The organism is Clostridium sp. FP2 (genome assembly GCF_011065955.2).
Lineage (GTDB): Bacteria > Bacillota > Clostridia > Clostridiales > Clostridiaceae > Clostridium_AD > Clostridium_AD tagluense.
On the sequence record NZ_JAAMNI020000001.1, the window covers coordinates 4,786,736 to 5,189,362 of the forward strand.

The 402,627-nt window shown below is 31.5% G+C and carries 402 protein-coding genes, 28 tRNA genes, 7 rRNA genes, 1 riboswitch and 3 other annotated features (1 of these 441 running past the window's edge); of the genes, 92 read left to right on the top strand and 345 right to left on the bottom strand.

The features are described from left to right. The 7 genes from G9F71_RS22480 to G9F71_RS22510 all read right to left on the bottom strand — a co-directional run. Positions 1–888, bottom strand: the 5' portion of a protein-coding gene (locus tag G9F71_RS22480) for a TnsD family Tn7-like transposition protein (protein WP_164950776.1). It extends 171 nt beyond the left edge of the window; the window shows 888 of its 1,059 coding nt (coding positions 1–888); it begins with the start codon at positions 886–888; its stop codon lies beyond the left edge, outside the window. A 37-nt stretch (positions 889–925) separates the two neighbouring features. After that, positions 926–1,099: a hypothetical protein gene (locus G9F71_RS22485; RefSeq protein ID WP_164950625.1), complete on the bottom strand. Its 174-nt coding sequence runs from the start codon at positions 1,097–1,099 to the stop codon at positions 926–928. Then, positions 1,092–1,247, bottom strand: a complete 156-nt coding sequence (locus tag G9F71_RS22490) for a hypothetical protein (RefSeq protein ID WP_164950624.1) — start codon at positions 1,245–1,247, stop codon at positions 1,092–1,094. Before G9F71_RS22490 ends, G9F71_RS22485 begins: the two co-directional genes overlap by 8 nt. Before the next feature lie 313 nt (positions 1,248–1,560). Further along, complete coding sequence (locus G9F71_RS22495; RefSeq protein WP_224626557.1) at positions 1,561–2,514, bottom strand: lysine exporter LysO family protein; 954 nt, start codon at positions 2,512–2,514, stop codon at positions 1,561–1,563. Between the two features lie 198 nt (positions 2,515–2,712). Next, positions 2,713–2,922, bottom strand: coding sequence for a hypothetical protein (locus G9F71_RS22500; protein WP_164951531.1), 210 nt, complete (start codon positions 2,920–2,922; stop codon positions 2,713–2,715). Between the two features lie 69 nt (positions 2,923–2,991). Next, the gene (locus G9F71_RS22505) at positions 2,992–3,609 is read right to left on the bottom strand and encodes a VanZ family protein (RefSeq protein ID WP_164951530.1); all 618 of its coding nucleotides are present in this window, start codon (positions 3,607–3,609) and stop codon (positions 2,992–2,994) included. 418 nt (positions 3,610–4,027) lie between these two features. Beyond that, positions 4,028–4,162, bottom strand: a complete 135-nt coding sequence (locus G9F71_RS22510; RefSeq protein WP_224626560.1) for a PF20097 family protein — start codon at positions 4,160–4,162, stop codon at positions 4,028–4,030. 197 nt (positions 4,163–4,359) lie between these two features. Here G9F71_RS22510 and G9F71_RS22515 point away from each other — a divergent pair, with 197 nt between their 5' ends. Then, entirely contained in the window at positions 4,360–4,662 is a 303-nt protein-coding gene (locus tag G9F71_RS22515; RefSeq protein WP_224626741.1) for a DUF3888 domain-containing protein, read from the top strand. Positions 4,663–4,711: 49 nt separating this feature from the next. On the opposite strand, the gene G9F71_RS22520 is transcribed toward G9F71_RS22515, so the two are convergent. From G9F71_RS22520 to G9F71_RS22590, 16 genes are all read right to left on the bottom strand, one after another. Then, on the bottom strand, positions 4,712–4,897 hold the full coding sequence (locus G9F71_RS22520) for a hypothetical protein (RefSeq protein ID WP_164951529.1): 186 nt from the start codon (positions 4,895–4,897) through the stop codon (positions 4,712–4,714). A gap of 41 nt (positions 4,898–4,938) precedes the next feature. Continuing rightward, positions 4,939–5,130 carry a hypothetical protein gene (locus tag G9F71_RS22525; RefSeq protein ID WP_164951528.1) on the bottom strand — a complete coding sequence of 64 codons (192 nt, stop codon included), beginning with the start codon at positions 5,128–5,130 and terminating at the stop codon, positions 4,939–4,941. Positions 5,131–5,238: 108 nt separating this feature from the next. Continuing rightward, a complete protein-coding gene (locus G9F71_RS27435; RefSeq protein WP_263488239.1) occupies positions 5,239–5,367 on the bottom strand; it encodes a hypothetical protein in 129 nt (42 codons plus the stop codon). 1,021 nt (positions 5,368–6,388) lie between these two features. Beyond that, complete coding sequence (locus tag G9F71_RS22530; RefSeq protein ID WP_164951527.1) at positions 6,389–7,189, bottom strand: hypothetical protein; 801 nt, start codon at positions 7,187–7,189, stop codon at positions 6,389–6,391. A gap of 627 nt (positions 7,190–7,816) precedes the next feature. After that, the gene (locus tag G9F71_RS22535) at positions 7,817–10,648 is read right to left on the bottom strand and encodes a P-loop NTPase fold protein (RefSeq protein WP_224626744.1); all 2,832 of its coding nucleotides are present in this window, start codon (positions 10,646–10,648) and stop codon (positions 7,817–7,819) included. A gap of 35 nt (positions 10,649–10,683) precedes the next feature. Next, positions 10,684–10,977: a hypothetical protein gene (locus G9F71_RS22540; protein WP_164951525.1), complete on the bottom strand. Its 294-nt coding sequence runs from the start codon at positions 10,975–10,977 to the stop codon at positions 10,684–10,686. 145 nt (positions 10,978–11,122) lie between these two features. Further along, positions 11,123–11,503: a hypothetical protein gene (locus tag G9F71_RS22545; RefSeq protein ID WP_164951524.1), complete on the bottom strand. Its 381-nt coding sequence runs from the start codon at positions 11,501–11,503 to the stop codon at positions 11,123–11,125. Further along, positions 11,504–12,451: a hypothetical protein gene (locus G9F71_RS22550; RefSeq protein ID WP_207712072.1), complete on the bottom strand. Its 948-nt coding sequence runs from the start codon at positions 12,449–12,451 to the stop codon at positions 11,504–11,506. 134 nt (positions 12,452–12,585) lie between these two features. Continuing rightward, positions 12,586–13,503: an MvdC/MvdD family ATP grasp protein gene (locus G9F71_RS22555; protein ID WP_164951522.1), complete on the bottom strand. Its 918-nt coding sequence runs from the start codon at positions 13,501–13,503 to the stop codon at positions 12,586–12,588. A 1,842-nt stretch (positions 13,504–15,345) separates the two neighbouring features. Beyond that, positions 15,346–17,172, bottom strand: a complete 1,827-nt coding sequence (glmS, locus tag G9F71_RS22560; RefSeq protein WP_164951521.1) for a glutamine--fructose-6-phosphate transaminase (isomerizing) — start codon at positions 17,170–17,172, stop codon at positions 15,346–15,348. A 563-nt stretch (positions 17,173–17,735) separates the two neighbouring features. After that, a complete protein-coding gene (gene glmM / locus G9F71_RS22565; protein ID WP_164951520.1) occupies positions 17,736–19,085 on the bottom strand; it encodes a phosphoglucosamine mutase in 1,350 nt (449 codons plus the stop codon). Between the two features lie 459 nt (positions 19,086–19,544). After that, positions 19,545–19,799 (bottom strand): hypothetical protein, encoded by a 255-nt coding sequence (locus G9F71_RS22570; RefSeq protein ID WP_164951519.1) that lies wholly within the window; start codon positions 19,797–19,799, stop codon positions 19,545–19,547. Between the two features lie 23 nt (positions 19,800–19,822). Then, the gene (locus G9F71_RS22575; protein ID WP_164946738.1) at positions 19,823–20,236 is read right to left on the bottom strand and encodes an SHOCT-like domain-containing protein; all 414 of its coding nucleotides are present in this window, start codon (positions 20,234–20,236) and stop codon (positions 19,823–19,825) included. A 48-nt stretch (positions 20,237–20,284) separates the two neighbouring features. Then, on the bottom strand, positions 20,285–20,653 hold the full coding sequence (locus G9F71_RS22580; protein ID WP_125002996.1) for a DUF2089 domain-containing protein: 369 nt from the start codon (positions 20,651–20,653) through the stop codon (positions 20,285–20,287). Positions 20,654–20,844: 191 nt separating this feature from the next. After that, positions 20,845–21,579 (bottom strand): polymer-forming cytoskeletal protein, encoded by a 735-nt coding sequence (locus G9F71_RS22585; protein WP_164951518.1) that lies wholly within the window; start codon positions 21,577–21,579, stop codon positions 20,845–20,847. Positions 21,580–21,619: 40 nt separating this feature from the next. Continuing rightward, positions 21,620–22,240 carry a YhbD family protein gene (locus tag G9F71_RS22590; RefSeq protein WP_125002992.1) on the bottom strand — a complete coding sequence of 207 codons (621 nt, stop codon included), beginning with the start codon at positions 22,238–22,240 and terminating at the stop codon, positions 21,620–21,622. Between the two features lie 211 nt (positions 22,241–22,451). Between G9F71_RS22590 and G9F71_RS22595 the strand changes: the two genes are divergently transcribed. Then, positions 22,452–22,778 carry a PadR family transcriptional regulator gene (locus tag G9F71_RS22595; RefSeq protein WP_411956142.1) on the top strand — a complete coding sequence of 109 codons (327 nt, stop codon included), beginning with the start codon at positions 22,452–22,454 and terminating at the stop codon, positions 22,776–22,778. Further along, positions 22,778–23,317: a DUF2812 domain-containing protein gene (locus G9F71_RS22600; protein ID WP_164951516.1), complete on the top strand. Its 540-nt coding sequence runs from the start codon at positions 22,778–22,780 to the stop codon at positions 23,315–23,317. The genes G9F71_RS22595 and G9F71_RS22600 overlap by 1 nt, the downstream gene beginning before the upstream one ends. A gap of 316 nt (positions 23,318–23,633) precedes the next feature. Here the strand turns inward: G9F71_RS22600 and G9F71_RS22605 are convergent, their stop codons facing one another. The 11 genes from G9F71_RS22605 to cdaA all read right to left on the bottom strand — a co-directional run bounded on the left by G9F71_RS22605 (position 23,634) and on the right by cdaA (position 34,102). Next, positions 23,634–24,164, bottom strand: coding sequence for a 2-oxoacid:acceptor oxidoreductase family protein (locus G9F71_RS22605; RefSeq protein ID WP_125002990.1), 531 nt, complete (start codon positions 24,162–24,164; stop codon positions 23,634–23,636). A gap of 1 nt (position 24,165) precedes the next feature. Beyond that, the gene (locus G9F71_RS22610) at positions 24,166–24,915 is read right to left on the bottom strand and encodes a thiamine pyrophosphate-dependent enzyme (protein ID WP_125002988.1); all 750 of its coding nucleotides are present in this window, start codon (positions 24,913–24,915) and stop codon (positions 24,166–24,168) included. Beyond that, positions 24,915–25,985, bottom strand: a complete 1,071-nt coding sequence (locus G9F71_RS22615; RefSeq protein WP_125002986.1) for a 3-methyl-2-oxobutanoate dehydrogenase subunit VorB — start codon at positions 25,983–25,985, stop codon at positions 24,915–24,917. Before G9F71_RS22615 ends, G9F71_RS22610 begins: the two co-directional genes overlap by 1 nt. Before the next feature lie 20 nt (positions 25,986–26,005). Then, positions 26,006–26,215, bottom strand: a complete 210-nt coding sequence (locus G9F71_RS22620; RefSeq protein ID WP_164951515.1) for a 4Fe-4S dicluster domain-containing protein — start codon at positions 26,213–26,215, stop codon at positions 26,006–26,008. A gap of 113 nt (positions 26,216–26,328) precedes the next feature. Continuing rightward, the gene (locus tag G9F71_RS22625; protein WP_164951514.1) at positions 26,329–26,991 is read right to left on the bottom strand and encodes a MinD/ParA family protein; all 663 of its coding nucleotides are present in this window, start codon (positions 26,989–26,991) and stop codon (positions 26,329–26,331) included. A 137-nt stretch (positions 26,992–27,128) separates the two neighbouring features. Further along, complete coding sequence (gene buk, locus G9F71_RS22630; protein ID WP_164951513.1) at positions 27,129–28,199, bottom strand: butyrate kinase; 1,071 nt, start codon at positions 28,197–28,199, stop codon at positions 27,129–27,131. A 58-nt stretch (positions 28,200–28,257) separates the two neighbouring features. Next, positions 28,258–29,181 (bottom strand): phosphate butyryltransferase, encoded by a 924-nt coding sequence (gene ptb / locus G9F71_RS22635; protein WP_164951512.1) that lies wholly within the window; start codon positions 29,179–29,181, stop codon positions 28,258–28,260. A gap of 20 nt (positions 29,182–29,201) precedes the next feature. Beyond that, positions 29,202–30,287 (bottom strand): butyrate kinase, encoded by a 1,086-nt coding sequence (gene buk, locus G9F71_RS22640; protein ID WP_164951511.1) that lies wholly within the window; start codon positions 30,285–30,287, stop codon positions 29,202–29,204. Positions 30,288–30,418: 131 nt separating this feature from the next. Beyond that, complete coding sequence (locus G9F71_RS22645) at positions 30,419–32,017, bottom strand: NAD(P)/FAD-dependent oxidoreductase (protein WP_125002974.1); 1,599 nt, start codon at positions 32,015–32,017, stop codon at positions 30,419–30,421. Beyond that, positions 32,007–33,284, bottom strand: a complete 1,278-nt coding sequence (locus G9F71_RS22650) for a YbbR-like domain-containing protein (protein WP_164951510.1) — start codon at positions 33,282–33,284, stop codon at positions 32,007–32,009. Before G9F71_RS22650 ends, G9F71_RS22645 begins: the two co-directional genes overlap by 11 nt. Beyond that, the gene (gene cdaA / locus G9F71_RS22655; protein ID WP_164951509.1) at positions 33,254–34,102 is read right to left on the bottom strand and encodes a diadenylate cyclase CdaA; all 849 of its coding nucleotides are present in this window, start codon (positions 34,100–34,102) and stop codon (positions 33,254–33,256) included. Before cdaA ends, G9F71_RS22650 begins: the two co-directional genes overlap by 31 nt. Before the next feature lie 262 nt (positions 34,103–34,364). On the opposite strand from cdaA, the gene G9F71_RS22660 reads away from it, so the two are divergent. Further along, positions 34,365–35,390 (top strand): hypothetical protein, encoded by a 1,026-nt coding sequence (locus G9F71_RS22660; RefSeq protein WP_164951508.1) that lies wholly within the window; start codon positions 34,365–34,367, stop codon positions 35,388–35,390. Between the two features lie 30 nt (positions 35,391–35,420). Further along, a riboswitch (cyclic di-AMP (ydaO/yuaA leader) is annotated at positions 35,421–35,544 on the top strand. Between the two features lies 1 nt (position 35,545). Beyond that, positions 35,546–36,100, top strand: coding sequence for a cell wall hydrolase (locus G9F71_RS22665; RefSeq protein WP_164951507.1), 555 nt, complete (start codon positions 35,546–35,548; stop codon positions 36,098–36,100). Between the two features lie 74 nt (positions 36,101–36,174). Here the strand turns inward: G9F71_RS22665 and G9F71_RS22670 are convergent, their stop codons facing one another. The 18 genes from G9F71_RS22670 to G9F71_RS22755 all read right to left on the bottom strand — a co-directional run bounded on the left by G9F71_RS22670 (position 36,175) and on the right by G9F71_RS22755 (position 53,518). Then, positions 36,175–37,047 (bottom strand): NAD(P)/FAD-dependent oxidoreductase, encoded by an 873-nt coding sequence (locus G9F71_RS22670; protein WP_164951506.1) that lies wholly within the window; start codon positions 37,045–37,047, stop codon positions 36,175–36,177. A 130-nt stretch (positions 37,048–37,177) separates the two neighbouring features. Then, the gene (gene trxA / locus G9F71_RS22675; RefSeq protein ID WP_125002962.1) at positions 37,178–37,495 is read right to left on the bottom strand and encodes a thioredoxin; all 318 of its coding nucleotides are present in this window, start codon (positions 37,493–37,495) and stop codon (positions 37,178–37,180) included. A 198-nt stretch (positions 37,496–37,693) separates the two neighbouring features. After that, complete coding sequence (locus G9F71_RS22680; protein WP_164951505.1) at positions 37,694–38,953, bottom strand: hypothetical protein; 1,260 nt, start codon at positions 38,951–38,953, stop codon at positions 37,694–37,696. 77 nt (positions 38,954–39,030) lie between these two features. After that, positions 39,031–40,014 (bottom strand): DUF4652 domain-containing protein, encoded by a 984-nt coding sequence (locus G9F71_RS22685; protein WP_164951504.1) that lies wholly within the window; start codon positions 40,012–40,014, stop codon positions 39,031–39,033. Beyond that, the gene (locus G9F71_RS22690; RefSeq protein WP_164951503.1) at positions 40,014–40,565 is read right to left on the bottom strand and encodes an RNA polymerase sigma factor; all 552 of its coding nucleotides are present in this window, start codon (positions 40,563–40,565) and stop codon (positions 40,014–40,016) included. The genes G9F71_RS22685 and G9F71_RS22690 overlap by 1 nt, the downstream gene beginning before the upstream one ends. A 410-nt stretch (positions 40,566–40,975) precedes the next feature. Beyond that, positions 40,976–41,842, bottom strand: a complete 867-nt coding sequence (gene citG / locus G9F71_RS22695) for a triphosphoribosyl-dephospho-CoA synthase CitG (RefSeq protein WP_164951502.1) — start codon at positions 41,840–41,842, stop codon at positions 40,976–40,978. After that, positions 41,832–42,344: a citrate lyase holo-[acyl-carrier protein] synthase gene (gene citX / locus G9F71_RS22700; RefSeq protein WP_164951501.1), complete on the bottom strand. Its 513-nt coding sequence runs from the start codon at positions 42,342–42,344 to the stop codon at positions 41,832–41,834. Before citX ends, citG begins: the two co-directional genes overlap by 11 nt. Before the next feature lie 6 nt (positions 42,345–42,350). Further along, complete coding sequence (gene citC / locus G9F71_RS22705; protein ID WP_164951500.1) at positions 42,351–43,394, bottom strand: [citrate (pro-3S)-lyase] ligase; 1,044 nt, start codon at positions 43,392–43,394, stop codon at positions 42,351–42,353. A gap of 163 nt (positions 43,395–43,557) precedes the next feature. Beyond that, a complete protein-coding gene (gene citF, locus G9F71_RS22710; protein ID WP_125002948.1) occupies positions 43,558–45,096 on the bottom strand; it encodes a citrate lyase subunit alpha in 1,539 nt (512 codons plus the stop codon). 62 nt (positions 45,097–45,158) lie between these two features. Continuing rightward, complete coding sequence (locus G9F71_RS22715) at positions 45,159–46,031, bottom strand: HpcH/HpaI aldolase/citrate lyase family protein (RefSeq protein ID WP_164951499.1); 873 nt, start codon at positions 46,029–46,031, stop codon at positions 45,159–45,161. Between the two features lie 12 nt (positions 46,032–46,043). Continuing rightward, on the bottom strand, positions 46,044–46,307 hold the full coding sequence (citD, locus tag G9F71_RS22720) for a citrate lyase acyl carrier protein (protein WP_164946758.1): 264 nt from the start codon (positions 46,305–46,307) through the stop codon (positions 46,044–46,046). Positions 46,308–46,338: 31 nt separating this feature from the next. Then, positions 46,339–46,896: a Fe-S-containing hydro-lyase gene (locus tag G9F71_RS22725; protein WP_164946759.1), complete on the bottom strand. Its 558-nt coding sequence runs from the start codon at positions 46,894–46,896 to the stop codon at positions 46,339–46,341. A 24-nt stretch (positions 46,897–46,920) separates the two neighbouring features. After that, the gene (locus tag G9F71_RS22730; RefSeq protein WP_164946760.1) at positions 46,921–47,763 is read right to left on the bottom strand and encodes a fumarate hydratase; all 843 of its coding nucleotides are present in this window, start codon (positions 47,761–47,763) and stop codon (positions 46,921–46,923) included. Between the two features lie 104 nt (positions 47,764–47,867). Next, positions 47,868–49,109: a methylaspartate ammonia-lyase gene (locus tag G9F71_RS22735; RefSeq protein WP_164946761.1), complete on the bottom strand. Its 1,242-nt coding sequence runs from the start codon at positions 49,107–49,109 to the stop codon at positions 47,868–47,870. Between the two features lie 47 nt (positions 49,110–49,156). Continuing rightward, positions 49,157–50,614: a methylaspartate mutase subunit E gene (locus G9F71_RS22740; protein ID WP_164951498.1), complete on the bottom strand. Its 1,458-nt coding sequence runs from the start codon at positions 50,612–50,614 to the stop codon at positions 49,157–49,159. An 18-nt stretch (positions 50,615–50,632) separates the two neighbouring features. Continuing rightward, positions 50,633–52,027 carry a methylaspartate mutase accessory protein GlmL gene (gene glmL, locus G9F71_RS22745; protein WP_164951497.1) on the bottom strand — a complete coding sequence of 465 codons (1,395 nt, stop codon included), beginning with the start codon at positions 52,025–52,027 and terminating at the stop codon, positions 50,633–50,635. A 60-nt stretch (positions 52,028–52,087) separates the two neighbouring features. Beyond that, the gene (gene glmS, locus G9F71_RS22750) at positions 52,088–52,501 is read right to left on the bottom strand and encodes a methylaspartate mutase subunit S (protein WP_125002932.1); all 414 of its coding nucleotides are present in this window, start codon (positions 52,499–52,501) and stop codon (positions 52,088–52,090) included. A gap of 33 nt (positions 52,502–52,534) precedes the next feature. After that, positions 52,535–53,518, bottom strand: a complete 984-nt coding sequence (locus G9F71_RS22755; protein ID WP_258881065.1) for a GntR family transcriptional regulator — start codon at positions 53,516–53,518, stop codon at positions 52,535–52,537. 248 nt (positions 53,519–53,766) lie between these two features. Between G9F71_RS22755 and G9F71_RS22760 the strand changes: the two genes are divergently transcribed. Next, positions 53,767–54,546 carry a DUF3048 C-terminal domain-containing protein gene (locus tag G9F71_RS22760; RefSeq protein WP_164951496.1) on the top strand — a complete coding sequence of 260 codons (780 nt, stop codon included), beginning with the start codon at positions 53,767–53,769 and terminating at the stop codon, positions 54,544–54,546. A 117-nt stretch (positions 54,547–54,663) separates the two neighbouring features. Here G9F71_RS22760 and cwlD read toward each other — a convergent pair whose 3' ends face one another. From cwlD to G9F71_RS23090, 66 genes are all read right to left on the bottom strand, one after another. Next, positions 54,664–55,386: an N-acetylmuramoyl-L-alanine amidase CwlD gene (gene cwlD / locus G9F71_RS22765; RefSeq protein ID WP_224626564.1), complete on the bottom strand. Its 723-nt coding sequence runs from the start codon at positions 55,384–55,386 to the stop codon at positions 54,664–54,666. Between the two features lie 141 nt (positions 55,387–55,527). Further along, positions 55,528–57,144 (bottom strand): Na/Pi cotransporter family protein, encoded by a 1,617-nt coding sequence (locus tag G9F71_RS22770; protein ID WP_164951495.1) that lies wholly within the window; start codon positions 57,142–57,144, stop codon positions 55,528–55,530. Between the two features lie 349 nt (positions 57,145–57,493). Next, positions 57,494–57,886, bottom strand: a complete 393-nt coding sequence (gene rpsI, locus G9F71_RS22775) for a 30S ribosomal protein S9 (RefSeq protein WP_125002924.1) — start codon at positions 57,884–57,886, stop codon at positions 57,494–57,496. 24 nt (positions 57,887–57,910) lie between these two features. Next, positions 57,911–58,345 (bottom strand): 50S ribosomal protein L13, encoded by a 435-nt coding sequence (rplM, locus tag G9F71_RS22780; RefSeq protein ID WP_125002922.1) that lies wholly within the window; start codon positions 58,343–58,345, stop codon positions 57,911–57,913. Between the two features lie 164 nt (positions 58,346–58,509). Beyond that, positions 58,510–59,244 carry a tRNA pseudouridine(38-40) synthase TruA gene (gene truA / locus G9F71_RS22785; protein WP_164951494.1) on the bottom strand — a complete coding sequence of 245 codons (735 nt, stop codon included), beginning with the start codon at positions 59,242–59,244 and terminating at the stop codon, positions 58,510–58,512. Positions 59,245–59,275: 31 nt separating this feature from the next. Continuing rightward, positions 59,276–60,076, bottom strand: coding sequence for an energy-coupling factor transporter transmembrane component T family protein (locus G9F71_RS22790; RefSeq protein ID WP_125002918.1), 801 nt, complete (start codon positions 60,074–60,076; stop codon positions 59,276–59,278). Between the two features lie 75 nt (positions 60,077–60,151). Beyond that, on the bottom strand, positions 60,152–61,006 hold the full coding sequence (locus G9F71_RS22795) for an energy-coupling factor transporter ATPase (RefSeq protein ID WP_164951493.1): 855 nt from the start codon (positions 61,004–61,006) through the stop codon (positions 60,152–60,154). Continuing rightward, positions 60,991–61,836: an energy-coupling factor transporter ATPase gene (locus G9F71_RS22800; RefSeq protein ID WP_125002914.1), complete on the bottom strand. Its 846-nt coding sequence runs from the start codon at positions 61,834–61,836 to the stop codon at positions 60,991–60,993. Before G9F71_RS22800 ends, G9F71_RS22795 begins: the two co-directional genes overlap by 16 nt. Positions 61,837–61,916: 80 nt before the next feature. Beyond that, the gene (rplQ, locus tag G9F71_RS22805) at positions 61,917–62,258 is read right to left on the bottom strand and encodes a 50S ribosomal protein L17 (RefSeq protein WP_071614605.1); all 342 of its coding nucleotides are present in this window, start codon (positions 62,256–62,258) and stop codon (positions 61,917–61,919) included. A gap of 12 nt (positions 62,259–62,270) precedes the next feature. Then, complete coding sequence (locus tag G9F71_RS22810; protein WP_125002912.1) at positions 62,271–63,218, bottom strand: DNA-directed RNA polymerase subunit alpha; 948 nt, start codon at positions 63,216–63,218, stop codon at positions 62,271–62,273. A 63-nt stretch (positions 63,219–63,281) separates the two neighbouring features. Then, positions 63,282–63,902, bottom strand: coding sequence for a 30S ribosomal protein S4 (gene rpsD / locus G9F71_RS22815; RefSeq protein WP_125002910.1), 621 nt, complete (start codon positions 63,900–63,902; stop codon positions 63,282–63,284). 51 nt (positions 63,903–63,953) lie between these two features. Beyond that, complete coding sequence (rpsK, locus tag G9F71_RS22820) at positions 63,954–64,346, bottom strand: 30S ribosomal protein S11 (RefSeq protein ID WP_125002908.1); 393 nt, start codon at positions 64,344–64,346, stop codon at positions 63,954–63,956. 15 nt (positions 64,347–64,361) lie between these two features. Beyond that, positions 64,362–64,730 carry a 30S ribosomal protein S13 gene (gene rpsM, locus G9F71_RS22825; protein WP_125002906.1) on the bottom strand — a complete coding sequence of 123 codons (369 nt, stop codon included), beginning with the start codon at positions 64,728–64,730 and terminating at the stop codon, positions 64,362–64,364. Positions 64,731–64,869: 139 nt separating this feature from the next. Beyond that, positions 64,870–64,983 carry a 50S ribosomal protein L36 gene (rpmJ, locus tag G9F71_RS22830; RefSeq protein WP_021122033.1) on the bottom strand — a complete coding sequence of 38 codons (114 nt, stop codon included), beginning with the start codon at positions 64,981–64,983 and terminating at the stop codon, positions 64,870–64,872. A 15-nt stretch (positions 64,984–64,998) separates the two neighbouring features. Further along, positions 64,999–65,217 carry a translation initiation factor IF-1 gene (gene infA, locus G9F71_RS22835; protein WP_125002904.1) on the bottom strand — a complete coding sequence of 73 codons (219 nt, stop codon included), beginning with the start codon at positions 65,215–65,217 and terminating at the stop codon, positions 64,999–65,001. A gap of 7 nt (positions 65,218–65,224) precedes the next feature. Then, positions 65,225–65,506: a KOW domain-containing RNA-binding protein gene (locus tag G9F71_RS22840; RefSeq protein ID WP_125002902.1), complete on the bottom strand. Its 282-nt coding sequence runs from the start codon at positions 65,504–65,506 to the stop codon at positions 65,225–65,227. 14 nt (positions 65,507–65,520) lie between these two features. Continuing rightward, the gene (gene map, locus G9F71_RS22845; protein WP_164951492.1) at positions 65,521–66,267 is read right to left on the bottom strand and encodes a type I methionyl aminopeptidase; all 747 of its coding nucleotides are present in this window, start codon (positions 66,265–66,267) and stop codon (positions 65,521–65,523) included. After that, positions 66,264–66,917, bottom strand: coding sequence for an adenylate kinase (locus G9F71_RS22850; RefSeq protein WP_164951491.1), 654 nt, complete (start codon positions 66,915–66,917; stop codon positions 66,264–66,266). The genes map and G9F71_RS22850 overlap by 4 nt, the downstream gene beginning before the upstream one ends. A gap of 22 nt (positions 66,918–66,939) precedes the next feature. Next, complete coding sequence (gene secY, locus G9F71_RS22855) at positions 66,940–68,220, bottom strand: preprotein translocase subunit SecY (protein WP_164946778.1); 1,281 nt, start codon at positions 68,218–68,220, stop codon at positions 66,940–66,942. Further along, positions 68,221–68,661 (bottom strand): 50S ribosomal protein L15, encoded by a 441-nt coding sequence (gene rplO, locus G9F71_RS22860; RefSeq protein WP_164951490.1) that lies wholly within the window; start codon positions 68,659–68,661, stop codon positions 68,221–68,223. It abuts the gene before it with no gap. A gap of 17 nt (positions 68,662–68,678) precedes the next feature. Beyond that, positions 68,679–68,858 (bottom strand): 50S ribosomal protein L30, encoded by a 180-nt coding sequence (gene rpmD, locus G9F71_RS22865; protein WP_125002892.1) that lies wholly within the window; start codon positions 68,856–68,858, stop codon positions 68,679–68,681. A gap of 12 nt (positions 68,859–68,870) precedes the next feature. Next, entirely contained in the window at positions 68,871–69,368 is a 498-nt protein-coding gene (gene rpsE / locus G9F71_RS22870) for a 30S ribosomal protein S5 (protein ID WP_125002890.1), read from the bottom strand. A 17-nt stretch (positions 69,369–69,385) separates the two neighbouring features. Beyond that, positions 69,386–69,748, bottom strand: a complete 363-nt coding sequence (gene rplR, locus G9F71_RS22875) for a 50S ribosomal protein L18 (protein ID WP_125002888.1) — start codon at positions 69,746–69,748, stop codon at positions 69,386–69,388. 19 nt (positions 69,749–69,767) lie between these two features. Continuing rightward, positions 69,768–70,307 carry a 50S ribosomal protein L6 gene (gene rplF, locus G9F71_RS22880; protein WP_125002886.1) on the bottom strand — a complete coding sequence of 180 codons (540 nt, stop codon included), beginning with the start codon at positions 70,305–70,307 and terminating at the stop codon, positions 69,768–69,770. A 202-nt stretch (positions 70,308–70,509) separates the two neighbouring features. Then, positions 70,510–70,908, bottom strand: a complete 399-nt coding sequence (rpsH, locus tag G9F71_RS22885) for a 30S ribosomal protein S8 (protein WP_125002884.1) — start codon at positions 70,906–70,908, stop codon at positions 70,510–70,512. A 32-nt stretch (positions 70,909–70,940) separates the two neighbouring features. Continuing rightward, positions 70,941–71,126, bottom strand: coding sequence for a type Z 30S ribosomal protein S14 (locus G9F71_RS22890; RefSeq protein WP_125002882.1), 186 nt, complete (start codon positions 71,124–71,126; stop codon positions 70,941–70,943). Between the two features lie 15 nt (positions 71,127–71,141). After that, a complete protein-coding gene (gene rplE, locus G9F71_RS22895; RefSeq protein WP_164951489.1) occupies positions 71,142–71,684 on the bottom strand; it encodes a 50S ribosomal protein L5 in 543 nt (180 codons plus the stop codon). A gap of 22 nt (positions 71,685–71,706) precedes the next feature. After that, on the bottom strand, positions 71,707–72,030 hold the full coding sequence (gene rplX, locus G9F71_RS22900; protein ID WP_164951488.1) for a 50S ribosomal protein L24: 324 nt from the start codon (positions 72,028–72,030) through the stop codon (positions 71,707–71,709). A gap of 17 nt (positions 72,031–72,047) precedes the next feature. After that, positions 72,048–72,416 carry a 50S ribosomal protein L14 gene (gene rplN, locus G9F71_RS22905; protein WP_125002876.1) on the bottom strand — a complete coding sequence of 123 codons (369 nt, stop codon included), beginning with the start codon at positions 72,414–72,416 and terminating at the stop codon, positions 72,048–72,050. 36 nt (positions 72,417–72,452) lie between these two features. Next, a complete protein-coding gene (gene rpsQ, locus G9F71_RS22910; RefSeq protein WP_125002874.1) occupies positions 72,453–72,707 on the bottom strand; it encodes a 30S ribosomal protein S17 in 255 nt (84 codons plus the stop codon). 21 nt (positions 72,708–72,728) lie between these two features. Next, a complete protein-coding gene (gene rpmC, locus G9F71_RS22915; RefSeq protein ID WP_164951487.1) occupies positions 72,729–72,941 on the bottom strand; it encodes a 50S ribosomal protein L29 in 213 nt (70 codons plus the stop codon). Next, a complete protein-coding gene (gene rplP / locus G9F71_RS22920; RefSeq protein ID WP_125002869.1) occupies positions 72,931–73,374 on the bottom strand; it encodes a 50S ribosomal protein L16 in 444 nt (147 codons plus the stop codon). The genes rpmC and rplP overlap by 11 nt, the downstream gene beginning before the upstream one ends. A 25-nt stretch (positions 73,375–73,399) precedes the next feature. Continuing rightward, on the bottom strand, positions 73,400–74,065 hold the full coding sequence (gene rpsC / locus G9F71_RS22925; protein WP_125002867.1) for a 30S ribosomal protein S3: 666 nt from the start codon (positions 74,063–74,065) through the stop codon (positions 73,400–73,402). Positions 74,066–74,081: 16 nt separating this feature from the next. Then, positions 74,082–74,417: a 50S ribosomal protein L22 gene (gene rplV, locus G9F71_RS22930; protein WP_125002865.1), complete on the bottom strand. Its 336-nt coding sequence runs from the start codon at positions 74,415–74,417 to the stop codon at positions 74,082–74,084. 22 nt (positions 74,418–74,439) lie between these two features. Continuing rightward, positions 74,440–74,721, bottom strand: a complete 282-nt coding sequence (gene rpsS, locus G9F71_RS22935; protein WP_125002863.1) for a 30S ribosomal protein S19 — start codon at positions 74,719–74,721, stop codon at positions 74,440–74,442. A gap of 63 nt (positions 74,722–74,784) precedes the next feature. After that, positions 74,785–75,618, bottom strand: a complete 834-nt coding sequence (gene rplB, locus G9F71_RS22940) for a 50S ribosomal protein L2 (protein WP_125002861.1) — start codon at positions 75,616–75,618, stop codon at positions 74,785–74,787. A 56-nt stretch (positions 75,619–75,674) separates the two neighbouring features. Further along, positions 75,675–75,968 carry a 50S ribosomal protein L23 gene (gene rplW, locus G9F71_RS22945; RefSeq protein WP_125002859.1) on the bottom strand — a complete coding sequence of 98 codons (294 nt, stop codon included), beginning with the start codon at positions 75,966–75,968 and terminating at the stop codon, positions 75,675–75,677. Then, positions 75,968–76,588, bottom strand: a complete 621-nt coding sequence (gene rplD / locus G9F71_RS22950; RefSeq protein ID WP_125002858.1) for a 50S ribosomal protein L4 — start codon at positions 76,586–76,588, stop codon at positions 75,968–75,970. The genes rplW and rplD overlap by 1 nt, the downstream gene beginning before the upstream one ends. A 24-nt stretch (positions 76,589–76,612) precedes the next feature. Beyond that, a complete protein-coding gene (gene rplC, locus G9F71_RS22955) occupies positions 76,613–77,242 on the bottom strand; it encodes a 50S ribosomal protein L3 (RefSeq protein WP_125002856.1) in 630 nt (209 codons plus the stop codon). 97 nt (positions 77,243–77,339) lie between these two features. Then, positions 77,340–77,648: a 30S ribosomal protein S10 gene (gene rpsJ / locus G9F71_RS22960; protein ID WP_071614633.1), complete on the bottom strand. Its 309-nt coding sequence runs from the start codon at positions 77,646–77,648 to the stop codon at positions 77,340–77,342. Between the two features lie 408 nt (positions 77,649–78,056). Continuing rightward, positions 78,057–79,250, bottom strand: coding sequence for an elongation factor Tu (tuf, locus tag G9F71_RS22965; protein ID WP_216276048.1), 1,194 nt, complete (start codon positions 79,248–79,250; stop codon positions 78,057–78,059). Between the two features lie 42 nt (positions 79,251–79,292). Continuing rightward, complete coding sequence (fusA, locus tag G9F71_RS22970) at positions 79,293–81,359, bottom strand: elongation factor G (RefSeq protein ID WP_164952445.1); 2,067 nt, start codon at positions 81,357–81,359, stop codon at positions 79,293–79,295. Positions 81,360–81,434: 75 nt separating this feature from the next. Further along, a complete protein-coding gene (gene rpsG, locus G9F71_RS22975) occupies positions 81,435–81,905 on the bottom strand; it encodes a 30S ribosomal protein S7 (RefSeq protein ID WP_125002850.1) in 471 nt (156 codons plus the stop codon). 141 nt (positions 81,906–82,046) lie between these two features. After that, the gene (gene rpsL / locus G9F71_RS22980; RefSeq protein WP_125002848.1) at positions 82,047–82,427 is read right to left on the bottom strand and encodes a 30S ribosomal protein S12; all 381 of its coding nucleotides are present in this window, start codon (positions 82,425–82,427) and stop codon (positions 82,047–82,049) included. A 116-nt stretch (positions 82,428–82,543) separates the two neighbouring features. Next, entirely contained in the window at positions 82,544–82,786 is a 243-nt protein-coding gene (locus G9F71_RS22985; RefSeq protein ID WP_164952446.1) for a ribosomal L7Ae/L30e/S12e/Gadd45 family protein, read from the bottom strand. 121 nt (positions 82,787–82,907) lie between these two features. Further along, the gene (gene rpoC, locus G9F71_RS22990; protein WP_125002844.1) at positions 82,908–86,441 is read right to left on the bottom strand and encodes a DNA-directed RNA polymerase subunit beta'; all 3,534 of its coding nucleotides are present in this window, start codon (positions 86,439–86,441) and stop codon (positions 82,908–82,910) included. Between the two features lie 20 nt (positions 86,442–86,461). Further along, positions 86,462–90,175 carry a DNA-directed RNA polymerase subunit beta gene (gene rpoB / locus G9F71_RS22995; protein WP_164952447.1) on the bottom strand — a complete coding sequence of 1,238 codons (3,714 nt, stop codon included), beginning with the start codon at positions 90,173–90,175 and terminating at the stop codon, positions 86,462–86,464. A 267-nt stretch (positions 90,176–90,442) separates the two neighbouring features. Continuing rightward, complete coding sequence (gene rplL / locus G9F71_RS23000) at positions 90,443–90,802, bottom strand: 50S ribosomal protein L7/L12 (RefSeq protein WP_125002840.1); 360 nt, start codon at positions 90,800–90,802, stop codon at positions 90,443–90,445. A 98-nt stretch (positions 90,803–90,900) separates the two neighbouring features. Beyond that, positions 90,901–91,401: a 50S ribosomal protein L10 gene (gene rplJ, locus G9F71_RS23005; protein ID WP_125002838.1), complete on the bottom strand. Its 501-nt coding sequence runs from the start codon at positions 91,399–91,401 to the stop codon at positions 90,901–90,903. A 33-nt stretch (positions 91,402–91,434) separates the two neighbouring features. Further along, positions 91,435–91,571, bottom strand: a sequence feature (ribosomal protein L10 leader region). Positions 91,572–91,608: 37 nt separating this feature from the next. Beyond that, positions 91,609–92,298 carry a 50S ribosomal protein L1 gene (gene rplA / locus G9F71_RS23010; protein WP_125002836.1) on the bottom strand — a complete coding sequence of 230 codons (690 nt, stop codon included), beginning with the start codon at positions 92,296–92,298 and terminating at the stop codon, positions 91,609–91,611. Positions 92,299–92,356: 58 nt separating this feature from the next. Continuing rightward, entirely contained in the window at positions 92,357–92,782 is a 426-nt protein-coding gene (rplK, locus tag G9F71_RS23015) for a 50S ribosomal protein L11 (RefSeq protein ID WP_125002834.1), read from the bottom strand. Between the two features lie 55 nt (positions 92,783–92,837). Then, positions 92,838–93,359: a transcription termination/antitermination protein NusG gene (nusG, locus tag G9F71_RS23020; RefSeq protein ID WP_125002832.1), complete on the bottom strand. Its 522-nt coding sequence runs from the start codon at positions 93,357–93,359 to the stop codon at positions 92,838–92,840. Positions 93,360–93,404: 45 nt separating this feature from the next. Continuing rightward, the gene (gene secE, locus G9F71_RS23025) at positions 93,405–93,629 is read right to left on the bottom strand and encodes a preprotein translocase subunit SecE (protein ID WP_164947752.1); all 225 of its coding nucleotides are present in this window, start codon (positions 93,627–93,629) and stop codon (positions 93,405–93,407) included. A gap of 39 nt (positions 93,630–93,668) precedes the next feature. Next, positions 93,669–93,818, bottom strand: coding sequence for a 50S ribosomal protein L33 (rpmG, locus tag G9F71_RS23030; protein WP_125002828.1), 150 nt, complete (start codon positions 93,816–93,818; stop codon positions 93,669–93,671). A 255-nt stretch (positions 93,819–94,073) separates the two neighbouring features. Beyond that, positions 94,074–95,267 carry an elongation factor Tu gene (tuf, locus tag G9F71_RS23035; protein WP_216276048.1) on the bottom strand — a complete coding sequence of 398 codons (1,194 nt, stop codon included), beginning with the start codon at positions 95,265–95,267 and terminating at the stop codon, positions 94,074–94,076. 80 nt (positions 95,268–95,347) lie between these two features. Continuing rightward, a tRNA-Thr gene (locus tag G9F71_RS23040) sits at positions 95,348–95,423 on the bottom strand. A 9-nt stretch (positions 95,424–95,432) separates the two neighbouring features. Further along, positions 95,433–95,507, bottom strand: a tRNA-Gly gene (locus G9F71_RS23045). Between the two features lie 70 nt (positions 95,508–95,577). Beyond that, positions 95,578–96,219 (bottom strand): RNA polymerase sporulation sigma factor SigH, encoded by a 642-nt coding sequence (gene sigH, locus G9F71_RS23050; RefSeq protein WP_125002826.1) that lies wholly within the window; start codon positions 96,217–96,219, stop codon positions 95,578–95,580. Between the two features lie 75 nt (positions 96,220–96,294). Then, on the bottom strand, positions 96,295–96,804 hold the full coding sequence (locus G9F71_RS23055; RefSeq protein ID WP_164952307.1) for an NYN domain-containing protein: 510 nt from the start codon (positions 96,802–96,804) through the stop codon (positions 96,295–96,297). A gap of 3 nt (positions 96,805–96,807) precedes the next feature. Next, positions 96,808–97,593, bottom strand: a complete 786-nt coding sequence (gene rlmB / locus G9F71_RS23060) for a 23S rRNA (guanosine(2251)-2'-O)-methyltransferase RlmB (RefSeq protein ID WP_224626749.1) — start codon at positions 97,591–97,593, stop codon at positions 96,808–96,810. A gap of 382 nt (positions 97,594–97,975) precedes the next feature. Continuing rightward, positions 97,976–98,779, bottom strand: a complete 804-nt coding sequence (thyX, locus tag G9F71_RS23065) for an FAD-dependent thymidylate synthase (RefSeq protein ID WP_125002821.1) — start codon at positions 98,777–98,779, stop codon at positions 97,976–97,978. Positions 98,780–98,781: 2 nt separating this feature from the next. After that, a complete protein-coding gene (locus G9F71_RS23070) occupies positions 98,782–99,204 on the bottom strand; it encodes a Mini-ribonuclease 3 (protein WP_164952309.1) in 423 nt (140 codons plus the stop codon). A gap of 20 nt (positions 99,205–99,224) precedes the next feature. Continuing rightward, complete coding sequence (locus tag G9F71_RS23075) at positions 99,225–100,937, bottom strand: proline--tRNA ligase (protein WP_164952310.1); 1,713 nt, start codon at positions 100,935–100,937, stop codon at positions 99,225–99,227. A 352-nt stretch (positions 100,938–101,289) separates the two neighbouring features. Continuing rightward, positions 101,290–101,982 (bottom strand): 2-C-methyl-D-erythritol 4-phosphate cytidylyltransferase, encoded by a 693-nt coding sequence (gene ispD, locus G9F71_RS23080; protein WP_164952311.1) that lies wholly within the window; start codon positions 101,980–101,982, stop codon positions 101,290–101,292. 26 nt (positions 101,983–102,008) lie between these two features. Then, positions 102,009–103,115 (bottom strand): PIN/TRAM domain-containing protein, encoded by a 1,107-nt coding sequence (locus tag G9F71_RS23085; protein ID WP_164952312.1) that lies wholly within the window; start codon positions 103,113–103,115, stop codon positions 102,009–102,011. A 117-nt stretch (positions 103,116–103,232) separates the two neighbouring features. Further along, entirely contained in the window at positions 103,233–103,706 is a 474-nt protein-coding gene (locus G9F71_RS23090) for a CarD family transcriptional regulator (protein ID WP_164952313.1), read from the bottom strand. Between the two features lie 147 nt (positions 103,707–103,853). Between G9F71_RS23090 and G9F71_RS23095 the strand changes: the two genes are divergently transcribed. After that, positions 103,854–104,258, top strand: coding sequence for a DUF1573 domain-containing protein (locus tag G9F71_RS23095; RefSeq protein ID WP_164947580.1), 405 nt, complete (start codon positions 103,854–103,856; stop codon positions 104,256–104,258). A gap of 36 nt (positions 104,259–104,294) precedes the next feature. Here the strand turns inward: G9F71_RS23095 and disA are convergent, their stop codons facing one another. The 70 genes from disA to purR form a co-directional block, all read right to left on the bottom strand. Continuing rightward, positions 104,295–105,359 carry a DNA integrity scanning diadenylate cyclase DisA gene (gene disA / locus G9F71_RS23100; RefSeq protein WP_164952314.1) on the bottom strand — a complete coding sequence of 355 codons (1,065 nt, stop codon included), beginning with the start codon at positions 105,357–105,359 and terminating at the stop codon, positions 104,295–104,297. A 330-nt stretch (positions 105,360–105,689) separates the two neighbouring features. Beyond that, complete coding sequence (locus G9F71_RS23105; RefSeq protein ID WP_164952315.1) at positions 105,690–108,125, bottom strand: ATP-dependent Clp protease ATP-binding subunit; 2,436 nt, start codon at positions 108,123–108,125, stop codon at positions 105,690–105,692. A 124-nt stretch (positions 108,126–108,249) separates the two neighbouring features. Further along, positions 108,250–108,471, bottom strand: a complete 222-nt coding sequence (locus G9F71_RS23110; protein WP_164952316.1) for a hypothetical protein — start codon at positions 108,469–108,471, stop codon at positions 108,250–108,252. Positions 108,472–108,744: 273 nt separating this feature from the next. Continuing rightward, positions 108,745–110,481: an ABC transporter ATP-binding protein gene (locus tag G9F71_RS23115; protein WP_164952317.1), complete on the bottom strand. Its 1,737-nt coding sequence runs from the start codon at positions 110,479–110,481 to the stop codon at positions 108,745–108,747. 118 nt (positions 110,482–110,599) lie between these two features. Next, positions 110,600–111,841 (bottom strand): aminopeptidase P family protein, encoded by a 1,242-nt coding sequence (locus tag G9F71_RS23120; protein WP_164952318.1) that lies wholly within the window; start codon positions 111,839–111,841, stop codon positions 110,600–110,602. A 285-nt stretch (positions 111,842–112,126) separates the two neighbouring features. Beyond that, entirely contained in the window at positions 112,127–112,345 is a 219-nt protein-coding gene (locus G9F71_RS23125; protein WP_164947574.1) for a hypothetical protein, read from the bottom strand. Further along, the gene (locus G9F71_RS23130) at positions 112,308–112,544 is read right to left on the bottom strand and encodes a hypothetical protein (RefSeq protein WP_125002796.1); all 237 of its coding nucleotides are present in this window, start codon (positions 112,542–112,544) and stop codon (positions 112,308–112,310) included. The genes G9F71_RS23125 and G9F71_RS23130 overlap by 38 nt, the downstream gene beginning before the upstream one ends. A 202-nt stretch (positions 112,545–112,746) precedes the next feature. Beyond that, positions 112,747–114,825, bottom strand: a complete 2,079-nt coding sequence (gene fusA / locus G9F71_RS23135; RefSeq protein WP_164952319.1) for an elongation factor G — start codon at positions 114,823–114,825, stop codon at positions 112,747–112,749. Positions 114,826–115,143: 318 nt separating this feature from the next. Next, positions 115,144–115,218: transfer RNA gene (locus G9F71_RS23140), tRNA-Asn, on the bottom strand. A gap of 8 nt (positions 115,219–115,226) precedes the next feature. Continuing rightward, a 5S ribosomal RNA gene (rrf, locus tag G9F71_RS23145) occupies positions 115,227–115,343 on the bottom strand. 58 nt (positions 115,344–115,401) lie between these two features. Further along, positions 115,402–118,327: ribosomal RNA gene (locus G9F71_RS23150) — 23S ribosomal RNA — on the bottom strand. 314 nt (positions 118,328–118,641) lie between these two features. Continuing rightward, positions 118,642–120,160, bottom strand: a 16S ribosomal RNA gene (locus G9F71_RS23155). A gap of 872 nt (positions 120,161–121,032) precedes the next feature. Continuing rightward, a tRNA-Ala gene (locus G9F71_RS23160) sits at positions 121,033–121,108 on the bottom strand. A gap of 3 nt (positions 121,109–121,111) precedes the next feature. Then, positions 121,112–121,188 (bottom strand) — tRNA-Ile (locus tag G9F71_RS23165). 7 nt (positions 121,189–121,195) lie between these two features. After that, positions 121,196–121,312: ribosomal RNA gene (rrf, locus tag G9F71_RS23170) — 5S ribosomal RNA — on the bottom strand. A gap of 39 nt (positions 121,313–121,351) precedes the next feature. Beyond that, a tRNA-Asn gene (locus G9F71_RS23175) sits at positions 121,352–121,426 on the bottom strand. Between the two features lie 5 nt (positions 121,427–121,431). After that, positions 121,432–121,548 (bottom strand): 5S ribosomal RNA (rrf, locus tag G9F71_RS23180). A 58-nt stretch (positions 121,549–121,606) separates the two neighbouring features. After that, positions 121,607–124,532, bottom strand: a 23S ribosomal RNA gene (locus G9F71_RS23185). A 157-nt stretch (positions 124,533–124,689) separates the two neighbouring features. Next, positions 124,690–124,766: transfer RNA gene (locus tag G9F71_RS23190), tRNA-Ile, on the bottom strand. Between the two features lie 5 nt (positions 124,767–124,771). Continuing rightward, positions 124,772–124,847: transfer RNA gene (locus G9F71_RS23195), tRNA-Ala, on the bottom strand. 175 nt (positions 124,848–125,022) lie between these two features. Beyond that, positions 125,023–126,540, bottom strand: a 16S ribosomal RNA gene (locus tag G9F71_RS23200). The 16S, 23S and 5S rRNA genes sit together here with 6 tRNA genes alongside, the layout of an rRNA operon. A gap of 573 nt (positions 126,541–127,113) precedes the next feature. Next, positions 127,114–128,490, bottom strand: a complete 1,377-nt coding sequence (gene murD / locus G9F71_RS23205; RefSeq protein WP_164949469.1) for a UDP-N-acetylmuramoyl-L-alanine--D-glutamate ligase — start codon at positions 128,488–128,490, stop codon at positions 127,114–127,116. 230 nt (positions 128,491–128,720) lie between these two features. Then, positions 128,721–130,121, bottom strand: a complete 1,401-nt coding sequence (locus G9F71_RS23210; RefSeq protein ID WP_164949468.1) for a glycine--tRNA ligase — start codon at positions 130,119–130,121, stop codon at positions 128,721–128,723. Positions 130,122–130,507: 386 nt separating this feature from the next. Then, positions 130,508–130,582 (bottom strand) — tRNA-Asn (locus G9F71_RS23215). A gap of 160 nt (positions 130,583–130,742) precedes the next feature. Further along, positions 130,743–132,272, bottom strand: a complete 1,530-nt coding sequence (lysS, locus tag G9F71_RS23220) for a lysine--tRNA ligase (RefSeq protein ID WP_124998367.1) — start codon at positions 132,270–132,272, stop codon at positions 130,743–130,745. Between the two features lie 151 nt (positions 132,273–132,423). Next, entirely contained in the window at positions 132,424–132,906 is a 483-nt protein-coding gene (gene greA / locus G9F71_RS23225) for a transcription elongation factor GreA (RefSeq protein ID WP_124998369.1), read from the bottom strand. Between the two features lie 259 nt (positions 132,907–133,165). After that, the gene (locus G9F71_RS23230; RefSeq protein WP_164949467.1) at positions 133,166–133,984 is read right to left on the bottom strand and encodes a hypothetical protein; all 819 of its coding nucleotides are present in this window, start codon (positions 133,982–133,984) and stop codon (positions 133,166–133,168) included. Between the two features lie 76 nt (positions 133,985–134,060). After that, positions 134,061–135,038, bottom strand: a complete 978-nt coding sequence (dusB, locus tag G9F71_RS23235; RefSeq protein ID WP_164949466.1) for a tRNA dihydrouridine synthase DusB — start codon at positions 135,036–135,038, stop codon at positions 134,061–134,063. Positions 135,039–135,046: 8 nt separating this feature from the next. Further along, the gene (locus tag G9F71_RS23240) at positions 135,047–135,826 is read right to left on the bottom strand and encodes a type III pantothenate kinase (protein WP_124998376.1); all 780 of its coding nucleotides are present in this window, start codon (positions 135,824–135,826) and stop codon (positions 135,047–135,049) included. Positions 135,827–136,201: 375 nt separating this feature from the next. Next, entirely contained in the window at positions 136,202–137,341 is a 1,140-nt protein-coding gene (locus G9F71_RS23245; protein ID WP_164949465.1) for a sodium ion-translocating decarboxylase subunit beta, read from the bottom strand. A gap of 21 nt (positions 137,342–137,362) precedes the next feature. Next, positions 137,363–137,728, bottom strand: coding sequence for a biotin/lipoyl-containing protein (locus G9F71_RS23250; RefSeq protein ID WP_164949464.1), 366 nt, complete (start codon positions 137,726–137,728; stop codon positions 137,363–137,365). A gap of 15 nt (positions 137,729–137,743) precedes the next feature. Continuing rightward, positions 137,744–138,088, bottom strand: a complete 345-nt coding sequence (locus G9F71_RS23255) for an OadG family protein (RefSeq protein WP_164949463.1) — start codon at positions 138,086–138,088, stop codon at positions 137,744–137,746. 13 nt (positions 138,089–138,101) lie between these two features. Then, complete coding sequence (locus G9F71_RS23260) at positions 138,102–139,613, bottom strand: acyl-CoA carboxylase subunit beta (RefSeq protein WP_164949462.1); 1,512 nt, start codon at positions 139,611–139,613, stop codon at positions 138,102–138,104. Between the two features lie 209 nt (positions 139,614–139,822). Continuing rightward, complete coding sequence (locus G9F71_RS23265) at positions 139,823–141,493, bottom strand: formate--tetrahydrofolate ligase (protein WP_164949461.1); 1,671 nt, start codon at positions 141,491–141,493, stop codon at positions 139,823–139,825. Between the two features lie 181 nt (positions 141,494–141,674). Then, positions 141,675–143,510: an ATP-dependent zinc metalloprotease FtsH gene (gene ftsH, locus G9F71_RS23270; RefSeq protein WP_164949460.1), complete on the bottom strand. Its 1,836-nt coding sequence runs from the start codon at positions 143,508–143,510 to the stop codon at positions 141,675–141,677. A gap of 111 nt (positions 143,511–143,621) precedes the next feature. Beyond that, the gene (hpt, locus tag G9F71_RS23275; RefSeq protein WP_164949459.1) at positions 143,622–144,158 is read right to left on the bottom strand and encodes a hypoxanthine phosphoribosyltransferase; all 537 of its coding nucleotides are present in this window, start codon (positions 144,156–144,158) and stop codon (positions 143,622–143,624) included. 2 nt (positions 144,159–144,160) lie between these two features. Continuing rightward, on the bottom strand, positions 144,161–145,531 hold the full coding sequence (gene tilS / locus G9F71_RS23280; protein WP_224626568.1) for a tRNA lysidine(34) synthetase TilS: 1,371 nt from the start codon (positions 145,529–145,531) through the stop codon (positions 144,161–144,163). A 250-nt stretch (positions 145,532–145,781) separates the two neighbouring features. Continuing rightward, positions 145,782–148,172, bottom strand: a complete 2,391-nt coding sequence (spoIIE, locus tag G9F71_RS23285) for a stage II sporulation protein E (protein WP_164949457.1) — start codon at positions 148,170–148,172, stop codon at positions 145,782–145,784. A gap of 329 nt (positions 148,173–148,501) precedes the next feature. Continuing rightward, positions 148,502–148,578, bottom strand: a tRNA-Met gene (locus G9F71_RS23290). Positions 148,579–148,582: 4 nt separating this feature from the next. Continuing rightward, positions 148,583–148,658: transfer RNA gene (locus tag G9F71_RS23295), tRNA-Met, on the bottom strand. Positions 148,659–148,663: 5 nt separating this feature from the next. Beyond that, a tRNA-Leu gene (locus tag G9F71_RS23300) sits at positions 148,664–148,752 on the bottom strand. 85 nt (positions 148,753–148,837) lie between these two features. Beyond that, a tRNA-Met gene (locus G9F71_RS23305) sits at positions 148,838–148,913 on the bottom strand. A 126-nt stretch (positions 148,914–149,039) separates the two neighbouring features. Beyond that, positions 149,040–149,115 (bottom strand) — tRNA-Met (locus G9F71_RS23310). A 188-nt stretch (positions 149,116–149,303) separates the two neighbouring features. Continuing rightward, a tRNA-Met gene (locus G9F71_RS23315) sits at positions 149,304–149,380 on the bottom strand. A gap of 5 nt (positions 149,381–149,385) precedes the next feature. After that, a tRNA-Met gene (locus G9F71_RS23320) sits at positions 149,386–149,461 on the bottom strand. A 5-nt stretch (positions 149,462–149,466) separates the two neighbouring features. Beyond that, positions 149,467–149,555, bottom strand: a tRNA-Leu gene (locus tag G9F71_RS23325). Between the two features lie 85 nt (positions 149,556–149,640). Beyond that, a tRNA-Met gene (locus tag G9F71_RS23330) sits at positions 149,641–149,716 on the bottom strand. 126 nt (positions 149,717–149,842) lie between these two features. Then, positions 149,843–149,918: transfer RNA gene (locus G9F71_RS23335), tRNA-Met, on the bottom strand. A gap of 188 nt (positions 149,919–150,106) precedes the next feature. Then, positions 150,107–150,183 (bottom strand) — tRNA-Met (locus G9F71_RS23340). A gap of 5 nt (positions 150,184–150,188) precedes the next feature. Beyond that, positions 150,189–150,264, bottom strand: a tRNA-Met gene (locus G9F71_RS23345). Between the two features lie 5 nt (positions 150,265–150,269). Further along, positions 150,270–150,358 (bottom strand) — tRNA-Leu (locus G9F71_RS23350). A gap of 127 nt (positions 150,359–150,485) precedes the next feature. After that, positions 150,486–150,899 carry a S1 domain-containing RNA-binding protein gene (locus G9F71_RS23355; RefSeq protein WP_164945020.1) on the bottom strand — a complete coding sequence of 138 codons (414 nt, stop codon included), beginning with the start codon at positions 150,897–150,899 and terminating at the stop codon, positions 150,486–150,488. A 79-nt stretch (positions 150,900–150,978) separates the two neighbouring features. After that, the gene (locus G9F71_RS23360; protein ID WP_164949456.1) at positions 150,979–151,251 is read right to left on the bottom strand and encodes an FtsB family cell division protein; all 273 of its coding nucleotides are present in this window, start codon (positions 151,249–151,251) and stop codon (positions 150,979–150,981) included. A gap of 93 nt (positions 151,252–151,344) precedes the next feature. Then, positions 151,345–151,749: a spore cortex biosynthesis protein YabQ gene (gene yabQ / locus G9F71_RS23365; protein WP_124998395.1), complete on the bottom strand. Its 405-nt coding sequence runs from the start codon at positions 151,747–151,749 to the stop codon at positions 151,345–151,347. Between the two features lie 6 nt (positions 151,750–151,755). Next, complete coding sequence (gene yabP / locus G9F71_RS23370) at positions 151,756–152,049, bottom strand: sporulation protein YabP (RefSeq protein ID WP_164949455.1); 294 nt, start codon at positions 152,047–152,049, stop codon at positions 151,756–151,758. Between the two features lie 133 nt (positions 152,050–152,182). Beyond that, on the bottom strand, positions 152,183–152,443 hold the full coding sequence (locus G9F71_RS23375; RefSeq protein ID WP_124998399.1) for an RNA-binding S4 domain-containing protein: 261 nt from the start codon (positions 152,441–152,443) through the stop codon (positions 152,183–152,185). Between the two features lie 109 nt (positions 152,444–152,552). After that, the gene (locus G9F71_RS23380) at positions 152,553–152,828 is read right to left on the bottom strand and encodes an HU family DNA-binding protein (protein WP_124998401.1); all 276 of its coding nucleotides are present in this window, start codon (positions 152,826–152,828) and stop codon (positions 152,553–152,555) included. A gap of 144 nt (positions 152,829–152,972) precedes the next feature. After that, positions 152,973–154,415: a nucleoside triphosphate pyrophosphohydrolase gene (mazG, locus tag G9F71_RS23385; RefSeq protein ID WP_164949454.1), complete on the bottom strand. Its 1,443-nt coding sequence runs from the start codon at positions 154,413–154,415 to the stop codon at positions 152,973–152,975. Positions 154,416–154,429: 14 nt separating this feature from the next. Further along, on the bottom strand, positions 154,430–155,965 hold the full coding sequence (locus tag G9F71_RS23390) for a polysaccharide biosynthesis protein (protein WP_164949453.1): 1,536 nt from the start codon (positions 155,963–155,965) through the stop codon (positions 154,430–154,432). A gap of 168 nt (positions 155,966–156,133) precedes the next feature. Then, positions 156,134–156,685: a stage V sporulation protein T gene (gene spoVT, locus G9F71_RS23395; protein WP_164949452.1), complete on the bottom strand. Its 552-nt coding sequence runs from the start codon at positions 156,683–156,685 to the stop codon at positions 156,134–156,136. A gap of 179 nt (positions 156,686–156,864) precedes the next feature. Beyond that, positions 156,865–157,863, bottom strand: a complete 999-nt coding sequence (locus G9F71_RS23400; RefSeq protein WP_164949451.1) for a peptidylprolyl isomerase — start codon at positions 157,861–157,863, stop codon at positions 156,865–156,867. Between the two features lie 102 nt (positions 157,864–157,965). Next, positions 157,966–161,493 carry a transcription-repair coupling factor gene (gene mfd / locus G9F71_RS23405; protein WP_164949450.1) on the bottom strand — a complete coding sequence of 1,176 codons (3,528 nt, stop codon included), beginning with the start codon at positions 161,491–161,493 and terminating at the stop codon, positions 157,966–157,968. Positions 161,494–161,539: 46 nt separating this feature from the next. Then, positions 161,540–162,103, bottom strand: coding sequence for an aminoacyl-tRNA hydrolase (gene pth / locus G9F71_RS23410; RefSeq protein WP_164949449.1), 564 nt, complete (start codon positions 162,101–162,103; stop codon positions 161,540–161,542). Positions 162,104–162,204: 101 nt separating this feature from the next. Then, positions 162,205–163,353, bottom strand: a complete 1,149-nt coding sequence (locus G9F71_RS23415) for a S1C family serine protease (protein WP_224626752.1) — start codon at positions 163,351–163,353, stop codon at positions 162,205–162,207. Positions 163,354–163,445: 92 nt separating this feature from the next. Next, positions 163,446–164,858 (bottom strand): sensor histidine kinase, encoded by a 1,413-nt coding sequence (locus G9F71_RS23420; protein WP_164949447.1) that lies wholly within the window; start codon positions 164,856–164,858, stop codon positions 163,446–163,448. Continuing rightward, complete coding sequence (locus tag G9F71_RS23425) at positions 164,859–165,545, bottom strand: response regulator transcription factor (RefSeq protein WP_124998419.1); 687 nt, start codon at positions 165,543–165,545, stop codon at positions 164,859–164,861. It lies immediately after the preceding gene. 340 nt (positions 165,546–165,885) lie between these two features. Further along, positions 165,886–166,857 carry a ribose-phosphate diphosphokinase gene (locus G9F71_RS23430; RefSeq protein WP_164949446.1) on the bottom strand — a complete coding sequence of 324 codons (972 nt, stop codon included), beginning with the start codon at positions 166,855–166,857 and terminating at the stop codon, positions 165,886–165,888. Between the two features lie 241 nt (positions 166,858–167,098). Further along, the gene (gene glmU, locus G9F71_RS23435) at positions 167,099–168,469 is read right to left on the bottom strand and encodes a bifunctional UDP-N-acetylglucosamine diphosphorylase/glucosamine-1-phosphate N-acetyltransferase GlmU (RefSeq protein ID WP_164945031.1); all 1,371 of its coding nucleotides are present in this window, start codon (positions 168,467–168,469) and stop codon (positions 167,099–167,101) included. A 167-nt stretch (positions 168,470–168,636) separates the two neighbouring features. Next, positions 168,637–168,963 carry a septation regulator SpoVG gene (gene spoVG, locus G9F71_RS23440; RefSeq protein ID WP_164949445.1) on the bottom strand — a complete coding sequence of 109 codons (327 nt, stop codon included), beginning with the start codon at positions 168,961–168,963 and terminating at the stop codon, positions 168,637–168,639. A 107-nt stretch (positions 168,964–169,070) separates the two neighbouring features. Then, a complete protein-coding gene (gene purR / locus G9F71_RS23445; protein WP_164949444.1) occupies positions 169,071–169,892 on the bottom strand; it encodes a pur operon repressor in 822 nt (273 codons plus the stop codon). 422 nt (positions 169,893–170,314) lie between these two features. Here purR and murC point away from each other — a divergent pair, with 422 nt between their 5' ends. From murC to G9F71_RS23465, 5 genes are all read left to right on the top strand, one after another. After that, positions 170,315–171,694, top strand: coding sequence for a UDP-N-acetylmuramate--L-alanine ligase (gene murC / locus G9F71_RS23450; RefSeq protein WP_164949443.1), 1,380 nt, complete (start codon positions 170,315–170,317; stop codon positions 171,692–171,694). A 118-nt stretch (positions 171,695–171,812) separates the two neighbouring features. Beyond that, positions 171,813–171,935, top strand: a complete 123-nt coding sequence (locus tag G9F71_RS27440; protein ID WP_258880993.1) for a hypothetical protein — start codon at positions 171,813–171,815, stop codon at positions 171,933–171,935. Between the two features lie 781 nt (positions 171,936–172,716). After that, positions 172,717–174,453: an ABC transporter ATP-binding protein gene (locus tag G9F71_RS23455; protein WP_164949442.1), complete on the top strand. Its 1,737-nt coding sequence runs from the start codon at positions 172,717–172,719 to the stop codon at positions 174,451–174,453. Further along, the gene (locus G9F71_RS23460) at positions 174,453–176,240 is read left to right on the top strand and encodes an ABC transporter ATP-binding protein (RefSeq protein ID WP_164949441.1); all 1,788 of its coding nucleotides are present in this window, start codon (positions 174,453–174,455) and stop codon (positions 176,238–176,240) included. Before G9F71_RS23455 ends, G9F71_RS23460 begins: the two co-directional genes overlap by 1 nt. Positions 176,241–176,420: 180 nt before the next feature. Further along, positions 176,421–177,335, top strand: a complete 915-nt coding sequence (locus G9F71_RS23465) for a PhzF family phenazine biosynthesis protein (RefSeq protein ID WP_164949440.1) — start codon at positions 176,421–176,423, stop codon at positions 177,333–177,335. A gap of 46 nt (positions 177,336–177,381) precedes the next feature. On the opposite strand, the gene G9F71_RS23470 is transcribed toward G9F71_RS23465, so the two are convergent. Further along, positions 177,382–177,606 carry a creatininase family protein gene (locus tag G9F71_RS23470; protein ID WP_164949439.1) on the bottom strand — a complete coding sequence of 75 codons (225 nt, stop codon included), beginning with the start codon at positions 177,604–177,606 and terminating at the stop codon, positions 177,382–177,384. A 174-nt stretch (positions 177,607–177,780) separates the two neighbouring features. Between G9F71_RS23470 and G9F71_RS23475 the strand changes: the two genes are divergently transcribed. Continuing rightward, positions 177,781–177,951 carry a hypothetical protein gene (locus G9F71_RS23475; RefSeq protein WP_216276513.1) on the top strand — a complete coding sequence of 57 codons (171 nt, stop codon included), beginning with the start codon at positions 177,781–177,783 and terminating at the stop codon, positions 177,949–177,951. A gap of 100 nt (positions 177,952–178,051) precedes the next feature. Here the strand turns inward: G9F71_RS23475 and G9F71_RS23480 are convergent, their stop codons facing one another. Genes G9F71_RS23480 through G9F71_RS23490 form a run of 3 tightly spaced genes read right to left on the bottom strand, consistent with a single transcriptional unit; the run spans position 178,052 to position 180,047 of the window. Continuing rightward, a complete protein-coding gene (locus G9F71_RS23480) occupies positions 178,052–178,258 on the bottom strand; it encodes a nucleic acid-binding protein (RefSeq protein ID WP_164949438.1) in 207 nt (68 codons plus the stop codon). Beyond that, positions 178,242–178,622, bottom strand: coding sequence for a hypothetical protein (locus tag G9F71_RS23485; protein ID WP_164949437.1), 381 nt, complete (start codon positions 178,620–178,622; stop codon positions 178,242–178,244). Before G9F71_RS23485 ends, G9F71_RS23480 begins: the two co-directional genes overlap by 17 nt. Positions 178,623–178,670: 48 nt before the next feature. Further along, positions 178,671–180,047, bottom strand: a complete 1,377-nt coding sequence (locus G9F71_RS23490) for an aldehyde dehydrogenase (RefSeq protein WP_164949436.1) — start codon at positions 180,045–180,047, stop codon at positions 178,671–178,673. 455 nt (positions 180,048–180,502) lie between these two features. On the opposite strand from G9F71_RS23490, the gene G9F71_RS23495 reads away from it, so the two are divergent. Continuing rightward, the gene (locus tag G9F71_RS23495; protein WP_164949435.1) at positions 180,503–180,823 is read left to right on the top strand and encodes a hypothetical protein; all 321 of its coding nucleotides are present in this window, start codon (positions 180,503–180,505) and stop codon (positions 180,821–180,823) included. Between the two features lie 80 nt (positions 180,824–180,903). Here the strand turns inward: G9F71_RS23495 and G9F71_RS23500 are convergent, their stop codons facing one another. Next, positions 180,904–181,524 (bottom strand): LysE/ArgO family amino acid transporter, encoded by a 621-nt coding sequence (locus G9F71_RS23500; RefSeq protein WP_164949434.1) that lies wholly within the window; start codon positions 181,522–181,524, stop codon positions 180,904–180,906. Positions 181,525–181,616: 92 nt separating this feature from the next. After that, complete coding sequence (locus G9F71_RS23505) at positions 181,617–181,766, bottom strand: hypothetical protein (RefSeq protein ID WP_164949433.1); 150 nt, start codon at positions 181,764–181,766, stop codon at positions 181,617–181,619. 33 nt (positions 181,767–181,799) lie between these two features. Between G9F71_RS23505 and G9F71_RS23510 the strand changes: the two genes are divergently transcribed. The 5 genes from G9F71_RS23510 to G9F71_RS23530 all read left to right on the top strand — a co-directional run bounded on the left by G9F71_RS23510 (position 181,800) and on the right by G9F71_RS23530 (position 185,381). Further along, positions 181,800–181,875 (top strand) — tRNA-Pro (locus G9F71_RS23510). A gap of 167 nt (positions 181,876–182,042) precedes the next feature. Continuing rightward, complete coding sequence (locus G9F71_RS23515) at positions 182,043–183,389, top strand: [Fe-Fe] hydrogenase large subunit C-terminal domain-containing protein (protein ID WP_164949432.1); 1,347 nt, start codon at positions 182,043–182,045, stop codon at positions 183,387–183,389. A gap of 90 nt (positions 183,390–183,479) precedes the next feature. After that, positions 183,480–184,004: a phosphatase PAP2 family protein gene (locus G9F71_RS23520; protein ID WP_124998446.1), complete on the top strand. Its 525-nt coding sequence runs from the start codon at positions 183,480–183,482 to the stop codon at positions 184,002–184,004. 137 nt (positions 184,005–184,141) lie between these two features. Further along, positions 184,142–184,795: an HAD family hydrolase gene (locus G9F71_RS23525; protein ID WP_124998448.1), complete on the top strand. Its 654-nt coding sequence runs from the start codon at positions 184,142–184,144 to the stop codon at positions 184,793–184,795. 205 nt (positions 184,796–185,000) lie between these two features. Continuing rightward, positions 185,001–185,381, top strand: coding sequence for a hypothetical protein (locus tag G9F71_RS23530; RefSeq protein WP_224626571.1), 381 nt, complete (start codon positions 185,001–185,003; stop codon positions 185,379–185,381). Positions 185,382–185,688: 307 nt separating this feature from the next. On the opposite strand, the gene G9F71_RS23535 is transcribed toward G9F71_RS23530, so the two are convergent. After that, positions 185,689–186,996 carry a DUF2812 domain-containing protein gene (locus tag G9F71_RS23535; RefSeq protein ID WP_164949430.1) on the bottom strand — a complete coding sequence of 436 codons (1,308 nt, stop codon included), beginning with the start codon at positions 186,994–186,996 and terminating at the stop codon, positions 185,689–185,691. 17 nt (positions 186,997–187,013) lie between these two features. Next, positions 187,014–187,346 (bottom strand): PadR family transcriptional regulator, encoded by a 333-nt coding sequence (locus tag G9F71_RS23540; RefSeq protein WP_124998454.1) that lies wholly within the window; start codon positions 187,344–187,346, stop codon positions 187,014–187,016. A gap of 431 nt (positions 187,347–187,777) precedes the next feature. Between G9F71_RS23540 and G9F71_RS23545 the strand changes: the two genes are divergently transcribed. Continuing rightward, positions 187,778–188,638: a hypothetical protein gene (locus tag G9F71_RS23545; protein ID WP_164949429.1), complete on the top strand. Its 861-nt coding sequence runs from the start codon at positions 187,778–187,780 to the stop codon at positions 188,636–188,638. Between the two features lie 52 nt (positions 188,639–188,690). Here G9F71_RS23545 and abc-f read toward each other — a convergent pair whose 3' ends face one another. Further along, a complete protein-coding gene (abc-f, locus tag G9F71_RS23550; RefSeq protein WP_124998458.1) occupies positions 188,691–190,247 on the bottom strand; it encodes a ribosomal protection-like ABC-F family protein in 1,557 nt (518 codons plus the stop codon). 370 nt (positions 190,248–190,617) lie between these two features. Between abc-f and G9F71_RS23555 the strand changes: the two genes are divergently transcribed. Next, positions 190,618–191,793: a class I SAM-dependent rRNA methyltransferase gene (locus tag G9F71_RS23555; RefSeq protein WP_164949428.1), complete on the top strand. Its 1,176-nt coding sequence runs from the start codon at positions 190,618–190,620 to the stop codon at positions 191,791–191,793. Positions 191,794–191,981: 188 nt separating this feature from the next. On the opposite strand, the gene G9F71_RS23560 is transcribed toward G9F71_RS23555, so the two are convergent. The 8 genes from G9F71_RS23560 to G9F71_RS23595 all read right to left on the bottom strand — a co-directional run bounded on the left by G9F71_RS23560 (position 191,982) and on the right by G9F71_RS23595 (position 200,326). Further along, positions 191,982–192,977 (bottom strand): DUF4179 domain-containing protein, encoded by a 996-nt coding sequence (locus tag G9F71_RS23560; RefSeq protein WP_164949427.1) that lies wholly within the window; start codon positions 192,975–192,977, stop codon positions 191,982–191,984. Next, a complete protein-coding gene (locus G9F71_RS23565; protein ID WP_164949426.1) occupies positions 192,967–193,515 on the bottom strand; it encodes an RNA polymerase sigma factor in 549 nt (182 codons plus the stop codon). Before G9F71_RS23565 ends, G9F71_RS23560 begins: the two co-directional genes overlap by 11 nt. Before the next feature lie 272 nt (positions 193,516–193,787). Continuing rightward, positions 193,788–194,492 (bottom strand): 2-phosphosulfolactate phosphatase family protein, encoded by a 705-nt coding sequence (locus tag G9F71_RS23570; protein ID WP_164949425.1) that lies wholly within the window; start codon positions 194,490–194,492, stop codon positions 193,788–193,790. 160 nt (positions 194,493–194,652) lie between these two features. Beyond that, entirely contained in the window at positions 194,653–195,648 is a 996-nt protein-coding gene (locus G9F71_RS23575; RefSeq protein WP_164949424.1) for a VanZ family protein, read from the bottom strand. A gap of 202 nt (positions 195,649–195,850) precedes the next feature. Then, positions 195,851–196,798, bottom strand: coding sequence for a PucR family transcriptional regulator (locus G9F71_RS23580; RefSeq protein WP_164949423.1), 948 nt, complete (start codon positions 196,796–196,798; stop codon positions 195,851–195,853). A 13-nt stretch (positions 196,799–196,811) separates the two neighbouring features. After that, positions 196,812–197,921: an ABC transporter ATP-binding protein gene (locus G9F71_RS23585; RefSeq protein WP_164949422.1), complete on the bottom strand. Its 1,110-nt coding sequence runs from the start codon at positions 197,919–197,921 to the stop codon at positions 196,812–196,814. A 137-nt stretch (positions 197,922–198,058) separates the two neighbouring features. Further along, the gene (locus G9F71_RS23590; protein ID WP_164949421.1) at positions 198,059–198,988 is read right to left on the bottom strand and encodes a TIGR01212 family radical SAM protein; all 930 of its coding nucleotides are present in this window, start codon (positions 198,986–198,988) and stop codon (positions 198,059–198,061) included. Positions 198,989–199,249: 261 nt separating this feature from the next. After that, a complete protein-coding gene (locus G9F71_RS23595) occupies positions 199,250–200,326 on the bottom strand; it encodes a hypothetical protein (protein WP_164949420.1) in 1,077 nt (358 codons plus the stop codon). A 254-nt stretch (positions 200,327–200,580) separates the two neighbouring features. On the opposite strand from G9F71_RS23595, the gene G9F71_RS23600 reads away from it, so the two are divergent. Together G9F71_RS23600 and G9F71_RS23605 are read left to right on the top strand one after the other, a co-directional pair. Then, the gene (locus G9F71_RS23600) at positions 200,581–201,657 is read left to right on the top strand and encodes a transporter (RefSeq protein WP_164949476.1); all 1,077 of its coding nucleotides are present in this window, start codon (positions 200,581–200,583) and stop codon (positions 201,655–201,657) included. Positions 201,658–201,835: 178 nt separating this feature from the next. Next, positions 201,836–202,726, top strand: coding sequence for a radical SAM protein (locus tag G9F71_RS23605; protein ID WP_164949475.1), 891 nt, complete (start codon positions 201,836–201,838; stop codon positions 202,724–202,726). A gap of 107 nt (positions 202,727–202,833) precedes the next feature. On the opposite strand, the gene G9F71_RS23610 is transcribed toward G9F71_RS23605, so the two are convergent. From G9F71_RS23610 to murI, 6 genes are all read right to left on the bottom strand, one after another. Continuing rightward, positions 202,834–204,633, bottom strand: a complete 1,800-nt coding sequence (locus tag G9F71_RS23610; RefSeq protein WP_164949419.1) for a heme NO-binding domain-containing protein — start codon at positions 204,631–204,633, stop codon at positions 202,834–202,836. Between the two features lie 174 nt (positions 204,634–204,807). Further along, on the bottom strand, positions 204,808–205,473 hold the full coding sequence (locus G9F71_RS23615; protein ID WP_164949418.1) for a S24 family peptidase: 666 nt from the start codon (positions 205,471–205,473) through the stop codon (positions 204,808–204,810). 178 nt (positions 205,474–205,651) lie between these two features. Then, positions 205,652–206,026: a DUF3783 domain-containing protein gene (locus G9F71_RS23620; RefSeq protein ID WP_164949417.1), complete on the bottom strand. Its 375-nt coding sequence runs from the start codon at positions 206,024–206,026 to the stop codon at positions 205,652–205,654. Positions 206,027–206,086: 60 nt separating this feature from the next. After that, positions 206,087–206,602 (bottom strand): peptidylprolyl isomerase, encoded by a 516-nt coding sequence (locus G9F71_RS23625; protein ID WP_164949416.1) that lies wholly within the window; start codon positions 206,600–206,602, stop codon positions 206,087–206,089. 145 nt (positions 206,603–206,747) lie between these two features. Further along, positions 206,748–207,188 (bottom strand): hypothetical protein, encoded by a 441-nt coding sequence (locus tag G9F71_RS23630; protein ID WP_164949415.1) that lies wholly within the window; start codon positions 207,186–207,188, stop codon positions 206,748–206,750. A gap of 188 nt (positions 207,189–207,376) precedes the next feature. After that, on the bottom strand, positions 207,377–208,168 hold the full coding sequence (gene murI, locus G9F71_RS23635; RefSeq protein ID WP_164949414.1) for a glutamate racemase: 792 nt from the start codon (positions 208,166–208,168) through the stop codon (positions 207,377–207,379). A 161-nt stretch (positions 208,169–208,329) separates the two neighbouring features. Here murI and G9F71_RS23640 point away from each other — a divergent pair, with 161 nt between their 5' ends. Continuing rightward, positions 208,330–208,626, top strand: coding sequence for a hypothetical protein (locus G9F71_RS23640; RefSeq protein WP_164949413.1), 297 nt, complete (start codon positions 208,330–208,332; stop codon positions 208,624–208,626). A gap of 69 nt (positions 208,627–208,695) precedes the next feature. Here G9F71_RS23640 and G9F71_RS23645 read toward each other — a convergent pair whose 3' ends face one another. The 8 genes from G9F71_RS23645 to G9F71_RS23680 all read right to left on the bottom strand — a co-directional run bounded on the left by G9F71_RS23645 (position 208,696) and on the right by G9F71_RS23680 (position 218,015). Beyond that, the gene (locus G9F71_RS23645; protein ID WP_164949412.1) at positions 208,696–210,069 is read right to left on the bottom strand and encodes an MATE family efflux transporter; all 1,374 of its coding nucleotides are present in this window, start codon (positions 210,067–210,069) and stop codon (positions 208,696–208,698) included. A 176-nt stretch (positions 210,070–210,245) separates the two neighbouring features. Next, positions 210,246–210,782 (bottom strand): hypothetical protein, encoded by a 537-nt coding sequence (locus G9F71_RS23650; protein ID WP_164949411.1) that lies wholly within the window; start codon positions 210,780–210,782, stop codon positions 210,246–210,248. A gap of 110 nt (positions 210,783–210,892) precedes the next feature. After that, on the bottom strand, positions 210,893–212,449 hold the full coding sequence (locus G9F71_RS23655; protein WP_164949410.1) for an FGGY-family carbohydrate kinase: 1,557 nt from the start codon (positions 212,447–212,449) through the stop codon (positions 210,893–210,895). A 10-nt stretch (positions 212,450–212,459) separates the two neighbouring features. Next, positions 212,460–213,905, bottom strand: coding sequence for a sensor histidine kinase (locus tag G9F71_RS23660; RefSeq protein WP_164949409.1), 1,446 nt, complete (start codon positions 213,903–213,905; stop codon positions 212,460–212,462). Beyond that, the gene (locus tag G9F71_RS23665) at positions 213,898–214,587 is read right to left on the bottom strand and encodes a response regulator transcription factor (RefSeq protein WP_124998860.1); all 690 of its coding nucleotides are present in this window, start codon (positions 214,585–214,587) and stop codon (positions 213,898–213,900) included. Before G9F71_RS23665 ends, G9F71_RS23660 begins: the two co-directional genes overlap by 8 nt. A 324-nt stretch (positions 214,588–214,911) precedes the next feature. Continuing rightward, positions 214,912–216,237 carry a pyrimidine-nucleoside phosphorylase gene (locus G9F71_RS23670; protein WP_164949408.1) on the bottom strand — a complete coding sequence of 442 codons (1,326 nt, stop codon included), beginning with the start codon at positions 216,235–216,237 and terminating at the stop codon, positions 214,912–214,914. A gap of 44 nt (positions 216,238–216,281) precedes the next feature. Beyond that, positions 216,282–216,950, bottom strand: a complete 669-nt coding sequence (gene deoC, locus G9F71_RS23675) for a deoxyribose-phosphate aldolase (protein WP_164949407.1) — start codon at positions 216,948–216,950, stop codon at positions 216,282–216,284. A 21-nt stretch (positions 216,951–216,971) separates the two neighbouring features. Beyond that, positions 216,972–218,015, bottom strand: coding sequence for a LacI family DNA-binding transcriptional regulator (locus tag G9F71_RS23680; protein WP_164949406.1), 1,044 nt, complete (start codon positions 218,013–218,015; stop codon positions 216,972–216,974). 316 nt (positions 218,016–218,331) lie between these two features. Between G9F71_RS23680 and G9F71_RS23685 the strand changes: the two genes are divergently transcribed. Both G9F71_RS23685 and G9F71_RS23690 read left to right on the top strand, forming a co-directional pair. After that, positions 218,332–218,868 (top strand): TetR/AcrR family transcriptional regulator, encoded by a 537-nt coding sequence (locus G9F71_RS23685; protein WP_187353465.1) that lies wholly within the window; start codon positions 218,332–218,334, stop codon positions 218,866–218,868. 133 nt (positions 218,869–219,001) lie between these two features. Then, positions 219,002–219,379 (top strand): HsmA family protein, encoded by a 378-nt coding sequence (locus tag G9F71_RS23690; RefSeq protein ID WP_164949404.1) that lies wholly within the window; start codon positions 219,002–219,004, stop codon positions 219,377–219,379. Between the two features lie 82 nt (positions 219,380–219,461). Here the strand turns inward: G9F71_RS23690 and G9F71_RS23695 are convergent, their stop codons facing one another. The 9 genes from G9F71_RS23695 to G9F71_RS23735 all read right to left on the bottom strand — a co-directional run bounded on the left by G9F71_RS23695 (position 219,462) and on the right by G9F71_RS23735 (position 228,315). Continuing rightward, complete coding sequence (locus tag G9F71_RS23695; protein ID WP_164949403.1) at positions 219,462–221,324, bottom strand: hypothetical protein; 1,863 nt, start codon at positions 221,322–221,324, stop codon at positions 219,462–219,464. Positions 221,325–221,329: 5 nt separating this feature from the next. Next, entirely contained in the window at positions 221,330–222,412 is a 1,083-nt protein-coding gene (locus G9F71_RS23700) for a S1C family serine protease (protein ID WP_164949402.1), read from the bottom strand. Positions 222,413–222,674: 262 nt separating this feature from the next. After that, the gene (locus G9F71_RS23705) at positions 222,675–223,913 is read right to left on the bottom strand and encodes a hypothetical protein (protein ID WP_164949401.1); all 1,239 of its coding nucleotides are present in this window, start codon (positions 223,911–223,913) and stop codon (positions 222,675–222,677) included. 462 nt (positions 223,914–224,375) lie between these two features. Continuing rightward, positions 224,376–225,293, bottom strand: a complete 918-nt coding sequence (locus G9F71_RS23710; protein WP_164949400.1) for an aldo/keto reductase family oxidoreductase — start codon at positions 225,291–225,293, stop codon at positions 224,376–224,378. Between the two features lie 33 nt (positions 225,294–225,326). Next, positions 225,327–225,593, bottom strand: coding sequence for a GNAT family N-acetyltransferase (locus G9F71_RS23715; protein WP_224626572.1), 267 nt, complete (start codon positions 225,591–225,593; stop codon positions 225,327–225,329). Between the two features lie 269 nt (positions 225,594–225,862). Beyond that, positions 225,863–226,054 (bottom strand): hypothetical protein, encoded by a 192-nt coding sequence (locus tag G9F71_RS23720; protein WP_224626575.1) that lies wholly within the window; start codon positions 226,052–226,054, stop codon positions 225,863–225,865. A gap of 29 nt (positions 226,055–226,083) precedes the next feature. Further along, on the bottom strand, positions 226,084–227,121 hold the full coding sequence (locus G9F71_RS23725; RefSeq protein WP_164949397.1) for a DUF1835 domain-containing protein: 1,038 nt from the start codon (positions 227,119–227,121) through the stop codon (positions 226,084–226,086). A 13-nt stretch (positions 227,122–227,134) separates the two neighbouring features. After that, positions 227,135–227,905 (bottom strand): GNAT family N-acetyltransferase, encoded by a 771-nt coding sequence (locus G9F71_RS23730; protein WP_164949396.1) that lies wholly within the window; start codon positions 227,903–227,905, stop codon positions 227,135–227,137. A 119-nt stretch (positions 227,906–228,024) separates the two neighbouring features. Then, positions 228,025–228,315, bottom strand: coding sequence for a hypothetical protein (locus G9F71_RS23735; RefSeq protein ID WP_164949395.1), 291 nt, complete (start codon positions 228,313–228,315; stop codon positions 228,025–228,027). A 250-nt stretch (positions 228,316–228,565) separates the two neighbouring features. Between G9F71_RS23735 and G9F71_RS23740 the strand changes: the two genes are divergently transcribed. Both G9F71_RS23740 and G9F71_RS23745 read left to right on the top strand, forming a co-directional pair. Continuing rightward, a complete protein-coding gene (locus G9F71_RS23740; RefSeq protein ID WP_164949394.1) occupies positions 228,566–229,453 on the top strand; it encodes a CPBP family intramembrane glutamic endopeptidase in 888 nt (295 codons plus the stop codon). A 232-nt stretch (positions 229,454–229,685) separates the two neighbouring features. Further along, entirely contained in the window at positions 229,686–230,585 is a 900-nt protein-coding gene (locus G9F71_RS23745; protein ID WP_164949393.1) for an AraC family transcriptional regulator, read from the top strand. Between the two features lie 239 nt (positions 230,586–230,824). Here G9F71_RS23745 and G9F71_RS23750 read toward each other — a convergent pair whose 3' ends face one another. The 4 genes from G9F71_RS23750 to G9F71_RS23765 form a co-directional block, all read right to left on the bottom strand. Further along, positions 230,825–231,391, bottom strand: coding sequence for a DJ-1/PfpI family protein (locus G9F71_RS23750; protein WP_164949392.1), 567 nt, complete (start codon positions 231,389–231,391; stop codon positions 230,825–230,827). 103 nt (positions 231,392–231,494) lie between these two features. After that, on the bottom strand, positions 231,495–232,418 hold the full coding sequence (locus tag G9F71_RS23755; protein ID WP_164945085.1) for a helix-turn-helix transcriptional regulator: 924 nt from the start codon (positions 232,416–232,418) through the stop codon (positions 231,495–231,497). 134 nt (positions 232,419–232,552) lie between these two features. Next, positions 232,553–234,109 (bottom strand): GxxExxY protein, encoded by a 1,557-nt coding sequence (locus G9F71_RS23760; protein WP_164945086.1) that lies wholly within the window; start codon positions 234,107–234,109, stop codon positions 232,553–232,555. Positions 234,110–234,139: 30 nt separating this feature from the next. Beyond that, positions 234,140–235,657 carry a GxxExxY protein gene (locus G9F71_RS23765; RefSeq protein ID WP_164949391.1) on the bottom strand — a complete coding sequence of 506 codons (1,518 nt, stop codon included), beginning with the start codon at positions 235,655–235,657 and terminating at the stop codon, positions 234,140–234,142. Between the two features lie 944 nt (positions 235,658–236,601). On the opposite strand from G9F71_RS23765, the gene hflX reads away from it, so the two are divergent. Further along, positions 236,602–238,416, top strand: a complete 1,815-nt coding sequence (hflX, locus tag G9F71_RS23770; RefSeq protein ID WP_164949390.1) for a GTPase HflX — start codon at positions 236,602–236,604, stop codon at positions 238,414–238,416. Positions 238,417–238,651: 235 nt separating this feature from the next. Here hflX and G9F71_RS23775 read toward each other — a convergent pair whose 3' ends face one another. Continuing rightward, a complete protein-coding gene (locus G9F71_RS23775; RefSeq protein WP_164949389.1) occupies positions 238,652–239,608 on the bottom strand; it encodes a MerR family transcriptional regulator in 957 nt (318 codons plus the stop codon). A gap of 160 nt (positions 239,609–239,768) precedes the next feature. Between G9F71_RS23775 and G9F71_RS23780 the strand changes: the two genes are divergently transcribed. After that, positions 239,769–241,247, top strand: a complete 1,479-nt coding sequence (locus G9F71_RS23780; RefSeq protein WP_164949388.1) for a transposase — start codon at positions 239,769–239,771, stop codon at positions 241,245–241,247. A 303-nt stretch (positions 241,248–241,550) separates the two neighbouring features. Here G9F71_RS23780 and G9F71_RS23785 read toward each other — a convergent pair whose 3' ends face one another. The 6 genes from G9F71_RS23785 to G9F71_RS23810 all read right to left on the bottom strand — a co-directional run bounded on the left by G9F71_RS23785 (position 241,551) and on the right by G9F71_RS23810 (position 247,769). Then, positions 241,551–243,434, bottom strand: coding sequence for an ABC transporter permease (locus G9F71_RS23785; protein ID WP_164949387.1), 1,884 nt, complete (start codon positions 243,432–243,434; stop codon positions 241,551–241,553). Further along, a complete protein-coding gene (locus tag G9F71_RS23790) occupies positions 243,431–244,318 on the bottom strand; it encodes an ABC transporter ATP-binding protein (RefSeq protein WP_164949386.1) in 888 nt (295 codons plus the stop codon). Before G9F71_RS23790 ends, G9F71_RS23785 begins: the two co-directional genes overlap by 4 nt. A gap of 43 nt (positions 244,319–244,361) precedes the next feature. Next, positions 244,362–245,126, bottom strand: coding sequence for an ABC transporter permease (locus G9F71_RS23795; protein WP_164949385.1), 765 nt, complete (start codon positions 245,124–245,126; stop codon positions 244,362–244,364). Continuing rightward, positions 245,119–246,039, bottom strand: coding sequence for an ABC transporter ATP-binding protein (locus G9F71_RS23800; RefSeq protein ID WP_164949384.1), 921 nt, complete (start codon positions 246,037–246,039; stop codon positions 245,119–245,121). The genes G9F71_RS23795 and G9F71_RS23800 overlap by 8 nt, the downstream gene beginning before the upstream one ends. A 120-nt stretch (positions 246,040–246,159) precedes the next feature. Continuing rightward, complete coding sequence (locus tag G9F71_RS23805) at positions 246,160–247,071, bottom strand: sensor histidine kinase (RefSeq protein ID WP_164949383.1); 912 nt, start codon at positions 247,069–247,071, stop codon at positions 246,160–246,162. Further along, entirely contained in the window at positions 247,068–247,769 is a 702-nt protein-coding gene (locus G9F71_RS23810) for a response regulator transcription factor (protein WP_164949382.1), read from the bottom strand. The genes G9F71_RS23805 and G9F71_RS23810 overlap by 4 nt, the downstream gene beginning before the upstream one ends. A gap of 122 nt (positions 247,770–247,891) precedes the next feature. Between G9F71_RS23810 and G9F71_RS23815 the strand changes: the two genes are divergently transcribed. Beyond that, positions 247,892–248,062: an IS3 family transposase gene (locus G9F71_RS23815; RefSeq protein ID WP_224626756.1), complete on the top strand. Its 171-nt coding sequence runs from the start codon at positions 247,892–247,894 to the stop codon at positions 248,060–248,062. Positions 248,063–248,293: 231 nt separating this feature from the next. Here G9F71_RS23815 and G9F71_RS23820 read toward each other — a convergent pair whose 3' ends face one another. Next, positions 248,294–248,917 carry a PepSY domain-containing protein gene (locus tag G9F71_RS23820; RefSeq protein ID WP_124998556.1) on the bottom strand — a complete coding sequence of 208 codons (624 nt, stop codon included), beginning with the start codon at positions 248,915–248,917 and terminating at the stop codon, positions 248,294–248,296. Between the two features lie 611 nt (positions 248,918–249,528). On the opposite strand from G9F71_RS23820, the gene G9F71_RS23825 reads away from it, so the two are divergent. The 4 genes from G9F71_RS23825 to G9F71_RS23840 all read left to right on the top strand — a co-directional run bounded on the left by G9F71_RS23825 (position 249,529) and on the right by G9F71_RS23840 (position 254,079). After that, entirely contained in the window at positions 249,529–250,203 is a 675-nt protein-coding gene (locus G9F71_RS23825; RefSeq protein WP_164949381.1) for a response regulator transcription factor, read from the top strand. After that, positions 250,200–251,222 (top strand): sensor histidine kinase, encoded by a 1,023-nt coding sequence (locus G9F71_RS23830; protein WP_164949380.1) that lies wholly within the window; start codon positions 250,200–250,202, stop codon positions 251,220–251,222. The genes G9F71_RS23825 and G9F71_RS23830 overlap by 4 nt, the downstream gene beginning before the upstream one ends. A gap of 101 nt (positions 251,223–251,323) precedes the next feature. Beyond that, complete coding sequence (locus G9F71_RS23835; RefSeq protein WP_164949379.1) at positions 251,324–252,115, top strand: ABC transporter ATP-binding protein; 792 nt, start codon at positions 251,324–251,326, stop codon at positions 252,113–252,115. Continuing rightward, a complete protein-coding gene (locus tag G9F71_RS23840) occupies positions 252,115–254,079 on the top strand; it encodes an FtsX-like permease family protein (protein ID WP_164949378.1) in 1,965 nt (654 codons plus the stop codon). The genes G9F71_RS23835 and G9F71_RS23840 overlap by 1 nt, the downstream gene beginning before the upstream one ends. A 24-nt stretch (positions 254,080–254,103) precedes the next feature. Here G9F71_RS23840 and G9F71_RS23845 read toward each other — a convergent pair whose 3' ends face one another. From G9F71_RS23845 to G9F71_RS23865, 5 genes are all read right to left on the bottom strand, one after another. Beyond that, positions 254,104–255,150 (bottom strand): MerR family transcriptional regulator, encoded by a 1,047-nt coding sequence (locus G9F71_RS23845; protein ID WP_164949377.1) that lies wholly within the window; start codon positions 255,148–255,150, stop codon positions 254,104–254,106. Positions 255,151–255,332: 182 nt separating this feature from the next. Next, on the bottom strand, positions 255,333–255,788 hold the full coding sequence (locus G9F71_RS23850) for a GNAT family N-acetyltransferase (protein WP_164949376.1): 456 nt from the start codon (positions 255,786–255,788) through the stop codon (positions 255,333–255,335). Positions 255,789–255,887: 99 nt separating this feature from the next. Further along, a complete protein-coding gene (locus tag G9F71_RS23855) occupies positions 255,888–256,565 on the bottom strand; it encodes a hypothetical protein (protein WP_164949375.1) in 678 nt (225 codons plus the stop codon). A gap of 433 nt (positions 256,566–256,998) precedes the next feature. Then, on the bottom strand, positions 256,999–257,547 hold the full coding sequence (locus G9F71_RS23860; protein ID WP_164945106.1) for a TetR/AcrR family transcriptional regulator: 549 nt from the start codon (positions 257,545–257,547) through the stop codon (positions 256,999–257,001). Positions 257,548–257,573: 26 nt separating this feature from the next. Continuing rightward, positions 257,574–258,758 (bottom strand): MFS transporter, encoded by a 1,185-nt coding sequence (locus G9F71_RS23865; protein WP_164949374.1) that lies wholly within the window; start codon positions 258,756–258,758, stop codon positions 257,574–257,576. Positions 258,759–258,954: 196 nt separating this feature from the next. On the opposite strand from G9F71_RS23865, the gene G9F71_RS23870 reads away from it, so the two are divergent. Together G9F71_RS23870 and G9F71_RS23875 are read left to right on the top strand one after the other, a co-directional pair. After that, positions 258,955–259,557, top strand: coding sequence for a TetR/AcrR family transcriptional regulator (locus G9F71_RS23870; protein ID WP_164949373.1), 603 nt, complete (start codon positions 258,955–258,957; stop codon positions 259,555–259,557). Between the two features lie 6 nt (positions 259,558–259,563). After that, entirely contained in the window at positions 259,564–260,415 is an 852-nt protein-coding gene (locus G9F71_RS23875) for a GNAT family N-acetyltransferase (RefSeq protein ID WP_164949372.1), read from the top strand. A 26-nt stretch (positions 260,416–260,441) separates the two neighbouring features. On the opposite strand, the gene G9F71_RS23880 is transcribed toward G9F71_RS23875, so the two are convergent. From G9F71_RS23880 to G9F71_RS23910, 7 genes are all read right to left on the bottom strand, one after another. Next, on the bottom strand, positions 260,442–260,639 hold the full coding sequence (locus tag G9F71_RS23880) for a hypothetical protein (RefSeq protein ID WP_124998595.1): 198 nt from the start codon (positions 260,637–260,639) through the stop codon (positions 260,442–260,444). Positions 260,640–260,986: 347 nt separating this feature from the next. Further along, positions 260,987–261,856 carry a methionyl aminopeptidase gene (locus G9F71_RS23885; protein WP_164949371.1) on the bottom strand — a complete coding sequence of 290 codons (870 nt, stop codon included), beginning with the start codon at positions 261,854–261,856 and terminating at the stop codon, positions 260,987–260,989. 56 nt (positions 261,857–261,912) lie between these two features. Further along, the gene (locus tag G9F71_RS23890) at positions 261,913–262,593 is read right to left on the bottom strand and encodes a DUF5680 domain-containing protein (RefSeq protein ID WP_164949370.1); all 681 of its coding nucleotides are present in this window, start codon (positions 262,591–262,593) and stop codon (positions 261,913–261,915) included. 199 nt (positions 262,594–262,792) lie between these two features. After that, entirely contained in the window at positions 262,793–264,070 is a 1,278-nt protein-coding gene (locus tag G9F71_RS23895; RefSeq protein ID WP_164949369.1) for a hypothetical protein, read from the bottom strand. A gap of 203 nt (positions 264,071–264,273) precedes the next feature. After that, positions 264,274–264,579 (bottom strand): MFS transporter, encoded by a 306-nt coding sequence (locus G9F71_RS23900; protein WP_164949368.1) that lies wholly within the window; start codon positions 264,577–264,579, stop codon positions 264,274–264,276. Further along, positions 264,573–265,778: an RNA-guided endonuclease InsQ/TnpB family protein gene (locus G9F71_RS23905; protein WP_164949367.1), complete on the bottom strand. Its 1,206-nt coding sequence runs from the start codon at positions 265,776–265,778 to the stop codon at positions 264,573–264,575. The genes G9F71_RS23900 and G9F71_RS23905 overlap by 7 nt, the downstream gene beginning before the upstream one ends. A gap of 587 nt (positions 265,779–266,365) precedes the next feature. After that, on the bottom strand, positions 266,366–267,055 hold the full coding sequence (locus tag G9F71_RS23910; protein ID WP_164949366.1) for a Crp/Fnr family transcriptional regulator: 690 nt from the start codon (positions 267,053–267,055) through the stop codon (positions 266,366–266,368). 82 nt (positions 267,056–267,137) lie between these two features. Between G9F71_RS23910 and G9F71_RS23915 the strand changes: the two genes are divergently transcribed. The 3 genes from G9F71_RS23915 to G9F71_RS23925 are packed head-to-tail and all read left to right on the top strand — an operon-like array spanning position 267,138 to position 268,778. Then, positions 267,138–267,572, top strand: coding sequence for a DMT family transporter (locus G9F71_RS23915; protein ID WP_224626577.1), 435 nt, complete (start codon positions 267,138–267,140; stop codon positions 267,570–267,572). 12 nt (positions 267,573–267,584) lie between these two features. Beyond that, positions 267,585–268,043 carry a DMT family transporter gene (locus tag G9F71_RS23920; protein WP_164949364.1) on the top strand — a complete coding sequence of 153 codons (459 nt, stop codon included), beginning with the start codon at positions 267,585–267,587 and terminating at the stop codon, positions 268,041–268,043. Positions 268,044–268,073: 30 nt separating this feature from the next. Beyond that, entirely contained in the window at positions 268,074–268,778 is a 705-nt protein-coding gene (locus G9F71_RS23925) for a YjjG family noncanonical pyrimidine nucleotidase (RefSeq protein ID WP_164949363.1), read from the top strand. Between the two features lie 214 nt (positions 268,779–268,992). Here the strand turns inward: G9F71_RS23925 and G9F71_RS23930 are convergent, their stop codons facing one another. Next, positions 268,993–269,565 carry a TetR/AcrR family transcriptional regulator gene (locus G9F71_RS23930; protein WP_164945116.1) on the bottom strand — a complete coding sequence of 191 codons (573 nt, stop codon included), beginning with the start codon at positions 269,563–269,565 and terminating at the stop codon, positions 268,993–268,995. A 380-nt stretch (positions 269,566–269,945) separates the two neighbouring features. On the opposite strand from G9F71_RS23930, the gene G9F71_RS23935 reads away from it, so the two are divergent. From G9F71_RS23935 to G9F71_RS23945, 3 genes are all read left to right on the top strand, one after another. Beyond that, positions 269,946–270,581, top strand: coding sequence for a flavodoxin family protein (locus G9F71_RS23935; RefSeq protein ID WP_164949362.1), 636 nt, complete (start codon positions 269,946–269,948; stop codon positions 270,579–270,581). Positions 270,582–270,706: 125 nt separating this feature from the next. Further along, entirely contained in the window at positions 270,707–271,927 is a 1,221-nt protein-coding gene (locus G9F71_RS23940; RefSeq protein WP_164945118.1) for an MFS transporter, read from the top strand. A 184-nt stretch (positions 271,928–272,111) separates the two neighbouring features. Beyond that, positions 272,112–272,924, top strand: a complete 813-nt coding sequence (locus G9F71_RS23945) for a nitroreductase family protein (RefSeq protein ID WP_164945119.1) — start codon at positions 272,112–272,114, stop codon at positions 272,922–272,924. 543 nt (positions 272,925–273,467) lie between these two features. On the opposite strand, the gene G9F71_RS23950 is transcribed toward G9F71_RS23945, so the two are convergent. The 4 genes from G9F71_RS23950 to rlmH all read right to left on the bottom strand — a co-directional run bounded on the left by G9F71_RS23950 (position 273,468) and on the right by rlmH (position 277,106). Next, complete coding sequence (locus G9F71_RS23950) at positions 273,468–275,390, bottom strand: serine hydrolase domain-containing protein (RefSeq protein WP_164949361.1); 1,923 nt, start codon at positions 275,388–275,390, stop codon at positions 273,468–273,470. Positions 275,391–275,524: 134 nt separating this feature from the next. After that, on the bottom strand, positions 275,525–275,932 hold the full coding sequence (locus G9F71_RS23955) for a response regulator transcription factor (RefSeq protein WP_164949360.1): 408 nt from the start codon (positions 275,930–275,932) through the stop codon (positions 275,525–275,527). A 201-nt stretch (positions 275,933–276,133) separates the two neighbouring features. Continuing rightward, a complete protein-coding gene (locus G9F71_RS23960; RefSeq protein ID WP_164949359.1) occupies positions 276,134–276,463 on the bottom strand; it encodes a hypothetical protein in 330 nt (109 codons plus the stop codon). Positions 276,464–276,626: 163 nt separating this feature from the next. Beyond that, the gene (gene rlmH, locus G9F71_RS23965) at positions 276,627–277,106 is read right to left on the bottom strand and encodes a 23S rRNA (pseudouridine(1915)-N(3))-methyltransferase RlmH (RefSeq protein WP_124998603.1); all 480 of its coding nucleotides are present in this window, start codon (positions 277,104–277,106) and stop codon (positions 276,627–276,629) included. Positions 277,107–277,310: 204 nt separating this feature from the next. Here rlmH and G9F71_RS23970 point away from each other — a divergent pair, with 204 nt between their 5' ends. Beyond that, entirely contained in the window at positions 277,311–277,727 is a 417-nt protein-coding gene (locus G9F71_RS23970; RefSeq protein WP_164949358.1) for a DUF3842 family protein, read from the top strand. Positions 277,728–277,781: 54 nt separating this feature from the next. On the opposite strand, the gene G9F71_RS23975 is transcribed toward G9F71_RS23970, so the two are convergent. The 8 genes from G9F71_RS23975 to G9F71_RS24010 form a co-directional block, all read right to left on the bottom strand. Beyond that, a complete protein-coding gene (locus tag G9F71_RS23975) occupies positions 277,782–278,579 on the bottom strand; it encodes an ABC transporter permease subunit (RefSeq protein ID WP_164949357.1) in 798 nt (265 codons plus the stop codon). Between the two features lie 36 nt (positions 278,580–278,615). Then, positions 278,616–279,413 carry an ABC transporter permease subunit gene (locus G9F71_RS23980; protein WP_164949356.1) on the bottom strand — a complete coding sequence of 266 codons (798 nt, stop codon included), beginning with the start codon at positions 279,411–279,413 and terminating at the stop codon, positions 278,616–278,618. A gap of 5 nt (positions 279,414–279,418) precedes the next feature. Continuing rightward, entirely contained in the window at positions 279,419–280,303 is an 885-nt protein-coding gene (locus tag G9F71_RS23985; RefSeq protein ID WP_164949355.1) for an ABC transporter ATP-binding protein, read from the bottom strand. Positions 280,304–280,491: 188 nt separating this feature from the next. Next, positions 280,492–280,989, bottom strand: coding sequence for an SEC-C metal-binding domain-containing protein (locus G9F71_RS23990; protein ID WP_164949354.1), 498 nt, complete (start codon positions 280,987–280,989; stop codon positions 280,492–280,494). A 133-nt stretch (positions 280,990–281,122) separates the two neighbouring features. After that, the gene (locus G9F71_RS23995) at positions 281,123–281,686 is read right to left on the bottom strand and encodes a GerMN domain-containing protein (RefSeq protein WP_164949353.1); all 564 of its coding nucleotides are present in this window, start codon (positions 281,684–281,686) and stop codon (positions 281,123–281,125) included. A 14-nt stretch (positions 281,687–281,700) separates the two neighbouring features. Then, positions 281,701–282,486 carry an MBL fold metallo-hydrolase gene (locus tag G9F71_RS24000; RefSeq protein ID WP_164949352.1) on the bottom strand — a complete coding sequence of 262 codons (786 nt, stop codon included), beginning with the start codon at positions 282,484–282,486 and terminating at the stop codon, positions 281,701–281,703. A gap of 22 nt (positions 282,487–282,508) precedes the next feature. Continuing rightward, entirely contained in the window at positions 282,509–283,765 is a 1,257-nt protein-coding gene (locus tag G9F71_RS24005) for a UDP-N-acetylglucosamine 1-carboxyvinyltransferase (RefSeq protein ID WP_164949351.1), read from the bottom strand. A 306-nt stretch (positions 283,766–284,071) separates the two neighbouring features. Next, positions 284,072–284,233, bottom strand: coding sequence for a DUF1540 domain-containing protein (locus tag G9F71_RS24010; RefSeq protein WP_164949350.1), 162 nt, complete (start codon positions 284,231–284,233; stop codon positions 284,072–284,074). A 190-nt stretch (positions 284,234–284,423) separates the two neighbouring features. Between G9F71_RS24010 and G9F71_RS24015 the strand changes: the two genes are divergently transcribed. From G9F71_RS24015 to G9F71_RS24045, 7 genes are all read left to right on the top strand, one after another. Next, a complete protein-coding gene (locus tag G9F71_RS24015; protein ID WP_164949349.1) occupies positions 284,424–284,972 on the top strand; it encodes a hypothetical protein in 549 nt (182 codons plus the stop codon). A 37-nt stretch (positions 284,973–285,009) separates the two neighbouring features. Continuing rightward, positions 285,010–285,558, top strand: a complete 549-nt coding sequence (locus G9F71_RS24020; RefSeq protein WP_164949348.1) for a 2'-5' RNA ligase family protein — start codon at positions 285,010–285,012, stop codon at positions 285,556–285,558. A gap of 33 nt (positions 285,559–285,591) precedes the next feature. Further along, positions 285,592–286,077 carry a dUTP diphosphatase gene (locus G9F71_RS24025; protein ID WP_164949347.1) on the top strand — a complete coding sequence of 162 codons (486 nt, stop codon included), beginning with the start codon at positions 285,592–285,594 and terminating at the stop codon, positions 286,075–286,077. A gap of 123 nt (positions 286,078–286,200) precedes the next feature. Further along, positions 286,201–286,593 (top strand): DMT family transporter, encoded by a 393-nt coding sequence (locus G9F71_RS24030; protein WP_164949474.1) that lies wholly within the window; start codon positions 286,201–286,203, stop codon positions 286,591–286,593. A gap of 128 nt (positions 286,594–286,721) precedes the next feature. Then, entirely contained in the window at positions 286,722–287,627 is a 906-nt protein-coding gene (locus tag G9F71_RS24035; RefSeq protein ID WP_164949346.1) for a selenium metabolism-associated LysR family transcriptional regulator, read from the top strand. 107 nt (positions 287,628–287,734) lie between these two features. Continuing rightward, the gene (locus G9F71_RS24040) at positions 287,735–288,928 is read left to right on the top strand and encodes a S8 family serine peptidase (RefSeq protein WP_164949345.1); all 1,194 of its coding nucleotides are present in this window, start codon (positions 287,735–287,737) and stop codon (positions 288,926–288,928) included. Between the two features lie 202 nt (positions 288,929–289,130). Then, positions 289,131–289,643 (top strand): ferritin, encoded by a 513-nt coding sequence (locus tag G9F71_RS24045; RefSeq protein ID WP_124998632.1) that lies wholly within the window; start codon positions 289,131–289,133, stop codon positions 289,641–289,643. A 149-nt stretch (positions 289,644–289,792) separates the two neighbouring features. Here G9F71_RS24045 and G9F71_RS24050 read toward each other — a convergent pair whose 3' ends face one another. From G9F71_RS24050 to G9F71_RS24080, 7 genes are all read right to left on the bottom strand, one after another. After that, positions 289,793–290,830 (bottom strand): hypothetical protein, encoded by a 1,038-nt coding sequence (locus G9F71_RS24050; RefSeq protein ID WP_164949344.1) that lies wholly within the window; start codon positions 290,828–290,830, stop codon positions 289,793–289,795. Positions 290,831–290,857: 27 nt separating this feature from the next. Continuing rightward, positions 290,858–292,087, bottom strand: a complete 1,230-nt coding sequence (locus G9F71_RS24055; RefSeq protein WP_164949343.1) for a competence/damage-inducible protein A — start codon at positions 292,085–292,087, stop codon at positions 290,858–290,860. 39 nt (positions 292,088–292,126) lie between these two features. Next, positions 292,127–293,074 (bottom strand): phosphoglycerate dehydrogenase, encoded by a 948-nt coding sequence (locus tag G9F71_RS24060; protein ID WP_164949342.1) that lies wholly within the window; start codon positions 293,072–293,074, stop codon positions 292,127–292,129. 187 nt (positions 293,075–293,261) lie between these two features. Further along, positions 293,262–296,192, bottom strand: a complete 2,931-nt coding sequence (locus G9F71_RS24065; protein WP_164949341.1) for an insulinase family protein — start codon at positions 296,190–296,192, stop codon at positions 293,262–293,264. A 295-nt stretch (positions 296,193–296,487) separates the two neighbouring features. Next, positions 296,488–301,932, bottom strand: coding sequence for a diguanylate cyclase (locus G9F71_RS24070; RefSeq protein ID WP_164949340.1), 5,445 nt, complete (start codon positions 301,930–301,932; stop codon positions 296,488–296,490). 300 nt (positions 301,933–302,232) lie between these two features. Beyond that, positions 302,233–302,496 (bottom strand): hypothetical protein, encoded by a 264-nt coding sequence (locus tag G9F71_RS24075; protein ID WP_164949339.1) that lies wholly within the window; start codon positions 302,494–302,496, stop codon positions 302,233–302,235. 112 nt (positions 302,497–302,608) lie between these two features. Next, entirely contained in the window at positions 302,609–303,472 is an 864-nt protein-coding gene (locus G9F71_RS24080; protein ID WP_164949338.1) for a methionyl aminopeptidase, read from the bottom strand. A 538-nt stretch (positions 303,473–304,010) separates the two neighbouring features. Between G9F71_RS24080 and G9F71_RS24085 the strand changes: the two genes are divergently transcribed. Beyond that, positions 304,011–305,129 carry an HD-GYP domain-containing protein gene (locus G9F71_RS24085; RefSeq protein WP_164949337.1) on the top strand — a complete coding sequence of 373 codons (1,119 nt, stop codon included), beginning with the start codon at positions 304,011–304,013 and terminating at the stop codon, positions 305,127–305,129. Positions 305,130–305,308: 179 nt separating this feature from the next. Here the strand turns inward: G9F71_RS24085 and G9F71_RS24090 are convergent, their stop codons facing one another. The 7 genes from G9F71_RS24090 to proC all read right to left on the bottom strand — a co-directional run bounded on the left by G9F71_RS24090 (position 305,309) and on the right by proC (position 311,888). Further along, on the bottom strand, positions 305,309–305,563 hold the full coding sequence (locus G9F71_RS24090) for a hypothetical protein (RefSeq protein WP_164949336.1): 255 nt from the start codon (positions 305,561–305,563) through the stop codon (positions 305,309–305,311). 322 nt (positions 305,564–305,885) lie between these two features. Continuing rightward, positions 305,886–306,581, bottom strand: a complete 696-nt coding sequence (locus G9F71_RS24095) for a response regulator transcription factor (protein ID WP_164949335.1) — start codon at positions 306,579–306,581, stop codon at positions 305,886–305,888. A 9-nt stretch (positions 306,582–306,590) separates the two neighbouring features. Beyond that, positions 306,591–308,033 (bottom strand): sensor histidine kinase, encoded by a 1,443-nt coding sequence (locus G9F71_RS24100; RefSeq protein ID WP_164949334.1) that lies wholly within the window; start codon positions 308,031–308,033, stop codon positions 306,591–306,593. Positions 308,034–308,076: 43 nt separating this feature from the next. Next, on the bottom strand, positions 308,077–308,829 hold the full coding sequence (locus G9F71_RS24105) for an ABC transporter permease (protein ID WP_164949333.1): 753 nt from the start codon (positions 308,827–308,829) through the stop codon (positions 308,077–308,079). Next, a complete protein-coding gene (locus G9F71_RS24110; protein ID WP_164945887.1) occupies positions 308,816–309,541 on the bottom strand; it encodes an ABC transporter ATP-binding protein in 726 nt (241 codons plus the stop codon). Before G9F71_RS24110 ends, G9F71_RS24105 begins: the two co-directional genes overlap by 14 nt. Positions 309,542–309,699: 158 nt before the next feature. Further along, complete coding sequence (locus tag G9F71_RS24115) at positions 309,700–310,935, bottom strand: hypothetical protein (protein ID WP_164949332.1); 1,236 nt, start codon at positions 310,933–310,935, stop codon at positions 309,700–309,702. A gap of 143 nt (positions 310,936–311,078) precedes the next feature. Beyond that, complete coding sequence (gene proC, locus G9F71_RS24120) at positions 311,079–311,888, bottom strand: pyrroline-5-carboxylate reductase (protein WP_164949331.1); 810 nt, start codon at positions 311,886–311,888, stop codon at positions 311,079–311,081. Positions 311,889–312,066: 178 nt separating this feature from the next. Here proC and G9F71_RS24125 point away from each other — a divergent pair, with 178 nt between their 5' ends. Next, on the top strand, positions 312,067–312,213 hold the full coding sequence (locus G9F71_RS24125; protein WP_124998663.1) for a small, acid-soluble spore protein, alpha/beta type: 147 nt from the start codon (positions 312,067–312,069) through the stop codon (positions 312,211–312,213). Between the two features lie 243 nt (positions 312,214–312,456). Here the strand turns inward: G9F71_RS24125 and G9F71_RS24130 are convergent, their stop codons facing one another. From G9F71_RS24130 to G9F71_RS24195, 14 genes are all read right to left on the bottom strand, one after another. Continuing rightward, positions 312,457–313,338, bottom strand: coding sequence for a DegV family protein (locus G9F71_RS24130; protein ID WP_164949330.1), 882 nt, complete (start codon positions 313,336–313,338; stop codon positions 312,457–312,459). A 156-nt stretch (positions 313,339–313,494) separates the two neighbouring features. After that, positions 313,495–314,445: an acetyl-CoA carboxylase carboxyltransferase subunit alpha gene (locus G9F71_RS24135; RefSeq protein WP_164949329.1), complete on the bottom strand. Its 951-nt coding sequence runs from the start codon at positions 314,443–314,445 to the stop codon at positions 313,495–313,497. A gap of 38 nt (positions 314,446–314,483) precedes the next feature. Beyond that, the gene (accD, locus tag G9F71_RS24140; protein ID WP_164949328.1) at positions 314,484–315,344 is read right to left on the bottom strand and encodes an acetyl-CoA carboxylase, carboxyltransferase subunit beta; all 861 of its coding nucleotides are present in this window, start codon (positions 315,342–315,344) and stop codon (positions 314,484–314,486) included. A 150-nt stretch (positions 315,345–315,494) separates the two neighbouring features. Then, entirely contained in the window at positions 315,495–316,841 is a 1,347-nt protein-coding gene (locus G9F71_RS24145) for an acetyl-CoA carboxylase biotin carboxylase subunit (RefSeq protein WP_164949327.1), read from the bottom strand. Positions 316,842–316,873: 32 nt separating this feature from the next. Beyond that, positions 316,874–317,320 (bottom strand): 3-hydroxyacyl-ACP dehydratase FabZ, encoded by a 447-nt coding sequence (gene fabZ / locus G9F71_RS24150; protein WP_164945894.1) that lies wholly within the window; start codon positions 317,318–317,320, stop codon positions 316,874–316,876. Between the two features lie 50 nt (positions 317,321–317,370). Continuing rightward, positions 317,371–317,889 carry an acetyl-CoA carboxylase biotin carboxyl carrier protein gene (gene accB / locus G9F71_RS24155; protein ID WP_164949326.1) on the bottom strand — a complete coding sequence of 173 codons (519 nt, stop codon included), beginning with the start codon at positions 317,887–317,889 and terminating at the stop codon, positions 317,371–317,373. 2 nt (positions 317,890–317,891) lie between these two features. Continuing rightward, complete coding sequence (gene fabF / locus G9F71_RS24160; RefSeq protein ID WP_164949325.1) at positions 317,892–319,133, bottom strand: beta-ketoacyl-ACP synthase II; 1,242 nt, start codon at positions 319,131–319,133, stop codon at positions 317,892–317,894. A gap of 49 nt (positions 319,134–319,182) precedes the next feature. Next, complete coding sequence (fabG, locus tag G9F71_RS24165; protein ID WP_164949324.1) at positions 319,183–319,923, bottom strand: 3-oxoacyl-[acyl-carrier-protein] reductase; 741 nt, start codon at positions 319,921–319,923, stop codon at positions 319,183–319,185. A 67-nt stretch (positions 319,924–319,990) separates the two neighbouring features. Next, the gene (gene fabD / locus G9F71_RS24170; RefSeq protein WP_164949323.1) at positions 319,991–320,926 is read right to left on the bottom strand and encodes an ACP S-malonyltransferase; all 936 of its coding nucleotides are present in this window, start codon (positions 320,924–320,926) and stop codon (positions 319,991–319,993) included. 71 nt (positions 320,927–320,997) lie between these two features. Continuing rightward, entirely contained in the window at positions 320,998–321,930 is a 933-nt protein-coding gene (gene fabK, locus G9F71_RS24175) for an enoyl-[acyl-carrier-protein] reductase FabK (protein WP_164949322.1), read from the bottom strand. A gap of 179 nt (positions 321,931–322,109) precedes the next feature. Continuing rightward, positions 322,110–322,340, bottom strand: a complete 231-nt coding sequence (gene acpP / locus G9F71_RS24180) for an acyl carrier protein (protein ID WP_124998685.1) — start codon at positions 322,338–322,340, stop codon at positions 322,110–322,112. Positions 322,341–322,360: 20 nt separating this feature from the next. Beyond that, positions 322,361–323,344 carry a beta-ketoacyl-ACP synthase III gene (locus tag G9F71_RS24185; RefSeq protein ID WP_164949321.1) on the bottom strand — a complete coding sequence of 328 codons (984 nt, stop codon included), beginning with the start codon at positions 323,342–323,344 and terminating at the stop codon, positions 322,361–322,363. Positions 323,345–323,363: 19 nt separating this feature from the next. After that, positions 323,364–323,816 (bottom strand): MarR family winged helix-turn-helix transcriptional regulator, encoded by a 453-nt coding sequence (locus G9F71_RS24190; RefSeq protein ID WP_164945902.1) that lies wholly within the window; start codon positions 323,814–323,816, stop codon positions 323,364–323,366. Between the two features lie 83 nt (positions 323,817–323,899). Then, positions 323,900–324,973 carry an NAD(P)H-dependent flavin oxidoreductase gene (locus tag G9F71_RS24195; protein ID WP_164949320.1) on the bottom strand — a complete coding sequence of 358 codons (1,074 nt, stop codon included), beginning with the start codon at positions 324,971–324,973 and terminating at the stop codon, positions 323,900–323,902. A gap of 325 nt (positions 324,974–325,298) precedes the next feature. Here G9F71_RS24195 and corA point away from each other — a divergent pair, with 325 nt between their 5' ends. The 4 genes from corA (at position 325,299) to G9F71_RS24215 (ending at position 327,936) form a co-directional block, all read left to right on the top strand. Further along, the gene (corA, locus tag G9F71_RS24200; RefSeq protein ID WP_164949319.1) at positions 325,299–326,252 is read left to right on the top strand and encodes a magnesium/cobalt transporter CorA; all 954 of its coding nucleotides are present in this window, start codon (positions 325,299–325,301) and stop codon (positions 326,250–326,252) included. Between the two features lie 145 nt (positions 326,253–326,397). Next, on the top strand, positions 326,398–326,661 hold the full coding sequence (locus tag G9F71_RS24205) for a zinc ribbon domain-containing protein (protein ID WP_164945905.1): 264 nt from the start codon (positions 326,398–326,400) through the stop codon (positions 326,659–326,661). Between the two features lie 25 nt (positions 326,662–326,686). Continuing rightward, a complete protein-coding gene (locus tag G9F71_RS24210; RefSeq protein ID WP_164949318.1) occupies positions 326,687–327,247 on the top strand; it encodes an NUDIX hydrolase in 561 nt (186 codons plus the stop codon). Positions 327,248–327,441: 194 nt separating this feature from the next. After that, complete coding sequence (locus G9F71_RS24215; protein WP_164949317.1) at positions 327,442–327,936, top strand: TspO/MBR family protein; 495 nt, start codon at positions 327,442–327,444, stop codon at positions 327,934–327,936. A gap of 47 nt (positions 327,937–327,983) precedes the next feature. Here G9F71_RS24215 and G9F71_RS24220 read toward each other — a convergent pair whose 3' ends face one another. The 5 genes from G9F71_RS24220 to G9F71_RS24240 all read right to left on the bottom strand — a co-directional run bounded on the left by G9F71_RS24220 (position 327,984) and on the right by G9F71_RS24240 (position 335,431). Next, positions 327,984–328,430 carry a staygreen family protein gene (locus G9F71_RS24220; RefSeq protein ID WP_164945908.1) on the bottom strand — a complete coding sequence of 149 codons (447 nt, stop codon included), beginning with the start codon at positions 328,428–328,430 and terminating at the stop codon, positions 327,984–327,986. A gap of 91 nt (positions 328,431–328,521) precedes the next feature. Then, positions 328,522–331,164: a hypothetical protein gene (locus G9F71_RS24225; RefSeq protein WP_164949316.1), complete on the bottom strand. Its 2,643-nt coding sequence runs from the start codon at positions 331,162–331,164 to the stop codon at positions 328,522–328,524. Positions 331,165–331,891: 727 nt separating this feature from the next. Further along, positions 331,892–333,205 (bottom strand): hypothetical protein, encoded by a 1,314-nt coding sequence (locus G9F71_RS24230; protein WP_164949315.1) that lies wholly within the window; start codon positions 333,203–333,205, stop codon positions 331,892–331,894. An 86-nt stretch (positions 333,206–333,291) separates the two neighbouring features. Then, entirely contained in the window at positions 333,292–334,746 is a 1,455-nt protein-coding gene (locus G9F71_RS24235; RefSeq protein WP_164949314.1) for a sensor histidine kinase, read from the bottom strand. Then, positions 334,730–335,431, bottom strand: coding sequence for a response regulator transcription factor (locus tag G9F71_RS24240; RefSeq protein WP_164949313.1), 702 nt, complete (start codon positions 335,429–335,431; stop codon positions 334,730–334,732). Before G9F71_RS24240 ends, G9F71_RS24235 begins: the two co-directional genes overlap by 17 nt. Before the next feature lie 397 nt (positions 335,432–335,828). Here G9F71_RS24240 and G9F71_RS24245 point away from each other — a divergent pair, with 397 nt between their 5' ends. From G9F71_RS24245 to G9F71_RS24275, 7 genes are all read left to right on the top strand, one after another. Continuing rightward, positions 335,829–336,590: a class I SAM-dependent methyltransferase gene (locus tag G9F71_RS24245; RefSeq protein WP_164949312.1), complete on the top strand. Its 762-nt coding sequence runs from the start codon at positions 335,829–335,831 to the stop codon at positions 336,588–336,590. 60 nt (positions 336,591–336,650) lie between these two features. Beyond that, on the top strand, positions 336,651–337,517 hold the full coding sequence (locus tag G9F71_RS24250) for a nucleoside monophosphate kinase (RefSeq protein WP_164949311.1): 867 nt from the start codon (positions 336,651–336,653) through the stop codon (positions 337,515–337,517). A gap of 147 nt (positions 337,518–337,664) precedes the next feature. Then, positions 337,665–338,069, top strand: a complete 405-nt coding sequence (locus G9F71_RS24255) for a hypothetical protein (RefSeq protein ID WP_164949310.1) — start codon at positions 337,665–337,667, stop codon at positions 338,067–338,069. A gap of 17 nt (positions 338,070–338,086) precedes the next feature. Further along, positions 338,087–338,299 (top strand): isochorismatase family protein, encoded by a 213-nt coding sequence (locus tag G9F71_RS27795; protein ID WP_224626759.1) that lies wholly within the window; start codon positions 338,087–338,089, stop codon positions 338,297–338,299. A 17-nt stretch (positions 338,300–338,316) separates the two neighbouring features. Beyond that, positions 338,317–339,234 (top strand): GyrI-like domain-containing protein, encoded by a 918-nt coding sequence (locus G9F71_RS24265; RefSeq protein WP_224626582.1) that lies wholly within the window; start codon positions 338,317–338,319, stop codon positions 339,232–339,234. Between the two features lie 126 nt (positions 339,235–339,360). After that, entirely contained in the window at positions 339,361–340,257 is an 897-nt protein-coding gene (locus G9F71_RS24270; protein WP_164949308.1) for a serine hydrolase domain-containing protein, read from the top strand. Between the two features lie 82 nt (positions 340,258–340,339). Further along, entirely contained in the window at positions 340,340–340,822 is a 483-nt protein-coding gene (locus G9F71_RS24275; protein ID WP_164949307.1) for an NUDIX hydrolase, read from the top strand. A gap of 40 nt (positions 340,823–340,862) precedes the next feature. Here G9F71_RS24275 and G9F71_RS24280 read toward each other — a convergent pair whose 3' ends face one another. After that, positions 340,863–341,276: a hypothetical protein gene (locus G9F71_RS24280; RefSeq protein ID WP_164949306.1), complete on the bottom strand. Its 414-nt coding sequence runs from the start codon at positions 341,274–341,276 to the stop codon at positions 340,863–340,865. A gap of 385 nt (positions 341,277–341,661) precedes the next feature. Between G9F71_RS24280 and G9F71_RS24285 the strand changes: the two genes are divergently transcribed. From G9F71_RS24285 to G9F71_RS24360, 16 genes are all read left to right on the top strand, one after another. Then, positions 341,662–342,627 (top strand): GNAT family N-acetyltransferase, encoded by a 966-nt coding sequence (locus tag G9F71_RS24285; RefSeq protein WP_164949305.1) that lies wholly within the window; start codon positions 341,662–341,664, stop codon positions 342,625–342,627. A gap of 53 nt (positions 342,628–342,680) precedes the next feature. After that, positions 342,681–342,923, top strand: coding sequence for a hypothetical protein (locus tag G9F71_RS24290; RefSeq protein WP_224626585.1), 243 nt, complete (start codon positions 342,681–342,683; stop codon positions 342,921–342,923). Next, positions 342,913–343,521 (top strand): GNAT family N-acetyltransferase, encoded by a 609-nt coding sequence (locus tag G9F71_RS24295; RefSeq protein WP_164949304.1) that lies wholly within the window; start codon positions 342,913–342,915, stop codon positions 343,519–343,521. Before G9F71_RS24290 ends, G9F71_RS24295 begins: the two co-directional genes overlap by 11 nt. Positions 343,522–343,628: 107 nt before the next feature. Continuing rightward, positions 343,629–344,522, top strand: coding sequence for a TIM barrel protein (locus tag G9F71_RS24300; protein WP_164949303.1), 894 nt, complete (start codon positions 343,629–343,631; stop codon positions 344,520–344,522). A gap of 81 nt (positions 344,523–344,603) precedes the next feature. Then, positions 344,604–345,170, top strand: coding sequence for a GNAT family N-acetyltransferase (locus G9F71_RS24305; protein WP_164949302.1), 567 nt, complete (start codon positions 344,604–344,606; stop codon positions 345,168–345,170). Between the two features lie 318 nt (positions 345,171–345,488). Continuing rightward, positions 345,489–346,205 (top strand): metallophosphoesterase family protein, encoded by a 717-nt coding sequence (locus G9F71_RS24310; RefSeq protein ID WP_164949301.1) that lies wholly within the window; start codon positions 345,489–345,491, stop codon positions 346,203–346,205. A gap of 82 nt (positions 346,206–346,287) precedes the next feature. Continuing rightward, positions 346,288–346,812, top strand: coding sequence for a dCTP deaminase (gene dcd, locus G9F71_RS24315; protein ID WP_164949300.1), 525 nt, complete (start codon positions 346,288–346,290; stop codon positions 346,810–346,812). A gap of 78 nt (positions 346,813–346,890) precedes the next feature. Then, the gene (locus tag G9F71_RS24320) at positions 346,891–347,580 is read left to right on the top strand and encodes an HAD family hydrolase (protein ID WP_164949299.1); all 690 of its coding nucleotides are present in this window, start codon (positions 346,891–346,893) and stop codon (positions 347,578–347,580) included. Positions 347,581–347,696: 116 nt separating this feature from the next. After that, positions 347,697–348,155, top strand: a complete 459-nt coding sequence (locus tag G9F71_RS24325; RefSeq protein WP_164949298.1) for an NUDIX hydrolase — start codon at positions 347,697–347,699, stop codon at positions 348,153–348,155. Between the two features lie 216 nt (positions 348,156–348,371). Then, positions 348,372–348,827, top strand: coding sequence for a GNAT family N-acetyltransferase (locus tag G9F71_RS24330; protein ID WP_202017925.1), 456 nt, complete (start codon positions 348,372–348,374; stop codon positions 348,825–348,827). A 56-nt stretch (positions 348,828–348,883) separates the two neighbouring features. Next, positions 348,884–349,411: an AAA family ATPase gene (locus G9F71_RS24335; protein ID WP_164949296.1), complete on the top strand. Its 528-nt coding sequence runs from the start codon at positions 348,884–348,886 to the stop codon at positions 349,409–349,411. 142 nt (positions 349,412–349,553) lie between these two features. Continuing rightward, positions 349,554–350,102, top strand: a complete 549-nt coding sequence (locus G9F71_RS24340) for a GNAT family N-acetyltransferase (protein ID WP_164949295.1) — start codon at positions 349,554–349,556, stop codon at positions 350,100–350,102. 31 nt (positions 350,103–350,133) lie between these two features. Further along, on the top strand, positions 350,134–350,802 hold the full coding sequence (locus tag G9F71_RS24345; RefSeq protein WP_164949294.1) for a zinc dependent phospholipase C family protein: 669 nt from the start codon (positions 350,134–350,136) through the stop codon (positions 350,800–350,802). A gap of 69 nt (positions 350,803–350,871) precedes the next feature. Next, positions 350,872–351,390 carry a cache domain-containing protein gene (locus G9F71_RS24350; RefSeq protein WP_164949293.1) on the top strand — a complete coding sequence of 173 codons (519 nt, stop codon included), beginning with the start codon at positions 350,872–350,874 and terminating at the stop codon, positions 351,388–351,390. Positions 351,391–351,412: 22 nt separating this feature from the next. Then, on the top strand, positions 351,413–351,841 hold the full coding sequence (locus G9F71_RS24355) for a GNAT family N-acetyltransferase (RefSeq protein ID WP_164949292.1): 429 nt from the start codon (positions 351,413–351,415) through the stop codon (positions 351,839–351,841). Positions 351,842–351,920: 79 nt separating this feature from the next. Continuing rightward, positions 351,921–352,490, top strand: coding sequence for a GNAT family N-acetyltransferase (locus tag G9F71_RS24360; protein ID WP_164949291.1), 570 nt, complete (start codon positions 351,921–351,923; stop codon positions 352,488–352,490). 33 nt (positions 352,491–352,523) lie between these two features. Here the strand turns inward: G9F71_RS24360 and G9F71_RS24365 are convergent, their stop codons facing one another. Further along, entirely contained in the window at positions 352,524–352,838 is a 315-nt protein-coding gene (locus tag G9F71_RS24365; RefSeq protein ID WP_164949290.1) for a demethoxyubiquinone hydroxylase family protein, read from the bottom strand. A gap of 233 nt (positions 352,839–353,071) precedes the next feature. Between G9F71_RS24365 and G9F71_RS24370 the strand changes: the two genes are divergently transcribed. The 3 genes from G9F71_RS24370 to G9F71_RS24380 all read left to right on the top strand — a co-directional run bounded on the left by G9F71_RS24370 (position 353,072) and on the right by G9F71_RS24380 (position 355,069). Further along, positions 353,072–353,998, top strand: a complete 927-nt coding sequence (locus G9F71_RS24370) for an SPASM domain-containing protein (protein WP_164949472.1) — start codon at positions 353,072–353,074, stop codon at positions 353,996–353,998. 134 nt (positions 353,999–354,132) lie between these two features. Next, positions 354,133–354,777 carry an undecaprenyl diphosphate synthase family protein gene (locus G9F71_RS24375; RefSeq protein WP_164949289.1) on the top strand — a complete coding sequence of 215 codons (645 nt, stop codon included), beginning with the start codon at positions 354,133–354,135 and terminating at the stop codon, positions 354,775–354,777. Between the two features lie 124 nt (positions 354,778–354,901). Then, positions 354,902–355,069, top strand: a complete 168-nt coding sequence (locus G9F71_RS24380) for a uracil-DNA glycosylase (protein ID WP_124998759.1) — start codon at positions 354,902–354,904, stop codon at positions 355,067–355,069. 105 nt (positions 355,070–355,174) lie between these two features. On the opposite strand, the gene G9F71_RS24385 is transcribed toward G9F71_RS24380, so the two are convergent. The 5 genes from G9F71_RS24385 to G9F71_RS24400 form a co-directional block, all read right to left on the bottom strand. Next, positions 355,175–355,381: a hypothetical protein gene (locus G9F71_RS24385; protein ID WP_164949288.1), complete on the bottom strand. Its 207-nt coding sequence runs from the start codon at positions 355,379–355,381 to the stop codon at positions 355,175–355,177. A 152-nt stretch (positions 355,382–355,533) separates the two neighbouring features. Further along, the gene (locus G9F71_RS24390) at positions 355,534–357,087 is read right to left on the bottom strand and encodes an ATP-binding protein (protein WP_164949287.1); all 1,554 of its coding nucleotides are present in this window, start codon (positions 357,085–357,087) and stop codon (positions 355,534–355,536) included. Positions 357,088–357,337: 250 nt separating this feature from the next. Beyond that, positions 357,338–358,000 carry a hypothetical protein gene (locus G9F71_RS24395; RefSeq protein ID WP_164949286.1) on the bottom strand — a complete coding sequence of 221 codons (663 nt, stop codon included), beginning with the start codon at positions 357,998–358,000 and terminating at the stop codon, positions 357,338–357,340. A gap of 180 nt (positions 358,001–358,180) precedes the next feature. Further along, on the bottom strand, positions 358,181–358,306 hold the full coding sequence (locus G9F71_RS27445) for a hypothetical protein (RefSeq protein WP_258880989.1): 126 nt from the start codon (positions 358,304–358,306) through the stop codon (positions 358,181–358,183). 61 nt (positions 358,307–358,367) lie between these two features. Beyond that, positions 358,368–359,567 (bottom strand): M23 family metallopeptidase, encoded by a 1,200-nt coding sequence (locus tag G9F71_RS24400; protein WP_164949285.1) that lies wholly within the window; start codon positions 359,565–359,567, stop codon positions 358,368–358,370. Between the two features lie 234 nt (positions 359,568–359,801). Between G9F71_RS24400 and G9F71_RS24405 the strand changes: the two genes are divergently transcribed. Together G9F71_RS24405 and G9F71_RS24410 are read left to right on the top strand one after the other, a co-directional pair. Then, the gene (locus G9F71_RS24405) at positions 359,802–360,788 is read left to right on the top strand and encodes a DnaD domain protein (protein WP_164949284.1); all 987 of its coding nucleotides are present in this window, start codon (positions 359,802–359,804) and stop codon (positions 360,786–360,788) included. After that, a complete protein-coding gene (locus G9F71_RS24410) occupies positions 360,781–361,755 on the top strand; it encodes an ATP-binding protein (RefSeq protein WP_164949283.1) in 975 nt (324 codons plus the stop codon). The genes G9F71_RS24405 and G9F71_RS24410 overlap by 8 nt, the downstream gene beginning before the upstream one ends. Positions 361,756–361,888: 133 nt before the next feature. On the opposite strand, the gene G9F71_RS24415 is transcribed toward G9F71_RS24410, so the two are convergent. The 6 genes from G9F71_RS24415 to G9F71_RS24440 form a co-directional block, all read right to left on the bottom strand. After that, complete coding sequence (locus G9F71_RS24415) at positions 361,889–364,066, bottom strand: 5'-nucleotidase C-terminal domain-containing protein (RefSeq protein ID WP_164949282.1); 2,178 nt, start codon at positions 364,064–364,066, stop codon at positions 361,889–361,891. Between the two features lie 123 nt (positions 364,067–364,189). Next, positions 364,190–364,915, bottom strand: a complete 726-nt coding sequence (locus tag G9F71_RS24420; RefSeq protein WP_164949281.1) for an HAD family hydrolase — start codon at positions 364,913–364,915, stop codon at positions 364,190–364,192. 245 nt (positions 364,916–365,160) lie between these two features. Beyond that, positions 365,161–365,235: transfer RNA gene (locus G9F71_RS24425), tRNA-Thr, on the bottom strand. Between the two features lie 6 nt (positions 365,236–365,241). Further along, positions 365,242–365,318, bottom strand: a tRNA-Asp gene (locus G9F71_RS24430). A gap of 5 nt (positions 365,319–365,323) precedes the next feature. Then, positions 365,324–365,399: transfer RNA gene (locus G9F71_RS24435), tRNA-Val, on the bottom strand. A 13-nt stretch (positions 365,400–365,412) separates the two neighbouring features. Beyond that, positions 365,413–365,487, bottom strand: a tRNA-Glu gene (locus G9F71_RS24440). Positions 365,488–365,816: 329 nt separating this feature from the next. On the opposite strand from G9F71_RS24440, the gene G9F71_RS24445 reads away from it, so the two are divergent. Then, complete coding sequence (locus tag G9F71_RS24445; RefSeq protein ID WP_164949280.1) at positions 365,817–367,046, top strand: NAD(P)/FAD-dependent oxidoreductase; 1,230 nt, start codon at positions 365,817–365,819, stop codon at positions 367,044–367,046. A 123-nt stretch (positions 367,047–367,169) separates the two neighbouring features. After that, positions 367,170–367,399, top strand: a binding site (T-box leader). 37 nt (positions 367,400–367,436) lie between these two features. Beyond that, positions 367,437–367,665: a binding site (T-box leader), on the top strand. Positions 367,666–367,723: 58 nt separating this feature from the next. Beyond that, positions 367,724–369,637 carry a threonine--tRNA ligase gene (gene thrS / locus G9F71_RS24450; protein WP_164949279.1) on the top strand — a complete coding sequence of 638 codons (1,914 nt, stop codon included), beginning with the start codon at positions 367,724–367,726 and terminating at the stop codon, positions 369,635–369,637. 373 nt (positions 369,638–370,010) lie between these two features. On the opposite strand, the gene G9F71_RS24455 is transcribed toward thrS, so the two are convergent. After that, positions 370,011–370,760 carry an acyl-[acyl-carrier-protein] thioesterase gene (locus G9F71_RS24455; protein WP_164949278.1) on the bottom strand — a complete coding sequence of 250 codons (750 nt, stop codon included), beginning with the start codon at positions 370,758–370,760 and terminating at the stop codon, positions 370,011–370,013. A 461-nt stretch (positions 370,761–371,221) separates the two neighbouring features. Here G9F71_RS24455 and G9F71_RS24460 point away from each other — a divergent pair, with 461 nt between their 5' ends. Further along, positions 371,222–371,809: an ECF transporter S component gene (locus tag G9F71_RS24460; protein WP_124998780.1), complete on the top strand. Its 588-nt coding sequence runs from the start codon at positions 371,222–371,224 to the stop codon at positions 371,807–371,809. A 38-nt stretch (positions 371,810–371,847) separates the two neighbouring features. Here the strand turns inward: G9F71_RS24460 and G9F71_RS24465 are convergent, their stop codons facing one another. The 20 genes from G9F71_RS24465 to yedF form a co-directional block, all read right to left on the bottom strand. After that, the gene (locus G9F71_RS24465) at positions 371,848–372,030 is read right to left on the bottom strand and encodes a DUF1858 domain-containing protein (RefSeq protein WP_124998866.1); all 183 of its coding nucleotides are present in this window, start codon (positions 372,028–372,030) and stop codon (positions 371,848–371,850) included. Between the two features lie 256 nt (positions 372,031–372,286). Further along, positions 372,287–373,573 (bottom strand): adenylosuccinate synthase, encoded by a 1,287-nt coding sequence (locus tag G9F71_RS24470; RefSeq protein WP_164945951.1) that lies wholly within the window; start codon positions 373,571–373,573, stop codon positions 372,287–372,289. Positions 373,574–373,715: 142 nt separating this feature from the next. Beyond that, the gene (locus G9F71_RS24475) at positions 373,716–375,128 is read right to left on the bottom strand and encodes an NAD(P)/FAD-dependent oxidoreductase (protein ID WP_164949277.1); all 1,413 of its coding nucleotides are present in this window, start codon (positions 375,126–375,128) and stop codon (positions 373,716–373,718) included. Positions 375,129–375,332: 204 nt separating this feature from the next. Continuing rightward, positions 375,333–375,545: a DUF3006 domain-containing protein gene (locus G9F71_RS24480; RefSeq protein WP_164949276.1), complete on the bottom strand. Its 213-nt coding sequence runs from the start codon at positions 375,543–375,545 to the stop codon at positions 375,333–375,335. A 26-nt stretch (positions 375,546–375,571) separates the two neighbouring features. Continuing rightward, positions 375,572–376,534, bottom strand: a complete 963-nt coding sequence (locus tag G9F71_RS24485) for a 3'-5' exoribonuclease YhaM family protein (RefSeq protein ID WP_124998789.1) — start codon at positions 376,532–376,534, stop codon at positions 375,572–375,574. 180 nt (positions 376,535–376,714) lie between these two features. Beyond that, positions 376,715–377,386 carry a phosphatase PAP2 family protein gene (locus G9F71_RS24490; protein WP_164949275.1) on the bottom strand — a complete coding sequence of 224 codons (672 nt, stop codon included), beginning with the start codon at positions 377,384–377,386 and terminating at the stop codon, positions 376,715–376,717. Positions 377,387–377,573: 187 nt separating this feature from the next. Beyond that, positions 377,574–377,649, bottom strand: a tRNA-Thr gene (locus G9F71_RS24495). 25 nt (positions 377,650–377,674) lie between these two features. Continuing rightward, a complete protein-coding gene (locus G9F71_RS24500) occupies positions 377,675–378,001 on the bottom strand; it encodes a zinc-ribbon domain and TM2 domain-containing protein (protein WP_164949274.1) in 327 nt (108 codons plus the stop codon). Between the two features lie 424 nt (positions 378,002–378,425). Then, positions 378,426–379,757, bottom strand: a complete 1,332-nt coding sequence (locus G9F71_RS24505) for a replicative DNA helicase (protein WP_124998795.1) — start codon at positions 379,755–379,757, stop codon at positions 378,426–378,428. 113 nt (positions 379,758–379,870) lie between these two features. Beyond that, positions 379,871–381,745 carry a Lon family ATP-dependent protease gene (lonC, locus tag G9F71_RS24510; protein ID WP_164949471.1) on the bottom strand — a complete coding sequence of 625 codons (1,875 nt, stop codon included), beginning with the start codon at positions 381,743–381,745 and terminating at the stop codon, positions 379,871–379,873. A gap of 95 nt (positions 381,746–381,840) precedes the next feature. Continuing rightward, positions 381,841–382,284 (bottom strand): 50S ribosomal protein L9, encoded by a 444-nt coding sequence (gene rplI, locus G9F71_RS24515; RefSeq protein WP_124998797.1) that lies wholly within the window; start codon positions 382,282–382,284, stop codon positions 381,841–381,843. Further along, positions 382,284–384,275: a DHH family phosphoesterase gene (locus G9F71_RS24520; RefSeq protein ID WP_164949273.1), complete on the bottom strand. Its 1,992-nt coding sequence runs from the start codon at positions 384,273–384,275 to the stop codon at positions 382,284–382,286. The genes rplI and G9F71_RS24520 overlap by 1 nt, the downstream gene beginning before the upstream one ends. Positions 384,276–384,288: 13 nt before the next feature. Continuing rightward, positions 384,289–385,308, bottom strand: a complete 1,020-nt coding sequence (locus G9F71_RS24525; RefSeq protein WP_207712056.1) for a YybS family protein — start codon at positions 385,306–385,308, stop codon at positions 384,289–384,291. 3 nt (positions 385,309–385,311) lie between these two features. Then, complete coding sequence (locus G9F71_RS24530) at positions 385,312–385,626, bottom strand: MazG-like family protein (protein WP_124998803.1); 315 nt, start codon at positions 385,624–385,626, stop codon at positions 385,312–385,314. Positions 385,627–385,917: 291 nt separating this feature from the next. Beyond that, the gene (gene rpsR / locus G9F71_RS24535; RefSeq protein WP_372481131.1) at positions 385,918–386,181 is read right to left on the bottom strand and encodes a 30S ribosomal protein S18; all 264 of its coding nucleotides are present in this window, start codon (positions 386,179–386,181) and stop codon (positions 385,918–385,920) included. Positions 386,182–386,211: 30 nt separating this feature from the next. Beyond that, positions 386,212–386,652, bottom strand: a complete 441-nt coding sequence (locus tag G9F71_RS24540) for a single-stranded DNA-binding protein (protein WP_124998807.1) — start codon at positions 386,650–386,652, stop codon at positions 386,212–386,214. Positions 386,653–386,663: 11 nt separating this feature from the next. Beyond that, on the bottom strand, positions 386,664–386,951 hold the full coding sequence (gene rpsF / locus G9F71_RS24545; RefSeq protein ID WP_124998809.1) for a 30S ribosomal protein S6: 288 nt from the start codon (positions 386,949–386,951) through the stop codon (positions 386,664–386,666). A gap of 92 nt (positions 386,952–387,043) precedes the next feature. After that, positions 387,044–387,247, bottom strand: a complete 204-nt coding sequence (locus tag G9F71_RS24550; RefSeq protein ID WP_253199404.1) for a DUF951 domain-containing protein — start codon at positions 387,245–387,247, stop codon at positions 387,044–387,046. A gap of 15 nt (positions 387,248–387,262) precedes the next feature. Next, positions 387,263–387,514 carry a DUF3343 domain-containing protein gene (locus tag G9F71_RS24555; protein ID WP_164949271.1) on the bottom strand — a complete coding sequence of 84 codons (252 nt, stop codon included), beginning with the start codon at positions 387,512–387,514 and terminating at the stop codon, positions 387,263–387,265. Positions 387,515–387,534: 20 nt separating this feature from the next. Continuing rightward, positions 387,535–388,119: a sulfurtransferase-like selenium metabolism protein YedF gene (yedF, locus tag G9F71_RS24560; protein ID WP_164949270.1), complete on the bottom strand. Its 585-nt coding sequence runs from the start codon at positions 388,117–388,119 to the stop codon at positions 387,535–387,537. A 370-nt stretch (positions 388,120–388,489) separates the two neighbouring features. Between yedF and G9F71_RS24565 the strand changes: the two genes are divergently transcribed. The 3 genes from G9F71_RS24565 to yyaC are packed head-to-tail and all read left to right on the top strand — an operon-like array spanning position 388,490 to position 391,356. Beyond that, on the top strand, positions 388,490–389,644 hold the full coding sequence (locus G9F71_RS24565; RefSeq protein ID WP_164949269.1) for an aminotransferase class V-fold PLP-dependent enzyme: 1,155 nt from the start codon (positions 388,490–388,492) through the stop codon (positions 389,642–389,644). A gap of 9 nt (positions 389,645–389,653) precedes the next feature. Next, a complete protein-coding gene (gene ytvI / locus G9F71_RS24570; RefSeq protein WP_164949268.1) occupies positions 389,654–390,706 on the top strand; it encodes a sporulation integral membrane protein YtvI in 1,053 nt (350 codons plus the stop codon). A gap of 47 nt (positions 390,707–390,753) precedes the next feature. Beyond that, entirely contained in the window at positions 390,754–391,356 is a 603-nt protein-coding gene (gene yyaC / locus G9F71_RS24575; protein ID WP_164949267.1) for a spore protease YyaC, read from the top strand. 269 nt (positions 391,357–391,625) lie between these two features. Here the strand turns inward: yyaC and G9F71_RS24580 are convergent, their stop codons facing one another. The 13 genes from G9F71_RS24580 to rpmH all read right to left on the bottom strand — a co-directional run bounded on the left by G9F71_RS24580 (position 391,626) and on the right by rpmH (position 401,757). After that, positions 391,626–391,883, bottom strand: coding sequence for a YkuS family protein (locus G9F71_RS24580; RefSeq protein ID WP_164945966.1), 258 nt, complete (start codon positions 391,881–391,883; stop codon positions 391,626–391,628). 77 nt (positions 391,884–391,960) lie between these two features. Continuing rightward, a complete protein-coding gene (locus G9F71_RS24585) occupies positions 391,961–392,467 on the bottom strand; it encodes a DUF4446 family protein (protein WP_164949266.1) in 507 nt (168 codons plus the stop codon). Positions 392,468–392,506: 39 nt separating this feature from the next. Continuing rightward, positions 392,507–393,355 carry a ParB/RepB/Spo0J family partition protein gene (locus tag G9F71_RS24590; protein ID WP_164949265.1) on the bottom strand — a complete coding sequence of 283 codons (849 nt, stop codon included), beginning with the start codon at positions 393,353–393,355 and terminating at the stop codon, positions 392,507–392,509. Between the two features lie 6 nt (positions 393,356–393,361). Next, positions 393,362–394,129, bottom strand: coding sequence for a ParA family protein (locus G9F71_RS24595; RefSeq protein ID WP_124998828.1), 768 nt, complete (start codon positions 394,127–394,129; stop codon positions 393,362–393,364). 228 nt (positions 394,130–394,357) lie between these two features. Continuing rightward, positions 394,358–395,137 (bottom strand): nucleoid occlusion protein, encoded by a 780-nt coding sequence (gene noc, locus G9F71_RS24600; protein ID WP_124998830.1) that lies wholly within the window; start codon positions 395,135–395,137, stop codon positions 394,358–394,360. A 236-nt stretch (positions 395,138–395,373) separates the two neighbouring features. After that, the gene (rsmG, locus tag G9F71_RS24605) at positions 395,374–396,093 is read right to left on the bottom strand and encodes a 16S rRNA (guanine(527)-N(7))-methyltransferase RsmG (protein WP_164949264.1); all 720 of its coding nucleotides are present in this window, start codon (positions 396,091–396,093) and stop codon (positions 395,374–395,376) included. Positions 396,094–396,107: 14 nt separating this feature from the next. Next, positions 396,108–397,997, bottom strand: a complete 1,890-nt coding sequence (gene mnmG, locus G9F71_RS24610) for a tRNA uridine-5-carboxymethylaminomethyl(34) synthesis enzyme MnmG (RefSeq protein ID WP_164949263.1) — start codon at positions 397,995–397,997, stop codon at positions 396,108–396,110. Positions 397,998–398,005: 8 nt separating this feature from the next. Then, positions 398,006–399,382 (bottom strand): tRNA uridine-5-carboxymethylaminomethyl(34) synthesis GTPase MnmE, encoded by a 1,377-nt coding sequence (mnmE, locus tag G9F71_RS24615; protein WP_164949262.1) that lies wholly within the window; start codon positions 399,380–399,382, stop codon positions 398,006–398,008. A gap of 264 nt (positions 399,383–399,646) precedes the next feature. After that, a complete protein-coding gene (jag, locus tag G9F71_RS24620) occupies positions 399,647–400,273 on the bottom strand; it encodes an RNA-binding cell elongation regulator Jag/EloR (RefSeq protein WP_164945973.1) in 627 nt (208 codons plus the stop codon). Between the two features lie 46 nt (positions 400,274–400,319). Beyond that, positions 400,320–400,997 carry a membrane protein insertase YidC gene (gene yidC, locus G9F71_RS24625; protein WP_164949261.1) on the bottom strand — a complete coding sequence of 226 codons (678 nt, stop codon included), beginning with the start codon at positions 400,995–400,997 and terminating at the stop codon, positions 400,320–400,322. 20 nt (positions 400,998–401,017) lie between these two features. Next, positions 401,018–401,227: a membrane protein insertion efficiency factor YidD gene (gene yidD / locus G9F71_RS24630; protein ID WP_124998842.1), complete on the bottom strand. Its 210-nt coding sequence runs from the start codon at positions 401,225–401,227 to the stop codon at positions 401,018–401,020. Continuing rightward, a complete protein-coding gene (gene rnpA / locus G9F71_RS24635) occupies positions 401,199–401,570 on the bottom strand; it encodes a ribonuclease P protein component (protein ID WP_124998844.1) in 372 nt (123 codons plus the stop codon). The genes yidD and rnpA overlap by 29 nt, the downstream gene beginning before the upstream one ends. Positions 401,571–401,622: 52 nt before the next feature. Continuing rightward, positions 401,623–401,757: a 50S ribosomal protein L34 gene (gene rpmH / locus G9F71_RS24640; RefSeq protein ID WP_071614800.1), complete on the bottom strand. Its 135-nt coding sequence runs from the start codon at positions 401,755–401,757 to the stop codon at positions 401,623–401,625. A gap of 546 nt (positions 401,758–402,303) precedes the next feature. Here rpmH and G9F71_RS24645 point away from each other — a divergent pair. Then, the coding region (locus G9F71_RS24645) for a DnaA N-terminal domain-containing protein (RefSeq protein WP_318011099.1) at positions 402,304–402,627 on the top strand (324 nt) is incomplete at its 3' end.

Here is a 402,627-nt window from a genome sequence, read left to right on the forward strand (position 1 = left end):
AAACTCTTCAACAGTTTCAAGTATTTCATTTAGATATTTTTCAGTATTAGGTAACTTGTCAATATTCTTTTCTAGTGACGTAAGTATACCTACATCCCTACCAATACTAGACTTTGTTATTCTTTTAGGTTCATAGCTATTCATTAATTCTTCATAATTATTCTTCACAATAAATAAAAACTCATTATCCCTCTTATTACAATCCACAAAAGCATGATGATTAATTCTTTTAATTTTTATTGGAAGTTTTTCGTAAAGCCATTTCCTATCCTTACGATAGATAAAAATGTATTCTTTTTTGCACATTTTCCTGATTTCAGTTCTTGCTGCTGCAGTATTACTTTCAATATTAGCTAATATACAATTTTTATAATCACTTAATTTATCAGGTTCAGCAGCAGAATCTTTATCCTTTATGTATCTGCTGTTATTTAGGAACATATTTGTTCCTAATATAAAATCAAATTTTAAAATAGTTTTAGGATCACAATTCATGAGCCTAGCTAACTCTCTAAAACTATATTTATTTTCTTTTAAATATACTTTGAGCTTATTTTCCCATACTACACCAAATTTTTTTATTCTTCCTACCCTATATCTATCACTACTTACTTTATCAGGTCCTTTTCTTGAATATACAAAACCATAATCGCAACTAAAGGTACCAACTGGTAACCGAGTCTTATAATCATCAGTTATCTTTAAATTATTTACTACACCCATCCTATAATGCTCTGCCACCTTATTTAAGCAAGGCCAAGGTCCTTTACCGAATAGGTTGTATTTATATACTTTAGCAGAAAAAAATTCAGCAATATCTCCTGTTAAAAAATTTATTAATAACAAATGTCGAACTGGATGTACCGTTCTTTTTAAATCTCTTGTTATTACCCTGAGCTAATTATATTCATCGTCATTATCTATGCTAGAATCCATAACTTTTAAATCTTCCTGTCTTAATTGCTTTTATCATGTTTGATCTACCTTTAGAAGGCACATCCTGTATCTTAATCCATGGTATATAATTATATCCTCTACCAGAACCTACTCCTTTCTTAATTGCTTTAGCTATACCAATAATTCTTTTCCTCTTAGCCACCAACGTTATCTCCCTTTAAAATTAGAAAAGCTACTCCCATCCATCTTGGATGAAAATGTGAGCATCCTTTAGTATATTCCCAATTAACTCTTCTGTTTTCGCTAAAGAAATATGAATGTTTACTTATTATTGTTCGTAATTTTAACAATCATTTCATAAACAATCATACCTCTCAAACCCCTATAATTGCTACGTTACCATAATGTCTGAACTAAAAAATTTAACAAGAACACTAAATTAAACCAACATCACTATTATAATCTAGTTTAAACTATCAATTAAAATCTTGAATCAGTAATAGCATTTTTTTCTGCATCTGTTTCAGTTGAATATTTATAATTGGTTTAATATTTTACGCATTAGAAAAGACACCCTGCTGAGTGTCTTAAATCGTATTATTTTATTTTGTAATTATGTCGCGATATATGAAGACTGTGAATTAATACATCTACATATTATGTTCATAGTATTCCATAAAGAAATGGCAAGATAAATGGAACAGCAAATGTAAGTATTACACCAGTTATCAAAGCTACAAGTCCTAACTCTGCACCAACAAACTTAGTTACTGGAACTAACATAGTATCCATATTTCCTGCTGCACCACCTGCGATTGGACTGCCTTTACTGATTCTAATTAACAACGGCAAAAGAAGTACAGTAAAAAATTCTCGCATTACGTTCACTACAAAACCATATGTACCAGATTCTATTCCATACCCTTGTGTCATGTATGCGCCTGTAATGCTATAATAGCTCATTCCACTAGCAGAAATTACAGAGATATGTATGGGAACATGTAATACTAATCCTGCTAATAAACCGCCTAATATGCTTCCAACAAATATTGCAATTGAAATATATACAACTTTAAAGCCTAATATCTTTATATAACCAAATACTTTACGATTAGTTCCGAGACTAATGCCAACACCAATATAAAGAAAAATAAGTGACCCCATTAAAGTATAACCTAATAGGCCAACCTGTTTATCCGACAACAAGAAATATCCCACAATAATTCCTGCAACAATACTAATAGGCATTATCCAAACTAAAGGCGATGTCTTTTTCTCTTTTTCTTTATCAATATCAACTTCTTTGTTTACATTTAGGTTTTCTGCATAAAGTTTTTCTCTAAGTATATCAAGCGGCAAAATTGTTTTCTCTACAAGTAACACTAATGCTACGCTAAAGGCTATAGCGCTTATAGCGATGACTGCACAATTAATACCGATTGTCCCTAAATTAAGCATTACAGAATCATTTATTCCAATATTCATACCTATTGTAAGCATTAATACAATCAAAGCAATGTTAATTATCCAGTCCACAAGTTTTAATACATTATCCGACAATTTCCTTATACCAAGCAATAAACCTGCTACTAAACAAAAAAATGGTAGCCAAGTCATTATACTACCTCCAATTTATTAATACTATCACTAGCTAGAATTGCTATGCTATCCCTATTTAAATATCTCCTGTTCATCCACTCAAGATTATATAATTATTGCTTCGCTATTTTTTACTATGTCGTCACTAAAGAAATCTACGAATTAGTTTTATTCAATTATCGTAGATTTATAATTTATGAACACTGTAAAAAATTATTACTTCTTATCATATTTATCAAATATAAACTTCATAAAAAAATAATATATTATTCCAAACAAGGAAAAGACGAAAACAGAATAAACTAAAGTTTTGATATAAAGATAATTGTCAGCAAAAGGAATAAGCTTTTTAAAAAAACTTATTGCCACTACTGAAACTATTGCATTAATATTCATGTATAAAATTCTTGCAGTTCTCTTTTTCAAAAGTCGGTCCCCCTCTAATTCACTTAGATTAAATCCTCCGTATCTTTTTACAAGTTCGACACAAAATATTTATTTACTATAATCTACATTTCTGTGAATACCATTTAGAAATTGTTTATTAATCAATTTAAGTACAATTTTCTTATAAAACATGTACCCTATCCAAGCACCAAAAGTATTTAATATAATGTCATCAATATCGAATGACCTACCTATATTTCCTACATAGTAAGATAAAAGCTGAATAATCTCTATTCCTAAAGTAAATAAAAACGAATATAAAAGTGTTTTTTTCATATTACCAAACTTTTTCCATAATATCGGAAGTAATAAACCGAAAGGAAATAATAGCAACATATTACCCAAGATATTCTTTATCCAAAATTTAATCATAAAATCCCTCATTTCTGGTTGTTGGGAAGCCCTAGAAATATCCTTTATCGTATTAAAGACGGGTACAACGTTTATTGAAACATTACCCTCTTGACCAGTCCAATTTATAAATAGAGGAAATAAAGTTATTCCTATATTACAGAGAATATAAACAAAAAACAAATTTAACACAATCTCTCTTTTAATTGAAAACTGACCCTTACTACGATTTTTGAGGATTAAAACTACTCTAACCAGTATCAATATAGGTAGACTAATTATGAATAAAGCTTTGAAATCTAACATAGTACCCATTTAAAATCACCCTTTCATTTGCTTTTTAAACCACTAAAATATAATAGATAATATAAATAGTATTACTTCGTTAATTTTTACAAGTTCGACATATCCCCATTATAAATATTAGTTACATAATATTTTGCATCCAATGTCACTCACTTTATATCTATACTAACTTCAACACAAAGCTACCTTTCCCTGCAACATTGTTAATTTAGGTAAAAAATAAAATTTAAGCTAAATTTCTCTAATCCCCCGCCTAAATTACTTCCTTCTGCTTCCTCTTTGAGGTTTTATTTATTTAACTAAACATTATATCCCATTACTTAACTCACCTTCAAATCATTCTTTTATTTTACTTAAATTCCATTATAATCCTTTTGCATCTCTGACAGCAATACGCTTCACCAACACAACCAGTAAAGAATCCTGTTCATTTTGACAAACTAAATTCTGTATCCCCTTCAGGTTTAAAATACACTTTATGTTTTTCTTCTCCCCAGAATATCGGTCTTACACTTTGAATATACCCCTTTTTCAGTTCTTTATTACAATATGGACATTGCATTCTTATTCCTCCCAAATAAATATAAATAGTTTTATTTCTATTTTATGAAAAGTATGAATTATTAATAAATCAATAATCTTTACACAAACTATAATATGAGGAGTTGATTTTATGAAAAAAATATTTATTCCAGTATTCTTCATAATATAATATTAATAAGTTTTAGCTCAAAAAATGCTTATTCATATAATGGTTCTATTTCTTATTCCAAGCAAGTAAATGCTCCTAATCAACAAGAACTATACAAAGGAAGTGTATTATCTCTTTTATATCCATATATATCAAATTCAATAGATAAATATTATGGTCACCCTAAACAATTTTGGCAACAAAAAATATTAAGTATCAGCAAAACACCAGAATTATTTGAGTATAAAATAACAGTACAAGTGGAAACCTTTACTGGACCACATAATCCACCAAGTGGTATAGAAACTATAACTATACTAACAAGTCCAATGGGTACTAAAGTTATTAATTTTAAGCATGAGGAAGAATAGCCTTTTTAATAATGCTAATAGGATAATGTTAAGACATAATATGTGAATATTATGTCTTAAGCTTTTTATATCTTTTTCCAATCCATCTAGACTGGATTATTGATGAAGTATATGAAAAACTAAAAATCCATATAAGTAGACCATTTTTTGTATATACTCCAAAATTTAATCTACTAATACAAACTACGGATAGAATAAATGACAATATCAATAATATTAATTGTTTGTTTTTCATAATAAATGCCCCTTATTTATATGTTTTAGTATCGATTTATCTTACTGTGACGTATTAGATTTATCTTTAGAAAAATACTTTATTGCCGAACCAATTATTACCCCCAAATATAAAATCACACTTGTTGCTAATAAATCTTTTATATGATTTGACCAATAACTTAGAACCCCAATCACTGGTATACATGAAACTATAGCCATAGGTTTTAACATATAATTTAGAAATTTTTTCATAAGTTCACCGCCTCTTAATTAATGCACAATATAATACGGTTACGAAACAACTCTTATAACTAAACTATACCATTATATACAATATTTAATTACTGTTTAACATGTGTTTTATGAAAGTATAGCTTCTTCAATCATCTCCTTAGCCTCTTCATCCTTAACCTCTTGAAATCCTGTAAACTGATGAACCTTATAAATACTTATTCCAATTACCTTCTCATTAATTTCTTCTATAGCCATTTTATTTTCCTTTTCCCGTAACCCTTTAACAAATTATAAAATTTGTTCTCTACTTTGTACACAAATATTAAAGTCTGTCCCAAAATCACACCTTTCCCCCACTCCATTCTCCTAAATTACACTCAAATACGAATATTAAAGTCTGTCTTTTTTCTTGCATTTTATCAAGTTCTCCCTCATATTTTCAATCTCTCTGTTTAAGTTCAAAGAGCTTATTCCTTCCTTAAATCTATCCCTGTGACACACTCCAACTCTATCACCCTTAATTCTATTTCATATTAATCCTATCATCTTATCACACCGTAAAGCTAACCATTCCAAGCCTTCGTCTCTTTTTATATCCTGCTTGTTTCTATCATTTATTCGAGGAAATTATCTGCTTTTAATCCGATTTTGGGAGTTTGATCCGGGCAGGAATCTGCAATTGTGGGGAGGGCGTAAGGGTAACAAAATGAATGAAGGCAGGTTGATGTTCCTGCGTTCCTTCATATATTGGGACAGGCTTTATTGTTTTAAGACAGACATATTAATAAGCTAATATTTTTTTGACAATTACATAAAAAACATTCACAAAAAACCATCAGAATTAAAATCTGATGGTTTTTCATCTTTAAAATATACTGCAATAATTTATTCATAATTGATCAAAACCATGCAAGTTCACTTAAAAACATTCTTAGGTACTTAAAGACATTCTTAGGTACTTAAAGAGTTTCTTAGGTACTTAAAGACATTCTTAGAACATACACACTACTGTTGCTTTATAATAAAGTTTGATCAAATTGATACTAATAACCCTGATAAATGAACAAAAAGAAAAGCTTGTTTTGAAAAAAAGATTGATCAAAACAAGCTTTTAATATATTCAATTGAAGCATTCCTTTATAAAAAAGTTTGATCATTTCTGTGATCCTTATTCAAGAAATGCGCCCGATTGTTGAAGATCATTGTAAAGTCTTATTGAAAAAAAGCACCCGATAGTTTAATAAGCCATTTTCTAAATATCACCATTAATCCAAACTTACGGCACTAATGCTGTTTCACTTTGCCATGAAGTATAAATTTCTTTAATTTTTCTATTTGCATCTACTAGTTCATCTAGAATTTTATTAAATTTTTCCAATGTAGCCATTATAGTACTGTTTGGATCTACAAAATGAAGGACTACGTAACCTCCGATTTTTTCTACAATCTCTTGTGGAAACTCCTCGCTCCAATGTTCTTCTCTTTTGCTAGGGGAACCTGGTACAAGTGTACCATTTACTCCATAGGTGTGAGGCTTGCTTTCATAAAGGATATTTCCTTCTTGGTCAGTTAACAATAAGATCACAGTGCCATGAAATCCCTCTAGTTTATCTTTCGTGCGTGTTTTTGTTAGTGCATTAATACGCCCAGTGTTAGAAACTGTAAACTTCGTTCTCATTTTCCTATCATTTCCAAGTCCCTCTTCTTGTTCAGCACTAATTGGAAAACGAAGAGGACGTATATTTGTATGTGTATGCCACAGAACTTTCCATTCTGGACCATAAATCACTACATTACGGTCATCTTGTAATACTAGGTGGGCAACAGGATTCCCGTGAGTATGTGTGTGCCATAATGCTCGACCTTCGCCGTAGATGACAAAGTTTCCATCCTCTTGAAGTACAGCCCAATCAACTTGATGTCCGTGAGTTTCGCTTGACCAAGCCGCATCCATGCTTTCAACTGTATACAATACTAAATTTCCATCTCCCTGCATAACAAGGGAGTATTTTTCATTTGCTGAGAGAAGTTGTTCACCAGGTAGTAGCTTCTCTCCGGGATTCAACCGATCCGCCATTAATGACCCCTCCTAAAGTAAATATTATTTTTATTGTCTCCTGTTAATAAAAAAAAATTCATGCATATCTCCACCAAGTATCCTTCACAAACTCTCCATACTAATGTTAATTTAAATATCCAATTTTGTTTGAGATTCTTATTCAATTAAATGGCCCTTTAACGGAATAACGATTGTCACTTAGCAGTTCCTTAATCCACTTTTCAAATTCAGGTGTTCTTTCCTTTTTCACTATAAATAAACACCCCTTCAGATCATATCTAAAGGGGTATAACATCGCATCTTTTTTATAAACGTCGCGACTTTATTCAAAACATCGCGTCTTTTTTATAAACATCGTAACTTTATTTTAAAGCCACATTTATGTAGCTTTGTGATAAAGATTGATCAGAATATCTCTTACAAATGGCTAATAGCATAAGGTTGATTTATTACTTTTATAATGAAGTTTAATCAAAATTAAACAAGTAACACAAGACTAGTTTTAAATTTTTATAATAAAATTTGATCAAAATATTTTTTGAAATCTTTCAAAACTTAATTATAAATGATTTACAAAGAGTTATTCTTTCCAATATTATGATTTTGTTATTATATAATTATTAACTTAGATATCTGATTTATATTCTATTTCTCTTTATAATATAAAATTCTCTCTACGTTCAATAGAAAGTCAAATTCATAAAACATATTACTGTCTTCTTCTAGTATCTTTGTATATAAATCTTTTATATTTTTCTTAGATTTATAATCAATTCTTTTTATTTGTTTTTTATTAATTATATGATTAATCAAATTTTTAAAATTATAACTCATACCTGTAGTTATTTGTTGCTCTTTAGATAATTCTTTTATTATTTTTTTTATTTCATCAATACTATAATCTGTAAGATCTCCTAAATCTTCTTCATATTTTTTAAATATAACAACATTATTAACATTGTTTATAAAATTAAGTAATTTATAAGTATTCTCATAAATAGCTATAAATTCATTTAGTTTTATTACTAATTCATTTTTTCTTATAAATGTAAATTTACTAAAATTCACCTTATTAATAAGAACTTTAATTATTTCATTTATACTTGGCTCACCATGAAAACTATCAATAATTTCTATATCTAAAGAATATTTTATTATATTAGAAATTAATTCTTCTGTTGATGAAGATTCAGTAAATATCTCCTTCACTTTAGTGTAATTATATTCTTCATATTTTTCTAAAGTTACTAATTTTATTAAATTGGCTAATGATCCTTGGTTAATAACGCGATTTTCTTTTTCTATTTTATCCAAATAAGACTTAATCTCTTCTATATTAAACCAAGGTTCCATTTCTAAACTATTTTCATCTATTAATTTATTAATTTTTTCTAAATAGTGATTCACATAATTAATATCTGCTTTTTCTGTAATACTTAATACTTCTACTATTGATAATTTAGAATTCTTAAGTAAATCAATTATGTAATTAGCTAAATATTCAATTCTATTCAGAGTTTTTTCATGACTTTCTTTGCCCCTAAAAATGCTTTTTTGGTATAACACTAATATCTCTACATGATTGTCTTTATCTTTATTTAGTTTTCTATTATCAATTATTTCTAGATATCTTTGTGAATCTATTAATAAATTAATTTCGTACATTGTAAAATAGTAATCAATAAAAATATCTTTTATAAAATTTAATGTGTTAATTCTTCTTAAATCTTTGATTTCTTGGTACTCAAAGTCTTTTTTTTCTACGCTCTCGGGAATTAAATTTCCTAATATTGCCTTAAAATATTCACCTTTTACGTTAATATCTTTCATATCTAAATAATCAATGTACTCTACAACCCCATTTAACCTAACAATTTCTTTATAATCCTCATTATTGAATATTTTAAGATAATTAAAAAAATACACTAATTCACTAACATCAACAGTAGTTAGTAATTTTTCTCCATCATTCCTATTTTCATAAAGTCCATCAATTAATAATACTGTGTTTTTAATATCATTTAAGAAATGCTTTACTCTTCTTGAATTATTTATATTCATTCTTCTTTCTACACAATAGCTTTTAAATTCTTTTATATTTTTATTATTTTGTTTAGAATAAATATATGAGTTTAGCCTCAACTCAATTTCACCAAAGTAATTATAAATGTTGTTATTTATTTCTTCCAAAATCTTTTGAGAAAAAGAATTTTTAAAACTATTAATATTTAAAATTTCTTTTGCATGAAAGTTGATTATTTCTTCAAAATCTACATCCGCTAATGGAATCTGGGTTGCAATAAATTTTTCAAGATAACGTTGCTTTACTATTTTATTCAATTTTAGATTTTCATAGTCTAAGGCAATTATAGTCACACAGCCATCAAAATCTATCACTTCTTTTATAAATGAAAGAATATCTAGTTGCTTGTTTTCTTCCACTCTATCGAAATCATCAATAATTACAATTAATCTATCATACCTATCTTTTTCTTTATTATTTTTTTTATTATCGTTACATAAAAGAGCATTAATATCTTCTTGCAAATCTTTTTTCAATTCTTTGTAAGATCTTTCCTCCTTAATTAAGTCCATGAAATCATATAATGTGACCCGTTTATTAAATTCAACTAATTTTAATATTTCCCTAAAATATTTATCTGTAGAACTATTTCTTCCACTATAAATTCCATGTTCTCTCATTAAATTAGATATAGATTTTTGAAACTCCTTAATTAAACGTTCTTGGCTATCACTTATCATAGGTTTAATATAAATACAATATTTTTTATGTTTTTTACAGTCATTAATCAACGCTGATATTAGTTCGGATTTTCCACTTCCCCAATTGCCATTAATTGAAATTCCATAATTCTCATAATCAGTTTGCTTAATTATATCTTTTAAAACATTTAATTGTGCACTTCGAGTCTCATATAAACTGCACGCTATTGTTTTCTCAGTATTTTTAAGACACTCACTATACATTATACTTACTAAATTAATCTGCCATATAAACGGAAGCATAATATCTTTTATGCTATAAAGACTTGATATTAGTAAAAAAACATATGTTATCGCGATAGTATATTTTATGAATCTTATCTTTATCTTACATTTTGAATATTCACTTGAAACTTTATAAAAGAAATACCTATCTAGCAGGTACCCTATTAAAATCACTATAATTGTTATAGGCATTAAATTGTAAAAAGTCACATTAAAGATAGGCTTGATTGTTGTAATATTCAGTGCTTTAATCAAATAGGATAAAAGTATCATAAATAAAGATATTTTAAGACATTTAGATAATTCATATATGTAAGACCACTCTTTTTTATACTTAAAAATCATAGTTATTGCTGCAATGATCCCTATAAAAATAATAATTAACTCAAACTTATAGCAAAAGTAATTAATTTGATCCACGAGATATTTAATGTTATTTTGAATGACATTTGAGAACCATCTATTCATGTTTTCCACTTGCTCACTCCCTTATTTCTTTAGTTTCATAAGTAAACAGGTTCCTCTCCCCCTATGCTCCTCGACTGAACTGTACTTACATCAGTAATACAAATTAATTTTCCCTTACCCTCATTTATAGTTAGAAAATTTATATACTTCCAAGTAATAAAATCTTTTAGTGACCTCTTTTCTTTAAAATCTATTATTTCTTCTTTTGTTGTACTATTTAATATATATTTCTCAAACTCACTAGCTTCCTTATAACTGCTTATTCTATAATTTAAAAGACAAAAGTCACACAATTTGCATGCGACTTTTGTTTTATTGTCTCTATACATTTATATTTGATTTTCAACTTGACTACATCAATCGTAAATGTACATTTTTTGAAGTAAAACATCCATCTCGTCTTGTAGTAATGTATAAAGAAATACCTTCCAATAGTCTTGAGAACCAAATTTCTTATTAATATAATTTTCATATTTAGCACAAATAAAATTCATCTGGATCACTGTTCTCAATGTTTGCGGTCTCCATAGTTGATCCTAGTCTATACAATTCATCTGGATCACTATCCTCTATAGTTTCTGTCAATCTTGTACTACCTAATTGAAAAAATTCATCTGGGTCATTATCTTCTACAGTAAAAGTGATTTTTGTTGTTCCATATAAATTAAATTCATCAGGATCACTGTTTTCAATTACTCTAGTCTCAATTGTGCTTTCAAACTTACCAATATCAACTATCTTTATCTTCTTATCTTGATCTTTATAGGCTATTTGACTTGCTTCATCATAGTAAACTCTTGTTTCATTATTAATTTTTATTTTATTAGCATAGTTTGCTAAGTACGGTTTTTTCATTTATTTACCCCCTATAGTTATTATTTTAATATAATTATTTTTTTTATTTGCCTCTACAACATCATCAATTTCTTTAATATCAACATTGCTTGAATTAAACATTTTAATTGAGTTTAAAATTAATTCATATCGTTTTTTAAGCAGTTCATTATTTGATACGCCTTTAATTATAATTATTTGTTTTATATTTTCTTTTTCAACCTTACTATATAAATTAAGTAGGCCACTAGAATATTGTTTATAGACTTGTCCAGAATCATCAAAACCTACATAACACACCGTATCCTTTGTCGGGCTTTTATTGGTCATAGTAATTTTACTATTTATAAATAAACCACTTACACTATTGGTACAAAAAGTTATTAATAAAATGACCCCAAAGTACTTTATATAATTTTCAATGTTAGTTACATAAGACACAAAAAATGGTGCCTCTTTATTTACTGCGTACCAGTCTGAATAATATGATTCTGCCAATTTGTTTAACTGTTTATTACTTTGCTTCAAGTCGCTAAATCTACTTCTAATAAAACCCTTAACTTTATAAAAATCCAATAAATACATCATTATATTTATTAAATTATATATTATAATACCTGTAAATAGTAACTTTAAAGTAGTATTTAATTTGTTTGTTATATTGGATATATTTGTAAGTAGAAGGGGGATCAAAAATAACATAACCGCAATATAATTATTCATCTTGTCAAATGCTAACTTTTTTGTCTCTTCATATTCATTAATTTTATACTTTAAAAAATCAGTTTGTAATCTAATCTCCTCATCTGACCTGCCATCAATATACTGATTATATAAATTTGTTTTTCCCTCTACTTCAATCTCAGTCGGAAGCTTATTTATCTCATCAAAACCAAGTAACTTTATAATTTTAAATTTGTCATTTTTCTTCCAGGAGCAAATGTATAATTTTTTAACCCCTAACCCCATACTAAACAAAGAAACTCTCAATTCATTAATTTGAAAATTATTTTTAGTTACATTATGAAAATTTCGGTCTAAAGTTATACTTATAAGAGGCTACCTTGATAATATATAAACTATACCATAAATTATTTTATTCATTATACCTCACCTGCCAAATATTCAAAGACTGATTTCGAAATATCTAAATGTAGTATATCTTCTAACCAATACCATTGCCCATTAGGATTAACTTCCAGGAAATAATATTCATTGTTAGAAACAATAAAATCAAATGCACCAAAATCTAAGCCCATTATTCTTAACATTCTGCTACACTGTTCTTTAATCTCTCCTGGCAACTCAATAATGTTATAAATATTATTACTACTTGTCTTTCTCCAGTCAACTTTATCACTACTATCTATCTTAACAGTATAAAATATACTATTAATAACGGTAACCCTTACCTCGAAATCCTTTTTAATATATTGCTGAAAGTAACAGGGTGATAATCGAATGTCCTCTATATTAAAATCCTCGTCAACCATATTAGTTTGTATGTACTCGATTTTATCCCCTGATATAACTTTTCCCACAGATATTGGTTTAACTATACTGATATTTGAATTATAAAATTTCCTTGCCTCATTAGGAGAATTAGTAATACAAGATTGAGGTAGCCTAAATCCTATCTCTCTTGCAATACTCATTTGAACTATCTTATTTTCAGCATTTCTAAGTATTGATGGTTTTGTTAAACATCTACCTTTAAAAACCTCAATAATCCCAATAATAGCAGTAAGTATTTCTTTGTACATCATATTATGGTACATAGAATTGTATTCATCTAGTTTAGGGAATACAGGTTTTCTATAATAAATTGCATCTATCTCTCCCTCATTTATTATCCAATATTTGTTTTTAATGATCCAGCCTTCTTGATTACCTACAATTATTTCATAGTCTTGGAAATAATCTGTATTAAATCTATAGAATAAAGCATGTTGATTATACTTATTGATAACATAATCAACTGTTAAATCAACGGAACTTGTTATAATTAAAATCTTCTTCATAAATTTGATTACCCCCAGTTAAATTATAACAAAGCAAGCTTACTTCGTTCGCAATGGTGACTGTCACCACCCTATGTCAGAACATATTATCCACGAATAAACCACAATTTTCTACCCAATACCGATAGGTGAGCCACCGCTTTTACCACTAAAGGTGGCAGTCAGAGTCGCCTTTCCCCCGGTTCACACCGTACGTGATAGTTTCCCATCATACGGCGTTCCATCTATACAGCTGTTTTCACATGTGAATTACCAAGTCGTTTCCTAAAAATCTATTTCAAATTTTTTTTAAGTAGTCAAGTTATTGTGCCACATTCACCGCCTCCTATAGATTTAGTGTTTATGGTTTTAGTCAGTTACGCCTACGGCTTCCTTGACAGACTGGTCACATGTTTTACTGTATAGACTATGCCCCTTTGCTCTACCTCCATTACAGAAGCTTCATCACTACTACAGGCTGCTGCCCTGCAATTTCACCAATCATTTCCTATTGATTAGGACTGGTATATCACCCATTACGTCTTCTCACGTATCCTATTGCAGTTCCCTTGTTCCCGTCACTTTAGCTTTACATAACAGTTTTAGCTCTACCCTTTAACCCGACTGCCACTTTCAATCAGTGTGATTTCTATATTGAAAGCCTTGGACCTTTGCGGTTTTCAGTTGAATTCCACCGAAGTATATGTAATTCAACGACAGTACCCACATGGGGCGAGTTTCTTCTTATTTTGAAACCCTAAAATTTACGAGCCGTACTTTCGGGTACTCGTCAGTCTTAAGACATTCTAAGCATGACTGTTTTTTAGCTTCCAGCGTACTTATTATCATCACAGATAACATTTTCCGCAACTTCACCGAGCTTCGCACATCAAACATGATATTGTTTGAGCACGTCGGAGTATTAGAAATTTTGTAACCCCTCACACGGGGTCAGGCAGGTACTTCCCCTACCGATTCAAATGACGAGTTCTACTTGCTTTTATCTTTCACTAGTAGTCCGATTTTATTATATATTTCTATATAGATTGTTCGGAAACAAGGCGCACACTTCCCATTTTAGACATACTGAGAATATGTAATTTTACTTCCTATAATACCATTATTCTACAAATATGCTTAATATCCTTCAAAACATAGAAGTTTCAATGTTTTTAAATTAATTCACTATAAAATAAAATGACCTAAACATAATTAGGGGATTAAAGTGTTTATAATTTACGACAACAGTAGTTATAACTCACACTGGTCTGACTTTTGATATGATTCTTTTATTAAAGACACGAGTTTTTTATCACTGATACGATATTTTAGTATTGTATCAGTTGTATCAGTGTATAATTTATAAATTTTAGTGACTCTTTATGCTATATTGTTAGTTCCCAACTATTTTGCTTAGATTACAACAATAATGTCCAGTATACAATTATTTTGTTTAGTATCCGTCTATTTTGTCTATCAACATATACTTTATCAAAAAATCCTTTGTACATTAAATAACTATGTTTTAAATTTTTTTTAAATACTATAAAAAAAACCAGGAATTTCTAATCATTTATAGATTAAAAATTTCTGATTTTTAATATAGCTATTTTTTTGCGAGTTTTCTGTATATACTATTAATTATTATTAATAAATATTATATATTAACTATATTGGTTACATTATTAATTTTAACTCACCAATCTTGTACATCACATTCTGTAAAATATAGTATACTACAACAAATCATTTCGATACAACTTTGTTATAAATGGTGCAACTTTATTATAAGCGGTGCGACTTTGTTATAAACGGTGCAACTTTGTTATAAAGCTACAACTACACTTGCCACGTGGATGGTACCTATTCCACCGTTACTGATTTTGCCAAATTTCTTGGTTTATCAACATCGCAACCCTTTTGAATTGCCATGTAATAAGACAATAATTGTAGTGGAATTACTGAAATTACTGGTGCTAATATATCCATTACTTTTGGTATATAAGTTACAGAGAAAACTGATTTTTCAATTTCAGTGTGACCAACAGGTGCGAAAGCAAATACTTTTGCTCCTCTAGTAGTTATTTCTTTTATATTGCTTACAGTCTTGTCAAATACCGCTTCTTGAGTAGCTAGTGCTATAACTATAGTCCCTTCTTCCATAAGTGCTATTGGACCATGTTTTAGCTCTCCTGCTGCATAGGCATCTGAATGAATATAAGATATTTCTTTAAGCTTTAATGAACCTTCCATTGCAACTGCATAGTCAAGTCCACGTCCTATGAAGAACATATCTTTATGCATATAAGTTTTTGCTGTGAATTTTTGCACAGTTTCTTTATTTTTCAAAACCTCTTCTGCCTTTTCTGGAAGTTCCATCATAGCTATTTTAATTTCTTCTATTTCTTCATTGCTTAATGTTTCTTTATTCTGAGCAAAGAATAATGCTATTATATACATTGCTATAAGTTGAGTTACATAAGCTTTAGTAGATGCAACTGCTATTTCTGGTCCTGCCCAAGTATATAGTACATCGTCTGCTTCTCTTGAAGCTGCACTACCTACAACATTTGTTACAGCTATTACTCTTGCACCTTTTGACTTTGCAAGCCTTAAAGCTGACATGGTGTCTGCAGTTTCTCCTGATTGGCTTATAACTATCATTAATGTGTTTTTATCCATTATTGGATCTCTATATTTAAACTCGGAAGCTATATCTAGTTCTACTGGTATTCTTGCAAGTTTTTCTATAACATATTTACCTACAACTCCTGCATGATATGCAGTTCCGCAAGCTACTATATATATTTTATTTAAATTTTTAATTTGCTCCTTAGTTATATTTATATCATCTAATGTAATTGGTTCTCCTAGAACTATTCTTGAAGTCATAGTGTCTCTGATTGCCTTTGGCTGTTCATGGATTTCTTTTAGCATAAAGTGCTCATATCCACCTTTTTCAGCAGCTTCTGCATCCCAAGTTACATGGAAAATTTCTTTGTTTATAGTTTCGCCCTCTGCGTCAAGAAGTTTTATTCCGTCACTGGAAATCACAACAAATTCTTTGTCTTCTAATAAATATACCTCTCTTGTATGATTTAATACTGCTGGTATATCTGAAGCTACATAAAATTCATCTTTGCCAAGTCCTACTATTAATGGACTATCTTTTCTTACTGCTACTAATTTATCTGGTTCATCGCTTGTTATTACTGCTATGGCATAACTACCTTCCATTTTAGTAATAGCCTTCATTACCGCATCAACTATATCTCCATTATAATAAAAATCTATAAGGTGTGGTATTACTTCTGAATCAGTTTCAGATGTAAATTTATATCCTTTTGACATTAACCATTCTCTTAAATGAATATAATTCTCTATAATTCCATTATGAACTACACTAATAGTCTCTTTTTCATTAGTATGTGGGTGAGAATTTTCATCTGATGGTTTACCATGAGTAGCCCATCTAGTGTGCCCTATACCCACGTTGCCTATAAGCGGCTCTTCTAATAATTGAGCTTCTAAATTTGCAAGTCTTCCTTTGCATTTAGTTACTTTTAAGTGTCCCTCATTTATAATTGCAATTCCTGCTGAATCATATCCTCTATATTCTAATTTACTAAGACCTTCTACCAATATTGGTGAAGCCTGTTTACTTCCAAAATATCCAACTATTCCGCACATATTCATCTTCCTCTCAAATTTAAAATTTTGCACAATTCATCATCTAAAGATGATGCCGATCACCCAAAGGCAATACTTAACTAAGCATACTTATCATCATTGTTTTTTGATAATTATTTTAAATATAGTATTCGCAGTTATGGTACATATAATTTTCTTATGCTTAATAACTGAAAATCTACACTCACAATAATCCAATGAAATATGCTAGTTCATACATATTTATAAAGGTTTTAACACCAGATTGATGTTGTCACGAAAATCACTTTTCGCTTTTATCAATCATTAACGGTAGTGCGCTACCGCGGGGCATCCGCCGAAGATTCGATACTCCCCATCCTCGTCAACTCATAGTGCATCATAATTACTGATACTCTTTATGAGTCCTGGCGCTTTAAAATCATAAAATTCTTCTATCCTCCTTTCGCAAACATTAAAAAAACTGAAATCTTATGGGCCTTATCCATAAGGTTTCAGTCTATTATATTCATTTTATACCCTAAACGTCAATGCTTTTAACAATAAATTCATTGAATTGTAACTTTATTCTTGCTAGATTATATCTATCTATTTGCTTTTTCCTCTATTAATTTTGCAAGAGCATGTGCCATTTCATTTAATTCACTTTGCACTTTACCTTCCAGCATAACTCTCACTAGAGGTTCTGTACCTGAAGGTCTAATAAGGACTCTTCCACAACCATTTAATTTTTCTTCAATTTTTTTGATTTCTTCAATTATTTCACTATCAGTTTCATGAATGTTCTTTTTATCGTTAGGTACTGTTGCATTAACTAATACTTGTGGAAGCTCTGTCATCATTGCTGCAAGCTCTGATAATGGTTTGCCTGTTTCTTTAATTACAGTAGCTAATTGAATTCCTGATACAAGTCCATCCCCTGTAGTATTAAAATCAAGGAAAATTAAATGACCTGATTGCTCTCCCCCTAAGCTATAACCTTTTTCTTTCATTTTTTCAAGCACATATCTATCGCCTACTATAGTTTTCACTGTAGTTATATTTTCCTGATTCATTGCAATATCAAGTCCCAAATTACTCATAACTGTTACTACTACTGTATCTTTAGTTAATTTTCCTGTGTCTTTTAGGTGCTTGGCACAAATAGCAATCATAAAATCACCATTTATAAAGTTTCCTTTTTCATCCACTGCTAAACATCTATCTGCATCACCATCAAAAGCGAGTCCTAAATCACAATGATTCTCTTTAACAAAAGCCATTAAGTGCTCAATATGAGTAGATCCACAGTCTTTATTTATATTTATGCCATCTGGATCATTATTAATAACTAAAACCTCTGCTCCAAGTTCTCTTGCAGCTCTTACTGAAGTAATATAAGATGCGCCATTAGCACAATCTAATGCTATTTTAAGTCCTTTTAAATCTCCTGAAATAGTGGATTTAGCAAATTCTATATAATCCTCTACACCACTGCACTTAACTGTCTTCTTGCCTAAATCACCTGCTATAGGCGATGGCACTCCTTTAAAATCATTTTCTATAACTGCTTGTATTGTGTCCTCTAATTCATCGGACAATTTGAATCCTTTGCTATCGAAAAATTTTATTCCATTGTATTCTACTGGATTGTGAGAAGCTGAGATAACAACGCCTGCATCTGCTCCATATTTTCTAGTTAAATATGCTACTGCTGGCGTAGGAACCACCCCAAGGCATATAGCTTCAGCTCCTACAGATAAAATTCCTGCAACTAAAGCTGATTCTAACATATCTCCTGAAACTCTTGTATCCATTCCTACTATAATTTTAGGCTTATGTGCTCCATCTGTTAGTACAAATGCTCCCGATCTTCCTAAATTATATGCAAGCTGACTTGTTAATTCTGTATTTGCTATACCTCGTACTCCATCTGTTCCGAATATTCTACTCATATTTTTCTACCTCTTTCTCAATATATTATAGGTTTATTACAAGGGCATACTAAACAAAATAGCTATTAAGTATGTTAGTACTTTGTTTCTGAATCCTATATTCGTCTTCTTTTTATCCGCATTAATATAATTTCATAATTTACTGAATGTTACTGACTAAATAGATATACCATAATAATTATGCACACTTTATATAAAATGTTCTCTGTTTTATTTTACCATTTATTTGCACATATAGTAAAACTCTTATATATAAATACATACACTCTGATTATAATCTAGTTTGTATTATACTACAATAATAAGTACTTGTAAAAAAGTCCTAAATTTTTGAAATCTCTTCATTTAAAAAAAATAACCCAACTGGGTTATTTTTTTAGCTAAATTATTAATAAAAAAATAGTTCATTTCAATTTATATAAGAATTTACAATTATAAAACGTCCCCACTTCAAGAACTCTAAATTCGTATTTGTACTTCCGTGCCATCATTAGCTTTTATATCTACTAAGTTTAGTCCTTTATAATCACTTAATGAAATAATTAAATTCCTCATTTCATTCCAGTCTATTAGTTCTAAATACTTAGCATGCTTTTCATTCATGTGTTTTCTTACAATTCTCTCTATGGGAAGTCTTGTAACCAGTCTTATTGCCCACATTGGAACTGGAATTCTTAGTTTCCTACCTTCCTCTATTTTAATATAAATCCTCATGTAACACCTCAAAAATTATAGATTTACTCTATGACAATCTCAACTGTATCTCCATCTCCAGTTTTTATGTCTACAATCTTTCCACCTATACCACCATCTATGGCTTCTAATATAGTTTGAGTCATTGCATCCATTTCTATGTCGTCCATGCCATTTACATTTATATTTGGAATTCTTCCAAAGGTTTTTATCATGCCACTTACAAATTTAAGTGGCAAGTTAATGTTCACAATATCGTTATCGTTAGATCTTACTTTTATTCTCAGCATTTTAACTTTAAATCTACTATTACTGTGGCTATTATCCGGTTGAGGCTTATCTAAAGTAATAAATTCTTTACTTTCTCCCTTTAGAGCTTCTATCAGTTGCATAGCTTTTTCAGAATCAATTTTACCTTCTTCAACCATTTTCAATATTCTTGACATTTCTTCATTCATTAAATATCCTCCTTTTTTATAGCTTAAATTTCCCAATTCAGAGCTTATTTACTTACCATTTAGCATAATTAATGCTTCATCAGCAGTGATTTCACCTTTTTCTAACATATCTATTACATCTTTTTTATCAACAGAGGGTTTTTGTTTTGTAACAGTATATCCAAGTGAAGTAATAACCTCGTCTAGCTTTGCCCGAACTGTTGGGTATGATATGCCAAGTTCCTTTTCCACGTCCTTAATGTTTCCCCTGGATTTTAAAAATACTTCAATGAAATACAACTGCTCACTATTCAAATAATCGAATTTCGACAATTCAAAATAATTTTCAACTACAGTGCCACATTCGTCACATTTAAGTCTAGTTACTTTTAATTTAGAACTACAAACTGGACATTTACACAATATTTTATAAGTCACTTTTACCACCCACTTCCTTTATATTCATTATATTACCATTAATTAAAATAATCAATATATAAATTGATTATTTTAATATTTTTTCAATATATATTTATTATATTAATTTATATATTGATAATATTAATATAAATATATGAGTTTTATTGGATTTTATGATTAAATCACATTCTTTTAATCTAAAAAGTGGCTTATATATGCTTTTGTTCTCCAACTATTGAGTCACTTGAAATCATAATCTCCCCACTATATTCTACAAGCCCAATATTACAACCTTCACCTATGGTGATATGATTTCCTCTTACTATTTTTGCATTGGTATTTTGGAGGTATATCTCATCCCCTTCAATTAAAGTAGTAGTTAACTCCCCTTTAGAATTAAACATTTTGTCAATTACTTTTTTAAAGAAGGAATTATCTATCGGACTAACTCTTACTTCAATATGCTCTCCACCAATTTCTTGTACATTACAATTGCCACCAATTCTTATATTTATTTGTCCAGCATTTAATAAGCCTTGTATTTTAAAACAACCACTAGCCTTAAAACATTCTGCTTCACAATTTTTTTCTATATTAGCTGACCCCGCTATAGTAACTTCTTCTGCGTGCAAGTTTCCTTGTATATGAGTAGACCCATTAATTTTTATACTTTGACTTTTAACATTGCCTATGACATGTGATGAACCACTTATCTTCATTTCTTCTACTTCTACATTACCTTCAATTCTCGTAGATCCACTGATTTTTATAGTGCCTGCTTTTAAATCCCCTAAGACTTTTGATGAACCACTAGTTTTAAAGTCTACACATTCCAAATTTCCGTTTATTTTTCCTGATCCACTTATACTTACTTCATTATATTTTCCACCACCAACTGTACCCGATCCTGATATCTTTATATCGTTAGTATTAGTCTTTTCCATATTTGTCCTCCTCATATTTCTTTAAAATATATAATAATTATTAAATCTTGATTTTCAATTCTTGAATGCACTGTGAAATATTAAGCCTTAATACAATTTTCGCACCCTTTTCTATATAAAGCTCATTAGGAAGAGTAATTAAAAAACATAGCGCCATGCCAAATTTCCTTAAAAAAACTATCTCGCAATTTTTTCCTTCTAATGATTTATAATTTTCTTCTAAAGTCACTATTATAAGCTTACCTTCCTCCAGTGATACATTTCCAGATAGCAAGCTCTTTTCTAATAATGAGATATATAATATCCTCTCAAAAGAAAAAATTTTTATTTCTCCATATGTTTTTTTATGCAATATTAGTGTATGCTCCGAAACAATGTTCTTTTCTAATAGTTCTTCCTCACTTAAAAATACTTCCCCAAATTTAGGAGAAAACATCTGTGCTAGGCTATCCAAGGATACGTCATCCTTCATATCTTTAATTTTTTCTATTCTATCTAATATCCTTTCTCTAGGAAAATAAGTTTCTTGACCAGTGTAGCTAGATTTCTTTATAAACCAATCTTCTGGTATAAGATTTTTTCTTTTCCACCTATACAGCTGACCATAGGAAACCTTAGTGATTTCTAGTAATTCTTTTTTTGATATTAAATCTTCCTCCATATTATCCTCCTAGTATACTCCTAAATTATATGACAACTATTAACATTTATCTACTTATATTTATAGTGTAACATAACATTGTTACGTTGTAAATGGCAACCTCTAAAAATGTTAAGTTTTCTGATAACTAAATAATCTAATTATTTATTCTCTTGACAACTATATCGGCCAACGTTATAATATATTGCAAGACGATATAACGGAGGTGGATATAGTGTCAAATAACGAAAACATCGCATTGACAGAAGCGGTATATTATATTCTTTTGTCCCTGTATGAGCCGTTACACGGATATGGAGTTATGCAAAAGGTTGAAGGAATAAGTTCAGGAAGGGTAAAACTTGCTGCAGGTACCCTTTACGGTGCAATTAGTACATTGCTTGAAAAAGGTTGGATTTGTGCGCTACCTGGCGAAGCAAATAGCAGAAAAAAAGAATATGAAATAAACGATATAGGAAAGAATGCCATCAATAATGAGATTAGCAGATTGCGAGAGCTTTTATCAAACGGAGAACAAATAGTTGGAGGTGCTTTATAATGCAACATACGATGCATAAAATGTTTTTTGCCTGGGATTTTGAAAAAGAAGAAAAATGGCTGAACAACATGTCAGACAAGGGTATGCAGCTTATAGGTGTCGGTTTCTGTAAATATATTTTTGAAGAAGGCACCTCTGGTGAATACAGCTATCGAATAGAATTGCTAAAACACTTCCCTACACATCACGAAAGTGCATCATATATTCGTTTTCTTGAGGAAACTGGTGTCCAGCATATCGGTTCATATTCGCGGTGGGTGTATTTAAGAAAGAAGTCTAATGAGGGTAAATTTGATTTGTTTAGTGATATAGATTCCCTTATCAACCATTTGAAACGAATACTTACTCTCTTATTATGTTTACTTCCTCTCGAAATTAGTTCGCTGGTATTGAATACCTCCAGTGCTATAATGGGGTCACCCGTCAACTTGGTTTGTGCTTTCCTGCTCACTTTAATTTTAGTTCTTCTTTCCATTGGCATTTTCAAACTATGTAAAAAAATACGGAAATTTAAGAAAGAACGCATCATGCGTGAATAGTGTGAAATGAGCATAAAAAATATATATTACGTAAACTTTATCTTAGAAAGCTTAATAATTTACAACTAATTTTAATGAAACAATGCATTAAAAAAAGTGCATGCTTGATCGAGTCTGCGCTTTCTAGCATATTTGAATCCTACAAAAAAAGCTACTGATTTATAAGTAGCTTTTTCTCTATATCTAAGATTTCTTTGATGTCCAAATGTTTCAACGCGCATAAAAAAGTATATATTACGTAAACTTCATGTTAGCAAGCTTTAGAATTCCTTAGCACAGCGAACTGAAGTTGTAGTAATATATACTTTTTTGTTTGTTATTTAATATATGAAGCTCCTATTTCTAGTGCTTTTTTGTTTATTTCGAAGAATTTCTCTTTACCATGAGCCTTTAAAGCTCCTATTATTGCTTCCATAGATACTATTCCTGTTCTCTTTACTAACGCTCCTAGAAGCACCATGTTAGCAATTTGCTTGCTTCCAATGTTTAAAGCTTCTGTTTGAGCTGGAACGCATATTACTTCTAAATCTTTTCTTATTGGCATTCTATCTACAAGGTCAGAATCCATTATTAATAGTCCACCTTTAACTAAAGTATCTTCAAACTTGTCAAGGGAAGGTCTATTCATAACTATAAGTGTGTTTGGATCGTTAATTATTGGTGAACCAACTAACTCATCAGAAAGTATAACAGAACAGTTAGCAGTACCTCCACGCATTTCTGGTCCATAAGATGGCAACCATGAAACGTTCATATCAGCATCCATTCCTGCATATGCTAAAAATTTTCCCATTGAAAGTGTACCTTGACCACCAAATCCTGCAAATATAATTTCTTGTGCTGCCATATTATTTAACCTCCTCAGTTATGTCTTTTTTAACTCCTAGAGTATAAAAAGGCATCATATTATCTCTAAGCCATTGCATTGACTCATCAGGTGATTTTCCCCAATTAGTTGGGCATGTTGATAATACTTCTACTAGTGAGAACCCTTTTCCATCAATTGCATTTTGGAAAGCTTTCTTTATAGCTTTTTTAGTTTTAGTAACATTAGGTACGCTATCCGCTGATACTCTTTCTACATAACAGGCGCCGCCTAAAGTTGATATAAGTTCTGCTACTCTAATTGGATGTCCTTGCAATTTTACATCTCTTCCGTATGGTGAAGTTTCTGTTACTTGACCTGGAAGAGTAGTTGGAGCCATTTGTCCACCTGTCATACCGTAAATACAGTTATTTACGAATATAGTAACCATGTTTTCACCTCTTGTAGCAGCATGTACTATTTCAGCCATACCTATTGCTGCAAGATCTCCATCTCCCTGATACGTAAATACTACTGCATCTGGGTTAGATCTTTTAATTCCTGTAGCAACTGCTGGTGCTCTTCCATGTGCTGCTTCAAACATATCACAGGCAAAGTAGTCATATGCTAAAACAGAACATCCAACTGGAGCTACTCCTATAGTTTTATCTATTACGTCTAATTCCTCAAGAACTTCTCCTACTAATCTATGAATTAGTCCATGAGTACATCCTGGACAGTAATGAGTAGGAACGTCTAATAATGCTTTAGTTGGTTCAAATACGATTGCCATTATTTTGCACCCCCTACTATTTCTCTAACTTTATCTAATATATCGTCTGGATGAGGAACCATTCCACCTGTTCTTCCGTAGAAGTGTACTGGTTTTCTTCCTTCAACTGAAAGTCTAACATCTTCAACCATTTGTCCACAACTCATTTCTACTGATATATATCCATGTTTTGTGCTATTTATACTTTTCTCAAATGCTTCTAGTGGGAAAGGCCAAAGTGTAATTGGTCTTATTAATCCTAATTTTATGCCTTCTTTTTCTGCCATTTTAATAACATTTTTGCATATTCTTGATGTTGTTCCGTATGCAACCATTATTAAATCACTTTCACCATCACAATTGTACATTTCATATCTTGTTTCATTTTTTGTTATTTCTTTAAATTTTTCTTGCAATTTTAAGTTATGTTGTTCTAAAATCTCTGATTTTAAATAAAGAGAATTTATTACATTATGTTTTTTTCTTCCCTTTAAACCACAGGCTGCCCAAGTTTTTTCTGGTAATACTTTCGCTTCTCTCTCTTTAAATTCTACGGGTTCCATCATTTGTCCTAGCATACCGTCTCCCATAACCATTACAGGAGTTCTATACATATCTGCAGTATCAAATGCATCTTGAACTAAGTCAACCATTTCTTGTATTGATGCTGGTGCATATACAGGCATATTGAAATCACCATGTGCTCCACCTTTAGTTGCTTGAAAATAATCTGATTGAGCTGGTTGAATACTACCAAGGCCTGGACCACCTCTAACTATATTTACAATAACACATGGAAGCTCTGCTCCTGCTATGTAAGATATTCCTTCTGCTTTTAAACTTATTCCTGGTGAACTTGAAGATGTCATACATCTTATTCCTGTACCAGCTGCTCCATAAATCATGTTTATAGCTGCAATTTCACTCTCTGCTTGCAAGAAAACCCTATCAATTTTAGGCATCTTTCTTGATAAATATGCAGATATCTCTGTTTGAGGTGTTATTGGATATCCAAAGAAACATTTACAATTTGCTCTTATAGCTGCTTCTCCAATAGCCTCATTACCTTTCATTAACACTTTTTCTCCCATAAGTTCCATCCTCCTATTCTTTACTTTTCAACTGTTATTACGCAGTCAGGGCACATTTTTCCGCAAGATGCACATCCAATACATTCTTTCATCTTTTCTTCTGTAACTGTAGCTGGATGGTATCCTTTTATGTTCAGTCTATCTGAAAAATTTATAATTTTCTTAGGACATGCAGTTATACAAAGTCCACAACCTTTACATCTATCTTCTCTAAAACTTACTCTTGGCATGTTTAAACCTCCTCAAAATGCGAATTTATAAAATTTAAACGTTTACTATTTGATTTTACCCCTTGAATTACAAACTGTCAATATTGTTAATTTTTTAATTAATCCCTTTCTATCTATCTCCAAGGTGGTAACATATGTATATCTATACCAAATATATCACCTTGCAATTTTCCTGTCATTTTTTGAACTAAATCATTTCTACAAACAGTATAGGCATGAGGTATATTTAATTCTTTGGATAGCTTAGCTACTACTTTGTCTCCATCTATTATATGTTGCTCTTCAGTTTCATAAGACAAATTAGTATTGGATATTAAATGAGTTATCATGAGCCTTGATGCTGTTTCTATTGCTTTAAAGTATTCCTTTATATCTCTAACATCTGATGTAAATGGTCTATTTGTGTTTATAACAAAGAACATATCATAAGGCTCTTCCACAAAAAATCTATTGTACTGACCAAGAGCTATGGAGCCTGAGTCATCCCCACCTACATCTATTACCACTTCGTAGCTTTTGTCATTAAATATAGCTATTATCTCTGCTGGGACTACCATGAGTTCTGCATTAACCAGTTCTGGATTAGATGCTATTACTCTTATTCCATACCCCTCTAATTCTTTTCTCACATCTCGTACACAAAAATAAGGATTTACTATATCCAAGTCAGCTATTACAACTTTTTTTCCCTCTTTTGCAAGATTTATCGCATAATTTATTGCTATTTCTGTCTTCCCACTACCAAAATGGCCTGTAAATACTCTTATTCTACTCATTATATCACTGACTTCCTTCCGAATTTCAATAAAATACATTGTTTTGATATTAAATAAATTTTCAAAACAACTTACCACATTTAAAAAAATAGTTATTTATTTGTTATTTATTCAATGTGTCTTATTGTTATAGTCTATTATTTATACTCTTTTGCCTTTTCTTCGCCATTTAATACTCTAAGACCGCCTTCAGCTAGTGCTAATAATTCATCTTCACCTGGATAAACTACAACGTTTGTTATAAATTCTACTCTTTCTTTTATATAATTTACCATAGGCTTACCGTAAGCTATTCCACCTGTTAAAATTATAGCATCCACTTTTCCGGATAAAACTGCTGCGCATTTTCCAATTTCCTTGGCTACTTGATATCCCATAGCTTCAAATATTAATTTGTATTTTTCATCGCCTGCCTCTGCCCTATCTATTACTTCTTTAGCATCGTTTGTATTAAGATAAGCAACAAAGCCACCTTTTCCATTTATCTTTTTCTTTATATCCTCTAATGTGTATTCTCCACTAAAGCACATTTTAGCTAAATCGCCTATTGGTAATCCTCCAGATCTTTCTGGTGAAAATGGACCTTCTCCATCTAGTGCATTATTCACATCAATTACTCTTCCATTCTTGTGGGCTCCTACTGAAACTCCACCACCCATGTGTGCTACTATTAAACTAATTTCTTCATATTTTTTCCCATTTTCTTTTGCATATCTTTTAGCTACTGCTTTTTGATTTAGTGCATGAAAAATACTTTTTCTTTCTATTTCTGGCATACCTGATATTCTAGCCACATCAATCATTTCATCAACCACTACTGGATCAACTATAAATGCTGGTATATCTAAAAATTTCCCGATTTCACTTGCAATTATTCCACCTAAATTTGAAGCATGCTGACCCTGCACTCCGATTTTCAAATCATTAAGCATAGCATCGTTTACAGCATAAGTTCCACCTTCGATAGATTTTAGAAGTCCACCTCTGCCTATTATAGCGTCTAGCGTATTTATATCAAAGTTCTTTTCTTTAAGTACATTTAATATAACATCTTTTCTAAAATTAAACTGTTCATATATACCTTCAAATTTACCTATTTCTTCTGAGGAATGTCTTAAGGTTTCTACTAGAACCTCATTTTCATCTTCATATACACCTATCTTAGTAGATGTTGAACCTGGATTAATCATTAATAATTTATGTGTCATATTTTTCCTCCTCTGTATTGTAAAAGATTAGTTCTTATACTTTTGCAGCTTTGCCTTGTTATTTTTTTTGAGATGCCTTATTAAATTCTGCAACTAGTGCTGCAAGTGCTATAGAATTTAATTTTGTTTCAGGAGTATCTGCTCTAGAAGTTAATATAACTGGGGCAGAAGTACCTACTAGTAATCCACCATTTTTAGCTTCAGTGGTGTAAGTTAAACATTTGTACATAGCATTTCCCGCTTCAATATTAGCCATTAAAAGAATATCCGCTTTACCTGCTACTGGGCCTCCTAGATTTTTATGTTTTGCAGCTTCTTCTGATAATGCATTATCCAGGCCTAGTGGTCCATCAATAATACACCCTTTTATCTGGCCTCTTTCATTCATTTTTGAAAGCATTGCTGCATCAAGTGTTGCTGGCATACTAGCGTTTACTACTTCTACTGCACAAACTGCTGCAACTTTAGGAAGCTCAACACCACAAGCTTTTGCTACTTGCACTGAATTGTTTATTATATCTATTTTTTCTTTTAATTCTGGATACATATTGAAGGCAGCATCTGTTAAAAATATTAATCTATCATAGCCTGGTATCTCAAATACTGCTACATGTGACATTTGCCTTCCAGTTCTAAGACCTACTTCTTTATTTAATACAGCTCTTAAGAATGTTGCTGTATCTACTAGGCCCTTCATAAGCATATCAGCTCTTCCTGATGATACAAGTTGAACTGCAGCTAATGATGCTTTTTTATCGTTCTTCTCATCTATAATTTCAAACTCTTCTATATTCATACCTATTTTACTTGCAATAGAAATTATTTTTTCACTATCTCCTATTAGTATTGCATTTGCTATACCATTTTTCTTAGCGTCACAAATTGCTTCAAGAACTGGCGCATCTTGAGCTACAGCTACTGCTACCGTTTTCATTCCTTGTGTTTTTGCGGTATTTAATACCTCGTTAAAAGTTTTAATCATTAGATTACACTCCTTTTATTCTATTTTGTTTGTTCTTCGTATATTTTAGCTTTTTCTTCGATCTTTAATATCCTTAGAGTTCCCTGTGCCAGTGCTAACATTTCATCTTCCCCTGGTACTAGTTCAACCTTGGCTATAAAACTCACCATGTCACTTATCCAAGTAGTAAGTTTCTTGTTATAGGCTAATCCTCCTGTAAGGATTATAGCATCAATTTTCCCAGAAACTACTGTCGCCATGGCTCCTATTTCTTTAGCAATTTGATATGCCATAGCTTTAAAAATAAGTTCTGCATTTTTATCTCCATCATCAATCATTTTATCAACAATTCTTCCGTCGTTGGTATTTAAATAAGCTACGAGCCCCCCTTCACCGGTTAATTTTTTCTTTAACTGGGGTAGAGTATATTCTCCACTGAAAGCCAGTTTTGCTAAATCTCCTACTGGAAGTCCTCCAGTTCGTTCTGGTGAGAAAGGTCCTTCTTCATTGGCATTGTTTACATCTAAAATTCTTCCGTTTTTAACTGGAGACACAGAAATTCCTCCACCTATGTGTGCAACAACATAAGTGCTATCTTCAAAATTTTTATGTAATTTAGTGCAAACTCTTCTTGTTACTGCTTTTATATTTAAGGCATGAACTAGTGAACGTCTTGGTATTTCTGGAAGTCCTGATATTCTTGCCACGTCCAATATCTCATCTACGGCTACAGGGTCTACTATAAATGCCGGGATATTAATTTTTCTTGCAATTTCAAAGGCTATTACTCCACCTAGGTTAGACGCGTGTTCTGCTTGATACCCTATTTTAAGATCCTCTAACATCTTCGGTGTAATTTCATATGTGCCACCTGGCATTGGTCTTAATAATCCACCTCTACCAACTACTGCAATTAAGTCTTCAAGGGCTATGCCTTCTTGCTCTAGCCACTGTAGAATTAAAGCAGTCCTCATGTCCTTTTGGTCATAAATTTTTTCAAATTTCTTAATTTCATCAAAGCTATGGGTCAAATTAGATGTAATTACACAATCTTCATCTTTGAATATTGATAATTTAGTTGATGTTGAACCAGGATTTATTACTAAAATATATCCTTTGCTTTTCATTAGAATAACTCCCCCCTATTTCCCTATGTAATAATAGCAACTAATTATTACTAGTTATGTCCACATATGTTTCTGTTGCTACTTTCATTTTAACAAATTACATAGATGAAATTCAAGGGTTAAAAAAAATATTATATTTGCTTCCATTCTTTCATTATATTTTCTGCCACTTTTAATCCGTCTACTGCAGCAGAAATTATTCCACCTGCATAGCCTGCACCTTCTCCTGCTGGATATAGGCCTTCTAGGGATATGCTTTGGAGATTGTCATTTCTATCAATTCTTACGGGTGCTGAGGTTCTTGTTTCAATACCAGTCATAATTGCATCTTCCCTTGCAAAACCATTGATTTTATATTCAAATTTAGGCAAAGCCTCTTTTATAGAGTCTGTTACATAATTTGGCAAACACTTAGTAAGATCAGCAAATTTATATCCAGGTGTATAACTTGGTTTTACACCACCTATTACACTGCTAACTTTATCTTTAAGGAAGTCTCCAACTAATTGTACTGGGGCATTAAAGTTTGATCCTCCTAACGTATAAGCTAAAGCTTCATAATGCCTCTGGAACTCTATACCAGAAAGTGGATTGTCACCTTGGAAGTCCTTAGGCCCTACAGATACTACTATAGCTGAATTTGCATTGGCCTTATCTCTCTTATATTTACTCATTCCGTTTATAACCAAGTGACCCTGCTCAGATGCCGCTGCTACTACTTCTCCACCTGGGCACATACAAAAACTATATACTGCTCTTCCAGATTTTTCACTGTTATAAGTAAGCTTGTAATCTGCAGCTTGTAATCTTTCATGACTAGCATATTTACCATATTGATTTTCATTAATCATACCTTGTGGATGCTCTATTCTAACCCCCACTGCAAATGGTTTGCTAGACATAAATACCCCTTTTTCATATAACATTTCATAGGTATCTCGAGAACTATGTCCTGGTGCTAAAATTAAGCTATCGCAGGGTATCTCTTCTCCATTCACTATTATACTTTTAATTTTTTTATCTTTAATTATTATATCTTCAAGTTTACTATTAAATCTTACTTCTCCACCAAGACTTATAATGCTTTCTCTAATATTTTTAACAACTGATTTTAGTATATCTGTACCTATGTGAGGCTTACCCATATATAATATTTCCTCTGGCGCACCAGCTTTCACAAATTCTTCTAGTATATAATCACACCTAGTGTCCTTTATTCTTGTGGTTAACTTTCCATCTGAAAATGTCCCTGCTCCGCCTTCACCAAATTGCACATTGGATTCTGCATTAAGCACAGCTCTTGTCCAAAACTTAACTATACTATTTGTCCTGCGCTCTACGCTTTCTCCTCTTTCTATAATCAGTGGTTTATATCCTTTTTGAGCCATAAGAAGACCAGCAAACATTCCAGCTGGTCCCATTCCCACAATTATTGGTCTATGGTTCATCTTTTTAGTTCCAAATTCAAACTCAGAATCATACTTAACTGGCTCAAGTATAACATCTTTATCATTTGCTTTGGCAACGATTTTTATTTCATTATCCATTTCAATAATGGCAGCATAATTAAATTTAATATTATTTTTTTTCCTTGCATCTATGGATTCTTTAGCTATTTTAAAAACTTTTATTTCACTTTGGTCAATTCTCATTTTTTTTGCTGCTTTTATTTTTACATCCTCTATATTTTCATCTATGTCTAAAACTATGTTATTTACTTTAATTGCCATTAGTAGTAGTTCCCCCCGTTTGTTTTTTTGTAATAGTTACTAGTATTTTATCTGGAACCACTGATATTGAATTTACACCTTCAGGTAATGTCACTAATACTTTTACAGTGTGCTCACCTTCTACTAAACTAACTAAGTCCACTGTAGCTGTGATTTTTTTTACATCTAGTGAATTTATAATTGCTTCAGTTCCTGAAATAACTATTGCGACTTTATCTTTTTCTAACTTTGCATCATACTTTTCATCTAAATTACTATATTTAATATCTAAACTTAAACTTTTTTCCACTACTTTATCCGGGATTTTTTCTACCACTTTATTTACACTAATTTCAACCTTAACTACATTTTCAGCACTGCCACTACCACTGACTAAACTTACTCCACCAGGAATTACTACCTTTGCATCTATTGTAGTACTCTCACTTATTTTACTTAAATCAATAGCTTCCGTGCTTAAGTTTTCTAGTTGGCTAAGGCCCTCTATACTTCCTGTCACATCAAATCGTTCCGGTAGTACTTTTATACTTCCTAAAGTAAATTTAGGGTCTAAACTCCCTGTAGTTTTTACTTTCACTCCTACAGATTTAGTCCTTTTTAAAGGAACCTTAACATCCATATGAGATGGAGTTACCGTAACTTCTTTTATTTCTTTTCCCGCTGCATCTACCGGTTTAAGTTTATAGCTTTTTATAACATCGGATTCCTTACCTTGTATATCTATTTCTATTATTATCTCTTTTACTATATTTACAAGCTTTGACCCGCCTGTTACCATAGCATTGTTTTGTGATAGTTTTGCTGCAGATGCATAATAGCCTTCCTTGGGCTTTCCAGTTATATTTACACTTATAGGCTTTTTAACCTCAGTAAGTTCATCTAAATTTATGGTTATAAAAAGCCCCTCACCATTGGTCACATTTATATTATTAGGACTTTTCCTTATTTCAATAGGAATTTTTTGTTCTCCTCTTTTAAGTGCATATGCACCTAAATCTGCCACTACCGTGAAATCTTCTGCTTTTGTATTTAAAAGCATACCAGTATTTGCGCCTTTAATATTTAAGGATGTGGTTAAATCTTGCCCTGGTACTAAAATCAGATTTGAATGGGTTAGTATATCCGTGTTTAGAAGCTGCACAGGTATACTTTTAATTTTAATAGCATTCACTGGATTTTCTGTACTTGTTATAAAAAGCCATAGCGCAAAAGCAGCTATTACACAGCATATTTTAATTATATATTGTTGTTTTCCGACTTTATCCATGACCTTATTTTCTCCTTTAAAGTTATTTTTTTACTTTGCCTGTTCTTTATTATTTGAACAAGTATTTTCTTAAGCTTATCTCGGTCATAGTTCCTTACCAATCTCCCATTCACAGCCAGTGATATAGTTCCCGTTTCTTCTGATACTATTATTGTTAGAGCATCTGAAGTTTCAGTTATTCCTATAGCTGCTCTGTGCCGCGTTCCTAATTTCTTGCTTATTTTATCATTATTTGTTAAAGGCAGAAAACAACCTGCCGCTATTATTCTACCATTTCTAATTATTGTAGCTCCATCATGAAGTGGAGTATTAACTACAAATATATTTTCTAGTAAAGCGCCAGATATTAAAGCGTCTATGGCGGTTCCTGTTTTTATTATTTCTCCAATACCGGTCTTTTGCTCTATTACTATTAGTGCTCCTGTTTTACTTTTTGATAAGCTTTCAACAGCATTAACAATTTCAGTTATAACTATTTCCATAGTCTCTTCATTTTCAAATATGTGTTTGTCCGTAAAAGCTGTCCTTCCCAGGTGCTCTAATGCTCTTCTTATTTCTGGTTGAAAGATTATAACAATAGTCAAAACACCGATTGTTATGGTTTTGTTTAAAATCCAATTTAATACTGTAAGATTAAGCAACTGACTTATGGGAATAAGTAGAAAAATAAGCACTATCCCTTTTAATAACTGCTCAGCTCTTGTTTCTTTCATTAGCATATAAGTTTTATAGAATATATAGGCCACCACTAATATATCCAAAACTGAAAAGAAACTTATATTTTTAATTGTGCTTAACATTAACTTAAGTACATCCATAAAGCCACACCCCCTTAATAAAACTCTTATTTATAATTATACACCATGCTATGGCTTATTAATATAAATTATAAGTTAATTTTATTATAATAAATAGATTTATGTTCAGTGGTTATTCTATTAATTTATGTATTATCAAATGATAAAGGCTACAATTCTACAATTTATCCTAAAAGGATGTAATTGTATAATTTTTCTAGAATAATTTAACTCTATTATGATAATATAATAATATAATACAAAAATAAGGGAGTGAGTTTATTTGAGTGAAAAAAAAGATATTGCAGATGCTAATAAAAAAAGGAAAACATTTAAAATTATACTTTTTCTATCTATCATAATGACCTCCACAGGAATTTTCTTTGCCAGCTACTATTCATCTTTAAATAAAGTATATGCCTCCTATGAAACCACTATAACAAAAAATATTAAGGGTATTAACGAAGTTAATAAAAATATAGAACAACTTTTTAATACTAACGGAACAATAGATGTTGAATATGCAAAAAAGCAATTACCTAGTAGTATTAATGATTTAACTAAATTAAAGGATAATTTAACAAATTCTAAACCAACCTCAAAATATAAAAAAGATCATGAAAATCTAAAACTAGGTTTAGATAATAACTTATCAATTTATAGGCAAGCACTAGCAATTTTAAACGATCCCTCTGGTTCTTCTGCAAATGAATTTGGTACCACTCTTAAAACTTATAGAAATGACTGCATGAATTTTTACTCATTAATAGATATTTATAATGTTAAAATAGCCCTTCCAAAAACTTCATTAACCTTCATTGATGATGTACTTAACGACAGTTATATGGCAATAAGAATGCAAGTAGAAGAAGATATTAAATCTAATCAAACTAAGGAGTTCATTAGTAAAATTGATACCATATCCAAAAGTTTTTTAGATATTAAAATCAATTATTACTCTTATGTGCTAAAGGTAAGAAAAAATAATATGTCCTATGATGATCTCTTGTTACTAATAGGTGATAATCTTGTAAAATTAAGCAATGTGCAAACTACTTTTAAAAGTTTATCTATACCTACCTCTACTGCTGCTACTTATGAATCCTTCAAACCCCTATTAGGTATGTATGAAAATTATTTAAAGGATTTTAAACTTGCACTTACAAATGAAAAAATTCAAGCCCTAAGTGCTGCTGTAGATTCATCAACATCAGAGTCTTTATATACCTCTTCTAATTTAAAATTTGCTGAGTTAGAAAATTACTATAGTGTATTTATTAAAACCTTTATTGAACTAAAAAATAAATAAAATTAATGTATTATATTTATTATCCTGGGCACACTATTATTGCCTAAGTAAAAAAAACACGGAGGAACCAAGCATTTGGGGTGAATCACAATTTGTGTAGGTTAAACCTTTTCCGAACCCGTCAGCTAACTCCGTAGGCAAAAGGAGAGGATAATATGAAAAAATTTGCTTTTTTAGTTTGTATTTTAACATTATTCACACTATTACCTAATTTAAACGCAAAGGGAGAATATTTATATTCACAAGGTTCAGAAATCAAAGATTTATATAATGAGAAAATAGAAGCACTAGCCGTGTTTAATGGATCCAATGACTCCATTTATATTACTGATAAAGATATTTATTTAATGTCTCAAGTTGTATATGCCGAGAGTTGTGGTGAACCTGCTAGTGGCAAACTTGCAGTAGCCTCCGTTATATTAAATCGTACTAGACATGCCGGTTTCCCAAAGTCTATTTCTGGTGTTATTAATCAAAAAAATGCCTTTTCTTGTGTTAAAAGCGGAAAGGTAGTTCACCAAGGCAAACCAGATGTCATTCCAGATTCCGCTAGTTACACAGCTGTATTAGATGCATTAAAAGGTAAAGATCCTACAGACAAGGCTGTTTTCTTTTATAATCCTGAAATATCAACTTCTCAATGGATGAAGGATATAAAAAAGGCCAATATAAAAACTATAGGAAACCATGTATTTTTTGTAGTTAAATAAAAAAAACTGTAGTTATACACTACAGTCCAGGCAGCTAACCCCAATTAGTTTTAACTAAAGTTGGCTGCCTAAATTTAATTCTTAGCTGAATCTAAATATGAAACTGCCGATAATGCAGCTACAAGACCCTCACCCGCTGACTTCATATACTGATATGGCTTTCCAGTGCAGTCTCCTGCAGCATAACACCCTTCTATGTTTGTTTGCATATTCCTATCTACTTTTATATGCCCTTCTTCTATCTCAAGCCCCGGAACTAATTGGCTTGGAGATAAACTATCTCTTAGCATGAAAATTCCATCTGTAATTATTTCACCATGCTCTAAAACAATTTTAGTTACCCTATCAACACCTACTATTTCTAGAGGTTTATGATTTATTATCTCTACATTAGGATTTAGTTTATATTCCCCTCTGTACATTGGAACATAATATGTTTTTCCACATAATTCACTGACAAAATTAGTTTCTTCTTCACTTTCTTTGTTATATCCTACTACAACAACTGTCTTACCTTTATACAATGGAGCATCACAGGTAGCACAGTAACCTACTCCTTTTCCTAATAACTTTTCTTCTCCTTTTAATGGTTTGCCATATTCTATACCTGTAGCTAAAATTATTGATTTAGCCTCATATATTTTATCATTTACCATTAATGCAAAGTAATCTCCCATAGCGTAAACATTATTTATTCTCTCATTTACAATAACTATGCCCATAGCTTCAATATGTTCTGCAAAGTGGTTTTTAAGCTCTTTTCCTGTAAGATTATAAAACCCTAAAAAATTATTTACCTTTGGTGCTTTTACTAGTTTTGCACTTAATTCTTTACTTCCAAAAAGTATTATGTTTTTATTTCTAATTTTAGCATTAATAGCTGCTTCGAGACCTGCTGGCCCTGTACCAATTATAGCTATATCATATCTTTCTCCTGTTTCTCCCATTATTTTCCTCCTTATAAAGTCTATAATCCATAAAATGGAGATAGTTATTTCAAATTATAAAAATTTAAATAACTTACCTCCAAAATATTTCTATTAATTATCATCCTTAAAACTGAAATGTAGTTGAATTTTATAAATTTCTTTGGATTATTTTCTTTATGTCAGCTTTAGGTCTAAATCCTACCATAGTCTCTTTAACTGTCTCTTTATTAAAAACCATAACCGTTGGAATGCTTGCAATTCTATACTTAGATGAAATCATTGGACTTTCATCTACATTAACTTTTGCAAATTTAACTTCTTTTCCCATTTCTTTTGCTAATTCTTCAATTACTGGACTTAACATTTTACAAGGTCCACACCAAGGTGCCCAAAAATCAACTACAACTATATTATCTGAATTTCCAATTTCCTCATCAAAATTTTTATCATTAACTTCTTTAATCATATTATTACCTCCAGTTGTTATACCCCATCAGGGTATATTCTATAGTATTATTGTATACCTTATTATGTGACTAGTCAATAATATTTTAAATTATTATTTGTTAAAATTAGGTTTTTAGCTAGTCTGACAAAGTTGTAAAACAACTATTACATATTTCAGAGTTAGTATACCCAAATTCAAACACAAACATGTCTTTCGCTACTTTAACATATTTTGCACTATATCATTATTATATTGTGAATCCGGAAATTGTTTTATTAATTTTTCTGCGTATCCCTTAGCTTTCACTACATCTATGTCTTTATTTATAAAAATTAAATTATATAAAATTTCCTCAGCATAACTTCCCTCAGGGAATTGTTTTAAGCTAAGTTCATAGTATATAACAGCATTTTCAAATTCAGAACTAGACTTATAACTCAATGCTAACATATAAATTATATGCTCTTTTAAATAATTTCCTTCAGAGTATGGTAATGCATATAAAAAATATTTTTCAGCTTGGATGAAGTTTTTATCTTCCATAAACTTTACGCCTTTTTCATAAAAATATACTATTCCATCACTCTTAATAATTTCTTCGGCTTTTACTATAAGTAATTTATCATTCATTTCTAACTCAGCATTCTTCCACTGATTTACATACTCAATAATTTGCTCCATATTGTTAGTATTTATAGCCTCTGAAAATTTTCCCTGTGGAAATTTTAGCTTTTCTTTGGGCTTATTTTCTTTAGGTTTATTTTCTTTAACCTTATTTTCTATAGGTTTCAATTCATTTCCACTTGTAGTTTTCTTATCTGACTGAATTTTTCCTTCAATTTTTTTTATGCCTATTATTAGAGTGTTTTTCATTTTATACCCATATGTCTTACCAACAAATAAAACAAGTATAATTGAAACTACACTAGCAGTTACTATAAATATCTTTTTATAGTTTGTTTTTCTTTTTAAGTTGCCATATTCTATTAGGGTTTTTTTATTCATAATGGCTGCTGTATTTTTTTTATCTGTTTTTAAAACATCCAGTATATAAGGTAGTGCTTTATCATATTCTCCTTGCTTTATATAACAAAGGCTAACAAGGTTATTAACATTTATAAAATTAAAATGACTATTTTCACATTGCTTAAGAGCCTCTAAAGCACCAGATATATCAAAACGCTTCATTAAATCCAAGGCATTAATATACAATTGTAAATTTTCCTTATCACGTATACTATCCTTTAAATATTTTTTTGATACTTTATCATTATTTCTTTTATAATTTATGTTCCACATTTTTTTAGCATTTTCTAAATCACCTTTTAAATAATATAAAATACCCTTCAAATTTAAAGCTGCAGCATTTGTAATATTTAGAGCAATGCTTTTTTCACAAAGAACTACTGCTTTGTCTATATATCCATCATTATATTTATTCATTGCTTTTACATATATTTTTCCCGATTTATCCATATTTTCACCTTTTATTTCACATATTTAAGAGCAATCTAATTATATCACAAAATAGAAAAGTATATATTACTACAACTTCATTTCTCCTCACTTATGGTTTCCATATTCACTAGTTTGTCTAATTCTAACAAAGTCATCTTCCCTACGCCTTTATGAAAAGTATTATAAGTATCATCATTATAAATTAACAATTGAAATATTAAGTCATTCTTAACCTTTTTAAAATCCAATATTTGATGTTTCCCATCTGCTTCCTTATATAGCGTAGAAAGCTGGCCCGTATTAACATCTAAGCTATAAACTTCTGAACCATATTCTATGGTACCCTCTCCAAAACCAGCCACAATTATTAAATGTTCACTATCCCACCATTCTATAAGCATTGGAGTGTATTGTCTCTCATTATTAATAACCTCATACTTCACTATTTCATTTGTAGTCATGTTTTTAATATAAGCTGCATGTATCCCAAAATCCACATCACGTTCTGGTTTTATATCTATGGCCGCAGACCTTTTTCCATCCCCAGAGTTTTTCCAATTCATTTTATAATCTGGGAGTGCCTGTTTTGTTATTATGCTACTCTTAAAATCCATTGCTGTGCTGCTATGGCCAATAACCGTGTCACTTTTTTTAGAAGCTTCTTTTTCGCTTGAATTATTAATGACTGTGGTTTTTTTTGAGGTTGCATTATTAAAGTTTACTCCACCAAAGCCCTTTAACATCATTGGAATAATTACTATCATAGCCATAACAGCTACTGCATATGATAAATATCTATTTTTGTATTTTTTAAAATTGTATAAAATTTTATTGGAGGTCTTTTTACTATATCTATTTTTATCTATAGAATTAATTATACTAGCCCTTGACCTATTAAATTCTATACCATCTATTGATAAAACCATCTTAAAATCTCTATCTATTTTAATCTCTTCCTCATACAGCCTCCTGCAACTTTCGCATCCATTCATGTGCTTTTCTATTGCAATTTTTAAATCATTTGAAATGTTTCCTAGTACATACTCTTCTAATCCCTTTTTAAATATATTACAATTCATTATTTACACCCCTTTACCTTTTGAGATATAAAAGTTTTGAAATTTTGTCTACTCCTATAGTATTTCCGTTTTACATTAGATTCTGTCATTTCCATAATTTGCGACAAATCATAAAATGAAAGGTTTTGTGAATATTTTATAGTTAGTATTTGTCTATCTACTTCATTTAAACTATTTAAATATTCTTCTACATTTTCTTTAGTTTCCATGAATTCTGCAGACTGTTCTGGTGACATTTCTTTTGATATAATGTTTGGTATATCCTCTATGTTTGATTCATACACCCTTTTATATTTTCGTATATAGTCAATAGATTTATTTTTAGAAATCTGAAGTAACCAATTTATAAATTTATAGGTTTTATCATAAAGATAAAGTTTGTTGTACACTGTAATAAAAACCTCTTGAGTTATATCCTCTGAAGCTTCTTTATCCTTTATCATATTATAGATAAACCTTAAGACTATACCTTCATATTTGTTAACTAATATATTAAAACTATCAACATTTCCGTCTAATATACTTCCAATTAGATTTGAATCTTCCCCCACTTGAATTTCCCCCTTTGGATGGAATTAGTGTTAATACTTTATATACGTTTCAAAAAACTAATAGTGACAGAGAAAAGTATATATTACTACAACTTCATTTCGCTTTGCTAAGGAATTCTAAACGAATTTTAATTGAGAATTACTAACGCTTGCTCAAATGAAGTTTACGTAATATATACTTTTCTCACCCATGAAGATTGAAAGATGCACAAAATTTTAAATCTTTCATATTATGCTGTTGATAGCAATAATATAAGGATGTCCTATGCGTAAAAGAAATGTATTTTATGTTTTAATAATTTTACTAGTTATGACTTTTCCATTTTTATATTATAAGTATATATTTTTTTTAAAGTTACCCACAATTTAAATTCTAAAAATAGTTTATCCACAAAAATCCTGCACACTTGTTATAAACTAGTAAAATACTCCTCTATTGAATTAAAGAATACAGTTATGGCTAGTAGGTCTGCGGATCCTCCTGGACTTATGTTTCGTTTTATAAATTCACTATCTAGCGCATCTATTGATGCTTTTCCAATTTCCGTGGCCATTCCACCTATTGAGATTATATGTTTTGCTTTTTGTTTTACTTCATTTAGTGTGTCCATTGAATGTCTGTGAAGAACATTAGAATCCTCACAAAATTGCATAATGGATATGAGAGTATGTATTAATCTATCATTTAATTTTAAAGCACTATTTTCTTTATATACTTTAAGTGAATAATCAAATACTATAGGAATTCCGCTCTCCACTTGGCCTCTTATTCCTTCAACCTTATATTTTAGAAATAACTTCTCACCATAGCTTTTTACTTTATCTTTATCCATATAGCATAGTTCGTCCACAACGAGGCCTTTAGTCATTTGTTTTATTATATCTTGAATTTCATAAAAATTTTTCTTATCATACATAGCTTTACTCACAGCTGCACAACTTATCCCTAAAAGAAAAATCATGCCTTTGTGAGTGTTGACACCCTTTGTACCTTTAAACATTTCACTCTCAGCTTCTATTCCTATATTTCGAATAGCCACAAATATTTCTTTAGGAGTTTTCTTTGAGTAACCCTCCTGCGCAAATAGTACCATATACTTACTTAGAATAGAGGTACTTTTAATAAAAGAGTAATGATCCATATCTATATGGGCTCCCTTTGATATAGATGACACTAGCCCCGGTGATGGATATGAAGCCACCTCACATAGCATTGCCTCAATTGCAAAGGCTGATATAGCGAAAGCCTCCTTGGATATTAAATATTTATTTTCCATAAAACTTCTCCATATACTCTGCAAATTTACTTTTAATAAATCCTTCAACTTCTTTTTTGCTGTGTTTTTTGCTTCTTACACAATTATGAGCTACATCATCGCATATATAGCATTTCCTCATACCTAAGCCGAAATCTTTTCTACTAATGCCCTTACCCTTTTCATCATATACATCTATGTCTACACATCTGCCTAAAAGGTGCTTATCTTCTATATCAAGTGTCATTGCTTTAATATCTCTTGCCCTCTTATTTATAGACATAATAACAAGAGGACCTTCTGCAGTTGTGGTCATTATTTTATACTGAATAGAATAAGAAAACATTTCACTAATAATTTGCTCTATAATCACAGTTATTTCCTTAGAAAAATGATTATCCTTGTTAATACCTGGATAGTTTACTCTTATAACTAGTATTGGCATCTTATATCTTTCAACTAGTCTTTCTTGAAACTCGATTCTTCTTTCTCTACCTATTAATATATCTTCTGCTGTATACATATCATGTTAATGGGGCGCATGGCTAAACTTAATCCGTCCCATTATCTCCTTTCCTACCTTAGTATTTAAAAATTCCCAGGTTGAACTAGGAACTATATGCTTAATATCCCCTATTTTCCCCTCCACAATTAATTTTCTAACCTTTGAAGCACTTATAACCTCCCCCATGAGAGCCCTTCTTTTCACCTCTATAACTTCTACTCCATAGGTAGGCAGAATTTCCTTTAAAGCGTCATTATAAGCATTTGTAACTTCGCAATATGGTTCTTCTCCTATAAACCTTTTAGTTATATTTAGAGTTTTGCAAAAATATCTTCCGAAAACCGATGCATCTAGGGTTGTATAAGCCTTTAGTATCTCATCTTTTCTCCTTAAAAAATAGGTTGGGAATGTAGCTTCTGAAATAATGTACTCTCCCCCTTTAATAACTCGTACATTATTTAAATGGGAGACCCCTTCTTTAACCATATTATATCTATGAATAAATGGAAATGAGGACTTGTCTTCCTCAACTATAAATACCAGTACCTCTGTCGATTGCTTTGCAGCCTCTTCTATCAAATACCGATGTCCTAAAGTGAAGGGATTACAATTCATAACTATTGCAGATTTGATAGTGGCTCCATCTATATTATATTCCAATTGCAGACGCTTTAAATATTGTGATATATCATATATTCCACTCTCAAGGAGAGCTACATTTTCTATTTTATCTATAAGTTTGTATCCAAGGGAGGTAAATATATCTATGTTTTCTACCTTTGTGAAGATAAAACTATGATAAGTACCTTCCTCAAAAAGTTTATCCGCTACTGCTCCCATAAGTATAGCTGATACTCCAGTTCCTCTTAAATCATCTGACACTGCAAAACATTTAAATACGTTTTTTGACTTAGAGCAAGTAGCTTTAATCTCTCCATTTTGCCTAATAACTATAGTATAATCCACGTTATCATCAAGTAGTAATTGAAAGCTTTGTAAAAAGTCCCTTACTTCCTTTACTCCATCTTCATCTTTTAGATTAATTCTCTCCACGTTAAATCCGTACATAGAAGTCCTCCTTGTAAATATTATAATTTACCTTAATATATATTATATATTTATTGCACTGCAAAGCCAATATATAGTTTTATTATTCAATTGTTCTTTACTTAATAATTCCCCTCAAATAAAATAAAGCTGAAAATTATTATTTCCAGCTTTATTTTATGCTTTATAGAGGTTTTCTAACCACATCTATTACGGAACCATCTCTATATTCTATAACTGCAACTATTTGATCTGTTAGCTTAATTTCCTTTGGTTTACCTGTCATTTTTTCAGCTATTATTTTAAGCTGTTCAATTGTCATTATAGGAAGATTAGTTTTCTTTAATTTTTCAATTATATCTAGTCTCTTTGGATTAACGGCTATTCCTCTTTCTGTTACAATAACATCAATACACTCCCCGGGAGTTGTTATTGTAGTTACCTTATCTTTTATAATTGGAAGTCTTGCTTTCATTAATTGTGTAACAATTATTGTAAGCTTAGCTCCCGCTGCTGTATCACTATGGCCTCCAGAGCCACCCATTATGGCACCATCTGAACCAGTTGTTACATTAACATTAAAGTTTGTATCTATCTCTGTAGCACCTAAGATAACTATGTCTAGGTTATTTACAACAGCGCCCTTATTATCTGGATTTCCATACATGGACGCTGACATTCTTTGATGTTTATGTGAACTTACATAGGACTGTACTGCCTGCAAGTCAAAACATTGTACATCAAATAAAGATCTAAATAACCCTTCTTTAAACATATCTACAATATATCCAGTTATTCCGCCTGAGGCAAAACTTCCAACTATACTATGCTGCTTCATATATTTTCTTAGTTCTGCAGCTACAGCCAGGGAAATCCCACCTGCACCTGTTTGAAAGGACATTTCATCTTTAACAAGCCCTGTTGCCACCATAACGTCACTGGCCATTTTAGCTATTTTAAGCCCCACTGGATCATTAGTAATTTGTGTTGTTCCAGATACTATTCCAGCTGAATCACCAATAGAATCTACCTTTAGAACATAATCTACATATATCTGACTAATTTCTATAGGACATGTTGGATAAGGCACCAAATTATCTGTTATAGCTACCACCCTATCTGCACACTGGGCATCAGATATTGCATAGCCTAGAGCTCCACAAGCTGATTTCCCATATAATCCATTAACATTTCCATAGGTGTCTGCTGTAGGGGCTGCAATGAAAGCTACATCTATATGTAAATCTCCACTTTCTATTGCTCTAGAACGTCCACCATGAGTATGCATTATCACTGGTGTTTTTAATATTCCTCTAGAAATTTCTTGTGCCACAGGACCTGACATATAGTTAGTAACTATTTTTGTAACTACACCATTTTTAATGTGCTCAATTAAAGGCGAATGGTTTGGGAAAATAGAACTCACTGCAACAGTAAGATTCTTTATGCCACGACTTGCAATTGCTTGCACAACTAAATTTAGTACGTAGTCACCATTCCTTAAATGATGATGGAAAGAAATAGTCATGCCATCCTTTATTGCAACCCTGTCTAAAACTTCCTCTATACTACTTAAAACTTTTTTATCATTTGGAGTTACTGAGTTTACTTTCACTTCTTTTTTTATTTTAATGCCACCATTTTTAAATGCACCTTCAAAGGTCCTTACTTCTCCATACCCTTCTATATATTCAGGTATTTCTCTCCCTAATATATTCTTCATTACTATCACCTCAATTAACTAATCCACTAAAATAGATTTTTGAAAAGCTTTTAACCATACTTTTATACAATACCTAAAAGCTTTGCTAGTTCTACTGTGTTTTTAGCTCTATTTATAACTGGAGCATCTACCATTTTTCCGTCTAAGGAAAATACTCCTTTTCCTTCACTTTCTGCTTCTTCCATAGCTGCAAGCACCCTTTTAGCATGTTTTATTTCTTCCGCATTTGGAGCAAATACAGAATGAATAGTATCAATATGTTTTGGACTTATTGCAGCTTTTCCTGTAAGTCCTAAGCTCTTAGCTTTCCTTGTGTCTTTTTCTAATCCTTCAAAATCAGTGGTATCTGTAAATGGAGTATCTATAGAATCCACCTTCATTGTTCTACATGCAATTGCTACTTGGTTTCTTGCGTAGAAGATTTCTTCTCCTTCTTTGGTTCTTTTTATTCCTAAATCTGAAGTTAAATCTTCTCCTCCAAGTAAAATAGCAACTATTCTATCACAAGATTTTATTATGCTATAAACATTTTGAAGACCATAAGCTGTTTCTACTATGGGAATTAATTTTATACTTCCCACAGCGAAACCTTCTTGCTTTTCTATATTTATAAGCATTTCATCTATAGTTTTAAGTTCTTCTTCTGTAGCTTTTGGAATCATTAATGCATCTGGTTTAACTCTTGCGATTACATCAATATCCTTTTGTGCAAATTCAGTAGTAATTGGATTTACCCTTACTACCAGTTCTACATTACTATAATCTACATTTTTTATTGCTTCTCTTACTAAAATTCTAGCACTGTCTTTTTCTGTTAAACTTACAGCGTCCTCTAAATCTAATATGATTGAGTCTGCACCTAGAATTCCTGCATTCTGAAGCATTCCTGGATTATTCCCAGGCATAAAAAGCATAGTTCTTCTCAACCTTTTCATACAAATCACCTCTTATTGCGCTCTTTTTGTAGCAGTTTCTATTCTCGCTTTTATTGTATAGTTTAATGCACCCTTATCTTGAGCACTTACTATTATATTTTTAACTTCTAATTCCACAAGAGTATCCAGTATTACTTTTTCTATTTCTTCTCCAAATTGTTTCATAACAATGCTTTGAAGATTTATTTCAATACCGCCCTTAGGGTTTGGCATAATCATTACATATATATCGTTAGATTCCATTGTTCCCGCTTTGGCGGGTTTATTTATTTCCATGGTATCACCTCACACAAACTTTAAGTTAATTTTATTTTACACTTTCTAAATAAGCATTTTGTCCTTGTTTATATAGATTGTTACCTTTACTATCTATTACTACAACTATAGGTAAATCCTCTACTTCAAGTCTTCTTATAGCTTCAGAACCTAAATCCTCATAGGTTACTATTTCTGCACTTTTCACACATTTGCCTATTAGAGCTCCTGCTCCACCAATGGCTGCAAAATATACAGCACCATTTTTAATCATAGAGTCTACAACCTCTTGTGATCTGAGTCCTTTACCTATCATTCCTTTTAATCCTTTTTCTAAAAGCTTTGGAGCGTACGCATCCATTCTATAGCTTGTAGTTGGTCCTGCTGATCCAAGTGCCATTCCTGGCTTTGCTGGAGTTGGTCCAACATAATATATAACTGCATCTTTAACATCTATTGGAAGCTTCTCTCCCTTATCTATAAGGTCCACCAGTCTTTTATGCGCCGCATCCCTAGCTGTATATATTACACCAGATAATAACACACTGTCTCCTGCTTTTAAATCTTTAACCACATCTTTTGTAAGTGGCGTAGTTATTCTTTTCTCCATAAAATTCTCCTCCCCTTATCATTATTAAAGCTCTGCACTGGCATGTCTAGCAGCATGACAGTTTATATTTACCGCCACTGGTAGCCCTGCTATATGAGTTGGATAAGTTTCGATATTAACAGCTAAGGCTGTAGTTCTTCCACCAAAACCTTGAGGTCCTATACCTAGCTTATTTATTTCCTGCGTAAGCTCTTTTTCAAGATCTGCATAAAAAGGATTTGAGTTTGCCTGATCAGTTGGTCTAACTGCTGCTCTTTTAGCAAGGTTCGCTGCTTTATCAAAAGTTCCACCTATACCTACTCCTACAACTATTGGTGGGCATGGATTAGGACCAGCTTCTTTTACTACTTTTAAAATAAATTCCTTAACACCTTGAAGTCCATCTGAAGGTTTTAACATTTTAATCTGACTCATATTTTCTGAACCAAAGCCCTTTGGAGCTACAGTTATTTTTAATTTATCTCCAGGAACTATATCATAGTATATAACCGCTGGAGTGTTATCTTTTGTATTTACTCTGTTAATTGCATCTTTAACTACTGACTTTCTTAAAAAGCCCTCTTCATATCCTGCTGCTACGCCCTTATTAATAGCTTCTTCGAGACTTCCACCTACTATATGAACCTCTTGGCCAAGCTCTATAAATACACAAGTCATACCTGTATCTTGACACATTGGCATTTTTTCATTTTTAGCTATATCTGCATTTATTAAAATCTTATCTAAAATACCTTTAGCTATATCCCAAGTTTCCTTTTCTCTAGCCTTTTTTAATTGGTTTCTTATATCATCAGAAAGATAGTAATTAGCATCTATACATAAATTTTTTATTGTTTTTGTTATTTCAGCTACATTTATTTCTTTCATTTTATCCTCCTTTTAATCATCTACTGCGAAGCTGTAATATTTAAATATGGGAAGAGGCAGTTTATGCAAACCGCCTCTATAAGTTATCTTCCCAAATTAATTGTTTATTTTTTTCTATTAACTAGAGCTACAACTCTATTCATTTCATTATTAACTATCATATACCCTTCATCTACACCCATACCTGGTTTTGCTAAGCATTGATCTGCTCCACAACCCATAGCTATGTTTGTGCACACTTCTGCAGATCTGTTAGTTTCATTACATGTTCCACCACAGTATGCTCCACGTCCTTGTTTTTTGCAATATAGTATAGCTTCAATTATATTGTTAACTCCACCTAAGTCTGGTGTTTTTATTTGAAGCATGTGTCCTGATTTATTATCTGCAAATAATACTACATCTTCATAAGTATTGCACCATTCATCTGCAACCAGTTCTACATTAATTTTTCTATTATCTAGTTCTGTTGTTAAATCTCTTAACGCTTCCATTTGTCTTTCTCTATGTTCAACATCCATTGGTCCTTCAATTCTCAAATGGAATGGCTTTGCAGCTTCTTCGAGAGTTGCTATATAATCTGCCATAGCTTTTGTATCATTATTAAACGCAACTCCTATTGTTCCATATACATCAATGTGGAATATCGGATTATAGTTTTTATCAGTTCTTAATTTTAATACTCTAGCACTTAACCACTGCACATAAGCAAGTAATTTTTCACCCTTAAGTCCTAATTTTTCTTCTACATTGTTTATTAGTGCATGAGGCATTACGTCTGCGCCTTTAATTATCATTTTATCTGAGCTATTATATCTATCATCACCTGATTGGGTGAAAATAGCAATTCTCTTAATATCCACTCCAGTTTTGTATTCATCGCGTACAATTTCAGCCATAGTTACTTTTTTAGCTTTTGCTACAGCATCTAGAATAGCTTGTGTTATTCCATATCTTATTGCTGTATGAAGTCTTTTACCGTTAACCAACATGTGGTCAAACTCTTCTGCCAGTGTTTTAAAGTTTTCTAAACTTCTACCTATTAGTTTTGGTGCTATTTCTTTTTCTATAATTGGTATAAAATCTTTTGATAGAAATAATGGATCCCGTCCGCCTGCTCCTGAATATTGTACTGCTGCACAATCTCCATAAGCTACCTGACCATCTTCTAGTATAATCATTACTGATATTGATTCTCCTGCTTGTCTTATAGATGTAAATCCTTCTGTTACTGGCTCACCTACATATGTAAAACCGTCATGTGCTGCACCTTTTTTTATAGCTCTTTGGTCATCAAAGTAAAATCCTGTTCTTCCTGTTGAACATAATACATCAATAATTTTCATAATATACACCTATCCTTCTATAATTTTTTAATGCTATTTAACAGTATTTATTTTTTCTCTGGTCTTCCTATAAGTACACCTTTTCCTACTGCGAATATATCATCTATTGTCATTTGGAAACTTACATCTCTATTTTCAAATTTCGCTCTATCTTGAAGTTTTTTCATATTGAAATTTATTAATTCCTGTGTAAATGGAATGTTACCAAATTTTAGATATCTTATTGCTCCATTATTATCTCTTGCAGGCATCATTTTACCAGCATTAAATTTACTTGGTGCAAATGGAACATCAATGATTCCCATAGCAAATCCTTTAACTGATCCTATAGCAAGGTCTCCTTTTCCAATTTCATATATCTTATCTATCATGCACTTTGTTTCAGCTTTTATTACTTCTATTTCTGTTTTTAATTCCTGAGACATAGGCAACCTTTGTCCTCTTAATAAGTTTAAAGTCATCTTTGTAGCCTTTATGCCCTGGGCATTGGCTTCTTTAGTAGGAATACCTATAGCTTCATGAGTGGTTTTAACTATTACTTTTGTTGCTCCTGCAAGTGCAGCTGTGGCAGCTCCTGTAGATATAACTCCAAAAGCTTGTGCTTCATCCGCCGGGAACCCTCCCATCCATTGATGTAAAACTGTTGTTAAGTATATATCTTTATAGCCACTCGCTTTTAAATATTCGTCGCATTGCTCTTCTAAAGCTCTTATAGCTGCTACGTCCTGTATTAAATTTCCGCACTGACCATATCCAACTGTAAGGTTTTTAACTCCTTGTTCTGCTGCAAGTAGTGATTCTATTATTGCAATTGCATTTGAGGTACTAGGTGGAACTAAGGTTCCTGTTAATGGTCCAAAAGGTTCTCTATTTATTGAAACTCCTTGTTCTTCATAAAAGCCAACAAGTCTATCACAATACTGCCAATCTAGAATTGTTTTTCCCAGTGTTGCATTTTTAGCGTATGGAATATTATAGGAAATACCGCCACCTTCATTTGAAGTCCAACCTGAAGCATGTGTTATTTCAGCAAGAAGCCTTCCATCTGGAGTACCATGTCTTGATTCTAACGGATTATTTATTGCTTCAAAAACTTGTCTACAGCCTTTGACTCCATGATTAACGCCTGGAAATCCGTTTAGAAGAGATCTTCCTTCACTCATACTTTCCTTAATTCCTATTTCACATTCATCATATCTATTTTGTCTTGTATAACTATCTATTGTTGATGGTAGTAAATCTGCTCCACCTTCTGTCTCTAAAAAGTTTAGGAGTTCGATATGCTTATCAATTAATGCAACACCCGCTCTTGGTTGTGCAAGGGTTATACCTTCTTCTTTAGCTTTAATTAATTTTTTCGCAAAGTTTTTGTGATCAGGAATTTTTTTATTGTATTCTATAGCTTCTTTTAAATCTACATCTTTTCCTGTTGGCCATTGGCTTAACACTTCTTTTCTAACCTCAAAGAACTCTTCATTAGTCCATTTTTTATTTCTTAATTCCACTAAAATTCCCCCTAATAATTATACTTGCACTAAATATTTTTTCATAATTCTAACAGCCTTGTCTGGATAATCCTTAGCTAATAGTCCCATAGCTGATAATATATAAGTTTTATCAAGCAAATAAGCTGCATGACGTGGCTTTAAATACGTTGGATCTTCTTTATTAAAAGCCCCTGATTTTAAAATATCTTGTGGTTTTTCGCTATGTATTAATACCCCACCTGTACCTATGATATACTTTACTTCCATAAGGTCTTTTCCTATTTGAGTATACATAGCGCCCATAGGTGTGAGTGTGTGTTCAATAGTACCTACATGCCTCTCCATAGATAGCTCAGTAGCTACTTTCGCCATAGCCTCATCAAAATCTATTTCTTCCTTAGTTTCCGGAACCATCTTTATATGTTCTATTCTATATTTACAATTTGCATCAATATCAATTTTTCTTTCCGTGTCCCCTAGATATTTCCTCAGTTTTCTGCTACCAGCTGCTTCTCTTAGTGAAATTGCAGAATATCTCATACCAAGGTCACCCTCAACAGTTCTTTTAGCAAATGGTTCCTCAAGGCCTCTTACTGTAACTCCCGCTTTTGTAGGTTCTCCATCTGCTATAGAATGTACGTCTGTAGTTGCTCCACCAATGTCGATAACTATTAAATCTCCTAGTCCGCTTTCTTCATCACTGCCTTCGCTTAATATCCTTGCAGCCTTTAGAACTGCTGCCGGCGTTGGCATTAAGATACCTTTTACTAACTCTTCTGCATTGCTAAGCCCTTTAGCATCAATTATTTTTTCCATAAAGACTTTTCTAATTTCTTCGCGAGCAGGCTCTACATTTAGTTTACTTAACTGTGGCATCACATTACTTGTAATTGTAAAATACATTTTAGCCTTTGTGAATATTTCTCTTATTTCATCACTTGCTACTTTATTTCCAGCTACTACTATTGGTAATTTAACTCCATTTTCAGCTAACATTTTTGCATTGTGAATTATGCAATCCTTATTACCACCATCAGTTCCACCTGCAAGAAGTATTATATCTAAGTCTGAATTTTTAATTTCTTCAATTTCAGTAAGGGTTAATTCATAGCTATATACTTTAAGTACCCTAGCTCCAGCTCCGAGAGCCGCTCTTTTTGCAGCTTCTGCAGTTAAATCTGGCACTAGGCCTATAGCTATCATTTTGAGACCTCCTGCTGCTGACGAGCATGCTAACTTATTAATAAAATTAACATTTTTGTCTTTTAGTATTCCTTCTATTTTCGAATAAGCTTTGTCATAGCCTATCATTATATTATCTTCAATTGTGGTTATGTCTTTCGCTGTAGCAATTATTTCTTCTTTTTCAATATCTACAACGGTTAGTTTAGTGTATGTACTTCCAAAATCTACAAGTAAATATGCATCCACTTATATCACTCCTATTGATTTTATAATATCCCTACCTATTCTAGAATAGGCGTATCTATTTTAGAATAGACCTAATGCTTCTTTTAAATCATGTATTGTTGTTTCTAGAGATGTTCCTGGTGGATATACCTTGTTAAATCCCATTGCCGTAAATCTACGGTGGACGTCATCCCAATTTTGTTTTCCTACAACTATGTTTCCACCTACAAATAGCAATATGTCATTTAACCCTGCTTCATCACATTTTTCTCTGATGCCTCTGCAATCGATTTCTCCATGGCCGTATAGAGAAGATACTATTATTACATCTGCATTAGTTTCAACAGCTGCATTGATAAAATCTTCTTGTGGAGAAAGAACTCCTATGTTTATAACATTAAAACCAGCTTCCGTTAGTGCATAATCTAAAATTTTATTGCCAACAGCATGACAATCTGACCCTATTACTCCTAGAATTAAAGTCTTTTTCTCCATTTTTAAAAGCCTCCTAAATAATTTTTTATAATATTATTTTTTGAACTTTATTTCAATAATCTTTGACCTAAGCGCTTTTACTGAGCCATCATCTAGACTATATAGAAATTCAATTATTTCCTTATCGCTTACATTTGCACTTTTAACGTCTTTATATCTACCTGGAGATACTATCATAACATCTGATTTTCGAATTATATCCACAAGTTCATCATCATCATTAGTATTGGAGTATGTTATATCAACTTCAGATAACCCTGCCTTTTCCAAAGCTCCATTAATTTTAAATATAAATTCTTCAGAAATACATACAAACCCGAATTTTGTATTTAAAGGATATCTTGCAATTTTAACTATAGGTTCTAAATTTGGAGTTATAGCAACTCCTAAAATCTCTTTATTAAGATCAGCAGTTAGATTAGTCACTTCATTAATATGATTAAAAGTGGTTATTATAAACTCAGCCATTTCAATCTTTTCTTTAGTATCCTTGTCCATCTTTAGTAAATCGTTTATAGTCAAAGATATTACATTCATATTACTATTTTTACTAAGTTGACTACTAAACATTTTAGCTTGTTCTATATTGCACTCAACGTATATTGCTTCAATTTTATTCATTATCTGTCTTTTTTCATTTACTCTTTGATTTACTATGTCTAAAAATTCCTCTGGTTTCATTCCAATTTCCAGAGCTTCTTCTAGTCCTAAATCAACGAATTTCATTATCTTATTTTTGATACTTAGGCTTTCCCAAGATATAGATTCTTCAACTACAAAAGTTCCTTTCCCTTGATAGGATTTTAATGCCCCATCTTGTTCCAAGTCATTATATGCAGTGCTTACAGTATTCCTACTTACATTTATTCTCTGAGACAATTCTCTTTCTGTTGGCAATTTTGTCCCAACCTTGAGAGATCCTTTTTTTATTTCATCCATGATTTGATTTTTAACTTGAATATAAAGGGGTACTCCATTTTTTTTGTTTATTTCGATGTTAATAAAAATCCCTCCCAAAGCATATTGGATTAATGGACTAATCCACTACCATGATTATGATACCATGTGGACTAGTCCATTTCAATGATTGTATTATTACCATTTAGTGTAATTATTACTGTTATGGCTTATTTAAGCCCTATTATCTAGCTTAGCCTTACGTTTAATACTATTTTCAGTAAACTTGATAAGGGTTTCATGTTTGTGGTTATATTTTCTAAATAAGATTATTAAAATAGTATATATGAATGCTAAGGGGGACCCTTATGGTAAAGAAACATTTTTCTATTGTTATATATCTTTTAATTGCAATTTTGATATTAATTCTTTCAATATTTATTTATAGGATTATTACACATATTTCTTATGTTCATGTAAATAATGAAATAGCCATCTCAAAATATACTGGTGAAAGAATAAATAATTCATATTCTAAAAAATCTTCAAAAATTGCTACTTATATTAATACTAGTAAGGGTGGACCACTTATAGGCCTTAGTAGTGCAGATGTGGTTCTTGAGTTCCTCAGTAACTCCTCTGGCATAACTTATAAAGCTATCTTCAATCAAGATGCAGCTAAAAATATTAGTGGAACTGTTAGCCTAAAAGACTATTCTAATTCCTATCTACCAAAATTTAATTTTTCTAATAATATTGCAATAGCAGACATCAATAGTAGGAACGCAATAAATATTTTTATAACTTTCAATGAAGGTTCATCCTCAAATTTTTTATATCAAAATGGAGAATACTATCATTATAGAGGTCTGAATATTGACAAAGACAATATTTCTCCTGTAAAGTTTTCTAATGTTATTGTACAATTTATTCACGGTACCATTATAAGCGATGAAACCTTAACTTCATCTGAAAATCAGGGCACTGGATTGTTATTTTGCGCCGGAGTGGCTCAAGATATTAAATGGAGCAGAAAAAAAAGTTCTCCCATAAAAATTAATGATAAGGAAGGGAGAGAAGTTTCACTAATGCCTGGACCTACCTGGTGGATTTTCATTGATAAAGACTGCTCTGTAGCCTACGATTAATAATTAAATCATCAACTACGATGCTGTTAAATTGGCACTATCATAAAAGTCCAATTCAATCAAAAAGACATATTCTTAAAATAATATGTCTTTTTTCCTTAGATCTTATTATAATTATTACTCTTTGTACGTACTATTATAAAACTCCCCTATAGATTTGCTTATGGACTCTGCAATTTTTTGTTGATATTCATCCGACTTTAATTTTTGTTCCTCTTCATAATTTGATAAAAATCCGCATTCTACTATAACACTTGGCATAATGTCATTCTCCCTTAATATCCTATAAGCATTTTTAGCAGGCTTCTGGACTCTCTTATTACTAGGATCTAAATCTATTCTAAGGTTTTTCTGAGTTACAGCAGCTAAAATAGAACTATCTTTATAATTCGAGTACCATACTTGCGCTCCATAGTATTTACTCTCCGTAAAATAATTTAAATGAATACTAATAAGCATATCACAATTACTAGATTTCTTTAAATTACATCTTTTTTTCAAATCTTCAGTGTAACTTTCTCTTATAGTTCCACTTCTTGAATAAAGTCCTGTGTCCTCTTCTCTTGTCATAACTACCTCATAGCCTAACTTTTGTAATTTTTCTTTAAGCTTTATTGCTATGCTTAAATTAATGTTTTTTTCTAGAGTGCCATTTTTAGAACTTGTTCCACCATCCATTCCCCCATGACCTGCATCAATGAGTATTTTTTTACTCCCTACTTGTAATTTTTCATTATTCATAGTTTGTTTGACAAAGCTTAAATTTACTACCATAAAGCTTACCATTGCTACAACGATTACTATTACAATAGATATTAATTTATTATTTCTGTATTTCAATGCACCCACCCTCTTATTTATTCCTACCGTTAATTTTATTCACCTTGTAGCATATTTAGTATTATTTCTATAGGTCTTCGCGCCATGACGCAAAAAAAACACCCACCAAAAATTCTAGCGGTTGCTTTTCCTTTTCTATGTTTATTTATTTATTACTACTTCCGCAATATTTGTTGCATGATCTCCGATTCTCTCAAAATTACTAATCATATCTAAAAACATAGTTCCAACTGTAGCGCCGCAAATCCCATTATTTAATCTTCTTATATGGGATAACCTTAATTCCTTTTCTAAGCTATCAATTCTATTTTCTATTACCATTATAGATTCCGCTTTTAGAATATCATTATTTTCAAAACTCTCAATACTAATCTCTAAAGCATAGACTATGTATTTATACATTCCATCTAACTCCTGCATAGCATCCTTAGAAAAATCCAAATTCTTTTGGATCTTTTCACTAGTTATATCTACCAAGTTTTCAGCATGATCTCCAATACGCTCTATATCATTTACTACATTGAACATAGAAGTTACTATTTTAGTTTGTTGTTCTGATAATTCTGTTGTGGATAGCTTTACTAAATAGGATGTAATTTCGTGTTCAAGTAGATTTATTAATTTTTCATTTTCATAAACAGTTTTTATACTACTTTCATTATTGTTAATAAAACATTCCATGGCAAGTTGTACATTTGCTTTTGCAAGGTTTGCCATTCTAACAACCTCTTTTGTAGCTTGCCCAACTGCAATTACCGGTGTCTCTAATAGTCTGTCATCTATATACTTAACATCCATTGTTAGAACTTCATCTTCTCCTGGTATTATTTTATTAACAAGTAAAACCAGATATTTTATAAATGGCACCATAATTATTGTATTTGATATATTAAATATAGTATGGGCATTTGCAATTTGTCTTTTTATATCTCCAGCTCCATCTGGCGATATACTTTGTACAAACATTATCAGTGGATTTATTAATGGAATAAAAATTAAGGTACCAAATATGTTAAAGAATAAATGTATTAATGCTGCTTTTTTTGCTGTTTTAGAGGTTCCTATACTTGATAATAAAGCAGTTATACATGTACCTATATTATTACCAAATAAAATTGGAACTGCTACTCCCAGAGGTAATGCTCCAGTAGATGCTAAGGCCACTAAAATACCAGTGGACGCAGATGAACTTTGAATTACTGCAGTCATAAGTGCGCCGGTTAAAATTCCTAAGAGCGTATTTCCTTCTAATTTCATTATTAAAGTCGCAAAAGCTGGAGACTGCGCTAGTGGAGACATAGTATCCTTCATTAACTCCATTCCTAGAAAAAGAATACCAAAACCTAATATAATATTCCCTATTTCTCTACCTTTTTTACCTTTTGAAAATATTATTGTTAAAGAACCTATTCCTAAAAACATTGGTATTATATTATCAAGTTTAAATGCAATTAACTGTGCGGTTACAGTAGTTCCAATATTAGCTCCCATGATTACTGCTGCTGCCTGATATAAGTTCATAAGGCCTGCATTAACGAACCCTACTACCATTACTGTAGTAGCGCTACTGCTTTGAATAACTGCTGTTATTGCAGCTCCTGTTGCTACTCCTTTGATCGGATTAGATGTTATTTTTTCAAATATCTTTTTAAGTTTTTCACCAGAAGTATTTGCAAGCCCATCCCCCATCATCTTCATTCCATACAAGAATAGCCCTAGCCCTCCAAAGAGCCCTATAACCATATTTATAACATTCATAAAATCCCTCCATATTTAAACTTATCATAAGTATTTTAATCATTCATGTAAATAATACTATAAGTTAAACTATATGTTATGTAATCTTCACTACATTTAACATAAACTTTAATATTATTAACATAAACATAACATAAGGAGGATTTACTTTTTCACTATACTAATATATTGAATTTTATACCAGTTTTCCCTTGCTAATAACTTTGCAAAGTCTTATATAGAATAAAATATCCCTAGGATCAAGTGTAAGTGTTATCCACAATCATTTGCCCAAGCTATTTCTTATATAATAAAAAAAAGGAATATACACTTATTAATAAGTGTATATTCCCTCTTGCAAACAAAAATATTATCTCTTTGAGAACTGAGATGCTTTTCTTGCTTTTTTAAGACCGTATTTCTTTCTTTCTTTCATTCTTGGATCTCTTGTTAAAAATCCTGCTTTTTTAAGTTCTGGTCTTAAAGTTTCATCAGCTTTAAGTAGTGATCTTGAAATACCATGTCTTATTGCACCGGCTTGACCTGTATATCCGCCACCGTGTACATTAACCAATATATCGAATTTATCTTTAGTTCCAGTTAACACTAATGGTTGGTTAACTATAAGCATTAAAGTTTCTAATCCGAAATAATTTTCTATGGCTCTTTTGTTTATAACAATTTTACCTTCTCCAGGTATAAGTCTAACTCTCGCAACTGATTTCTTTCTTCTTCCTGTTCCTATATATTGAACTTTTGCCATTATATTTACTCCCTCCTAACCTGATTAGTATTTAAGCACTAATGTTTCTGGATTCTGTGCTTGGTTCTTATGTTCTGGTCCTCTGTAAACAGTCATTTTTTTAGCTGTTTGACGACCTAATGGTCCCTTTGGAAGCATTCTTCTTACTGCTTCTTCAAAAATAAACTCAGGTTTTTTAGCTAATGCTATTCTATATGGAACTTCTTTTAATCCACCTGGATAAAAAGAGTGATGTCTTAACATTTTTTGGTCTAATTTCTTACCAGTTAAAACGATCTTATCAGCGTTTATTACAATTACAAAATCACCTGTATCAACGTGTGGTGTAAATGTTGGTTTATGTTTTCCTCTTAATATTGAAGCTATTTGACTCGCTGCTCTTCCTAAAACTTTTCCTTCTACGTCGACAACGAACCATTTTCTTTCTACTTCTGCTGGTTTTGCTAAGTATGATTTCATTATTTTCCCTCCCTGAACTTTTAACAATTGAATTTCTATGCTAAAGATCCGGGGCTAGTGGATCTTATACACGATAGTTTATACAAACATTAATAATTATAATACATTCTACCGGGTGTGTCAATGATTTTACACAGGATATTGCAATCTTTAACGTTTTTTATTTAATAAAAAACTTCTTCCAAGCATAATCCACCGGGTGGAACGGATTTTCCAGCCTTTGCTCTTTCTTTTGACAGAATTATATCTTTTATTTCATCAGGTTTAATCTTACCTTCTCCAACACGAACTAGTGCTCCTACTATTATTCTAACCATATTATAAAGAAAGCCATCCGCAGCAATATATATTTTTATGATATCTCCATTCTTTATGATATCTAGTCTTGTAATAGTTCTTACAGAAGTTTTTACGGAACTACCTAAATTTTTAAATGCAGAAAAGTCATGGGTACCCATAAAATACTCTGAAGCTTCTTTCATAGCTTCCACATCTAATATTCTTTTGTGATGATATATGTAATTGCGCCCTACAGCAACAGCCTCATACCTATTAAGTATAGTGTAACTATACATCTTCCCTGTACAATTATACCTTGAATGGAACTCACAGGGAACCTCAAAGCAATGTAAAATTACAATATCTAATGGGAGTTTACTATTAATAGCTCCTGTGAACTTTTCCACAGATATTTTACTATTAGTATAAAAATTACCTGTATACCCTTTTGCATGAACTCCAGTATCTGTTCTACTAGAACCTGTAATTTGAGTTTTTTCACCTGTAATCTTTTCAATAGCTGTCTCTATTTTTTCTTGAATAGTCATTACATTCTTTTGTCTCTGCCATCCTGCATAGTTCGTTCCATCATATTCTACTAAAAGCTTTATATTTCTCACTGCTTCACGTCCTTTTCACTCTACACGAAGATTATGTTCTGCTAACAATAGTAATAACAAATAGCAGTGTAAAAGCAAAGCTTGCAATATAGTCTTTTTTTGTTATATGTAATTGTTTCATTCTAGTTCTTCCTTCTCCACCTTTATAGCATCTTGATTCCATAGCCATCGCCAGTTCATCAGCTCGTCTAAAAGAACTTATAAACAGTGGTACTAAAATAGGTATTAAACTTTTCGCTCTACTTATCAAATTCCCAGACTCAAAATCTGCACCTCTTGCCATTTGTGCTTTCATGATTTTGTCAGTCTCATCCATAAGCGTAGGTATGAATCTTAATGCAATAGTCATCATCATTGCAAGTTCATGAGCTGGTACTCCTATCCTTTTAAAAGGCCTTAGAAGGCTTTCTATACCATCAGTTAACTCTATTGGAGAAGTTGTTAGTGTTAGTATTGATGTTCCCATAATTAAAAACACTAACCTAATTATCATAAAGGCTGCAATTGTTAAACCTTCTTTATATACACTTATAAAACCCCAGTGAAAAATTGCTGGTTCTTTTCCGGTAGTCATGAAAATGTTTAATATTGCTGTAATAAGTAATAATACTAAAATTGGCTTTAATCCACTGTAAATATACTTAAAAGACAAATTAGCTATTAGTATTGTGATTAAAATAAATATAACTACAAATAAATAGCCTTTAAAATTATTCACTAAAAATAGATCAACAATAAATAGTAGAGATATTAATATCTTTAATCTTGGATCTAATTTATGTACAAAAGACTCCCCTGGTATATATTGACCTATTGTAATATCTTTGATCATACAAATTCCTCCAATGTGTTGCAAGAATCACACATTACTGTTTTATATATAATATCTTATTAGATAAAAAAACCATTAATTCTTTTCTAATATTTTAAGCAATTCTTGTTTAGCTTTTTCCAATGTAAATATATCCTCAGATATATTAAACCCTTTATTACGTAGTTCCCTAATTAGGTATGTTACCTGTGGTACAGCAAGTCCTACGCTTTCTAATATTTCTATTTCCTTAAATATTTTCTCCGGAGTTCCGTCTAGAATACACTTTCCACTATCCATTACTATAATTCTATTTGCAACCTTGGCCACATCTTCCATGCTATGAGATACTAATATTATGGTCATGTCATTCTGTTTGTAGAGTTCAACAATTTTACTTAAGATATCGTCTCTTCCTTTTGGATCTAGCCCGGCTGTTGGTTCATCTAAAATCAAGATTTTTGGCTCCATAGCCACTACCCCAGCTATTGCAACTCTTCTCTTTTGACCACCACTTATTTCAAAAGGTGATTTGTCCTTATATTCTTCATAGTCTAGTCCAACTATTTTCATGGCTCTCTGAACTCTCTTATTTATCTCATCATTATCTAGACCTAAATTTTTCGGTCCAAAAGCAATGTCTTTTTCAATAGTTTCTTCAAAAAGTTGATATTCAGGATATTGAAATACTAATCCAACTTTTTTTCTTATATTTGTCAATTTCATTTTTTTCATAGTTATATCTATGTCGTCTATTAATAGACTCCCTGATGTTGGTTTTAAAAGTCCATTTATATGTTGTATTAGTGTTGATTTTCCTGAGCCTGTATGCCCAATTAGTGCTACAAATTCTCCTTGCTTTATTTCTAAAGAAACATCATCTATAGCTTTTTTTTCAAAAGGAGTATTTGGCATATATACATGTGTTAAATTTTCTATTTTAATTGACATAATGCATTCACCATCTCATTTATAGTTAATATATCTGATTCTATATTAATACCACTTTGTTTAAGTTCATATGCCAGTTCCGTTACTTGCGGAACATCTAGACCTATTTTTTTCATAAGAGACACTTCCCTAAATATTTCTCTGGGTTTTCCATTCATTACAATTTTACCATTATCCATAACTACTATTCTATCCGCTTCTACTGCTTCTTCCATATTATGAGTTATTAAGATTATTGTTATACCATACTTTTTGTTTATTTCTTTTATAGTTCGGATAACTTCTTTTCTACCAAACGGATCTAGCATTGCTGTTGGTTCATCAAAAACAATACACTTTGGCATCATAGCAAGAATACCTGCTATAGCTACTCTTTGTTTTTGACCACCAGAAAGTAAATGTGGAGCATGCTTTCTATAATCGTACATTCCAACATTTTTTAATGATTCATCCACTCTTTTTCTAATTTCTTTAGGCTCTAGTCCTAAATTTTCTGGACCAAATGCTACGTCTTCTTCTACAATAGTGGCAACAATTTGATTGTCCGGATTTTGAAATACCATACCAGCAACATTCCTAATGTTCCATAAATTGCTTTCCTCAGAAGTTACGAGTCCATCTACATAGATTTCACCTTCAGTAGGTATTAATAGAGCATTTATGTGTTTAGCAAAAGTAGATTTTCCTGAGCCATTATGGCCGAGTACTACTAAAAATTCACCCTTGTTAACCTCTAAATTTAATCCATCTATGGCTACTTTAGGCTGCTCATCTTCACTTTGAGGGTATTTGTAAACAAGCTTATTGCATATAACCATTTTTTCACACATAAGTGTCACTCCCTACATCTATAAATATTTATAAGAAAATGGGGACTAAGTTTGATTTAACTTAATCCCCTTTGTTCAAACTATACTAATTCTATTATGCTCATCTCTGCTGCGTCGCCTCTTCTTGGACCCATTTTCATTATTCTAGTATATCCGCCGTTTCTCTCAGCATACTTGGGTGCAATATTGTCAAATAAGTCTTTAACTACACTTTCTTCTGTAATGAATGCAAGTGCTTGTCTTCTAGCATGAAGATCTCCTCTTTTTCCAAGAGTTATCATTCTTTCAGCAAATTTTCTAGTTTCTTTTGCTCTAGTGACAGTAGTTTCTATTTTTCCATATTTCAACAAATTAGTTGCAAGACTTCTAAACATTGCAATTCTTTGATCAGTTGAGCGTCCTAATTTACGATACATTGCCATGTGTCTACCTCCTTACTCTTCACTTAGCTTTAAGTTCAAGCTTAGTGCTTGAAGTTTTTGTTCAACTTCTTCAAGTGATTTTTTACCTAAATTCCTGACCTTCATCATATCATCCATTGATCTCTCTGTTAATTCTTGAACTGTATTAATTCCAGCTCTTTTTAAGCAATTATAGCTTCTAACAGAAAGGTCTAATTCTTCAATAGTCATTTCAAGAACTTTTTCTTTCTTATCTTCTTCTTTTTCAACCATTATTTCAACATTATCAGCATGATCTGTTAATGTCATAAATAGCTTAAAGTGCTCGATAAGTATTTTAGCTGATAAACCAATAGCTTCGTCTGGTCTAATGGTTCCATTAGTCCAAATTTCAATAGTTAATTTATCATAATCAGTAATCTGGCCTACTCTAGTGTTTTCTACAGCAAAATTTACTCTTTTAACTGGAGTATAGATTGAATCTACTGGTATAGTAGCTATTGGTAATTCATCTGTCTTATTTTTACTCTGAGACACATATCCTCTACCTTTGTTAACAGTTAGTTCCATATATAGTTTAGCACCATCATCTAATGTTGCTATATGTAAATCGTCGTTAACAACTTCTATATCTCCATCAGTTTTAATGTCTGCTCCAGTAACTACTCCAGGTCCTTTAGCATCAATATAAACAGTTCTAGGTCCTTCTCCATTCATTTTTAATGCTAAGCTTTTGATGTTTAGAATTAATTCTGTAACATCTTCTTTAACACCTTTAACTGTGGAAAATTCATGAAGCACTGTATCAATTTTAACTGCACTTGTAGCAACTCCAGGCAATGAAGAAAGAAGAATCCTTCTTAATGCATTACCTAGTGTTATACCATAACCTCTTTCTAATGGTTCAATTATGAATTTACCATAAGAATCATCTTCAGCAGTTTCTACACATTCTATTTTTGGCTTTTCTATTTCTAACATACTAAACCCTCCTTTTTTTTAATTGGCAACTTATTATGAGGGCAACCGATTCTATATTAATGATTATTTGCTGTATAACTCGACGATTAGCGTCTCGTTAACAGGAACATCTATATCTTCCCTAGTTGGTATTGAAACAACTGTTCCTTCGAATTTCTCTAAGTTAGCTGTTAACCAATTCGGTAAAGTTTTAGGATTTTCAGCGAAAACCTTAAACTTCTCTGTAGCTCTGCTCTTTGGACATGCAGATACTACTTGATTTGCTGTTAAACTGTAAGAAGGAATATCTACCTTTTTACCGTCAACTAAGAAATGTCCGTGAGTTACTAGTTGCCTAGCTTCTTGTCTTGAATTTCCGTAACCTAATCTATAAACTACGTTATCAAGTCTCACTTCTAGAAGTTTTAATAGGTTTTCACCTGTTATGCCTCTTAACTTGTCAGCTTTATCATAGTATCTTCTAAATTGGCTTTCAAGTATTCCATAAATTCTCTTAGCCTTTTGTTTTTCTCTTAATTGTAATCCATAGTTAGACATTTTTTTCTTGCTTTGTCCGTGTTGTCCCGGTGCATAGCCTCTTCTTGAAAATGCACATTTATCTGTGAAGCATCTATCACCCTTAAGGTTTAGCTTCATACCTTCTCTTCTGCAAAGCCTACAAGTAGCTCCAGTATATCTTGCCATTCAAATTACACCTCCTGTTTACTATACGTATGTTTACTATAATTTTAATTACTAGACTCTTCTTCTTTTTGGTGGTCTACATCCGTTATGTGGAATTGGAGTAACGTCTTTGATTAGTGTAATCTCTAATCCAGCCGCTTGAAGTGATCTAATAGCCGCTTCTCTACCTGCTCCTGGTCCTTTAACGAATACGTCAACACTCTTTAAACCGTGCTCCATTGCTGCTTTTGTAGCAGCTTCTGCTGCCATTTGAGCTGCAAAAGGAGTACTCTTTCTTGATCCTCTAAAACCTAAACCACCTGCACTAGACCAAGATAAAGCATTTCCAGCTGCATCTGTAAGTGTAACGATGGAATTATTAAAAGTAGACTTTATGTGAGCACAACCGTGCTCAATATTTTTTTTCTCTTTTTTTCTTCTACTTCTTTTAACTTTTTGAGCCATTACATTCCCTCCTTACTATTTCTTTTTGCCCGCCATTGTTTTCTTAGGGCCTTTTCTTGTTCTTGCATTAGTTTTAGTTTTTTGTCCTCTTACTGGAAGACCTCTTCTATGTCTTATTCCTCTATAACATCCAACTTCCATTAATCTTTTTATATCTAATGCAACTTTTCTTCTTAAGTCACCTTCAATTATAAAATTCTTGGTGATGTATGTTCTTAGTTCATTGACTTCTTCTTCAGTTAAGTCCTTCACTCTTGTGTCAGGATTTACTCCTGTTGCTTTAATGATTCCTTGTGATTTTGATAATCCAATACCAAATATATATGTTAGGCCTATTTCAACCCTTTTTTCTCTTGGTAGGTCAATACCTGCTATTCTTGCCATTTACTGTTTACACCTCCTAGGTACTTGTTGTTAACATTTTATCACATTGTAACTTATAAAACGACCTAATGTGATTTATTACTAATATATTAATTTTTATGTTTAATACTTAACTAAACCTATTTGTAAATAAAACCTATTAACCCTGTTTTTGTTTATGCTTAGGATTTTCACAGATAACCATTACTCTTCCTTTTCTTTTAATAACCTTACATTTTTCACACATAGGTTTAACTGATGGCCTTACTTTCATAGCTAACCCTCCTTATTACTTATCTCTCCAAGTTATTCTCCCACGAGTGAGATCATATGGAGAAAGTTCTACTGTAACTTTATCGCCTGGTAGTATTCTTATAAAATTCATTCTTAACTTACCTGAAATATGAGCTAATATTTTATGCCCACTCTCAAGTTCAACTTGAAATATTGCATTTGGCAAAGTTTCTAATACTACGCCTTGCATTTCAATTATATCATCTTTTGACATAAGGTAATCAAACCTCCTTACGAATATCTGCAGACTGCAAAAATATTTTAATTTTAGAATTAGTAACCTCTTTTTTAGATAAAATTGAATCTTTAATTTCTTCAGCTACTGTGTCAGTAAAATTTAGATGTTTAACCTTCTTTTTCTTAGGTTTCTCAATCTTTCTTAAATCTCCATCAGAAATATACACATACTCACTATTCAGTATACCTACTACAATAAATTTTTTGTGCATATCTCTTCCCGCTTTAGAATTTACAACCTTACCTAAAAGGGTATTTTCGTCCAAACCATTCACCTCTATTAGTTCAAAGTTAATATTTCAGGACCACTTTTTAGGATAGCAACAGTATTTTCATAATGTGCAGATAAACTGCCATCTCTTGTTACTACCGTCCATCTATTAGCCTTTACTTTGACATAATGCTTTCCTATATTTATCATAGGTTCAATTGCAAGTACCATACCATGAACTAATTTAGGACCTCTATCTGGAGCACCATAATTAGGAACCTCTGGATCTTCATGCATTGATGTTCCAATTCCATGACCTACAAAATCCCTAACCACAGAGTATCCATGTTCTTCAGCATAACACTGAATTGCAGCAGATATATCTGATAATCTATTGCCGATTATAGCTTTTTCAACGCCCTTGAAAAAACTATTTTTAGTGATTTCAATGAGCATTGTAGCTTCATTAGATACTTTTCCTACTGGAAAAGTCCTAGCAGCATCTCCATGATAGCCATTTAATATGGCCCCACAATCTATGCTAATTATATCTCCTTCAAGTAAAATCCGATTAGTTGGAATCCCATGAACCACTTCATCATTAACAGATGTACATATGGAAGCTGGAAATCCACAATAACCTTTAAAAGATGGTTTAGCACCCTGTCTTATTATGAACTCTTCAGCTAATTTATCTATTTCTGCAGTGGTTATTCCCGGTTTTATTACTTCTTCAATTAATGCAAGAGCTTCTGCAACCACTTTACCTGCACTTCTCATATATTGAATTTCCATATCACTTTTTATGTTTATCACTTTTTTATCTCTCCTAAGATACTACAGATACTTTCGAATACACCATTAATTGCTTGTGTTCCATCAACTACTGATAATAAGTTTTTGTCACCATAGTACTTTATCAACGGTTGTGTTTGAGCATCATATATGTCTAACCGTTCACTAACGGTTTCTTCACTGTCATCTGCTCTTTGCACAAGAGATGATCCACACAAATTGCATTTTCCATCCGTTTCTGGAGGATTAAATATAATATGGTAGCTAGCTCCACAGTTGAGACAAACTCTTCGACCAGTCATTCTACTTAAAATAAATTCTCTAGGAACCTTTATTAATAATGAAGTATCAAGAACGATGCCTTTTTCTTCTAAAATAGTTTCTAAGGCTTCAGCTTGATTAACAGTTCTAGGATAGCCATCTAATAAAAACCCATTTATACAATCTTCATTATCTAACCTATCCACGATTATATCTATAGTCAATGCATCGGGGACTAAGTGTCCCTTATCAATATGTTTCTTAGCTTCGATTCCAAGAGGAGTTTTTTCTGAAATATTCTTTCTGAATATATCCCCTGTTGATATATGTGGTATGGAAAATTTATTGCTTATAGATTTTGCTTGCGTTCCTTTTCCGGCTCCCGGAGGACCTAACAAGATTATTCTCATAGTATCATCTCCTGGTAATAATTTATTTAAGGAATCCTTGGTAATGACGCATTACTAATTGTGATTCAAGTTGTCTTAATGTCTCAAGAGCAACATTTACCAAAATCAGTAACATTGTACCGCCAAAGTATATTCCCTTAAAGTTAGTAGCACCCTCTATAATAATAGGGAATATTGCTATAACAGCCGCAAAAGTTCCTCCAATCATTGAAATCTTAGTCAATACCATATCGATATAAGTTGCGGTATTCGCACCCGGTCTAATCCCTGGTATAAAGCCTGATGATTTATGCATATTTTCAGCCATTTCATCTGGTTTAAATGTTACCTGAGTATAAAACCATGTAAAAAATACTACTAACACAAAATATACCGTGGCATATTTCCAACTGTTCTTTTCAAAAATGCTCCAAGGACTTCCTACAATAAACTTTGCAATTGAAGATGTCGGTTTAAGTTGTGCTATTGTTTCTGGGAATGTCATTACTGACATTGCAAAAATTATACCGATAACTCCAGATCCATTTACATTGATAGGAATATGTGTTGATTGTCCTTTGAAGGTTTTGTTTCCAACCGACTTTCCAGCATATTGGACAGGAATTCTTCTTTCACTTAAACTTGCTATTACTACTGCTACTAATAATGCTATAGCCACTACAATAAACATTATAACCTCTACAAAATTCACAGTTCCTGCCGTCTGGAGCCCAGCGATTTTATACACTAGAGTAGGTAACCCTGCTATAATATTAATAAAAATTATTAATGAAATACCATTCCCGATACCTTTACCAGTGATTTGTTCCCCTATCCACACCAAAAATGTTGATGCAGTTGTCATCGTTAGTATCACTAAAAATATGGTTAAACTAGAATTACTTGAAAATGCTCCAGTACCTGAAATAATTGCATACATACCAAAAGCCTGTAGTGCTCCAAGTACTATTGAAGCATATCTAGTATAATCTTGTATCTTCTTTCGCCCTTCAAGACCCTCTTTAGAAAGTTGCTCTAAATAAGGAATTGCTATTACAAGTAATTGCATTATAATTGATGCATTTATGTATGGACCCACACCCATAGCAAAAATACTAAATTTACTTAATGCACCACCTGAAAGCATTTCGTAAAAACTAAATAATGTACCTCCATTACTAGTTAAGTCTAAAAGTTTACTAGCATCTACACCAGGAACAGGAATGAAAATACCCATCCTAACAATTGCAACCATAAGTAGTGTGAATATCATACGCTTTCTTAAATCCGGAACTTTCCAGGCATTACGTAGGGTTGATAACATTTATATCACCTCAACTTTTCCTCCAGCTGCCTCAATTTTCTCAGCTGCTGCTTTAGAGAATTTTGTTGCACTTACAGTTAAACTCTTTTCTAAGTTACCATTTCCAAGTATTTTAACTCCGTCATATACTTTTCTTATGACTCTTCTCTCTAATAGCAATTCTGGTGTGATTTCTGTACCATTTTCGAATATATTAAGTCTATCTACATTTATACATGCATATTCTTTTGCAAAAATATTAGTAAAACCTCTTTTAGGTAATCTTCTGTATAAAGGCATCTGACCTCCTTCAAATCCTGGTCTTGTTCCTCCACCTGATCTAGAGTTTTGTCCGTCTTGACCTCTTCCCGCAGTTTTACCCCAGCCTGTAGCAGTACCTCTACCAAGTCTTTTACGAGATTTTTTTGATCCTTCTGCAGGTTTTAAATCTTGAAGTTTCATGTAAACACCTCCTCGTTTTAAACTTCTTCTACTTTTAATAGATATATAACTTTGTTAATCATACCTCTGATTTGAGGAGTTTCCTCGTGCTCAACACTTTTTCTTATTTTTCTTAATCCTAGAGAATTACAAGTAGCAATATGTTCTTTTTTTCTACCTATTAAGCTCTTAACCAATGTTAGTTTTACTTTAGCCAAGGTTTTCCCCTCCTATCTTAATATTTCTTCTACAGTTTTGCCTCTTAGTTTAGCTACATCTTCTACTGTTCTTAATCTTGCTAAACCATCAATAGTAGCATTAACTACATTTCTTGCATTACTAGAGCCTAAAGATTTAGCTCTAACATCTTTTAATCCTGATAATTCTAGAACTGCTCTAACTGGTCCACCGGCTAAAACTCCTGTACCTTCAGCACCAGGCATTATGTGTATAACGGAAGTACCGAATTTACCATCAATAGTATGAGGTATAGTTGATCCAACCATAGCTACTGTTACTAAGTTCTTCTTAGCATCTTCTATTCCTTTTCTAATTGCTTCAGGAATTTCTACAGATTTACCCATTCCCACGCCAACGTGTCCGTTTTCGTCTCCAACAACAACTAATGCGCTGAATCTGAAGTTTCTTCCACCTTTAACAACCTTAGCAACTCTGTTTATATTAACTACTTTTTCTTTAAGATCTAATGTGCTAGGATCTATCTTCATGTGTTTCCCTCCTTTTCTTAGAATTTAAGCCCTGCTTCTCTTGCTCCTTCAGCTAGGTTTTGTACTCTACCGTGGTATACATATCCACCTCTGTCGAATACTACTTCTTCTATTCCTTTTTCAAGTGCTCTTTCAGCAACCATTTTTCCAACTAATTTTGCCGCTTCTTTATTGCTTCCTATTTTTAATTCGAAAGCTTTATCTACGCTTGAAGCAGAAACTAATGTGATTTGAGCAACATCATCTATTACTTGAGCATATATATTCTTTTCACTTCTATATACAGCTAATCTAGGTCTTTGCGCTGTACCAGAAATCTTTTTACGTACTCTAAGATGACGCTTAACTCTTGATTTTTGTCTATCTTCTTTCTTGAACACATCATTCACTCCTTCCTACTTATTTACCTGTTTTACCTTCCTTACGTCTAACAACTTCATCAGAATATCTGATTCCTTTGCCTTTGTAAGGTTCTGGTTTTCTCCAAGTTCTAATGTCTGCTGCAACAGCTCCAACTAATTGCTTATCAATACCTTTTACTATTATTTTATTAGCATCAGGTAGTTCAAATTGGATTCCTGCAACTGCATCTATTTCAACTGGATGTGAATATCCAAGATTTAATGTTATTTTAGATCCTTTTAATTGAGCTCTGTAACCAACACCAACTAACTCAAGTGTTTTTTGGTATCCTTCTGTAACTCCAATAATCATATTATTAATTAATGATCTTGTAAGTCCGTGAAGAGCTCTATGCTCTTTTACATCGCTTGGTCTTGAAACTACCAAAATATTGTCTTCTATAGCTATATTCATTTTAGTACTCATGTTCTGAGTTAACTCACCTTTTGGTCCTTTTACATTCACAACATTCGTTGGTGAAACTGTAACAGTTACTCCACTCGGTATAGCTACTGGAAGTCTTCCGATTCTTGACATACTTACACCTCCTGCATTGTTTTTTAGATACATAACAATTACTAATTGCTATGTTTTCTATATTACTTTTAAGTACTAACCAATTCTTAATTGTTTATTCTCTATATTACCATGAGAACATAACAATTTTGATTTTCCCTAAATTATCTATTATAACTATGTACATAACAAACCAATTTCGTTATGCCTTAGAATTATTATACTACCAAATGTAACAAATAACTTCTCCGCCTAGTCCTAATTTTCTAGCATCTCTATCTGCTACTAAGCCTTTTGAAGTTGATATTATAGCAACTCCAAGTCCGTTCAATACTTTTGGAATATCCTCATTTTTAGAATATACTCTTAAACCTGGTTTAGATATTCTCTTAAGACCAGTGATAACTCTTTCCTTGTTTTGACCATACTTCATTGCAAGTCTCATCATTGGAACAACGCCATCATTATACTCTTCAATGTTTTTAAGATATCCTTCTTGAAGCAATATATTTGCAATTTCCTTCTTTATAGTTGATGAAGGTACTTCTACTATTTCGTGTCTTACAACATTTGCATTTCTTATACGTGTTAGCAAATCTGCGATTGGGTCAGTCATAACCATTTTTCGTGCCTCCTTTCATTAGAATGTTCTAATTACCAACTTGCTTTTCTGCAACCAGGAATTTCTCCCTTGTGTGCAAGTTCTCTAAAACAGATACGGCATATACCAAATTTTTGTAATACAGAATGCGGTCTCCCACAAAGTCTACATCTTGTATAAGCTCTAGTTGAAAATTTAGGTTCTTTTTTCCACTTTTCTATTAACGCCTTACGTGCCATATGTTTACCTCCTTATTATTGAGCAAATGGCATTCCAAGGAATCTTAGTAACTCTCTTGCTTCCTCGTCTGTCTTTGCAGTAGTAACGAATATTATATCCATTCCTCTTATCTTATCAATTTTATCATATTCTATTTCAGGGAATATAAGTTGTTCTTTAACACCTATAGCATAATTACCTCTTCCGTCAAATGCTTTAGAAGAAGCTCCTCTAAAATCTCTAACTCTAGGTAATGCAACGTTCATTAATTTGTCAGCAAATTCGAACATTTGAGTTTTTCTTAATGTAACTTTACAACCTATTGGCATGTTTTCTCTTAGTTTAAAATTAGCTATAGATTTCTTTGCTCTTGTTATAACTGGTTTTTGACCTGCTATAATTTGCATATCACTAACAGCTGCATCTAAAACTTTAGAGTTATCTTTTGCTTCTCCGACTCCCATATTTAAAACTATCTTTTCAAGTTTTGGTACTTCCATTATGTTTTTATATCCGAATTTTTCCATTAAAGCTTGAACTACTTCATTTTCGTATTTTTCTTGTAGCCTTGAACTCATATGTTAAACCTCCTTTCAGAAATTAAAATGTTTCTCCACACTTCTTGCAAACCCTAACCTTAGTTCCATCATCTAGAATTTTGCTGCTTATTCTTGTTACATTTTTACATTTTGTGCAATATAGCATAACTTTTGAAGCATTTATAGCTGCTTCTCTGTGAGTTATTCCACCTTGCATGTTTTGTTTGCTTGGTTTTTGATGTTTTGTAACCACGCTAACATCTTTTACTAAAACTTTTCCAGTTTTAGGATATACCGCTAAGACTTCGCTTATTTTGCCTTTGTCTTTACCTGAAATAACCATTACTGTATCTTTCTTTCTTACGTGCACTTTTTTAACTGCCATGTTAGACACCTCCTATCTTATAGAACTTCAGGCGCTAGTGATAAGATCTTACTGAAGTCTTTATCTCTTAACTCTCTTGCAACAGGTCCGAATATACGAGTACCTTTTGGGGTCTTGTCATCTTTAATAATAACAGCTGCATTATCATCAAATTTGACGTATGATCCATCGGCTCTTCTTACACCTTTTGCTGATCTAACTATAACTGCCTTAACTACTTCACCTTTTTTAACAACTCCACCTGGTGTTGCACTTTTTACGCTGGCAACTATTGTATCACTGATGTTTCCCCATTTTCTTTTTGAACCACCTAACACTCTAATACACATAATCTCTTTTGCGCCAGAATTATCTGCAACCTTCAATCTAGTTTGCTGTTGTATCATATCAAATACCCTCCTTCCAGTTCTTAAATTGTAATATTATTTAGCTTTTTCAACTATTCCAGTAATTCTCCATCTTTTATCCTTGGATAATGGTCTAGTTTCCATAATTGACACTTTATCATTAATTTGAGCTTCATTATTTTCATCATGAGCCTTAAATTTTGTTGTTTTATTAATTATCTTTCCGTATAATGGATGACGAACTTTTGTTTCAATTGCTACAACTATTGTCTTATCCATTTTATCAGAAACTACTCTACCTATTCTTGTCTTTCTATTGTTTCTTTCCACAAGAGCAACCTCCTTTCAGTTTTACTGTTCTAAAGACCTTATTTCTTCTTGTCTAAGGATGGTCTTAATTTGGGCTATAGATTTTTTAACCTGTTTAATTCTCATAGGGTTCTCTAATTGTCCTGTAGCTAACTGAAATCTAAGGTTAAACAATTCTGCCTTTAAATCAGACATTTTTACTTGTAAATCTTGAGGATTACTTTGTCTTAATTCATTTAATTCATTAGCCTTCATTGAGTTCACCACCCATTTCCTCAAAATCTTTTCTAGATACAAACTTAGTTTTAATTGGAAGTTTGTGTGAAGCAAGTCTCATTGCCTCTCTAGCTGCTTCTTCTGTTACTCCTGCAATTTCAAATAACACTCTGCCTGGCTTAACAACTGCTACCCAATATTCTACTGATCCTTTACCGGAACCCATACGAGTTTCAGCTGGTTTTTCAGTTACTGGCTTGTCAGGGAAGATTTTTATCCAAACCTGACCTCCTCTTTTTACATATCTATTGATAGCAACTCTGGCAGCTTCTATTTGATTACTTTTAACCCAACCACATTCTGTAGCTTGCAATGCATAATCACCGTATGCAATAAAGTTTCCTCTTGTAGCCTTTCCTCGCATTTTACCGCGATGAACTTTACGATGTTTAGTCCTCTTAGGCATTAACATGTTTTATTCCTCCTTCCTTACACTTCTATGCGTTTACTTCTTCCTTAACGATTTTCTTTGTAGGAAGAACCTCACCTCTATATACCCAAACCTTTACGCCAATTTTTCCATATACAGTATTTGCTTCTGCAAATCCATAATCTATATCAGCTCTCAATGTTTGGCATGGAATTGTACCTTCATGATAGTGTTCTGTTCTAGCTATTTCCGCTCCGCCAAGTCTTCCTGCACATGCAGTTTTAACTCCCTTAACACCAGTTCTCATAGCTCTTTGAATTGTTTGTTTCATTGCCCTTCTAAAAGAAATTCTCTTTTCTAATTGAGACGCAACACTTTCTGCCATTAATTGAGCATTGTTTTCTGCTTGCTTTACTTCCACGATATTAATTAAAACATTCTTATCTGTTATAATTTTTTTCATGTCTTGCTTTATAACTTCAATTCCAGAACCGCCTCTACCGATAACCATTCCTGGTTTAGCAGTGTTTATGTTGATTTTAACTCTTTTAGCAGCTCTTTCGATTTCGATTTTAGAAATTCCAGCTGTATAGAGTTTGCTTTTTAAGAATTCTCTAATCTTAAAATCTTCAACAAGATTATCTGCAAAATTCTTTTTATCTGCGTACCATTTAGAATTCCAATCTTTTATTACACCAACTCTAAAGCCGTGTGGATTTACTTTTTGTCCCAAGTTATATCCCTCCTTCTTATAATCTTTCTGTAACTGTTATAGTTACATGGCTAGATCTTTTTCTTATTCTATAAGCTCTTCCTTGTGCACGTGGTCTAAATCTCTTAAGTGTTGGACCTTGACATGCATAGGCATTATTAACATATAATCTACTAACATCTAAGTTTAAATTATTTTCTGCATTTGCTACAGCTGATTTTAGAACTTTAGTTACTACATCAGCTGCATTTTTGGAAGTATATTGTAATATAGCAAAAGCCTCATTTACATTTTTACCTCTTATTAAATCAAGAACAATCCCGATTTTCATTGAGGACGTTCGCACATATTTAGCTATAGCTTTAGCCTCCATTGATTGTTTCCTCCTTCCGACACTATCTTACTCTACTTGTTTTTTCCTTGTCAATGTGTCCTTTGAATGTTCTAGTTAGAGCGAATTCTCCTAATTTATGTCCTACCATATCTTCTAAAACATAAACTGGTACGTGCTTTCTTCCATCATGTACAGCAATAGTATGACCTATCATTTGTGGAAAAATAGTAGAAGCTCTTGACCAAGTTTTTATAACTTTCTTCTCGCCAGTTTTGTTCATTTCATTTATTCTGCTTAACAGAATTTCTTGTATAAACGGTCCTTTTTTAACTGATCTACTCACCTTTGTGGCCTCCCTTCATAAAACTTAACCATAGATTCGAAGAGAAATAAAATCCTCCCCAAACTATTTCTTATTTTTTCCCTTAACAATAAACTTGTCAGAGTATTTTTTAGTTTTTCTAGTTTTATATCCCAGTGCCGGTTTACCCCAAGGAGTCATCGGACTAGCGTGACCTACTGGTGACTTACCTTCTCCACCACCGTGTGGATGATCGTTAGGATTCATTACAGAACCTCTGACTGTAGGTCTGAAACCTAAATGTCTTTTTCTTCCTGCTTTACCTATGTTAACAATATCATGAGTTACATTAGAAACTGTTCCTATAGTAGCTCTACAGTTTAATCTTATATATCTCACTTCTCCACTTGGAAGTCTTACTTGAGCATACTCTCCTTCTTTAGCCATAAGTTGCGCTGAAGAACCTGCTGATCTTACAAGCTGAGCACCTTTTCCAACCTGAAGTTCTATATTATGAATTGTAGAACCTAATGGTATGTTGCTTATTGGAAGTGTATTTCCAACTTTTATGTCAGAATCAGCACCTGATACAATTACATCTCCAACTTTTAATCCTACTGGAGCGATTATGTATCTTTTTTCACCATCAGCATATACAACAAGAGCTATGTAAGCAGATCTATTTGGATCATACTCAATTGTGGAAACTTTTGCTGGAATACCATCTTTAGTTCTTTTGAAATCTATTAGTCTGTATGCTTGTTTTGCTCCACCACCACGGTGACGAACAGTTATTTTACCTTGATTATTTCTACCACCTGATCTTTTTTGACTTACAAGAAGTGATTTTAGTGGCTTATCTGTAGTTATTTCTGCAAAATCAGCCATAGTCATATTTCTTCTTGAAGGTGTGGTTGGTCTAAATTTCTTAATCGCCATTTGATTTCCCTCCTTTTTCTTCGCTTATCTGGCCTCTGCCAATACCTGCTTAATAATTACATTCCATCAAAAAACTCAATTGTCTTGCTTTCTGTTGTTAAAGTAACAATAGCTTTTTTAAAGTCAGCTCTTTTTCCAACGTGAACTCCAACTCTCTTAGTTTTACCCATGTTTCTTAGAGTTCTTACATTTTCAACTTTGACTCCAAATACTTCTTCTACTGCTTTTTTAACTTGAGTTTTATTGGCATGAATGTCAACTATAAAGGTGTATTTTTTATCAGCCATTACAGCCATACTTTTTTCAGTAATTATCGGTTTTCTTATAATATCATGGCTAGTTAGCTTCATTATATATACACCTCCTCAATTTTAGATACAGCATCCTTTGTAACTATGAATTTTTCATACTTCAATATATCATAAACATTTAAGTTATTTACTGGGGATACTTGCACTCCAGGTATGTTTCTTGCTGATTTATAGACATTTTCATTTGATTTTTCAACAACTATTAAAGTTTTTTTAGTTCCAAAAGCGGTTAAAATCTCTAACATTGCTTTAGTTTTTGGTGAATCAAATTCTAAACTATCTATAACTATCATTTCATTTTCAGCTACTTTAGCTGATAAAGCTGATTTGAAAGCAACTCTTCTCATTGACTTCGGTACTGACATACGGTAATCTCTTGGCTTTGGAGCAAATACTATACCACCATGTATCCATTGTGGCGCTCTAATCGAACCTTGTCTTGCTCTACCAGTTCCCTTTTGTCTCCAAGGCTTTATTCCACCGCCTCGAACTTCAGCTCTTGTTTTAGCTGATTGAGTTCCTTGTCTTTTGTTTGCTAATTGTGCTACTACAACTTGGTGCATAGCATTCATGTTGATTTCAACTCCGAATATACTTTCATTAAGTTGAATATCTCCAATTTTTTGTGCTTGTTTATTAAATAAATCTAATGTAAGCATTCTGCATCCTCCTTCCTTTTAAAATTACGCTTTAACAGCATTTCTTATTACAACTGTGCCTTTGTTTGGACCCGGTATACCACCTTTAATTAATATAATGTTCTTTTCAGGCATTACTTTAACTATTTCAAGGTTTATTACTGTTGTATTAACATTACCCATGTGTCCTGGCATATGTTTATTTTTAAATGTTTTTGATGGATCGGAAGATGCTCCCATTGATCCAACTGCTCTATGGAATTTAGAACCGTGACTCATTGGTCCTCTAGATGCATTCCATCTCTTAATTACACCTTGGAATCCTTTTCCTTTAGAAATTCCTGATACGTCAATTCTATCTCCAGCAGCAAATATATCTGCTTTAAATTCTTGACCTACTTCATAAGCACTTATATCTTCCATTCTAAATTCTTTCACGAATCTTTTTAAAGATGTTCCTGCTTTAGCAAATTGTCCTTGCATTGGTTTGTTAACTAATTTCTCTCTTATGTCTCCAAAACCAACTTTAATTGCATTGTAACCATCATTTTCGATAGTTTTCTTTTGAATAACAACACATGGACCTGCTTCAACAACTGTTACTGGAACAACTCTTCTATTTTCATCAAATATTTGAGTCATACCAAGTTTTTTACCCATTATTGCTTTTTTCATGAAAATACACCTCCTACTTATTAGCGGACCACAAAGTGATCATAATAGTTAGTAATAGTTATCTATTACTTACGCATAGTGAATTACACTTATACGCTTATAGTTTTATTTCGATATCAACACCAGCTGGTAAGTCGAGTCTCATTAGAGCATCAACAGTTTTAGGTGATGGACTAATTATATCTATTAGTCTTTTATGAGTTCTTATTTCAAATTGTTCTCTTGAATCTTTGTATTTGTGTGGAGCTCTTAACACTGTAATTACGTCTTTTTCTGTAGGTAGTGGTACTGGACCAGCTACTTTAGCTCCTGTACTTTTAGCTGTCTGAACAATCTTCTCAGCTGATTGATCTAAGATATTGTGATCAAAAGCCTTTAATCTGATTCTAATTTTTTGTTTAATCATTAATATTCCCTCCTTTTCATCGCACGCTTTACTTCTTACGTGCAACAGCGGATGTTCTGTAAACTGTTCCGGGTGTTGCATGCAATAAATGCATGGAACAATCGCAGGAACCCCGTCGCCCGATTCAAGATCAGGACATGCTCGGTGAAGAATAACCCGGAAGTCCGGCAACCTCTTACCTCATCGCTGTTACCACAATACAACTACTAAAGTATACAACATATTTTTTGCTTTGACAAGTATTTTTTCACTATTATTTTATAATTTTTGCATTGGTGATTTCTGATTATATTTCTACATATGTTTTATGGTATTTAAAAGGAGAAGAGCGTCCTCTTCTCCTTAATAATAAAAGCTTTTATTATTATAAATCTTCATCAATTGATAGTTATATATACTTTGAAATTATTATTTAACTATTGAAGTAACAACGCCTGAACCTACTGTTCTTCCGCCTTCTCTAATAGCAAATCTTAGTCCTTCATCCATTGCTACTTGAGTAATTAATTCAACATTCATATCTATGTGATCTCCTGGCATTACCATTTCCATTCCATCTGGTAATTTGATTGATCCAGTTACATCAGTTGTTCTGAAGTAAAATTGTGGTCTATATCCGTCGAAGAATGGAGTATGTCTTCCGCCTTCTTCTTTTTTAAGTACATATACTTGACCTACAAATTTATCATGTGGATGTATTGAACCTGGTTTTGAAAGTACTTGACCTCTTTGAATATCAGTTCTTTGTACTCCTCTTAATAATGCTCCGATGTTGTCTCCTGCCATTGCTTGGTCTAGAAGCTTTCTAAACATCTCAACTCCAGTACATACAACTTTTCTTTTATCTTCGCTAAGTCCAACGATCTCTACTTCTTCTCCAACCTTAAGTATACCAGTTTCAACTCTTCCTGTAGCAACTGTTCCTCTACCTGTAATTGTGAATACATCTTCTACTGGCATTAAGAATGGTTTATCTGTTGCTCTTGTTGGTGTTGGGATATAAGTATCTACAGCTTCCATTAATTCGAATATGCATTTTGATGCTTCTTCGTCTGTTGGATTTTCTAATGCTTTTAATGCTGATCCTGTTACTATTGGAATATCATCACCTGGGAAGTCATACTCACTTAATAGTTCTCTTACTTCCATTTCAACAAGTTCTAATAATTCTGGATCATCTACCATATCTGCTTTGTTTAAGAATACTACTATATATCCTACTCCAACTCTGCTTGCAAGTAGTATATGCTCTCTTGTTTGAGGCATTGGACCATCTGCTGCACTAACAACTAGGATTGCTCCGTCCATTTGTGCTGCTCCTGTGATCATGTTCTTTACATAATCTGCATGTCCTGGGCAATCAACGTGTGCATAATGTCTATTTACTGTTTCATACTCAACATGTGCAGTATTGATTGTAATTCCTCTTTCTCTTTCCTCTGGTGCTTTGTCAATTTGGTCAAACTTAGATGCTTGTGCTAAGCCCTTAGTTGCAAGTACTGCTGTTATTGCTGCTGTTAATGTTGTCTTGCCGTGATCTACGTGTCCTATTGTTCCAATGTTTACATGCGGTTTGGTTCTTTCAAATTTTGCTTTTGCCATTTTGTATTCCTCCTTATATTTACATATTATCTTATATTTAAATTATTGTTTGTTTTCTATAACTTGTTCTTGAATACCCTTTGGAACTGGCTCATATGCAGCAAATTCCATACTGTATACTCCTCTACCTTGAGTTCTTGATCTAAGTGTTGTAGAATATCCAAACATTTCTGATAATGGAACCATTGCTCTAATAACTTGAGCACCTGATTGAGCTTCCATTCCTTCTATTCTACCTCTTCTTGAATTAAGGTCACCCATAACGTCTCCCATGTATTCTTCTGGTACAGTTACTTCAACCTTCATTACTGGTTCTAAGAGTACTGGGTCTGCTTTAGCCATAGCATTCTTGAATGCCATAGATCCAGCAACCTTAAATGCCATTTCGTTAGAGTCAACATCATGGTATGATCCATCGACAACTTTAACTTTGAAGTTAAGAACTGGGTATCCACCAAGAATACCATTCTTTGATGCTTCCTTAATTCCGTTCTCTATTGGAGATATAAATTCTTTTGGAATAGATCCACCAACAGTAGCATTTTCAAAGGAATAAGGTTCGCTAGTTGGTATTAACTCTATCCAACAATGTCCGTATTGTCCACGTCCACCTGATTGTTTAATGTATTTACCTTCTGCTTTAACTGCTTTACGTATTGTTTCTTTATAAGCTACTTGTGGTTTACCTACATTACATTCAACTTTAAATTCTCTTTGAAGTCTATCAACGATTATTTCAAGATGAAGTTCGCCCATACCACCAATTATTGTTTGGCCTGTTTCTTGATCAGTATGAGTTTTAAAAGTAGGATCTTCTTCAGAAAGCTTTGCAAGAGACATACCCATTCTTTCTTGCCCTGCTTTTGTTTTTGGCTCAATAGCTACATGAATAACTGGATCTGGAAAATCCATGGTTTCAAACAATATTGGATGATCTTCATCACATAATGTTTCTCCAGTGGTTGTATTTTTCAGTCCGATTATCGCACCTAATTCACCTGCACGTAATTCATCAACTTCTTCTCTATGATTAGCATGCATTTTAACTAGTCTACCAACTCTTTCTTTTTTACCTTTGTTAGCATTTAATACATATGTACCAGTTTTCATTATGCCAGAATAAATTCTTGCAAAACAAAGTCTACCAACAAAAGGATCTGTAGCAATTTTGAATGCTAATGCTGCCATTGGCTCATCATCACTTGGGTGTCTTTCCATTTCTGTTCCATCATCAACATCCTGGCCTTTAATAGCTGGTATGTCAAGTGGTGACGGCATATAATCTATAACCGCATCTATCATCATTTGAACACCTTTATTTTTGTATGAAGATCCACAAATTACAGGCACTATCTCATTGTTAATTACACCTTTTCTTAATGCTGCTTTTAATTCTTCTTCTGTTATTTCTTCACCATCAAGATATTTCATCATAAGCTCTTCATCTAGTTCAGCTATTGCTTCAACCATAGCTGCTCTATATTCTTGTGTTAATTCTTTCATATCTTCTGGAATTTCTATTTCTTCTATTTCTGTTCCTAAATCATCTTTATAAACTTCTGCAACATTTCTAATTAAATCTATAATACCTAGGAAAACATCTTCTTTTCCTATTGGAAGTTGTATTGGAACTGCATTAGCATTAAGTCTTTCTCTCATCATCCCAACAACTCTATAGAAATCTGCACCCATTATATCCATTTTGTTAACATATGCCATTCTTGGAACTTTGTATTTAGTAGCTTGTCTCCACACTGTTTCAGATTGTGGTTCAACTCCACCTTTTGCACAGAATACAGAAACTGCACCATCAAGAACTCTTAAAGATCTTTCAACCTCAACTGTAAAATCTACGTGCCCTGGTGTATCAATAATATTTATATTATGACCTTTCCAAAAACAAGTTGTAGCCGCAGAAGTTATTGTTATACCTCTTTCTTGTTCTTGAACCATCCAATCCATTGTAGCTCCGCCATCATGAACTTCGCCAATCTTATGCGTTTTTCCTGTATAGAATAATATACGCTCAGTAGTTGTTGTTTTACCAGCATCAATATGAGCCATAATACCTATATTACGGAATTTATCCAAAGTATATTCTCTACCCACTTATTTGTTCCTCCTCTCAATCAGTGATTTTAAATTTGACAAAACTGTCTTGGCAAAGCCAAAACAGTTTTGATATTAATATCTGTAATGAGCAAAAGCCTTGTTAGCTTCAGCCATTTTATGAGTATCTTCTCTTTTCTTCACTGCTGCTCCAGTATTGTTTGAAGCTTCCATTAATTCATTAGCAAGTTTTTCTCTTGCATACTTCTCGCCTCTTTTATCTGTAGCAATAAGTAACCATCTTAATCCCAATGTTTGTCTTCTCTCAGGTCTAACTTCGATAGGCACTTGATAATTAGCTCCACCTATTCTTCTAGCTTTTACTTCGAGTAATGGCATAATGTTAGTTAATGCCGTTTCAAACACCTCTAATGGATCTTTACCTGTTTTTTCTTTAATTATGTCAAAAGCCTCATAGCATATTTTTTGTGCTACTCCTCTTTTTCCATCTTCCATTACATTGTTTATTAACTTTGTAACGACTTTGCTATTGTACATAGGATCTGGTAATACATCTCTTTTCGCAATATATCCTTTTCTTGGCACTTTTCTTCCCTCCTTAACAATTTAAATTAGCTCATAGGTACTCAGTATCTCTACCGCAAAGCGCTCTGTACTTCGCAAATGTATGTAAATAAAATTATCATATATATAAATGCTGAAGACATTGCACCCCAACTCAAAGCATTATTTTTTTTGCTTTGGTCTTTTAGTCCCGTATTTAGATCTACTTTGTAGTCTGTTAGCAACTCCAGCTGAGTCTAATGTCCCTCTGATGATGTGATATCTAACTCCTGGTAAATCTTTAACTTTTCCACCTCTTATAAGTACAACACTGTGTTCTTGTAAGTTGTGGCCTACACCTGGTATATAAGCAGTAACTTCGTATCCATTTGTAAGTCTAACTCTTGCTACTTTTCTTAATGCAGAGTTCGGCTTTTTAGGTGTTGTTGTTTTAACTACTGTACAAACGCCTCTTTTTTGTGGACACTCTTTTAATGCTGGTGAAGCTGACTTTGTTACTAATGTCTTTCTGCCTTTTCTTACTAATTGGTTAATAGTTGGCATGTTTTCACCTCCTTATTTTTATAAGCTCATGTTCATTTATATCAATGCACTGTAACATAACTCAAGGCCATGTTACCGCATGGATATATCTATATTATTTAGTTGCTAGCATTAATTTAATCTTCTAGAAGCAATGCTGTTGCTGATGCAACATCTATGTCACAAAGATTCCCTAGTTCCTTCATTGTGTCTACAAATATTATTTGTAGGGAATTAACTTTGGCTAGTTTTAAAATAGGATCAGTAATATTAGTATCAGCATCTTTGGCTATATATAAAATTTTACCCTGGTTATTCTTTAATGCTTTTAGGGTTTGTTTAATTCCAACGACCCTCTGACCTACAAGTTTACCTACCATGTCTATCCCTCCTCATAATTTAAATCGCAAGATATATCTATTTGTGATATATCTACTCGATTAAAGTCACACACAAGGTGTATTTTATCATTTTAGCATCACCCTGTCAACTAGTTATAGCTTATACTTCTAAATCATTTTCAATTTCTACCTTCTCATCATCTTCAGTATTGATCTTTATTGTTCTATATCTTGTCATTCCAGTACCAGCAGGTATTAGCTTACCAATTATTACATTTTCTTTTAATCCCAGCAATGGATCAATTTTACCTTTAATTGCTGCATCAGTAAGTACTCTTGTAGTTTCTTGGAATGAAGCCGCTGATAAGAATGATTCTGTTGCAAGTGCTGCTTTAGTAATACCCAATAGAGATATTTTTCCCTCAGCAGGTACTCCGCCTTCAGATTCAATCTTAGCATTAGCATCTTCAAATGCAAAGATATCTACTAAATTTCCTGGAAGTAGCTCAGTATCGCCAGACTCCTCAACTTTTACTTTTCTTGTCATCTGTCTTACAACAACTTCTAAATGTTTATCATTGATATCAACACCTTGAAGTCTATAAACTTTCTGAACTTCAGATGAAAGATAATTTTTAACTCCATTAACGCCTTTGATTCTTAAGATATCATGTGGGTTAACTGATCCCTCAATTATCTCATCTCCAGCTTCAATTTTATCGCCATTTGCAACTTTTAACCTTGATCCAAATGGTATGTCATAACTAAACTCTTCTCCTGAATCAGAAATTACAATTACAACTCTCTTTTTCTTAGTATCTTCCATTTTAACTGAACCACATACATCACTTACTATTGCAAGACCCTTTGGTTTTCTAGCTTCAAATAATTCCTCAACTCTTGGAAGACCTTGAGTTATATCTGATCCCGCTACTCCACCTGTATGGAATGTTCTCATTGTAAGTTGTGTTCCCGGTTCTCCTATGGATTGAGCTGCAATTATGCCTACGGCTTCTCCAATATTAATCTTTTGTGAAGTTGCCATATTCATTCCATAACAGTGTGCACAAACACCAATTTTAGCTTTACATGTAAATACTGATCTAATCATAACTTTTTTTACACCAGACTTTTGAACTGCTTCTGCCAGTGTAATATTCATGTATTCATCTTTCGGTACTATTATCTCTCCCGTTTTTGGATGAATAATGTCTTCTGCAGTATATCTTCCAGTAAGTCTCTCAACTAACTGTTCAATTACTTCACTTCCATCACAAATCTCTGAAACTTCAAAACCTTCAGTTGTACCACAATCTTCATGTCTAACTATAACATCCTGACATACATCAACAAGTCTTCTTGTTAAATACCCTGAATCGGCTGTCTTAAGTGCTGTATCTGCGTTACCTTTTCTAGCTCCATGAGTTGAGATAAAGTATTCTAATACATCTAGCCCATCTCTAAAAGAGGCTCTAATAGGTAACTCGATAATCTTACCAGATGGATTAGCCATAAGGCCTCTCATACCTGCTAATTGTTTGATCTGACTCTTAGATCCTCTGGCACCCGAATCTGCCATCATGAATATTGGATTAAATTTATCCAAACTATCCATTAGTGCATTTGCTACATCTTCTGTAGTCTTAGTCCATTTTTCAATTACTCTTTCATATCTTTCTTCCTCAGATATAAACCCTCTTCGATACATCTTCTCTATTTTTTCTACAGTTGCATCTGCATCTGCAAGTAATGCCTTTTTAGCCTCTGGAACCACCATATCTGATGTAGCAACCGTAATTGCTCCAATCGTTGAATAGTGATATCCTGTAGCCTTTATTTTATCTAGCATTTTAGAAGTTTCTGAAGGGCCATATTTTAAGTAGCATTTATCTATAATACTACCAAGATTTTTTTTACTTACCAAGAAATCTATCTCAAACTTCAATTCATTTCCAGGTATGCTTCTATCAATAAATCCTAAATCCTGAGGTATCGTTTCATTAAAGATTAATTTTCCTGGTGTAGTTTCTATAACAGAAGTTATACTAATACCATCAACTACTCCAGTCATCTTAACTTTAATTTTAGCATGGATATCAATATCCTTTACTGAATAAGCCATTATTACTTCATCTGGTGATGAGAATGCTCTTCCCTCACCTTTAGCACCATCTTTATCAATAGTTAAGTAATATGCACCTAACACCATATCTTGAGTAGGTACGCAAACTGGTTTACCATCTGAAGGTTTCATGATATTATGTGCAGCAAGCATTAAGAACCTTGCTTCAGCTTGAGCTTCAACAGATAGAGGTACGTGTACCGCCATTTGATCTCCGTCAAAGTCAGCATTGTAAGCTGTACATACAAGTGGATGCAGTTTAATAGCTCTACCTTCTACAAGTACAGGTTGGAAAGCCTGAATACCTAATCTATGAAGTGTAGGGGCACGATTTAATAATACTGGATGGTCGGATATTACTTCTTCAAGTACATCCCATACTTGAGGCATAACCCTCTCTACCATTCGCTTAGCACTCTTAATATTATGAGCTACTCCACTTCCAACTAGCTTTTTCATAACAAAAGGCTTAAATAATTCTAAAGCCATTTCTTTCGGAAGACCACATTGATACATTTGCAGTTCTGGTCCAACAACTATAACTGAACGGCCTGAGTAATCAACACGTTTTCCAAGTAAGTTTTGTCTGAATCTTCCTTGTTTTCCTTTTAACATGTCAGATAGAGATTTTAAAGGTCTATTCCCTGGTCCTGTAACTGGCCTTCCTCTTCTTCCATTATCAATTAATGCATCTACAGCTTCTTGAAGCATTCTTTTTTCATTTCTAACAATTATATCTGGAGCTCCCAAATCTAGAAGCTTTTTCAATCTATTGTTTCTGTTTATTACTCTTCTATACAAATCATTTAAATCAGAAGTAGCAAATCTTCCTCCATCTAATTGTACCATTGGTCTTAAATCAGGAGGTATTACTGGGATTACATCAATTATTATCCACTCAGGTTTATTTTTAGATTTTCTGAAGGATTCTGACACATCCAGTCTTCTTATACTTCTAATTCTCTTTTGTCCTGTGCTTGTTTTTAAGTCTTCTTTTAATTCCTTAGATAACTCTTCTAAGTTTATATCTTGTAACAGTACTTTTACAGATTCTGCACCCATACCAGCTACAAAACTATCATTGCCAAACTTATCAATAGCTTCTCTATATTCTTTTTCACTAAGGATTTGTTTCTTTAGTAGTGATGTTTCTTTCGGATCCAATACTACATAAGAAGCAAAATAAAGAATTTTTTCTAGAGATCTAGGTGACATATCTAAAATAAGTCCCATACGAGATGGTATTCCTTTAAAATACCAAATGTGAGAAACTGGGGCAGCAAGTTCAATATGCCCCATTCTTTCACGTCTTACTTTAGATTTTGTAACTTCAACGCCACATCTATCACAAACTATTCCCTTATATCTTACTCTCTTATATTTCCCACAGTGACATTCCCAATCTTTAATTGGACCAAATATTCTTTCGCAAAAAAGTCCATCTCTTTCAGGTTTTAAAGTTCTATAGTTTATAGTCTCAGGTTTTTTAACTTCACCTTTTGACCATTCTCTGATTTGTTCCGGTGATGCTAATCCTATTTGAATAGCATCGAAATTATTAAATTCAAACAAGGGTACATCCTCCCTTCATATTAATGTTCATCATTAAAATCATTTAATTCTAAGTCCTCACCAAATTCTTCTAAGGGTATTTCATCGTAATTTATATCAACGTCTACTTCTTCGTCATCATCGATAAGTTCAATGTACTCTTCCGTTGGTGCCTCAGGAATTATATCTTCTGATCCTTCTATGTTAACATTTAAATTTAATTCTTCAATTTCATCATCAACTGATTCTTTCAGTTTGATTTCTTCTAAATCGTCAGTAAGAACTTTAACGTTCAAACATAACGCTTGTAGTTCTTTTATAAGAACTTTAAAGGATTCAGGCACGCCTGGCTCTGGAATATTTTCGCCTTTAACTATCGCTTCATAAGTTTTAACTCTACCTACAACATCATCAGATTTAACTGTTAAAATTTCTTGCAGAGTATGAGCTGAACCATAGGCTTCTAGTGCCCAAACTTCCATTTCTCCAAATCTTTGGCCACCAAACTGAGCTTTACCACCTAATGGTTGCTGAGTTACTAGAGAATATGGACCTGTTGACCTAGCATGTATTTTATCATCAACCAAATGATGTAGTTTTAAGATGTACATATATCCAACAGTAACTCTGCTATCAAATGCTTCTCCTGTTCTTCCATCATATAAGTCAGTTTTTCCATCTGCATGGTATCCTGCTTTTTCCAGACATGCTTCAATTTCTTCCTCAAGAGCACCATCAAATACTGGTGTTGCAATATGCCAACCAAGTTCACTAGCTGCCCAACCTAAATGGACTTCTAATACCTGGCCTATATTCATACGTGAAGGAACCCCAAGCGGATTTAAGCATATTTGAAGTGGCCTTCCATCAGGTAAAAACGGCATATCTTCTACAGGTAATACTCTAGAGATAACCCCTTTATTACCATGTCTTCCTGCCATCTTATCTCCTACAGATATCTTTCTTTTTTGAGCTATATAACATCTAACTAGTTCATTTACACCTGGTGGAAGTTCATCACCATTTTCTCTAGTGAACACTTTAACGTCAACTATTATTCCAGCTTCGCCATGTGGCACTCTAAGTGATGTATCTCTTACTTCTCTTGCCTTTTCACCAAATATCGCTCTTAATAATCTTTCCTCTGCTGTAAGTTCTGTCTCTCCCTTAGGCGTTACTTTTCCAACTAGGATATCTCCAGATCTTACTTCAGCACCTATTCTTATTATTCCGCCCTCATCTATGTCTTTAAGTGCATCTTCGCCGACATTAGGAATGTCTCTAGTTATTTCTTCTGGTCCTAGTTTCGTGTCTCTTGCTTCTGATTCGTATTCTTCAATATGAACTGAAGTAAATATATCATCGCGAACAAGTTCTTCAGATATTAACATTGCATCCTCATAGTTATAGCCTTCCCAAGTTACAAACCCAATACGAATGTTCTTACCTAAAGCTATTTCTCCAAGGTCCGTTGAAGGTCCATCTGCAAGTACTGTGTTTACTCCAACTTTTTCACCTTTATTAACTATAGGTCTTTGATTTATACATGTACCTTGATTGGATCTCTTAAACTTAAGAATTTTATAAGTATCTAGCTCATTATCTGAGTCTCTTCTTACCTTAATTTCATTTGCACTTACATACTCAACTACACCTGCATTTTTAGCCTTTGGAAGAACACCTGAATCTACTGCTGCTCTGTATTCTATCCCTGTACCAACAAATGGCGCTTGAGATTTTAATAGTGGTACTGCTTGACGTTGCATGTTAGAACCCATTAGAGCACGACTGGCATCATCATTTTCAAGAAAAGGAATCATTGCTGTAGCAACAGAAACTATTTGCCTTGGTGATATATCCATAAGATCTACTTCTTCTTTTGGAACAACCATTACTTCCTGCTTAGCTCTTACAGTTACTTTTTTATCTACGAAAGTACCATCTTCACCAATTGGTTCACTTGCCTGTGCTACTAAATATAAATCTTCTTCATCTGCAGTCATATAAATAATCTTTTTTGTAACTACTAATGTTTTCTTATCAACAACCCTATATGGTGTTTCAATAAAACCATATTCATTTACTTTAGCATAACTAGCAAGAGAGTTAATAAGTCCTATGTTGGGTCCTTCTGGAGTTTCTATAGGACACATTCTACCATAATGGGAGTAATGAACGTCTCTAACTTCAAACCCTGCTCTCTCTCTTGAAAGTCCACCTGGTCCTAGTGCAGATAATCTTCTTTTATTGGTAAGTTCTGATAATGGATTTGTTTGATCCATGAATTGAGAAAGTTGTGAACTTCCAAAAAATTCTTTTATAGCTGCAGCTACTGGCCTGATATTTATAAGTGCTTGAGGTGTTATTCCTTCTTGGTCCTGAATTGTCATTCTTTCTTTTACAACTCGTTCCATTCTAGATAATCCTATTCTAAATTGATTCTGTAAAAGTTCTCCTACAGATCTAATTCTTCTATTTCCTAAATGATCAATATCATCAATATAACCGATATCATAAGTTAGTCCTAACTCGTAGCTCACTGTAGCATACATATCATCTTTAATTATATGTTTTGGTATTAATCTACTTTTATTAATTTTAATTTGCTCTTTAATTGCTTCTTCGTCGCTGAAATTATCTAATATTCCTTTTAAGGTTGGATAGTGAACCATTTCCCTAATATTAAGATCAGATATATCAAATTTAACTACTTTATTAATGTTGACAAAGTTATTTCCTATAACTCTTATCACTTTATCCTCTACTTGAAGATCTACTACATTGATTCCCAAGTTTTGAATGTCTAGAGCAGTTTCTCTGTCTATTTTTTCATCTTTTTCAACTATAACTTCACCAGTTATAGGGTTAACAATATTCTCAGCAGCAATTTGGTTTGCAATTCTGTGATTAATTGATAACTTCTTATTAAACTTGTATCTACCAACTCTTGATAAATCATATCTTTTTGCATCAAAGAATAATGAATCAATAAGAGATACCGCACTATCCACTGTAGGTGGTTCGCCTGGTCTTAGCCTCTTATATATTTCTATCAGCGCTTCTTCTCTTGTTTTTGTATTGTCTTTTTCTATGGTTGCTGTTAGTCTTTCTTCCTCACCTAATAATTCATGTAAGTCTAAATCACTACCATTATCCATCATAGCTCTAGCCAAAATACTTATAGGCAGTTTTCTTGTCTTGTCAATTCTAATATAAACAATATCATTAGAATCTGTTTCATACTCAAGCCATGCTCCCCTATTTGGAATTACTGTTGAGGAGTAAAGTTTTTTTCCTGTTTTATCAACAGAATAATTGTAGTAAACCCCTGGAGATCTAACTAATTGACTTACTATAACTCTTTCCGCTCCATTAATAACAAATGTTCCTTGAGGTGTCATAAGTGGGAAATCTCCCATAAAGACTTCTTGCTCTTTGATTTCACCAGTTTCATTATTACGCAATCTAACTTTAACTTTTAGAGGAGCTGCGTATGTTGTATCTCTTTCTTTACATTGTTCTTCCGAATACTTGATATTATCTGTATCAAGTTTGTATCCTACAAACTCTAGAACAAGATTTCCTGTATAATCCTGAATAGGATTTATATCGTCAAAAACCTCTTGAAGTCCTTCTTTTAAAAACCAATTATAAGAGTCTAACTGTATTTCAATTAAATTCGGCATATCAGTTACTTCTCTTATTTTTGAAAAACTCATTCTTGTTCTTTTACCTAATTGGACAGGATGTACCATCAGCTTTCACCCCTTGTATAAACTAAAATAACCAAAAACACACCTTCCCCTAGGACTTTGTGTTTCTGGATTCACACATTTTCATCATGTTATTATAACCATTTTTGTTAATTTAATTCACTTTTATCAGTAATTACATTTTTTTTAATGATAAACTACTAATTTCCAGTGCATTATGCTATATTATCATAATTATATTTCTATGTCAACATAACATTTCAAAAAAAGGGCACTCTTAATAAAAAGTACCCTCATTTTATAATAAAATTATTTTATTTCTACTCCGCCGCCAACTTCTTCAAGTTTAGCTTTTATAGATTCAGCATCTTCTTTGTTTACAGCTTCTTTAATTGTTTTAGGAGCTCCATCAACTATATCTTTAGCTTCTTTTAATCCAAGTCCTGTTAATTCTCTAACAATTTTAATAACTTTAATTTTGTTAGGGCCAGCACTAGTTAAAATTACATCAAATTCAGTTTTTTCTTCAGCAGAAGCTGTAGCAGCTCCTGCAGCTGCAACTGGTGCTGCAGCACTTACGCCAAATTCCTCTTCGCAAGCTTTTACCAATTCGTTTAATTCTAAAACACTCATATCTTTTACAGCTTGAATAATTTCTTCTCTTGTCATTATAAATGCACCTCCGAATTTTTTTCATATATATATTTTATTTTTCTTAATAGTTTGAATCAATCAAAACTATTTGTTTCAGCCTAATAATTTTAAAATTACTCTGCTAATTCTTTTTGTTCTTTAATTGAGTTCAATACGTATGCAAGATTTGATATTGGAGCTTTGAAGCTTCCAAGTAATTTTGCAATAAGAACATTTCTTGGTGGTATTGATGCCAATTGATTAACTTGAGCAGCATCAAATATTTCTCCTTGGATTATAGCTGCTTTAAGCTCTAATTTCTTATGAGTTTTTGCAAATTCATTTAAAATTCTAGCTGCAACTGTTGGTTCTTCATATCCGAACGCTATTGAAATAGAACCTTTTAGGTGTGTTACTATACCTTCAATTCCTAATTCTCTAGCTGCTAGAATAACTAGTGTGTTTTTATAAACTTTATATTCCACTCCAGCTTCTCTAAGGTTTTTTCTTAGTAGCGTATCATCTTCTACATTTAGACCTTGATATTGGCTAAGTACTACACCTTGAGCTTTTTCTAATTTTTCTTTTATTTCTGCTACTTTAGCTTCTTTTAATTGTCTATTATTGCTTAACACTGTGTATGCACCTCCTCACAGTTTTTAACTGCTTTATAAAAAATAAGATCTCTCCGTAGACACGAAGAGACCTAATATCCGTACAAAAGTACATTTATTGGAATCCTCGGTAGGTATGTTGTCTTTTACGCTTTCGCACCTACTATCTACGGAATATTATCTATTTTACTTTGTGAATTGTACCATGCTTAAGTCAACTTGTCAATACTAATCTAATACTTTAGATTGATTAACTTTTATTCCAGGTCCCATTGTACTAGAAACTGATACTGACTTTAAGTATTGTCCTTTTGCTGCTGCTGGTTTAGCTTTAACTACTGCTTCCATTAAAGCATGGAAGTTTTGAACTAATTTTTCAGCGCCAAAAGATGCTTTTCCAAGTGGTACATGGATTATAGAAGTTTTATCAACTCTATACTCAACTTTACCAGCTTTTATTTCATTTATTGCTCTAGTAACATCAAATGTTACTGTTCCTGACTTTGGATTCGGCATTAATCCTTTAGGTCCTAACACTCTACCTAATTTACCAACAACACCCATCATATCTGGTGTAGCAACAACTACATCAAACTCAAACCAATTTTCTTTTTGGATTTTATCAACTAACTCATCATTTCCAACAAAGTCAGCGCCTGCAAGTTCTGCTTCTTTAGCTTTTTCGCCTTTAGCAAAAACTAGAACTCTAACTGTTTTACCTGTTCCATGAGGAAGCACTACTGCTCCTCTAACTTGTTGATCTGCATGTCTTGGATCAACACCAAGACTTACAGCAAGCTCGATAGTTTCATCAAATTTAGCCTTAGCAGTTTTCACCGCAATTTCCATAGCTTCTGTTGGTGTATATAGAGCTGTTTTATCTACAAGCTTTGAACTCTCTATGTAATTTTTTCCCATATTAGTATCCTCCTTCGTGGTTATAACGGTTTTTACCTCCCACGTAATTTATAGAATTTTATTCTTCTACAACTATTCCCATACTTCTTGCTGTTCCAGCTATCATGCTCATAGCAGCTTCAATTGATGCTGCATTTAAATCCGGCATCTTAAGTTCTGCTATTTCTCTTACTTTAGCTTTAGAAACTGTTGCAATTTTAGTTTTGTTTGGAACTCCTGAACCACTTTCAAGTCCAACTGCTTTCTTTAATAGTATAGCTGCTGGCGGAGTTTTTAATATGAAACTAAAAGATCTATCTTGATATACTGTTATTACTACTGGTATTATCATTCCTGGTTGATCAGCAGTTTTTGCGTTGAATTCTTTACAGAATCCCATAATATTAACCCCGTGTTGTCCAAGTGCTGGACCAACCGGTGGTGCTGGTGTTGCTTTTCCTGCAGGAAGTTGAAGTTTTATCATTCCTGTTATTTTCTTAGCCATGAGTTTATACCTCCTATATTGTGGTAATGCGGATTAAAATCCTCCCACTTAGTACCTAGTCTAATTTTTGTATTTGATTAAATTCTAGCTCAACAGGTGTTTCTCTGCCAAACATATTAATAAGTGCTTTAACTTTCTGCTTATCCAAATGAATTTCTTGTATTAATGCAACAAATCCTTCTAAAGGTCCAAATATCACCTGAATGTTCTCACCAACTTCGTAGTCAACAACTATTACTTTTTCTGCTATCCCCATAGTTCTGACTTCATCTTCAGTAAGAGCCACCGGCTTAGAACCTGGTCCTACGAACCCTGTTACACCTCTAGTATTTCTAACTATATACCATGATTCATCTGTCATAAGCATTTTAACCATTACATAACCTGGAAACACTTTTTTAAAAGTTATTTTTTTCTTTCCATCCTTTACTTCAACTACTTCTTCCATAGGAACTTGAATGTCATGTACATATTCCTCAAGATTTCTATTTTCAATTGCTTTTTCTAGGTTGGCTTTAACTTTATTTTCATAACCAGAATATGTATGTACAACATACCATTTAGCTTTATCTGCCATAACTTAAAGGGTGGAGTACTCCGTCCCCTACCTCCTTTTTTTACCTTATTTAAAGATTAGTTTATAGAGGTTATTAAAACCAGAATCCAACAAACCCACAAAGATTACAAAAATAAAAGAAAAACTTGCCACCGCAATAGTTGCCTTTTGAATGTCTTTTTTTGAAGGCCAAGTTATTCTTTTCACTTCTGCCTTAAGGTCCTTGAAAAACTTAACTATTCCTTTTTGGGTTGATTTTTCTTTTACTTTAATGTTACCATTAACAGCCATTTCATTCACATCCCCCAACGTTTTGTGTTTTATGCTGTATTATTTTGTCTCTTTATGAAGTGTATGTTTGTGGCAGAACTTACAGTATTTTTTCATTTCTATTCTGTCTGGGTTATTTTTTTTGTTTTTCATTGTATTGTAATTTCTCTGTTTGCAATCAGTACATGCTAAGGTTACTTTTACTCTCACAATCTACACCTCCCGGTTTTCCATCTATTGAAGAAAGCCAATGCAAAATAAGCATTATGCTATCTTTTGTATTTTTTATTTTACTTAAACAATTTATCACAACTTAATAGATATGTCAATGGATTAGTTCAAGGTGTTTTTTCATTAAACGTTCCTTTTACCTACAATTTAACATTCATTTTTATTTTCTAGGAACTAAGCCTAAAACTTAGCCCTAGTTTATATCTAATTATAATTGTGTCTTGTTTTTTTGTATTATTTAACTATTGAAGTAACAACGCCTGAACCTACTGTTCTTCCGCCTTCTCTAATAGCAAATCTTAGTCCTTCATCCATTGCTACTTGAGTAATTAATTCAACATTCATATCTATGTGATCTCCTGGCATTACCATTTCCATTCCATCTGGTAATTTGATTGATCCAGTTACATCAGTTGTTCTGAAGTAAAATTGTGGTCTATATCCGTCGAAGAATGGAGTATGTCTTCCGCCTTCTTCTTTTTTAAGTACATATACTTGACCTACAAATTTATCATGTGGATGTATTGAACCTGGTTTTGAAAGTACTTGACCTCTTTGAATATCAGTTCTTTGTACTCCTCTTAATAATGCTCCGATGTTGTCTCCTGCCATTGCTTGGTCTAGAAGCTTTCTAAACATCTCAACTCCAGTACATACAACTTTTCTTTTATCTTCGCTAAGTCCAACGATCTCTACTTCTTCTCCAACCTTAAGTATACCAGTTTCAACTCTTCCTGTAGCAACTGTTCCTCTACCTGTAATTGTGAATACATCTTCTACTGGCATTAAGAATGGTTTATCTGTTGCTCTTGTTGGTGTTGGGATATAAGTATCTACAGCTTCCATTAATTCGAATATGCATTTTGATGCTTCTTCGTCTGTTGGATTTTCTAATGCTTTTAATGCTGATCCTGTTACTATTGGAATATCATCACCTGGGAAGTCATACTCACTTAATAGTTCTCTTACTTCCATTTCAACAAGTTCTAATAATTCTGGATCATCTACCATATCTGCTTTGTTTAAGAATACTACTATATATCCTACTCCAACTCTGCTTGCAAGTAGTATATGCTCTCTTGTTTGAGGCATTGGACCATCTGCTGCACTAACAACTAGGATTGCTCCGTCCATTTGTGCGGCTCCAGTAATCATGTTCTTTACATAATCTGCATGTCCTGGGCAATCAACGTGTGCATAATGTCTATTTACTGTTTCATACTCAACATGCGCGGTGTTGATTGTAATCCCTCTTTCTCTTTCCTCTGGTGCTTTGTCAATTTGGTCAAACTTAGATGCTTGTGCTAAACCCTTAGTTGCAAGTACCGCTGTTATTGCTGCCGTTAATGTTGTCTTGCCGTGATCTACGTGTCCTATTGTTCCAATGTTTACATGAGGTTTAGTTCTTTCAAATTTTGCTTTTGCCATTTTATATTCCTCCTTATTTAAATAATTACACTTTAGTGCAAGTAAACTTATCCTAGTGTGTTTTAAGACCTTAATAATTATGGAGCCCATAACCGGGATTGAACCGGTGACCTCCACCTTACCAAGGTGACGCTCTGCCGACTGAGCTATATGGGCACTTAATTTTGGAGCGGGAAACGGGTATTGAACCCGCGACACCCAGCTTGGGAAGCTGGTGCTCTACCACTGAGCTACTCCCGCTGACGTACAACTAAAAGCTATACACCAGTTATTAATTTTACTATTGTTTATCCAATTTGTCAATACATTTTTATCTTTTACTTAGACATTTCTCTAATTTTCTTTTTACTCTTTGAAGAGCATTATCAATAGATTTGGCATGCCTGTCTAAATCACAAGCAATCTCTTGATAGGATTTACCATCCAAGTATGACATTAACACTTCCATTTCTAATTCTGAAAGAACTTGCCCAATTTCATTTTGAATGCTTATTACTTCTTCACGGCTTATAACTAGTTCTTCAGGATCAGTAATTTTAGCACCTGATAACACATCTAATAATGTTCTGTCTGATTCCTCATCATATATTGGTTTGTTTAAAGAGATATATGTATTAAGAGGAATATGTTTTTGTCGAGTTGCTGTCTTTATCGCTGTGATTATTTGTCTTGTAACACAAATTTCTGCAAAAGCTCTAAAAGAAGATAATCTATCCGCCTTAAAATCTCTAATAGCCTTATAGAGACCTATCATTCCTTCTTGGTAAATATCTTCCTTATCGGCACCAATCAAAAAATATGACTTAGCTTTAGCTTTAACAAAATTTTTGTACTTATTAATTAAATATTCTTGCGCTCTAACATTTCTCTTTTGTGCTTCAATAACTACTTCTTCATCCAACCTATCCTCAAAGCATGAAATGTCCACACTTACTCTAACGATCTTCTCCAACAAATATCCCCTCCACACCAAACATGTGTCATATAGATGATTATACCTTAGAAGAATTTCTATAGTCAAGACAATTCAAAGGTTCCTTCGAATTTTCTCAAGTTTCTCCAATGTTTTTTCATCTATTCTCTCTTCTAAGCTATTTCTTTTTTCTAAATATTTTTTTTCTGTCTTGATTTGTATTTTTTTTTCAATACTTATTACTTCATAATAAAATTCAATAGAGGACATTCTGATTGCGCCTCTTTGGAACGTAACCTGTTGTACTAAAGAGTCTGATGTAACAACGCATATTTCCGATTTTCGTCCTATGTTATTTACGGTTCTTTCAATATAATTGTCTGCGGTTTCACCCTCTTTTGTAAAAACCACAAACAAATTTCCTTGTTTTTCTTTTTTTTCAATGCTACCTTTAACCATATGTGCATCAAAAACTATAAACACTTTATAACCTTTAAATTCCGAGTAGTTTTGAAGAGTATCAATAAGTTGAAGGCGGGAAGATTCATAGCTGAACTCTTTAATCTTTTTAAGATTTGGCCAGCTATGAATAACATTATACCCATCAACAAAAAATGTTTTCACGAATTACTTTATTTTTTGTTTCATAATTTCATACATTATTATACCACCCGCAACAGATGCGTTCAAAGAGGTTATTTTCCCAACCATAGGTATTTTTACCAGAACATCGCATTTTTCTTTTGTAAGTTTAGAAATACCTCTACCTTCACTTCCAATAACAAGTGCTACTGCACCAGTTAAATCCGTATTAAAAATATAATTTTCGGCTTCCATATCGGCACCATAAACCCAGACTCCACGTTCTTTGATTTCTTCTATGGCTGCATTTATATTAGTTACTTTTGCTATTTTTACATGTTCAATAGCACCGGCTGAGGTTTTATATACTATTGGCGTAGCTCCTACATTTCTCCTCTTTGGTATTATTATGCCGTGAGCTCCACATACCTCTGCAGTTCTTATTATAGATCCAAAGTTATGAGGATCTTCAATTTCATCTAGTATAATTATAAAGGGCTTTTCTCCTTTTTCCTCTGCATATTTAAATATGTCATTTAATCCAAAATATTTATAAGGTGTTACTACTGCCATAACTCCTTGATGTGATGAAGTTTGAGACATTTCATCTAGCTTTCTTCTGTCAACTTCTTTGGTAACAATCCCCTTTTCTTTCGCTAATGCTAATACTACACTTATAGACCCTACCAAATCACCTTTGGCAATAAGAATATATTCTATAGTTCTATCTGATTTTAATGCTTCTATAACTGCATTTCTTCCTTCAATTAAATCTTCTCTCAAGATTTGGGGTTCAGCTTCACCACTTGCATTATTATTTCTAGGATTTATTTCAGTTCTCTCTTTAGTAAACTTCTTGTTTTCTACTACATTCTCATCACTTTGTTTATTTCTTTTATTGTTTACTTTGTTTTTATCTTCTCTGTTACCTACTCCGTCATGACTTTCTTTTGAACTTGCATCGTCACCTCTATATCTTCTTGAAGGTGCTGGTCTTTTTTCATATTTACTACTTGAAAAACTTTTGCCTTCTTTTGAACCTGCTTTACCACTTGAAAACCCTTTGTTTTCTTTTGTAGTTGCATCGCCGGTCTTATATCTTTTAGAAGCTGTTCCACTTCTATCTTCTCTGCTACTTGAAACCCCTCTACTGCCTTTGTTTTCTTGATATTTCTTATTATCACTCATTTTAAATACCTCTTTCTTTCTTTATCTATTTAATTGCATATTCTTTTCTTATATCCATGACTTTTCCACAAGACATACTGCCTTCAGGACATGGTCCATTAACACAACTCGGTCCCGCATATTTGAACAGTACAGGTGCTACTTTTCTTGCTTGCATAAGCATTATTTTTGCCATTTGGCGTATTTCCCACTGAGCTCTAGTGCAACATCTCTGATTAAAGAAATGAATCAATTCTCTAGCATTCATAGTAACTATTATTTTAGTTGCACAAGCATTTGGAAACACATACCTTGCATCTTCAATAGCTTTTTTTTCTGCTTTTCCCTTAAGAATTATATATTGTTTTTTCTCAATTTCTTCAGGATTAATTAATTTTTTGTGACTTAAATACTCTTTTATAAGATTTTCTAACTCATCCTTGCATAATATCTCCACTAACTGATTATACTCTATTTGAACACGATTCATAGACTCTATAAAAATTTTTTTTGCTCTTTCATTTTTCTCAATGTCTGGCGGAATTATGTATTCGAATTGTTCAAGCTTTACATACCTCTGACTTTGTTGAGAATATGACGCTACCCTATGTCTAACCAATTGGTGTGTCAAGCTTCTAGATATACCTTCAATTGCAAAAGTAAAGCTCACATGTTCTATTGGTGAATGATGTCCATAAGTCATCAACATATTCAAAAGTTTCGCAGTTTTTTCCTCATCTAAATTTTCTAGTATTTCATCCACACCTACGGGGCTATAACAAAGTTTAGCTGCTGCCGCTACAATTTTCTCAGGATTGGGCGTGTGCTCTATTAATTTAACCACAAGCATACTTACTCATCCTCCAAATCAAAATTTATAATTTTCTCGAAAATATAGTTTAATCTTTCATTCTGTTCACTTAAATATAAGAAACCTACTAAAGCTTCAAATCCTGTAGCCCACTTATATTCATTCAAATCTGCATTTTTGGGAGTAGTCCCGCTTTTTGAATTTCTAGCCCTTTTAAATATACTAAGTTCTTCTTCACTTAAATCTTCTATAAGGAATTTCATATACTCACTTTGTGCATGTGCTTTTACATATGCAACTGCTTTAATATGAATTTTATGGGCATTCATATCTCTATTTTTTTCTACGAGATATGCTCTAATAAACACCTCATAAATTGCATCTCCAACTATTGCAAGAACAAGTGGGTTTAATTGTTTAGCTCCATCCCTTGTAAATTTTCCTTTAAGCATATTAAATTCCATGGTTATTCTCCTTCTTAGATCTACAATGTTATGTTATTATTTACAAATTCTTGTTTAACTCTATCCATAACTGAATCTATTTCTATTATTTCATTATCTCCAGCATATCGCAATTTAAACTCAACATTACCTTCAGAAATTTTTTTACCTATAGTAATTCTTATTGGAATTCCAATTAAATCCAAATCCTTAAATTTAACTCCAACTCTCTCATTTCTGTCATCCATAAGAACCTCTACGCCTATTCCTTTAAGTTTGTTATAAATTTCTTCCGCAATTTTCATCTGATCTTCGTCTTTTGTAGATACTGGAACTACTACAACTTGATATGGCGCAACGGACATTGGCCATTTTATACCATTTTCATCGTGATGTTGTTCAATAATAGCTGCCATTGTTCTATTTATACCTATACCGTACCGTCCCATGACTAAAGGCTTATTTTTTCCATCTTGGCCTATAAAAGTTGCACCCATAGGTTGTGAATAAACAGTTCCTAATTTAAAGATGTGTGCTAATTCTATACCCCTATCAATTGTAATTTGAGATCCACACTTACTGCATTTATCTCCCTCAACTACTTTTTTGTAATCTCCAACCAAGCCTTTAAAGTCTCTACCATAATTAACATTTTCATAATGATATCCTGTATCATTTGCACCAACTATATAATTATACATATTAGCTACCTCGGAGTCTACTAATAGTAAATCCGCCACAATACCAATTGGACCAGCAAACCCGACAATTGCAGATGTTGATGCCATTACAACCCCTTCATCTGCCAATTCAAATTTCTTAGCTCCACCTATTGCATTTATTACTTTATTCTCGTTTAATTGTCTGTCTCCACGTACCATAACAGCAATTACTCTATCATCGGCCTTAAATATTAGAGTTTTAGCAAATTTTTTATTTGTTGTATTAAAAAATTTCGCTAAATCCTCTATAGTTTTTATACCTGGAGTTAATATTTTGTTAAGTTCCTTAAATTCCTCTTTTTTCATTGGCTCCGAAGTACTTGTTGCCTTCTCCATATTAACCGCATAGCCACATGAACTGCAGGTAACTACCTCCTCTTCACCAACTTCAGATTTAACCATAAATTCTAATGAAGATAAATCACCCATCGCTCCGCAGTCAGCCTCTACATCCTTACATTTAAGACTACATCTTTTAAAAATATTAGTATAAGCATTATACATTTTATTATAAGATATATCTAGTCCCTCATTGCTAGCATCAAAACTACAAGCTTCTCCCATTGTAAATTCTCTTGATGTCATTACCCCAAGTCTTGGTGTTTTCTCATCTCTGTATTTTGTTTGGATTTGATATAAATTCAAAGGTAGTTGTTTATAGGATTTGATTTCATTCCTAGCTATATCTGTAAATGTTTCTTCATGCGTGGGTGCTAAACAAAATTCTCTTTCATTTCTATCTTTTAATCTAAATATCTCTGACCCAAAAATATTCCACCTGCCAGATTCTATTAATAGTTCTGAAGTCAGTAGGGCTGATGCTAAAAACTCTTGTGCATCTGCTACTTCCATTTCTGATCTAACAATTTTTTCAATTTTTTTTATAACTTTTATTCCAAATGGCATATAATTATAAACACCCGAGGAGACCTTCCTTATCATTCCAGCTCTTAACATTAATTGATGACTCACTATTTCTGCCTCAGCCGGTACTTCTCTTAATGTACTTATTAACATTTTTGATAATTTCATGAATATTCCTCCTTATATATCTTAGGCACACTGAAAAAATAATTGATCATTAAACTATTATATTTTTTAAGATGCCTTATTTAAAACGATAGCAAAAAATAAAAAACTCGCCCCTGTTTTAGGGCGAGTAAATTCGCGGTACCACCTAAATTTGCACTTATTTTTTTAACGATATATACTACCGGTAGTTTTACTACAGCTCAAAAGTGGGTTCAAAACCTTTGAAAATCTCTCAACCTAGTATTTTCTCTCTGTAAACTGGCCTTTACTATTCTTCATCATTGCCTAATATTTAATTTTTTAAAATTTTCTTTATAGTTATAAGTAACTATACCTATTAAATCCTATAGTGTCAACTACTCGAAGCTTCTAATATTTGTTTTCCCATTTCTAGATCCTCTGGAGTTGTAATCTTTATATTATTGTAGCTACCTTCATAAAGATACACTCTATTACCATACCTTTCAACTACCATGGTATCATCGGTTACCCGGATATCCTCTTCACTAATTTTCATATGACATTTTAATATGAGGTCATATTTAAATGCTTGAGGCGTTTGAACACAAAAAAGCATTTCTCTATCAGGAGTTTTTATAGAAAATCCTGATGCATCCACAATCTTAATAGTATCCTTAGGCTTTACTCCACAGGCAGTTGCTCCATATAAATTAGCATACACTATCGCATTTTTAATAATAGATTCGTTTATAAATGGCCTTGCCCCATCATGAATAAGCACAATTTCACAATTTCGCAGAGCCTTTAGACCATTTAGTACGGAATCTTGCCTCTGAGCGCCTCCAACGATTACAGCTTTTACTTTAAAAAAATTATATTTATTAATTATTTCTTCTCTGCAATAGTCCATTTCACCTTCTGCCACAACAACTATAATTTCATCTATACAATCGCACTGCGTGAAAGCTTTTAAAGTATAATACAAAATTGGATGCTTATTAATTTTTAAATATTGCTTATTAATACTTTGGCCCATTCGTGTTCCCTTACCCGCTGCCAAAATTATTGCACAGTTTCTACTCATAAACAAACCTCACTTACGTAATATGATTAATTTTTCACTAAAGAATCCTTATTTTTAGCAAAAATCATCCTACCCGCAGCAGTCTGAAGTACCGATGTTACAATAACAACTATATTTTCACCAATATAACGCCTTCCGCCTTCAACGACAATCATTGTGCCATCATCCAAATAAGCTATTCCTTGCCCTGATTCTTTTCCATCTTTCATCACTTGAATTTTCATTTCTTCTCCTGGCAAAACCACTGGTTTTACTGCATTTGCCAGTTCGTTAATGTTCAAAACTGGAACCCCTTGGAATTCAGCTACCTTGTTAAGATTAAAATCATTGGTAATTACTTTGCCATTCAAAACCTGAGCTAATTTTAGAAGTTTACTATCCACTTCTGCAATATCAGGAAAATCTTTCTCCCAAATTTCAACTTCAATATTTAATTCTTTTTGAATTTTATTTAATATATCCAGACCTCTTCTTCCTCTATTTCGCTTAAGCCCATCAGAAGAATCAGCAATATGCCTAAGTTCCTCTAATACAAAAGTAGGTATTATTAATGGTCCTTCAACAAAACCAGTTTGACATATATCAAATATTCTACCGTCAATTATTACGGATGTATCTAGCACTTTCGGATTTTCATTAGTAAACCCCTTAGCCTTTTTATCTTTGAATCCATCTTTCCTTTTAATGCTTGTAAAAAAAGATAAGATTTCATCCCTTTTTCTAGCGCAAATATCTGCTCCCAAAGCTGCCATTATAACTGTAAAAATAACAGCAATAATATTCCATATAAGAGATTGATATTTAAATAATCCTGCAAATAAAGATGCAATTACAAGACCTATTATTGCTCCAGATGTACCAAAAATAATTTGAGATGTTGGCATCTTTTGTGTACTTTTCTCAACATAATCCATAAACTTCATTATAAAAGATACGATTATAGGAGATATTAGAAATAAAATAATCCCGAAAATCAAAGTAGAAAAAATGACAAAAATTATTCCTTGAATAGTATCACTTTTAAAATTATTAAATCCCGCTAAATAATCTGTGCTTAGAAGCATTTCACCTACTAAATAGCCTATAATTAACCCTATGATTGTAAAAAGTCCTCTTAAAATTTTTTTTAACAAAAAATTTCACCTCCTTCTAAATTATTAACACTTATTCCAATTTATATCCTGTTATTATCTAATATATACTATAAGTTTCTGTATTTCAATGAAATGTACCATACAATTAACAATTTGTTAAACTAAATTCCTTATTTTAGATAATGCTTGTTCCATATTAAGTTCAAGCACTAGCATTATTTCACTAGCTACCATACCTTCAACTCTTTCTAAGATTTTTGTTTCTCCTGGTGGAAGCATATTTTCCCTCTTTAAATAATATAAGTCTCTAATTACTTGACACATCTTTAGAGTACTTCCACTTTGGATTTTTTTCTTGTTAGTTCTATATCTATTGTTCCAATTACTCTCTATATAATCTGGATAGCTTAATATCGTGAATAATGTTGTTTCTAGTTCCATTTTACTTAAAATATTTCTTATTTTATAATTTTCAATTTTATCTATAGGAATCATAAAATTCATATTATCTAATAAAAGATAAATGCTTACATATTTATCTTTTATAAAATATAATTCACTGCCAGCTATATCCTGTATATAACCAGCACCATAATCTGCTATAAATACTCTTTCACCAATATTTAACATAATATCTCCCCCTATTAATAAAACTGCTATTGGTTTATTATATATTCATAAGCTGAAATTTGTACTTAATTTATTGACAAAAACATAATACAAAACCTATAATTAAAACAATATAGTTATTTAAATCTTTGTAAGGAGTTGAACACAATGAAAGATTGTATATTTGATAATTTTCAAAATTCTGTGGATGAATCGCTATTAAGGCATAGAAGTATTTTAGATATAATTACTAAACTTCAAGAGTCTGAGGCAAGAGTTAATAGAGCTGTTATAAAATCTATTACCAATTGTGGTTGTATTAAAGTTGAAGCAAAAAAGCAGTATACTCCTGATAATATAGATGATTTGGATTTGGATACCCTTAGTGCTTCACTTGATACTCATATGCAAGGTAAGCTTTGTGAAAGCTGTAGAGATGTCTTAGAGAGAGAACTGGGAAATAATCTTTTTTATACTACCTCACTCTGTAACCTTTTGGACCTGAATTTGTATGACATTCTTTTAAAAGAGTATGATAAGATTAATACCTTAGGTAAATATAATATGAGATAGGAATATAGCACAAAATAAGTTAAAACTTATTTTGTGCTATATTTGTTTATCTAACATAAATTGCTCTTTTAATCTTCTTAATCCATTTTTAATAGCTTTAGCTCTTGCTTCACCAATACCTTCTACGCTATCAAGTTGTTCATAAGAAGCTTCCATTGTACCTTTTAACTCTCTAAAGTGCTTAACTAAATTTTCTATTACATTTGCAGGTATTCTAGGTATCTTATTTAGCATCCTATATCCTCTTGGAGAAATTAGAGTGTCCACTAGTGGAACGCCTATATATCCAATTATTTTAGATATAAAATCTAAATCTAATAGTTCCTCAGAACTCATATTTTCTATTTGTCTATACATTTGCGTATAATCCATACCACTTTGACAATAATCTCTTATTAATAGTATTCCGTCCTCTTCAACGCTTCTAATAAGTTCATTTAATTGCATTGAAATTAACCTACCTTCATTTCCTAGTTCACAAATGTATCTTTCAATTTCACCAACTATTCTCATAACCATTTCGGTCCTTTGTATTGATGATATAACATCAAAGAGAGTAGCTAAATCTTGAAATTCTAAAAGATTTAGATTGCTTACTACTCGCTCAAGAACTGAAACATATTTTTCTAAAGTCTGAATAGCTTGACTTGCCTTTGCTAATATAACACTACTATCTCTTAAAACATATTTTATATCCTCTTTGTAAACTGTTATAATAGTTCTTCTTTGTGATATTGCAACAACAACAGAGCTCGTTTGCTTAGCTATTCTCTGAGCGGTTCTATGCCTTGTTCCAGTTTCAAAAGTGGGTATAGTAGGACTAGGCATAAGTTGAGTATTTGCATATACTATTTTTTTCAAGTCACTGCTTATTACAATAGCCCCATCCATTTTTGCTAGTTCATATATGTACGCTGGACTATATTCTGCATTTATTCCAAAACCACCATCTACGATATCTAATATTTCCTTGCTATCCCCTAAGACAATAAGTCCGCCAGTTTTAGCTCTTAAAATATTTTCAAGCCCTTCTCTAAGAGAAGTCCCAGGTGCCATTAATTTTAATATATTCATAAGTTCCTTACTTTTCTCTTCTCTCATATTTTTCTCCCTACTTAATAATTATTTCCATTAAATCATTAGAACATTTTCTAACTTAGGATACACTACCAGGTCTCAGTATTCTAGCTTAATTATTTATTTTCGCCTAATATCTTTATTTTAAACAGTTATGTCATATAAAAATCACTTATATAATTATTTATTTCTAGTAAACCACATGAAAATAAATACGGTGTCAAATTCCTACATTAAACTACCTCTTGTAATTTTATACAAATTAAAAAACCACTCAAGAGTGGTTTTTTTTAAACTATGCTTTTTAAGTATATACTTTTTACTATATATAAACAACATCAAATAATCAAAGTCTTATAAAGTTTTAAAAATTAGCTCGTTATTTTTAATAAAAACACTTACATTATCCCCTTTATTAATATTCCCCTTAAGTATTTCTTCAGAAATCATATCTTCCACCACCTTTGTAATTTCTCGTCTAAGTGGTCTAGCCCCATAAATAGTATTAAGTCCAGCAAGAGCTAACTGTTTTTTAGTTTCCTCATCAAAACTAATATTAATTTGTAAATCTTTAAGACGCTCCTTCACTACCTCAAGCATTAATTCTACTATTTTATATAAATCATCCTTTTCTAGCGAATGAAATACGATAATATCATCTAATCTATTTAGAAATTCAGGTTTAAATGAATGTTTTAACTCTTCCATTATATTTTCTTTCATTTTTTCGTATTCTGAATTTATATTATTTTCTTTTATATCGAAACCTAGAGACTTCTGTTTTTTTAGAGTGGACGCTCCTACATTTGATGTCATTATAATTATTGTATTTTTAAAATCCACTGTTTTTCCTTTCCCATCTGTTAACCTTCCATCTTCTAATATCTGTAATAAAATATTAGTTACATCCGCATGGGCTTTTTCAATTTCATCGAAAAGTATAACGCAGTAAGGGTTTCTTCTCACCTTTTCAGTTAATTGCCCACCATCTTCAAACCCTACGTATCCTGGAGGTGATCCAACAAGCCTTGAAACTGTATGCTTATCCATATATTCTGACATATCTATTCTTATCATGTTATTTTCATTACCAAACATAGACTCAGCTAGTGCTTTTGATAACTCTGTTTTGCCCACACCAGTGGGTCCTAAAAATATAAAAGAACCTATAGGTCTCTTAGGGTCCTTTAATCCTACCCTCGCCCGTCTAACAGCTTTTGAAATAGCTTTAACGGCCTCACATTGTCCTATTACTCTTCTTTGAAGTACCTCTTCTAACTTTAGTAGCCTCTCTGATTCCTTTTGTGTCAATTTTTCTATAGGGATATTAGTCCATTTTGATACTACATTTGCAATTTCAAATTCTGAAACTATTAATTGATCTCCTTGATTTTGAGTTTTCCAATTGTTTTTTGAACTATCTAATTTGTCCTTTAATTGTTTTTCTGTATCTCTTAGTTTAGCTGCTTTTTCATAGTCCTGTACTAATATAGCATCGGATTTCTCTTTAGAAATTTTGTCTATTTCATCTTTCAAATCTTTCAAATTCGGTGGGGCAGTTAAATTTTGAATTCTTACCTTTGCACCAGCTTCATCAATAAGATCTATTGCTTTATCCGGTAAATATCTATCAGATATATATCTGTCAGATAGGCTAACAGCTGCATTAATTGCACTATCTGTAATCTTAACTCTATGATGGGCTTCATACTTATCTCGAAGCCCCTTTAATATATTAACAGCTTCTTCTTTACTTGGCTCTCCTACAGTTATAGGTTGGAACCTTCTCTCTAATGCTGAATCTTTTTCAATGTACCTTCTGTATTCATCTATAGTTGTTGCACCTATGCATTGAATTTCTCCACGAGCAAGAGCAGGTTTTAATATATTTGAAGCATCAATAGCCCCTTCTGCTCCTCCTGCTCCAATAATAGTATGAATCTCATCTATAAATATAATAATATTTCCTGATTGTAATATCTCTTGCATAACCTTTTTAAGCCTTTCTTCAAATTCTCCTCTATATTTAGAACCTGCAACCATTAAGGATATATCCAAAGTTATCACTCTTTTATCTTTCAATATTTCTGGAATACTGCCTGTTGCTATTCTTTGTGCAAGGCCCTCTGCTATTGCTGTTTTACCTACACCAGCCTCTCCTATAAGGCAGGGATTATTTTTCATTCTTCTACACAAAATTTCGAGTAGCCTTTGAGTTTCATTATCTCTCCCTATAACAGGGTCAAGTTTACCTTCTCTCGCCATTTCAGTTAAGTCTTTACCAAAATGATCTAAGGTTTCTGTACCATGTTTTTGTTTTTCTTTTGATAAATTTGCCTTTGGAGTATCTTCAGAACACCAATTTTTTAATATATCATCCCTTAGTTTGTTAAAATCTGCTCCTAAATTAGCTAAAATTGTATATGCAACACCTTCTGCTTCTCTAATTAGTGCGAGCAAAATATGTTCTGGGCTAATATAATTATGATTTAAATTTCTGGCTTCTATAAGACTTAATTCTAATAATCGTTTGGTCCTTGGAGTTAGAGGTATCTCACTTCTACGCATTTCTACATCGCCTTCACCTTCATACTCCATTACTAATTTTTTTACCCCTTCTGAAAAAATCTTCATATCATTCAATGATTTTTTACATAGCCCATCTTGTTCCTTTAGTAGCCCTAAAAGTATATGCTCTGTACCTACATATCCATGTTTTAATCCCTCAGCCTCTTCTTGAGCGTAGACCAAAACTTTTTGTGCTCTTTCTGTAAACTTATTAAACATCATATCTAAACACCTCACTTGCAATGAATTTACTTATACTTTTAATTATGCCCACTTTTATTTCCTTCTTGCATATTGTAATAGAATATTAATTTCCTATTAAGTCATCACCTTTTAAGCTTCAATACTAAAGAATTCGCCTATTTATATATTTTCTATCTTTGTACAACATGGAAATTCCTTTTTTATAATCGAAAAAATTAATAATTATACATTTATCATCATAACTTCTAATATTAATACTTTCACGCTCCTTTAAAACCACATCTATTTCTGCATTATCCTTAAAATATGTGAAAGTTTTGATGTCATCTAATAGTTCGCTTATGTTATTCTTATTTTTAATCATTTTGCTCCCCCTTTTGCAACTTTTGTTTTAAAAAATTTATTGTTATCTATCTATAAATAAAATCAATTAATTAATTATTTACATATATTTACTATTCTCTAAAACAATTTTTTCCCCTTGTTCTACTACTAATTTTCGTAATGATTTTTTTTACATTTTTATACAAATTATTGTTACTTATTTATATTTTTTACAAAATAAAAAACTTACCTCCTAAAAATAAGAAGATAAGCTTTTACTAAAATAAATCTCACATCACCATAAAATCTATATTTATATTACTTCGTCTGGAATGTATCCCTTAAATTGAGCATTATACAATTTTGAATATATTCCGGAAACAGCTATTAATTCATCATGGGTACCTTTTTCCTGTATGCCTTGATCTGTAATTACTACTATTTCATCTGCATTTTTTACAGTAGAAAGCCTATGAGCTACTACAAGTGTTGTCCTACCTTTAGATAACTTTTCTAATGATTTTTGAATTATTATCTCTGTAGCATTATCTAATGCTGATGTAGCCTCATCTAAAATTAATATAGGAGGGTTTTTTAGGAACACTCTAGCTATTGACATCCTCTGTTTTTGACCACCCGATAGTTTAACTCCTCTTTCACCTACATTTGTGTCATACCCATCACATAGCGATATTATAAAGTCGTGTATATTTGCATTTTTAGCAGCTTCTATTATCTCCTCATCTGTTGCATCGGCTCTTCCATATAATATATTTTCCTTTATAGTTCCTGTAAACAAAAACACCTCTTGTTGAACAATTCCAATATTTTGTCTTAAGGATTTCAGTGTAACATCTTTTATACTATTTCCATCAATTAAAATGTCACCTCCATCTAATTCGTAAAATCTTGGAATTAAGTGACATAAGGTAGTTTTTCCTCCACCTGATGGCCCAACAATAGCTAAAGTTTTTCCTTCCTCTATATGTAAACTCATATTAGATAAAATAGAGGTTTTATCATTATAGCTAAAAGTTATATCCTTTAATTCTATATCTCCCAATACATTTTCAAGAAATATGGCATTGTCCTTGTCCACTATTTCAGGTTCCATACTCATTAACTCTAAAAACCTTTCAAAACCGGCCATACCTGATTGGTATTGCTCTACAAAAGAGGTAAGTCTTCGAATTGGTTGCATAAAAAATTGTATATACAATAAATACGCTACTAAATCAGGTATGTTTATCCATTTTTTATATACAAAATACCCTCCGAATCCTATAATAATAACATTTAACATGTCCACAAAAAATTTTATACCAACAGAAAAGTTAGCCATATATTTATATGCATATTGCCTAGACTGCTTAAACTTCTCATTTCCTTCATCAAACTTCTCCATTTCATACTCTTCATTAGTGAAGGATTTAGCAACTCTTATGCCTGATATACTATTCTCTAGGCTTGAATTTACATTTGCAACTTCTTTTCTAACAGCTCTAAATGCATCTGCCATTTTAATTCTTCTGCTCATAGCAAACCATATCATTAGGGGCACCGTAGCAAACACTATTAATGTTAGTTGCACATTAATAGTACATAGGGCAATAAAAGATCCTATAAGCATAACTACAGAAATAAATAAATCCTCAGGACCATGGTGCGCAAGCTCTGATATTTCCATTAAGTCATTAATTATTTTAGACATAATATGTCCAGTTTTATTATCATCAAAATATTTGAAAGGCAAGGTTTGAAGATGAGAAAATATATCTTTTCTCATCTCATACTGCATTCTCACACCCACAACATGACCCCAGTATTCTATTATATAGTTAAATACTAATTTAAATAAATATAAAATTGCGAGTACTGCAGTAAACATAAATACTCGATTTATATTGTTCTGTGGTAAGGCTTCATTTAAAATATTTCTAGTTAACATAGGAAATACAAGATCTAATGATGCTACTAAAAAAGCACAAACCATGTCCAATATGAATAATTTTTTATGAGGGCCGTAATAAGAAATAAATTTTTTAATCATGATATCTTCCTCCTTCTATCTTCTTTAAAATCTAGCATATAATGATTTCTTTCTATAAAAAATAAGCAGTAATTTAAACTTACTACTTATTCACAAATAGATAAATATTTATAAAAATCTACAATGCCATAAATTCTTCTATTTCTTCTACAGTTTTAATTATCTGTTTTGAAAGATTTTCACATCCATCTTCTGTAATCAATAAATCATCTTCTATTCTAATTCCAATATTTTCTTCTTCAATATAAAGTCCTGGCTCATTAGTAAGCACCATTCCTGGTTTTAGTTCTATATCACGACTTCCTACATCATGAGTGTCCATCCCTAGATAATGGCTTACACCATGAAAATAATACTTAGGTAATTCGCTAGCTTCTTTAATAAGGCCAAGCTCTATACATCCAGTGGCGAGTACATTTTTAGCAGTTTCATTTAAAACTGAGAACAATATACCTGGCCTTGCAATAGCTGTTACTGCTTCATTGGCTCTTAGCACTACATTATAAACCTGCTTTTGTCTCCCAGTAAATTTCCCATTAACAGGAAATGTACGACTTATGTCTGCATTGTAATATTTGTATTGAGCGCCTAAATCAAATAATACTAATTTACCTTCCTCAAGTTCACTATTATTCTTATCATAATGAAGTATAGTTGCATTTACACCACAAGCTGCAATCGTGTGGAACGCATAATCTGTTATACCCTTACTTTTTAATGTAAAATCAAAATAAGCCTCTAATTGATATTCTGTCATGCCTACTTTAGCATTTTGCATTAGTGCTTTTATACCTCTATCTGTAATATCTATAGCTTCCCTTATTAGATCAATTTCCTCTTTGGATTTTATAAGTCTAAGATTTGCCATTTCATGGTATATGTTTTTTATTCTTAAATATGGATATCGTTCCAATGCAAGCTTAGCAAAATTTTGTGAAGGCATCATTGATAAATGAAACTGTTGTCTTTCAAGGTCCAAATATAAATTATCTATTTTAGCTCTATCCATAATGCTTCCAAAAACCTCTTCAAATTCTTCTATGAACAAAATACTTTCTATTCCTGAAATTTCCTTTGCCTGAACTTCCGGCATTTTCTCTCCTACCCACCTAGCCATAACAGGATCATTTTTTTCTATAAACAGCGTTTCGTCAACTTTACCGTTTCTTTTCACTAACATTAAAATCATCTTTTCTCTATCTATACCTGTTAAATAGTAAAAATTCCTATTTGGAGTGAATGCATATTTTTCATCTCCTGATTTATATGGTGACTCACCTGCAAACATCAATGTTATAGAATTTTCTTCTAATTTATCCCATATATTTTTTCTGTTTTTAGTAAATACTACCTTTTTCATTCGGATCCCCCCTAAGTAATTTTGTTTATAAAACATAAATAAAGTGCATTTCGCTCTCATTTTTTCCTATTTATAACATAACACTCAGTTTAAAAAAATTCAATATTTTTTTTGTAGCGCTATGAAAAAACTATATTGGTTATTGAGAATCAGCCCTATAATTTTGCATAAAATAAATAACAAATTTAAGGAAGTTCCTTTCTTAAATTTGTTATTTCAAAGTATTTAAAACTAATTATGATGCCTTAAATAAATCATTATCTTAAATGCTATTATATTAACTAATTATTTAGATAAGTTTTCATTGTTATTAGTTCGTAACTGATATTCTAAATCTACAGATGGTACCATTGATTTTGAAATAATTGATGAATCTGCATAAGTATTAATTTCTAGAGTATGTATTGTTGCTTTATAGGTGGAATCGGACCCATATGCCTGCTCTATTAACCTAGTATCGATAATATCATTTTTCCTTTTGCGATGTAATATAATACTCCCCATTTTGAGTACCTCCTTGTGCTACAATAGTAAAATAATTGTTTTCTAACATTTTACATAATATTTTCATTTCTTCAGGACTTGTCATTTTTGAAGTAATTGTGAACTTATCATTTTGTTCAATTATTCCCATATAATCATGAATGCTGCTATAATCACTTAAGTTAATATCAGAAACAAGGTCTAATCTATATTCAGACATTCAATTCTCCCCTCTTTAACATATTTAATATTAGGGTTTGTAATTTTAGGTAAAATATACGTATTTAATATAATATTTTTTTATTTGTTTGATATCTTAAAAATTAGTATTTAAATCAAAAAAAATAAAACCGTATGTAACTACGGTTTTATAATATTGGTCGTAAAAACAGTATCCCTTGAGTATAGCTAACAATTAACTTCTATTCCAGGTTGTTATTAGCTTCAATTATTTTATCAATTCCTTCTGAAGGCACTTCTTCATATCTTTCAAATTTCACTCTGAAATTTGCCCTAGCACCAGTCATTGATCTTAAATCTGTTGCATAATTAAATAGCTCTGATTGTGGTACTTCTCCTATGACTTTCTGTCCTCTCTCAACTGATTCCATTCCTAGTATTCTACCCCTTTTTTTATTTATATCTGTAATAATATCACCCATATAATCCTCTGGACAAGTTACTTCCACGTGCATAATTGGCTCTAATAAAACAGGATGTGCTTCTTGAAGACCTTTCTTATAAGCTAAGGAAGCAGCCATTTTAAATGCCATTTCAGAAGAATCTACAGCATGATATGAACCATCATGCAGCGTTGTTTTAAGCCTTATAACTGGAAAACCAGCAAGTACTCCATGCTGAATGCATTCTTTTAAACCTTTTTCAACAGCAGGTATATATTGCCTTGGAACTGTTCCACCTACTACTGCATCAACAAATTCTAATTCATCTGCTCCGTCTATTCTAGGTTCAAATTTAATTTTTACATCACCATATTGACCATGTCCTCCAGATTGTTTTTTATGTTTACCTTGAACATCAGAAGATTTTCTAATTGTTTCCCTATAAGCAATCCTTGGAATTTCTAATGATACATCAACTCCAAATTTATTTTTCAATTTACTAACTATTACCTGTAGATGAGTTGAACCTAGCCCTGAGATTATAGTTTGTGAATTTTCTGCACTCCTGGCTATTGAGAATGTAGGATCTTCTTCTAATAACTTTGTTAATCCATTGGATATTTTATCTTCATCACCTTTAGATTTAGTTACAATAGCCCTTGAAAATACTGGTTGCGGAAAATCCATAGTGTCAAACATTAATAGTCTCCCACTATCACAAAGTGTATCTCCTGTAGTAGTATATTGAAGTTTTGAAACAGCCCCTATATCCCCTGCCTCAATTTCATGAGTTTGAAATTGCTGTTTACCTTTTAAGAAATACATATTACCCATTTTCTCTTCTTTTTCTTTATTGGTATTATATACCATTGTATCACTCTTAGCTTTCCCAGTAATTACACGGAACATAGATAATTTACCTACAAATGGATCTGCGATAGTTTTAAATACTAATGCAGAAAATGGATCAGTATCATTAATTTTAACTTGCATATATTTATTATTTTTTATATCTTTTGCACTGTAAAGAGTTGTATCAATTGGTGAAGGAAAACATTCAATCATATCTTCTAGCAAGGTGTTAATTCCTATCCCCAGTAATGCAGATCCGCACATTATAGGTGCAATTTCTCCCTTAGAAGCTCCTTTTATAAGTCCCTGGTATATTTCTTCTTCACTTATAGAGCCCTCATTAAAGTATTTATCTAATAAAATTTCATCAGTCTCAGCTACAGCTTCCATAACCATTTGTTTACATTCATCTACTTTATCAATTAATTCTTCTGGAATATCACTATCTTCCATGTTATGTGTTTTAGGATTAAATATTCGAGCTCTTCTAGATATTACATTTATTACACCTTTAAAATTTTCTTCACTACCTATAGGGTATTGAATTGGTACTGCAGATATTCCAAATCTTTCTTTTATCTCCTGCAAAACTACTTCAAAATTACTATTTTCTCTATCTAGCTTGTTAATAAAAAATGCTCTAGGTAACTTATGCTCGCTTATATATTCCCAAGCTTTTTCGGTTCCAACCTCTATACCTGATACACCACAGATAGTTATCATTGCCATATCTACAGCTCTTAAACCCTCAATCATTTCACCTATATAATCAAAATATCCAGGCATATCTACTAAATTTATTTTCACATCTTCCCATTCACTTAAAGCTACTGATGTAGAAATAGATGTTTTTCTCTTCTTTTCTTCACTATCATAATCACTAACTGTAGTACCATCATCAACTTTTCCAAATCTATCTATAGCTTTGGTGTAATATAGTATTGATTCCATTATTGTAGTTTTTCCCGATCCACTATGTCCAACAATTCCTACATTTCTTAGATTATTGCTTTTATATTCTTTCATATACAATACCTCCTAGCTTTTCATTAGATATATATTCATATATTCTACCTTTAAATAAAAAACCCTTTACGAATAACTAAATTTTCTAAATAGTCTAAAAATTCACTTGCACTATGTTGTATTTATTATCCCTTAAAAAAACATAAAAGTATCAATAACATAAAATTATTGATACTTAAGTATATATTTATAGTAAATAAAAGTTATTACTAAAAATTTCTATTTACTATAAAAATTTATATAATATTTGTTATAACAGATTAATTTTGGGCAAATAAAAAAAGCTATTAACTAGCTTTTATATACTTTAAATAAAAATGGCTCCGCGAAAAGGATTTGAACCTTCAACCTATCGGTTAACAGCCGAGTGCTCCACCGTTGAGCTATCGCGGAATATTTTAACCTGGCGACGACCTACTCTCCCACAAAGTTACCCCTGCAGTACCATTGGCGCATTGAAGCTTAACCGACCTGTTCGGTATGGGAAGGGGTGTTACCTTCATGCCATAATCACCAGATTGAGAAAATATATATTCTCTCAAAATTGCACAGTGAAATTTTCGCTTTATATATATTAAGGTCAAGCCCTCGACTTATTAGTATTAGTCAGCTGAACATGTTACCATGCTTACACCTCTAACCTATCAACCTGGTGTTCTTCCAGGAGTCTTACTAACACCGTGCTTACGCACGAGTTATGGGAAATCTCATCTCAGGGTGGGCTTCACGCTTAGATGCTTTCAGCGTTTATCCCTTCCAAACATAGCTACCCAGCGATGCCACTGGCGTGACAACTGGTGCACCAGAGGTTTGTCCATCCCGGTCCTCTCGTACTAAGGACAGCTCCCTTCAAATTTCCTACGCCCGCGACGGATAGGGACCGAACTGTCTCACGACGTTCTGAACCCAGCTCGCGTGCCGCTTTAATGGGCGAACAGCCCAACCCTTGGGACCTACTTCAGCCCCAGGATGCGACGAGCCGACATCGAGGTGCCAAACCTCCCCGTCGATGTGGACTCTTGGGGGAGATCAGCCTGTTATCCCCGAGGTAGCTTTTATCCGTTGAGCGATGGCCCTCCCACGAGGTACCACCGGATCACTAAGTCCGACTTTCGTCCCTGCTCCACTTGTAGGTGTCGCAGTCAGGCTCCCTTCTGCCTTTGCACTCTTCGCGCGATTTCCAACCGCGCTGAGGGAACCTTTGAGCGCCTCCGTTACTTTTTTGGAGGCGACCGCCCCAGTCAAACTGCCCACCTAACAATGTCCTGTGACCAGATTCATGGCCTCCAGTTAGAACCTCAGTACTGTCAGGGTGGTATCCCAAGGATGACTCCACACAGGCTGACGCCCATGTTTCTCAGTCTCCCACCTATCCTGTACAGACAATACCGAAATTCAATGCTAAGCTACAGTAAAGCTCTACGGGGTCTTTCCGTCCAATCGCGGGTAGCCAGCATCTTCACTGGCACTACAATTTCGCCGGATGTGCTGTTGAGACAGTGCCCAAATCATTACGCCATTCGTGCGGGTCGGAACTTACCCGACAAGGAATTTCGCTACCTTAGGACCGTTATAGTTACGGCCGCCGTTTACTGGGGCTTAAGTTCATACCTTCGCTTGCGCTAAGTAATCCCCTTAACCTTCCAGCACCGGGCAGGCGTCAGCCCCTATACATCAGCTTTCGCTTTAGCAGAGACCTGTGTTTTTGCTAAACAGTTGCTTGGGCCTATTCTCTGCGACCTACTTTCGTAGGCACCCCTTCTCCCGAAGTTACGGGGTCAATTTGCCGAGTTCCTTAACAGCAATTCTTCCGATGGTCTTAGGATTCTCTCCTCACCTACCTGTGTCGGTTTGCGGTACGGGCACCAATATCCTCGATAGAGACTTTTCTTGGCAGCGTGGAATCAGATACTTCAGGAATAAATTCCCTTCCCCATAACATCTCAGCGTTAAGAGCAAACGGATTTGCCTGCTTGCTCCGCCTAAATGCTTAGACACACATCCAATAGTGTGCACATCTTATCCTCCTGCGTCATCCCATTTCTAATAACGTCCATTGGTGGTATCGGAATATCAACCGATTGTCCATCACCTACGCCTTTCGGCCTCGGCTTAGGTCCCGACTAACCCTGAGAGGACGAGCCTTCCTCAGGAAACCTTAGGTTTTCGACCGTTAAGATTCTCACTTAACTCTCGCTACTTATGCCAACATTCTCACTTCTGTACCGTCCACCACTCCTTACGGTATGACTTCAGCCAGTACAGAAAGCTCCTCTACCGCGTACACATAGTGTACACCCATAGCTTCGGTGGTAAGTTTTAGCCCCGGACATCTTCGGCGCAGGATCTCTTGACTAGTGAGCTATTACGCACTCTTTGAATGAGTGGCTGCTTCTGAGCCAACATCCTAGTTGTCTTAGAAATCCCACATCCTTTTCCACTTAACTTACACTTTGGGACCTTAGCTGATGGTCTGGGCTGTTTCCCTTTTGACTACGGATCTTATCATTCGCAGTCTGACTGCCGAAATAAAAGTATATGGCATTCGGAGTTTGATAGGGTTCAGTAACTGTTGTCAGCCCCTAGCCCATTCAGTGCTCTACCTCCATTACTCAATTAATCGACGCTAGCCCTAAAGCTATTTCGAGGAGAACCAGCTATCTCCGAGTTCGATTGGAATTTCTCCGCTATCCACAGCTCATCCCATGGTTTTTCAACACCAACGTGGTTCGGACCTCCACGGAATTTTACTTCCGCTTCATCCTGGCCATGGATAGGTCACCCGGTTTCGGGTCTACGACATGCAACTATAGCGCCCTATTCAGACTTGGTTTCCCTTCGGCTCCGTACCTTAAGTACTTAACCTTGCTACATATCGTAACTCGTTGGCTCGTTCTACAAAAAGCACGCCGTCACACATAAAAAGTGCTCCGACCGGTTGTAGGCACACGGTTTCAGGTTCTATTTCACTCCCCTTCCGGGGTTCTTTTCACCTTTCCCTCACGGTACTTCTTCACTATCGGTCACTAGGTAGTATTTAGCCTTGGGAGGTGGTCCTCCCTGCTTCCCACAAGGTTTCACGTGTCTCGTGGTACTCTGGATTAGATCTGACTGTTTTTCCTTTTCATTTACAGGCCTATTACCTTCTGCGGAGCAGCTTTCCAGCTATCTTCAATTAAGGAATTGCAGTATTTATGATCTATCCTCAACCCCTAGGTCAAAGACCTAGGTTTGGGCTCTTTCCCTTTCGCTCGCCGCTACTTAGGAAATCGATGTTTCTTTCTCTTCCTCCGGGTACTTAGATGTTTCAGTTCCCCGGGTCTACCTCTGCATACCTATTTATTCAGTATGCAGTACATAGTTGTTACTATGTGGGTTCCCCCATTCGGAAATCTTTGGATCACTGGCTATTTGCGCCTACCCAAAGCTTATCGCAGCTTAACGCGTCCTTCTTCGGCTCCTAGTGCCAAGGCATTCGCCATGCGCCCTTTGTAGCTTAACCTTTATCTTTATCTATTTGCATAGATAATTTCGTCTATTTACATAAACGTTTTAATTCATTTTGCGAAATTGTATTAAATTCATCTATACACCACTTACGTGGCTTTAACTTATTAAAACAACTTTAATTTCACTGTGCAATTTTCAAAGAACATTTTTAGAAAAACTATCTATTAGTCAACTCCAAAGAGTTAACTAAAATTAGTCTCTCAAAATTAAACAGAGAATAGGTTACGAGTAATTACAGTAGACATTTTGAAGAATAATTAAATTCTTCTTGTTGCATTGACCGAAGTCTTTGCATCTACTCCCTAGAAAGGAGGTGATCCAGCCGCAGGTTCTCCTACGGCTACCTTGTTACGACTTCACCCCAATCATCAATCCCACCTTCGGCCGCTGGCTCCTTACGGTTACCTCACGGACTTCGGGTGTTACCAACTCTCATGGTGTGACGGGCGGTGTGTACAAGGCCCGGGAACGTATTCACCGCGACATGCTGATTCGCGATTACTAGCAACTCCGGCTTCATGTAGGCGAGTTGCAGCCTACAATCCGAACTGGGATGAGTTTTTGAGTTTGGCTCCACCTTGCGGTCTTGCATCTCTTTGTACTCACCATTGTAGCACGTGTGTAGCCCTAGACATAAGGGGCATGATGATTTGACGTCATCCCCACCTTCCTCCCGGTTAACCCGGGCAGTCTCACTAGAGTGCTCAACTAAATGGTAGCAACTAATGATAAGGGTTGCGCTCGTTGCGGGACTTAACCCAACATCTCACGACACGAGCTGACGACAACCATGCACCACCTGTCACCCTGTCCCGAAGGACTTCGCCCATCTCTGGGTTATGCAGGGGATGTCAAGTCTAGGTAAGGTTCTTCGCGTTGCTTCGAATTAAACCACATGCTCCGCTGCTTGTGCGGGCCCCCGTCAATTCCTTTGAGTTTTAATCTTGCGATCGTACTCCCCAGGCGGAATACTTATTGTGTTAACTGCGGCACCGAGGTTCGACCCCCGACACCTAGTATTCATCGTTTACGGCGTGGACTACCAGGGTATCTAATCCTGTTTGCTCCCCACGCTTTCATGCCTCAGCGTCAGTTACAGTCCAGTAAGTCGCCTTCGCCACTGGTGTTCTTCCTAATCTCTACGCATTTCACCGCTACACTAGGAATTCCACTTACCTCTCCTGCACTCTAGACACCCAGTTTCAAATGCAGCACCCAAGTTAAGCTCGGGTATTTCACATCTGACTTAAATGTCCGCCTACGCATCCTTTACGCCCAGTAAATCCGGACAACGCTTGCCACCTACGTATTACCGCGGCTGCTGGCACGTAGTTAGCCGTGGCTTCCTCCTCTGGTACCGTCATTATCGTCCCAGAAGACAGAACTTTACAACCCGAAGGCCTTCATCATTCACGCGGCGTTGCTGCGTCAGGGTTTCCCCCATTGCGCAATATTCCCCACTGCTGCCTCCCGTAGGAGTCTGGACCGTGTCTCAGTTCCAATGTGGCCGATCACCCTCTCAGGTCGGCTACGCATCGTTGCCTTGGTGGGCCGTTACCTCACCAACTAGCTAATGCGCCGCGGGTCCATCTCAAAGTGGAATTCTCTAAAAGAAAAATCCTTTGATGTAAAGGTCATGCGACCAAAACATATTATGCGGTATTAATCTCCCTTTCGGGAGGCTATTCCCCTCTTTGAGGCAGGTTACCCACGTGTTACTCACCCGTCCGCCGCTAATCCACCCCGAAGGGTTTCATCGCTCGACTTGCATGTGTTAGGCACGCCGCCAGCGTTCGTCCTGAGCCAGGATCAAACTCTCAATTTAAAAGTTTACACTTTTTATTTGAAATGAATAATCTGCGCCAACTGTTAAGCTGGTTAGCAAGCTCATTACATACTTTTTAGTCTTACGACTAAAATTACTTTTTTATCTAAAGTAATTAACTGGTCTAACGAAATATTATTTCGCTATTTTACCTATTTCTCTGTTTAATTTTCAAAGACCAATTTGCTTTGTCATCATGTGACGACTTTTACTATTATACTAGGTATTTCTTATTTTGTCAACAACTTTTTTAATATTTTTTAAATATTTTTTTTAAATATTAAATGTTAACTTATCAATGTTTACCTTTATCGTTACTCACTAGTAGCGACAAGGAGTATTCTATCATAATAATAAAATAGTATATTTAGATTAATTCTTGTATATCAGTTTTATCCTTCATTTCCTAGATATTTCTACATATTACTTTGTTTTAGTTGTATTGACACACATGGCTAGGTATATAATAATTTGTCTATACTTAAGCATATTATGCATTTATTTTCAGAATTCATTGTAAATGTTATAAGATTGGTTAACAAGCTCTAAGTCTATTACATTAAAAATGCCGTTAAAATTCCCTACCCTAAGAAGGTTAAAAACAATAATGATAAAAAGTAATTTAAATATAATTTCGTACAAATAAAAACTAACATACCCCCATATTATAAATTCAACAAATGCTATATACACAATTAAAATGACACAAAAAATATTATAAGTTTTACTATGTATCAATTTAAAATCATACCCAAACAGGTATAAAAGTAAGACCTGAAAGTGCATAAAATTTTATTTACGAAAACTTTTAATGAATTTTAGAATTAATCATGCAAAAAATAAAAAAAACAGTCCAATATGAACTGTTTTTTTGGTGGAGATAAAGGGAATCGAACCCTTGACCCCCTGCGTGCAAGGCAGGTGCTCTCCCAGCTGAGCTATATCCCCTTATGGTGGACCTTCAGGGACTCGAACCCCGGACCGACCGGTTATGAGCCGGTAGCTCTAACCAGCTGAGCTAAAGATCCATAAATTACCTGGCGACGACTTACTCTCCCACAAGGTTGCCCCTGCAGTACCATTAGCGCATTGAAGCTTAACCTTCGTGTTCGGTATGGAAACGGGTGTTACCTTCATGCCATAATCACCAGATTGGTTAATATCACCAATATACTATTAAATTTTTAAAAATGGCTCCGCGAAAAGGATTTGAACCTTCAACCTATCGGTTAACAGCCGAGTGCTCCACCGTTGAGCTATCGCGGAACATTACCTAGCGACGACTTACTCTCCCACAAGGTCACCCCTGCAGTACCATTAGCGCATTGAAGCTTAACCTTCGTGTTCGGTATGGGAACGGGTGTTACCTTCATGCCATAATCACTAGATTGAGAAAATTTATATTCTCTCAAAATTGCATAGTGAAATTTTTCGCTTATATATATTAAGGTCAAGCCCTCGACTTATTAGTATTAGTCAGCTGAACATGTTACCATGCTTACACCTCTAACCTATCAACCTGGTGTTCTTCCAGGAGTCTTACTAACACCGTGCTTACGCACGAGTTATGGGAAATCTCATCTCAGGGTGGGCTTCACGCTTAGATGCTTTCAGCGTTTATCCCTTCCAAACATAGCTACCCAGCGATGCCACTGGCGTGACAACTGGTGCACCAGAGGTTTGTCCATCCCGGTCCTCTCGTACTAAGGACAGCTCCCTTCAAATTTCCTACGCCCGCGACGGATAGGGACCGAACTGTCTCACGACGTTCTGAACCCAGCTCGCGTGCCGCTTTAATGGGCGAACAGCCCAACCCTTGGGACCTACTTCAGCCCCAGGATGCGACGAGCCGACATCGAGGTGCCAAACCTCCCCGTCGATGTGGACTCTTGGGGGAGATCAGCCTGTTATCCCCGAGGTAGCTTTTATCCGTTGAGCGATGGCCCTCCCACGAGGTACCACCGGATCACTAAGTCCGACTTTCGTCCCTGCTCCACTTGTAGGTGTCGCAGTCAGGCTCCCTTCTGCCTTTGCACTCTTCGCGCGATTTCCAACCGCGCTGAGGGAACCTTTGAGCGCCTCCGTTACTTTTTTGGAGGCGACCGCCCCAGTCAAACTGCCCACCTAACAATGTCCTGTGACCAGATTCATGGCCTCCAGTTAGAACCTCAGTACTGTCAGGGTGGTATCCCAAGGATGACTCCACACAGGCTGACGCCCATGTTTCTCAGTCTCCCACCTATCCTGTACAGACAATACCGAAATTCAATGCTAAGCTACAGTAAAGCTCTACGGGGTCTTTCCGTCCAATCGCGGGTAGCCAGCATCTTCACTGGCACTACAATTTCGCCGGATGTGCTGTTGAGACAGTGCCCAAATCATTACGCCATTCGTGCGGGTCGGAACTTACCCGACAAGGAATTTCGCTACCTTAGGACCGTTATAGTTACGGCCGCCGTTTACTGGGGCTTAAGTTCATACCTTCGCTTGCGCTAAGTAATCCCCTTAACCTTCCAGCACCGGGCAGGCGTCAGCCCCTATACATCAGCTTTCGCTTTAGCAGAGACCTGTGTTTTTGCTAAACAGTTGCTTGGGCCTATTCTCTGCGACCTACTTTCGTAGGCACCCCTTCTCCCGAAGTTACGGGGTCAATTTGCCGAGTTCCTTAACAGCAATTCTTCCGATGGTCTTAGGATTCTCTCCTCACCTACCTGTGTCGGTTTGCGGTACGGGCACCAATATCCTCGATAGAGACTTTTCTTGGCAGCGTGGAATCAGATACTTCAGGAATAAATTCCCTTCCCCATAACATCTCAGCGTTAAGAGCAAACGGATTTGCCTGCTTGCTCCGCCTAAATGCTTAGACACACATCCAATAGTGTGCACATCTTATCCTCCTGCGTCATCCCATTTCTAATAACGTCCATTGGTGGTATCGGAATATCAACCGATTGTCCATCACCTACGCCTTTCGGCCTCGGCTTAGGTCCCGACTAACCCTGAGAGGACGAGCCTTCCTCAGGAAACCTTAGGTTTTCGACCGTTAAGATTCTCACTTAACTCTCGCTACTTATGCCAACATTCTCACTTCTGTACCGTCCACCACTCCTTACGGTATGACTTCAGCCAGTACAGAAAGCTCCTCTACCGCGTACACATAGTGTACACCCATAGCTTCGGTGGTAAGTTTTAGCCCCGGACATCTTCGGCGCAGGATCTCTTGACTAGTGAGCTATTACGCACTCTTTGAATGAGTGGCTGCTTCTGAGCCAACATCCTAGTTGTCTTAGAAATCCCACATCCTTTTCCACTTAACTTACACTTTGGGACCTTAGCTGATGGTCTGGGCTGTTTCCCTTTTGACTACGGATCTTATCATTCGCAGTCTGACTGCCGAAATAAAAGTATATGGCATTCGGAGTTTGATAGGGTTCAGTAACTGTTGTCAGCCCCTAGCCCATTCAGTGCTCTACCTCCATTACTCAATTAATCGACGCTAGCCCTAAAGCTATTTCGAGGAGAACCAGCTATCTCCGAGTTCGATTGGAATTTCTCCGCTATCCACAGCTCATCCCATGGTTTTTCAACACCAACGTGGTTCGGACCTCCACGGAATTTTACTTCCGCTTCATCCTGGCCATGGATAGGTCACCCGGTTTCGGGTCTACGACATGCAACTATAGCGCCCTATTCAGACTTGGTTTCCCTTCGGCTCCGTACCTTAAGTACTTAACCTTGCTACATATCGTAACTCGTTGGCTCGTTCTACAAAAAGCACGCCGTCACACATAAAAAGTGCTCCGACCGGTTGTAGGCACACGGTTTCAGGTTCTATTTCACTCCCCTTCCGGGGTTCTTTTCACCTTTCCCTCACGGTACTTCTTCACTATCGGTCACTAGGTAGTATTTAGCCTTGGGAGGTGGTCCTCCCTGCTTCCCACAAGGTTTCACGTGTCTCGTGGTACTCTGGATTAGATCTGACTGTTTTTCCTTTTCATTTACAGGCCTATTACCTTCTGCGGAGCAGCTTTCCAGCTATCTTCAATTAAGGAATTGCAGTATTTATGATCTATCCTCAACCCCTAGGTCAAAGACCTAGGTTTGGGCTCTTTCCCTTTCGCTCGCCGCTACTTAGGAAATCGATGTTTCTTTCTCTTCCTCCGGGTACTTAGATGTTTCAGTTCCCCGGGTCTACCTCTGCATACCTATTTATTCAGTATGCAGTACATAGTTGTTACTATGTGGGTTCCCCCATTCGGAAATCTTTGGATCACTGGCTATTTGCGCCTACCCAAAGCTTATCGCAGCTTAACGCGTCCTTCTTCGGCTCCTAGTGCCAAGGCATTCGCCATGCGCCCTTTGTAGCTTAACCTTTATCTTTATCTACTTGCGTAGATAATTTCGTTTATTTACATAAACGTTTTAATTCATTTTGCGAAATTGTATTAAATTCATCTATACACCATTTACATGGCTTTAAATCTTTTAAACAACTTTAATTTCACTATGCAATTTTCAAAGAACATAAATGGTGGGTCTAAATGGACTCGAACCATCGACTTCTGCCTTATCAGAGCAGCGCTCTAACCAGCTGAGCTATAGACCCATTAATGGTGGAGGTAAAGGGAATCGAACCCTTGACCCCCTGCGTGCAAGGCAGGTGCTCTCCCAGCTGAGCTATACCCCCATTTTTGGAATTTCATTTTAGAAAAACTATTTATTAGTTAACGCCTAAGAGTTAACTAAAATTAGTCTCTCAAAATTAAACAGAGAATAGGTTACGAGTAATTACAGTAGACATTTTGAAGAATAATTAAATTCTTCTTGTTGCATTGACCGAAGTCTTTGCATCTACTCCCTAGAAAGGAGGTGATCCAGCCGCAGGTTCTCCTACGGCTACCTTGTTACGACTTCACCCCAATCATCAATCCCACCTTCGGCCGCTGGCTCCTTACGGTTACCTCACGGACTTCGGGTGTTACCAACTCTCATGGTGTGACGGGCGGTGTGTACAAGGCCCGGGAACGTATTCACCGCGACATGCTGATTCGCGATTACTAGCAACTCCGGCTTCATGTAGGCGAGTTGCAGCCTACAATCCGAACTGGGATGAGTTTTTGAGTTTGGCTCCACCTTGCGGTCTTGCATCTCTTTGTACTCACCATTGTAGCACGTGTGTAGCCCTAGACATAAGGGGCATGATGATTTGACGTCATCCCCACCTTCCTCCCGGTTAACCCGGGCAGTCTCACTAGAGTGCTCAACTAAATGGTAGCAACTAATGATAAGGGTTGCGCTCGTTGCGGGACTTAACCCAACATCTCACGACACGAGCTGACGACAACCATGCACCACCTGTCACCCTGTCCCGAAGGACTTCGCCCATCTCTGGGTTATGCAGGGGATGTCAAGTCTAGGTAAGGTTCTTCGCGTTGCTTCGAATTAAACCACATGCTCCGCTGCTTGTGCGGGCCCCCGTCAATTCCTTTGAGTTTTAATCTTGCGATCGTACTCCCCAGGCGGAATACTTATTGTGTTAACTGCGGCACCGAGGTTCGACCCCCGACACCTAGTATTCATCGTTTACGGCGTGGACTACCAGGGTATCTAATCCTGTTTGCTCCCCACGCTTTCATGCCTCAGCGTCAGTTACAGTCCAGTAAGTCGCCTTCGCCACTGGTGTTCTTCCTAATCTCTACGCATTTCACCGCTACACTAGGAATTCCACTTACCTCTCCTGCACTCTAGACACCCAGTTTCAAATGCAGCACCCAAGTTAAGCTCGGGTATTTCACATCTGACTTAAATGTCCGCCTACGCATCCTTTACGCCCAGTAAATCCGGACAACGCTTGCCACCTACGTATTACCGCGGCTGCTGGCACGTAGTTAGCCGTGGCTTCCTCCTCTGGTACCGTCATTATCGTCCCAGAAGACAGAACTTTACAACCCGAAGGCCTTCATCATTCACGCGGCGTTGCTGCGTCAGGGTTTCCCCCATTGCGCAATATTCCCCACTGCTGCCTCCCGTAGGAGTCTGGACCGTGTCTCAGTTCCAATGTGGCCGATCACCCTCTCAGGTCGGCTACGCATCGTTGCCTTGGTGGGCCGTTACCTCACCAACTAGCTAATGCGCCGCGGGTCCATCTCAAAGTGGAATTTTCCGAAGAAAAATCCTTTGATGTTTCAATCATGCGATCAAAACATATTATGCGGTATTAATCTCCCTTTCGGGAGGCTATTCCCCTCTTTGAGGCAGGTTACCCACGTGTTACTCACCCGTCCGCCGCTAATCCACCCCGAAGGGTTTCATCGCTCGACTTGCATGTGTTAGGCACGCCGCCAGCGTTCGTCCTGAGCCAGGATCAAACTCTCAATTTAAAAGTTTACACTTTTTATTTGAAATGAATAATCTGCGCCAACTGTTAAGCTGGTTAGCAAGCTCATTACATACTTTTTAGTCTTACGACTAAAATTACTTTTTTATCTAAAGTAATTAACTGGTCTAACGAAATATTATTTCGCTATTTTACCTATTTCTCTGTTTAATTTTCAAAGACCAACTGTTGTTGTCATCATGTGACGACTTTTACTATTATAATTCTTTTTTCTTTCATTGTCAACTGTTTTAAAAAACTTTGATAATGAATTTTTAATTCATCACTGTGAACTTAAATCTAACTTGAAACCGTATGTTCCAGCGACAATTAATATAATATCATATGTTTAAGGCGCACATTGTTTAAAATTATTGATTATACGAATTTATATTCATATTTATAGTTATTTCTCCAGTATATGACCTTTTACTTATAATGATACGCTAGGAGCATTTGTTGTGCATTTAACCACATTTCAAAAGGAAAGCCTCCCATTTCTATAAATGAGAGGCTAACAATTGAGAATTATCATCTCCCCAATCTCTTATTAAATCATTGCCTATATACTTCCATACTATAATAACATTATTATTTCCTTATATTTATTTCCTCTTACTTCAAAATTTTCAAACATATCGAAACTTGCACAGGCTGGTGACAAAGTCACTATATCATTAGGCCTTGCAATTTCTTTAGCTTTATAAATTGCCTCGTTAAAATCTTCTGCTAATATAATTTCTAAAGAAATTTTCTTTTCTTTTATTATGCAGTCGAAAACTTCCTTTATTTTATATTTAGTATCGCCTACCAATATTAGTGTTTTAATATTTGAGTAGCCTTGTTCTGCTAAAGGTTCAAATGGGATTTGTTTATCATATCCTCCTGCAATTAGTATAACCGGTTTTTCAAATGCTTTAATACTTGCTATAGTCCTTGTTGGACTAGATGCTATCGAATCATTATAATACTTAACTCCATCTACTTCCCTAACAAATTCACCCCTATGAGGCACCCCCATAAATGTAGTAGCTACTTCTCTCATGCTCTCAACTGACACTTCATCTTCCGTTGCACAAAATGCAGTTAACATATTCGCCACATTGTGTATCCCTTTTATCTTTATTTCTGCGCGGCTACATACTTCCTTATTCATAATAAACAATTTATCATTTTCAAAATATGCACCATCTTTTAACTTCTCTTTTAAACTAAAACACTTAACTTTTCCCTTAGCTTCTTTCCTAAGTTCATAAGTCAATGTGTTATCCTTATTAAGTATAAGGATACCCTCCTTATTTTGATACTTAAATATATTCCTCTTTGCATCTATATATTCTTCCATATCCTTATGGATATCCAAATGATTTGGACTTAAATTTGTTACTACTGCTACATCTGTAGAAACAGTCATGGTCATAAGCTGAAAACTTGATAATTCCAATACTACTTTATCATCTTTGCTTATTTGTTGAATATTTGCAAAAAGTGGAGTTCCTATATTCCCTCCAACCCAAGTTTTATATCCTTCTTCTTTTAATATATTATATATTATTGTAGTTGTAGTTGTTTTTCCATCGCTACCAGTAACACCAAAAATTTTCGCAGGACAATATTTTATGAACTCTTCCATTTCCGACGTTATATAAGTTCCTTCCTGTTTTGCTTTTAAAAGAGCAGGATTATCTATTCTTATAGATGGTGTTTTAAAAATAACATCAAACCCTGTTAAGTCATCTAAGTAATGCTCCCCTAAGACTAGTTTTACACCTTTTTTTTCAAAGTCTGTTGCAACTGTCCCAAGTAAACTATAAGTTTTTTTATCGAAAGCTGTAACAACAGCCTGCAACTCCACGAGGAATCCTATTAAAGGAATGTTACTAACTCCTATACCTACAACTCCAACTTTTTTTCCTTTTATAAACTCTTTAAATTCACTGAAATTCTTCTTCATATAACCCTCCATGCAATCTTCGTATATTTAATATTTTATTATTGGTTTCAAAATTTGTTTCTCTTAATTATAACACTTTAACGATTACAGTAGAATGCACTTTTTTTCATAATATAAATATTTTTAGTTAAGTTTATTCTATAAAAAAATAGCCTATAGTATAAATATAGCTTCTTAAAGCTTATTTCATACCACAGACTATCCTCTTAGTTCAAACTAACAATCACAATTTAAAATTGTAATTTTTCTTCTATAAACTTTTCTAAATCATTTATATTTAATCTTATTTGATCCATTGTATCTCTATCTCTAACTGTTACGGTATTGTCTTCTAAAGTATCAAAGTCCACAGTTATACAATATGGAGTTCCTATTTCATCTTCTCTTCTGTATCTCTTTCCTATGCTTCCAGCTTCATCATAGTCTACATTGAATTTTTTGCTTAGCATAGCAAAAACTTCATTAGCTTTCTCTGATAATTTTTTACTTAGTGGTAAAATAGCTGCCTTAAATGGTGCAAGTGCTGGATGTAAATGAAGCACGGTTCTCACATCTCCATCTTTGCCGCCTTTAACTTCTTCTTCATCATATGCATTTACTAAGAATGCAAGTGCAACTCTATCTGCACCTAGAGAAGGTTCTATACAATAAGGTACATATTTTTCATTAGTTATAGGATCTAGATAGCTCAAATCATTCCCTGAATGTTCCATATGTTTTTTTAAGTCATAATCAGTTCTATCAGCAATTCCCCATAGCTCTCCCCATCCAAAAGGAAACAAGAATTCTATATCGCAAGTAGCATTACTATAGAATGATAATTCCTCTTGGCCATGGTCTCTAAGTCTTAAATTTTCCTTATCCATGCCCAAATTATATAAGAAATTAGCACAAAACTCTTTCCAATATGCAAACCATTCTAAATCAGTACCTGGCTTACAGAAAAATTCCAATTCCATTTGTTCAAATTCTCTTATTCTAAAAATAAAGTTTCCTGGTGTTATTTCATTTCTAAAGGCCTTTCCTACTTGACCTATACCAAAGGGAACCTTTTTCCTTGTAGCTCTTTGAACGTTTTTAAAGTTTACAAAAATACCCTGAGCGGTTTCTGGTCTTAAATATATTTCGGATTTACTTTCTTCAGTTGTCCCCATAGAAGTCTTAAACATTAAATTAAATTTTCTAATATCAGTAAAATTTTTCTTTCCACATTTAGGACATACTATTCCCTGTTTTTCTATATATTCTTTTATTTCCTCGTTTGTCCATCCATCCGCAGTAGCTACTTCTGCGCCTTGCTCTGTCATATGGTCTTCTACTAACTTATCTGCTCTAAATCTAGCTTTACAATCTTTGCAATCCATTAGCGGGTCTGAAAAACCTCCAACGTGGCCTGTTGCAATCCAAACTTCTGGATTCATAAGTATAGCGCAATCCACACCCACATTATATGGACTTTCTTGAACAAATTTTTTCCACCAAGCCTTTTTAATGTTGTTTTTAAATTCAACACCTAGAGGACCATAATCCCATGAGTTAGCGAGCCCTCCGTATATATCGGATCCCGGAAATACAAATCCTCTGTTTTTACATAAACCAACGACCTTATCCATGCTTTTTTCAAATGCCATGTTAATGCCTCCTAATTTTTTAATAGTGTAATGATACCTTAAATAATCTTCTAGTATTTTAAGTATAAAAAAAAGACTATACCTTAAGGGACGAAAATCAATTCCGCGGTTCCACCCTTATTGGCACAAGCCCTGCTCTAAGTTCTATACACTCAAAAGTTCCTTTCATAATAACACTTTGATTGTTTACACTAGCCACAATCTCTCTTAAAAAGTACTACTACTACTCTTCTTTATCACAGTGAAATATTTCATTATATTAATATTATACTAAACTTCATGTTATTGTCAATAACAGCATACAATAATCCAATAAATTTATATTATTGTAAAAGAATTTACAATTTTATTATTAAGTTCAAAAAATAAAAAAATTAAAAAAAAAATGGCTCCGCGAAAAGGATTTGAACCTTCAACCTATCGGTTAACAGCCGAGTGCTCCACCGTTGAGCTATCGCGGAATAATATTTTTTTAACAACAATATTATTATAACATAAATAATTAAAAAATCAATAGCTTTGATGTATTTTATTATAATTTAATTTAATTTAGTATATACGAAAAAATTAAAAGGATATTTTAGATTAACTAAAATATCCTTTTAATATAATTTGTTTAAACTACTGCATTGGTTTCATTGTAGGGAATAGGATGACATCTCTTATTGAAGCAGAGTCAGTTAAGAACATTACCATTCTATCGATGCCTATACCTAGCCCTCCTGTTGGAGGCATTCCTGTTTCTAATGCACTCATAAATTCTTCATCTATTAAATAAGCCTCATCATCGCCTAGTTCTCTTTCATTTGCTTGTTGCATAAATCTCTCTCTTTGAACTACTGGATCATTTAATTCTGAGTATGCATTACATACTTCACGTCCAAATACAAAACCTTCAAATCTCTCTGTATACTCTGAATTTCCTCTCTTCTTCTTAGTAAGAGGTGATATTTCTACAGGATAATCACATAAGAATGTTGGCTCCATTAAATGTTCTTCTGCATATTCTTCAAATAGCGCATTTAATATATCTGCTTTTGTACAATCGTCTATCTCTTTTTTGAATTCTAAATGCTTTTCTTTAGCTATTTTTCTAGCTTCTTCATTAGTATTAATTAGCGCAAAATCTACCCCTGAATACTCTTTTACTGCATCTACCATAGTAATTCTTCTCCATGGTGGAGTAAAGTCTATTTCAGTGCCTTGATAATTAACCTTTGTAGTTCCATGAATTTTTTCACAAACATAAGCTATCATATTTTCCGTAATTTCCATCATATCATTATAATCCGCATAAGCCTCATATAGTTCTATCATTGTAAACTCTGGGTTATGTCTTACATCCATTCCTTCATTTCTGAAGTTTTTACCCATATCATATACTTTTTCAAAACCAGCAACAATAAGTCTTTTTAAATATAACTCTGTTGCTATTCTAAGATACATATCAATGTCTAGGGTATTATGATGAGTCATAAATGGTCTCGCTGCTGCGCCTCCTGCTATTGGAGCTAAAATCGGAGTTTCAACTTCTAAAAATCCTTTATTATCTAAGAATTCTCTAATATACCTGATTATTGCTATTCTCTTCATAAAAGTCTCTTTTACTTCTGGATTCATTATTATGTCTACTTCTCTTTGTCTATACCTTAAATCAGGATCCTTTAAACCATGCCATTTTTCTGGAAGTGGTTTTAGAGACTTAGCTATAAGCTGAAAATCCACTATATGTAATGATATTTCACCAGTTTTTGTAACAAACGGAGTACCAGTTATGCTTAAAAAATCGCCTATATCAAAAGTTTTATATTCTTTTAATTTTTCTTCCCCTACATCATCTATTTTTATGTAAAGTTGAATCTTACCATATCTATCATGAACATCAGAAAAACCAGCCTTACCATGAACTCTTTTAGACATAAGTCTACCTGCTACAATAACCTGTGTACCTACTAACTTCTCGTAATTGTCTTTAACTTCTTGTGATGTATGAGTTCTTTCAACTTTGTATACATCAAATGGGTCTTTACCTTGCTCTTGCAGATCAGATAACTTACGTCGTCTTATGGTTACCTGTTCGTTATATTTAGCTTCAAGTTCATGTAAATCCTTTTCTTCATTCTTTACTTCGTTCTTTTCTTCGTTTGACATTGATATCCCTCCTGATTTCTTCTAGCACAGAAAAAACATTAATATTTTAGTCTGCACTATTTCTTATGTATATATATTTCTTTAGGGTACCTATCAACAATAAATTGTTAGGTACCCTTATACAGTATAAAAAATTAAATATTAAAAAAAACTAACCTCGTTTAACTTCTAATACTTCGTATTTTCCGATACCATCAGGAACTGTCACTTCTATAATCGCTCCTGCTTTCTTTCCAACTAATGCACTTCCAACTGGTGATTCATTTGATATCTTATTTTCCATTGGGTCTGCTTCTGCTGAACCCACAATATAAAATTCAACTTCCTCATTAAACACATAATCCTTAACTTTAACTATAGACCCTATGCTTACTACACCTTTTTCAATTTCATTTTCATCTATAACACTTGCATTTCTAAGCATATTTTCTAATTGTATTATTCTACCCTCTACAAATGCTTGGTCGTTTTTAGCTTCCTCATACTCTGCGTTCTCACTCAAATCTCCATAGCCCAAAGCTACTTTTATCTTTTCTGTTATTTCTTTTCTCTTTACGGTTTTAAGAAATTCTAATTCATCTTCTAATTTTCTTATCCCCTCATAAGTCATTACATATTTTTTTGGTTGGCTCATTTCTTTCTCCCCTTTAAAATTTTTATTGAATAATCTAATAGCTATCCATAAAACCGCAATAATGTTTTTCTTAAACACTAGCATATTCGTATAATTTATAAGATATTCTTAACCTACAATTTTTTTGTACAATATTATATATTCAAATTAATGAATTATTGGGGCTAAAATTCATTATTAGAATAACAATCCACATAACCATATTAGCACATTATAAATCAGCCCATTAATATTGTCAATATGTTAGGCGGAAAACACACTAACATATTACATTATTGTTGAATTTTATTTCTTTTAAATATATACCATTATACTTAAGAGCTTTTTCAATATCATCCTCTTGCATTTGGCATAATATCGCTCCTATGAGTTCCATTGAAAATCCAATTTCAAAAGTGTTCCAGGGTACATTATAGCTTACATCATTTACAGAAATATTATTCTTTGCCTGGCTGATACTATTATCTAGAAGCCATACTAATTTACCCGGACTAAATTCATAATCCGCAGACGAAACAATAAAATCTGCTATTTTAATAGCATAGAGCTCATCATTTGTTACAATAGGTGATACACCAAAATTAGCAATAATATAATCTGCTAATTTTCTGGCTTTCACCAAATCCCATGACAAAAATACAATATATTTGCTTCGCTTTGCCAGTTCCACAATAATATTATAGTTTATCGTGTCGCTGGCATCACATACCACAATACAACAATTTTTAAGACTTTTATTTCTCACCCTGAGCATAAGTTGCATACTTTTTATAACCGTAAAAGCAAAAAATCTTTTTTGAAATAGATTAAAATAATTGTAATCAAAGGTTCTTAGTGTTTTTAATGATAATTGTACTCCTTCGCATTTACATATCTTTTTCGCATAATTTAAGTTATTTAAGTATGCACTTTTATTAAAATTAGGTGGAAGCCTTACATTTGTCAATTTAATATCTAGTTCTTTAATGTACTCATTACTTATTAACTTTATCTTTCGTTTATCTTTAATTTTACTTAAAAATCCAAATTCATTATAGGAATTATCAATATCTGAAGTTACACATAAAATTGGCTTCATAAATATGCACCTTGTAAATTAATGTACTATTATCTTATTCAGTATAATTATATAAATTCATATATTAATTTAAAAATTATGAAGTTACCATTTTTAAATACTTTTTATAATCTAAAAGAAGTTGTAATACATCTTCGTATTTAGTTTTAGTGTTAATTTTTTCCTTTATTTCAGTGCAATTATTAAGACCTTTAACATACCAGGCTGTATGTTTTCTCATTTCCCTAACTGCTTTAATCTCTTCATAATATTTTGTCGCTAAATCTAAATGCCTTATGCACATATCTATTTTTTCCACCGCAGTAGGAAATATTACCTCTTCACCATTTATCGCCTGCATAATCTCTCTAAAAATCCATGGATTACCTCTTGCTCCTCTTGCAACCATTATAGCATCACAACTTGTGACTTCCTTTATTCTTATAGCATCCTCTACAGAAAAGACATCACCATTGCCTATTACAGGAACTCTAACACTTGCTTTTACAGCCCTTATAATGTCCCAATCAGCCTTACCTTCATACATTTGCTCCCGAGTCCTACCATGTACTGCAATAGCATCTATTCCAGCATCCTCCATATATTTAGCAAATTCTACAGCATTAACACTATTTGAATCAAATCCTTTTCTAAACTTTACTGTAACAGGCTTTGTAGAAACTTTTTTCATTTCCACTATTATTTCAGCTGCCAGTTTTGGATTTTGCATCAAAGCAGATCCCTCACCATTTTTTACTATCTTAGGCACAGGACAACCCATATTTACATCAACCATACATATATCAGGTCTTGCATTGAATATCTCACAGGCACTAGCCATAATCTTAGGATCATTCCCAAATATCTGAATAGCTACCGGTTTCTCCTTTGGTGAAATCTGCATAAGAGCCTCTGTATTGCTACTACCATAATACAGCCCTTTAGCGCTTACCATTTCAGTATATAGAAGACCACAACCTAATTCTTTGCATAATCCTCTAAAGGCAATATCCGTAATCCCTGCCATAGGAGCTAAAAAAACATCATTTTCGAAGTGGATATTTGATATTTTCATTAAATCACCTATTCCCTATTTTTTTCATAAATCATTCTAAGGCCTTCTAATGTTAAATAAGGATGAAACTCATCAATAGTAGAACAATCTCTGCTTATTAATTTTGAGAGTCCTCCTGTTGACACTACAAACGGCTCTTCTTCTCCCATATCAATCATTTCGCTTTTCATTTTATTAACGATATAATCTATTTGTCCAATATATCCATATATTATACCAGCCTGCATGCTTGAAACAGTATTTTTACATATAACTGTTTCTGGTTTTATAAGTTCCACCCGAGGAAGCCTTGCCGCTCTCTCAAAAAGTGCTTCAGAAGCTATTTTAATACCAGGGCATATAGTTCCCCCTAAATAATTAGCATCTTTACTTATAGCACAAAAAGTTGTGGCTGTTCCAAAATCTATTAAAATTAATGCTCTTTTATAAATTTCATGGGCTGAAACAGCGTTAACAATTCTATCTGCACCTACTTCTTTGGGATTATCATATTTTACATTTATTCCAGTCTTAACTCCTGGCCCTACTACCATAGGTGTCAGTTTGAAATATTTTCTTATCATATGTTCTAATGAATACATAATATTAGGAACAACTGAGGAAATTATTACTCCTTTAATTTGCTCTATTTTTATGTTTCGTTGGTAAAACAATTGCATTACTTGAATTCCATATTCATCAGCAGTTTTTTTTGAATCAGTAGATAGTCTCCACTCTACAAGTAACTCTTTTTCCTTAAAGATTCCTAAAACAGTATTAGTATTTCCAACATCTAAAACTAAAATCACTTTATACACCGCCTATATAATATAAAGCAGCGTGTACACTGCTTTGTATTTTTTCCATTGCTAAAAACAGAAGAATAGTACATAAAATAATACAAAATATTAGTTTTAACTATTCCTAATTTAACAATTTAATTTTAACAACTTGAACATATTTGTCAAGTTAATTTTTTATAAGAAGTTTTTTATGATAATAAGTTTTGTGTAAAATAGATTTTATTTATGTTAGTTTGTTGATATTTTATATTGAATTTCCTGTAATATCTCTTTCTGATCATTTAATAGGGTGTATATATTTTAGAAAATAATTAAACCCTCTATCTGTTATTAGATAAAGAGTTTTATTTTTTACAAATTCACAAAATATGTACCTGCCTATTATTTCCCAAAAATAGTTAGGAGAACACCTGCTGCAACTGCAGTTCCGATTACGCCTGCTACATTAGGACCCATAGCATGCATAAGCAAAAAATTACTTGGATCTGCCTTTTGTCCCTCTACTTGAGAAACCCTAGCTGCCATAGGTACTGCTGAAACCCCTGCTGAGCCTATTAATGGATTAACCTTACCCTTTGTAACCTTGCACATAATCTTTCCTATTATAACTCCTGCTGCAGTACTTATAGCAAAAGCAATGGAACCTATAACAATTATTTTAAAAGTATCCCATTTTAGAAACATCTCTGCTTTTGCTGTTGCTCCAACAGTAATTCCTAAAAATATAGTTACTACATTTATTAATCCGTTTTGAGCAGTATCAGATAATCTACCAACTACCCCTGATTCTCTAAACAAATTTCCTAGCATTAACATTCCAATTAGTGATGCTACAGATGGAAGCATTAGTCCCACTATTAGTGTAACTACTATCGGAAAAATGATTTTTTCAATTTGCTTAACCTGTCTTAATTGACCCATCTTAATTGTTCTTTCTTCTTTTGTAGTTAATAATCTCATTATAGGTGGCTGTATCAAAGGTACTAAAGCCATATATGAATAAGCTGCCACTGCAATTGGTCCTAGAAGGTGTTTTGCCAGTTTACTAGTTAAAAAAATTGCTGTAGGACCATCTGCTCCCCCAATAATACCAATTGACGCCGCTTCCTGTGGTGTAAACCCCATAAATATTGCACAAGTAAATGCAAAGAAAACTCCAAATTGTGCACCTGCTCCCATAAGCACACTAGATGGATTTGCTATCAGTGGTCCGAAATCCGTCATAGCTCCTACCCCTAAAAATATTAAAGGTGGATATATATCCAGTTCTACACCTTTGTATAAGTAATAAAATAATCCTCCTGCTTCATTTCCGTGTGGGCCAGCCATAATATTAGTGATTGGTAAATTTACGAGTAGCATACCAAAGGCTATTGGTAAAAGCAGTAGTGGTTCAAATTTCTTTTTTATAGCAGCATACATAAGTATACATGAAAGCCCTATCATAATAAGATGCTGCATATCCAATTTTACAAAGCCAGAAGAAAGCCACAGGTCCTTTAATACTTGTACGATATCCATTTATATTACCTCTCTCCCTCGTTACTGAATAACTGCCAATATATCCCCTGTATTAACACTTGCTCCACTAGTTACACCTACTTCTAAAATTTTTGCATCGTGTGGTGCCATAATTTCATTTTCCATTTTCATAGCTTCTAGAATAAACAGTACTTGTCCTGTTTTAACATTATCACCAGGCTTCACATTGACTTTAAGCACCGTTCCTGGCATTGGGCATTCTATTTTTTCACCCTGGCTGACTGTTTTTTTAGGCGATGTTTTAGCTTTTTCTAGGGTTTGCTTTGTTACTGCTACAGGTGCTTGGCTACTAGCAAAGTCTCCCACAACCTCTTCAACTTCTACTTCATATGAAATTCCATTAACTTTTATATTATATTTGTTCATTTTTACTCCTCCTAACTATACCCTTAAATTATTTTCAATTGCAGATATTCCCCAGCCTGAATTGTTATCTATTCTCTTAATTGACTTTATTTTTAAATTTGATTGTGGTATATCTAGGTAGGTAGCTAAAGCTGCTGCTATTACTGCCACTACCTCTAAATCATCTTTAGGTTGAACTTCTACTATTTCTTCCGCTTCCTTATAGCTTATATCTACCTTATTATTCACACTTTTTTTTGATGCAAAATTTATTATAAAGCTTTGCAGTTTAATTATATATTGTAGAATAATCAACAAGGCAAAAACTATTGTCATGGCTACAAACGTAGTACTTAATGCATCTAAAACTGAAAATTTCATACATCTATTCCCCCTATATTAAGGTAGTTCCATGTTTTTTAGGGTACCTTATCTCTCTCTTACTATGGAGCATATCTAAACTTGCAAAAATTCTCTGCTTCGTCTCTGAAGGCATAATAATATCATCTATAATCCCCTTTTCTGCTGCACTGTATGGGCTAGTTACTTCTTCTATGTATTTAAGTATCACTTCTTGCTCTTTTAATTTGGGATTTTCAGATTGTATAATTTCATCCTTGTGTAAAATTTTTATTAATGCTTCTGGCTGAGTTACTGATATTTTAGCACTTGGCCAAGCATATGAAATATCAAAAGCTACTTCTTTACTTGCAAGGGCTAAATATCCTGCCCCGTAAGCTTTACCTATAATTAGAGAAACCTTTGGTACCGTTGCTTCTATTAATGCATATATCATCTTTGAAACATGAGTGGATAATCCATTTTGCTCTTCCATTAAACTAACTGAAAATCCATAAGTATCTACAATGCTTAATATAGGAATATTATAGCAATCACATATCTTAACAAATCTACTTATTTTTTCTGAAACTCCAATATTTAAATTCGAAGGTTGTTTTTCTGCATTAGTAATTATGCCAGTAGTTAGTCCATTTATTTTAGTTAAGCAAGTTATAATACTAGTCTCCCAGTTATTATTTAATTCTATTACACTATCTTCGTCAGAAATGGCTCTCATTACTTCATATGAATTAACCATTTCATTATTAGCCATTTCGTTTAAGTTATTATTTAAAACGTTTAAATCGGAGGCTTCTATACCCATGGGTGGCGCTTCCATATTGTTAGAAGGAATATATTCAAGAATTTTTCTTACTATTATAAAAGCTTCTGCATCATTTGCTGCATCAATTTGAATACTTCCATTCTCACTACATTTGCTAGCACTTGAATACATTTTTGAATCTACATATTTTTCTTCTTCTCTAGTAAGTTGTTTATTTGAACTTATCCCTAGCTCAGTCGAATTATGAACCATTATTGTAAAATCGCTCATTGTTGCACTTAGTGCAGCCATTCCGAGACATGGGCCTGCAATTATTGCTATTTGTGGAACAATACCAGAAAGCCTAGCATTTCTCTTTAATATACCTGCATAAGAAGTTAAAATATCTAATCCCTCTGATAATTTAGCCCCTACTGAGTCAAAAACTTGTATTAGAGGAGCCCCCATTTTAATTGCCATATCCATAAGATTACAAATCTTTTTGCTATTTGCAATGTTCACAGCTCCTCCATCCACTGTATAATCTTGACTATATATATATACTAACTTACCATGAACAGTTCCGTGCCCCGTTATTACTCCAGCACCATTATTTCCTACTAAAGCACCATTATTTCCTACTAAAGCACCTATTTCAATAAATGAGCCTTGTTCTAAAATAGATTGTATTCTTTCTCTTGCAGTCATTTTGTGTAAGTTATGTTGCATTTTTATTTTAGAATCTCCGCCGCCTAGCTGAGATTTTTTTACAACTTCAATTAAATTATCTAACTTGTCCATATCCATCCCCCCTTATTTATAAATCATGAAACTCTTGCCCCATAATGATAATATCATAGGTCATGAATTTTGTATATTTATTTTTGCAAGTTATAAATCATTTTTCTGTTTATTGAAAAAAATAAGGTTGCTATAGAATATATTCTATAACAACCTTATTTTCATCTATATTAAATCATCACTTGCATAGCTATTCATCTAAAATGTGCTTAGAATAAACCTGATATAGTGCCATCTTCAGAAATATCCATTTTATCCGCTGCTGGCACCTTAGGAAGACCAGGCATTGTCATTATACTTCCCGTTAAAGCTACAATAAATCCAGCTCCATTAGAAATCTTAACTTCTTTTACATTTATAGTAAAATTCCTTGGTCTTCCTAGTAAGCTTGGATTATCCGATAGTGAATTTTGAGTTTTAGCAACACATATAGGAATTTTATCTAATTCAAGTTTTTCTATTTCAGCAATTTGCTTATTTGCAGAAGAACTATATTCCACCCCAGCTGCCCCATATATTTCTGTGGCAATAATGTTTATTTTTTCTTTTATAGTTAGCTTTTCCTCATATAAAACCTTAAAGTTACTTTTTTCATTTTGCAGAGTATCTAATACTTTATTAACTAACTCCAGGCCACCATCTGCACCTTTTTCCCATACCTCCGTTAAAGCTACTTTAACACCCACATTAGCGCAAAATTCACTTATATAATTAATTTCTTCTTGTGTATCAGTCATAAATTTATTTATTGCTACCACTACAGGAACTCCAAATTTTTTAATGTTTTCTATTTGTTTTTCTAGATTTGTAATTCCTTTTGAGAGAGCTTCTACACTAGGCTCGTTTAGTTTATCTTTTTTTACTCCACCATGATGTTTAAGTGCTCTTATTGTAGCCACAAGAACCACACAATCTGGCTTTAAATTACCATATCTGCATTTTATATCAAAGAATTTTTCAGCACCTAAATCTGCTCCAAATCCCGCTTCTGTTACAACATAATCACCGAGTTTTAAAGCCATTTTAGTAGCGAGTAAGCTATTGCAACCATGAGCTATGTTTGCAAAAGGTCCACCATGAATTATGGCAGGTGTGTTATCAAGAGTCTGAACTAGATTTGGTTTTATAGCATCCTTCATAAGTAGTGCCATTGCACCATTTACTTTTAGGTCTTTGCAATAAATTGGATTACTCCGCATATCATAGGCTATTAAAATTTTACCCATTCTTTCTTTTAGGTCCATAAGGTTTTCAGATAAACATAAAATGGCCATTATTTCTGAAGCAACAGTTATCATAAAGCCATCTTCCCGTACAAACCCATTAGGCTTACCACCAAGTCCAACAACAATATTTCGAAGGGCTCTATCATTCATATCCATAACTCTTTTAAATGTTATTCTTCTACTATCAATTCCCAGCTCATTCCCTTGGTGAATATGATTATCTATAGCCGCTGAGAGTAAATTGTTAGCTGCAGTTATTGCATGCATATCTCCCGTAAAGTGTAAATTTATATCCTCCATTGGTACTACTTGAGCATACCCGCCACCAGCAGCTCCGCCTTTAACTCCAAATACTGGTCCTAGAGAAGGTTCCCTTAAAGCTATCACTGCATTTTTACCTTGTTTACATAATGCTTGTGCAAGCCCTATTGTAACCGTAGATTTTCCTTCTCCTGCAGGGGTAGGATTAATTGCTGTAACTAATATTAGCTTACCATCTTTTTTATTTTCATTTCTTTTTAATACATCTAAAGAAATCTTTGATTTATATTTTCCATATAAATCAATATCATCTTCAGTTAATCCCATTTTTTCTGCCACCTTAAGTATTGGTAGCATCTTAGCACTTTGAGCAATTTCTATATCACTTTTCATATACTTCACCCCTTATATATAAATTAAATCATCCCTTCATAGGAATTATTTTGTCTTAGTTTTTTGTGTTTTCTTTACATTATATCAGATGTTGAAGTGAAAATGCAGTAAAGATTTCAGAAAATTTCAGCAAATGCTAAAAAAGACATACAGTAAATTTACTGTATGTCTTTTAATCTAGCTAAATCTTTGATAAATCAATGCTATCTGTATCTGGTCTAGCAATTATTTCCTCAAATTCTGCCCCTTCGAGTTTTTCTTTTACAAGAAGTTCTTGAGCTACTGCATGAAGTTTATTTATATTTTCAGTAAGTATTGTCGAAGCCTTTGCATATGCTTCATCAATAAGAGCCTTAACTTCTGAATCTATTTTGTTAGCTATCTCTTCGCTAAAGTTTCTGCTTTTGCCTAAATCTCTTCCAAGGAATACTTCATTATGATCATTACCAAATGATATTGGTCCAAGAACATCGCTCATACCATATTCCATAACCATTTTCCTTGCAATAGCTGATGCTCTATCAATATCATTCTTAGCACCTGTGCTAATATCTTCAAGTATTAATTTTTCTGCAACTCTACCACCTAGAAGTCCAACCATTTCATCTTTAAGTTTTAATTTTGAAGTATAAGCAGTATCTTCTTCTGGTAAATGCATTGTATATCCGCCTGCCATACCTCTTGGTATAATACTTATTTGATGAATCGGATCTGAAAGTGGAGAATATTTCATTACCACAGCATGCCCTGCTTCATGATAAGCAGTTAATTTTCTATCTTTTTCGCTTATAACCTTACTTTTCTTTTCAGGTCCTGCAATAACCCTAGTTACAGCTTCATCTAATTCTTTCATCTCTATAACTGTTTTTTTATTTCTTACTGTAAGCAGTGCAGCTTCGTTCATTAAATTCTCTAGGTCTGCGCCAGTGAAGCCTGGTGTTCTTTTTGCTAACACTTGAAGACTTACTTCTTCTGCTAAATGTTTACCTTTAGAATGTACCCTAAGGATTTCTTCTCTTCCCTTAACATCAGGTGCACCCACTAATATATGTCTATCAAATCTACCTGGTCTTAAAAGAGCAGGATCCAATATGTCTGGTCTATTAGTAGCTGCTATCATGATTATACCCTCATTTACACCAAACCCATCCATTTCAACTAATAGTTGATTTAGAGTTTGTTCTCTTTCATCATGACCACCACCAAGGCCCGCTCCTCTTTGTCTACCTACTGCATCAATTTCATCAATAAATATTATACAAGGAGCGCTTTTTTTCGCTTGTTCAAATAAATCTCTTACTCTTGAAGCTCCAACACCTACGAACATCTCTACAAATTCAGAACCTGATATACTATAAAAAGGCACTCCTGCTTCTCCTGATACAGCTCTAGCGAGTAACGTCTTACCTGTACCTGGTGGTCCTACAAGAAGAATACCTTTAGGAATCCTTGCTCCTGCTTCTAGATATCTTTTAGGTTGTTTTAAGAAATCCACAACTTCTGCCAGTTCTTCCTTTTCCTCATCTTCTCCTGCTACATCATCAAATGTAACTTTCTTCTTATCCGGTGTGGCTATTTTGGCTCTACTTTTCCCAAAATTCATTACGCCTCTATTACCACCGCCGCCGCCACCTTGTGATTGCTGCATATACATAAACCAAAATGCTACTAACATTAAAATTATAAGTAATGTCGGTACTATTTGTAACCACATTGGCATTGTTGCTGGCTTTATGTACATTTCTTTGACATCTTTATTTGGATTTTTATCCATAACTTGCATTAATCTCTGTAATGGAACTATGGTTTCGTATTTTGTTCCGTCTTTTAATTCTCCCACCACAGTTTTATCTTCTCTTACTTGAACATTTTTAATTTCTTTTTTATCCCAATGTTGTTGAAATTCATCAACACTAAGTGATGTAACACTTTTACCGTTTTCATTTAAAGCTAATGCTGCAAAAATTACAAGTACAAGTACCACGAGCCAAATTGATGCACTCGAAATTTTTTTCATTAAAAACCCCCCTCTCTATTTAGCTACTTTAAAATTTTATCACATTAAAAATCCCTTGACAATAAAATATATATTAATTATTAATTAATAAAAAATATATTTTGTACACATCTACTTATAAATTTCCTCTTTAAGTATTCCTATGTATGGTAAATTTCTATACTTCTCTGCAAAGTCTAATCCGTATCCTACAAGAAAATAATCTGGCACATCATAGCCTAAATATTTAACATCAATATCTACCGCTCTTCTATCTGGTTTATTAAGTAAACATATAATCTCTAAACTACTTGGTTTTCTTGCAGATAGTAACTTCATTAGGTATTTAAGTGTAACTCCAGAATCTATAATATCTTCTACTATTAAAATATCCTTTCCCTCAATTTCAAAGTCTAGATCTTTTAAGATCTTTACAACACCTGAAGTTTTACTGGAGTTACCATAACTTGAAACCGCCATAAAATCCATTTTACATGGAATTGTAATTTGTTTTACTAAATCTGACATAAATATAACGGATCCCTTTAAAATACCAATAAGTATAAGATCTCTTCCAGAATAATCTTTACTTATCTTTGCACCCATTTGTCTGACTTTATCTCTTAATTGATCCTCATTGTACAATACCTCTTTAATATCATTGTTCATTATTATTCCTCGCTTCCAATTCTAATCTGCAATATATTTTTAGTATTTTTTGATACCTTGAATTTTTCACTAATTCTATATCCAACTACCCAAGCTATGTCTGGTCCAAAACATATTAAAGGAATCTCATTTCTCTTATCTTTGTGGATCTTTAAATCCATAAATAAATCCTTTAATTTCTTATTACCCTTCATACCAAGTGGTACAAATTTATCCCCCTGTTTCCTATATCTTAATGTTATTGGCTCCACAATCTTATCATAGTCGAAATACACAATATAATCATTCTCTTTACCCTCTATAAATTGTAATTTAGATATAACATCAATTTCTATTACCCTATTTAAAGATTGAATGAAATTTTTCTCATTAACCTTTAGACAATACTCTTTATTATTAACTTCAGTAACTTTTTTATGTATATGTATATGTACATCCCCATAACAGTTTTCAACTATTATATCCTGAGGTAGCATTATGCTTTTACCTGTGTCATGCTTTTGAAGTTCTATTATGTTCCATATATGGATTTTCTCGAAGTTATATAAATTATGATTCACAGCGAGAAGCGATTGTCTTATAATCCTACTTAAAATTGCTTCATGCTTTAGAAAAGCATTCTTATTTATTATAACCATTTGGTCACCTATCACACAATGTTTTTTATATTCTTTTTCAGAAATATTTTCTAAATAATCATTATCCTTTTTAAGGATATCAGATAATCGATTTATTGTATTAATTATATCCTTATTAAAATTTTCTTCAATATAAGGAATTAAATCTAGCCTAACTTTATTTCTAGCATAAATTTTTTCGGAATTTGATTTATCTATCCTTGGTTGGATATTATTATCATCACAATATTTCTCTATCTCACTTCTGCTAAGATGAAGTATAGGCCGCACATATATTTTGTCGCGAACAGGCTTGATACCCACCATACCTTCAATACCGGTTCCCCGCATTATCCTCATTAAGATAGTTTCAGCTTGATCATTAGCATTGTGTGCTAGTGCAATTTTGCTTGCAGTTAATTTAATCATAAGTTCACTAAAAAATTCATATCTTACTTCTCTTCCTGCCATTTCACAAGATATACTTTTTTCTTCCGATATTCTATGTACATCCACCTTTTTGCTATAAAAATCTATATTCAAACTTTCACAAGTTTTTTTTGCATATTCCTCATCCCTGTCAGCTTCAAGGCCTCTAAGGCAATGATTTATATGCGCACCAAAAAGTTTAATCCCCAGTTCTTCCTTAAGTTCATTTAAAATATAGAGCAAACATGTGGAGTCAGGACCCCCAGAAACTGCCACTATAACCTTATCGCCCTTATCAAACATAGAATTTTCTTTTATAAAATTCATAACCTTATGCCACAAAACTTTCACTTCCCAAATTTAATTTTTTAAAAATTTTTATTAATTTACTATGTTTATGCGTCTTTAGTCTCATATTACTATATCATATTACTATATAATATAATAATATATATTTTTCGTTTTTTTAAACATTTTTATGAAAATTAAAAAATGAAGAATATAAAAGAGCACATTCTTCATTTCTTTACTTTTTCACATATTACCTTAAATTATATAAAATTTGAATTTTTCTTCGTTAATACAAACTATATATCTTTGAAACAAGCACTGTCATATCATCTTTTACTCTATTGCCACTTAATTTTTTTGCTTCACTTAACAACCCATCTGCTAATTCCTTTGGATTGTTGCAATTATTTTTCCCCAAATAATCAACTATCCAATCCACTCTGCCTACATTTTCATCATTATAATCTAATACCCCATCACTAAGCATAACTATAATGTCTCCATTTTTTAATCTCATTTGTTGTATGTCTATATCCGCCTTGTCTAAAACACCAATGGGAAGAGATTTTGATTTTATAATTTCTAACCTATCACCAGATTTTAGAAAAGTTGCAACAGCTCCCACTTTCATGAAATCAATTTCTCCAGTATATAAGTCTATACTACTTAGATCTATAGTGGAGAATTTTTCTTCTTGCGAGAATCTCAATGTCATTATTGAATTTACTGTATTAATAGCTGTAATTTTGCTAAAACCTGCAGATGTAAATTTTTCTATTAATTCAACAGCAGCTTCACTCTCTCTCCCTGCCTCAGGACCAGATCCCATACCATCACTAATAATTGACATATAACTCCCATCCATTAGCTTCCCAAAGCTGTAGCTATCTCCATTAAACTTTTCACCATCTTTACACTGCCTAGCCACATTAGTTACAACATGAAACTTAGGTGTTTCTTCCATAGTTACCTTACACATATTAGTCTTTGGATTTATACTGCAGCCCTCATCACTAACGCACATACACTTGCCAGTGACACCATTTACAATAGGCAATAATTCCTTAACACACATTTGTCTTCCACTACAAGCCTCAAGTGAAAATTTAATGCTCATCCTACCCGTCTTGTCATTTAAACACATAAGCTCATTGTACTTAATACTATTTTTATCTAATGCTCTACAAATAAGCTTTTCCATAGCAGTATCTATTTGAATCTCAGAATTAAAATCTTCAACTATTTCTGAAACAGAATCCGCCATATTACTAATCTGATTTGCTAAAAGCTCTCTACCTTCGCTAAGTCTTGTTCTCCACATTTCATTTATAATATGCTTATTAACAATATCCTCTGTATTTTTAAGTAGAGCAGTTCTCTTTATACATTTTCTTTCAATTTCGTCTGGTACACTGTCGCTTTTTCTTTCAAAATTTTGGATTAATTCTTCAAATGCTGCGTATGTATAATGCAACTCTCTTTTCCAACACATAGACTTCATATTACAATCACTACATACCCTATCTGCAAGATTTTCAACTAAGGCACTACTTTTGCCCTTCATTGCCAATCTTTCATTATCCACTAAATTATTTAATATATCAGACATATTAGAAAGCACATCAGAAAAATTATTTAACCTTCCTACAAATGTATCTTTAATTTTATTTATATATCCTTGCTCAATATATTCCCTCTTTTTATCTGCGTTAAACTCTGTAGATAATTCCGCATATACTTTTAATGGTATAAGCAAAAACATCACCGCTGCAAGCATTGCCTCGAATATTATAAACTCAGATCCTGTAATACAATATATTTTTATTATTGAAAAAGCTACTAGATAAGCCGCTGCGCTTAGCCACTTTCCAGTTTCTTTAAACACACCTGTTATTAATCCACAAATACCATACATTCCTATAAATATAATCATATTTTTAGAAGACATTCCTACAATAATACCCATAGCAACTCCAGATGCTGCACCAGCTCCACTTCCGTTTATATAAGCTATTATTATAACAAAAGCCAAGCCTAAAATATTTGTAATTGATATATTAAAAACACTGAGCCCCCAAGTTCCTGCTATAATTAGTGAACTTATAATTGACATACTTATTATTTCTTCGTTTGAAAATATATGCTTTGTTTTAATTTCCTTAAAGCATAAAAGACTGTAATCTAGAATAAAATATAAAGGAAAGATACATAAGCCTAGAAACATTGCATTTAAGAAAGCCATTAATCCACTTACCCTAATGATAAAAAAATTATAAATAAACATTTCAAATATAATAATGGCAAACATGCTAGCTAAAGCTCTAGTTTTCACTCTCATCTTATTAAAAATATTACTTAAAACAGCAATGGTAACTATTAATACTAAATATAATGGTAAATTTACTATGCTCTTGTATAAAGTGATATATCCTAAAAATGTACCACTGGCTGTAATTATTGAAATTTTTTTATTATTAATAAATATTGTAGCTATCAAAAAAGCTATACCAAATGGTGCCGTATTATTAATAAGTAGCACCCTGCTTATTAATAAACTTACTGTAAAATAAACAACTGCTCTAATAATTAAATTAATATTTAATTCATTTTTCTTTTGTACTTCCTCTTTTATCTTTTTAAGTCTTTGGTATGGAAATATATCAATACCGTATTGCATTTTACAAATCACCCACCTTTGTTAATTAGAACTTCATTATAACAAAGGCTTTTGGAAATAATTGTCATAAGATGAGATGCTTATACACTTTTCATGAGACATTAATTTGTATATTTTTTACAATTGAATTTTACAATCTCCTATAATATAAAAAAACCTACCATATTTATATAGCAGGTTTTAAAATATTAAATGAAGCTTGTCACTTCATGCCATTATTTATTTGAAGAAATTATATTTAAATGTTTTTACTTGCTTATATATTAAAATTTAGCTTTATGGTTTTTTAATGAAATAAAAAAATAACTCAAAAGTCTCCTTATGAGTTATGGTAGCGGAAATAGGACTTGAACCTACGACCCTTCGGGTATGAACCGAATGCTCTAGCCAGCTGAGCTATTCCGCCATGTTGGTTGCGGGAGCAGGACTTGAACCTGCGACCTTCGGGTTATGAGCCCGACGAGCTACCAACTGCTCCATCCCGCGATATTTGGTGCTGAAGACCGGAATCGAACCGGTACGGTGTTTAACCACCGCAGGATTTTAAGTCCTGTGCGTCTGCCAGTTCCGCCACTCCAGCTTATTTGATTTTAGCATACTTATTATGCTCGCATAGTTATTATGAAATTTTATTTAACTGATATATTCAGTAATTCAAAATTCATTGGTTGCGGGGACAGGACTTGAACCTGTGACCTTCGGGTTATGAGCCCGACGAGCTACCAACTGCTCCACCCCGCGATATTAATGTTTAAGTATCAAAAGGAACTAATATGGTGTTTAGACATTTGAAATCTTTTATATCTCCAATTGACAACTTAATATGAATTTTTATTTAACTGACCTATTCAGTAGTTTAAAATTTATTGGTTGCGGGGACAGGACTTGAACCTGTGACCTTCGGGTTATGAGCCCGACGAGCTACCAACTGCTCCACCCCGCGATATTAGTATTAAAATTCTAAACCAAATCAATATTACATTTAACTCCTGCAGGATAATAAGTCCTGTATTTTGTTAGTTTTAATTTCTTGTGTTAATATAAGTTGTTGTAAGACAATTGTAACTATACACTTATTTACTTAACATGTCAACTGTTTTTCATAAATCAAATTTAGATTTATAATGGTAATGGTAGCGGAAATAGGACTTGAACCTACGACCCTTCGGGTATGAACCGAATGCTCTAGCCAGCTGAGCTATTCCGCCATGTTTGGTTGCGGGAGCAGGACTTGAACCTGCGACCTTCGGGTTATGAGCCCGACGAGCTACCAACTGCTCCATCCCGCGATATTTGGTGCTGAAGACCGGAATCGAACCGGTACGGTGTTTAACCACCGCAGGATTTTAAGTCCTGTGCGTCTGCCAGTTCCGCCACTCCAGCTTATTTGATTTTAGCATACTTATTATGCTCGCATAGTTATTATGAAATTTTATTTAACTGATATATTCAGTAATTCAAAATTCATTGGTTGCGGGGACAGGACTTGAACCTGTGACCTTCGGGTTATGAGCCCGACGAGCTACCAACTGCTCCACCCCGCGATATTAATGTTTAAGTATCAAAAGGAACTAATATGGTGTTTAGACATTTGAAATCTTTTATATCTCCAATTGACAACTTAATATGAATTTTTATTTAACTGACCTATTCAGTAGTTTAAAATTTATTGGTTGCGGGGACAGGACTTGAACCTGTGACCTTCGGGTTATGAGCCCGACGAGCTACCAACTGCTCCACCCCGCGATATTAGTATTAAAATTCTAAACCAAATCAATATTACATTTAACTCCTGCAGGATAATAAGTCCTGTATTTTGTTAGTTTTAATTTCTTGTGTTAATATAAGTTGTTGTAAGACAATTGTAACTATACACTTATTTACTTAACATGTCAACTGTTTTTCATAAATCAAATTTAGATTTATAATGGTAATGGTAGCGGAAATAGGACTTGAACCTACGACCCTTCGGGTATGAACCGAATGCTCTAGCCAGCTGAGCTATTCCGCCATGTTTGGTTGCGGGAGCAGGACTTGAACCTGCGACCTTCGGGTTATGAGCCCGACGAGCTACCAACTGCTCCATCCCGCGATATTTGGTGCTGAAGACCGGAATCGAACCGGTACGGTGTTTAACCACCGCAGGATTTTAAGTCCTGTGCGTCTGCCAGTTCCGCCACTCCAGCTAACTTACTAACATACAAAGTGTTGCCTTGTAGCAACATTTTATATTATATATGATGTACAGACTATTGTCAACAACTTTTTGTTTTTTTTAAAATAGGAACTAAAAACTTAGTTCCTAAAATTTTATTAATAACTTGAAGTTTTTTTACTATAACCTCTGCCTTTACCCTCTTGGTGCTTTTTAACGTCTTGAAATCTTTCTTCACTGTCTTTTAAAAATTTAGTCATTATATCTTCAAACCCACTTGCATTTGCTTTGCTTTTTTCCTTTTCCCAGTCTATCTCCATTGGTTTAATAGATTTTTTAGGTACTCCAGCTTGTTTTATGGATAAACTTATCTTGCCATTATCGTCTACAGAAATTACTTTAACTTTTACTATATCATTTTCTTTAAGATGATCATTAACATTTTTAACGAATGTATCTGAAACCTCAGATATATGCACTAATCCTGTTTTGCCCTCCACTTCTACGAATGCACCAAAATTGGTGATATTTACTACTTTACCTTCTACAATACTTCCAGCCATTAAGGTCATATTAAAAAGTTCCTCCTCAAAATAATGTTTTTTATTTTATATATTAATTTAATAATAAGCATAACAATAATTATAGCATTTAGTTTTTATTATCCATTACAGGAGTTTCACCTTCTTTAACAAGACCTAAAATTTCTCTTGCCAATTTCTCTATATATTTGTCAGTTTTAGATAACTTTATTTCATCCTGCAAGGTTTCTTTTTCATCTTTTTTCTTTTGTAATTCAACATTGTACTTTTCCAGTTCTTTCTTTTGTCTTGCCATTGTCGCCTGTTGGCTAATTATAACATAACATACATATACCACAACAAAAACTAATACGACACTCTTAATACTAAATTTTTTTTTCATATCCCATACCCTTTTCCTTTCAATGGAATGAGTATTTTTTAAGTTTCATAAATCTATTTTAATTTGTATTTCACATTTCTTCAAGCTATTTCTTTATAATTTATTGTTTTTTTTTATTCTAAGCTTATAAAACAATAAATCTACCGGGTATAAAATCACATTCCATACAACTCTAACTGCTTTCCCATTGAATTTTAACAATTTATATTGTAGCTTTATAAAAACACCACTTAAGAGTTTTAAATATAAGTATGCTCCTATTATTAAGCAAACATACACATAAAAGTTTATGTAGCCCTCATTAGTATACATCAAAAATATAAAAACCACTATAGAAGTTAATGTCCAAAATAGTAAATCTTGTATTACTGTCAGAACCTTGTTAGGTTTTTCAAATCCTCTTATTAATCTATATATATCAAAAAGTACTCCAGTTACTATTCCAGACAGTAAACCGAAAATTATAAGTTTAATTTGAGTTATCATAGAAATTATCATAACTCTTTACCTAAACAATCTTGATATTATGCTATCTTTTTTAACTTTGCTAATGCCACTAGTATATATAAACGCATCCACTTTACCAGATATTACTACATCTCCATTTTGAACATCCAACTTATTCATTTTTAATTGTTGTCCTTTGACTATCATTGTTCCAACATCTGTATTTAGTAATATTTGATTCTCATTAAAATTAATAACCTCAATAACTCCGTTAATAGTTAGTTTTTTTCTGCTTTCAAGCAATAAATTGCTTCGCTTATCTTCTATTTTTACTTCTTTCTTTACTTCCATAATATCCTCCTTATTAATTTTAATAATAAAAATTGAGAATTGGTACTTTCAATCCACAATTAGCACATACCTTTATATTCCTATAAAATATATATGCTTATTAAGCTTAATTAAGAATTATATTTAGCAACATTTATTCTTTGTCTTCTGTTCCTGAAACTATTTCATACATTTCTTTTGCAGTGTCTTTTGTTACATGTTCTGCAATATTTATAATTTTAGCTTTCAAAATTTGATTTGCAAATTTAATCTCTATAGTGTCGCCTTCCGCTACCACAGTACCTGCTTTTGCAACTTTATTATTTATAGATACTCTGCCGCTTTCGCAAGCTTCTTTTGCTATAGTCCTTCTCTTTATAATTCTAGAAACTTTTAAATATTTATCGAGTCTCATATGTCCTTCTCCTTTTCTAATATTATTTAATATTATGAACATTTGTAAAAGAAAATCATTAAAATAAAAAACCCAGATATACATCCAGGTTTTTTACATCATAGTAAAATTATTTATTTACTATATCTTTAAATTCTTTACCAGCTTTAAATACTGGAACTGTTGATGCTGAAATTTGGATTTCTTCTTTTGTTCTTGGGTTTCTACCCATTCTAGCCGCTCTTGCGCGTGTTTCGAAAGTTCCGAATCCAACCAATTGAACTTTTTCACCTTTTTCTAATGTTTCTTCAATACTTTCTATAATTCCTTTTAACGCTGCTTCTGCATCTTTTTTTGTTAGCTTAGACTTTTCTGCAATACTTGTTATTAATTCTGATTTATTCACTTTTGTTACCTCCTTATTATTGAGTACACTATCTAGTAGTGAGTACACTATTAAATAGAGTATTCTTCACCATTAAATAGCATATTCTTCACCAATTTAGAAATTCCTTCTTTTTGTGCTAGATTTTATTTTTAAATAAATTTATTAGCTTTTAGATTCATTCCATAAAACATCCATTTCCGCAAGTGACATATTCTTTAAATCTAAATTTCTATGACTTGCATTTTCTTCTATGTACTCAAAGCGATTAATAAATTTATCTATAGTATAATTTACTGCAAATTCAGGGTCTATGTCAAGTAATCTCGCAACATTCACAGTCGTAAATACCAAATCTCCCACTTCTTCTAGTATTTTTGCCCTATTTTTGCCTTTATATACATCTTTTACTTCCTGTAATTCTTCTAGTACTTTTTCCATGGCAGGTTCAACCGAGTCAAAATCAAACCCTATTTTCGATGCTTTTTCTTGAACCTTACATGCTCTCATTAAACCTGGTAAATTTTTCGGAACATGCTTTAGTGTATCCGTATAATTATTAAAGCCTTTTTCTTCAATTTTAATATTTTCCCAAGTTTCTAAAACTTGCTGAGAATTTTTATTTTCTATATTTTTAAAAATATGAGGATGCCTATTTATCATTTTACTGGTAACACCTTTAATAATATCATTTATGTTAAAATACCCCTGCTCTTTTCCGATTTGAGCATGGAAAACTACCTGCAATAGTACATCTCCTAGTTCCTCAATAATTTTTTCCTCATCCTTCTCATCGATGGCTTCCAAAACTTCATAACATTCTTCAATAAGAAATTTTTTCATAGATTCATGGGTTTGCTCTTTATCCCATGCACATCCATTTTCACCCCTTAATGTGTTCATAACATCGATTAGATCTTGGAAATCCAATGTAGCTTCTAGTTCTTTTGGGATATATATAGATGTTAAGTAGTCAATGTCTTCTTGCCTATCTAGTTCATATAATTTAATTTTCCTAGTACATTCTAGCCCCTTTATCCCTGCAGCCCTAACAAAATAGATTTCCATATCATCTTTATAATACTCGAGTAAGGCAAGTTTAACCTCAGACGCTATAAACTTATTGTAAACTTGTGTTACTAAAAGTCCTACTCTTTTATCTAAAACTTGATTTTTTATATCAAAGGCATCTATAATTTTTAGTCCCTCGATAGGATCTAATTTTAAACTTTGAATAACTGCATCTATAAAACTAACTGCAGCAAGAATTTCTATATCTATTTTGTTTTTTTCGCAAAGCTGTATTAAAAGTTTAACAGAAGTTTCTGCCACTAGAGGATGACCTGGAACCCCATAAATAATGTCTCCATACATTTCATGTTTTTGGATAAGATCCTCTGCAATATCCCTATATACCTCATCAAAATTATTATGTTCTTCGTATCTATCATCATAGGTCTCAAATTGAATTGATAGGGATTTTAAATAATCTACGGTAGGATGTTTTTCTGTCCTTAAATAAATTTTTTTACCATTTTTAAGAATCTCCAATGTTTCTATAGTTAGTGATCCTATAGCACCGGGTCCGAGTCCCACTACTTTAATCATTAGCTTTCACTCCTTTAATTTCTTTTTAATTTATTTTTAATTTCCTCATATTCAAAAATTCTAAGGATAAAAATGAATAACGAATAAACAATAATGCCTATTAATATGGATATTACGCAAGATAATTCTTTACTCATTGTATAATTATAGACACTAGCGTTACTAAATACAACTGCAATTATCATTATACAAGAAGCAATAGCTGGTTTTATAAAAGCATCCACCCAGTTGATTTTTATATTTAAAGTACTCTTTAAATCCTTCATATTTAGTAAGCAGCTTGCACCATACCCTAAAATAGTTCCTATAACTGCACCATAGATATTTACAAATGAAAATGAAACTAATATATAGGTTATAATAACTTTTACAATGCACCCTAATGCTAAATTGTATACAGGCTTCATATAATTGCCTATACCTTGTAGTATTGCTGTACTGGTTTGAGTTAAGATTAAAAAAGGTATGGATATTGATATATATTGCAAAATTTCATATCCTGCTGCATCTTTCATAAAAATTAAATGCATTATAGGATAAGCCATAAAAAACATCCCCAGTGAAGATGGTAATGAAATAACATTAGACAATTTCACAGCCATATCTACCCTTTTTACCAGTTCTCCCCTTCTGCCTAAATAAAAGGCTTCGGCTATTATAGGCATCAGAGACGCGCATAGTGCCATAGAAAGAGCTAAAGGTACATTCATCAAGGTAAACACCTTCCCAGCCAATTGACCATACATCACAGCTGATTGCAACTGCGAGAATCCAGCTTTTAGAAGCTGCTGTGGCACTAAAACAGAATCTATTAATGACATAATAGTCCCTACTGCAGCACCTAATGATATGGGAAGTGCGGCCTTTGCTAAATCCGCTAAAATATGCTTATGCTTTGATACTTTTCTTACTGGCAGCTCCTTTTTAACCTTAAAATAAGTTAAAATTAAATATATACTTCCCATAATAGCACCAACTAAGGTCCCAATAGCCGCTCCTCCAGCGGCATATTCAATGCCCCTTGGAAACAATAAATACGCAAATAAAACTCCAGCAACAACTCTTCCAACTTGTTCTACTATTTGGGAAATGGCAGTGGGTTTAACATTCTGCAGGCCTTGGAAAAAGCCCCTGAAGGTACACATAATAGAAACAAAAATTGGTGCTATGGCAATTACCGAAAAAGAGTAATATGATTTAGGATCCCATTTTAATATAGATATAATAGGCCTTGCAAAGGTTAACATTAGCATACTAACTACTAACCCTACTGTAATCATAAAGAAAAGTGTTTGTCTTAATACCTGCCCTACCCCTTCCCTATCATTTTTAGCATTCATCTCTGCAATAAGTTTAGACATAGCTAGTGGTACTCCTGAAGCTAATGCTACAAAAGTCATGTAAAGGGGATAGGACATCTGGTAGTATCCCATGCCCTCATCTTTTATTAGTGCCTGTATTGGAATTCTAAAAAATAAACCTAAAAATCTAGCAAATATTCCTGCCAGTCCAAGTATAATAGTCCCTTTTATCAATGAATGTTTCTTCATAATATCCTCCTTGTATTCCTGTGGTATATCAAACAATTACATTCTATGATTATAATTATTTAATTTAAGGGCTTATTATTACTTATATTTCAAAAAAAAATAAAAGTATATATTACTGCAAATATGTTTCACTTTGCTGAGTAATATATACTTTTTAATCTTTTCTTTTTATTGTTCCATTTGTTTTCCTAGAAAAGATGCTGCTGTTTCGGCTAGTTTTAACTCTAAATCCCCGAATTTAATTCCTTGCTCTGTAGAAATTATGAGCACTGCTCCAATTGCATCACCTTCTGTTATTATAGGAGCAATTACTTGGGCACTATATTTGTTTTCCATTTCATCATCATACAATGCAATAACTTTTTCCGAGCCTTCCCCAAGCACTATAGCTTTTCTATCCTCCATTGCTTTTTCTAATTCATTACTGACTTTTTTATCAACATACTCTTTTTTAGGTACACCGCTTACAGATATTATGTTATCTTTATCGCAAATAATTATTATATTACCTATAGTTTGTTGTAATGATTCAGCATATTCTCTAGAAAATTCACTTAATTCACCTATAGGTGAGTATTTCTTTAAAATAACTCCCCCTTCTCTATCAGTAAATATTTCTAGCGGATCTCCTTCTCGTATTCTCAGAGTTCTTCTTATTTCTTTTGGAATAACAACTCTTCCCAAATCATCTATACGCCTTACTATTCCCGTTGCTTTCATTTAAATAATTCCCTCCTCATATAAAATCTCATATAATATACTTGCACTATTATTATCTTTCTAAACTTGAAATTTTATGCACATTTGTATATGTTTAATTTTAATATAAGAAATAAAAATATAAAAATAAAGAATACCCCTATTAGAGGTATCCTTCATAATATTATAAATATAAAATCCTAAAGATTTTTTTCATATTTAGTTATTTTAGCTTCTTCAGTCCATTTTTTCATAGCCGCAGTCCATGCTGCTTCTTTTTCCTTTGCTATAAGAGTTTTTTCTACTTCTGCCTTAACAGCTTCAAATTTCTTTACAGGAAACTCTTCTTTTGCAATAGTTTTTATTACGTGCCATCCATATTGAGTGTTAACAGGTGCTGAAATCTTACCTACTCCTAGCGCTGATGCTGCTGCCATAAAAGTTTTATCCATTTGAGGATCATTATATGCTACAAATCCTAAATCTCCACCATTTTGCTTAGCACTTTGGTCTGTACTTTTTTCTTTTGCTACCTTTGCAAAATCTTCGCCAGCATCTAAACGTTTCTTAACAGCTAATGCTTCTGCTTCTGTTTTAAGTAAAACATGAGCTGCATGAACTCTGTTTGGCTTTTCTGTATATGAGGTTAAATTGCTATTGTAGTATGCTTTTTCTTTTGCTTCGTCAGTTTTAACGCCTTTTGTAACTTCAGCAGTTAATGCATCTTGAATAATACTTGGCTTTATCCTCGCCTTTAATTGTTCTTCTGTAATATTAGCTTGTTTTAACGCTTCTTTATATTTAGCATCTGTTTCTAAACTTTTCTTGATTTCTGTTAATTGCTTAGTAATTTCTTCATTTAATTTAGCTTCCGTAGGCATTACCTTTAGCTCTTCGGCTTTATAAATTACTATTTTTTCATTAATTAGACCTTCTAACACCTGTTGTTTTTGTTCTGTTAATTTAGTCATTGCCTCAGCATTGTCTTTATAATTTGCTCCGTACTGCGTTTCAAATTGTTTAATAACTGCGGCTACTTGTTCATCCACCTGGCCTCTAGTTATTTTAACATTATAAACCTTTGCTACTGTACTTTTAGCAATACCTGCTGGTGTTTTTTCAATCATATTACAACCAACTAATGATGTAGCAAGTATAGTTATCAAAGCTGCACTAATTAACTTTTTTACGTTTTTCATTTTATTACCCCCACTTTTGTATGTAATATTTCCATTTAATTTTTTTGTTACATTACATTACATATCAATTTTAATACATACTAATCTTATCACAATTTCACTTTATTTCAACTTTATTTCTGCGATACTTTTTATATACTTCACAATCTCTATGAGATTTGAAAGTATTTCTTCCTTTTTTAAATCTTTGTATTTATATGCAAAGACTGGTTTAGTTCCTAATTTAAAAATAATACTCCTATTATATTTACTAACCAACGCTTTCACTAATCCTGCATTTATTCTTTCACTACTATCAAATTGTAGTACTATCTCCTCCTTTACCTCTTTAATTTCTATTATTCCCACTTGTTTAGATATACTCCTAAGATAGGCGATGTCCATAAGGTTTGCAACTGATGATGGTATATCCGAAAACCTATCTTCTATTTCTTCTTGTATATCTAACATATCCTCATAGGAATCAATAGCTGCAATTTTTTTATAGATTTCAATTTTCTGCGACTCATCCTCAATGTACTTACTAGGAATAAATGCATCTATTTTGATTTCAACAGAAGTTTCAATAGGTTCCGCTTCCACATCACCTCTTATCTTTTTAACTGTCTCCTCTAACATCCTACAATATAAATCGTACCCTACCGCAGCCATATGGCCATGTTGAGCCGCGCCCATCATATTTCCAGCACCCCTAATTTCAAGATCCCTCATGGCAATTTTAAAACCTGACCCCAGCTCTGTAAAATCCTTAATTGCTTTTAACCTTTTTTCAGCTACCTCTGTTAACACCTTATCTTTTTTATAGGTAAAATATGCATAGGCTATTCTATTTGAACGTCCTACTCTACCCCTCAATTGATAAAGCTGAGAAAGCCCCATCTTATCTGCTTCATATATTATTATTGTATTTGTATTCTGGATATCTATTCCTGTCTCTATAATTGTAGTACACATTAATATATCATACTTATTCTCCATAAAATCCAACATTACAGATTCTAATTCTCTTTCTGTCATTTGCCCATGAGCAATGCCTAGTCTAGCTTCTGGAACAAGCTTACCTATGTATGCTGCCATATCCTTTATAGTTTCTACTCTATTGTACACAAAAAAAACTTGACCATTTCTATTTACTTCTCTGAGTATTGCATCCCTTATTAGTTGGTCATTAAACTCCACTACATAAGTTTGTATTGGATATCTTTCTTCTGGTGGGGTTTCAATTACACTTATGTCTCTCACACCAGTAAGCGACATATGTAACGTTCTTGGAATTGGAGTGGCTGTTAGAGTAATTACATCTATATTCTTTCTTATACTCTTTATTTTTTCCTTGTGAGTAACCCCGAACCGTTGTTCTTCATCTATAATTAATACCCCTAAATCTTTAAACTTTACATCTTGCTGAATTATTCTGTGAGTTCCTATTAGTATATCTACATTTCCTTCTTTTGTAGCCTTAAGCACAACTTTCTGCTGGGCTGGGCTTCTAAATCTACTTACCATTTCAATTTTTACCGGAAAATCCGAGAATCTTTTGGTAAGATTTTTATAATGTTGCTCAGCTAGTATAGTAGTGGGTACTAAGAATGCTACTTGTTTGCCATCCATAACTGCTTTAAAAGCAGCTCTAACAGCTACTTCTGTTTTGCCATATCCAACGTCACCACATATCAATCTGTCCATAGGTTTATCGGATTCCATATCTTTCTTGATCTCTTCAATTGCAATTAACTGATCTGGTGTTTCTTCAAATGGGAATTCTTCTTCAAATTGTTTTTGCCATACAGTATCCTTGCTATATCTATAACCCTTAAGTGTAGCCCTTGATGCATAAAGCTTTACCAAATCCTCTGCAATATCCGCAATAGAGTTCTTGACCTTATTTTTAGCCTTAATCCATTCTACTCCACCGAGTTTGCTAATCTTTGGTGCTTTGCCTTCACTTCCAATATATTTTTGTACTAAATCTAATTGCTCTACTGGAACATAGAGGGCATCGCCAGAATTATATCCAAGTTCTAAATAATCTCTTTTATGACCATGAACCTCTAATTGCTTAATTCCTTTGTATACGCCTATACCATGATTTACGTGAACAACATAATCACCCAATTTAAGTTCTGTAAAACTTTTAATTTTACTTACTCCCTTTTTACTGGAACGACTAGTAGCTTTTCTTTTCGCTCCACCAAAAACCTCTTTATCTGAGATAACGCATAGTTTTAATTCTGGGTATTCAAAACCTTTTAGCTGGTTACCAAAGGTTATAACCACCTGGCCAAACTGAATTTCTGAAATACTGTCTTTATAAACGCTTTCAATACCCCTATCCCTTAGGATATCTATTAATCTTTCCCCTCTAGTTCTTGTACCAGAAAGAATTACAATTTTGTAGCCTTTAACCTTTTTATCCTTTATATCTTCAATAAGTATATCTAATTGTCCATGATAATCATTAATTGTAATTTGTGAAAAAGATACTATAGACTTTGGACTCAGAACTTTTGTGCTTTTAGCTATAGCGTTTATTGTCATAACTTCCCTAGTATCTAAATCCTCGTATATATGTTCCTTATCAATTAAAATCCCTGCTTGATTTGGCAGTATATTTCCTCGTTTCAAAAAATTTTCATAATTTTCCTGGAATTCAAAATAAACGCTATCTAATTTTCCCATGCACCTTTGTGCATCATCGACTACTATAAATGAATCCTTCATATAATCTAAAAAAGTAGATGTAGTATCATAAAAATAAGGCATATAGCTGTCAATGGCTTCAAATTTCCAAGTTTCTTTAAGTGATTCTAAGTTAATATTAACTAGTGAAGTTATTCTTTCTATAGCTTCCTTGTCTTTTTTTTTATTAAAGCTAGCTAGTACATTCCCTAAATCTTCCTTTATTCCATTGTATCCACTTTCCATGCTTTCCTGCGTCAATATTATTTCCTTGGCTGGAAATATATCTATTTCGGATACCTTATCAATACTCCTCTGAGTTTCACAATTGAAAGTCCTTATGGAATCTATTTCATCATCAAAGAGCTCTATTCTAAAAGGTAGCGCTGATATAGGAGGATATAAATCTATTATCCCCCCCCTTATAGAAAATTGACCTTTAGTATCAACTCTATCTACTCTCTCATACCCACACTGAATTAATTTTTCTGTAAAATCCTTCAAATTTAATGTGCTTCCTACAGACAATCCAAAAATATATTTTTGCAATAAATCTATAGGTATATATGTAGCTGCCAATGCTTCAATACAAGTAATTACTATTTTTTTACCCTTTTGCATAATCTTTTTCATTACTTTAAGTCTTTCCCACCGAAGATCCCCAGATACAGCATCTGCATTATAAAAGCCCACTTCTCTGGTTGGAAAATAATAGACATCATTTACATAAAAAGATAAGTCATCGTAAATATTTTTAGCTTCTACATCACTATGTGTTAAAATTAATAGGGATTTATCTAATTGCTCATACACGCCATTCACTAAATAGTTCTTAGCTGATTCTGAAAGCCCATATAGTCCAATTGGGTAATTTTCATTTTCCATATTTGTTCGTATATTTTTAAATTGAACACTATCTTTCAAAGGCTTCATAAGCCCACTCAGTCTCATTCTAACACCTCTCACTTACTACATAAATATATAATAATAATTTCATTTAAGCATTAAACCCATTAAATTCATTCATAGCCTCTGTGACCCCTTTTGCTATTATAGTCTCCACAGCCTTTATACTAGCTTCAAGGGTCTTTTCTACGAGTATCCGATCCTCCTTTGAGAATCGTCCTAAAACATAAGATACCATGGACTTTTCTGGTTGTCCTACCCCTATTTTTATTCTTGGAAATATGTCTGACCCCATATTGGAAATAATGCTTTTTATGCCATTATGCCCTCCAGCACTCCCTTTACTCCTTATCCTTAATTTACCTACATCCAAACTAATATCATCATATATTATGATGATATTCTCACTTGGAATCTTATAAAAAGCAGCTGCTTGCTGTACACTCTCTCCACTTAAATTCATATATGTACTAGGTTTTAAAAGTATAACTTTTTGGGATGATATGTTAATTTCTCCATATACACCTTTAAATTTTACCCTATTAACTGAAACATTATACTTACTTGCCATTAAATCAATTACGTCAAATCCTATATTATGTCTTGTATTTTTGTATTCATCTCCTGGATTTCCTAGTCCAATTACCAAGTACATTATTGCCTCCAAATATTATTATGTTTAAGCCCTGTATCTTACACATAATTTTTTTATTTTATTTATAATATTATACTAAAAAAATCTTTAATCCACAAATTTTATTGTGTTTTTAATTCAGAGAGAATTATGCTAATCTCTTTAACTTTTCCACCTCTCCAAATCTTACAGGATAATTTTGCTCCAACTTTGTATTTTCCCAAAACGTTACTTAATTGCTCCATATTTTTAACATTCTTCCCGCCTATTTCAATTATAATGTCAGTAGGCATAATTCCAGCTACAGCGGCACCACTTCCCCGAGCGACGTCTTGTACATATACTCCCTCTACACCATCCGCGCCCACGGAAATTGCAGTTCCTCCATAAATACCTATAGCTGTTCTAATAACTTTACCATAAGTCATCAAATCATTAATAATCTCTTTAGCTTCATTTATACCAATAGCAAAACCCGTTCCTTCACTTCCAATGACCGAATTAATTTTAAAACTATTTATACCAATAACTTCTCCATAGCCGTTGCACAATGCTCCCCCACTATTCCCCGGATTTATTGCTGCATCAGTTTGTATCACTTTATATATAGTTTGTTCCCCAGTTTTTTCATTAACTATATTAATTTTTCTATCTAATGCACTTATAATTCCTGCAGTGGTACTTCCTGAAAACTGGTCTCCTAGTGGATTCCCAATGGCAATAGCTAAATCACCCACTTTAAGCTTTGAGGAATCACCAAATTTTGCAACAGGCAGATTACTCGCTTCAACTTTTATAACCGCCAAATCCGATATAGCATCACTACCTACAACTTTTGCTTTCAAAACGTAATCATTACTTAGCTTTACTTTTATTTCTGTTGCGCCTTCAACCACATGGTAATTAGTAATAATAAACCCATCACTTTTATATATAATCCCCGAACCACTTTCTTCTGGAGTATCCCATATACCTTTTTCTTTATTACTTATACCAACTATTGTTGGTGATACCTTTTGGGAAACTGCCAAAATAGGATTATCCCCTATTCCCTGGTTTTTAACTAGAGCGCTTGAACTTAACCCTCCACTAATATCTTTTGTCGATTTTTCTTTATTAATTGCATACTGAGCTGTAACTCCCCCAGAAATGGATGCTATTAGTATAAAACTAACTACTTTTAAAAATGATTTGAAATAATTTTTCTTATTATTTTTTCTAAAAATAATTTCTCCAAAGATATCATTACCAGACTCTGCATTCTTCCACATAGCATCTCTTATTTCTTCATGAGCCTTATAGTTATTCTTATTACCCATAGCATCACCCCCTAATTATTATAATTAAGTTTTGGAAAAATAGTTTATTTTACTTTCATTAATGTAAACGTAAAATAAACACCGTTATCCTTATTTTCAACCCATATATCTTCCTGTAATTGAGTTATTATATTTCTCACTATAGATAATCCAAGTCCAGTACTATCTTTTGCTGTTCTTGCTTTATCTGCTTTATAAAACCTATCCCAAATATGCAATAAATCTTCTTCTGCTATTTTAGGACCATCATTGAACACAGATATAAAGGCTTTCTTTCCTTTAATCTTTGAACTAATTTTAATTTTACCACCTTCATTTACATATTTTATTGAATTGTCTAATAAATTTGTAATCACTTGAACTAACCTATCCCTGTCTCCCGCTACAAATAAACTATCCCCATCAAAGCATACGTCTACAGATGCCCTTTTTTCTTTAATTTTTCTTTCATAATTTATAACTGTAAGTCTAATTATTTCGTTAATATCCACTTCCATAATTCTTAAACTAAACTCTCCCGCTTCAATTGCAGACATATCTAGTAAGTCATTTACAAGTCTAGTTAATCTTTGAATTTCTTCATAGGCAATAGACAAGTAGTATTTTTCCTTTTCCTGTGGAATTACACCATCTAGTATTCCACTAATAAACCCCTTAATTGAGGTTATAGGAGATCTAATCTCATGGGATACGTTGGATATAAATTCACGTCTATTTTTCTCATTTTTCTCTATGGAATCAGCCATAAAATTAAAAGATTGAGCAAGTTCTCCGATTTCATCGTTGGATTTTAAATAAACTCTCTTATCTACATCCCCATTAGATATTCTTCTAGCTACAGAATTAATCTCTGCTAAGGGCTTTATAATTATTTTTTGAGAAAAATAATATATAACTATACAAGAAAATATTATTGCAAAAATCGAGGATATCCAAATTATTTCATAAACCCGATTTAAGGATTGACCTAATTCTTCAATGGAATTATATAATATTATAGACCCCTTAAATGTACCCTCATTCATTATGGGTATACCGTAAACTCTTACAGCTTTATCAAGTACTCCAGCATAGGGTCCTGTAACTTCAAAAGTGTTACCACGTCTAAGCTCTTCTAGTTCCTTAACAAAGACCTGTTTATACATAAGTTCTTTATGCTCTTTATTAGATATAGCATAAACACGTCCATAGCTATCTGTAAGCCAAATATCTGACTTTATATTCTCAGCAATCATTGTTATTATATCATTCAATTGCTGCCAAGTAGCATCCCCCGCCATATATTTCATAGTATATGTTTGTATCATATATGAGTTATTCAAAATTTGTTCTTTCCTCTGGTCTAAAAAATAGTTTTGAAACCAATAAGACAGAAAAGAAGCAATAATTATAAGGCTCATAGATATTATAATAGTATAAGTGGCTAGCATCTTAGAAAAGAGTCCTTTTTTAACCATCTATTTCACCTCGAATTTATATCCAACTCCCCAAACTGTCTCAATTTGCCAATTCGGGCCTCCTTGAAGCTTTTCTCTTACCCTTTTAACATGCACATCCACAGTTCTAGAGTCTCCAGGATAATCATATCCCCAAACCTCACATAGCAGCTGCTGCCTAGTAAAAACCCTATTCTTATTAAGAGCTAAATAATGCACTAATTCAAATTCTTTAGGCGGCATTTTTACTTCTTCGCCTTTATAAGTAACATTATAAGAATTAATGTCAATTTCTAAATCCTCAAAGTTTAAAACTTCTTTACCACCATTGTCTAAATTGTAACGCCTAAGCACGGCCTTGACTCTTGCAATTATTTCCTTTGGTTCAAAAGGTTTTACTACATAGTCATCTGCTCCTAGTTCTAGTCCTAGCACTTTATCAAAGGTTTCTCCTTTGGCAGTAAGCATAATAACCGGAGTTTCGTGTTCTTTTCTTATCCACTTCAAAACATCTATCCCATCAATATAAGGCAACATTATATCTAGTAGTACCAAATCTGGTTTATAGCTTAAAAAAGCCTCCTGTGCAGCCCTACCATCATGCACTACTTTTGTTGCATATCCTGAACTTTCAAGATACATTTTGATTACCTCAGCAATATTTTTATCATCATCAACTACTAGTATTTTACCTATAGTTCCTTCCATATGTATACCTCCAAATTATTTTATCTATTATTTTTTTGTTATTTTTTATTGTCAGCTTGCAAAAACTGCTATCAATTTATTCTTATTTATTTTTTTAAAGATCCCTTATAAAAAATTTATCATATCACTAATTTATCATACTTTAATGTCAACTGATTAGTTTTTTGAAAATGTTACAAATTATTCACTGTTAGGATTATGAATTTACAGATTTATTGTTTATATATAGTATAATCATTATCTCAATACTATATATATATTACACCATTATAAATTATAAAAAAAAATAGTGATACTCAATTATAAAAATAATTCAGCATCACTATTTCAAGATATGTATTTATAAATTAGAGTCTTCCTCGAATAGTTTACTTACAGAAACGTCTTCGTATATTCTCTTTATAGCCTCAGCCAAAATTGGTGCTACAGATAATGTAACGAATTTACTACATTGTTTATCTTCTGGTACATCAATTGTATTTAATATTATTAATTCTTTTATTACTGAATCATTTATTCTTTGAATAGCAGGTCCTGATAGTACCCCATGGCTGCAACAAGCATAAACATCTTTTGCTCCCAGTTTAACTAGTGCATTAGCTCCGTTAGTTATAGTTCCAGCAGTATCTATCATGTCATCCATCATTATACAGGTTTTTCCCTTAATATCACCTATAACATTCATAATCTCTGCAACATTGGCCTTTGGTCTTCTCTTATCAATTATAGCTATTGAAGCATGTAATTTATCTGCAAATTTTCTTGATCTAGCAACACTTCCAAGATCTGGTGCAACTACAACTACATCATCTCTATCCTTAAATCCTTTTTGGATATAATATTTTGCAAGTATAGGTGTTCCCATTAAATTATCAACAGGAATATTAAAATATCCTTGTATTTGAGCTGCATGTAAATCCATAGTAAGTACTCTATCCGCTCCTGCTGTTGTTAAAATATCTGCTACGAGTTTTGCTGTAATTGGATCTCTAGCTTTTGCTTTTCTATCTTGTCTTGCATATCCATAGTATGGTATAACCGCAGTTATCCTTCCTGCTGAAGCCCTTTTAAATGCATCAATCATAATAAGTAATTGCATTAAATTGTCATTTACTGGAGCATTAGTTGATTGAACAACAAATACATCTGCGCCCCTAACAGTTTCGTGAATATTAACAGATATTTCCCCATCACTAAAAGTCCCTACTTCTGATTCTCCAACTTTTAGTCCTAGTATTTCAGCTATATCTGCAGCTAATTTAGGATTTGAATTACCTGTAAAAATCTTAATATTCTTGCCGTGGTTTATCATCTGTAATCCTGATTTCCAAAATCTTATAAATTATATTTAATATAATTTATATGAATTTTCATTCCATCCACTAAATAGAAGGGTAGTATCATAGGATTTATATACTAAATTTAATGCACCTTTAGTAGTTTTTATATATCCACTTTACTACAAAAATCAGTTTTCCACCTCCCTTTATTATTTACTTATTAAATCATCACCTGCGGTGCTGAAATATCGTTAACTATTATACCTTGTTACTTTATTTACTATGTCCTTTTCTCACTACCCAATTTTCAATATTTACTTGCCTTGCTCTAGCTATGGCCAAAGCATTTTTAGGCACCTCATTTGTAATTGTAGAACCAGCAGCGATATATGCATTATCATTAATTTTTACAGGAGATACTAGGTTAGCATTGCATCCTATAAAAGTATTATTGCCTATTATTGTTTTAAATTTTGATTTACCATCATAATTTACAACCACAGTTCCGCAGCCAAAATTACAGCCACTTCCAACCTCTGCGTCACCTATATAAGTAAGATGAGATACCTTTGTATTATCTCCAATAGTTGATTTTTTAATTTCAACAAAATCTCCTATTCTAGCATGTTTACCTATAATACTTTCCGGTCTAATGTACGCATATGGTCCCACAGTTGTTTCCTCACCTACCTGACTTTCAATTATCACAGAACTTTGAACTGAAACTCCATTTTGAATAATACTATCAACAATTCTATTATTCTGATAAAGAACACAGTTTTCTTTAATAATTGTAGTGCCTTGTAGTATATTCCCTGGATATATAATAGTATCCTTCCCTATTATAACTGACCAATCAATATAGGTGTTATTCGGATCCATTATTGTAACTCCATTTTCCATATGTTTTCTATTTATTCTTGCTTTCATAATTAGCTCTGCATCTGCAAGCTCTACTTTAGAGTTCACAGCAGTAATTTCCTCAATGGGTACATCAAAAGCTCCAACTTTAAACCCTTGCCCCTTTAATATACCAATAACATCCGTTAAATAGTATTCCCTTTGAGCATTATTATTATTTAATTTATCTAAACTACTAAGTAATTCTTCTATATTAAAACAATACATTCCTGAATTTATTTCCTTAACTGCTAGTTCGTAAGGATTACAGTCTTTAAATTCAACTATTTTTTCAACCTCGCCAATATGGCTTCTAATTATTCTACCATACTTTCCAGGATCATTCATAGTTGAAGTTAATATAGTAGCCTTAAATTTCCCCTTTTCATGATAATCTAAGAGTTCCCTAACAGTTGTTTCAGTAATTAGTGGACCATCTCCAACAAATATTGCCACTGTGCCTTTATGCCCACCTAGAAATTCTTTAGCGCACATTACTGCGTGTCCTGTCCCTAACTGCTCTTCTTGCACGGAGTAACTAATCTTTCTGTCTTCTGTTGCTTTTTTAACCTTTTCCGCTCCTCTTCCAATTACCACATCAATGGTTTCTATATCTGCACTTCTAATAGTGTCAATAACGTGATTTATCATTTCTTTACCACAGACCTTATGTAGCATCTTAGGAGTATTAGAGTTCATTCTTTTTCCTTCACCTGCAGCTAATACTATAGCGCATTTATACAAATTAAACACCTCTTTATACAATAATTCGACACATTAAAACATCTTATATTACATTATAATCAATTAAAACACCTCTTATATTATATTATATTATATTTAATTGCAAGAAGCCTTAAGGTTTTTTAAATATTTTCTTTCAAAAAAATAAAAAGGGGTTTTCACCCTTTTTATACTTCTAAATTTTCTTCTACTTTTTCTTCTAAATTTTCTACTGCTTTTATTACTTTTACAGGTTCTTCACTTTTTACTTTTTCATATTCTTCCAAAATAGCTGTTTGAATCTTTTCCCTTGTTCCAGTATTTATGGGATGCGCTATATCCTTGAATTCTCCATCTGGAGTTTTTCTACTTGGCATAGCGATAAAAAGTCCACTCTGTCCTTCTATAACTTTAATATCATGAACAACAAATTCATTATCAAAAGTTATTGATACAATGGCTTTCATTTTACCTTCTGTAGCTATTTTCCTAATTCTAACATCTGTAATTTCCATGTACTCCACCTCCAAGTTGCATTATGTTGCGTTATAATTATACTATTTCTCTATAACTTGGTTTATTCCTTCTTAAATTGTAAAAAAAATATTAAATATTTTGAATATTACGCTTTTTCGAAGATTTCTGATGGATTTAACTTGGATTTACCTTCAGGACTTATTCCTTTAAACTGGATAATTGATATATACTCTTCTACTAATTTATGCCCACTTTCAATATTCTCAATGAAAACTCCAATACCTAGAAGCTCACTTTCAAACTCTTTTAGCAAATTAATTATGCCTCTTGCAGTGCCTCCAGCTTTCATAAAGTCATCTATGAAAATACATTTGCTTCCCTTTTTTATAGAGTTTCTTGTAAGAGACATAGTCTGAATTCTATTAGTGGAACCAGACGCATAATTGATACTAACAGTACTTCCCTCAGTAACCTTTGGGTCCCGCCTTACTATAACCAATTGAACCCCTAGCATCTTCGCCACCTCAAAGGCCAGTGGTATTCCTTTAGTCTCTACAGTTACTACATAGTCTATATTTAACTCATTAAAGGCAGATGCAAGAATAACTCCTGCTTTATGCACTATTTCTGGATTATACATAATATCAGTCATAGATATAAAATTACCTGGTATTACTCTATCCTTGTGACTTAAAATCTCACATACCTCTTCTGCAAATATTCTACTTTCCTCCTGTGATACTCCACAAATATATTTTACTCCTCCAGCTGCACCTGCAACTGTCTCCACTCTTCCCATAGCTAGCGTGCTTAGCGTTTCGCGAACAATAACAATGTCTTCGCTAATTGTGGATTTAGCTGCATTAAATAATTCTGTAAATTTTTTTAAATTAATTGTCTTATTAGGATTTTCTGTTAATATTTTAGTAATTCCAGTAACTCTTTGGTTTCTACTATATTTATTCATTATTTATCACCCATATCTTTATTTTACGAATTTTACCGAGTAAAACTTTAACTATCATTCGTAATTTTATTGTAAATCTTTTTAATCACTATTACAATGCTTATCTAATGGACATTAAAATAAATAACAAGGAAGCTTTAGAATTATCAATTATAAATGATCATTGGTCATTTATAAAACTTCCTTGTTACCCATTTTCAACCCCCTAAGTAATCACCTTCAAAAGATTTTATTCTATGCCTGTGTTGTTTTTATGTAATTTTGTATATAATTAAGAAGAGGCCTTGATCATATTAAAATAGACTAGTGTGATGATTTGTTGTTTATTTGAATGTGCCTTATGTTCATTAATTTGTTATAATCAATATTACTGGTATTTGAATATACTAAACAAGCTTAATAATTTTTAAGGAGTTGATATAATGTCTTTTGATTTTATAAAAGATAAAAACAAGAAAATTCATTTTATAGGAATTGGCGGTATAAGTATGAGTGGCCTTGCTGAAATACTTATAAAAAATAATTATAAGGTTTCTGGTTCTGATATGCAGTCATCCCATATAACAAATAAACTTAGTGAAAAAGGTGCTGAAATTTATATAGGTCATAATGGCGATAACATAGTGGATGCAGATTTAGTTGTTTACACTGCCGCTATTTCTCCTGAAAATCCTGAATACCTTAAAGCTATGGAGCTAAATATTCCTTTAATGGATAGAGCTGAATTTTTAGGTCAAATTATGAAAGGCCATAAGTATAATGTGGCTGTATCAGGTACCCATGGTAAAACTACTACAACATCAATGATTGCCCACATAATTTTAAATGAAGATGTAGACCCTACTATATTGGTAGGTGGAGAACTTGATGCTATTTGTGGTAATGTTTTAGCTGGGAATAGTGATTATTTTGTTACAGAAGCTTGCGAATATAAAGCATCATTTTTAAAGTTCTTTCCTTATATAGCCACAATAACAAATATAGATGCAGATCATCTAGATTACTATAGAGACATAAATCACATTAAAGATACCTTCAAAAAATTTATTGATCTTATTCCTAAGGAAGGCTATTTAGTTGCAAATGCAGAGGATGAAAATATTAAAACTATTCTTCGTAATAATAATTACAACTGTAATATACTTACTTATGGAATTAACGAAGGAATACTTAAGGCCGAAAATATTCACTATAACGAGTCAGGTTGTGCTAGCTTTGATGTGTATAGAGAAGGTCACCTGCTATTTAAAATAAACCTTAATGTGCCAGGTCAGCATAATGTTCTAAATGCCCTTGCAAGTATAGGAACTTCGCTGTGTCTTAATTTCTCTAAAGACTCTATTACTAAAGGCCTATCTAGTTTCAGGGGGACTCATAGAAGATTTGAACTAAAAGGGACTAAGGATGGGGTAACTGTTATTGATGAATACGCTCATCACCCTACAGAAATTAAAGCAACTTTAAGTGCTGCAAAAAATTACCCCCACAATAAAATTTATTGTGTTTTTCAACCTCATACTTATTCAAGAACCATAAGCTTATTTGAAGATTTTTCAGATTCTTTTTATGATATAGATAACTTAATCCTGGCAGATATTTATGCTGCTAGAGAAAAAGATACTGGAATAATAAGTTCTACTATGCTAGGAGACAGAATTCGATCTAAAAATGTAAATTGCGTAAATCTTCATAGTTTTGATGAAATTGTACATTATCTTAGAATTAATTTAAAAGCTGGTGATATGCTTATTACAATGGGCGCAGGAGATGTATTTAAAATAGGAGAAATGTATTTAAAGTAATTAATTGAATATTTTTAAAATTAACTATTGACATCTATTAACAAATAAAGTATTCTTAAAAAGGAATCATTTGAAAGAAATGTTAATTATAATATATTTTGAAAAGGAGGTAGCAATCATGATCAATAAAGAAATATGTATTAATTCTAATGTTGCATTTAATTTATCTATGTCCAGTAGTATTTTTATGTCTAAAACTTTATATGATAGTCCTACCTTAATGAAAATTATCTTTTCATAATATTTTATCTTTATTAAAGTATTTTTATGAAATTATAAACATTGATCATGGGCTACTCGCCCATGATCTTTTTATATGAGTTAATTTCTTATGTATGCCTGTTGGTTTAGCATAAGATTAATCATTTTTTAAGCCATGGATATTTCCATGGCTTTTTTCTGTTAACTACATTTCAGTTTCGAAGAAAATTATTAATAAATCACATAAGTGATTAATTATAAAAGTCAAAACAAATTACGGGAGGAATTACAATGTACAGTTCTGAAAATTTAACAAAACCAAAATCTAGCTTAGGAGGGGTATTTATGAAACACAGTTTTTTTAAAAGTAGAAAAACTCCATACACTTATTGGTCAAAACCTTTATTGTTAAACACATTTAACAGTATTAGTCACCTTGATTATTTTCTTATTACAAACAAACAAATGTAATCTATCCATTTAGTATTTAATAAAAATTTGAAAGCGAGGAAATTATAATGAATAAATCTACAATTTCAAAAAACTATAATATTAATTTAGGAGGAATCACTACGGGGTTTGCTTTCTTTGAAAATAAGAATCTACTCAGTCGTTATCGGCGAAAGCCACTATATTTATGCAATAATAGCCTGAGCAATGACTTATATTATTTCCTAATATTAAATAAACGCATCTAAGCTTGTATCTTTGAGATACTGATGGTTATAATTTAACATTATATGAACACATAAAAATATTTTAAGAAATAGATTAATTTCTATTTCTTAAAATATACTAACCGTTAAGGAGGTCAGATTTTAATGAAACGAATTTTAAAATATGTTACAAAATACAAACTCTTTATTATTATAGCTTCTATTGCAATGATAATAAGTATAATACTAGACATGTTTAATCCCTATTTAGTAAAAATTATGATTGATAAAGTACTTCGCAATAGTGAATATAACCTTCTAACTTTTGTATTAATGTCTCTTGCTGGAATTACTCTTACTCGGTCAATACTTGGCTATATTAGAGAATACAGCTTAGATTACTTATCTTCTAGAGTAAGTATAGATTTAAAAACAGATCTATTTGATCATATTCAAAGTTTACCATTTAAATATTTTGATAGTATGAACACCGGCGAACTTATGTCAAGGATGGGCTCTGACGTGGATAATGTATGGAGATCCATTTCTTTTGGTATAGGCCTTGCTATAGAACAATTAATTTATTTTCTAGTTGCCTCGGTACTAATCTTTCGTATGAATGGTCAGCTTGCACTTGTAACTCTTATAACTATGCCTCTTATTGGCTATATAGCAATGAAACTTGAAAAAGAAGTTGGAGAAGCCTTTGGCGCCATAAGTGACCATAATGCAGTTTTAAACACTACGGCTCAAGAAAATATTGCTGGTGTACGTCTTGTAAAAGCTTTTGCTAGAGAAAAACATGAAACATTAAAGTTTTTAAACCATAACAGAACAAATTATGATCTTAATATGAAACAAACTAAGATATGGAGTAAACATTTCCCAATGATAGAATTCTTATGTAACATGTCTGTTTTAGCCGTAGTATGTGTTGGTGGAATGCTAGTAATTGGTAAAAGTTTATCTATTGGAGAACTGGTGGCCTTTAGCCAATATGTGTGGATGCTAATTTGGCCAATGAGAATGATAGGCTGGCTTACAAATATCATAACTCAGGCAAATACTTCTGCTAAAAAAATCTTTGATATAATGGATGTAGAACCTGAAATTAAAGATAAAGATGATGCCATAGCTATGCCTGTAATTAAAGGCTCCATAAAATTTGAAAATGTGTCTTTTAAATATAATGAAAATTACATTTTGGAAAATATAAATTTGGATATACCTGCTGGAAGCACTGTTGCAATAATGGGCACAACAGGTTCCGGTAAAAGCTCTCTTGTAAATCTTATAGGCAGATATTATGAAATCTCCAAAGGCTGCATTACTGTAGATGGTAATGATGTACGTGATATATGTATACATGATTTACGATCTAAAATGGCCGTAGTTTCTCAAGATACTTTTTTATTTTCAGAGAGTATTTTTGAGAATATCCGTTTTGGAAATCTGGATGCCTCCTTTGAACAAATAAAAAAAGCTTGCACGGACGCCTGCGTGGACGAATTTCTGGATAGTCTAACCGAGGGCTATGAGACAATTATTGGCGAGCGAGGACTAGGTCTTTCTGGCGGTCAAAAACAAAGACTTTCTATTGCAAGAGCGTTGGTTAAAGATTCTAGTATTTTAATACTTGATGATGCCACTTCAGCCTTAGATATGGATACTGAATACAATCTTTTAAAAAATCTTCACCATAGAAATAACAAACAAACTACCTTTATAATTGCACATAGGATTTCTGCAGTTAAAAATGCGGATATGATACTATTCCTTGAAAATGGTCATGTGGTGGAAATGGGCAATCACAAAACTCTCCTTGAAAAGAGAGGGCAATACTATGATGTGTACAATCAACAATTTACAGACTTTATGGACCTTGAAGGGGTGGTGGTATAATGCCTAGAAATTCAACACAGCAAGATGAACAATTTAAGGAAGCTTCCAAAGGTAAACTGATAATAAGGATATTTAGTTATTTAAAGCCTTTTAAACTAAAAGTAGCTTTAGTTATTTTGCTTATGGTAGTCGTCATGGTATGCTCTCTAGTAAACCCATATATTTTGAAGCTAGCAATAGACAAATATATAGGAACCTCTAATATACGAGGCCTAGCACAAATTGCCGGTTTTATGGTAGTTTTTAATATAATATCACTCATTGCATCTAGAATAAGAATTAATATTATGGCGTCCGTTACTAACTCTGCACTATTAAATATAAGACAGGAATTATATACTCATATTCAGAAACTATCCTTTACTTTTTTTGATAATAGACCCGTTGGAAAAATACTTGCAAGGGTTATTGGAGATGTAAGTTCTCTGCAAGATCTCTTTGATAACAGCGTAACTAACTTTATCCCAGAAATCTTAACTCTAATATTTGTAACAATTATTATGTTTTCTATGAATGTTAAATTAGCTCTAATTTCGATTTCATTCTTACCAGTGCTAATTATAGCTCTTTCTTCTATAGAAATATTTTCTAGAAAGCGCTGGCAAATATATAGATCTAAACGTTCTAATCTTAATGCCTTTACCCATGAAGATTTTTCTGGCATAAGAGTAGTTCAATCTTTCGCCACCGAAGACAAAACCTCTAAAACCTTTGTAACCTATGTTGGCGACATGATGAATGCCTTTATGAAGGCTGTTAGATTAAATGATTTGTTTTGGCCCATGGTAGAATTATCTTGGGGGCTTGGCAGTTTACTCGTATACTGGTATAGCGTGCCTCTTATAAAAGCAAAAACCTTAACTATTGGTGAACTCGTTGCATTTACTGCTTATATTTCAATGTTTTGGAGACCAATTATGAACATCAGCAATTTTTACAATACATTAATAACAAATTTCTCTTCTGCAGAAAGGATTTTTGAAATACTAGATATAAAACCAGATATTATAACTATTGATAAGGCTATAAAAATGCCTAAAATAAAAGGTGATGTTGAATTCAAAAATGTAGTTTTTAGCTATGATAATGATGTTTCTGTATTAAATAATGTGAGCTTTAAAATAAAGGCTGGAGAAACTGTAGCTTTAGTAGGTCCTACCGGGGCTGGCAAAACTACTATAATAAACTTAATTAGTAGATTTTATGATGCAGGCAGCGGAGAAGTTTTAGTAGATGGTAAAAATGTATCTCATGTTGATATTGAATCCCTTCGAAGTCAAATGGGCATAATGCTTCAAGATACCTTTCTCTTCTCTACTACTATTATGGAAAATATTCGTTATGGAAAACTAGATGCCACGGACGAAGAAGTAATAGCTTCAGCTATTGCCGTTAACGCAGATTCTTTTATCATGAAGCTAGATAATGGCTATGCTACAGAGGTAAATGAAAGAGGATCTAGACTTTCCGTCGGTCAAAGGCAGCTTATATCCTTTGCTCGCGCCTTACTTGCTAATCCAAGAATATTAATATTAGATGAAGCTACTTCTAATATTGATACTACTACAGAAAAGCTTGTACAAAAGGGCATTAAAAAACTCCTATTTAACAGAACCTCCTTTGTTATAGCACACAGACTATCAACTATAAGAGACTGCGACAAAATAATGGTTATAGATGATGGGAGAATAGTAGAGGGAGGCACCCACACCGAACTTATAGACCTAAAAGGATTATATTATGATCTTTATATGTCTCAATATAAATTCTTGAATGAAGGGGCTTAAGGCCTCTTAGATTGGAGTAAGAAATCAAAATAAAGCTATTAACAATTTATGATATTAAGATTTAAACCTACAACTTTCAAATGTAGGTTTATTTTTTATTTACATACTCCCATATTGGAACTATATTAGATAATATAGTCTGAAAATAAAAATTTCGCATTAGAAAGGAATGAATTATTTATGAAAAAAGTTATTTATGGAGTAGACGCATTTTCAGCTGTGCCCTTTGGAGGTAATCCAGCTGGTGTAGTGCCTAATGCAATTGGTTTAAATCATAGGGATATGTTGAAAATTGCAATGGAAATGAATTTATCGGAAACTGCCTTTATTTTTCCACTACAAGATGATGTGGCAGATTACCAAGTAAGATTTTTTACACCTACTCAAGAAGTAGATTTATGCGGACATGCTACAATTGCTTCTTTTTTCGCCTTAGCTTCAAAAGGTATAATTACTGGAACTAATAATGTCAAAATTGTAAAACAAAAAACTAAGGCTGGTATTTTACCGGTTGAACTCTATTTTAAAGACAGTAAAATCCATAATGTAATGATGACTCAAACTAAACCTAATTTTCTTTTTAAGGTTGAAGACCTGTGTGAACTTGCTGAAATCATGGGAATAAATGCACAGGATATAGGCATTGACGGATACCACCTTATTCCTCAAGCTGTATCTACCGGTCTTACAGATATTATGCTCCCAGTTAAAAGTCTATCTGCATTAAGGTCCATAAATCCAAACTATGATAGATTGGCACAGTATAGTAATAAGCTAAATATTATTGGAGTGCATGCCTTTACTCTTGAAACTGAAGAAGATTCCTCTACTATAGCTTGTAGAAACTTTGGTCCTGCCGCTGGTATAAATGAAGAAGCTGCCACAGGGACTTCTAATGGAGCACTTGGTGCCTACCTAGTAAAAAATGATATGCTTAAGTTTGAAGATAATATAACTATAATATGTGAACAGGGCTACTATATGAATAGACCCAGCAAAATAGTTGTAAGACTTCAAGGAACTAAGGATGACTTAACAGTAAAGGTTGGAGGTGAAGCAGTTATTGTTATGGAAGGGGAAATACGCTGCAGCTAATATTCATTATCTATGCCACTAGAACACTTCTTCTAGTGGCGTTTACTTATTCGTAATATCTACCTTGCTGCATTGCTTCAACTCTATCTATTATTTTGCCCTCCAATAATCCAAAGATTCTCTCTCCCTTTTCCACTGTTGCTAAGGTAGCATCTCCAGTAAGTGCATCTTGAAAAATAGTTTTTCCTCTATTTCCTATAGGAATAATTATTGTATGGATTTTTTCACTATATTTTTTAAAATCATCAGAGGTATATTCTATTATATACATAAATTGTATTTAGTGGAGTACTGCAAATCAAGTATTCAAACCCACTAAATATTCACTTCCTTTCTTAGTTAATTTTAAAACTATTTAGTATTATTGGCTTTATAAAATGATAATAAAAATAAAATAAACAATATAAAAGAAATACTATTACCGATTAAATTTTTAGGAGGATATATGACTGTAACCATATCTACAGTATTATATATAGCAACAATAACAAATGTTATTATAATATATGTATTGTTAATCTTTTTTCTAAATATATATACTAACAAGAGTACAGCTAAATTTAATGATACTGATATAGATATTAGGAGTAATAAACTTATTATATTATTTAAATAAAATATTTTTAAGACAAAAATAATAGTAAACAAAAATATTAAGTACACAGCATGCTTATTTTTAATGATCTTTTTCATAATGTCACCCTTTCTGACTTATATTAATATAAGGACTTTACAAATTCCTCATATTTATCAATATATAAAACTACACAACCGCAATTAGGGCAAACTGCTGCTTTTACTTTGGCATACTCAGTATTAAAAATAACCCCTTTGCCTTTCTTCGAAATTGTAACTCCACCATAAGATTCCACCTTACAATCCTCTATCATTTCACTCTGGCACTGATTACATATTTTTTTCATTTCTTATTCCTCCAATTTCCTCCTCAAGCATTTTCATATCCACAAAATATTCAGTATTTCTTACTTCTATATATGTTTCACTATAATCCATCTCAAAGTTTGCCATAGTGGAATGAATTCCACTATCACTTAAAAAGTGCAAGGTACATGTATTATTATCTTCTATAGTGCAAAATCTAATAAGTATACTTTTAACGGATGGAAATTGCACTCTTGACTTCATATATTTAGGTGCATTGTGTAAATACAGATTTACACATCTATTGCCTATTGGAACTATTAGATCCACGTTATGTTCATCCTTTTGTATTTCCCTTACCTCAAAATCACTTTCTATTTTCAAATTACTTTTTTCATAAATCATAGTTGCCTCCAATAAAATACTTAATATAACCATTTTATCGATAATATATTATTTCATAAGTTTCTTTAGCAATTTAATTTTTTCATTATATGGAGCATATCTAACCTTAATATCTATAATATTACTCTTCTTTATTACGCTCTTTTTATGAGAAAACAGATCAAAGCTTCCTTTACCATGGTAACTGCCCATACCACTCGCCCCTACTCCACCAAAAGGTGCATAGGTAGATGCTACATGTATAACTGTATCATTTATACATCCTCCACCGTAAGAAATCATTTTTATTATTCTTTCTTGATGTTTCTTGTTATTAGAAAAGAAATATAATGCTAGGGGCTTAGGTTTTGAATTAACTATTTTTATAACTTGCTCTAGGTCTTCAAATTCTATAATCGGAAATATGGGACCAAATATTTCATTTAGCATAATTGGGTCTTCCCAAGTTATATTTTCAATAATAGTAGGTGCAATATATCGTTCTTGCTTATTGTATTCTCCTCCCGTCACAATATGACCTTTATCTAAAAGTCCTATAAGCCTGTCAAATTGCCTTTCATTTACTATTCTAGGGAAGTCATTGCTTTTTGATGTATCTTCTCCAAAAAACTCTTTTATACAATCCATTAGCTCATTTAAAAACTCTTTCTTAACGCTTTTATGAACTAGTAAATAATCTGGTGCAACGCAAGTTTGTCCTGCATTTAAAAATTTACCCCAAGCTATTCTTTTTGCAGCTAGTTTTATATCAGAATCTGAGTCCACTATACACGGACTTTTTCCACCTAATTCTAAAGTTACAGGAGTAAGGTGCTTTGAAGCTTTCTCCATTACTACCTTCCCAACAGGTACACTACCTGTAAAGAATATATAGTCAAACTCTTCCTCTAAAAGTGCTTGAATAGATTCACGACCACCATAAGGCTCTACCACAGAAACAAACTCCTCTGAAAAACATTCTGCAATAATTTTAATCACAATTTCAGTGGTTTTAGGAGAATATTTTGATGGCTTTAACATAGCACAGTTTCCAGCCGCTATGGAACCAATTAATGGTGCCATTGTTAACTGGAATGGATAATTCCATGGTGAAATAATTAAACTCACTCCATAAGGCTCTGAATAAATATAACTAGAAGATAAAAAATGTGTTAATGGAGTTCTTACTTTTTTAGTTTTTGACCAGGACCTTAAATGTTTCATAACAAAATTTATTTCTTCTAAGATTATTCCTATTTCAGTAGCATAAGCTTCAAATTCCGATTTATGCAAATCAGACCACAATGCCTCCAATATATGCTTCTCATTTTTTTGTATAGATTTTTTTAAGGTATTTAACTTCTCCATACGAAAGTCTAAATCTCTTGTAGCTCCTGTATGGAAATAAGTCCTTTGCTTTCCTAAAACCATCTGTATATCATTCATTATTCAACACTCCCCCTATAATGATATTTTTTCTTGGTATATTCATATAAATTTCACTAACTATTTAACGACATTCCAGAAGGAAGTCTCCCATTTCTATAAGTGGGAGTCACATACTACAACAAAAATAAAACTTCTGTGGGAAGTGGCGCTCCGTTCTTTTGTTTAACTTATTAAACATAGTCTAGTATCCTTTATTTAATTTGTCAATGCATGGTTATAATTTAAATTCCTTACAAATTATCTACAGTGATCTATATTACCTATGAATAAGCTTTTTTTGTTTTTCATTATTTTTATATTTTAAAATCACATGATTTTACACTATAAAAGCAAGCTACTAATTCAAATACTTGTATTTATATAGTTTAGTTTCACTTTTTATAATAATATTGCGTAAAAGTATTAATCTTTGGTAACACTAACTAGGAAAAATTGTTTTGGAGGTATGTATAATGAAAAATTTTCTAGTTTCGGCTATAGTAGATATAATAATAATATTCTCTTCTTATTTTTTATTTAGAAGTGTTATAAGCGGACCAACTCGTCATAGATTATATGAAAAGTTTATGAGTTCTTTCGCAAAATTTGTAATTATCATTTTTGTAGCTAGCGCATCAATCACTGCTCTTACTGCACTAGTTTTGTACAAAACAAGGTATATTGTATATATCAACGTAATTGCTCCTGCCTTAGTTTCTATACTGATAGGTTTTGTTATGTCTACTGTACCCACAAGAGGTGTGGGTGATAAAGAAAAGGTTACTAAAAAATAATTATACTAAAGAGAGCAGTTTCTCATATGATGTTATTTTACTATCATATGAGAAACTGCTCTCTTATCTTACAAATCCTTTTAGATAATCAATTTAACAAAGGAATATGCTAATTTAAATCCATATACAATTATAACTACTCCACATATTAAATTTATTATCCTAATAACCTTAATATTAAACTTAGCTTTAAATAGTGAAACAACTGTAGCTAATAAAGTAAACCAAATTAATGAAGCTACGCATACCCCTATAATAAAGTAGCTTCCCATATCTACTGGTAGCACCGCTCTACTTCCCCCCAGTAATAAGGAGCCGTCAATTATTGCTTGAGGGTTTAACCAAGTCACTGCAAAACATGTCCCTATTATTTTTATAATGGATTTATTCAGATCCACAGTCTCTTCAGATTTAACTTCTGGTACTTGCCTCAAAAGCCCTGCTCCAATATAAACTACAGCTATACTTCCTAATAAAAGAATAAGCATTTTTAAAAGGTTAAACCTTTCCATAAGCGCTCCTACCCCCAAAAAGCATGATACTGCAAGCGATATATCAAAGAATATAGTAATAAATGCAACTTGATATGCCTTTAGTCTACTTTTACGTATAGCCGTATTTATTACAAATATGTTTTGTGTACCTATAGGTGCTACGTAAGCAAAGCCTACAAGCAATCCTTCTATTAGATGTTTATACATTCTTTCCCCCCCTAACTATTACCTCTATAAAATTACAATATTCACATCTAGAATATTGTTTTTTTATTTTAAATTATAACTTATACATATTATCATGTATATACTGAAATCTTTTTATTGATTTTATTGTGGTTAAATCCTACCTTCCATGCTGTAATATTAACAACTTCAGAAAGAGATATACAATATATAAACCCTATATTTCTTGCATTTGGAAAAATGCTTGTAAATACTGTTGACATTTACACCTTCCTATTATATAATAAAGAAGTCATCGGGGTGTAGCGCAGCTGGGAGCGCGCGTGGTTTGGGACCATGAGGTCGCAGGTTCAATCCCTGTCACCCCGACCAAAAAGAGTTGTCTAACGACAACTCTTTTTTTATTATAAATTTTTCATGGCTTAAGTATAAAATCACTCCTTTTTCACAAGCTAAACAATACTTCACTATTTTATTGTTTTTTCTAAATATTATGCTAACATTATTACATAGCTAATAACAACTTAGGAGTGATTATTTTGAATAAAATGTATAATGAAATTTTCAAGACCCTAATTAAGTCCTATCATGAAGATAATTTTGAAAATAAGCTACAGGAATTACTGTCAAAAGACAATATTAATAAAACCGAGTTAAGTTCTATAATTTCTTCACTTTGTGGAGTTGATGTAGTCTTTTCAAATAATTACATAAATGATTTAAAACAAGCTATCCAGTATTATGAATCAAATCACAAGATTGTAAATAAAGTTAAACATTGCGACATGGAGTGTGCAGATACGTCTGGAAAAACCCTTTGTCAAGCTTCTTGCCCATTTGATGCCATATTAATAGATAATAAATGTAATACTACCTATATTGATAATGATAAATGCATAGACTGTGGATTTTGCATAGATGTCTGTCCTACTGGTGCCTTAATGGATAAGGTAGAATTTATTCCCCTTTTAAATTTGTTAAAAGGGAATTCTACAGTAATAGCCGCTGTAGCCCCAGCCATTACTGGCCAATTTGGAGAAAGTGCTAATATAGATAAGCTTAGAACCGCCTTTAAAAAAATCGGATTCACAGATATGGTTGAAGTTGCTTTTTTCGCAGATATGCTTACATTAAAAGAAGCTATTGAGTTTGATGAACATGTTAAAGTAAAAGAAGATCTAATGCTTACCTCTTGCTGTTGTCCTATGTGGGTAGGAATGGTAAAGAAGGTATACCACAATTTAGTGAGACATGTATCCCCCTCCATTTCTCCTATGATTGCTGCTGGTAGAGTTTTAAAACAATTAAACCCTAACTGCAAAGTAGTCTTTATTGGACCCTGTATTGCAAAAAAAGGTGAAGCTAAAGACCCCGACCTTTTAGGCGACATAGATTACGTGCTTACCTTCTCCGAACTTAAGGATATTTTTGATACATTAAATATTGAGCCTGAAAAACTTAAAGCAGATGTATCTAGTGAATATGCGTCTAGAGGCGGTAGACTTTATGCTAGGACTGGAGGAGTATCTATAGCTATTGGAGAAGTTATAGAAAGATTATTTCCTGAAAAATACGATTTATTTAATCCTATTCAAGGAAATGGTGTAAAAGAATGTAAGGAATTGCTTACTAAAGCTCAAAACGGGGAAATCAATGCAAATTTTGTAGAAGGAATGGGCTGTGTTGGAGGTTGCGTTGGAGGACCTAAATCATTAATCGATGCAAGCTTCGGAAAAATTAGAGTAAATAAATTTGCACAAAATTCAAAGATTAAAGTAGCCATTGATAGCGATTGTATGAACGAAATCCTAAATAGAATTGGAATTAATAGTGCTGGGGATTTCAAAGATAAAGATAAGACCAAAATATTTCACAGGGAGTTCTAATTAATATTTCACAATGTAAATCGGCTCTAAAATATGATACAATATTAAGTAATCAAAAAAAATAATTCACTGTGCAGATTGGAGGTTTTTATGAAAGCATTATTTGAATATATAAGTCATAGAGATATTAACATACTTAGAATTATAAATAATTCTTGGAAGTGTAAGTTCTTAGATATTGTAATGCCAGCTATGACTTACTTAGGCTCTTTTACTTTTATGTTTATATTTTGCACTTTCGCCTTTTTGTTAAGTAACGCGCTGCTTCATGTCATGGCTATTCGTGCTATGGTTTCTATAACAATAAGTACTGGCATTGGCAAGCTTCTCAAGATAAGTGTTACTAGATTAAGACCATTTATAGATATTCCAAATTTAAATATAAAAAAAATAGGTATAGATAAATACTCTTTCCCCTCAGGTCATACTACCGGTGCATTTTCATTAGCTGTAATAGTAGCTTTATATTTCCCTATTTTTGGCTTTATATCTATACCCCTAGCTTGTTGTGTAGGAATTTCAAGAATGTATATAGGGGTTCATTACCCTACAGATGTAATTGTAGGTGCTTTTTTAGGAATTACCTGTTCTTTTCTTACTTACAGGTTCTTTTAAGACCTATGAAAATAACTAAGAGTAGCTACCAACTTAATTGTCCTGGTAGCTGCTCTTAATTAATGCCCATAATTCCTTTTCAAATCTGAGTGTATTACTATATTTATTCATGTTATAATTTTATAAGAGGTGATTAAATGCTAACAAATATTAAAGCTGCAATTTTTGATTTAGATGGTACCCTTATCGACTCTATGTGGGTTTGGGGCAAAATAGATGAACATTATTTTAAAAAACTGAATATGGATTTACCCTCCAACCTTAAAAGCCAAATAGAACATCTTAGCTTTGATGACACTGCAGCATATTTTAAAAGTAATTTTGGTATATTAGATACTATAGAAGAAATTAAAAAGGAATGGACAGATTTAGCCTATGTGGAATATCTTAACAATGTAAAGCTAAAACCTGGAGTAGTTGAGTTTTTATCTTTGCTTAAAACTCTGAACATAAAAATTGGACTTGCCACAAGTAATAGTAAGGATCTGTTAGAAGCTGTTCTTAATGCTAATGGTATTTACCATTACTTTGACTGCATAACTCTTACGAGTGAAGTCTCTAGGGGGAAAAACTTTCCTGATGTATATTTACTTGCCGCTGAAAGATTAGGTGTAGAGCCATCAGAATGTATTGTATTTGAAGATATCCTACCTGCAGTTAAAGGTGCAAAAGCTGCTGGAATGAGGGTAGTAGGCGTATATGATGATTTTTCCAAAGAACAAAGAGAAGATATTATTAATCATGCAGATATGTTTATATTTGAATATCATGAATTAACTACAGCTATTTAAAACTCATGTAATTACATGGGTTTTTTTATGAATTTTTTTCATTTCTATAGAATAGTATATATTAAGCATATGCACAAATTTTTCAGTTAACCTCTATTATATTAGTACATAATTGTTGTGAATAAGTACTTTAGAAGGAGAGATACTATTGATTATTTTTCTATTCTCAGTTCTTTTGATATGTTTTGGCATATATTATTCCATCATGAATCAAAAATTATCAACACAAAAAACTCAACTGAAGATTATTTCTAGGCAAAATAGAGAATTCAAATCAAAAATTGAAAGCGCGCGAAGTGCTGAGGGTCCTATTATAATAAAATACAAGGCACCACTTTTTAAATCAGGAACCACAAAAGAAGTTTGCAGTCTATATCTAAGCCCCCTGGAAAATTCGCTAGTTCTATCTAACTTAGTTAAAATTACTCCTGTAGAAATTCAAGATTGTGCTGAGATTTTTGATATTTCATGGTATGAGGTATCTATAAAATCTCAAACTAACATTAATAATAAAGGATGGATAAAAAAAGATAGCATAATTACCCAAGATGACACTGTTAATAATCAAGAGGATACAGTTACCTAAATCATCAAAAGGCATATATTTTTCACAATATATGCCTTTTAAAATTAATATTAATATCAATCTTTTTTATGTGTCTTTTTATTATGCTTAGCTCCTAAATTATTTACTTTTTTCTCCTTTTCTTGTTGACTTGCACAAGAAGGATCTTTTTTTTCACCCATAGCATTTTTTCCTCCTTTTATAAAAAATTAATCATAGTATCCTTACTATTTTGTTCAATATACAAAATATAATGCTATGAAATTAATAACAAAAATATAATAAGCCAGCATGCTTGGCTTCTTATATGGACTAATTGTATGATTTATTAATAAAAAAGCTTTTCATATATCTTTTTCAAAAATTCTTTTTCACTTAGATTAGTAAAATCTTTCCTAATCTCAACTACTTTATCTTGTGATACTACTACAAATGTTTTTTTCACACTATCTGAATAGACCACAATATTATTAGGTAGTTTAGTCCTCTCTTCCAATAAATTAGCACCATAACGATTAAATTTACTTAATAATCTATTTTCATAGAATTTAATTAGTATAGGATAGTCACTTTGAAGCATTGTATAGCTTAAATAATTACCGTCGTTACCACCAGAATAGCCTACTCTTTGGGCTATTATACTTTTATCAAATTTAATATAAGGACTTTCATCATTATTTCCTACAACCCCAAAATCCTTAGTTGTTAAATTAAATTTATGGGTTGGCACATCATTTTGTAAAGTTTCACTACTAAAAAGAATTGAACCAATGCCAAGTATTAAAACTAAATATATTGAGACTACTACACTGCCTATAGTTATACCCATATTAATGTTTTTTGAATGCTTTTTTTTATCAATAAATTTTCGCACACAAATCATAATTATTATAGGAATGCATATTGTTATTATTATTAAGAAAGAAATATTAAATCCTGTAGTATCAAAAATTAACAGTTTTAAAAATATAAATAATATTATTAAGCCATAGCTATTTCTTAATATACTTTTTATCCTTACTTGCTTATAGTTACTATAATTCATGCCTTTATCCTTTTTTAACTTAGCCCTAACTTTTATGACCCAAATTAAAAAGCTAATAAATCCTCCACTATTTATAATTATAAGGGAAGACATTGTAACTATTGATAAGATGCCCATATTAGATGCTAGTACAAAACCTCCATCTCCCATAAATAATTGGATATATAGATTGAAACTCAATAGAAGAGTTAAAAAAAACTGAATTCCCATATTATATAATGAAGCTTTGAAAACTAATTTAAACTTTTCCTCTTCATCAGTATGAATAGAAATAGCTTCCTTATCCCCATGTGTATAAAATATTTGAGTTTTTACATGCTCACATACATATGTCCATCCTGCCGCCTCACAATATTCCCTATATTCTAGAGCTACATCACTATCTTTATGATCAAAAACAGAAACCCTATTAAGTACGTCTACTGAATACTTTATTTTCTCCATTTCTGTTTTCTTAAACTTAAAAAAAACTCCTTTTATAGATTGTAATAACCATCCTTTTTTTGCCATTTCATCAAGATATTCTTCTACAGCAGAACATTCATAGGGTAAATACATAAATATTGTTGTCTTCGTATCCTTACTTGTCATAATCTTACACCTCCACTCTATATTTTAAAATTCTCTTTATATCTCTCCATATACAATACTCCATCATTGGCCATAGTAATTAATCTTCTATACTCCTCTAGTAGTATTTCTTTTCCCTTATCAGTAATTATATAACTTCTTTTTCTGCCTTTCACTTCTGTTTCTATTATCATATCTTCCTTTTCAAACTTAGAAAGAAGCGCATATAACGTCCCAGGGCCAACCTTTACACGGCCTTTTGAAATTTCAATTACAGCCTCCATAATATCTACCCCGCACATTTCTTTGAGTAAGGACATTAATATATAATACATTGGTTCTGTTAAATTTTGAAATTGCTCTCTTGCCATTTCTTATCACCTCTTCAATATCGAGTATCGATATATATAATCTCAGTATATTATCGACACTCGATATTGTCAATGTATTTTTCCATTTGTTTAAATTTTTATATCATTCACTAAAAAAAGAGATTTGCCACCTTTGGATTATTGGGTAATCAGCAAATTAAATTGGACTTCATAAAACCATTAGGTATTTTTGTTATGATAGGTGGTATAATTATATTCAAGTTAAAGTTGGAAAATCAAGCAAAGTTATTAAAACTGCAAATATAAGTATTTTATATTTTGCTAAGGGGTTTGTTGATGCAAGTTAGAAGCAATTTCTTTCTTTATCTCTTTCCTAAACACAATTCAGCTCACCACCTAAGCGGTTGGAGTATTCTTGTGAAATTTGATAAATCAAACTAACAATCTTGTTAGAACTAAAGGAGTTTACTATGCGAATAATATCTGAAAACAACCTATGTACAAACAGACCATATATAAATTTGAAGAAATTACCAATAAAAAGTTCATTGAGAGTTGGTGAAATTACTGGAGCTGGTTTTAAAAGTACTTATATAATAAATCAAGATACACAAAACTTATCTACTAATGAGAATTACACTATAGAATTTAGTAACGGAATTGAGAAAATAACACTTGATACGGCACTATTGAATGAAAGATTATTAGTTGAAGTCAATTATTCATCTAAAACTAGTAATAAATCTACTAAATTCAAGATTTACCTTGTTTTAGATTGTATAAAATACGCCTTACCATTTAGTTCATTTGAAGATATTTATGATAATTGTATGAATATCTTAGCTAGAGAACTCCATGGAAAAGAAGAATTAACTTACATAAAAGAAAGTTTTAAAAGTTTAGAAAATGATGAAATCTCAGTAAATGTAGAGTTAAATTTAGAAAGATTAAAAGAATTTAAAGATAGGGTGAATTACAAAAGAAATATTGATTATTTTGTTGTAAATAACATTTCTTCAACTACTTCAAAGTATGATATAAACACTAAACCTAAAAAAATACTAGCAAGTAATATTTTAAAAGTTCTAAGATATGACTATCCTACAAGACTTTATAAAATAGTCGAGCCCATTGATAACATGACTAAAATAAAATTATACGAAACCGACATTATTTGTGACCTGGGTGAACTTAATTTCCCTACTGTTAGCATCTACACCGAGTATGGACTTGGAAAATTATTAGATGTTAAAAATAATGTTATCCCAAATACTAATTCCTTATTATTATTTGCTAATATACTAGACCTTGGACTCGAAGTTTTAAACTAGAAATACTATAAAAAAAGAGCTAGAAATTATTCTAGCTCTTTTTTGGGGCAAATTATACTATTTTAGTTGTCCACTCTTCACAGTCCCATACATCTGTTACTATATCTTGATAAAAGTCTGGCTCATGGCAAACTATAAGTATACTTCCTGTATATTCTTTTAGGGCCCTCTTTAACTCATCTTTAGCATCTACATCTAAGTGATTGGTAGGCTCATCTAGTATTAATATATTAGTTTCCCTGTTTAGGAGTTTCGCAAGTCTTACCTTTGCTTGTTCTCCACCACTAAGCACAGTAACTTTACTCTCAATATGTTTTGTAGTAAGTCCACATTTAGCAAGTGCAGATCTTACCTCACCCTGAGTAAGGCTAGGGAATTCTTGCCAAAATTCTTCAATGCAATTATTGCGGTTGACTCCCTTTATTTCTTGCTCATAGTATCCTATATATTGATAATCTCCTAAGTTTGTATGACCCGAAAGAGCTTTTATATCACCCATAAGACTTTTTAGTAAAGTTGTTTTTCCAACACCATTAGCACCAGTTAAAGCAATCTTTTGTCCTCTTTCCATATATAAATCTAATGGCTTAGATAACGGGCTATCATATCCAGTAACTAAATCCACAGTTTTAAATATTATTTTCCCTGAAGCTCTTGCAGATTTAAAATTAAATTGTGGCTTTGGTTTATCTTTTGTAACTTCTATTCTATCAATTTTATCCAATTTCTTTTGTCTTGATTTTGCCATTCCACTAGTAGAAGCTCTTGCTTTATTTTTAGCAACAAAAACCTCTAGTCTAGTAATTTCCTTTTGCTGTCTTTCATAATCAGCTTCCATTTGTAGCCTTTTAGCCTCATGAATTCTCAAAAATTCTTCATAAGAACCTATATATCTAGTCAACTTTTTATTTTCCACATGATATATTATATTAATTGCACCTTTTAGGAATTCAATATCATGGGATATTAGGATAAATGCACTTTCATAATTTTGAAGATATCTCTTAAGCCACTCCACATGCTGCTCATCCAAAAAGTTAGTAGGCTCATCAAGAAGCAAAACATCTGGAGCTTCTAATAAAAGTTTTACAAGAAGAACTTTCGTCCTTTGTCCTCCACTTAAATCTGCAACATCATTTTCAAGACCAACATCTTTAAGTCCAATTCCTGCAGCTACCTCATCTATTTTAGAATCAATAGCATAGAATCCATTATTGTCCAATTGATCTTGAATTGTTCCCATTCTATCTAGTAATTTTTCTAGCTCCTCTGGAGATGCATCTCCCATCTTGTCTGTTACATCCATCATTTCCTCTTCTAAGTCAAAAAGATATTTAAAGGCCTCCCTTAAAACTTCTCGAATAGTTTTTCCTTTTTGCAAAACAGTATGCTGATCCATATATCCAACTCTTACGCTACTTGACCATTGAACTTCCCCTTCATCTGGCATAAGCTTACCCGTAATAATGTTCATAAAGGTTGATTTACCTTCTCCGTTAGCACCTATAAGCGCTATGTGTTCGCCTTTAAGTAATCTAAAAGATACATCTTCAAATATTGATCTGTCACCAAAGCCATGGCTCATATTTTTTACTACTAATCTACTCATTTGTTTTTCTCCTTAATATAGTGTAATTTTTTATATTTGTAATTTTTTATATTTTAAAAGTATTTCTACTCATACACTTATTTGTTTTTAATAACTGGACATTGTATACGGATTCCCACTCAAAGAAAATCCCTCCAATTTTTATCTAAATACCCTTAATCCAAGTGTGCATTTAAAAATGGCACATATATTAGTGTAATTTATAACTGCACTTTTGTCAAAAGAATTTTATGGATTTTATATTAGAAGTTAATTCAATGTGGTATACTACTATAGATAAATAACTTGATATTTTCAATTAAAAATTGTTTTATTACCCTAAACATATAGATAGTGTTAATACTGTCTAACAATACAGGAGGAATTTAAAATGAGTTGTAAATTTTACTTATATAGAGGTAAAGGCAGAAATGCAGAAAATGGTCACCTTTGGATATATGCCAACGAAATCGAAAATGTTGATGGTGAGTATGAAAATGGAGATATAGTTGAAGCATATAATTTTAGAGGAGAGTTTATTGGAAAAGGATTCATAAACGACGTTTCTAAAATTGCCATAAGAATAATGACCCGAGATATTAACGAAGAAATAAATGAAGAGTTTTTCAGAAAAAGACTTCGGGCTGCTTGGACATATAGACAAACAGTTATAGATACTTCTAGTTGTAGATTCCTATTTGGAGAAGCAGATTTTGTACCTGGAATGATTATAGATAAATATGAAGACTATTATGTTATTCAATCTTTAGCACTAGGTATAGATAAATATAAAGATATAATTGTTAAGCTACTAACAGATGAATATAATGCAAAAGGCGTATATGAAAGAAGTGACGCTAGAGTACGCGAACTTGAAGGGATGCAGCAGACAAAAGGCTTTTTAACAGAGCCCTTCGATACTAATTTAGAAATTATTGAAAACGGTGTTAAATATCACGTTGACATTGAAAATGGTCAAAAGACTGGATTTTTCCTAGACCAAAAAGAAAACAGAGCGGCTATCCAGAGATTATGCAAGGATGCTGACGTTTTAGATTGTTTTACCCACACAGGTTCTTTTGCGCTTAATGCAGGTATAGCTGGTGCTAAAAGTGTACTTGGAGTAGATATTTCTGACTATGCAGTAGAGTGCTCTAGAAAAAATGCAGAGCTTAACGGACTTTCAGATATAGTTAAATTCGAATCTCATAATGCCTTTGACGTGCTACGCGAATGGTCAAGAGAAGGAAGACAATATGATGTAGTAATACTAGATCCACCTGCGTTTACAAAGTCACGTTCTACTATAGATGGTGCTACAAGAGGATATAAAGAAATTAACCTACGTGGTATTAAATTGGTTAAAACCGGTGGCTATTTTGTAACTTGCTCTTGCTCTCATTTTATGTACCCTGATTTATTTAGAGATACCATAGCTGAAGCGGCCTTAGATGCTAATCGAACTCTTAGACAAGTAGAGTTTAGAACACAAGCAGCAGATCATCCAATACTATGGAATTCTGATGAATCTTACTACTTGAAATTTTATATATTCCAGGTGGTTTAAAGGGACAAAAATACGATGCTATTTTTATATAGCACCGTATTTTTTTATAGTAACTTGCATATTTTATAAAGCTGTGAATATCTTGATTGTTTTGTAAACATAATGTGGCCACTATTACACTAGTGCACCTTTATACAAAAATGACACTTAAAGTATTAGTATTTTCCAAAATTACTATTATAAATAGACTATTTTATCGGTATCTTAAACACCACCTCACTACCTACAACTTTTATAATAAAATATTTAGGCTTGTTATTTAGTGGTTCAAATGTGAATTCTGTTTTTTGAATACCCTCGCCGATACCATAACCATTTCCGCTTATAGTCTCTAATATATTACCGTAATTATCTATTACCTCATATTGATAAAACGTACCTCTGGGTAAGTTGGATTCAACTGCATTTACCTTTATCGTGGAATCAGAAATGATTAATTTCTCTATAGTTATACTTCCTTTTCCTACAGATTTAGTAATCATTACAGTTATATCTTTAGAATTAAGTAGATGGTCTTGTTTTTTTACAGTAATATCTTTAAATTTCCAGTTTCCTTGTGTATTTCCTATCTTATTAATCAATACTGTAAGTTTTAAATCTTTAGGGAGTTCACTTGTAAGACTAACATTAATTACCCCTATATAAGTGTTTTTTGTTAATAATCTTCCGGTATAAGATATTGAGGCGTTAATAGGTTTATTATTAACCAATAAATCAGGCTTACCAAGTTCACCAACTTTATTGCCCTCCATAGTATATCCAATGGACATCCTTGAACCATCATAAAGTATGTCGCTGATTGTAAGTTTTATATCTTTATCTGCTTTTGTTTGCCCCACTAAAGAAGAAGCCCCCTTTTCACTAGCAAGTTTTAATCCCATATCTCCAAACAATTTAAATACAGAACCTACTACTGGAATATTACTTAAAGTATTAGCCATTACTGGTGATATTGTGGCTGCAGTACTTAAAACCATTAATGTCACAACGGCAGCAACTATAGACTGTTTTAGCCTTTTGCTAATAAGAATTGTACTCCCATGTTTACTCTTTTTATTCTCTGTTTCTTTTTCAGGTAATAAGGCTAAAGTTTTATCTATCCTATCCAAAACCACCTGTGGTACTTTAGTTTTACTATTCTTGGCTTTATTTATAAATTCCCTATCAAAAAAATCATCGTTCATAGCACTCACTCCCTTGAAAGTTTTTCTTTAAAATAACTTTAAGTTTTAATCTTGCTCTCGATAGTCTTGATTTTACTGTGCCTCCCGGTATACCTAGCATACTAGATATTTCTTTTATAGAAAATTCCTCAAAATAATATAACATAACTACACTTTTCAAATCATTCTCAAGGCAATTAAGTACTTCCTCTATTTCAATATTATCATCACTATTTGTAATTATCGACTTTTCGCAAACAGTTTCTCCAATTTTGTGGATAGGAATTAGCTTACTTTTTACATTATTAATGTTATGACACTCGTTAATCAAAATTCTTATTAACCATGTTTTAAAAAACTTTATCTCCTTTAGATTATCAATGGACTTGTACGCTTTAAGAATCGCTTCCTGAATTGCGTCAGCACAATCATCATCTGATTGAAGCATGGATTTTGCAACCTTATACATTGAATTTTCAAAACGCTTAATTAAATTTGAAAAAGAATCTTTATTTCCTTGAATTGCTTGTCTGATTTCAAATTCTAGTTCTAATTCCAACTTTACACCACCTATACAAAATTATAAATGTTAAATATTAAAAACAAAATGACTTGCAAGTTTTTGTTTACACATATTAGACAAAAATATAGTTCTATTGGTTCACGAATTAAATAAAACATATTTTAATAATTTAAAAAAATAAAAAGAGAAGTTATAATTTTATTTACCCTTTCTATTAATTTTGAAATAGTTCAATATTATAAACTTAATTATTACATAATTTTGCAAATAAAAATACGGTGCTATTTTTATTTAGCACCGTATTTTTATTAAACTATAATCCCATTCTTATATTCTGGAACCTTATCTATAATGTCTTTTCTACAGCAGTATTCCAAATCTGCTTCAAGTCCTAGCTCTGTAATCCTTTTGTAGTGACTTGCATATTTTATAAAACTATGAATATCTTCATTGTTTTTATAAATATAGTGAGAAGTTACAGCAATGTCTGTTAGCTCTGCTTGTACCAAACTTAATACACAATCTATTATGTACCCACTACATAAAAAATCATCTATAGAAAATTCACCATCGGTTCCAGCATTAACTATTACTACATCTTTATTTAATTCCACTATTATTTTTGCAGTAGCCTTAGCGTTTAGCATGGCACCTATTAGAATGTTGCTGGCACTCACGCAGCCCTTTATAGCCTTAGTTCCATTAGTTGTAGTCATAACAAGAGTCTTGCCTTCTATTCTCTCTCTGGTATATTCTAATGGAGAATTAGAATAGTGAAATCCCTCTATTTTTAATGCCTTTCTCTCTCCTCCAAGCATAAACTCCTCTTTGCTATTTCTCACAATACCCGCAGCATCCTCCACTGTTAAAACAGGAATAACACCTTTGCATCCATTATTCATTGCAGTAGTTATTACACTTGTTGCCCTAAGCATATCTATTACCACTACTGTTTTGTTTGCTATTTTTTCTTTTTTTATATCATCGGCAGAAACTATTATATCTATTCTCATATCCTTCGCTCCCCTTTAATATTTTTTTGTCTTATGTCACGCACATATAATTATAGTACATATTTCTATTTTATATAATAGTCTAGGATGAAGTAACCCTAGACACTTTCATTTGCCTTACCCATTTTTGCCGATCGCCTCCAAAATGTAATGGTTCAACTCAGCTACCAATTGATTTTATTCTTTTGTTAATGAGCTTATTCTTAGATTTAATAATTAAATCTCCTATAAGTGTTCCAAGTAATGAAATGAAGGTGTATATAAAACAGTAAATCAGGAAATTGGAATTAAATAAAGTAAATACTGCAATCATCCATAATGCAAAATTAATCAGTAAAATAATTAACCTTTTCTTAAATATAAATTGCATTACTATGGATATTATAAAAACTAACAATGGAAGTGTGAGTAAAGTCAATTTAAATGGGTCAATGTTATTTAAATTAGGCATATCAGTAGATTTAAGATAAAAGGACATAACCATTTGTTTTAGGTTAAAACTCATTATAATCCAAACAACTACTTGCAATATTGTAATAGCATAAACCTTTATTTTCTCTTTTAATGTTAATTTCTTTACTGTTTTATTAATGGCAAATTTATTTAAAAAGTTAGAAAAGCGTTTTTCAAGAAGATTTAATAATTTAAATCCTAAAAAGGCTCCTAAAGTATTCAAAATTATATCATTAATGTCCATATATCTCATAACAAAAATCTGAATAATTTCAATTACTAAAGATACTCCTGCACCTGCTAAAACTGTATGTTTTATCCTTTTGTCTTTTTTAGAGAATAATGCAACAAAAAATCCAAAAGGCATAAACATAAAAATGTTTCCAAAAATATTTACAATACCATGTATTCCAAATTCAATCATTCCTTTAAATGGAATAATATTTATATTTTTTATTGAATCATGAATATGTTGAACAATGAACTGTAAATCAAAGAAAAAAATACTTGTTCCAAGGGTTAATGTCCCTATAAAAATTAACGAGTAAATTAACGCAACAGCTCCTACTTCTCTATACCGCGTCGTCTTAATACCTAAATAATGGTATTTTCTTATTTCTAAAATTCTATGTATTAATACAAATGGTATTAATACAAAAATAAATGGTACTACAAATAATAAATTATGTTTTATGAAAAGCATCTTATTTCTCCCTCTTATAAAATTTTTATTCCGCATTTTGAATACGCCATATAATATTTTATCATTTAACTTATCTTACGTTATAACAAAAGAATATATTACGCAAAATAATTTGAGTAAGCCCTAAGAAAAAAGTTTCATGTTGTAAAAAAATTCTGCCTTTACACGAAGTAAAAGCAGATTTTCTAAATTAACTATATACCTATTCCTTATTTTCTTTCCATATTAAAAATCCTATAAGAAACACAGAGGCATCTTTAAAGTCTCTAATATCAAAATTTGTTTCTTTCTTAATCTTATCTAATCTATAAATAAGAGTATTCCTATGAACATATAGTTTTCTCGCAGCATCACTTATATTAAGACCACAATTTACAAATTGCTCAATAGTTATTATCATTTCACTATCCAAAGCATCAAATTTGTCTTTGAGCATTCCTAACAGTTCTTGCTTAATTTTAACATCTACATTATATACAATTTTCTCAAATAGCATCTTATTGTAACTAAATGTATGGTCTTTTATATCGAATTTTTTACCTAATTCCATACATTGAACAGCATCATTATAAGCTTTTTTAAGTCCTTTTATATCATAAGTTCTATCTGCATAACTCACATAACATTTGCAATACAAATCTGATGAGATAGATTCCTTTATACTTTCTGCATGCTCCTCTACTTCTTCAAAATCACCAATTACAATTATGCTATCATTATATATTAAACTTACAACTGGCTCATTATCATATATTTGTTTTATGACGCTCAGCGATTCATACTTACTTCCATCTACGCTTACTAATAGGGTATAACACCCATCTTCAAGAAAAGGTAAATTGTGATTAATATTATCAATAGAAATTTCTCTATTTTCTAAAATATCAATAACTGCTTGTTCTTTAGTTAAAAAATGCTCTGTATATTTGTTTTCAATAACATATTGGAGTAAAGATGTACAATTTCCATACTTCTTTTCTAAACTTATTATGCCTTTAACACGCCCAAGCATAATAGTATAGTTGGTTATATGTGAATTTTCAATATCTAAGTCACTAATATATAGCGCAATGCCATCTTCTGTAACTACATTAAATGGTATATTTGAAGAATGACTTAAATCCCTCAAGAATTCTGTAAAATTGTACATATTGAATCTCCCCCTATATTATTGTGTTTTCAGTTTCTTTGTCAAAGACATGAATTTTATTTGTGTCTAGTGCAATTTTAATTTTATCGCCAACTTTGGCTGACGAAGATCCGTTAACTCTAGCTACAATACTTATATCTCCTTTTGACAGGTAAATATTAGTCTCTGCACCCATAAGCTCAGTAACTTCAACTTTCGCTTCTATAACTGAATTTTTATTTTTGGAAAGAAAGTCAATACCATCATCAATGTCTTCTGGTCTAATACCCATTAAAACAGTTTTGCCTATAAATGATTTTTCTTTCAAAATTTGAGCTCTATCCTTTGGTAGTACTATAATTTCATTATCAAAAGATAGTACTACTTCACCCTTTTGTTCTAAAACCACAGCTTCCATAAAGTTCATTTGAGGACTTCCTATAAATCCGGCAACAAACATATTAACTGGATGCTCGTATATGTTATGAGGAGTATCTACCTGCTGAGCAAGTCCATCTTTCATTACAACTATTCTTGTTCCCATAGTCATAGCTTCTGTTTGATCATGAGTTACATATATAAAAGTTGTTTGAAGTTTATGATGAAGTTTTGCTATTTCTGTTCTCATTTGAACTCTAAGTTTAGCATCTAAATTTGATAGTGGCTCATCCATTAAGAATACCTTTGGATTTCTTACTATAGCTCTTCCAAGTGCTACCCTTTGCCTTTGTCCACCTGATAATGCCTTTGGTTTTCTATCAAGTAAATGCTCTATATCAAGTGTTTTAGCTACATCAGTAACCTTTTGTTTTATTTCATCTTTTGGAATTTTTCTTAATTTTAGCCCAAATGCCATGTTATCATACACAGTCATATGAGGGTATAATGCATAGTTTTGGAAAACCATAGCGATATCTCTATCCTTAGGAGCCATATCATTTACAAGTTTATCACCAATATATATTTCACCTTGTGATATTTCTTCAAGACCTGCTATCATTCTTAAAGTTGTTGATTTACCACAGCCTGATGGTCCTACAAAAACTATAAATTCTTTATCTTCTATTTCAAGATTAAAATCCTTAACCGCTGTTACATTTCCAGTATAAACCTTGTATAAATGCCTTAATGATAAATTTGACATAGTATATTCCTCCTAGATTTACATTCTATATATTTTTCTATATATACATATTGTAAACCTTTAAACCGCAATTATCTAGTTGCAAAACACCCAAAAGTGGTAAAGCTAATTTGTAGAAAGACACAAATGTCCTTGTGCTAGATTTCAAGATTTTTCCCTTGATATAGATCTAATTCCTTTAATTTATTATCTATAGAATTTAAAACTTCCCATTTTTTCAAACTCCACATAGGACCTATTAGCAGATCCCTTGGCGCATCCCCTGTTAATCTATGAATGACCATATTTGGTGGAAGCATAGCTATTGACCTTGCAATTATATCTATATATTCATCTTTTTCCAAAAACTTAAGCTTTCCAAGGTTGTATAACTCAACCATTGGTGTATTCTCTACAAGATAGAGCAAATGCATTTTTATACCCTTTATATCACTATGTGCCACATAGTCTATTGTTTTTAGCATGTCCTCTTCAGTTTCGCCAGGTAGGCCAAATATAGTATGGACCACCACATCAATATTTCTTTTATTAAGCCCTTTTAGCGCCTCTTCAAATTTTGATAATTTATATCCTCTATTAATAATTTTTGCACTTTCGTCCTTACTGGTTTGAAGCCCTAATTCTACCCAGGTATATACTCTATGCGAGTATTCTTCTATAAGGTCTAATACATCCTCATCTAAGCAATCAGGTCTAGTAGCTATAGCAAGTGCCACTACCCCCTCTTGTGATATTGCTTCCTCATACTTTTCTCTTAATACTTCTATAGACCCATATGTATTGGTATAGGCCTGAAAATAAGCAATATACCTTCCTGTTTTCCACTTTTTACTCATCATATTAACTATATCTTCAAATTGACTTGTGATAGAAAATTTCCTATCCCCACCAAAATCTCCTGAACCTCGCTCGCTACAAAATAAACATCCTCCACTGCTAATAGTTCCATCCCTATTAGGACAAGAAAATCCAGCGTCCAAAGCAACCTTAAAAACCTTATCACCAAACTTCTCCCTTAAAAAATAATTCAAACTGTGATATTTTTTGTCACCCCATGTTTTCTGCATTAATCTCATCCTTTCTCTATTAAATCATCATCTGCGATGCTGCAATTAACGACTTCAGAAGGATATTTACCCCCTTGTAGACCTCTGGAGTAGATAACAATTCTCAATTGTTATCCCCCCACTTATAGAAATGGGAGACTTCCTTCTGAAATGTCGTTAAATCATCTCCTGGGTCGCTATAATTAACGACTAATCATTAGCCTAGTTATTTTATAAGAGACTAGGCTAATTATACCTTATAGTCTATAGAGAATGTATTAATTATAATTTATCTACTGTAAAATCCTTTAAATTTAATTTCCATTTACCAATAATGTCTGTTTCTGAACTATTAATATTTGATTTAGGAATTACTTCATATGTCATACTATCCTCACCAAAAGAAGAAAATACTATTTGCACTTTTTCTATAGGATAATCTTTTTCAAAATTAACAGGAATCATATCTCCATTCTCTACTGTATAGACTCTAATATATTTTCCCATGTTTTCCTTAGTATATTGGACAAGCAGAAACTTTTCATCTAAAGAGAAGGTCATAAACTCCACTTTGCAATTAAAGAGCAAATCTAAAGTGATTAACTCTTTTCCAATTGGTTTCTCCTTAACTATTATATCAGACCCTCCACCTTGCGATGACTGCCCCCCTGATTTCCCAGCATCTCCTTGGACTGCTAGAGACTCATCAATACTCACAATTCCAATAAATGAATTTTTATTATAGGTACTAACTGCAAGTTTTTCTCCTTCATAACTAAAATTCATTGGGCTGAATTCTTTTAAGGGCACCATTATTTTATACAACTTCGCTACATCATCTCTTGAATATACGTATTTAGGAAATCCCGCTACATCAATAATCAAATTAGTTTTTACATTTTTTTTGTCCCTATATCTAATACCTACTCCTTCAACAAACGCTTCTTTTTGTGGCATATTATTAATTTCACTTATTTTGTATTCTGCACCATCTTTGACAACTTTAATAGAATATTCATCCAAGCTACACAATGGACTAACTATGGAGGTTCTTGTAACTCTAACCTTAAAAATCCCGCTCCTACCAACTTCATTACTTTCTGAAACTTTATAGCCCTTTATCTTTACATCATTAAGTTTCACCTGGTCATTTTTTTTCGATAATTCCTTAGTATATAATTTCTTACCATTTTCGTAATCTTCCTTCATTAGGAAGCTCATATAATTATCAACTACATTAGTTGCACTTTTAATTTCAAAAGCATTTACTTTTACCTTTTCTTCACTCTCTTTTTTTGCACATCCTGTGAAAGATAAAACATAAAATATTATTAATAAACAACTTAAAATTTTTTTCAATATTTTCACTCCTTTTTAATTCAATTTTGATTAATGATATCTCTTATAATTACCTTTACACTTATGATTTAAAAGTTAAATCATCATCTGCGATGCTGAAATATCATTAAATTCATTATTATAATTATAGTTTCCCACTAAATAAAATTTTAATTTATAAAATCATTATTTATTATTAATCAGTATACATATATTTATAAAGATAACATTTTATTTGTATGCATTTAACAATTTAATAATTTTATGGAGGAGATATTTTGAAAAAAAACATCAATTCAATATTTCAAACTGCAGCTGTATTTATAGGTACTATAGTTGGTGCAGGACTTGCTTCCGGCCAAGAGATAACGCAATTTTTTAGCACTTATGGATATGTGAGCTTTTGGGGAATTCTCATATGCGGTTTAATCTACATTGTAATTAGTTCTATTATAGTTTCTATTAGTCTAAAATATAAATTAAGTTCCTATACTGAACTTATAACTATTGTAAGCCCAGGTTTTTTTGGTGTAATTACAGATATTTTTACCAGTTTCTTCTTAATTACTGGTGCTGCCATCATTTTAGCCGGAAGTGGTGCACTTGTTCATCAATATTTTGGTATTTCAAAATGGATAGGAATTTTACTTATGTCTATAATTTCTTTGTATACGTTGCTTAAGGATACCAAGGGGCTAATAACTATAAATTCCTTCATAGTGCCTATTCTTACCACGATTATTATAACTATATTCGTTTTATACTTAGTACTTTACAAAGATATGGTAAACGCTTCCTATATAAAACAAATACCTTCTTATAAAGTCAATACCATTCCTGCTCAATGGTTTTTTTCAACCTTGCTATATGCCGGTTTTAATATGCTGTGCTGTAGTGGTGTGTTAGTTCCAATTAGTCAAGAAATAAAATATAAACGTATCCTTATTCCCGGAGTTATAATAGGCGCTTTAGGCTTAACCATATTATGCTATTTGATAAATATAATGCTTTTATTAAATATACCTCAAATTTTCAAATACGAGATTCCACTACTATACATAACAAACCGTTTTGGTATGTTAATGCAAATTCTTTTACTTTGCGTAATTTGGTTTGAAATGTTTTCCACTGAAGTTTCTAATATTTATAGCGTAGGAAAAACTTTGGAGAAAAAGTTTAATATATCTTATAAAAAAGCTGTATTTTTAATACTTATTATAGCTTTGCCTATTTCGCAAATCGGATTTAAAAATTTAATTAAAGTCCTTTATCCTGGTTTTGGTGCAATAAGTCTTATTTTTATGATTCAGTGTATTATATTTTATAGGAAAACCACTAAAAAACATAATTGACATTATATATATCCAATTGTACAATTCTTATATATTCTAAGATGCATAAAAATAAATATCAATTAGAGGATGCTAATCATATTTATTTAAATGCACCTGTAAATTAAACTTGTAGTACAAGGAGATTAAAATGATTAATAAAGATACAGAAGAATTAAACAGTTCCAGTTTTTTAAGTATGCTAGAAAAATGCTCTTTATGTCCTAGGAGATGCTATGTTAATAGATTAGATGGAGAATTAGGCTTTTGCACTGCTTCTGTGGATGTTAAAATAGCTAAAGTCAGCTTACATCAATGGGAAGAACCATGTATTTCTGGTACATTTGGTTCTGGGACTGTATTTTTCTCAAATTGCAATCTAAACTGTGTATTTTGTCAGAATCATACCATAAGTCAGAAAGGTACTGGAAAAATAGTATCAATATATGGCCTTAGTGAAATCTTTTTAGAGCAACAAATGCGAGGTGCCCACAATATAAATTTAGTTACGCCAACCCACTATGTACCACAGATAATAGAGGCACTAAAAATTGCTAAAAGTAGGGGCCTTACCATTCCTATTCTCTATAATTCAAATGCATATGAAAGTATAGACACAATTAAAGCCTTAAGTGGTTTTATTGATGTTTATTTACCAGACTTAAAATATTATAAAAATAAATATGCTCTTAAATATTCAAAAGCTCCTAATTATTTCAACATAGCTAGCGAAGTTATTACCGAAATGATTTCCCAAGTAGGAGAAGTTAAATTTGATGATGCAGGTCTAATTCAAAAGGGAGTAATAATTAGACACCTAATGCTACCAGGCTTATTATTTGATTCTAAAAAAATAGTAGATTTTATATATTCTACCTTTCATGATTCAGTGTATATTAGCTTAATGAATCAATATACACCTATGCATAAGGCGGCTAAATATCCTGAAATAAACAAACCTTTAAACCCTAATCATTATGATACCCTAATTGACTACTGCATAAACCTAGGTATCACAAAATGCTTTATTCAAGAAAGTGGAACGGCCTCTATTGACTTTGTACCTGATTTTGATTTAAATGATGTATAAATTTTCTATAAGCAAAAGGTCTCCATGATTTTAATCATGGAGACCTTTTAAGATATAATCATCCTGTATGCTTTCATTTTGGTACCTCATAGTAACCCTTATAAAAACTATATCTTATATCTTTTTAATTCATCTTTAAATGAACTTGTTATCTTCTTAAATTCAAATATACTGTCGATAAGCTTCTTTATTTCATTTGTATAACTTCCAACATTTGCACTTACCTCTTCTGAAGATGCAGAATTTTCTTCTGCAATTGCAGCTAGAGACTCTATTGTTTCATATATACTTGCAATAGATTTAGCTTCTCTATCTAAATCATTTATAGTATTTATCATTGATGTTGAAACTGTTCTAACAGACATTGTGGCCTCATAGCTTATGTCTCTTACTTCTTCTAGCCCCTTAGTTTCATTTTGGAGAATATCATACTGGTCACCAATTTTATCAACAAGTGTATTTATATCCTTAACAAATTGTACTAAATTGCTATTAATTTCCTCTACAGCACTTTTAGACTGTTCTGCAAGTTTTCTAACCTCATCTGCAACTACAGCAAAACCCCTACCTTGTTCGCCTGCACGAGCTGCTTCTATAGATGCATTTAGGGCAAGTAGATTTGTTTGCTCCGCTATTTGGGAAACAATTGATACTATATTTGTTATGTCACGAGCCTTTGTTTCTAAGCTAATACCATTGTCCTTAACTTCTTGAAATTTCTCTAGTGTTCCAAGTATATTTTTGCTAGTACTATCAACACTTTCATAGCTATTATTTATCTTTACAATAGCTTTTTCTAATTCATCCTTATTATCATTTTCATTTTTAACAATATCCTTCAGTGACCTAATATTGTCATTTAAGATTAAAACAGCATTTTCAGTATTCTCTGCTTGACTTACAGAGCAGCTAGCCATTTGATCAACCACTCCTGATATGTCTTCAGATGTATCGTTCATAGTATGTGAGATTTTATTTATATTTTCAGCGAAAGTATCCATCTCATCAGTTACACCTTTAAACTCAACAAAATCTGTTCTAAACCCTTTTTTATACTCTTTAAGTTTTTTATATAGCTCTTCATATTCATCCCCAGTGACTATATCTCCATCTTCAACGTAATTATTGCTATTGATTTGGTCTATAGTTTGTGAAATTATCTTTGCAGGTCTCCCCATTATAAAAGAGGCAAGGCTTGAAGTAGCTCCAGAAATTACAGCAAGGCCTAATACCTTTGCCATATTATCTAATCCCACTATTGGCATAGCTAAAAGTAAAGATATAATAAAAGTAAATGCCCCTACCTTTCCAGGTATATTCTTAATAAAGCCTAAAGATAACATTTTATTAATTTTATATGTTTTCTTATAATAAATATCCTTTTCAAAGGTAAGTTTTAAACTTAAACTATCTGATGTCTTTTCTAATTGTTCAATTTCAATTTTCTCATTAAAGTACTCACAAGTTCCATCTAAAAGCCCTAGAAAATAATCAAACATTCCTCTTTTAGAATTGTAAGTAAAGATAGCCTGGCGACTTGAAATAGGTGTTATACCTACTAGTGGTGGTTTAGCTCCAGCAAATTTTTTCGTCATTACTACATGTATATCAAATAGCGATTTTAAAAATGAATATACATTTTCAGTGTCAAAAAACGCAGGAAAGTCTCTATGAAAAGCCACTAAATTGTCTTTTCCTATGATTCCCCACAATTTATCAATGGGTATATTTTGTTTTTTTGATATATTATCAATTACACTTTTAACTTGTCCATCATCTACATTCTCTACTGGTGAAAATATCTTACTAGAATTCCACCCCACGGATTGCATAGCACTATCAACTACACTCTCACCGTAAAGTTTTCTACAAGTTTTCATCCAAGTAGCTACTACTGTTCCCTTCATAAAGCTAATCCCCCTATTTTATCTATTGTTTATCTTTCGTATCTAAATTATTAAGTGACTCTTTTCTTTGACATGCCACTAATTTTTTTCTCTAATATACATTATAACCTAATAAAGGTGCTTTGTTAATAATATTTATCATTAATTTATGTTTTTTTTATTAATTACTGTTAACTATACCTTAAACTCTACTCTATCTAGCCTTGCAATTACTTTAATGTCTGTATGTTTAACCGTGTCAGTTCTTATAGAGCTTCTATTGCTTAGAAGCAATATTTTATTGGCCTCCAGTTTTTTTATTTGTCTTAATACTCTTTCTCCATTATAATCAACTAGTGAAATAGAGTTATTTTCTATTTCATGTGTTAAATGAGCAAAAGCAATATCTCCTTTGCAAATTCTAAACCCACTCATATCGTCATTCTCTATTTCTAAAAATAATACTTTATCTTGAGCATAGCCATCTACTTTATTAGATATTATAGGCATTTGTTTTATACCTATAGCTTTTGCTAAATCATATTTATAAATAGCAACATCTTTTAAAACTGAGCTAAAGGCATCATTCCACACCTCTTGTACTTTTTCTGTACTAGGTCTTTCAAATTTAGGTTTTCTTTCCTCTACATACGCATCTGCTTGAAATGATACAGAAGTATCTTCAATTTCTTCTCCTAGAATTTTAGATATTTTTTCTAAAAATTTTTCGTTTATAACTTTTCTACCCAGTTCTACTTCATTAATAAAACTTTCAGAAACTCCAATTTTCTTACCTAATTGTTTTTGAGTTATTGATTTTGATTCTCTTACTTGTTTAATCCTATCTCCTACTCTGCTCATAATTCTCCGCCTTTCCTTCTGAAATATCGTTAAATAATTATTTTTAAAACATTTCTAAATATTTACATTATATGGTATTATAAACCATAATAAGTCCATATAAAAGCCTTTACTACATTTTAGCATAAAATATAAATCTTCTACATATAGCAGAAGATTTATATTTCCATGTGTCTTATTACCTTTCCCTGTAAGCTTCTCTTTCTTCTATCAAGTGCTGCAAAAGATAACTAAGGGTCCAGTTTATAGATGTTGGTGTTACAGCGGCTAGTATAGTCTGAGGATTTTTAACTTCTTTTATGCTATCAATTAGAGCATATAGCTGCTTATCTTGATAATTGTTAAATAAAAGTAATTTTTCATGGGGTAATTCAATATTGCTTTCCTTAGCTTCTATGTTACACAATATTTCTTTAATTGTTAGTTCGCCCAGGTTTTTCTCCATTACTTTGCAAGGTAATATACCTTGTTTTGATAGTACACTATTAAGTTTTTCTTTTTCCATGTCATTTAGCCCATATGCAAGGATAAGTCTTTCATTAATAAGCTCCAAACTATCTTCCCCCCTGTATTCAGTTTAATATTTCTTTAGGATTAGACACCTATAATTTTATTACATTTTTTCTGGTTGACTATACTCAATATCAAAAGTTTCTACACTCATACTTTTTATTTTTTGCTCTTTAGCTGGCTTATCTCTAAAATCTCTATCCACCTTAGCTATTTCTAAAGCATGCTCCATACCCTCTGTTACTTTTCCAAAAGCTGCATAGCTTCCGTCTAAATGATGAGAATTAGCTACCATAATAAAAAATTGGCTTCCTGCTGAATTTAAATCATTAGATCTAGCCATTGATAAAACACCTGTTGAATGTTTTAAATCATTTTTAAATTTATTAGTAGAAAACTCGCCTTTTATTGAATACCCTGGTCCGCCAACTCCTGTTCCTTCAGGGCATCCACCTTGAATCATAAAGCCTGGAATTACTCTATGGAAAGTAATTCCATTGTAAAACCCCTTGTTTATAAGACTAATAAAATTATTTACTGTGTTAGGTGCAACCTCTGGGTACAATTCTGCCTTTATGATATTACCATTTTCCATATTAATTGTTACTATTGGATTCATATATTTATCTCTCCTTTTATTATGTATTCACTATAAATTATATCACATTTTATAGTATTTACTATTTTTTATATATTAAGCACCTAAAAAAATAACTCGTATATAACCCTAGTCATTTTTTTTAGATGCTTTAACCAACAATTGCTTAAATAACTTGTTGACCCAGGCTTATTTTCAACATCATCTTTTCTTGAGGTTCCTCTAGTTTTATGCGAATATTTCCTCCTGGAAGTATTATTAAAAAATGTTCCTCTAGCATATCTATCTCTCGATTTTTATCAATATTAACTATATCTATTTCTAAATTACCAGAAGCTTCTGCTCGATCATACTCATAGCCAACATTTAAACTACCAAATCTAGTTATATCTTCTACCTGTTTATCCTCACTTGCAATGATTAGATGTGCAATGTTTTTATTTTCTTCAGATTTACATACTAGATGATTTATAACACACAAACAATTACTTTGCACTGGATTATTGATTATTATACAATTGATTTTTTTTCTTTCTTCAATCTTCATGTTAAATATATCATGACCTATGTGATGTTCATTGTTTTTTTCTAATTTGAATACTTTCATTTCATCACCTTATTTCCGATGCTTTTTTATATAAGGCAAAATAAACAAATAACAAGTCGGTATGCTAGTATGGATTGACTTGTTATTTATTTTTATGTGCCTAATTTAGTGTATTCACCTAGTGGTGATGTTGCTATACTTAATTTAGTTTTAAAATATTTTTACATGTATACATTATTAAAATCTATTTATGACTTTAATAATGTATAACTTAAATCTATCATATTACTATTTATAGCAGAACTGCTACTTGTAGCAGAATTATATATAGTTACAATTCCCTTTGTTTTCTTTTCATTTAACATATTATTAAGAGTAAGTTGCCTTTTTAGTTGATTTACTGTCCCTACACTTCCATCAATTATAATTGTCTCTTCTCCAACTATTTTGCTTAATTCCTTTTTTATAAATGGATAATGAGTACATCCAAGTACTATAGAGGCAAGGTCTATTCCTATAAACTCTTTTAACTTATCTCTTAAATAACTTTGGATTTGATCTCCCTCTATAATTCCATTTTCTATTAATTCAACAAGGCCCGCACAAGGTAGAGATATCATATTTACTTCTTTATTGTATCTCTTCATTAAATTACTAAACTTTTTTTCAGAAAGTGTCATTGGAGTCGCCATAATAATTATACTTTTACCCCTACTTATTTCTACAGCAGGCTTTAGGGCTGGCTCTATACCAATTATAGGTATGTCCTTATATTTTCGTCGAAGGTCATCTATAGCTGCACTAGTGGCAGTATTGCAAGCAATTACTACTACTTTTGCCCCTTTTTCCAAAAGAAAATTTACTGCATTAAAAGTTAATTTTTTAACTTCATTTACATCTTTAGTTCCATAAGGCGCATTTAATGAATCTCCAAAATACACAAAATCTTCATTTGGCAGTATTTTTAGAGATTCCTTTAAAACACTTATTCCACCCACACCTGAGTCAAAAAATCCTATTGGTTTTTCTTTATTATTCACATTATCACCACCATATTAAGATTATAAATTCTACATTTAATTTATACAAAAGCTTTATATTACCATAATCACATTTTTTAGTAACATATATACGTTACATTAAATAGTATATTATTAAGTCTATCCATTTAGTTAAATAATAACATAAAGGAGGAAATATTATGCCTTCATCGCATAATTTAAACAAAATAAAAGATTCTATAAGCAATGGGTTTGATGTTATCTCAAACAAATCTGAAAATCTTATTGAAATATCTAAACTTAAATATAAAATTCATTCCGAGGAAAATAGTATGGATGATCTCTACAAAGATATGGGAAAGGAATTATACACAATTTTCAAAAATGATAAACACATTGACGATTCCCTAATAGATTATTGCAATACCTTAAAGAAAATAGAAACCCGTATAAAAACCCTTCAGAAGGAACTCTATAAAATTGATAATAAAAAATAGTACTTTTCTATAATAGAAAAAATAGTAACAATCATACATTACTATTTTTTCTATTTTTTTTAATGTGCCTTATATAGCTACTTCATTATCCTCACCATGTAATCTATTTAAATGCTTAATTTCCACAAATAAGAATATTGCTGTTAAAATTGATGCTAATGCATCAGATATAGGCCCTGACATCCATACACCGTTTAATTCATAGTATCTTGGCAGTATAAATAGTAATGGTATAAGGATTATCACTTGCCTACTTAAGCCTAAGAATATGGATATTTTAGCTTTACCTATAGCCTGGAAATAATTAGAACTAACTATTTGAAAGCCTATTATAGGAAGCATAAATAGATATATTCTAATGCCATGAATTCCTATTCCTATTAGTTCTGGATCATTATTAAATATGCTTATAAGTTGTTTCGGAAATAACTGTATAATTATATATCCACTTGTAGTAATTATTGTAGCTGACAATATAGCCAGCTTTAAAGCCTTCTTTACACGATTATACTTTTTAGCTCCATAGTTATATCCAATAATTGGTTGGGATCCTTGGTTTATTCCAAAAATAGGCATTAATACCATCATTACTATACTCGTAATAATTCCCATGGCTCCTATTGCATAATTGCCACCATATTTAAATAAACTTTTATTAGAAATAATAGTTACTACACTTGCCGCTATTTGCATGAAAAATGGAGACATACCTATAGCAAAAATACCCTTTACAACCTTAAAATCTAATTTTAAATTTTTGTAACGTATTTTTAATACACTACTACCACCAAAGAAATAGTATAATACCCATATAGTATTTGCAGCTTGTGAAATAACAGTTGCTATAGCTGCTCCTCTAGTTCCCATATGAAAAACGAAAATAAAAATAGGATCTAAAATTGTATTTAATATTCCACCAATCAACATGGTAAACATAGCTATTCGTGGATTTCCTTCAGATCGTATAGTATTATTCAATCCAAAACCTACGTTTTGGAAGATTACACCGATAAGTATTACTGTTATGTACTCCTTGGCATAAGGTAAAGTCTCACTACTAGCTCCAAATTTTAGTAACATGGGTTCTAAAAATATAAGCCCTACAGCAGTTACTATAAGTGAGGTTATAATAATAAGGGTAAGGGCATTTCCTAAAATATGTTCTGCCTCTTCTTTTTTTTGTTGCCCAAGCTTTATAGATATAAGTGCAGCAGTTCCAATTCCCACTAGCATTCCAAAAGCCATAATTATAGTAGAAATGGGAAAAGTAACTGTAACTCCTGTTAGGGCAATTTTCCCTATGCCTCCCCCTATATGTCCTATAAACACTCTATCTACAACATTATATAGTGCATTAACTAGCATGCCTACAATTGCTGGGATAGAGAACTTCATAAGTAACTTACCTATACTTTCTTCTCCTAATTGTTTTGATTTATCCAACTAATCGCCTCCTAATATATTTAACTTTATAAGTTTATCACAAAAACTATGATTAATACAAAAAAAGCCTATATTATTACAAATACATTAGTCATAATATAGGCTTTTAAACCTACTAAAGAATATAAATTATGAAACAAAAAATACCAACATTACATTAACTCTTATATTGATTATCATTTATTTATTAATTCCTTTAGTTTTTCTTCTATGTATTCATTAAGTTCAATCTCTCCAATATATGTTTTATCCTGTGCAAAATCAGGCTTTACTCTAAAGAAATTAACCACTAATTTATTTCCTGTAATTATATACTCATCTGAATGCAATGGTGAAAATATAACCTCTAATTCATCATATTTATTAGCACCTTCAAGCTGCGCGAGTTTTCCTACTAGGTTATCTAAGTTAAGTTTCTTTACAGGAGACGCCATTGCATTTGTATATTCGAAATCCTCCATCATCCACATGTTATTGTTCCAAAACTTTAGCTCCTTCTTATTTCCAGCAAAAGGCTCCCTATTCTTTATTGCACTTAAAGCTCTTCTTACTGATTCCCCATTAAATTCCTCATCATAGGCACAGGAGAGTCCTGGCATATCAGCTACGTCGTAAAAAAATTTTTCTGCTACATTCTCTTTTTCACTTGCGGCCATCCAAAAATAAAGCATAGCCTCTACCGCTTCTAAATTAACTTTAATTCTTTGTAACATTTCATTTCTCCCTTCAATATCAAACGTATAGTAAATAAATTATTTTATTAAAACTACTCATATATAATATTTCTACACTTAAGTCTAAAACCCTTTGGATAAGATAAAATTTAATGTTTTGGATATCCTGTTATCTCTTTAATATCTTTATATAAATTCTTAAGACTAGGATAAATTTTTGTATATACCTTCTTATATAACTTTCTGTAGATCTCAGCATTAGAAACATTAGGAGTAAACTCCTTTGTCCTTTTAAACATGTGTTTTATAGCCTCTTCATAAGAGCTATATACTCCCAAGGCTACGTAACCTATAATTGATGCTCCAAGTCCTGATATTTCATAGGTTTGCCCTTTATATATTTTCCTATTTAGCATGTCGGCAGTTATTTGGCAAATAGTATCGCTTTGTGACCCACCTCCACAAACTGCAATCTCCACTATTTTTTCACCTGATTTTTTTTCTATTTTTTCAATACCCTCAAGCAATGCATAATTAATACCTTCTATAATTGCTCTGTAAATATGTGCCCTAGTATGCACATCTCCAAAACCAATTATTGCACCTTTTGCATCTGGCATTTTCAGTCCCGGACCCCAGTAAGGTTGAAGGATTAGGCCATGAGCGCCTGGTGGTATTTCATCCAATCTCTCATTTAAAAGGGATTCTGGTGATATGCCCTTGCCCAAGGCTTCCTTCATCTCTCTCATAGAAAATTCGCTCTTAAACCAACTTATCATCCAATATCCTCTAAATATTTCCACCTCAGGATTATAATGTCCTTGCACAGCAGAAGGGTAAGCGGGCATAAACTTTATAGGTTCAAAATATTTCTTTGATGTAGTTTGTACTGTAGCTGTAGTACCAAAGCTTATACTTGCAGACCCAGTGTCTAAACATCCATTTCCTAAAGTCTCACAACCCTTATCTGAAGCGCCAGCTATTAAAATAGTTCCTTGTCTTATACCTGTAAGTTCTGATGCTTCCTTTGTTATTTGCCCTATTATCTCCCCTGGATTTACAAGTAGTGGCAGTTTTTCTCTTTCTATTCCAAAAAGCGTCCATCTATAACTTGTATTACTTTTGGGCCAACACTTGTTTTTATAATCAAAGGGAATATGTGCTATTTGATTGGCTATTGAATCTACGATTTTCCCCGTAAGTTTAAAATGAAAATACGCTGAAATAAGGATATATTTATCTGTTTTTTCCCAAATTTCTGGTTCGTGCTGCTTTATCCAATAAGCCTTTCCTTTTTTTTGTGAGATATCAATAGCTTGCTTCATACCAATAGCCCTAAAGGCTAAATTCTCTATATTTGAAAACTCTGCAACATTGTCTGCTATTCTTTGGTCAAGCCAAAGGATAGCAGGTCTTAGTACATTGTGCTCTTTATCAAGGTTAATGCATGTATCTCTCAGGGTTGTTACAACCACTCCTTCTACCTTTTGCCAAATTTCCTTACAGTCTTCCTTAAGTTCTTTGCATACTATACATAAATTATCCCAATACACCTCCGGATTCTGCTCCGCAAAGCCTGGGTAATTAGAAAAATAAGGTTCAAATTCTCTTTTCTTCTTGCATAGCAATGTGCCATTTTTATCAAAGATAAGTGCCCTTATACTTTGTGTTCCACAATCTATGGTAAGCACATACTTATCACTCATTTTCTTCCTCCTACAATCTGATTATAAATTTGCAACCTTTATCTTTATCCTGCACTAAACATATGTTTCCGCCATGCTTTTCAATTATAGACTTTGATATTGCAAGCCCAAGGCCTGTACCACCATTTCTCGAATTTCTTGTAGTATCTACTCTAACAAAAGGATCGAAAATATTCCCCTCAAATTCTTTAGATATTCCTATTCCATCATCTTCAATAATAATTACAGCCTTTCCCGCATCCATTAAAAATTTGATGCTAATAGTAATCCCAGGGCTATTATATTTCATACTATTTAGTATAATATTACTTAAGGCTCTATCCAAGTTTTTCCTGTCAAATGAAAATTCTACTTCATCTTCTGCAATATCAAATTGGTATTGCACGCCCTTTTGCTCCATTACGGGTATATAGCCTGCAATAAGTTCTCTTAAAAACTCACCTATATCATGCCTTTCTATATCTAATTTGTATTCCGTACTTTCAACACGTGAAAATTCAAAAAGGTCTTGAATTAAGTCATTTGCGCGTCTACTATTATTATTAATAACTTTTAACAACTTATTTTTGTCTTCTTGTAAAACATCATCATTTTCTAATAAAAACTCTGAATACCCCAATATACTTGTTAATGGATTCCTTAAATCATGAGATATGTTAAGAATCATTCTTTTCCTGTTATTCTCTGCTTTTTTCTTTAATAATTTCTCTTGTTGTATTTTTTCTGCCATTAGATTAAAAGCATCCTTTAATTGACCTATTTCATTTAAAGAATTAATTTCAACCCGCGCTGAATATTCACCATCTTTTATTGTATTAACCCCTTCTAAAAGTTTTTTTAAGGGTTTAACAAAAATCCTTGATGTAAGTTTAGAATAAAGTACCATTGTAGATATTAAAAATATAAATATAATAAAAGGAAATATTCTTAAAAAAGTTAGCCCACTCTTTTTATGATTGTTCGCACCTTCTAGTTGTTCTTTATGTTCAAGTCCCCAGGTATAGGTGTCAAAAATACTGTTAGGCATAGCCGTAATTAAAATAAAGTCTTCCTTCTCCCCATGTTTACTAGTATAAAAATAGCCATCCTTTAAATTATTAGTAATCATATCTTTATAATATTTCTGTGAGTATTTAAATCCGATTTTATGCTTACTTCCATTTTCCATAACAATAACTAGGTTTTTATCAAGCACTTCCACATAGCCCTTATACTTTATAAAATTTGAAACATTAATATCCTTATAATTTTCCTTTATAATATATAAGGCTTTAGTATTATCTCTTGTGGCGCCCATATAATTAATAGAGAAATAAAACAATAATGATCCCATAGTTAGAAGGAATATTGCAATTAAAATAATCAAAAACAGGATGTAATTTTTAAATAATTGAGTCTCCATTTTTTTGCTTTTAAAGTATGTAGCTATTTTTTTTACTTTTTTTCTGTTAATCATGATGCTGCTCCATTTTATACCCTATGCCTCTTATAGTTTTTAAATATTTAGGATTCTTAGGATCATCTTCAATCTTCTCTCTAATATGACTTATATGCACCATAATAGTATTGGAATCCCCATAATACGGATTTTCCCAAACTATTTCATATAGTTGCTTTTTAGTATATACCTTTCCGGGATTCTCTAAAATAAACCCAAGTAACCTATACTCCTTTGGATTTAAAGCTAACTCTATATTGTTTTTATAAATGCTACAACTTTCCTTGTCCAGCATTAACTCCCCAACTATTGTTACAGTTTTATGAGCTTTATTAGAATATTTATAATACCGCCTCAGTTGAGCCTTAACTCGTGCAATTATTTCAATAGGACTAAAAGGTTTTATAACATAGTCATCTGCACCTAGTCCAAGACCCAGGATTTTATCCGACTCTTCTTCTCTTGCTGTTATAAAAATTACTGGTATTTCACTAGTTTCTCTAATCTTTTTTAAAACATTAAATCCGTCAATTTTCGGAATCATAACATCAAGTAGTGCAATATCTATATCTTTATTTTGAAATATGTCCAAGGCTTGCATTCCATCTTCTGCTGTGAAAATTTTATATCCTTCTTTTGATAAATGAATCTCTAGCAATTCTCTTATATCCTGTTCATCTTCTACAATTAGAATATTCATCATCTACGCCTCCCCTTAAATCTATACACATTGTAACTCGAAAGTACACTTTAACTCAATTAAAAAAGTATATATTACTACAATTGTATCTCACTTCGCTGAGTAATTCTAAATTAATTTTAAAGAAAGATGCTAAAAAGTGCAAACTCGCTTGCGCTCAAACATGCACTTTTCTTAACGCATCTTTCTTTAAAATTAATTAAGAATTACTAACGCTTGTTCGAATACAATTTACGTAATATATACTTTTCTTAGCCCGCTAAAAAAAAAGAAAGTAAAAATAGAAGGTATATACCCTCTATTCTTACTTTCTAAAATATTTAATTAATATCTTGTTATCCCATCTTTTGTAACAATGCCTTTAATTAATGGTTTAGCTTTTATTTCTTCTTGTACTATTTCATATGCATCTAATACCATTTTTACAGATATTTTTTGTTTTTGCGCATCATTTGCGTAAATAGTTGCAATAGCCTCGCCCTTCTTTATAAAATCGCCGATTTTCTTATGAAGAACAATACCCACTGCTAAATCTATTATACTTTCTTTAGTTTCACGGCCAGCGCCTAAAACTAATGCTGCTCTTCCTATGTCATCCGCTTTTATTGCTTTTACATAGCCTTCAACACTTGATATAACTTCCTCTACAATAGCTGGCACTGGGAATAATGATGTATCATCTACATAAGCTGGATTTCCACCTTGTGCTACTACAAGTTCTCTTAATTTTTGAAGACCTTTTCCTGATTTTATAATGTCTTTAAGTATTTTCCTTGCTTCATCTGCATCCTTTGCTTTTTTCCCTAGTACAAGCATATGCGCTCCTAAGGTTAAACAAAGTTCTGTAAGATCTTCAGGACCTTCACCTTTTAATGTATCTATAGCTTCTTTTACTTCTAGTGCATTACCAACTGCAAAGCCTAGTGGTTGGTCCATATCAGTTATTACACCAATAGTGTTTCTACCAACGTTATTTCCTATATCAACCATTTCCCTTGCAAGTTCAAAAGCATCATCTTCATTTTTCATAAATGCGCCGCTACCTGTTTTTATATCAAGTACTATAGCATCTGCACCTGAAGCTATTTTTTTACTCATTATGCTTCCTGCAATTAAAGACATATTATCAACAGTTGCGGTAACATCACGAAGTGCATATAGCTTTTTGTCTGCTGGTGCTAAATCAGCAGTTTGACCGCCTATAGCAATTTTAACTCCATTTACATTTTGCATAAACTTCTCAATGGACATAGCTACTGAGAAGCCCTCAAAAGCTTCTAGCTTATCAATAGTTCCACCGGTATGTCCAAGTCCTCTTCCTGACATTTTAGCAACTGGTACTCCAGCTGCTGCAACAATAGGTCCAAGTATTAGTGTAGTTGTATCCCCTACACCACCAGTACTATGTTTATCAACTTTTACACCCTCAATAGCAGATAAATCAATAATTTCACCACTATTAACCATTGCCATTGTTAAATCTGCTGTTTCTCTCTTATTCATCTTTTGAAAGTATATAGCCATAAGCAGCGCTGAAACTTGATAATCCGGGATAATTCCATCTGTATATCCACCTACAAAGAAATTAATTTCTTCTGTAGTAAGTTCGCCGCCATCTCTTTTTTTCATTATTAAATCGTACATTCTCATAATACTCAACTCCTAATTATTTATTTTTTTGCATGTATTCAAATTTAATAATTAGAATTTGAATCCTTAGTTCCCTCAACTATTGCTATAGAACTACTAGCCCCTATTCTACTAGCACCAGCTTCGATAACAGCTTTTGCATCTTCCGTTGTTCTTACTGCTCCAGAAGCCTTAACTCCCATATCAGGTCCAACAGTTTGTCTCATTAATTTTATATCATGAACTGTTGCTCCGCCTGTTGAGAATCCTGTTGAAGTTTTTACAAAGTTTGCGTTAACTTCTTTAGCTATTTCACATACCTTAACTTTTTCTGCATCAGTTAAAAGACAAGTTTCTATTATTACCTTTACTATTGCGCGGCCACTGGCAACTTCAACAACCGCTTTGATGTCTTCTTTTACTACTTCATATTTATTTGATTTTATAGCTCCAACATTAACTACCATATCTATTTCATCTGCACCATTTTCAATTGCTTGTTTAGCTTCAAATGCTTTTACTTCTTTAGTAGTCGCACCCAGTGGGAATCCAACAACGATACAAGTTTTTACGTTACTTCCTTTTAACTCACTACTTACAAGTGCTGCGTAATATGCATTAACGCACACTGAAGCAAATCCGTATTTTTTAGCTTCAGCACAAACTTTTATAATCTCTTCCTCACTTGCTTGTGGTTTTAATAGTGTATGATCTATATATTGTTCCATTTTCATATTAATCTTCTCCTTTATATTTTATAAATTTATTTTATTTTCATTTTTTTCTATATATTTTTCTGATCCTTTTAAAATAAGCTCTGGCAAAATGGTTTGTCTTTTTATTGACCTGAGCTCTTTGCTATTCATATTTTCTAATAACATTTTCATGCCAATTCTACCAAGTTCGGTGGACGGACCATTAACAAAACTAATATTCATACCTATTATATTTAAAACATCAACCTTATCAAAGCCTATAATAGCCATATCACGCGGTATATTTATCTTTTCTTCATATAAAGCTTTTATGCACCCTAAAATCATGGTATTGCTACTTACAAAAATAGCAGTAGGTCTATTGTCCATTTTCAATATTTTCTTTGTAATTTCATAAGCCGTCTGCTGTGTATAATCACCATAAAAGATATTTTCATTATCTATAGGGATATTATTAGCTTCTAAGGCTTTTTCATATCCTAGCAATCTTTCTTTTGCTGGTCTAGACTTCATGTCTCCTGTAATTATAGCCATTTTTCTATGACCCGCTTCTATTAAAGCAAGGGTTCCATCATAAGCGCCCTTTATATGATCTATAAAAACCCCACTAAATTCCAGATATTCAACATGACCATCTATTAGAATTATTGGGATTCCTAGGTTCTTAAGCACATTTAAGTTTTCACTATTGTCTGAGTTCCTGTAGAAAGTTGGCGTTATAATGAGACCTTGAATCCTTTGCTCTTTAAGAACATTAATAGCCTTTAATTCTTTATCTTTATTCTCATCAGTGTTGCAAAGAATTATATTTAAATTATTCTCATCAGCAATTTCAGTAACACCTTTAATTATCTCACCAAAAAATAGATTGTTTATATCCGGAACTATAACTCCAATAGTATTAGTTTTACTTGTAGACAAGCTTCTAGCTATAGCACTAGGCGTATAATTTAGATCTTTTATTGCCTTTAGAACTTTTTCTCTTGTTTCATCCTTTACATAACCTGAACTATTTAAAACTCTTGATACTGTTGCATGGGATACTCCAACCCTTACCGCAATATCACTTATTGTCACTGTCATTTTAATCCTCCTCACATTAGAGAAAACGCTTACAGGACTTTTAATAAATATAAAGCTTAGTTTATACTCCAGTATCCAAGTATTACAGCATAACCTAAGTATACTATATTAAATACTTAATTTTCTGAAATATGTTACCGCTTTCATATTTAGTATACTGCAAGGTTATCTAAATTTCAATAGGATTTTTTATGAATTTTGTAATTAGGTGGCTGAAAATAAATACCAAGTCAAATATGATAATATATTTTTGATATACTTGAACTATTAAAATAATAATGATATAATGAACACAGTTCATAAAAGAGGTGACAATATGCCCAAGGTTATCGAAAATTTAAGAGAAACTATACTTATAGAAGCTAAAAATATTCTATTAAACCAAAATTTTAAAGATTTAAGCATAAGAGAAATTGCTAAAAGTTGTAATATTGGCACAGGTACTTTTTATAATTATTTCTCCACTAAAGAAGAACTTGTAACCGAAATCTTTAGAGAAGATTGGAAAAAAGTATCTAATCTAGTAGAGGACTTAAAACTTACCGATGAGCCTTGCAAAGAAAAAATCAGAAAAATATATATATCCATTGGAATATTTGTAAATAGTTACATACCAATTTTTTATGAAATGGCTATGCTTAGTGGAAATGATTATAGATGTAGAGAAGCTAATAGGTATGATGTTCTATACACTAAAATAAGCGAATTACTAGATATTGAAAAATCTAAGGGTAATATAATCTCCACTCTTTCTTCTTATAAACTGGCAGAACTTATTATTTCTAACTTGATGTATCTTAACAAAACCAAGTTTATAAGTTTTGATGAGCTATATGACAATTTGAGAATTTAATAGTTTTTTTATCTTATATTAGAAAGTAATATAAGATATTCTTTTAAAATTATATGAACATAGTTCATATAATGTAATATCGTTAAAAAATCTTATTTTTATTCTAAATATATATAAAATGGAGGATGTAAATATGTTAATTTATGCAATTGTTTTTATAACCTTAGCTCTTGTATTTTATACCATCGGTGTTTGGAGTGAGAAACTTCAAGGAACTCTTAAACCTTGGCATTTGGGTTTATTCCTACTTGGCCTCCTATGTGATACAACCGGCACACTCCTTATGGAAAGTATAGCAAGCAGTTCATATTCAGTAGCCTCAGGCTTTAATTTACATGGAATTACTGGTGTTATCGCTATAGCCCTAATGCTTATTCACGCTATATGGGCCGCAGTGGTTCTTATTCGGAAAGATGAAAATATGATATCAAAATTCCATAAATTCAGTATAATAGTTTGGATTATTTGGCTTCTTCCTTTTCTCTCTGGAGCTATGTCTCACATGAACTAATAAAAAATTTAGGCACATGAAAATAAATAAAACAGACAAAAGACAAGGTGTAAATTTCACCCTGTCTTTTGTCTTCTAAATCTTATTTATTTTTTTCTTTATCAAATTCAGAAAGATTGTGCTGCTTCCATTGAATACTTGCTTTACTATAATTTATTTTACTTATAGTAGTATTTTCCCATATGCTATTTACTTTAGCTTTGTTGTTTGATGTCATATTAGAAACGGGTAGAGTTATACTTTCAGTATAAATATCTTTTCCTGTTTTTATGATATACTCATATTGGTTTTTCAAGCTTTCTAAATCATATATCTTGGTTTCATCTTCTTTTACGAATTTCTTAATAGCATTCAAATCATATTCTTTTTCGATATAATATAGTTTCGCCCCCTTGTATTCACCTGATTGAATCTTGATATTTGCGAGTCCCATATGGATTTCGTCATCCTTTAAATAGATCTCAATCCTATTTTTAATAGTTTCACTCATTTCCTTTGTATCAAGTCCTGAATACATATCTACACGTATATTACTAGTAGGTTCAAGTGCACTAAGACACTCATTGTTACTGATATCCCCTCTATAGTTTGGATCAGCATATAAGTCAACACCAGAATAGCTATCATTAAAGTTATATCCATTTCTAGAAATATTAAAGCTTCTCGTTAATTTTGTTCCAAAATCATACTTTTTCATCTTTACTTCTTTTGAATCATTTAAATTTATTAAAGCCTTAGCCGTAATAATTTCACCTAAATATTCACTTATACCCTCTCTATCTAAGCTAAATGAATTTATCATACTCTCAAAAGCATTTTTCTTTTTTGCATCATTATACTGCTCTTCCTTCATTGTAGCAGTCACCAAGTATTTATATCCATTTCCTACAGCATACAATTGATGTACAATATACTGATTTTTAGTAACTGTTTTATATCGAATTACTACATGATGAACATTAATATTTGCCTGTGTTTTTGTTTCATTTCTAAGTATTTCATAAACTTCACTATTATACTTATCTTTTAATACTTGTATTTCTTCTGCTGCCCATTTTGAAGCAGTTTCATCTTTTCCTGCTGAACTTATTAGGCTAACAGATACTCCTTCTGGTACTTTAAATTCTTTTTCATCATTTTTAACTTTCTTTTCTACCTGTTCTAGCTCCTCATCGCTATACACTGGAGTAAATTTTTGAGTACGTGCATTAGGTATTCCTTCCACTCTCCAGTAAGGACTCATAATCATTTTCCAACCATAGCTTGTATTTTTATATTCTCTAGTTGTACTAACTGAGTCTGATAATTCTTTAATAAATGCATTTTTCTCATCAAAAGAAAGTTTAAAAGAAGATGTTAATTTATCAAACATTTCTTTATGTTCTCTATAAAAATCACCTTTCATAGTTATTGTTAAATTGTATATATAATTATTTTTTATATAAATTCTATTTTCCACATATTCTCCTAACTGCTGTGCTGCCTCGTCCACTAAAAGATAATCTATAAATGGATTAGATTTAATTATACGAATATATTCTTCTCCTGAACTATCTTTGGCAATGTTTATAACCAATTCTTTTTCCTGTTCAACCCTATATAAATCCCTTGTTGTAGCATTTTGCATTTTGTATAGTAACTCTTCCAATGATAGCTCATCCTTGTTTTTCTCCACTTGTAATTGAACCCCAGACTTATAACTAGCTGTTGCCATATTGAAAAAATTTGCTCTATCTGACTTAAAAACAATCCCATCATCAGGTAGGTGCATAGACCATTTATATATGCGGCTTCCTACCCCAGTTTTCATTTGATCTGCTTTATTAGAAAACGCTTGGTATAAATCAATTTTCCCATCATCCACTTTAGCTTGGACTGATGGCGCAGTTAGCCCAATTGACAAACAAAGAGTAAGTACAATTGCCGTAGCCTTATTCTTATTCATATTTATTACTCCTTTCCTTTTTTCTTTTCTTTACTTGTTTCTTCCTTTAAAACCACTGTTACATCAAATTTTTTACCTTCACGACTAAATGTTAATTTCACCTTATCACCAGGCAAATGTCCTTTTAAAATCTCGTTATAATGAGCTATGGAATTAGTAGGCTTATTATCTATAGCATCTAATATATCTCCTTCCTTTACCTGACCCACCGTTACCACTGCATCCTTTTGAAGTGTCACTACTTTTAACCCTTGATTAGTAGGAAGTCCAAGCATCGCTGCCCAGTTTTCTTCAAACTCAACGCCAGTAAAGCATCTTTTTATCCTGCCAAATTTATTATAATGGTCTAGGAAATAATTAATGTTTCCCACAGGAATTGAAAAGCTCATTCCTTGATAGAACATATATCCTAATGTGTTTATACCAACTAACTCACAGTTCATATTAATAAGGGGACCTCCACTATTACCTGGGTTTATAGCTGCATCCGTCTGTAAATATGTGTACATACTTTCTACAGGTCTATCTAGTCCACTTACAATTCCTTTAGAAGCACTATTTCTATATCCAAAAGACAAAGGTGTTCCTACCGCTACAACATCGTCCCCAACTTTTATTTCACTTTCAAGTGCTAATTTTATAGGCTTTAAATCCGTCTTATTAATCTTTAATAATGCTAAATCAATTTCCTTATCTGCATATAAAAGTTCTGCTTTATAAACATTACCATCATATGTAACCACATAAATGTCCGCCAGGCCATCTACTACGTGGTTATTGGTTAAAATTCTTCCTTCCTTTCCTATTACAACTCCAGAACCATGTTGTAAATTTTTAGGTAATTTCGAGAATATTTGCTCCTGTTCTCTATAGTTTGTATTTTTTCCTATGACAGCAACTACGGATTGATTTACTTCTTCAATAACGCCTGATACTTTTTTTGTTTCCTTTTGAGCTGATTTTTGTGGTTGCTCAATTGTCTTCTCTGGTGACTTAGGCACTAATTCATTTCCACCTAATGCAAAAACAGGTGTTGTGTTTAAAAATAATGTAGCCATGATCAAAATAGATGATAAAATTTTTTTCATGTTAATCCCCCTTTTAAATAAGTAATTGAGCCACCTATTACTAAGTTCAAGCTCCTTGAGTTTTCATAGTTTATTTATAATTACTTGTATATAATACCATATTTAAATATATTTTCCAACTTATTTTCAAGAAAATAGTTTTTTTAAAATTGTTAAATAATCATCTTGGATGTTGAAATATTAAGGACTAAAAAAGCAGTAGGGAAGATTATTGATTTTCCCTACTACTTTTTTTATGTTAGGTGCCAAGTGAATTTTACCCTTATTTAATTTTATAATTTCTTATGTCTTTTCCATAATATTTAAGGTCGCCCTTTTGTCCATCAAATACAGTTGCATATACTGTATTATTTTGTTTTAAATGTACTTCGTATTCTGTTTTGCCTTCTGTATTTCTTATTGTTAGTACATCTATTACTTCAGAGCCCTTTTCTATTTTCTTTAATATCTCTTCTTTGCTTATTGTTGGTGCAATTATTTTTTTATCATAGGGATATACTATTTTAAATTTACTTATTAGTCCTTGACGTTCTAAACATATTTCTATTTTCTTCATTTCATCATATATACCATTGATTTCTTCAATATATGAATACTCAATACTTCTGATTTTAGTATTTTTTTCATAATTAATTTTTTTATCGTATCTAAATGCATTATTACTAAATTTTAATACCATTTCCCTGGCTATCTTATCTAGTTGCTTCTCTGTGAGTCCATAATTTGGTACCGTGAATCTAGTAGCATCTATTGATACTTCTTTTGTTTTTTTATGGAAATTTATCTTATACTCTACCCCATCCTCCATGATAGAATCTATTGGCAAGGATTTAGTTTTAAATATGTACGTGTCCGAATTTCCCTCCGTACTATTCTCTTCCTCTAAGGGTGTGTTTTTAACTATTTTTAAAAAAGTTTCTTTACAGTACTTTTTTGCGTTCTCAAAATCCAATTTATTAAAATTTTTCCCACTAAAGTCACCCTTATACTCCTTGATAAAACTATATTTTTCTGTATTTAATAGCTCCTCTGATTTTTTTGAATAATTATTATATATTTTAATTATATTTTTTTCTAGTTTTTTCTTATTATCAAAATCAATATCAATATCCTTATATGTATTTCCTAGTATACTTTTGCATTCCTTTATTAACTCATCATTGTAGGAATATAGACTTTCTAAGTATTTTTTCTCGGGTGGACTTATTAATCCATCTGACAATATATTTTTAATTGTTTCACTTACATTAAGATACATTATCCAATAATCATCATAATACTTTCCATTACTAATATGTTGCGCACTTGAGTTTGATCTACTAAAATCAACTACAATTTCTCTATTTATAAGCTGTTTATCTTTATTATAATTATTTATTTTCAATATTTGTGATATTTGTTCATTTGAATTTTCTAACTCTGTACCAAAATTTCGAAAATCATAAAACATTCTAGATTTTAATTCCATTGAATAATTGTGCCCAGGTTTAATGAAACTCATAGAAATAAAAAATGCTATAATACATAAAGCATTAATAATTTTCTTTTTACTTGAATCTTTAATGTTTATATTAATCTCCCCCTGTTAGTACATTATCAGTCTAGTTATAAGAAACCAGACTAACTCTTTTAATATCCCCTGCATTAATATTCAAATTACCCCCATTATCAAACTATAGTATTAATCTTAATAACTATATTAACATATTTTAATTATTTTCCCAATAATTTCATCATATTATTCCCTGTAGCACTTCAAATAAACAAATAACACTTTCGACAGAATATTTTTGAAACAAAAAAAGAACTAACCTACTATTAATTCAGTTAGCTCTTTTCCAAAGGTAATTATTTTATGTAAAATTACCTTCATATTATAAATTATGTCTTATAATATCTTTTCACCAATACCCTACTGAGTAAATTCAATGTTCCACTACTACAGTTGCAAGATTGAGTTTAATTATGGAAGCTTATTACCTGCCGCCCTATAAATTTCATACCATTCCTGCCTTGTTAGTTCAACCTGTGAAGCTTTGCAAATATCCACTAACCGCTTTGCGTTTGTTGTACCCACTAATGGCTGGATTTTAGCAGGATGCCTTAGAATCCATGCAATTGCAATGGCTGAATTGGTTACACCTTTAGTAGCTGCAATTTCGTTTATTTTATTATTTAACTCAGGGAATTTATCATTATTTAAAAATACGCCTTCAAAAAAACCGTACTGGAAGGGAGACCATGCCTGTATAGTAATATCCTTCAAGCGACAGTACTCAAGAATACTTCCATCTCTATTAATAGAGGGATCAATTTGCATATTTACATTCATTCCAGAATCAATCATACCCGTATTCGTTATACTTAGCTGTAGTTGATTTATAATAATTTTGTTATTTAAGTATTTATTCAATAGTTCAATTTGCATAGGGTTCTGATTACATACTCCAAAATATTTAACTTTTCCGCTGCTATGGAGCTTTGAAAAAGCTTCTGCAACTTCTTCCGGCTCCATAAGAGTATCCGGACGGTGAAGTAACATAATATCTATATACTCCGTATTCAAACGCGTAAGGCTGCCCTCTATAGAATCTATTATATGTTGCTTAGAGAAATCAAAATATCCATCTCTTATGCCACACTTAGTCTGAATTATAATTTTTTCTCTAATGCTGGACTTCATATCAATAGCATCTGCAAAGACTTTTTCAGATTTACCACCACCATAAATGTCAGCATGATCAAAAAAATTGATTCCCTCTTCTATTGCAGTATTAATAAGTGCTGATGCTTCGCTTGTTGAAAGACTATTTATTCTCATGCATCCTAAGGCAATCTCAGATGCACTGATGTTTCCATTTGCAATGTGTATTTTTTTCATAGTTTTCACCTTCCTTATTGTTATTATTTCTGTTTATATTGTAAAGTTAAGTATAGTTTTCGCCCCTATTTTTAAGAACCCACATTTTTTATACATTTCTTTGGCAGTATCCTCGCTATCTGTTAATACATATACCGTCTCTGCACCAAAATCACTAGAACGTTTTAGCAATTCTTTCAAGACAGAGGTACCAAACCCTTTTCTTTGATATTTCTCTAAAATATCAAAATCTTCAATTTTAGCAGTTTTTTTGTTAAAAAAATTTGATTTCGCTTTTATAGAATAACATAATATTCTCATGTTATTCTTTAACTTTTTCCCATGTATATCTGTTTCCAACTAACTTAAATCCAGTTGCTTCATATAACCTATTCGGTGTTGGGAATTTCTCTGGAGTAAGCGTAAGCAACTAGCTTTATTATTCCTCGAAATATACCCATTATTACCATTTAACAATAACGGAAATTCTTCTATAGTTTCACTCTTCTCCTTTTGTGCCTGAAACAATCCACTCAATAAAGCTATATGAGTTGATAACCAATAAAGCCTATTTTTATTACAATCAGACCCTATAAAATTAATCTTCTTATTTCATGCTCATTAGTCCTATGCCTAACCGGCATAAAGTCTAAAACGTCAGTTATTTTTCCACAGTAGCCTTTTGTCACCATAAAATTTATAAATAATATTAGATGATGAATTTTAGGCGTTGTAAGATAAAGAGTTATCTTTAATCTAATTAAAAATTTGTATATTGCCAATGACTTTGTTACAATAACCAAAATATGTGTTATAACATCTTTTCACCAATTTTTAGATTTTTAACTTGTTGAATAGTTAATCCTGTTTTTTCCACAATGGTTTCCATATCTAAAACATCAATAAGTTTTTTTGCTATATTTATTTTTTCTTCCATCCTTCCTTGCTTTTTAGCTTCATTTGTGATTTCTATTTGTTTCTGCAAGCCATCTTCTCTATTTTCCCAAAATTCCATTGCTTTTAAATCATTTCTAATGTATTCAATTCCTTTTTGTGTTATTTTGATCTCCATTTCCCTCATAACCCCAAATATTCCTTTGAATTCTATCATTCCCGATTCCACAAGCTCTTTTATCCTCCAAAATATGTAGCCATCAGAAATTCGTATTTCACTAAATGCCATTACACTGCCCACAATTCTTGCTGATTTTCTAAGTTCCTTTTCTGTATACTTTAATATATCTATATCAAAATAATCATCTTTTACACTTCTTATCTTACCATCTTTAAAAATACGAAGTATTGAATTATCATTTTTTAATGAATTCCACTCATTTAGTAAAGTATCATATTCCTTTAATTCAATTTTTCTTTTTAGTTTAATAAATGACTTTAACTTTTCAGGCATAATTTCTGACATAGAGATATATGTATATAAATCATTTGAAGACTCCTCAATCATATCTGATACATTTATAAGATACATATTGGTGGTTTTATATTTTAAAAGTTCCAAAGTATACAGCATCCCACAAATCTCATTACCGCAGTGTCCATACCATAGATAAATCACATCTGAATCCTTAATTTTTGAAATACTTTTATAGAATTCTCGATAACCTTCCTTCAGATAATTAGACTCTAAGGAAGTAACCTCATCTTTTCCACTAATTCTATTCCACCAATGCATTCTTTCATCTGTGTTTATCCCATCTCTTATCATGCCTTGTGAAATATCATCATCAAAACTAATAACTCCTTTACCTTCCAATAATTTTTTATTATTAATAGCGTATCTCAAACTTCCACCTGCACTTGGTGAAAAACATATATGAATTATATTTTGCATAAATTCCTCCAGTTTATATTGTAAATTTAAGTATAGTTTTCGCCCCTATTTTTAAGAACCCACATTTTTTATACATTTCTTTGGCAGTATCTTCGCTATCTGTTAATATATATACCGTCTCTGCACCAAAATCACTAGAACGTTTTAGCAATTCTTTCAAGACAGAGGTACCAAACCCTTTTCTTTGATATTTCTCTAAAATATCAAAATCTTCAATTTTAGCAGTTTTTTTATTAAAAAATAACTCGCAGTTACCGATAGGGACTTCATTATGATAACACAGAAAAAAATCAAGATTATTTTCTGCTCTATAGGCCATTGCTTTTCTTTGGATTCTCTTAATTGCGAAATCTTCTCCCATAGCATGTGAATTTGCCTCAATATCAACTCTAATACCATCTTCCATAACATCTTCTGTTTTTGCTGATTTTATAGTGCATTCATTATTGCCACATAAAACATTAAATTTATCTGATGTAACATACATATAATCTTGTATTGTTACTTCAGGTTTAATTTCAAAGGAATTTAATAGCTGACTGTTTATATTAAAGTTATATTCAACTTGCAGGAAGCTTTTACCTTCTTTCTTACTCTGCATAATTTCTTTTACTATTAGATCATATATTTCCTGTTCAGACATACAGCACTTTACTAAAGTATAGTTATGAGCAAACATATTACAAATATGCTCATCTCTAAACCTAATAATTTTCTCATCTTCAAAGTATTTAGAAAAGCATTTTGTATATTCTATTTCCGTATCTATTAAAAATTTTAACATAATTCAATTCCTTCCATACGTATTATAAAATTTATAATTTACACACCCGATTAATAAGAATGATTTTTTATATGCATAATCAAAAATAATAAATTTAAATATATTACATTTATGAATTTCTATACTCCCCAAATGAGAATTCCTACACGCCAAAAAAATATTGGCCAAAATAATAATATAAAATTAATTGCTATTAAGAATAACCCTAATTTCGTTTTGTGTTTAATTAATCCAATTGTTGAAAGTATTCCACCAATAATTGCAAATATAGATGGTCCAAAATACAATAATAATCCTTCTAAAGCTGTAGACTGAGTCGGTATTAGTTGAATAAACTCATTTACTAATACCAAAAATGATACTACTAAAATGCCTAATGAGCATTTTGTAAATATGTTTTCTTTTTTCATAGGCTACCTCCTTAAACTATAAATACTTTTCACTTTATTCTACAATTTCAACCTAACTTTATGGAAATTATAGCATATTATTCATATTTATACATTATCATATTTCTATATTAGAGCAAACTGATTGTAAATGCACAATTCTCCTCTTTATTTACTAAAGTGTATTTTTCCAAAAAATAATTAATTTAGGTCTATTTCAAGTTATTAATTATATAATTAATACATATTTCAAAGTTAAGGAGATGAAACTATGTTTTCAAATGAAACAGGCTTATTTAAGCAAACAAAAGCAGCTAAATTTTTACCCCATATAATTCTAGCTCCTATCTTAGCTATTATTTTCATGATTGTGGGTCAGCTTATTGGCGTTGTTACGTTTTCATTATTGAGCCCTTTAGTTCATGATTCTATAGCAAAATCACTATTTTATCTTTCATTTACTTTCTTATTTATATCTTTATTAGTATTTGCCTGGGTAAAATTTATTGAGAAACGCGATATTTCTAGCCTAGGTTTCTGCAAAGAAAATTTTATAAAAAAGTATTTACTTGGTTTTGTTTTTGGACTTATAATGTTTACTGCAGTAATTGTATTACTTTCTATAACTGGTCATGTTGTAATCGATAAAAATCCAGTAATCCCTGTAGGAGTATCTGCTTTAAGTAGCATATTTATTATTTTACCGGGATGGATCATACAAAGTGGAACGGAAGAAGTGGTAACAAGAGGATGGCTTATGAATGTAATAGGCGCAAGGTACAATGTGCCTATAGGTTTATTTGTTTCTTCATCATTATTTGGTTTGCTTCATATATTCAATCAGAATGTAAGTATTATTGCTATTATGAATATTATTCTTGTAGGAATATTTTTCGGTCTTTATGTAATTAGAACCCAGAATTTGTGGGGAGCTTGCGGGTTACATTGTGCCTGGAATTGGGCTCAAGGTAATATTTTCGGATTAGAAGTAAGTGGATCAAGTATAGGTACTGGTAGCTTACTAAAATTAAATTTAACAGGATCCCAATGGTTTACAGGTGGTGCATTCGGTCCTGAAGCAGGTTTTGCAACAACTATTATTTTATTAATGGGTATAGTTATTGTGTTTGTTATGTTAAAAAAGAAAAGTAGCCTGTAAATTTGCTCAGGCTACTTACTATTTCTATTTCAGTACTGCATACATACCTAGTTTTTCTAAAGAATTAGGTACACTCAATAAAGATATTTTTTACCATTAACCAGTTTCAGTCCATAATTTCTTTTCCTATTTTCTAATTCCGATATTAACAAATTAGGATAAGAAATTATATTTATAAATGTTATTATATAATTACCGTACGGGAATTAATGATTTCAAATGAGGTGACTTGATGGAGTATATTAACTTGATTCAAAAAACTATTGATTATATTGATGATCATATCCAGGATAATATATCTGTAGATATGCTAGCTTCAATTGCAGGTTTTTCAACCTATCATTTTTATAAAATATTCAGTAGTTTTGTCCATATGTCTGTAATGGATTATGTGACAAAAAGAAAACTGCAATTCGCTTTACATGATTTAAGCACTGGAGCAAAGATAATTGATATCGCAATGGATTATGGCTATGAAACTCATGCGGGTTTTAATAAGGCCTTTAAACTTGCTTTTGGTTATCCCCCAAGTCTATACAGACTTCGTGCTCCAAAGGGGTTACCCCCAAAAATTAATTTAGTATATTTAAGAGAAAATTTAACTGGAGGGATTATTATGGAACCTAAAATAATTGAAATGCCTAGCTTTAAGGTTGTTGGGTATGAATTTAAGAATAACCTTAAAAATATATTACGTTCAAGCGATATTCCAGCATTCTGGGCCCAACGTGGTTTTGATGATAATAATTGTGAAGAGAAATTGTATAAGCAGCTAAATCCGCCAAGGCATGGAGAGTATTGCATCTGTATTAATACCAATATGGCTACTGATGACTTTTCATATCTAATGGCCGTTGGTGTTGATAGCTTTGATAAAGCCACTGATGATATGTGCAAACTAGAGATTCCTGCTGCTACCTATGCGGTATTTACATCGCCACAGGTACATGAAGATGACTTTGTAGCTTCCATAAATGGAACCTGGACCTATATACTTCAAGAATGGTTCCCAAATTCACAATATGAAATTGATGAAAGTAAATTTGACTTTGAGCACTATGATGAACATTGTCATCCCTGGGAATACGATAAAATTTCAATGAAAATTTGTATTCCAATTAAAAGCATATAAAATCTATAGGGACTATCTCAAAAAAATATTTTGAGATAGCCCCTATAGATTAATTTCAACAGTCTTCTAAAAATATTCTTAAATCTTAATCATAGAGATATTTATGTGATTTACTGGTAATGGATCAAATGTGTATTGTATTACGCCTGGTATTAATTCTCTTTTTAACATTTCCCTTAAAACTCCTTAAATTTATATAATTTTAAAATATTGTTAATGACTATGGAAAAATGCTAATTTTATTTTTTATCTTTAATATTTTTTAACCAGTTATAATCATCTTTAATTTCTTCATCATTTTTATAAATATTCATTACTTTGCCAAGTTCAATAGAGAATTCAATAAACGCTTGTCCAATTGAGGTTATACAATTCCCATCTCGAACCACATCCCTATCTACTATAATTATTTTTTCATATATGTGCTTATTGCTTTCATCTACTCTAAATCCCTCACCATCACCGTTAGCCTCTTTATTATCAAGCAATCCATAATATACCATAAGTTCAGTCCCACCACAAATACCTGCAATAAATTTATTTTTTTCATTTAATTTTAAGATAAACTCTTTTAGTTCTGTTTTCTCATAAAGTTGCACAGGGTTTCCACCAGGGATAATAAAAAGATCAATATCATCTGGATTTAATTGTTGTATTGTTTTATCTGGCAAGTATTTTTGGTTTTCTTCACTTATATACACACGATTTTCTAAAGCTACGGAAAAAATATTATTCCTAAACTTAGAAAAGGCAAAAACAACTTCAAATTCACAAAACCCATCATAATAAAGAACACATACATTCATCTCATAACCTTCTTTCTTTTATTTTATAGCTCCCTAAGTATTTTTTTAATTTCTTCAAAGTTCTATTCTTCCATTATAAAACACAATGACTGACACCTATATGTCAGTCATTGTATTTACTGTATATATTTTTTATGTATTCCACCATTTTTTTTCTTAATTTATCTGGCCCTATGACTTCACAGTCGTTACCAAATCCTAAAATAAATTTCTTCAGTCCTTCATCCTCAGGAAAGAAATCTTCAACTATATACGTTCCATTTTCCAAAAGTGTAATTTTTTCTTTTGAAAAATATTCACTTAATTGCCCACCTATTTCACTAGAAAACTTTAATGTAACTAAAATACTATTTTTTTCATAACTTTCACTAAATATTTTTTTTATTTCCTCTTTTGAAATTGGATTTTTTTTAAATACACCACCTAGCTTCATATTTCTTACTCTAACAAGTTTAAACTTTCTATAGTCTTTTCTTATTGTGCAAAATGCAATAATATACCAATGCCCATCCGTGAATTCTATCTGAATTGGTTCCACTACTCTCTTTAAATATTCCATTTTTCTATTTATATATTCAAACTCCAATATTCTATTTTCTTCAATTGCTTTATTCATAAGGAATAAATATTCTCTAAGTTCTTTCTCCATACTAAAGTGAGACATATCTATACTAAGATTATCACATTCCTTTTTTTCAGTGTTACGTAAAGTTTCAAACTTAAGTACTATATCATTAAATTGTGGGTTATTCCCAAATAAAAACTTTAGATTATCCATTACAGCAATCAAAGGCTCAATTTCTTTTCTATTAAGGAATAGGTTATTTAAAGTATAGTTTTCCATAATATAATAGCCTCCACCCTTACCACCAGTAGCTGCTATGGGGACTCCTGCTTCACTTATTTTTTCTATATCACGATATATTGTTCTTAAAGATACTTCAAAATGCTCGGCAAGCGCTCTTCCTGTTACCAAACCTTTTTGAGAAATAATTATTAAAATTGATAAAAACCTTTCTGCTCTCATAATATAAACGTTCCCTACCTTCCCCTCGAAGTTTACGTTCTTTTAAGTTTATTTACCCTACGCATGGACAATTAAAATTTTAAAACTCCCCTTCATATTTAAAAATTAAAGATAGACTTAGATAAGTCTATCTTTCAAACAAGAACTTCAAATATATTTTTATCTTCTACATAATATTCACTATTGGTATATTGTTTATTTTCATTAAAATTAAATATCAATAAATATCCCTTACTTAACCCTTCTATTTCAAGATAATTTTTCAATTGATTTAATCCATTCTTATGCGCTCTTTCACCATGCCATATTTTTGTTTCTATAACATATTTACATTTATTATATTGAATAACAATGTCCAATCTTCTTTCTTCAGAAATCTGAACCTCTTTATAATCAAATCCAACACCGTTAATTATTGGTTTTATAAAGGATAGAAACAAAAGAACTCCTTGTCTTTCTAAAAAATCTATATCTTTAGAGCTGTAATTTTCTTTCATAAACTGCTGAAATCTTAATAATACCTTTTCCATATCAAGTGTATTATCTTCCTTTATGAAATTACTTTTAAAATTGTATCTAGATATAGTCCTAGTATCTGTTTTAGATATCATATAACTATAAATAACTTCCTTAAGAATTTGATTAGATACTACAATATTATTATCTTTATCTGTTGTTAAGTATCCGAGCATATGTCCAAGTTCTATTAATGGATTATTTATATTAAATACTTGGTTTATGTTTAATATAAGTACATTATATATGCACTCGTATAAATCCTTATTATTTTCCATATTCTTTATAAGGTCATCAAAAAGCATATTTTTTTCATTTATTATTATTTTTACTGCTTTTTGAATTTCATGTATTGTCCACGGCTTTTTATCATCTATTAATATCTCTTCATCTATAACTTGACATATTCTAGATACTAAAAATGGATATCCATTTGTAAATTTAAATATTTCCTTACTTAAATCCTCTACATCTAATTTTAAAATATTTTCTTTTGAATAATCATTTAACATAGTTCCTATTTCAAATTCATTAAACGTCATATCTATATCGAAATTTACTGCTATGTTCCAAGGGGAATTATATCTTATATCTGCATTATCTCTAAACTTTAACTTAAGGTTTTTAATATCATGAACTCCAGCTAGTATTACAGATTTAAATGTTGAACTTTCATTTGCCGCTCTTGATAAGTATAATGACCTAAGCATCCCCAAGAAATCTAAAAATAATTTATTATTTGAAGCCTTATCAACCTCATCAATAATTAATATTATGTCCATAGTATCAGTAATTTTCTTGATAGAATCACCTAAATCTACAAAACTAAAAACCTGTGGTAATACTATATCAATTGATTTATTTATTGACTTTATAAAATAACTACAAAATTCTTTCTCACAATCCAATATAGAACCTAATCCTTCAAAATCTAACTTAATCACTTTATATCTACTTTTTAAAATTTTTTCAAGCTGGTTAATAGTTGTTGTTTTTCCATACTGTCTAGGTCTATTTATTACAAAGTAATTCTCTCTTTGAACTAACTTAATTATACTTTTGAGTTTATCATCTATATTAACCATATAATGCTTACCTGGTATACACAAGCCTGTTGTATTGAAAAATCTGCCTTTAAACTCACTCTCAGCAAAAAAATTAATATAATCCTTCATAGGGTTCCCCTCCTAACCTTACAATAAAGCTTAAACAACAACTTCAAATATATTTTTATCTTCTACATAATATTCACTATGGTTATATTGCTTATTTTCATTAAAATTAAATATCAATAAATATCCCTTACTTAATCCTTCTATTTCAAGATAATTTTTCAATTGATTTAATCCATTCTTATGCGCTCTTTCACCATGCCATATTTTTGTTTCTATAACATATTTACATTTATTATATTGAATAACAATGTCCAACCTTCTCTCTTCAGAAATTTGAACCTCCTTGTAATCAAATCCAACCCCGTTAATTATTGGTTTTATAAATGATAGAAACAAAAGAACTCCTTGTCTTTCTAAAAAATCTATATCTTTAGAGCTGTAATTTTCTTTCATAAACTGCTGAAATCTTAATAGTACCTTTTCCATATCAAGTGTATTATCCTTCTTTATGAAATTACCTTTAAAATTATATTTAGATATCGTCCTAGTATCTGTTTTAGATATCATATAACTATAAATAACTTCCTTAAGAATTTGATTTGCTACAGCAATATTATTATTTTTATCTTTTACTAAATATCCAAACATATGTCCTAAATCTATAATAGGGTTATTTATATTGTATGTTGTTGGTAACCCACTAACTAGTATATTGTACATATAATCATATAGCTCAGAGTTATTTTCAAGATTCTTAATCAAATCATCAAATAAGGTATTCTTGTCCTCTAACAACAATTTTACAGCTTTTTGTATATCTGGCACTCTCCATGCTCTTTTATGTTTTGATAATAAATCCTCATCTACTATTTGACATATCCTTGATACCAAAAATGGATATCCTGATGTAAATTTATATATTTCCGTACTAAGTAATTCTACATCTAGTACTAAATTATTTTCATCAGTATATGTCTTTAGCATAGTGCCTATTTCTACTTCACTAAAACTCATATCTATATTAAAATTAACTGCTATGTTCCAGGGTGAATTATATCTTATTTCAGAGTCATCTCTAACCTTTAGCTTTAAATTTTTAATATCATATACTCCTGCTAGTACAACTGATTTAAAAGTTGTTGCAAGGTCCTGCTCTCTACTTAAATATAATGATCTAAGCATTCCAAGAAAACTTATAAATAACCTATTATTAGAATTTTTATCAACCTCATCTATGATAAGTATAACTTCATTATCTTTTGTTAAGTCCATAATTATATAAGAAAGTTCTGTTAAGGTAGATGCCTTCTTAATATCTCTATTTATAAATCTAGCCATATAATTTACAAAGGTCTCACAAAATCTTTCTTCACGTGCAAAATCTTCACCTATAAGTTCAAAATCCATTCTTATTACACTATATTTAGTATTTAATCTTTTATATAGCTCATTTAATGTTGTTGTTTTTCCAAACTGTCTTGGCCTATTTATAACAAAGTAAAATTCTTCATCTACAAGTTTCTCTATCTCATCTATCTTATTTGATATATCTACCATATAATGTTTTCTAGGTATACATACCCCTGTTGTATTAAATCTTTTCGCCATAATTTCACTCCCTTCTAAGAGTTACTTTCTAATTAATTAGTTTAATTATACCACAACTATATAGTCATCTTGACTATCCTTTCCGTTGTATAACTGAAATTTTTGGTAGCTTGAATTAACTCATTACATTTAGCTATAGTAATATGTATTAATATCATTAACTGCAATCTAAATGTATAATTAATGTAGTATGTATATGTATAAAAATCCTTTTATAACAATAATTATACTAAATAAATATCAATTCAAATATTCAGTAAGCTTTCCATAAAAGCCATGTAGTAAATATTTTTATTTTTACCTAAATTTTCTTTTTATTTTAAAAAAAGTATTTACAACTGAGAAAATTTAGGTTAAAATAAATACATAAAATATATTAAAAACTTCTGAAAGGAGACTGTAAAATGTTAATTTATAAAGATAAAATTAAAGTACACTCAATAAATAAAATATACAGTCTGCTGTCAGTAAATTAGGTATATTAAGATTTAATATACTATGTTATTTGATGTGTAAAAGTTTTGACCGCAGACTTCATATCTGCGGTTTTGTTATATTTTAAGGATCCAATTTAGAAATTGGTTCTATTAAATAGAAAGTAAGCTGGATTTTTTCAGTTTTTGCATCTATTTAAATTTATATACCATTACCGCAGAGAAAATCTGCGTTTTTTTGATTTTCATCAATATTTTAGCCGCAAATCAATGCTAAACTTCTATAGTTTACATTGTTTCTGTGGCTTTTATATATTTATCCCACTTCAAAAATAGCTAGCACAAAATACCTTAGGGGGAGTTAGAAATGAGCCTAAAATAATAATATTAACCTGAGCAATAAAGTTGAATTTTTAAATAGGGGGCAAAAAAATGAGGTTAAAACTTTTATAGATAAAAACGAAATTAAGATAGTTATATTATAAATATCTTTTGATGGGAGGAAATTATATGATAACAGGAAATATTAATGGAATTAAAAAAATAATACTTGAAAGACTAGAAAACTTATATGAATTAACAATAGATAATGACAGCGTTTTTTCTTATGAATTGGTAAAAGAAATGAATGAAATTAGTAGAATAATAAAAAAAGAACTATGTGTGGTTATTAATAGGCGAGGTAAACTCACTGGCATTTCAGCTGGTAACATCAATAGTGCTGAAATACCTTCTATGGATGCTCCGGGTAAAAAGTTAAGTGGATTTCGGGTAATTCATACCCATCCTACTGGTGATAGCACACTGTCTTCAATGGATACTTCAGCTTTAGTAGACCTAAAATTAGATGCTATTGCTGCAATTGGAGTTAAAGAAAATATGGAAGATGTTAAGATAAATATAGGTTTCTGTGATGTTTACAATAATATCCTAACCCTTAGCGAGCTTGAAAGCTTAAACTTAGAAACTTCATTACAATTAAATTTTAGAGATAAAGTAGCTTATATTGATAAAATAACTAGTAACCTAATCAAATATGAAGATGATATAGAAAGAGCTATTTTAGTGGGGACTGATGGCGAAGAAATTCTTGAGGAGCTTTCCAATCTTGCTGAAGCTTGCAATGTTACTTCTGTATGCAAGGTGATTCAAAAGAAAAATAAAGTAGACTCTGCTTATTATGCAGGGCAAGGTAAAGTTCAGGAAATAGCGCATTTAAAACAGCTAAAAAATGCGAATGTAGTAATATTTGATGATGAGCTATCAGGTTCTCAGGTTAGAAATTTAGAAGGAATTATTAAATGCAAAGTAATAGATAGAACTACCTTGATCCTAGATATATTTGCAAGACGTGCTAAGAGCAAGGAAGGTATACTTCAAGTTGAGCTTGCTATTCTTAATCATAAGCTTCCTAGATTAAGAGATGCAAATGCAAACCTTGCAAGAATTAAAGGCGGTGTCGGGGTAAAAGGTGGCGTTGGCTCAAGGGGCCCTGGAGAGAAAAAGCTTGAAACTGATAGAAGACACATAGAATACAGAATAGAAGAAATAAAGAATACGCTGTCTAAAGTTATAGAGCAAAGAACTGTCAAAAAAACAAAACGAACTAAAAATAATATCAGCAAGGTAGCTATTGTGGGCTACACTAATGCAGGTAAATCAACTTTAAGAAACAAGCTCTGTGAAATTTCTTCATCCAATAATATAAATAAACAAGGCATTCTAGAAGCTGACATGCTTTTTGCAACATTAGATACTACCGTTAGAGCTATAACTTTAAGCGACAATCGAAAAATTGCTTTATCGGATACTGTTGGTTTTATTAGTAAACTTCCTCATGAGCTTGTTAACGCTTTTAAATCCACCTTAGAAGAAGTTACTTCTGCTGACTTACTTTTACATGTGGTGGATGTGGCCAATGAAGAGGCAATAAAACAAATACAATCAGTAAACATAGTTCTTAATGAACTTAATGCTAAAGATAAAAACACTATAGTTGTTTTAAACAAAGTTGATAAAGCCTCCCATAAAAATTTAAAGGGAGTACGTGATTTCTTAAAAGGTAAAAAAATAATAGAAGTCAGCGCTCTAAAAGAACTAAATTTACATGAATTGCTGCATATTATAGGCAGAGAAATTCCAATTAAATTAATAGAAAAAGAATTTATTATCCCTTATGATGAGCAAAAATTAATTTCATTACTTCATGAAAATTCCAATGTTATTAGTGAGGATTATATTGAAGGAGGAACTCATATCAAAGCTTTGGTTCACGCGGAAATCTATAAAAAATGTATGAACTTTGAGCTGCGAACTTTATCTTAGCAAAAAGGACTCCTTAAAATTAAGGAGTCCTTCAATTATAATAACATCTATTCTATAGACATTAAATCATCTCCTGCGGAGCTGTAATTAACGACTTCAGAAGGAGATTTAGACTCCCACTGAAGTTTTCTTCTTGTTGTAGTATGCGTCCCCCCACTTATAGAAGTAGGAGACTTCCTTCTGAAATGTCGTTAAAATTTCTAAAATAAACGCGTTGCTTAGAAGCATCTTATATTTATCTTTCAATAATATATCTTTCAAAAAACTCATTTACATTCATACCTGTTTCTTCTTCCATCTTTTTATTTAAGTCAACAGTTATTTTTGTCATGTTTTCCATATATTTTTTATAATCTTCATTAAGAATAATCAAATATTCACTAATTTTTTTGTGTAAGTGTCCAAAAATTTTAGAATAATCTTTGGAAAATGAACCGAATTCATTTATTTCTTCCTTTTCTTTTTCATCTTCTTTTAACAATAGGTACCCATCTACAATCCTTTTTATATACTCTTTAATGTATAGTTTATCATAATTTATTATTTTTTCAATGCCAGACAAATGTCTTCTCTTATCTTCTTCTGAAATGACTTCATTTATAAATTTATTTAAATAGATATTATCTAAAAAAAACTCTTCGCTTTCATTTATTTCATCCAATACCTCCACGAGTTTTAACCACACTCTTCTTTTTTCCTCATTATCAATAACAATATTTAAAAATGGTTCAAAGTTCATAATTAAACTTTCCCCATATATTCCCGGAAATATTCTGCGCAGAGCATTTGAAATATATTCTTTCTTTTCCCCTATGGACAATTCTAAGGTTTCGCGAAGCAGCTTTATATGTTCTCCCGCAGTATCATAATCAGTTAAATTTTTCTCGATAATGTTTAAAATAATTAATCTACTTTTTTCTAAATCGTCAATATCACTATCTATTCTAGAAAGAGCTTGTCTCATAACTTCAGGAATACTTTTGTTACCAGAAGTCACAGTTTTGATTTGCGCAATGGAAATATCCACTGCTCTAAGCGCCCCTATCAAATTAAGCTTTATAACATCTTGACAAGTGTACTCTCTATAATTATTTTCAATATTTTTTAAAGGTGTAATTAAGCCTTCACTTTCATAATATTTTATTGCCCTTTTAGTTAATCCCGTTTTTTCAGCAGCGGCTTTTATATTCATACAGCAACCCTCCCTTGTAATTCAATTTTAATAGTCGATTGTGAAATTACACAATCATTGATTAGCCTACCTTTTTAGCCGGTAGGCTTTTATATTTTCCTCCACTGTGAGAAAATAAATATAACCACACAAAATATTATCCACAGAGGAGGAGAATAGCATGTTTTGTATTAATAAACTTGAACAACTTAATATTTTTGATCAGTTAACCGAACTTAAAGACTTTAGAAAAAAACAACCGGTAGGTTTTATCAAACTACTTGCCGATAATTTTGATATACAATCCTTTATTCCAGAATCCTTCACCCAAAAATACTATGCCGATTTAGGCAGAGATAGGAAATATAATCTTTCATCAGTGTTATCTGCCCTAATAATAATGCAGATATTTCACATTCCTACTACTGTTTTGCTAAATCTTTTTCTTATATTTTCTACTGAAATAAGAGAGTTTTGTTGCTTCTATGATGGTATTCCTGATGAATCTTTTTTCAGTAGATTTAAAACGGATTTTGAAGGTGATCTTGCTGATTTATTTAATTCCATGGTTCCGCAAGTTATTGATATTTGCGATAATATCAATGAGTCTCTTCCTGATGATTCACCTGATAAAAACCGTAATTATCAACTAATATATGATACTTCTGGCTTAAAACCAAGAGTAAAAGAAAACAATCCCAAAACCCTTGTTTCCGAAATAAACAGAATTAAATCTTATGCCAGAGCTACAAATAATAAACAACTCAATCCTTATGCTGTCGCATATAAGAGCATGCCTAAATTTGCTCATGCAAACCACAGTATTAAGTTAGACTTTGTAAACGGACATTTCGGCTATTTTTACAAATTTGGCTTAGTTACTAATGGCTGGGGCATTCCTTTAAATCTTAATTTTTTTGATAAAGATTTTTATAAACCCATTGATAAAGAATTTGAAACTCCTGAAGAACAAAAATATTGTTATGATAATGCCTCTTTAAAGTCAGTAATTAAGCCATTCTTAGAATCATTAATGAATACATCTAATTTCAAATTTAAACACTTTTTAGGTGATTCAGAATTTGATAGTTATGAGAACTTTGGGTTTCTTCAGCAGTGTGGCTTTGAAAAAGTATTTATACCTTTAAACCCTCGTAATCAAAGTAACAGCAAAATAGGTGATCTCGAATATGATCTAGAAGGTGTCCCTCTATGCCCTTTAGACAAAACACCTTTTAAAGCTGAAGGTCCTTGTAAAGGTAAAAATAGAAGCTTAAGATTCAAATTCACCTGTCCAAAGTCCCGTAGGGATAAAAAAGGTAAGTGCTATCATACTTGTGAAAATCCTTGTACTGATAAAAAAAGTGGTCGTATGACTTATGTTTACCCGGATAAAGACTTTAGACTTTACCCTGGTGTTCAAAGAAACTCTAATGAATGGGACGATGAATACCATAATCGTGCATGTATTGAACGAACTCTCGCATCTTTAAAATCTAACCCATGCATTGAATCACCAAGAACTTTAAATATCGCAACTATGCGCGCTGACCTGTTCCTAACGGCTATTTCTAAACTAATAAATGTTATATTAGCTTACGCTATAAATAAACCAGAATATATTAGAAGTATAAATAATCTTCTTAAAATAGCTTCATAACTAACATATCCACATTTAAGTACCTTTCCACATGCTGCGCATACCTTTTTAACAAAAGGTTTTTTGTCGCGTCTTTTTTTGCACATTTTTACTCTAAATTCTAAAAATTATCCACAGTTTTTATTTTCGAATTTTACAAGCGACTAAATTCAATTTTAAACCTGACAGTAAGGTACATGTCAATATTTTTTATAATAGACTTTAATTTCTATTAAACAATTATGATAGTAGGGTGTTATTTATTAAGATGATTATATTAATGCAACCTTTCAAGTTGGAAAGTTTAGTTGTTTAGCTATCACACTAATAATTGCTTAAGGGAGATAGTTTACTTAAACAATATATTAGCCACTTATTTAGGATAAAAATTAAAAATGATATCCCTGCAAAAACAATTGCGCTTTTCCACCATAGTGCAGGATCTTGATTAATATTTGTATAAGGTAACTTTGAAATATAAATATTAAATATGGAATATCTACTAGTAAAGGCGACGGAAAGAAAAATTGCATTGATTAAAAAGCCTCCAACTATTCCTCCTATACCAGTACAGAAAAAATTAGAAATTGTCATGGAACACACCCCGAAAAAAAGTGAACATGACATACAAGTAATAATTGTCTTAAAATAGCTCGTTAAAATAACCGTACCCATAATAATATTATTATCTGGTTTATTAACCAAAAATAAATCAATAAAAAATATAACATTAACCATTACGAATATAAAACATAAGTTGATAACTATTCTTCTAGCCATGATTCCCAATTTATTTCTATTAGTTAAATAAAAATTATCCATAGTTTTATGTGAATATTCTATGCTGTAAATATTTGCAAATATAATTACTGATGCCCATGCTACAGTTCCTAACATTGACATTCCTATCTCTGTTACCCCCTTGTTGGCAGTAAGCATTATACTTATAGTAGAAAGTAGTAATATAAATGCAATGGATAATTGAATTGGTGAGGCAGCTATTTTTGCATTATATTTTACAAACGCAAAAGCTCCAATGTTTTTGGGAGGATTTAAATACTTTGTTGAACTAACATGAGAAAAATTGAACTTTCTACTTCGTTTTCTAGCCTCGCTAGTTCTAGCCCAAATATGACAAGATGCTAAAAGGAAAATCACACCTAAAATACAAAGCCCAATACGATTGATAATATAGGCTTGCATTTGACTATGTGGAACTAACTGATAAAATTTATCGTATGATATAATTGGGGCAAGCCACATCCATTGTACGCAAGTACCATTCGGTAATGTTGTTGTCATCATAGAAGATAATAAAGTTATAAAAAAAAGGGGTATTGCAGCAAATCCATTTCGGAATATAAGAGAAATTAAAACCATAAGACTTGCATAGAATAAAACAGTTGGAACGGTATAGAATAATATATTTGTCCATAATGCACCTAGATATAAGGGCATTCCCCACTTAGAACAAAATATTATCTCCCCTATACTAAAAATCATAGTATTAAATGCTATTGCAAATAAGCACATTGAAAATGCACCTGTAAATCTTGCAGTAATATAGGTTAACTTTGATATTGGCTTTGAAAGTAACAGTTCATGTAAAGATGGTTGCAGTTCCTTTTGGAAAAGAAATGCAAAAAAGAGTATAAAGATAATTGATACATACATAGCAGTATCTTGGGCATATTGCCGTGCAAAAGAAGTAGAAAATGTTTGATTTGTTTTATGTAAATAACTCATAAATTCAGAATATGTTGCGTCCAGTTTATCCGCACTCATTGTATAAGTATTGTAAAGCATATCTTGACTGTATTCTTTAACAGATGGGAATTTCTGATGCATCTGCCTCTGAACCTCTCTAAGACTATCCCTTGTCCATGTTTCTCGAGAATAAATTTTTAATGATAGCCATTCAATAATTTTATCTGAATCCTGCTTGTTATTAATTATAAATCCATTAGAAATTTGTTTTATAAAATAGGTATTTCGCTCTTTACCTGAAACAGGTATTGAAACGTCACCTGCTGTACTGGAGCTTAATATACTAGTTAAATCTGCTGGTGTCTTAAGCTTATAATGATTAAAATATTTAATACTAGCACTAATAGATAACACTAGTAGCATACAAGTTAATATCCAAAAAAATTTACTCTTAGCTTGGATTTTTATTTCAAAACCAACAATTTCTAACCAGGCTCTCATTTACTCACCTTCTTTTGTAGTGTATTTCTTACATAAATATAAGCATCTTCTATGTTAGGATTTTCAGTTACCGAATCTTCTACTTTAAAATCACTTATAAAACGAACACATATACCTTTCCTGGTGTAAACACTATTTGTAATAATATGTTGTTTGCTAAATTGGATTAGTTCAGCTTCGTCCTGAACATTTTTTGTAAACACATGATTGTTTGCAATATTAATTAATTCAGGAACTGATCCAGTAAATATTATTTCACCTTTTTCCATGATGGCTAGCTCATTACAAATACTTGCAACGTCTTCTACTACATGAGTCGATAAAATTATAGTACGCCCTTTAGAAATCTTGCTTATAAGCATTCGAATTCTAATCCGCTCTTCTGGATCAAGACCAGTAGTCGGTTCATCTACTACTATTAGATTAGGATTATTTAGCATTGCTTGGGCTAAGCCTACCCTACGCTTCATTCCGCCTGATAGCTGCCTTATTTTCTTATTAGCATGTTCTTCTAGATTCGTTTCTTCTAGTAGTATGGCAATCTGTTTCTTCCTATCTGAAAGACTCATTAATGATAATATTCCAAAGTAATCTAAGGTTTCACGAACTGTTAAGTTTGGATGAAGTCCAAGTTCTTGAGGTAAATAACCAATGTTACATCTTGTTTTTGAGGCGTTTTTTGAATTAATAATTGTACCATCTATATTAACTGTACCACTAGTTTGATTCATTAACGTTACAAGAATTCGCATTAAAGTGGTTTTTCCTGCACCATTTTCACCCAAAAGTCCAAAAACTCCTTCACCAATGGATAAAGATATATTATCAAGGGCTTTTGTGCCCTTGTGATACTGCATTTCTAAATTAGAGACTTCAATAAACATGCTTTATACCTCTCCCTTTTTGTCTATTCATAATTCTATTGAGCTAAGTAATATCAGTCTTTAAATAATATGTAATACACATTACAATTCCAATTACAAAGGTTAAAACTACAATCACTATGCATGCATTTGATAATGGAACCGAATTATTTATTATCATTATATCTTGCCTATAAATATTAGTTTTGAAAGAATTGGTCAGTATTTGTATTGGATACGTAAATGGAATGTACTCTATAATCCCTACCTTAAGCATGGATACATACATATTAAATGCAGTTATAATCCCCCCATAAACCATTGGCAGAATTATATTTCTGCCTACTTGCGCTATAAAAATAGCAATTGGCAAAATAGCATATTGGGCAAGTAAAATGTAAAGATTCATTTTTAAATGACCTAGGACTATTCCCCTAGTAAGTGGCTCATGAGGAACTAGTAATCCTGCCAAAACACTAACTAAAAGCTGCAAGATTATAATACACCCTGTCATTATTAATATTGCTAAGAACTTTGATATAAATATTTTTGTCCTGCTAATAGAGTATGAAAATAATGTTTGGGCAGTATTATAAGAGAATTCTCTTGTGTAAATATATGAAGAAATAAATGCATACATAGGTAGATTAATCAATGCTGTTGTAGATATTTCTTCTTGAAAAAGATACATATCCCAGATTATTAACTTATACTCAGCATGCCATTTTATATATAATAATATTGGTGGAAGTAAAATTATTATAGCTAAGGCTAAAAATAAATATGATTTCTTTAACTTTAAAAATTCACAATAAATAAGATTAAACATTAACCTTTCCCCCTGTTAGGCTTACAAAATAATCTTCTAGGTTGTCCACACTAAGCTGCAGTTCATGCAATTCCAAATCATTGTTAATGAATAGTTTAGATATTTGTGGCCCCTTATCAAGATTTTCATATATTCTTAACACATTTTTTTCTACTACATCAAAGTCCTTAATATTAAGTTTGTTTTCAAGTAAGAAGCAAGCTTTTTTATCATCACTTACTTTTACTCTAAGATATTTTCTGCTTCTTCTCTGAAGCTCCCTATAGTCTATTTCTTCAAGTAGTTTCCCCCTATGGATAACTCCTATTTTTGTTGCTAGATGTTCAATCTCACTTAAAATATGGCTTGATATAAGAATAGTTATGCCCTTTTTATTTCTTAGTTCTAACAGTATTTTTCTAATATCCTTTATACCAAGGGGATCTAACCCATTAGTTGGTTCATCTAAAATAAGTAGTTCCGGCTTATGTAGTATTGCTCTTGAGATACCCAGTCTTTGCTTCATACCTAGAGAGTAATTCTTAACTTTTTTATTCTTAATTTCATCAGAATTTAGTCCCACTATTTCCAAGGCTTCTTTTATATACTCTATATTTTGTATACCCGCCATTCTTCTATGTATCTCTAAATTTTCCCCTGCAGTTAAATTTGGATAGAATCCAGGATACTCTATTAATGAACCTATCTTTTTATAAACTCCTTTAGAATAATTATTCTGTCCAAACAGTTCAACCTCTCCTGCTGAAATTCTTATAAGTCCCATAATCATTCTTAAAGTGGTAGTTTTTCCTGCACCATTCTGTCCTAAAAATCCATATATCTCCCCCTTTTCTATATTAATATTTAAACTATCTACTACGGGCATGCCCTTATATTTCTTAGTTAAATTATGCGTTCTTATTGCATATTCCACAAAATCACCTCATTACATATTAAAAGGACTATGCTTTAATAATAAACCATAATCCTTAACTCCCATTTACACACTTCTTACAGGTTTCTTAACTTTTTAACGACATTTCACAAGGAAGTCTTACGGAATATTCCTTAGTGTTATCTTAAAAGCTGTTTTTTCATAGGGCTTACTACTAACTTCAATGACACCGCCATGCTTTTCTACTAATTTTTTTACTATAGTTAATCCCAGACCGCTGCCCTTTTGTCTATTATTTCTTGATTTATCCACTGAATATAAGCGTTTAAAAATATAGGGTATTTCCTCCTGTGGTATTCCTATACCCCTATCCCATATTTCCAAAACTACACCATCCGTTTTTTTCTCTAAGCCCACCCCAATTACTTTTCCCTCGGCTCCATATCTTAGAGCATTAGCTATTAGATTTCGCAACACTCTATAAATAGCCCCTTCATCACAATTTATAAATATATCCACACTTGGAATATCTATTGCTAATTCAATACCATTAATTTCGAAATCCTTTAAAAAGGATAATACACACTGTCTTATAATTTCAGTGATATTTACTCTTTTAAAAGTTAGCACAACATCACTAGCATCAAACTTTGATAAACTAAAAAATTCTTCAATTAACACCCTTAAGATTTCTCCCTTTGTACTTATTACCTCTAAATATTCCCTGCGTTCTTCACCACTTAGGCTATTATCATCCCTCAACATTTCAATGTATCCTAGCATTGTTGTGAGTGGCGTCCTAAAATCATGGGATATATTCGATATCATCTTTTTTCTGTCCTCTTCATATTCTTTGTTCAATGAAACTATTTTTTGGAATTCATCTATAAGCCTATTCAAATTAATGATTAAATCTTTAACTGTAGTGTTATAGTCATAAATTCTAATCCTTTCATTAAAATTCCCCTTCGTAACCTCCTTTATATTTACGGAAATACTATGTATTTTTATATTTTGAAATACTATAACTAATGCTAAAATAATAGTTATGCTCACAAATATATATATCATTTTAAACTCCCCAGCCTGTATCCTATTCCCCAGACAGTCTCTATATATTGTGGCTTGTCAGGGTTGTCTTCAATTTTGCTTCTTAGTCTCCTGATATGAACCATCACAGTATTATCATCCCCCATATATTCTTCTCCCCAAACAGAGCTAAATATTTGAGCCTTTGTAAACACTTTATTTGGATTCTTAAAAAATAACTTTAATAGCTCATATTCCTTCGCCCTAAGAGTAATCGTTTTGTCTTTTTTTATAGCTGTATAATTATCTAAATCAAATTTTATTTCTCCATACTCTATGGTATTCCCCGTAATATCATTGCTTGAACTATAATACATATATCTTCTAAGCAGAGCCTTTACTCTTGCAATAAGCTCTGCTATTGCAAAAGGCTTTACTAAATAATCATCTGCACCAAGCCCGAGACCTATGATTTTATCATTCTCTTCAGCTTTTGCAGATACCATAAGTATAGGTACCATACTTTTCATTCGTATTCTTCTCATTACCTCTATTCCATCAATTTCTGGGAGCATAATATCTAAAATAAATAATTTGAAATTTTCTCTTTCCCAAACACTAAGCGCCTCTTGTCCACCAAATGCACAGGAAACAACATAGCCTTCCTTAGTCAAAGCTCTTTTTATCATATTACTTATAGCCTCATCATCCTCAACTATTAAAATTTTAATATCTTCCATCGTAAGCCACCTCTTTAATTCTCTAACTGACCAGTTTGAGTTAATTACAAATATACCTAAATTTCACTGTTACATTTGTCATTATATACTTAATTCATAACAATTTAAATAATAGGGGTACAATTGTTGAAATTGAGAAAGGAATATTTAATCCTTCTTTAAAATCGGCTTTTAAAATTTCTAATTACTTTGGTAAGAGTGTTGATGAATATATCATCTTCTACAATACCAAGAGATTGCAAAAAAGATTAAACGGCCTTAGCCCCATGGAGTATAGGACTTTAGCCGCTTAAGTCAATTTTTATTATCTCTACTGTCTAATTGACAGGGTGCATTTCAAATTTTATTTCAAACTATATATTACGATAATAAACTACGTATTACAAAAATATAATCTGCCTTCATAATCTTGGACTATATCAACTAATCCTAGCATTATGGCTAATGAGAGCAAACATAAAATCAAAAATTATTATTTGCTATTAGATCATTTATGTCATATTTGTTTTATTATAGTTCTATCTTCAGCATTTATGTTGTATTTGTTTTATTATAGTTCCATCTTCAGCATTTATATAAAAGTGCCAATATCCTCGTTCTGGAAATACGAAACTTAATGAAACTACATAAATTGGAACATACTCATCATTTATATTTCGTAAGTAAAGTTTTGAATTTACAGCTGAACAATAATCATCAAATATAACTTTTGATCTTGCAATTTCAATAGCTATGTTTTCACCTATAAAACGCTCTTTATTGATTTTAGCATTTTTTGCGTTAGCATCATATTTACCATTCATACAATATACTTCTCCGTTTTGGTTAAAATGAATGATATATTCATTACCAAATACCGGAATATCCTTTACCATTTGTTGAGTTTTAATGTGTGTAAGCCCCAAGCTGTCCTCACTTGATTTTAATTCTGCTAATTCGTTCATAGAATCTTCAATTCCATAGTTGTTTTCTCTAAAGAATTGATGTACACCTTCCATGTCCTTTGATAATTGTTTTGATAATTGTCCTGTTAAAAATACTGGTGGTTTAATTAGTGATTCATCACTCTTGGCTTGTACAGGAAGTGCAAAAGCTGAGAATAATAATGATGAAGCAATAACTAAAGAAACTATTTTTTTCGATGACAAAATAAAAACCCCCTTATAATCTTATAGTTTTATGATAAACTACATATTACCAGTATAAACTACATATTACATTATAGACTACATATTACAAATATGTAACTTAAATATTTCGACACTTAGCTACATTTTTCTGTGTCAATGGTGGAGTGGGTTACCCATTACTTGATTAACCCACTCCGTACAGAATGGTTGTGAAATTCACAACCCAGACCCCCTACAAAACCAGGCAAGAGATTCTATGCATGAAACATCCTCATATCAAAGCTTTGATACATGAAGAAATTCATAAAAAATGTGGGAACTTTGAAGTGCGGGCTTTGTCTTAACAAAAAGGACTCCTTAAAAGCAACTGCCTAATACGTATCTCACTATAAATTAACTCATTTCCTGTTATACCCCAGACTACTATAATTTTAAATATGAGAGACACTTGACTTTTGCCATGAACCTCTAGAATACATTGAACTTTATATATATAGATTTATTGTATAAATAAATGTTACAATTATACTAAACAGGACAAGATTGGACTGAGTAATCTCAATTTTATATAACATAATATTAGGCGAAACTGCATATTAAAGTTTCACCTTATTTTAGGGGTGTAAAAAATGTATAAGATAATGATAGTTGAGGATGACAAAGCACTGTGCACCAATATGAATGGAATGTTGATAAAATGGGGTTTTGATGCGGTGGCTGTGGATAACTTTGAAAACATAACTGCAGAGTTTGCTGCCAAGGAGCCTCATTTGATTATTATGGATGTAAACCTACCTTATTTTGATGGGTTTTACTTTTGTAATAAAATTCGCGAAATATCAAAGGTGCCTATCGTATTTGTTTCTTCCAGGGATACAAATATGGATATTATTATGGCCATGAATACTGGGGGTGATGATTATATAACCAAGCCCTTTTCTATGGATATTTTAATTGCTAAAATAAATGCACTACTTAGAAGAGCCTATTCTTATGGTGAGCAACCTTCTGATTTAATAGAATGTGATGGAGTAATCCTAAACTTAATGGAAAATACTCTTTTATATAAAGAAGATAAAATGGAACTTACAAAAAATGAGTTTAAAGTAATGCTACTGCTTATGAAAAACAGGGGAAAGACCATATCTAGGGAGAAGATAATGAGAGCACTTTGGGATGATGATAATTTTATTAATGATAATACTCTCACAGTAAATATTAACAGGCTTCGCACTAAACTTTGCGACATAGGCCTTAAGGATTATATCGTTACTAAAAAAGGATATGGGTACATGCTACTATGAATATGATGGTGGCATATATAAAAAATTCTACCTTAAAGATATTATATTTCATCTGCATTTCGTTTACTATAAATATAGTCCTATTGTGTAGCAAGCCTATTAATTCACAGTTTACTGATATAGCCTACATGGATTTTTTACTGCTTTTTATATCATTAATCTTTGCATTTATTGATTATAAAAGGTGGCATCATAGTTATAAGGGACTTTGCGAAGCTATAAATAAAGAAGATAATATAGATGCAAGCCTGCCTAGTAATAGTTACTATTTTGAAGTTCAGATTATGAAAGACATAATTAATCTTAAAAATGCTGAAATGGATGGGAAGCTTCAAGAAGTAAAGTCAGCTCTTGAGGAAATGGATGATTATATAACAAAGTGGGTTCATGAAATAAAAATACCTGTTTGTGTATGCGAGCTCCTTTCTGATAAAATAGAAGAAATAGATGTATCAGAACAGCTTATACTTGAATTTAACAGGATAAAATTTCTTATCAATCAGGTGCTATATACAAGTCGCGCCTCTAGCTATTCGGAAGATTTACAAATCAATGAAATTAATATTCAGCGGCTAGTTAAAGAAGTTGTAAAAAGAAATGCTACCCTTTTCATATCAAAAAATATAAGTTTAGAACTTGGAAACATAAACTATACTGTTATATCAGATGAAAAATGGCTTTCATATATTATTGATCAGCTTATTAATAATGGCTGCAAATATGTCCCTAAGAATGGAAAAATAAATATTTATGCTAAAGAGGAAGATAAGGTTATTGTGCTTTATGTTAAAGATAGTGGTGTGGGAATAAAAACGAAAGACATAAATAGAATATTTGACAGAGGTTTTACAGGCGAAAATGGAAGAAGCCTCGCAAAATCTACAGGCATGGGTTTATATTTATCTAAAAAGATGGCTCATAAACTAAGTCATGATATATATGTTGAATCTAAGGAAGGAAAGGGTACAAAGTTTAGCATATGTTTTTATAAACTATCAGATTACTTTAAGGTTACATAAATGTAACCTTAAAGTACTAAATGTAACCTATATTCAATGGCAGGCTATGAGCCTAACAGGTAGAATAGTGGTAAGATTTTAGTTTGTGAGGAGGATTTTTTATGAGTATTGTTATTGAAACTAAAGATTTAAGAAAAGTTTACGGCTTAAAAGGTATGATGTCCAACGCTTTAGATGGCCTTGATTTGCAAGTGGAAAAGGGTGAGTTTTTAGGCATAATGGGACCTTCTGGGTCAGGTAAAACCACTCTTTTAAATATTATTTCCACCATTGATGAACCTACTAGCGGAAGTTATTTCTTTGAGGGAAAAGATATGAAAAATATTAAGGGACGTGACCTTGCATCTTTTAGGAAAAACAAAATAGGTTTTATATTTCAGGATTTTAACCTACTGGATACAATGTCTGTTCAGGATAATATAGCCCTTCCGCTTGCCCTTAGTAAGGTAAATCATGTTGAAATACTAAAAAAGGTAAATGAACTTGCTGGCTTTTTAGGGTTAAAGGATCATCTGAGCAAATATCCGTATCAACTTTCAGGAGGTCAAAAGCAAAGAACCGCCGCAGCTAGGGCACTTATAACTTCACCTTCTGTTATATTTGCAGACGAGCCTACAGGAGCATTGGATTCGAAATCATCTGCAGAACTTCTGCAATGTCTTACGCAGCTAAACGAGAAATTTAAAACTACTATAATAATGGTGACTCATGATGCCTTTGCTGCCAGCTACTGTAGAAGAATAATGTTTATAAAAGATGGTAAGATTCATGCAAAGCTCCATAAAAACGGAGAAAGAAAAGAGTTTTTCCAAAGAATTATGGACATGGGAGCATCCATGAGTGGTGGTACAGATTATTACGGACAAAGTGAAGAAAACAGGAGGGATTTTTAATGAATTCCTTCAGTATAGCTTTCGATAATTTTAAGAGAAATATAAAAGTTTACAGCCTGTATATAATGTCTATGATTTTTTCTGTACTTGTTTTCTACAACTTCGTAGCACTAAAATATAACCCAGATTTTCAAAAAGCCAATGAAACCAGTTATTATATTAACGGTGTATCAATTTCAGTTTCTTATTTGCTCCTTTTATTTATTATATTTTTTATCTGGTTTTCAAGTTCTTTCTTTTTAAATCAAAGAAAAAAGGAAATAGGCATTTATGCTTTTATGGGAGTATCCAATGCTCAAATAGCTCTTATTTATTCTATAGAGCTTATTTTTATGGGTATAGTAGCAACGGCTACAGGACTTTTACTTGGAGTTGTATTTTGTAAGCTATTTCTAATGATGCTGGCTAAAGTGGCTATATTAAATATGAAAATAGGTTTTTTCATATCTACTAAAGCAATAATTGAAACTGCCATCACATTTTTTGTAATTTTCTTTATAAATGCAGTTTTAGGTTATATAAATATATCTAAAAGTAAGTTAATTGACTTGTTTAATGCGTCTAAACGAGAAGAAAGACTTCCAAAAGTTAATTATGTAAAAGGTTTATTTTCTATAATATTCATACTGGTGGGATATTACTTTGCAAAAAATGCTATTGGTATGCATTTTATTAGGAACCTACCTCTTGCCATTATATTTGTAGTAATAGGCACCTATTGGTTTTTTGGCTCTGTGTATTCTATAATAATGAAATTTATAATAAATAGAAAGAAAATATTATATAATGGAATAAATATAGTGTGCATGTCTAATATTGCCTTTAGAATTAAAAATAACTATCGAACTTTAGCGGCAGTTGCCATATTAGCTACCATTACTTTAACTTCGTATGGAACAGTGGCCTCGCTTAAGTATTTTGTTGGAATGAGAGATTATATACAGGCTCCTTATGAAATTTCCTATGTTTCTTCTGATAATACAGTTAAGCAGCAGGTAAGAGACAAGTTAAAAGAATATAAAAAAGATATAATCCTTGAAGAAAACACTGAATTTCTTATTATAAAACCTCATATTTATGTAGAAAATAAATTGCCCATTGAAGAAACAGTAGCCTTAAAATATTCAGATTTTATAAAAATAAGTTCTGACCTAAAAGTAAATAATATGAATGATTTAAAAAAAGAGACCTTGTCCAAAGGTGAAATATTATATGTATCCCCACCTACTGTGGTAATGAGTCTTTATGCTTATAAAAACGAAAAAGCTTCTGTAAATAGTAAAGACTACACCATAAAGAATTCACTTAAAACTCCTATTTTTGGTATTGGTATACCTATGGCGTGTCTAATATTAAATGATGAAGACTATAATTTGCTTAGAGCTACTTCTCACATATATGAGTTTAATGGAATAAAAATAAATAAAACAGACACTATGAAATTGCTAAAACAGGAATTATACAAAATTGACTCCCCTAAAGAGCCTTTGCGTTCAAAGGTGAGTAAGAATATATCTTCTTTACATGAATTATTTACAACTAATTCAATTAAAGATTCTTTACGTGTAAATGTGAGTAGAGATACATCTTCTTACAGTATTTTCGGGATAATTTATTTTCTTGGAGCTTTCCTTGCACTGGTTTTCATAATTGCAACAGGGAGCATAATATATTTCAAACTTGTATCCGAAGCCTATTTAGATAAAGATAAATATGTTTTGCTAAAAAGGCTTGGAATGACAGAGAAGGAGATTTTCAAAGCTACTGCTAGGCAAATAGGAATGTCATATCTGCTACCTTTAATTGTGGGCATAATTCATAGTTGCGTCGCAATGTCCGTTTTAAGCGAACTTATGAATTACAACATAATAGTACCCGCTATCAGAAGCATACTTATTTTTATAGCAGTATATATTGTTTATTTTATTGCTACTACAAGGAAGTATATGAAGATAGTTATGTAATGAAAAAGTAGCCTGTACTTTTACTCAGGCTACTTCAACTACAATATTGAACTCATCAATTTGAAACATATCCACTGTTTTACCATACTTTCCAAATTCATTTTGTAATAACTCAATGTTTGAATAATACTCGTCTTCAATTTCATCAATTTGCTTCCTTGTGAGGTTTTTCATAATTTTATGTTTCTGTTTTTCATTTTCAAACATAAGATCTCCAATGATTATTTTTCCATCATTTTTTAAAATCCTTAACATTTCCTTAATAGCAACGGTTTTTTCCTCCTCATTCAAGTGATGGAATGCATAGGTGGATACAATAATATCAAAAGTATTATTTTCAAAGGGTAGCTTTAAAAATTCTCCTAGTCTCAGTTTTAACTTTGGAAATTTCTCTTTTGCCACATTCAGCATTTCCCTGGATTGATCTAGTCCAGTAATATGCAGTCCTATTGATAAAAATCTATTTGCAAGATTACCAGTACCCACACCTATTTCCAATATTTCTACTTCTTTATCTATATTGTAGGTTGCTTTTTTGAAAACCATATCTAAAATAACTTCATAGTTTTTATAAATTTTCAAACTACCGCTGTCCCCTTTTACGTCCTTATCATAGTTTTTTGCCCACCCATCAAAATCCCATTTATCCTTCCAGTTTTCTTTTATTTTATATATCTCATTCATCTTTTTAATTGATTCAATAATACTCATATGATATTTTTCATCATTTGCCTCATAAATTGTATCCATTATTTCTTCTAGCGAATTTTGAATAAGTTTTGCTCTATGGACTTCATTGTTTATGATTTCCCACTGCTTATAAAAGTGATTTAATACATTATTCTTATAATCATTCTTGATTATATCTTCAATATCTTCTATGGGTATATTTAATATTCTATACATAAGAATAGTCTGTACTTTTATTAGGTCCTTTTCTGTATAGTAGCGATAGTTATTTTCTTCATCCCTTGTAGGTTTTATTAGCCCCTTCTTTTCATAAAATCGAATCTTATTTGTTGTTATGTTAAACAATTCTGCCACTTCTTTAATACTATACTTTATTTCCATTGCCACACCTCATATAAATGTATTTTTTAGAGGGTAAGTTTTAATCTTAATCCCTAACTTATTTATAGTGTAAACCTTCACCTTAGGCGAAGGTCAAGTGGTGAAAACAAAATTTTTATTATGGGTAGCCCATATTACTTATGGTACGTTTTACCTTGCCTAATCATAAACACTCTAACAACTCACACTGCACTTTTTTGAAATTTCACATAATCTTCACACTGAAATACTTTTATGTATCCAAGTTTTTCAAACACTCTGCAAGAAGGTATATTACCTTCCCTAATATATGCAACTAACTTGCTATTAGCAGTAAAAAAATCTTTATTTTCATTTATAAATCTTTGGGCATCTCTAATTGTAGCAGTACCAAATCCATTACCCCTATGTTCTTTAGCAATGCTATAGTTAAATGTTATCTCTTGCTGTGAAATTTCAAGTTTTACTTGTCCAACATCTTTTTCATCAACCACTTGAATAAACATAAAAAGGTTTTTGTCCTTTAGTGCCTTAAAAAACCAGTCCTTATATTCTTCTAAATTTTTCTCCTCCGTATACCTTGAATTTTTTCTTACCTCTTCATCATTAACCCAAGTAAATAGCTTTTGAAAATCTTCCCCAGTAACTTTTCTTAACATAATTCATCTCCCAAAGAAAATATTTTTCCTTAATGCTAATCTTTATCATTTGCCCCAAAAAAATTATTATAAAAACTGATGACCAATATCGCTAGTATTTTATCTTACAAGTTGAAAAAACGTCATACCACCACTTAAAATTAAAGTTTTATTATCTTTAATAAAGAAAGTACACCCATTACCTTTTGAATCAGTAGTCTGAATTTGGATAATAGAATTAGCTTTTATACCTAATTTATCAAAGGTAATAGCCGGACTCGCAGCTTCAAAGTCATCTTTTGAAACAACAGTTTTTTTATATACAGGGCTTATAACAACATTATCTAAATCCTTTATCGTCTCCCCAAAACAAGTTGCTTTTTCTTTTGAAAAACTTAATTTTCTACCAATCAATTGTGTAATATTATCGCTTCCATAAGTTCCAACTCGCCCATATGCTAATGGTTTTTCAATAACCCACTGACCATAAAATATTTCTTGTGGTTGTTTTACTGTTCCTGTGGAATTAGTTGTAGTGTTACCCTTGGTAGTTGATTCTTTCGTTACTGTGCTTGTTTTGTTAACAGTAGAACTATTATTAGGCGTTGATTTTGCTGTTGCAGTACTTGTTGAATTACTAGTAGAAGTATTTGGTATAGTTGATTTTGCTGTATTATCTGTTTTAGTTTGCATACTGATAGTTGGCTGACTTTGTGATTCTGCAACCTTTTGTTTTGTACAACCTGCTGTAAAAACACTCATAGAAATTAGTGCAATTAATAATATTTTTTTATTCATAATTCCTCCATTTGTTTGTATATATAACTTTTATTGCTTTATATATTATTCATATTAAATTTTGAAGTCACTAGACTTGCCTGTAAATGTAGTTAAAGGATTATCCTTGGAAACATCAAGTTCTTTTTCACTTCATTATAACCAAAAGATTTATAAAGCTTTACTGCACGTTCATTGGATTCCCATACCTCAAGTTTTGTTTTATCCAAAGCTTTTGACAAGAAATAATCAAATATATAGTTAAGTATAGTTTTGGATATTCATTTAAATATCCTCCATTTCTATTTATTGATATTTGATCTTTAATTTATAAATACACCTATCATTATAAAAATATGTTATATTTACAATATAACATATTTTTGTCATAATTAATAATTAAATACATATGAAGTTATTTCTGATATAGCTATTAATACACTACAAACCTAATTTATTTTAAAATCCCGTATAATAATATTGTCATCACATCATTCATAGCATCTTTCATGGTCATATCATTTTTACTTAAGAATTTATAATCTAAAAATGTGTTACTAATACCTTCCAACATCAAAGTAATCATATGCGGTTGAATGTCACTTCTTAAAAAACCTTCTTTCATCCCCTCTTTTATTGTAATTTCAATAAGATTTAATTTAAAATCCCTTAATTGCTGAATTTTCTTCCATTCATCATTATAAAATTTATATGCTTCATCTAATACATTAACCGGTAATTTGTATTTATGATAAGAATAAACTATAGAATTCAACTTCTCTACTAAAGGACAGTCTTTTTTTGCAGACTCAAGGGTGTCATTTTTATCAGTTTCTATTATGTCTTTAAAATATTCAACTATAATATCATCTTTATTTTTAAAATACTTATAGATAGTTTTTTTACTAATTTTAAGTTCTGAAGCAATTTCATCCATAGTAAATTTTCTTAAACCATATATCTGTATCTTTTCAGAAGCAACTTTCATTATTATATCTCTCATTTTATCATCCTCAATCTAATTTTTATTTAATTCATTGAACTGTTAATTTTAGTTTTTTTTACAGTAAATACACCCATTATAGATATTCCTATTATTAAAAGTAATACAACATTTTCATGGTTATTCCATAGAGCACCAGTAATCACTGCTCCAAAAAAAGAGCCGATATATTGAAAACTATTTATTATTCCATTTGCAGTACCTCTATAACTATTTTCTGCAATATCATTTGCTACAGAAGGTATTATCGTAGATAAAGAAATATACCCTGTCATAAATAGTATAGTACCTACCAATATAAAATAAAATGATTTACTATTAAAATAAAAACATATACCTATAGCAGTTATCATAAATGATACAGCAATCAACTTTGAACTATATCCGCTCTCAACAAATTTAATAGCTCTTCGCATACATATTATAGCAATAATTACTGCCGGCATAAAAATCTTCCACATGCCATTAATACCTGTAATTTTGTCAAGATATTGAGGTACTACATAAAATACTGCAACCATTATAAAATTATTAAAGAACCCTGCTAAGTTAAGTGCTAAAAATGTTTTATTTTTTAATAATACCCTAATGCTATCTCTTGTACTAATTTGTTTTTCTGGTATCTCATAAGAGTTTAAGTCATAAGTCTCCTTTAGAAAAAATAGTATAATAATCCATACTAAGAAAATCAAGATTGCGCATATTAAAAACATCTGTCTTACTGATAAATAGTTGTGAATTAAAGGTCCTAAAGCAAAAGAAGCCGCTGCTGAAAAGCCAATAAATATTCCTACAATACTTAAAGCCCTTGGTCGCTTTTTGCTATCTACACTACCAGTAACCCATGAATATCCAGTGGCAATTACAGCTCCACTTCCTTGCAAAGCCCTTGCAAAGATAAGCATATATATGCTTTTAGCAAAAAATGCAACTATTAACCCTATTATTACTTGCATAATCCCAATTAAAAGAACAGGTTTATTTCCTACTTTATCACTCCATATACCAAAAGGTATTTGAAAAATAGCTTGAGTCAGCCCAAATATACCCAATGCTAATCCAGATAAGGTTGCATTACTGTAGCTTAAAGTCTTGCTGTAAGTTGAAATAAAAGGCATAACCATAGTCATTGCCATTTGCCTAATTCCTAAAGCTAAACTTATTGTAATTAAAAATAGTAACTCTTTTCGAGAAAATACGTTATCTTTCATATTTATATACTCACCCCCGTAGTGGAAACTCATTTAGTTTATATAGTTTCCACTATAGAGTATACATCCTTTACCTTATAATATCAATCATTTTATAAATTTTTCCATATTCAATTAAAAATTAATATTGATATTATATTATTTTTGTTTTATAATATAATAAAAACCGTCTGGTCGTTTTTATGGAGGGATGAATATGCCAAAAATAAGTTCAGAAAAATTTCAGCTTCGGAAACTAGAAATTATAGACAAGGCTTTTGAGGTCTTTAGTTCAAAAGGGTATTCCCAATCCTCTATGGAGGATATTGTTAAACATTCCGGTATCAGTAAAGGAGGTCTTTACACTTATTTTAAGAGCAAAGAAGAGATTTTCCTGGCAATTGCCCAGCAGCGCTTTCAAATGAGAAGTAATGTACTTCATGAAATGACTGATATAGAGAGCGCGTCGCAGAAGGTAACTCTCTATCTACGCTGGTTTCTGGATAGTCTTGAAACCGAGAGCGTTTGTATGGGCATTAGATTTACCACGGAATTTTGGAGTATAATGTCAAGGAGCACCTGTAAAAACGATATTGCCCAAGTACGCTACAAAAAATTTGAAGAGGATTTGGAACAACTCCTTTTGGAAGGCATTCAAAATGGTGAGTTCCGTCAGAATTTAAACACAAAAAGTGCTGTTTATCTCATTATTACATCACTAGATGGTGTGGGATTCACTGATGCTGTAATGGGCATTAAGATTAATGAAGCTACAATCTCTGAATACATTAATATGATTCTCAATTATTTAAGGGGGTAAGTGATTATGATTACTTATAAAACTTGCACTGATGTAACTATAAACGAAATATTCCAAGCTTTTAGCCTTGGCTTCTCAGACTATATCCTCCCGCTAACAATGAGCCAGGATGACTTCGAAGCTAGATTCTTTGGTCCTGAAGGCAACGCACTAAATCTATCCTTTATGGCATTTGATCAGAACCATCCCATCGGTTTGATTCTCAGTGGCATCCGAGTATTTGATGGCTTAGCTACCCTGCGCTGTGGCACCCTTTGCCTCAGTCCAGACTATCGAGGTCAAGGCATTAGCCAGAAGTTATTTGAAATGCATAAATCCACTGCGCTTACTTTCCAATGCAAGCAATTATTCCTTGAAGTAATAAAAGATAATCACAGGGCCGTGAAGTTCTATGAAAACTGTGGTTATAAACATGTTTACACACTAAAATACTACTCCAGCATGATACAAACAATAGCTTCACCCACCGATACACTACCATACATTGTGAAGCAGGTCACCTTTGATAAACTGGAGTCCTTTAGAAAATCACTCTTAGACTGCCACATCAGCTGGCAAAGTGACACGCCCTACTATGCTTCCAGCACACATGAATCTCTCCTTGGTGCATACCATGCTGATAGACAAGTGGCCCTAATTGCCATGAGCTCACAAGGTAAAATCAACTTCCTCTGGGTCCACCCAAACTGCCGCCATCAGGGTCTTGGACGCAGTATGATCCAAAAAGCAGCCCAGGCTCAAAATCTAGAAAAAGTGACTATATGCCTGCCAAGCAACGCCTCATTAGAAGATTTCCTCCGAAAGCTACACTTCCAAAAAGACCCAATTGAGCAATACGAAATGTATTTACCATTATAGCAGTTGTTATTTACCAAACCTTATTTTTATATCGGAAAGAAGGTTGGTACAAAAAGTAAGGCCCCTATAATAATACATATTCCTGTAATACTAGTACCCCCAAGTATACATTTCATACATCTTTTATTGTATTTATCATTTTTAAAATACTTTATTCCCATAATAAAAAAAAGTAATGCTGTTATTATTACTAGAATATTCATTGCAAACATTATTTTGATCATTTTAGATATTCCCCCCCATATTTTAAAACTTATCAACTTCACTCTATAAATAATTATACAAGGTATTTTTTACAAAACACTTACCATAATTCTTACATATTTATTAAGAAAAATATTTCTCTATTTATATTTTAATATTCCAATAATCTAATTGTAAAATATAATCCTAGATTTTTCCTAAACTAAGTATAAATAAAGTATAAACTTTTCTTAAAAACCCTCAACCAATTAATTAGTTAATAGTTTCAATGATGGAGGCAAAACATCCAAGCCTCCTATAAGTGTGCTTAACGTAAAAAAATCTTGTACAAAGCTTAATTAGTCTTGTACAAGATTTTAATTATTATTTATTTTGATATTATCTCTATACCATCCTCAGTTACAAGAATCGTATGCTCCCACTGTGCTGAAAGAGATCCATCAGCTGTAAAAGCTGTCCATCCATTATCTTCATCTATAAATATTTCATGACTTCCGCCATTTATCATTGGTTCAATGGTAAATACCATCCCTGGTGCTAAAATCATATCTGTTCCTCTAATTCCAAAATGAGAAACAAATGGCTCCTCATGAATATTTAATCCAACTCCATGCCCTCCAAAATCTCTAACTACTGAATATCCATTACTTTCTGCATATTCTTGAATAACTGCTCCTATGTCACCTAAAAAGCCCCAAGGTTTTACTGATTCTATTGCCTTATTTAAGCATTCCTTAGTTATTTCTACTATCTTCCTCGCTTTGGCAGTTACTTCTCCGATCATAAACATTCTTGAAGCATCTGAATAATATCCATTAAGAATAGTAGTTGCATCAACATTTATAATATCACCATTTTTAAGTACTACATCTTTACTTGGTATTCCATGACATACTTCATCATTAATTGATGTACAAATACTTTTGGGAAATCCATCATAATTAAGAGTAGCTGGAATTCCACCCTGGGATATTGTATATTCATGAGCTAATTTATTAATTTCTTCTGTAGTCATTCCTTCTTTAATATTCTCACTAACCAAATCTAGAAGACCATTATTAATTTTAGCACTTTTTCTTATCCCTTCAATTTGCTCCTTGCTCTTAATAAGATTTCTTGTTGGTACTATGCAGCCTTCATTCTTCAAGTTTTCTAGTTTTTTATCAAAGTCCAAATGGCAATTCTTATATTTTAGTCTACTTCCACACCAGCATTTATCATTTCTATTTAAAATCATTATACATTCTCCTTTACTAATATTAATTTAACTTAAGATTACATTGAATTAATCTATTATTTAATAGTTCCACCATGAAAAAAGCACTCATATACCTTAGTATCATCAAAATAAATTTCCTCATATCCTTGAAACCATTTAAATTCTCCATTAACAATGCAATGATATTTATATTGTCCATTCTGGTATACCATAGGTCCGCGATATGGATTTTCTTTTGTTACTAAACTTAAGGCTTCTTTTAAAAAATTTCCTGAAAATCCCTCACCTATAATTCTGCCCGTATAATTCATTGACCAAAACGGAATATCATCCTTCCATAAGGCTTCTTCTCCGATAAACTGCTCTCCCCCTAAATACGTATCAATATATTTTAGATTTCCCTCTACATACTCTAAATCATGTGAATTAGGCCTTGAAGATTGAATCTGCGCACCCTTTCCTGCATATGTAGATCTTTTTGCTGTGCGTAAAAATTCTATTATTTTTTCATTTATAGAATCAGCCTTATTCTGTTCTATAGATAAACGGCAATTTTCTTCATAATCATTAACTAATTTATCAATACTTACTTTAAAAAAATCACTTAATGCAATTAATTTTGCAATATCAGGATATGAACGTCCAACTTCCCACTTTGCAACTGCCTGTCTTGATATACCTAGCATTTCAGCTAACTTTTCTTGTGATAATCCTTTTTCTTTTCTAAGTATTTGCAATTGTTCCTGAAAACTCATGTTTAATCACCCCTAAATAAGTCTACTAATAAAACAATCATATTTCTACCAATTAAACGTAACATTTTTGACAACTAAAAGTTGCTTTTAAATTTTGCTTATCCGTAAAAATGCCCAAGTTTATATTTAAATTTGCTGAAAATGTAGGATGGCCCTTAATAATGAATATTATTAAGAGCCATCCAATTATAATAATTGTTTACTCCATAGGGTTAATTCCCTTATTTAATATTTCTTTAATTTCTTTATTGTCCGAAATCATAAGTTCGAAAATATCAGTGTTCCTGTTTATAATAGAAGATACATTTTCATAAACCTGCTTTTCTATATATAATTCTTCTGAATTATTCCCGTCTATCAAGCTATATATATATTCAAGGGTTTTATCTAAAAATACAGATATATCTTTTAATAAATTAGTATCTTTGGTTTTATAACTTTCTAAGCAAAAGGAAACAGATTCTTTTATTAGTGAAACATTCCCACTACTTACAGTAGTTCCACCTTCCAAAATCAATAAATTTAATTCGATTTTTTTTAATTTCAACAATATATCATCATTAAAGCTCACCAATAAATTTAGGGATTTTTTATCAGGTTTTTCACTTTTAGGGATATCTTTAATTAAACTTTCAGGTAAATTATTTTTTAAATATACGTAAGTTAACACACCTGCAATTAAATATATCATATTAATTATTGAACTTAATAAAGCCTTACCAAATATTGAACAAACAACTGTTATAAAACATCCAATAATAAAAAACATTAAGATCTTATTAATTTTATTTGTAATTTTAGAGGTTTCATTAATGGAAGGGCTAGTAGTATTTTGTACTATATTTGGTCTTAAAACTTTTATAATCTTTTTAATTTTTTCTATTTCAAGATTATTCAAATCCTTTATATTTTGTAGCTTGTTTTGTTCATCTAAAGATTTTTGAATCTCATTTTTTTTAGCATTTTCAAATTCTAATTTTTCATCTAAGACCTTTTGCTCCTCTTTTTTTCTCAAATCTTCAAATTCTAATACTTCTTCTGTTTTTGCTTTCTTAAAATCGGAAAGTTCCTCTTTAGTCATTTTAAGATATTCAGCCTCTGAAACAAACAAGGATGTAGGATATGTTTTTAGTTTATTTGAATTATCAAATATGCTATAAACAAGTTCCCCTTTTTCTTCATGCATTTTAAACACAGAATATATTTCACCCTCCACTAAACTATCTATATCTAGAATACCTAAATATACTACGTCTTTTATGGATTGCAATAACCTATTGGTTGGATAGAAAATTTGGTCAGGCACAACTATTTCCACAGCACCCCTTTCGTTTACAATCCTATAACAAGGCAATACTTCGCATTCATATTCATATGTCTGTTCACTTGTTGTACCAAGTACAACATATTCTCTTCCCCTTATAAATTCTGCTTTTTCAGTACGACATGTTTTCAATTCCAAATATTCTCTTTTCATAAATATCCCTCCTTTATAAAAAAATTAACTCACCAAATTGAAAGATAATACTTTTAGCACTCACCTTATTTTAACTTTGCCTCTCTTTATTGTACTACAACTTTTATCATTTTATCTTTATTTTACCTGTAATATTTCCTTGATGCTTTTTTTCTTATAGACAAACAATAATATATAAGCAAGAATACACATAATTACGCAAGTTATAAAAGCTGATGAAGTAGAGCGATGTCACACCCTGAAATTCCAGCTAAAGACACTGATAATAACACTCGTTCTAAAAAGAACATCCCAAATGAATTTGCTTTATAAAAAACTATTTTTGATATGAAAAATATAAAATTTGAAATAACAAGCGTTTTTTTGTACCCAAATTTATCTGCAAACCATCCCCATGGGACTTCAAAAATAATCATTAATATCCAAGATATAGACTCTAGTGAACTTACCCCCACTTTAGAAGTGGGAGCTTCATGGGTAATGCCTTCTAATGAAGACAACTTTACCATGCGATCAAGGTAGAACCAACCTCTTTTATATTTAGACTTGCATTATAATCTCTATCTATAATTATATCGCAACATTCACATTTATATATTCTATCTGATAACTGCAAATTCTCTTTGATATTTCCACAATTACTACAAATTTTAGATGATGGATACCATTTATCTATTTTGATAAATTGTTTTCCACTATCTTCTAACTTGTACTTCAGAAAATTTCTGAACATACCAAACCCATTATCATTAAGATTTTTAGCTAATTTCAATGTTTGTGCCATTGCTCTTAGGTTTATATCCTCAACTACTACTACATCATAATTTTCAGATAATCTATAAGATATTTTATGCAACCAATCTAATCTTTGGTTTGAAATTTTGTTTTGGATTTTAGATATTTTCTTTTTCTGTCTAATCCAGTTATTAGATTTTAATATTTTTTTACTTAATTTCCGTTGCTGCTTTTTTAGTTTTTCCTCTGATTTTCTGTAGTATTTAGGGTAGTTGGCTTTCCTACCTTCACTATCTACATAAAAGTCATGCTGTGAATAATCTAATCCTAAAATATTATTTGAAGGTGTTTGTCTTTCTTCAACATAATATTCTATTAGAATACTTATATTATAATGGTTCTTACAATCCTTTGATATTGTAGCACCTTTTATTATACTATTTTGAGGTAATTGCCTATGATTAACAAACTTAATAGCTTCTTTTAATTTAGGTATTTTAACAGAATTATCATCTATTATAGCTACCGTTCCATTTTGATTATTCGTACTGAAAGAATTTTGGTTTTTATTCTTACTTTTGAAATTAGGCATACCCTTTAAGTCTTTGAAAGTTAATTCTCTACCTAATGTTTTAACTTGTTTTTTAGCTTTTTTAGTATAAGTTTTGCCATCACTTTCATTATTATATTTTTTTATAGCATCCCTAAAATCAAGTTGAACATTTGCAAAAGCTAAACTATCAATTTCTTTCATATAATCATAATCCTTTTTTATAGTAGCCGGAGTAGGTAATTTAATAGTTTTGTAGACTATTTTTCCATTTATGAAATTTTGCTTTTCTAGTTGAGTATATAATATATCAACATAGGTGTTATACATTTTTCTACTGCAACCAAAAGCTCTTTCTAAATATATACTCTGTTCTTTATTTGGCTTTAATCTAAATTTATAACCTTTATTTTTATTAATCATAGTTTCACCTACTTCATCTATAAAATATTTATAGTATAGTATCCCCCAATCCATGTGAATAATATATGTTTAATTTTTTAGATTTTTTTTTCTGAAAGATATCAAACCTTTGGGGGAAAAATACTATTCACCACCCACTTATAGAAGATGGGCGAATTCCGTATGGTGAAGAGTTAAAAACATATTAGACAAAGATAAGTTTCTATTTTGCCTATACAATGTAGCAATAGGTCCATAAAAAACAAATCCCTGTAGGAATACAATAATGTACATTAAATAAATATTAGCCTTTTTATTCAATTTTAATACACCTCCAAAATTACATAGCAAAAAAACCTTGTTTTAAAGGTTAATTTTGAAATATCTTGTAATTTTATTGTGTATTAAATTGGTCTGTACATTTGCCTCTCTCCTTGAAAATCAAATTCATTTTAATCATTCTATCATATTTTCAATACAACTATACTTATTTTGTAAATTTATTTTGTTTAATTAAATCGAAATACTTGTGGTAAGGTTCTCCGTATCAGTAGCAAGTCAGGTTTTCCTAACAAATTTAATCATATAAAATTATTTCAAACTATATTCTAAAGTGATTTTATGTACATATTTTTAGACAATTCTTTAAGTTGCTCTATATCTAATATATATATTTTTTTATCATCACATTTTATAATTGATTTTGATTCCATTTCTTTAAGAGTTCTATTTAAATGTCTATATGTTGCACCTAAAAATTGTGCAATTTCTAAATATGATGAATTCAAAATTATATAATTCTTGTCTGTCAAATGCTCAACTAAATAACTAGATAATCTATTAATAAGTGGATATACAAAATTATATGAGCTGTTATTAATCGTCCCACAAAGCTTCTCACTCAAAGAATCTACCAAATGATTCAAAAGCTTTATATTATTGAAATACTTTCCTCTAAGTATAGCTGCAGGTATTGCTATCAAATAAGTATCTTCTACTGCATCAATATTGCAAAGTATAGGAATACCTTTTAAAAGTTCTAAATCCCCTATAGTATTAAAATCTTTATAGAATTTTAAAAACATTGATTTTCCATTTTCAAAAGGATAATAAATTTTAATTTTACCATCCACAAGTAAATAATAATATTTAAGATTTTCCCCTGATTCTAATATATGCTCTTCTTTTTCATAGAAATGAAGTTGTACATATTTTAATATTTCATCATCAAAAATCCTTTCTATATTATGCTTTATAATATACTGATTTAAAATCTTAACATCTAAAATTCTTCTCATAAACCCTCCCTAACATGACTAATGTCATGTTCTAATTGTTATAAATATATTATTCTATTTATAACGACTTGTAAAGGGGTGAATGAATTTGAATAAGTATAGAAATTTAGCCGTTTTAAACGGTATTCTTCTTGCTATAATGATATTTTTAAATGGCGTTCTATCAGAAAAGATAGGTTTATATATTAGTACATTAATTTACCACGTCTTAGGACTTCTATTAATTTTACTAGTATCCATAGTAGGAAAAAATAAACTTCCTAAATTCAATAAAATACCTATTATTCTTCTTATACCAGGTGTACTAAGTGTTTTAGTTATATTCTTGAATAATCTATCTTCATCCAAAATAGGGATAACACTTACCGCAGGTATGGGGTTATTTGGACAACTTGTACTATCTACTTTAATAGACCATTTCGGCTTATTTAGTATGAAAGTTACTAAACTAAGAAAAGAAAAACTATTAAGCTTTTCACTAATTATAATAGGCTTAATTTTTATGATTATCTTATAGGGGGTGCACATAATGTATATATTTTTTTCATTTTTGACAGGAGTATTAATTGTTATAAGCATGATGTTAAATGGAGAATTGTCTAAAAAAATAGGTATTGTAAATAGTGTAGTTATAAATTATTTAACAGCTACAATCTCCTCTCTTGTTTTATGCTTTACTATGATAAATCCTATATCTAGCTATTCTTCCATATCAAATATTCCCTTAATTTATTTTTTAGGTGGCGCTATAGGAGTTTTAACAACATATTTATTTAATGTTATAGTTCATAAAGTATCCACAGTATATACAGTTATACTTCGTTTTATAGGTCAAATGCTTACAAGTGCAATTATAGACTATGTATACTTAAATATTTTTTCTATAGGGACGATAGTAGGATGTATCCTATTTTTAATAGGTATTATACTTAATGCAAAATCTGATGAAAACTATAAACAAAAGCAACTTAAATTACTTAATAATTAAATTATTTATATAAAATTTGGAGGAGATATTATGAAATATGAAGTGATATTATTTGATGCAGATGAAACATTATATGATTTTAAAAAATCTGAAAGAAAAGCATTTAAAAACACATTGCTTAAGTTTAACATAAAATATGATGAAAGTTATCATTTAAAAATTTATCAAGAAATAAATACAGTTCTATGGAAAGAATTTGAACAAGGACTTATTACACAAGAGAAATTAAAGGTAGAAAGATTTAAAAGATTATCGGATCGATTAAATGTAAGTTTTGATGAAACTAATTTTGCAAAGTCATATATAGAACATTTAGCCGATGCATCATTTCTATATGATTATAGTATAGATCTTATAGAGAATTTAAATAAGTCTTACAAACTTGCCATAGTAACTAATGGTCTTACCTTTGTCCAAGATAGAAGAATCAGAAAATCTATTATAGCAAAATATTTTGAGACTATAGTAATATCTGAAGAAATATTAATATCAAAACCAAATCCTAAAATCTTTGAATATGTTCTAAAAAATATAAAACATACTGATAAAAGTAAAGTCTTGATAGTAGGGGATAGCTTGACTTCTGATATACAAGGTGGAATAAACTTTGGTATAGATACATGTTGGTATAACCCTAATAAAATTGTAAATGGAACATCAATAAAACCTACTTATGAGATTTCTAATTTTAGTGAGCTTAAAGTTTTACTACTCGATCCACAAAAAAAACTATAAATAATGGCATAAAAGGTATAGAATTAAATTTAGTTCCATACCTTTTTAAATATTTATAAAAACCTCATTTATTTGTGATACGGTTCATCGTATCAGTAGCAAGTGATAACACTTCTTTAATTGTTCAAAACATTTAAAGCTCTTCTATCTCCTCATAAGTGAAATCAATTCTCTTCCTCTCAATATTTCATTAAGTTGCCATTAATATTAACTTTTATTTTATTCCCTCAAATACATATTTTATTAAATTCTTTATAAAATCTTCATCAACCACATCGCCTGTAATTAATAATCTATAGAATAATGGGCCAAAAATTAAATCCATAACTAATTCTATATCCAAATCTTCCTTTAGTTCTCCTCTTGAAATTCCACGTTCTAGAATATATCGTGAATCAAGTCTACGAGGCTTAAAATATATTGTTCTATAGGTTTCAGCAAGCTTTTGATCATATTGTCCTTCTGCTATTACCTCATTAATTACCTTTCCCTCTCGACTAATTAGAAATTTTGCTAAATTATTTACTTGAATTATAATATCATTAATAGTTGATCCTGTATCAGGTATTGGAAGTCTCACAACAGCAGCATCAAAAAAAGCATCCATAACAACAGCAGCTTTATTCGGCCACCATTTGTAAATGGTAGCTTTACTAACTCCAGCTCTTTCAGCAATTTTTTCAATTGTAACCGCTCCAAAACCATTTTCAAGCAATAACTCATATCCAGCAGTAAGAATGGCCTTTTTAGTTTTTTCACTACGCGGACGTCCCAACTTTTTCTCCATTATAATTACCTCCATTGTAATTAATTTATAGTAATCTACTTACTAAACTATACGTATATTATACTATATATATTTCAGTTATCAATTGTCAATTTTCAATGTTCAATTTTCATGACCACTTATCATCGATTTCGTTTTAAAAATTCTTAAATTCAAATTGAATAAATATTTTTTTATTTTTCAAAAAAACTATTTACAATACTGAACGTTTAGTATATTATATATTTATAAACTAAACGTTCAGTTTTATTAAGTTGTTTGAGAAAAAATTTGAATTATTGAAGTACTTAATTGATATAATAACTAAAATGCTAGTCAAATCAACCCCTGTGTAATTAATCATGTGTATAAATAGTTTTAAATATAAGGAGGAAAAATAAATGAAAGTTATAGCTTTTAACGGAAGTCCCACTAAAGAGGGCAATACTTATCACGGAATAAAAATAGTTATAGAGGAACTTGAAAAAGAAGGGATAGAAACAGAAATAATCCATGTAGGAAATAAAACTATCAGAGGATGCATTGCTTGTGGATATTGTACAAAAAATAAAAACAGGAAATGTGCTATTACTACTGATCCAGTTAATGATTGGATTGAAAAAATGAAAGATGCTGATGGAATAATCTTTGGCTCACCAGTACATTATTCAGCAATTGCCGGAACAATGAAAGCATTTTTAGATAGAGCTTTTCGTGTAGCAGAAGCCAATGATAGTATGCTAAGACATAAAGTCGGAGTTGCAGTAGTAGCTGTAAGACGTGCTGGCGGAATTCCAGCCTTCGATCAATTAAATAATTATATTAACCATTCTGAAATGCTAATCCCTACTTCAAATTATTGGAATGTTATTAATGGACGATTACCAGGTGAGGTAATGCAAGACGAAGAAGGAATACAAATAATGCGGATACTAGGTAAAAATATGGCTTGGCTTATGAAACTTGTGGAAAACGGACAAGGGATTATAAATAAACCAGAAAGAGAAGAAAAGATGTTCACTAATTTTATTCGCTAAATTATTATTTTACCTAAGCATTAGAATATTAATGTCGTTATTTGAGATAGTGAAATTTCCATTCAATTCTTATTCTAATTCTTTATTCAATTAAAAATATTATTTTATAAGGACGTGATTTTAAAATGTGTCAAGCAAGTAATACTATTATAAAAACCAATTCTACCTCAAAAAATTTAGAAGCTACGCCTACTCCATTGAGCAGTTTATTAATTTTAGTTATGTCCATAGCTTGTGGCGCTACTGTGGCAAATTTATACTATATCCAGCCTTTACTAGCTGACATAGCTAAAACTTTTCATGTTAATCAATTAAGTATAGGTTTTGCAGCAATGCTTACACAAATAGGTTATGCTGTTGGAATGATATTTATATTACCCTTAGGAGATATAAAAGAAAAAAGAAAATTAATTATCATAATGCTTTTATGCTCAATAATTGCACTTATGAGTATGTTTTTCTCTTCAAATATCTTCACCCTCACCTTATCTTCTTTTGCTGTTGGCTTTACTTCTATTATTCCTCAACTAATTATTCCGTTAGCTGCACAATTATCAGATCCAAAACAAAGAGGTCAAATAATTGGAATGATTATGAGCGGTTTATTAATTGGAATATTAATTTCTCGTACAATCAGTGGAATTTTAGGCGGCTACTTTGGTTGGAGAACTGTTTATCTTATTGCAGCAATTATGATGCTGATTCTTATGTTTATTCTAAGAAAATTAATACCCTTATGCAAACCTGTCTCTGATCTTAAGTATACTGAGTTATTAAAATCAATGATATATTTGATAAAAACTGAGCCTATTTTAAGAAAAACTTCTCTTAATGGTGCCCTTATGTTTTCAGCTTTTAGCGCATTTTGGACATCCCTTATATTTTTGCTTGAAAGCTCTCATTACAATATGGGGTCTGAAGCAGCTGGCCTATTAGGATTAGTTGGTATTAGCGGTGCTCTTGCAGCTCCAATAGTTGGGAAAATGGCTGATAAGAGAGGTCCTAGATTTGCAATAGGTATAAGTATAATTGTAGTTATAATTTCTTATTTATTCTTCTTTATATTTGGTTTTAAGATATGGGGACTTATTTTAGGAATTATTTTTCTTGATTTAGGAGTACAATCTTGCAATGTCTCAAATCAAGCAATAGTACAAGCCTTAAACGAGAAAACACGTAATAGACTCACTACTATTTATATGGTCAGCTTTTTTCTTGGAGGAGCAGTTGGTTCCTTCTTAGGTTCCTACAGCTATTCCCATTTTGGATGGTATGGGGTTTGCATTTTTGGAATGGCAACTCAAATTATAGCAATTATTCTTTACAAAACAGGAAAAAAATCATGACAATATATTTCTTTAAATTCAAATTATAAAATAAACCATAAAAAAATCAGTATTTATATTCTAGGGAGAATACCCCTTCAGATAAAATAGACATTTTAATCTATACTTTGTACAAAAATAAAAAATAAATAACTATATAGAGTTATCAACTAACTATAAACTTATTATCCGAGGAGAATCAATTATGAATTTAATAACTATATCTCAAGACAAGTGTATAAAATGCGGACTTTGTGTAAATGAATGTCCAGAAAATGTATTAAGCTTTGGAAAAAATGGTCCTGAAGAAATTTGTCCCGAAAACTGTATTGCCTGCGGTCATTGTGTAGCTATTTGTCCTAGAGAAGCTATTGATAACAAAAAAACTCCATTAACTAATCAAATTAGCTCAAAAGCTTTTCCAAAATTAAGTTCTGAAGAAGCTAAAAACTTTCTTCGCTCTAGGCGTTCAATTAGATCCTATAAAGAAACTACAGTTCCAAAAGAAAAATTAATTGAACTTGTTAATATTGCTCACTTTGCTCCTACTGGAAGTAATCTGCAAGGAATATCCTATGTAATTGTAGATGATAGGAATATACTTGATAAGGCTATTAAACTTACTATTGAAAAACTAGCTAACGATGAGTTATTAACCAAAAGATTCCATCACTATATTGAATCTTATCACAGTAAGGGAATTGACACTGTTTTACGTGGAGCACCTTGTCTTATTCTAGCAACCGCTGATGCTGATTTCACACGAGGTAGAGAAAATTCTATTTTCTCATTAGCATATCTGGAATTATATGCTCCAACACTTGGATTGGGTTCTTGTTGGGCTGGTGTCTTTGAAAAGATTGCTCTTAATGATGATTCCCCAATGCTTGAATTATTCAATATCCCTAAAGGCCAAAAAATAACAGGTGCTGTTATGATAGGATATCCAAAATATAATTTTCCACGATTAATTGATAGAAATCCTTTAGAAGTTACTTTTTATCAATCTAGAATATAACATCATAAAGTTAGACTTACCTTAATACGTAAGTCTAACTTTATTAATTAAGCATTAATAAAATTGCACCAATCCTTCAGTATCATTCCATAGTTCATTTTTCATATTGCTATCTCCTCCAGGATACGTAGAAATAATAGGCTTACTACTTCCTACATTGAAATATACACCTGCTACACCAAATACCGTTCTTTTATCAATTAATTGTTGATAACACTTCTAATTAGATTATCTTATATTAAATCCTATTCTAACTTACCCTAAATATTTCTTATCATCCTTTATTTATGATATGGTTCACTATTCATTATCCTAAATTTTATTCAATATTTAGGTGTTTTTTTGTGACTACATCAGCTTCATATTATATGGATAACTGGAAGTTGTATTGAGATAAAAAATAATTTTATTTATTGTACGGTTCACCATACAATTCTAAACCCCCAAACTTTCATAAAAGCAATCGCCATTTGTTTAAGGCATCTGAAATAGACTAGCAAATTAACTAGTTATTTTTTGAATATGCCTAATACCTACTCCTATTTAAATTCCTATCATATCCCAAAATTTTAAAAACATCAAAAACATCACCACTGCTACAGTATATATGATAAAAAAACAGCGGTTAAACCGTGCCCAATAACTATTTTTCCATGCTAGTATACTAATTGCTAATAAACATAATGAAACGCCGCAAAGCAGTACAGGAATTATTAAAATTATTTTTAAACTAAGGGATATTCCAAACATGAAAGCATATTTACCTAATTTTGAAGTAACAATGCAGGTAACACCACAGAATATAAGTATTAGGGTTGATGCAAAAAGGCCTATATATGCTGCATACTTTTCCAAACTACCTCTTTTTTTATTTTCAGTTTTCTTTCTAATAAAAGCAAATACCAAAATAAAAGGGCTAACTATAATAACAATCAGTGAAACTAGTGCAGGAATAATGGATGGGGCAGGATTTTGGTACCATTTTACTTTTATAAAAACATTATTCTTTACATATAAATAGCTATTATTTTCCGTATGACTGCTTCCTTTAAAGGTTATTATTTCTTCACTATTTACGTTTTTAAATATCCCTGGTTCTATCTCAATATAATCTCCCATATTTTCTCCATAATAACTCATAAGTTTTAAGCTACCATTCTCATTTCCTTTGGCTCTTACCAATCCATCCGACATTAAGACTTCCAGCTTATCTATAGTATCCCTAGGTTTATCCACGCCCCAATATAAACCCTCATACTGCTTAACCCTTTCCTTATAATCCTTTAAAGGAATCACTGGTTTAGAATCTGTCACAGGATAAAATTTATCTAAAAAACTTGTTAAAAATTCTGATCGGAGCTTATCTGTTGCTAGATTATAACAAAGTATAAATCCTACATTTTCTTCTGGCATCATATAAAGTAAGTTTGCATATCCATCTATAGTTCCAGTATGGAATAATCCCCTTTTATTATTTTCAAAGCTTTCCCAAAATCCATAAGCTTGACCTGGCATTTTAACATTATTAGTAAACTGCTGTTTATGCATTTCTTCCATAGTAGTTTCCTTTAAAAGCTGATTTCCCTTATATTTTCCACCATTAAGATTTGCAATTATAAATTTAGACATATCGCTAACCGTTGTATAACATCCATCTGAAGGCCCTAACTGATCATACGTTGGCTCTGTCCTAAACAAACTTTTCTTTTGAGTCCAATAGCCATAGCTTACCGCTTTATTAAGTTCCATATCTTTAGGAATAGGCTGTTTAAAACTGCTATTTTCCATATTAAGAGGCTTAAATATTCTTTCCTCAATATAATCTTCAAAGCTTTTACCCGATGTGTTCTCAACAATATGTCCAGCTAAAGACATTCCTTGATTGGAATATGAGAAGAAACGATTTGGTTCGTATTCTCTTTTAGGCATTGCTGTTTTTAGATAGTCTCCTAATTTTTTTATTTTAAATTGATCTCTGGTTCCAATTCCTATATTAGATTGAATAAAACCTGAGGTATGAGTTAACAAACTCTTCGTAGTAATAGGTTCCTTAAAAGTATCTTTAATTTTAAAATTTTTAAGGTATTCATTAACATCTTTATTTAAATCAATTTTACCTTCTTCATACTGCTGCATTACTGCTGTCGCCGTTAAAAGCTTACTTACAGACGCTAGTTTAAACACTGTTTTTTCTGGATCTACACTTATTTTATTTTCAACATCTGAATATCCATATCCCTTCATAAAGGAAACTTGCCCATCTTTAACAAAAGCAATTGCAACACCAGGCACATTATATTTATTTATATTTTTTCCAAAAAAGTCATCTGTAAATTTTTCTACTTCCTTTATATCAATTGACGTGGATGCCACAGCTGCCCTTGTTTCTATGCACGTTATTGAAATAAATACTAATGTTAAGACAATAACAATAAATTTTTTCATGAATCTAATTTTCTTTAACAATTATAAAAACCTCCCTTTATATTACAAACTTTATTTTACTAAGTTTATAATACAAAGAAAGAGCTTTAAAAACTATCAAGAAATAGTATGATCTTATAAAAATATCTCTACACCTTTTGTATGATACGTTTATTTTACTGGATTTCTTCCCCATTAATAAGATTAATCAGCTGAATTTTATTTTTTACTCCTGCTTTTCTATATATATTGTGCACATGTGTTTTCACCGTAGTTAGCGAAATTACAAGTTCCTCAGCTAATTGATTATAGCTGTATCCCTTAATTAGAAGTAATATTATTTCCTTTTCTCGGTTAGTAATGTTAAACTTCTCAAAAAAATGTTTCTGTTTATCCTGAACTTCTTTTGCATCCTTCTGATTCTCTAAATTATAAAATTTATATATATTATCCTTAAAGTAATTCACTCCAAAATATATGCTGAATAAGTTCCACAACATATAGAATGCTGGAACAGATAAAAGTCCATATGGAAATAATTTACTTAAAATTGCAATTTGATTTGATCTAACATCTAAATACATATACGGAAAAAAATCACTGTAAATATTAAGAAAAACTTTAAAACCTTTTTTTAAATTCCGATTTTATATGTTTAAAATTAAAATATATAAAACCTAAAGTATAAAATATAACTAAAAATAAAATACTACTAGATAATATATTCATAAGGCTTTTATATGGGGATATGTAATATATAAACAATAAACAAATTGGCAGAAAGGCTACTGCTTGAAAAAAACGTTTTTTCTGCTTGTCCATTCTTTCATAGCAAATTCATGAGCAAATAAAGGTAAAAAGTATATTATACAGCCAACAGCTAAATAGGATGCCATATTTAAAATTACATTTAAACTTAAAGACTGTACCGCATTTATGATATTATAAGAAATTAGTGTCTGAACTAATAATACTACTGTAAGTGCAGTTATAAAAATAATATAGTGTTTGATAACCTTAGTTTTATACTTTATATAGGTAAAGACTGATAAAATAATTCCAGTAAACCCTACTAAAAATGATAGAATGTGAAAGAAAAATATAAAATGCTTCATTACTTATCCCCCAGATTTTCTGTTGATTTACACCTATTATACATACTTTGGTATTTTACAATCAAGATTATGAGCTCATACAATGCACTAAAACCCTCGATATATCTAGTCAAGGGTTTGGCTAATGCAAGTGAATCATTTGTACAACACAGAAAAGCCTACGTCATTTATGGTACGGTTCCCCACTTATTATTCTAAACCCCCTATAAACCTGTTCCAGTAGCATAACCCTAAATAATTGGTGTGGGAAGGTCATCTTTGAAAAGCATAATTTGTAATTTGATCTTTCTAAAACAGCCTTAGATAACCCTAAGGACCCTCCAATTATAAAAGCTATATTACTTTCACCCTTGACGCCCAAATCCATTATGAAATTAGATAGTTCCTCAGAGGATAGCATATTTCCCTTTAACTCTAGAGCAATTACAAACATATTATCCTTTATGCTCTTAAGTATTGCCTCACCTTCTTTTTCTTTTATTAAAACCTCTTGTTTTTCAGAGGCATTATCTGGGGTTTTCTCATCACCTAACTCAACTATGCTGAGCTTACAGTATCTAGATAGTCTTTTTGTATATTCATCTATAGCACTTTTTAAATATTTCTCTTTTATTTTTCCTACGCAAATTATAGTTATGTTCATAGTAAATCTCCTTAGTTTCAATTTTATTATGATTATCATACATATAATATACTATTTATAGACTAAAAACAAATAACATGTAGCAAAGCCACATTAACTTTGTTTGAGTTAAAAATAGAATATACATACTAATTATAGTATAATAACAATTATGTATACAAAAATAAAATTCATTATATTATAAATTATTTTGGGGGTATTACCATGAAAATAGCTGTACTAGATGCACAAGGTGCAGGTCTTGGTCAGACAATTATAAAAAAAATTCGTAAAGAAATTAGCCTTGATGTTTATATTACTGCACTTGGTACAAATGCAATTGCTACTTCAAATATGATAAGAGCGGGTGCAAATGTTGGTATAAGTGGTGAAAATGCAATCTGCTCATTTTGCATGACAAATAAGATTGATAGTGTAATCGGACCAATTGGAATGATATGTAGTGGTGGTATAAACGGAGAAATTACTCCCGTGATTGCCAAGTCAATATTTAATATGGATTGTACTAAATATATAATCCCACTACAAAAACATGGTATTTATATACCAGGCACAAGAAATCTGCAAATCAAAGATATAATTGAAGAGATTGTACTGGATATAAAAAGTAATATGTCCTAAAAAAATGTTTATAGCATGGATCAAGTCCCATGTTATAAACATTTTTTAACATTGCTATATATTCAAATCCCTTTTCTTATAAAAAACATATGTTATGCATAACATTACCAAAATAATTATAATTGATAATATCACAAAACTCCATTGAAAGCCACCGCCATTCATCAAATTTTTAGCTTCAAAATACTTAAATGGCGTAAGATATTTGAGGTTTTCAAGTTTACTGTTTATGTCTATGACTATAGATAGTATAAACGTTATTAACAGTATGGCTGTAGATATAGATGTAGCTGTCTTCGGGTTTTTGCTCACAGCAGCTATTGCTGTGCCAATAAGCATAAACATAAGCTGCAAAATAAGCATTCCCATCATTAATATCGCTATGTCCGCACTTACTGCTTCACCTTTACTGTATTTCCCTACTATAATAATTGAAGATACCAACGTAATAACGTTAAATATCAAAATATTCATTGTGGCAGCTAATAATTTTGATGTTACAATTTTATTCCTTGAAATAGGCTTTGCTAGTAGAAACTCTGCGGTTTTATCTCGCTCTTCCTTTGAAATTATATCAGCTCCAAGCATAGCGGCATGAATCGTTGCCATAAGCACTAAGTATAAAAACAGCACTCCATAATAACCACTAGCCTTTGACAAATCTAAAGTGCCAATACCCATAATTGCTAGCATAGATTTTGGCATTTGAGCCAATAGCTCATTCATAGATTGACCTGAGGATGATAATGCAACAAATTTACCCATACCAGCTCCAACCATAAATAGTATACCTAAAGCCCATATAATAAGACCTTTTCTATGAGCCTTCATCTCTACAATAAATATATTCATAACTAGCCTCCTTATATTACTAGATAATCATCACTATTAAACCGCGTGGACATCCTTTTTATCATAAACAAAATAACTGGCAGCAATTGCTACAATAATAACCACTATTTCTATTATAATAAATGAAATCTCATAACTAGAATTTTTCATAATGTAACCCGTATCAAAATACTTAAAGGGAGTAATATAACGTATAGCATCATCGCCCGTTGTGGATGAAAACATTCCAATAATAAAAAATGTAAATACCATGCTAAGTGAAATAGGTAGCACAGATTTAATCTTAGGCCCCACCACAGAAATTATAATTCCCAGTGATAGAAACATAAGCTGGATAAAAAACAATGTAATAGAGATCATAAAGAATATTTTATAACTATAGTCTTCTGTCTTTACAAGGGATGCCATAATGCTAGCGGCCGCTAAATAAGTTACATTAGTAATTATTAGACAGGTTAATGCAGCCATTAGCTTTGATGTCATAATACCCCTACGAGTAACAGGTTTCGTTAAAAGGAAATCTGCTGTTTTTGCGCGAACTTCCTTTGATATAATGGAGGTACCTAGATTCATAGCTTGAATTGCACCACAAAGTGTTAAATATAAAAATGTATAGGAGTAAAACCCTAAAATAGAAGACATACTCTCTACAGAGAGACCCAATGCTTTTCTTACTGGCTCTGGAAATCCTTCCATTAACTTTTTGAATGCTTCAACTTCCTTTGAAAAGGCTGGATACATTGACAAGAAAAGCACGATAATGGCAATCAAAGAACATATCCATATTATAGTGGATTTTCTATAAGCCTTAAGTTCATGTAAAAACATATTCATAGCTTTTACTCCTCCTTCGCATAATAATGCATAAATATCTCTTCAAGATCTGGCTCTTCAATCCAAAGATTTGTTATATCTATTTCTGAAATCTTTTTCATAATAAAATTAATATTACCTCTAAATAAAAAGCTTATTATCTTACCTTTTATATCTAAAGCACTGACACCACTTATGTTAAAATAATTATCTTCTATTTTTGATGCCACTTGAATTTTGAATTTTTTATGGTTACTTTCTTGTAGCGTACTAATCTTTTCAACCTTTATAATTTTACCCTCTTTAATAATGGCAACACGATTACATAACCTCTGAACCTCACTTAAAATATGAGAAGAAAGCAAAATTGTTGCTCCCCGCTTATTCTCCTTCTCTAGAAGTTCAAAGAATTTTTGTTGCATAAGGGGGTCAAGTCCACTAGTAGGCTCATCAAGTATGATAAGCTTAGGCGAGTGTAAAAGGCCTTGAACTATACCAACTTTCTTTTTATTACCATAAGATAAATCATCAATTTTCTTATTAAGATCAAGATTCATTATCTCAGCTAGTTCAATAATTCTCTTGCTACAATCTTTCTTATAAAAACTTGCTGAATACTTTAGAAGGTCAATAACCTTCATATTGTCATAATAAAAAACCTCTGATGGTAGGTAGCCTATTTCCTTCTTTATCTCCGGTCCAAATTTAACACAGTCCTTGCCAAAAATTGTAGCACTACCAGACGTGGGATAAATTAGAGATAATAATGTTCTTATTGTTGTTGATTTTCCTGCACCATTGGGCCCAATAAATCCAAAAATTTCTCCTTGCTGAACATTAAAACTCACATCAGTGATTCCTCTTGCTACGCCGTAATTTTTAGTCAAATTTTTGATTTCAATAATATTCATTGCTAAATCCTCCTTATAATTTTCTGTATACTGTTCACTACAATTTATATTATATACATCATACCCTTTGTTTTTGTATCAGTCACATATATTTATAAAAATTTTCAAAAAAACAAATAAAACCTATACATATATGCAAGGTTTTATTTATTATAATTATTTATAATTTCACATAATTATTTGTAGAATTATTTTCCACAACATTTTTTGTATTTTTTTCCACTACCACAAGGGCATACATCATTTCTTCCAACTTTATCAGTATTAACTACCATTTTGGAATCTCTATAAGCTCTTTGAATCTCTTTTCTCTTTTCTTTCGAGAAAATCCCTTCCCATTGTGGAAGCTCATATAAATAATCTGCTTTTGCGTCTAGCATATTAAAATAAAGTTTTTCATAGTCTACTTTAAAATCTACTTCAGTGTCAGCTTCAATTTCTTCTAATACTACTGTTTCTAAAAGACTATCGTTTATTCCATCAGTAAATCCCATAAAATAAATGTTAGATACATCAAAGTGTTTTGCAAGTTCTCCTAATGTACCTTTAACCTCATCTTTATGGTTTGATAATAATTTAGTATAAATACGTTTTTCTACTTCTCCGTATTCTTGCCAAAACGCAGGTTCCCCTCTACGTTTAACATAATCAACCACCATATCTGTCCACTCTTTATATAAACTCATGTTTCATTCTCCTTCAAATCATAATGTATTTTGTTATATTCCATTATTATAATAAAGATTTCACTAATTTTCAACGTTTATGTTTAAATCTCTTAAATTAAATGATTTCTTAGCATTTTCCACAGCTAGATTCCTATTTTTTTATTGGTACTATCTCTGCTTTACTAAAGGGCTTGGATATATCAAAGTTCCCACCTATGGTATCAATATCTTCATTTTCCATAGTTAGCTTTACTTTTTCTACAGAAGGTAATTGGGCTAATGACGCAGCTATGCTTTGTAGGCAACTTTTTTCTTTTGCAACTGACATCTTTATTTTAGCTTCTTTGCTCAAATTAACATAAGCAATACTATCGTTAATAGAAAAACTTAATAATCTAGTTTCTTTAGGCAGTATTGGTTTTAACTCACTTTTTACAGTTGGTCCTTTTATAAGTTCTTGCATAATAGCTTCCCCAATAAGCTCTTCTTTATTAATAATTCTCTCATCCTTAACTACTTGTACATTAGAATCATCTTTAGTACCATCAAAATAAATACCAAATTGGATAGAAGCATCTTTTTCTAGAGGAAGTTTTAGATTTTCGATTTTTTCCTTATTTGCTACACTTTTTTTATCTTTTTTTTCACACCCAAAAAATGCTACTGTTGAAATAACAAGTAATGAACATAATACTAATTTTATCACCTTTTTCATACTAGATCTCTCCTTTAAAAATCAATTACATCACTTGGCATGTCCCTTCTAGCTAGATCTAAAAAAATGTCCTTCCCTATTTCAATACTATTATCTTTAAGTATATTAACCACTGTTTGGTAGGCTAAATCAGGAAAATTATTTGTTTTACTCAAATGTCCTAGAATAATACGTTTTTGTTTATCATTCATTATTTCTACTATAGCATTTCCACATGCATCATTGGATAAATGACCTACATCACTTAATATCCTTCTTTTCAATGGGTATGGATAAGGTCCAAACTTTACCATTTCCACATCATGATTACTCTCCAGTAGAATTACATCTGCATCTTTTATTATATTCTTTACTACCTCAGAAAAGTAGCCTAAATCCGTAGCTATGCACGCTTTCTTTTTTCCACTATAAAAAGCATACCCTATGGGATCCACAGCATCATGTGATATTTTATAATTTACTATATGCATATCCTTTATGTCCACAGAATTGTTATTAATAATTCTTATATTATGTTCTTTTATATTGCCTATTTTGCTTTCCATAGCTTTCCAGGTATTCTCATTGGCATATATTGGTGTATCATATCTTCTAGAAATAATTCCGGCACCTTTTATATGATCAGAATGTTCATGAGTAATAAAAATACCATCAATCTCGCTAGGGTTTTGATTAATATGTTTAAGAGCACTTTCGATGCTTTTTCCAGGCATACCAACATCCACTAAAATCTTTGTATTTTCTGACGCTACAAATACGCTATTTCCACTGCTTCCACTATATAATGGACAAAATATCATAATTGTCTTGTCTCCTTTAATTTTAAATTGTAACTCTAGTTATATCTGCCCCTATACTCCTGAATTTTTCTTCAATATTTGGATATCCTCTATCAATATGCTCTATTCCTAAAATTTCTGTGGTACCTTCTGCTATAAGGCCTGCTATAACTAGTGCTGCTCCAGCTCTTAAATCCGATGCTGTTACAACTGTTCCTATAAGTTTATCTACACCATCTACTGTAGCTACACTTCCTTCAACTTTTATGGAAGCCCCCATCTTTTTTAATTCATCCACATGTTTAAATCTAGCTTCCCAGATACTTTCGTTTATTATGCTTCTGCCCTCTGAAATGCATAATAATGTATTCATTGGTTGTTGCACATCCGTTGGAAATCCTGGGTATGGAAGCGTCTTAATATTTACAGCCTTGAGTCTTCCTTTTGCTTTAACCGTAACACTGTCTCCACCTTCATGTACCTCTGCTCCCATTTCCATGAGCTTTGCAGAAATTGATTCAAGATGCTTTGGGATAACATTATTTATAGTTACTTCACCACCACAAGCAGCGGCTGCTATCATAAAGGTTCCCGCTTCAATCTGATCTGGAATTACACTGTATGTACATCCTGTTAATTCTTTTACACCTATAATTCTTATAACATCTGTACCTGCACCTTTAATACTCGCTCCCATAGAATTTAAAAAGTTAGCTACGTCAACCACATGAGGTTCTTTTGCAGAATTTTCTAAAATAGTTGTACCTTCTGCAAGAGTTGCTGCAGTCATTACATTTATTGTTGCACCTACACTAACAACGTCAAAATAAATACTGGTTCCAATTAGTCTATCAGCCTCAACCTTTACCGCACCATTCTCAATAGTTACAGTTGCTCCAAGTGCCTCAAACCCTTTTATATGTTGATCTATAGGTCTTACTCCTATAGGGCAACCCCCTGGAAGGTCTACTTTAGCCTTTTTAAACCTAGCTAAAAGTGCACCAATCAAATAATAGGATGCTCTCATTTTTCTTACATCTTCTGTATTCGCATCCATGCTAATTATGTTTGTACTATCTATAGAAACTGAATTATTTTCTCTTTTAATTTCACAACCTAAATCCTCTAATATTCTTTCAATACAATTTACATCTTCTATATCAGGAATATTTTCAATTATACATTTACCCTTACTTGCGATTATAGCTACTGGTAGAATCGCTACCGCTGCATTTTTCGCACCGCTTATTTCTACTTGACCAAGGATAGGTCGACCACCTTTAATTACCAATTTTTCCATATTCGTATCATCCTCACTATACTTTATATATTAATTTACTTTTTAATTTACTTTTATTTTTATATATACACGCCATTATAGCATATCTAAATTATATTCTAACATTTATTTTGAAAATGTAAAATGGTATTCTTTTGTTTAATTACATTTTAGAAGAAAAGTTTCCTTTTGAAGTGGCTAATATTTCAGCTTCTAAGAAGATTAACAGCTATTCAAGTAATGCTTTAATGTATAATTTATTAAGATAGCTATACTTTCTTCATACTAATATAAAAATCACCCGCTAAAGTGCGGGTGATTTTTATATTAGTATGAAGTTTTAAAACTTCCGCAGTCTGTACATTCTTGTGTTTTAGCAACACTTTCATGTTTTATAACTTCGATTTTGTTTAAAGTACAATAGTTATCATCTTTACAATGAAATTTACACTCATCTACTGTACATCCTATGCTATCATTATGGTCCATATTAAAAACCTCCTTATAATTAATTACAAAATTATTATTAGCATAATTAAAATTAATTATGCTAATAAAATGTGTATACATAAATTTACATATAAAATACAAAACTAAAAAAATATGTTATAATTAGTTTGTAATTTAATCAAAATAACGTTAACCAATCTTGGTTATTAATTTAATTCGGAGGAAAAATATGAAATACTTTTTAGTTGCTTTATTTGATGATGGATCTAATGCTACAATTCAAAATATCCAAAGAGATATTTGTAGAAAATATAAACTATATAAAAGTTCACCTAATCTTTATATATCAATATGTACTATAACGAATCCTGATTTAGAAAAATTAGATGTAGTCGTTTCTAAAATTATGGTTCCTTATAAAAAATTCAAAGTTAATATAAATAATAGTATTAGTTTAACTGAAAATCTTACCCAAGTTAATCTTAAAGTTGAAGATAAAGGATATATTTATCGTTTAGCTAGAAGTATTACAGATACTTTAGATTTACATGGTTTTAACGTTAAGAGTGAGAATGATAATATCGATTTACGCATTCCGCTGGCTAATGCCAATCATATAATTAAAAAATCAAATAGCACAGGAACAATTACTATTGATACTAATTTAGATCAAGATGCTTTTTTTAAATTTGCGAAGGTTTGTCGACTCGAATTATGGAAACAGGTTAGTAATAAAAAAGAAATGATAGTTAAAACTTATGATTTAAGAGAGTACTAAAAACATAAGTTATGTTTTAACTTTGAGGGTGATAAAAATGATTTACTACTTGGTTGCTTTATTTGACAGCGTTTCTTATAAATATGTAGAATTACTGCAAAAGACACTTTGTGAGAAGTATAACCTGTACAGATCTGAAACAGCCCTTCCCATGCTTCATATAACTCTAGAAGTAATAACAAATCCCAACCTTTGTGATTTGGATATTTCTTTGAAAAATATTCTTACAAATTATACTAAGTTCCAAGTTGAATTAAATGGTGTAATATGTTTTGACTCTCCATTTAAATCTGTAAACTTAAATATTAATAATAAAGGCACTATATATGAATTATCTAAACACGTAAATTCTGTTTTAAATTCACAGGGATTTAATGTTCGCGAACAAATTGAAAATTGGAATTTACATATTTCACTAGCTAATACAACCTTTGCTGATAGAGAGTGGTCCAATAGTGAATACTTATCTGCTTGTAAATTAGCTAAGGATGAAGAATTCTTAAAAACTATTACGATCCACTCTGTAGAGCTTTGGAAGCCTATAAATGATAATAAAGAGATGGTGGTTAAAAAATACACTCTATAAAATATATAATTTAGAAAAAAGGCGGTTTAAAACATGAACTTACAGAGATTATTTCAAATGCAAGATACTTTAGATAAAAGAATTGAGTCAGAACATAACCTGTGCGGAATACCATTGCTTAGAAAAAAAATACTATCCCTTCAAGTAGAACTAGGGGAACTAGCAAATGAAACACGTTGTTTTAAATTTTGGAGTACAAAAGCTCCTTCGAGTAATGATGTAATTCTTGAGGAGTATGTTGACTGCTTACATTTTATTTTAAGCATTGGACTCGAAAATAAATTTCAAGGTATTACTTTAAACACTAAGCATATTACATGTGAATTATCTGAGCAGTTTTTAAGCTTATACATAAATATTTCAGATTTTATAACTTGTTCTTCATTGGATAACTATTTAAATATTTTTCAGGATTTTTTAAGTTTAGGTGAAAATTTAGGTTTTTCTAAAGAAGACATTGAAAATGCATATTTACATAAAAACAACATCAATCATGAAAGACAGGATAACGGATATTAAATCCTGTCTTTTTAAACTTCTATAATTATATTCTTTTAATATTACAATACATTCTGGGCAAACTAACCTAGAGGAGTGTGATTGTAATTGGGATTAATATTTTCTGTCATTGCTGGTGTTTGTATGAGTCTTCAAGGTGTTTTTAATACAAGGTTAAGTGAAAAAATTGGGCTTTGGGAAACTAATGTTTTCGTTCAAGGCACTGCTTTAATTGTCACCTTAATAATACTCCTTATAGCTGGTAATGGTAATTTTAAAGCTATAAAAGATGTAAATAAATTATATTTACTAGGCGGACTGCTAGGTGCTATAATTATTTTTTCTGTTATGCAAGGTATAACAAAGCTTGGACCCACCTATTCTATTGCAACTATATTAGTGGCTCAACTTTTTGCAGCTGGTATAATTGATAGCTTTGGAATGTTTGGCGCAGAGCAAATAAAATTCACTCTATCTAAGTTTATAGGAATTGGCATAATGATTGTAGGTATAACAATATTTAAATGGAAAGGGTAAAAGCTCTTTCTATTTTTTATCTTACCTATTGAAATTAACTATAAATACCCCCATAATTATAAATGAATTGCAATAATATTAATTTTTAAATATAACTACTACATATTCAATATACAAGGAGGACACTTATGGATTTCAAACAGATTGAAGCCTTCATTAATGTAGCAAAGTTTAAAAGTTTCTCTAAAGCGGCTAGTACAATTTTTTTATCTCAACCTACAATAAGTTCTCATATAGCTAGCTTAGAAAGAGAATTAAATGTCCAACTTTTTGACAGAACGTCTAAAGAAGTATATTTAACACCTGCGGGCCATTCTTTTTTAGAATATGCAATAAATATAATAAATATTCGAAATAATGCGGTTTCTAATCTTTCTAATTTTAATACTACAATATCCGGAAAATTAAATTTATATGCTAGTACCACTCCCTGTAACTCATTGGTGCCCGGGCTTATAAAAAAATTTAGTAAGTCCTACCCTGATGTTCGTTTTAATATTACAGAAGAAAGCTCTGGGAATATAATTAAGGATATTTTAGATCTTCAATGTGAAATCGCTATAATTGGAACTGCAGTTAAAAATGAAAAAATAAAAAGTTACAAGCTCATGGAAGATGACCTTGTTCTAATATCTAGTACTGAACTTAATATACCTGATGAAATAACTTTAAAGGATTTGCTTAAATATAAGTTTATAATTAGAGAGAAAAATTCAGCAACTAGGACTACTCTTGATACAGCTCTTGAATCAAAAGGTCTTAATCCTAATTTATTAAACGTATTTTGTGAAGTGAATACTTTGGACAACCTTCTTCAATTTGTAAAACTAGGAACGGGTGTATCAATCATTTCAGAAAAAATTTCTTTTGATTATATTGATAAGAGTAATATAAAGATAAGTAAAATTAAAGATTTACTCCTAAAAAGAAATCTATATTTAATTGTTAATTCAAAACGAACCTTAACTCCTATTGCTAATGCTTTCTTTAACATGTGTAGTGAGATGTTTTCGCTGATAGAATATGAAGGTTAAAAAGTATATATTACTAATTTTATTTAGTAATATATACTTTTTTTTATTAACATATTTTCATAATTTACATATACTATTATAATGTAACAATATCTTAGGAGGCATACATGTTTTCCCTTAAACATAAATTAGATCCTACCTTAAATCATGCTTTGCTCAGTAACCTATATGAAAACTATAGGGTAATAATATACTGCAAGTCCCTTGAAATTAAAACCATGGGTAAAATTAAATCATTAAAATGCGATATTCTACGTCATATTCCCAGTGTAAACTGCATTTGTGCTATATTAACCCCCAGTGCTATAGACAGATTATTAGAATATCCACAAATAGTATATATAACTTTAGATTCCTATGCACATTTGTGTGGCAATAGCATACTCTCATCTAATGGTGTATCCTTTCAAACAAACTATGACTTAACTGGCAAGGGTATTGGCGTTGGAATAGTTGATAGTGGTGTGTATCCACATGGTGATTTATTAAATCCTAGCAGTAGTATTAAAAAATTTGTGGATTTTGTTAATAATTTAAATTATCCTTATGATGACAATGGTCACGGCACCTTTATGAGCGGATTAATTTGTGGTAGTGGTTCTGGGTCAAAGGGTATGTACAAAGGTGTGGCAAAAAATAGCCACCTATATATGATTAAGGCCTTTGATAAACTAGGAAAGGGATTTATATCTGATATTTTATTTTCATTAGAAACTCTAATTAATGAGAGCTGTGACTTCAATATTAAAATTATTTGCCTTCCCTTTGAAACCCTTGAGACTGATGAATTTGTACTTTCACTGTTTTCAAAACTTTTTGACCTTGCAATATCAAAGGGTGTAGTAGTAATTGTTCCTAGTGGAAGTAATAAAAGCATTAAAAATTCAATACGAGGCATAGCAACCCTTAGTAATTGTATAACTGTAGGTGGGTATGATAGCACTTTCAGTCCAAAAATATATGAATACTCTTCCTGTGGACCTTTTAAAAAACAAGATAAACCAAATTTGATTTCTGCCTGTGTTGATATTTGTTCCTTAATTTCAGACACAAAATTCATCTCTGAAAAGAATGGTGTGAAGCTCTATCCTCCTCATATTACTAATTTATATACAACCTATACAGGAACTTCCTGCGGTGCTGCTTTTATAAGTGGTATATGCGCCCTCCTCTATGAAAACAATAAAAATTTATGCTTTAAAGATATATTGGCATTACTAAAGGCATCTTCAAACTTATTAAATTTTCCGAAATATATGCAAGGGGCAGGAATTATAAATTTAGAAAAACTATTACCTTAAAAGTCGTATATTAATATATTTTAAACATTAGTTAATAATATATACAGTCTAATTTATTAGGTGTATAATTAAGGTACTTTAACATTGATAATTAATTAAAAATTATTATCAATACTCAGACAGTATTATATATTATTATGAATTTACGTTTTCAAGGGCATAATTATTGTTTTGTACCCAAAGAAGCACGAGGAGGATTATTATGATAAGCGAGAAATTATTAAGTGAACTAAACAAACAAATTAACTTTGAGTTTTATTCTGCACACATTTATTTAGCTATGGCAGCTTATTGTGCATCAGAGGATTTTAATGGTTTTTCTAATTGGTTTAAAGTTCAAGCCGAAGAAGAAAAATTTCACGCTATGAAATTTTATAATTATGTAAATGATATGAATGGAAGAATAGTTTTAGAAGGGATGCCTAACCCTCAAAATGATTTTAAATCACTTCTTGAAGCTTTCCAAATATCATATAATCATGAAAAAATTGTAACTAGTAAAATTTACAATCTTACTGACATTGCTACAGAAGAAAGAGAACATGCTACTATAAGCTTACTTAAGTGGTTTATTGATGAGCAAGTTGAGGAAGAATCTAACTTTAGTGGCCTAATAAAGAGACTTGAAAGAATTAATGATGACCCTACAAGTCTTTATCTACTAGATACAGAACTTGCAGCAAGAGTTTTTGTTCCACCTGTTACTACTAGATAAAATTTATGAATCTATGAAAGTAACATATCTATTTTTTAAGACACATACCAATATTGGTATGTGTCTTTATACTTATAAGCTTTTTTCCATCTTAAAACTCTCTTAAATCATAACCTGTGGTGTTACAATATGTTTAAATACTTACATTATTATAATGTTTTTATAAGCGTAAGCAAATCACTATATATACCATAGGCCGTTTGCTGAATTTCAGGATTCTTTTCTATTATTTGCACTTCTCCCATTAAATCTGTTGTTATAGCTAATATAGAGGAGGTAGCATCTATATTACTAAAGGTATCCTTATAGTTTATATAAACTGGATGTACCCTCCCTTTTACTTTATTGTCTTCAATATATCCTTCACATATAAGCTTAATTTTACAATTTTCTACCTTAGCTTTTTCTATATCTTCTAAAGTAATATGTGATATCCCTTTTCTATCTATTTCTGTAGGATTTATATTCGTATCCATTAACACATTAAGTAAAGCTGCAGTTTTTGCTGCCGCATCCCATCCATCAATGTCTAAGGTTGGGTCAGCTTCTGCAAACCCTCTTCTTTTAGCTTCTTTAATAGCATCTTCATAACTATTTCCACTTTCCATTTGTTCTAACACAAAATTGGTTGTAGAATTTAATATTCCTTTAAAAGATAACACCTTGCATCCTGGCAATGTGCACTTAACAAAATTAAAAATAGGGGTACCATCCATTACAGTGGTTTCATATAAGAATTGTAGACCTTTTTCTTTTGAATTATCACGAAGCTTTTGATACTTAAAGGCTATAGGACCTTTGTTTCCTGTTATAACATGCATACCTCCATCAAAAGCAGTCTCTATATGAGTTATTGCTGGCTCTCCATCATGAATAGATAAAGAACTAAGTTCAACGAGCAAGTTAGCATTACAATTCCTTATAATCTGTAATGTTTCCATAGTCACAGTATCTTCTGCAGTAGAATCAAATCTCCCACTGTTTTCTACATCCCTTAGGACCTTTGTAAGGTCTATTCCCCTGGCATTAATAATTCCGCCCTTAGACCTGCCTGCAATAGCTGTGACCTTAATATCATACCCTCTGCTCTCTTTAACTTCTGGTCTTTTAGTTATTAACATTCTACAAAATTCCTGCGCCGCATTTCCAAATCCCACTAAGCATATATTTATTTCTTTATTATGCATTTATACCCCACCTTTTTCAGTTGAGAATTATAGTAGCTCTCGTCTAAGCCAGTCCAAAAGTTGCATAGTTGCTCTTTCCCTTATCTTCTGCCTATCTCCTGATAATTTAAGCATCTTAGTCTTAACCTCGCCATTTATAGATAAACCTACATATACAAGCCCCACTGGTTTTTCAATGCTTCCACCATCTGGGCCTGCAATTCCTGTTGTGGAAATCCCAATATTAGTGCCTGCAGTCTTTGCTATACCTTGTGCCATCTCAGCCGCTACTTCACTACTTACCGCACCATGCTTATCCAATGTTTCTATTGAAACTCCCAATCTATTAATTTTTGCCTCATTGCTATAAGTCACTACGCCATCCATAAATACAGAAGATATGCCTGGGTAATTTATAAGCTTTGCAGCTACCATTCCTCCTGTGCAGGACTCAGCTGTAGCTATAGTTAACTTTTTATTTATAAGTATTTGGCCAAGTACATTCTCTAGGGTTATGTCCCCTTCCCCATAAATGTTATTGCCTAGTCTGCTACGTATTGCAGCTTCCATAGGCTCTATAAGTTTTATGCCCTGCTCTTTGGTATTTGCCTTTGCTGTAATTCTAAAAAGCATTTCTCCATCTTTAGCATAAGGTGCCACAGTTGGATTTGTTTGCTTATCTAATATATCTTCTATCATTTCCTCAGCTGAGCTCTCTCCCACACCTATAACACGAAGCACCTTTGAAACTAATACACCCTGCTGAAACTTTTCAAGATAAGGAACTACCGCCTCCTCAAACATAGGTTTCATTTCTCTAGGTGGTCCAGGTAAGAGTGCAACTATCTTCCCATTTTCCTCAATTATGCATCCTGGCGCTGTGCCATTATTATTTGGAAGTATAACTGCATCTACTGGGAAATATGCCTGTTTCACATTGCTTTTCGCCATTGGTTTATTCATTTCCTTAAAATACCCCTCAATAATTTTCATAGAAGCTTCATGAACTACGCTCTTCTTCCCGAAATATTCAAAAGCTACTTCCTTAGTTAAATCATCCTTTGTAGGTCCAAGTCCCCCAGTAGTTATAACTAAGTCAGCTCTACTAAAAGCTAGTCTATATGCTTCCAGTAGCCTCTCTGGGTTGTCTCCAACTACTGACTGATGGTAAACTACTATACCTAGATCTGCAAGCCTCTTGGCTATATATTGCGCATTTGTATTGACTATATCCCCTAGCAATATTTCCGTTCCTACTGCTAATATTTCTGCTTTCATAATTTCCTCCTTGTGTCACCTATATATTTGCATTTATCACTAATACCCTTTTTTCAGATCTACTGTATTCACTAACTCTTTCCCCTGAGCATATTTTTCCATGTTTTTATAGATAAAATCAAACCTTCGAGTGTTTCTCATCTCTGAAACCCATGAATTATGGGAGGTTAATATGACGTTACTTAAATCCCATAATGGATTATTTTCTTTTAAAGGCTCTTCTTCATACACATCTAAAGCTGCCCCTGCTAATTTCCCATTTTTTAAGTTTTTAATTAGTGAACCTTCATCTACAATACTACCCCTAGCTACATTTATGAAATAAGCTCCAGATTTCATTTCCATGAATTTCTCCTCATTAATTAAATGATGAGTAGCTTTTGTATAGGGCAACGTAACAACTACCACATCACATATCTTAAGCATTTGATTTAGCTCACTCATAGGATAACAGCTATTAAAATATTGACTATCCCTACCATTTGTATTCACACCTACTATATTTACCCCAAAACCCTGAAATCTTTTAGCTGCCTCAGTAGCTATAGTGCCTGTTCCTATAAATCCTATGGTCTTTCCATATAACTCCATAATACTTGTATCCATCTTCCATTTCCTTTTGCTTTGGTTTTCATATAGCCCCTTACTATTCTTAAAAAGCTCTAGGGTTTTTAATACAATCCATTCCCCCATAGGTATACTGTAGCCACCTTTATTATTGGTAATTGTAATTGAAGTATTTTTAACATGCTCTATTGGTAGCTGGTCAATTCCTATACTAGACAATTGAATCCATTTTAGCTTTTTCATTTTTTCTATGTCTAGAGTTTTAAAAGGGTCATAACAAACTAAAACCTCTATCTCTTCCAAATCATCATTATAAATTAAACCTTCTTCTGGAATAACTTTTACATCATACCCAAAGGCTTTTATATCTTCGATTTTATCTCCGCCGTAGTTGTATGTGAAAAGTGTTTTAATAGCCATCAAAAACCCTCCCTTGTATTAAATCATAATCTTCCATGCTGAACCTGGCATTAAACCATTACTCTATAATATACTACAAATACCACCAGTTACCTTCTATATTCTATAAAGTTCATACAAATTTATCTAATTCTTTTTTAAAAAAAGATGCCACTTGCCACATGGGTGGCAGTAGCATCTTTTTATATTATTTAAATACATTTACTAGACTAGTAAATATATCTTTGTTATCTTTAAGCTTATTTTCATTTCCAAGTACACAAAAACAGTTTTCTTTTATTATATCATCTAATAGTGATTTAAAAGACTTAATGTCCTCAGACTTTGTGCTTAAAACTTCGTCTCTTTCCATTTGTCTTTGCGCCTCAGAAATACCTCTTATATAATATGCTGTAGCTCTTTCACCCTTCATAGAAGGTGTTAGTGGTGAATCAAGCTCACTGATTGTTCCTATAATATACTTGGTCATTTCTCTTTCAGAGGCCTCAAAACTTCCTATATAGTCACATATTCCATCATAAGCTTTTAATGTCTCCGAAACATTAGGGTCCCTATAAGAAACAAATACTATATTACCACTTCTAGCTAAGTTTGCAAAACCACCATAGGCACCACCCTGAACGCGAACCCTATTCCATAAGTAGTCCAAACTTGCTATAGTTTTCAGCACTAGCATCTTACCTGAATAAGCGTAACCTTGTTTAATAAAGTTATAACCTTTAGCTACATACTGAACATCTGATGAAGATAATAAGCCTTCATTATTTTTATTAAGGGCAAAATCATATTTCGCATCTGGCAATTCTTCTTGTCCTAAGATGCTTATAATCTTAGGTAGCTCTGCCGCAAAAGCAGTATAAATATCCTCTTCTCCTGTAATACTTACTATAAGATTATTCTTATTAAATATAAGTTCTGATACCTTATTTAAATTTTCAATAATTTCATCTGCCTTATTATCAAAATTTCTTTCGATATCATTTATAAATTCATAAAAAGATACTCCTGTAGTTTTTTCTATATAAGCTGAAGCTGGTGAAAAGTAGGAAGTAAGTCTTCCAGCTGCTGCCATATGTCCTCTATCAAGGATTTTCATTTCCTGCCTTGATTTCAATTGTTGAATTAGCTCCTTCAAACGCTTCTTTTCATCAAATTTAGTAGTATTAATTATCTCTGCCATAATATCAAATAGTTTAGGAAGCTTTGGAACTAGTGCTTTACTCTTTACTACAAGCTTAGGACTATATTTTTCAAAATTTTCATTATCCCCGTACACTTCAGTTGTAAAATGAATCCCGCCTGTATGGATATTAATTTCATTAGATAAATCAGGATAATTAGTACTCTCCGTACTTACCCTTCCTAAAAGAGTTGATAGTAAGGTTACATAAGGTAATAACTCCATATCTACTTTTTTAGCATCAAATAATATATTTATATAGGCAATTTTATTAGTAAATATATTATGAGATAATACCTTTACTCCATTTTCATCCTTTTCCTTTAGTGGTAAATGCTCTACTGTAGTTTCAATGTCTGAACGCTCAAGCAGTGGAATAGTCTCAAGCACTTCTACAGTATCTGGTGTCATTTGTCTTTCTTTAAGAGCTTTTGTCTCTTGCACTATTTTCTCTATTTCACTATCTGAAATACTAGCCTTATACCTAGCTAACTTTTCTTCTACTGCCTTAGACTTTTGTTCTGCAAGGCCCTTTTTACCATTTAAAATAACCATAGAACTATGTGTATTATTTATTAAGTACTTCTCTATAAGGTTTTCAAAATAATTAGTAGTTAATGCAGCTTTTATTTTACTTAAATAACTTTCATACTCTAAATGCATAGTTGGATCTTTATCATAAAGCCAACTATCCATACTAGTTATATAATAGAATAATCCTTTTGGGAAACCTCCTAAATCAGCTTCTCGCAATTTAAATTCTGTGATATTTATGCAAGCCTCTATTAATTTTTTATCTATTCCATCTTTAACTAAATTCTTTAATGTTGTATACACGATTTCCTTAAATTCTTCTTTTTTAGCTTCATTCGAGTTCTTTACTACTATACTGAACACTGGCTGCAATATGCTATTATCAAAGCTTCCAAATACATCCTTGCCAAGGTCTGCTTCAACAAGGGCTCTCTTTAGTGGTGCTGCAGCACTTTCTAGTAATAAATACTCTAAAATTTCAAATGCTAAATGAAGTTCAGGCTGGCTAATATTATCCCCTGAAACAAAGTTCATACTTAAGAAACTTTTGTCTTTTTCATCATCCTCTGAGGAAATAGGATAATCTATTTTTAGTTCACTCATACTGCTAAATGGTTTTTGAAGTTGTATCGCTGAGTCCACAGGAATTCTATCAAAATCATTTAGATATTTTTCACTAATAAATTGTAGCTCTTTATCAATGTTTCCATCCCCATATAGGAATATATAGCTATTTGAAGGATGATAATATTTCTTATGAAACTCCACAAATTCCTCTTGAGTTAAGTCTGGTATAAATTCTGGGTCTCCTCCGGACTCTACGCCGTAAGAGGTGTCTGGGAATAAAGATTCTTGAATCTTACGCATAAGACAACCTTCAGGTGAGGAAAACGCGCCCTTCATCTCATTATAAACTACACCTTTATAAGATAATTTATCTTCCTTGTTTTCTAATTCATAATGCCAACCTTCTTGCATTAATATTTCTGGCTGAGAGTATAAATTAGGATAAAAAACTGCATCTAAATAAACATCCATAAGATTAAAAAAATCTTTTTCATTTTTACTAGCTAGAGGGTATATTGTTTTATCTGAAAAAGTCATAGCATTTAAAAATGTATTTAAAGACCCCTTTATGAGTTCCACAAAAGGCTCTTTTGTAGGGAATTTCCTAGAGCCGCAAAGCACTGAATGCTCTAATATATGTGGAAGTCCATTACTACTTTTAGGTGGCGTTCTAAATCCTATAGAAAACACCTTATTATCATCATCATTTTCTAAATGCAATAATCTAGCTCCACTTTTCTCATGTTCAAATAGTCTTGTAACTGAATTTAACTCTTCTATATTTTTCTCCTGGATTAACTTAAAGCCATGATATGTGCTACCAATTGTAAATTTCATTTTTATCCTCCTCATACTTTCTAAAAAAACTCGAAAACCTATTTTGTGTTTTAGCTCTTGTAAACTTGCCACCTAAGTGGAACCAGACTTTTAATATATTCATTATACACCACTTTATTCCACACTACTAACAACATAAATGCTTTTATACATCTATGTTCCCTCATTTTTATTTTGTCTATACCATAGTTGAAAAACAAAATCATTTATTTTTTTGATTTAAAATTCTATAATTCCCTTTAAAGGCCTAAAACCCTCAGTAACTTGGTTACCCAGGGTTTACTTAAAAATAGTGCTATAGTATCGGAACTATTATCTTGCCCAGCGTATTTACAAAGTTAAAATCCTCGAAACCAAATTCTTTTGTCACCGTAGATTCCGTTAAGTACAATACTCCTTTTACTATATCACCTTGAATCAATGGAATTACCATAACAGATTGCCAGTTTGGAACACCTGTAACGGTGTCATACTCAGTTATTGTGTCCCAATCTATCTTGCATACTCCCTGCTTACTCTTAATTACAGATTTTATTATATTCTCATTATAGGTATGGATATCCATCCATTCATTTTTGAAAATTTTTCTTGAATATTTGTCTATAATATTGTCCTTATCCATAATAAACAATATTCCTTTTTGTGCTTCTGTAATTTCAATAATTCTACCTAATAAATTATATATTTTATCTTCTCTTGCAATATTTATATTTGTAAGCTCAATTAATTCTATCATAGCAAGTACATTTCTATGGTCTTGAATTGTATTACCAGATATTATTCCAGTAAGTCTATCTGTTCTTTTCGCCTTTTTAGAGAATTCACTATTCCAAATATCATATCTATTTCGCCCTTGCTGCTTTGCCACATATAGGGCTTGATCTACTCTTTCAACCAATTCATCCTGCCACTCACCATGCAGAGGATAGGATGCCACGCCCAAACTTACAGTAACCTCTCGTCTATTGTCCAGTATTTTTTGTCCTTCTATTTTAGTCCTAAGTTTTTCAGCTATAAGCTCAGCATCGCAAACACCAGTGCCTGGAAGAATAACAATAAATTCTTCACCACCATATCTACCTACAACATCGGTTTCTCTTAAATTGCTCATAACAACATCACAAACCCTTTTTAACACATAATCGCCTGTCCTATGTCCAAACTTATCATTTATTATTTTAAAATAATCTAAATCATACATAATAAGTGAAAATTCACTGCCTGTCTGACTTGATAGTTCAATTTGTTCATCTAATGCCTCTTCTAGATATTTTCTAGTAAGAGTTCCTGTCAATTTATCAATAGACGCAGTTAACCTAAATTTATATTTTTCAATTATTATACCTATAACTTTACTGAGCTCCATACATTTTTTCATGCTATCATTATTAAGATTGTTTAATACCCTTTGTGATTCTATATATACATATCCAATAACATCCTTACTGCCTTGTATATTTTTTCTTCTTTCACTTTTAATAAAACCTTTTTCATTAGCATTTTCCATAATAATAGGAATGCAAATAAAGGCTTTTAAAGTATTATTAATACTATTTGTATCTCCATTTATATTTTGTTCTAGAGATACATCCCCTACTAAAACTGGTCTCTCTCCAGTTAAAATTTTAGATAATACCTCTTGGTTTTGTGGCAATTCATATCTTCTATCACTAGATGCAATAACTTTATAACCTTTGTCATTATCATTTATAATAATAGTTCCCCTAGTGGCTAGTGTTATATATGATAAATAATCTATTATAAGCTCTAAGTTTTTTCCATTATCCTCTTGTAGATTTTCTAAAACATCACTTATGTCATGGATATCTTCATGAAGAGATGATGAATATATTTTTTTTATAGACTTTATAAAATTCTTATTTTTCAAAATATCTTTATGATTTACTTGCTCTAGTAAACATAATAGTCCAACCTCATCCTTAACATTAACAGGCGCAACTTCTAATACTTTCACATCTCTATTTTCCTTATAATATCTATTAATGACTAAAAATTTATTGAAAGGCCTAAATGCATTATTTAACTTAATATAAGACAATCTACACTCCACTGGTAATTTATTGATTATATCCTTTAATATACCACAAGCCTCAAAATAATAGATTACTGCATACAAATAATCCTTTTTATCAAAGTAATGATCTCCCATTGCAGTGTATACTCTCCAATATATATCTACTTCATTATATTTATTTGAATATTCTAAGGCTTCTTTGAAAATTTTAATACTTTTCTTCTTATCCCTTAATCCATCAACATATAATTTTTTAACATAGACTCTATGATCTTTTATATCAATATCAATCTTTTTAATTTCACTAAGAATATTAGGTATATATTGTTGTTTTCCATTTTCATTCAAAAAAATTATTGCATCGTAAAATATGTTAAGTCTACTACTCAATGAGGATATTTTACTGGCTATAGTTATAATATTTTTAATGATTTCATTTGAATTTCCATCATTCTCTCTAAAATGAAACATTATATATTCATTTAAAATCTGAGACTGCCATTTAAAAATACATTCATCCTCTTCATATATATCTAGTGATTGCTGTATATATAACTGAGCCTTTTCCAAATCGCCAAATTTGTAATTTATTTCAGCGGCTAAAAAATAAAATTCACCTATTTCTTTTGCTTGATTAGGATGATTTTCCAGCTCCTTATTACAAAGTTCATAATACTTATAAGCATTATCATAATCACCCAATTTTAAATATGAGCTAGCAATAGAATTATAACAATAAAAAACATGGAATTCATCTTCATATTTTTTACATATTTTCAATATCTCCATAAAATATTGTAAAGATACTTCGTACTGTTGCTTAGAAAAATATGTAGCACCAATATTTATTAAAGCAAGTATCTCTTCTGAGCGCATATTGTTTTTTTCACATAGGTCCTTCATTTCCACAAAATATTTTATAGCTTTATTATCCTCTTGATAATAATCTCCATAAATAACACCTATTCTATTTAAGGATTTTATTAATCCCTTAATATTATTATATTTATTGCAAACTTCTATATTTTTTTCAAATATTACTAATGCTTCCTGAACTCTACCACTTCTTAAATAAGCTAATCCCTTATGGTTGTAAAATATAGTTTTAAGTTCTTCATATTCCCCTATACACTTGTCTAAGCAGCTGTTACATATAGTTTGTATACTTTCATAGTCTTGCTTTATGTCATATACCGATGCAATAATACTTTGGCATTTAAGCATTCCCGAAACATAATCTACTTTTGAAAGCATAGTCTGAATTTTTTCAATATAATAAACAGTACTATCTATATTATTTTTGCTTAAATACACCTGCGCTACTTTAATTAAGCTATCTATTATATATTTATGAAACTCAGTATTGCCCTTATACTTCTGTATTGATAGATAGTATTTTAGAGCTAAATCAATATGCCCCTCTTCTTCATGCAAACCTGCAAGCTCCATAATAAGTTTTATATTTTTAACCGGATCCCAGTCATAATTTATTATAGATATCGCTTTAGTTAAATTTTTTATTGCATCACTTCTATTTTTTAGAAGCTTCATTTTTTCAGCATTCTCAATGCAATAATCAATAATCTTTTCCTCTTGATTAGATTTTTCTAAGTGATAAATTAATTCCTCAATATATTCCCTGCCACCCTGTTTATATTGGTTTTCAAGCACTAGCGAAGCCAATTTATGCATGCTTTTTCTGTCTTTCGACTCTATTTTTTCATACATAAGACTTTTAAGAAATTTATTATAAAAATCAAATACAAAACCTCTATCCTCAATTTTTTTGCATAGTATTCCCGAGGAAATAAGGCCTTCAATAGCTTTGTCTAAATCACTATTATTCTTTTCAATAAAACTCACAATTATTTCTAAAGAAACAGCACTATTGAATATTGATATTATTTGTAAAATATTATAATTTAATTGTCCCATTTCTTTAACTTGATTTAATAGTACTCCATGCATATCTGTTGGTACTATAAACTCAGAATATTTATAATCTGTAGACCAATACCCCTTTTCACTATCTGCATAGATATATTTTTTACTAAAAAAACTCTTTATAATTTCTTGCACAAATAATGGATTACCCTTTGTCTTTTCATATATACTAGCTACAAATTTATAGGGTATAGTAGGCATACTAAGAATACTTTGAATCATTCTACCTACTTCTTTTTCATCTAGCTCTTTTAAAAAAATATTAGTTAAACCATTGCTCTTTGATATATTTTTATTGAATTCTGTAAATTTCTTATTTAGCACACATTCTCCGTCACAGTAGGACATTATGACCATAATATTTTTATTTGGTAGTTTTTTTCTCGTAAGATATTCCATTAACTCTATGGTAAAATCATCAGCTAAGTGAAAATTATCAATAATAATAACTATGGGTATGTTATTTATACATTCTTCAATAAATCCCGTTGCAGAATGTATAAGTCTAAATTTTTCTTTATTACCGCTTAATGGCTCAGATGGTATTATATTTTTTTTACCACTTAGTCCAGGTATAAATTTCACTAGCTCCGACTCATATTTTTCTAGCACCTCTGGTTCACATTCACAAATGAATTGTTTTAATATATCTATAAAAGCCTTATTAGTATTTTTAGTAGAAGCATCCAAAATAAAACTACTATAAACATTTACTTTATTCAATGAAAAAATATATTTTATGGAATTAAGAAACCTAGTTTTACCAATACCTGATTCTCCATGAATTAAGATAGTAGAATTATAGTTGCTTTTGTTTTTAATAGAATCATACATATTAATAATTTTATTAACTTCCTCATCTCTACCTATCATTTTCAATTTAAAATTTAATTTTTCTATTTCTTCTTTTCTATGTGGTACATATTTCTTAATAAAAACAATATTTATATCCATAACTAGTTCTGAAATACTTTTGTATCTTTTTGTAGCATCACTATAAATCATTTTGTAAATTATTTTTTTAAATTTTGCATTAAAATTTTTATTTTTACTAATTATCTCCTGAATTTTAAGCCCATTTTGATCTATAATCTCTTCATTAATACTGAAATTATGATCTTTACTTTTCATATATATAATAAAAAGTAATACCCCCAGAGAATATATATCACTAGAAATACTGTCTTTTTCCCCTGCTAATATTTCTGGTGCCTTAAAATAATCAGCTTTATTTTCTTCCTTCCAGAAACCCTGTTTTTCAAGCTCCAAAGTGGCAAAATCTTTGAATTTAATGCAATACTTTTCACCATTTTCTATATTTGAAACTATAATATTAGATAAATTTATACCACTATAAATAAAGCCTTTTAAGTGAAGATAGTTTATACTTTGGCAAATTTCTATAAACATATCTAATATCTCTTCATTTGGCATTTCACCTGCAATATCTAAAATGCTAAAGTTATCTTGCACATATTCATTTGTGTAAAAATGCACTTTATCATTTAATTTTTTATTATCTAACAGATTAACTAAGTCAAAATCATATACTGATGTTATATTTTTACAGTCAAGGTTAGTTAAACTAATGAACTCTTTTGTATAGAATTCTATTAATTCTTTTTTAAGATATTCTGAATTAATAATATTTAATTGCACCGTATCATAATTTTTTATTATGTCATTAACTACATAACTGGAAACTACCCTATTTTGCTTTATACATTTAACTATCCTATATCTATTATTAATAATTTCCATTTTAATCACTTCCTTAAATATTAATTAATTCATAACCTAAAGTGATAGAATCCTAAAATCACCTTTGATTCTGTATCACAATACAAATATAACATATTTGTTGTATATCATCATCACTTTTTAGAAAAATATTTCTATAATTTCCTATTTTTTATAATCTCTTTAAAATTTGTACTTATCTATGATTATAACAAATTCTCATAGAGTTTAGCTTTTTTCTTAATAAAACGTCAAATATCAGTACTAAAACAACATTTGCAATACTGTTGTTGCATGAATAGGAATTGAATTACATCACTTTCAAGCTTTTTTTGCTTCAGTGTTAATAATAATTATGCCTACTATAACTAAAATAACTGCCATTATAACTTTAGTTCCAACCACCCTTTCGCCTAGAAGCACATAGGATAAAAACACACCAAATAAAGGTATAGAAAATACCTGATACCCTACCTTTACTGACGGAAAAGCACTTCCCCATAAAAAACAACTTATAAGTGCTAAAATCATAATCATATATGGTTTATTAAATATTATATTTTCTTTATCTTTATTAATTTTCAATTATATCTCTCCTTTTGATTATGTTTATAGAACTAAACTTTTACCCTTATTATCCATTTAACCTTAAAAACACCCCCAATAATTGGGGGTGTTAAAAATGTATAATACAGTTCTATGTTAGTATCTCATATCCCGTTTCAGTAACACGTATGGTATGTTCCCACTGAGATGATAATGACCCGTCAATTGTAACAGCTGTCCAATCATCTTCAAGTACATCAGCCTCTGGGCTTCCTATGTTAAGCATAGGCTCAATAGTAAAGGTCATATTAGGTAGTAATATTGTACCCTCTCCCTTTTTGCCTATATGAGGTACAAAAGGTTCTTCATGAAACTCAAGTCCAACACCATGCCCACCATAATCATATACTACAGAATATCCATGACTTTCCGCATGCTCTTGAATTGCATTCCCTATATCTCCAAGGGTATTATAAGGTTTAACCTGCTGTATTCCAAGATCTAAACACTCTTTTGATACACGTACCAGATCTATTGCTTCTTTTGATGCTTCACCCATTATAAACATTCTATTGGCATCGCCATAATAACCATCTAATATACAAGTCACATCTACATTAACTATATCGCCATCTTTTAAAACTGTATCATCAGGTATGCCATGGCATATTACATCATTTATCGATGTACATACACTTTTAGGAAAACCACCATAGCCTAGTGGTGCTGGATATGCATTATGCTCAACAGTATATTCATGCACCCAAGTATTTATTTCATTTGTAGTTACTCCGACTTTTATCCGCTCTCCCACCATATCAAGGATCTCATGAGTTAGCTTGCAACTCTTCCTTATGCCATCTATTTGTTCCTCTGTTTTCATTATATCCCTAGGTATTTTATAACCCACTTTTTGTTCTATATTACTTATAAATATATCCTGCTCCATATGGCATTTTTTATATTTCTTGCCACTGCCACACCAACAAATATCATTTCGTGATAGTATGCTCATTATATTTCCTCCCAATTAGAATTATTCAAGCCATCAATTACAATTTAGTTTAACGACATATGCTTATTTCTAAGTGATCTTGAATTCTCAAGATTATATGCTATATTGATAGTTTCACTTTTAATTATAGTTTATAATTGTAAGTATTCAACCTTATTCCAAAATTTTTTTTATAAATTGTCCTAAAATACGGTTTTTTCAAGCTCTTTTTTTATATTATATGTATTATATTATATGTATTATATTTTCAATATCATATATTTCTATTTTTAGTGTAAATAATATATATATTTACATTTAAAATTACAAATTTTGTCGTAAAATATATTATTTATGATATTAATAAGTAATACTGTGATTTTCGCTCTTAATAGTGTAAAATATATTATATCTTTATATTCCATGAATTTAAATTTTTGTTCATATGTGGTTTTTTTTCATTAAAAATAGCCTTTAATATTAATTTAAATATTAAAACTCATTTAAATTATATAAAATTACTTAATTGTTTATATTTAAGTTGGGATGTGATGTAATTATGCGACTTGTACCAATAGAATTTGTAAAACCAGGAGATTCCCTGGCTAAAACTATATTCGATAATGACGGCAGGGTTTTATTAAGAAAAGGTGTTGCATTAACCGAAAATTTTTTATTAAGAATTAAGGGGTTACAAATTTATTCTGTTTATATTAATGATAAATATAGCGATATTATAATTGAAGATGTAATAAAACCCGAATTACGCCAAACTGCTATAAAAGCTATAAAAGATACCTTCTATAGCTTAGAAAAATACAGTTTATATTCTAATGATGCAAATTTCAACAAAAAAAGATTTGCAAAAGAGAAGCAATCTTATTTTGAATCTATAGGGAATATTGCTAAAAATATAATTGATGAAATTATAAGCAAGAAAAACGTAATGATTAATCTGGTAGACATTAAAAGTATGGATAATTACACCTACCAACATAGTGTAAATGTAGCTATAATTTCTCTAGTACTCGGTGTTCAATTGCAACTAAATCAAGGTGATCTTTATACTTTATGTATGGGTGCACTTATACATGACATAGGTAAAGTTCTTATTCCAAAAGAAATAATTCTAAAACCTGGTCCCTTAACTGAAGAAGAGTTTAAAATTATGAAAGAGCATACTACTAAAGGATATGATTATTTAAAAGATTCTTTGGATATATCTGCTCCCTCGAGAATCGTAGCCCTTCAACATCATGAAAAAGTTAATGGATGCGGATATCCAGATAATATAAAGGATAAATCTATAAATAGATTTGCTAGAATTGTTGCTATTGCAGATGTGTATGATGCCCTTACCTCAGACAGGCCTTATAAAAAAGCTATGTGCCCTAATAATGCTATAGAGTATATTTTCGCCCATAGTGATACTCAATTTGATTATAAAATGGTTAAAGCATTTTCCAAGGCTGTTGTCCCTTACCCACCTGGAACCCTAGTTAAACTTAATACTGGTGATATCTGTGTGGTAACAAGGGTATTTCCTACCTATGCTTTAAGGCCAGAGGTTAAAATTGTAAAAAGTGGAGCCTATTATAATTCCCAAGAGGTTGGGATAACTATTTCATTGGTAGAGAAGTTAGATTTAGTAATCGAAAATATTGAATTTACCATTTAACGACATTTCAGAAGGAAAGTCTCCTACTTCTATAAGTGGGAGTTACATTCTACAACAAAAACAAAACTTCAGTTGGAGTCTAAACCTCCTTCTGAAGTCGTTAATATTGCAGCACCGCAGGTGATGATTTAATATTTTATATGCATAGATTATTATCCATTAAATCATAACCTATGTTTTCATATTCTTTTAATATGTTTATGTTTATTAGAGCCTGCGTTAGCTACTAGATTATTATTAGCTATTTCTGTAGCTTCTTCTATATTTTTCGCCTTAAACATTATAGTTCCACCATTTCTATTATACATTCCCCCACAAATTAGATACTTAGAGGAATGATTAACCTTGCCCTTACTCGTAGCATAAGTTATAGCTAAACTTTCATTCCCATCTTGCGAATAATTAATTTTAACCCATAAGTCCTTTGTTTCCATGTGGTTTTACCTCCAGTTAAATCATCTACTAAAGTAGCCCATTAAAAATTCAGTTCAGCTGTAAATTCAAGCTGCTATAAAACACAATAACTATATATTAAAAAACATTTTACAGGTATTTTTAGTCTTGATACTATATTAATAGTATAGCGAACGTTTGTTCGTAAGTCAATAGATTTTATAATTTTTTAATGCCTTTGCTAAATATATATGTTTGTCCTATAATAAATATTACTCCTAATAAGTATTATTAATAATACTTATTAGGAGTAATATTTAAAAAAATCTAAAGAACTAAAAAGGTACAAATTTAGAATATTTTTTACACCCTAAGCCTGTACCCAGTACCCCAAACCGTTTCAATATATTGAGGAGCAGAAGTAGATACCTCAATTTTCTCTCTGACTCTGCCAATATGCACTGTAACAGTTGCAGTATCTCCTATAGCATCAAACCCCCAAATTTTTTCAAATAATTCATTTTTGCTAAATACTCTATTGGGATTTTCAGCCAAATATAACAATAAGTCAAATTCTTTTTGAGCTAAATTTATTTCAGACCCATTCATAAATACCTGCCTACAATCTTTTTTTATTTCTAGCCCTCTTATTATAAGAGTATCGCTTTTTACACTTTTGTTAAATTTATTCTTTATTCTTTCATAATTTCGAATATGTGACTTAACTCTAGCAACTAGTTCACTAGGATTGAAGGGCTTTGTGATATAGTCATCTGCACCAAGACTTAAACCTTTTATTTTATCAATGTCTTCTTTTTTTGCAGAAACCATTAAAACTGGAATGTCCTTCTCCTCTTGCAAACTACGCAAAATAGTATACCCATCCATTTTAGGAAGCATAACATCAAGAATTAACAAGTCAAATTGATTTGTTTTTAATACATTTAATCCATCTACTCCATTATTACATACAATAACTTCAAAGCCTTCGAGCTCTAAATAGTCTTTTTCAAGTTCAGCAATGCATTCATCATCTTCAACTATTAAAATCCTTTTCATAATAATCCTCTACCCTTCTGATATTTTTCCAAATGATATCAAAATGCTTGTGCCATTATTTTCATGACTTACAGCCCATATTGTACCCTTGTGTCCCTCTACAATTTGTTTTGCAATGGCAAGTCCAAGTCCACTTCCATTAGCTTCGCTTCTTGCAGCATCTGCTCTGTAAAACCTATCAAAGATCTTATTTACATCATTCTCATCAATGCCACAACCGTTATCCCTTATCTCGATAATAATGCTAGAATTGGTTTCTCTAAGCATTATAGTAATTTCACCTTGCTCTTTATCCATATATTTACGAGCATTATCAATAATATTTAGTATAACTCTCATCAATCTTTCTCTATCGATTTTAACGTATTTTGACCCTTTTAAATCATTTTTCAAGCAGATTTTTATATTGGATTTTTCAAGTTCTATAGAGCTTTCATTAATACAGTAATTAAAGTAATCTATAATATCTGTTTTTTCAAAGTTAAAAGGAAGCTGACTTAAATCCAATTTGGAATATAAGAGTAAATCATCAATCATAACATCCATTTGTTCTGCCTTTGAATAAACAGTTTTTAAGTAGCGCTCTACCTTTTCAGGAGTATTTGCTACACCATCTAACACACCTTTAACATAACCTTTTATTGAAGTTATTGGGGTTTTAAGATCATGAGATATACTAGAAACTAGCATTGTCCTATTATCGTCGTACTTCTTTTTCAAACGAATAGAATCCTTAAGTTGTATTCTCATCTTTTCAAAATCAGCACATAACTCCACAATTTCTTTATCTCCAACTTCAATTATTTCTAGTTCTAAATCACCCTTACTAATTTCCCCCACTGCCGTTTTTAAAAGTGATAGGGGCTTTATTATTCTTTTTGAAAGTAGATAGGACATATTCATGTTAACCCCTATAAACGTCATAATAAATACCACAAGGATAAATATAATAAATTTTTCAAAAGTATTTGAATAATCTAGAATTGGTGCCAATAAAATGGCATGGCCTAGAGCTTCATCTTTAAACCTAATTGGTGCTACTTCCACCATGTAAGCTTTAGTACCAATTATGACTTGTTTTTTTTGAGATTTACTTTCAGCTTCTAATAAACATTTTTCTATATCAATTTTATTCATATCCTTTGATGCAAAAACAACGATATTGTTTTTAAGGATTATAAGGTCTCCATCTATATTTGATAACTTCTGGTACAAATACTTTTGAAACTTAGGATCCTCTATATCCTCAGAATTTTGTTTCCATATAGCACTGCTAGTATGGGACAACTCCGTTTTTATAAGTATGAATTTTTTAAAATTATCATAACTTACGTCCTTGTTAAAAACTGTTGAGGCAGCAAAAATAAATAGAAACGCCGCTATAATTGTAAGGACAAAAGGAATTACTATAGTTATAGTATTGGAGACAATTAACCGTTTTTTTATATTCATTTTTTCACCTCAAAAAGCCACTAAATTAACTTAACAGCTACTTTTAAAATTCTTTTTTATCAAATAAATAATATCCTGCTGTAAAAAATATTATACCATAACTAAGCATCATCATAAACTGAAGAAAAATTTTAATAGTAGGGATAGTATCCATGTTATATAGCGTATACCAGTTCATCATAGACGTAATAAATATGCCAGCATATCTGTAAAATATAACTCCTAGTCCTTTAAATGTAACAAAAGCAAAAATAGATAGGAAAAATACGCCTATTCCACTTCTAATTATATTGGTGAAAAACGCAATTATTATTGATAAAATCACCATAGGTATTAGTGTTACAGTATAAGAAATTATAATTTTAAAAACACTTCCTAAAGTAAAGGAATTTGAATTAAAAAGACAACCAGCAAGTATTGAAAAAATCATTACGAATAAAAGGTTGGCAAGTATAAATAGCATAATTGCAGTTAGCTTGGCTGTATAAAACTTTAATCTTGAAATAGGCCTTGTAAGTGCTATTTTCATAGTATTGTGTGAAAATTCTCCTGAAAAACTTTCTATGGTAACAAGAGCAGTAAATAGTGGCAGAATAGTGTTTACCACTACAGAAAGTACAAGTATAGGAAATTCCATGCTAGAAACCCCACGCACCCCAAAACCCGTTCTTAATACAACCATAGATAGCTGCCCTATTATTATGAATATAAGTGATATAATCACTGCAACTAAAACTTTTTTTCTTTTATATAATTTTTCAATTTCATTTGTTAAAGCAGCTTTAAATTCTACCATTTCTTTCTACCTCGCTAACAAAATAATTTTCAAGGGAAGCATAATTGTTTAGTATATTTTTCATAGTATCTACATTAAGCATTCGTCCATTGTATAATACACCAATATGAGTACAAGTAAGTTCAACATCATGGATAAGGTGACTTGAAATAAAAAATGTAGCATTTTCTTTTTCTACTAGGCTTTTTATTATATTTCTCATAGAAATCATCCCTTCAACATCAAGTCCATTTAAGGGTTCATCTAAAATAATAACTTCAGGCCGAGATAAAATTGCAGCTGCAATTCCTAGTCTTTGTTTCATTCCAAGAGAAAATTTTCTTGGTTTCTCGTTTTTATATTTTAAAAGTCCTGTAAGCTCTAAAACTTCATTTATTCTCTCATCATCAACATTTTTATAATACCTGGAAATTTGTTTTAAATTCTCATAGGCAGTTAAATATAGATAAGATTCTGCAGTTTCTATAATGCAACCTACTTTACCCATAGCCTTTTGATATTCTTCCACGATGCTGTGCCCTAAAATTTTAACATCACCACTGTCTGGTTTTATAAGACCAGTCATGACTTTCATAGCAGTAGTCTTCCCTGCACCATTTGGTCCTAAAAAACCAAATATTTCGCCTTTATGTATATCTAGATTAATATCTGTTATACCTCTTCCGTTTTTATATACCTTGGAAAGGTTTTTAATTTCAATTACTTTTTCCATTGTGCACCCCCAATTTAGTTTGATAAGTTTTATTATTATAGATTTAAAGTCACATTAATCAAATTATAAAACAAGATAAGTTGGGGACCCCTACCATACCTTGTTTTAGAGTCCCCTACCCATAATACCATTAAATCATCTTCTGCGAAGCTGCAATATTAATTGAATACTTTACTATATTGATCATCGTTAATTATATTTCCGCTTATGTTTTCACCTGTGTTAAAGTATATTTTTGCTGAACCTTGGTTAATAGATATATTACCTTTTATGCTTTTATTTGAAGAACCTTCTGCAATAACTGTTCCATTAAACTGACCTTTTTCGAATTTTGCATCAAACTTAAAGTCTTTTTTATCTTTTGCGTATTCTTCATATCCCTTTGCATATTCTTCATAATGTCTTCCACTAATGCCCTTTTCATCTACTGCAGTAACATCTATAAATCTTTCACCTATTTTTATGAATTTAGCATCCTTCTCCATTAGAATATCTGATTTGTATTTTCCTATATATTTTTCAGGATTAGATAATTTACTATGATCTTGTTCTATATTTTTTTCTACTTTCTTACCAGTAAGATCTGGTTTACTAACCTTAGTTGAGTTAATACCCGTCATCTTTACTAATAGTTCAAAGGTTAATTTATGATCTTTACCACTGTCATCTTTACCTGAAATCACTCCGCTTCCAAGAACATTTTGAATAAATCCCTCTTTAGTTGTTACCATATTACCTTTAACTTCTTTTACAAATACATCTTTTGTTATTTTAGGAATATTTTGCTCATTATTAGAACCAAATTCGTTCTTAGATTGAAAAGATACCACTGCATTAATAAGTGCTGGTATTTGAGCTTCACTTAAAGAACCAGATAAAGTCTTAGTTCCATCTGAATTTTCGGTAACTACCACTGCATCTTTTAAATTACCCACAAGAGCATCTGCAATTTTCTCCATATCATCAGCTCCTTTTTCTTTAAAAGGGTTTTTGGAAGCTCCACTTTCCCGAGGACTTGTATATTCAGTTGTATGATAAACATTTTCTTCATTGTATTTACTTATAGATCCTTTTTTATCATAATAATTATAATTTCCACTCTTTTTTGAACCCTCTACCATATTTGATACACTTTCCTTAGCTCCATTTGATACATCAACTTTATCAAGAGAATTACCAGAATAAATAACTGTACCATTATCCTTTAAACTAAATGACATATCCGTGGTGTAGCTTGAAAGTTTAGTTGTACAACTTTCTGCTGTATATTTTACAGAATCTTTAAGCTGATCATACCCACTTTTAGATAATACTTGAGCAATAGCTGTAGTTGTAAACATTACGGTACCTAGAGCAAAACTTATGATTGTTGTTGTTGTTTTATTTAATTTCATTTTATAGAATCCCCTTTTTATTTAAATTTGCTTTATAACATGAAAGCCTTTCATAATTCTATTTTAAAGTACATGTCTCTACTTTCTATAAACAAATTATAAACAAATTATAAACTTTTTATTAGGCTGTTTTACAATTGAGATTATTTTTTACCCATTTTAATTGCCTTTTCCGTGCAACTTTCCATAGCTGAAATTACTGAGCCCCTAAAATTATTTTTCTCTAAGGTATATACTGCTTCTATGGTAGTTCCTCCTGGTGAACATACATTGTCTTTAAGCTTTCCTGGGTGTTCACCAGTTTCAAGAACCATTTTAGCTGCTCCTAGCACTGCTTGAGCTGCCATTCTATAAGCCTTATCTCTTGGCATTCCTTGAAGTACAGCACCATCTCCTAAGGCTTCAATAAACATATACACATAAGCAGGTGATGAACCACTTACCGCTGGAACTATCTCAATAAGATTTTCTTCTAATATTTCTACCTTACCAAAGCTTTCAAAAATACTTACTACATCTTGCAATTCTTCTTTAGTTATATTTTTATTAGCACACAGTGCACTCATTCCTTCGCCTACAAGTGCCGGAGTATTCGGCATAGTTCTTATAACTTTTGCGCAGTCTCCTAATGCGCTGCCCATACTCTCAAGCGTTATCCCCGCAGCTATAGTTATTATGACTACATCCTTCTTTAAATATGGTTTTATTTCATGGATAACATCAAAATATTTATAAGGCTTTACAGCTAATATTAATATATCAGAAAACTTCGCAACTTCCACATTATCCTTAGTTACTAAAATATTATATTCTTCTTTTACCTTATTCAAACTCCTATCTGATGGATTACTCCCTATTACTTTTTTACTGGGAACTAAATTAGATTTTACTATTCCACCTATCATAGCTTGTGCCATATTACCGCAACCTATAAATCCTATTGTTTTATTCATATTAACATTTCCTCCTAAGTAACTTTTTTAAATATTACTAATTATATCATTTTAAAATACATTTTTCTCGAATACATTTCATGATTTTGGTTATATTATTATTGAACAGATTTATTAGAAAGTGTCAAAACAATTAACAATTGTTTTCTACGCTTAAACAATACAAGGAGGGTTATTAATGTCACATAAAGACAACAAAAATAGCAAAGATAATAAAAAGGCTAATCCAAAAACAAAACAAGAATTATCTAAAATGAGAATGGAAACTGCAAATGAAATAGGTGTTTCTAAAGAATCTAAGAAATTAGGAAAAGAAACGGAATAGCTTTCCCATATAAGATGGGAATACCCTATGCCCAACGGCTTGCCTTTTGAAGTCCAATTTTAATAATATATAAATAAAAACAACATTAATATAGAAAAATATTAATGTTGTTTTTATGTTTTATAAATCAAAATGAAGCCGTCGTAATAAGACGTCTCCCTTTTACCTTATTTATATAAATTTCTTTTAATCTATTAAATGAAATTATAATTGCGATTTTATTCCCCACAATATAGTTTAGCCCTATCTTTCATCGGCTATAAAATATAATCCTAATATTTCTGGTCCTGTATGAGACCCTATGGCTGTACCCACATAATTTAAAATAACATCTTTAACATTTCCATTCTCGCGAACCAATGCCTCAAGAGTTAATGCATCCTCAAGACAATCCCCATGACTTATGGCAATAACTTGCAATACATTTGGATCTGTTCTTTCTTTGAATTTTTCAGCTAGGGTATGTATTGCCTTTTTTCTTCCTCTACATTTAGAAAAAGGAGTAAGTAGTCCTTCGTTGTCAATAAACAAAACAGGTTTTATATTCAACAATGTACCAACGGTTGCAGCTGAACTTGATATTCTTCCACCTCTTTTTAAATGGTTCAAATCATTAACTGTAAACCAATGGTTAATCTTAAGTTTATTTGTCTCAAGCCAGGTAACTATTTCATCTTTCGAGCTTCCTTTTTTCAACATCTCATAGGCATAATGAACTAAAAGTCCTTGCCCAAGGCTTGCACATTTACTATCAACTATGCTTATATCTGCCTCTGGGAAGTCTTCAAGTATAGTTTCTCTTGCTAGATTTGCACTATTTATAGTTCCTGATATTCCAGAAGACATGACAATATATATGATAGATTTTTTTTTCTTAACATACTTTTTAAAAACCTCTACATACTTTTGGCTATTTATCTGTGAGGTCGTTGGCATTTCTCCTTGCCTTAAAGCATCATAAAAGTCCTTACGAATAAATTTTTTTCCAAAGTCATCCTCTATCGCCTCACCTTTAAAATTGCATACTAACCCTATGGGTACTATATTATCTTGTCCAATATAATCTAAAGGTAAATCGCATCCTGAATCTATTACTAAAATTGTCTCACTATGTTTTTTACTCATAACTCAATTCCCCTTTGCCCTTCTGCTAAATATTATTCTCATCTTCTATTATGTATGATTTATACATACACTTCAATACAAAAAAAAAGAAAAGTATATATACTTTTCTTAAACACGGCAAAATTAAACACATTAATGACCTTATGAGCCTATGGTTTATTCTACTACCTTGCCAATCTTTCTAAATTTATAATATCTTTTGGTAAGTAATGATTCTATAGGTTCCGCTGTTAATCTATTAATTGATTCCTCTAAATTACGCTTAATACTTAATGCCATCTCATCTACATTAGTATGCGCGCCCCCTAGTGGCTCTTTTATAATTCTATCTATTATTCCAAAATTAATTAAATCTTGAGCTGTTATTTTCATTGCATTAGCAGCTTCACGCGCAAGCCTTGCATCTTTAAATAATATAGAAGCAAAACCCTCTGGTGATAAAATAGAATAAATTGCATGCTCAAGCATCCAAACCTCATCCGCTACCGCCAAGGCTAAAGCTCCACCACTTCCACCTTCTCCTATAACTATGGAGATTACTGGTGTTTTTAAATTTGACATTTCCATAAGATTTCTAGCAATTGCTTCGCCTTGACCTCTTTCTTCTGCACCTAGTCCACAATATGCTCCTGGAGTATCTACAAGACAAATAACGGGTCTTTTGAACTTTTCTGCCTGTTTCATAAGTCTTAAAGCTTTTCTATATCCTTCTGGATTTGGCATTCCAAAATTTCTCTTTATATTTTCCTTTGTGTTATTTCCCTTTTGCTGAGCAATAACAGTTACAGCAATACCATTAATATATGCAATGCCACCTACAATAGCCTCATCGTCTCCATAATATCTATCTCCATGAAGTTCCATAAAATTTTCAAAAATTCTATTTATATAATCAAGCGCAGTAGGACGTTCCACAAGCCTTGCAATACTTACTTTATCCCAGGCAGTTAAATTTTTATAGGCTTCCTTTTGCATATTATAGAGTTTAACTTCCATCTGTCTTATTTCTTTTTCTAAATCCATATTTTGCTCTGTTGCTAAATTTTTAAGTTCATCAATTTTACTTTTAAGTTCATACATGTGCTTTTCAAAAGGCAAAGTTCCCATAAAATCTCCTCCCCATGTGCTACTTTTATAACTCTATATTAGCTATGAATTTTCAATATCTCAGTTAATGTATCCTTCATAGCTTTTCTATCCACCACCATATCTATAAAACCCTTTTGAAGCAAAAATTCAGCCCTCTGAAAGCCATCAGGCAATTTTTGCTTTATGGTTTGTTCAATAACTCGTTTGCCTGCAAACCCTATTAGTGCATTGGGCTCGGCTATTATTATATCTCCAAGCATTGCAAAACTTGCAGTAACTCCTCCGGTAGTAGGATCAGTAAGCACCGTTACATAAAGGCACCCTTTTTCATTATGTCTTGCAATAGCAGCACTAGTTTTAGCCATTTGCATTAATGAATATATACCTTCCTGCATCCTAGCCCCCCCAGAAGCTGTAAATATAATAATTGGCTTTTTAGCTTCTGTTGCACTTTCAATAGCCCTTGTGATTTTTTCTCCAACAACGCTACCCATGCTCCCCATCATAAAATTACTATCCATCACTGCAATTACAGTATCCTGCCCATTTATCTTTCCTTCTCCAGTTATCACAGCTTCACTTAATAATGTTTTGTCTCTTAAATCTTGAAGTTTATCTTCATATCCTTCAAATTCTATAGGATTGCCTGAGATCATATCTTTATCATATTCTATAAAAGTTTCACTATCTATAGTGTAATTTATTCTTTCTCTAGACCCAATTCTAAAATGTGTTCTACAATTTTCACAGGTCATTATACTACTTTCTAAATCCTTACTATAAAGGATTTTACCACAAGTCTCACATTTAACCCACATTCCGCTGGGTATATTAGGTTTTTTCTCGCCATCTTCATCTTCTAAATTTTTAACCTCGATATATCTACTCTTTTTAAATATACGTTTAAACTCAAACATATAACTGCCCCTTTCTAAAAATATACCATCACTCAGCTTAGAATTGAGAGTTGTAATCTAACTTCCCTATATCAATTCTCCTATATTCTATACTTATTCTTCTAGTATAAAACTTTCAGGCAATAAATTCCAGTATATATTTAGCTACTTTTAGATATTTTTGAATTCTTTACTAATAAAGCTAGTATCAAAATTCCCATTTATAAAGTTTTTATTGTTTACTATTTTAAATTGGAAGTCTATATTAGTATCCACACCTTCAATTATAAACTCTCCTAAGGCCCTTCTCATTTTACATAGCGCTTCCTGCCTATCTTTTCCATGTACAATTAGTTTTCCTATCATGGAGTCATAGGTAGGCGGAATTTTGTACCCTTGATATGCCGCACTATCAATCCTTACTCCATTTCCCCCAGGAAGGTGAAGCGATTTTATTTCACCTGGGCAAGGCATGAAGTTTTTACTTGGATTTTCTGCATTTATTCTACATTCAATAGCATGACCCTGAATCTTTATATCCTTCTGTTTATAAGGGAGCACTTGTCCCGAAGCAATCATTATCTGAGCTTTAACTAAATCTACTCCTGTGATCATTTCTGTTATTGGATGCTCTACCTGAATGCGTGTATTCATCTCCATAAAATAGTATTTCCCATACTTATCTAATAAAAACTCTATAGTTCCAGCATTTTTATATTTAATAGACTTAGCTGCTTTAACTGCAACCTCACCCATCTGTTTTCTAAGTTCCTCCGTCATTGCAACTCCTGGTGCCTCTTCTATTACCTTTTGATTCCGCCTTTGTATAGAACAGTCTCTCTCTCCAAGATGAATAACATTTCCGTGCTCATCTGCAAGTATTTGAAACTCTATATGTCTTGGCTCTTCTATGAATTTCTCCATATACATTGTGTCATCACCAAAAGCTGTCTTTGACTCTGTTTTAGCAGTATTGAATGCGTTTATAAGATCTTCTTCTTTTGTAACAACTCTTATACCACGTCCCCCTCCACCTGCTGAAGCTTTTATCATTACAGGATATCCTATTTTCTGCGCTGAACTTATTGCATCTTCTTCAGATTCAATGGCTCCTTCTGATCCAGGTACCACTGGTACTCCCGCTTTTATCATGATTTCTCTTGCCTTTAGCTTATTACCCATATTATCGATATTTTGTGAATCCGGCCCTATAAATTTTATATTACATTCCTCACACATCTGTGCAAATTTACTGTTTTCAGATAAAAACCCAAATCCAGGATGAATTGCTTCTGCACCTGTAAGCACTGTGGCACTTAAAATATTTTGCATGTTTAAGTAACTATCCTTAGATTTAGCTGGCCCTATACATATAGCCTCATCTGCCATCTGGGTATGAAGAGCTGTTTTATCTACCTCAGAATATACCGCTACCGTTTGGATGCCCATTTCATGACAAGCCCTAATTATTCTTACTGCTATTTCGCCTCTATTAGCAATTAATATCTTCTTAAACATATTATTTACCTTCCCTGCCCTTAAAATTATTATTAGATCCCTACTGCAAACGTAATTTCAGCTTCTGCAACCTTTTCTCCATTTACTGTAGCTAATGCCTTCCCAATTCCAACAGGTCCCTTCATTTTAATTATTTCTACCTCAAGCTTTAGTACATCTCCTGGAACAACTTTTTTTCTAAATCTAGCTTTATTAATACCACCAAAATAAGCAATTTTACCTTTGTAATCTTCCATACTTAAAAGTGCTACTGCTCCAACCTGTGCAAGAGCTTCGATTATTATTACTCCTGGAAGTATAGGTTCTGTTGGAAAATGACCCTGGAAGAAATACTCATTCATAGTAATATTCTTGTACCCTACAGCTCTTTTCCCTGGCTCTAATTCCTCTACTTTATCCACAAATAAAAATGGATATCTATGGGGAATAATTTCTTGAATTTGTTTTATATTCAAAGTAGTACCTTTTATATTTTCCATAATACCCCTTCCACCTTTCATTCTATTACAATTCTCATATGATGCCTCCACTATTTTTTACGTATTTTAAATAATGGCTGTCCGTACTCTACCATATCTTCATTTAAGGCTAATACTTCTACAATTTCTCCATCTACTTCACTTTCAATTTCATTCATAAGCTTCATAGCTTCTAAAATACAAAGGGTGTCTCCCTTTTTAACCACAGACCCAATTTTTACGAAATTCTGTGATTCATCACCAGGTGATGAGTACATAGTTCCAACAATAGGTGATTTGACTACAAATAGACTTTCATCAGGCACTACCTTAGATACATCTTCTATAGTGCTTACTATATTGCTTTGTATTTTCTCTTCAGAAATTTTATTTATAGCTATACTTTCTCTATTTAATGAATCGTTAATAACTGATTGTACCGGCGGAGCATTCACAGTAACTCTCTCTACCTGCACCTGCTCTTCTTTTTTCTCCATCTTTATTTTAATGCCTTCTGTCTCAATTTCAAAGGATGTAAGCTGTGACTCACTAACGGTTTTTATTAGTTCTTGAATATTTTTATAATCCATAATTATTTACCATCCCATTTTTTAAGTAATATAGTAGCATTATGACCACCAAAGCCTAGTGAATTAGACATTGCATATTTAAGCCCCTGTTTTCGTCCAATATTTGGAACATAATCTAAATCACACTCTTCATCTGGAACACTATATCCTATAGTTGCTGGCACAAAGCTTTCTTCTAAGGCTTTTACACATACTATAGCTTCTATAGCTCCCGATGCTCCCAGAAGGTGTCCTGTCATAGACTTTGTTGAACTTATAGGTATTTTATATGCGTATTCTCCAAATGCAGATTTTATAGCTGCAGTTTCAAACTTGTCATTATAAGGAGTACTGGTTCCGTGTGCATTGATGTAAGATACTTCTTCTGCCTTAACATCGCCATCCTCAAGGGCCATTACCATTGCTCTTGCAGCACCTTCTCCATTTGGCGCTGGTGAAGTTATATGATAGGCATCACAAGTTGCTCCATAACCGCTCATCTCTGCATATATTTTTGCATTTCTTTTTTTAGCATGCTCTAGAGATTCAAGTATAACTATTCCTGCACCCTCTCCCATAACAAAACCGCTTCGCTCTTTGTCAAAAGGAATAGATGCTCTTAGCGGATCTTCACTTTTAGTTAAAGCTGTTAAAGAAGTAAACCCTGCTAAAGCTAGTGGAGTTATTGATCCTTCTGCTCCTCCAGCTATTATTATGTCTGCTCTTCCATCTTGAATCATGTGGAAAGCATCTCCTATGGCATTAGTTCCTGTAGCACAAGCAGTAACTACACTAGTGCACTTACCTTTAGCGCCATACTTTATTGCAATGTTTCCTGCTGCCATATTGCCTATTATCATAGGTATTAAAAATGGTGACACTCTACCTGGGCCCTTTTCCATAAGTTTTGCATACTCTTGCTCAATAGTACCAAGTCCACCTATTCCTGAACCAACTATAACTGCTAATCTTTCACTATCTACCGCATTTAAGTCAAGTCCTGAATTTTTAATAGCTTCGTCTGCTGCAACCATTGCATACTGACAGTATTTATCCATTTTTCTAGCTTCTCTTTTATCTAATGCTACTGTTACATCAAAATCCTTAACCTCTGCGCCCAACTTACATTTGAACTCTGAAATATCAAAAGATTTAATTACATCTATGCCGCAAGTACCTTCTTTTACATTATTCCAAAAATTAACTACATCATTTCCTATAGGAGTAACTGCTCCCATGCCTGTAATAACAACTCTATTTTTCATAAATTGAACCTCCTTTAATTATCACTAAAAGTGCCTTATTAATTTTTGACTACATTACCATTCCACCATCTACGTTTATAACTTGACCTGTTATGTATGAAGCTTCCTCTGAGGCTAAAAATGCTACTGCATTTGCAACATCGCAAGGCATGCCAAGTCTTTTTAATGGAATACCGCTAAGTACAGCCTCTTTTACTTTTTGGGACAAACTATCCGTCATATCTGTTTGAATATATCCTGGCGCTACTGCATTACAAGTAACTCCACGGCTTGCAAATTCTCTAGCAACAGCCTTTGTCATACCTATTATTCCCGCTTTAGCCGCGGAATAATTTACTTGACCTGCATTTCCTGTAAGTCCAGACACTGAGGATATATTTATTATTCTTCCACTTCGTTGCTTAAGCATTATTGCTGATACATGCCTTGTGCAATTAAAAGCACCCTTTAAGTTGATATCTATAACGCTATCAAAATCCTCTTCCTTCATTCTCATTAAAAGGCCATCTTTTGTTATGCCGGCATTATTAACTAAAATATCTAAGCTTCCAAATTGTTCAACACATTTTTTCATCATATTCTCTACATCACTATAACTACTTATGTCACACTGAACTGCTAGTGCCTTAGCACCTAACGCTTCTATTTCTTTGACTACTTCCTGAACTGCGCCTGCACTGCTTCTATAATTAACAACTATATTTGCTCCAAGCTTTGCTAGCTTCAATGCTATAGCTCTTCCAATACCACGGCTAGCTCCTGTAACTACTGCTGTTTTTCCTTTTAACATATCTTCTCTCCTTTACATCTTTTGTAGTGACTTTGCTTCTTAACAAGCTTTTGCTTCTTAAGAAATTCTACTTCTTAAGCACTTCTACTGCTTTGTCCAAAGATACCATATCTTCTACATTAAGTACTGTAAGTTTTCTATCTATATTCTTAATAAAGCCACGTAATACCTTACCTGGTCCTATCTCTACGAAGGTATCAACGCCATCTTTTATCATATTTCTTATAATTGTTTCCCATAAAACGCAGCTCATAACTTGAAGTTTTAAATTAGCTTTTATATCATCCTTATTCTTTACATAATCGCCGTTTACGTTTGTCATTACTGGAACAATAATGTCTTTAAGATTTATACTTGCAAGCTCAATTTCTAACTTTTCTGCAGCTGGCTTTAGCATAGAAGTATGGAAGGGTGCACTTACTGGTAAAATAACTGCTTTTTTTGCACCCTTTTCCAATGCCACAGCACAAGCAAGTTCCACCGCCGCTATTTCCCCAGCAATTACTATTTGTCCCGGGCAATTTAAATTAGAGATTTCTACTATGCCAGAAGCTCTAGCTTCAATGCAAACTTCTTCAACACAATTTGTAGTAAGCCCTATTATTGCTGCCATAGTTCCTATTCCCACAGGCACCGCTTGTTGCATGAATCTTCCTCGCTTTTTAACAAGCTTTACAGCGTCTTTGAAATCCATAGCTCCACTACAAACAAGTGCTGAGTATTCTCCAAGACTAAGTCCTGCAGTTACATCACATTTTATGCCCTTTTGACTTAATGCCACAAGCGCTGCTATGCTAGTAGTTAAAATGGCTGGTTGTGTATTCTCTGTGATATTTAGCTCCTCCTGCGTCCCTTCAAAACAAAGTTTACTTAGTTCAAAGCCAAGTTCACTATCTGCTATATTAAATATATTCCTGCATTCCTCTATATTCTCAAATAATTCCTTGCCCATTCCAATATATTGGGCTCCCTGTCCCGGAAAAATAAAAGCAATTTTACTCATAATTCCCCTCCTTAATCATAGCCTTTGGTTCTTTTTATAACTTCATCTATTTCAAATAATAATATCCTTTTTTATATGAACTTTTTAATAGCTTCTTCTGCCTCTGTAAACATTTCTTCTATAATTTCTTTGCAGCTTTGTTCTTTCTTTACAAGACCTGCGATTTGTCCTGCCATAATGGACCCCATCTCTATATCGCCTTCTTTTGCTGCTCTTGGTAAACATCCTCGGCCGAGTTCCTCTAAAGCCTCTACTGGAGCATTTTCCTTTTCAAGCTTTTGAAATTGTCTTGATAACTTGTTCTTTAAAACCCTAATAGGATGCCCTGTAGATCTTCCTGTAACCACTGAATCTATATCCTTTGCTGCTAATACTTTGTGTTTGTAATTTTCATGTATTGTACATTCATTTGCTACTAAAAACCTTGTTCCAACTTGAACTCCCTGTACTCCAAGCATAAAGGCTGCTGCCACTCCACGTCCGTCGCCTATGCCCCCCGCTGCAATTACAGGAATATTAACTGCATCGACAACTTGAGGAACCAGTGCCATAGTTGTAAGCTCACCAATATGCCCTCCAGATTCACATCCTTCTGCAATAACTGCATCTGCTCCTGCTCTCTCCATACGCTTAGCAAGGCCCACAGAAGGAACTACCGGTATTACTTTAATTCCATGTGCCTTCCAAAGTTCCATGTATTTTCCTGGGTTTCCTGCCCCTGTAGTAACTACTTTAACCCCTTCTTCGCATACAAGATGTGCAATTTCTTCTGCATTCTCACTTAAAAGCATTATATTCACACCAAAAGGTTTGTCTGTTAACTGTTTTGCTTTTCTAATTTCATCTCTTATATAAGAGGTAGGCGCATTGGCTGCTGCTATAATACCCAGACCCCCTGCATTTGATACCGCAGAAGCTAAGCTACTATCTGCAACCCAAGCCATTCCACCTTGTATTATTGGATATTTTACACCTAAGCTTTTAAAAAATACAGAATTTAACATTTTGTTCCTCCTTGATTGTTTAAAAGTATATAATTAGGGTTAGATAATTATATAAAAAAAGTATATATTACTAAAACTACATTTCACGTAATATATACTTTTTTTAATGTACTGAAGGAAACTAAATTTTAATACACTTAGTAGTTCAGCTCTCTAATTATCTAACCCCACAATTTTTATTATTTAAGTTTTGCTTCTATATATGCAACAATTCCCTTTACATCCTTAATGTTTTCGATATCTTCATTTGGTATTTCGATTTCAAAAGCTTCTTCTAATGACATTACAATCTCAAATATTTCAAGAGAATCTACTCCTAAATCATCCGCAAAATTTGCCTCCATTGTAACTTCTACCGCATCTATACCTAATTGTTCAACTATTACATTTTTAACTTTTTCAAATACCATTATTAATTCCTCCTAATATTTTATTTACTTTTTGTCCATTCTATTAATGAAGCTCCGTAGGTTAATCCACCGCCAAAGCCTACAAGTATAATTTTATCTCCAGCTGCAAGTAAATTCTTTTTGTTTATCTCATCTAAAGCTATGGGTATACTTGCTGCTGAAGTATTTCCATACATGTCTAAATTCACATAAAATTTATCTTTGTCAGCCTTCAATCTTTTAACAACAAAATCTATTATTCTAGAGTTTGCTTGATGGCAAACTACATACTTAATATCATCAAGTGTACAATTGTTTTCTTTTAAAATTTTATCTATGCTACTCTCAATAACTCTTACTGCAAATCTAAAAATCTCTTTACCATCCATACTTAGTGTTGCTTTAAAATCTTCATTCCCTTTTGTAAACGTATTTTTTACATCTACAGTTGGGCAAGTTAAAAATTCACCCTTTTCACCTTCTGAAGTTGAATTTACAGAAATAACCCCTGGCGTATTACCTGCCTCAATTACTGCTGCTCCTGCACCATCACCAAAGAGTACACAAGTGTTTCTGTCTGTCCAATCAACAATCTTTGATAGTACCTCAGCACCTATTATTAAAGCCCTTTTGCGGTTACCAGTTTTTAAAAATTGCACTGCTATATTAAGGGCAAATATAAACCCTGTACATGCTGCTGATATATCAAAAGCCATAGCATTTACTGCTCCAATATTTCCTTGAACTATACATGCAGTAGCTGGAAGAAATTGGTCTGGTGATGTACTTGCAAGAATTATAAGATCTATATCGCAAGCATTAACATTCGCATCCTTTAATGCCTCTAATGCAGCTTTTGTGGCCAGGTCTGAAGTGTTTTCACCTTGTGATATATGTCTCTGCTTGATGCCGGTTCTAGAAGTTATCCATTCATCAGAAGTATCTACAATCTCTGATATTTGATGATTAGTCATTATGTTTATAGGCGCATAACTTCCTGTACCAATTATTTGTACCTCATTCATTGCTCAACTACCCCTTTCGTTAACCTTCTAATTTATATTTTTCTTTGAAGAAATTGTTCAATTTTTCAAGAGATTTTATTAGTACCTCTTCTTCTTCATCATTAAGAACATCTATAGTTGCGTGCACCATATGAGAATGAAATTTATCATGTATTCTATAGGCCAGCTTTCCTTTTCTAGTAAGGGCAATCATTACTGATCTTCTATCTTCTTCCCCTCTTTTTCTATCTACATACCCTTTTTTTAAAAGTTTACTTACAGCTGTAGTAAGAGTACCCAAAGTTATTTTAAGATCTTGAGATACTTCTGTCATAGTTCTATATTCATACATTCCTATTGCATCAATAGTATGAACTTCTGTTATTGATAGATCCTTAAGTATCCCTTCTTTAAGTGCCTTATGTTCTATTTGCAATATATCATTAAAGGTCTCTACTAGAAGTTCATTGACAACGCCAACACATTTACTCATGCTTATCACCATTTCCCATACTTTGATTTTCAAATGCTTTGATAATCAAAGTATATCTTTGGCAGTGGTATTTGTCAATATTTTTAAAGCGCAAGTTCTGCCTCTGTTACTAGTTCACTCATAAGTTCTTTAACTGAAATAATTTTATCTACTTTGCAGGCATTGCTTCCCACAAAAATAAGTCCCTTGTCTAAGTTTCCTTTTACTGCTTGTATTAGTGCTTCTGTAATACAGTAAGGGGTTTGTCTTGGATCACAATCCTTTATGCATAAATAACATTTATCTACTTTACATCCTTTTTCCAAGACGCTTTTCATAAACTCATTGTTTATAGCTCTCCCTGGCATACCTACAGGGCTTTTTACTATCTTTATATCTTCTTGTTTTGAATTAACATAGGCCATTTTAAAAGCTAAAGAAGCGTCACATTCCTCAGTAGCTACAAATCTAGTAGCCATTTGTACCCCTGCCGCACCAAGTTTTATAAACTCGGCAATATCTGCTCCAGTATAAATTCCACCAGCAGCTATTACAGGAATTTTTTTATTATACTTTTCTTCAAAAGGCTTAATCGCCTCAATAACTTCTTTAATTATGTCCTTTAAGTCTTGGGCTTTGTTTTCTATTAAGGATTCCATAGAAAAGCCAAGATGTCCGCCCGCTTCTGGTCCTTCAACAACAATTAAATCTGCAGCACAATTCTCTTTTCTATCCCACATCTTTGATATAACGGTGGCTGCTTTTGCTGATGATACTATAGGTGCAAGCTTTGTTTTGAATCCTTTAACTATTTTAGGTAAATTAAGTGGAAGACCTGCACCAGATATTATTAAATCTATGCCTTCTTCTAGAGCAGTTGCCACTAATTCCTCATAATTATTCATAGCTACCATTATATTTATTCCTATAATGCCCTTAGGACTTAATTCTCTAGCGCGCCTAATTTCACTTCTTAATGCTCTTTTATTTGCTTGCTTTGCATTGTTTGCAAAGTCTTTTTCATTATACCCAATTTGAGCAGTAGATATTATTCCAATTCCACCCTCATTTGCAACAGCTGATGCAAGACCGGAAAGGGATACTCCTACCCCCATACCGCCTTGAATTATAGGAACACTTGCTATTAATTCTCCAATTTTTAAAGGAGGTAACTTCATAATTATCCATCTCCCTTTACTTTGATTTTCAAATAGTTTGATAGTCAAAGTATATATATTTTTATATTGTATGTCAAGATAAAAAGTATTTTATAACTATTTTTTATAATATAGATTTATATTGCCATACTTCTTAGTATTTACTATATTTAAAAAAATATTAATATAATTGTGCTTTTATTTAATATTTTGGTTGTCATTAGCAATGATTGTATTATAATGGAATTATTATAGTTTGACACTTGTGAGTAAGCCTTCTTTTACTATTAAATAGTGTAATTACATTTTTATTTGACAAAAATGTCCAAAGAAAGGATGAATTTATTTGATTCGTGTTATAGCCATTACAAAAAATTTAAAGCTAATTTATGATTTGCCTTTAGATGAGTTATCAAAAGATAACATAATGTGGTATTGGATGGATTTTAATGATCCTAGCCAAGAAGAAATCTCCTTATTAGACACCTATTTTCATTTTCATCAATTGTCCATAGAGGATTGTGTGTTTTCATTAAATAGCCCTAAACTAGATTATTATGATGATTATAATTTTTTTGTACTTAATGCTTTAGATAAAGATACTTTAGATCCAGTGGAAGTCTCTCTTTTTGTAAGCACTAGGTACATCGTATCTTATCACAGTACTCAACTAAAGGAATTAGATGAAGCGTGGCAGCGGGCAAAAATAAATGAAAAAAATTGGGATAAAGGCCCCTCTTATATTGTCCATCAAGTGTTAGATAAAATAGTTGATTACTTCTTTCCAGCTATTAATAAAATTGAAGATAGGTTAAATGAAATTGAAATTAATAGTTTAAAAAAGCCCATTCACAGCTTAATGGATGAAGTGTTTGAAATAAGGAGTGATTTATTAAAGCTCCGAAGAATTGTAAATTCTATGCGTGACTTGTTATATAGGATATTAAACTCTGAGAGGCTTTATGGATTTCATGAACATAAATTATACTTTTCTGATATTCACGATCATTTAGTTAAACTTTCAGATATGATAGCTTCTAATAGGGAAATGACTTCTGACATGCGTGACAATTATTTATCCATAAATTCAACTCGTATGAATAAAAATATGATGGTTTTGACTGTTATGACAAGTATATTTATACCACTAACCTTTATAGCAGGAGTTTATGGTATGAATTTTCAAAATATGCCTGAACTTACTTGGAAGTATGGTTATTTTGTAGTTGTGTTGATTATGGCTATTATTGCTATAGAGATGTTTTTATGGTTTAAGCGTAAAGGGTGGTTTGATATATAGCTTATTTTTAATAAATCATAAGGGGAATAAGCAATTGATACAAGGAAAAAATATAAATTTGCCTATATTTATATATCCAAGTTACATATTATATGTCTGAAATGTGGTTAAAAGCTTAATATATATTAGAAACGGGGTGTGCATTATGAAAAATAAAGAAATCAATTGTCAAAGTTGTGGAATGCCTTTGAATAAAGATGAAAAATATATTGGAACTGAAGCTAACGGAAGTTTAAGTGAAATGTATTGCCGTCATTGCTATGAAAATGGTGAATTCACTTCACCTGATATTACTGTGATTGAAATGAAAGAAATGGTAACTAATAAAATAATAGAAATGAAGCTCCCTAAATTTGTGGCAAAATTCTTAACAAGAAATACTCATAAACTAAAAAGGTGGAAAAAATAATATAAAGAAGAAAGTGAGATTAACTATGAATTGGATTAATTCAATAAGAAACTATACTCCTTATAATGAACAAGAGAAAAAAGATAAAGAGCTAATTGAGTATTGTATAAATAAATTTGATGATATTTTAACTCGGGATAATCGCATTGCTCACATAACAAGCTCTGGCTTTGTAGTAAATAAAACAAAAGATAAAGTGTTAATGGTACACCACAATATATATAATTCCTGGTCATGGACAGGTGGCCATGCAGATGGAGAAGATGATTTACTGGCTGTTGCAATTAAAGAAGCAAGTGAGGAAACTGGAGTGAAGAATATTTTCCCTGTGACCTCCCAGATATTATCATTAGACCTATTGCCCGTGCTTGGTCATGTAAAAAATGGCAACTACGTATCCGCACATTTACATTTGTCTCTTGCTTATTTAATCCAGGCTGATGAAGACGAACCACTTATTGTAAAAGCAGATGAAAATAGTGCTGTGAAATGGATTCCAATAGATGAGGTTAATTTATATAGTGATGAACCTCATATGCAAAAGGTGTATGAAAAATTAATATGTAAAATTAAAGCGTTGCTTTAATTCATATAAAAATATAATTTAAAGCAACACTTTTCATATGGATAGCTTTCGAAAGGCAAAAGAGTGTCACCACCCACCTAAAATTCTTATAGGTATAATATAACTTCAAAATAAATATATTATAAAATATATAGTTAAAATATTTTACTTTAACTAGAGTTTTTATAATAAAAAAATAGAAAAGGAGATAAGCTATGTTTAGTATTTTTAAGGTAAACGGCGAAAAAAACATTATTGCTCTTATTATTAGCGTTCTACTAGCAGAAGGCGTAGGTTTTTTAAGTGGTTTTTTGAGCATGACCGCCTCTAAGGATTATAAAAATTTCAATAAACCCTCCTTTTCACCCCCTGGATGGGTTTTTCCTGTAGTATGGACTATTCTATTCTTTTTAATGGCTGTAGCTGCTTATAGAATTTGGATGAAAGGTAAATCCGGGGAGGATGTAACAAAAGCATTAGTTTTATATGTTGTCCAGTTATTTTTAAACTTTCTTTGGTCTATTATATTTTTCAGATTTAGGCTCTATGCAATAGCTTTTTTAGAATTGCTTCTATTATTAGTATTCATTCTTTTAACTACTTTTGAGTTTTATAGAATAGATAAACCTTCTGCCTATCTTATGGTTCCCTATATAGTTTGGGTATCCTTTGCTGGGGTTTTAAATTATGCTATATGGATGCTAAATTAAATAATCACCTGCACTTGTTCTATATTAAGGGCTTGTGAAGGATATCTTTACTCATAATCTGACAGAGTTCCCCAAAGCTCCTGGCGATTAAACCTAGGATAAGCAGAATTAAATTTCACATAAATAGGTGCTTTGTATAAAAAAGTATTAGCTTTTAAAAGCTCCCTATCTCCATAAACAATTGCTTCTAATGCCAAAGGGAGCTCTTTCACAAATACATCATTACGGATAGCGGACATTACTGCGTTCTTTTCTTTGTCTACCATAACATTAACCATCAGGGCATAGTCATCATTAGCCCTACTCCATTCTCCTAGCACTTCATCTCTCATATTAGTGATTTTATCATAATCATATTTTGCTGCAATTGTGAGAAATAGTTCTCCTGTAGTATCTGAATGGGTAAGGGTATATTTTCTGGGTATAATTGGCTGTGTTTCACTTGTCATAGCGCCAAATTTAACTTGTAGTTTTTCAGGATTTAATTTTTTCAAGGCTTTCCCTCCATAATATAAATACATTATTTATATTATGAAGTTAAGTGTTCTTATGTTCTTTTTTATGCAATAAAAGTTAAAATTTTCTTCACTCTACCATATTATCATCCGCCATAAAATCTATATCAACATTCTTTTCCCTAAGCTTACCAATATAAACCACTGCACTCCTAAAAGTCTTCTTGTCCTTTGGATTTTCTAGTCTCACTGAAAAATTCACAGGCTTATTATAGAATTTACAATACTGCATATTACTCAATTGTTTTTTAAAACTGCTCAGAGGTAACACCTCGTGGGTCACATTATGCTCTCTACAGTATTTTACAAACCTATCATAAAAGGATGTATAATTAAGGCGCAGCACAAAATCCCCGTCTAAATCTAGCACTGCATCATAGTCAATATTCCTTAAAAGTTCATTATTAGCTGCCATACGATTCATAGTTTCGAAATTTTGTTCTATAACTGTTTTATTACTTGAACCACCATCTAATAAATCCTCATAGGCTCCCTTTTCTATTGATGAAATAATATCCTTAATAGAATAGTCTGTACACTCCTCCATATTTAAAGCTAAGTCGTCAAATACTTTTTTAAGTAAAACTATACCAAGAATACAATTGCTTATAGAATTTCTAACCCTATCATTTTTAATATTATCGCCAATCACTTTTTCAAAAGTTGCACTATGAATTTCCTTAATTTTTTTCTCTTCCATTTTTAAGCCCTCCTTCAAAAGACTCGCTCCAAGTTTATTTAGTAAAATTGAGTTTTCCTTTAATTTTTCTAGACTTTCCTTAGTTTCCTGGTCAAAATAAGAAGTTGCAAATATAACTCTAAGGCTCCTTCCCACATTAGCCGTTTCCTCTATTCCTACCTCCCCAGACAAAATCACTGAAGCCCTAGGAATAAAGCATCTATTTTTATCTAAGGTGGCTACCCCTTTTATCCCCTTATAATTATCATAAGAATTTCTCATAACCCCTGATATTAAATCAACCTTGTACTTACCTATTATGTGAGGCTTGTATTCCTCTAAAATAAGAGGTATAAAATTGCTACTTCCGGCAGTTTTGTTTAATGCAAAATCTGTACACTGTGCCGCATTTAATATGCCATCCTCCATACACAATATAGGAGTGATAATATACTTTACAGCACTACTTTTACCACTACTGCTCTCGCCTTCTATTAAAAGATGATTATATTGAATTTTATTGCTTTTAAGCTTTTCTTTCAAAAACAAACCACATACATACCCTAATATAGATGCCGTATTTTTTAATATACTAAATTTAAATAGGTATGGCGCAATTAATAAAAGCTCTTCTCTAGTTATAGCCTCATTATCTAAAATATTAGTATTAAGCTCTGCATATTGATTTTGCATAACTATATCCAGGGTAGACTTTCCCTCAGAATCTAAAGCTCCCCCCTCTGATACAAAGCACCACTTATTATTAAACCTATGGAACCCACTAAAGGTAACCCCCTTCCTTATATCACAGGTTTTATTCGAAATAATAAATCTTATATATTGAAGGTCCTCTATCCTTCCTATATAAAAAGTCTTAAAGCTGTTTATTGCTTTTCTAAAAGATATTACATCATCAAAATCAGAGCTCTTAAATATCCTCTCCCCTATAACCCCGTCCTCCGTAACAATATCTCCTGTAATTTGAGTATCCCCTTCATTTTCAATATAATATTTAGGATTAATAATAAAATTAGAAATATTAATTTTCTGATCCTTATGATATTTATAGTAACAAAACTCGTCTTCAAAAATATTTCCTACAATTTTACTTCGAGGCCTGCATTCCTCTATAAATGTTTCCTCTGCACCCTTAACCAAAGTAATTAATTTCTCCATAGTGCCTCCATTTTCTATCCAATCTACAATATCTTCCTTAAGTTTCAAATCTGGAAGCTCTATTATTTTAATAGACTTAGCCTTGTTCTTTACTACATTTAAAACTTCCTTTGCATAAGCTCGTCCACTTTCATCATTATCAGGCAAAATAACTATATTAGCACCCACTAAAGAAGAAACATAATCCCCACTATACGCTGAAAATCCCCTAGCTCCAAAGGCAGTGGTAGTACCTACTAGGCCCAGCTTTGAAATCTTATCCGCACACTTCTCTCCCTCTACAAAGAAAATATTCTCATCCTTTTCAATGCCCTTTAAAACCTCTGGTAATTTATAAATAACATGTCTTGCACTCTTTATTCCAAAGCTCCAGCTACTATTATCCTTAGTATAAGCCATAAAATCCTTCTTTCTTTTGCCGTTATCCATCCACTCCCTTCTACAAATCTTATATAATGTATTTCCCTGTTCATCCTCATAATAGTAGTTAGCTACAATATCCTTATGAAAATTTTTAAAATTATCATCTTCTACAAAAGTTTCTTTATGCTTTGTTGCAATTTTAATATTATATTTTTCACTTAAAAATTTTACTCCATTATAAAAACCCTCTATACCCTCTTTATACTGAGCAGCTTTAAAAATATCCCCTTTAGCTCCACAACTAAAACATATCCAAAATCTTCCACTGCTTCCTGGCACTATTGCTGCACTTGGATCTTCATCCTTATGGCTATGGGCGCTTTTATTAAAACATGTGAATTTTCTATTTTTACTTTTACTACTATGCTCTATTATGTAATCTCTTAAATGATCCTGTATTTCACTTATACAACCTTTTGTAATTTTATTCATCAATTTTGTTACCCCCTAATTACTTTTGTACGGCTTATTTCTAAGCATTATTTTACTTAACTCATCTTCAAAATTCATTATACTTTATTACTTTTGTACGGCTTATCTAAGCATTATCTCTAGGATAAATCATCTGAAAACAACCAATTACTTGTTACAATTACACTTTCAGTGAATATATATGCCGCTCCGCTAAATTTTGAAGGAAAAATTAAAAATAATTACAAATTTATTTTTATTACAGTAAATATGTACTATGTAATCCTATAAATCCATTGATATATAAGGCTTTGTCATGAATCCACTTATTACATTACAAATTTTTCATAAGGGTATACATCTTATTAAAGTTTCTTAAATTTTAAATCTCACTTATGTTTGCGCTTTTTATACTTATATTAATAATATATTTTTGTTTTTTTGTAATATATATTTATGACTATGTTCTACTGTAGATGTTTTAAGGGTTTATGTGGATTACAATACGAGGTAATAAATTGAAATAAACTGTTATGAGTTTTCTTAACCTGTTTTAACTCCGTTAATAATGTAATTTAATGGTAGTTACAGATGGGGTAAAAGTAATTTTCATTAAAAAAAACCCACGTAAAAATCGTTGCTGCATAGCAGTCACCGAAGTTCAAGAGGGTTATAATATGAGTCCATTAATAAACTTTTACTTTCTATTTATATAAATTACCTAACTCATACTTAATTGTATAATTTATACTTATTTATCCAAACTAACAATATAAGTATTTATTTGACTATTACCTGTGCGATAATCTCCATAAGTGAAGGATAAAGCAGCGCTTGTACCATCCCAACAAATATTTGAAATTGCTAGAACTATAGGTATCTTCGTTTTTACAACCTTACCGTTTTTGTCTATATAATGGTATGTACGATATTCAATTTTTGCATCTTTATCTTTTAAACTAGAAGCCTTAACTATTTCTTTTATAACACCTGTCTTAGTATCTATAATTTTAATAGTTGTTTCATGGTTAGGGGGAGTATTGATAGCATTAGCATATTCTACATAAGCAACTTTACTTCCATCAGGTGATAGTACGTAGGTATTATTAAGTCTACCTTTAGGTAATTTTATATCTTGCAACTCTTTACCAGTCTCATCCATAATAATAGCTCCAAAAGTTCTATTTACAAATACTCCATCAGGTGATTGTTCACCATTATTATCAAAATGCTCAATTATAATTGTTTTGCCTTTTTTATCTGCGCTGCGAGAGTATTTATTTGAAAAAATAGCTTTTATTTCTTTAGTTTTAACATCTACAGTACATAATTTAACTCCTTCTTTTCCATTTTTGTCTTGAGTATAATAGAATTTACCTTCTACAGTGGTTCCTAAATCTTTAATATCATCAACACCAGATATCGACGCACTATCAAATTCATCAGCATTGTAGCTACCCTGGGTGTATACTTTTCCAGCTGTATCAATGATTTTCCATTTGTCAGAATAGTTTGCTAAAATTTTATTGTTACTAACCCATATAAATTGTGCATCACTATTAAGTTTTTGTGTACTTACATTAGTAATTTCGCCTGTAGATAAATTTAATAATTTTACGTTTTTATGAAGAAGCTCTCCTGAATCAAGAGCCTTTTGCCACTCACTTTCGACTTTAGGAATGATTCTTTCCTCTGCATAAAGAACATACTTTTTATCTGGAGACACACCCATAAATTTATCTATATTTACATTTTTAAAGTCTTTAGAACTTTTTGTGTTTAAATTATAGATACTGCAGTATTTTATAGCTTCAGTAGAATATGGGATTTTAAACTCTCCCTTTTTAGTTAATGTTAAAACCTCATTATCATTAATCCAAGCAACACTTTCAATTTTTTGATATTTGTGGATTTGATAGCCCTTTTCATTTGTTTGAGCAGATGGTTTGTATGCCATTACCTTTATGTTTTGTGTATCTGAAGTATTATAGTTTATTCCATATGTAATTATGCCACCTACAACTGCTACCGTTAAAATCAGGGATAAAATCTTTTTTCTAACCATTGAATTTTCCTCCTTTTTTCTTTCTAATCTCATAGTATCAAAAAATTTTCACAAAATTATAAACAAATGTCACAACTTTGCAAACTCTATATTGAAAATTCAATAGAAAAAATAGTACCTTCATTTAACTTAGAATCTACATTTATAGTGCCCTGTTGCTTTTCAACCAACTTTTTCACCAAGGCTAGTCCTAGCCCAGCTCCCCCTGTTTCACGACTTCTATGACTTTCAACTCTATAAAATGGTTCAAAAATTTTAGGCAAATCTTCTTTACAAATACCTATTCCTGTATCAGCAACTATTATAGTTATTTTATTACCATTTTTATGACATTCAATATCTATACTTCCACTAGGCCTATTGTATTTTATAGCATTATCAATCAAATTAATAATAACATGTCTCAAACTTTCTTCATCTATTGTAACAATAATATCTTCAATATTAGATTTGAAGGTTAAATCGTTTTTCTTTATTTTCCCCATGATTCGCGCACATATTTCATCAATTATTTCCTTTAAATTCACTTCTTTTTTCCGTATTTCAAAATCGTATTTTTCTAAAGCAGATAAATTTAAAACCTTATCTACCATAGTTGCCAAACGATCACATTCTTTTGATATATTTGTGGTTCCATCATTTATTAAACACAAGTCATTTTCATACATTCCAATTAATTCTGCATATGCTTTTATAATAGTAATGGGAGTCTTAAACTCATGAGTTACATTTCCTATAAACTCCTTTTGCTCCTTGTCCATTTTTTTTAATTTATCTATTGCGTTGTTCAAAGAATCTCTCTCAACTTTAAGCTCTTCAATATTTTTTTCTATAGTATTACTCATGAATACTATACCTTTGCTTAGCTCCCCTAATTCATCATTACGATTGGCTAGTTGTATTTTATGAAAATTACCTCTTTGAATATTCTCTACTGAATCTTTCATTATGTATATATCTCTTGTGAGGTTAAAAAAGTAAATAATTCCAAGAATTACACCAAATATCAATGCTGCAAAACCTGTTCCATAAAACATTTTTTTTATATTATCATAAAATAAAGCACTTTCTTTAACTGAATATTCAAGTTCTAAAATTGCTACTATGCCATTTTTATATTTAATTGGTGAATAAAAATATATTACGCCATTATTCTTTGCAAATGATACTTTACCTTGCATAGCATACTCAATCATAATATCTTTTTCTTTATTCTCATTTAACTTACCATCTACCTTAAATCCAGAAAGAAGCTCTCCTTTAGTATCATATACACTGGCAGGTATAGTTCTAAGCCAGGGCTTGTTAAATATGCTTCCACGAGCAAGCTCTGCCTTATCCCTAGTTCCATTATTACCTAAGCTTGAGCGCTCACTAAAATATTGCTCAAACATATCTTTTTGCTTAAACAGAATCGCTTCGTCTTCCTTATCTTGGTAACTTTTTATTCCATTAAGTACAAAAACACTTAAAAATAATATAACAACTAATAAGAGTGAGCCTGTAAACGCTATAAGTTTGAATTTAATTCCTATTTTCAAATAAGTCTTCAACCCCTTTATATCCTACACCATGAACAGTTTGTATTAAATTTTCATAATTTCCTCCTAACTTTTTCCTTATTCTTTGGACATGTGTATCAACCGTTCGTGTGCCACCAATATACTCCATATCCCATACTATATCCAGAAGCCGTCCCCTGGAATAGACTACATTTGGATTTAATAGTAGCAAATATAATAAATCAAATTCCATTTGTGTAAAATCTATTTTTACGTTTTTTATACTTACGCTTCTTTGTTTTTTATTAATATTAAAATCTTTAATATTAATAAAATAATCATTGCTCTTCTCATCTGTAGTCTTTTTAAACCTTCTTGCTAGAGACTTTACCCTTGCAAGAACTTCTCTTAGATCAAAAGGTTTTGTTAAATAATCATCTGCTCCTAGTTCTAGTCCTACTATTTTATCTATAATATCATTTTTTGCTGTAAGCATAATAATACCAATATTTTCATTTTCTAGTTTTTTGCAAACATCATAACCATTTATTACAGGAAGCATTAAATCCAGAATTATTATATGTGGATTAAAGCTTTTTACTTTATCAAGGGCCTCTTGTCCATTATGAGCTTTTTCTATTGAATAACCCTCTCTTTTTAATGCACAAGTTAATACATCCAAAATGCTTTCTTCATCATCTACTACTAGTATTTTCTCATTCAAATGTTACACCCCCACATTTTACAGTAGATAGTTAATTACTAAACTACCTATTTTAAATTTACCGACGAATTGTATTATATTTTTCTCTTTGATAAAAACATTATATCAAACATTGTAACTTTTATACAAATATGAAAAGAACAAAATGTTAAAGTCTGCCTTGACTTATGGCACTTTTTATATAGCGCTGTGTAAATTTATGGTTTATAATGTATATATAGGTTATTATTTAATTGCCAATAAAACACATTCCTTTGCCAGGAGGAGGCATTTTATATGATTACAATAAGTAAATCAACAAATAATGATTAAGAGTTTATAGGCTAAGATTTATTATTTAAGTAGTTGCTTGAGTGCAAACCGTTATGTGAAATTAAATTACATGGAGGTATTAAATATGAATTTGGAACAATTAAACCCCAAGAAAAGATTTAGTAGTAGGACTCAGAATTATGCCAAATACAGACCAGATTATCCTAATGAAATAATATATTATCTACAGGAATTTATTGGACTTAATAAAACCTCAGTCATTGCTGATATAGGATCAGGTACAGGAATTTGCACTAAACCATTTTTAGATAATGGAAATACGGTCTATGCTGTAGAACCAAACGGAGATATGAGACAGGTAGCAGAACATTTACTTAAATCCTATGATAACTTTCACTCTATTGATGGTTCTTCTGAGAATACTAAGTTAAAATCTAAATCCATTGATATTATTACTGCAGCACAGGCCTTTCACTGGTTCGATCCAAAGCCAACAAAAGAAGAGTTTTCAAGAATACTTAAACCTAATGGTGTAGTTGTTTTATTATGGAATATTAGAAATGCAAAGTCAGATGGATTTATGCAGGATTATCTGAAACTTATAGAAAAATATGGAGAAAGCTATACTAATGAGTCAACTAATGACTTTATTCCAAAGTTTTTTGATAATAGAACCGTACATAAAAAAGTCTTTCCTAATCCTCAATTAGCTGATTTCGATAGATTAAAAGGAGAACTAGCATCATTTTCCTACATTCCAACTGAAAGTAATCCTAATTTTCAACCTATGATATCAGAGTTACAAGATTTATTTAAAAAGTATAATAATTATGGAAATGTGGTTTTAGAATATGAAACTCATCTTTATTACGGCAAAGTTAAATAAGAAAGCCTTAAGCATGGGTAGGCGAGAGGATTTAAACATTAATATTTTGGAGGTTTTGAAATGAGTAATAATTCAATATTAGATGGTAATATAAAAATTATTGTTCAAAGAGTAGTAGCAGAAGGTTGCGGTGCAATTTTACTTACAGGCCCCTCAAGTTGTGGTAAAGGTGAAATAGCTAAGGAACTAAGCAGTTTTTTATCAATACCAAAGGAAAGACATCTCTCAATGGGTGATATTTTACGTAGGACTATAAAAAAAGCACGTGAAGATGAAATCTTTAGAAATAGACTCGCTACTGCATACAACATTAGTGATAGAATATCAGTATTTGATGAATCCGAAAATAGAGTAGAAAATATATCCAAAGCTATAAACCATAAAAAAGAACTAATGTCCTTCTATGAGGGTAAAGAAACAATAAGTCAATTAGATTGGTTAGAGTTTTGTGTCATAGGGGGCCTATTAGTTCCTGATGAATGGACGGTAAATATTATAAATGCTACATTTGAAAATTCAAAAGAGTTTCAGAAGGAAATATTTATTTTAGATGGATATCCACGGACAATTAAAGCATCAGAAGAGCTATTAAACACTTTCGTTAAGTTTAATATCCCAATTATAAAAGTAATACATTTATCCATATCCAAGGATGAAATGATTAAAAGGGCCTTAGGTAGAAAAAGATATGATGATAAAAAGGATAGTTTAGATAGAAGATACCAGTTTTATGTAGACAATGTACAACCAAGTATCGATTATTTGAAAATACGTTTAGGTTCATCCAAAGTTACCTTGATTGATGCACATCAACCAGTTTATAACGAGCTGAATATCATAGATATAGGGAAATCTATAAACCAAGTTACTCTAAATGTTTTACAATCATTAGGATTACCTAGTTATCTATTAGATATGAAGAACTAAAAACAGCGCCTTGGCTGAAAAATATCATTAAATCAATATAAAAATATAATCTCTGCAATGGTAAAATTAAGTATTAGCAATATTACATTAAACCTACTGAAGGTGATTTAGATACACTAAGTTTTGAAACTAAGGAGAGGAATGTAAGTGAAGAGGAAATCTGCTTTGATTGTAACATTTATAATTATCACATTTAGTTTTTTAGCCTATTTTTATTTAAGTAATAGTTATAAAAAAATTGATATATTTACTGCTAAAGGCTTTAATAAAGAAACAAATACACCAATTATATCTATTACCGATAAATGGGCTTTGATAGAAATCTCAACTATTTTTAAAACATCTTTTAAATTGAGCGGGAACCTTAATGTGGTCGAGCCTAAATACGTTCTAGAATTAAATAAGCTTAACAATCACACAGAAATCATGTATTTATGGATAGATAAATCCTCAACTGAAGGCATGTATATGTATAAAAGTAAAACTGAAACAGGCTATTCAATCTCAGAAAAGAATACTCTAAAGTTGAAGAAATTACTAGCAAAAGAGTAACTATTAGTAGTAATTATATTTATTCCAAAAATAAAGGTGATGCTTTCTCTAATCCTAAATCGGATAATTTTTTAAAACAAAACTCCATTGATGAAATTTTTATAGTTGACTTAAATGCTTCCGCCTGTGTATTAAAAACATCTATAGGTGCGAAAAATATAGGATATAGGAATCTATATTCTATATCCACATACCCTACATATTTGTACCTAAAATGCAGGGTAGTTTAACATTACCTTTGTTACAATTGAATACGAAAGGAGGATGCAAAATGGAGTGGATTGAGAGAATGACAGCAACAGTGGATTATATTGAAAATAACCTAACTTATGACATTATGTATGATGAAGTAGCAAAAATTGCTTGCTGCTCAATGCATCAATTCGGACGTGTTTTTTCCTACGTTGTAGGTATATCTCTATCTGAGTATGTTCGTCGTAGGCGATTAACCCTTTCAGCATTAGATTTACAAAATAGCACTGCAAAAGTAATTGATGTTGCTCTGAAGTATGGATATAATTCACCTGATGCATTTACTCGTGCTTTTTTCGGAATGCATGGTGTAACTCCTAAAGTAGCGCGCACTTTGGGAGTAAAACTTAAAGCCTATCCACGCATCACTTTTCATATTTCAATTAAAGGAGATGTAGAGATGGAATATCGTATTGAAGAAAAACAAGACATAAATATAGTTGGAATGGTTAAGCATATCAATAGGCAATCAGCAAACACTTTGGAAAATGACTGGAAAGAGGCTTCGGGTGAGGTTTGGAGTACATGGAAAGAATTTTTAGAGGGTGGCACAGATGAAAAAATCGGGGCTGTTCATAATCTTTATCGCGCACCTATGTGGCAAATGGGTTTCACAAAAACACTGGAGAATGGAGAAACTTTACTTGCAATCGGTGCAGAGGCGGATACAAATATTTTAACCGATTTGCAGACCTATACTATTCCAGCGAATAAATGGGCAGTATTTACTGTAACAGGTAGCTTTAGCGGTAAGGCCCACCCAATTGATGCAATGTGGACAAGAATAACAACTGAGTGGTTTGGAACATGTGGATATAAACGGGCAGCTGATTATGAAATTGAGGTTTACCCTCCAGGAGACACAAGTTCTGATGATTATACTTGTGAAATATGGATTCCCATTACTAAATGATAATATTCTTTAGCTTTTAAACTTAATTTTTTCTATAAAAAATAAATAACTACTTAAAATACCGCATTATTCTAGAATGAATTTTGTGGTATTTCTTGTAAAAAAATAAAGAATTGAGGATAAATTATGATTGGAAAATTTTTAGAAAATTCAAAGCACTTATATATACATGGTATTGTGGTGCTTCAAAATGGAGAAAAAATTGCAGAGCATCATTGGACTGAGAATATAAGAAGAAATCAACATTCAGTTACTAAAAGTTTCACATCAACAGCTGTAGGTATTGCAATTGATGAAGGCCTCTTAACCTTAGATGATAAAGTAATTGATTTTTTTCCTTCTAACCTCCCCATAAATTCATCAAAACTACAAGTAAAGTATTTAAACAAATTAACTATTAAAGATCTTTTAATGATGGCCGCAGGATATGAAGAAGGAAAATTAATGGAAGATAGAAAAACTTTACATGACCCCGACTGGGTTAAATTTTCTTTATCAGCACCTCTTATTTCAGCAGCAAAAGAGAAATTTAGGTACACTAATTGTACAGCCTACTTAGCCGGTGTTATTGTTGAAAAAGTGACAGGATGTTCTTTAATTGACTACCTTATGCCAAGACTATTTGAACCATTGGGAATACAACGACCCGGCTATGAATTGTGTCCCTTAGAACATGTATTTGGATCCAGTGGTCTCATGTTAACAGTAAATGAACTTAGTAAATTCGGACAATTATATTTACAAAAGGGTGTCTACAATGGGAATCAGTTAATTTCTAAGGAATGGGTGGAACAAGCTACGAAAAAACAAATAGATACATACAAAAGTTTTTTAGATGGTAGCATGGGCTATGGATATTTCTTTTGGAGGGGTTGTAACAATTCTTACCGTGCAAGCGGCAGGTTAGGGCAGGACTGTATTGTTTTAGAAGATAAAAATGCTGTCATCGCTATAAACGCAAACGAGGAAAATTCACAAGAAATTAGAGATTGTATCTGGGATACTATTTATCCTATGTTGTGATATTTATTAAACACTTAGGCACTGAAATTTGCTTTGCTACATAAGAGTTAAAAATAAATGATTAAATAAAGAGACTTTAAATATGGATATTTCATTTAAAACTGATGAGGGAAGATTTAATTATAGAGTAGCAGGCATTATAATTCACGATAATAAATTATTGATTATGAAAGATGAGCATTCACCCTACTATTATATTCCTGGCGGCCGAGTTGCCATGAATGAATTAAGTGAAGATGCAATTATTAGAGAAATAAGAGAAGAATTAAATACTGCAGTTAAAGTCAATCGCATGCTGTGGGTCAATGAAAATTTCTTCCACGAAGAAATTCTTGATGAGAACTTTCACGAAATATGTTTTTATTACTTGTTAGATATAACCGATGATAAATTAACAAATAAAGGAAATAAGTTTATTCTTAAAGACACTGACAAGCATAATCATTCTTTTTACTGGGAAGATATAGACAAGATTAATGATTTAAATATATATCCACTATTTATAAAAAATAATATTTTACAATTACCAAAAGAAATAGATCATCTATTAGAAATGAAAATTTAATTTGTAATAAAGGGATAATATGAAGCATACTATCCAAATATTATGTAGTAAAATGTACTATTGTATAATCATTAACTTTACCTTTATTATCAAACATAATATAAAGCCCACTAACCTCTTCTGGCATTAGCCCTTTTTTAGTAAAGTAGAATATATTATTAGGGCCAGATGGGTTAATTGGGTTTTTATTGAGACTTTCTAGAATCATGCCGCCTTCAAACTTTTCCTCTGGTTTACCTAACAATTGTATTACTTTCTCTTTTGTCATTTTCTCCAAATCATATTTTTTCAACATATTCTCTACTATTAAATATCTTTTACCTGGCTCTTTAATCCACTTCTCCTTTGTAAATAAACTCTTATCTTTAAACTGATTTAATTTAACAATGCCAATAGCTCCTAGAAATACAATCAACAAAAATATTAGCATAAAAGTTAATCTTTTCTTCCACATTTTAATTCCTCCTTATATCATAATTTACAATTATAGTTTGCTTATATACTATATACAGCATATGTTTAAGTACTAATATTTAACTCATACACACCTTATAAATTCATATTTTTACTTATTATAACATTATCTGATGAATTTTTGTACAGCATTACTACCTATGTCTAATCTAGACTTTGGAAATATTGTATATATATGCCAAGGTATAATTATACCCTTTTTAAAGAATAACTGTTAATATAAAGTTTGTTATGCTAAAATATAGTAAATATTTTTTATTTAGGGGGTATAAAGAATAACTATAATTATTCTTTACCTTTATTTTCAATAGTATTATTTGTAAAATGGTAAAGTAAAACAAATATATATTAGTGAGGTAATAATAATGATTTATGAATGTAAAGTAAGTAACATGCAAAAAAAAGATATTAACAAAGCTATAAAGATATGGACTGATCAGTATAAAACCTATTGTGGTAATAACAATAATTTTCCTACTTATTGGGGAAATAATATAAATGAACTTGAAAGTTTTTTAAACAATAAAGTTGCAAACAATAATGCTATAGTCGCGAAATTAGATAAGGAAATAGTAGGTTTTTTGGCTTACGATGAATTTCCTTTTAATGGCGAAGATTCAGTGTTTTGTCCTGCAATAGGACATTGCGCTACGGAGGATTATAAGGAAATCGCTTATCTTTCATTATATAAGAACATTTCACAGCAGTGGATTAACAAAGGAATTTTAAATCATATGTGGACCATCTTTTATAATGATACAGAATTAAAAAATATTTTGTTTGATTTGGGGTACGGTTCCTACCTGATAGATGCCTTCAGCGGTTTAAATATTAAACCAGACAGCCAGTGTCTATTTGAAATCAAAAGAGCTTCTTATGAAGATACAAACACTTTATATGAGCTTGTAGAAGAATCAAAAGAGTATTATCAGTCTGCACCCTTATTCTTAAAAAGGGACAGAATATTAAAAGAAGAAATCTCTGAAATCATCTCAAAAAATAATGTGTTTATTGCCTGGGATAAAGAATTGGCAGTTGGGTTTATTAACTTAAGTATATCAAAAAATAACAATCCAATAGATATGACTGCTTACAACTGTGGGTTAATTAATGAGATGGGCGCCTACATAAAATTAGAGTATAGAGGTAAAAAAATTGGGACGCAATTGTTAAAAAGTATAAGTGAATATTGCAATGCAAACAATATATCCTGCATTCATGTGGATTTTGAAACTGCAAATTTATATGCTAATAAATTTTGGAGAAAGTATTTTAATCCTATGTTATTATCCATGCGAAGAAGTATTAATAAGAATATCAATGACAAATGATATGAAAGTGGGAACTACTTTTATTTAGATATGATGGGAGAATGATGTGAAATATGTATATTGGGTGCAATTGGTCAAAAGCTTTAAAATCTCTTATTGAAAAAGATGCTGTTAAAATAGATTATATTAAGTCCGGCGCATGGGGAACTTTTAATGAAGAGTTTTCAACCATGCGTTCTATGAAGCCACTTTTACTACATGGTCTAGGATATTTTGAACACACGGGAATGAAAAATATAGAAATGATAGATTTTAAACGTGAAAATAAAAAAGGAGTGGTACTAAATGACAAATAGTAATGTTACGCAAGAAATGAAAATCAACAAGTCTTGTTTTGATATATTCCCAGAATTGGAATCTGAAAGATTGATATATAGGGAGGTAACTTCAGAGGATGTAGATGATATATTTAAAATTTATAGTGATCCGCAGGTCGCTAAATATGATTGGTATAAACCAATTTCAACTAAAGATGATGCACTTTTTATAATAAATCGGTATAAGCGGGAATTTCAAGATAAAGAAGAGATTACGTGGGGGGTGGCAAAGAAGAGTGATAATAAAATCATTGGATACTGCTGCTTAGGAGATTTTGATGATGATTCAATAAGAAGTGAGATTGGGTATGGCTTTAATCGTGATGAATGGAATAAAGGATATGCAACTGAAGCTATAAAGGTTATAGTTAAATTTGGATTTGAGAGTATGAGTTTTAATAGGATAGAGGCTACTGTAACCCTTGGTAATGATGCTTCTGTAAAAGCTTTAAAGAAAGCTAACTTTCTTCAAGAGGGCATTGTTAGAGAACGAACCATTATGAAGGGCGAGTTTGTAGATGATGTTATATTAGCTATAATAAAAAGAGATTATTCGTTATGTAAAAATAAGCTGTAATTATTCCGTTATTTATTGTACTCTTTAGTGGAATTGGTAATTACAATTTTATTTAGACAATATATCGATTAAAATACATACCAGCTAGTTTATACAAGGAGGCTAATATGAAAAGATTTATGATCGGACAATTCGATAGATTCGATATCAATAGACAGAATAGAGATTTTAGAGATTATTTTTTTGGAATTGAAGTTAATCAAATGGAGTCACTCGATGAATTACAAATATTAAAAGATAATATTAGGGATAGAAATTTAAAGATAGGAATTCATTTTCCACTGTTAAAAAATCAATGGAGAGCAAGAGACCCTCAATATCTTTCTAAAGATAATAGGACTTACGAAGAATCAATAAACTACATGGAGAGCGAATTTGAAAGAGCAGAACAATTAAATCCAGATTATATTTTGCTTCATTATCCAAAGCCAGTTATTTTAGATGGTAATGTTGATTGGTCATCTTGGAGATTTTGTGATGATACTGAATATTATTATGAATCAGATATATCTTACAATTACTTCGAAGAGAGAAGTAGAAATTTTTTTAAGATACTATCCCAGCAAGGCAAAAAATATAATTTCACCCCAATTTTAGAATTGGATGGATTGAATAAATATATATATGAAACAAATTTACTTGAGGATTTATTAGATGAATACTCAAATATAAAATTATGTCTTGATTTTGGTAGAATACATTTGCAAAATTGCATTGATGATAATTTTAGAGGACAAGATATAGTTAGAAAGTTTGGAAGGTTTACTCATCTAGTACATTTATGGAATGTGAAAGTTGATATAAATGTTACAAATTCTCATTATCCTGCACTTAAATCTCTGAAGGTAGCCGATGGATGGGGAGATATGGAATCATACTTTAAAATTTTGAATGATGTTAATGATAATTATAAGGTTTTATTTGAGCATAAGTCCCATTTAATAAGCGATGAAGAGCTGGAAGAATGTTATCAGTGGATTGGAGCGCTTGTGAATAAGTAGTCTGTATGTTTTATGATAAAAAATTACAGGTGCCAATGTTATATGTAATTTCCATTTTTATATTTAAGAGGAGTGTTTTTAATGAATTATCTAAGAAAGCTAATTGGACAGAAATGTTATTTATCGCCAGTAGATGCTAGTGAAACAGAAAAAGTTGCTAAATGGAGTAATGATATTGAAGTAGCTATTAGAACAGGTGATATATCAGATATGATTACATATCAGTCACAAAGAGTCTATCTTGAAACCATGACTAATAGTCACGGTTATGCATTTTATATTATAAGGGAAGATGATGATGAAGTTATTGGAATCGCAAGACTAATGAGAGTAAATTTTATAAATAGAAATGCCGTTATGGGTATGTTTATTGGTGATGGAAATGACAGAAGCAAAGGTATAGGATCGGAAGCTACGAACTTATTACTAGACTTTGGCTTTAATGCTCTTAATCTAAAGAATATAATGATTGAAACTTATTCTTTCAATGAACCAGCAATAAAAGCATGTAAAAAGTGTGGTTTTAAGGAAATTGGTAGACGAAGGAAATCAATTATATACGGAAATAATGAGTATGATGAAGTTTTTATGGATATACTTAGCGACGAATTTCAAAACTCTATAATTAATAAAGTATTGAATAAATAATATAACTTCCATAATATACTTTACCAAAAATACAAAATGACAAAAAAGAAAGCCAAGTAGAATGAGCATAATCTTTAGTACGTAACACTCTTTTATGCTGTCACAAGCAAACCCCATATCAATCATCATGTGGGGTTTACTATATTCACATTGAGTGTTTTTTGCTATTTAACTATACCTAAAATTTAAGATAATATCAGGTGAAAAAAAATAATTTTCATTTGTTTTTTATATCCAATTTACGGTAATAATAGTATAATTAAATAAATATTACCCCAAGAATTGTCAGGAATATCGCAGTGATCGAGGAGTGAAAAAATGAAAATAGGGTTAATAGCTGATATACACGGAAACTTCCCAGCATTAAAGGTTATTTTGGATAAGTTTGAAAGCGAAGAGTGCGATTCTATTTACTGTTTAGGGGATACTATAGCAATTGGTCCATCTTCTAAAGAATGTATAGATTTATTATTAACTTTGCCTAATATAAATTTTATTATGGGCAATCATGAAGAATATTTTGTAAAAGGAGTTTCAAATATAACATCTGAATCTATGAGCGAAGGTGAAAAGCAACATCAGATTTGGACTGCTAACTCATTAAATGATGAAATAAGAGAACGGCTCAGTAAGTTTCCATATTTAATACAAGAAAATATAAGAGGTACTAATGTTGCATTTATGCATTATGCTTTAAATACTAGAGAAGATACTAAAACATTTAAGCCTATAGAAAAAAATGTAACAAAAGAGACTATGAATACTTTATTTAAAGAGGTAGCTTCCGACCTTATATTCTTTGGCCATGAACATAATGCAAGTAATATAATAGGTGAAAAACATTATATTAATGTTGGTTCCAGTGGATGTACTAAGGATGATATTACTCATTGTACTATAGTAAAATTTAAAGATAAAAGTTATGATATTAAGGTACATAGTATGAAATATGATAAAGAAGACGTTCTTAGAGAATTATATAAAAGACAAGTTCCTGAGAAAGAGTCTATATCAAAATATTTTTTTAATGTGTAAATCCACAAAATGTTAGTCAACACCTAGTGCGATAAAAAACAGAATCTTCACAAAAATAATAATAGTGATAGGAGATATTTATATGATATTGTCAGGTAAAGAAATTAAAAAAAAGTTAGGAAATGAAATTATTATTGAACCATTTTTAGATAAACAACTTAACCCTAATAGTTATAATTTGAGGCTGCACAACGCGCTACTTGTTTATGAAGACACTGTTTTGGATATGAAGAAAGATAACAAAACAAAAAAATTGATTATACCACCAGAGGGATTGCTTCTTGAAACTGGAAAGTTGTACCTAGGTAGAACTGTTGAATATACAAAGACAGATAAGTATGTACCTATGTTAGAAGGTCGGTCCTCAATTGGAAGGCTTGGATTATTCATTCATATTACAGCTGGATTTGGAGATGTAGGATTTAGTGGCTATTGGACATTAGAAATATTTTGTGTTCAACCTATAAGAATATATCCAAATGTAGAGATATGCCAAATATATTACCATAATATCGAAGGGGAATATGATAAGTATTCAAGTGGAAAATATCAGAATAATACGGATATTCAGCCAAGCTTATTATTTAAGGATTTCCAAGAAAGGTAAAGTATAACTGGTAGGCCATTAAGAAAAACTGAATAAATGCAGTTATTATTAAACCATAAATAAAGTGAGGATTTTAATATGATGAATGATATAAAAGTTGTATTTTTTGACTTGTTCTATACACTGGTAACTCCAAAGTATAATGATTTAAGAAATGAAAATGATGTTTTAGGAATAACAAAAACTCAATGGGAATCATATGCAGAAGATAATGAATTATATTTAAAAAGAGCAACTGGAAAGGAAAAAAGTCCTCAAAAAATAATTGAAAGTATTGTTGATAAAATAAGAATAACTGTTAATGAGTGTGAGAAAAAAGAAATTTTAAAATTAAGAGAAGAGAGATTCAAAAAATCATTAATTGATGTGGATTTTACAATTCTTGACGTTCTTTTAGATATAAAGAAAAGTGGAAAGAAAATATGTTTACTTAGTAATGCAGATATAATTGATGTGATGCATTGGGATAAGTCTCCTCTAAATAATTTATTCGATGACACAATATTCTCATATGAAGTAGGATATTTAAAACCTCAAACCGAAATATACGAAATTGCATTAAAGAAAATGAATGTTAATCCAAAAAAATGCATTTTTATTGGGGATGGTGGTTCTGATGAATTGAAAGGTGCAAAAGAATTAGGTATAAAGACTATACTAACCGGATACCTATTAAAAAGAGACCAAAAACAACATAATATAATAAAGAAATTTGCAGATTATTATATCGAAGATTTTAAAGAAATTAAAAATATATTATTTCAATAAAACATTAAAAATATCCGATAAAGTGTGCCGTGATAACACATAATATTGAGCAAAAATCGGTAAAATATTGTGTAATCAAGAAATTGAAATATTGATGTAGAAGGTAGGAGTATATAATGGCTGAATTATGTGATATTTATGATATTAATGGTATTAAAACTGGAGATATTTTTGAGAGAGGCGAACCTTTGAAAAACGGACAATACTATCTAGCCGCCAATATTTGGATTATTAATGATAATTTAGAAATATTAATTCAGAAAAGGTCTAAGCTAAAAAGTACTTCTCCAAATATTTGGGCAACCCATGGTGGATGTGTAAGTTCAGGTGAAACTAGTCTAAATGCTTGTATAAGAGAGGCTTATGAAGAGATTGGGATTGTAATTCAAACTAAAGATATAAAACCCTTAACCAGAGTTACAAGTGAAAATTTAATCATGGATAACTATATAGTTGTACAAGACTTTAGTATCTCATCAGCAGTATTGCAGCAAGAAGAAGTTAGCGACATAAAATGGGTGTCACTAATCGAATTAGAAGATATGGTTAAAAATAAGGAGTTTTTTAAATATTAGAATTTATCTTGTGTAATTAACTTTATCAATAATCAAAAATCCATTAGGAGAGTATAAACCTTTTTTGTTAATGCACATTTGTTAGGTTTTATAGACTTTATAATAAACTTAAGTCTGAGGAAGAGAAAATTTAAAGGCTAGATGTAAAAAGAAGATTAATAGTGATGCTTCATATATTGAGGGGGGGTGGGAGCAGTGCCTTACACATTTGTTCCTATGAATAAAGAATATTCACATGAAATTTCATATAACTGGAAGTATAGTGGAATTTATTCATTCTATGATATGACAGCTGATGAAGAGGATTTAAATGATTTTCTTAATGAAGAGAATTGGGACGGTCATTATTTTGCAGTGCTAAATGAAGAAAATGAATTAATTGGATTTTATTCATTCTACTTTGAAAGTGAGATTATGTATCTGGGATTTGGCCTTAAGCCGGAGTTAGCAGGAATAGGACTTGGACGTGAATTTGTGATTTCAGGTATGAATTTTGCAGTTCAAAAAACAAATTATAGAAATAAATATGTCCTGCTGGCCGTGGCAGCCTTTAACAAAAGAGCAATAAAATTATATGAGAATATTGGATTTCAGCCTATAGAAAAATATATACAAAAAACAAATGGAGGAGAATTTGAATTTATTAAAATGAAATTCAAGGTAATATATTAACATGATATACACGGTCATAACTTGTACCTACCCTAAAGTAGGAGGTTCATTAAAGAATGGAAGATAAATTACAACCCGCGCTACATAATAAAATATATATCATAGGCTCAGTGGCAAGCGGAAAAACTACACTGGCAAAAAAATTATCAAATCTATTTGATATTGCTTGGCATGAATTGGATAATGTAGTTCACATAAGATTGCCAAGTGGTGATGTAAGGCGGTTCCCAGCTGAAAGAGATTTTGAATTCAACAAGATTATTAGCTGTGATAAATGGATTATTGAAGGTGTTTTCCGCGATTGTTTTAATGAAGGATTTGATAAATCAGATACTATAATATTGCTGAATACACCCCCTTATAAAAGGAAATGTCGCATTGCAAAGCGTTGGCTCCGTCAAATGTTAAAACTTGAAAAATCTAATTATGTGCCAACTTTTAAGATGCTTCTGCGCATGTATAAATGGAGTAATGGATTTGAAAAATCAAAAGATGATATTTTAAAAATACTTGAACCTTATAAGAATAAGGTAATTATATTGAGTGATAATACAGATATATCACAAAAGTTTATTTTTAAGTAAATAGATATTCTTCGCTTATTGTTAATCAGGTTAAAAGAGCTTATGCTCTTTTTTTATATGTTAATATTCCAATTTATGAATTATAATGTAATTATAGGATAAAACAAAAGTAATTCAAATTTAGTGAATAAGGAGTAATATAATGAAAATTTTAGAAACAGAAAGATTAATACTTAGGAAGTTTTCTTGTGATGACTGGAAAGATCTATATGAATACCTTTCTCAGGAAACCGTAATTAAATATGAACCCTATGAAGTTTATACCAAAGATGCATGTAAAAAAGAGGCGATATATCGTTCACAGCAAGATGCTTTTTGGGCTGTTTGCTTAAAAGAGAATAATAAATTAATAGGCAATATATATTTTCAGGAGCAAGAGCCTGAAGAATTTCTTACATGGGAAATCGGTTATGTTTTTAACCCTATATATTATGGACAAGGTTATGCTACAGAAGCTTGTAGAGAAATTTTAGATTATGGATTTCAGCAATTAAATGCACGCAGAATAGTTGCTATGTGTAATCCAGAAAACGTAGCATCATGGAAGTTGTTAGAACGGTTAAATATGCGAAGAGAAGGACACTTACGAAAAAATATATTTTTCAAGTGTGACGAAAAGAGAGAACCTATTTGGAATGACACATATGAGTATGCAGTATTAGCCGATGAATTAACTAAATCCATACATTAATTAAATATAATTTGGAAATGGGGTGTATTAAATGGCAACTTGGATTACACATCTAAGAATAGCAGAAGAAATTCTAAAAAAAGGATATTATTTTGAAACAAAACCTTTCATGGTAGGAAATATTGCTCCTGACGCTGGCGTACCTAATGAAGATTATAGTGTCTTCAATCCAGCAAAAAAAATTACACATTGGGAGGGAGAAAACAAAGAAATTAATGCTCAAAGTTTTTGGGACACCTATTTAAATAATAATGGAACGAGAGAAAATAATGAGTTGTTCTCTTTTAAAATAGGCTATTTTGTGCATTTATTGACTGATATTGAATGGTCAAAACTATTCGTTCAGAAGCAGAATGAGATTTTATACAAAGAAGGATTAGAAAAGGATGCAAGTTTTATTTGGACTATAAAAAAGGATTGGTACGGGCTTGATTATATATATTTGCAAAAACATCCACAATGTATATTTTATACATTATTTAAAAATATAAATAGTGTTCCAGATTATCTGGATTATTTTCCACACAGTGCCTTTGAGAAAAAAGTAAAATACATTACTGAATTTTATTTGGGAGAAAATAATGAAACTAAAGACAAATTTATTTATTTAACAGAGGAAGAAATGGACAACTTTATTTATAGTGCCACAAATGTAATAGATGATTTACTTAGCGATTTGTTAATTAAGAAAACGTTCTAGTAAAGGTCTTTTAGTTTCAATGTTTTGTAAAATATAGACCATAAAAATAGAACTAAAGGAGGTATTGATTTGAAGGGATTAAAATTTATAATAAGCATATTATTAGTTTTTTCATTTTCAGGCTGCGGCGTAAATGTTAACCCCCATGCATCAAATAACACCACGGATAATGCTGCTAATGTAGATACTACTAATATAAATAAGACATCAATAAATATTGAAAATGTAAAGAAAGAATTAGAAGTCCTAGAGAAGGATTTAGGGGATGATAATAAAAAAGAGGTAATTTTAAAACACCTAAATAAATTCAAAGAAAAATCCGAACTCAAGACAACTTTTATATATTTCGGTAATGAGAGCGGAAATTTTTATACGACTCCAATAGTAGAGTTGCCAGGTGACTATGACCCTAGATCAAGGGACTGGTACACAAATGCAAAAGAGAATGGAGAGTATGTTTCTGATATTTATATAGACGCTTCTAACAATAATAAAATATTAACTGTAAGTAAAGGAATTTATAAAAACAAAAAATTAATTGGCGTAATTGCTATTGATTTAGTTGTAGAAAATAATGAAAATAAGTAGACATTGAGCAAGGAGGAGCTTTATGGAAATTAAGGCAATGGTAATAGATAATTATGAAAATGTATATCAATTATGGTCTAATACACCTGGAATGGGAATAAGAAGTTTAGATGATTCCAAAAATGGAATATCTAAATTTTTATTAAGAAATCCAACATCAAATTTTGTTGCTATCATTAATGGTGAAATAGTTGGAGTAATACTTTGTGGTCACGATGGACGTAGAGGGTATATTTATCATGCCGCGGTTAAAATAAATTATCGAGGTCAAGGTATAGGAAAAGCTTTGCTTAAAGCAGTATATTACGCCTTAGAACAAGAAGGAATTACAAAATCAGGATTAGTTGTTTTCAAGACAAATGAAATTGGAAATTCATTTTGGAAATCTCAAGAGTGGGAAGAACGAACAGACTTGAATTATTATAGTAATGCTATTAATAATAATATCTAATATTTCCATGGTATCTTTTAGATATATCTTAAATAAACATGACAATGCATTAAAATTACATTTGATGGAGGGGTAAATTATGTTAATAAAACTTGAAAAATTTAAAACCTGTGATGTGAAAATCTTAGCATCATGGATTCCCGATAAAGAATTTTTACTTCAATGGGCAGGGCCAGCTTACAGCTTTCCACTAAGCGAAGATCAACTACAAGATGATATAAATATGATGTCAAGTGAGAATCCAAAAACTTTAATGTTCGCTGTTAAAATAGCTAATACAAATGAAATTATAGGCCATATCCAACTACTTGGTATAGATTTAGTAAATAGCTCTGCATGTATAGGAAGGGTTCTAGTAGGGAATCAAAATATTAGAAATAAAGGCATAGGTACTCAAATGATTAATGGCATCCTAGATATAGCATTTGAAACTTTAAAATTACATAGGGTGTATTTAGGCGTTTTCGATTTTAATAAATCAGCTATAGCTTGCTATGAAAAAGCTGGCTTCAAAATTGAAGGAACCTCAAGAGATTTCAGAAAAATAAATGATGAATATTGGTCCTTAATTAATATGAGCATTCTTGAAAAAGAATATAAAAAAGGTTTTAGGTTGGAAAATGCCACCCTAAAGGATGGCAAAAAATAACCCTGTTATAAAGGTATATTTTAATTTTAAAAACTACTGTATTGGTTGTTGAAAATTTTGAGCCTTTTGGTCTTTGATTTTCTGTTTACCTTCCTCCATAAATTGAGAGTCCTTTTCAGATAACATATATAAAACTTCTTCCAGTTCTCCAACGTGCCTTCTTTCTTCATCTGCAATATGATTCAAAACCTTTTTAACATTTTCATCATCTGTAGACATTACATGAGCTTCATAACCTATTATAGCTTCAAGTTCACCGGCAATGTCCACGCGAATTGCTTGCGCTAACTCTTCATTTGACATTTTCCTTGGTACATTTGCAACAAACGGATTTCCTAATATCGCCATAATTTCTTCCTCCATTTCAATGTTAAATCATCATCTTCGATAATGTGGTTAAATATATTTTAAGCTTTATACTAATTTATTATTCATTTATAAATTTAGATCCTTATTAATATAAAAGGGTATGTTAATTTTTTATAATACATCATGGTTTGATATTTTTATATGCTACAATATATGTAGATATTATTATTATTTATATACTTACCCTATTGGAGGAAAAAACAATGGAAGAAATAAAAAAGTTTAAAAAATTTTATATAGAAATTACAAATGCATGTAATCTTTGTTGCAGTTTTTGCCCACAAACACAACGGTCTCCTGAGTTTATGACCCTAGAAACCTTTAGCAAAATATTAGATCAAATAAAACCTCATACTGATTATATTTATTTTCATGTTAAAGGCGAACCACTTTTACATCCAAAATTAGATGAATTTTTGGATTTAAGTTATAAAAAAGGTTTTAAAGTTAACATAACCACCAATGGAACTCTAATAAACAAAGTTAAAAACAATATAATCTTAAAGCCCTCACTAAGACAAATTAATTTTTCTTTGCATAGCTTTGATGGCAATGAAGGTGCAACCTGTAAGGATGAATATGTTAATAACATTATTTCCTATGTGAAACAATCTATAGCTACAACTGATACTTTATTTTCTCTAAGGTTATGGAACCTTGATGTGGATAATACCACTAATCTTGAGGCTAAGAAAAATCGTGACTTACTTGCTGTAATTGAAAATGCCTTCAATTTACCTTATAAAATCGAAGAAGAAATACATCCAGGTCGGGGTATTAAAATTTGTGATAAAGTATATTTAAATCAAGATCATGAATTTAAGTGGCCAGATTTATTAGTAGAGGAAGATAATAGTCCCGGCTTTTGTTATGGTCTTCGCAATCAAGTTGCCATATTAGTAGATGGCACAGTAGTACCTTGCTGCCTTGATGGAGAAGGTGTAATTAACCTAGGCAATATTCATAAAACTCCTTTTTCTGAAATAGTTGAAAGTCAGAGGGCAAAAGATATTTTTAATGGTTTTTCTAGAAGAGAAGCGGTTGAAGAATTATGTAGAAAGTGTGGATACAGAAAGAAATTTAACGACATTTCAGAAGGAAAATCACCTACTTCTATAAATGGGTGTCAAACACTGTAACAATAACTTCCCTCAACTTTAGTAATTCCACTCTGAATTGTGATGAATTTTTATAATATCGTGGATTAATATAGTAATAATGGAGATACTATGATTTATACATTATAAAAATTCACAAATAAAGGGTGATGAAGATGAGAATACCAGATCATATCGGAGTAATTCCCGATGGAAATAGAAGATGGTCTGTAGATAATGGGCTATCAAAAGATAAGGGATATACCTTTGGTCTAGATCCTGGTTTATCGCTGTATAAACTTTGCAAAGATTTGGGTGTAAAAGAAATAACTTATTATGGGTTTACTACCGATAATACAAAGCGACCGGCCTTGCAGCGAGAAGCTTTTGTTAAAGCTTGTGTGGATGCAGTCAAGCTTTTAAGCACACAGGATGCTGATTTATTAGTAGTAGGAAACAGTGACTCACCTATGTTTCCTCCAGAACTACTTCCTTATACCACACGAAAAACTTTTGGTAAGGGCGGTATAAAGCTAAATTTCCTTGTAAACTACGGTTGGGAATGGGATTTAAGTAATCTTGACAAAAATAAAAGTAGCAAACGAAGTAATATATTTAATTGCATAAAAACTAATGATATTTCTAGAGTAGATTTAATTATTCGTTGGGGTGGAAGAAGGCGCCTTAGTGGATTTTTGCCGCTACAATCCATATACTCCGACTTTTATGTTGTAGATGACTTTTGGCCTGACTTCAAACCAGAACATTTATCAACAGCTTTAAATTGGTATAATAAGCAAGATGTAACCCTTGGTGGTTAAATCGTTTTTTTATTTTGTAATAGATATAAGTTTTAAAACAAACTATATCTATTTTTTTATATGCTAAAATATGCTATTATTAAATTGAATTTTATCGAAATCAATTTTATTAAAGGAGTTTTTTATGGTTAATGAAAAAATAAACTGTTATAAATGTAAATATTACTATGTAACTTGGGATGCTTCATTCCCTAAAGGTTGTAAATTTTATGGTTTCAAATCTATGAATTTACCTTCCATACTAGTAAAGCAATCATCTGGAATATCTTGTGTTAAATTTACACCGAAATAAAAACAAATGAATTTTTTATAAAAATTACTAATATATATAATAGGGCATACAACTAAATAGTACAAATTCCACCTGAAGTTATATGCTCTATAATTTTTTGATAATTTAATCTGTAACACCTTTATTTCGCTCAACTATTTCATAGGCGTAGGGCTCAATTTCTTCTTGATTTATAGTTCCATCCTCATTAAGGCCTGTAACTATTGTAGGAATATTTACAAACTTGCTGTCTACACCTTGAATTTTAACGGAGCCATATAATCCATCTTTAAATTTTTCGTATTCACGCTTGCCTATGTGTCTTCCCTTCAATTTTATAACCTCCTTTTAAATATTATGCTATCCATATACAAATGCTAATATACTTAGCAATTTCAAGAATGATTTTTGGGAATTATAATCATGCATAAAAGAGGTTTTTTCAAAAAAATTAAAACGCATATCAGGCGTTTTAAATGTTAAAATCATTTTGTTTTATGTATAACTCTATAAATAACATTAGCTAGCTGTTCTATGCTATAAGGTTTTTTTATACAGTCTTTAAATCCATAATTTTTACAATTATCCATTACTGAATCACTACTATATCCACTTACTACTATTGCATTCACATTTGTATCAAGCTCTAAAAGTTTTACAATGGTTTCTTTCCCACCCATGCCTCCACGTATGGTTAAGTCTAGTATTACGGCATCAAATATATTATTTTGTATAATTGAATTTTTATAGGCTTTAAGGGCCTCTTCACCATTTTTTGCCACCTCTACACCATATCCTAGCTCCATAAGCATAAGTCTATTAATTTCTCTAATATTTTTATCATCATCCATTACTAGCACTTTGCCTGTACCTTGTATCACTTTTTCATATCTGGCCTTTTCTATAGTCACTTCTGCTTCTGAAGCCATTAAATAAACGTAAAAGGTTGTCCCAACTAATTCCTCAGATTCTGCATATATATATCCATTGTGCTTAGTAATTATTGAATAACTAGCTGCAAGTCCAAGGCCTGTGCCATCATTTTTTGTAGTAAAGTAAGGTTCAAATATTTTCTCTATATTTTCTTTAGGAATTCCTTTTCCCTTATCCCTTATCTTTATCATTACATATTTACCTTGCTTTATATTGTTTTTATTCTTTTCTCCTACATGTACATTAGTAGCACATACTTCAATATTGCCTCCATTTGGCATAGCTTGCTTAGCATTTATTAATAAGTTATTAATAACTTGTCTAATTTGACCTTCATCTACTTCCACAGGCCATAAATCATGTGCTATTGAAAAATTGCACATATTATTAGAGCCGCTGAATACCATGCTGGCAGTCTTCCTAATTAACCTTTTTATGTATATATCTTTTTTGACAGGAACCCCATCTTTTGAAAAATTCATTAATTGTTGATTAAGATCTTGTGCTTGTAATGTTAACTTTTCAATTTGTGAAAATTTATTATAAATTTTATTATATACCTTATTAGTACTTATATTTAAATATCTCTTCATAATATAAATATTCCCTAAAACTATAGTTAATATATTATTAAAATCATGAGCAATTCCTGCTGCAAGAATGCTTAAAGAATTTGATTTTTCTAATTTTACTAATTGTTCTTCAAGTAAATTTCTCATTTCTTGTAATTTTTTCTCAAATTCCTCCTTTGATTCTAAATACTCGCTTATATCATTTATAATTAATTTTATTTCATTACAATTATTATCTTTATCAAGTATCTTTTTAAAAATTAATTGTAGGAAATAAAGTGTTTCTTGGGCTTTAATTTTTTTTATGTAATTTTGCCGCTCCTCATCACTTTTAATAAACTCTTGGGTTTTCATATTAAGCCATATTGGTATAGCAACTTCACTTTCATAATTACAGTCAGATATGTTTATCTTTTTTAGTATATCTTTTGCTTCACTATTTAAATAATTAACTTTAATATCTTTATTAAATGATATTATTGGAATAGGCAACTGCTCATACTCAATATCTATAGTTTCTTCTTTTAAACCCATGTTTTTTAGCCTCCTATGTATTAACAATTAAAAAAAACACAATAATTTTCATATATTTAATAATACTGTAAATAAAATTCATTTATTAATGTAAATACAAGAATATTATACCATTATATGTATTTGTTTTCATCTATTTGTTTTATAATCGAATATTTTTTTATAAATAACAAAATAAAATAGCGCTAAAAATGTTTAAACATTCTTAGCGCTATTTTACTCTTAAAGTTACCTTCAGTTTTTAAAGTATTTACTTAGCTATAATTTGGTTTACTGACCTTGCATCATTATATTCTAAACCCTCGATAAAATTATAGGTATATTTTTCATTAGAATTTTCAATAAATGCTTTAATCCAGTTATGTCTAAGATTATAAAATATATTTACATCTCCATTTACCATTTCCCAATATTTTTTATGAATGCAGCTTGTAGTTTCCCACTCTAATACATTTTTTTCTGATTTTATAATCCTTGTAACTCTATCACAAGGCATGCCTTCTAACAAATAAATATTAAGAGCATTATACAATTCTTCTGCACCTTCTGGCATTTCTTTTGCTTTTAAAGTTTCTCCAACAGTTTTACCTTGCTTTTTAAAACTTAGCTCAGCAATGCCTTGTGCATCTTCTCCGCATTTTTTAATCATCTCTGTTATTACATACGCTGTTCTAGTTTCAACGGTGCTAATTTTATCTTGTAACCAACCATGTATATTTGATTTATCAATTATATCTTCTATATTTTTCGTGATATCTATGGGGCTACCGTAAACTAGGGATTTTTCAACCACCTCTTTTGCAACGTCTTTGTATTTATCTATATAAACTTCTTTTAAGCTTTTCTCTAATTCCTCTGCCAATAAAATTTTATTAAATAACCAGGTGTGAATAGGTGCTAAAAAAGCGCTCATTATTATTCCTCCAATATTTGTTTATTTATTCTATATATTAATAATAATATATTTAACCTAAAATCACAGTAACTTATGTTACCATATAAACTATTGCTAGTAATTAATTCTTCTTTAAAAATAAAAAGAGCATGATAGCTCTTTTTATTAAAAATATCTTAAATCCATTGCGTACTTTATTTATTCTTCAAATTTTATTGCTGACTTACGTTTTTTCTTCTGCATATCAGAATCTTCAATAGTCTCTGGCTTTTTAGGTTTATTATCTTTTTCTTTTGCTGGCGACTTCATTTCTTTATATGGCATAAAATCACTCCTTTATTATATATTTTTTACTTTTAACATATTTTTATTCATATATTTATTTTTACTTTATATATTTTTGAGGATTTTTAGGTTCACCATTTTCTCTTACCTCAAAATGTAGATGAGGTCCAGTACTATTACCGGTACTTCCTACTTCTCCTATTTTATCGCCCAGTTTTACAACTTCACCCTTTTTAACATTAATAGCACTACAATGTGCATAGGTAGTCTCTATTCCTCCTCCATGATTAATTTTTATTACATTACCATAACCATCTTGCCAAGCTGCATAAGCAACGGTACCATCTAATACAGCACTTATTGCCGCACCAAAATTCGCTGCTATATCAACGCCTTTATGCATTTTCCCCCAGCGCATACCAAAGTTTGAACTTATGCTCCCTCTTGATGGACTATTCATATTGGTAAGTCCAACTATTACGGGTTTATAATTTCCAACGTATATCTCTTTGTTTTTGGCAGGTGTTATGATTTCCGATTTCAAAACCTTTTCAGACACAGTCTTATTATTAAGGGCTATTATCTCAGTAGTAACCTTTTTAATTCCCTCTTTACCTTCACACTTAATCTTGGTAACCCCATTCGTTAGTGTGCTAGAGGCCGTTATAATTGTAGTTGGGTATATAGCTTGTTCTTTGCTTGTATTACCTACTACCTTGACAGTTATAAAGGGTATTTGTGCTCTAGTGTTATACTTTATTAATTCACTCACAATTTCAGAGTTTTCATATAAATTTCCTAATTTAACCACAACAGATTCATATTTAATTTTATTTACTATGTCTGTTTTTTTAATACTATTTAACTTTGCTTCTTTAGAGTAATAGTCCTTTACAGAATTCAAAATTTCTTTTCCTTGATTTTCGGATGCAACATATGCTATTTTTCTATTATCTGATTTCATTAGAAATCCATCTGCTACTATGCCAAATTTTTTTAACATTACCTTCTTAAGGTTATCCCCGCTTATAAACATATCAACATCTTCTACCTTTGTCTTATCTAAAGTGAAATCTTTTTTTATAATCACATTTCTATGTTTAGACTCTATTTCACTTTGTAATTGTTTATATGTTTTATTAAATTCTTTTTTACTTTTCACATAGGTTATGGTACTTTTCCCTATAGAAACCTTATAACCTTTAAACCTATAAACATTAAAATAAATAGTAGTAGCTGTAATCATAAGTGTTATTACTATAACACTTATATTCATTTTGTTTCGTCTTATAATATTCAATTTTATACCTCCTATGACACTTACTTAATATGCCCTATATGGCTAATTTTAAACATCATTGAAATATATTTTTTTAATTTCTATGTTTAACTATATGGTATACTATAAGTTGTATAATAAATTTTTTATAGACTGTACTATTAAACATAATTTATAAGGTACATCATATAAATTAATTGTAGCTTTTTTATTTAAGATCATACTTCTATACTATAAAAGAAAGGTAGTGACTTTATGAGCACTTTCATGTTTAAAAATGAAAATTATAAATATACTCCTGTGAGTAATATTTTTATAGATAAGTTTATGCCTAGAGCTAGGGGAGAATTCGTTAAAGTTTACCTTCTTGGACTGAAATATTGTGCATCTGGAGAAATAGGTGCTACATCTTCAGTTATAGCAAATACCCTTGGGCTCCTAGAGACTGATGTTGTTAATGCTTGGAACTATTGGAATGACGAGAATACAATTAAAATGACTCCCATTGATAATATGGGTAATTTTAATATTGAATTCTTAGATTTACTAGATGTTCCTGATGAAAATATTCAAAATATAAATCTGCTTGAAGAATTAGCCAATTCTTCTATAAAAGGTATGCTTCAAGATATTGAAAAGTTACTAGCCAAACCTCTTTCACCAAAAGAAATGACTATGTACCTAAGTTGGCAAAAGGATTACAGTTTCGCTCCTGAGCTAATACTTCTGTTAATTCAATATTGTGTATCAAAAGGTAAAGTTGACTATAGGTATATTGAAACCATTGCAATTGCATGGCATGATGCCAATATTAAAAATATTGAAGATGCCCAATCTTATATAAAGAAACATGAAGATAAATGGATAAATATTAGGAAAATATTAAATTACTTAGGAATAAAAGCCCCTGAAATAATGAAGCCTCAAGAACAAATATTAGATAAATGGGTAAATGTCTATAAATTTTCCCTAGAAGTAATATTTAAAGCTTGCGATATCTGTTTTGATAGACTGAGTAGAGCTGATTTTAAATATATTGATGGAATTCTAAATAGTTGGTTTAAAGATGGTATAAAATCACTAGAAGATATTGAGAAAAAAGATAAAAAAAGATTAGTTACTACTAAAAATGTTACTGCTGGCGGAAAACCTGCCAAAGGAAGTTTTAATGATTATGAACAAAGAGCCTATGACTTTGATGAACTAGAAAAAAAATTACTAGGATGGGATAAGAATGATTAAAGGGTATCAAACTAAAATATTGGCACTATATGATAGAGTAAGAGAAGAAGAAGAGAGTGACTTTAGAAAAAGAAAAACTCACATAGAAAAAACTCACCCTGAAATTATTGAATTAGACCGCAAAATAGGTAAGCTTTGTATAGAATTATCCATTAGTGCCTTGAAAAGCATCCACAATAGAGATGAATATTTACATGATCTAAGAGAAAAAATAGTAGATTTAAGGGTGAAGAAATCTGAACTATTAGTTTCTAATGGTTTTGATATGGAATACTTGAATTTACATTATAGATGTAATAAATGTCGCGATACAGGTTTTATCGGAACTACTAAATGCTCCTGTTTTAAACAAAAGGTTATAGATGTTTATTACACTGGTTCAGAACTGCGCGGCATGCTAAAAACTCATAATTTCGATAATTTTAAAATGGATTACTATCCTTCTAGAAAAAGTGAACATGCATCAGGATCTCCAAAAAAGAACATGGAAAAGATTTTATCTACGTCTATGAACTTTTTAAAAAATTTCAACGACTCTGATGAAAATTTATTATTCTACGGAGGTCCTGGCACAGGAAAAACTTTTCTGTCTCACTGCATTACAAAGGAATTAATGGACAAAGGCTTTTTTGTAGTATATAGGACTGCGGAAGAATTAATAAAGGGTTTAAAAGAAGTTCGGTTTAATGGTGACAGCTCTTTAGAGGAATTACTAATAAATTGTGACTTACTTATTATAGATGATTTGGGTACTGAGCAAATTTCAGATTTTACTAAAATGGAAATGTTTAATTTACTTAACACGAAGTTATTAAAACAAAAGAAAATGCTAGTATCCACTAATTTAACTCTTGAAAATTTATTAAATACCTATTCTGAAAGAATAACCTCTAGATTACTTGGCAATTTTACCGCTTGCAAATTCTTTTGTGATGATATAAGAATAAAGAAGAATTTGAGTAAATAAAAATAACCACTAAATGGAGTTGGTGTCCATTTAGTGGTTCTTCCTATCAATTTTAATTTACAACCATAATTCTTTTATCATTGATTTTCTTTAATGAAGCTTTGCAAACCATATCCTTCCTCATTTCTATGATTTAAAGTTTAACATATGAGCTATAAACATATCCTACTTTACCTTTATAAGAGATTTTAACCCACTTGTTTGTCATTCCGAGCACCTCAAGTTTTTCCCCTTTAGCAAGATATCCAATAACCTCAGACTTCGCTGAAGCTCCACTTCTAACGTTAAGAGCATATGAAGTTACTACCCCGTATTTTTTACTTGCTTTTTCCTTTACTGATACTGCTGTTTCTGGCTTAACTACCACCAGCTCAGGATTCATAATTGCATTTAACTTATGGTAGAATTCACCCTTACGAGTTCCAGCAGTAAATTTTCCTGGCTCTATATTTGCCTTCTTGCATAGGTCACTTATTTCATCCAAAGGTGTAGCATCCTTAATATTTATTGATGCTATATTTGTATATTTTCCATCAGCTGTTTTTGCTACTTCAAGTATTCCTGAATTTACAAGTTTAACTATATCTTTTCTTTCTAATGAAGTTGTGTCAACACCTATTATCCTCCAATTATCTTGAATACTTGATGTTATAATACCCTTTTTAACTTCTTTTATATATTTAATTGCAAGATTTCTTATTGTTCCTTGTTCCTCACCAAAAGCAGTTTTATCTGTTGAACTCCAAAGCTTCTTAAAGGTTTTTCCTTCAAAGACTCCACCTTTTCCTATTAATGCCTGCATTCTATAATCATTCATGCCAAGCTTCAGAACTTCATCACTTTTTATTGTAGTTCCATTCATATGTCTTAAATTTACTATTCTGCTTCCTTCTTGCTTCGTAAGATCTATTTCATATTTAACTCCACCAAACATATCATTTGTACTATATTTTGATGCACGCCTATTACTATTAAAACTTACAGTAACATCTCCAGGACTAGTTGAGTTAAAGTAGGCAGCGGACCACTCCATATACCCCTTTAAATCTTTACCTGTTAATTCAAAAACCGTTACTTCTCCACCTGCATACTGATAATTATATGAAATATCCTTTTTCTTTATTGGTCCAACATTAAGCTTTGCTTTATCATTATCAATTTGCATTCCTACTACATCCGCTTTACTATAGTAAAGCATAACTGCTTGAAAGAAATCTACTAGCGGTGTTTGCTGTATTTGTACCTGAGGTATTCCATTTATTTCATTTGCTGGAACAAGATCTATTCCCTTCAACTGCCCAACAATTGTATTTGCATCTGCGCGAGCAACATTGTGATATAGTTCAAGCGACTTTTCAAGTCCCTTATCTGATTGAACACTACTATCAATCACTATAGCGTCACTAGATTTTTTCTCTAATTCAATTTTTCCATTTACTTTCTTAAATGATAAATCTATTTTTGATAAAGCTGATCCATATTTATTAGGTTCAGTAATTAATACTCCATTTATGGTTTCTTGTTTAACAAGCTTATGCATGTGTCCCGATACAATAGCTGTTAACTCTGGACAAGCATTTGCAATATCTCGTACACCAGTACCTGCAATATTGTTTTCATTATCAATACCCATATGCATAATTCCTACCATAGCATCAACTTTGCCTTTTAGTTCATTAATCACCTTTTTAGTTTCATCTATGGGATTCACTACTTTAAGTCCTTTAAGATGATCAGTTCCCGCTTCAAACTGAGTAATTAATGGAGTATCCATTCCAATTAATGCAATCTTAACCCCTTCTTTTTCAATAATTGTATATGCAGGAGCAAATCTGCTTCCATCTTCTTTATATATATTTCCTGAGATAACCTTTCCATTAAACTGCTTAGTTACAGTGCTGAGCACATCAAGTCCAAAGTTAAACTCATGATTACCCATATTCCATACATCGTAACCCATTTCATTCAATGCAACCATAGCTGGGTGCTTTGGCGAATTATTAAAAAGTTCAGCAGAATTGTCTTGAATTAAATCTCCAGCGTCTACTAAAATTGTGTTTGGATTTTCATTACGAATTGATTTGACTTTTGTATAGATTTGCGTCAAACTACCTGCCATACTTTGTGCATCCATTGAGTAATCCCATGGCATATATCTTCCATGAATATCTGACGTTCCTAGAATTGTAATCTTTACCCCATCGCTTGCTACCTCCGCATTAACGGTTTTCGGTGAAATGGTACTAATAAGATTAATTAACATAAGTACCCCAACAACCATACTGAGAATTTTTTTGTTTGTTTTATGCATTTTTGTCCCCCTTGTTTTTAATGTTTTTTAGTTTTGACCTATAACATTTTTGCAATACTTATTATACCACTTATAGTAAGTTATTCAATAATTCTGTTGGCAATTTCATACGCATTAGCATATTTATATATATTCATTTAACTCCATCAAACTTGATATTTCCATATGTGGTAAAACATTTGTATTATTTTCTTTAAGATTTTTATTTAACCAAATTCCTGTCATTCCTAATGCTAATGCTGGCTTAATGTCTGCCTTAAGATTGTCTCCTATCATAACAGCATCTTTAGGATGTATATTCATTTCGTCTAAAGCCTTTTTAAATATCTCTAATCTAGGTTTGCAAATTTTAAAATAATAACTGAAAGTATAATTATCTATAAAACAATCAATATTAGCTTCTTTAAAACAATTAATCATAACTTCATCGTATCGGCAAGAATTAGATATAATCCCTATCTTATATCCTTTTGATCTAATTTTACATAATAACTCACAAACACCTTCTTCAACAAAAATATGTTTTCTATATTGTGAATAAAATATATCTATGGCTTTGATACATTGCTCATGATTGAGATTTACATTGTATTCTTTTAAAAATCTATTTAAAAATTTATCTACTTCATATTCAATTAACGTGTCTTTTCTAAGGTCTAGAACTTCATTCCATTTGTCGTAAAACTCTGTTTTTACTTCATTCACAGTTATTCTATAATTAAATTCTTTCAAGTATTTAGTTAAAAGCTTTAATCCTATCTCATCCTTCTCTTCATCTGATTTTCCAATATGAAAGTGTAAAAGTGTATTGCCCATATCAAAAAATATAACTTTTTTATTCTTTAACATAGAGTCCTCCTTAAATTCATGTATTATGGTTTCTTTTACAATTTTATCTCTAGTACACCATAAGCATTCAACCTAAAATTGTCAATAATATTCTTTTATTAAAATCATTGTATTTAAGTAATTTTTCTAATAGATTACCATAATGAAATATATAAATAAAGATTATAGTCAAACTTTCGCATTTATTGTTACACGTAATTTCCCAAAAAATAAAAAAAGTACTAAACAAATGTTTAGTACTTTTTTGGAGCTAGCAATAGGAATCGAACCTACAACCTGCTGATTACAAGTCAGCTGCTCTACCGTTGAGCCATGCTAGCAAGGATTGGCGACCCAGAACGGACTCGAACCGTCGACCTCCGCCGTGACAGGGCGGCACTCTAACCAACTGAGCCACTGGGCCATATATGGTGGGAACAACAGGGTTCGAACCTGTGACCCTCTGCTTGTAAGGCAGATGCTCTCCCAGCTGAGCTATGCTCCCATATATGTTTTATTGGTGACTCCTAGGGGAATTGAACCCCTGTTACCACCGTGAAAGGGTGGTGTCTTAACCGCTTGACCAAGGAGCCATACTAAACTGTTACTTTATTTATCATGTGCTTCCGTCTCGCAACCCAACATAAACTATAATAAAGCATTTTTCCCGAAGTGTCAACATGTTTTCTTATTTTTATTTATTTATTTTTTTATATAATACACAAGCCCAGTAAATTCAACAGTTTGTTAAACAAAAAAATATAGTCCATAATTACAAATACCTATTCCACTTCTAAGTAATTCTAAAAATTCTTATAACATAAAATAAAAATTAATATTAAAGGTCGCCGTTTTAGGGTAAAATCATAGATATCATACTTTATACTACAAATATATTTTTTTCTCGAAGGGAGAGATTTTCTTGAAACATTCTCTTATAATAGTTGGCGGAGGTGCCGCTGGTTTAACCTCTGCAATAATAGCAAAAGATTCTGGACTAGATGTAGCAATAATTGAAGGAACCGATCGAATAGGCAAAAAAATATTAACCACCGGTAATGGAAGATGCAATATCAGTAATGCGAACATAAATGGAACTTGCTATCACAGCGAAAATCCAGATTTTGCAAGTCATACACTAGATTCTTTTAACGTAGTGGATACTATAGATTTTTTTGCCTCTTTAGGTATACCTTTAGTAACTTTAGAGGGTGGTAAAATGTTTCCTATGTCAATGCAAGCATCATCAGTCATTGATATACTACGCTTTGCAATAGAAGAAAAGCATATTCCTATATATACAAACACAAAAGCTAAAGAGATTATTAAAAATAATAATGGCTTTAAAATTTTCACTGCAGACAACACTACATATGAATGTGAAAAGTTAATTATTGCCACTGGCGGTAAATCTGCCCCTAAGACAGGTTCTGACGGTTCTGGATACATACTAGCTAAACAATTAGGGCACAGTATAATACCGCCAATGCCAGCCCTTGTGCAGCTTAAATTAAACTACAATAGATTAAAGGCATTATCTGGAGTTAAATTCGACGGTTATGCAGAAATATTTATAAATGGCGAATGTGTCCAAAAGGAATTTGGAGAGATACTTTTCACTGACTATGGTATTTCAGGACCTCCAATCCTTCAGCTTAGCAGAACTGTGTCTTATAGTTTATCTAAAAATAACAAAGTTTCTTTAAAAATTGATATGTTACCAACTATTTCTTCTGAAAATTTAAAGGAATTTTTAGGAAACCATTGGTCAGTATTTGAAAGTCGAGGCGTACACGATTCTTTTATTGGAGTAATTAACAAGAAAGTCATCCCGATAATTTTAAAAGAGGCAAAAATAGAAGATATTCATAAGCCTTGTTGCGATCTTGATTTCAAAGAAAAAAGTGCTATTTATACACTTTTAAAACAATGGGAATTTGAAGTTTCAGGCACTAATTCTTTCTCCAATGCTCAGGTAACTGCTGGGGGAATTAACACAAAAGAAGTTAACTCCCAAACTCTAGAATCCAATATTGCTACCAATCTATTCCTCGCGGGTGAAGTATTAGATGTAGATGGTAACTGTGGCGGTTTCAATCTTCAATGGGCATGGAGTTCTGGTGCCATTGCAGGAAGAAGTGCCTCCAAGTAGTGAATTATTCTATTGATGACTAAGAATTTTTTCTTATATTGTGCTAACAAAAGTATAATATAAGAAAAAATACTTTAAATACATATTGACATTAAAATACAATAGGTATATAATTGCAACAAAGTAAAGACTATGAAGAGGAAAAGTAAATAATTTACTGTTCTAACAGAGATAGAAATCCATCGGCTGAAAGGTTTCTAAGGCAAGTATTATTGAAAACCACCTCTGAGTTGAGTACTGAATTTTAGTAAGTATCTCCGCAAACCAGCGTTAAAGGTATCGAGTGATAGTGTTACACATTTTTTGTGCATTACTGTAATTTGGGTGGAATCGCGAGTATACTCGTCCCTTTTTTAGGGACGAGTTTTTTTGTTTTTATTAATTTTATATCATAAAGCATTGAAGAGGACGAGTAAATAATCTACTGTTCTAACAGAGATAGAAATCCATCGGCTGAAAGGTTTCTAAGGCAAGTATTATTGAAAACCACCTCTGAGTTGAATACTGAATTTTAGTAAGTATCTCCGCAAACCAGCGTTAAAGGTATCGAGTGATAGTGTTGCACATTTTTGTGGATTGCTATAATTTGGGTGGAATCGCGAGTATACTCGTCCCTTTTTTAGGGGCGAGTTTTTTTGTTTTTATTAATTTATTTATATTAGGAGGAGGAAATATTTATGTTAAATATTATGTTAAAGGATGGAAATGTTATTCAAATTGAACAAGGTAAAAAGGTTTATGATGTTGCTATGAAAATTAGTCCAGCACTAGCTAAAAAGGCTTTGATTGCAAAAATCAATGGTAAAGCTGCAGAACTTATGACTGAAATAAATTGTGATTGCGACCTAGAAATCTTAACATTTGAGGATATCGAAGGAAGATTAGCATTAAGACATACTGCAGCTCATGTGCTTTCTCAAGCAGTAAAAAGGTTATATCCAAATGTTAAGCTTGCTATTGGTCCCGCAATTGACAATGGGTTTTACTATGATTTTGACTTAGAAGAAACACTTACTCCAGAAATTCTAGAAAAAATAGAGAAGGAAATGGAGAAGATAGTTAAAGAAAGTTTAAATCTTGAAAGATTTGTGCTTTCAAGGGAAGAAGCTATAAAGCTTATGCTGGAAAAAGAAGAACCCTATAAAGCTGAATTAATTGAAAATCTACCAGCGGGAGAGATTATATCCTTCTATAGACAAGGGGAATTTGTTGATCTTTGTGCAGGTCCACATGTTCCAGCCACTTCATATATTAAAGCATTTAAGCTTTTATCTGTTGCAGGCGCCTACTTTCGAGGTGACGATAACAATAAGATGCTCCAAAGAATATATGGAACAGTATTTACTAAAAAAAGTGAATTAGAAGCTTATATTAATATGCTTGAAGAAGCAAAAAAAAGAGATCATAAAAAGCTAGGAAGGGAACTTAAATTATTTGCATTTATGGAGGAAGGACCAGGATTTCCATTTTTCCTACCAAATGGTGTTGTTTTAAAGAATAATTTAATTGAGTATTGGAGAGGTCTTCATAAAAAATCTGGATACGTAGAAATTGAAACTCCATTAATCTTAAACAGAAAACTTTGGGAAACTTCAGGACATTGGCAGCACTTTAAAGAAAATATGTACACAGTTAATATTGATGAAGAAGAGTTTGCAATTAAGCCAATGAACTGCCCTGGAGGCATGCTTGTTTATAAGTCAGAACCTCATTCATATAGAGATTTACCTATAAGGGTAGGAGAGCTTGGCAAAGTGCACAGGCATGAGTTATCTGGTGCCATACAGGGACTTATGAGAGCAAGAGCCTTCACTCAGGATGATGCTCATATATTTATGCTTCCACAACAAATAAAAGAAGAAATAAAAGGCGTTATCAGACTTATAGATGAAGTTTACTCAAGGTTTGGATTTAAATATAATGTTGAACTTTCAACAAGGCCAGAAAATTCTATGGGAAGCGATGAGGAGTGGCAAATAGCAGAAAGCTCACTTGCTACAGCATTAAACGAGATGAATATACAATATAAGATAAATGAGGGTGATGGAGCGTTTTATGGTCCAAAGATCGATTTTCACTTAGAAGATAGTATAGGTAGAAGTTGGCAGTGTGGAACTATACAATTAGATTTCCAGCTTCCTCAAAGATTCGATTTGAATTATATTGGCAGTGATGGTGAAAAGCATAGACCAATAGTAATACACAGAGTAATCTTTGGAAGTTTAGAGAGATTTATTGGAGTATTAATAGAACATTTTGCAGGTAAATTCCCAACTTGGATTGCACCTGTACAGGTAAAAGTATTACCTATTTCAGAAAAATTTGCTGATTATGCAAAAGATGTGGCAACCAGCCTTAATGAAAATAATATCAGAGTAGAATTTGATGGTAGGGTAGAAAAGATTGGTTATAAAATTCGCGAAGCAAGAAATGAGAGAGTTCCATATATTTTAGTTATAGGAGAAAAAGAGCAACAAGAAGGCAATATATCTATAAGAAGTAGAAAAGATGGCGATGAGGGAACAGCTTCTTTAAGTGAATTTATTTCAAGGCTTAAGCATGAAATAGACAATAAAATTCTAGAAGTTTAATAATAACTAACAAAATATAAAATTCGTGGAGGTTATTTTATGCACTTTAATACATTATTTCCCAGGACATTGGAAAGATAGTATTAAAGTGAATTTAATCACCTAGGAAACAATAATGACTTATATTTTTTTCATTTTTTTCTTAGATTATGCTAACAAAAGTATATGTTGCGCAGAATGCTTCTGAACAAGCCTTAGTAATTCTTAATTTATTTTATTTATAGATGCGCACCGAAAATCACATGTTTGAGCGATAGCGAGTTTGTGATTTTTAGCATCTATAAATAAAATAAATTTTAGAATTACTTGGCGAAGTGAAAGCATTCCTAGCAACATATACTTTTCGTTACAGCATAACCTAAGAAAAAACCCTTTAAATCCAAGTACTTTCTAATAGTGTGAGCTGAGTACCCTCTTCATTTATGATTTTATGCCTACATATTGTTTTATTTTCTTCTCTTATAACCTCTGTGCTTACCTTTATAGTTTCCCCATATATTGTTTCTTTTTCGTAGGTTACCTTAATATTCTTTAATTCACAATTTAGTATCACATCCCCAGGCACCGTTTCTAAAGCCCAAGCAACATAATTAACATTATTCACATGCATATTTGTATCAATATCACTATATCTCACTTGGAAACTTTTCTCACTATCCACTGTATTTATTGGTTTTATATCCTCAATTTCTATAGAGGTATTATTGCTATCATCTATACCATAGGCCCCATACATCTCTTCTGTAATTCTTATTGGACGTCTTCTATCTGTATTTATTAAAATCCACACAGAAGTCGCATATCCTATTGTATTTCCTTCTATATCAATAATTTCATGCTTTCTATAGGCATAAAATTTTCTAAATGAATATGCAAAAGTTTTTACTTTTATAGTTTCGTTTAAAAGTGGATATGACTCCATTGTTATGTCCCATTTATATAAAACCCACGCCATGTGATTCTCTTTAAGATGCTCTATCCCAACACCTAAAATTTCACTTTGGTACATTGCCATATCACCAAGATAATCTATAATACTTGTAATTAAAGCTCTTTTATGAATATCTACTTCATAATAATGAATGTTGTAATTTCTATCTGAAACCATTGGACTCCCGCTCATACTATGCCTCCTGTATTTTATATTTGGCACAATAACTATTAATTTTTATGCCTCTTAATTTTGTTCATACTTAAAATCATATCAAACTAAACTAATACGGTAAACATTAACGCTCTAATGTTTACACAAAGTTTTATATTTTTAATAATTTGTTGATTTTAAGGACAAAATTTACATCATATTTACAGCCACTAATGTAAATTAATAATAACGCTTTAGAATTTATTTTTTCTTATATTTTGCTAACAAAAGCCTATGTTGCGCAGAATGCATTGAAACAAGCCTTAGCAAGGCTTTGTTTTAGAATATTCAGAGTTTTATGAAATTGTTTTCATCTATGTAATTTTTATGAAAAAAGTGATAAAATACTATTGTCAGTATTCATTGTGAAACTGAACTATATATAAGGATTATCAATATAATCGACTTATATCCTTATGGAATAAGAGCGGAGGTAAAATATGATCAATAATTCTATTCAAAAGAGAAGAATAAAAACAAATCAACTTACAACTATCGGTATGCTGTCAGCTATTTGCGTCGTACTTGGATTAACTGGATATGGTTTTATTCCACTGCCTGGTGCAAAAGCTACTATCATGCATATTCCTGTTATTATTGGATCTATAATAGGTGGACCTATGGTTGGAATGACTATCGGATTAATATTTGGAATTTTTAGCATTATGCAAAATATTATGGCTCCAAATATACTATCTTTTGCTTTTATAAATCCGCTAGTATCCGTATTGCCAAGAGTTCTTATTGGCTTTACTTCTTACTATGTTTATAACCTAAGCTTTATTAAAAAAGATAGCCTAAAAATTGGTCTAGCTACTGTTATTGGTTCTTTAACTAACACCTTTGGTGTTCTTACTATGATATATATTTTATATGCAGCTAAATTTGCCGTTTCTAAGGGCATAGATCCTTCTATTGCTGCCAAGACCATTTATGGTATAGCTGTAATAAACGGCGTTCCAGAGGCTATAATAGCTACTATAATTACTATACCTGTAATCCTATCGATTAAAAAGATAAAAAAATAAAAAAAGGCACTTAGCGTTTGCTAAGTGTCTTTGTTTTTTTATGCGTTTAATTTAGCCATTAATGCTTCTAAATCAAGACCATGAACCATTGCTGCTTCTTCTATTGTTTCAGCTTGTGCTGAAGGACATCCTACACAACCCATTCCAAATCCCATTAGTACTTCAACTGATTCTGGTTTTTGTCTTACAACTTCACCTATTGTCATATCCTTAGTTATTATCATAGTATCTACCTCGCTTTTTTTTAATTTTAAATAATTATATCAGAATTTAACTAGCAAATAAATAAAAATATTTATTTAACTTTAATTATCATTCTCATTCTATTGCATATGCTTCTATTTTACAAGTACGCACTTTTTTAATCTTTAGTATATACTTGTATACCTTAGATCATCTCCACAATATTATAATTCCCTATAATATATAAGACATACCTATTGCAAAAATTATCTTTACAATAGGTATGTCTATTTTCTATATTTCAGTTAATACCATTGTTTGATCTCTTTTTGGTCCTACTGATACTATTGAAACTTTAACTCCTGTAAATTCTTCAATTCTCTTTATGTATATTTTAGCATTTGCTGGAAGCTCATCATAACTTCTTGCCTCTGCTATACCTTCGTCCCAACCTTCAAATTCTTCATATACTGGAACGCATTTAGCTAAATCCTCAAGACTTGCTGGGAAGTAATCTATAACACTTCCTTCGAATTCATAACCTACACAAATTTTAATTTTTTCAAGTCCTGCTAGCGTATCTATTTTAGTTACAGCAAAGCTAGTAAGTCCTGAAATTCTTGCTGCAGTTTTTAGTATAACAAGGTCAAGCCATCCACATCTTCTTGCTCTGCCTGTTGTTACACCAAATTCAAATCCCTTTTCTCGAATCCATTCTCCAACTTCATTATCAAGTTCTGTTGGAAATGGTCCTTTTCCTACTCTTGTAGTATAAGCTTTCGCTATTCCTACAGCATTTGTTATCATAGTAGGTCCTATTCCAGCCCCAGTGCAAACGCCTCCTGCAATAGTGTTAGAAGAAGTTACAAAAGGATATGAACCATAATCTATATCAAGTAGTGTTCCTTGTGCTCCTTCAAATAAAACATTTTTTCCTGATTTTATTGCGTCAAAAACTTTTACTGATATATCTTTTACAAAAGGTCTCATTCTTTCTGCATACTCTAAGTATTGTGTATATATTGTATCAAAATCTAGTGCTTTTCCACCCAAAACTTTTGTTATTATATCATTCTTCATTGATAAACTAGTTTTAAGTTTTTCCTTGAAAACATCTTTTTTCATTAAATCACAAACTCTAATTCCACTTCTTTCAAACTTGTCAGTGTAACAAGGGCCTATACCTTTTTTTGTAGTTCCTATATCATTTTTACCTCTAGCTATTTCATATAGGCTATCTAACTCTTTATGGTATGGCATTATAACCTGTGATCTATCACTAATCATTAATCTTTCTGGAGTTATGTTCTCACCTAGCGCTTCTAAGTAGTCAATTTCTGTAAATAGTGCTTCTGGGTCTACAACCACTCCATTACCTATTACATTCAATTTATCTTTATATAATATTCCTGATGGTATTAAGTGGAGCTTATATTCTTTTTCTCCTACGACTACAGTATGACCTGCATTATTTCCGCCTTGGAATCTGACAACCACATCAGCTCCCTCAGCTAGATAATCCGTCATCTTACCTTTACCTTCGTCTCCCCATTGGGCCCCTAAAATAATAAATGCTGACATATAAATTCCTCGCTTTCTTTCATTTCGCAATAAAATTTCACAATTAATGTATTTAAAAAATTCTATTGTCTCATATGTTTACATACCTTTTAAATTATACACTTTTAATATTGATATAACCAATTATTTAGTTTAAATACTATTAGTCTTCCTTTTTAGCTATGTCTCTAGCTACAACTACACCGGTTGTTGATGCTTGCATTAGTCCTCTAGTTATTCCTGCTCCATCACCTATGGTGTACAAATTGCTAATAGATGTTTCAAATTTATCATTTGTGCTAATCTTACTAGAATAGAACTTTACTTCCACTCCATAGAGTAGTGTATTTTTACTATATAAACCTGGTGCTATCTTATCAAAAGCCTTTAATGCTTCTACTATAGAAGTTAAATGCCTTTGTGGCAATACAAAGCTTAGATCTCCTGGTACTGCTGATTTTAAAGTAGGCACAGTAGTTGATTTAGCCAATCTGTCATAATCTGTTCTTCTTCCTTTTAATAAATCTCCCAGTCTTTGAACCATTATGCCTCCGCCAGTTAACATATTACCTAGCTGAGCTATATATTTCCCATAAGAAATAGGTTGATCAAAAGGCTCCGTAAAAGTAGTAGATACAAGCATTGCAAAATTGGTATTAGTTGTTCTTAGCTTTTGATCTGAATAGCTATGACCATTTACAACTGCTATTTTATTATCATCATAATATTCTGCTGACACTACTCCACCTGGGTTCATACAAAAGGTTCTAACCTTACTGTCAAATGTATCAGAATAATATACTAGTTTTGCTTCATATAAATCCTTAGTTAAATGATCCATAACAGAATTAGGTACCTCTACGCGAAGTCCAATATCTACTGCATTATTAGTAACAACAATATTATGTTTTTTGGCTTCATTTGAAATCCATTCCGCCCCACCTCTACCTGGTGCTGCTACAACATATTTTGCATCAACGCGAGCCACACCGTCTTTATTTTTTAACAATATCCCAGTGGCCTTATTATCTTCTATTAATATTTCTTCCACTTCACTAAGTTCTATAAATTCTGTATTTGTATTATCTATTAAATGATGGTACATAGATTTTAAAACTTCATAGGCAAGTTCTGTTCCTAAATGCCTTACTGGGCATTCAACAAGACGAATATTATGTTTACTTGCTTCGTATTTAACCTCTTCAACCTTATCACTATTGAGTCCATATATTTTTTCATTTGCTCCAAATTTTATATAAATGTCATCACAATACTTTATTAATTTTTTTGATTCATCTTCAGAATAATATTCAAGAAGTCTTCCACCCACCTCTGGGCTTAAAGAAAGTTTACCATCTGAAAAAGCTCCAGCACCTGACCATCCAAATGTTATCCCACAAGGATTACATTTAACACATTTTCCATTAGCTCTCGCCGGACATTTTCTTTTCTCTATACTTCTTCCCTTATCAACTATAAGTACACTAAGTTCAGGTTTTTTATTTGTAATTTCTAGTGCCGTAAATATTCCCGCAGGTCCGGCTCCTACAATAACTACATCGTAAAAATTTTTCATTTCACATATCCTCCTGTATTACTCTGTGGTAGATAACAATTATAAATCGTTATCTCTACTGTATTAATTTCGGGCAAATAACAATTATAAGTGTTTCTTTACCCACTTAATAGTATCAGAGCTAGGTGTCTCAGTCAACATAAAATGCGAATATTTATAATTTATTTTTAATAATAGTTCGTGTATTTTCATTGCAAATCCATATTACTCATCCCATAAACCCTCTGTTAATTTTTCTATTTCTTTTTTTCTTTTCAAAGTTTCTTCATTATCAATAGTTATACTTTCTGATATCTCTATAACCGTACCTTCCTGGGCTTCTATTGGTAATTTTCTTTTATCTATATTAATTGTTTTTCCGCCCTGCAGCTCTACTACTGCATAGTTTCCTTCAAATCTATCTATTATTCCCTTCATTCCTATCACCTTTACCTAAACATTTCTTATTTATTTATAAAACTCTTATAAATACTTATATTATCTAGGGACCATATTCTTTCTGAAAATTTACCTTGCTCTGTATCAGTTAATGCCTTATTCATATCATACATTCTTGCATCCATTATATCTAAATGATGTAGCATCTCAGCTTCCGGTATCATAGGTTTTTTAGGACTTCCATATTCCGCTTCATAATGATGAGCTAGCACCATATGTTGTAATAACATGGATACCTCTTTGTCTGCTTTAACCTGGATACTTGCTGTTTCTATCATTTTAATTCCTTGAACTATATGTCCTATAAGTTGGCCTTCTATTGTATATTCAGATACAATCCCAAGTTCACTAGCATTCATTTCATATATTTTACCAATATCATGAAGTATTATACCTGCATATAGTAAATCCGTATTTAGAAAAGTATAAATCTCACTTAATTTTTCCCCTGCCTTAAGCATAGTGGTTGTATGATATAAAAGTCCCGCCCTTACAGCATGATGATTAGACTTAGCTGCTGGATAATGCATTAGCTTTTCTTCATTATCACTTAAAATATTTGTAACTATATTTTGAATATCTGTATTTTTAATTTTAGATAGATAATTTAAAATATCATCATACATTTTTTCTGGTGGATATGGTGCCACTGCAACATAATCACCAATTTTAACTTCATCTTTTTCCTCTGCCAGCCTTATCATTTCTATTTTTAATTGAAGTTTTCCTCTCCACTCATTTACAGTACCTTTTACTTTCACTAAAATATTTTGTTTGAATGTATTTTCTAATTCTTCATTACATTCCCAAAGTTTTGCATTTATATCGCCTGTAGCATCTCCTAAGTTAAAATCAAAATATTTATTTGTATTACTATTATTGGAAACCTTAATATCTACAGATTTTATAACGAAAAAGCCTTCAACTCTATCACCTTTTTTTATTTCACTTATCTTTTTAATTTCCATATTTATCTCCTTATATTGTATTGAACTTATTATATATAATACATTATGCTGATATAAGTGCTTAATATTTCTATATCTGTTAAATAAATTACACAACTTAAATATACTCTCTAATTATACATCATTATTGTTTTTCCTCCAATATTATTATAATTGCCTATAAATTAAGAAATCCTTCACTTAAGAAGGATTTTTTAATTTTCTTTTTATAATCCAAATTGAAGATAGTCTATTTTTCATTGTAGCAATATACTCTCTTTTAGCATTATTTGTAAATCTAAATATTACTTCACTTAATAGTATAGCAAATACCAAATCTAGTATCACATGTTGCTTAACAAATTGGGTAGATATAATTATAAGTATCCCTATTATATTAAAAATTAAGCTTACAATTGTACTATTTTTAGTATGATTAATGCCTTTCATTAGAATATAAGTTGTTGTAACATGCATACTTGGAAAGCAGTTAAATGGATTATCATATTTATATATTATAGTTACTAATTTAGATAATATATCCAAATTAGTAACTATTGGCCTAGGTACTGTAGTTTGAAAAACAGCATAGATAATATAACATATGGCTATTCCAATATTTAAACTAATCAAAGAAATATAATAATTTTTACGATTTTTCATACATAAATATATTAAACCTATAGCAATATAAGCATACCAAGTTATATATGGCAGTATAAATATTTTAAGAAATGGTATTGTTCCATCTAAATTTGTTACTAAACTATTTATATTTCCATCTCCATTATTTAAAAGTTTATAAAAAATAATAGAAATTGCAATAGATATCATAAAACTCAATGCAATTAAGTCTTTCTTAAACTTTTTCATAAAGTCTCCTTTCTACCTTACTCTTGCAATCATCACAAAATATTCTTAAACTTTAAACTTAAATTTCAGTATATATACATTTTCTGCAGTACAAGGATTAATATTCATGTTTTTTAAATTTTACATAAAAAAAGCTATTTATATATGAAATACTCATATATAAATAGCCTTTTCTATTCTATAAATTTGGAGCTGAAAAAGGGGATCGAACCCTCGACCTACGCGTTACGAGTGCGTTACTCTACCAACTGAGCTATTTCAGCATATCTAAAGAGGGTTTAAACCTCTTTAATAATTATACATATTTTTATTTAAATGTAACCCATTTATATCAGTAAATGAATTAGTAGCAATTAAAATCAAATCAATTAACGCCCATATTCCAAAACCACCAAAGGTTAATATCATTAAAATTCCTGTACCTGTTTTACCTACATAAAATCTATGAATACCAAGCGGTCCAATAAAAATGCAAAGCAACAATGCAACTAACCAGTTTTTTTCACTAATAGTCCTTACTTCGGTCTTACTGTGTTGAATTAATAAATTAATACCACAGGTTTTGCAAAAATTAGATCCATCATCATTTTGGGCACTACAATTATGACAGAACATTAAATCACCCTTTTCACATTATTTTAATATTATACTTACATTTTATCATATGTGTCAACATTTTACTATATGTATAACATTTATCTATTTACCAATAATTTTGAATTACCTAACGCCACAATCTCATTTCTAGCAATATATATCTTTTTCTATATCATAAAAAAATAATATTATTTTCTTAGAGGATGTAATCAAAAGTATATATTGCGTAAAATGCGTATGAGCAAGCCTTAGTAATTCTTAATTTATTTTATTTACGGCTGCGTAAAGAAAAATGCATGTTTGAGCGAAGCAAGTTTGCATTTTTTAGCAGCTGTAAATAAAATAAATTTTAGAATTACCTGGCGACGCGAACGCATTTGTAGCAATATATACTTTTAGCTAAAGCATCCTCTAAGAAAAATTTTCAGTCCATATTTAAAACCTAATCTCTATGAATTACATCAAGCCTCGCAAATTTACTGAATTGACCTATCCATGCCAGTCTTACTGTACCTACAGGACCATTCCTTTGTTTCGCTATAATACACTCTGCTACATTCTTATCTTCTGTTTCCTTATCATAATACTCATCTCTATATAAGAACATAACAATGTCAGCATCCTGCTCAATGGATCCTGACTCTCTAAGGTCAGAAAGCATTGGCCTATGGTCAGCTCTTTGCTCTGGCGCACGTGACAGCTGTGATAATGCTATAACAGGGCACTGCATCTCTTTTGCAAGGGCTTTAATAGATCTTGATATTTCTGATACTTCTTGTTGTCTACTTTCTGGATTACTACCAGACATAAGTTGAAGATAATCTATAACTATCATGTCTATACCATGCTCCATTTTTAGTTTTCTACATTTTGAACGCATATCCATAACAGAAGTTCCTGCTGTATCATCAATAAATATTTTAGCAGCAGCTAAAGGCCCAGATGCTTTCGCTATGTTTTCCCAATCCTTATCTTCTAAATTACCATGTCTAAGCTTTGACATATCAACATTTGCTTCTGAACAAAGTAATTTATAGGCAAGTTGTTCCTTAGACATTTCCAGTGAAAATATAGCTACGTTTTTCCCTTCTCGAAGGGCTGCATACTCAGCTAAATTTAGTGCAAAGGTAGTTTTACCCATAGAAGGTCTCGCAGCAATAAGAATCATATCGCCCTTTTGAAATCCAGCGGTCTTATCATCTAGTTCTGGAAAACCACTAGGTATTCCAGTTGTTTCTCCTTTATTATTAAAGATTCTTTCTATTTCTAAAAAGCCTCTCTCAAGCACCGTATTCATTGGTTCAAAATCACTTGAATTTTTTCTTTCTGCTATATTAAAGACCTTTTGCTCTGCAAGGTCCATTACTGCTTCCACATCATCTTGCTTATTATAACAATTTTCCATAATTTCCGTAGAAGCTCTAATAAGTTTCCTTAAAGTAGACTTATCATCTACAATTTTTATGTAAGAACTTAAATTAGCAGTAGAGGGTATTGAGTTACTTATTTCTGTAATATAAGTAATTCCCCCTGAAGCTTCTAACTTTTCAGAAGAACGTAAATGCTCCAGTAGTGTAATCATATCAATAGGTGTGTCCTTTTGATATAAATCAAAAATAGCGTTGAATATAACCTTATGAGAATCTCTGTAAAAATCATCACCATTTAAAATCTCCACGACCCTTGATATGGCAGTTTTATCTATAAGCATTGATCCAATTACCGATTGTTCTGCTTCTAAGTTATAAGGCAAACTTCTAAGGGGTGTATCCATTTTTCATCTCTCCTAAGGTAATGTTTATGCCCTGCTAAAATTTCATTCTGGAAGATGTAATCATCTTCCAGGGTGATTATTTAACAGGGCCATTAATTATAGTTAATTGTATTTTATGCGAAGACTAATTTCATTAGTTCCTCAATGGTTGATATAGCTTTTGTTTCAATATCCACAAGATCAATAGGTACTTCTTTTTCATTCTCCTTGGGAACAATGACTAGCTTAATTCCTTTTCTTCTTGCACCATAAATTTTCTCAAATATGCCGCCTACTGGTTTTATAATACCACGAAGTGATATCTCTCCAGTTACTGCGATATCCTGCCTTAAAGGTTTATCTAAAAGCGAACTAATTATGCATACAGTTATAGCGGCTCCGGCGGATGGTCCATCTATTTTACCTCCACCTACTATATTTACATGTATGTCATAATCCTTAATATCCTTATTTGTGGTCTTTCTTATTACTGACGCAGCATTAAATACTGAATCCTTAGCCATACTTCCAGCCGTATCATTAAATCTTACTTGGCCTTTACCTTTTTCCTTGGCTTCAAATACTGATGTTTCTATTTCTATAGTTGAACCTATGTACCCTGATACTCCAAGTCCATATATATGTCCTACTTCAAGTTTAACTTCCGTATCTAATTCCTCATAAGGAGTAAGTCTACTTATAGATATAACATCTAAAAGATCTTTAAGCTCAATTTTAATTTTAGAAGTCTTTACTAATTCTCTATTATGCAATACATATCCATAAGCATCCGCTAAAATATTTACAGCCTTTCTTCCTTCAATAGTATATCTACTGATGGTTTCCGCCACTCCATCTGCAACTTCAACTTTCAATTTATGAGCAGCATTAACTACTATAGTTTCAATATCTTTCGCAGTTAATGGTTCGAAATAAACTTCAGTACATCTTGATCTTAATGCCGGGTTTATTTCTGATGGTTCGCGAGTTGTAGCTCCTATTAAAACAAAATCTGCTGGAGCACCTTTATCAAACAAATATTTTATATATTTAGGTGTGTTTTCATCTTCAGGATCATAATAAGATGATGAAAACTCAACTCTTTTATCTTCTAATACTTTAAGAAGTTTGTTTTGAAGTATATTATCCAGTTCTCCTATTTCATCGATAAATAATATTCCTCCATGAGCCTCAGTAACAAGCCCTGTTTTAGGTTCAGGAATTCCAACTTCAGCTAGATCTCTTTTACTTCCCTGATATATTGGGTCATGAACAGATCCCAGCAGAGGATTTGTTATTTCTCTTGGATCCCATCTGAGTGTTGTACCATCTACTTCTATAAATTTAGCATCTTTGTCATAAATAGTGTAACTCAGCTTTTTAGCTTCCTCAAGAGCAAGTCTAGCAGCAGTGGTCTTACCCACTCCAGGAGGTCCATAAAGGATAATATGTTGAGGATATGGTGACGCCATTTTAGATATCAGTGATTTTATAGCTCTTTCTTGCCCAACTATTTCACTAAAACTCTCCGGCCTTAAAATAGCTTGTATGTTTTTCGTTAGTTTTCTACTATCAAGTAATTCTAAATCATCATATTTTTTGAGTGTTTTAGCATTTTCAGGACCCTTTTGTTTTTTAATTATGCTAAGTCTTACCTCATCAATATACTTATCTTGCTTTTCCATTAGATTTTTTTCTACTTCAGCTTCGATCTTATTTTGCACATATCTTTTAGCTATTTCTTCAGTAAGAAAGTCATTAGTGTTGTCTAACACCTCATGAATATTTTTTGGATTAGGTACTACATCTATGCCCTTACCATTGCTTACAATTTTATTTAGTGCATATAATCTTTTATATATATCTTCGCTTTTTATATACTTTTGCAGTTTGAATTTTATGGTTTTAGCCTTTATACTGCTCTCGTCTATTACGTTTCTCATTATTTCATATAAAACGTCAATTTGTGTATCCAGTGGTAAAGTATCTTTTGCAATGGGTTCTCCCATCTTATTAACAAGTAATGTCTTCAAGCTCAATCCGCTTTAATAGATAACATTATCAATTTATTTACTAAAGCGTTTCCTCCCTTCTTTTTATATGATTATTCCTCACAAACAAGAACTTTTATTTTAGTAGATATTTCTGGGTATACTTTAACTTCTACTTCATAAGTTCCTAATAATTTTATTGTATCTGTTACTATTTTCTTTTTATCAACATCTAAATTATATTGTTTATTTAATGCCATTGCTATATCTTTATTTGTAATTGCACCAAAAAGTTTTCCATTTTCGCCAGCCTTGCCGATTATTTTTACAACCTTATCTTTAAGTTCGTTAGCTGTTTTTTGTGCCTGCTCAATTTCAGCTGTTTTCTTTTTTCTTTCAGTTTCATTCTTTTTATTTAATATGTGCATATTTGGGTCTGTAGCTTCTTCTGCCAATTTCCTAGGAAATAAAAAATTCCTTGCATACCCATCTGCGGCGTTTACCACATCTCCCTTTTTACCTACACTTTTAATATCTTTTAATAAAATAACTTTCATTATTTTTCACCTTCCTTTAAATATTCAGCTATAGCTTCATTTAATTTCGCCACTACTTCTTGAGTTGTAAGCGAAGTAAATTTTGTACCAGCCATAGTCATATGTCCACCTCCGCCTAATGTCTCTAATATTAATTGTACATTGATTTTTCCAAGAGACCTTCCGCTAACAAATACTTCATCTCCTATTTTAACAATAACAAATGATGCCTCGATACCAGTAATATTTAAAAGCTCATCAGCTGCTTGAGCTGCAAGTACGGTATCTTCTATTGCCTGGGGACAGACTGCTATAGCAATTTCATTTTTAACTTCTGCTGATCTTATTATATCAGCTCTTTTTAAATAAATGTCTAAATCATCAGAAAACATTTTTTTAACATCCATAGTATCCGCACCATGACGCCTTAAAAAAGCAGCGGCTTCAAAAGTTCTAACTCCTGTTTTAAAATAGAAATTTTTTGTATCTATACATATTCCTGCTAGAAGACACACTGCTTCTATATGTTTAAGCTTTGGCTTATCTACCATATATTGAATCATTTCAGTAACTAGTTCAGCAGTAGATGATGCATAAGTTTCCATATAGCTAAGCACTACTCCTTGTATAAAATCTTGCGATTTTCTATGATGATCAATTATAACTACTTTTTCTACTTCTTTAACTATTTCTAAATTCAGCACATGACCTTCATTATGAACATCTACTATTATAATCAAATTATTAGATTTTTTAACACTTTTAAATTTTTCACTTGATATGAAAGTGTTTTTATATTCCTCATCAACCATTAATATATCCATCATGCTTTTTATTCCAGTACTTATTCCTTCGAGAATAATATAGCATTCTTTATTTGTACTTTTAATAATACTATATAGACCAATTGCTGAACCTAGACAATCAGCATCAGGGTTCTTATGTCCCATAATGAAAATTATATCACTCTCATTTACTAAATCCATTAATGCATGAGCAATAACCCTTGCGCGAACTTTAGTTCTTTTCTCAACTTCTTTTGTTTTTCCTCCAAAGAAAGATAATTTATCACCTTTTTTTACTACTACCTGATCACCGCCACGACCTAAGGCAAGCTCCTTGGCTGAAGCCGCAAATTCATAGTTTTTTGAAGGCGTATCTTCTCCTCTTCCTATTCCTACACTTAAAGTAACTGCTAGCTTGTTACCATTGCTTATTTCGCGAACACTATCTAGTATATCAAATTTCTTTTCTATTTCTTTTTCAATGTACTTATCTTGAACTATAATAACATATTTATTAGATGTATACTTTTTTACTACAGCATTTACACTCTGTCCATAGCTATTTATCGTTCGCTCAATATCAGCTGCAAGTAGTGGTGCCTTATCTTCTTCTGTAGTTTTAATAACATCATCAAGATTATCAACCTCTACTAGCATAACACTTTCTCTATTACCGTTAATACCTTTTATTAAATTGTTTTTTTCCGTTATATCATAAAAATATAAAAGCATAATTTTATCTTTAACATTTTTATTTTCGTCTGTATCCACAATATTGGTATAAATCTCATAAAAACTATTTTTTATTTTAATATTTGGAAAAAGATTTTTTTTCCCATCTAAAACTTGCTTTAAAGGCAGTTCCTTAATTATATCTCTAATATTTTTATTAAAAAGATCTTCCCCTTCGAGCATTGTGGTTACACTTTGATTGTACCATAAAATGTTTCCCATATATCCTATAATTATTAAGGGAAATGGAAGCTTTACTAAAGTACTTGTAGTTGCTATATCAAGTTTAGAGGAAAAATTTTCAATAAATTTCTTCCACTCACTTTTTTTTATCTTCGTGTTGTAAATATTGTACACTACTAGTATGGCGTATAATCCTAGTGTAAGTAACCCCACTTCAAAATGTCCATAATAAAATATTATACATATAAGTAGAGCCATGGTCACCATATATATTTTATTATTAACATCGAAGTAATTATATTTGTTATCCATAATTCGCCCCCAATTATTTTCTTTTAATTCTGTATGGGTCAAGCCTTCTAAAATCAAAAGCCATTTCCATGAGTCCTATTGAAAAGTAAATATTACCTAGAGACGAAATTGTTGTTAACCCTATAATTATTGCTACTACTGGCTTTGATAAATTTCTTTTAACCCTAAAAAAATACACACTTGCAGCCAGACCATTTATCATAAATACATACTGCGTAATAAGTTGAGATGCATTTAGTATATAATCCCCGCCAACTATTTTTTTTGATGAAAGTATTATTCCTATACATACTATGCCTATTAGTATGGCTCCTACTATGTTAGAAACATAGACTCTGCTAAAAGGTAATACCTCCTGCATTTTATAATTCAGCTTGCTTAATATTGCTCTAGACACTATATAATTCAAATACGCTGATATAAAAGCTAAAATTAAAATACACGCAGGTATTACTACCAAAACTAGCATAACATCCATTTTTTTTATCATTTCATAGTTTTCATCTAAAAGCTTTAACTGTTTCGGAGTTATTCCTGCTTGCATATAAATTGTTTTTAATTGATCCAAGGAAATCCTCATTGATTGTTTCATAAACTCTAATTTATTGGTAATAAAATTCATAAAACTTACTTTTTCTATAAATAGCAATGAAAAAGCCAGGGTTAATACATTAGATATTGCAGAAGCAACAGCTAAAAATAATAATGTTATAGATGATTTTTTGTTTTTCTTAACACAATAACCAAGTGCAATACCAACAATGCCACAAACTATAGCTGAACGTATTGCTATTATTGGATTATATACTAAGGATGTTAAAATTATACTGAGTAATATAGCAGTGAGTGTTATTTTACTGTTATGCCTTATATAGAGTATTGCAACTGGGATTGGTAATAATAATGTTCCTATAAATGCTACAAATGGCAAATATCCTATTATAATCATTATTATTGAAATTATAACAGCCATAAGTGAAGCTTCCACCATTGCCTTTGTACTATAATCCTTATTCTTCATTTTTTTCTCCATCACTTATCTTCCTTTTATGTGTATATATAGTCTACTTAGATCTTTTCCATCTTTTTCTATGTTATCTCCTTCAACTATACCTACCTTTAGTTTCTTTTTCATACTTTCGTCCACAGCTACATTAGAATATCCTAGCCTTTCAGCTAATATATATAAAAGTATTATTGCCCCTGAAATACAATCTAGTATAGCGTCTTGAGCAACATTACTTCCTTTACTTAGCAATTTGAAGAAATCACCTATTATACATAGTAGCTCAGCCTTCAAACTTTCAATTAGCTTAACATTAGACATTATATTAAAATCATCTCTTTTCATAGTATATCATCTCCCCCTGTAGGCTTATGCGTATAACTCTATTTTAGTTATTTTTGTAGGATTATGCAACTAAAGTTTATTTATATATATGGATATATAATCTAAAATAGGCAATCTAATATTTAATAATTTTAAATATTTACATTTTATGGGTTGTAATTACAAGTATACTACAAATCACAGCCAATCATATATATTTAAAAATTTATATTTCTATTATTCACTGAAATTTTTATTTTTATTTTAAAAAAATAAAAGCAGCTACCGTAAGGCGCTGCTTTCAGTCATTTACTACTCAGTAGTAAATGGTAGTAATGCTATATTTCTTGCTCTTTTTATAGATACAGTAAGCATTCTTTGATGTTTTGCACAGTTTCCAGAAATTCTTCTAGGAAGAATCTTTCCTCTTTCTGTAACATACTTTCTCAATTTGTTTATATCTTTATAATCAATTGCAGTTGCTTTATCCATACAGAAAGCACAAACTTTTCTTTTCATTCTCTTTCTGTTTCCACCAGCAGCACTTCCGCCACTGCTTCTTTTACGCTCGTTCATAGCCATTAATTTTTTCCTCCTTACCTAATATTAGAATGGGATGTCTCCATCATCAATTGGTGTTATATCGCTAGCACCGCCAAAATCTTTAGATCCAGCATTTGATTCGCCATTATAGCCACCTTGATTAGTATTCGTTTCTGATGCTTTATTGCCTCCCCATTCGAGGAAACCAACTTCATCAGCAATCACTTCAGTAACATATCTTTTATTACCGTCTTTAGCTTCATAATTTCTAGTTTGAATGTTTCCAGAAACGCTTATAAGTTTACCTTTACTCATATAATTAGCAGTAGCTTCCGCTTGCTTGCCAAATACAACTACAGGTATAAAATCAGCTTCTGGTTGACCTTCTCGCTTAAATCTTCTATTAACGGCTACAGTAAAAGTGGCTACAGCTGTTCCTGTTCCTTGAGCAAATTTAAGCTCAGGATCTTTTGTTAATCTACCAACTAAAACAACTTTATTCATAAAAGCACCACCTATTTTTCTGGATTTATTATGATATGTCTTATAACACTGTCAGTAATTCTGAATACTCTATCTAATTCTTTCGGTAATTCAGGATTTGAATTGAAATTGATTAATGTATAGTGGCCTTCGCCAACTTTTTGTATTTCGTAAGCTAACTTTCTCTTACCCCACGCATCAATATTTTCAATTACTCCACCATTATTTTCTATTACACCTTTAAACTTTTCAACGTTAGCTTTAACAGCTTCTTCGTCTAATGAAGGATGTAATATGAATATAGTTTCATACTTTCTCATTAATTTCACCTCCTCCCCTCGGACTAACGGCTGCGCATTGCACAGCAGGGATTACCCAATAGATTATATCACTTAATTATACAAAAATCAAGTTATAATTTTGTAGTAATTACATTTTCTTTTATAACTTTCTTTACTCCAGAATCAAATTTAATCCTTGGAAGCATAACTAGCCTTCCACAACCTAAACATTTTATTTTTATATCTGCACCCAACCTTACTATTTCCCAGTTCTTGCTACCACAAGGGTGTGTCTTTTTCATTTCAACAATATCACCTAAATTAAATACCTTCATTATGCATCCCACCTTCTACATTGTCATAACTTTTACACTTTCTCCATCGCAAGCGAAAATTTCTTTTACTTTTATATTTTCTGAATTTATAAGTTTAATTATACTTTGAATGTTTTCCTCGTCTATTTTTAAACTAATCCCACAACTTTTAGTTATATAAGTAGGCGTAGGAATAACTACTACCTTTATCTTTTCATTTATAGTTTCTCTTTCTGCTTTCATAGCTTCATGTGTATTTTGAAATGTTACTACATAATATTTACTCATATTTTTACCCTACCCCCTACTTAAAGTTTGATAGTTTTATCTGCACTATTCATTAACTGTACAATAGTGTACATGTTAGATATTTCTCCAACTGAAAGCTTATCCTTTATATTATAAAAATCAAGACAAACTCCACAAACTAACATATTTGCTCCTCTACTAACTAATTTCTCTAAGCTGTCCAGCACTTTTGAACCATCTGCGGTAAGTTTTACCCCTCCATTAATAAAAAGTATATCATTAGGTATTACATCCGCTTCTGATAATGCAAATATGTAGCTTTTCATAAGTATAGCTCCCAGTTCATCATCTCCTAGTCCTAACTTATCAGTAGATACTACCAATGTAAATTTTTTATTTTCATTTGCTTTTTCACTTGCTTTTTCACATTTTTCTTTAGTTATTTTTATAAAATACAATTCTTCTTTTTCTTCTACAATACTCTCATATCCACTACTGCCTGCTAATTTTACTATATTGTTTTTAGCAACTAAATTATCCACAATGACTGTACCTTCTCCACTTTGGATTGAATCAAAATATTTTTTTGTTTTAACCACTGGAATTGGACATAGTAACCCCTTACAATCTATTATATTATTCATATTATTTCCGTTCTAAGTTGTTTTTTAGAAAACTAACCTAAAACTGTCACACCCCTTTCTTGTTAAATCATTATTTCCCTTATGAAATGTCTTTAAAACTATTGATCTCATATACATTTAAAGAACTTTAGCTTATAATATTGTATTATATGTTAATATTGAAATAAGTAATTATAATGTACAAATCACTAGTTTTTTTATCTTATAAATAGTTTATATTTTGTTCTTAAGCTAATGCTATTATAAACTATTTACGCTTTTAATTATATCAAAACAAAATTTAACTTGTTATTGATAATATTAATAGATGTTGCATCTTCTATAGAATGTGACAATGCTATTATTTTATTTTATAAAATTGGAGGAAACCATGAAAATATATTTAGATAACGCAGCCACTACATTTCCTAAACCACCGGAAGTTTATACTTCCATGATGAATTATATGACAAACATAGGAACAAACCCAGGAAGAGGTGCATCCACCGCTTCTCTTGCAGGAAATAAAGTTATTTTAAATTGTAGATATGCATTAATGGATTTTTTTCACTTTGATAAAGTTGAAAATGTAATTTTTACACCAAATATTACAACTTCCCTTAATACTCTTATAAAATCCGTTGTAAAGCAGGGATGGCATGTAATAACCTCCTCAATGGATCATAATGCTACCTTGAGACCCTTAAACTCACTTTGTCAAAAAGGTATTATAGAACTGGACATTGTTCCTTGTTCAAAAGAAGGATTAATAAATATAGATGATTTTATAAATGCAATTAAACCTAATACAAAACTAGTAGTTCTGTCTCATGCCTCTAATATTATTGGCACAATTCAACCACTAGAAGCTATAGGTAAAATATGCAAGGAAAAGGGTATTTATTTTGTTATAGATGCTGCTCAAACTGCCGGAGTGTTACCCTTAGATTTCTATAAACTAAATTGTAATGCACTAGCTTTTACAGGCCATAAAAGTTTATTGGGGCCTCAAGGTATAGGTGGCTTCTTAATTGACGATAATTTAAATAAACAGTGTAGTACATTTATAGAAGGTGGCACTGGTAGTCTTTCATCTAGTATTATTCAACCAGACTTTTTACCTGATAAATTTGAAAGCGGGACTTTAAATGGACCAGGAGTAGCAGGGCTTTTAGAAGGACTTAATTTTATTAATACCCAAGGCCTTGACACTATTCGTGAGCATGAAGAATATCTATGTGAAAATTTTATAAGTGGCTTATTAAATATAAACTCTATTGAAGTTTATGGTTTAAGAGACAGTACTAAGCGAGTGGCCGCAATCTCTGTTAATTCTACAAAAATCGACAATTCTGAATTAGGATTTATCCTAGATACGCAGTATGGAATTACAACAAGAACTGGCCTTCATTGTGCACCACTAGCTCATGAAACCGTTGGCACATATCCAACTGGCTCCTTAAGATTTGGCATTGGACCTTTTAACGATATTAAAGACATTAATTATACTCTGAGCTCTCTCAATTCTATTATTAGAAAGGTGTGATTTTTTCAATTGGAAAATATCCTAAAAAAAGTTGATAAATTAACTGTGTTTTTTGTTTTATATACATTTGTTTTTGTAATCTTTTTTGGAACTATAGGATATACTCTGCCCTTTGTATTAGCTCTTATTTTAGCTTCACTGCTTAAAATACCAACAAAATTTTTGATGAGAAAATTCAAAATTAAAAGCACTATAGCTTCAATAATTACTACTACCGTATTCTTCGCAGTAATTATTGTATTGTTATCTTTAATAATAACCACCATAACTTCAGAAACAATACAACTGGTCAAAAATATTCAATCTTATTTCTCTGTTAACAAAAATAATATACTAGATTTTTTTAGTAATTTACAAAATTATTATAAAAATTTAGATCCCAGTATTATCAGTAATATTGAGTCAAATATTTCTAACTATATAACCAAAACTATAAATATTAGTATGAATGCGTCAACAAAAATATTTTCCATAACCCTAAGTTTTATGTCTACTATACCTTATACTTTAATGGTTTTATTATTTACCTTACTTACTACATATTTTTTTACAAAAGATTTATCATCTTCTAGTAATAAAATATTTGATTTAATTCCTAACAAAAATGGAGATAGAATACACTATATATTTGATGAATCAAAAAAAATGTTTAAAAATTATTTGTTATCTTACTTACTTATAATCACTATAACATTTTTAGAAACCTTAGTTGTTTTTTTAGTTTTCAAAGTTAAGTATGCTGTAACCCTGAGCATATTATGTGGAATATTTGATTTACTTCCCATTTTCGGTATAGGTGCTATATATATCCCTTTAATAATAATATTTTTTATATCTGGAAATTATATAGCAGGTTTAGGTCTTTTAATATCTTATGTAATTATAACCATAGTAAGACAAATTATAGAACCTAAAATAGTTTCATCATCACTAGGTATTAATCCAGTTGCAGTTCTTGCATCTATATTTATAGGATTAAAGGCCAATGGTCTTATTGGCATGTTGTTTTGTATGTTTTTAGTAGTTTTTTACAATATATTAAAAAAAGTTGAAGTTTTATAGAATAAAAAACCTCCTACATGGATAAAATCCAAATAGGAGGTTTTTTTATGGTAGATAAAGTAATTTTAGATTCAATGTCCCGTGATTGTACTTTTAAGTTAAGAGATACTATAAGTCAATATATTTTTCCCATAGCTAAATGCTCACGTCCTATTGTAGTTTTATGTATTGGAACCGACAGATCTACTGGTGATAGTTTAGGACCGCTAGTTGGAAACAAACTTAAATTTTTAGTTAGAAATAAAATTCATATTTACGGTAGTCTCGAGTGCCCAGTACACGCAAAAAATTTATGCGAAATAATTGATGAAATTAGCTATACCTATACCGACCCCTACGTTATTGCAATTGATGCTTGCCTTGGAAGTTTACAAAATGTAGGAAAAATTATTGTTGAAGAAAAACCATTGTCTCCAGGTGCTGCTATGAATAAAGATTTACCTAAAGTAGGTAATCTAAGTATAACCGGAGTTGTAAATATATCTGGAGCCCTTGAATTTATGGTTCTTCAAAATACAAGATTGTACACAGTAATGATGCTTGCAGATGCTATTGCAAATGGTTTATATCATTCAATACTCAAAACTGTTGGAGGAAGAAAATTCGATTCTAATTATGATGATTTCAACATAAAAGATGTTGAAGGTTAATTTGTGCATCTAAAAATACTGATAGATTAGAGATGCAATTCTATTTTCATATTCCTCAAGCTTATTAATGTAATTTATAGTTTTTAAAATAAAAAACAAATATAAAATCTAAAACATGTTTTAACAACATCTTAGAAAATTATATTTGTTTTTTATTTGTTTCATATGAAATTAAAATACTAATGCATTTTCATATACCCAAAGATGCTTTTGCATGAGGTTTGTACATGGCTTTCATAGAATCTAAAAATATATTAAAGAGTAATTTTTTAAAATAATGAATTATATACTCTGTTACACAATATATATTCTATTTCATCAATAGTTTTACTTCCACTATCTATAATTAAGGTTCCTTCTCTTCGTATATTATTTTGCATATTTAAATTTATAAGTCCACCATCTTTAAGCTTACATATTATTGCATCACAGCTAGAATTATTTTCTCTATTATTTATCACAGTATATCCCCTTTTAATTAGTTCATCCTGTAAATATTCAAGTTCTTGTGAAATACATATTACCATAAAAAACCCCTTTGTTTTTAGTATGCCACAAAAAAGATTTTTTATTATTAAATTTCAAATAAAAACACTACAATTTTTTATTTATTTTTTGAGCTAACGGCATCTTTTAACACCTTATTTTCTTCCTCGGATAAATCATACCTAGATATTCCTTTATCTATAGGTTTAGCATAAGTTGTACTCTCGTTTCTACCATAAATACTTGTTAATACAACACCATTATTGTTTCCATCTAAGAGTGCTATAGAGTAACTTAAATCGCTCCCAACATCATCAAAAGCCCTATATCTTACTATTGAGGTCTTTTGAATGCAGGTTTTTAGTTCTCCATTTATTTCTTCATACATTTGTTTCATGAGCATATTTTCTTCTTTAACCCCATCAATTTTATCCAAATAAGATATAACCATATCTTCTAGATTTTTATTATTTACACCCCTCATTAATTTCCTGTATTTAGTTTCTAATCTATTTAAAGATACATAGGTTGTTATAATTATTACGATTAATATAAGCACAAGAATTATAAGCGCTAATGTTATATATATATGTGAACTATTTATAAAACTGAATATACTTTGCATTATGAATTACATCCTCTCCATTATGTTTCACGTGAAACATTATATATTAAAAACTTCTAAAATTCTTTCAAAATCCTCTTCTGAGTAATATTCAATTTCTATTTTACCCTTGTTTTTATTTTTAGAATTTATAAAAACTTTAGTACCAAATCTATTTTCTAATTTATTCATTATATCTTTATAATATATATTGTTTTCACTTTTTACTACTTTTTCTTTTTTTTCATTTTCAAAGTTTTTTACTAACTTTTCTGTTTCTCTCACTGAAAGGCTGTCATCTATAACCATTTGCGCAATTCCATATTGAATTTCCTTATCACTTATCCCAAGGATAGCCCTTCCATGACCCTCAGAAATAACTCCATCTATTATATAATCTTGAACTCTTTCATCCAAATTTAATAATCTCATGCAATTTGTTATAGCTGTTCTTGATTTACATACCTTTTTACTTATTTCTTCTTGAGTAAGGTTAAAATCTACCAATAATCTTTTATAAGCTAGAGCTTCTTCTATAGGATTTAGATCTTCTCTTTGAATATTTTCTATTAATGATATTTCTAATACTTCTTTATTTTCTATATTCATAATAATTGCAGGTATTTCCACAAGTCCAATGCTTTTAGCAGCTCTGAATCGTCTTTCACCCGCTATAACTGTATATGTATCATTTTCTCTATTTAATATAATAGGCTGAATGACTCCATGTTCTTTTATAGATTGTGCCAGTTCTGATATTTTTTCAGGGTCAAAACTTTTTCTTGGTTGATCTTTATTAGCTTTAATCAAATTCATAGATATCTTAAGTACTGTGGAACCCTCCGCCATAATTTCTTCTTCTGGTATTAAAGCCCCTAGTCCTTTACCTAACCCAAATTTTTTGTTCAATTTATATCATCTCCTTTGCCTTTCTAAAAATTCATTTGCTAATTGTTCGTAAGCTTCTGCACCTTTACATTTATCATCATACAACATAATTGGAAGTCCAAAACTTGGTGCTTCAGCAAGTCTTATATTTCTTGGTATTGTGGTTTTGTAAACTTTGTCATTAAAATATTTTTTAACTTCTGACACAACTTCATTACATAGTTTAGTTCTATTATCATACATACTAAGAATTATACCCTGAATCTCCAGATTTTTATTTAAAGATTTTTTAACTAATTGAATTGTATTTACTAATTGTCCAACACCTTCTAAAGCATAAAATTCACATTGAATAGGTGTAAGCACGCTAGTTGAAGCCGTAAGTGCATTTATAGTTAAAATCCCTAGTGAAGGTGGACAGTCTATAAAGATAAAATCGAATTCACCTTCAATTTCTTTAAGTTTTTCTTTTAGTATGTTTTCACGGTTGCTTCTATTTATCAATTCCACTTCCGCACCTGCAAGTTCCATTTTTGATGGTACTAAATACAAATTATTTATTAGCTCGCATTCTTTTATAGTATCCCTTATAGAAATATCTGATGTTAACAAATCATATGTTGATAGATTTATTTTTTTCTTGTCAAATCCGAGTCCACTTGTGGTATTTCCCTGTGGATCAATGTCTATTGTTAAAATCTTTTTTCCTTGCAGAGCCAAATAAGAACATAAGTTGATGTTTGTAGTAGTTTTACCTACTCCTCCCTTTTGGTTGAAAATACATATTGTTTCCATGACTACACCTACCCTCCATAATATTATTCCTTCTTATACAATTTACACTTAAAAAATAAAGCTTGATATTGTACTTGTTCTTATTATTTACTACAATGTCCCTATGTTAATTTTACCATATAATTTATTATATATTTATGTTAAGTATATTAATAGTATTATTTTCAATATTTTTAAAAAAATAAAAAAAACAGAATGTTTCACGTGAAACATTCTGTTTTTTACAATCTATTTTTTAGGTATTCTTATTGTTACTTCTATACTATCTTCTAATTCTCTAGATTTATATTCTGCATTTATGCCATACTTATCGAAAACCTGTTTAATTGTATTTATATAAACTCTAGGTGCAAATATACCCTTGATTTTTTTCTTTCCATCAGCAGCTACTTCATCTCTGCATAGCTTTAATAATTCTTTTTCAATAAGTTCTTCTGTCTTTTTAACATTAAGTGATTTATTAACAACTACTTTAAGTACTTTCTTTTGAATATTTATATCAGGTAATTTGAGCAGTGCTCTAGCATGTCTCTCAGTAAGCTTATTTTCTATTAAACTATTTGTTATCTCCTTGTCCAACTTTAATAACCTTAATTTATTAGCTATGGTTGACTGTTTCTTTCCTATTATCTGTGCTAATTGCTCCTGTGTATAAGAGTGATCCTGAATAAGATTAAAGTAAGCAAATGCTTCTTCTAAAAAATTCAAATCTTCTCTTTGTAAATTTTCCAGTAGCGCAATTGCAGCAGAATCCTTATCTGTAATATCTATAATAATTACTGGTACTTCATTAAGTCCTATTTTTTTTGCTGCTCTTAATCTTCTTTCTCCTGCTACTAGCTCGTATCTGCTATCCCCGCTTTTTCTAACTGTTAAAGGTTGGATTATCCCATAAGCTTTTATTGACTGTGAAAGTTCTTCAATAGTTTCTTCATTAAAATGCTTTCGCGGCTGATAGACATTTGGAGAAATTAATTCTACAGATACATATTTTACATCATTTTGCATAATATACCATCCTTAAGTTTTTCCTTTTTCCTTTTCTTAACAATTCTCTATCTTTTCTTTATTTCCTTCTTTTTTTATTATTTTTCGTACGACAATTTATAGCAGTAATCATCACCTACAAAGATTCCTTCTGAAATGTCGTTAAATCATCTTCTTCGAAGCTGCAATATTAACGACTTCAGAAGGCTATTTAGACTCCTCTTATAGAACTAGGAGAGATTCCTTCTGAAATGTCGTTAAACCAGTGGGTTTTTAGTAACCATACCAGCTTTTCTAGGATACTTCTTATGAGTTTCTGCTATTTTACGTATTATTACTAAATTGTGGTTAAAATCACTATCTTCAATTTGTACCTTTTCTATATGTTCTATATGTCCACCTAGCATTCTAATTGCATTTTTGGAAGACTTAATTTCCTCTTCAACTGCTGGTCCCTTCATTGCAACAAAGTACCCACCAACCTTTACATAAGGTATGCAAAATTCACTAAGTACTGTTAAATTAGCAACAGCTCTTGAAACTGCTACATCAAATTTTTCTCTATATTGCTTTTCTTGTGCAAAATCTTCTGCTCTGCCGTGAATAGCTTTAATATTTTTTAATTGGAGTTCCTTAATTACCTCATTTAAAAAATTAATTCTCTTGTTTAGTGAATCTAATAAAACTATATTTATTTCAGGTTTTATTATCTTCATAGGGATACCTGGAAATCCTCCTCCAGTTCCTATATCTATGATATTTTTTGCACTTTTTAGCTCTTTAAACTTAAAAACTTTTATAGAATCAATGAAATGTTTTTTTACTATTTCTTCATCTTCTTTTATAGCAGTTAAATTTACTTTTTCATTCCACTCTTGTATGAGGTCTTTATATCTCATAAATTGCTCATACTTTTTTTCATTAAATTCCAGACCTTCATTATTACTAGATGTATTCATTATATCAAAGTATTTCATTCTTCACCCCCGAGTTATTCTTGCTTATTTCTAAGCCTATTCTGTTGTTCAAGGTATATCATTAAAACAGACATATCTGCAGGTGATACCCCTGATATTCTTGAAGCTTGCCCTATACTTTCAGGTTTAATTTTACCTAATTTTTGCATAGCCTCTATCCTTAATCCTTTTATATTGTCATAAATTATATCTTTTGATATAATTTTGTTTTCAAATTTCTTAAATTGGTGAATTTGCTCTAATTGTTTTTGGATATAACCCTCATATTTTGACACAATATTTACTTGTTGCTCTATATACTTATTTAATTTGGGCCTATCTGGATCTAATTTCTCAACTATATAATAATCAAGCTCCGGTCTTTTTATAAGCTCGTATAAACTAATAGGTTTTTTAAGTGGTGTTGAGTTACAAGAAATTAAGAATTCCTCAATTTCTTTTTTATTTGTAATTTGCAAATTTTTTATTCTGCTGAGTTCTTCCTCTAATTGCATTTTCTTTTTTTTGAATATTTCATATCTATCTACCTTAACAAGTCCCACAGTATACCCTATTTCAGTTAACCTTAAATCCGCGTTATCTTGTCTTAGAAGCAATCTATACTCCGCTCTTGAGGTCATCATCCTATATGGCTCATTAGTACCTTTAGTAACTAAATCATCAATTAAAACACCTATATATCCATCAGATCTTTTTAATATTAACGGATCCTTATTTTGAATAAAAAGAGCAGCATTAATTCCTGCTATAATACCCTGAGCTGCAGCCTCCTCATATCCCGAGCTACCATTTATTTGTCCTGCTGAAAATAAGCCAATCGTATTTTTAAATTCTAGTGAAAGTTTTAAATCCGTAGAATCTATACAATCATATTCTATAGCATAAGCAGTTCTCATAATTTCTACATTTTCAAGCCCTGGCACCGTTTTTAACACTTCAACCTGAATATCCTCTGGAAGTGAACTAGACATACCTTGAACATACATTTCCTCAGTACTCTCTCCCTCAGGTTCAATAAATATTTGGTGTCTTTCCTTGTCTGCAAATCTCATTACTTTATCTTCAATGGAAGGACAATATCTAGGACCTGTACTCACAATAGATCCATTATACAGAGGAGACCTATGGATATTTTTCTTAATTACATTATGAGTGTTCTCGTTTGTATAAGTTAAATAACAACATACCTGCTGCCTACTTATATCCCCACTAATAAATGAGAATGGTACTACATCTATATCTCCAGATTGCTCTTCCATTTTAGAAAAGTCCACAGACCTTTTATTTATTCTAGCCGGCGTTCCCGTTTTAAACCTTCGGAGCTCTATTCCTATTTCATCTAAAGATTTAGAAAGTTCATTAGCTGGCAGTAATCCACTAGGGCCTTCATCATAAGTACAATCTCCAATTATAACTTTTGATTTTAAATATGTTCCCGAAGCTATGATTACAGCCTTTGCTGTAAAATATGCACCATTTTTAGTAAGAACACCCACAACCTTTTCATTTTCAACATCTATAGATACTACTTCTAATTGTCTTAATTGTAAATTTTCTTGTTTTTCTAATACACTTTTCATTCTTTGTCCATATGCTTTTTTATCAGCTTGAGCCCTGAGTGAGAATACGGCAGGCCCCTTAGATGTGTTTAGCATTCTTGATTGTATATATGTATTATCAATATTTACTCCCATTTCTCCCCCAAGAGCATCTATTTCCCTTACTAAATGTCCTTTAGCTGTACCACCAATATTGGGGTTGCATGGCATTAAAGCCACGCTATCTAAGTTCATAGCACAAATCAAAGTCTTACTTCCTATTCTTGCAGCTGCTAGCGCTGCCTCACAACCAGCATGACCAGCTCCAATAACTACAACATCAAAATCTCCTGCAACATATTTCATATTTATCCCTACTTTCCTAAACAAAATTCTGAGAATATCTTATGTATAATATCTTCTTCTAGTGCTTCACCTGTAATCTCACCTAGATTAATCCATGCATTGCGTATATCAATAGATGCCAAATCTATAGCTGAGGTATATTCTAGTGCATTTAGTGATGACTCTAAATTTTCTTTTGCTCTTATTAGAGACTGCTTATGTCTATTATTTGTAACAAAAACTCCTTCAGTTTTAATTTCACCATTAAAGAATAAATCTTTTATATGTCCTTTAACTTGACTTAATCCTTCACCTGTTTTTGCTGAAATATTAGTTATATATTTTGACTTCAGACTTTGTAATTCACTCCTTTCTATTTTACCACCTAAATCACTTTTATTTAATAGTACAATATATTTTTTTTCTTTAATATATTCAATAATTTCTTCATCTTCATGAGTGAGTTTTTTACTCCAATCTAATATTAAGATAACTAGATCCGCCTCATCTATCTTTTCTTTTGATGTTTGTACTCCTATTTTTTCAACTATATCTTCTGTTTCACGAATTCCTGCCGTATCTACTATCTTAACTGGTATACCTTCAATACTTATATATTCTTCTATTGCATCCCTTGTTGTTCCTGGTACGTCTGTAACAATAGCTCTTTTTTCTTTAAGTAAGGCATTAAGAAGTGATGATTTACCTACATTAGGTTTTCCAACTATTACAGTACTTAAGCCTTCTCTTAGAATTTTTCCTTCATCTGCCGTACTGAGTAGTGTATCTATCTCACTTATTACTAAGGCAACGTCTTCAGTAACCATTCCTGCAGTTACTTCTTCAATATCCTCTTCTGGATAATCAACAGTTACCTCTATATTTGCAATTACGCTAAGTAATTTATTTCTTATTGTTTTTATTTCCCTGGAAATTGAACCTTCCGATTGCATAAGGGCTGACTTCATACTAAGCTCTGTTTTGGCTCTTATTATATCTATAACTGCCTCCGCTTGACTTAAGTCAATTCTACCATTTAAAAAGGCTCTTTTAGTAAATTCTCCGGGTTCTGCCATTCTTGCCCCAGCTCTAATAATTTCTTGTAATATTCTATTGGTTCCAACTACTCCACCATGGCAATTTACCTCAATAGTATCTTCTGCTGTAAAACTTTTAGGACCTTTCATATAGGAAATAATAACTTCATCAAGTTTACTAGCATTTTTATCAATAATATGGCCATATCTCATAGTGTAAGATTTAAAATCATGAAGCTTTCTATTATTTTTACCTACAAATATACTATCTATTATATCTATAGACTTATCACCAGATACTCTGATTATAGATATACCACCTTCTCCTATACTAGTTGCTATTGCAGCTATAGTATCAAATTCTTTCATTAAATATGACCTCCTAATTTTATGAGTATTTATTATTATATCCTTTTTAAATATATTATATCAAAGCAACCCCTATGGTTTTTATTACCTTATTATAAGTGTTTTTAATAATATTCGTAAAATTCAATGTTAAATCCTTACCTAACGGCGCTGCATTGTGGAATTTAAAATGTTAATCTTCCATAATATACTTATAATATAACTTTGAAACTTAAGAATATAATTAATATTACACTTAGTTTTGTGAATTTAAAAAGAAAGCCCTTAGGCTTTCTTTAAATCAACTACAACTCTTCTATAGGGTTCTTCACCTTCACTAAAGGTATAAATATATGAATCATTTTGAAGCGTAGAGTGTATTATTCTTCTCTCATAAGGATTCATAGGTTCAAGTTTTAATACTCTACCACTAACCCTTACCTTATAGGCGATTTTTGATGCAAGTCGTTTTAGTGTTTCTTCTCTTTTCGCTCTATAATTTTCAGTGTCTAATATTACTCTTTTATACTCTTCATCATGACTTTTGTTTACAACTAAACTTACAAGATACTGTAGTGAGTCTAGTGTTTCACCTCTGTATCCTATTAATAGTCCCATATTAGGTCCAATTAAGTCAATCCTAATTTCATTATTTTCATCTTTAAGATTTATTTCCGCTTTCATACTCATAGAATTCAATACTTCCGTTAAGAAATTTTTAGCTTCATATAAACTATCTCTTTTAACTGTAACTCTAATTTTAGCAGGTTTTACACCTATAATATTTAAAAATCCCTTACTACCTTCATCTATGGTTTCTACTTTCACTTTATCTCTTGTAACTTTTAATTCCTTCAGGGCATTACCGATTGCATCCTCTACATTCTTCCCCATCATTTCTATAATCTTCATACAGCACTACACCCGCCTTTCTCAATATAAAAATTAGGCAATTGGGTTAAATCTGTTTTTTTACAAGATCCGTTTTTCCAAGTTCCATCTTATTTATAACTAAAGTTTGGATTACTTGTAATACGTTATTTATTACCCAATATAATACTAATGCACCTTTCATTTTAATACCCATAACTCCCATCATAATAGCCATTCCGGTATTCATTGTTGAAGTTTGTTTAGATTGAGCACCACCAGCTGGTGGTTGCATAAGCTTTGATGAAAAATATGTTGTAATAGCAGATAATATTGGTAATATATAATAAGGGTCGGCCTTTGTTAAATCCGACATCCATAAAAATCCAGAACCTTGCATGTTTAGCTTTTGAAAAACAGCAAACAAGGCAAATAAAATAGGCATTTGAATAAGCATTGGTAAACAACCACCCATTGGATTTACTCCATTTTCTTTATAAAGCTTCATTACTTCTTGCTGGGACTTTTGTGGATCTTTTTTATATTTTTCTTGAACTTTCTTCATTTCTGGTTGAATTGCACCCATTTTAGCCGTTGATTTAGTTTGTTTAATACTTAACGGCAACAATAATATCCTTATTATAACTGTGAAAAGGATTATCGCAAGTCCAAATGATATATTATTGTTTGGTATAATCGTATGGACGCCACTATGTAAAAAGTAAAAGAACTTTTCAAGTGGAAGAGTTAAAAAATTTAAATTCAAATATAAAACCTCCCAAGTGGTTATTTAACTGGATCAAAGCCGCCCTTATTATAAGGGTGACATCTAAGTATTCTCTTTATTCCCATAATAGAGCCTTTTACTGCTCCATGCTTTTCAATAGCTTCTAAAGTATACTGAGAACATGTAGGGTAAAATATACAACAAGGCCTCTTAAGAGGTGATATATATTTTCTATAACTTTTAATACCCAGTATAAGTATTTTTTTCATTATTAATTAAACCTGCTTTCTTAAGCAAATTCTTCAAAGCATTCTCAACTTCTTTATAATTTTTACCGTTAGAAGGATTCCTTGCAATAAATACGAAATCATATCCTATCTTTAATCCCTCATTGTTAAGCCTATAGCTTTCACCGATAAGTCTTTTAACTCTACTTCGAGTTACACTTTTCCCAACCTTCTTACTTACAGATATTCCACATCTATTAATATCTTTGCCATTTCTATAGATATATAACACTAGTAGTAGGTTAGAAAAAGATTTTCCTCTTCTATATACTGTTCTAAATTCAGTATTCTTTCTAATTCTGTATTTCTTAACGTTAAAATTCATATTAGCCGCCCTCGTTTCCGCAAATTGCAGAAAAAGGCCACATTAGCGGCCCTTATGCTGTCAATCTTTTTCTACCTTTTTGTCTTCTTTTTTGAAGAATGTTTCTTCCAGAAGCGGTTTTCATTCTCTTTCTGAATCCGTGCTCTTTCTTTCTTTGTCTTTTCTTAGGTTGGTAAGTCATGAACATATCTACTACACCCCCTTCTTTCTAACCTTTAAATTATAACAATCATATTTCAATCGCATATTTATGGTTTTACTATTAGATTATATATTCACAACCTCACATTGTCAAGATAACCATTTTAAATAATATTGTTGATGTTTTTTATATTTATATGATTTTTTGTGGATAACTTCTTGAACACCTTGTTATTTTTTGATATTATATAAGAAAGAACTGTGAATAACCTATATATTAATAAAGTTATTCACAACTTGTGGACAAAATTGTGAATAACTACTATAATATTGTACTAAACTTGTTTTTACTTAACTATTTTTGGCTATATAAATGGATTTATTCATTATTCAATCTGTTAATATTTTTTTTTTATAATAGTTAACAACTTAATTGATATTAAAAATGTTAACATAGTTATTAACATGTGAATATTTTTAATGCTATTTATCAACAACACATAATGTATTTATTTTTTTGTTTATAACCCTGTTTGTACATTGTTTGTTTTTACATAAAAATATTTTTTTTATTTGAACTGGAGGGTAGTACATGAACACCCAAATTAAAGATATCTGGGAAAAAACCTTAAATATAATAAAAGGCGAGCTTACAGAAGTTAGTTTTAATACTTGGATCAAAAGTATAGAACCTATGGCCTTAGATAATAATACTTTTAAATTAGGTGTTCCTAATAATTTTACCAAAGACATTCTTGAAAATAGATATAAGGATTTAATAATGAATGCCGTTAAATTACTTACTTCTAAAACATATAAAATAGAATTCTTTATATTATCTGAAGAAGTAGCAGAAATTGAAACACCGAAATCAAAAAGAGAAGCAGAAAGAAATAACATAATAGTTAATGATGAA

Excerpts from the sequence above, each read along its gene's own strand:
- G9F71_RS22495 (WP_224626557.1), bottom strand. The coding sequence starts at position 2,514 with ATGACTTGGCTACCATTTTTTTGTTTAGTAGCAGGTTTATTGCTTGGT.
- G9F71_RS22505 (WP_164951530.1), bottom strand. The coding sequence starts at position 3,609 with ATGGGTACTATGTTAGATTTCAAAGCTTTATTCATAATTAGTCTACCT.
- G9F71_RS22510 (WP_224626560.1), bottom strand. The coding sequence starts at position 4,162 with ATGCAATGTCCATATTGTAATAAAGAACTGAAAAAGGGGTATATTCAA.
- G9F71_RS22520 (WP_164951529.1), bottom strand. The coding sequence starts at position 4,897 with ATGAAAAACAAACAATTAATATTATTGATATTGTCATTTATTCTATCC.
- G9F71_RS22525 (WP_164951528.1), bottom strand. The coding sequence starts at position 5,130 with ATGAAAAAATTTCTAAATTATATGTTAAAACCTATGGCTATAGTTTCA.
- G9F71_RS27435 (WP_263488239.1), bottom strand. The coding sequence starts at position 5,367 with ATGGCTATAGAAGAAATTAATGAGAAGGTAATTGGAATAAGTATTTAT.
- G9F71_RS22530 (WP_164951527.1), bottom strand. The coding sequence starts at position 7,189 with ATGGCGGATCGGTTGAATCCCGGAGAGAAGCTACTACCTGGTGAACAA.
- G9F71_RS22535 (WP_224626744.1), bottom strand. The coding sequence starts at position 10,648 with ATGAATAGATGGTTCTCAAATGTCATTCAAAATAACATTAAATATCTC.
- G9F71_RS22540 (WP_164951525.1), bottom strand. The coding sequence starts at position 10,977 with ATGTATAGAGACAATAAAACAAAAGTCGCATGCAAATTGTGTGACTTT.
- G9F71_RS22545 (WP_164951524.1), bottom strand. The coding sequence starts at position 11,503 with ATGAAAAAACCGTACTTAGCAAACTATGCTAATAAAATAAAAATTAAT.
- G9F71_RS22550 (WP_207712072.1), bottom strand. The coding sequence starts at position 12,451 with ATGGGGTTAGGGGTTAAAAAATTATACATTTGCTCCTGGAAGAAAAAT.
- G9F71_RS22555 (WP_164951522.1), bottom strand. The coding sequence starts at position 13,503 with ATGAAGAAGATTTTAATTATAACAAGTTCCGTTGATTTAACAGTTGAT.
- glmS (WP_164951521.1), bottom strand. The coding sequence starts at position 17,172 with ATGTGCGGAATAGTTGGATATTTTGGAAGTAAACAGGCTTCACCAATA.
- glmM (WP_164951520.1), bottom strand. The coding sequence starts at position 19,085 with ATGAGTAGAATATTCGGAACAGATGGAGTACGAGGTATAGCAAATACA.
- G9F71_RS22570 (WP_164951519.1), bottom strand. The coding sequence starts at position 19,799 with ATGAGGATTTATATTAAAATAGAGGAAGGTAGGAAACTAAGAATTCCA.
- G9F71_RS22575 (WP_164946738.1), bottom strand. The coding sequence starts at position 20,236 with ATGAATGAAGAAATGTCAAGAATATTGAAAATGGTTGAAGAAGGTAAA.
- G9F71_RS22585 (WP_164951518.1), bottom strand. The coding sequence starts at position 21,579 with ATGGAAAAGACTAATACTAACGATATAAAGATATCAGGATCGGGTACA.
- G9F71_RS22590 (WP_125002992.1), bottom strand. The coding sequence starts at position 22,240 with ATGGAGGAAGATTTAATATCAAAAAAAGAATTACTAGAAATCACTAAG.
- G9F71_RS22600 (WP_164951516.1), top strand. The coding sequence starts at position 22,778 with ATGCAACATACGATGCATAAAATGTTTTTTGCCTGGGATTTTGAAAAA.
- G9F71_RS22605 (WP_125002990.1), bottom strand. The coding sequence starts at position 24,164 with ATGGCAGCACAAGAAATTATATTTGCAGGATTTGGTGGTCAAGGTACA.
- G9F71_RS22610 (WP_125002988.1), bottom strand. The coding sequence starts at position 24,915 with ATGGCAATCGTATTTGAACCAACTAAAGCATTATTAGACGTTCCTACT.
- G9F71_RS22615 (WP_125002986.1), bottom strand. The coding sequence starts at position 25,985 with ATGGGAGAAAAAGTGTTAATGAAAGGTAATGAGGCTATTGGAGAAGCA.
- G9F71_RS22620 (WP_164951515.1), bottom strand. The coding sequence starts at position 26,215 with ATGCCAAGAGTAAGTTTTAGAGAAGATAGATGTAAAGGTTGTGGACTT.
- G9F71_RS22625 (WP_164951514.1), bottom strand. The coding sequence starts at position 26,991 with ATGAGTAGAATAAGAGTATTTACAGGCCATTTTGGTAGTGGGAAGACA.
- buk (WP_164951513.1), bottom strand. The coding sequence starts at position 28,199 with ATGACACATAAATTATTAATGATTAATCCAGGTTCAACATCTACTAAG.
- ptb (WP_164951512.1), bottom strand. The coding sequence starts at position 29,181 with ATGATTAAAACTTTTAACGAGGTATTAAATACCGCAAAAACACAAGGA.
- buk (WP_164951511.1), bottom strand. The coding sequence starts at position 30,287 with ATGAAAAGCAAAGGATATATTTTAGTAATAAATCCTGGTTCAACATCA.
- G9F71_RS22645 (WP_125002974.1), bottom strand. The coding sequence starts at position 32,017 with ATGGCAATTAAAGTAAATAACATAGTTTTAGACATAGATGAAAATATA.
- G9F71_RS22650 (WP_164951510.1), bottom strand. The coding sequence starts at position 33,284 with ATGGATAAAGTCGGAAAACAACAATATATAATTAAAATATGCTGTGTA.
- cdaA (WP_164951509.1), bottom strand. The coding sequence starts at position 34,102 with ATGGATGTACTTAAGTTAATGTTAAGCACAATTAAAAATATAAGTTTC.
- G9F71_RS22665 (WP_164951507.1), top strand. The coding sequence starts at position 35,546 with ATGAAAAAATTTGCTTTTTTAGTTTGTATTTTAACATTATTCACACTA.
- G9F71_RS22670 (WP_164951506.1), bottom strand. The coding sequence starts at position 37,047 with ATGGGAGAAACAGGAGAAAGATATGATATAGCTATAATTGGTACAGGG.
- trxA (WP_125002962.1), bottom strand. The coding sequence starts at position 37,495 with ATGATTAAAGAAGTTAATGATAAAAATTTTGATGAGGAAATTGGAAAT.
- G9F71_RS22680 (WP_164951505.1), bottom strand. The coding sequence starts at position 38,953 with ATGGATAAATCGGGAAAAATATATGTAAAAGCAATGAATAAATATAAT.
- G9F71_RS22685 (WP_164951504.1), bottom strand. The coding sequence starts at position 40,014 with ATGAATTGTAATATATTTAAAAAGGGATTAGAAGAGTATGTACTAGGA.
- citG (WP_164951502.1), bottom strand. The coding sequence starts at position 41,842 with ATGGAAAATAAATATTTAATATCCAAGGAGGCTTTCGCTATATCAGCC.
- citX (WP_164951501.1), bottom strand. The coding sequence starts at position 42,344 with ATGTATACAGCAGAAGATATATTAATAGGTAGAGAAAGAAGAATCGAG.
- citC (WP_164951500.1), bottom strand. The coding sequence starts at position 43,394 with ATGTACGGATTTAACGTGGAGAGAATTAATCTAAAAGATGAAGATGGA.
- citF (WP_125002948.1), bottom strand. The coding sequence starts at position 45,096 with ATGAAGAATATATTAGGGAGAGAAATACCTGAATATATAGAAGGGTAT.
- G9F71_RS22715 (WP_164951499.1), bottom strand. The coding sequence starts at position 46,031 with ATGAAAAGGTTGAGAAGAACTATGCTTTTTATGCCTGGGAATAATCCA.
- citD (WP_164946758.1), bottom strand. The coding sequence starts at position 46,307 with ATGGAAATAAATAAACCCGCCAAAGCGGGAACAATGGAATCTAACGAT.
- G9F71_RS22725 (WP_164946759.1), bottom strand. The coding sequence starts at position 46,896 with ATGGAGAAAAGAATAACTACGCCACTTACAAAAGATGTGGTTAAAGAT.
- G9F71_RS22730 (WP_164946760.1), bottom strand. The coding sequence starts at position 47,763 with ATGAAAGAAATAAATGTAGCTGAAATAACAAAAACAATAAAAAATTTA.
- G9F71_RS22735 (WP_164946761.1), bottom strand. The coding sequence starts at position 49,109 with ATGAAAATTATTGATGTATTATGTTCAACAGGAAGAACAGGATTTTAC.
- glmS (WP_125002932.1), bottom strand. The coding sequence starts at position 52,501 with ATGGAGAAAAAGACTTTAATTCTAGGAGTAATAGGGTCAGATTGTCAT.
- G9F71_RS22760 (WP_164951496.1), top strand. The coding sequence starts at position 53,767 with ATGGTAAAGAAACATTTTTCTATTGTTATATATCTTTTAATTGCAATT.
- G9F71_RS22770 (WP_164951495.1), bottom strand. The coding sequence starts at position 57,144 with ATGAATGTTATAAATATGGTTATAGGGCTCTTTGGAGGGCTAGGGCTA.
- rpsI (WP_125002924.1), bottom strand. The coding sequence starts at position 57,886 with ATGGCAAAAGTTCAATATATAGGAACAGGAAGAAGAAAGAAATCAGTT.
- rplM (WP_125002922.1), bottom strand. The coding sequence starts at position 58,345 with ATGAAATCATACTTAGCAAAACCAGCAGAAGTAGAAAGAAAATGGTTC.
- G9F71_RS22790 (WP_125002918.1), bottom strand. The coding sequence starts at position 60,076 with ATGATCAAAGATATTACAATAGGTCAATATATACCAGGGGAGTCTTTT.
- G9F71_RS22795 (WP_164951493.1), bottom strand. The coding sequence starts at position 61,006 with ATGTCAATTAAAATAGAAAATTTAACACATGTATATATGCCAAATACT.
- G9F71_RS22800 (WP_125002914.1), bottom strand. The coding sequence starts at position 61,836 with ATGTGTGAAAAAATGGTTATATGCAATAAGCTTGTTTACAAATACCCT.
- rplQ (WP_071614605.1), bottom strand. The coding sequence starts at position 62,258 with ATGGCAATGTATCGTAAATTAGGACGCTCAACTGATCAAAGAATTGCA.
- G9F71_RS22810 (WP_125002912.1), bottom strand. The coding sequence starts at position 63,218 with ATGTTAGAAATAGAAAAGCCAAAAATAGAATGTGTAGAAACTGCTGAA.
- rpsD (WP_125002910.1), bottom strand. The coding sequence starts at position 63,902 with ATGGCAAGATATACTGGAGCTACTTGTAGGCTTTGCAGAAGAGAAGGT.
- rpsK (WP_125002908.1), bottom strand. The coding sequence starts at position 64,346 with ATGGCTCAAAAAGTTAAAAGAAGTAGAAGAAAAAAAGAGAAAAAAAAT.
- rpsM (WP_125002906.1), bottom strand. The coding sequence starts at position 64,730 with ATGGCAAGAATAGCAGGTATTGACCTACCAAGAGAAAAAAGGGTTGAA.
- rpmJ (WP_021122033.1), bottom strand. The coding sequence starts at position 64,983 with ATGAAAGTAAGGCCATCAGTTAAACCTATGTGTGAAAAATGTAAGGTT.
- infA (WP_125002904.1), bottom strand. The coding sequence starts at position 65,217 with ATGTCAAAAGATGATATAATTGAAATGCAAGGCGTAGTATTAGAAACT.
- G9F71_RS22850 (WP_164951491.1), bottom strand. The coding sequence starts at position 66,917 with ATGAGAATAATCTTGTTAGGTCCTCCGGGAGCCGGAAAAGGAACGCAA.
- secY (WP_164946778.1), bottom strand. The coding sequence starts at position 68,220 with ATGTTATCAACCCTACGTAATGCCTGGAAAGTTCCGGATTTAAGAAAG.
- rplO (WP_164951490.1), bottom strand. The coding sequence starts at position 68,661 with ATGAAACTTCAAGATTTAAAACCTGCAGAAGGATCAAAAAAATCTCGT.
- rpsE (WP_125002890.1), bottom strand. The coding sequence starts at position 69,368 with ATGAAGATAGATCCTAGCACATTAGATCTTAAAGAAAAAGTAGTTAAT.
- rplF (WP_125002886.1), bottom strand. The coding sequence starts at position 70,307 with ATGTCAAGAATCGGAAGACTTCCAGTAGCTATACCGAGTGGAGTAACT.
- rpsH (WP_125002884.1), bottom strand. The coding sequence starts at position 70,908 with ATGGTTATGACTGACCCAATCGCAGATTTGCTAACACGTATAAGAAAT.
- G9F71_RS22890 (WP_125002882.1), bottom strand. The coding sequence starts at position 71,126 with ATGGCACGTAAGGCGTTAATAGAAAAGTGGAAAAAAGAACCTAAATTT.
- rplE (WP_164951489.1), bottom strand. The coding sequence starts at position 71,684 with ATGAGTTCAAGGCTACAAGAAAAATACGAAAATGAAGTAGTTCAAGCT.
- rplX (WP_164951488.1), bottom strand. The coding sequence starts at position 72,030 with ATGGCAGTTAAAAAAGTGCACGTAAGAAAGAAAGATACAGTAATGGTT.
- rplN (WP_125002876.1), bottom strand. The coding sequence starts at position 72,416 with ATGATACAACAGCAAACTAGATTGAAGGTTGCAGATAATTCTGGCGCA.
- rpmC (WP_164951487.1), bottom strand. The coding sequence starts at position 72,941 with ATGAAGGCTAATGAATTAAATGAATTAAGACAAAGTAATCCTCAAGAT.
- rplP (WP_125002869.1), bottom strand. The coding sequence starts at position 73,374 with ATGTTAATGCCTAAGAGGACTAAACATCGTAAAGTTCATCGCGGTAAA.
- rplV (WP_125002865.1), bottom strand. The coding sequence starts at position 74,417 with ATGGAGGCTAAAGCTATAGCTAAATATGTGCGAACGTCCTCAATGAAA.
- rplB (WP_125002861.1), bottom strand. The coding sequence starts at position 75,618 with ATGGCGATTAAGAAATTTAGACCAACCACACCTTCAAGAAGAAATATG.
- rplW (WP_125002859.1), bottom strand. The coding sequence starts at position 75,968 with ATGAAGCTAACTAGCCATGATATTATAAGAAAACCGATAATTACTGAA.
- rplD (WP_125002858.1), bottom strand. The coding sequence starts at position 76,588 with ATGCTTACATTAGATTTATTTAATAAACAAGCACAAAAAATTGGAGAT.
- rplC (WP_125002856.1), bottom strand. The coding sequence starts at position 77,242 with ATGAAAAAAGCAATAATGGGTAAAAAACTTGGTATGACTCAAATATTT.
- rpsJ (WP_071614633.1), bottom strand. The coding sequence starts at position 77,648 with ATGATTAAACAAAAAATTAGAATCAGATTAAAGGCTTTTGATCACAAT.
- tuf (WP_216276048.1), bottom strand. The coding sequence starts at position 79,250 with ATGGCAAAAGCAAAATTTGAAAGAACCAAACCGCATGTAAACATTGGA.
- rpsL (WP_125002848.1), bottom strand. The coding sequence starts at position 82,427 with ATGCCAACTATTAACCAATTAGTAAGAAAAGGCAGAAAGACATTAGTA.
- G9F71_RS22985 (WP_164952446.1), bottom strand. The coding sequence starts at position 82,786 with ATGGTAGGTAAACTTGTAGGTCAGAGGGTCGTTGGAATTAAACAAACC.
- rpoB (WP_164952447.1), bottom strand. The coding sequence starts at position 90,175 with ATGGTACATCCTGTCCAATTAGGTAAAAGAACAAGAATGAGTTTTTCA.
- rplL (WP_125002840.1), bottom strand. The coding sequence starts at position 90,802 with ATGACAAGAGAAGAAATTATTCAAGCTGTAAAAGATATGAGTGTTTTA.
- rplA (WP_125002836.1), bottom strand. The coding sequence starts at position 92,298 with ATGGGAAAAAATTACATAGAGAGTTCAAAGCTTGTAGATAAAACAGCT.
- rplK (WP_125002834.1), bottom strand. The coding sequence starts at position 92,782 with ATGGCTAAGAAAATAACAGGAATGATAAAACTTCAACTTCCTGCAGGA.
- nusG (WP_125002832.1), bottom strand. The coding sequence starts at position 93,359 with ATGGCAGATAAAGCTAAATGGTATGTTGTACATACATATTCTGGTTAT.
- secE (WP_164947752.1), bottom strand. The coding sequence starts at position 93,629 with ATGGCTGTTAATGGTAACATTAAAGTAAAAGAAAAATCAACCCAAAAA.
- tuf (WP_216276048.1), bottom strand. The coding sequence starts at position 95,267 with ATGGCAAAAGCAAAATTTGAAAGAACTAAACCTCATGTAAACATTGGA.
- thyX (WP_125002821.1), bottom strand. The coding sequence starts at position 98,779 with ATGCTTGTGGTTAAATTAATAGAGCACACGCCCAATCCTGAGAAAATT.
- G9F71_RS23070 (WP_164952309.1), bottom strand. The coding sequence starts at position 99,204 with ATGGAATTTAATATGCTTAAAGGAAAATTTACAAGGGATGGAGCTAAA.
- G9F71_RS23075 (WP_164952310.1), bottom strand. The coding sequence starts at position 100,937 with ATGAAATTATCAAAAATGTTAATAAGTACATTAAGAGAAGTACCGGCT.
- ispD (WP_164952311.1), bottom strand. The coding sequence starts at position 101,982 with ATGAGTAGAAACTGTGCAATAATTTTGGCAGCGGGTAAGGGAACACGA.
- G9F71_RS23090 (WP_164952313.1), bottom strand. The coding sequence starts at position 103,706 with ATGTTAAATATTGGTGAAAGAGTATTTATAGCAGATTATGGTGCTGGT.
- G9F71_RS23095 (WP_164947580.1), top strand. The coding sequence starts at position 103,854 with ATGAAAGATTGTATATTTGATAATTTTCAAAATTCTGTGGATGAATCG.
- disA (WP_164952314.1), bottom strand. The coding sequence starts at position 105,359 with ATGAGAGAAGAGAAAAGTAAGGAACTTATGAATATATTAAAATTAATG.
- G9F71_RS23105 (WP_164952315.1), bottom strand. The coding sequence starts at position 108,125 with ATGATGTTTAATAAGTTTACAGAAAGAGCACAAAAAGTTTTGGTCTAC.
- G9F71_RS23110 (WP_164952316.1), bottom strand. The coding sequence starts at position 108,471 with ATGATTAAAAATAAGAATAACATAAGCGAACTATTAGATGACATCAAA.
- G9F71_RS23115 (WP_164952317.1), bottom strand. The coding sequence starts at position 110,481 with ATGATTAAAAAATTTATTTCTTATTACGGCCCTCATAAAAAATTATTC.
- G9F71_RS23120 (WP_164952318.1), bottom strand. The coding sequence starts at position 111,841 with ATGAAAAAGGTAGTATTTACTAAAAACAGAAAAAATATATGGGATAAA.
- G9F71_RS23125 (WP_164947574.1), bottom strand. The coding sequence starts at position 112,345 with ATGGGGAGTATTATATTACATCGCAAAAGGAAAAATGATATTATCGAT.
- G9F71_RS23130 (WP_125002796.1), bottom strand. The coding sequence starts at position 112,544 with ATGTCTGAATATAGATTAGACCTTGTTTCTGATATTAACTTAAGTGAT.
- fusA (WP_164952319.1), bottom strand. The coding sequence starts at position 114,825 with ATGAAAGAATATAAAAGCAATAATCTAAGAAATGTAGGAATTGTTGGA.
- murD (WP_164949469.1), bottom strand. The coding sequence starts at position 128,490 with ATGAAGAAGAATTTCAGTGAATTTAAAGAGTTTATAAAAGGAAAAAAA.
- G9F71_RS23210 (WP_164949468.1), bottom strand. The coding sequence starts at position 130,121 with ATGGCATTTGAAAAAAGCATGGATAAGGTCGTTGGTTTATGTAAAAAC.
- lysS (WP_124998367.1), bottom strand. The coding sequence starts at position 132,272 with ATGTCAAACGAAGAAAAGAACGAAGTAAAGAATGAAGAAAAGGATTTA.
- greA (WP_124998369.1), bottom strand. The coding sequence starts at position 132,906 with ATGAGCCAACCAAAAAAATATGTAATGACTTATGAGGGGATAAGAAAA.
- G9F71_RS23230 (WP_164949467.1), bottom strand. The coding sequence starts at position 133,984 with ATGAAGCCAATTTTATGTGTAACTTCAGATATTGATAATTCCTATAAT.
- dusB (WP_164949466.1), bottom strand. The coding sequence starts at position 135,038 with ATGAAAATATCAAATATCCACTTCGAAAATGATGTTTTTTTAGCTCCT.
- G9F71_RS23245 (WP_164949465.1), bottom strand. The coding sequence starts at position 137,341 with ATGGATATCGTACAAGTATTAAAGGACCTGTGGCTTTCTTCTGGCTTT.
- G9F71_RS23250 (WP_164949464.1), bottom strand. The coding sequence starts at position 137,728 with ATGAACAAATATAATATAAAAGTTAATGGAATTTCATATGAAGTAGAA.
- G9F71_RS23255 (WP_164949463.1), bottom strand. The coding sequence starts at position 138,088 with ATGAAATTTTCAGTTTTAGATGCATTAAGTACTACGTTTGTAGCCATG.
- G9F71_RS23260 (WP_164949462.1), bottom strand. The coding sequence starts at position 139,613 with ATGGACAAGTTAGATAATTTAATTGAAGTTGTAAAAAAATCTCAGCTA.
- G9F71_RS23265 (WP_164949461.1), bottom strand. The coding sequence starts at position 141,493 with ATGAAAAGTGATATAGAAATTGCTCAAAGTGCTAAGATGCTACCAATA.
- ftsH (WP_164949460.1), bottom strand. The coding sequence starts at position 143,510 with ATGAAAAAAATTTCGAGTGCATCAATTTGGCTCGTGGTACTTGTACTT.
- hpt (WP_164949459.1), bottom strand. The coding sequence starts at position 144,158 with ATGAACAATGATATTAAAGAGGTATTGTACAATGAGGATCAATTAAGA.
- tilS (WP_224626568.1), bottom strand. The coding sequence starts at position 145,531 with ATGAATTTTATAAAAGAAAATTCTATGTTTGATAAGGGCGATAAGGTT.
- spoIIE (WP_164949457.1), bottom strand. The coding sequence starts at position 148,172 with ATGCAATACGGTATTGATATATTTCCATACCAAAGACTTAAAAAGATA.
- G9F71_RS23355 (WP_164945020.1), bottom strand. The coding sequence starts at position 150,899 with ATGACCTTAATGGCTGGAAGTATTGTAGAAGGTAAAGTAGTAAATATC.
- G9F71_RS23360 (WP_164949456.1), bottom strand. The coding sequence starts at position 151,251 with ATGAAAAAAAAATTTAGTATTAAGAGTGTCGTATTAGTTTTTGTTGTG.
- yabQ (WP_124998395.1), bottom strand. The coding sequence starts at position 151,749 with ATGATAATTTCTATGATAACTCAAATTAAACTTATAATTTTCGGTTTA.
- yabP (WP_164949455.1), bottom strand. The coding sequence starts at position 152,049 with ATGGAAGTAAAGAAAGAAGTAAAAATAGAAGATAAGCGAAGCAATTTA.
- G9F71_RS23375 (WP_124998399.1), bottom strand. The coding sequence starts at position 152,443 with ATGAGACTCGATAAATATTTAAAAGTTTCTAGAATTATAAAGAGAAGG.
- mazG (WP_164949454.1), bottom strand. The coding sequence starts at position 154,415 with ATGATTAAAGTAGTGGGACTCGGACCCGGTGCTATAGGATCACTAACT.
- G9F71_RS23390 (WP_164949453.1), bottom strand. The coding sequence starts at position 155,965 with ATGAAGAAACATTCATTGATAAAAGGGACTATTATACTTGGACTGGCA.
- spoVT (WP_164949452.1), bottom strand. The coding sequence starts at position 156,685 with ATGAAAGCAACGGGAATAGTAAGGCGTATAGATGATTTGGGAAGAGTT.
- G9F71_RS23400 (WP_164949451.1), bottom strand. The coding sequence starts at position 157,863 with ATGAAAAACGTAAAAAAGTTAATTAGTGCAGCTTTGATAACTATACTT.
- mfd (WP_164949450.1), bottom strand. The coding sequence starts at position 161,493 with ATGAGACTGAGTGGGCTTATGAAGCCTTTGAAAGATAGTGTTCAATTT.
- pth (WP_164949449.1), bottom strand. The coding sequence starts at position 162,103 with ATGTACTTGGTAATTGGACTAGGAAATCCAGGAGATGAATACAAAAAT.
- G9F71_RS23415 (WP_224626752.1), bottom strand. The coding sequence starts at position 163,353 with ATGTGGAAGAATGCAGAGTCTGGTAATGATATCTTTGGAGAAATTATT.
- G9F71_RS23420 (WP_164949447.1), bottom strand. The coding sequence starts at position 164,858 with ATGGTTAAAAAAGGACTCTTTTCTAAGATGCTAGCCACTTATACTATT.
- G9F71_RS23425 (WP_124998419.1), bottom strand. The coding sequence starts at position 165,545 with ATGGAAGGAACTATAGGTAAAATACTAGTAGTTGATGATGATAAAAAT.
- G9F71_RS23430 (WP_164949446.1), bottom strand. The coding sequence starts at position 166,857 with ATGATAAACCACGGCAAGAATATTAAGATTTTTACAGGTAATTCAAAT.
- spoVG (WP_164949445.1), bottom strand. The coding sequence starts at position 168,963 with ATGGAAATTACAGATGTTAGAATTAGGAAAATAGCTACAGAAGGTAAA.
- purR (WP_164949444.1), bottom strand. The coding sequence starts at position 169,892 with ATGAATAAATATAGTAGAAACCAAAGAGTTACTGGAATTACTAAAATA.
- murC (WP_164949443.1), top strand. The coding sequence starts at position 170,315 with ATGTCTTTTGATTTTATAAAAGATAAAAACAAGAAAATTCATTTTATA.
- G9F71_RS27440 (WP_258880993.1), top strand. The coding sequence starts at position 171,813 with ATGATCAATAAAGAAATATGTATTAATTCTAATGTTGCATTTAATTTA.
- G9F71_RS23455 (WP_164949442.1), top strand. The coding sequence starts at position 172,717 with ATGAAACGAATTTTAAAATATGTTACAAAATACAAACTCTTTATTATT.
- G9F71_RS23460 (WP_164949441.1), top strand. The coding sequence starts at position 174,453 with ATGCCTAGAAATTCAACACAGCAAGATGAACAATTTAAGGAAGCTTCC.
- G9F71_RS23465 (WP_164949440.1), top strand. The coding sequence starts at position 176,421 with ATGAAAAAAGTTATTTATGGAGTAGACGCATTTTCAGCTGTGCCCTTT.
- G9F71_RS23470 (WP_164949439.1), bottom strand. The coding sequence starts at position 177,606 with ATGTATATAATAGAATATACCTCTGATGATTTTAAAAAATATAGTGAA.
- G9F71_RS23475 (WP_216276513.1), top strand. The coding sequence starts at position 177,781 with ATGACTGTAACCATATCTACAGTATTATATATAGCAACAATAACAAAT.
- G9F71_RS23480 (WP_164949438.1), bottom strand. The coding sequence starts at position 178,258 with ATGAAAAAAATATGTAATCAGTGCCAGAGTGAAATGATAGAGGATTGT.
- G9F71_RS23485 (WP_164949437.1), bottom strand. The coding sequence starts at position 178,622 with ATGATTTATGAAAAAAGTAATTTGAAAATAGAAAGTGATTTTGAGGTA.
- G9F71_RS23490 (WP_164949436.1), bottom strand. The coding sequence starts at position 180,047 with ATGAATGATATACAGATGGTTTTAGGAAAGCAAAGGACTTATTTCCAT.
- G9F71_RS23495 (WP_164949435.1), top strand. The coding sequence starts at position 180,503 with ATGAAAAATTTTCTAGTTTCGGCTATAGTAGATATAATAATAATATTC.
- G9F71_RS23500 (WP_164949434.1), bottom strand. The coding sequence starts at position 181,524 with ATGTATAAACATCTAATAGAAGGATTGCTTGTAGGCTTTGCTTACGTA.
- G9F71_RS23505 (WP_164949433.1), bottom strand. The coding sequence starts at position 181,766 with ATGTCAACAGTATTTACAAGCATTTTTCCAAATGCAAGAAATATAGGG.
- G9F71_RS23520 (WP_124998446.1), top strand. The coding sequence starts at position 183,480 with ATGAAAGCATTATTTGAATATATAAGTCATAGAGATATTAACATACTT.
- G9F71_RS23525 (WP_124998448.1), top strand. The coding sequence starts at position 184,142 with ATGCTAACAAATATTAAAGCTGCAATTTTTGATTTAGATGGTACCCTT.
- G9F71_RS23530 (WP_224626571.1), top strand. The coding sequence starts at position 185,001 with ATGAATCAAAAATTATCAACACAAAAAACTCAACTGAAGATTATTTCT.
- G9F71_RS23535 (WP_164949430.1), bottom strand. The coding sequence starts at position 186,996 with ATGACAAGTAAGGATACGAAGACAACAATATTTATGTATTTACCCTAT.
- G9F71_RS23540 (WP_124998454.1), bottom strand. The coding sequence starts at position 187,346 with ATGGCAAGAGAGCAATTTCAAAATTTAACAGAACCAATGTATTATATA.
- G9F71_RS23545 (WP_164949429.1), top strand. The coding sequence starts at position 187,778 with ATGCGAATAATATCTGAAAACAACCTATGTACAAACAGACCATATATA.
- abc-f (WP_124998458.1), bottom strand. The coding sequence starts at position 190,247 with ATGAGTAGATTAGTAGTAAAAAATATGAGCCATGGCTTTGGTGACAGA.
- G9F71_RS23555 (WP_164949428.1), top strand. The coding sequence starts at position 190,618 with ATGAGTTGTAAATTTTACTTATATAGAGGTAAAGGCAGAAATGCAGAA.
- G9F71_RS23560 (WP_164949427.1), bottom strand. The coding sequence starts at position 192,977 with ATGAACGATGATTTTTTTGATAGGGAATTTATAAATAAAGCCAAGAAT.
- G9F71_RS23570 (WP_164949425.1), bottom strand. The coding sequence starts at position 194,492 with ATGAGAATAGATATAATAGTTTCTGCCGATGATATAAAAAAAGAAAAA.
- G9F71_RS23575 (WP_164949424.1), bottom strand. The coding sequence starts at position 195,648 with ATGCTTTTCATAAAACATAATTTATTATTTGTAGTACCATTTATTTTT.
- G9F71_RS23580 (WP_164949423.1), bottom strand. The coding sequence starts at position 196,798 with ATGTACAATTTTACAGAATTCTTGAGGGATTTAAGTCATTCTTCAAAT.
- G9F71_RS23585 (WP_164949422.1), bottom strand. The coding sequence starts at position 197,921 with ATGTCAAATTTATCATTAAGGCATTTATACAAGGTTTATACTGGAAAT.
- G9F71_RS23590 (WP_164949421.1), bottom strand. The coding sequence starts at position 198,988 with ATGCAGAAAACATGGGGTGACAAAAAATATCACAGTTTGAATTATTTT.
- G9F71_RS23605 (WP_164949475.1), top strand. The coding sequence starts at position 201,836 with ATGCTAGAAAAATGCTCTTTATGTCCTAGGAGATGCTATGTTAATAGA.
- G9F71_RS23610 (WP_164949419.1), bottom strand. The coding sequence starts at position 204,633 with ATGAAGGGAACAGTAGTAGCTACTTGGATGAAAACTTGTAGAAAACTT.
- G9F71_RS23615 (WP_164949418.1), bottom strand. The coding sequence starts at position 205,473 with ATGAGCAGAGTAGGAGATAGGATTAAACAAGTAAGAGAATCAAAATCA.
- G9F71_RS23625 (WP_164949416.1), bottom strand. The coding sequence starts at position 206,602 with ATGAATCCAATAGTAACAATTAATATGGAAAATGGTAATATCATAAAG.
- G9F71_RS23630 (WP_164949415.1), bottom strand. The coding sequence starts at position 207,188 with ATGAAAGTATTCAAATTAGAAAAAAACAATGAACATCACATAGGTCAT.
- G9F71_RS23640 (WP_164949413.1), top strand. The coding sequence starts at position 208,330 with ATGCCTTCATCGCATAATTTAAACAAAATAAAAGATTCTATAAGCAAT.
- G9F71_RS23650 (WP_164949411.1), bottom strand. The coding sequence starts at position 210,782 with ATGTTACAAAGAATTAAAGTTAATTTAGAAGCGGTAGAGGCTATGCTT.
- G9F71_RS23655 (WP_164949410.1), bottom strand. The coding sequence starts at position 212,449 with ATGAGTGATAAGTATGTGCTTACCATAGATTGTGGAACACAAAGTATA.
- G9F71_RS23660 (WP_164949409.1), bottom strand. The coding sequence starts at position 213,905 with ATGATTAACAGAAAAAAAGTAAAAAAAATAGCTACATACTTTAAAAGC.
- G9F71_RS23665 (WP_124998860.1), bottom strand. The coding sequence starts at position 214,587 with ATGAATATTCTAATTGTAGAAGATGAACAGGATATAAGAGAATTGCTA.
- G9F71_RS23670 (WP_164949408.1), bottom strand. The coding sequence starts at position 216,237 with ATGAGAATGTACGATTTAATAATGAAAAAAAGAGATGGCGGCGAACTT.
- deoC (WP_164949407.1), bottom strand. The coding sequence starts at position 216,950 with ATGAAAATGGAACAATATATAGATCATACACTATTAAAACCACAAGCA.
- G9F71_RS23680 (WP_164949406.1), bottom strand. The coding sequence starts at position 218,015 with ATGACAGTGACAATAAGTGATATTGCGGTAAGGGTTGGAGTATCCCAT.
- G9F71_RS23685 (WP_187353465.1), top strand. The coding sequence starts at position 218,332 with ATGCCCAAGGTTATCGAAAATTTAAGAGAAACTATACTTATAGAAGCT.
- G9F71_RS23690 (WP_164949404.1), top strand. The coding sequence starts at position 219,002 with ATGTTAATTTATGCAATTGTTTTTATAACCTTAGCTCTTGTATTTTAT.
- G9F71_RS23695 (WP_164949403.1), bottom strand. The coding sequence starts at position 221,324 with ATGAATAAGAATAAGGCTACGGCAATTGTACTTACTCTTTGTTTGTCA.
- G9F71_RS23700 (WP_164949402.1), bottom strand. The coding sequence starts at position 222,412 with ATGAAAAAAATTTTATCATCTATTTTGATCATGGCTACATTATTTTTA.
- G9F71_RS23705 (WP_164949401.1), bottom strand. The coding sequence starts at position 223,913 with ATGAGTTTCATTAAACCTGGGCACAATTATTCAATGGAATTAAAATCT.
- G9F71_RS23710 (WP_164949400.1), bottom strand. The coding sequence starts at position 225,293 with ATGAAAAAAATACACATTGCAAATGGAAACATCAGTGCATCTGAGATT.
- G9F71_RS23715 (WP_224626572.1), bottom strand. The coding sequence starts at position 225,593 with ATGAGAATATTATGTTATTCTATAAAAGCGAAATCAAATTTTTTTAAC.
- G9F71_RS23725 (WP_164949397.1), bottom strand. The coding sequence starts at position 227,121 with ATGCAAAATATAATTCATATATGTTTTTCACCAAGTGCAGGTGGAAGT.
- G9F71_RS23730 (WP_164949396.1), bottom strand. The coding sequence starts at position 227,905 with ATGTTAAAATTTTTAATAGATACGGAAATAGAATATACAAAATGCTTT.
- G9F71_RS23735 (WP_164949395.1), bottom strand. The coding sequence starts at position 228,315 with ATGAAAAAAGAAAACATATTTACAAAATGCTCATTAGGCATTTTAGTA.
- G9F71_RS23740 (WP_164949394.1), top strand. The coding sequence starts at position 228,566 with ATGTTTTCAAATGAAACAGGCTTATTTAAGCAAACAAAAGCAGCTAAA.
- G9F71_RS23745 (WP_164949393.1), top strand. The coding sequence starts at position 229,686 with ATGGAGTATATTAACTTGATTCAAAAAACTATTGATTATATTGATGAT.
- G9F71_RS23750 (WP_164949392.1), bottom strand. The coding sequence starts at position 231,391 with ATGAATGTATGTGTTCTTTATTATGATGGGTTTTGTGAATTTGAAGTT.
- G9F71_RS23755 (WP_164945085.1), bottom strand. The coding sequence starts at position 232,418 with ATGAGAGCAGAAAGGTTTTTATCAATTTTAATAATTATTTCTCAAAAA.
- G9F71_RS23760 (WP_164945086.1), bottom strand. The coding sequence starts at position 234,109 with ATGAAGGATTATATTAATTTTTTTGCTGAGAGTGAGTTTAAAGGCAGA.
- G9F71_RS23765 (WP_164949391.1), bottom strand. The coding sequence starts at position 235,657 with ATGGCGAAAAGATTTAATACAACAGGGGTATGTATACCTAGAAAACAT.
- hflX (WP_164949390.1), top strand. The coding sequence starts at position 236,602 with ATGATAACAGGAAATATTAATGGAATTAAAAAAATAATACTTGAAAGA.
- G9F71_RS23775 (WP_164949389.1), bottom strand. The coding sequence starts at position 239,608 with ATGAATATAAAAGCCGCTGCTGAAAAAACGGGATTAACTAAAAGGGCA.
- G9F71_RS23780 (WP_164949388.1), top strand. The coding sequence starts at position 239,769 with ATGTTTTGTATTAATAAACTTGAACAACTTAATATTTTTGATCAGTTA.
- G9F71_RS23785 (WP_164949387.1), bottom strand. The coding sequence starts at position 243,434 with ATGAGAGCCTGGTTAGAAATTGTTGGTTTTGAAATAAAAATCCAAGCT.
- G9F71_RS23790 (WP_164949386.1), bottom strand. The coding sequence starts at position 244,318 with ATGTTTATTGAAGTCTCTAATTTAGAAATGCAGTATCACAAGGGCACA.
- G9F71_RS23795 (WP_164949385.1), bottom strand. The coding sequence starts at position 245,126 with ATGTTTAATCTTATTTATTGTGAATTTTTAAAGTTAAAGAAATCATAT.
- G9F71_RS23805 (WP_164949383.1), bottom strand. The coding sequence starts at position 247,071 with ATGATATATATATTTGTGAGCATAACTATTATTTTAGCATTAGTTATA.
- G9F71_RS23810 (WP_164949382.1), bottom strand. The coding sequence starts at position 247,769 with ATGGAAGATATTAAAATTTTAATAGTTGAGGATGATGAGGCTATAAGT.
- G9F71_RS23825 (WP_164949381.1), top strand. The coding sequence starts at position 249,529 with ATGTATAAGATAATGATAGTTGAGGATGACAAAGCACTGTGCACCAAT.
- G9F71_RS23830 (WP_164949380.1), top strand. The coding sequence starts at position 250,200 with ATGAATATGATGGTGGCATATATAAAAAATTCTACCTTAAAGATATTA.
- G9F71_RS23835 (WP_164949379.1), top strand. The coding sequence starts at position 251,324 with ATGAGTATTGTTATTGAAACTAAAGATTTAAGAAAAGTTTACGGCTTA.
- G9F71_RS23840 (WP_164949378.1), top strand. The coding sequence starts at position 252,115 with ATGAATTCCTTCAGTATAGCTTTCGATAATTTTAAGAGAAATATAAAA.
- G9F71_RS23845 (WP_164949377.1), bottom strand. The coding sequence starts at position 255,150 with ATGGAAATAAAGTATAGTATTAAAGAAGTGGCAGAATTGTTTAACATA.
- G9F71_RS23850 (WP_164949376.1), bottom strand. The coding sequence starts at position 255,788 with ATGTTAAGAAAAGTTACTGGGGAAGATTTTCAAAAGCTATTTACTTGG.
- G9F71_RS23855 (WP_164949375.1), bottom strand. The coding sequence starts at position 256,565 with ATGAATAAAAAAATATTATTAATTGCACTAATTTCTATGAGTGTTTTT.
- G9F71_RS23860 (WP_164945106.1), bottom strand. The coding sequence starts at position 257,547 with ATGAGAGATATAATAATGAAAGTTGCTTCTGAAAAGATACAGATATAT.
- G9F71_RS23865 (WP_164949374.1), bottom strand. The coding sequence starts at position 258,758 with ATGAAAGATAACGTATTTTCTCGAAAAGAGTTACTATTTTTAATTACA.
- G9F71_RS23870 (WP_164949373.1), top strand. The coding sequence starts at position 258,955 with ATGCCAAAAATAAGTTCAGAAAAATTTCAGCTTCGGAAACTAGAAATT.
- G9F71_RS23875 (WP_164949372.1), top strand. The coding sequence starts at position 259,564 with ATGATTACTTATAAAACTTGCACTGATGTAACTATAAACGAAATATTC.
- G9F71_RS23880 (WP_124998595.1), bottom strand. The coding sequence starts at position 260,639 with ATGATCAAAATAATGTTTGCAATGAATATTCTAGTAATAATAACAGCA.
- G9F71_RS23885 (WP_164949371.1), bottom strand. The coding sequence starts at position 261,856 with ATGATTTTAAATAGAAATGATAAATGCTGGTGTGGAAGTAGACTAAAA.
- G9F71_RS23890 (WP_164949370.1), bottom strand. The coding sequence starts at position 262,593 with ATGAGTTTTCAGGAACAATTGCAAATACTTAGAAAAGAAAAAGGATTA.
- G9F71_RS23895 (WP_164949369.1), bottom strand. The coding sequence starts at position 264,070 with ATGAAAAGAGAATATTTGGAATTGAAAACATGTCGTACTGAAAAAGCA.
- G9F71_RS23900 (WP_164949368.1), bottom strand. The coding sequence starts at position 264,579 with ATGGTAAAGTTGTCTTCATTAGAAGGCATTACCCATGAAGCTCCCACT.
- G9F71_RS23905 (WP_164949367.1), bottom strand. The coding sequence starts at position 265,778 with ATGATTAATAAAAATAAAGGTTATAAATTTAGATTAAAGCCAAATAAA.
- G9F71_RS23910 (WP_164949366.1), bottom strand. The coding sequence starts at position 267,055 with ATGAGAAGAATTTTAGATGTTAAGATTTTAAATCAGTATATTATAAAG.
- G9F71_RS23915 (WP_224626577.1), top strand. The coding sequence starts at position 267,138 with ATGAATTTGAATAAGTATAGAAATTTAGCCGTTTTAAACGGTATTCTT.
- G9F71_RS23920 (WP_164949364.1), top strand. The coding sequence starts at position 267,585 with ATGTATATATTTTTTTCATTTTTGACAGGAGTATTAATTGTTATAAGC.
- G9F71_RS23925 (WP_164949363.1), top strand. The coding sequence starts at position 268,074 with ATGAAATATGAAGTGATATTATTTGATGCAGATGAAACATTATATGAT.
- G9F71_RS23930 (WP_164945116.1), bottom strand. The coding sequence starts at position 269,565 with ATGGAGAAAAAGTTGGGACGTCCGCGTAGTGAAAAAACTAAAAAGGCC.
- G9F71_RS23935 (WP_164949362.1), top strand. The coding sequence starts at position 269,946 with ATGAAAGTTATAGCTTTTAACGGAAGTCCCACTAAAGAGGGCAATACT.
- G9F71_RS23940 (WP_164945118.1), top strand. The coding sequence starts at position 270,707 with ATGTGTCAAGCAAGTAATACTATTATAAAAACCAATTCTACCTCAAAA.
- G9F71_RS23945 (WP_164945119.1), top strand. The coding sequence starts at position 272,112 with ATGAATTTAATAACTATATCTCAAGACAAGTGTATAAAATGCGGACTT.
- G9F71_RS23955 (WP_164949360.1), bottom strand. The coding sequence starts at position 275,932 with ATGTATTTAGATGTTAGATCAAATCAAATTGCAATTTTAAGTAAATTA.
- G9F71_RS23960 (WP_164949359.1), bottom strand. The coding sequence starts at position 276,463 with ATGAAGCATTTTATATTTTTCTTTCACATTCTATCATTTTTAGTAGGG.
- rlmH (WP_124998603.1), bottom strand. The coding sequence starts at position 277,106 with ATGAACATAACTATAATTTGCGTAGGAAAAATAAAAGAGAAATATTTA.
- G9F71_RS23970 (WP_164949358.1), top strand. The coding sequence starts at position 277,311 with ATGAAAATAGCTGTACTAGATGCACAAGGTGCAGGTCTTGGTCAGACA.
- G9F71_RS23975 (WP_164949357.1), bottom strand. The coding sequence starts at position 278,579 with ATGAATATATTTATTGTAGAGATGAAGGCTCATAGAAAAGGTCTTATT.
- G9F71_RS23980 (WP_164949356.1), bottom strand. The coding sequence starts at position 279,413 with ATGAATATGTTTTTACATGAACTTAAGGCTTATAGAAAATCCACTATA.
- G9F71_RS23985 (WP_164949355.1), bottom strand. The coding sequence starts at position 280,303 with ATGAATATTATTGAAATCAAAAATTTGACTAAAAATTACGGCGTAGCA.
- G9F71_RS23990 (WP_164949354.1), bottom strand. The coding sequence starts at position 280,989 with ATGAGTTTATATAAAGAGTGGACAGATATGGTGGTTGATTATGTTAAA.
- G9F71_RS23995 (WP_164949353.1), bottom strand. The coding sequence starts at position 281,686 with ATGAAAAAGGTGATAAAATTAGTATTATGTTCATTACTTGTTATTTCA.
- G9F71_RS24000 (WP_164949352.1), bottom strand. The coding sequence starts at position 282,486 with ATGATATTTTGTCCATTATATAGTGGAAGCAGTGGAAATAGCGTATTT.
- G9F71_RS24005 (WP_164949351.1), bottom strand. The coding sequence starts at position 283,765 with ATGGAAAAATTGGTAATTAAAGGTGGTCGACCTATCCTTGGTCAAGTA.
- G9F71_RS24010 (WP_164949350.1), bottom strand. The coding sequence starts at position 284,233 with ATGGACCATAATGATAGCATAGGATGTACAGTAGATGAGTGTAAATTT.
- G9F71_RS24015 (WP_164949349.1), top strand. The coding sequence starts at position 284,424 with ATGAAATACTTTTTAGTTGCTTTATTTGATGATGGATCTAATGCTACA.
- G9F71_RS24020 (WP_164949348.1), top strand. The coding sequence starts at position 285,010 with ATGATTTACTACTTGGTTGCTTTATTTGACAGCGTTTCTTATAAATAT.
- G9F71_RS24025 (WP_164949347.1), top strand. The coding sequence starts at position 285,592 with ATGAACTTACAGAGATTATTTCAAATGCAAGATACTTTAGATAAAAGA.
- G9F71_RS24030 (WP_164949474.1), top strand. The coding sequence starts at position 286,201 with ATGAGTCTTCAAGGTGTTTTTAATACAAGGTTAAGTGAAAAAATTGGG.
- G9F71_RS24035 (WP_164949346.1), top strand. The coding sequence starts at position 286,722 with ATGGATTTCAAACAGATTGAAGCCTTCATTAATGTAGCAAAGTTTAAA.
- G9F71_RS24040 (WP_164949345.1), top strand. The coding sequence starts at position 287,735 with ATGTTTTCCCTTAAACATAAATTAGATCCTACCTTAAATCATGCTTTG.
- G9F71_RS24045 (WP_124998632.1), top strand. The coding sequence starts at position 289,131 with ATGATAAGCGAGAAATTATTAAGTGAACTAAACAAACAAATTAACTTT.
- G9F71_RS24050 (WP_164949344.1), bottom strand. The coding sequence starts at position 290,830 with ATGCATAATAAAGAAATAAATATATGCTTAGTGGGATTTGGAAATGCG.
- G9F71_RS24055 (WP_164949343.1), bottom strand. The coding sequence starts at position 292,087 with ATGAAAGCAGAAATATTAGCAGTAGGAACGGAAATATTGCTAGGGGAT.
- G9F71_RS24060 (WP_164949342.1), bottom strand. The coding sequence starts at position 293,074 with ATGGCTATTAAAACACTTTTCACATACAACTACGGCGGAGATAAAATC.
- G9F71_RS24065 (WP_164949341.1), bottom strand. The coding sequence starts at position 296,192 with ATGAAATTTACAATTGGTAGCACATATCATGGCTTTAAGTTAATCCAG.
- G9F71_RS24070 (WP_164949340.1), bottom strand. The coding sequence starts at position 301,932 with ATGGAAATTATTAATAATAGATATAGGATAGTTAAATGTATAAAGCAA.
- G9F71_RS24080 (WP_164949338.1), bottom strand. The coding sequence starts at position 303,472 with ATGAGCATACTATCACGAAATGATATTTGTTGGTGTGGCAGTGGCAAG.
- G9F71_RS24085 (WP_164949337.1), top strand. The coding sequence starts at position 304,011 with ATGCGACTTGTACCAATAGAATTTGTAAAACCAGGAGATTCCCTGGCT.
- G9F71_RS24090 (WP_164949336.1), bottom strand. The coding sequence starts at position 305,563 with ATGGAAACAAAGGACTTATGGGTTAAAATTAATTATTCGCAAGATGGG.
- G9F71_RS24095 (WP_164949335.1), bottom strand. The coding sequence starts at position 306,581 with ATGAAAAGGATTTTAATAGTTGAAGATGATGAATGCATTGCTGAACTT.
- G9F71_RS24100 (WP_164949334.1), bottom strand. The coding sequence starts at position 308,033 with ATGAATATAAAAAAACGGTTAATTGTCTCCAATACTATAACTATAGTA.
- G9F71_RS24105 (WP_164949333.1), bottom strand. The coding sequence starts at position 308,829 with ATGGTAGAATTTAAAGCTGCTTTAACAAATGAAATTGAAAAATTATAT.
- G9F71_RS24110 (WP_164945887.1), bottom strand. The coding sequence starts at position 309,541 with ATGGAAAAAGTAATTGAAATTAAAAACCTTTCCAAGGTATATAAAAAC.
- G9F71_RS24115 (WP_164949332.1), bottom strand. The coding sequence starts at position 310,935 with ATGAAATTAAATAAAACAACAACAACAATCATAAGTTTTGCTCTAGGT.
- proC (WP_164949331.1), bottom strand. The coding sequence starts at position 311,888 with ATGAATAAAACAATAGGATTTATAGGTTGCGGTAATATGGCACAAGCT.
- G9F71_RS24125 (WP_124998663.1), top strand. The coding sequence starts at position 312,067 with ATGTCACATAAAGACAACAAAAATAGCAAAGATAATAAAAAGGCTAAT.
- G9F71_RS24130 (WP_164949330.1), bottom strand. The coding sequence starts at position 313,338 with ATGAGTAAAAAACATAGTGAGACAATTTTAGTAATAGATTCAGGATGC.
- G9F71_RS24135 (WP_164949329.1), bottom strand. The coding sequence starts at position 314,445 with ATGGGAACTTTGCCTTTTGAAAAGCACATGTATGAACTTAAAAGTAAA.
- accD (WP_164949328.1), bottom strand. The coding sequence starts at position 315,344 with ATGTTTGAGTTTAAACGTATATTTAAAAAGAGTAGATATATCGAGGTT.
- G9F71_RS24145 (WP_164949327.1), bottom strand. The coding sequence starts at position 316,841 with ATGTTTAAGAAGATATTAATTGCTAATAGAGGCGAAATAGCAGTAAGA.
- fabZ (WP_164945894.1), bottom strand. The coding sequence starts at position 317,320 with ATGGAAAATATAAAAGGTACTACTTTGAATATAAAACAAATTCAAGAA.
- accB (WP_164949326.1), bottom strand. The coding sequence starts at position 317,889 with ATGGATTATAAAAATATTCAAGAACTAATAAAAACCGTTAGTGAGTCA.
- fabF (WP_164949325.1), bottom strand. The coding sequence starts at position 319,133 with ATGAAAAATAGAGTTGTTATTACAGGCATGGGAGCAGTTACTCCTATA.
- fabG (WP_164949324.1), bottom strand. The coding sequence starts at position 319,923 with ATGTTAAAAGGAAAAACAGCAGTAGTTACAGGAGCTAGCCGTGGTATT.
- fabD (WP_164949323.1), bottom strand. The coding sequence starts at position 320,926 with ATGAGTAAAATTGCTTTTATTTTTCCGGGACAGGGAGCCCAATATATT.
- fabK (WP_164949322.1), bottom strand. The coding sequence starts at position 321,930 with ATGTTAAATTCTGTATTTTTTAAAAGCTTAGGTGTAAAATATCCAATA.
- acpP (WP_124998685.1), bottom strand. The coding sequence starts at position 322,340 with ATGGTATTTGAAAAAGTTAAAAATGTAATAGTTGAACAATTAGGTATA.
- G9F71_RS24185 (WP_164949321.1), bottom strand. The coding sequence starts at position 323,344 with ATGAATGAGGTACAAATAATTGGTACAGGAAGTTATGCGCCTATAAAC.
- G9F71_RS24190 (WP_164945902.1), bottom strand. The coding sequence starts at position 323,816 with ATGAGTAAATGTGTTGGCGTTGTCAATGAACTTCTAGTAGAGACCTTT.
- G9F71_RS24195 (WP_164949320.1), bottom strand. The coding sequence starts at position 324,973 with ATGAAGTTACCTCCTTTAAAAATTGGAGAATTAATAGCAAGTGTTCCT.
- G9F71_RS24205 (WP_164945905.1), top strand. The coding sequence starts at position 326,398 with ATGAAAAATAAAGAAATCAATTGTCAAAGTTGTGGAATGCCTTTGAAT.
- G9F71_RS24210 (WP_164949318.1), top strand. The coding sequence starts at position 326,687 with ATGAATTGGATTAATTCAATAAGAAACTATACTCCTTATAATGAACAA.
- G9F71_RS24215 (WP_164949317.1), top strand. The coding sequence starts at position 327,442 with ATGTTTAGTATTTTTAAGGTAAACGGCGAAAAAAACATTATTGCTCTT.
- G9F71_RS24230 (WP_164949315.1), bottom strand. The coding sequence starts at position 333,205 with ATGGTTAGAAAAAAGATTTTATCCCTGATTTTAACGGTAGCAGTTGTA.
- G9F71_RS24245 (WP_164949312.1), top strand. The coding sequence starts at position 335,829 with ATGAATTTGGAACAATTAAACCCCAAGAAAAGATTTAGTAGTAGGACT.
- G9F71_RS24250 (WP_164949311.1), top strand. The coding sequence starts at position 336,651 with ATGAGTAATAATTCAATATTAGATGGTAATATAAAAATTATTGTTCAA.
- G9F71_RS24270 (WP_164949308.1), top strand. The coding sequence starts at position 339,361 with ATGATTGGAAAATTTTTAGAAAATTCAAAGCACTTATATATACATGGT.
- G9F71_RS24275 (WP_164949307.1), top strand. The coding sequence starts at position 340,340 with ATGGATATTTCATTTAAAACTGATGAGGGAAGATTTAATTATAGAGTA.
- G9F71_RS24280 (WP_164949306.1), bottom strand. The coding sequence starts at position 341,276 with ATGTGGAAGAAAAGATTAACTTTTATGCTAATATTTTTGTTGATTGTA.
- G9F71_RS24285 (WP_164949305.1), top strand. The coding sequence starts at position 341,662 with ATGATTTATGAATGTAAAGTAAGTAACATGCAAAAAAAAGATATTAAC.
- G9F71_RS24290 (WP_224626585.1), top strand. The coding sequence starts at position 342,681 with ATGTATATTGGGTGCAATTGGTCAAAAGCTTTAAAATCTCTTATTGAA.
- G9F71_RS24295 (WP_164949304.1), top strand. The coding sequence starts at position 342,913 with ATGACAAATAGTAATGTTACGCAAGAAATGAAAATCAACAAGTCTTGT.
- G9F71_RS24300 (WP_164949303.1), top strand. The coding sequence starts at position 343,629 with ATGAAAAGATTTATGATCGGACAATTCGATAGATTCGATATCAATAGA.
- G9F71_RS24305 (WP_164949302.1), top strand. The coding sequence starts at position 344,604 with ATGAATTATCTAAGAAAGCTAATTGGACAGAAATGTTATTTATCGCCA.
- G9F71_RS24310 (WP_164949301.1), top strand. The coding sequence starts at position 345,489 with ATGAAAATAGGGTTAATAGCTGATATACACGGAAACTTCCCAGCATTA.
- dcd (WP_164949300.1), top strand. The coding sequence starts at position 346,288 with ATGATATTGTCAGGTAAAGAAATTAAAAAAAAGTTAGGAAATGAAATT.
- G9F71_RS24320 (WP_164949299.1), top strand. The coding sequence starts at position 346,891 with ATGATGAATGATATAAAAGTTGTATTTTTTGACTTGTTCTATACACTG.
- G9F71_RS24325 (WP_164949298.1), top strand. The coding sequence starts at position 347,697 with ATGGCTGAATTATGTGATATTTATGATATTAATGGTATTAAAACTGGA.
- G9F71_RS24330 (WP_202017925.1), top strand. The coding sequence starts at position 348,372 with ATGAATAAAGAATATTCACATGAAATTTCATATAACTGGAAGTATAGT.
- G9F71_RS24335 (WP_164949296.1), top strand. The coding sequence starts at position 348,884 with ATGGAAGATAAATTACAACCCGCGCTACATAATAAAATATATATCATA.
- G9F71_RS24340 (WP_164949295.1), top strand. The coding sequence starts at position 349,554 with ATGAAAATTTTAGAAACAGAAAGATTAATACTTAGGAAGTTTTCTTGT.
- G9F71_RS24345 (WP_164949294.1), top strand. The coding sequence starts at position 350,134 with ATGGCAACTTGGATTACACATCTAAGAATAGCAGAAGAAATTCTAAAA.
- G9F71_RS24355 (WP_164949292.1), top strand. The coding sequence starts at position 351,413 with ATGGAAATTAAGGCAATGGTAATAGATAATTATGAAAATGTATATCAA.
- G9F71_RS24360 (WP_164949291.1), top strand. The coding sequence starts at position 351,921 with ATGTTAATAAAACTTGAAAAATTTAAAACCTGTGATGTGAAAATCTTA.
- G9F71_RS24365 (WP_164949290.1), bottom strand. The coding sequence starts at position 352,838 with ATGGCGATATTAGGAAATCCGTTTGTTGCAAATGTACCAAGGAAAATG.
- G9F71_RS24375 (WP_164949289.1), top strand. The coding sequence starts at position 354,133 with ATGAGAATACCAGATCATATCGGAGTAATTCCCGATGGAAATAGAAGA.
- G9F71_RS24380 (WP_124998759.1), top strand. The coding sequence starts at position 354,902 with ATGGTTAATGAAAAAATAAACTGTTATAAATGTAAATATTACTATGTA.
- G9F71_RS24390 (WP_164949287.1), bottom strand. The coding sequence starts at position 357,087 with ATGGGTTTAAAAGAAGAAACTATAGATATTGAGTATGAGCAGTTGCCT.
- G9F71_RS24395 (WP_164949286.1), bottom strand. The coding sequence starts at position 358,000 with ATGAGCGCTTTTTTAGCACCTATTCACACCTGGTTATTTAATAAAATT.
- G9F71_RS27445 (WP_258880989.1), bottom strand. The coding sequence starts at position 358,306 with ATGCCATATAAAGAAATGAAGTCGCCAGCAAAAGAAAAAGATAATAAA.
- G9F71_RS24405 (WP_164949284.1), top strand. The coding sequence starts at position 359,802 with ATGAGCACTTTCATGTTTAAAAATGAAAATTATAAATATACTCCTGTG.
- G9F71_RS24410 (WP_164949283.1), top strand. The coding sequence starts at position 360,781 with ATGATTAAAGGGTATCAAACTAAAATATTGGCACTATATGATAGAGTA.
- G9F71_RS24415 (WP_164949282.1), bottom strand. The coding sequence starts at position 364,066 with ATGCATAAAACAAACAAAAAAATTCTCAGTATGGTTGTTGGGGTACTT.
- G9F71_RS24420 (WP_164949281.1), bottom strand. The coding sequence starts at position 364,915 with ATGTTAAAGAATAAAAAAGTTATATTTTTTGATATGGGCAATACACTT.
- thrS (WP_164949279.1), top strand. The coding sequence starts at position 367,724 with ATGTTAAATATTATGTTAAAGGATGGAAATGTTATTCAAATTGAACAA.
- G9F71_RS24455 (WP_164949278.1), bottom strand. The coding sequence starts at position 370,760 with ATGAGCGGGAGTCCAATGGTTTCAGATAGAAATTACAACATTCATTAT.
- G9F71_RS24460 (WP_124998780.1), top strand. The coding sequence starts at position 371,222 with ATGATCAATAATTCTATTCAAAAGAGAAGAATAAAAACAAATCAACTT.
- G9F71_RS24470 (WP_164945951.1), bottom strand. The coding sequence starts at position 373,573 with ATGTCAGCATTTATTATTTTAGGGGCCCAATGGGGAGACGAAGGTAAA.
- G9F71_RS24475 (WP_164949277.1), bottom strand. The coding sequence starts at position 375,128 with ATGAAAAATTTTTACGATGTAGTTATTGTAGGAGCCGGACCTGCGGGA.
- G9F71_RS24480 (WP_164949276.1), bottom strand. The coding sequence starts at position 375,545 with ATGAAGGGAATAATAGATAGATTTGAAGGAAACTATGCAGTAGTAGAG.
- G9F71_RS24485 (WP_124998789.1), bottom strand. The coding sequence starts at position 376,534 with ATGGAAATTAAAAAGATAAGTGAAATAAAAAAAGGTGATAGAGTTGAA.
- G9F71_RS24490 (WP_164949275.1), bottom strand. The coding sequence starts at position 377,386 with ATGAAAAAGTTTAAGAAAGACTTAATTGCATTGAGTTTTATGATATCT.
- G9F71_RS24500 (WP_164949274.1), bottom strand. The coding sequence starts at position 378,001 with ATGTTCTGTCATAATTGTAGTGCCCAAAATGATGATGGATCTAATTTT.
- G9F71_RS24505 (WP_124998795.1), bottom strand. The coding sequence starts at position 379,757 with ATGGATACACCCCTTAGAAGTTTGCCTTATAACTTAGAAGCAGAACAA.
- lonC (WP_164949471.1), bottom strand. The coding sequence starts at position 381,745 with ATGGGAGAACCCATTGCAAAAGATACTTTACCACTGGATACACAAATT.
- rplI (WP_124998797.1), bottom strand. The coding sequence starts at position 382,284 with ATGAAAGTTATTTTATTAAAAGATATTAAAAGTGTAGGTAAAAAGGGA.
- G9F71_RS24520 (WP_164949273.1), bottom strand. The coding sequence starts at position 384,275 with ATGGATAACAAATATAATTACTTCGATGTTAATAATAAAATATATATG.
- G9F71_RS24525 (WP_207712056.1), bottom strand. The coding sequence starts at position 385,308 with ATGGAGAAAAAAATGAAGAATAAGGATTATAGTACAAAGGCAATGGTG.
- G9F71_RS24530 (WP_124998803.1), bottom strand. The coding sequence starts at position 385,626 with ATGAAAAGAGATGATTTTAATATAATGTCTAATGTTAAGCTAATTGAA.
- rpsR (WP_372481131.1), bottom strand. The coding sequence starts at position 386,181 with ATGAACGAGCGTAAAAGAAGCAGTGGCGGAAGTGCTGCTGGTGGAAAC.
- G9F71_RS24540 (WP_124998807.1), bottom strand. The coding sequence starts at position 386,652 with ATGAATAAAGTTGTTTTAGTTGGTAGATTAACAAAAGATCCTGAGCTT.
- rpsF (WP_124998809.1), bottom strand. The coding sequence starts at position 386,951 with ATGAGAAAGTATGAAACTATATTCATATTACATCCTTCATTAGACGAA.
- G9F71_RS24550 (WP_253199404.1), bottom strand. The coding sequence starts at position 387,247 with ATGAAGGTATTTAATTTAGGTGATATTGTTGAAATGAAAAAGACACAC.
- G9F71_RS24555 (WP_164949271.1), bottom strand. The coding sequence starts at position 387,514 with ATGAGTAAATATTATGTAGTAACATTTCAAAATACACATGAAGCTATG.
- yedF (WP_164949270.1), bottom strand. The coding sequence starts at position 388,119 with ATGAATAATATAATAGATTGTAAGGGGTTACTATGTCCAATTCCAGTG.
- G9F71_RS24565 (WP_164949269.1), top strand. The coding sequence starts at position 388,490 with ATGAAAATATATTTAGATAACGCAGCCACTACATTTCCTAAACCACCG.
- yyaC (WP_164949267.1), top strand. The coding sequence starts at position 390,754 with ATGGTAGATAAAGTAATTTTAGATTCAATGTCCCGTGATTGTACTTTT.
- G9F71_RS24580 (WP_164945966.1), bottom strand. The coding sequence starts at position 391,883 with ATGGTAATATGTATTTCACAAGAACTTGAATATTTACAGGATGAACTA.
- G9F71_RS24585 (WP_164949266.1), bottom strand. The coding sequence starts at position 392,467 with ATGCAAAGTATATTCAGTTTTATAAATAGTTCACATATATATATAACA.
- G9F71_RS24595 (WP_124998828.1), bottom strand. The coding sequence starts at position 394,129 with ATGGAAACAATATGTATTTTCAACCAAAAGGGAGGAGTAGGTAAAACT.
- noc (WP_124998830.1), bottom strand. The coding sequence starts at position 395,137 with ATGCAAAATGATGTAAAATATGTATCTGTAGAATTAATTTCTCCAAAT.
- rsmG (WP_164949264.1), bottom strand. The coding sequence starts at position 396,093 with ATGAAATACTTTGATATAATGAATACATCTAGTAATAATGAAGGTCTG.
- mnmG (WP_164949263.1), bottom strand. The coding sequence starts at position 397,997 with ATGAAATATGTTGCAGGAGATTTTGATGTTGTAGTTATTGGAGCTGGT.
- mnmE (WP_164949262.1), bottom strand. The coding sequence starts at position 399,382 with ATGAAAGAATTTGATACTATAGCTGCAATAGCAACTAGTATAGGAGAA.
- jag (WP_164945973.1), bottom strand. The coding sequence starts at position 400,273 with ATGAAGATTATAGAAATGATGGGGAAGAATGTAGAGGATGCAATCGGT.
- yidD (WP_124998842.1), bottom strand. The coding sequence starts at position 401,227 with ATGAAAAAAATACTTATACTGGGTATTAAAAGTTATAGAAAATATATA.
- rnpA (WP_124998844.1), bottom strand. The coding sequence starts at position 401,570 with ATGAATTTTAACGTTAAGAAATACAGAATTAGAAAGAATACTGAATTT.
- rpmH (WP_071614800.1), bottom strand. The coding sequence starts at position 401,757 with ATGTTCATGACTTACCAACCTAAGAAAAGACAAAGAAAGAAAGAGCAC.